The organism is Pseudoalteromonas sp. GB43, from assembly GCF_054923805.1.
This window is the reverse complement of record NZ_JBPCHJ010000001.1, coordinates 2316716-2778088: the sequence shown is the minus strand read 5'-3', so window position 1 is coordinate 2778088 and position 461373 is coordinate 2316716. Positions and strand designations below refer to the sequence as shown.

Below are 461373 nucleotides of genomic sequence, written 5' to 3'. Positions count from 1 at the left end.
ACTCGCGAAGGTGGTCATAGTCACCGCCGTATTTTACATGCCGCCGATGCCACTGGACCAGCAGTACAAACAACCTTAATTAGCCAAGTACAAGCACACCCTAACATCACTCTGTTAGAAAACTACAATGCCATTGATTTAATCACAGATAAAAGCTTATCCAAAAAAGGCAAGCATGTTCACGGCTTATACGTCTGGAATTGTGTTGATAAAAAAGTTGAAACCATTGCAGCTAAGTTCGTATCACTGGCAACAGGTGGCGCAAGTAAAGTGTACTTATATACTTCTAACCCTGATGTATCGAGTGGTGATGGTATCGCAATGGCATGGCGTGCGGGGTGCCGTGTAGCCAATATGGAATTTAACCAATTCCACCCAACAAGTTTGTATCACCCAGAGCTGCAAAACTTTTTGATCACAGAAGCTATGCGCGGTGAAGGTGCGTATTTAAAACGCCCTGATGGCACTCGCTTTATGAAAGACTTTGATGAGCGCGAAGAACTTGCCCCTCGCGATATTGTTGCTCGTGCCATCGATTTTGAAATGAAACGCCTTGGTGCGAATTGTGTGTACCTTGATATTAGCCACAAAGATAAAGATTTTATCATTGAGCACTTCCCAACTATCTACGCAAAATGCTTAAGTGTTGGCCTCGACATTACCAAAGAAGCCATTCCTGTGGTGCCTGCTGCACACTATACCTGCGGCGGTGTTATGACCGACTTTAATGGCCGTACAGATTTAGATAACTTATATGCGGTTGGCGAAGTAGCTTACACAGGCTTACACGGTGCTAATCGTATGGCGAGCAACTCACTACTTGAGTGCATTGTATTTGCCCATGCTGCCGCGAAAGATATTCTGAGCAAAATCGATGCAAGCCCTGCCCTTGAAGCCTTACCATTATGGGATGAAAGTCGCGTAACTAACTCAGACGAAGAAATCGTTATTACCCACAACTGGCATGAGCTAAGGTTATTTATGTGGGATTACGTGGGTATTGTACGCTCAACAAAACGTTTAGAACGTGCGCTTCACCGCGTTGAATTACTGCAGCAAGAAATTCACGACTATTACGCAAACTTTAGGGTGACAAATAACTTATTAGAACTTCGAAACCTAGTACAGGTTGCAGAGCTTATTATTCGCAGCGCCCTTGAGCGTAAAGAAAGTCGTGGTCTTCATTACACGATTGATTACCCAGAGCAAAACGAAAATCCAACACCGACAATTTTAACGCCTAAGTCGGTTGCTGCACAGCAATAATTGCGCGCTTTAAGCGCGAGAAACTCTCTTCATCAACACTGGCTGAGCTTATAATCAGCCAGTGTGATTGATAAAACCCAGCTAACCTCAGCACCACAAAATTAGCAAACACATAACTTTTAGCCGTTATTTGGCCTTGTACTTTAAGTTTGTCGTTTACAAATCTAAGCTCTGCTTGCTCTAAAATTATAAAACCCTTTTCAGGTTGTGCTTGTTGGACTTTTTTAAAACTAAGAATGGCTAAGAAAAAGCACGCAAAACAAGCCAACAGCTGAGCGATAACATGCTGATAAGCAAAACATAAAATAATGGCTGTTAAGCAAAAAAAGACCACAAAGGGTTTGTGGTCGGGGGTGTTATTTGTAACGGTAAACCTATACACGAACTCGGTCTAAAATTAACGCAACCATGCCGTTTAGCTCAGGGTCTTTACACTCTTCATGACCCATAAACCATGCAAATAAATCAGGATCATCGCACTCAAGTAAGCGTTGAAAAACGGCTTGCTGTTCTTTTGATAGTGAGTCAAACGCTTCTTCAACGAATGGCATAAATAAAACATCTAGTTCTAACATACCGCGACGGCATGCCCAACGAATACGTTCTTTACTGTGAATTTCAGTCATTTTAAACCTCGTACTTATTTGTCTGCAGTTTACCAAATTGCTATCGAATAAACAGCTATTTAAATTGCTACCCTAACTAAGTTATCATTAGCGCTCATTCATATCGTAAAGAAGGTTTTTATGTCGACTGTTTACGCATGTCCTTTATCTTATTCACTTATCAGCCTAACTGGCAAAGATAAGTTGTCTTACCTTCACGGACAAATTACGCAAGATATCAACAAATTAACTGATGATAACTTCCTTTGGGCTGGCCACTGTAATGCAAAAGGCAAGCTTTGGGGTGTATTTAGGTTGTTTTCACACCTTGATAGCTATTACCTTGCAGGGTCAAAACCTGAGGTAGAGCAATCGCTAGTCGAGTTAAAAAAATACGCCGTTTTTTCGCAAGTAGAAATTCAGCAATCTGAAAAACCGCTAATTGGCTTACTAGGTGATGACCTAACAGCGACACTAGAAACCTTAGCAATTAATTTTGACAGTGAGCACAGCGCAGTCGATTTTGCTGGCGGTAAAGCGTTAAAGCTTGCAGATAACCGCGTATTGCTTATGGTCAACGAAGAATTTAGCTTACCTGATAACGTCACAGCTCTTGATGATGACGCGTTATGGCAACAGGCAGCTATTGCCGCAGGCGAGCCGTCATTAAACAGCGACGCTATTGGCGAATACGTACCGCAAATGGTTAACTTGCAAGCGCTTGGTGGTATCAGTTTCAGAAAAGGTTGCTACACAGGGCAAGAAACTGTCGCCCGTATGAAATACCTAGGCAAAAATAAACGTGCTATGTACATAGTTTCGGGCAAAGCTGAAGGCTTACTTGACGAGCTAGAACTTGAAACCCAACTGGGCGAAAACTGGCGCCGAGCAGGCAAGCTTATTAGCCAAAGTTATAATCAACAAACGCAAACCTTAATGGACTTGTTGTGCTTCCGAACGATAATGAAGCAGGCCAAATTTTGCGTGCTAAACACCTCCCTCAGGTAGAGTTATCTATTCAAGCTCTGCCTTACTCTCTCGAAGATGAATAAATAGGAATGACTATGATCGTAGCAGCAAACAAAGTGGTAAAAATGCATTATTCAGTATTGGATAATAACAAAAACACCATCGATAACTCTTTCGATGGCGAGCCACTGGTGTTTATCGTTGGCACGGGTTTCTTAATTCCAGGCCTCGAAAATGCGCTATTAGGTAAAGAAGCGGGCGACACATTCAGCGTAACAGTTGAGCCAGAGCAAGGCTATGGTGAGCGTCACGATGACCTAATGCAAGCAGTGCCAAAATCAATGTTTGAAGGTATGGAAATTGAAGTGGGTATGCAGTTCCGCGCTACGACAGACGCTGGCGACCAATCAGTGATGATCATTGAAATTCAAGACGAAGACGTTATTGTAGATGGTAACCACCCTCTTTCAGGTATTACGCTACATTTTGATGTTGAAGTACTTGAAGTACGCGATGCAACTGAAGAAGAATTAGCACATGGTCATGTGCACGGTGAAGGTGGTTGTGGTCACAGCCACTAAACCATTACTATAAAAAAGCGCCACTGGCGCTTTTTTATATCTGTTATTCGACTACTTCTTCTGTATCCACAGAAGCGTCTGTCACAGGTTCTGCAATATGTTCTCTAAGCGCAGCCAGTAAACCTTCTTGGTCATTGGTTCCTAAGCGATAGTGCGTGCCGTCTTTCATTGCCAATTCAACAGCACTAAATCCAGATACACTGTAAACCCAGCCATCATGGGTGATACGCAGACCAATACCATGACGAAATGAATTACTCACAGCTCGAACAGATTCAATCTCATCAAAAGTCACGGTTTTTCCAAATACACCCGGACCGAATGCCCAGCTTAGTGTTTTATCGCTCACCTTAATCGTTAAGCCATGAAACAAAAAGGCCACCAGCACTAAGATAGCGCTAAACACCATAAGAGGAATATCTGCACCAATTAAGTTCCAAGCTAAGGCAATGAAGGCGCCAATCCAGCCTAAAATAACAAAAATAAAAATAGCGTACTGTTTATGTTGATACATTCTGAAGTATTCTCTTAAAAGCTATAAACAAAGGTTGCACTCAGCTCAGAATCGTACTTGAGCTTATCCTCCTCTGGTTTTGAGTTATAGCGATACATGTAGGTAAATTTGAGTGATACATCACCCATAATTTTGCTGATCAGGGATGTTTCTGATTTTAAACGCGAGTTTAACCCTGACAATGATTGTTCATAACTGACATCTTGATTAAAGCGAGTACGAGCAGAAACCGTACGCTCCCACTGCAGCGCTAAACGAAGCAGGTAACCGGTTTTTGTTTCATCTTCTTCTGTTGCAGTCTCTTGATCAGCCACCGAGCGGTATAAACCAGGGCCCACATCGATATCGACTTTATTCTTACTGCCTTGGTAAATGCGGTTACCGTAACCCGTCGCTATGGTGCTCTTAAACTCAAGACCACTAAACTTATCTCGCTCGTAGTCACCGTAAATGAAAAATGACTCATTTTTCACATTTAGCTTATAGTTACCTTGGCCTGATACAAAAATACGGTCAGCAGAAACTTCTTCATCACCGGTTTCTTCATTACGGTCACGTTTGTATAAAGTATCGAGCTTAAATTGGTTACGCCACTTTTCGAAATCTTGGTAAAGGTTACCTTTAAGTTTGAAACTAGTTGAGTTGGTATTACCGCGGCTTACCATAAAACCAAACTCCATATCTCCGTACAGCAACTCGCCTTTATGAATTTTATGGATTTCTTCTTCTGATAATTGCCCGTACTCATGAAAGTCTTCAAACGGATCAACAGCAAAAGCCTGCCAACTGCAAACTAGCAGGGCGGGCAAAATAATTCGTTTTATTGAATTAAAACAACTAAAAGTAGAGTCAAACATCGGCTGGAGAGTTATTCGCTATCTTTCCAAAGAATGTGGCAAAACGGTGCATCTTTGTCTCGGCTAATTAAAATTTTCGCAAACAAGATATCTTGATTGTCGAATTCAAGTCCTACTAAGACTTGCACAAATAGCTCAGGTTCAATTTCTAGTGCAACAAAATCTTGCCACTGCTCGTCAGGCTCTCCTTCTTCAATAAAGCCAAGCTCTTCTCTGTGCTCGTTAAAATCAGCAATATCTTGCTCGCTTAAATTATCAGGCGCTAATTCTAAAAAGATATCATAAGCCTGATGAGTTACTTCTTCTTCACTGTATAAGCGTGGACCAGCCATTCCTTAAACCTCTGCACATGTGTATCGCTTTGAATCTGGCTATGATAACAAACCTCTTTTGAGTTTTACCAAAAAAAAAGCCAGGTTGCCCTGACTTTTTTGTAATTAATAACAGATTTTACTCCGCACTTGCTGTGCCTTTTATCTTTTCGCGCATTGATTGCACGAGCGTATAAAATAGCGGAACAAGTAAGGTGCCAAAAATGGTTGCAGCTAACATCCCGAATAACACGGTAATACCGAGCGATATTCGACTGCCAGCCCCTGCGCCACTTGCAAACACCAGCGGTAATACGCCAAGTACAAACGACAATGCCGTCATCAATACAGCCCTAAAGCGTAATCTTGCCGCATTAAGAGCCGCTTCAAAAATACTTTTACCTGCCGCACGCTCTTCCATAGCAAATTCAACAATCAAAATAGCGGTTTTGGTGGATAGACCAATCAGTAGCACTAAACCAACCTGCGCATAGATGTTGTTTTCCATACCAATCACATACAGCGCAAGCATGGCACCAAATAACGCCAACGGTACCGCTGCAATGACCGAAAACGGAATTGTCCAACTTTCGTATTGCGCAACCAAGAATAGATACACAAATACCACCGCTAAGCCAAACAAAATTGGCGCCATATTACCCGCTTCAATCTCTTGTTTAGACTGCCCAGCCCACTCATACACATAGCCTGTAGGTAATTGCTCAGCCAGCTCTTGCATTGCTTTAATGGCATCACCACTGGCATAACCCGCTGCAGGTTGTCCGCTAATGCTTGCACTACGATATAAGTTAAAGTGCGTTAAGCTTGTTGGGCCTAAAATTGGCTCGAGCTTAGCCAATGTAGTGAGCGGCACCATTGCTCCCTCATCATTACGTACATAGTAGTACTGTAAGTCTGCTGGGTTTTGACGAAAACGGCTTTCCGCCTGCATGATAACGCGGTAAGTACGGCTAAATTGGTTAAAGTCATTTATGTATAACGAGCCAAGTTGCGCCTGCAAGGTTAAGAAAATATCGCTAAGCGCCACCCCTTGAGCTTTTGCCTTATTACGGTCAATTTCAAGGAAATACTGTGGCACATTTGCTCTAAATGTACTGTAAACATTTGACAGCTCTGGACGCTGGTTCGCTTCATAAATTAAGCCATTTAACACTTGTGCAAGTTCAGCAGGCTCGCGTCCTTCACTGTCTTGTAACCTAAACTCAAAGCCTGCGCTTGTGCCAAGTCCAGGTATTGAAGGCGGATTAAAGGCCATGATTTGCGCATCTGGCATCGCCCAGAACTGCCCCATCAGGCGCGTTAGTACTGCACGTAAGCCAAGCTCTGGGCTGGTACGCTCTTCCCAATCCTTGAGTACCACAATACCAAGCGCATTATTAGAACCCGCACCACCGAGTAATGAAAAGCCAGAAACCGCAATAAAGTCAGTTGCCGCAGGTTCATTTTTTACAATCTCGCCCAGCTTATGCATTACATCTTGGGTACGACCGCTAGCTGCCGCATCTGGTAATTGCACATCAACAAAAAGAAAGCCTTGGTCTTCTGCTGGTACAAAGCCTGTAGGCACTGTTTTTACTAGCCAACCTGCAGCCGCAAAAATAACCACCGCAAACAATGCCATTCTCGCAGTACGTTTTAGGATAAAGTTAATAACTTTACTGTAGCCATTGGTCGAACGAGTAATGATATTTTCGAATGGGGCTAACCACTTAATCGGCTTCATGGCTTTTTCATTTAACAATAAAGCACACAATGCAGGGCTTAATGTCAGTGCGTTTAAAGAAGAAATGAGTACCGCAAATGAAATCGTCACCGAGAACTGTTTATAAAGCTCCCCAGTTATTCCCGGCATAAAGCCTACTGGCACAAACACCGCAAGCAAAACTAAGGTCGTTGCCACGATTGGACCCGATACCTGCTCCATCGCTTTGGTAACCGCTTCTTTTATTGGTAGCTTTTCTTCTTTAAGTATTCGTTCAACGTTTTCAATAACGATAATGGCATCATCGACCACGATACCTATTGCAAGCACTAAACCAAACAAGGTGATTAAGTTGATGGAGTAATCCATCATCATCATAAACGCGAAAGTCCCCACCAAAGATACCGGAATAGCCACCGTTGGAATGAGTGTAGCGCGCCAATTTTGTAAGAATAAAAATACCACTAAAATAACCAAGCCAACCGCTTGGACAAGGGTGACAACCACTTCATCAATCGAGCGATTGATGAACTCTGTGGTGTCATAAGGAATTGAGTACTCAACACCATCAGGTAGCTGTTTAGCAAGCTCAGCCATACGCGCTTTTACATCAGCAGCTACTTGCGTCGCATTCGCTTCTGTTAGCTGATAAATAACGATGAATGCAGTGTCTTGCTGGTTTAATTTTGCTGTTGTGCTGTAGCTTGCTGCACCTAATTCAATACGGGCAATATCATTCAAGCGCACAAAGTTACCATCTTTGCTCGAGCGGATAATGGTTTGGCCAAACTCTTCAGGGGTTTTTAAGCGCCCTTTAGCCTGAATCGAATACTCAAATTGCTGACTCGGTGCTGAGGGTGCAGCACCCAGCTTACCCGCGGCTACGATGGTATTTTGCTCTTGCAGTGCCGCTTGAACTTCTGACACAGTTAAACCTAATGATGCCATTCGATCTGGGCGTAACCACAAGCGCATTGAATAGGTTTGCTCCCCCATTACTTCAGCAGAGGCAACCCCATTAATACGGCCAAGTGGCTCGGTTAAGTAATTGGTTGCATAGTTACTTAAGAAAATAGCGTCGATATTTTCTTGATTAGAGTACAGGTTGATACCGAGAAGCATCGAACTCGACTTTTTCTTAACCGATACACCTTGGCGTTTAACTTCTTCAGGTAACCCTGCTTCAGCAAGTGCCACACGGTTTTGTACGTTAACTTGGGCTATATCCGTGTCTGTACCGACTTTAAAGTAAACAGTTATGTTGGCCGTGCCGTTATTCGACGATGTTGATTCGATATACATCATATCTTCAACGCCATTAACTTGCTCTTCTATGGTCGGATCACCGACTCTTCAACAATTTGCGCACTTGCACCCGGGTAATTGGCACTAATTTGTACTTGCGGAGGGGTTATTTGCGGGTACATATTCACAGGCAGCAAGGCCATTGAAATTAAACCCGCTATGGTAATAACAATCGAAATTACCAAGGCAAATTTTGGGCGAGATATAAAGGTTTTACTGATCATATCTCACTCCTAAGAGTTAGCTTTGCTAGAAATAGTGCCGGTTGTTTCATCGACATTTTTTTCAACAGCTTTCACTTCAGCGCCTTGGCGTACCTTTTGTAAACCTTCAATAATGACTTTTTCACCCGCCTCTAAACCAGACTCAACCACCCACATTGCATTAATACGACGACCCAGCTTAACAATCCGCATAGCCACTTTGTTTTCGTCATCAACAACGAGTACAAACTTACCTTGCTGGTTTTCTTGCACTGCAACTTGAGGAATGAGTGCCAAGTCTTGTTTATTCGTACTTTCAACGATTAAAGTGACGAATAGACCCGGCATAACGATGCCATCAGGGTTATCAAAAGCGGCTCTTAGCTCAACCGTGCCTGTATTGCGGTTAATTTTGGTATCTGCAAAATCAAGTTCGCCTTTATCAGCAAAAGTTGAGTTGTTTGGTAAACGCAAAGTTAAGTCGATAGGCACATCACGAGGGTCTTTATCTGAAGGTGCTTGATTATTTTGGCGATAAGAGATGTAGTCAGCTTCTTCAACCTGAAAACTTACATAAATTGGGTCAACATCGGTCAGCTCTGCAAGCTCATTAGATGATGGCCCAACAATATTACCCACATCATAGTTCACTTTACCGATGCGCCCTGCAAACGGTGCGCGTATCTCAGTATAGCTTAAATTAAGTTTTGCTTTTTCAAGCTCAGCTTCCGCGGCTTTTACAGCTGCTGTAGCCTGTTCAAAATTTGTGGTGAGTTTATCGAGGTCTGATTGTGAAATAAAACCTTGCGCAGCCACATCTTTACCACGTTTTAAATCTCTTTCAGCGGCGCCCGCTGCGGCAATTTTACTTTTTAGATCGGCTTCAACTTCTGCAACAGTTGAGCGATACTCAGATGGGTCAATACGTAATAAAAGCTGATCTTTCTCAACCGATGAGCCTTCATTAAAGTGGCGTTCAATGAGTTCACCCTCAACTCGGGCTCTAATCGCAACCTCTTGGAATGCTTCAGTACGCGCGACAAACTCTCGGTAATTACCAACTTCCTGTGTGACGACATTAAATACTGATACGGCCGGTGGCGGCGTAGTTTGTTGTTGTGCTTTATCATCTGAACAGCCAACTAATGTAGTTGTTAATGCGACAGAAATTGCAGCAAAAGCCAAAGAACGAGATGATTGTTTAGTTATGCGAGCTGTTTTGCCCATCAGCATATATTTACTCCTAGTAGCGCGACTTAAAACTAAGTCTAGTCGTGTCATGAGATTTTGCGAAAGTATCTAACTAATCACAAAACAAAGCTAGCTGCGAACTAGCACCTTTGTTTTAAAAATATACACCAATTTGTAACTAAATATATGACAAGGTTACCCATTTTTGGAAAATATAATGATTACTTGCGACACATCAGCAATTCTTTACTTAGATGTAATTAACTCGTAAGCTCTAACAAACAGGTCAGAGGAGTCACCATGATAAAACTAGAAATAAAACAACAAGTCGCATGGGTTAGCCTTGCTCGTCCAGAGAAACAAAATGCGCTGAGTTTTGCCATGTTTGTCGAGCTTTCAAACGTAATCAAAAAAATTAAACGTGATCGCAGCTTACGTGCGGTGGTTATCTCTGGCGAAGGCGAACACTTTTGCTCTGGACTGGATGTTGCTGCGGTGATGAAAAAGCCGAGTAATATCATTAAACTTTTATTCAAATGGTTACCAGGAAACCAAAATCTAGCGCAAAAAGTGGTGCTAGGTTGGCAAGACTTAAGTATTCCGGTGATTGCAAAAGTAACCGGACACTGCTTTGGTGGCGGTATGCAAATCGCACTCGGCGCTGATTATCGCATCGTCGATAAAAACGCTAAATTAGCGATCATGGAAGCCCGGTGGGGCTTGTGCCCTGATATGGGGGCTAACGTAGTGCTGGCAGGTTTAATGAAGCGTGACCAAGCACTTTGGTTGGCAAGTCATGCAGGAATGTCTCAGCTGAAGACGCTAAAGAATATGGCTTAGTTACACAACTTACTGATGACGTTGATAAACAAACCGATGCTGTACTAGAAACCCTCATGGCGCGCTCGCCAGATACCCTTGCTGCAATTAAACGAATCACACAGCAAAGCTTTCGCTCACAGCAGCGCAAGATTCTCGCTAAAGAAACCTGGAGTCAAATTCGCTTACTGATGAATCCAAATACTAAAAAAGCGATTGCAAAAGCGAAAGGCGCAGAGGATATCAAGTTTAATAATGCCAAATCATGGTAAGCTAAAGTCGCATAGTACAACTGACAAGGGTATGATGTAGTTGTACTTTATTCGCAATTATCCTGACTTATGAAATACCTTATCAGTAGCGTTATTATTCTTACCTGCTTAGCCGTTGCAAAGTTTTTAACGGCTTTGCTTGAAAGCTCATTCCCTGCTCCATTAATCGGTATGGTGTTACTTCTCGTGCTACTGTTAACAAGCCTCGTTAAAGAACAGCATTTAAAACCAACAGCCAGCCCTTTACTTAATTACATGCCGTTGTTTTTCATCCCTGCAGGGGTTGGTATTATTGAACATCTGGGTTTAATTTCACAGAACTGGCCTTTATTACTGACTATTTTTATAGTCGTGCCGCTGAGTAGTGTTTTAATCATAGGCGCTGTTATCGCCTATTTTAAGGGCCGTGAAAATGACAGTTAGTTTATGGTGGCTCAGCGTCCCGCTTATTATTGTACTTTTCTTAGTACTGCGATTTTTAAACGCGAAAACCCAGCACGCCACTGTTAAAGCGCTTAGTAACCCTGTGTGCTGGGCAATTGTGTTAATTGCAGCCTTGTTAGTGGCACTTAAGCTCCCCTATGAGCCTTTTGCCGAGCACAGTAAAGTTCTAAGCTGGTTGCTTGAGCCTGCCATTGTGGCATTGGCTTTACCGCTTTATCAGCAATTTATCCATGTCAAAAAGAACCTGCTGCTAATTCTCATAAGTTGTAGTTTAGGGGTGATCAATGCCACCTTTGTCGCGTCGCTTATTTGTTATTTTTTTGCAGCCCCAGCACAGTTAAGCGCATCTTTAGCAAGTTTATCTGTAACAACCCCTATCACCTTGTTAGTGACAGAGTCGCTAGGCGGCATACCTTCTTTAGCGGCAGCCATGGTGATTTTTATTGGCGTACTTGGGGCAATATTTGGTAATTTGATTTTCTCGCTGATAAATATTCGCAATGCCCAAGCAAAAGGTGTTGCTATTGGTACGGCTTGCCATGCCATTGGCACAGCATCACTGATTAGTGATCAGCCAAAAGCCGGTGCCTTTGCCTCTGTGGCGATGGCATTAAGTGCGCTTCTCAGCGCGATAATAGTGCCGATACTCTATCCTGTTATTCAGCATGTTCTGGTATAGTCAGAATTCGCAGTAACCTTGTTAGGAAAACACATGATTGACTCAGAAATTCAGCAAGTCGAAAAATACTACAATCTGATTATGGAATATTTGGTCACCTACAGTATGCAAATTTTAGGTGCTATCTTAATTCTATTTATTGGCCTATGGATTGCGCAAAAAGTATCGAACATGGTTGCTGGCCTCATGCAGCGTCACAATATCGATATTACCCTCACCAACTTTGTCAGCAATGTCATCAAAGTATTGCTGATCATTATGTTCTTAGTTATTGCCCTTGGCAAAATTGGCATTAGCGTGACCCCATTTGTCGCTGCCATTGGTGCCGCATCTTTAGGTGCTGGTTTAGCAATGCAAGGCATGCTTTCAAACTACGGTGCGGCCTTGCTATCATTGCAACAAGGCCATTTGTTGTTGGCGATACCATCGAAGTAAAAGGCGTCAGTGGGCAAGTTAAAACCATTGAACTTGGTCACACTATTCTGATTAACGAAGAAAAAGTCGAAATCACCATTCCTAACAAACATATTGTTGGCGAAATTATACATAACTCGTTTAGCTATTCGTTAGTTAAAGGTGAAATAGACATCGCTTATGATGCCAATGCAGACCTTGCAATTGAGCTTATCGAAAAGGTGCTAAACGATCATGAGCTAGTTAGTGATTCTCCTCATGCACAAGTCGGTATCGAGCGCTTTGCTGAGAGCGGTGTTACCTTGAGCTATCGCTTTTGGGTGCCAACCACCAAAATTATTGAGACTAAATTAGCGGTGAACCGCAATGTATTTAAAGTAATTCAAGAGGCGGATATCGAAATACCTTTCCCACAACGAATTGTTACCCTCAACCAAACTAATGATAAAGGCGCTTAAAGCGCCTTTTTTGCAGCTCGTCGACAGAGATTGTGTTTACTCAAAAGATTGTAGTACAATTTAAATGATAACAATTACTATCATCAATTAACGTCGGGCTATTTTTACCATGAGTAAACGTCTTTGGTTCCAACTACATGGTTGGTTTTCGCTCCCAGTATGGGTGCTATTTTGCTTTATTTGCGTCACAGGCACTGTATCTGTGATAAGCCATGAGCTTACTTGGCTGACCAACAGTGAAGCACGTGCAAACAACCCAAATGATTTACCAGCACTTGGTGTTGATCAAGTTATTAATAGCGTTGAAAAAGCCTACCCGACTGCCGATGTAATGAGTGTACTCAATTATGAGCCTTACTTGGTAAATGCGGTTATTTTCACTGATACCGACAAACCTTACGCTGTGGCTTACGTCAATCAATACACTGGCGAAGTACAAGCGGTTAATGAAACAATCTCATTCATTGAATTTATGCGTACCCTGCACGGCTGGCTATTCTTCCCTTGGCAAGAGGGTTACAGCGTAGGTTACTATCTTGTCAGCGCCATGGCTTTTGTTATTTTAGGTGCACTAGTAACAGGCTTAGTGATTTATAAAAACTTTTGGCGTGCATTTAGTCAGCCAAAACTACGTTTTAACCAAGGCAAAAAAACCTTCCTAAAAGATTTACATACCCTAAGTGGCGTTTGGTCAATTTGGTTTATGGCAGTAATGGCACTCACAAACGTATGTGGTATTTAGTGCAAGCCATCATGTGGCATAACGAAATAGACATAGAAGAGCATGCACCGCTCGTGGCGGTTTCAACTTTGCCTGCGAATAAACAAACACCGCCAACCGATTTAAAAGCGGCACTGGCTATTACCAAAGAGAAATTCCCAGATTTCAAACCTAGTTATGTGATGCTGCCAGAGCATAACCGCGGCATGTTTAATATCATGGGCAGTGGCGATACTATTTTCTACGATAACTACGCTTACTCAACTTCAATCAATCCTTGGACGGGTGAAATTGCAGCAAGTAAAAGCCCAGAAACCATGTCGGGATTACTCACCCTTTCGCATATCGCCGATCCGCTGCATTACGGTAATATTGGCGGTCTGTGGACAAAGGTTATTTGGTTTATCTTTGGTTTGATTTTAAGTGGTATGTCGATCACTGGTTTTATGATGTACGCCGCAAAATTAGTAAATAACAAACCTGTAAAAGCGCGCCAATCAGCGCCAGTGAATAACGTTCAGGAGGCAAACTAATGGCTCGTTTACAAGCAACTTGGTGGCAACGTAAAAAGTATGTTTTACATGCTGTGGTACTGGCTTTACCTGTATGGTTTATTTATCAGTCATTAAACCCTCAGTTTCCTGCACTTTGGCAAGAGCAACAAGCGGGCGAATTTAAAATCGCCCCGATGCCGCTAAATGAAGATGCCCCGTACTCACACCACAATGAGTATGTGAAGGATTTCTTTATCGCCTTTAATCAAGGTGACATAAGCAATGTTAGACAGGCGTATTTAAATATTGGCCAAGCGCCTTTAGCACTAACGGAGTTTGCTAAAGATGAAGAAGGCATAATGCATGGCACCAATCATGGTCAGCACGCCCACGCAATAGCTCCTAAAACCATATCAGCAGATGATAAACTGTGGATCACCATCCAAACTTGGCAAGGCCAACTGCATACCCTCAAATGGGATATTCCCAGCCAGTTTATTACTCAATAACATCCGAAAAGCCACTCACTGAGTGGCTTTTTTGTATCTCAGCTAAACACTAAAGTCCCTTCCAAAACAGTTGAAGGTAAAATTTTTGTTAATTATTTTTACCATTAACCTTTACAAAGGTAATAATATAATAAAGTATTATAAATAGTTTTCATTTGCACCATTACTCTTAATTAATTGGTGTTGATCAAAACTCATCCAAGGAGCAGAACACACAAGGAAAGCTCAATAACAATGATTTGGAGACACAATGATACTTTCAAAAAAAGCCCTAGCTGCACTCAGCTTGGCAGCAACACTCATACTGCCCAATGCTTATGCGATTGATAATGGCGTATACACCATTAAATCAAAGTACAGTGCTAAATTTGTTGAAGTAGCCAGCGCGCAAACCAACGATGGTGCGAATGTTAGTCAGTGGGCTGACACTAATCACGACACCCAGCGCTGGTTAATCACTAACATAGGTGGCAGCAACTATTCGGTTATTAACTTAAACAGTGGTAAAGCCCTCGAAGTGTTTGACTTCTCGACTGCTGATGGCGGTAATGTGGTGCAATATGAGTATGCTGATGTTGCCAGCCAACACTGGTAAATTAATGATGAAGGTAGCGGCTATTACAGCTTCATTAACGATCACAGTGGTAAGGCACTCGACCTTTATGCTTTTGATGGCAACGATGGCGCAAATATTAGCCAGTGGAGCTACAACGGCAGCGATGCACAGCAGTGGCAGCTAACCAAGCTTGCTAATGTTGAATCAACCCCTTGGGATCCATCCACAACCAATGGCGCAGCAGATCACTGGCCACTTACTGGTAATTTAGTCACCCACGATCCTACCCTTGGCTATGAAAATGGCACTTGGTGGGTTTTTCAAACAATTACCTGGTATCTACGGTAAATATTCAAGTAACGGTGTAGATTGGAATGATGCGCAACCGATTTTCTCAAATGGTTTAAGCTGGTGGAGCAACTATGTGCCAGATCATGATGGAATTGATGTCTGGGCGCCTGAGTTAAAAAGCTACAATGGTCGTAGCTGGCTTTATTATTCGATTTCGACCTTTGGTTCACGTGTTAGCGCTATTGGCCTTACCTCAGCAAGCAGTGTAGCAGCCGGTGATTGGCGTGATGATGGTTTAGTCATTAACACGACCAATAGCAATAATTATAACGCCATTGACCCTGATCTTGTGGTGGCAAAAGATGGTGCACCTTGGCTTGCCTTTGGTTCATGGAATTCGGGTATTAAACTAACACGTATTAACCCAATGACCATGAAACCATTTGGTCAAATCTACTCTTTAGCAAGTCGCTCTGATGGCATCGAAGCGCCTACCATAGTGTATCGCCAAGGCTATTACTATTTGTTTGTTTCAGTTGGCAAATGCTGTGATGGCACGAATAGCACATACCGCATTGCGTATGGTCGCTCTAGTGACATTCGCGGTCCATACCTAGATAAAAATGGCACCGACATGCTAGCTAGCGGCGGTAGCATTCTAGATGCGGGTAACAGCCAATGGGTAGGTCCAGGGGGACAAGACATTTTAAATACCGATGTGATTGTTCGTCATGCCTATGATGCAGGTGACAATGGCACCCCTAAATTGCTCATCAGCACCCTGAATTGGGATGCAAACGGTTGGCCTAAATACTAGTTCTCCCCACTAAGCGCGTGCAAGCGCGCTTTTTACAATCTATCTAAAAGACTGCGAACAAATTCAGAATTAAGAATCTGAGTAACTGCTCCGCTACACCACAAATAGGCACGTTGAATCGGATAACCTTTAAAAATCCAACGCTTACGCACATGATTAAAGTCATGCAAATAATCCGCCTTTGCTTGCGGTAACGAGTCTTTGGCTAACTTCTGCCACGCCTTATAAACCCCACTCATATCGGCACCACGCATAAAACGCTGTAACCAGCGCGGAAAGCGAATCGCTGACTGAAAATCAATAATATAAGGCTTGCCATCTTTTGAACAAATCACATTTCCCAAATTACGTAAATCCAGATGCACCACCCCGCGGCGATGCATTTTTGCTACCAAACGCTCAAACTCTTTAAAGAAATCACCCGGTAAATGCTGCTGTTGCAAGGCAAGCTGGCGAAGTGGCGTGCCTTCAATAAAATCATAAGCGATAGCAATTGATGACAAACGACAAAAGTTATCGACCACTCCGTCTACGTCTTGCAGGCGTGCCAGCCCCTTGTACTCTTGATTGATAAATAGCGGCGCGATGGTTTTTCTCACCCACCACGGGCTGTGCTGAAAGTCTTTAATAATTAGATCAAATTGCGCGTCTTTATAACGATAAACAATGGCATTGGCAAAGCGGCCTGTGTGAACAACCGACAAACCTTCTGGGCTAAATTGATGAGCTGGAAATTGAGCGTGAAGCTGCGCAAGCAAAGATGATTCAAACATAACAACCCGGACTTGTTAAAATTAAATGCCTAGGCAACTATATTATCAAAATGCATCTACAGCGACAATGTACCGCTTAGAGAAATTTATGCTTTTAAATTATGAATTGCTCTAAACAGTAAGCTTGCGAGTTGCTTTTGCTCATCATCAGAGAAGCCTGTGAGTGCTTTGCGATAGATATCATTTACAGTGGGTAAAATTTCCGGGTAGAGCTGTTGGCCTTTTTCTGTGAGGCATAAAAGAGTAGAACGGCGATCTTCAACTGACTGCTTCTTAGCAACTAAGCCCTTGTCTTCTAAACGAGAAAGTAATCGACTCATGGCACCACGGTCATACACCATGTGCTCACAAAGCTCAGCCAAGGTATTTACTTTACCGCGTGCAAGTAGCACAACCACGATGTACTGAGCCGAGGTTAGCTCTTTATCCTCTAACGCATTATCAAGATGAGTCACCAGATTTGAACGTAAATAAGAGACTAAGCGACCTAAGTCTTGCACGGGATCTAAATCTTCAATACAGCACTGAACGCCAATTGATGCAGGTTCTTTCATATTTCCTCTAAAGCGATGAATAGCAATTCATAGACAGTTAATCGGCAAAATAATTCAATCCTATTAGATTGCTTCAACGGCTATGAATAGTGTAGCGTGAAGAAGCGTACTAACTGTCGGGGGCGTTATGCTAACTAAACAACATATTATCAAGTATTTATCTCTTACAATACTGCTACTTCTTTGTTGGCTAGAGCATTATAACCATTTCATTATGCGCTTTATCGACAGCGCCCTTATACAATCAACCCTAGTGTATGCTTCATCTCGTACAGTTAATGCTGCTATATCGCTATTGCAATCAGCCGAAGTGGGCATTGGTATTGCCAGTATTCAACCTGCACAACTACTCGACCCAGTAAATGACCTAGCTGAATACATGTCGGATGCTATGCGCCTTGCAATAGGCTCGTTATTTTTACAGCGCATTTTATACACCATTTCTTCTGGGGTTATTTTTAGTGGTGTTTTTACTGTTTCGGTCGTCGCTTACTTTATCTGTGAATGGCGTAACTATTTACCTAACTTGCGTCATAAGATTATGGCGAGCTTAATTTTAATTCGCTTTTTAGTGCCTGCGGTGGTGCTGACAACAGGCCTCGTGAGCCAGATATTCTTAGATGAGCAAATAAACCAGCAAAGTGAAATCGTGAGCGAAAAAGTCGAGACGGTGAATAGTAGTGCAAATAACACCTCTGCCCTATCAGCCAAGCTAAAGGCCGAGGTCGATAGTGAAAAACAAACCATCTTCGACAAGCTCTCGCTATTAAATGAGCAGCAAATTAAGAACCACCAGCAAGCGACAGAACTCAAAGTTAATCTAACAGAGGTCGATAGCCAAATAGAAGCGATTCAAGCAACTCGCAGCTTGTCTGAGCGACTGACCTTTACTGAGCTTGAACAAGCCAAGCCATTACTTGATAAAAAGCAGCAATTAACAGCGCAGTTTAATGCGGTACTGAACCAACAAAGACAGCTAAACCTAGACAAAGACGCCTTAAACGAACAACTAGAAAACTTAAATGCATCACTCAATCAAGACCAATCGTCGCAAGTGAGTAAAATTATAGACACCGTTAGCTCTGGCATTAGCAACATGGTGGCAGCCGTCGAAGACTTATTCATCGACTTTTTGAATATCTTGTCTCTACTGATTTTAAAGCTGTTATTAATGCCGCTAATATTTTTATACCTATTTAACAAAGCCTTTAAGGCCATTTGGCAGCGCCGCTTTATGGATATGGTAATACAAACAAAGCAACTGGCTGTTAATCGCTGATATTTCAGCTAAAGTTATAAACCTAACTCGTTTTTAAAGGATATAAGTATGACTGAGCAACGCCATAATCACATTCCCCTAGAAGCTTTCGATTGGTACGATGAATACGCCCATGGCTTAATGGACCGCCGTACCTTTATGAAAAAGCTAGGTGGCTTAGTCGCCCTTGGTTATTCAATGGCAATGCTAAGTAGCGCTTTACTGCCAAACTACGCATTAGCTGAGCAAGTGTCCTTTAATGACCCTGATATCAAAGCCAGCTATAAAACCTTTGACTCGTTTAAAGGTCACGGCGAAGGTAAAGGTTATTTAGTAGAACCCGCTAATTTAACCGGCAAGCACCCATTAGTGTTAGTGATCCACGAAAACAGAGGCTTAAACCCCTATATTAAAGATGTTGCTCGCCGCCTTGCCAAAGCTGGATTTATTGCCTTTGCGCCAGATGCATTACACCCTCTTGGTGGCTATCCTGGTAATGACGATGAAGGTCGCGCAATGCAGCGCTCTATGGATAAAGAAAAAATCCAACAAGACTTTATTGCCGCAGCTGAATACATAAAAAGACACCCAAATAGTAATGGCAAACTCGGTGCGGTAGGCTTTTGCTTTGGTGGTTATATGGTTAACTACCTAGCAGCCGTTGATAGCAAACTAATCAATGCGGGCGTGCCCTATTACGGCACTCCAGCCGTTAAAGAACTCAGACAAAATATCAAAGCCCCGCTACTTGTACACTTAGCTGAATTTGATAAACGCGTTAATGCAACGTGACCAGAATACGAGAGCGACTTAAAAGCACATCAAGTGCCTTACACTATGCATATGTATGAACAGGCAAATCATGGTTTTCATAACGACTCTACATCTCGGTATGATGAAAAACAGGCGGAGCTTTCTTGGCAACGCACATTGGCGTTTTTCAATGAGCAATTGATTTAAACAGAGCAATTTCATACACTCTCGAAAAAATTTTAGGCTAGAAAAGAGATGGAATCGCAAGTCAGTTATCGCTTTGACTCACAGCAAACCGCCAATCGGTTTTTAAACAAGCTTAAGCATTGGTCAGTGGCTAAGGTCACTGCGAGTCTTTGCCAAGGTGGTTATGGCGTGAAAATACGTTACGAAGTCGATAATAGTGGCTTTGATTACACCCTTGCAGAGCTTGATGATTTAGCGATGCAACACGAAGGCGAAGAGATTTAATTCTTATACTCTAGTATTCTAGGCATAAAAAAACGGCTAACCTTGGTTAGCCGTTTCATTTTAAAGCCTTACAATAAAACGCTACTTATAAATCAAAGCTACGTGAAATAGACGCGACAATGCGCTCGTCTGCGGTATCCCAGTCTAGGCTGGTATTTTCGCCAGCAAGCTCAAAATCAAAACCTGCAAAGCTTGTTTGATAGGCTAAACGATAATGGTTGTATGACTTGTCATTACCATCCCAAGCAAACTTATTGCCATCTAATGAGTTAGATACATCAAAACTGGCACGAATTGCATGATTTGGGGCAATTTCAAAGGTATGCGCAAGCATAGAAATTACATGCCCAGCATCGGTACCGAAATAATCCCAAGCGTACCAAAAGTTAAGTTCTGTGAAACCCAGACTATTGGTGTAACCAAACTTTGCATAAGTCTCAAAATAATTACCGTCGCTTGAGTAATCTTCACCATGGTAAGAGTAATAAGCAATACCATAATCAACACTAAGGGCATCGTTTATCTCAACATAATTACCAAAATAAGCATCCCACTCAATGTCAGTACCTTCACCAAAATCTACATTTGAAGCCCAAGTACCTACATACATGCCTGAATCGGCAAAGGCGTAATCTAAACTACCTTGAATTGCAGGATCATTCTGAGTCTGGCTTACACCATTGAAGGTGTAATCTGATGCCAATGTAACCGTAGTCGATAAGTCAGCCATGGCTGATGTCGATAGTAATGCCAATGGCAACGCTGCTGCTAATACTGTTTGTCTTGTTGTCATGTTGGTTTCCCCTAGCTAACTGTTTCTATTTTTGTGTAATCTAATTTATTGTCTTTTGGTGAGCCTTCGATATTTTTCACTGTTTTTAACTTGCTGTAGCCAATAAACGCAGCACAGCCGAAAAATAATGCAATAACGAGCGCACCAACCCATTGGATCTGTAAAAAGTCGAACTTAAACAGCAGGGTTAACAATGAAAGCGCCACCACATTTAAGGCAATATAATTAAATTTACCTAAACGTTTCACCGTTAAGTTTAGGTTATCTGTGTATAAACGGATCAAAGAATCAAGTGAGTTGATCACAAACACCACACCAACAAACACCATAGCGATGTTTTTCAGGCCTGCTGTTGCAATACCCGCTTCATGGTATTGATACAAAACACTAAACCAGATAGCGATTGGAATAGACGGGAAAATCAACATAGCTGCCAGCACTTGGTAAGTTTTTAAACCACCCACAAAGCGCGAAGTAAATTGACCAATCATAATGCTCCAAGCAAACCACCAAAACAGGTAGAAGGCATGGTAATCATTTAGTGGTAATACAAACTCATTGATGTTGCCAAAGTAGCTGCCAATTAACGCAAGATTATCAACAAATGCTGATGTTTGTGCATCAGAACCCACAAAGGCACCGAACCACATAAATGCGATTAAAGCGATAAACAACCAAGTAGTAGAAATACTTAAAAAGCGTACATACTTAATGTCTGTGCTCGAATACACAGCAAAACAAATCGCTGCAAACACCATTAAGTAGAATGTCGGAATAATTGACTCACCATCACCAAGCGACGGCAAATACCAAGGTAAATTCGACAGCAGTAAAAATGCAGTAAATGCGCATGTACCAATAATAACTATGTTATTTATTAGTTTTACCCAAGCAATTTCAAAAAATTTTACTTTGGGCTCTATTACGCAGAAATAAAAGCACGTAAGGAAATAAAATCCCCAGATCAAGAAGCCCCAAAAACCAAACTCGATGGCTAATGGATTGGCAAACGCATACTCTGGGCTTGCTTTTATGTCTGCATAACCTGCAAACTCTGTCAGTGGAAACATAATCAAGCCAACATCTAGGCCCGATGTAAATAAAATTGCAATGAACGTAAACGTTCTAACCGGTGTGACGCCAACACACCTTACCGTACCCCATTTAAATAAAATAACCGCAATTGCTAACAGGGTAAAAATGATGCCAGCACTAAGCCAAAAGGTCATAGTTACCCCCCAAAATAAGTAATAATACTTCATTGTTTCTCCAGTTTTATTCCTCGCATTAACGCATCACAAACAACTCGTGATGCGCGCCACTGCAAGCCCCACAGCCGAAACTGCGGGTGGCCTTATTAAATCTCCGAACTACGCTGCGTTGATTGCCATTGTTTTTCCATAGCAACATCTGCAGTTGATGCCGATAACACAGGCTTACCTAAGATGTGGTCCGCCGCTTTTTCTGCCACCATAATGGTTGGCGCATTTAAATTACCGTTTGGAACGGTTGGGAAAATAGATGAATCTACAACCCGTAAACCTTCGATACCGTGCACTTGAGTTTGCGAGTTAACCACGGCCATCTCGTCTTCACCCATCTTGCACGAACATGACGGATGGTAAGCACTCTCAACCGCTTGACGAACAAACGCATCTATTTCTTCATCGCTTTGAACATCTTTACCGGGTTGAATTTCACCATCGCGATACTCATCAAACGCACTTTGCTCAATAATCTCGCGAGTTAGACGTACACAAGCTCTAAAGCCTTCAATGTCATCTTGATGCTGTAAGTAGTTAAATTGGATCTTTGGCGCAACCTGAGGATCCGCCGACTTAATCGTTACTGCACCACGGCTTTTTGGTTTGTTATGCCCAACATGAACTTGGAAACCATGACCATCAAAGGCACTTTTACCGTCATAACGAATTGCAGCTGGTAAAAAGTGATACTGAATATCTGGCCATTCAACACCCGGTTTTGAACGAATAAATGCACATGATTCAAAATGGTTCGTCGCCCCTAAACCTGAGCGATTTAATAACCAACGAGCACCAATTAGCCCTTTTGAAACAAGGCCTAATTTGCCGTTTAAAGTAATTGGTTGCTTACACTTATATTGGAAGTAAAACTCCAAGTGGTCTTGTAAGTTTTGGCCAACACCTGGTAAGTGGTGTTTAACCTCAACACCCGCTTCGCTCAGGATATCTTTATCACCAATACCTGATAATTGCAGAATATGCGGTGAACCAATTGATCGCACTTAAAATAACGTCTTTTGCTGCAAATGCCTGCTGCTTAGAGCCAGACACTGAAAACTCAACACCAACGGCTTTTTTGCCTTCGAGCAATACTTTTTCAGCTAAAGCACCGGTGATTAGCGTTAGGTTTTTACGTGACTTAACTGGGTCTAAATACTCACGGCTAGCAGAGCTTCTTACGCCGTCTTTTACCGTCATATGCATTGGCCCAAAACCTTCTTGCTGGGCTGCATTGTAGTCATCAGTTTGCGCATAACCTGCTTGTTGGCCCGCTTTGATAAAGGCTTTATAAAGCGGGTTAGCCATTTCATTACCGTTATTAACCCCTAATGGGCCGTTATCGCCACGGTAACTGTTACCACCTAAGTAGAATGATTCAGCACGTTTAAAGTACGGTAAGCATGCTTGGTAATCCCAACCATTAGCGCCGTGTTGCTGCCACTCATCAAAATCTTTGGCATGGCCACGTACATACACCATGCCGTTAATAGATGATGAGCCACCTAACACCTTACCTCGCGGGCAGTGCATCTGGCGGTTATCTAAATATGGCTCTGGCTCGGTATGAAATTGCCATGCATATTTGTCAGTATTCATTGGGATTGATAGCGCGGTAGGCATCTTTATAAAAATGCTTTTATCACTACCACCCGTTTCAAGTAATAACACCTTATTAGAAGGGTCTGCTGATAGTCGGTTTGCCAACACGCAGCCTGCTGAGCCAGCACCGACTATGATGTAATCATAGTTCTGTGTACTCATTAAAATGGACTCTCTATATTGCTCATACCCACATAAATCGATTTAGTTTGGGTATAATGATCTAAGGTTTCGATACCGTTTTCACGGCCGATACCTGATTGCTTATAACCACCTACTGGCATTTCAGCAGGTGAATTTCCATAGCTGTTTATCCAACAAATACCGGCTTGTAATTGGTGGATCACGCGGTGTGCGCGCTGAATATCTTTAGTGAACACGCCTGCAGCTAAGCCTAGGTGGGTATCGTTTGCACGCTGAATAACGTCATCTTCATCATCAAACACCAACACACTCATTACCGGGCCAAAGATCTCTTCTTTAACTATGGTCATGTCGTCTTTACAGTCGACAAAAACGGTCGGTTCCACAAAGTAACCGTTTGGTGCAGATGCAGGTGACAGAGCCTTGCCACCGGTTAGCAAGGTTGCGCCTTCTTGAATACCTTTATCGATATAGCCAAGTACAAGCTCTTGATGTTTTTTAGAGATAAGCGCCCCTAAATTCACCTCCGGATCCATTGGGTCGCCAGCGATAATATTTTGCTCTGTGCGTGTTTTCAGCTCATCAATAAACTGCTGATAAACATTTTTATGCACATAAATGCGCGTACAGTTAGTGCAAATTTCGCCTTGCGTATAAAAATTACCTAACATTGCCGCACTAACAGCTTGTGATACATCGGCATCATCAAATACTAATAACGGTGACTTACCACCAAGCTCCATGGTCACATCTTTAAGTGAACCAGCAGCGCTTGCCATTACTTTTTTGCCTGTGCCTACTTCACCAGTGAAAGACACTTTTTCAATATTTGGGTTTGCTGTTAACCATTGCCCTACTTCAGCAGCGCCTTGCACAACGTTGAATACGCCAGCAGGTACACCCGCTTCGATGAAAATCTCTGCAAGTTTAATTGCACCAAGAGGTGTTTCTTCAGAAGGTTTGAAAATAACCGAATTACCCGCAGCCAGTGCTGAATTTGATTTCCAACACGCAATTTGCAGTGGATAGTTCCATGCACCAATACCGGCACAAATACCTAAAGGCTCTTTACGTGTGTAGTAAAAGTCATTGCCAACCATTTGTTGCTGACCCACTTGCGCAGGAGCAAGACCAGCAAAATATTCGATAACATCGGCGCCTGTTTCAACATCGACACACTCGGCTTCTTGCCAAGGCTTACCCGTATCAAGTACTTCTACTTTTGCCAGTTCATCGTTACGTTCGCGTAAGATTGCCACGGCTTTTAATAAAATACGGCTACGCTCAATTGGCGTCATTGCAGACCATGCTGCAAACCCTTGTTTTGCGCTTTCGATTGCCGCGTTTTGAATAAATTCATCAGCGATTTCAACGTGATAAATCACTTCATCCGTTGCAGGATTCTTAACCGCAAAGGTATCGCCTGTTTGATTCTTTAAAAAATGGCCATTAATAAAATTTTCGTAAACAGGTGTGGTCATTTTAGGCTCCATACTGTTTTATCAGTGAGCGAATATAGTCTTTGGCTAATCGCTCACAATTTTCGAATTGATCTTGGTCTGACTTACTTAATACGGCTCTTAGCCATAAACCATCGATCATGGCTGCACTTAGCTCAGCAGCTAAATTGGCATCGCTATCGCTCATTAACTGTTTGAATGAGCTTAATAAGTTACTAAATAAACGTTTACTATTTACGTTTTGTAAGCGATGCAACTGGGCGTCGTGCATTGAATGCGCCCAAAAGCTCAACCAAGTTTTGGTGTTGTTGCTTTGCTGCTGAATACGCGAAAAGTTTGCTTCAACGATAAACATTAATCGTTGCTCTGGACTAGTTTGTGGCGTTACTTGATTCAAAAGTGCTTGCTTTAAGCTGGTCAATAAATAACGCACAGTGGCTTCAATTAAGCCCTGCTTACCACCAAAATAATGACTGATAATGCCAGACGATAAGCCTGCCTTTTTACTAATGCTATTTATGGTGGTGCCTTGCAAACCAAGCTCTGCAACCGACTCTATTGTGGCGTCAATTAACTGCTGACGACGAACAGGTTCCATTCCAACTTTCGGCATAATTTTTTATTGATTGAACGTTCAATTAAAATAAAGGTTAAGGTAATGAGCATGGCAATTCAAGGTTGACAAATTGTAAACAACCGCAAAGCTACACTCGTAAGTTAAGCTAACCCACTGTTCTTACGTTTATTATCCGAAATATAAAAAAGTTTTAAATTTATTCAAAATAAAGCCTAAAAAGTATGATTTTAGGCTGAAATACGGAAAAAAGAGAAAATTTATTGCAGGCGTATTTTTAATAAAAAAGCGCTTATAAAAGCGCTCATATTAGGCTAAAAGTTAAGCGAGGCTCATTCGTGGTATTTACGAATAACCGCTATCTTGCCATCTTCGATTTCGAGCACATCCATAATGGTTTGCGTGTATTCAATTTCTTGCTGGTTTTGCGGATGTATACCTTTAGCATGATGGGTATAACGCAAAGCAATGGCAGAATCATTAAAAATAAAGGTATCGAGTAAGTTTGCTTGGTATTCAGTGTGCGCACCAAGGTAAAAAGTCATGCCTTTGCGCATCATCGCTTTGCCATCTGGCTCTCTTGAATCATCTGTTTGATAAGGTAAATGTTGGTTTGCTACATCATCAGTTAATAAAGCTAAAAAAGCTTCTAGCTCTTTGTTGGTAGCATTAGGTGCTTGTGTTGCAACCATGGTATTAAAGTACTGCTGTGCTAATGCTGTGAGCTCTGGGTTAGCTTGCTTTGCTTGGCTAGTAAATGTGCTTAACAGGCAAATAGCTAGAAAATAAAGGTGCTTCATCGTTATTCCTTGTGGTTTTAGTTATTGACTAATAATCAAACTACGCACCTAAAATAACGACAAAGCATCGAACTATCAACAATTTAGTTTTAAGCTGCTTGTGGCTTTGGGATCTCGCGTTTATCTAAATAGCCGCTGTATCGTGTTGCAATTAACGCCGCTAAACTGATGATAGCGCCTATCCAAGCAGTGTCTTGCAATGAGTAGTTTTCAACGACAACACCACCTAACACTGAACCTAGCGCAATACCGATATTAAACGCAGCAATGTTTAATCCAGAGGCCACATCGACAGCATTCGGTGTGAACTTTTCGGCAAGTTTAACCACATAGACTTGCAGCCCAGGCACATTACCAAACGCAAATGCCCCCCATACAAGTATGGTCAGTACCGCAGCGACTTTAGATTGCATGGTAAAGGTCAGCACCAAGAGCACAATACTCAAAGCACTAAAGATAATGGTCAGCGCACTAATCGGGCCTTTTTTATCAGCTAATTTACCGCCGTAGATATTGCCAACAGCAACCGATACTCCATATACCAGCATAATTAAGCTAATGGTGGCTGATGCAAAACCAGTTTGCTGCTCTAAAATAGGCGCTAAATAGGTAAAGGCAGTAAATGTGCCGCCATAACCAAGTATGGTCATCAAGTACACTAGTAAAAGCCTAGGTTGCACCATTACTTTTAGCTGCTCACTCAAAGTAGCTGGTTTACTTTGCTTTAAGTTGCTCGGAATTAAAAACGCGCTACCAATCAGTGCAATTAAACCCAGTAAAGACACCACTAAAAAGGTCGCTCGCCAGCCAAAGTGCTGACCAATCCACGTTCCTAATGGCACACCGGTTACTAATGCAACCGTTAACCCCGTAAACATAATCGCAATGGCACTGGCTTCTTTATCTTTACTGACAAGCCCTGTAGCGATGGTTGAACCAATTGAGAAAAACACCCCATGGGCAAGACCTGTTAGAATCCTTGCGGTGATCAAGCTACCATAACTAGGTGCTTGCCAAGCCAGTAAATTACCGATTACAAATAGGCTCATTAAGCTAAGTAATACATGTTTTCGATTCCAGCGTCCGGTAAGCGCAGTTAATACTGGCGCCCCCACCGCAACACCTAATGCGTACAAGCTAACAAGTAGCCCAGCACTTGGTAACGAAACCGCTAAATCATCAGCGATAGTTGGCACTAAGCCGACAATCACAAACTCAGTGGTGCCTATGGCAAACGCACTGAGAGTTAATGCAAGTAATGCTATTGGCATCACATATCCTCTGTTTAATTTTGAAAGTGGAGCTATTGTGGCTAAAATTAAATTTGCAAAAAATAGCAGTAGTGACAAAATACTTTTGTTAAAAATGAAAAGGTAAAACCATGAGCGTGATCTCCAACACCCAAGATTTAGAAGCATTTATTAGCGTGGTTGATACCGGCGGCTTCTCAAGTGCGGCCAATGCTCTCGATGAGCAAGTTGCAAAAATATCACGGGCGGTAACTCGGCTCGAAAAATCCTTAAACGTTACCTTATTCAACCGCACCACAAGACGCATTGAGCTGACCGAAGAAGGCGAATTATTTTTAGGCTATGCTAGAGAAGCACTGAGTCAGCTTGCACAAGGCGAAGAGGCCTTAAAGCTTCTGCACTGCGCCCCATCAGGAAAATTAAGAGTCGATGCCGCAAGTCCTTTTGTGTTTCACCAATTAGCACCACATTTAAAAGCCTTTAACCAAGCTTATCCTGACATAAAACTTGAGATCACCAGCCACGACAACATTATCGATTTACTTGAGCATAAAACCGATATTGCTATTCGTATTGGCGAACTTGCTGACTCAAACTTGCATGCGCGAACTTTGGGAGTTAGTAAATTACAGCTCGTTGCCAGCCCTAATTATTTAAAAGCGGTACCAGCATTAAATGAGCTAACCGACTTAGCCTCGCACCAGCTTATTGGTTTTACCGATGCGCCGCATTTAAATCACTGGCCGCTGACCACGCCTTTAGATCTTAAATTTTCAATCAGTGCATCAAGTGGTGAAACTGTGCGCCAGCTTTGTATTCAAGGTCATGGCATTTCCTTGTTGTCGGAATTTATGATCAACGAAGATTTAAAAGCAGGCCGTTTAGTTAAAGTGCTCGAAGGCGAAGTACTGAGCCCTAATCGTCGCGAAAAAGTGCATGCGGTGTATTATCAAAACAGCGGTGTGTCATCACGAGTATTAGCGTTTTTAGACTTTATAGCACCCAGGTTAACGCTGTAGTTTTTTTGCACTTTTAACAAAAGTGTTTTGTGATTACCGGCATTAATTTCATAAATAATTTTCGTTATGCTGAAAGCATATTCGCTTTCAAGGAGCCGTAATGAACAAATTATTCGATACTATACAACTTGCCGGTCATACTTTAAAAAACCGTATTGTCATGCCACCGATGACTCGCTCTCGCTCATCACAACCAGGTGATATCGCCAATGAATTAATGGCCGACTACTATGCACAACGTGCCAGTGCTGGCTTAATTATTAGCGAAGGTACACAAATATCAGCCCTAGGTAAGGGTTATGCTTGGACACCGGGTATTTACACTGCCGAGCAAATTGCCGGCTGGAAAAAAGTAACCGACAAAGTTCATCAAGCTGGTGGCATTATGTTCGCTCAGCTTTGGCATGTTGGCCGCGTATCTCACCCAAGTAACACAGGTGGCGAGCAACCAATTGCGCCATCTGCGATTGCAGCTAAAGACGTAAAAGTTTTTATTGATGAAGATGACAAACCCGACTTTGTTGCCACTGCACAGCCACGCGCAATGAGCCATGACGACATCAAACAGGTTATAAGCGAATATCGCCAAGCTGCCCTTAATGCAGTTGATGCAGGGTTTGATGGTATTGAACTTCACGCTGCCAATGGTTACTTAATTAATCAATTTATTGATTCAGAGTCGAACCAACGCACTGATGAATACGGCGGCAGTTTAGAAAACCGCTTACGCTTTTTACAACAAGTGACACAAGCGGTATGTGATGAAATTGGCGCTGAGCGAGTTGGCGTACGCCTTGCTCCACTCACAACCCTCAATGGGACGGTCGATGATAACCCGTTTGAAACCTATATTGGCGCAGCAAAAGTACTCAATGACCTTAACGTTGCTTACCTGCACATTGCCGAAGCTGATTGGGATGATGCACCTTTAATGGAGCAAAGTTTTAAGCAAGCGCTACGTGAAAACTATGCTGGATTAATGATTTATGCGGGCAAATACACTGGCGATAAAGCAGAGCAAGCATTAGCCGCAGGCTGGGCTGATTTAATTGGTTTTGGTCGCCCGTTTGTTGCCAACCCAGATCTGCCAGCGCGCATTGAACAAGGCATTGAACTGGCTCAGCATGATCCAGATACCCTATTTGGAGGCGGTGCTAAAGGCTACACTGACTACCCTTTAGCAACGCAGTAACGCACTAAAAAAAGTGGCTCGTCAACCAATAGCTCAATACAATAAAGCTGATGTTGGCGAGCGCTCTTAACCACCAAGGAGCAGAGCTAAACTGTATTTGGCTATACTTGCTTACTAATACCAAAGCGCCCATCACAGTAAACCAAGGAGTAAAAAAGAATAGTGGCTTTAACTTCACTAAACTCACCGCTAAATCGTGCAGCGCCCCACTGACGGCAAAAGTAACAACAACCGCACACCAAACCGGCATAATGTCATTGCAAGGCTTCATGACATACCGAGATAAGTAATAGCTCCACACCGGATTCCAATATCGCCAAAATAGATAAAACGAACTCGCACCCAGCGAGCGTGTCAGCATATTGCGCAGCGAATCTTTATGCCCCAGAGGCACACCTGTACGTTTTTTAACGTATTGAGTAAGGGTAATAGCTGCTGACACCAACTTTCTCTTTTTTACTAATGACTCAATTAGACTACTAAACAGCCAATAAAAGAGAAACCAAAACAGGGTTAGAAATTGTAACGGTTTATTTTATTCGTATTGGTTTTGCGCAGATAGATAGCTGGTAATCACCCATTACCTCTGCTATCAACATTAGAGGGACACCAATGAAAACCTCATTATCATTGATTGGCTACTGAGTGAAACATTGAAAGTGTACCCTAATGGAGTATACTATGATTTATAAAACAAAGGATTTTGTTTCGCGCACGAAAAAAGAAAGTTTGTCTGATATTGATTTAATAAACGCTTGCATAGAGATGTCAGCAGGCCTTTTCGATGCAGACCTAGGTGGTAATGTTTATAAAAAGCGCGTAGCCATGGGCAGTAAAGGAAAAAGAGCTGATTACAGAACTATCGTCGGAGCTGTAATTGGTGATAAATATTTCTTTCTCTATGCGTTTGCTAAAAACGCTAGAGCTAATATAAATGCTAAAGAAAAGTTAGCATTAAAAGAGTTAGCAAAAGAGTTTATTCGATTTTCCCAAAGTGAACTTGAACAACTAGTCGATGATGGCGAACTTTTAATTGTAGGTGATGATCATGAGTGACATATTAAAGTCAGTTCACAAAACAGTGAGTGGATTAAAAAAGTCAGGAGTTATAGACAAAACGACGATGCGTAAATTTGACGCATTATGCCTTACAAGTGTTCATGAATTTACCCCCGAACAAGTTCGTAACTTAAGACTGAAATACAATCTTTCACAACCGGTTTTTGCTCAATACTTAAATGTCAGTGACAAGTTAGTTAAAAAATGGGAGCAAGGTGATAGCTCACCAAGAGGAGCAGCATTGAAAATGCTCACTCTGGCAGAGCAAAAAGGGTTAGAAGTAATCGCTTAAGCCTAATCCAAAGTTTTGTAATTTTGAGCATTCAGCTTCATTAAAATCACATCTTACTTTTTACTTTATTAGTTGCTTGGCTGGTGGCGGGGTTGTCTGGCCAAAAATGTTTTGGATAACGCCCTTTCATTTCTTTTTGCACATCGCGGTAACTTGTTTGCCAAAAGTTAGCTAAGTCTTGAGTTAACTGCAGTGGTCGCCGCGCTGGTGATAATAGCTCCATTAATAATGGCAATTTACCTTGTGCCAGCAAAGGCGTGCTGGTCATGCCATACACTTCTTGCATGCGCACACTGAGCTTCGCAGGGCCATCAAGTTGATAGCTCACTTTTACATTTGAACCACTTGGCACTGTTAATCGCAAAGGCAGCAATTCATTCAATAAACTTTGCTGCTGCCAATCAAAACAGCTTTTAATTGCTTCGCTGTAATTGAACTTTTTTAATTGCTCAAGGTTTTTAATATCATCCAAATAAGGTGCAAGCCATTGGTTATCGGCAATTAATTCATCGTGATTTAAAAGCGGGAATGACTCTGGTAACAGCTTACTTGCCAAGCTCATTCGAGTGAGTAACTGCTCACTGTCGGGTTGTTCATTAAATAACGAAAAGCCCTGCTTACTAAATAAATTTAACCACGCTTTAGTGCGCTCGCTCTTATCTAGGGGCTGTTTACTTGGTTGACTCGCTATGGTGATAGCACCGAGCTTGAGCTCATCTTGATGGATAAAACGCCCTGCTTTTTCATCGTATTCGCAGCGAGTTTGCTCAGTAAATAAATGCGAAAGATCATCTTCTAGCTCACTTGGCATAAAGGCAACAGCAGCAAAAACCCGGTTTCCCTTATGACCGCCCATATGCGCAATGGCAATATAGTCATCGTTATGCCAAAACTCCTCACTTAAGTCGGCGCCCGCACCATTGGCAAGTAAATAACCATTACCGCGCTTTTTGGCTAAACGGTCAGGAAAGGCAAGTGCCACCAGCAGCGACAAGTACTCTGTTTTAAGCTCATTAACCGGCTTGAGCTGTAAGCGCGATAGCCAATAATTTAATTGCTGCTTAAATACTGGGTGCGGTTTACTGTGCTGACTATGTAATGCCAAATTAAGATCAGCTGGCATACTAATGCGGCTTTCAAGCAGCGCCGTTAAATACCCCGCTAATATATAAATACCAGGCATGCGCTGATCCAGTTGCTTTGCCTTAATGAGCATGTGCGAGAGGCGAATATCGGCTCCATAACTCAGCATTTGACTGCCAAGGGGTGTTAGCTTTTCATTTTTATCAATGGCTTCGAGCATTTTCAAAAGTGCCGTTGCCTGTTTAATTTGCTGGTTACTAGGTGGGTCGAGTAAGCTAAGCTCAGCAAGTGATGCCCCCCACTGCTTTGCCTCTAATAACAACTGACTAATATCACTGGTCAGAATTTCTGGCGCATCATGACTGTTACGGCGCTCAAAGGTTTGCTTAGAGCCTAAACGATACACAACCCCCGGCTCAATTCGCCCAGCACGACCTGCGCGCTGTATAGCTGAAGAACGAGAAATACTCTGCGTAACAAGCTCAGTAACACCGGTTTTTAAATTGAAATTGGCAGCACGGCGTTTGCCGCTATCAACCACAATACGTATTCCTTCAATGGTCAAACTGGTTTCAGCGACATTGGTGGTTAGTACCACTTTGCGTTTGCCATTTTTAGCGGGCGCAATAGCAGCTTGTTGCTCTTTTTTATTTTGCTCACCATACAGGCTAAATACTTCAACGCTATCATTTAAATCATTTAAAGACTGCTGAACGCGCATTATTTCACGCTGTCCAGGTAAAAACACTAAAGCACTGCCCGATTGCTCACTAAGCGCCTGTTTTATTAGTGCAGGTATGTCATCGAGCCAACGGCTTTCGTCTTTAAGTGGAATATACACTTCATCAATAGGGTAGCTTCGACCTTGTGATGAAATAATAGGACAGCTGAAAAACTCACTGTAACGTTCGCCGTCTAAGGTTGCCGACATCAGCAATATTTTTAAATCATCGCGAAGTGCTGCCTGTGTTTCGAGGGCAAATGCCAAAGCCGTATCTGCGGCAATTGAGCGCTCGTGAAATTCATCAAAAATAAGTAAGTCTACATCACTAAGCTCTGGGTCATTTTGCAACATACGCGTCAGCATGCCTTCAGTGACAATTTCGAGTTTAGTTGTAGAACTTACTTTTGATTCGCCACGAATGCGTAAGCCGACAGTGTCACCGACTATTTCATTCTGCTGACTTGCCAAATACTGGGCAATATTGCGTGCGGCCAGTCGTCTTGGCTCTAACATAACAATGCGTTTAAAGTGCCCTTCGCGCATTAAGGTAAGAGGCAGCCATGTTGATTTACCCGCTCCCGGTGGCGCTTGCAATAAGGCCATTGGGTTACTCTGTAATGTGGTTAACAGGGATTGATAAATATCTTGAACTGGCAGCACGTTAGGTATCTCTTACTTTCTTTTCACGCATTGTATCAAAAAACTAAAAATTGCGATGGCTATAGGCTTATTTTCTATTTCGGGCTTTAAAAAGTGAAAACATTGCATTCTGCCAGTTTAGACTTATTCTTGATTAAACGACCGCACAAAAGTCAGAATAAGGAATAAACTTGTTCAGGATTTACACCCGTATTTTAATCACCTTGCTATTTTTAGCTTTACCGCTTCAAAAAGCATATAGCCAGCAAAAGATTACGGTTGCACTTGGCAATACACTTCCACCTTGGGTGATGGCTGAAGACAACACAGGCATTATTCCTGACTTACTTCGCGCGACACTGGGTGCTCAAGGTTACCAACTACAATTCGTCTACGTGCCTTATGCAAGACGGATCCTTTTATATAATGAAAACTTAGTTGATGTAGTATCTGATATAAACAATAAAGTTATTGAAGCTAATCAAATGAACGGTTACTTTTCAGATATTGCTTACAACTATGAGAACTTTGCGTTTAGCCTAGCCAAGCGAAATTTCGACCTCAAGTCCATCGCCCAACTAAAACATCATACCGTGCTATCTTGGCAAGGTGCTAAAGCGCGACTTTCACCTGAATATCGCGACATGGCAAAAGAAAATCTTAATTATTCAGAAACATACGACCAATCAACCCAAGTACGGCTTTTATATCGTGAACGGTATGAAGTGATCCAAATGGACGGAAAAATTTTTGACTACTACCGAGCGTTAATTACAAAACATGGGGAGGTTGATGTGTCTGAACCGGTGCAGCAGTTTGCTTTGTTCGGCAAAAGCCCCAATGGTTTTTTGTTTCATGATGAAGCCTTAAGAGACCGGTTTAACGAGAGTTTACGTAAACTAAAATCAACTGAAGAATACACGCGGATAATCAATCGCTATACATCTAAGAGCCACTAAGTATCTAAAACTAGCGCAACAGAAAATATTACAGGCTGATTCTAAAAACTACGTAGTAATTGCAAACGTTTAAATTCCACTCATTAGATTTAAAAACATAAAACAACTACAAATCAATAATTTAATAAGTTTCACCAAATTGGTACAGCGATTGCTCTTACTAAGGTGAATGTTTAACAGAGTAAGGAGATTATGATGAACAGCGATCGTTTAGAAGGCAACTGGAAAGAGCTTAAAGGTAAAGCACAACGTAAATGGGGTGACCTTACCAATGATGATTTAGATAAAATTGAAGGTAGCCGTAAAGAGCTGGTTGGTAAACTTCAGCAAAAATACGGTAAATCAAAGGAAGAAGCTGAACGTGAAGTCAGCGACTTTGAAAAAAGCCATTAATTTGAGCAATCAATAAAGCCGCTAATTGCGGCTTTATTTATCAAGCTGGCTCATGCTTTGCTAAATCTACCTCAGCAACCGTTTGATTTTTACCTTGCGATTTAGCGCGGTAAAGCCGTTTATCAGCAATGTTTAAGCAATGATCCATGCTCTCATCAGCGACGCGCACGTACAAGCCAATACTTAAGGTAACATGAAAAAGATGCTGTCGCTCGTAAATGGCTTTGCAGCAAGCTTCTTATGGATTTTTTCAGCGACTTTTCTGGCTCTAAGCTCATACCCTGTTGGGATCACAATTAAAAACTCTTCGCCGCCCCAACGGGAAATAATATCGTCTTCTGTGCACACGTTTTTAAAGACATCAGCGAAAAATATTAGCACCTCATCACCCACTTGATGACCGTAGGTGTCGTTGATTTGCTTAAAGTTATCAACATCCATCAGCAAGAACACAGCCCCTTCGCCAAAGCGCTTATCTTGCAAACATTCGGTTGCGTAGCGACGGTTAGCGAGTTCTGTCATCGCGTCAGTGCGAGCCAGCTTTTGATTAAGTTTAAGTTGCTCCATTAACTGCAAACTGTATTTGTTGCGATAATATTCGTAGAAGCCACCCAAAATACATAAAATAGAGAAGCACAGCATGACCCGTGTAGGAAAATAATGACTCGGATAACTGTAATAGCCAAATTGATCAGTAAAATAAAAAAGCACCGAGATAATAATGGCAAGCAAGATAAGATCAAACGCTCCGCGCTTTAAACCACGAATAAAAAAGGTCACAGGAGATACAATAAACAACCATAATGGCCCAGTGCCATTACTACCCCCAGAGACAATTAAAAAACACATCATCGAATAGAGAGCGTACAGCATAAGTATTGCGATGGTTTCGTCACGATTTTTAATGACAAAAGGTGAGGCAAACACAAAGCCGCCAATAATCAATAAATAGCTAAGGGCATGGTAACCATCTTGATAGCTGGTGATCGCCATTAAGAACGAGGTGATCGAACCAATAAATGCAAAAACACGTAAAAATCGTGCTTTATCTTTGTCACTTGCATTCACTGTATCAATCACAATTTCACCTTAGATTTCTTGATCAATCTCAACAATACCAATCCGCAATAATACTTAATCATTTTGAGGGATTAAACCTGTCGCTACCTGCGTTAAAAATTTCTGATTTACGACTGCATGGATGCAGAAGGTAGAGCAATGCAGGAGCAATTGCCGAGCACAACTAAATAACGAAATTTTTGCCTTGTTATCAACGAGGTTTCATTGCCTCAAAATAGACCACTTTATTAAGCGAATTGGTATAACTTTAACACAAATATTTAAAATAGAAGGAATTTGCCAGTATTAAAGCAATTAAAAAGAAAAAAGTATGATTAAAAATAGGCATAAAAAACGAGCCATTTGGGACTCGTTTTTAATTTAAACAAAAGCGAATAACTAAAGGTTATTATTCTGGTTCATAGCCCAAATTAGGCGACAACCAACGCTCAGCTTCTGCAAGAGTCATGTTGGTACGCTTAGCGTAATCTTCAACCTGATCTTGTTGAATTTGCGCCACTGCGTAGTACTTAGCTTCAGGGTGAGAAAAATACCAACCAGATACCGCCGCACCCGGACCACATTGCATATGAACTTGTTAGCTTCATGCCAATACGCTGTTCGGTATCAAGTAACTGCCAGATTTTCTTCTTCTCTGTATGTTCAGGACAAGCAGGGTAACCTGGCGCTGGGCGAATACCTTGGTAGTTTTCACGAATAAGTTCATCGTTCGATAGATTTTCATCTACCGCATAGCCCCAATACTCTTTACGCACTTGCTCATGCAAGTACTCAGCAAACGCCTCAGCTAAACGGTCTGCAACGGCTTTAACCATAATCTTATTATAATCATCTTGCTTCGCATCGAAGGCATCGGCAAGGTCGTCTTCTTCAAGACCACCGGTAACCGCAAACGCACCAAAGTAGTCAGGAGTGCCTTTAGGCGCAATATAGTCAGCTAAACAGTAGTTAGCAAAGTCGGTTTTTTCAGTTTGTTGGCGTAAATGACACGATGTAGTTAAAAGCGTTGTACGCGACTCATCGGTGTAAATCTCAATGTCATCCCCTACTCGGTTTGCAGGGAATAAACCAATGACACCTAGAGGTTGTAGTGCACCTGATTGCTCTAGCTCATCAAGCATTGCATTAGCATCAGCGAATAAGCTTTTAGCCTGTTCACCGACAATTTCATCTTCAAGAATACGTGGATACTTACCAGCGATTGACCACGTCATGAAATAAGGTGTCCAGTCGATGTACTGTCTTAACGTCGCAATCGAAACATCTTTAAATTCAGTCACACCTAGCTTTTTAGGCACAGGTGGTGTGTAGTTGTCCCAATCAAGTTTTACAGCGTTGTCGCGAGCACGCTGTAGAGTAACTGGTTTTGAGCGCGGCTTTTTACGTGCTTGTTGTTCACGTACTTTTTCATACTCAGCCTTGGTTTTCTCTAAAAATGCTGGCTTTAACTCTTTCGACAATAAATTAGAAACCACACCTACAGCGCGGCTGGCATTATTTACATAAACCACACCTTTATCATACTGAGGCTCAATTTTAACCGCAGTATGCGCTTTAGAGGTTGTTGCACCACCAATCAGTAGCGGTAATTCAAAACCACGACGGGTCATTTCTTTCGCAACATGCACCATTTCATCAAGTGATGGGGTAATAAGCCCTGATAAACCAATAATGTCGGCTTTTTCGTCAATGGCGGTTTGCAAGATTTTCTCTGCCGGCACCATCACACCAAGGTCGATAACCTCGTAGTTATTACATTGCAGTACCACGCCTACAATATTCTTACCAATGTCGTGTACGTCGCCCTTAACGGTTGCCATAACCACTTTACCATTGGTAGCGCCCTCTTCTTTTTCAGCTTCAATGAAAGGGTCAAGATAGGCAACTGCGCGCTTCATCACACGAGCTGACTTAACAACCTGAGGTAAGAACATTTTACCCGCGCCGAATAGGTCACCAACGACGTTCATGCCGTCCATAAGCGGGCCTTCAATCACTTCGATAGGCTTAGCTTTGCCCTTGCGGCACGCTTCGGTATCTTCATCGATGTATTCGGTAATACCTTTAACTAATGCATGTTCAAGGCGCTTTTCAACAGGCCAAGTACGCCACTCTAAATCTTCAACTTTTTCTGCTTGCGCCATACCTGAGTATTTGGGTGCAAGTTCAACAAGTCGTTCACCGGCACCTGGGTCGGTATTGAGGATCACATCTTCTACAGCTTTACGCAGCTCTTCGGGGATATCGTCGTAAACCGCTAATTGATCGCATTTACAATGCCCATGTCCATACCCGCTTTAATCGCGTGGTATAAAAACACAGAGTGAATAGCCTCACGTACTGGGTTGTTACCACGGAACGAGAACGACACATTCGATACACCACCCGACACTTTACAGTGCGGTAAGCCTTGCTTAATTCGGCGCGTACCTTCAATAAACTCAACAGCGTAGTTATCGTGCTCTTCAATGCCCGTTGCGACGGCAAAAATGTTCGGGTCAAAAATAATGTCTTCTGGCGGAAAGCCAATATCATCAACGAGTATTTTATAACTACGCTGACAAATCTCGAACTTACGATCAGCAGTTTCTGCTTGCCCGGTTTCATCAAACGCCATTACAACCGCAGCAGCACCAAAGCGTTTAATTAACTTAGCTTGGCGGATGAACGGCTCTTCACCTTCTTTAAGTGAAATTGAGTTTACAATGGCCTTACCTTGAATACACTTTAAGCCTGCTTCAATCACGTCCCATTTAGATGAGTCGACCATGATAGGTACTTTTGAGATATCAGGCTCTGAGGCAATTAAGTTTAAAAACTTTACCATCGCCGCTTTCGAGTCCAACATGGCTTCATCCATGTTGATATCAATTACTTGCGCGCCATTTTCTACTTGTTCACGGGCAACATCGAGAGCGGTCTCGTAATCTTCTTCCATGATCAAGCGCTTAAACTTAGCCGAGCCTGTTACATTGGTACGCTCACCGACGTTAGTAAATACAGCAATTTGGTCAGTCATGTCGGTTTCCTAGTTTAAGTTACACGCTTCAAGGCCCGATAAGCGCATACGCACTTCAAGCTCAGGTAATTGGCGAGGTTTAACACCTTCAAGGCCTTTCGCAAACGCCTTAATATGAGCCGGTGTGGTGCCGCAACAACCACCTACAATATTGATAAAGCCAGACTTGCCCCAATCAATAATTTCTTGGGCCATTTCAGGAGCTTCTAAATCATATTCGCCAAACTCGTTCGGTAAACCTGCATTTGGATGCACCGAGGTAAAGGTTTCACAAACGCGCGATAACTCTTCAACATACTGGCGCAGTAAGTCAGGGCCAAGGGCGCAGTTAAGGCCGATTGATAGCGGTTTAATATGGCGAATTGAGTTATAAAATGCTTCTGTGGTTTGCCCTGATAAAGTTCGGCCTGAGGCATCGGTAATGGTGCCTGAGATTATCACAGGTAAACTACGACCAGCTTGCTCGAATGCTTCTTCTACGGCAAACGAAGCCGCTTTTGCATTAAGGGTATCAAAGATGGTTTCTATTAAAATAAGATCAGCACCACCTTCCATCAGTGCCAGTGTTGACTCAACGTACGCCGCCACCAGCTTATCAAAGTTGATATTACGATAACCTGGATCATTTACATCTGGTGAAATAGAACAGGTTTTTGACGTTGGCCCAAGTACACCGGCTACATAACGCGGTTTGCTAGGATCTTTTGCTTCAAGTTCATCACACACGCTGCGTGCAAGCTTCGCTGACTCGAGGTTGATTTCGCGGCTAAGGCTCGCCATATCGTAATCTTCCATCGAAATAGTCGTGGCATTAAAGGTATTCGTTTCGATGATATCGGCACCGGCTTCTAAGTAAGCACGGTGAATATCAGCAATGATTTTTGGCTGAGTCAGGCTTAATAAATCGTTATTGCCTTTAATAAGTACATGCCAGTCTTTAAAGCGCTCACCGCGATAATCCTGTTCTTCTAATTTATATTCTTGGATCATGGTGCCCATCGCGCCATCGAGGATTAAAATTCGCTGTTTTAGCGCCTCGGTTAATTGTTCGCGTTTATTCACTGCATTACTCGGCATAGTTGTTAGTCCTTACATCTTGGCTAACTAAGTTAATATCATACGGTGTAGTTTGGTACACATAATAGTTTAACCAATTCGAAAACAATAAAAAGGCATGACTTTGCCAGGTCTTCGACGGTTCGTTGTCTGGGTTATCGTCAGGGAAGTAGTTTTCTGGCTTAGGCGCATCCGCTGATTTTTCTTGGTCGCGTAAATACTCCCCTTTTAAGGTATGGGCATCGTACTCTGGATGGCCAGTAATATACACTTGGCTACCTGATTTATTTTTAATTAAGTAGGCACCTACTCGATCTGATCCGGCTAATACTACCAGCTCTTCGCAGGCAGTGATCTTATCGATATCAATATGACCATAACGAGAGTGTGGCACTAAAAAGGTATCATCAAAACCACGAGTGAGTGCTGCATGGTCAAAATAACTTTTATGGGTAAATACGCCGCTTAATTTATTTGGTTTAAGTTCGCGCTTAAGGCCATAGTGATGATATAGACCCGCATGGTCGCCCAACACGAAAACAGCGTAGACGTAACATGTTGCTCAGCCCAATCTAAAATAATTTTTAGTTCGTCCCAGTAGGCAACTTCGTCATACTCTAAATGAGCAAGCGGCGCGCCTGTTATGATCATGGCATCGTAGTTATTATCTTTCACTTCTGAAAAATAACGATAAAACGTATCCATGTGCTGCTCAGAGTTACTACTGGTGCGATGGGTATCTAAGCGCAACAGCTCAACATTAACTTGCAGCGGTGAGTTTGCTAACAAGCGAATAAACTGCACTTCGGTTTCAACTTTGTTTGGCATTAAGTTTAAGATGGCCAAACGCATTGGGCGAATTTCTTGCGTTTTAGCGCGACTTTTTGGCATAACAAACACGTTTTCTTGACGTAACTTTGCAATGGCAGGCAATTCATCTTTTACTGTAATGGGCATAGCTGGCTCCGAGCATACTTATCTGACTGCTAATTATGAACGGATAGTTAGAAATTTCAACCTCTAGATGTTTAGATGTCCAAATGAAGTGGTATTTCTGAGTGGTCATTAATTAAAATGTATGACTCTTTGAGTAAATAACACCTTGATGATAAGCCTATCATAAACGCTGAATTCTGTATTTTGAGGTAGTTTGGGTATACAATACTTGCTGTTAATTTTTCTTATAAATTGAAGGCTCCTTTCATGGTGTTACCAGATAAGTTTATATTCTCGATGAGTCGAGTTTCTAAGGTTGTGCCACCTAAGCGCACTATCTTAAAAGATATTTCTTTACACTTTTTCCCAGGCGCAAAAATTGGTGTACTAGGTCTAAACGGTGCAGGTAAATCAACGTTACTTCGCATTATGGCTGGTGTTGACCAAGACTTTGAAGGTGAAGCTCGCCCTCAACCAGGCACTAAAATCGGTTACTTACCGCAAGAACCTGTACTAGACGAAAGCAAAACAGTTCGCGAAACAGTAGAAGAAGCAGTAAGCGAAGTTAAAAATGCACTAAACCGCCTTGATGAAGTATACAACGAGTATGCAATGGACGGTGCTGACTTCGATGCGCTTGCTAAAGAGCAAGGCGAACTTGAAGCTATCATCCAAGCGCACGACGGTCACAATATCGACAACGTGTTAGAACGTGCAGCTGATGCATTACGCCTTCCACCTTGGGATGCAAAAATTGAACACCTTTCGGGTGGTGAGCGTCGCCGTGTTGCGATCTGTCGTTTACTACTTGAAAAACCAGATATGCTTATTCTTGACGAACCTACCAACCACTTAGACGCTGAGTCAGTTGCTTGGTTAGAGCGTTTCTTACACGACTACGAAGGTACCGTGGTTGCTGTAACCCACGACCGTTACTTCTTAGATAACGTAGCAGGTTGGATTTTAGAGCTTGACCGTGGTGAAGGTATTCCTTGGGAAGGTAACTACTCATCGTGGCTTGAGCAAAAAGATTTACGTTTACAACAAGAACAGAAATCTGAAAAAGCACGTCAAAAATCAATCGCGCAAGAACTTGAATGGGTTCGTTCAAACCCGAAAGGCCGTCAAGCTAAGTCTAAAGCACGTATGGCACAGTTCTCTGAGCTTCAGCAAAACGATTACCAAAAGCGTAACGAAACGAATGAACTATTCATTCCACCGGGTCCACGCTTAGGTGATCAAGTTATCGAAGTGAAAGGCCTGAAGAAGAGCTTTGGCGACCGCGTATTAATCGATGACCTAAACTTTGCAATGCCGAAAGGCGCTATCGTAGGTATTATCGGTGCCAATGGTGCGGGTAAATCAACGCTATTCAAAATGCTAAGTGGTGAAGAAACGCCAGATAGCGGTGAGATCATTGTTGGTGACACTGTTGAGCTTGCAACGGTTGATCAGTTCCGTGGCGACATGGACGAAAGCAACACGGTTTTCCAAGAAATCTCTAACGACAAGACGTATTAAAAATTGGTAACTTTGAATTCCCAAGCCGTGCCTATGTTGGCCGCTTTAACTTCAAAGGTAACGACCAACAAAAATTCGTTAAAGACCTATCAGGTGGTGAGCGCAACCGTTTACACCTAGCTAAGCTATTAAAAGCAGGTGGCAACGTATTACTACTGGATGAGCCAACCAATGACCTAGACGTTGAAACACTACGTGCACTTGAGAACGCTATTTTAGAGTTCCCTGGATGTGTAATGTGTATCTCGCATGACCGTTGGTTCCTTGACCGTATTGCTACACATATTCTTGATTACCGTGACGAAGGCCAAATTAACTTCTTCGATGGTAACTACACAGAATACGAAGAGTGGTTGAAGAAAACCTTAGGCGCAGAAGCGGCACAACCTAAGCGTATTAAATACAAAAAAATTGGCTAATTAGCTGATACTCAAAAAGCCCCTACTCAGGGGCTTTTTTGTTGTATTAAGCTTTGCTATCACTCACTCCATTATGATCTATACTATTAAGTAACTAAAGTTGGAGATACAGCTATGAATGAACGCAGAGAGTTTTCGCGGGTATTATTTTCTTGCCCTGCGGTCCTTCGTATCGAAGATAACGACTATCACTGTCAGTTACTTGATCTATCTTTGCAAGGTGCGCTCATTACTAAAAGTGATTCATTTTTAGTGCCTATTCATAGTAAAGCTGACTTAATCTTTACCCTGCCAGAGTCAACTATCGAGATTAAAATGCAAGTGGAGCTGTGCCATGTTGAGCATCAGCATGCAAACGTTTCGCTGCGAACATATCGATATTGATAGTATTACTCACTTAAAACGATTGATTGAGCTAAATCTGGGTGATGAGGCATTATTACATCGCGAGTTAGCTCATTTAATTCACGCGCCAGAGTAAACATTTGCCGTTAGATTCGTTATGCTGTAGCAAATTCAGCTATTTAATAAGCTATGCAGTTAAATCCCCACTTACCCTTGGTGTATCATCCAAATTACTCGTTTAGTTTCGATCCTAACCATCGCTTTGTGATGAGTAAGTTTGCTTATTTATATGAGCATGTGCAAAACCTTGGATTAATAAATGACAACCTAACTCAACCGATGCTTGGCAGCCCTGAGCCCCTTGAGTTAGTGCACTGCGAAAATTATATCCACGACCTTTGGCACAACCGCTTAGATGAAAAAGCGATGCGCCGTATTGGCTTACCTTGGTCAAAAGAGCTGATGGCACGTACCTTTACTGCGCCTCTGGGCACCTTACAAACAGCACGTTTAGCTCTTAAACATGGCATTGCTTGCCACTTAGCGGGTGGCACTCATCATGCTCATACTGATTTTGGCTCAGGCTATTGCATGGTAAACGACCTCGCTTTCACCAACGAAACCCTGATAAAAAGTGGTGAAGTAACCAATATACTTATTTTTGATTTAGATGTTCATCAAGGTGATGGTACCGCAGCAATGCTGGCGCATCAGCCCTATGCTTATACCTGCTCTATTCACTGTGAAAAGAATTTTCCGTTTCGAAAATCAGCCAGCGATTTAGATATAGGTTTAGCACCGAATGTCGCTGATAGTGAATACCTAGGCGTTGTTGACGATACGCTGAGTTATTTATTAAACACCCTAAACCCAGACTTAGTACTTTATGATGCAGGTGTAGATGTATGGCAGCAAGATGGCTTAGGAAAACTTGATATAAGCTGGCAAGGGATAGCACAACGCGACCATTTAGTTCTCAAACGCTGCCTTGAGCACAATGTACCTGTCGCAACCGTGATTGGTGGTGGTTATGATAAAGACCATCGCCGTTTAGCGGCTCGTCATGGCATTGTAGTAGAGCAAGCTGCTCGATTTTAAAAACAACAAAGAAAAAAGGCCCGGTGGAGAAAAAACCGGGCCTTTGCTACTGTAACATTGGGATATGTTAGCAACTTTTTTCTAAGTTAAAACAAGTAGCTGTGGAGCTACCGAATGGTAATCTAAAGCCATCGCTATGCTCAAAACCGTGATGTTTACAATTGAAAAAGCAAACACTTGGCGCGCCCAGCCGCTTACATCAATATTGCGACGATAGCCACGAAGCGCCATTAGCAACCACCAAAAACTCGTTGTACAAGCTACAGCCATAAAGGCTAAACCTGTATAACCACTAATGGTTAATAACATCACAACCAACGCATACACGGCGATATATAAAACAATGTGATGCTTTGCCTTCTCGATCCCCTGCGCTACTGGTAACACAGGAATTCTGGCCGCTTGGTAGTCGTTATAACGAAAGATTGCAATTGCATATGAATGAGGCATTTGCCATAGACTAAACATAACCAATAAAATCACAGCACCAGCATCAAACTGCCCAGTTACGGCACAATAACCCACTACAGGCGGTACTGCGCCAGATAAACTTCCTACAAAGGTGCCGTACACAGAACGACGTTTCATATATAAGCTGTACACACCTACGTAGATGACGTAACCAAAAGTAGCAAATAAGAGTGCCACTACGTTGGTATACACAGCTAATAACCCGAAACCAATAACACCAAGCACGATGCCATGTGCCATAGCCGCCTTTGCTGACATTTCGCCAGTTACTGTGACGCGTTTGCGAGTGCGCGCCATAGCAACATCAATATCACGATCAATCACGTTATTGATCGCGCATCCTGATGCCACTACTAAAGATAACCCTAGTAAGGTTGCGATCATTAACCATGGGTCAATATCACCGCGAGAGGCTAGCAAGAATCCCCCCGCGACAGAGATCAAATTGCCCATGATAATGCCAGGTTTAGTGACATTTAAATAACGTCGAAACACTTCCTCGACTCCTCTAATTTTCAGCACAAACGCAATATTACGAAAGAAACTAGCTAGTAACAGACTGTAAGAACTGGAGACACAACCTCAGACTAACCAGCTCCTTTCGTAAATCTTTTACCAATTACAAAGTAATTGTTATTAGTACATCATCATGGCGTTCGATTCGTAGATGATCCACACCGACAAACCAACCACCATTACAATGATTAAAGCACTAAAGATAAACGACAATGAACTTGCCTTGCCGTCTTCAGTTTTGAAGTTTAGGTGTAAGAAATATTTCAAATGCACCCAAATTTGCACAACCGCCATGCTCACGATGCACCATGCAGTGGTCGTTTTAGAAAACGAACCACTCATCACAGCCCAAAATGGAATAGCCGTTAAAACCACTGACAGTAGAAAACCAATTAAATAGTCTTTAACGCTGCCATGTGATTGATCATTATGTGCATGAACTTCTAAGTTATTAATTACATGTGATTCACTGTGACTCATTACATTGCTCCCATTAAATAAACAACGGTAAATACACAGATCCACACCACATCTAAGAAGTGCCAGAATAGGCTTAAACAACTTAGGCGTGTCACTGTTTGTGGGTTTAAACCACGGCGCACAACTTCAATCATCAGGACAGTCATCCAAATAAGACCCGCTGTAACGTGAAGACCATGTAAGCCCACTAAAGAGAAGAACGATGTTAAAAAGGCACTTTGCTGATGATCATTACCGTGCGCAATTAGGTGATGAAATTCGTACACTTCCATACCAATAAACACTGCACCAAAGGCAAAGGTAACCAGCAACCAAGTTAACGTAGCCGCCTTTTTCTGCCCGTGAGCAGAGATCATCGCAAAGCCAAATGTGATACTACTAAGTAGTAGAGCTGCGGTTTCAACCGCAACAAAATCAAGTTCAAAAATATCTTTACCCGACACACCGCCAGCAGTGTTCATGAACAATACTGCGTAGGTTGCAAAAAATGATGCAAACAACAGACAGTCAGTCATAAGATAAAGCCAGAAACCAAATACGGTGTTACCACCTGTATCGTGGTGCTCATGGTCATGTGCATCGACATGACCGTGTGCGCCGTTTAAGGTGTCGAGTCCTGCAGAAATGCTACTCATGCATTCACCTCCTTAGTAGCGGCTGTGTTATGAGCCGTTTCTAGTTCAACAATTTCATCTGGTTGCACGTAGTAATCAACATCGCTGGTGTAACAACGTTTGATGAACACCACGATAGCACCCAGTAAACCAAAGGCTGCAAGCCACCAAATGTGCCAGATCATGGCAAAACAGAAGGTTGTTAAAGCTGCGCTCATTAATACACCTGCCGATGTATTTTTTGGCATATGAATTGGGCTATAAGAGGCTTCTTGCTTGTAGGCTAAGCCTTTTTCTTTCATGTCTGTCCACGCATCGATGTCATCAACATGAGGGATTTTCGCAAAGTTGTAGTACTGTGGAGGTGAAGCAGATGCCCACTCAAGGGTATGACCATTCCACGGATCGCCCGTTGTATCATCAAGTTGCTCGCGGTTTTTGAAGCTCACTACAAGTTGTACAACTTGGAACAAGATACCGAACATAATGATCACCGCACCGCCAGCTGCAATGTATAACCAAATGTTCCAATCAGGGTTGTTTGTGTGGTTTAAGCGACGTGTCATACCTAAGAAACCAAGTACGTATAACGGCATAAATGCCACGAAGAAACCAATTAACCAGCACCAGAAAGATCGTCTGCCCCAGCTCTCGTCAAGTTTGAAGCCCATTGCTTTAGGGAACCAAAACGCAAAACCAGCTAAATAACCAAATACCGCACCGCCAATGATGGTGTTATGGAAGTGAGCGATTAAGAATAAGCTGTTATGTAATACGTAGTCAGCACCAGGAATAGCAAGTAACACGCCGGTCATACCACCGATAGTGAACGTCACCATAAAACCTAAAGTCCAAAGGACAGGCACAGTAATACGTAAACGACCACGATACATAGTGAATAACCAGTTAAACAACTTAACCCCGGTCGGTACCGCAATAACCATGGTCATAACACCAAAGAAGGCATTAACGTTAGCGCTTGAGCCCATAGTAAAGAAGTGATGAAGCCAAACGATGAAACCTAAAATCGAAATTGCACCACTTGCGTAAACCATCGACTTATAACCAAACAAGCGTTTACCAGCAAACGTTGAGATAACTTCTGAGAAAATACCAAACGCAGGTAAGATCAGAATGTAAACTTCAGGGTGACCCCATGCCCAGAATAAGTTGATGTACATCATCGCGTTACCACCTAATTCATTCGTGAAGAAGTGGAAATCGAGATAACGATCAAGCGTTAACATAGCCAGTACAGCAGTTAAAATTGGGAACGATGCTGCAATTAAGATATTCGCCCACGTGCATGCCCAAGTAAAAATAGGCATTTTCATTAATGTCATGCCTGGTGCACGCATTTTAAATACAGTCGCTAAGAAGTTTACCGATGTTAATAAGGTACCCAAGCCGGATATCTGCAATACCATATATAATAGTCGACCCCGACACCTGGACTGAATGACAATTCAGACAACGGTGGATATGCCACCCAACCCGTTTTCGCAAACTCACCAAAGAATAATGAGATATTGATTAGGATTGCACCGCCAGCAGTTAACCAAAAGCTAAGGTTATTTAAGAATGGGAATGCAACATCACGGGCACCAATTTGCAGAGGTAAAATGATGTTCATTAAACCAATCATAAACGGCATAGCCATAAAGATGATCATGATCACCCCGTGTGCCGTAAATATTTGGTCATAGTGCTCTGGTGGTAAGTAACCACTTGCACCGCCAGTAGCCATTGCTAATTGCAGTCGCATCATAATGGCATCCGCGAAACCACGGAAAAGCATGATAAGCGCAAGAATGATGTACATAACACCTAAACGCTTATGGTCAATTGAGGTGATCCAGTCGTGCCAAATCACGCCCCACTTTTTATATTTTGTTACTAAGCCTGCCACTAACAGACCTAAGACAGCAACAACCGTCATGGTAACCATGATAATTGGTTCATGAAACGGGATTGCGTCTAATGTTAATTTACCTAACAACGACATGATTATTCCTCGTCCTCGCTGTGCTTCTTATGAGCTGAGTGCTCTGGCATAGCGTGTTGCATTGCACCGTGAGAGCCATGCGCTTGCATATATTTCATTACGATTGAATGGAACATATCTTTATCTACGCTGGCATAGTATTTAACTGGGTCGTATTCACTTGGTTTAGCAAGTTCAACATAGCTTTGCTTAGTCAGTGCACCGCCTGTGTTTTTCACATTGTTAACCCATGCATCGAAATCAGCTTCAGTGGCTGTTGCAATGGCATCGAACTTCATACCTGTGAAACCTGCACCACTGTAGTTAGCAGAGAAGCCTTTAAAAGTACCCGGCTCATCAGCGATTAAGTGAAGCTTTGTTTCCATACCGGCCATTGAGTAAATTTGGCTACCAAGCTGTGGAATGAAAAACGAGTTCATGGTGCTTTCTGAGGTGATCTTGTACTGCACTGGCACATTGGCAGGAAAAACAAGCTCATTCACTGTGGCGATGCCTTGCTCTGGATAAATGAATAGCCATTTCCAGTTCAAAGAAACAACCTCAACAGTAAGGTGCTTACCTTTACCCTCAAGTGGTTTATATGGGTCAAGTTGTTGCGTTGACTGCCACGTGATCACACCTAAAATCGCAACGATGATGATAGGAATGGTCCAAACTACAGCTTCAATCTTATTAGAGTGCGCCCACTTTGGAGCGTAAATTTCTTGATCTCGTCCATCACGGTATTTCCATGCAAAATAAATTGTCATGGCAATAACTGGAATCACAACAATCAGCATTAACACCGTAGCTACGATAATTAAATACTTCTCGTCGACACCAATTTGACCTTTTGGATCGAGTACCCCGCCTTTACAGCCAGACAAGGCCAGCACTAAAGACGCTAGAGCAATATTACAAAGGTTTCGAATTGACAAAGGAATATCCTACAACCTAAAAGTTAACACTTGTCGAAATAAGAACACGACGCTTTTCTGCAACAGATGCTACAGATATCCCTCGGCTGACTAACGAGCACGACAAATCGGCACGCTAAGAAGTGAGGGAGTTTAGGTTGGCTGACTGAAATTTGGGCGTAAAAAACCCACTAGGTGCTTAGTAAAGACAACTTAGAAAACGACTAAAATGGCTGAACTTAAGCAACAAAGCTTATTTACAGACAACCACTTACACGAGGAGGAGCACGACAGCCATGAGCGCTGTGTACTACTAAAGACTTTATCGTTTCACGCGCAGCGAAGGCCGCTTTACGTAAAATGACACCTGCACGACGCGCAGGGAAGAAATGGAAGACCAACCAGCATAAACCAATAAGTAATTGGCAAGACACCACAGGGTAAGCTAAAAAACTCAAAACATTAAGCAACGGTGTTTCGTATAAAGCACCTTCACTTAATAAACTTCTTAGCCCGTGAGCATCTTCTAATGTACCGTTGATTAGCATGGCAGAATTAATCAGCAACAAGGCTAAAACTGACATTAGTTCTTTGCCAGCAAAAAACGCACGCGCAGCCAATTGCAACCTAGCTAAGCTAGACTGTTTGACACCTTGTGACTGATTAATTGCTCGCAAAACTCACGCCTTTTATCGCTTTTACTGCATTTTAGGTAAATGGCTTACCCTATTTTTTAATGCGGTAACATGATCTTCATCAATAAAGTTTCAGTAATTACTGAAATTTCGATGTGGAGTATAACAAAGTCAACAGACGGTACAAGTAGAATTTTACAGCACACGGTTAAGTATTGTTTAGCCATTTGATAATAAACTGTAAAAAAACAAACCTATTGAAGCTAAGTACTTAAAAGTAATACTGTATTTTATATAGCGTAAAGCTATGAAGAAAAAGAAAATAGCATAAAAATAGCGATTTAAAGCATACTTAGTCAGTAGCAATCGAAGCTTTAATACTGAACAAGGATTAGCCAAACCATTAAAAATATAATATTCTACATAATATTAAAATAAAGAATAAAAGAGATAATTATGCGCCTATATGTACTCGCCACAGCCCTTTTAGCACTAAGTACCAGTACACTTGCAAATACGATTGAAGACACCGCTGTAGCTGGCTTAGATAAACCTGCGATTTACTACGCCGATATAGAGCCACACTTAAAAAGCGCAGCAAAACATCCAAGCGTCACACTAAAACAAATCGGCACCTCTTTCCAAGGACAGGCACTTAATTCTCTAAAAATCGGCACCTACCAATCAAAGTGATGATGTGGAGCCAAATGCACGGCGACGAAAACACAGCTACTGCCGCACTAATGGATTTTTTAAGCTTTATAACCGCAGATGAAAACGCACAATGGCTAGAAAGCTGGCAACAAAAAGTAACTCTTCTCATTATCCCTATGGTGAACCCAGACGGCGCGGCAGCTCAAACTCGCCATAATGCACAAGGTATTGATTTAAATCGTGATGCAAAAGCCCTTCGCACAAAAGAAGGACAAATACTCATGACTGCGGCTGATGAATTCAAACCTGATTTCGGCTTTAATTTACATGATCAGAATGCCTATTACGGTGCCGGAAAAATGGGAGAACAAGCCACTATTTCAGTGCTAGCACCCGCCTATAATGAAGCAAGAGAAGTGAATAAAATTCGTGGTGAGGCTATGCAATTTATTGCTCATTTAGCCAAAACGGTTGAAACCATGATCCCAGGGCACTTGGGGAAGTACAACGACAGTTACTCTTATCGCAGTTTTGGAGATACTTTTTCGGAAAAAGGTATCCGAACTATATTAATTGAATCAGGTGCTTACCCAAACGACCCAAACCGACAAATAGCCCGTAAAGTTAACCGTGTTTTATATAAAAAGACTATTGATTCAATAACTTCACAGGAATGGAAAAGCGCTAAAATAGCCCAGTACCACGCTATCCCATTAAATGCTAAAGACAATTGGGTAGACTTACTAATAGATGATGTAACTGTAAAGAGTGAGCTAGGTGATTACCAGATAGATATTGCAATAAACAACAAAGGACAGTCACCCATAATTAAAGAATTGGGTGATATAAGCAGTATCCGCAAAGGTTACACCAGTTTAGATGCAAGCAGCCTGAACTTTAGAACCGGTAACAGTTTTGTTTTAAATGAGTCGTTAAAGCTTACCGAAAATAAATATAAAGAGCTTTTAATACAAGGCTATAGTTGCTTTTCTGGCGATATTAATATGCTAGAAAACTCCACAAATTGGGCAGTTTACGCATGCAAAAGTGTATTTACATCAATACCTTCACTTCATGCACCTGCCGCCTTTTTCTTACAAGCAAATGGCAAAAATAAGTACGCAGTTTTAGGAGCTAAGTTAATTAATTTAGATTAAACACGATTTAAAAAGACAGGCACTGTTAAAAGTGCCTGTTAAATCTCCAAATTCCTTAAATTTGTTAACCTAAAATAATAGTTGCGTAGGCAAGCTAGCCTATTAGCTTAATCTAACAATAACAACCAAGACAAAAGATTTAGCTTTATGAGAATTGAAAGCACAAGTTAGCTGCAAGTGTTTGCAAAAAATAAAAATTGAGAGAAATTTAAGATTAACTGGCAAGTAATAACTTACAGCTTGTAATGTTACTTCGTCGCTTACGCGCAGTTTTACTGCAATAACTTTCGATAGTACCTACTCGACCTGCAGCTCCACGAAATAAGTTTTCAAATTGAGTTGTTAGTTTTAACCATTTTTCCGGTTCGAAATTCAGCCTTTCAAGAATAGGAGGTAAATGATGCTCTATATATCCCGGCTTATCCGCGCTGATACAACGCCCAGTTTGCTCCACAAGTGGCAGATATGACTTTAACTCAAAAGGTATTCCCTTTGATTTATACTTGCTCATGCCACCAATAAAACGAGCTAGTAACTTAGGTTGCTTTGACTCCTTCGCGCTTTCGCATCGCTTTTTAAAACTGGTATAGTCCGATTGTTCCGGCGTGCTCGCAGCTTTAGCACGAACAGGGTTTAAATCAACATAGGCCATGCAGGCTAAAAGCGCTGATTCATCAAGGAGAGCTTGGCTTTTAAAGCGCCCTTCCCAAAAATGCCCTGTACACTCGTCTTCTTTATTTGCACGTCTGGCGATATACTCATTGAGCATTCGCATGAACCAACTAATGCTCGAAAGGCGCGTTCTGTATTCTGCAACCTCTTTATTTAAGAAGACTTGTTGACCATCACTTAACGGCTCACCATGAAGGGCTTTTTGACCTAAAGGCGTCATTTTACTGAGCTTATACCAGCGTAAAAGGATGGCCTTATCCGATAACCTATTTGCTTTTTTATCATCAACATAAAGCACAACATGTGTATGGTTACTCATCACCGCATAAGCACATACATCAATGCAAAATACCTTTGCAAGAGCAAGCAGACGCTGTTCAACCCACCCTCTGCGGTGTTCATATGATTTACCTGTGAGTGTGTCTTCTCCACAAAGGTAGGCACGTCTAACACAGCAAGATACACAATGATAATATTTGGTATTCGACAAACAGATTTGCCGCTTCCTTGCTAAAGCCATCGTCCACTCCTTGAACTGATAAATTGAAATGCATTAGCTGTAACTAAAGTGTAGACAAAATCTTTTTTACTGCAAGAATGAGTTCATGGATAAAAGTGACTGTCTTTGTAAATATTCAAAATAGTTTTAAAGTGACTGTCCTTGTAAAATTTAGGTATTAAAAAAGCGCCTTTGGGCGCTTTTTTTGTGGTTAAAGAATTTGATTCTCTTTCCAGACTTGTTCTTTTGCCATGCGCTTTTTACGCTTGTCACATGGGTCGTCGCAGTCGCAGGCTTTGTCGATACCAACAGCGCCTAGGCCACCACAACTACTGGCCATAGATTTCTTTTGCACAATCATGCCGACAGCCATCGCCGCCACAATTAAAATAAGTAGACCAAATGTAAGAAGAAAAAGTGACATTGCTTTGCCCCTATCGTCAGCAATTAAATCGAGCCCAACTAATTAGGCTGCATGTATTATATACCTAAACGACCTCAAGGTGCGAGTTTCAGTTAGAATTAAAAGCGATTTAGGCAAGGCATTGATTACAAGCAATAGTGGTTCTATTGTTAAAATCAATAACGCGGTATAAATCGCTTTTAAACCAATCCTTTGGTCGCTTCACAGGCGCTTACTCTCATCGTTGTTAGTTCTGGGACTGCCATTGTTGCAAAATAACGCCTTGATATTAAGCTCCTGTGGAACGCTGAGTTCTACATCTTGAGGCTGCTTGGGTATACACGGCTTCTTGCCCTGCTACAAATAAGGTTTAAAAGCGGGGCTAGAATATGTCACTAAGCCATTGTCTGACTTACCAATTAAGTACACCGGCAAATCGTGCTCTTCGGCGTATTTCTGCGCCTTTTCCATGCCCATTACTGTAATTGCCGTCGCTAAGCCATCTGCAGTCATCGCTGATGGGTGTAAAACAGTAACTGATACCAAATCATGACGGCTCGGCATACCTGTTACAGGGTCAATTAAGTGGCTATAGGTAACACCATCCATTTCGTAAAAAATTCGGTAATCACCGGATGTCGCAATACCATTAGTACCCGGCTCAATTACTTTATGTACTTTACGCACGCCAGGCTCAGCATCAGGCTGCTCAATAGCTATTTTCCAAGTGATGTTGTTTGGCTTAATACCCGACACACGAAGCTCACCACCAATCTCAACCATATAATTAGTGAAACCATGGCTTTCTATCACTTGTGCTACTTTATCAATACCATAGCCTTTTGCTGTAGCAGAAAACGACAGCTCTAAACCATCAATCGTCTTCATAAGACCAGCATCTGTAAGTTCAAGCTTATCAACACCAATTTTGGCAACCATTGCGGCCAAGGCTTCATCGCTTGGGCGTTTAGTCGGCTTTTTATCTGGACCAAAGCCCCACAAGTCAATAAGTGATCCCATAGTCACATCTAACGTTTTTGTTGATTCGCCAAGGCGAATTGATTCAGCTACCACGTTTCTAAAATCAGCGCTTATTGGCATTACCTGCCCTGCTGGTAACTGGTTGAACTGGTTAATTTCTGAATCAGGAATGTAAGTCGACATAGATTGATTTACATCTTTAAGCACTTGCTTAATTTCCGGGTGTAAATCAACACCTGCAACCTTTGAAGACTCTGCAAACACCTTAATGTGATAAGTGGTGCCCATTGTCTTACCTTCAAAATAAAGCTCTTCAGCCTTATCTGATTGACCGCAGCCAGCCATGAGTAAAGTCATAGTTAATAGGAAAAAGGCCATCAAGCCTTGGCGATAAAACACTCTATTCATAGCATTCACCTTGTAGATACCACGGAGTTCGGTATAGAAATAAAAAAAGCCTCGTAACACTAAGTGCTACGAGGCCTGTATTCTAACCAAAACTAATTGTTTTGTGTATGGTGTTAGCCACCGAAGTCATCTAATAAGATGTTTTCGTCTTCTACACCAAGATCTTTAAGCATGTTGATAACAGCCGCGTTCATCATTGGAGGACCACACATGTAGAACTCACAATCTTCAGGCGCTTCATGATCTTTCAAGTAGTTTTCATAAAGTACGTTATGGATGAAGCCTGTGTAACCTTCCCAGTTATCTTCTGGTTGTGGATCAGACAGTGCTGTGTGCCATACGAAGTTATCGTTTTCTGCTGCTAAGCCGTCGAAATCTTCTACGTAGAACATTTCACGCTTAGAACGCGCACCATACCAGAAGCTCATCTTACGCTTAGATTGTAAACGCTTAAGTTGGTCAAAGATATGTGAACGCATTGGTGCCATACCTGCACCACCACCTACGAATACCATTTCTGCATCAGTGTCTTTCGCGAAGAACTCACCGAATGGACCAGAGATAGTCACTTTATCACCTTCTTTTAATGACCAAATGTACGAAGACATTTTACCACATGGAAGGCTTAGGTCTCTTGGCGGCGGCGTAGCGATACGCACGTTAAGCATGATGATGCCTTCTTCTTCTGGGTAGTTAGCCATAGAGTATGCACGAATTGTTTCGTCGTCTACTTTAGACTCCAGATCGAAGAAACCGAAGTGGTTCCAGTCGCCACGATACTCTTCTGGAATATCGAAATCAGCGTATTTAACGTGGTGAGCTGGTGCTTCAATTTGAATATAACCACCGGCACGGAAAGGTACTGACTCGCCATCAGGAATTTGTAATTTAAGTTCCTTGATGAACGTTGCCTTGTTATCGTTAGAGATAACAGTACATTCCCACTTCTTAACACCGAAAATTGACTCTTCAAGTTCAATTTCCATGTCGTTCTTAACATTTACCTGACACGCTAAACGGCAGCCTTCACGCGCTTCACCTTTAGAGATGTGATCAAGTTCTGTTGGTAAGATATCGCCGCCACCTTCTTTGATGTGTACACGACACTGACCACAAGAGCCACCGCCACCACATGCAGATGAAACGAAGATACCTGAATCAGCTAGCGCGCCTAATAGCTTGCTACCTGCAGATGTTTTAATAGCTTTTTCTGGGTCGCCATTAATTCCGATGATGATATCGCCGCTTGCTACTAATTTAGATTTAGCACCAATGATAACTAAAACTAAAATAACAACGATAGCGATGAAAACACCAACGCCTAAGAAAATCTCATTCATGATTTATCCTCGCTACCTATTAAAGTGAAATACCAGAGAATGACATAAAGCCAAGACCCATAAGACCAACAGTGATGAAAGTAATACCTAAACCACGTAAGCCATCAGGAACGTCTGAGTACTTCATTTTTTCACGGATACCAGCAAGTAAAGTAATTGCTAGTGCCCAGCCCACACCTGAACCGATACCATAAACAACAGACTCGCCGAAGTTATAGTTACGCTCAACCATGAAAGATACCGCACCGAAGATCGCACAGTTAACTGTGATCAGTGGTAAGAAGATACCTAACGCGTTGTAAAGTGCAGGGAAGAACTTATCTAATGCCATTTCAAGAATTTGTACAAGTGCTGCAATAACACCGATGAAAGTCAAGAAACGTAAGAAGCTAAGGTCTGCTTCTGGGTAGCCAAGCCACTCTAATGCACCTGGTGCAAGAACAGCGTGATAAACCAAGTTATTTACAGGTACTGAGATACCTAGCACCACGATAACTGCCACACCTAAACCGATTGACGTTGTTACTTTCTTTGATACCGCAAGGAAAGTACACATACCTAGGAAGAAGGCTAAAGCTAAGTTTTCAATGAAAACCGCTTTTACAAATAAACTAATATAATGTTCCACTGCTCGCCCCTTACGCTTTTGCTTCTACTTGGTCTTTCTTGAAGGTACGAAGTACCCAGATGAATAAACCAATAATGAAGAATGCACTCGGTGGTAAAATCAATAGACCCATTGGTTGATACCAGCCACCATTTTGTACTAATGGGATAATATCAACACCGAATAGTGAACCTTTACCGAATAACTCACGGATGAAACCAACAGTTAGTAGTACTACTGAGTAGCCTAAACCGTTACCGATACCATCTAAGAAAGACATTAACGGTGGTGACTTCATTGCGTATGCTTCAGCACGACCCATTACGATACAGTTTGTAATGATTAGACCAACGAATACTGAAAGCTCTTTAGCAGTTGCATAAGAGAATGCTTGCAGTACTTGGTCAACAACGATTACAAGTGATGCGATGATTGTCATTTGCACGATAATACGTACAGATGATGGGATGTGGTTACGAATTGACGAAATAAACAAGCTAGAAAACGCAGTTACTAGTGTCAATGCGATTGACATGATTAGTGCATTTTTTAAGCTTGATGTTACCGCTAGCGCAGAACAAATACCAAGTACTTGTAATGCGATCGGGTTATTTGCGAATACCGGACCAAATAGGACCGACTTCATTTCTTTAGTATCAGCCATTATTTCAACGCTCCTTCACGTACTTTCGCAAGGAATGGACCAAAGCCATGCTCGCCAGTCCAGAAGTCAACTGTGTGATCAACACCGTTTGAAGTTAATGTTGCACCAGAAAGACCATCGATTTGATGTTCGTTCTTCGCACCGCTCTTCATGATATTGATTGGTAACTCTTTACCTTGCCATTTAGCAGTCCATTGTGGATTTTGGATTTCACCACCTAGACCTGGCGTTTCGTTGTGCTTGAAGAAGTTGATGTTTTTAACTGTTTCACCATCGCTTTCAAGCGCTAAGAAGCCGTACATTACACCCCAAAGGCCATAACCTTGGATTGGTAGAATGATTGCGTCTGTAGAACCATCAGATTTCTTCGAAATATATACAGGTGAATTTTTTGTCATACGCTGAATACCAGCGATGTCTTTAATTCCTTCTGCTTTCAACGCAAAGCTACGAGCTTGGTCGAATTTTGTTTTCTCGAAGTCAAATGAGTTAGGATCAGCACCTTCAACAAACTCACCTGTGTTCATGTCTACAACACGTGCTTCAATTTTTGAGTTAAAGGTATCTGACACAGTACCTGATACTTCAATGCCTGCAGCCGCTAAGATATTGCGTTGAATATCTTGTGTTTTGTTAGCTTGCTGTAAAGGACGAAGCTGAACTGAAGCAAACGATACGATAATTGCACACACTAAACATAGTGCAACAACAACGGTTAGCGTTTTGCCGATTGATTCGTTATTACTAGACATTACGTGCCAACCTCCGCTTGATATTAGCTTGCACTACAAAGTGATCGAATAATGGTGCAAATAAGTTAGCAAATAAGATTGCTAGCATCATACCTTCTGGGAATGCCGGGTTAACAACACGGATCATTACAACCATAAAGCCGATTAACGCACCGTAAGCGAACTTACCTTTGTCTGTGAATGATGCAGATACTGGGTCTGTTGCCATGAAGAACATACCAAATGCAAAACCACCAAGCACTAAGTGCCAGTGCCAAGGCATAGCAAATACAGCGTTAGTTTCTGAACCAATTGTATTTAGTAAGAATGCCGTTGCAACCATACCTAGGAATACACCTAGTACGATACGCCATGAAGCGATACGCACATAAATTAGGAATAAACCACCGATTAATAGTGCTAGTGTTGACGTCTCACCCATAGAACCTTGAATGAAACCGTAGAACGCATTCCACCATAACTCCATGTTGCTGTAATCAAGTGAACCAACAACAGCTTGGCCAAGCATAGTTGCACCAGAGAATGAATCTACTGCTGTCCATACTGTGTCACCTGAAATTTGCGCTGGGTATGCGAAGAATAAGAACGCACGACCGGCAAGAGCAGGGTTAAGGAAGTTACGACCTGTACCACCAAAGATTTCTTTAGCGATTACAACACCAAACGTAATACCTAGTGCAACTTGCCATAAAGGAATCGTCGCAGGTAGGATTAGTGCGAATAATACAGATGTTACGAAGAAACCTTCATTTACTTCGTGCTTACGCACTGAAGCAAATAGTACTTCCCAGAAACCACCCACAGCAAATGTTACTGCGTATATTGGTAGGAAGAAGCAGGCACCGTAAAACATTTTCGCGCCCCAACCAGAGTCAGCAGTTAATTCACCACCGAATAATTGGAACAGACCAACTTGCCATGTGTTTGCTAGTTCAAAACCTTGTGCTAAAGCACCTGCGGCCTGATGACCGATGTTGAACATACCAAAGAACATTGCAGGGAACGTCGCCATCCACACTAAAATCATCATACGTTTTAGGTCGATGTTATCGCGAACGTGTGTTTTGCCTTTATTTACATAACCAGGCGTGTAGAAAATAGTCGCTGCAGCTTCGTAAAGCGCATACCATTTTTCGTGTTTACCACCCGGTTCAAAATGCGGCTCAATATCTTCTAGAAATTTCTTTAAACCCATCTCTCTAGCCTTCCTTCTCGATCGTAGTCAAGCAATCGCGTAGGATTGAACCGTACTCGTATTTACCTGGACAAACGAAGGTACATAATGCTAAATCTTCTTCATCAAGCTCTAGCGCACCTAACGAAATAGCACCATCAAGATCACGTGCGATTAAATCACGTAATAATAGTGTAGGTAGGATGTCTAAAGGCATAACACGCTCATAGCTACCAATTGGAACCATGGCACGCTTCGAACCACCTGTTGAAGTCGTCATGTTAAATAGACGGCTAGGAGCAAGGTGAGATAAGAAGGTACGTGTTACTGAGAACTTGTTAGCACCTGGTGCGATCCAACCGAATAGCTCTTTTTCGCGACCTTCAAGTAATACAGATACTTGAACATGGTAACGACCTAAGAACGCGTGTGGACCTTGAGAGATAGCGCCTGATAATACAGAACCAGAAATTACACGGTTATCACCGTCTTCTAATTCACCAGCAACTAAATCATCTAAAGATGCACCTAGCTGAGTTTTTACTAAGCGTGGGTTTTTAACACGAGGACCAGCAAGCGAAACAACACGGTCTGTGAAGATTTCACCTGTTAGGAATAAATTACCAAACGCGATTACGTCTTGGTAACCTAAGTGCCAAACCTGCTTGCTTGCAGAAACTGGGTCTAAGTTATGAATGTGTGTACCAACAAGACCTGCCGGATGCTTGCCACCAAACTCATGTACTTCTACTTGAGGGATTGATGAACTAGGCACTTGGCTACCAGCTTGTTTACAAACAAATACTTTGCCGTCAGTTAAACGAGATACCACAGCTAAACCTGCTTCAAATGCTTGAGTGTTCTCAGCAATGATTACTGCAGGATCTGCAGCTAGCGGGTTAGTGTCGATAGCCGTTACAAAGATAGAGCTAGGATTTGCATCCAAAGCAGCTACTCTGCTGAATGGGCGAGCACGTAGTGCTGTCCATTGACCTGACTGAACTAGTACTTCTTTAACTTTTTCACGGTCTAAGCCCGAAAGCTCGTCGGCGTTTAAAAGAGTCAAAGGTGATTTGCTCACTGCCATTAACTTCAATAACAACAGATTGCAGCACACGTTTAGCACCACGATTGATTTCTTTAACTACCCCAGAAGCTGGTGCAGTAAATAAGACGCCTGGGTTCTTTTTGTCTTCAAAAAGTACCTGGCCTTTTTTGACTTGGTCATCCACGCGAACATGCATGGTTGGACGCATACCAATATATTCTTCACCTAGCACAGCTACACGTTTGACGGCAGAACCGTCGTGAATAACTTGCTGAGGTGCGCCCTCTATCGGTAAATCCAGACCTTTTTTTATGTTGATCATACGCACTTGCATTACATTAACGGAAAGAAACTGAAAAATCGTACCAACCACGTCGCCATTTGATATGCTCAAGTTAAACTCTAAGTATCAAAGAATAGCCTGTTTAACACCCCAAACAAGCAACGCAGTAAACTCCTCACATATATTGCCCGAATTTTAACATCAATCAGGGTGACTATGCGAGAGCAAATATGAAATTTATACGACAGATACGGTTATTTAGACTACAAAAACCTTTTGAATAAAATTCAATATAGACCAAAGTGCTATTGATGATGTTTTATTTTCATCCAGAAACAAAAAAGTCGCTTAAAAAAGCGACTTTACAAAATCAAGTTTGTTCAGCGATTAATCGATCAGCTGTGAAATCGCAACATCAGGATTCACATCTTGCTCGTAATCTACACTCTCGATACCAAAACCGAATAAACGTAAAAACTCATTATGGTAACCCACGTAATCCGTTAATTCGTCAATTGTATCTGTATCCACTGTATCCCAAACATGTTGTACACGAGCTTGAACATCATCTTCTAACTCTTTGTAGTTTTGGAATAAATGACCACCTTCGTCAAAACGTGGTGTTTCACCGTAAAGGTTTTCAGTAAATAGTGAGTGAATTTGCTCAATGGTACCTTCGTAAGTACCGTCTGCTTTCATTACTTTGAATAAAGCAGAGATATATAAAGGCATAATTGGAATTGCCGAGCTTGCTTGTGTCACAACCGCATTTAATGAAGAAACATACGCTTCGCCATTTAAGCCTTTTGTTGACTCTTTGATTGCTTGAGTTGCACGGTCAAGATCTTCTTTCGCTTTACCAATTGTCGCATGACCGTAAATTGATCACGTTAACTCTTTACCGATATAAGTGTAAGCAGTCGTTTTGAAGTTATCAGCAAGTACATCTGCTTCTTTTAATGCGTCAATCCACATTTCCCAATCTTCACCGCCCATTACTTTAATTGTATTGTCGATGTCTTCTTGGCTTGCTGCTTCAACCGTTACTTCATCAATCACACGCTTTGAAGTGTTTAGGTTCTTCGTAGTGATATCTGAGCCAATAGGCTTAAGCGTAGATGAGTAAGTCTCACCTGTATTTGGATCAGTACGACGAGGTGAAGCAAGGCTGTAAACAACTAAATCAATTTTACCTAGTTCAGCTTTGATAGTATCAATTGCTTTTTGCTTGATTTCGTTAGAAAACGCGTCGCCATTGATATTTTTAGACCATAAACCTGCTTCTTCAGCGGCTGCTTGGAATGCTGCTGTGTTGTACCAACCTGCAGAACCCGTTTTGCGTTCGCTACCTTCTTTTTCAAAGAAAATACCTAACGTTTTAGCACCGCCACCAAATGCAGCCGTGATACGTGATGCTAGGCCGTAACCTGTAGACGCACCTATCACTAATACATTCTTAGGTGCATTGCTCAGTGGTCCTTGCGCTTTCACATAATTAATTTGTTCTTGTACGTGCTCAGCACACCCTACTGGATGCGCGTTAGTGCAGATAAATCCACGAATTTTCGGCTTAATGACCATTGATCATCCTATATCTATCACAATAAAAATTAGCGCTAGTTTAAAGGCTAATAGTTAAAATACAGGTCTGATCAGTAAAACTTTTCAGACCCACGTAAATTTTTCGAGCTTAAAACACCCAAGTAACCAGCAGTCTAGAGTGACTGTCCTTCTAACTTTGAGTGACTGTCCTTCTAACTTTGAGTGACTGTCCTGCTAACTTTGAGTGACTGTCTTTCTAACTTTGAGTGACTGTCTTTCTAACTTTAGGTGACTGTCCTGCTAACTTTGAGTGACTGTCTTTCTAACTTTAGGTGACTGTCTTTCTAACTTTAGGTGACTGTCCTGCTAACTTTGAGTGACTGCTCTGCTAACTTTAGGTGACTGTCCTGCTAATTTAGTCGAACTTTGAGCCGCCTAAGCACTTTGGTGATTCAGGTGCCTGTCCATGTTGTTCACTAAACTCTTCTGGAGTAAATGTGTGAATCGCTAATGCATGAATGTGATTTGCTAATTCATCTTTTAATAGCTCATTAATTTGACGGTGACGGGCAAGTAAACGTTTACCTGCAAATTCTTCACTCACAACCACCACTTTAAAATGCGACTCAGTTCCACGACTATGCATATGGCTTTCATTGACAACATTCAGGTGTTTACATTCGATACCCGCAGCAAGCTTTTGCTCAATTTGTTGTTGCATTGACATGTGTCATAGACCTTTCATAAGAAAATAATTGCCAGCTACTATATCAAGGGCATGGCTCAATTTACCAATGATTTTATATAATTGAACGAAAGGTAAGATTAATTCGAGGGTGTTTGAGTCTTTGCTGCTTCGGCAAACTATGCTGGTAATCGCGCTGGCTAAAACCATTCATGATTAAACAGCTACCACTTTGCAGCACAGTGCTATATTGTTCATTTTTATATTTGTGCCTTATTTTAAATACACGTTCGGCCCCTAGTGATACAGACGCGATTGTTGGTTGCTCACCAAGTTCTTTCTCATCGTCACTATGCCAGCCCATACAATCATGACCATCTCGATACAAATTAACTAAAAGCGCATTAAATGGTATCTGCAAAGTTCTTGATAAGCGTACACGCATAGCATCAAGTACCTCTGGCCAAGGCTCAACGATTAATTTTGAACCCGAGTAACCATAATTTACGTTCTGATCAGCAATAAAGCATTGCAAACGCGGGATCACATGGTTTTTTCCGTACACTTTTATAGCCGGTTGCTGCCAATTGAGCTGCTGCTGAAGAAAGTAAAATAACTCGAGGCTTTTTTGCGCACTCAATGTATTGGCTTGGTAAGAAAACCCATCAGGTAGATGATTAGGGTTGGCGTTTGGCTGTTGCATGTTAGAATTTACCTATACATTAATACTTTCGTAAAATCATGATGACCACCCAAGCACAGCTCGGTGATAACACCTATACCCTAGAACGCTTTCCGTTAGATCAAAAAAATCGCAGTCTTCAAGCATGGGACTCTGGCGATGAATATCTTGTCAATTATGTACAAGAGCACTATCCAGATGCAAATTCAATCCTGATACTCAATGACAGTTTTGGCGCCTTATCCTGTGCCTTTAATACGTTAACAGTTTATTCAGTTAACGACTCGTATATTGGTCATCAAGCTACCCGCTATAATTTACAAACCAATGAGTTATCAACAGATTCTTTAACGCAACTGGACTCATTAGCAGCATTACCTAATCAGGTTGATTTAGTGATATTAAAAGTGCCACGCAATTTAGGCTATCTTCAGCATCAACTTGCCGCAATCAGTGCAGCTTTACCTGCTGACATTGATGTTATTGCAGCTGGAAAAACGAAAGACATTCATAACTCAACAATAAAGGCTTTTAGTCAGTATATCGGTGAAACATCAACCAGCTTAGCGGTTAAAAAGTCCCGTTTAATTATCAGTAAAACCAGTGGTCTTAATAAAATAGCCCCCTTTCCTGTTAACTGGTCACTTGAAGGCAGTGAATTTGAAATTCAAAATCATGCCAATGTATTTTCTCGGGACTCATTAGATATCGGCGCGCGCTTTTTCTTTAACTATTTGCCACAAACAAGTAAAGCCCGCAGCATCATTGATTTAGGCTGTGGTAATGGTGTTGTTGGGTTGATGACTCTCAAACGTTGCCCTAAAGCCCATGTAATCTTCGTTGATGAGTCCTATATGGCCGTTGAATCAGCCAAATTGAACATAACTCACAATTTACCTGATCAATTAGACCAGTGTGAGTTTGTTCAAAACGACTGTTTAACCGATTTTCAACCTAACAGTGTTGACCTTGTTTTATGTAACCCACCATTCCACCAAGCGCAAGCGGTCACCGATCATATCGCTTGGCAAATGTTCAAACAGGCAAAACAAACATTAAAGCACGGTGGTGAATTAAGAATTATTGGTAATCGTCATCTAGACTATCATGAAAAGTTAAAACGCATGTTCGGCAATTGTAAGCTATTAGGATCTAATAAAAAGTTTGTCGTACTAAGTGCTACAAAGAATAATTAATGGAGCTAACTAAATGAAAAAAATACTTCCTTTATGCTTGCTAGCCGCCCTATCTGCGTGTAGCAATCAGCCAAATCAGTTAATTTTGAACCCCGTTTATCAAGGCGGGAAAATTTCAACTATTAACAGTAATGTTAGCACCAGCGTAATTGACTTACGTGGTGACAATGTGACCCTTAAAATCATTGGTTCAGACAAAGTTAAAACGCTTGCAAGCCCTGGAATAGCTGATTCTGTGAAAAGTGCCTTAGACAGTGCTCTGAGCCGAAATGGTGCTAACATTTCAAACTTAGCAACTACACGTTTTGAATTAGATATTCATAAGTTGCAAGCAACTGTCACCGAAAAGATGATGACGCACAGTAGTGCTGCAAATGTGGAGTTTGGTTTAAGAGTGATTAAAAGTACAAGTAACTTTAGTAAGATATACCGCGGCAACGCAAATCTTGAAGGACCACTCAGTCATGACCGTGCAAAAATAGAAGGTCAACTTAATAAGTTGACTGAACAGGTTATAACACGCATTGTATCTGACCCAGAATTAATCGCCTATTTAGAAGGTTAACCATGAAACGCATTTTATTACTTAGTTTTTTATTGTTTTTTGCTCACAGTTCATTCGCAGCGACTGAAGGTAAGTTTATTCAAAAAGACAATATGTTTCCGCGCGTAGAAATTGTTACTACGCTTGGCAGTATTGTGGTCGAAATGGATCGTTCACGGGCACCAATTACAGTAAATAACTTTCTAACTTACGTTGCCGATGGTAGCTATCAAGGTAGTGTATTTCACCGTGTTGAACGTGATGAAGACAACGAACGTGATTTTGTAATTCAAGGCGGTGGTTACGATAAAGACTACGATGGTCTGTACGAAGGTGACCCTATTTTCAATGAAAGTGGCAACGGGTTAAAAAACGATATGTATAGTATCGCAATGGCATATCAAGACCGAAAACCACACTCAGGTACGCGTCAATTCTTCTTTAATATGGACGACAACGACCATCTTAATCCAGGTCGTGATTGGGGCTTTGCTGTATTTGGTATGGTCATGGATGGCTACGAAACTCTAGACAAAATCATGCGTGTCGAAACTGCTTTCAATGAAAAAATTGGTTACAGCTTTGTACCCAAAGATCCTGTAGTTATCTTAAACGTAAAAGTGCTTGACGCTAATCAATAATAAATAGGGGCGCACGCCCCTTAAACTGGCAACACTATGACAAAAACCCTTTCTTTTTCAGAGTATTTCTCATACTTCAAAGATAAACGTTTAATTAATATTTTTATTTTTGGTATTAGCAGCGGCTTTCCGTGGGTATTGATTGGCTCTGTAATGTCGGCCTGGCTAAAAGATGAAGGCCTGAGCCGCAGCATGATTGGGTTGTTTGGCATCGTGTTTGGTGCATATAGCATTAACTTTTTATGGTCACCGCTCGTTGACCGTGTAAAGTTACCTTTTTTATTTAACTGGCTAGGTTTAGCGCCGTAGCTGGATTTTACTCTGTCAGTCAGTCATTTTTATTGGTACCTTTTCGCTTGCAGGGCTCGATATCAAAGCCAACCTTTGGTTTGCTGCCGCTCTGTGTTTAGTGATTGCAATAGCATCTGCAACTCAAGACATTGCTATTGATGCATTTCGTATCGACACTTTGGCAGAAAATGAGAGCCATAAAGCCACCGCAGCGGCAGCAATGGCAACCTCAGGTTGGTGGAGCGGCTATGCTCTATTAGGCGCCCTACCGTTTTATATGGCCGACATTCCTTCAATTGATTGGCCACAAGTTTACTTTTTCCTATCTGTCGTGATGCTGCTATTAATGAGCAGCGTATTTTGGGCGAAAGAACCAGAATCAAATCGCGATGCAGTTCAAGCAGAGCTTGAGCAAACCTATCAACAAAAGCTGGCTGGTAGTACGCAAACTCGCTTTGCTAAAGTTATTGCATGGCTTGCTGTAACCGTTTTTGATCCTTTTAGAACCTTCTTCGCCCGTAACGGGGTAAAAACAGCATTGGCTTTATTAGCTTTTATTTTCTTATTTAAAATCGGCGAGGCCTTCTTAGGGCGAATGTCTATCGTGTTTTATAAAGAAGTGGGCTTCTCGAATAGCGATATTGCTACCTTCTCAAAAGTAGGTACGGCAGTACTTACTATCGCTTTCACCTTTCTAGGTAGTTTGTTTAACCAACGATATGGCATTGTTAAAGGCTTATTTATTAGTGGTATTGCGATGGCAGCCTCAAATCTCGCCTTCGCTTGGATTGCTATAGCAGGCCCTAAATTGAGCCTTTACGCGTTTGCAATCATTATTGATGGTTTTACACAGGCTTGGTCTCTCGTTGCTATGGTGGCGTTTATATCTATGCTTTGCGACAGAGCATTTAGTGCCACTCACTATGCGCTACTTGCTTCATTAGGTAATTTAGGTAGAACTTTACTTTCAAGTTATAGCGGCGTGGTCATTGATGACTGGTTAGGAGGAAATTGGGCGATGTTCTTTGTACTGACAGCACTTATGGTTTTACCTTCATTAATTTTCTTATTTTTAATTAGGCATAAGCTTTATGCACTAGAAAACAACTATCATCAAAGGGATTTAACAAGTTAGATACGAAAGTAATTTTAGAGGAGAGATAAATGGTGAAATTTTAATAGCGCCTCCCTGCACTATTTGTATTACTTTAGTAGTGTTATTTCACCACAAAGCACTAAAAAATTATGCGTCTTTTAGCAAATTAAGACCTTCGTACGGGTCAACTTCCAAAGCATCACAATAACGTATGAATTCAATAACATCTAGTCGACGTTCTTGGTTTTCAATTTTACCGATAAAAGAATGCGGCGTACCTAAAACCTGCGCAAGGCTACGCATTGTGTGACCTTTCTCGTGGCGTTTAGTTTTAAGCCATTTCGTTAATTTCGAGTTTTCTTCAGAAGAAACTGTTTTACCCATCATAAAATACATCTCCTACTAGATGATTTAAATTAATAAACTTAAGAGTGAAATTTGCCCGTCTCACTCTTGGATACATTATATACTAATAATTTTCACTTTGAATTATTAATTATACAAATGTCCACCTTTTAGGTATGGACCTTATTAGTATACATGTCTTAGTGTAGCTAAAATTAAAGCATGTGCTCTATAGTTAACTGGTTAACTGTACCAAAAAATTGATCAATTGGAAGTCAAACAAGATGAAAGTATCGCTTTAAATTCTGCATATTTATGCTTAAAGTGTACGTAAATACTGAAAAAGGCTAAGAAATGTTTCGTATATTATTTTTGTTGCCAATTGTACTATGTGTAGCATGGTACCTATTTTTAAAACACAATCGAGTACCAATTAAGCAAGGTAAAAATGGGTTTGTATACATTTTGGTCGCATCAGCGTTAGTTTTAGGCTTCTTTTTACTGATGATTAAAGTGACCCAACACTAGGGTCACTCATTTTTAATTAATCGGTAACGAATTTACCTATTACTATCTACGACGATCTCGCAGCATTAACAAACACGGTGTAAGCACAAGTGTCAACACCGTGGCAAATGTTAAACCACCCGCAACGGCTGTTGCCAATTGCACCCACCACTGAGTAGATGGCGCACCAAAATCAATGTGACGGTTAAATAAATCAATATTCACTTGGAGTACCATTGGCATCAATCCCAAAATGGTGGTAACAGTCGTTAGCAATACCGGACGCAAACGCTGTGCACCGGTTCGCAAAATCGCATCTTTGGCAGCCAGACCTTGGCTTCGTAAAACATTATAGGTATCAATCAATACTATATTGTTATTAACCACAATACCTGCAAGCGAAATAACCCCAATACCTGACATCACAATACCAAACGGTTGCTGTAATACGATTAAACCTAAGAACACACCCACAGTTGAAAATAGCACAGCACTTAAAATCAAAAATGCTTGATAAAAGCTATTAAATTGCGTCACCAAAATGATACCCATCACAAATAGAGCAACCACAAAAGCCTGCTCAAGAAAGGCTTCTGATTCATCTTGATCTTCAGTTTCACCACGCACTTTAATTTTCACGCGAGGGTCTAATCCTTGCTCTTCTAATTGCGCTTGTAAGCGCGGCAATGCCTTGGCAAGTTGTTCACCCGGCTTCATGTCTGCATTAACGGTAACAACGCGCTGAGAATCTACACGACGGATAGTATCGACTTTAGGCGCTGCTTGACGCTCAACAAAGTGACTAATTGGCACTTGCCCGTGCATGGTTTTTACACGTAACGTTTCAAGACGTCCTAAATCACGTTTGTCATGAGGAAAGCGTACGCGAATATCAATCTCGTCATCCACATCATCTGGACGGTATTCCCCTAATTTCAAGCCATTGGTAATAAGCTGAACATTTGCCCCTAACATACTGGCATCGGCACCAAAACGAGCGGCATCAGAACGATTCAATTTAAGTTGCCACTCAATGCCCGGTTTTGAAGCACTGTCATCAACATTTCGAAACGCGCCATCATTCTCGATAGCTTGCCTTACTCGCTTAGCTTCACTGTTAAGCACATCAACAAACCGAGAGCTCAGCTCAATGCTTAGCGCTTTACCACCACCTGGACCGTTTTCATCTTTACGAAGTTCAATTTCTACACCGGCATAACTTGCCGTGATTTCGTTAACTTGGCTGATAATATCTTCTGCGGGCGGACGCTCATCCCAATCTTTTAGATTCATTCTAAATGTGCCTACTTGATCTTTACCACCAGTACGTGCGTACAGAGTTTTTATACCTTCCACTTTTAGGATGCGCGACTCAATATCTTTCATGATCACGTCTTTTTCAAAGATGGATAAGTCACTGTAAGAACGTACTTTGATATTGACGCCATTTGGCTCAACATCAGGAAAGAACTCAACGCCAAGCTTAGAAATAGCAAAGGCAAAAAACACCATAATAGAAAACACGATTGCAGCAGCAAGGCTCCACCAAGGACGCTCTGTTGCATAATCAAGCACTCGAATATAACGCCCAAGCATTCCTTTAATTTGTGTTAAATCGCCAGACTCTGCTAACTCTAAATCATGTTTTTGCTGCTCAGAAAGCGGCCTTGATTTACCTATTAGTCCACCAATAGTTGGTACAAACACCAGTGCCATAAGTAATGACGCAGACAAAGTAGCAATAAGTGTAATCGGCAAGTATTTCATAAACTCGCCCATCATTCCCGGCCAAAATATCAGCGGGGCAAAGGCCGCTAATGTTGTTGCCGTAGAGGCGATAATTGGCCATGCCATTCGTTCTGCAGCCAGTTTATATGCAACCTTGCGCGGTTTGCCTTCACTCATTGCTCTGTCTGCAAACTCACTAACAACAATTGCGCCATCCACCAGCATACCGACAGCCATGATGAGCGCAAAGAGCACCACGATATTCACCGTTAAACCAAACACAGAGATCACTAAAATCCCCGTTAAGAATGAACCGGGAATGGCAATACCCACTAAAAATGCCGTGCGCGCACCAAGTACCGCCACAATAACGATAACCACCAATAATACGGCAGACAGCACATTATTTTGCAGATCAGAAAGCATCATCTTTACGTCTTTTGACATGTCGCCGGTGTAATCAACGCGTATATGATCAGGCCATATTTTCTTGGCCTCATTGACCACTTGCTTCACTTGTTCGACCGTATCAATAATATTTTCACCAGCACGTTTTTTTACTTCCAGCGAAACCGCATGGCGGCCATTAATACGTGCGATTGAGGTTGGGTCTTTATACGCTCGACGAATTTTTGCTACGTCCATAAAACGTACCACCCTATCGCCAACGACTTTCACGGGTTGCTCCATGACATCTTGAATCGTCTCAAATACCGACGGGATTTTTACAGCAAAGCGTCCTTTACCAGTATCAAGTGTACCGGCAGCAACTAAGCGGTTGTTATTTGATAGCAGTTGAATGATGTCACTCGGTTCAAGACCATAAGAAATCATCGCCAGTGGATCGACCTCAATTTCGACCATGTCCTCGCGATCACCACCTACATCAACTTCTAATACGCTAGAAATGCTTTCTAGTTCATCTTTAAGATTACGAGCAAGGGTTAACAAACCTCGCTCTGGCGCATCACCGGATAAGGTTAATGTAATAGTCGGTTGCTCGTCTTCCATCAAGATTTCATGAACTTCTGGTTCTTCTGATTCAGAAGGCAGTTTCGCCTTAGCTAAGCTGACTTTATCTCGCACATCAGCTAAGGCTTCTTTGGGATCCATACCCGCGATAAATTCAAGGGTCACAGAGGCATGCCCTTCACTTGCCACCGCTGACATTTCTTTTACGCCTTCAATCGAGCGGAGCTCAATCTCCATTGGCGTTTAACTAATAGCCGCTCAGCATCTTCAGGGGAAATACCGTCATGAATAATCGACACATAAATAAAAGGAATGGTGACATCAGGATTCGCTTCTTTAGGGATGGTTTGATATGTCACCCAGCCCGAGATCAGCAACAAGATGAAAATAGATAAAACTGTACGCGTGTGAGTCAACGACGCTTCGATTAAGTTTTTCATACTTAGTTGCTCGTAGCTTCAGTAAACACGGGCTCAACTTTATCACCGGCACGCACAAAACCTTGACCAAGGGTAATGACATTTGCTTGTTCGCCTAAACCCCAAAGCCAAACCCCCTGCTCGGTACTTTTAGCCAGATTCACCGATTTAAACTCAACAATATTATCGTCATTCACGACTTTTACGCCGATATTACCTTGCTCATCAAGGGCCATAAAAGCCGGGCTTAATAACATTGCAGGCTCAGTTGGCAACTCAATATTTAGCTGAGTCGAAAAACCTGCTTTGTATTTCATTCCTGGGTTTTCAAACGCCGCTTCGATGCGAAATGTATTGGTGCTGTCATCAGCAACAGATGCAATATAACGAATACGACCAGGATAGGTTTTGTCATTTAAAACATGAGCAAAAGTAGCTTGACCGACTTCTAAGCCTTGCACTTCTTTTTGAGTCGCATCGGCTCTAACAATTAACGGGTCTAAATCAGCGAGCTGTAAAATAGGGTCGCCTATGCCAACATAATCACCAATTTCGACTAAACGTTTGTTAATAACGCCATCAAAAGCAGCGCGTACTTCAGTGCGCTCTAATTTTAATTCAAGGCTAACTAAGGTTGCTTTAGCCTGTTGCAACATAGCTTGCGCTTGCATGGTTAATACTTTGTTCTGTAAACCTTGCTGATTTAGCTTAAGGGCGCCTTCGTATTCAGTTTGATACTGTGCCACTAAGGCTTCTGCTGATGTAATTTGGGCGGCTAAATCAGACTTATCGAGGCGTAAAATAACCTGTTCTTGTTTTACAAACTGACCTTCTTCAACCAAGATTTCGAGTACTTGTCCTGCTTGCCTAGCGCTAATATTTGCGATTTTGTCAGGCTCTGATTTACCGTAAAAGGTCAGGTTTTTATTTATTTTCTTAGCAACTAATGACATCACCTGCACTTTAGGCAAGCGCTCTTGGGCTTGTTCTTTACTTTGCTGCGCGTTTTGATCTGCTTTGCTATCGCCGGATAGCATCCACAATATAATCACCAAAACAATGGCGATAGCTAAAATATAGGGTTTCTTTTCTATTGTTGTAGTTATATTTGGCAACGCAAAATTCCTTCTAATAATGCGTAAAATTTAGCAGAGGCAGGATATTATGAGAAGTTAAAGCAATAAAAAAGCCACATCAAGTGGCTTTCATAAATAATTAAACGCTGAAGCTGGCTCCGCAACCACAGGTTGTAGTTGCGTTCGGGTTATTCACAAAAAAGCGAGCCCCTTCAAGGCCTTCTGTGTAATCAACGGTACCATCAACTAGGTATTGAATACTCATAGGGTCAACAACTAGCGTTACACCATTTTTAACAATTTCTAAATCGCCAGGGTTAGCTTTTTCATCAAAAGTAAAACCATATTGGAAACCTGAGCAACCACCACCTGTAACGTATACACGTAGCTTTAGATCAGGATTTTCTTCTTCCTCGATTAACTGTTTAACGCGAACAGCTGCTGCATCGCTGAACTTGATTGGCAACTCATCTGACATACCAAAACCCTCAAAACCTATAATGGTCGCAATTATCTAATACCCGAGTATTTTAATCAAGTATCGCCTCCCATTGAAAATATTTTAGTATAGGATTGGCTAACATATTCGCATTGAACTAACATTTAATTGTAGTACTTTTTACCCATGTAAAAGTTATGCGATGAGGGACCATCACAGTGATAGATTATTTAAAGCTGCATTTCATTAGTCCAAGCTTAACTAGCTCGCAAACAATCCCTGCGCAGTACGATAGTTTACTCGTTTGCTTATCCGTACTTACTGCGGTCTTTGCTTCTTACATTTCATTTTTACTATCAGCAAAAATTAAAAGCTCTCAATTAAGAAATGAAAGCCTTGTATGGACTTTGTTAGCATCGTGCTTTTTAGGTATTGGTATCTGGGGTATGCATTTTGTAGGTATGCTCGCCTATAAACTTCCTATCGCTGTTGAATACAACATCACGGTCACTTTGATTCTCTATTTTGCCAAGCGTTTTTGCAAGTTATATTGTTCTTTCCCCCACTATTGGGCGTGGCAAAGGGCTAGTTTTTCGAAGTGTACTTATGGGGGCTGGTATTGGTTGTATGCACTTTATTGGCATGATGGCAATGATGATGCCAGCCCACATGGCCTATGAACCTTGGTTATTTTCATTATCGATTTTAGTCGCAATTGTTCTTTCTGGCATTGCACTATGGATTAATGATTTTAGAAATGAGCGTGAGGTAAACCAAACACGTATAAACATTCTCGTTGCAGTCATTATGGGGAGTGCTATTTCAAGCATGCACTACATTGGTATGATTTCAATGACTGTATTTGAGACTGATTATACCATTTATACATCTGGCCATGATAACGCTGCGCTTGCAAAATTAATTATATCCGTCTTATTAGCCCTAAGTCTGTTCGTATTAGGGATTGTCGAACTTAGAGCACGAAGTTTACTATCAGCCAAACTTGAAGCCGTGCTGAATACAGTTCAAGATGTCGTTATTAGCTTTAATAATGTAGGAGTAATTGAATTCGCTAACCCAGCAGTTCTTCCTGTTTTTGGCTATGAACCAACCCACCTAATCGGTAAACATATCCACACTTTAATCCCAAAACAATCATCGCAGTTAGATGAGATATTCTGCGACCCACAGCAAAAAAAAGAAAACGTGAGTACAAATAAGAGCCGCCTATTAAAGGGGTTACGTAAAGATAAATGCTACTTTCCTATCACTCTCACAATTAGCTCCATTGGCAAAAAAGAAGCAGGCTCTTACGTTGCAACTATTAAAGACCTAAGCGACATTCAAAACCAAGAAGCGTTTACACAAACAATTTTCGATAACTTACCTATTATGCTGTTCGTAAAAGAGGCCGAGCATCTAACATTTAGCCATGTCAATAAAGCAGGTGAGCAACTTTTAGGTAAAACTAAAGAGCAACTCATTGGCTTAAATGACTTTGATATTTTTAGCGATGAGGACGCCGTGAATTTTATTCAAACAGATAGGGATGTACTAAAAAGTAACGAAACACTTTTTGTAACTGAGAAGCCTATGACCATAAATGGTCGAACGCATTATCTTCGAACCAGAAAGCTCGCAATTAGAGACGCTCAAGGAAAAGCTCGCTACTTACTGGATGTATCTGAAGATGTTACTGAATTAAAACAAGCAAAAACAGATCTTGAGAACTTACATCAACGGATGTCAATGGCTGCAGATGCAGCACACATTGGAATTTGGGAGTGGAACTTTGAAACCAATGAATTAATCTGGGATGACTGGATGCATACCTTGTTCGAAATTCCAAAAACATCTTTTAAAGGCAATTACTCAACATGGGCGAGCACCTTACACCCAGATGATTATGAGGACGTTACAAATAAGCTCAAGCTTTCGATACTAAACAATGAAGAATTTCATGCTGAGTTTCGTATCGTTTTATCTTCTGGCAGAACTCGCTATATCAATGCCGACGGAAGAATCTACGGAAAACGGATGATCGGCGTCAATTTTGATATTACCAAGCGGGTTTTGGCTGAACAACAGATACGAATGTTGGCACAAACAGATCATCTTACCGGTCTTGCAAACAGAAGCGCTTTAAGTAAGTTTATTAATCATGAGTTTGACCGTGTTGAACGCACAGGTGGTAAGGTTGGTTGTTTATACTTTGACCTTGACAAATTTAAGCCCATCAATGACACCCATGGTCATTTAGTTGGTGATTTCGTGCTTGTTGAAATTGCTAAACGGTTACTTGAAACAGCCCGAAAAACAGATTGTGTTGCACGCATTGGGGGTGATGAATTTGTCATAGTCATTACTGATATAGAAAATCAAAATCAGATTGAGCGAGCTCTAACACGTTTTATTAACTCAATATCAACGCCAATTGCATCTGAGGTGGGTTATTTAAATGTAGGCGCAAGTGTTGGTTATGCTTTATATCCTGATGATGCAAAATCACTTGACGACTTATTAAATAAAGCTGATGAGCGCATGTACAAGCAAAAACATAACTCTCCTATGACAGTGATAAGTATGCAACCATAACCTTGGCTCAGTCATTAAATATTATAATCAGCTCGATTTTCCCAAAAAGAAGATAAAAATATAAAATGCCAACGACTTAGTGAGTTTGATTTGGTAAACTGCGGCTCAAAAGTGCTGTGAGGAAATATGCGTGTGGCTTGAGAGACTAAGACGTCGACTAGCAAAGCCTAAAACATCTGTGCAATTGTGCTTACTTGGTGTGAGTGCAGGGTTAATTGCGGCAGTGCTGATCATATTCTTTCGCCTTACGATCATGTTTTTCCAGAGCTTATTCTTAGAAAAGCCTGATGACTTTTCTACGCTTCCTACTCTTGAACGTGTTTTATTACCAGTCGGCGCAGCCTTATTAATTGCCCTTTTTGCAGCTTCAACTGGATTTAAACATTATCGACTTGGTATTCCATTTGTCATTCATCGAATAAAAAAATACTACGGTCATATGCCACTCTATAACACGGTTAACCAATTTGTTGGTGGTGCTTTAGCCTTGATCAGTGGTTTTTCGGTGGGCCGAGAAGGCCCGTCAGTGCATATGGGTGCAACAGGTGCCAGTTTACTGGCCGATAAACTACACCTTCCACACAATGCAATGCGTACCCTCACCGGTTGTGGCGTTGCAGCCGGAATTGCAGCCTCATTTAACACCCCACTTGCAGCCGTTATCTTTGTTATGGAGGTGGTGCTTAGGGAATATAAAGTGCATATTTTTGTGCCCATTATGCTCGCTGCGGTTACTGGTGCTTTAGCCACTCAGTTTGTATTTGGTGATGCTTCAGAGCTTGCGCTTATCACCATGAACCCATTGAGTGGCTGGCATTACCCATTTTTAATCATTTTTGGTATGGCACTAGGGGCTGTTGCCTATGCGTTTAACCAAAACTTGATGCTTATAATCCGCACTTTTAAACCGCTTAGCATGTTTCCTCGCCTATTACTGGCAGGGTTAATTGCAGGGTTAATTGCTTATATGGTTCCTCATGCAATGGGTTCAGGTATGAGCGCCATCACTATTGCTATTGAATCACCAGATGATGTGCAGTTTTTAACAACCATCTTGATTGCCAAATTACTCGCCACCTTATTTGCCATTGGTTTGGGTATTCCGGGTGGGATCATCGGCCCTGTTATTGGGCTTGGTGTATTAATGGGCACCTTAATGGCCTTCTTTGCGCAGTTTATTAGCCCAGGAGTAGATATCACAGGTACCTACAGCATGCTTGGCATGGCAGGGTTATTGGCCGCTACATTACACGCACCACTTGCTGCACTCACTACGGTTATGGAGTTGACCTCAAGCCCCGAGATTATTGTGCCAGCCATGTTGGTGATCTCAACGGCTTATGTCACAGCATTGCAGTTTTTTGGTAACCGCTCTATTTTTATGCAACAACTTGATTTCCAAGGGCTTGAGTATCAAATATCGCCTGCCACAGAAGCATTACAAAAAGTAGGCGTGATGGATGAAATGGATGAGCAGTTCAAACTGCTTTACAGTGACGACAAACAACAAATTAAAGAATCGCTCGATGCCCTTGATAGCCAAACCCCGCTGATTGTTCATGATGAAGAGAATGGCTATCGTCTTGCTGAATATGATTTAAGTTTGATGTCTGACCAAGAAAGTAACATCAAATATGTCAGCCTTGCCGGCCTTAGTAGCCAAGCAACATTAGCCGATGCTTTTGACTTACTAAAAGATAAACGCAGCGGTGCGGTGTATATTTACAACCTACTTGATAACCAACAGATTATGGGCCTTTTGCGTTGGGACCAAATCAGACATATTCTTACCATACGCAATAGTTTGTTATAACAATTAAAATGGATGCTTAAATGACTGCGCTATTAGTTTATAAAACCTTCCACGTATTTTTTATGATTGCTTGGTTTGCCGGTATTTTTTACCTGCCACGTCTTTTTGTTTACCACGCAATGAGTGAAGAAAAAGCCTGTAACTCAATGCTGAAAGTAATGGAACGCCGCTTACTGTTTTTTGTGACGCCGTTTGCCGTTTTAACATTGGTTTTTGGCTTACTGACCATTTTTGAATATGGTCGTGATTGGTTTAGATACAGCATGTGGCTGCACTACAAACTGGTGTTAGTAATTATCCTTTATATTTATCATGGCTATTGCTTTAAATTACTGGCTGACTTTAAGCATGATCGCAATACTCGTAGCGATCGCTTTTACCGTATTTTTAATGAAGTTCCGGTACTCATCCTTTTAGCTATAGTGGCACTGGCAATTATTAAACCTAACTTATAATTTGCTGCTGTGAACGCTAAAAATTTGCTATAGTACTGCGCAAATTTATGCGGCCTCCCATACCGAGTGCCAGCGCCCTATAAATATGATTAGGAACAAACCCCATGCTAAGTTTCCAAGGTGAAAATATCCTGTCGGTCAATCAGCTTGATCGAGATTGTATTGAACGTATTTTTGCAGTTGCTAAGAAAATGGAGCCTTATGCTAAAAAGCAAAAGCGCACCAATGTTTTAGAGGGCGCAATTTTAGCGAACTTGTTCTTTGAACCAAGCACGCGTACTCGCGTAAGTTTTGGTACAGCATTTAACTTACTAGGTGGTTTGGTTCGTGAAACAACGGGTATGCAAAGCTCGGCGCTTGCAAAAGGTGAATCTTTGTATGATACCGCTCGCGTTATCTCAGCGTATGCAGATGCAGTCGCAATGCGCCACCCTGACGCTGGCTCTGTTGCTGAGTTTGCCACTGGATGTGACGTGCCAGTGATTAATGGCGGTGACGGCCCAAATGAGCACCCAACACAAGCCCTACTGGACTTACTAACAATTGAGCGTGAACTAGGTCGCTTCAACCAAAGCATCGACGGTATGCACATTGCCCTAGTAGGTGATTTAAAATACGGCCGTACTGTGCACTCTTTATCTAAATTACTTTGTCATTATAAAGACGTTAAGTTCTCTATGGTGGCACCTGATGGCTTACAAATGCCAGACTACATTTTAGATGCTGTAGATAACGCAGGTCATAAAATTCAAGTAGTCGATAAGATGGAAGGCAACTTGGCGGCCGATATTGTGTATCAAACCCGTATCCAAGAAGAACGCTTCCCTTCACAAGAAGAAGCTAACAAATACCGTGGTGGTTTCCGTATCAGCCAAGCAATTTACAACGCACACTGTAAGCCAAACTCAGTATTGATGCACCCACTCCCTCGTGACAGCCGTTTAGAGGCAAACGAGCTAGATAACGATTTAAATAGCAACGACAACCTAGCAATTTTCCGCCAAGTGCAAAATGGCGTGTTAATTCGCATGGCGTTGTTTGCTCTAACCTTAGATGTTGCCGACAAAGTTGAGCAATATGAAGTCGACGTGCCTTGGTTTAGCCGTAAACGTAATAGCTAACTTGCTTCGTTTTGGGCTCTTTGAGCCCTCGCAAACCAACTCATTTAACGTGACAACCCAATAGGACTATTCATGACAATTAGCCAAGATCTTTTTAATCGCGCGCAAGAATCAATCCCAGGCGGTGTTAACTCACCAGTTCGTGCCTTCAATGGCGTTGGCGGTACTCCTTTATTCATCACTAAAGCTGAAGGCCCTTTTACCTTTGATGCTGATGGTAACCGTTATATCGATTACGTTGGTTCATGGGGACCCATGATCATGGGCCATAACCACCCAGCTATTAAGCAAGCGGTATTAGAAGCCGTAGAAAATGGCTTAAGCTATGGTGCGCCAACCGAAACTGAAATCTTAATGGCCGAAAAAGTAAAAGAGCTAGTACCATCAATCGAAAAAGTACGTATGGTAAGCTCAGGTACTGAGGCAACAATGAGTGCAATTCGCTTAGCACGTGGTTTCACTGGCCGTGACAAAATCTTAAAGTTTGAAGGCTGTTACCACGGTCATGCAGACTCACTACTAGTAAAAGCAGGCTCAGGCGCACTGACTATGGGTGTACCAAACTCACCAGGTATTCCTGAAGACTTTGCTAAGCACACATTAACTGTGTCGTTTAATAACCTTGATGAAGTAAAAGCAATTTTCGCAAAATATGCTGACGAAATTGCTTGTATCATCGTTGAGCCAGTTGCTGGCAACATGAACTGTATTCCACCTGTACCAGGCTTCTTAGAAGGTCTGCGTGAGGTGTGTGATGAATACAAATCTGTGCTTATTTTTGATGAAGTAATGACAGGTTTCCGTGTTGCTTTAGGTGGCGCACAAGCTTACTACAACATCAAACCAGACCTAACCTGTTTAGGTAAAGTGATCGGTGGCGGTATGCCTGTGGGTGCATTTGGCGGTAAGAAAGAAATCATGGATTACATCGCACCTGTTGGTCCAGTTTATCAAGCGGGCACATTATCAGGTAACCCAATTGCCATGGCTGCCGGTTTAAAATCTTTAGAACTTTTAAGTGCTGACGGTCGCACCACGAGCTTGAAGCAAAGAGCAAAGCAATTTGTGAAGGCTTTGAAGCCGCTGCGAAAAAAGCAGGTATTGCACTTACAACAAACTACGCAGGTGGTATGTACGGTTTCTTCTTTACTGATAAAGAAAAAGTAACTAGCTACCAACAAGCGACTGAGTGTGATTTAGAACGCTTCAAAAAGTTCTTCCACTTAATGCTAGAAGAAGGTGTTTATCTCGCTCCTTCGGCGTTTGAAGCAGGCTTTGTGTGCGCTGAACACTCTGAAAAAGAGATCAACGACACCATTGCAGCCGCAGAGCGCGCATTCGCGAAGCTGTAAAAAGCTATTATTTTGAAAAAGCCCTCACATGAAAGTGTGAGGGCTTTTTTTATTTGAATGAAAATATCTTATTTTTCGGTCTATTCTTTTTATACTAGTATTGTTTAGCGAGAAAACTGTGAATAGACTCATAACACCTGCTGTTAATTTAATGGCACAACTTAAGTACAAACATAAAATTACTTTATTGTTTAGTTTATTAGTTTTTCCTCTGTGTCTGAGCTTATTTTTTCTAATCAGTCTGTTAAATGAAAATATCCAAGTTTCAAAACAACAATACAAAGGCATCTGTAGTTACCGCTTGCTGTTATCGTATCTTGTCGATAACAAGCAACAAGCCATGCTGAATTCCGCCCAAACTTTAGGTTATGCTCACAATGCATCGAGTGAAGAAAACATACTTGAAACAGTATCAATTGAGTCGCAATTAGCTGTTAGTCAAAACCTCACTATTAATTACTTAAATCGTACTTTAGTCACCCATTTGCCTAACTTGATTTACCATCTTAATAGCACCTACCAAAGTGCTGAAAAAGTATTAAATCAAGGTAAGTTTACGCCAGAAAGCTTTATTGCTTTATCAAACCAAATTAAAGCGATGCCCCAATTATCTGGGCAATTTAAAGATGCGTTATCCATCGCCTTCCAACAAGACAATAAAATAAAAGAGCAACTATCTCCTAGTGCTGAAACATTACTAGAAAACATATCTCAGTTTTCGCAACAAGTTAACCAAAGGCTGTTGGAGCCTGATACGATAGAATTAAGCAAAGCACAATTTTTGAGCCTTAAAGCGAATTTAAACCAAAGTATAGATGAGTACATTGCTGACACTGAGCCTGCCCTTGCGAGTATCATTAGTTATAAGCTAAACAATGAACAATTCATTTTGTACCTTGTTATCGCTGCGGCTCTATTATCTTTAATAATAGCCAGTTACTTGATGCTTGGATTTTATCGCTTAGTAGTTGATACCCTAAAGCTTTTTTCAGAAACCGCTAACAGTGCCGCGCAAGGTAATATCTCTGCGCGTTTAAAGTTAACAGGTAAAGATGAGTTAACCTCAATAGGAAAAGAGTTTAATCATGTATTGGCATCATTTTCTTTGATGGTAAATGAAGTCAAGCACACTACGAACAGTGTCATAACAACCACAGATACAGTGACGAGTCACTCTGAAAAAACCAGTCAAGATGTACAAGTTCAGCAACAAAGTGTGTCAACTATTAGCCAAGCTTTATCAGAAATGAGCCAAGCTGCCGAACATGTCGAGGTGTCTGCCTCTCAAGCCGTTGATTTAGCTTCATCTGCAGCCAAAAAAGTACAAAAAGGTGCTGATGAAAGCGCACATTTAGCCACGCACATGAGTCATTTACAACAAGAGTTCAACGAGGGTCTTGCTGCCTTAGAGTTACTTGCTAAAGACAGCCAAGCGATTAGTAGCGTGAGTAATGGTATAAATGAAATTGCCGAGCAAACCAACCTACTAGCTTTGAATGCTGCGATAGAAGCAGCTAGAGCTGGTGAACAAGGCCGAGGCTTTGCGGTTGTTGCAGATGAAGTAAGAACCCTTGCAAAACGCACTCAACAACAAACTCATGAGATCCACCAAATTATTAATTCACTTCAATCCGCAACAAAGCTAACACAAGATAAAATGCAAGCAAGCGTAGAGAAGATGGAACAAGGTTCACAAAGTGCAGAGCACACTAAAAATAATTTATTAGCTGTCGCAGCATCAATGTCTGATATTGGCATGCAAGGAAAGCAAATAGCAGTTCAAGTCAATCAGCAAGGCACTGCAATTCAAAACGCTTTACACCACGCTGAAGATGTCAGTGAACTTGCCAGAGACACAGAGAAAAGCGCACTTATGGCAATGAATAGCGTACAAAATTTAGCTCAACTCTGTGTTGAGCTAAATGATTCAATGGCCAAGTTTAGCGCTGACAATTAGGTCTAGGCTCAAACTCGCTTGCACGTATGGGTAGCTGCACCACTTTGCCGCAACCCGGAGGCGCTTGCATACGGTTTCTTCATTAATGAATGCCCAACGAATAGAAGCCGGACGAGTATCTGCTATAGCTTCAGGGTTGAGTGGTTTAAGGTAACGAATGTAGGCCTCTAGTGCGCCAACACTGCCCGTTAAACCTGTGCTCTTGTTATCGTCGCGACCAATCCATGCAACAGTTACGGTATTTTGGTCAAAACCTGCAAACCAGCTATCGCGTAAGTCATTACTGGTGCCTGTTTTACCAGCAAGCTGAATTGATGGGAAATGAGCATTTAGGCGTTTAGCCGTGCCATCTTTAGTCACGCGCTTCATTGCATACTTAGTCATGTAAATTGATGCATCATCAAAACGTTTTTGTGAGCTGACATCATGCTTATAAAGCACTTTACCTACTGAGTCTGTCAGTGCTGAAATAGATGTTAACTCACGATACTGACCATCAGCAGCCAGCGTTGTATAAAGCTGCGCTACTTCAAAGCTTGAAAGCTCAAGAGCGCCTAATAACAATGATGGATATTGATCAATTCGCCCTTTTACACCTAGACGCTTCAAGGTATCAGCTACTTTATCAACCCCAACATCAAGGCCAGTGTTAACCGCAGGGATATTAATACTGTTACTAAATGCTTTATAAAGAGGCATAGGGCCGCGGAACTGCTTGTCGAAGTTCTCAGGTTGCCACACTTTACCCTGCTCATTAGTCACTTGCAGCGGTGAGTCATCCACCAACGTAGCAACATTAAACTGACCACTTTCAAATGCCGATAAATAAACTGCTGGCTTAACTAATGAGCCAATATTACGTTTGGTATCAAGCACACGGTTAAAACCAAAATAACGTACGTCACGGCCTGCAACTAGCGCCGACACTCCACCTTTTTCGACATTAACAGAAATCATCGCTGCCTCAAGCTCTTCTGTTTTAGGGCGTCTTTCTAGATAAGGTAGACTTGCCTCAACAGACTCTTCCATGGCCGTTTGCTTTTGTAAGTCAAAATAAGTGAATACACGCACCCCAGCATCTAACACCTGCTGATCAGGTAGCAGGCGCTTTAATTCTCGGTTAACTAATTCTAAGTAACCCGGATACGACTTTTGCAAGCTGTCTTTCATTGGTGCAATATCAATAGGGCGCTTTAATGCTGCGCGGTACTCACGGGTATCAATTAGCTTGTTTTCAACCATTAAGCGCAGCACTAAATCACGGCGCTCCATTGCGCGCTCACTATAACGACGTGGGTTGTAATACGATGGACCTTTCACCATAGCCACTAAAAGCGCAATTTGGTCGTATTCAAGCTCATCCACAGGCTTTGAAAAATAAAACTCAGCGGCAAGGCCCATACCATGCACGCCTTGATTATAAGACTGACCTAAATACACCTCATTCAGGTAGGCTTCTAATATTTCATCTTTGCTGTAGCGGTAATCTAATATCAAGGCAATAAGCGCTTCATTAAACTTACGCACCAGTGAACGCTCACGGGTAAGGTATATATTCTTTGCTAATTGCTGGGTTAAAGTACTGCCCCCTTGCACTGTACGTCCGGCTTTAATATTGCTGTATAAAGCGCGCATAATTGACCACACAGATACACCATGGTGTTGATAGAAATTGCGATCTTCAACCACCAGCAAGGTATCTTTTAGCATCGGCGGAAATTTATCAAGCGGTACAAACTCGCGGTCTTGTTTTGAATCATTACCAATGCGAGCTATTTGAACCGGCTCTAATCGAGCATTGTTTAAACGGCGGCCAAACTTATCTTTGATAGTTGCTAATTTCTGCCCTGAAAAACGCAGCTCAATAACGTGTGCATCTTCAAGGCCATCATAAAACTCAAACTCGCGACGGTACACTTTAATACTGTTAGCCGATTTAACATACTGACCTGTACGGCTTAGCTTGTTTACAGATGAGTAATTTAAACGGTTTAACTCCCAAATAACCTCTTGCTGAGACAAATACTGCCCGGGATAAAAGCTCATTGCGCGGGCATATACTTGTGCAGGTAACTGCCATTTATTGCCTTCAAATTGGCGAGTGATTTTTGCATCTAAATAAATTAGATACAGCACCATGGCAACTATTACTGCGAGTGAAAGCTTCCAAAAAATTGACCAAAGTTTTCTCAATAAACTTGTTTTAGCAGGCACTTGAGATGTGCGTGAGCGCTTAGTAGTAGTTTTTTTTGATGCCGCTTTAGGTTTGCTAGACGACTTTTTTGCAGGAGTTTTTTTATCAGCCATTGAGTTCGCTATTGGTCAGTTAATTTTACAGGATTAAGCCCTAAACAGCGCAATACTAACACCTGTAAAATTAACAGTCACTTAAACTCGACTAGCGTGTACACAACCAGAGTGAGTGGATCACAGCAGGTATAAAAAAGATAAAGCATAAAATAATGTTAATTACTAAGTCTTTACCAGCACCCGCTTTCAAAAATACCGCTACAGGTGGTAAAAACAGCGAAATAATTATAAGCAAGAGTTTGTTATCCATCGTTTTTCCTTATTAATTCAGAATTAAAAGCATAGTCAAAAAACGACTATTTCGCCTATCAGAAAAGACTTATTTAAACGCAAAAAAGCCCTACCTAAGTAGAGCTTCGATTTGAACACACAATGATATTTTTATGTGCGTGCTATTGCACGCACTAAGATTAGTTACTGCGAACTGAAACAAACTCAGGGTAAGCATCAATACCACAGTCATGTTGATCCATACCGTTTAGTTCTTCTTCTTCGGTAACACGGATACCCATGGTATTTTTCAGGATTGCCCATACGATTGATGACGCGATGAATACAAATCCTAAGATACATACTAAGCCAATTAATTGATTAACAAAGGTTGCATCAGAGTTTGAAAGTGGCACTAGCATAATACCTAATGCACCACACACACCGTGTACAGAGATAGCACCTACAGGGTCATCGATTTTCGCTTTATCAAGTGCAACGATGCTAAATACAACCAGTGAGCCACCTAATAGACCAAGTAAACAAGCAAGTAATGGTGTTGGTGATGCTGGCTCAGCAGTAATCGTTACCAGACCTGCTAATGCACCATTTAGAACCATTGTTAAGTCAGCTTTACCCCATAACACTTTACATACAAATAGTGCTGCGATTGCGCCACACGCTGCTGCTGCGTTAGTGTTTAAAAAGATTTTGCCAACTGCTGTTGCGTTTTCAGCATCAGAAACAAGTAGTTGCGAACCACCGTTGAAGCCGAACCAACCCATCCAAAGAATTAATGTACCCAATGTTGCTAACGGTAAGTTAGAACCAGGAATTGGGTAGATTTCGCCATTTTTACCGTATTTACCTTTACGAGCACCTAAGAAAAGCACACCAGCTAGCGCTGCCGCAGCACCTGCACCGTGAACGATTGCAGAACCAGCGAAGTCAACAAAGCCCATTTCTGATAAAAAGCCCGCGCCCCAAGTCCAGTAACCTTCGATTGGGTAGATGAAACCGGTTAAAATAACAGTAAAAATTAAGAATGCCCATAACTTCATTCGCTCAGCAACCGCACCAGATACGATTGACATAGCTGTTGCTACAAACACAACTTGGAAGAAGAAATCAGACTCTAAAGAGTGATCAGCATCAGCAGCTTGCGTGCCGATTAATGCGCCAAATGAAGGGATGAAACCACCTTCTGCGTTATCAACATACATTATGTTGTAACCCACTAATAAAAACATAGTGCAAGCAATAGAAAATAGTGCAACATTTTTAGTTAGAATTTCTGTTGTATTTTTTGCACGAACTAAACCTGCTTCAAGCATAGCGAAACCAGCCGCCATCCACATTACTAAAACACCCGACATCAAAAAGTAAAAAGTGTCGAGTGAGAACTTCAACTCTACGATAGTGTTTTCCATAATTCCCCCTTAAATTGCTTCTTCATCAAGTTCGCCCGTACGGATACGAACGATTTGGTCTAAGTCGTAAACAAAAATTTTGCCGTCACCAATTTTGCCTGTTGAAGCAATTTTTGTGATGGTTTCAACAACGCGTTGACAATTTTCGCTACGAGTTGCAATTTCAAGTTTGATCTTTGGAATAAAATCGACTTGGTATTCAGCTCCACGATATAGCTCAGTATGACCACGTTGACGACCAAAGCCTTTAACGTCGACAACTGTCATCCCCTCAATGCCTAAATCAGCCAATGCTTCACGCACATCATCAAGTTTGAATGGCTTTATTATTGCACTAATCATTTTCATAGTGGCCCCCTTCGGACGCTTATTGTTATCCTGTTGACTTATACAATCCAACCTTTATGCCACTATTTTTTATTTAATCCTTTCAATAAGTTAAAAAAAAACTGCGTTTTTGAACAAAAAAAATGCACCCTAATGGTGCATTTTTTTAACAATTAACCTGCGCTGGTGCAATTAACACAACTATAGTTGAACTAAGCAATTTCGCGATTGCTGCTTGGCTTGATAAAGGGCTTTATCTGCGGTGCGCATTGCAGCTGTGAGGGATACTTTATGGAATTTTGTTATACCAATACTCATCGTTAGTGAGTAAGGTTCACCATTAATTGAAAAGGCGTGCTCAGCTAACTGTTCACGAAACGTATTTAGCTTAGGCTGAGCCTTTTCGAGATCCATATTGTTTAATACTACAGCGAACTCTTCACCACCAATACGAGCAACTGTAAAATCATCAAACTTTCTTTTCAAAAATGAAGCTACTTGCTTTAATGCCTGATCACCCGCCTCGTGACCAAACTGATCATTGATATTCTTAAAAAAGTCGATATCAAGCAGGGCAAGCACGTTATCTTGCTCTACATTTTTTAATACTCTTTCAGCATATTGATAAAAATAACGTCGATTATACAAACCAGTTAGATGATCGCGGTATGCACTTTCTTTTATATCGGCTATTAATGACAACTGCTCCATAGTTTGCATCACACGGCAATGAAACTCTTCGTTCATAAATGGCTTAGTTAAAAAGTCATTAGCTCCATATTTTATGAACCGCGCAGATAAACCATGCTTACCCGCACCTGATAGGCCAATTATTGCTAGGTCATCGCGGCCACGAAAGTTACGTACCGCTTTAACAAGCTCAAAGCCGTCCATTGTTGGCATCGCATAATCCGTTAGCAATAACTTAATTTCTGGGTCGTCTTTAAGCATTTGTAGTGCTTGCTCACCATCTTGCGCATCACTTACTTTGAAAAGCTGCTTTTCAAGCATTTGCTTCATCAAAGTACGACTTAACACCGAATCATCAGCCACTAGCGCTTTACAACCATGATTTCTAAGCAATTGCGCAACAAGTTTAATAGCGTAGTGATATGAATCACGGTTGTCTTTAACTACGTAATCAACCACACCTAGTTCTAACATTTGCTGACGAATGTATTCATCAATTTTAGATGTTAGCACCACGGTAGGAATATCTTTTGAGAGGGTATATCTGGCCACTTCGCCGTTCATCGCATCAGGTAATGTTAAATCAACCAAAGCTAATGTGTAGTCATGCTTAGCGATATAGTTTACGCCCTCTTTTAAGGACCACGCAAAGTCAACAGCTACATCAAGGTAGTGAGCTGCTAAATGCCGTAACACTTGCTGTACTACTTTACTGTCTTCTACAACTAACACTCTTTGCATTGCAACTTCTCTTTCTTAAGCTCGTGTATATACCCAAACCACCTCAAGGTGCGAGTTTCAGTTGGAATTAAAAGCGATTTAGGCAAGGCATTGATTGCAAGTAATAGTGGTTCTATTGTTAAAATCAATAACGCAGTATAAATCGCTTTTAAACCAACCCGTTGGGCGTTTCACAGGCACTTACTCTCATCGTTGTTACTTTTTAAAAGGGACTGCCATTGTTGCAAAGTAACGCCTTGATATTAAGCACCTGTGAAACGCTGAATTCTGCATCTTGAGGTGGTTTGGGTATACCATTTATAAACTTGCTCAATATACGCCATTTTTTAATCTAGCTAAATATTTAACCAAGCTATCTTTACTAAAAAGTGCACTTTTTTGTAACTCACCCTGCATTTCTTCTTTTATTTAACAGCTAATATTGGTGACTAGTCTCATTAGTTTGTCATCGACTTGGCTTTACTTTTTAATAGCTGCAATTCGAATAATAAGGAATCAACATGAAACTTGTTAGTTTTATTGGCTTGTCAGTGACAGCATTAACACTGGCCTTCAGTACTCCAAGCTTTGCTGATAATGGACGTCGTATTGACGTTGACAGTAAAGTGGTGACAGAACACAAAGCCCGCATTAATGGTGAGCGCTTTTCATATACCGCAACCACAGGGACACAACCAGTTTGGAATGAACAAGGCGATGCGGTTGCAACGCTACAATATACTTATTATACCCGCGACAAAGTAGACGATAGAACAAAACGCCCTTTAGTCTTTTCGTTCAATGGTGGCCCAGGTTCTGCGTCAGTATGGATGCACCTTGCCTATACTGGACCGCGTGTATTAAAAATTGATGACGAAGGCTACCCTGTTCAACCTTATGGCGTAAAAGATAATCCTTACTCAATTTTAGACGTGGCTGATATTGTTTATATCAACCCTGTTAACACCGGTTATTCACGTGTTCTTGAAAACGAAAAAGGTGAGCTACCAAGTAAATCAGATCAACAAAAAATGTTCTTTGGTGTTAACGCTGACATCAAATACTTAGCAGAGTGGCTAAATACCTTTGTTTCTCGCAACGAGCGCTGGCGCTCTCCTAAATTTTTAATTGGTGAGAGCTATGGTACGACTCGTGTATCTGGCCTTGCTCACGAATTACAAAATCGCCAATGGATGTACATCAACGGTGTTATTTTAGTATCACCAACTGAGATTGGTATTAAGCGCGAAGGCCCTGTAGAAGCTGCTAACCGCCTACCTTACTTTGCTGCAACCGCTTGGTACCACAAAGCACTTAGCGCAGACTTACAAGCAAAAGACTTAGACGAGTTACTCCCTGAAGTTGAACAGTTCACCGTGAATAAGTTCTTACCTGCAATTGCTAAAGGTGGTTTCTTACCTGCTGATGAAAAGCGTGCCATTATCAAGCAAGCGGCAAAATACGCAGGTTTATCTGAAAAGTTTGTTGAGCAAAATAACCTTGATATCCCAAATAACTTCTTCTGGAAAGAGCTATTGCGCGAGCGCGACCAAACTGTAGGCCGTTTAGATTCTCGGTATTTAGGTATCGACAAACGTGATGCAGGTGAGTCACCTGATTACTGGGCTGAGCTTACTTCATGGTTACACTCATTCACGCCAGCGATTAACTATTACCTACGTGAAGAGCTTAACTACAAAACCGATATCAAATATAACCTATTTGGTAATGTTCACCCTTGGGATCGCTCAGGCAACAACACAGGTGAAAACTTACGTTTAGCAATGGCACAAAACCCATACTTAAACGTGATGATTCAATCTGGCTACTACGACGGTGCAACAAACTACTTTGATGCTAAATACACAATGTGGCAGTTAGATCCTAGTGGCAAAATGAAAGAGCGCTTAAGCTTTAAAGGCTACCGCAGTGGTCACATGATGTATTTACGTCATGCTGATTTAGAGTCATCAAATAACGACTTACGTGATTTCATCCTGAAATCTCTACCAGCCGAAGGCAAAGCAGCAAAATACTAAACAGCGTATTTGCAAATCCATAATAGAAAAAGCCCGTTTTATACGGGCTTTTGTTTTTCCACTAATCTTTTTGGGTATATACTCAAGTCATTGATTTAAGGATTTGGATAATCAGCAAATGGCAGAAAAATTTCGCGTAATGTTTGCAGGGCTTGAAGCCGGTGTCGACCAAGCACAAGCAACAGAACAATTAGCTGCAAAACTAAAAACAACAACAGACAAAGTTGCAACCCTGTTTGAGCATAAGCCATTATTTGCACCAAGCGAGCAAGATAAAGCACTAAAACAAGCAAAATTACTCGCAAGTGTTGGCATTAAAGCCAAGCTCCAACCGATAAACCAAGCTGCCACCAGCAACCAATCAAGCAATACAGATGCACAGACCAAAGAGCGTGAAGAACGTATTTTTGATGCCCTCGATTACATCACCAGTAGCCTTATTCGTCTAGAAGAAAAACTTGATGACTTAGAGCAACGTTTACCTGAGCTTGAAAATAACAGCGTTGCTGATAGTGACGATAGCTGGCAAGAAGATGACTTGCTACTTGAAGACGAATTAACAGAGCCCGTTAAAAAACGCTCAAACACCCTACTCTATTCGCTTATTGCCATGGTCATTGTGCTATTGATCATTTTGGGTGTAGTGGAGCTTTTTCCTGAACTTTTCTCCTTTTTAGAAAGTTAACACTAATATTGACATGAGCAACACACGAGCAGAAATCAGACAATCTATTCGAAAAAAGCGCAATTCACTGACTGTTGAACAACAAAAAAATGCAGCTATTGCGCTAAAAGTGAATTTTACTCAACACTTAAAATCACTAAAAACACCTAAAAATGCCCATATCGGCATTTATTTTAGCAATGATGGAGAATTAGACACCTCATTGTTAATTAAAGAATTATGGAAGCAAGAGCAGCATTTATATCTGCCTATAATCCACCCTTTCAATGGCACAACATTATACTTTCAGATGTATGAAGAAAATTCACCCATGACTGCAAACCGCTATGGTATCTTGGAGCCCAAGTTAAATTGCAGTCAAATATGTCCTTTAGATAAGCTTGATATTTTACTTATGCCATTAGTGGCATTTGATGATCAAGGTAACCGTTTAGGAATGGGCGGTGGGTTTTATGACAAAACGTTGGCTCGGTATTACCAAGAAAACTGGCAAAAACCGATTTTGATAGGCCTTGCCCATCAATGTCAGCATGTTTCAGCATTGCCAATTGAATCGTGGGATGTACCGTTAAAACACATTATAACCCCAGAGAAAATCTACCAATGGTAAGCAAACTGTTTGTATACTATAGGCCCTCTCTGACAGCTAACTGAGCACATAATTATGACGCAAGATGAATTAAAAAAAGCCGCTGCCTGGGCAGCCCTAGAGTTTGTAAATGAAAATACCATTGTTGGCGTAGGTACAGGCTCTACAGTGAATCACTTTATTGATGCACTTGATACAGTAAAAGACACCATTACTGGTGCGGTTTCAAGCTCTGAGGCTTCAACTGAAAAGTTAAAAGCACTGGGTATTGAAGTATTCGAACTAAACGATGTATCAAGCCTTGATGTGTATGTTGATGGCGCAGACGAAATCAACCCACACAATGAGATGATCAAAGGCGGTGGTGCAGCCCTGACACGCGAGAAAATCGTTTCAGCGGTAGCAAAACAATTTGTTTGTATTGTTGATGAATCTAAAGAAGTTACAACATTAGGCGCATTTCCACTTCCTGTTGAAGTGATCCCAATGGCACGCAGCTATGTAGCGCGTGAACTAGTAAAACTAGGCGGTGACCCTGTTTACCGTGAAGGTGTTGTAACAGATAACGGTAACGTCATTTTAGATGTGCACAATTTAGATATCAGCAACGCCAAAGAATTAGAACTAACAATCAACCAGATTGTTGGTGTAGTAACAAACGGCTTGTTTGCCCATCGCGGTGCAGATAAAGTCATTATCGGCACCAAAAACGGGCCGCAAATAAAGTAAATAGGAATGAGGATATGAGTAAGGTATCGTTAGCAAAAGACAAAATTAAAATTCTCTTGCTGGAAGGCGTGCACCAAAGTGCTGTAGAAACGCTTAAGCGTAATGGCTACAGTAATATTGATTACGTAAAAACATCCTTACCTGAAGACGAGCTCATTGAGCGCATCAAAGATGTGCACTTTGTAGGCCTTCGTTCTCGCACTCATATTAATGAAGCGGTATTAGAAGCAGCTGAAAAGCTAGTCGCAATCGGCTGCTTCTGTATCGGTACTAACCAAGTAGACCTGCAAGGTGCTCGTGAGCGTGGTATTGCGGTATTTAACGCACCATTCTCAAACACCCGCTCTGTTGCAGAATTAGTGCTTGGTGAAATCTTATTATTACTTCGTGGTATTCCAGAACGTAATGCCCTAGCGCACCGCGGAGGTTGGTTAAAATCAGCCAACGGCTCATTTGAAGCTCGTGGTAAAACCTTAGGTATTATTGGTTACGACCACATTGGTACACAGCTAGGTATCATGGCTGAAAATATCGGCATGAACGTTGAGTTTTACGATATCGAAGACAAGCTAACACTGGGTAATGCAACGCAAGTTCATAACCTAACTCAGTTACTACAACGTGCTGACGTTATTAGCTTACACGTACCAGAAACACCACAAACGAAGAACCTAATTGGTATGGCTGAGCTTGAAGTAATGAAGCAAGGCGCCATCTTGATCAATGCTTCTCGCGGCACTGTTGTTGATATTGACGCTCTAGCAGAATCACTGCGTGATAAAAAGCTGAGCGGCGCTGCAATCGACGTGTTCCCTGTAGAACCAAAATCAAATGATGAAGAGTTCGTATCACCGCTACGCGAGTTCGATAACGTGATTTTGACTCCGCATATTGGTGGTTCAACACAAGAAGCACAAGAAAATATCGGTATTGAAGTAGCGGGCAAACTTGCTAAGTACTCAGATAATGGTTCAACCATTACGGCGGTTAACTTCCCTGAAGTATCACTGCCTGAACTTGCAAACCGCAGCCGCTTATTACACGTACACCACAACCGCCCAGGTGTTCTAACGCAAATTAACCAAGCGTTTGCACAGCACGGCATTAATATCGCAGCTCAATACTTACAAACTGATGAATCAATTGGTTACGTAGTAATTGATGTAGATACAGACCAATCTGAAGTCGCTCTTAAAGAGCTAAGTGCAGTTGAAGGGACTATCAGAGCACGTATTCTTCACTAATCGTTGGTATACCGAATAAATAAAAAAGCGCAACCAGTTAAACTGCTTGCGCTTTTTTTGTAGGACAAAACTTTAACAAAGCTGTAAGCCTTAAGCTGTCAGCGATAAGCCGATTGTGCATACCTGTTGTTAGGGTGCAATACTTTAATGTAGGCGTAAAATTTATTTCGCGCGATGGCTTATTTCTAACAAATAAAACACTTGTTACGTCTTGTAACACCTATCATTGACAGCCGTTTTTTTAAATAAACGTATTAATACTTTTGAACATTAACAATCTATTTTAAACCTTATTTAAAATTTTGTGATAAATCAGTATGCCAACATTTTTTATGTAGATTTCGATGGTAAAACCGACTTTACTGCGTCAACTAGTTCTTTTGTTGCTGAGGATACCGAGCTTGCATTTTTTGAGTCATTCTTATTGTAGATTGGACTAGCATATATTTGTCCGACTGACTCCATTATCATTTTATCTTTATTAGATGCGTCTTCTAGTTGCTCGGCGTAGGAATTAACTGTTAGTGCTACAGCAGACTTAAAAGCATATTCTTCTTGGAAATTACGCTCTTTTACATATTGCGAAATAGAGAATAATAGAAGACCAACCGCAGGCAGAGCCTTTAGAGAGTTAATTATTATAACCTGCCAAGATAACCCATTTAAATCCCCATTGCCAAAGAGAAAAAATATCCACGCTATAGTAGCGATTGCGGAAGTGGGCACTGCCCATTTCCAAAACCCTATTGATGTTATCAATTCTGATTTTCTTTGCTTAAACGTTTCAAATAGAGACGCACCAACTTCTCTTTCAATAAGATTATCAAGATATTGATTCCTTTCTTCAAAGTACTCTCTCTTCTCTTCAACAAAAGACAGTTTCTCAGTGAATGCTTTTTCTAATTTATTATAAGATTTTTGACGAGATTCACTTTCAACTTGGCTATCTGTTAATAAGTTCGACATTTCCGACAACAACTTTTTGAATTGATCGGTCAGTTCATCTATCGATATTTTTTTGTCTTCAGCTTGCTCTAGCAAAGAATTAATTCTTTCCTCAAGTGTAGCGGATTTCGTATGTGTTTCGGTAATTTCGTTTGAATGAAGCCTAGCTGAAGATAATAAAGATTCTATTTCACTTAATTCGCTAGACTTAGTCTTTATAAACCTATTTAAAACATCTTTTTGCTCATCTATTTCCAATAATAAGTCGGAGAGTTTTTTAGAGGATGCTTCAACATGCTTAGAAACTAGGTCAATACGTTCCTTATCTTCTTGAACACTAACTTCTGAGGAACGAAAGTATTTTCGTTTTGATTTTTCCCAAAAACCATTTATTGCCTGGTAATGAATTAGCTTATTAAGTGCAGTAATACTGGCACGGAAGTTTTGAGCATTTATATTTGATAAAAGACTTGTAAGGTCGTTGTTTAGATTTCCAATACCATATTCATTTTGAAAATTATACTGGAATGGCATTGCCTTTGCGTAAGAGCTATCAATTTCCTCTCTAAATTGGGCTAGAACTTTTCTTACAGCCGATATATATTCTTTTGCAGAATATTCACCAATCTTAACATCTGATAAATTAGCCTCGTCACCATATTTAGAAGCAACTAACTTTCCTAAATCTATAGTGGTGAACGTCTCAAGATGCCCTTTGACTTGGTTTAATTGACCTTGGTTCATTTGTTCCCTCTTTGACCATACTAGCTTTTAGAATACAATTCACGGTTACCAGATTAATTCCGAACCGTGAATTTATCAATAGTAATTAAATTCATAAACTTAGTTTACTATAAGTCAAACTAAGTTTATGAATAAATAGAACAAGACCTGTTTTTATAGAAAGTTTCAAGACACAAAAAAGTAAGAACTTAAGTAAAACCATAAGCACTGAGAATTATTGTAGTTTAAAGAAGTAATAAATAAATTGAACGTGACAAACTCTAATCAGTTTATAGCCTAACTTCAGACCATATACTTTAAGTAACTTTGAGACAAATAAGCAATTCCCCCTCAAACACACTTTCCTGTGTAAATCTCGCCGATGAGTCAGTAAATTTTACTCATCATTTTGCGGTACCTCAGCGTCTTTATCTTGCTGTTTTTCGCTTATCATGGCATTTAATTTCTCGCCGCCTTTGATGCCAAAATCTAACGTGCGGATTGGGAATGGGATGGTCATATCAGCTTCGCTTAGGGCGTTTCTAACTGCCACAACAGCCTTGTGACGAACGGTCATGAAATCTGCTTCGCCGGGGTATTTAATCCAAAACCAAACTAATAAGTTAACGCTGCTATCACCAAAGCTTTCGGCGTAAACGGCGGTTTCTTCTTGTTTAATCACAAAATCAAACTCATTGATTTTTTTAACAATCACCTCAGCGGCTTGCTCGGGGTCATCGGCATACGAAATACCTACTGGTACCTCGATACGACGCACACCTAAGGTGCTGTAGTTACTGAGTATATTTCTAAATAGAATCTTGTTAGGCACTAAGATAAGTTGCCCATAAAAGTTCTCAATGAGAGTGTTTCTAAGGTTAATCGCCTTAACGGTACCAAACACGCTTTCGGTGCGAATCACATCACCCGTTTTGAATGGTTTGCGAATACCCATGGCAATACCCGCTATAAGGTTCTCTGTCATGTCCTGAAAGGCAAAACCAATAGCGATAATTTACGATACCCGCACCAGCTAGTAATGAGGTGACCGTGCCTCTGAGGCCCAAGAAATCAAGGGCTACAAATAAGCCTACACATAATACGATGACTTTTACTATCGATGACATTAAGTCTGCTATTTGTGAAGACTCTAACGAACGGCGTAATAGCTTTCTAAGCATTGAACCAACGATACGTGCCAGCAGTGAAAACACGATAGTAATGATTACTGCAACAATAAAGTTAGGGATATGGCTTATGATGATATCAACCCAGCCACCGAGCTTTTCTTCTATAAGTTTTTCGGCTTCACCGACGGTTGGTATTTTTAACATGCGACTACCTGATACATTGAGAAACATAACTGCTGTTTTGCAAAATAAGCGCCAGTTTCATACAAGCACAAAAAAGCCGTGCTTAGCACGGCTGTTTTAATTCATTTTACTAAAAGTTTAGTTCTGCTCTTCCCGTAAGAAAACAGGCTCTAATTCTTTTGCCGTAGCATCGCTGCTAAAGTAATAACCTGCAACGGTGAAATCTTTTAAATCACTTAATTGGGTGATTTTATTTTCAATGATGTAACGTGCCATCATGCCGCGGGCTTTTTTCGCATAAAAGCTGATCACTTTATATTGGCCGTTTTTACAGTCTTTAAAATGTGGAGTGATGATTTGTGCATTTAATGCTTTTTTATCAACCGCTTTAAAATACTCATTAGAAGCAAGGTTTACCAAGTATTTGCTATCTTGCTCAGCAAGCACTGTATTTAGCTTTTCGGCGATAACACTGCCCCAAAACTCATATAAGTTTTTACCGCGTGGGTTTTCTAACTTAGTACCCATTTCAAGGCGGTAAGCTTGCATTAAATCTAATGGTTTAAGCACACCATAAAGACCAGACAAAATACGTAAGTGCGACTGTGCGTAATCAAGATCAGCATCGCTTAGAGTTTGCGCATCTAAGCCACCGTATACATCACCATTAAAGGCTAGCACGGCTTGTTTTGCATTGTCTTGCGTAAATGGCTGTGACCACTCGGCGAAACGTGCCGCATTCAAACCAGCTAGTTTATCGCTGATTTTCATTAGGCTACCAATTTGCGCTGGTGTTAAATCACGGCAAACTGACATTAACTCTTCGCTGTGCTCGAGTAATTCAGGTTGAGTGAATTTATCGGTCGTGGCTGGTGTTTCGTAATCTAAATTTTTTGCAGGTGAAATAACAGTGATCATACTTAGCTATTGACTTGTAATTTGTTTGATGTCAATTTCAACATTAATTGAATCAAAATGCACGTTTTGTTTCGTCCTGCCTTTATCCGCTGTTCTTTTCATACATAATGTTCTAGTTTTCTGTATTAAGGACATTTGACCTATTAAACACTGTCATAGTGTTGCAGCATAAAGGCCGCTATAATGGATTTTCTTTTAACTTGCTTGGAATGAGGAAAGCAAATGACTTCAGCACTACAAAGGCTTAAACAGCATTCATCTATTGTTGCAGATACAGGTGATATTGAAGCTATCAAAAAGCACCAACCAGAAGATGCAACAACAAACCCATCTCTACTTTTAAAAGCCAGTGAAATTGAAGCGTATAAGCCTTATTTAGATAAAGCGTGGCAATATGCCAAAGAAACCGAGCAAGATGCAGCTAAACAACTTGAGTTAGCATGTGATTACTTTGCTGTATTAATTGGTAAAGAAATTAGCGAAATCGTACCTGGTTATATCTCTACAGAAGTAGACGCACGTTTATCATTTGATACCCAAGCGACTATCGACAAAGCACATACGTTACTGAGCCTTTACGAAAAAGAAGGCGTTAGCAAAGATAAAATCCTAATCAAAGTTGCATCAACTTGGGAAGGCATCAAAGCTGCAGAACAGCTTGAAAAAGAAGGTACTAAGTGTAACTTAACGCTGTTATTCTCTGAAGCACAAGCACGCGCATGTGCCGATGCAAATGTATTCTTAATTTCACCATTCGTTGGCCGTATCTTAGACTGGCACGTTGCTAACGGCATGGAAAAACCAACAGATCCGCTAAACGATCCAGGTGTGCAATCTGTACGTAGCATTTACGAATTTTACAAACGCCACGATTACAAAACGGTTGTTATGGGCGCAAGCTTCCGTAACACAGGCGAGATCATCGCACTTACTGGCTGTGATAAGTTAACGATTAGCCCTGCTCTTTTAGAAGAGTTAGGCCAATTAACGGATGCACAAGAGTACCTACTAGAGAGCGACTTTACTGTTGAAGAAAAACCAGCACCACTAACTGAAGGCCAGTTCCGCTGGTTACATAACCAAGATGCTATGGCAACAGAAAAACTTGCTGAGGGTATTCGTTCTTTTGCTCAAGCACAGCTTGAATTAGAAGCACGCTTTAAAGCAATGTAATTTAGATTACAGTATTTTTTAAAACGCCACCGCTAGGTGGCGTTTTTGTTTCTAAAAAACCACCTTCTTTGATCTATTCATCTATCAATCACAGTTCTGTAACAGTATTGTCACTTTTTTATTCTATTTTTGAGCAGCCTGTGGTATAGGTATTTCCGAGGTTCAAAAAATCAATAGGAGAAGTTCATGGATAGCCTAGACGATATTTTAGAAATATTAGAAGGTCCTAGTACAACAAAAAAGACCTCTACAAAAAATAAAAAGAGAAAATGGCGCGAAATCGAAGCGTTGAAAGACAAGCATAGACTTCGCAAAGAACTACAGGAGTTAGACTATTTCACAGACAGCGTTGAGCTTGATGAATTAGACTTTTAATTAAAGGCCCGCAAGGGCCTTTTGCATTTGCGGCAAAGACCAATTTACTGGTGCTTTATTTTGATCAGTAAGCAGCTGGTTTGTCTTTGAAAAATGCTGACAACCAAAAAAGCCACGATGTGCAGAAAGCGGTGATGGATGCGGGCCTTGGATCACATGATGACGCGAGGTATCAATGTGTTTACCTTTTTTCTGAGCATGTGCGCCCCATAACACAAACACCACACCGTCACAGTGCTGATTGATAAGCGCAATTACTGCATCAGTAAACTTTTCCCAGCCAAGATGCTTATGAGAATGAGCTTGCCCTTGCTCAACCGTTAATACTGTGTTGAGTAAGAACACGCCTTGTTCGGCCCAGCTTTGCAAATAGCCATGATGAGGTATCTCAAAACCTTCTATATCAGTAGCCAACTCTTTGTACATATTTTTCAAAGACGGGGGCAGCTTTTTAACTTCTGGTAATACCGAAAAGCACAAGCCATGGGCTTGCCCTTCTCCGTGGTAAGGATCTTGCCCTAAAATAACCACCTTAACTTCATTCAAAGGGGTAGCATCAAAAGCTGAGAATACCTGTTCGTCTTTGGGATAAACGGTAACGCCTGCTGCGCGTCTATCGGCCACATATTGTAAGGTTTCTTGCATGTAGGGCTTAGCAAGCTCAGTATCTAGAAATGTTTGCCAATCGTTCATTTTGAAGCCTGTATTTGCTGACGAGAAACGTCTATTTTACCACACATGTCGGTCAAACCATCAAGCATACGGATTGTAAAACGGTGCAATAAGTCTGCGTTTACACTAATAAACTGGTTATGTTGCACTGCTGGCAATTCAAACCATTGTCGCCAATCAATTTTAGGCTGAGGCTTTTTTGATTTTTCATCTGGAATAATCACGACCTCTGGATTGGCAACCAATACATTTTCAATACTAATGCGCGGGTAGTCTGTATCACTATTAGCAAACACATTATCCGCATGACAAATAGTTAATAGCTGATTGATCCAAGTATTTCCGCCAACTGTCATCATTGGCTCAGGCCATAATTGATAAAACACCGACACTTTCGGTTTGCCTTCTTGCGCTCTGCGAATAGCATTGAGTTTAGTTTCAAACTGTTTGGCTACTTTATTTGCCTTGGTTTGCAAATGCGTAAGCGTGCCTAGTTTACGTAGTTCATCTGCCACATTATCAACCTGATTTGGATTGCTGTACGCTACCGGAATACCTAACTTTTCAATGTAAGCGAGATCTTCGGCTTTGTTACCCGTTTTCCAAGCCAGAACTAGGTCTGGTTTTAACGACAACAGTTTTTCCATGTTAATCCCGTAATAGCCACCTACCCGTTCGATATCATTCGCTTGCTGAGGAAAGTCTGCATAGTCAACAGTACCCACAATGCGCTCTCCAGCACCAATCGCAAACAGGTTTTCAACGATATGTGGGGCTAAGGCAACAATACGTTGAGGCTCTTTTATTTCATTAGCCTGAGCCAATGTTGGTAAATAAAATAAAACACTTACGAGTGCAAACTTGATGGTTCTCATGTTAATAATCGAACCCTTTTTGTGCTTTTATTCCTGCATCAAAAGCGTGTTTTACGTTTCTGACTTCACTGACTGTATCAGCTAAGTCGGTTAGTTTTCGGTGCGCACCACGACCTGTAATAATCACCGATTGCATAGCAGGGCGAGAGCTAACTGCCTCCAGCACGTCGTCTAAATCAATATAGCCGTAGGTGATCATATAGGTTATTTCATCTAGCATAACGAGGTTAATTGACTCATCCTTCAGCATTCTTTTTGCTTCTTGCCATGTCACTTGCGCAGCAACGGTATCTGACTCTTTGTTTTGTGTTTCCCAAGTAAAACCGGTGTTCATAATAACAAATTCAACCCCCGCTTTTTCGAGTAGGTTACGCTCACCACACTCCCATGTGCCTTTAATAAACTGACATACAGCTGCTTTCATTCCGTGACCTACCGCACGTGCAACAGTACCAAACCCAGAAGTCGATTTCCCTTTACCGTTGCCAGTTATAACCTGAAAAATACCCTGCTCTTTTTGTGCAGCAGCAATCCGTTCGTCGACTTTTTGTTTTACTTTTTGCTGGCGTTGTTGGTGCTTATCTTGATTCTGTTCGCTCATTGTTGTTCCTTATGTCTCTAAGTTGAAGTTCTCATAAATATTGATGATTTGTTCAATATCGAGATTCTCTGCTACTACACTAGCTAAACGGTTTAACTGCTGTTCACGGTTTAAGTTAATATCAATCGGCTTAATTTGGCTATTTGGTGCAAGCCAAGTTATTAGCTCAGATACGCCTTCAGGGGTATCGAACAAGCCATGTAAGTAAGTACCTGCTACTTGGTTATCATCACTAATAAAACCATCTACTTTGAATCCACTTGGGTGTTCATTAAAACTCAAAAATGGCTTATCAAGTGCCGTCCTTGACTAATCCCGGCGTGAATTTCATAACCTGAAATTGCTTTATCGCGATTGTTTAAATGAAGAATGCCAGAGACTTGGCTTAGTACTTTTTGTTGCCCTAATTGCGTTTCAAAGTCAGCAAGTCCGAGTCCTTCAGCGCTGCCTAAATTAGACTCCACTGCATGTGGATCAGCAAGGTAGTTGCCTAGCATCTGCAGCCCACCACATACTCCCAGCACTTTACCGCCATAGCGTAAATGACGTGTTATTTGTTTATGCCAACCTTCATTTTTTAAAAACGCTAAATCGCTCAGTACATTTTTACTGCCCGGAATAATAATCAGATCAACACTTGGAATAGCCTGGGTATGACGTACATACTGTAAATCAATTTCTGGTTGTAATCGCAGTGCATCGAAGTCTGTGTGATTACTAATATGAGGAAGTAGCAACACGGCTATGCGTAATTGCGGTTTATCTACCTGATTAGTTATAGCAACGGCATCTTCTGCATCGAGTGCTAAGTCATGTAAATAAGGTAACACCCCAAGCACTGGCTTATTGGTGTATTGCTCTAACCAATCAAGGCCTCCTTGCAATAACGCAATATCACCACGAAAACGGTTAATCACAAAGCCTTTAACGCGCGCTTGCTCCGACTCAGACAACAAGGCTAACGTTCCGACTAAATGAGCAAACACGCCGCCTTTATCGATATCGGCAATGATGATCACCGGGCAATCAACCGCCTCAGCGTAACCCATATTAGCAATGTCGTTTTCACGCAGGTTAATTTCTGCTGGGCTCCCTGCACCTTCAACAACCAGTAATTCAAAACGTTCACTTAAACGCTGCTGCGAAGTAAGAACTGCATCCATCGCCACTTTTTTGTAGTCGTGATAACTGCCCGCTTCCATATTCGACAGCGCTTTACCATGAACGATTACCTGCGCCCCGGTATCGCTGTTAGGTTTTAATAAGATAGGGTTAAAATCGACTTCTGCGGGGACTTTTGCCGCTACTGCTTGCAAAGCTTGTGCGCGACCTATTTCGCCACCATCTTCGGTTACGGCGCTATTTAACGCCATATTTTGTGGCTTAAAAGGCGCAACCTTAATGCCTCGATTAGCAAAGATCCGGCAAAGTGCTGCTACAAGAGTACTTTTACCTGCATCTGAGGTCGTGCCTTGCACCATTAATGTTTTCATCATTGTTCTCTTTTTAAGGTTTGTGCAAGACCTGCAATCACAAACTCAACACGTGCAACTTGCTGTGCTAAGGCTTGATGTAACCAACCTGAATGATCAACAAACTGACGGCTTAATTCACCGAGCGGCACAATACCATGACCCACTTCATTGCTGACAAAAATCACCTCACCCGGCAATTGCGATAGCACATCGAGTAAGGCCGCTTTTTGCTCAAGCCAAAATGCTTCACCCTGCTGGCATAAGCAATTACTCAACCATAGGGTTAAACAGTCCACTAAAATACAGTTTTCAGCATGGCTATATTGTTGTAGTGCTTTAGCCAAATACAAAGGCTCTTCGACAAGCTGCCAATGCTTAGCGCGCTCTGCTTGATGCCTATTAATTCGGGCTGTCATTTCTTCATCACCCGCATTGGCTGTGGCAATATAGATAAGCGGCTTGTTTGAATCTGTTGCCAGCTGCTCAGCAAAACGGCTTTTACCGCTGCGAGCACCGCCTAAAATTAAAGTATGTTGTTGGCTCATAATAAACTCACCAAGCAAAGGTAAGTAACAAGCTCAGATACTTGCTGGGCTGCCCCTAAGCAATCGCCGGTGTAGCCAGATAACTGTTTTTCAAACCAGCGCTTTAATAGTAAGCGAGTAACACAAAGCACACTGATGAGTATTAATAATTGCCCTAGAGTGAAGCCAAAAAACAACCATGCAATTGCTAACACCGCACCGCCAGTTGCTAGCAGTATTTGATAACTCTGCGTGCTTAAATGCATCGCAATGGGTTTTACTTTAGATGTGGCGTCCTGACTTACATAGTCCATGTCTGCAATTAAACTTGTTGCTACAACCCGACTTAAGCTTTGCCCTAAAACAAGTGCAATAATCACAGTACTGGTTACTTCACTAAGTGCGACGAGTGTTTGGTACTTAATTAATAAGGCCATCACAAGCGCCGCAGCACCATAGGTACCTAAGCGACTATCTTTCATAATGCTCAGCTTATCTGCAACGTGCCAACCACCACCAAAGCCATCCCAGACATCTGCAAGGCCATCTTCATGAAATGCCCCTGTAATTATCAAGCTAAACGCCATAACTAAGGCAACTGCAATGGCTGCAGGGAATAACCAACTTAGCAGCAAAAAGCTCAGCGCTAAAAGTACACCTAATATCACACCGACCAATGCAAAATAGCGGCTGGCCTGATTGAGTGCCTGACTCGATACTGCAAAGTTTAACTTAACGGGTATACGCGTTAAAAAACTAAGTGCCAGTAAAAATAGTTGAAGCTGGCTTGGGGTAGAGTCAGAAGTGTGTTGTTCAGCGCTCATATCAGACAACTTGCTCAACATTGGCATCGGCAAAACTTGCCATGTCATTGTAAAACGCCAAAGATGCTTGCAGTAAAGGTAAGGCAAGCGCAGCCCCGGTGCCCTCTCCTAATCTTAAATCAAGCTGCAATAAAGGTGTTGCGTGCAAGGCATTGAGCATTGCTTTGTGCCCTTGCTCATCAGAAGCATGAGCAAATAACATATAATCGCGAGCGTTTGCATTAATGCGAGTTGCAACAAGCGCCGCTGCAGTACAAATAAAGCCATCCACGATCACCGCCATACCAAGTTCCGCAGCAGCTAAAATGGCACCGGTGATCTGAACAATTTCAAAACCACCTAATGCAGCGAGTGTCATTAGTGGGTCATCAAAATGAGCTTGGTGTAATTGAAGTGCTTGCTCAACAACTTTAATTTTTTTAGCTATAACCTCGTCGCTCACACCTGTGCCTTTACCAACACATTGGCTGGCAGGTAAAGACAAAATGGCAGCCATTAATGCCGCAGCACTTGTGGTATTGCCAATACCCATCTCACCAAAGGCGATGGTATTACAACCTTGCTCATAGAGTGAATGAACTCGCTGTTTGGCTAATGCAAACCCTTTTTCGACCTGGCTAAGTGACATGGCCATTTCAGTATTCAGTGGTGCAGTGATTTCACCTAAACGCTGGTTATGCACTCTTTTATCGTGTGAAGTATTGAGAGTTCCTGCATCCACAACTTCCAGCTGCCAGCCAAGCTGGCGACAAAATACATTAATCGCTGCGCCTCCTGCTGCAAAGTTTGCCACCATTTGTGATGTAACGCTGCTAGGAGCAATTGACACGCCTTGGCTTGCCACACCATGATCGCCTGCAAATACAACTAGAGAAGGGTTTGAAATAACCGGTTTAAAGGCAACTAGCGCCTGCTCAGTATCAAGCTGCTTTGAAAAAATAAGCGTTAATTGTTTGGCACAACTTTCAAGCTGACCTAAAGCGCCTAGCGGCTTTGTTTTAAGGTCTATTTTTTGTTGAATTACAGCTGAAAATTGCTGATCAATAGGCATGATATTAAACATTAGCTACCTGCTCTGTTTACGAAAATAAAGTAAGAATAAAAAGAACACACTACCGATAGCGGCTGTGATCACACCAACAGGTAGTTCTTGGTTATTCAATAGGGTTCGGCATAACACATCGACCCACACCATAAAAATGCCACCGACCAAGGATGTCATAACTAAGTTATGGCTGCTGCCTTGCGGCGAAAAGTAGCGCACAATATGTGGGATCATCAGGCCGACAAAACCAACGCCACCACACATAGCAACAAGCACCGCTGTTATTAATGAACTTAGCAGTAGCATCATGATCCGAAAGCGTTGTACATGAATCCCCAAAGTCGCTGCACTTTCATCACCAAGCAGCATCGCATTTAGCTGACGACGAAATGCAATCATCAAAGTCATACAGGCAATAATAACGGCAAACGGCAGCCAAAGAGTGTCCCACTGAGCACGAGAAAAACTGCCCATCGTCCAAAACAAGATAGCGGTGATGGCTTGTGGATCGCTAAAATAAAGCAGCAGACTAGTCAGAGCACTAAATAAGAAAGATAAAGCAACACCAGCGAGTAACATGGCTTCAACTTGGCCAACATGGCGACGCCCTGCAATAGCAATAAGCAACAGCATAGAAAGTAAGCTTCCGGCAAATGCTGCAACTGACATACTAAAGCCAAAACTCACACCGGTTAGGGCTATAAAGCACACCACACCAAATGAAGCCCCAGAAGAAATACCAAACAAGTAAGGGTCAGCAAGCGGGTTTCGGGTTACGGTCTGCAAAATTAATCCTGCAAGAGCCAGCCCAGAACCTGCTAAAAATGCCAGCATTGTTCTGGGCATACGTAACTGCCAAATAATACGCTGCACAAATTCATCGCTACCTTGGCTAAACAAACCATTAAAAACATCACTCAGTGGCGTATTTGCAGCACCAAAGCTCAATGCAAAAAAACAACTAATAAGCCCTACGACAACACAGATACTTAAACGCATTGCATCAGTCATGTTGATGCTCCTGTGTCTGATAGCCATAAAAATAAGTGATGTGCGGAATAAACTTATCAATACTTGATTGCGGGTGAGCAGATACCGCTGCGCAGACACCAAATACATCACTCAACAGCTGCTCAGTAAGTACCGCTTTTGGTTGCCCCTGACAAACCAAGCACCCCTCATCAATCACGATGAGTTCATCACACAAACTTGCTGCGAGATTTAAGTCATGAAACGAGGCAAGCACAGTCACATCAAGGGACTTTGCTAACTCCATTATTTGAATTTGGTATTTAACATCAAGGTGGCTGGTAGGCTCATCCATGATGAGCAACTTAGGTTGTTGTACGATAGAGCGTGCAATGAGCGCTCTTTGCTTTTCGCCACCAGAGAGCGAAACAAATGCTTGTTCACTGTGATGAGATAAACCAACCTGCTCTATAGCTTGATATATTCGCTGCTTATCATTGGCAGACGTGCCGCTGAAAAGTCGCTTATGAGGTGTTAAGCCTAAACTCACTACATCGAACAAAGACAAATTAAACTGCGATGGAGACTCTTGTAAAACCACTGCAACCTGCTTTGCATATTCATCAGCACTGATTTGCCAAATATCTTGACCGCTTAGCAGCACAACCCCTTGCTGAGGTTTCAAGTAACGATAAAGGCAACGCAGCAAGCTTGATTTACCCGCACCATTAGGGCCGAGTAGACCGATAAACTGCCCTGCTTTTAACTCAAGGTTAATTGATTTAAGTATAGTTTTATTCGCAGTACCCCAACTTAAATCAGACACTGATATTAATGGCGCAGCGCTAAGGCTATTTTGTTGCAAGCTTATTCTCTCTTGACGAGCAATCGCAACGCACAAGAAAGCACTGGTAAGTACCAGAAAATGACGTGAGTTGACCCGCTCGATGATTAATTGTTAGTGCTAAGTATCTGGCTGACCATTATTTAGATGGATTACAGTTGCGGGAACAGCTGGAGAATTTCACTCCATTCCATAGCATATGAGTATTATGGCGGGCTAAGTAAATAATTCAATGAATATCGCTCTAGATGGCTAAAAAACAATTTTAGGCCAAGCTTCTCCTTGTTCATCTATATATACATCAAGTGTAATAAGCCCTGCATAAGGAAGATGAAAAACATTTAAATGCGTGGCTGATTGTTTTGGCATCTGACAAACAATAGCGAGAATTTGTTTGATCACTCCAGCATGACTAATTACCAATGACTGTTCATGCTTAGATTCACATAGTGATTGTAAAAATGTTTGCCACCATGCCTCTACCCGGGCGTAAAAGTCTGCCATAGATTCACCATTTGGTACTTTTACTTGCCATGGGTGCTGCCAAAAATCACCAATATGAGGCTTACTTGTTTGCTGCCAAAGCTGTTGGTAATCTTGGCCATCCCAATCACCAAAATTAAACTCTTTCAGCGCGTTATAATACTGTACATGCAGTGAGTGCTGATTTGCTAAATAATCAGCGTGGACTGAGCAACGCTTTAGTGGTGAGCTATATATGGCATTTAAATTTATGAGCTCAGCAGAGGCTTGGCGCATTTGCTTATGACCAAGCTCTGATAAATCGACATCGATTTGCCCAGAAAGAATTCCAGGCGTAGCTATTTCGCCATGGCGAAGAAAGTAAACTCGTGAAGTAAATGCGTCCATAATGTTCCTCAGTAAACCATTAGTGAACGTTAACGCGTTTTAAATACTCTGTCGACTTATGCTAAGGCTGTTATGCTCAGAGAGTTAAGCTAAACGCATTAAACGAACATCAAAATGCAGCACTGCATTTGCGCCAATTTTGCCACCGTTACCTTTTTTACCCCAAGCAAGCTCTGGGGGGATCACAAATTCATAACGAGAGCCGATATTCATTAATAGCAACCCTTCTCTTAACCCTTCTATAGCTTCGGATAATGCGAACACCTCAGGCATACCCGCTTTATAACTGTCGGCAATAACACTGCCATCAGCAAGCATAATACGTTGATTAATAACCACTGTATCGAACTCTGTTACTCGCTCCCCTTCAACTTCATCAATCACTTTATACATTAACCCCGACGGGCATAGATGCGTATCTGGATGCGATGAGAACTTAGCAATAAATGCTTCACTATTTTTACGATTTAAACCTGAAGAACCTTTTGACTTGGTCGTTTTCTTACGAGACACAGCAAACCTTAATTGTATTACAAATATAAAACGCTTTATCGCATAACAAGGTAGGGGAAGCAAGTTTGCGAGAGTAAAGTTGCAAGTTAGAAAGGGAAAAGTTTGAGGATCTGGCGTAGGTTGGGTAGAGCACAGCGAAACCCAACACAGAGCTATCAGCTTTCAGCCGTCAGCGATCAGCCGCGCGGTGTGGGTATTTGGGGCAGAGTCTCTTTAAGTAATAAAATCTTGTTGGAGGCACTTCAGTGCCGAAATAATAAAAAAAATATTCATTGCTGAAGCCATTCTTACGCCAGACTTGACCTTGAAATTTAAACTTTATCCTTGCTAACTAGCAACTCGCTAACTCGTGTTGGGTTTCGCTACGCTCTACCCAACCTACCTGGAGAATGAACAGAGTGAATGCTGAGGGAGTCTCGGTACTAAACAACCACACAGTTCAACTGATACCAACCCGCAATAATACTTAATCATTTTGAGGGATTAAACCTGTCGCTAACGGCGTTAAAAATTTCTCATTTAGAACAACTAAATAACGAAATTTTTGCCTTGTTATCAACGAGGTTTTATTGCCTCAAAATAGACTACTTAATTAAGCGGATTGGTATGACATCTAACCTCTGATATCTCTGTATTTCAGCTGACGTCTAACGGCTGAAAGCTGACAGCTCCCAGACGCAAAAAAGCCCGATTCTTTCGAATCGGGCTTTCTTTAATAGGATCCTGGCGATGACCTACTTTCACATAGCAGCTGCTACACTATCATCGGCGCTGTTTCGTTTCACTACTGAGTTCGGCATGGGGTCAGGTGGGTCCAAAACGCTATTGTCACCAAGAAAATTCTTTTCAATTTTCTTATTATTTTATTTATAGTCTTTCGACTTTATTTAAAGTCTTGCGACTGAATTTGGAGCCTGGATATGACCAAGTGCCCACAGCGGTAGAGAGACACATAGCAGCTGCTAAGAGAAACCTAACACTTTAATTTTGAGCCTGGCGATGACCTACTTTCACATAGCAGCTGCTACACTATCATCGGCGCTGTTTCGTTTCACTACTGAGTTCGGCATGGGGTCAGGTGGGTCCAAAACGCTATTGTCACCAAGCAAATTTGGTTTTAATTCGCTCTTTTGAGCAAATTAATAAATCTGGAATTCTGATATCAAGTAATTGTCTACTTTAGTTTCTTAACTTCTGTCGTTACGCTGTCATAAAACGCGTTTGGCGTTGTATGGTTAAGCCTCACGGGTAATTAGTACAGGTTAGCTTAATGGCTCACACCACTTCCACATCCTGCCTATCAACGTTGTAGTCTTCAACGGCCCTTCAGAGACTTTAAAAGTCTAGTGAGAACTCATCTCGAGGCCTGCTTCGCGCTTAGATGCTTTCAGCGCTTATCAGTTCCGAACGTAGCTACCGGGCAGTGCCATTGGCATGACAACCCGAACACCAGCGGTTCGTTCACTCCGGTCCTCTCGTACTAGGAGCAACCCCTCTCAATTCTCAAACGCCCACGGCAGATAGGGACCGAACTGTCTCACGACGTTCTAAACCCAGCTCGCGTACCACTTTAAATGGCGAACAGCCATACCCTTGGGACCGACTTCAGCCCCAGGATGTGATGAGCCGACATCGAGGTGCCAAACACCGCCGTCGATATGAACTCTTGGGCGGTATCAGCCTGTTATCCCCGGAGTACCTTTTATCCGTTGAGCGATGGCCCTTCCATTCAGAACCACCGGATCACTATGACCTACTTTCGTACCTGCTCGACGTGTCTGTCTCGCAGTTAAGCTGGCTTCTACCATTACACTAACCGTACGATGTCCGACCGTACTTAGCCAACCTTCGTGCTCCTCCGTTACTCTTTGGGAGGAGACCGCCCCAGTCAAACTACCCACCAGGCACTGTCCGTAACCCCGATTAGGGGCCAACGTTAGAACATCAACACTACAAGGGTGGTATTTCAAGGACGGCTCCACAAAAACTAGCGTTTTTGCTTCAAAGCCTCCCACCTATCCTACACATGTAGGGTCAATGTTCAGTGCCAAGCTGTAGTAAAGGTTCACGGGGTCTTTCCGTCTAGCCGCGGGTACACAGCATCTTCACTGCGATTTCAATTTCACTGAGTCTCGGGTGGAGACAGCGTGGCCATGGTTACACCATTCGTGCAGGTCGGAACTTACCCGACAAGGAATTTCGCTACCTTAGGACCGTTATAGTTACGGCCGCCGTTTACCGGGGCTTCGATCAAGAGCTTCGTCCGAAAACTAACCCCATCAATTAACCTTCCGGCACCGGGCAGGTGTCACACCGTATACGTCATCTTGCGATTTTGCACAGTGCTGTGTTTTTAATAAACAGTCCCAGCCACCTGGTCACTGCGGCTCCCGTCCGCTTAGAGAGCAAGTCTCATCACAGATAGGAGCGTACCTTCTCCCGAAGTTACGGTACAATTTTGCCTAGTTCCTTCACCCGAGTTCTCTCAAGCGCCTTAGTATTCTCTACCTGACCACCTGTGTCGGTTTGGGGTACGATTCGGTATAATCTGAAGCTTAGAGGCTTTTCCTGGAAGTATGGCATCAACAACTTCACACCCTTGGGTGCTCGTCTCGTGTCTCAGTCTTAGCAACCCGGATTTTCCTAAGTCACCAACCTACTCACTTTCACATGGACAACCAACGCCATGCTTGTTTAGCCTGCTCCGTCCCCCCATCGCAATTATACCAAGTACGGGAATATTAACCCGTTTCCCATCGACTACGCCTTTCGGCCTCGCCTTAGGGGTCGACTTACCCTACCCTGATTAACATGGGATAGGAACCCTTGGTCTTCCGGCGTGCGGGTTTTTCACCCGCATTATCGTTACTCATGTCAGCATTCGCACTTCTGATACCTCCAGCAAACCTCCCGGTACACCTTCAACGGCTTACAGAACGCTCCCCTACCACTCAAACATAGTTTGAATCCGCAGCTTCGGTGCATAGTTTAGCCCCGTTACATCTTCCGCGCAGACCGACTCGACCAGTGAGCTATTACGCTTTCTTTAAAGGATGGCTGCTTCTAAGCCAACCTCCTGGCTGTCTGGGCCTTTCCACATCGTTTCCCACTTAACTATGACTTTGGGACCTTAGCTGGCGGTCTGGGTTGTTTCCCTCTTCACGACGGACGTTAGCACCCGCCGTGTGTCTCCCGGATAGTACTTTACGGTATTCGGAGTTTGCAAAGGGTTGGTAAGTCGGGATGACCCCCTAGCCTTAACAGTGCTCTACCCCCGTAAGTATTCGTCCGAGGCTCTACCTAAATAGATTTCGGGGAGAACCAGCTATCTCCCGGTTTGATTAGCCTTTCACTCCTAGCCACAGGTCATCCCCTAACTTTTCAACGTTAGTGGGTTCGGTCCTCCAGTTGATGTTACTCAACCTTCAACCTGCCCATGGCTAGATCACCGGGTTTCGGGTCTATACCTTGCAACTATACGCCCAGTTAAGACTCGGTTTCCCTACGGCTACCCTAATCGGTTAACCTCGCTACAAAATATAAGTCGCTGACCCATTATACAAAAGGTACGCAGTCACCCTCGAAGGGCTCCTACTGCTTGTACGTACACGGTTTCAGGTTCTATTTCACTCCCCTCACAGGGGTTCTTTTCGCCTTTCCCTCACGGTACTGGTTCACTATCGGTCAGTTGGGAGTATTTAGCCTTAGATGATGGTCCACCTATATTCAGTCAAAGTTTCACGTGCTCCGACCTACTCGATTTCACTTAAGATGCATTTTCGTGTACGGGACTATCACCCTGTATCGTCAAACTTTCCAGAATGTTCCACTAACACATAATAAGCTTAAGGGCTGGTCCGGTTTCGCTCGCCGCTACTTCCGGAATCTCGGTTGATTTCTGTTCCTACGGGTACTTAGATGTTTCAGTTCTCCGCGTTCGCCTCTTACACCTATGTATTCAGTGTAAGATACCTGCAAGCAGGTGGGTTTCCCCATTCGGAAATCCTAGTCTCAAGCGCTTTTTACTAGCTTGACTAGGCTTATCGCAAGTTAATACGTCCTTCATCGCCTCCAACTGCCAAGGCATCCACCGTGTACGCTTAGTCACTTAACCATACAACCCAAACGGGTCTTTGTTAGTGACAGCTGTTAACTTCGCCAGAAGTTAATTCATCAAATAATGATGAGAATACTAAAGTAGATACCGATTAATCATTGCTGATTAACTGGCATATTTTTTACTTTTGAAAACTCTTTATAGATACGAATATCTATAAGAATTTTAATATCAGCTTTCCAAATTTTTAAAGAGCATATTAATTAGTTAAACCAAAGTGGTTTAGCTAACTAACAATCATCTGTGTGGACACTACGAACAAATAAGTTCTAAATCGTATAAGGAGGTGATCCAGCCCCAGGTTCCCCTAGGGCTACCTTGTTACGACTTCACCCCAGTCATGAATCACTCCGTGGTGAACGTCCTCCCGAAGGTTAGACTATCCACTTCTGGAGCAACCCACTCCCATGGTGTGACGGGCGGTGTGTACAAGGCCCGGGAACGTATTCACCGCGTCATTCTGATACGCGATTACTAGCGATTCCGACTTCATGGAGTCGAGTTGCAGACTCCAATCCGGACTACGACGCACTTTAAGTGATTCGCTTACCCTCGCAGGTTCGCAGCACTCTGTATGCGCCATTGTAGCACGTGTGTAGCCCTACACGTAAGGGCCATGATGACTTGACGTCGTCCCCACCTTCCTCCGGTTTATCACCGGCAGTCTCCTTAGAGTTCCCGACCGAATCGCTGGCAACTAAGGATAGGGGTTGCGCTCGTTGCGGGACTTAACCCAACATCTCACAACACGAGCTGACGACAGCCATGCAGCACCTGTATCAGAGTTCCCGAAGGCACCAAACCATCTCTGGTAAGTTCTCTGTATGTCAAGTGTAGGTAAGGTTCTTCGCGTTGCATCGAATTAAACCACATGCTCCACCGCTTGTGCGGGCCCCCGTCAATTCATTTGAGTTTTAACCTTGCGGCCGTACTCCCCAGGCGGTCTACTTAATGCGTTAGCTTTGAAAAACAAGTCCGAAGACCCGAGCTTCTAGTAGACATCGTTTACGGCGTGGACTACCAGGGTATCTAATCCTGTTTGCTCCCCACGCTTTCGTACATGAGCGTCAGTGTTGACCCAGGTGGCTGCCTTCGCCATCGGTATTCCTTCAGATCTCTACGCATTTCACCGCTACACCTGAAATTCTACCACCCTCTATCACACTCTAGTTTGCCAGTTCGAAATGCAGTTCCCAGGTTGAGCCCGGGGCTTTCACATCTCGCTTAACAAACCGCCTGCGTACGCTTTACGCCCAGTAATTCCGATTAACGCTCGCACCCTCCGTATTACCGCGGCTGCTGGCACGGAGTTAGCCGGTGCTTCTTCTGTAAGTAACGTCACAGCTAAGTGCTATTAACACTTAACCTTTCCTCCTTACTGAAAGTGCTTTACAACCCGAAGGCCTTCTTCACACACGCGGCATGGCTGCATCAGGCTTGCGCCCATTGTGCAATATTCCCCACTGCTGCCTCCCGTAGGAGTCTGGGCCGTGTCTCAGTCCCAGTGTGGCTGATCATCCTCTCAAACCAGCTAGGGATCGTCGCCTTGGTGAGCCATTACCTCACCAACTAGCTAATCCCACTTGGGCTAATCTTATGGCGTGAGGCCCGAAGGTCCCCCACTTTGGTCCGTAGACATCATGCGGTATTAGCAGTCGTTTCCAACTGTTGTCCCCCACCATAAGGCATATTCCCAAGCATTACTCACCCGTCCGCCGCTCGTCAGCAGAGTAGCAAGCTACTCTCTGTTACCGCTCGACTTGCATGTGTTAGGCCTGCCGCCAGCGTTCAATCTGAGCCATGATCAAACTCTTCAATTAAAAGTTTTTTGCTTGAAGTAAACTTCAAACCATGCTCAATGAATTCTGATTGTTTGTTTCTACTTTTTAAAAAAGTAAAATCAAAACGAATTGACTATATAGTCACTCAGTTACATTTGAGACTCTAAATTTGTTTGCTCCACTTAGTAAACTAAGCTTCGCTGTTAGAACTCAATCTGTACGAGTGCCCACACAGATGATTGCTTTATATTGTTAAAGAACGTTGCGACGCTGTCGCTAGGGATGCGTATAATACATCCTTAATTTTTCGAGTCAACACTTAATTTTAAACTTTCTTTTTAGACCGTTTTAAACCGAAGTTTTACTTAACTCTCTGTCACTTTGTTCAGCGCTTTTCATTGCTGCCCGCCGTATCAGTGGATGCGCATTATAGGGATGCAAAGAATTAACGCAAGCACTTTTTGTAGAAAACTACTAAAAACTTACCTTTCGCGCAAAAAACAAGCTAAAGGCAGTAAAAAACACAGTTTGCTGTACAAAATACAGCCAACTTTTCTCGAGAGGATCTTAAGTATTATCGAAATTAGGTAATACGCAAGTTTTTAAATAAAAAAAAGAGCCACAATCTTAGTGGCGCTTTTATCAATCAACTCTTAATTAGTACAAGATACTATATAACTTACGACGATACTTAGATGCCAAGGCATCGCCATCAGGTAAAGAAGCGATAATTTCTAGATAGGTTGGTTTTGCATCTGCGTAGTTAAGATTTTTTTAAGTACATTAAATAACATCTCTAGTGCTTCTTCTTTACGACCCGCGCTATTAAGAGCATTACTTAGTTCTACTTTTATCTCTAAATCATTTGGGTATTTTTCAACTTTATCCTGCAGTACTTTTATCTCTGGCGAATCTGTTGCAGCTAATGCTTGCTCACATTTTGCTTGAATATTTGTGAAATACGCATCACGTTCGTTTTCTGCAACCGAATCTAATAATGCTTGTGCATCTTCTAATTTATGAATTTGAATACAGATATCAGCTAAAACTAACTTTACACGTGTGTGATTTGGATCAAGCTCATAAGCCTGCTTTGCATAGTTAAAGGCATTATTTAGATCTTGATTAATTAACGCTTGCTTAGCTTGCTCTAATAATAACTCATGTTGAGCTGGTAAATGTTTAGCTAGCGCATCACGAATTTGCTGTTCTGTTTGAGCACCCGGTAACATATCGACAGGTGCTGAATCTTTTAACATCACAAGCGTTGGTAATGCTTGTAAACCAATTTGCTGCGCAAGTTGCCCTGCAAGAGCTTGCTCAACATCGCAATCTAATGTCGCTACTAATAAATGCTCACCATACTCATTTGCTATTTTCTCTAAAATTACAGCTTGCTGATGGCATTCTGGGTTTTGCGCAGAGTAAAAAGTAAGTAGCACTAGCTTTTCAGCTGACGTTTCACCCAATGCTTGCTGCAAATTTTGTGGGGTAAGGTTTATCATATTATTCATTTGATTGATTGCACTATATAAGTATTTAGGTTTTTATATAGTGGCAAACATAACAATTACAAGCCCCACGGGTCGAGGTCATTATGAAATTATCTGCTATTTCTGCAGCTTTATTACTTCTTAGTCCATTCGCACAAGCAACAACGCTCGATTTAAACCTTCAGAAGACTATGCCTGAAATTGAAAAGCTCTATTTAGACTTACATCAATCTCCTGAGCTGTCTTACCATGAAAAAGAAACGGGCCAAAAGCTTGCAAAGCAATTAAAACAACTGGGCTTTACTGTTACAGATAATGTAGGTGGTTATGGCGTTGTTGGTATTTATGAAAACGGTGATGTCCTACAGTAATGATCCGCACTGATACTGATGGACTACCAATTGTTGAGCAAACTGGAAAACCTTACGCTTCTAAAGTGACTGTAACAAATGATGCTGGTGCAACCGTTGGCGTAATGCATGGTTGTGGTCATGATATTCACATGAGTTCATTTATTGGCACAGCACAACAGTTAATGACACATAAAGATCAGTGGCAAGGTACGTTAATGATGGTCGCACAACCTGCAGAGGAAGTTGGCGGTGGTGCAAAAGCAATGCTTAAAGAAGGGCTTTTTACTAAGTACCCTACTCCAGATCATGTTATTGGTTTGCATGTAAGTGCAAGTGTTCCTGCTGGTAAAGTTAGCATGAAAACTGAATATACAATGGCAAGTGTTGACTCTGTTGATATTACAGTAAAGGGCAAAGGCGGTCACGGTGCCTACCCACACACAACAATAGACCCAGTTGTGATTGCTTCACGTATTGTATTGGCACTGCAAACTATTACTAGTCGCGAATTGTCACCACTCGAGCCGTCAGTGATCACCGTTGGCTCAATTCATGGAGGCTCTAAACACAATGTCATTTCAGATGAAGTAAAACTACAACTTACATTGCGTAGCTATAACCCTGAAGTTCGTTTACAACAAATCGCGGCAATTAAACGAATTACTAAAGGCATCGCATTAAGTGCTGGGCTTGACGAAAGCTTAGCACCAGAAGTCTATGTGCATGAAGATGAGTCAATTCCTTCAACTTATAACAATCCTGCACAAACCAATGTAGTGCGATCAGCAATTGCTAACGCTATTGGTGAAGACAATGTACTTGAAACTGAAGCTGTAATGGCCGGTGAAGACTTTGGCCTTTATGGCCGTACAGAACAAAATGTGCCGATTACTTTGTTTTGGTTAGGCGGTGTTGAACCGAGTCAATATGACTCAGCAATGCAATCTGGCGCAACATTACCTTCTTTACACTCAAGTAAGTTTGCACCTGATTACAAAAAAGCACTTCCTACTGGAATTACAGCAATGAGTAACGCCGCGGTTGCCCTATTCAACAAAAAGTAGTTTAGGCTGACTTAGCTCTGGGCTTAGCTTTTCTTTTAAAACGTCGCTTTTGCGGCGTTTTTGGTAACTGGGCAAAGACTTGGCTATCGCATTGCTTGGCTTGCTCAACTAAAGTATGTAACTCTTCCAACAATGGTGTTAAAAATTGCTGATAACTCATATGCTGTTCAGCGATATTACCTAACGATGCTTCCCACTTAGCGGTTAAGTCAGGGCTAGCAAGCTGTTCTGGTAATGTACTTATGAGTGCTTTACCTGTTGCGGTAGCCAAAATGTTTTTACCCTGCCGCTCTAAAAAACGGCGTTTAAATAAAAGCTCAAGAATACCGGCTCGCGTAGCTTCAGTACCAAGACCATCTGTTTCCTTAAGGATTCTTTTTAATTTCTGGGTCTTTCACATACCGACTGATGCCTGTCATGGCACTTAATAAGGTCGCATCAGTAAAATGCGCTGGCGGTGTCGTCATTTTGTCTACTACTTCACCTTGATTGCAATGCAGCTGTTGACCTTTTTCAAGTGGTGGTAAGGTTTGCTCATCTTTTAACTCTGTTTTGCCCATTAATATTTTAAAGCCTAAGCTAACATCTTGCTTAGCTGCTGCTTTAAAAAGCCCACCCGCAATTTCAACCGTTATTTTGGTTTCGTTAAATACATAGTCTGGATAAAATTGGATTAAATAATGACGACAGATCAAGCGATAGATTTTTTGTTCATCACTATTTAAGGACGCTGAGCGAAGTTGTTTTTCGGTAGGAACAATAGCGTGGTGAGCTGCCACTTTGCTGTCATTAAAACATTTACTCCGCTTACTGCTATCAGCTTGCTTACAAGCTTCAATTGCTTGACCTTCATTATTAGCGATGGCGGCAATAATACTCGCGGCATCTTTATGATGATCTTTTGGTAAATAGCGATTATCTGAACGAGGGTACGTAATTAACTTATGACGCTCATACAAGTTTTGGCAGGTATCTAGCACTTTTTGTGCAGGCATTGAAAACGCCTTTGCCGCATCAATCTGTAAAGCGGATAAATTATAAGGTAGCGGTGCCTGTTGTTTTTTTTGCTTTTGCTCAAGCTCAACCACTTTAGCTGGTTGATTAGTTATGCGTGACACAACATTTTCAGCAAGCCCCCTATGCAATACTCGCCCTTCTTCATCTTGATAAGGTTCACATGCTTTACTTGGTTGCCACTTTGCAGCAAATGTTTGCTGCTGCTGAGTTGCAAGGTGCGCTAAAACTTCGTAAAAAGGTTTTGCTACAAAATTAGCGATTTCATTATCACGATTAACGACTAAACCTAAAATAGGCGTTTGAACACGCCCAACAGATAGCACATTGCCAAATCCAGCTTTTTGCCCAGCAAGCGTATAGGCTCGAGTTAAATTCATGCCAAATAACCAATCGGCACGTGATCGAGCTAAGGCAGACACACTCAAAGGAATAAAATCGCGGTTCGATTTCAAATTATTTAGTGCTTTTTTAACTGCACTTAAGTTTAAGTCGCTGATCAAGAGTCGTTGAATTTGCTGTTTTTTGGCTTGGCTAAGTTTAACCTGTTCGATCACTTCATCAACCAATAGCTGGCCTTCCCTATCAGGGTCGCCAGCATGAATTATTGTACTTGCCTGCTTAATGAGCTTTTTTAGTACAGTAAGTTGTTTGCGTGTTTTTGCTTTAGGTTTTAATTGCCATTGTTCTGGCACGATAGGTAAATGCTCAAATCGCCATTTTTTAAAACTTGCATCGTAATCATCGGGCTCTGCTTGCTCAAGTAAATGACCAATACACCAAGAGACACAATCTCCATTACCAAGCTCTATATAACCATCCTGTTTTTTTTGTGGTTTTGGTAGAGCATCTGCAATGGCTCGTGCCAAGGATGGTTTTTCGGCAATGTAAAGTTTCATAACGCAACACTAAATACTGTTTTTATAAACAGTAGTCTAGCACAGGATTTTTAACGAAGAAACGCCTTAAGCTTGCTGGCTTCGTCGAGTAAAAAGATAGATAAGTGGTAGGTAACATACGACCACAGTACCAATATTGATTAGCGGTAGCAGGGTCTTATACATGTAAGTGCTGTAAGACAAATCCCAAAGGTGGCGGTCAACTAAACGGAACAATTGCAAAATAGGCGCCATTATCACAACCAACTGCCCTAAAACACTTTGCCATAAGTAGACTTTATCTTTAATACCTAAGTAAGCAATGATTGCCATCCAAGCAATATCATTAAAAGCCCAAACGACATAGCGCCAAATATAAATGTCATCAAATTCACGTAAGCCGCTATGAATTAAGGTACCGTATAAAAAGAAACATGCAGTTATTACGGTAAAGTGGAATGCCTGCCAATCTTTGCGGAGGTAGAAAACGAAAATAGCAGGGATCAGAATGAACACCCAGCTATTATTCAAAATTGAGATGGTATATACAAACCAATCAGGCAAAATTAACTAACCTTAATCTGTTTTACCATCATCGTCGCCACTACCATTACCAGGCATGTAGCTATATTTATCAACTTTTTTCATTTTTATTCTCTATTACATTTGTTAATGAGGCTTAACTTTAATTGATTTACTGCCTTACATCAATAGGTTCAGATTCGTGTGCTTTACCTTGCATAATAGAGATTTCAACACGGCGATTTCGCTTGCGATCTTCGTCGGTTACATTCGGTACTAGAGGCCTCGTTTCTGCGTGACCGACTACCATCATACGGGACTTATCAAACCCTGGCGCTTTTTCCATTTCACTGGCAACTGCCACCGCACGTTTTGATGATAAATCCCAATTATTAGTATAAAGCTCATTCGATACTTGGAAGTCATCAGTGTGACCTGACACGGTTATTTCACCCGGCACATCTTTTAACAGCGTAGCAATATCACGAATAATAGGTTTAAATTTTGGCTGTAAAAAAGCACTACCCGATGGGAATGAACCATTCTCACGAATGCGAATAATAATTTGCTGGCCTAATGACTCGAGCTCAATCGCACCATCCATAATTTGCTGTTCTAGTTGCTGAGCAATTTTCTTCACAAGTTCATTTGTTTGTTCTTGATCAGCCGCAGAAATTGACTGTTCTAAAGCTTGTTGCTGAGCCGTACTTTGCGATTCACCACCACGTTTATTACCGCGCTGTTCTTGTCGACCACCGGCGGAGCTTTCGTCGCCAGCCTGAAACTCAAGCATTTGTTGTGTCATCTCAACGGTTTGTTGCTGAATCGTTTCAATAGGTGTTGGCTCAGGTTTGCCTGGAGTAAACTCCATGGCAATAACAGAGGTTCCTTTTGGAATATCTTTTACTTCAATTTTATTTTGTACACCAAAAGCAAACTTCATAGAGCCAGCAATTTGCTTAAACTTCAGCACGTCCATTTCAGAGAAAGCAAGCAAGAGTACAAAGAAGCACATTAATAATGACATTAAATCCGCGAAGGTACCCATCCATGCAGGCAAGCCTGGTGGAGGACATTTGCACTCTTCATCTGACATGCTCTACTCCTCGGTATCAACTTTACGTTTTGATTCGGCTAAGTAGTTTTTCAAAATACCTTCAATTACTTTCGGGTTCTGACCGTCTTGAATACCTAGCACCGCGTCAAGAATTAAGCGTTGATTGAGGGCTTCTTCGTCTTTACGCAGTTCTAGTTTTACCTGAATTGGAATAGCGACAACGTTTGCTAAGAAAGCACCATAGAGAGTTGTTAAAAGGGCAACTGCCATTGCTGGGCCGATTGCCTTTGGGTCATCCATGTTTGATAACATAGCAACCAGACCGATTAGCGTACCGATCATACCCATTGCAGGAGCAATATCGGCAAGTGATTTGAATAAACCAGCACCGAGTTCATGACGGTTAGCAGTAAGAGAAATATCTTTTTGCAGCGTGGCGCGAACGACATCAGCATCATGACCATCCACTAACATATCGACCCCTTTACGCATAAAACCGTTGGGGATTTCAGCTTCTTCTAATGCTAAGAAGCCACCTTTACGTGCAGAATCAGCTAATTCTACTGCTTTTTCAATTAATTCTTCCGGAGATTCGATTTTGAACATAAAAGCTTTTGCTGCCACTTTACCTATGCCCAAAAATTGCCCCATGGTGAAATTTGATAATACAATAAAAATCGAACCACCAAATACAATGACCACCGAAGGCGTGTTGTAAAACATTGCAACTTGGTCATCACTACTTAACACCATCGACATAGCAATTAAGCCTATGGCACCAAGAATACCTATTATGGTTGCTAAATCCACATACCCCTCCAGAGGAACAATTACACGATACACTCAAGTATCAAATTTTTATTATTAACTGCTTATCGGCAAGCAGTTGAAATACTTAAATCATTAAATGAATTAATTTTATTTTAATGTAAGATTTTTAAGCTACAAGTTTAAGCTGTATTTAAAATCGTAAAAATAGCATACTAAAAATGAATTATGCGTAAAAAAACACATCATTCTTTGACCTAGTTTAGCATTCCCCCTAAAATTGGCCTCACTTTCTAACAGCTATCGAGGCCACAATGGCAACAAAGAAACCAGAAAACTTAAGCTTTGAAGAAGCACTGGATGAATTATCTCAAATTGTTGCACAAATGGAGCAAGGTGAATTGTCACTGGAACAATCACTAAAACAATTTGAACGCGGCATTGCGCTAGCAAACGCTTCGTCTGGTAAGTTACAACAAGCCGAACAAAAAGTTGCCATTTTAATGGGTAACGATAGCCAAGCGCCTCTTAGCAATTTTGATTCAAACTTGGACTAATTAAGTGCAATTAAAAGAACAATTACAACGCGCTCGTGAAGACGTAGAAGCACACTTAAATCGCTATTTTGAACAGCCACTTAATACCGAAAAAAACATCAAAGAAGCCACCCACTACGGTGTTCTAAATGGTGGTAAACGCTTACGTCCTTACCTTGTATATGCAACGGGCCGGATGATGGGCGCGGACAAGGCCGATCTTGATATTCTTGCCGCCGCTATTGAGTGTATTCATAGCTATTCTTTAGTTCATGATGACTTACCAGCAATGGATGATGATGACTTAAGACGTGGCCGCCCTACCTGTCATATTGTCTATGGCGAAGCACAAGCCATACTCGCAGGTGATGCCTTACAAACACTGGCATTTGATTTAATTGCCAATCATCAATTTGCTGTTTCTGCGAGCCAGCAAGTAAAAATGATTGCCTCATTAAGCAAAGCCTCAGGTATTGAAGGTATGGTAGGTGGGCAAGCACTGGATATTGAAGCGACCGATAAAGAAATTACAGTTGCTCAGCTAGAGCGCATTCATCAGCTAAAAACGGGTGCCTTGCTTAATTGTGCAATTACACTCGGTGCATTGAGTGCAAAAAGCTGTGATGAACATACACTCGCGCAATTAAACCTATTCGGTCAAGCAATTGGGCTGGCCTTTCAGGTACAAGACGATATCCTTGATGTAGAAGCTGATACTGAAACATTAGGTAAGCCACAGGGTTCCGATGTTGCTGCAAACAAAGCAACCTACCCTGCTTTATTAGGGATGGCAGGCGCAAAGCAAAAAGCCCAAGATTTGCTGGCTCAAGCCCATCAAGCTCTTGAGGCTATTGATTACGACACCAGCGAATTAGCGAGTCTTGCAAGCTATATTGTTGAACGCAATTATTAATACCTAAAAAGAAAGACAAAATAACTAAAAAATCGGAGCGGCAATGGGCTATAATGCACTCTGGTTAGCGAAGGATGTATAAAAAATCATGACACTTGATAGTAGCAAGTATCCATTATTAAGTTTGGTTGACGAACCAGCACAACTGCGTGATTTAGCGCAAGACAAGTTACCTGCGTTTAGTAAAGAGTTACGCGAATACCTACTTAACTCAGTTTCGCAAAGTAGTGGTCATCTAGCATCAGGTTTAGGCACTGTTGAGTTAACAGTTGCACTGCATTATGTTTATAACACTCCTGAAGATCGTTTAGTTTGGGATGTGGGTCATCAAGCATACCCGCATAAAATCTTAACGGGTCGTCGTGACCAAATGCATACTATTCGTCAAAAAGACGGTTTACACCCATTCCCATTCCGTGAAGAAAGCCCATACGATACTTTCAGTGTTGGTCATTCGAGCACCTCAATTTCAGCAGCCTTAGGTATGGCCATTGCTGCAGAAAAAGAAGGTAAAGATCGTAAAACTGTTGCTGTTATTGGCGATGGTGCGATCACTGCTGGTATGGCATTTGAAGCAATGAATCACATGGGTGATGTTAATCCTAACGTGTTAATTATCTTAAACGACAATGAAATGTCGATTTCAGAAAACGTGGGGGCACTCAATAACCACTTTGCCCGAATTTTATCTGGTAGCTTCTACACCAATATTCGTGAAGGCAGTAAAAAGCTCCTTTCTGGTTTACCGCCTGTGAAAGAACTTGCTAGCCGCATGGAAGAGCACCTAAAAGGAATGGTCATTCCGGGTACGTTCTTTGAAGAGTTAGGCCTAAATTACATCGGCCCAATCGATGGTCATGATGTAAATATGTTGGTTGATACCTTACGTAATATGCGTAACCTTAAAGGCCCACAGTTACTACATATTAAAACGCAAAAAGGTAAAGGTTATAAGCCTGCTGAAGCGGATCCAATTGGCTACCACGGCGTACCAAAATTTGATCCGAGCATGTCGAAATTACCAAAATCAAAACCGGGTGCTGCCACATTCTCAAATGTGTTTGGTGACTGGTTATGCGATATGGCAGCCCAAGACGACAAGCTAATGGCAATTACCCCTGCGATGCGTGAAGGTTCAGGCATGGTGCGTTTTTCAAAAGAGTATCCTGCGCAATACTTTGATGTGGCGATTGCTGAACAACATGCTGTAACGCTTGCAGCAGGCCTCGCTTGTGAAGGGTTGAAGCCTGTTGTTGCTATTTATTCAAGCTTTTTACAACGCGCTTACGATCAACTTATCCACGATGTAGCATTACAAAACTTACCTGTTTTATTCGCTATTGACCGTGCAGGTATTGTTGGTGCTGATGGTGAAACTCACCAAGGCGCCTATGACTTAAGTTTTATGCGCTGTATTCCTAATATGATTATTATGGCGCCAAGCGACACTAACGAGTGCCGCCAAATGCTTTACACTGGCTACCAATGCAATCAACCTGTTGCTGTTCGTTACCCACGTGGTAGTGCCGGCAATTGTGATGTTGAATCAACAATGAGTGCGATTGAAATCGGTAAAGCGCGTAGTATCAAACAAGGTAGTAAAGTGGCCATCTTGTCGTTCGGTACGCTGTTAGAGAGCGCCAAAGTAGCCGCAGATGAGCTAAATGCAACAGTGATTGATATGCGCTTTATCAAACCTCTTGATACTGAAGCTATTAATGAGTTACTTAGCAGCCATGATGTCATTGTTACTTTAGAAGACAATGCTATTGCAGGCGGTGCGGGTTCTGCTGTGAATGAATATTTGGCTGCAATCAAAGCCGATGTGACTATCTTAAATTTAGGTATTCCAGATGAGTTCATTAAGCATGGCACACAAGATGAAATGCACGCTGAGATGGGCCTAGATGCCAATGGCATCTTAACTCGCATTAAAGAGTTCATGGCTTAAAACTATACGCAATTCATTAAAAAGGAGCCTCATGGCTCCTTTTTTATTATTTAAAACCATACACATAAAAAATAACTTACCTATTTTCTATTTTCTTGCATCCAATATCTTTAGCTAGCCGTTTATTCATTGAGGTTAACTCGTGAGCACGTATTTTGTCGTTAAACAATACAGGTTGTTTGTTCACATTTGATGGAATATTTAAAAGGTATAGACAAATGAATACGATTAAAAGTAAAGCTATTAAAGATCAACAACTCGCTAATTCAAAACTATCTAAGGTCATGTTTTCTGCCATTGCTCTTGCTGTGATGCTGGGTATTACAGGGTGTGATGGAGATGATGGTAAAGATGGTGCTATGGGAGCTCAAGGTGCAGCAGGGCAAGACGGTACTAATGGTGTCGATGACCGAAAATGGCGCTGACGGTCAAAATGGCGCTGATGGTATGAATGGCAACGATGGCGCTCCTGGCTTTGCATCAGCAACATTTATATTAGCGAACAATGGCTCAGATAATGCGGGCACTATCAACCTCATTGATCAAAATGCCGCTAAACTCACAACATTTAATACTGGTGCTAATGAAGGTGTTGTTTTCGATAGCTTAGGTAATTTAGTGCAAGCTGCTGATTCTGGAAATGGAGCACTGAGTACCGTATGCCAAGTGTTAAACCGTGCAGATGGCATGTACACCAATAATATTGATCGTACGTTAACTGGCACAAACACCACACTTGTAAATCCGAAGGGCATACATATCTCTAATAAATATGGTCTTGTTTTTATTGCTGATTTTAATGCTATGCAAGTAACTGTATTTGGTAAAGAAGCTGCAGGCGATGTAGCACCATTAGCAACAACGGTAACTGATGCAACACCATGGGATCTTACGTACGATGAAAATAATGATCGTCTTTACGTCGCACTAACTAATGGTGATGTTGCTGTTTACGACAATTATGTAATGGGTGGTTTTACTGCAACACCAACTCGAACCATTACACCAAGTGATGAAACTGGTACAAAAATTTCAGTCAATATTCATGGTATTGCTTTAGATATGACTAGTAACAAGCTTGTGCTGTCTGATGTAGGTAGTGCATCTGATGCAACAGATGGTGCACTCTTTGTCATTTCAAATGCTGCTCAAGCAGATGGTATGGTAGCGGTTGACCGTCATATAGCAGGTCCAATGTCTATGCTCGGTAACCCTGTGGATATAAGTCTTACTGGCAGCGACTTGCGTGTGGCTGAAAAATCAAATGATGCAGTTTTAGTATTTAGTAATATATTTGCAGGCGAAAGTGGTGATGTATCACCAGATCTCATCACGCCAACAACAAAACCTGAATCAATAACAGAAACCGTTATGCATAATAATATGCAAGATAGCTCTGATAGTATTATGGTTAACATGCCCCTGCTCGGTGTAGCTGTAAGTAGTAACCCAGGAACAGTAGGTCCAACAACAGGTCAAATTAGTCGTTTAAACGCACCTTTAACAGCCGAACTGGCAACGTATAATGCAAATCAAACAATTGAAAGTGTGGCTTTTGATAAGTCTGGCACTAGCTACGCAACATTTGATGATGCAGTTACATCGATGGGTGGTATCGTTATTTCAAACAAGGTTGCAACACAGCGTAACGGCGAAAGTTACGCAACCAACCAAGATAGAACAATCATGGGAGCAAGTACTGGTATTATCTCACCAAAAGGTATTGATATAGCTTCAGATACAGGCATGATTTTTGTTGCTGAATTTAATGCAACAACGCCTGGTGTTCTCATTTTCTCTAGCTGCGCAACAGGTGATGTAAGCCCATTAATGACCCTAAAACCCAGTGCTAGTGCACGCCCTTGGGATGTAGACTATGATCCATCAACTGACAGGGCATTTGTTGCACTTACCAATGGCACAATTGCTGTTTTTGATGAAGTGAAAAGCAAGTGGATGTCAGGTATGACAACCATTACAGGTGAAGATCGTTTAATTACCCCTGCATCGGGCGGCACTGCATTTGCTGCACCAACCAATATTCATGGTATTGATTACGACCCATTAAGTGACTCACTAATAGTTTCTGATGTTGGTTCTGCAGCCGATGCCACCGACGGGAAAATTTATGTGATTAATAGTGCCGCTATGGCCAGTGGTTTAACCAATGTAAGTGTAAATATCGCAGGTCCTGCAAGCCAATTAGGTAACCCTGTCGATATTATGTATACGGGTAATGATTTATATGTTGCCGAAAAATCAAATGGCCTAGTTATGCGCTTTGATAATATTTTAAATAGCCCTAGCGGTGACATTGCAGCAACGGTGAGCTACTCCTTTACCGCCCCAGAGTCTGTGGCTGTTTTACCAGCTTGGCTTAAACACTAACCATCAAAAGGTGTTTAGGTAACGAACGCCTCTGTTGGCCTCCAATGCCTTATCTAGCCCTAGGTAAGGCATTTTTTATATCTGCTCACTTAGTTTAGAGAGTATTAACGCATCCAAATTTTAATATCGGCTAAACCATTGGCTTGCAGTGCGCTGAGCTGCTGATCAACATTGTTGCTTTGCTCGAACTCAAAAGCATCTAATTGCTCATCAAAGGTAATGTTTGCTACACCATCGCCACCGCGCTTTTTAACTTGATGCAGTGCGATATCGGCAAGGTTAACTGAGGTTTCCCAACCAATAACTTGGCCACCCAGTAAAGGTAACGGATAAAAAGACCAACCAATCGACGCAGTGATAGTGGTCGACTGTCCATTCGGTAATCTAAATGGGTTTGCTGCAATTGCTTCACATAAATCGGCCACATAATTGTCTATTGCTGTGCGTTTGAAATCACGTAGTAAGAGTAAAAACTCGTCACCACTCCAACGCGCAACATAGTCAGAACCTTGAGTACGGCTATTCAACAAAGTCGCCATTTGCTGTAAACAGCTATCGCCTGCAAGTGGGCCATACGCATCATTAATGCGGCTGAAGTTATCAAAGTTTATTATTAATAGCACTAGCGACTTACCCTGCGCTTGCAATGACTGTGAGTTACGCTGGAAGTGTTCGATATCTTTAGGGAGCTGATCAAACAAGAAGCGACGGCTACGTAAGCCTGTAAGCTCATCTGAGTGACTAACTAGCTTAAGCTGTGAGTTCACTTGGTTAAGCTTATCGTTAGCTTCTCGAAGCTCTACGGTACGTTCTGTTACTAAGCTTTCAAGGGCTAATTGCTTACGTTTCTCTTGCGCTCTAAATACCCAAAACACGAGGTAGAACAGTAAAATAAAGCTGCTGGTGATCAAGAGTCTAAAATAAATAGTCTCATCAAAACGACGCGGCACTACAAAGCTGTACTCGGTACGACGTGCTTTTTGCCAATCTTCACCACGACGCTTTGCTTCAAGTTGGAACAAAAACGACCCCGGCGGTAAGTTGGTATAGATTGCCTCACGACGAGTATTGGCATAACGCCAGTCACTGTCTAAGCCACTTAAACGGTAACGGAACTCGATACTTGAAGGGGCATAATAATCAATCGCGGTATATTTTAACGTTACATCGCGTTCATCAATTTGTAGCTCAGGCTTATTACCTAAAGTTGCGGTACTTAAATGACGAAGCGGCGTGATCAAGCTTTCAATGCGAGGCTTAAGTGCTTGTACACCAAACAGCTCAACGCTCTTTGGTATTTCTACCACACCTTGCAGACTTGGGTACCAAATAGAGTTGCCTGTGTCTGCTACAGCATCATGGCCAAGGCCTGCACAAACATTGACTGGCTTTACCATCAAGTTGACGGTCAAACGATGAGATCACTTGTTCTACTTTTAAACTTTCGATATCAGTACCAAACTGCTCTACAGGCATACGGTATACGCCTTTCATAGTACTGACCCAAATACGTTTTAATTGCTTGTCGTAAACTAGACTGAAAATAGAGCCATACGGTAGACCATCGGTGGCATCTAACTGACGCCACTGCCCTTTGGTACTGCGATAAAATAAGCCATCGTTAAGTGAACCAATTAATATTCCCACTCCTTCGATATTCAAAATACTGGTGACGTAAGCACTTTCTAAACTAGTTTGGTCGCCAATTTTTTCAATCCCCCGGTCGGTAAAGTAATAAGCTCCTTTACTGGTACCTATTAAGCCAAAATTTTGCTCATCATGAACATAAGTAATAAATTTGCTGCTTAAGAAGGCATTGTATGCAAAAGGTGTTAAACCACCATAACTTAAGCGGTACATACCGCGGCCAGTACCGAGCCAAAATCCACCTTTGCTAGAACGGCTAATTGCAAATACTGGGTTATCGCGCAGCGCTCGCCCAGGCACCGTATACAGGTTTTGGTTTTCGTAATAAAACACACCGCGGCCTGTTGCGATGTACAAACGATCACCATCAAATTGTAAGTCGTGCACTGCTGCTCGACCAAACTGATTACTCGGAATTTGATTTACAAAATTCTTGTTGTAGTCGAAGTAGCCAACACCGCTACGGTTAGCCACCCATAATTTGCCATCAGGCGCTTGGCTAATCGCCATCACCGCTTCGGTCATATTTGAGATAGCTGAGTGACGTTCAATACGCCCTTCGTGAGCAAGCCATAAGCCTTCACTGAAGCTTGCCAGCCAAATGTTATTTTGATTGTCACGGAAAATATCGGCAAACCAAATGCTTTGATCGAGCTGGCTAGGTTCAACCCATTGCCAATCTCCTGAATTATTACGGAATAATAAGCGTCCATAAGTAGAGATCCATAGCGCGCCATCGGAGTCGCTCATAAACTTATAAACGGCAGAGTTACTGGCATTTGGCAGTGGGAATGGACGCAGCTCGTCATCTAAATCAAGAAAGTAGGCACCAAGCTCTGAGGCAAGATACAAGTTACCTTCAAGCCACGCCATGTCATGAATAATGGTTTGTGCTAAACGCTCAGGTAATGAAACCTTGGCAGTCAGCTCTAATCGTAATTTCGCAAAATCAGAAGAGGTATTAGTTAAACGCAATAAATGGCGCTCATTGACCAGCCAAATACCTTCTGGCGACAATGCCATTTGACTCACCGAACCAACAATTTGCGTAATAGCAGTGGCATTAGATACAGGTACAATTAACGCGGAGTTTTGATTGAGTGTGACTTGATTTCGAGCAACGTAATAAAGGCCATTCGCTGCAATCCAAATACTGCCTTTGGAATCTTCGAGAATATCGCGCACCGGACCTTTAACGTTAAAGGTTTGCGACATCATGGTTTTAGGATCAAGTGTTACTAAACCATTCTTGGTACCAACCCAAAGTAACCCTGTGCTATCGACTAGTAATTTATTGATACCATTACTTGGCAGGAAGTCGCTGTTTTGCGTATTGAAGTTAGTGAACGTATTACCATCAAAGCGGCTTAAGCCAAACTGAGTACCCAGCCACATATAGCCTTGCTCATCTTGAGCAATACTTTTTAATGATTGCGATGGCAAGCCATTTTGGATGTTCCACTGTTTGACGACATAGTCAGTAATAGATGCAAACGCAGGCATGCTGCAAAGCATCAACAAACAGACAACTAGAAATCGCATCATATACTTGCCACCAAGTAACACTTAACTCATCGTTTAAAAAGGCAAATAGCCTGCTTTAAACAAGGCTTGAACACAAATTAATGAAAAAACACCTGCTAAAATATCATCAGCCATGATGCCCAAGCCCCCGTGTAAACGTCTATCTAAAATTCTGATAGGACCTGGTTTAGCGATATCAAAAAAGCGGAACAATAAAAAACCAACCAACAGTGACTGCCAACTCAGTGCAGCACCAATCATGGTGATATAATAACCAGCAACTTCATCCCAAACAATGGCTGGATGATCATGCACCCCTAAGTCATCTGCTGTTTTACCACATGCCCAAATACCAAACACGCTGATCACGACAGCAAATACAATTTGTAACCAAAGCGGAAAATACATTGTGGTGAAAATAAATGGCAAGGCAGCAAAGGTACCAAAGGTGCCTGGCGCTTTAGGGGCAAGGCTAAGCCAAAACCCAGACCAAAAAATTGGTGTGGGCGTTTTAAATTGAATAAACGGTTACTGCTCAAACCGGCTCCTTTGTAAAGTGCTGAAAGCCTTTTCCTTGGTAGTTAAACTTTTCGCCGTCAAGCAATAGCTCAATCTCACCTTCGCCACTTTTAATTTGACCTACACAGCTTGCTTCTACACCATATTGGCGCAGTTTCATATCAACCATGCTTTTATTGCTTTCTGGCACAGTAAACAGCAACTCATAGTCGTCACCGTAATTTAAGATATAGTCAAATTGCTCAGCACGTGGAATCGACGAATTTAATGCATCAGAAACAGGCACTTTATCAACATTGATTACCGCACTAACTTGCGATAGCGCTAAAATATGGCCTAAATCAGCTAATAAGCCATCGGAGATATCAATTGCTGAAGAGGCTGCGCCTCGCAAAACTTGCCCCGCTGCTACACGTGGCGTCGGATAATCAAAACGATTATTTAAATAGCTTAAGTGTTCAGGGGCGATATCGAGGCCTTGTTTACGGGCTTCAATGGCTACACCAGCATCTCCTAATGGACCTGTTACATAAATCCAATCGCCCACTTTAGCACCGCTACGGCGCAGTGCTTTGCCTTCAGGCACGATGCCTTTAGCACAAATCGTAATAGTTAAAGGACCTTGAGTGGTATCACCACCAATGATTTGCACATTGAAGTACTCTGCAATTTCATGCATGCCTTCAGTGAACTCTTCAAGCCACTCTATATTTGCTTCAGGCAAAGTTAGGCCTACCGAAATCCACGTAGGTTCAGCGCCCATTGCCGCAAGAATCACTTAAGTTAACAGCTAAAGCTCGATGCCCAAGAGCACGCGCAGAGATGTCATCAAAAAAGTGTACGCCCGCAACTAAAGTATCTGTTGTTACCGCCAATTGACAGTTTTCAGGCACAGTTACTAAGGCACAATCGTCACCAATACCTAGGTTCACATCACGGCGAATAATGCCACGACCCTAAAGTAACGATTGATTAATTCAAATTCCTTCATACACAAAAAAGCCGGCCCAAGCCGGCTCTCCTTTACGGGGTTACTTACTTACGCAGTTCTTTCACTGCTTTATCAAGTACACCGTTGACAAATTTATGGCTGTCTTCAGCACCAAACATCTTAGCCAACTCAATGCCTTCATTGATTGCCACTTTGTAAGGTACGTCTTCACGGAATTTCAGCTCATAGCCAGACAGACGTAAAATTGCTTTTTCGACCATGTCTAACTCATCAGCTGGGCGTGCTAAATGTGGTGCAACGATTTCATCTAATTGCTTACAGTTAACAACAACACCGCGTGCTAGGTCTTTGAAATATTCGACGTCGATCTTAGTCACATCATTTTCAATTAACATTTGCTGTTCAATATCAGCAATTGGGTTGCCGCTTAACTGCCAAGAGTATACGGCTTGAAGTGCTAAGATACGTGCTTTACGTCTTGCTGCTGGTTTCACAGAGATTCCTTAAACTTAAATTTTGTCTAACACATTAACCATTTCAAGCGCACCTAAAGCAGCTTCGCCGCCTTTATTACCCATTTTGGTACCTGCGCGCTCAATTGCTTGCTCAATGCTTTCAGTGGTTAATACGCCAAATGCAACCGGGATATCGTACTCAAGAGATACTTGTGCAAGACCTTTGTTTGATTCGCCAGCGACTAAATCAAAGTGTGGCGTACCACCTCTGATCACGACACCTAGAGCGATGATTGCATCGTGTTCTTTCTTTGCTGCAACGCGTTTCGCTGCTAAAGGTAATTCAACGGCACCTGGTACGTAAACAACAGTAATGTCGTCTTCAGAAACACCACCTGTGCGCTTAAGCTCATCAACAGCACCTGCTAATAGGCTGCTACCAATAAAGTCATTAAAGCGAGAAATGACAATGGCAAATTTTTTGCCCGGTGCGTATTTGTTACCTTCAATAATTTTCATTTAATAACCCTAAAAAATAAGTTTAAGCAGTTGCGATTGCGCAAAAATTACGGCGCATAATATCACAAAAATATAAAAGTAGCCTAGTAAATCTATTTTCCCAAATTAAGAGCGAGGCTCAACATAGTCAACCACTTCTAAGTGGAAACCAGATAGCGCGTGGTACTTCTTAGGACGGCTCATTAAGCGCATCTTTTCAATACCTAAATCAGCCAAAATTTGCGAACCAACACCCACAGTACGCGAGGTACCTTGGAATTTACGATGACTGACATTTTCGCCCGCATCTTCAGCGGCAAAGGCTTTAACGGTTGCTTCTAGATCTTCTGTTGACTCTTGTTTACCTAAAATAACCAGCACGCCGTTATGCTCAGCGATATAAGCCATAGCATCTGATAAGCCCCAGCTACAATCAGCACTTCTATCTGATAATAGAATATCGTTAAAGGTGCTTTGTAAGTGAACTCGTACTAACGTTGGCTCATCTTTCGATACTTCACCTTTTTGTAAAACATAGTGAAGCTGACCATCAATGGTGTCTTTGTAGGTCACTAAATCAAACTCACCATGATCCGTTGGTAGTTTACATTTAGCAACACGCTCAATGGTGGTTTCGTTTAGGTTTCGGTATTCGATTAAATCTGCAATAGTGCCAATCTTTAAGTCATGCTCTTTAGCAAATACTTCAAGATCTGGGCGACGGCCATAGTGCCATCTGCATTTAGAATTTCAACAATCACAGATGAAGGTTCAAGACCTGCTAAACGTGCTAAATCACAACCCGCTTCAGTATGACCAGCACGTGTTAACACGCCACCAGGCTGCGCCATAATTGGGAAAATATGCCCTGGCTGTACGATATCGCTCGGTACGGCACCTTTAGCGATTGCGGCTTGTACGGTACGTGCGCGGTCGGCTGCTGAAATACCTGTAGTTACGCCTTTTGCCGCTTCAATCGACATAGTGAAGTTAGTTGAAAAAGCTGCACCGTTATTTTTAACCATCAGTGGTAATTCTAACTGCTGACAACGCTCTTGTGTCATTGTTAAACAAATTAAACCACGGCCGTGTGTTGCCATAAAGTTGATGGCATCAGCACTGATATGTTCTGCCGCGATAATTAAATCGCCTTCATTTTCTCGGTCTTCATCGTCCATTAAAATAACCATTTTACCGGCTTTAATGTCATCGATAATTTCTTGCGCGCTGTGTAAATTCATAATGTGCCCATGAGAGTATGATTAATAGTGACGTATCTTTGCTTACTTAATAAAGCCAGCTTGTGCGAGCAAGCTCATTGATATGTCTGAACGGGAAGGTTGTTCAGCCCCTTTAATTAGGCGCTCTAAATAGCGAGCAATCTGGTCAACTTCTAAGTTCACCTGAGTACCCACCTGAAATTCTGCAATCGTTGTTTGCTCAGCAGTATGTGGAACAATCGTTAGCTTAAAGCGATTTTGCTCAACCTCGTTGACGGTTAGGCTAATGCCATCAATACACACCGAGCCTTTGTACGGAATGTACTTCATTAAATCATTGTCAGTACTTAACCAATACTCAGTTGCACGAGCATTAGGACTAATACTTTCGACAGTAGCAATACCATCAACATGGTCTGACACTAAGTGCCCACCTAGGCGAGAAACCGGTTGCATAGCTTTTTCGAGGTTAACTGTTTGCCCTTTTTTATAATGTGCAAACCCAGTTAAGCTAATTGTTTCGTTTGATAAGTCAGCACTAAAACCATCGCTATGTTTAGCGACAACCGTTAAACACACACCATTGGTGGCAATACTGTCACCGAGCTTAACGTCTTCCATATCCAAATTAGCGCTTTGAATACGAATAGCTAGATCACCTTGCTTTTGTGTTAGTTCAACAATTTTACCTGTTGCTTCAATAATTCCAGTAAACATAGTGCTACTCTTTATTTTCAATTTTTGTGGCTTGCTTTGCTTTTGTCGCTGTAAAGCGAATATCGTCGCCAATCATCACTGTATCTGTAAAAGTCAGTTCAGTGATATCACTCATCATAGTGACTTCTGCAAAGTTTAGTAAGCTTTTGCCCATATCACCTATTAACTTAGGGGCAATATAAACAATGTATTCGTCAATTAAATCTTGCTCGGCAAACACCCCAGCAAGGGTTGCCCCCGCTTCGAGCCAAATGTGATTAAATTGTAGTTCAGCAAGACGCTTTAAAACCGCCGATAAATCAACTTTATTGTTAACTGCTGGCACCACTTCGTGTTTAACAAAGTGAGGCCACTTGGTGTGATTATCAAGCGAAGTGGTAAAAATTATTACCGGGCTCTCGATGCTGAATAACGCAAGCTCAGGCGTTAACCTGTTTTGTGAGTCAATAATGATTCGGGTTGGTTGGCGCAAAGGCAACGAGGTTGGCATGGTAAATGGCAACTCATCAACACGGACATTAAGTTTTGCATTATCAGTAATAACGGTGTCTGCACCGGTTAAGATAGCGCAGCTTTGCGCACGAAATGCTTGCACATCTTGGCGCGCTTTAGGGCCTGTTATCCATTTACTTTGACCGTTATTTAGCGCAGTTTTACCATCTAAACTACACGCCATTTTACAGGTTACATATGGCAACCCAGTTTCCATACGCTTTAAAAAGCCTTTGTTTAAGTCGCGCGCTTGTTGCTCAAGTAAGCCAGATGCCACACTAATACCAGCGTCAGCTAATATCTGCAGGCCGCGACCACTTACCGCAGGGTTTGGGTCAACCATAGCAGCAATCACCTTGCTTACACCCGCAGCTTTTAAACCTTCGGCACAAGGCGGAGTGCGTCCATAATGACTACAAGGCTCTAAAGTGACATAGGCAGTGGCGCCCTTTGCTTTATCGCCAGCTACAGCCAACGCATTCACTTCAGCATGGCCCTGCCCTGCGATTTGATGAAACCCTTCGCCGACTATTTCGTCATCTTTAACCAGTACACAGCCAACATTCGGGTTTGGCGTGGTAGTAAAACGGCCGTGTTTAGCAAGCTCAATGGCACGCGCCATGTAAACAGTATCAAGTTCTGTAAACGACATGATTAATCACCTAAACGAGCGATTTCTTCTCCAAACTCGCGAATGTCTTCAAATGAACGATAAACCGATGCAAAGCGCACATAGGCTACTTTGTCGAGTTTTTTCAGCGACTCCATGATGCATTCGCCAATTAAATGGCTAGAGATTTCACGCTCACCGGTAGCACGAAGTTGAGATTTAATGATGTTAACGACTTCGTCGACCTGCTCAGTGCTCACTGGGCGTTTCTCTAAAGCGCGATGCAAGCCATTCAGTAACTTGTCTTCGTTAAATGGTTCGCGGCTACCGTCTTGCTTGATGACTCTTGGCATCACAAGTTCAGCGCCTTCAAAGGTGGTAAAGCGCTCATGGCATTCGTTACATTCACGTCGACGTCTCACTTGGTGACCACCGCCAACAAGTCGAGAATCAATTACTTTAGTATCTTTTGCGGTGCAAAAAGGGCAATGCATAGGGTTCTAGTTCCGTTTATAAAAAACAAAAAGGCCGCTTAGTAAGCGGCCTTTATGATAGCAAAAAACAACGCTATTGTTATCTTAATTACGGTTTAACCAGTAATTAAGCGTAAACTGGTAATTTTTTACAGATAGCTTTAACTTTCTCTTTTACTTCTGCTTGGACTGACTCATCGTTGATGTTGTCTAGTACGTCACAGATCCAGCCAGCAAGCTCTTTTGACTCAGCTTCTTTGAAACCACGGCGAGTAATAGCCGGAGAACCAATACGAAGACCAGACGTTACGAACGGTGAACGTGGGTCGTTTGGTACTGAGTTTTTATTTACAGTGATGTTAGCGTTACCCAGAGCAGCGTCAGCATCTTTACCTGTGATATCTTTATCGATTAGGTCTAGAAGGAATAAGTGGTTGTCTGTTTTACCAGAAACAACTTTGTAGCCACGCTCTTGCAGTACTTCAACCATAGCTTGAGCGTTCTTAACAACTTGTGCTTGGTACGCTTTGAATTCTGGTTGTAATGCTTCTTTGAAAGCAACCGCTTTAGCAGCGATGATGTGGCATAAAGGACCACCTTGACCGCCAGGGAATACAGCGCTGTTTAGTTTTTTGTAGATCTCTTCATCACCACATGCAGAAACGATTAGACCGCCACGAGGACCCGCTAATGTTTTGTGAGTTGTTGTTGTAACAACGTGTGCGTGAGGGATTGGACTTGGGTATACACCCGCTGCGATAAGACCAGCAACGTGAGCCATATCTACGAATAAGTATGCGCCAACTTTATCAGCGATTTCACGGAATTTAGCCCAGTCAACAACGCCTGAGTATGCAGAGAAACCAGCGATGATCATTTTTGGCTTGTGCTCTAATGCAAGCGCTTCAACTTGAGCATAATCAATTTCACCTGTTTCGTCGTTTAGATGCCGTATTGAATTGCATTGTACGTTTTACCAGAAAAGTTAACGTGTGAACCGTGAGTTAAGTGACCACCATGAGCTAAGCTCATACCTAGTACTGTATCGTGCGGCTGAAGAAGTGCTTGGAAAACAGCTGCGTTTGCTTGTGAGCCCGCATGCGGTTGAACGTTAGCGTAATCTGTGCCGAATAATTCGTTTGCACGGTCAATTGCTAATTGCTCAACAACATCAACATGCTCACAACCGCCATAGTAACGTTTGCCTGGGTAACCTTCAGCGTATTTGTTGGTAAGCTGAGAACCCTGCGCTTCAAGTACGCGTGGGCTACAATAGTTTTCAGACGCGATCAGTTCGATATGCTCTTCTTGACGAGCCGTCTCTTTAGTGATGGCTGCAAATAACTCTGGATCGAAATCCGAAATATTCATGCTACGTTCTAACATGGGGTCTCCTAAGGCAACGTGTATGGTGTTTTTTGAAGGCTGTATTGTACGCTTAAAACGCACTTTTGCCTATCTTGTAAAGATGAACATATTTAAACAGGGATTGAATTTATTTCACAGTGTTTTAATAATGATATTTTTTTATTGATACATAATAAAAAATTATAGATTTAAAATATTTCATAGATATTTAAAATGTTATTTCAACGAAAAACCGCCCGATTAAATTGCGTTTTTATAGGGACAAACTAAGCTTATAGGACTAGTCAATATCAAGGATGGTATAAGTACATGTTAGCTAAACCAATATACGAATTAGTCCCCTACGGATATTTTTTTCTTGGCATAAGCTGTATCGCATTGGCAAATAATTATGTGCCAACTCTCATCGGTGTAATCTTATTTTTATTAGGTGCTAATATTTGGCGGATGCGTTCAGAAGCCAGAAGAACCGATCATTCAAGCCAGCGTGTTAAACAAAAAAACGTCGCTATTACTATGAATTTAAACCTTTTATCATTTTTATTTCGGCTTTCACCTTGATGCAATGGACGCAAAATGAGCTCGTCTCGGTGATCAGCATTTTGCTATGTATCGCGGCCGGGGTCATCCTAAGCATGAGGATTTTAAACAGACATAGTCACTCGTTACTTCATTAAAGGCTTCATTAAAAGACTGCATTAAAAAGAGCGGCTTAGCCGCTCTTTATACCTTTATTAAGCACTAAGCTAATTTATTTAACAGCTCAGTTCGAAGCAATTGATAATCAAACTTAATATCTTCAGCTAAACACTGTTTTGCTAATGCATCTGCTAGTGGTTTCGGCATAGGCAATTCGATGTCTAAAATTTGCTCTACGCTGTCTTTGAATTTAGCTGGGTGTGCAGTCGCTAAAAAGATACCTGCACTGCCATCAGCTAGATTTTCTTTCAAGCCCTGATAAGCAATTGCAGTATGAGGCTCTGCGATGTAACCTGTTTGATGAATTTTTTTCATCACTTCTTTTGTTTCTTCTTCACCAACACAGCTTGAATAAAAGTCATTATAACTAAACCATTCGTTATCCAACATAAACTGAACACGCGGCCAGTTATTCGGTTTACTTACATCCATCGCGTTCGATAGTGACTCAAGCGTATCATTCGGTGCCCACTCTTTATTTTGTAAGAAACGTGGCACCGTGTCGTTTTGGTTAGTTGTAGCGCTTAATTTCGCTACTGGCATACCAAGCACAGCACCGATCATCGCGGCACACACATTACCAAAGTTACCACTTGGAACTGAGATATGCGCTTTACTACGCTGCTCTTTTGGTAATTGAGCAATCGCTTCAAAGTAATAGCAAACCTGTGCAACTAAACGGCTGATATTAATTGAATTTGCTGAATTCAGACCAAGCTTTTGTTTCACTTCATCATCTAAAAACGCCTGTTTTACCATGCTTTGACAATCATCAAAGCTACCATCAACCGCATAGCAATGAATGTTGTTGCCTAACGTTGTGAATAGCTTTTGCTGCGCTAATGAAATTTTACCTTTCGGGTATAGAATCACGACATCGATATTTGGCTTATTATAAAATGCATGGGCAACTGCAGCCCCTGTATCGCCTGATGTAGCCGTTAAAATCGTGACTTTTTCACCCTGATTAAATTGCGCAAGACACTCAGCCATAAAACGGCCACCAAAGTCTTTAAACGCAAGCGTTGGGCCATGAAATAATTCAAGGCAATAAATATCTTTTTCTACTTCAACTAATTTCACATCAAAGTTAAACGCATTTTGCACCATCTGTGCAACGGTATCGGCAGGAAGCTCGTCACCAATCAGGTGCGATAAAATCTTACTGCTACGGCTCACAAAGTCTAAATCAAGTAACTTATCAATGTCTTGAATTGGTGTAAGGCTATTAGGGAAGAATACACCTTGATTACGCCCTAAACCCGTTTTTACCGCTTCAACAAACGACACCTGTTGTGTTTCATCTTTTAAATTATGTAATTGCATGTTTATTCCTTAAATTCTTTAAAGCTGTCGTGTGCCAAGCTGATCAAGTTGGCAGATGTGGCAGAAGCCCTGCTCATTGATGTAATTATCATTCAGCCAAGCTGCACACTGCTTAGCAGCTTCCAGGCTCTTACACACGGTAAATAATGTTGACCGCACCAGAAATGCTGACAATCTCTGCACCAAGCTCTGGCAAGGCACTCTTTGCTTCGGCAAAGCCTTGAATGAGCGGTGCGCGATGTGGCTCAGCGATTTCATCACTCATAATGGAAAGCGCTGCGTCAAAGCGACCTGTAAGCAATAAGCTGCTAAATGCAGAAAGTCGCTGTGCGAACTCAACACTGTCGTGCATTGATAATTGCGTTGGCAAGACCGAACGCGCTTTTGCGGTATTCAGTGAAAATCCCGGAAAAGCCGCTACGTAATACCATTGATTATCAACAGGTAACGAAATTGACTTGTTCGGAATGAGTTCACCAGTTAATTGCAAGCCACCTAAATAACAGGGTGTGATGTTATCGTAATGACGACCGCCACTAACAATGGCTTCAAAATCAGCCATCAACTCGATAAGTTGCTCTTGAGATAAGTTGGTTTCAGCGAACTTATCAAGGGCTGCAAACGCAGCCACCACAGAACAGGCACTCGAACCTAAACCTGAACCAATTGGTAGGTTCTTTTTAAGCTCAAGTTTTACCGCTGGCATAGTCGGTGCAACGTGTTCTTTAAAATGAATTAAACATTGATAAGCCAAGTTTTCTTCAGCATTAGCAGGCAGTTTGTGGGCATAGTCGCCAGAGCAGACAAAAGTATCTTGCTCAGCGGCACTCACCTCTACAACATCGCCTAATAAGGTGCCATCGATTGGTGCTAGCGCAGCACCTAACGCATCAAAGCCGACAGCAAAATTCCCGATTGAAGCGGGTGCATATACACGGATCATGACCAGCTCCTAACGTGTTAACGTTTTTAAAATGTCGGCAAATACACCAGCAGCCGTTACTTCAGCACCTGCGCCATAACCACGAATAACAAACGGACGAGGTTGATAATATTGACTTAAGATGGCCAGTGCATTTTCACCGTCACGGATATCATAAAGAGCATGGTTACTATCTACGGCTTCAATGCCTACTTTACATTGACCGTTTTCAATAGTACCCACATAACGAAGTACTTTACCTTCGCTTGCAGCACTTTGTATACGGTCGTTAAACTGTGCATCAAGTGATGGTAGTTTTGCCATGAAATCTGCTACAGAATCACCTTCTGCAAACCCTTTAGGTAAAACAGATTCAACTTCGATATCGCTTAGCTCTAACTCAAGACCCGATTCACGAGCAATGATCAGTAGTTTTCGAGCAACATCAGTGCCTGATAAATCATCACGCGGATCTGGTTCTGTAAAACCACTTTCTTTTGCTTTTAACGTGGCTTCGCTAAGTGATAAACCATCTTGTAGCGCACCAAACATGTACGATAATGAACCCGACAAGATACCGCTGAACTTAATAAGTTCATCACCGGCACCAAAGAGTGATTTCAGGTTATCAAGTACTGGTAAGCCTGCACCTACGTTTGTTTCGTATAAAAACTTACGATTATTCTTCTGTGTCGCTGCAACTAAATCTTGGTAGTAAGCATACGAGCTAGTATTGGCCTTTTTGTTTGCCGCAACAACGTGGAAACCGGCATTCAAGAAATCAACATATTGCCCAGCAAGCTTATCGGCTGAGCTACAATCTACGATCACAGGGTTAATTAAATGGTTTTGTTTAACAAATTGCTCGACCAAATTTAAATCAAATGCCTGCTCTGACACGGCTAATTTGTCTTGCCAACCATCAAAAGCAATACCTTCGCTATCTAGATAAAGCTGCCTTGAATTAGCAACACCGGATAAGTTCAGTTTAATATTACGTTTTTCAAGCCATGCTTGTTGACGCTTTAACTGCTGGATAAGTTCTTGACCTACTAAGCCACAGCCAAGTAAAAACACATCGATTGAAGGAATGTGAGTAAAGAAGTTCTCATGGCACACTTTCACTGCGTCGTTGCATAGTTCACCATCGATAACCGCTGAAATAGCACTCTCAGTCGAGTCTTGTGCAATAGCAACAATGTTAACCTGCGCTTGAGCTAATGAAGCAAAGAACTTAGCTGCTAAGCCTTTGTGCGCACGCATGTTATCACCAACTAGGGTTACAATCGCAAGGTTACGCTGTACTTGAACTGGTTCGATTAAACCGGCTTGTGATTCTAATTCGAAAGCAGTTTGTAATGCTTCTAGAGCAAGTGATAGGTCGCTCTCATGCACACAGAAACTGATACTAAATTCACACGAAGATTGTGTGATTAGTACAATTGACACATTGTCATGCGCCAATGCATTAAATACTTTTGATGCCATACCCACTTTGCCTTTCATACCTGGGCCAGACACGGTTAACATAGCGAGGTTTTGTAAACTTGATAGCGCTTTAACAGGCTCGTTCGACACACTGTCGTTACTGATCACTGAACCTTCAGCGCGTGGGTTATGAGTATTTTTGATCTCACACGGCACACCTGCTTTAGCACAAGGTAAAATCGTTTTCGGGTGTAATACTTTCGCACCAAAGTAAGACAGCTCCATTGCTTCTTTATAAGATAACGAATCAACCTTAGATGCTTTTTTGATATAACGCGGGTCAGCATTGTAAACACCGTCAACATCAGTCCAGATCTGGCATACATCAGCTTCTAAACATGCCGCAGCTATTGCTGCTGAGTAATCTGAACCATTGCGACCAAGTGTTGTTAGTTCCCCCTGCTCATTGGCAGCAGTGAAACCCGGCATGATATAAATAGTGCTCGGTGCTGCTTTTAATGCAGCTTGAAAACGTAACTTACTTGCGGCCAAGTCAGCTTCAGCATCAATGTAGCCACCTACAGATGCAATACAGTCTGTTGCTTCTAAATAACGAGCATTACTTTCTTTAAGCATACACTCCATCAAGGCAACACTAACGCGCTCACCAAAACTAATTGCATAAGCACGTACTTGGTCTGGGCAACACTTCAAAAGTGCAACACCATCCAGTTTATTCTTAAGTTCGTTTAAATCAAACCAATTCACTACCTGACCAAAGTCAGCTTCAACAGCAGCTTTTAATTGTTCACAGCGCGCAACCAATGCTTGCCATAACTCACTAAAATCTTGCCCCTGCTCTGCAGCGCTTGCTAATGCAACTAATGAATCTGTCATGCCACCTGGTGCTGACAGCACTAACAGCATTTCATCGCGTAATTCTTCTTTGACTAACTGAGCTACCTGTTGCAAACATGCGTAGTCGGCCAAGGACGACCCACCAAATTTTAATACTCGCATTATTTATGTTTCCTCATTCCATAAACGAAAAAGGCCTGTGTTCTAGTGAACACAGGCCTATAAATTTGTTGCACCGACCTATGCCACTATCCTGTAAGGATGATAGTTGTAATAATAATGGTCGTTGCGTGATTAAATGTTTTCATAGCCTTTAGACTGCCTTAAATGTAGCCAAGCTGTCAACCCTTAAAGAAAAGATAAATTATGCACTTTTGTTATACAAAAGATTAATGAATACCAAATTTATGCAAAGTTGCTTTCAGTCGAACAATATCTATCGGCTTATCGATGAAATCAATGGCTCCCAAACTAGCTACTTTTTGCTTCATTTGCGCTTGAATATCAGCTGAAATAACTATAACAAAGCACTCTATTTTCTCTGCTTTGATCGTTTCAAGTACAGCAACACCATCTAGCTCTGGCATAGTTAAATCCAAACACAATAGATCAAAGTTTTGCTCGCGTAGTAAAGCAAGTGCTTCTCGACCATTGGTTGCTTGTTGAATATCAGCACTTAAACAGTTACCTAAGCACCGAACTACTTGTTTGCGAGCTATACTTGAATCATCACAAACCAGTATTGAAAAATTAGGGTTATTCATGAATATAAAAATCTTCGCTGTAGCAAATACAACATCTAAAAAGGCTAAAGTAAAAGACGAGCGAAATTTATAACACACTTTTATTGGTGCAGTAAGGTTAAGTTTTTTTAAAAAATAGTAACAATTTATAAATACTCCAGTAAAAAAGGATTTATTTATTTATTTTTAACCTTTTATTAGCTAACTTTAGAACTAATTGAATGTATTACAAATGTAACCAAGGAGCTATGGGTATTCTATGTTACAGAAAAGCCTATCAAAAGAATTGTTAACAAATGTGCTCTCGGTCTACTTCTTACTCACTTTTGTAGTGACCTGTGGGCAGGTTATTGCTGAATATGTAAACACTAAAGATTACATTCGTGACGAATTAACCACTTTACAAAAAACATTTAGCCGTAGTTTAACCCGTGCAATTTGGGAACTTAACGATAAACAAACCATCACAACGGCTGAAGGCTTACTCGCAATCCCTATGATCGAAGGCATTATTGTGCGCGATGATAGTGGCGAGGTACTCTCACAATTAGGTCGCTCATTAGATATTCACGAGCTATATAGCCAGCAGTTAGTGCAAGAAGAAGCGATAATTGAAGATACACCATCCGGTTTATTCGGCTATACATTTCCGCTTATTTTTGAGTTTTCGGGTAAAACAACTCAAGTAGGCGATGTAACCTTATTCTCAAGCCGAGAAGTGGTATTTAGCCGCATCATGATCTCTATTTATTTTCTAATCGGTAACGCAATGATCAAAACCACCTTTTTGATCATACTTTTCTTACTAGCATTTAGAAAACGCTTAACTGAACCACTTGCGCAATTTACAGAACAAATTGAAGATCTTGAACTAAACGATTTAGAAATCGCCATATCGAGATCCACACAACTGAACACAACGAATTAAAAGTAATGGAAGAATCTTTTAACCGTTTAATAGATAAAGTTGTTCTCTACCGAGAAGAACTGGAACATACTCAGAAAGAGCTTGTACTTAGTAATGAAAAACTCGACCAACATAATTTACAGTTAGAGCAAGAAGTCGCGCGCAAAACATCTAACCTTAGCCAAGCGATGATGGATTTGCAGCAACAGAAATATGAATTAGAAAAACAAAAGCTAACACTGACTGAAGAGATAGACCTTCGTAAACAAACTGAACAAGAACTCATAACCAAGCAAACTGAGTTACAGCGCTATGTTGATGAGTTGAACTTAGCACAGGAGCGCCTAGTCGGCTCCGAGAAAATGGCTGCTTTAGGCGGCTTAGTTGCAGGTATTACCCATGATGTAAATACACCAATCGGGATTGGTGTGACTGCGACTTCATTTTTACAAGAACGTTTAGATCAGATTGAAGCGGCATACAAAGAAAAAACCCTATCACCAAAAGCGCTTGAAGAGTTTATTAATGACGCCAAGCAAAGCACTAGCTTACTTACTAGTAATTTAGACCGTGCATCAGAGTTGGTTGCAAGCTTCAAACAAATTGCAGTCGATCAAGCCAGTGAAGCGGTACGTACTATTAATTTCAAAGAGTATTTAGGTGAAGTGATCCGCTCTTTACATCCAAAACTAAAGAAAACATCTCATCATATCAATTTAGATTGCCCTGAAGATTTAACACTCAACCTGCCTGCAGGCGCTATTAGCCAAATTTTTACAAACTTGATCATGAACGCGCTTATTCATGGCTTTGAAGGCATTGAAAGTGGCATCATAGATATCATAATTAAAGACGAAGAAGATGAAGTCGTTATCGACTTTAAAGATAATGGTAATGGTGTATCCGAACATCAGCTAGAAAAACTGTTTGACCCGTTCTTCACAACCAAGCGTGATCAGGGTGGCAGTGGGTTAGGTACTCATATCACTTTAAACTTAGTGAAGCAAACCCTTGGCGGTGATATAGAAGTAACAAGCGAAGTTGGAAAAGGCTTGCATTACCATATTAGTTTCCCAAAAAACATGCCTAAACCGCTTTCAATGTTTAACTCATAAGCATTTCGTACTGATGGCGAAATGATTCATTTCGGCATCAGTTTTTTATTGTTATGATTGGGCAAATTTATTGAAAGGATTAGCCTAATTATGTGGTTTAGTAACCTTATCTGCTACCGTTTTAAACAAGACGTTTCATACTCTCAAGAAGACTTCGACAAAGCCCTAGAACAAGATCTGTTCCGCTCATGTACAGGCCAAGAGCTTTCAACATTTGGTTGGACAAAAGCCTTTGGTAAGCATGGTCAAACCCTATCTCACTTCTCTCAAGACAGCATTTTAGTATGCGCTAAGCGTGAAGAAAAAGTACTGCCTGCGGCCGTTATCAACGAATTGGTTGCAGAGAAAGTTGAGCAAATCGAAGCGGAAGAAAACCGTTCGGTAAAGAAAAAAGAAAAAGACGAACTAAAAGAAAATATTCTGCACACTTTACTGCCTCAAGCATTTAAAAAGTCGAGCCTACAGTTTGCGTTTATTGACCAAAAAAATGGCTGGGTTGTCGTTAACAGCGCAAGCTTTAATAAAGCAGAAGAGCTTTTAGCCCTACTTCGTAAATCACTTGGCACGCTACCTGTCGTACCTGCATTTGCTAATTATGATTTAGATGTATTTTTAACAGATTGGTTAACTAACTTCAGCACTCCTGAAGGCTTCTCTATCGGTAACGATGCAGAGCTTGAAGAAGCCGATGACAGTGGTGCTCAGGTTAAATTGAAAGGCCATGACTTATCATGTGACGAAGTAAAGTCACACCTAGAAAATGGTAAGCGCGTAACTAAACTGGCTCTTGATTGGCAAGAACGCGTTAAGTTCATGCTACAAAACGATGGCTCGATTAAGCGTCTAAGCTATTCAGAAACATTAAAAGAAGAAAACGCCGACATTCCAAAAGAAGATATGGCGGTAAAACTTGATGCAGACTTCATCTTAGCGTCAGAAGAAATTAAACAGTTGCTAGAAGAGCTGACCCAAGGCTTAGGCGACGCTGAAGATTTATAAAATTAACCTAAATGTTAATTAACAAAAAGCGCGACTTGGTCGCGCTTTGTGTTTTTAGCTATTCAGTAAAAATGGCTTTGACCTCATCAAGCATATCGTGATATTCGTCTTCATTAAATAACTCAAGCGATTCTATTACGCCTTTATCTACATATGTTTGCAATGCTGCCGATTTGTCAGAAACCTGCAAGATGCCTTCTAAAATCGCGCCAATACGAATAAAGTCAACATAGCATATATGCTCTGGACGATAGTTTGGATTTGCCCAGCTTTCAGCAACTTCGACGAACTCATCAGTAAAGCCCCAAGCACGCATAATTGCGCCACCTACTTTGCCTCCTAACTTTTGGATAGCGTGTGCCAAAAAACTTGGATTTGCAAAAACTTCAGGGTGCTTTTCAGCCTCAGTCAAAATTGGCAACACGCCTATGTTATAGACTAATGAAGCTAGCGTAATGGTATCTCGGTTCAGTGATGTTTGCTTATTTCGACGTAAGAAAAAGTCCATTAGAGTAATTGAGTGACATGCAACTTTAAGGGTTTTTTGCCATGCTTTATCCATATACCCTTTTATCAGCTCATTATGCGATACAAACAATTGTTCCATCGCCATTGCGGTGGCAATATTTTTGATTTGACGTAGACCAATTCGTGTGACGGCTTGATGAAGATTGGTGACTTTAACTGAGCGCCCCATAAATGCACTGTTGGCCACTTTAATCATTCGTGCCGATAACGCTGGATCATGGGAGATAACATCTGCCATATCCATCAAGTTTACTTCTGGGTTATCTGCTGCTTGCCTCACTTTTACTGCAACTTCAGGTAATGTCGGTAACACTAAAGTGTCATTATTTATTCTGTCGACCAATATGGTCAGTAATGCATTCTCTGTTGACATATGCGTGCCATCCTCTTGGGTTAGTTTGCCAAAATAAAGACAAACTAATGACTGACATTATTAGATTAGTTCTTGTTTTAGTATTGTCTAACTTAACGCTAAAGTTAAGAAAATCACAGAAATTATCTCTTTTTATGCTTTTTAATCATGTAACTGATAAATAAATATCGCTTCTAGCGCTGTATACTTGCCATGTATATGGCAGGTTTGCTTTAATGCATACACTTTTTGTTTTAATAACAATGACTCTCACTAAAATCGGGAACGGGCAAAATGACATTAAATAAAATTAGCCAAGCACTTATCTTATCAGGTGCTGTTTTTCTTGGTGCATGTTCTGATCAGCAAGCAACCACTTCTCAAACTCAGCCTGCTGCAGAGCAAACAAAGCAAAGTATTGAACAGAACAACCCACAACTTATCAATGCAGATGAAAACCGTTTAGACATTTACACAGACTTCACACTTACTTCTGATCTTAGCCACCTGAGTGATAACCAAAAGCAAATGGTTGGTAAGTTGATCGATGCCTCAAAAATTATGGATGAGCTATTCTGGCGCCAAGCATTTGGTGAGAACAAAGACGCTTTCTTAGCAAAAATCAATGATGAAAAAGTTCAGAAGTTTGCAGATATCAACTACGGCCCTTGGGATCGCTTAAACGGCGACCAAGTTTTCTTATCAGATTATGAAGAAAAGCCTCTAGGCGCTGAATTTTACCCAAGCGATATCACTAAAGAAGAATTAAACAACGCAATCGTTGATGACAAAACAGGTCTTTACTCAGTGATCAAACGTGACGAGAAAGGCCTTCTTTACAGTGTGGCTTACTCTGTTGAGTACGCACAAGAGCTAGAAAAAGCAGCCAACTTGTTACGTGAAGCAAGCAAGCTAGCTGATGATAAAGAATTCGCTAACTACTTAAGCATGCGTGCAGATGCACTAGTAAATGATGACTTTCAACCATCTGATTTTGCATGGATGGATATGAAAAATAACCCTATTGATGTGGTTATTGGTCCTATTGAAACCTATGAAGATCAACTATTTGGTTACCGTGCGGCGTATGAATCTTATGTACTAATCAAAGACTTGGCATGGAGCGAGCGTTTAGCTAAATTCGCTGCTTTCTTACCAGAGCTACAAAAAGGTTTACCTGTAGACGAAAAATATAAGCAAGAAGTCCCAGGTTCAGACGCTGACTTAAATGCTTATGATGTCGTTTATTACGCAAATCACTCAAATGCGGGTAGTAAAACAATTGCTATCAACTTGCCAAATGATGAGCAAGTACAGCTAGAAAAAGGCACACGTCGTTTACAGCTTAAAAACGCAATGCGTGCTAAGTTCGATAAAATCTTAGTGCCTATTTCAGAGCAGCTAATTGTTCCTGAGCAACGTAAACACATTACCTTTGACGCTTTCTTCGCAAACACTATGTTCCACGAAGTAGCGCACGGTTTAGGCATTAAAAACACCATTACGGGTAAGGGTACTGTTCGCCAATCATTGCAAGAGCATGCAAGTGCCCTTGAAGAAGGTAAAGCGGATATCTTAGGTCTTTACATGGTTGAGCAATTACTTAAGAAAGGCGAGATCACTGACGGTACATTAGAAGATTACTACATCACCTTTATGGCTGGTATCTTCCGTTCAGTGCGTTTTGGTGCTTCAAGCGCACATGGTAAAGCGAATATGATCCGCTTTAACTTCTTCGCTGAAGAAGGCGCATTTTCTAAAAATGCTGACGGCTTATACAGCGTTAACATGGAGAAAATGAGCCAAGCAATGGAAAAACTATCGCGCTTAATCTTAACGATTCAAGGTGACGGTGATTACCAAAAAGTTGATCAGCTAATCGCAACTCATGGTGAGATCAAAGCAGAGCTAGCGAAAGATTTAGAAAAATTAAGCCAAGCTAATATCCCTGTTGATGTTACTTTCAAACAAGGCAAAGAAGTATTAGGCCTTTAATACCAGCCTTGTCTGATATAAAAAACGCTGCAATTGCAGCGTTTTTTATTATTCTCGTGCGACAAAACTTAATCCATATTTGCTATTCAGCTGGACTATATCACCACTAATCAACATCTTATTAAACTCTGAATTAAAGTCATCTATAAACTCATTAAGCTCCCGTTGCTTAGTGAAACCATAATAGCCTTGATTCACCGTAATGATTGGCGACAGCATGATAACCTTACTAGAAATTGATAAATCATCAATAATCGGAAGAGCAGCTCGCGGGTGAGTCATCACTAGATCAACTCGATTATGCATTAACTGTAAAAAACTAGCTTTAACACTCGCCACTTCTGACAAAGTTAAACTTGATTTATTGCGTTTAAATTCTGAACCATAATTCCAACCCCGAGTAATACCAATCACGTCTTTACGTAAGCTTGCGAAATTACCAGCCCAAGTTACATCGCTATTTTTTTTGGTAAAAAAGACAATAGGATCTTCATAAAATGGCAAGGCACTAAATTGCATATATTGTTGACGTTGAAGAGACTTATAAGGACCGATAATGGCATCTGCATGGCCTTGCTCAACCATTTTTAAAGCACGCTTTAGTGGCATGATATCGATGACGAGTTCATGCCCAAGGCGTCGACAAATTTCATGAGCAATATCAGCACCTAAACCAATCACTGTACCTTGTTGATCTTGTTCTAAGATTGCGGGGAAATGGCTCCCAACAAAGTAATAACTTTTTGCTGTTACGGAAAATGAACATAGAAAAGCCAATACGGCTATTACTGTGCTTTTCACTTTTATTAGTCTCTTATTTTTCGCATCTACTTAGCTTAGCGCAATTTAATATGATTGATTAAAAATGTGCTCTTAGTTGCTCTATTTGTTCATCGCTATATGGAACTGCCGGTAATTTACCCCAAATAGGCGCTGGCCAAGCCGGATCGGTAGTGAAGCGTGCAATATGATGAACATGTAATTGCGGCACCATATTACCCAATGCTGCTATATTGAGTTTGTCTGGGCTGAATACCTGTTGTAACAACTTACTCAGTTTGCCCGACTCTTGTAATAAGGTAATTTGTAGCTCTTCAGACAGATCGATAATCTCTTTAACGTCTGCAACTCTTGGCACTAAGATAAACCAAGGGTATTGGCTATCATTCATCAGCAATACTTTACACAGTGGCCAATCCGCAAGTTCAATGCAGTCGCGTTGTAGTTCTGGGGCCAGAGAAAACGACGTATCAGTATTTTTCATCAATAAATCCTTTGATATTGGGTAATCAAATCCTACTTTATAGCATTTTGTTGCAGTTGCCTAAGCTTACCATTAACATCATGGCAGTTTTTATTCGAGCGAAGGTACTCCTGTGCTAAAAAAAATTAAATCTCTCTCACTTGCTCTGCCAGTGGTGGTCACTGCATTTAGTGTGACTGCTGAACCACTCACACTTGAGCGTATTTTTGACGATCCAAGCTTAGCAGGCAAAGCGCCTGTACAACTTAAATTCTCTCCAGACGGCAGTCGTGTCACTTACCTGCAAGGTAAAACCGATGATTACAACCGCTACGATCTATGGGAATACAACTTAAAAGATAACAAAAACCGCTTATTAGTTGACCCTGCTGCGCTATTTTCTGGTCCAGAAAACTTATCTGATGAAGAAAAAGCACGCCGTGAGCGCCAACGTATTTTTGGTAAAGGGATCTTAGAATATAAATGGTCTAAAGATGGTAAAGCGCTTTTATTCCCACTTAATGGCGACCTTTACTATTACGAGCTTGCCTCAGCTAAAAGCCGCAAATTAACCGACACAGACGCATTTGAAACCGATGCACGCTTCTCACCTAAAGGGCACTTCGTATCGTTTATTCGTGAGCAAAACCTATACGCACTTAACTTAAAAACGGGTCAAGAAATCCAATTAAGTAAAGATGGTGGCGGTGTTATTAAAAACGGTATGGCCGAGTTTGTTGCGCAAGAAGAAATGGGCCGTATGACTGGCTACTGGTGGTCTGGTGATGAGTCTAAAATCGCTTATACCCGTGTTGATGAAAGCCCAGTAAAAGAAGCGATCCGTAATGAAATTTACGCCGATGAAGTAAAGCTTTTTAACCAACGCTACCCGTTTACAGGTACCGACAACGTTAAAATTCAGTTAGGTGTTGTAAGCATCAACAATCAAAAAACTGACTGGGTTGATTTAGGCGACGATCAAGATATCTATATCGCTCGCGCAAAATGGTTAAAAGATAACAAAACGCTTTCTTATCAGTGGCAAGACCGCTCGCAACATAACTTAGAGTTACGTTTTTATAATAGCGACACTAAAAAACAAACGGTTGCCCTAACAGAAACCAGTGATACTTGGATTAACCTACACTTTGATTTGCAATTCTTAAACGATAAAAAGCATTTCGTTTGGGCATCTGAGCGCGACGGTTTTAAACACCTTTATTTATACCGCACAAACGGTGAAATGATCCGTCAAATCACCCAAGGTGAATGGGTTGTTGATAGCTTAAAAGGTATCGATGAGAAAAAAGGCATCGTGTATTTTGCAGGTCGTAAAGACACAGCACTTGAGAGCCACCTTTACAGCGTACCGCTATTCAAAAAAGGCGAAATTAAGCGCGTAACTGAGCTAGGTGCTTACCATAATGTGGTAATTGCTAAAGATAACAAAACCTTTATCGATAACAGCTCATCAGTGAATAAGCCTGGCTCTGCGGCATTACGTAAAATTAATGGCGAATTTATCACTTGGCTTGAAGAAAACAAGTTAGATAAGTCACACCCATTAACTCCTTACCTAGCTGATTTGATCACCCCAGAATACGGCACACTAACGGCTGAAGACGGGCAAATCATGCATTACCGTTTATTCAAGCCAACTAATTACCAAGACGGTAAAAAGCACCCAGTTATTGTTAACGTGTATGGCGGCCCTCATGCTCAGCGTGTAACGAACAGCTGGCGTAGTAAAAACTTATACTTCCAGTACATGGCACAACAAGGCTATGTTATTTTCCAACTTGATAACCGTGGTTCATACAACCGTGGTAAAAAATTTGAAGACGTGATTTATAAGCACTTAGGTGTGGCTGAAGTGGCAGACCAAATCAAAGGTGTCGAGTTCTTACGCACCCTTGATTACGTTGATCCTGAGCGTATTGGTATTTATGGCCACAGCTACGGTGGTTACATGGCGCTTATGACCATGTTTAAAGCGGGCGACTACTTCAAAGCCGGTGTTTCTGGTGCGCCAGTTACTGATTGGGCACTTTACGACACTCACTACACTGAGCGTTATGTAGGTCACCCTGCAACTAACGCGAAAGGTTACGAAGCAAGTGCAGTTTTCCCGTATGCTGAAGGCTTAAAAGGCCCGCTGATGATTTATCACGGTATGGCTGATGATAACGTGTTATTCACTCACGCCACTAAGTTATTCAAACAACTGCAAGATCAAGAAAAACAGTTCGAAATGATGACTTACCCGGGCTCAAAACACAGTTTACGTGGCAAGAGCGTACAAACGCACTTACACCAAACTATCACAAGTTTCTTCAACCGACACTTTAACGTTGAATAATCACGTTCAATTTCGGTAACTTAGACTAAAGGCTGATTGTTAAATCAGCCTTTTTTTTGTCTCAATGTATTCTACTATTTAACTAGATTTTCGACCTATTATGGCTACGCTTAATACATTGCTCTTATGAGCATGACGAAGGAACACACATGAATTACTTACGCCGTTTTACAATTTTTCAGCGCCTCGCCATGTTAGTGAGTGTGGTCGTGATAGGGCTGATATTTTTGAGCGTCTCGAGTTTAACGCAGCAATACAGCTCGCTAAAGCAAGAGCAATACATAAAAACCCAAAACCTTGTTGAGTCTGCCTACTCTATTATCGAGCATAACTATGCGTTGTTTGAGCAAGGTAAGCTGAGTGAGCAACAAGCCAAGCAAGCAGCCCTCGAAACAATTTCTGCACTACGTTATGACAATAACAATTACTTTTGGATCAACGATTATGAACCCGTTATGGTCATGCACCCGTTTAAGCCAGAATTAAATGGTAAATCGCTAGCGGGCAGTAAAGATCCAGATGGTGTGTTGTTATTTGTCGATATGGTTAATATCGTCAAAAAACAAGGAGAGGGTTTTATTCCCTATAAGTGGCCAAAGCCAGGTAAAGATCAGCCCGTTGATAAAATTGCCTACGTAAAAGGGTTTGCAAAGTGGCAATGGATTGTTGGCTCTGGTGTCTACATTGATACCATTGAAGAGGCGTTCTCGTCACTTCGTACCCATGTCATTATCACCGCGGTAGTGATTATTGCCCTACTGGTTGCGCTTAGCTACCTAATTGCCAATAGCATTCTTCGTCCGACACAACTTGCCGCAAATATGATGAAAGATATCTCACAAGGTGAAGGTGATTTAACTCAAAAGCTTGATGAAAACGGCAATGATGAAGTGTCTCGTTTGTCGCGCTACTTTAATTTGTACACGGCCAAAATGCGTGAGTCACTAAAACATGTTGCCGACAACGCAGAGCAAGTGAATCAGTTTGCCCACAGCGTTGATGATGCCAGCAAAACCAATCATTCATTTATAGAACTGCAAAACGACAGCTCAACTCAAGTGGTCACGGCGATGGAACAAATGACCCATCAAATTCATGATGTCAGTCAGAATGCTGAACAAGCTGAGCATGCCGCTAACGAAGCTGCACAAAATGCAGAAACGGGTAAGCAAGTTCTTAATAAGACCATCACCGCCATTGAAACCTTGTCGCGTAACATTGAACAAGTGAGTAAGGTTACTGCCGACCTTGCTGCAGAGAGTAACAACATAGGCTCAGTGCTTGATGTTATCCGCAGCATTGCAGAGCAAACCAACTTACTGGCACTCAATGCAGCCATTGAAGCAGCACGTGCTGGTGAGCAAGGTCGAGGCTTTGCCGTTGTAGCTGACGAAGTGAGAACTTTGGCAAGCCGTACAGGTAAAAGTACCGATGAAATTCAAGCTATGATCAGTAAACTACAAACCGGTGCACAAGCTGCTGTTGATGCTGTATCAGCAAGTCAGCAGTTATCAAGTGAAACGGTTTCACAGGCAGGTGAAGCAAATAGCTCCCTCAGTGAAATTGAACGACTAGTCACTATTATCAAAGATATGAACAGCCAAATTGCCCGCGCTACCGAGCAACAAACCAGCGCCGCAGATGAAGTTAACTTGCGGATTAATGAGCTTTCTCAATCAACCGAGCAATCACTGTCGAATACCCAAGGACTTTCCAACGCCAGTGATAATTTAAAGCATAGCTCACAAGCATTGAGCGATGTAGTTAACCGTTTCAAACTCGATTGATCACAGCAATTCAAAAGCCCTGCAATGGTTTGCGGGGTTTTTCTATAACCTTTCTTTTTTATCCCCTAGTAATTTTTGAAGCCACCAAAAACACAACCCACTGATTTAATTAGACCTTTATTAAATAGATAAAAAAAAGATGATAAATAGATATTAACGAGATTTACATAAATAAATTAAAAAGGAACTAATGGGGTGTGCTGAATTAAATTGCCATTGGCATTTAATCACTATTACAAAAATAATAAGGAGCGATACCAAAGTGCCTTCAAGAAACATACACCCCAAAAAGAACACACACTTAAAGCGTACTATGTTAGCTGCAATTTGCACTTACTCGCTACTCGGAGTAACTAATCAAGCGCTGGCAGATACAACTCAAACAAAACAAATTCCATTACACTTTATAGTTGCAGCAACCGATAAAGATGGCGCTAATGCCAAAGTTGACCAAGCCACTATTGAGCAATCAATTGAAAACTTAAATTCACATTATCAAGGTACAGGTTACTCATATCACTATAAATCTACTGACTTCGTAACCAACGAAGAGATGCCTGGTTTTTATGACGACGATTACTCACCAGACAATAGAGTGTTATTTATTGAGCCTTATTTTGATAAATCAGCTTTAAATGTCATGGTCGCAGACTTTGATGGCGTCAATGGTAATGCGTTTTTTCCTTACTTTGGCGTAGATGGTGTGTTAATTGATACAGAAGATCTTGTTACAACGACACTCGCACATGAAATGGTCATAACCTCAGTTTATTGCATACCTTTGCCGATGGTGATGATGAACCTATTTCAGTGCAAATCGGTGAACGTGGCTACTTGTACGGTGACCAGATAATCGACACCCCTCCTTCTTTTGATGACTTAGATGATGATATTGAAAATTGCGAATACACAGGCTCTGCCGAAGATGAAGAAGGTACTCCCTACGCCCCTGATGCCAAAAACATAATGAGCCAAGGAAAAAATACCTGCCGTACGCACTTTTCTGCACAACAAATAGACCGTATGCAGTACGTTTTGCAAAGAGATAAATACCATCTTTTTAATCAATTTGGTGAAGGTAGAACCGTACCAAACTGCGAAAACTCAATTATAGTTACTCAATTCCCACATATAGATGGCTTTAATTTTAATCAAGAAATAGCGCAGCCATGGGTTCAAGATGTAGCTAATAACGGCTTCTTTTTTAGAACCTCACCTGATTCAAATTCAAGCAGAACAGGTGCTGATGAACCCTTTGAGGGGCACAGCTATTTACAAATTGATAGTAGCAAACGGGATGACACTGATTTTGATGACATTGTATATGCCAAAAAAGGTGACAAATTAAACTACTTAAGCCCTTGCTATGACTTGAGCTTCATCGAAAAACCGACATTGGAGTTTTACTTCAATATGCACGGCAAAGATATGGGAACTAGTATTATGGAGGTATCCGCCGATAATGCGCAAACGTGGGCTGAGTTATGGCGAAAAGAAGGCCAACAACACTCCGACGGCGACATTTGGGAAAAAGTGACGGTTGATCTATCTAACTAAAGAACAACTCCCGCACAGCTGAGACTAAGTCATATCATAGAAGGTGAAAAAGGTGATGCGTCATTTGATCTTTTCACTGTTTCGGGCACTCAACCTCAGCAAGATTATGAATTTAATAGTAATACTCTCAATATAGCCGAAGACGAAAATGAAGTAACATTCAAGGTCATTAAAAACTCAGGCTTAGATAGTAGTTCGAAAATACGAATTTACACCGAAGACGTGGATGCTATTGCTGGAGAAGATTATACAGCACTTGATGAGACCCTTACTTTTTCGAGCCAAGAAACTGAAAAAGAACTAGCTATAAATATATTTGATAATAATGAAGTTGATGGTTCTCGCTCGTTTAATATCAAACTAGCATCTGATGAAAGTGACATAATCTTCAATGAATCAATTGTAACGATTGAAGACAACGATGTTGATTTCAGCTATGAATTAGACATTTCAGACACACAAATATCAGAAAATAGCGGCCAACTATTAGTTGGTATAATCAAATCCGATCCAACCGATTTTGAAACAAAAGTTCGTATAAAAACGACGGATGATAGCGCGGTCGGCGGCACTGATTTTACAGCTCTTGATGAAGTACTTACCTTTGCTCAAGGCGAAACACAAAAAGACATTACGATCGACATTATTGATAATTCAGAGGTAGATGGCTCAAGACGCTTCACTCTCGTATTAGAGTCTGAATCATTCAATGAAAAATACGCTGATGAAGTAATCACAATCACCAATGAAGATGGTATTCCAGAGCATGCAACCCCAGATGATAAAGCAAGCGGCAGTGTATCAGGTTACTTTACACTAATGCTCGGCGCACTGTGCTTTATTCGTAGAAACCGAAAGAAGAACATAAAAGACTAAACCTGACCAAGCATAAGCTTTAGAGCACAGGGTTGTGTCTAAAGCTTATGCTTTTTAAACTTACAACTTACAAACAATAACGAGCGAATAAGCTGCTTACTGTTGCGGCGGTAGGCTTGCCATGTTGCCAATCACCACCTTCTACACCACTGCCTGCGATATCCATATGAACATACGGTAATGGCTGCGCTGATTCAGTACCATGCTTATCTAAACCACCAACAATCGCTAAGAATGCCATCGGGAACTGATGACCACGTGCAGTTACAGCAGAAGCTGCATTGTTACTTGATAGTACGTCATCAGCTAATGTGCGAGGGCGAATGAAGTCATAATCTTCACGGCGGCTACGAGATACTTCTGCGCCATCTGCCCACAAATCGCCTAAGTCAGCAATTTGGCGCGAAATTTTCGCCGCGCGAGCTGGACCATTTTCAACATACGCACTGTAAGGACCCATAGCACGTGCTGCGTGACCTGTTAGTGTTGCAACAGTGAATAGCTCTGGATTCACTTCGTTTAAAGCGCGATCTTTCATTTCGCTTAGTAAGTCGCCCATAGCTAAACGGCCCTCAGCATCTGTGTTACCGATACGAACACGCACACCTTCGCGGCTAGTAATGATTTCATCAGGAACAAAACAATCAGAACCAATTGAGTTACGAACTACGGCTAAGTAAGCAATCACTTTTACGCCTTTTGGTGCAAAGTCAGCCACTGATTTCATAAAGCCAGCAACCGAAGCAGCACCGCCTTTATCACGGCTCATACCTGCCATAAAGCCACCCACTTTAAGGTCTGCACCACCGGTATCGTAAACTAAACCTTTACCAACAAACATTAAGGTACGCTCAACATCGCCTTCAGGCACGTATTCTAGTTTTACAACACGTGGGTGATGACGCTCAACAGCATAAGATGCGCGCGCTACGGTGCTCATCATTGGGTAATCTTTATCGATAGTGTTGATATCTGAAATCACTTCAACAGACACCTTACTACCAGCAAATAACTCAACGCAGTAGTCTGCAAAACGAGGTGGTGCCATACGCTCAGGCTCTGTACCACATAAATCACGTGCAGCGTATTGACCTGCAGCAATAGCATTAAGCGCTTTGCTCATTACCTCGTCTGCACCCACTAGGCTAATTTGGCTAATTGGTTCAATCGCTTGGCCGTGGAACTCACGTGCCTCAAGTGGTTGCCAAAGCGCTTGGCAAGCACCTAAATAAGCCACTTCAAGGGCATGCTTGTAACGGCTATCTTGATTTACGTTAGCAAGTAAAATTGCAGGCTGAGTGCTACCCGATGCTTTCGCCTCTAGTACACCTTGCTTCGCTGCATCAAAGTAACGACGTACATCATCATAATCACGATTTAGAGGGCCTGTAGGCGCTAAAATAACGCGTTTAGAGTCAATAACAAGTAATGTCACTTGTTTGCCAATACGTGCGTCTACAGCTTGTTGAGCGCTAATAGCTTGGCTTAAGCTTGCGTCTGCTAAAGAAGAAAAATCATCACCGATAATAATCAATGCATCGTGATTTGCATCCGCTAGTTGAAGGGCTGCAACTGCATGAGGGTATGCCATAAAAAAGGTCCTGCTGTTAAAAACATAGGACCTTATTATCATTGATTTAGGGCGCTATTGCCAGCCAAGTAAGACAGCTTACTATAAGGCTGGCAAGCTAAGTTTACTGCTCTGTAATGTCTGCTGAGTCTTTACGATGCTTAACAATCACAGACCAAGCTTCAAGCATAACCAGTACGCTCACAACCAGTACTAACAAATCAAGTGTCACCAGTAACCAGTTACCTTGTTGATAGTACTCGCCCAATTTAATAACCCCAGCAAAGAACGCCATAACGAGTACAAAACTCATTGGTATAAGCGTGTATTTAGCTGGACGATTCGCTTTAATTAACATTACCGAAATCACCAGTAAGGTTAAGCTTGCTAAGATTTGGTTAGTCGAACCGAATAACGACCAAATGATCATACCGCCGCTACCGTCAGCGCCACCAGCTCCAAAGGCAAGCAGTAAACAGCTTAAAACTGCAATAAGTGTAGCTACAATACCATTACGAATGATGCTGATATTATAAATATCTCCCCACTCTTGGATGATATAACGCTGCAGGCGTACGCCAGAGTCCATGGTAGTCCCCGCAAACAAGACCACCATCACGGCAAGTAAGGTTGATGCCACCTCTTGCGAGATACCCCAACCACTTTCAATTAAGTTAGCGCCACCATTAATAAAGGCGCTGACACTACCTGCACCTAAGTGACTATAAATTTCATGCCATTCTTCAGGTGATACAGCAAGTGCAACACCACTAACTGCAACGAGTGTAATAAGTGCAAGCATACCTTCGCCTACCGCACCTAAGTAACCCACAAAGCGACCATCAGTTTCTTTGTTCAACTGCTTAGAGCTGGTACCTGAAGACACAATACCGTGGAAACCCGATACCGCACCACAAGCTATGGTCACAAATAGCAATGGAATAATACTTGGTGTATCTACCGCCGTTTGCGTATTAAACGCAGGCGCTGTGATATCTGGCATTGATACAAACACCGCACCGTAAAGAAGCACTAAGCCAACCAATAACTGCATACCGTTGATAAAGTCACGAGGCTGTAACAGCATCCACACAGGCAATAATGAAGCAATGGCTGCATAGATAAATAAGATGATGATCCAGTTCGCATTCGCACTTAGACCAAACATTTCATCAGGTAATGAAATTGGCATACCACTACCAAGGTAAATGGTGTAATAAAGAATTCCCACACCAACTAAACAAAGCGGAATTAACGACACTTTACGGCGTAGTAACTGACCAATAACTAAGGCCACTACAATCGCTGACCAAGCGGGGAATACCGCGTTAGGTTGCGATACAAATGACTTGGCAATCACCACACCAAATACCGCATTCACCATCAATAGTACTAAGAACACCACAATCATAAATAATGCACGGGTGCGCTTACCAATTACGCTTTCAGATAAAGCGCCCATTGATTTGCCTTTGTTACGCGCGCTGGCCCAAAGAGCCCCCATGTCGTGAACACCAGCAAAAAAGATAGTACCAAATACCACCCAAAGTACCGCAGGCACCCAGCCCCAATATACGGCAATAGCAGGGCCAACAATTGGCGCAGCACCTGCAACAGAGGTGAAATGGTGGCCCCATAACACAACTTTGTTAGTTGGCACATAATCCACACCATCCTCAAGTTCATGAGCTGGTGTGACAAAATTATCATCCATTTTAAATATTTTTTCGGCGATGAATTTCGAATAAAAGAACCATCCGAACAACATACCGACTATTCCGAGCAGCACGATTACGACCGATTGCATAGTCATCTCTCTTATTAAGTTATAATGTTGTCTAAGGTGTTGAACTAGGCAGGCCTAGCACCCCAACTAGACACTAACAAACTTTCAAGCACCAAGGTGTTAACCTTTAGTCTAATATACTCAGCTGAAAATGCTCGTGAGCCTGACTCTTTATTCCGACACCTATCCCTAACAGGCGTACTGGCTGGTTATTACCTCGCTCATAGGCTTTGCTCATTAACTCAGCAAAAATGCGTTCGTCTAATTGATGGTGGCTTTGATCGGCACTGGTCACGACAAAATTGGCAAACTTGACCTTCACCGATAATTTATTGATGCGGTTGTTTAATTGTTGTTTATCAAGACGGCGGGTTAATTCATCCATCAAGCGGGGTAACTGGCTTAAACACTCGTCTAAATTATTTTTGTTGTATTCATAGGTGTGCTCAACACTGAGTGACTTTCGTACTCGCTCAGTTGACACTTTGCCAACGTACTCGCCTGCACACTTTTGATATAAAGAGACGCCAAAATTACCAATGTGCTGCTGCATCCAATTAACTCCTTTCGCACGCACATCAGCCCCTGTGTAAAGCCCTTTAAGTTGCAGCTTTTCTAAGGTCACCTTGCCAACGCCGGGAATTTTGCCAAGCGGTAAACTCGCCAAAAAGTCATCAACTTGATTGGGTAATACCACAAACTGACCATTAGGCTTATTTTCATCGCTGGCTATTTTGGCAATAAACTTTATTGGCGCAACGCCCGCTGAGGCTGTCAGCCCAGTGGTGTCATAGATTTCTTGGCGGATTTGCTGTGCCATGAGTGTTGCACTGCCTTTGCATGCGGTACTGTCGGTTACATCAAGGTAGGCTTCATCTAACGATAACGGCTCAATAAGGTCAGTGTACTTTGCAAAAATGGCGCGAATTTGCGTGGAGATTTCTTTATAAACCTGCATTCGTCCGGGCACGATAACCAGATCGGGGCACAGTTGTTTGGCATGATAGTTAGACATGGTCGAGCGCACACCATATTTACGGGCAATATAATTGGCTGTTGAAAGCACCCCGCGACGACTATTACCACCTATAGCCAGTGGCACATTGGCAAGCGCGGGATTATCACGCATCTCTACAGCTGCATAAAAGCAGTCCATATCGATGTGAATGAATTTTTTCATCAGGAACACAACAACTGTTTATATATACAGTTATTATATTTAAACTTCCTGAGAGTGCAAGCTAAGAGGTTTGGCTTGTTTGTTGGTTTGGTTTTTTGCGACTGAAAAGCCGTGCGCCAAATAACCAAAACGCGGCTTCGAATAACAAGCCCACGACAATTAAAGCGATAAATCCTGACATTGTGCCCATGCTATAACTGAGCAAAGCTAGAGCAAGTAAGATGAAAAGTGCAATCCACTTTATCACCCTCAAGGTTAGTTGCTGCATAATTAAGGTCCTTTAATGTGTGTTCATTTTACTCACACTTTACGTAAGCGTGAACTTATAAATCTAGCACGATTTACTGAGATTTCTAATTTCCTTGAGCTAAAAGCATCATATTGCTAACCTAAGTTTTCTCACAATCAATGAAGATTTACTATGCAATCGTTTATAGAACAACACCCTATCAGAACCAAAATAAATGTCGCATGGGGTGAAATGGATGCCCTACAACACGTTAATAATGTGGTGTACTTTCGCTACTTCGAAACAGCTCGTATCGATTTTTTCACTCAACTAGGCTTTCTTAAAGATTTACAAGTAACAGGTGTGGGTCCGGTGATCAGCGAGAACAATGCTCGCTATAAACGCCCAGTAACATTTCCTGATACGGTGCATGTTGGTGTTAAGATCAGTGACATTGAACACGATCGCTTTATGATGCATTACACTGTATTTAGTGAAAGCCAAGACGCAGTAACAACCATTGGCTCATCACAAGTGGTTATGTTTAATTTTAAAACGGGTAAAAAAGCTCAGTTAAATGATGAGTTATTAACTGCACTTAAAGCCCATTCTAGCGATTAACAAGGATCTATTATGCTTTATAGCCCACTTGGTCGAAGTGGTATTGATGTATCTCGTGTCTGCTTAGGTAGCATGACATGGGGTATGCAAAACAACCAAGCCGATGCCGATGAACAAATCGCCTATGCATTAGATAAAGGCGTTAACTTTATTGATACCGCCGAAATGTATGCCGTTCCACCTTCTCCTGACACCTACGGTAAAACAGAAGAGATCATCGGTAATTGGTTAGCGCGAAATAAAGACAAACGCGATGATCTTGTCATTGCCACTAAAATAGCAGGTAACGGCTTACCGTGGGTCCGCGATGCAGGCGATATTACTCGCCAAGCAGTGGTTGAAGCCGTTGATGCATCTCTTAAACGCTTACAAACTGAGGTTATCGATTTATACCAATTACATTGGCCTAACCGTACATCACCGCACTTTGGTAAACAGTGGCCAGGTAAAGTATGTTTCTCAGAAGCTGACACTGAACAAAATATCGCGGGTATGTTAGATATTCTTGAAGGTCTAAATGACTGTATCAAGGCTGGCAAAATTAAGCACTGTGGTTTATCAGACGATACACCTTGGGGCATTAGCCAGTACTTGCGTTTAAGTGAGCAGCATAACCTTCCGCGTATGGTTTCTATTCAAAACGAATTTAGTCTCCTGCACGCCAAAGATTGGCCGTATTTAATTGAACAATGTATTCATGAAGATATTGCTTACCTACCTTGGTCACCGCTAGGTGGCGGCATGTTAAGCGGTAAGTACTTAAATGGTGCTCGCCCTGAAGGTAGTCGTTGGACGCTAGTGCAACGTAATGGTTTATTTAGAGACACAGTACAATCTCGCGCTGCGATTGCTGAATATGTTGAAATTGCTAACGCCTTTAATTTAACCCCTTCACAACTTGCATTGGCTTGGTGTAATCAAGTGGATGGCGTAAGCTCAACAATCATAGGCGCTACATCTATGGCGCAGTTAAAAGAAAATATCGATGCTTTTTCTGTGCAATTAAGCGATGAAGCTAACGATAAAATCGCTGACGTATTTAACCGTTATCCAATGCCTTTTTGAGCATCTCCCTGCAATATTAATAAGTCTATTAAATGATAGGCTTATTAATACTTATTCATCATTTTTACCTTTCTCCTACAACTTCACCAATACTTTAGTGTATGGTAATTCACAGCATTTAACTTTTTTGGTTGTTAATGAGTAAATACGTAAAACATATATTATGCATGATAATGGTGATAGTGCTTGTTCCTATAACCTATGCTTCAGAGCGGCTTTCTATAACTTGGCTCGAAACAGATAACAAACCTTTCTTTGTTGATAAATCTGAGCAATATCCTTTAGGTGGCTTGTGCAACAACATAACCGACTTACTGATTGAAGCAATGCCAAATTTTAAGCATCAAAAGTCACTATTGCCACCTAAGCGATTAAGCAAATATCTCGATGATGACCACTTAGCGTGTTACGCGTGCATGATCCATCGAGATAAAAAAACTAACCGTGCCACTTACTCTATTCCAACTGCAGTTTATCCATCCTTTAGCGTGTTAAGTACTGAAGAAAGAGCGCTAAAGATTAAGCAAAAACACGGTAATCCAGTGTCATTAATTTCATTATTGACTGATGCCAATTTTATTTATGGCCAAAATGATGCGCGAAAATTTGGCAGTAAACTGGACGCAATAGCTAAAAATACTAAGCTTTATGAGAGTGCTGCATTAAGTGGCACCGGCAGCCATGCAAACCAAGCGCTACTATCGCAGTTAGAGCATGGCTACATTGATTACACAATTGATTACCCATTTGTTGCTGATTATTACAATCAACAAAACCAACAGAATATTCAAAAGCTCAGCATTGCTAATCCAACTCAAAATGTGGTTTTTGGTGCCATTGGTTGCTCAACAAATGCGCCTAATAATTATGCCGAAAAAGTACTTGCAGAAATCAATGAGGCGCTGAAAAACAAAGTACTGCCGAGTGAAAAATACCAGCAAAGCCAACGAATTTGGCTCGAACAAAGCTTTCCTGAGTTTTCAACTTATTATCAGCGCTCTATTTTAGACCCGCTTAAAGAGCCTGCCACTGATGAGATAACAGCTCCTGTTGATCATCCATAAGTGTTACAGCAAAGCTCGAATTTGCGACAACCTTCCCTACCCCTTCAGGCGTGCCAGTCATAATGATGTCGCCATCTTCTAGGTCCATAAAATCACTAATTTCAGCTAAGATTTGCTCTGCGTTATGCAGCATTAACCTTGTATCGCCTAGTTGAGTGTCTATTCCATCAATCTTTAGACTAAATTGATAATGACAACTGGCATTAACCGCAACAAATTCAGTAAAAAGCGCTGAACCATTAAATGCTTTTGCGCGCTCCCAAGGCAGGCCTTTTTCTTTAAGTGTGCTTTGTAAGCCTCGTTTGGTTAAATCAAGCCCAAGCGCAACCGCTGCCAGCTGTTTATCTTTAACTAAAAAGCAAAGCTCAGTTTCGTAATGTAGAGCCTCACCTAAGTGTTCGCTATTAAGAGAATCAGTGATGGCGCTATTTGGTTTTGCAAACAGCACCATATTTGTTGGTGTTTCATTGTTAAGCTCTGCAATATGCGCAGCATAATTACGACCTACGCAAATAATTTTGCTTGGGGTGAATACTTCTTTATTCCATTTCACTGATTGCACGCAAATACCTCTCATTTTAACAAATGTAAAAGACTCAATTTTTTATTTTTAGCATTAACACGCCAATTTCGTACCTAAAATAAGTAAACTCATTGGTAGAATAATTCTCATAATAACATAAACATAGATATTACCTTTCACTATAAGCGTTATTTATGTTGACGATTGTTTTACTTTCTAATAACTTAATGTAAGCGGTTACATTTTAAAAATCGGGTTCGGCGATTTTTTTTGGAAAGAAATGTAAGCGCTTACAAAAATAGACAACAACATAAAATAAAACCAAATCTGGAGATTTGCATGAACCACACACTTTTCAAGAAAAAGCAGCTTGCTATTAGCCTGTCTATGGCAATGGGTTTAAGCGCGCTAGTTCCTCACTCAGCTGTCGCCGAAGAACAGCCCGACAAAGCAAGTGATATTGAAGTAATACAAGTATCAGGTATTCGCGGAAGCCTAGTAAAGTCAATGGATATCAAGCGTCAATCTGCGGGGGTTGTTGATGCAATTACCTCTGAAGACATTGGTAAATTCCCTGATACCAACCTAGCTGAATCTTTGCAACGTATTACCGGTGTGTCTATTGACCGTAGTAATGGTGAAGGTAGCAAAATTACGGTTCGTGGTTTTGGCCCTGAATTTAACTTAGTAACCCTTAACAATCGCCAAATGCCAACAACTGGCGGTCGTTCATTTGATTTTGGTGACATCGCAACAGAAAGTGTGAGCGGTGTTGAAGTATATAAAACAGCACGTTCTGATATCCCTAGCGGTGGTATTGGTGCAACAGTTAATATCACTACAGCTAAACCACTTTCTAATCCTGGTTTGCACGCTTCGATTGGTGCAAAAGCAGTTCACGACACATCAAACGAAACAGGTGATGATGTAACCCCTGAGCTTTCAGGTATCTACAGCAACACATTCAACGATGACAAATTCGGGATTTTAATTTCAGGCTCAGTTCAAGAACGTGATAACCGCGAACAATCAATGGCAGTTGATAACTGGATCCCAAATGTTGATATTTCATCGTCTCCTGATTTAGCACTGACAGATAACAACCAGCGCGCAGATGGTGCAACCTGGTATCCGCAAAATGCAGGTTACGCGTTTTCAGACAATTCACGCAAACGTACCAATGGTCAACTTGTGCTGCAATACGCACCGAATGACCGCATTACTGCAACCGTTGATTACACTTACTCAAAACTCGAGTTTGAAAAAGATGGCCGTAGCTTTGGTGTATGGTTCAATAATGGTGGTAATGTCAGCGCAGCAACTATCAATGAAAAAGGTACTTACACGCAGGTAACTGAAATTGGTGGTGACTACTCTACAAACTTAAACCGTGGTGCAACAACCAACGAAAATAAATCGCTTGGTTTAAACATTGATTGGCAAGTAACAGACAATTTAAACATTGAGTTTGATGCGCATAACTCATCGGCTGAAAGTGCCGGTGTAGGTATTGGCCACGATGCGTTTATGATCATTGGTAACACATCATGTTCATGGTGTGAAAACCCAACGGTTAATATCGACGAAAAAATGGCTGACTTTAGCCAAGGCGAAATTCCGCTTATTGATATGACCTTAACCAATGGCCAAGCAGAAATTTTACCGAGCGATATGGGAACCCTTTTCGCCGGTGTAAACAAAGATACCAACACTAACGATCTTGACCAATACCAGTTAAAAGGTACGTGGTATAACGAAGACAGCGGTGCTCTATCGAGCATTAACTTTGGTGTATCACACACTAAAATCGATTTCCGTACGACAACAGCCTACTCAGGTCAGCTTGCTGCTGGTTGGTGGTTGAACTCTGCGGATTGGTACGATGACAGCATGTTCACTCGTGTCGACAGCTCAGGTTTACTTGATGGCTTCTCTGGTGGTGGTAGCGATAAGTTATTAAATTACTACTACGATGCTGATTTTGATGAGATTGTCGCGATTGCCGAAAGCATTGACTGTGATCACCCTGATGGCGGTATTGGCGCATGTAGCTGGCCTGCTGATGTAAACGGCATGGTGCAAGCGGGTCCAATCGATGACGACCACCGTGTAAGCGAAGAAACAACGGCGGTATACGCACAAGCTAACTTCGAAACAGAATTTAACGGTATGCCAGTGAACATCACTGCGGGTTTACGTTACGAATCAACAGATGTTACAGCAAACAGCTTAGAGCGCCCTGCTGTTGCAATGGAATGGGTTAACGGTAACGAATGGTCTTACATTTACGCTGATGAACGCTCATTCTCAAACGGTGAAGGTAGTAGCAAAGAGTTTCTACCTAGCATCGATATGAATATCGAAGTAGTTGAAGACGTTATTGCACGTTTCTCTTACAGCCGCAGCCTTGCTCGTCCTCCTGTAGGCGCGCTTCGCTCAACAACGTCATTCTTAGGTAACCCGAAAGTGGGTCAACGTAAAGTGGCTGTGGGTAACCCGAACTTAAAACCTTATACTTCAGATAATATCGACCTATCACTTGAATACTACTACGGTGAAGGCAGCTATATGTCTGCGGGTTACTATCGTAAGCAAGTTGATAACTTCCTTGTAAATATCACAACCGAAGAGACGATTGACGGTATTACAGACCCATTCATCGGTGATCGTGCTGAACAAGCGCGTGACGATTTAGCGGCAGCGGGTGAGCAACCATCTGACCAAGCAATTCACGATAAGATCAACGAAAACCAAGGCACAGAAGAAGGCACACCTATCGTTGGTAACGATACAGATCCTCTAGCAAACTTCTTCGTATCGCGTGATAACAACGTTGAAACAGCAAATCTATGGGGCTGGGAACTAGCAGCGCAACATATGTTTGGTGATTCTGGCTTTGGTATTGCCGCTAACGCGACTTTCGTATTTGGTGATGTTGAAGCAGACCGAGATGCTATCGGCTATCAATTTGCCCTACCGGGTTTAAGTGATTCAGCTAACTTCTCTGCGATTTATGATTTAAATGGTTTATCGGCTCGTATTTCTTATAACTGGCGTGATGAGTTCTTAACAGGCTTTGACCAACATGCTTCACCTATCTTTACTGAGTCTTATGGCCAGTGGGATATCAACGTGAACTATTCAGTTAACGAGAACCTAACTGTGTTTGTTGAAGGCCTTAACCTGACAGATGAAACGCAACGTACTTACGTTCGTTACTCTGAGCAGCTGTTACGTGCAAACCAATACGGTGCGCGCTACAACATCGGCTTCCGCTACTCGTTCTAGCATTTTGTTGTCAAAAAAGCCGCTCAACAGCGGCTTTTTTTTTCATAATTATGCTAGTTTGTCTACATAGCATTTGAGATGGCCTTAAACATGCAAAAGAATGAAGTAAAAAAAGTCGTCATTTTAGGTGGTGGTACAGCAGGTTGGTTATCTGCAGGTTTAATTGCTGCCCAGCCTCATTTAACTCACAACGCACAAATTACCCTGATTGAGTCGCCCGATATTGCCACCATTGGTGTCGGTGAAGGTACTTGGCCAACCATGCGACAAACCTTAAAAACCATCGGCATTAGCGAAAGTGAATTTATTCAACGTTGTGATGCTTCTTTTAAACAAGGCTCACGCTTTGATGGCTGGTGCGACGATGAAGGCGACGCACATTATTACCACCCGTTCAGCTTACCGGTGGCATATCAGCAATTAAATATTGCACCTTATTGGTTTGCCAACAAAGATGCCGTGAGTTTCAGCCACGCGGTGGCAAGCCAAACCTACTTATGCGATCACCATAAAGCACCGAAAAACCACTTACATAGTGCCTATCAAGGTGAAGCAAACTATGGCTATCATTTAGATGCTGGTAAGTTTGCCATGCTGCTACAACAACACTGCACTACCAAGCTAAACGTTGAGCATATCGTCAGTCATGTTGAATGCATCAATAGTGATGAAGATGGCTATATTAGTTCATTGCAAACCCGCGATCATGGCACTATTGCGGGTGATTTATTTATTGATTGCTCTGGCACCCACGCAAAGCTGTTACATCAACATTACGGTATAGAGCTAATCGAGCAACACGATGTGTTATTTAACGATAGAGCCGTTGCCGTACAGGTGCCCTATTCAAACCCGCAGCAAGAGATCCTTTCTTATACCAAAGCCACGGCGCAAGATGCTGGTTGGATTTGGGATATCGGCTTACAAAGCCGCCGTGGTCTAGGTATGGTGTACTCAAGTCGTTTTGCCAATAGCGAAGATGCGAAACAAGCGCTTAGCCAGTACATTGCAAAAACCCAGCCTGGCACCGCGCAAAATGAACTGATATTTCGTGAAATTAGTTTTACGCCCGGCTATAGACGCCGTTTTTGGTATAAAAACTGTTTAGCTATTGGTATGTCTGCGGGATTTATTGAGCCACTTGAAGCCTCAGCGTTAGTCATGGTGGAGCTTGGCCTTAATAACTTACTTGCTAATTTCCCAACACATCGTGCTGCAATGCCGACACTGGCAAAACGTTTTGATGAGCAGTGCCATTATCGCTGGCAACGTATCATTGAGTTTTTAAAGCTGCATTATGTGTTGTCAAAGCGCACAAGCCCTTATTGGCAAGCTCATAAAGAGGCAAACTCAATTCCTCTGCAACTTCAAGAAAACTTAGCACTTTGGCAATATCAAAGTCCGTGGTTAAACGACTTTGACCGTGCTCAAGAGGTCTTCTCTGCAGCCAGTTACCAGTATGTGCTTTATGGCATGAAGCAATTGCCACAGTTTCCTGTACTTGCAATGCCTGCGGCAATTATTGAGCATTTTAGTGCTAACCAACAACAAGCCAAACGCGGATTACAACAACTACCAACTAACCGCGAACTGTTAAATCATATTCAGCAATTTGGTATACAACCTATTTAATCTCAGTATTAGGAGGCCCAATGGCCAATCATGTCTTACTTGATAACATCAGCCATAAAGACCTAAAAGTGATCACCACACGCGGTGCTAACTGGGGCGACAATATTAGCTGCGCTACCGTATTTCCTAGTGAGTTTGCTAAAGTTCAAGCAAATCAACCTATCGTATTTCGTAAGCACCCGCAAACAGGTCAATTCGAAGCCCTCGCTTTATTTGGTTTTGAAAATGGTGAGAACTTGCTGCTAAACGAGCAAGGCGAATTGCAACTGAGTTACTTACCGCTAAGTATGCAGCGCCAGCCATTTTTAATTGGCCAACAAACTCAGTATAACAATGGTATTCCTGAGCAATCTCTGGTGGTACATATCGACTTAGACAGCCCACGCATAAGCACACGTGATGGCGAAGCCATTTTCCTTGAACATGGTGGAAATAGCGAATACTTAAATCATATTGCTCAAGTACTTAACGCGTTACATCAAGAACACCAAACAATTAATCTGTTTTTTGAGCGTTTGCTTAGCGTTAATTTACTCGAAGCTTTCAGTATTGAATATGCAGATAAAAATGGCGAAAAAGTCACAGTGAGCGGCTTTTATACTATTAACCAACAGGTACTCAATGGCTTAACCGCTGAACAACTTAAGCAGTTACAACAGCAAGGTGACCTACAGGCTATTTATATGGTGCTGGCATCAATGGAGCACATTCCTCATTTGCTTAATAAAAAATGGGCTCAGCAGTAATGTTTGCGGCTGCGCCAATAAAAGAATGCCAGGCTTCAAGCATTGCTGATCTAAAAGCGTTTTTAGCTGAGCAAACTGAACCACTGGTCATAAGAGATCTCTGCGTTGATTGGCCCCAAGTCATGGCAGCTAAACAAGGTTCTAAAAACGCCTTAGACTACCTTTTAGGGCTTGCCAATAACGCCTCAGTACGCAGTTTTAGCAGCCAAGCAATTCATCAGGGGCGCTATTTCTATAACGCTGATTTCTCAGGGCTTAATTTCTCACAGCACGCCGATAACTTAGTTTCTGTACTGCAAAAATTAGCACGTTCAATCACACAAACCGACAGTGATTCACTGTATATGGGCTCTACTGCTGTGGAGTATTGCGCTCCGGGCTTTAGTGTTAAAAACCCATTAACTGTGACCGATTATAACTGCTTAACCAGCCTCTGGGTGGGAAATCATAGTCAGATTGCGGCTCACTATGACAATGCCGATAACCTAGCTTGTGTTGCTGCGGGTGAGCGTACGTTTACTCTGTTGCCAACTGATCAGGTCAATAATCTTTACGTTGGTCCACTCGAATTTACACCCGCTGGGCAAGCGGTTAGCTTGGTTGATTTTAATAACCCCGATTTCAACCGTTTTCCTCGTTTTAAAGAGGCTATAGCAAAGACGCAATCGGCAACTCTTGGCCCTGGCGACGCTATTTATATTCCAGCGCTTTGGTGGCATCAGGTTAGCGCAACCAGTCCGTTTAATGTGTTGGTGAACTATTGGTGGCGACAAGCCCCAGAGTATTTAGCAAACCCATTTGATGCCATGCTGCACAGTATGCTGGCAATTAAAGACTTGCCAAGCGAGCATAAACAAAAATGGCAGCAACTCTTTAATCATTATGTGTTTGCTGATGATGTGGATTTAGCAAGCCACGTTGCTGAGCCTGCGCAAGGGATATTAGCGGATATCGACGAACTAACGGCCAGAAGAATAAGACAGCTATTACTACAAAAGCTCAACCGATAGAATGAACCAAAAGCCAGCGGATGCAACGAGTTCGGCGAAGCATCTGCAGACTCTTGGTTCATAATTCACTGACACCAATCCGCTTAAATAAGTACTATTGCGGATTGGTCTTACCCTTTATTAGTGCTGCTGATGGCTGTGTTGTTGCACAGCCGATACCTGTTTCACTATTTTTACTACATTGAAAAACACGTACGTAATCCACCAGCATTTGCTTAGGATAACCTGCAAAATCAACGCCTTTATCATTCACATTTGCTGGCCAGTTTCCGCCTACTGCAAAGTTAAGCAGTAAATGAAAACGCTGATCAAACGGAGCAAAGCCGGTATTTTCTATAAACGAGCCGTCTTGTTGTTGTGATGTTGAATACCACTGGTCGTGGCGAAATGTCGCATAGTGAACATCATCAACATACCAACGAATTTCATCTTGCTGCCATTCAAGGGCATAAACATGAAAGTTATCAGCCGGGTTATTAGCTTCGCTAAAACGGTACGGCGAACCGCTGTAAACATTTTTGGGTGCAGGACCACCGTAATGCAAGGTGCCGTGTACGCGCGTTTCAAGGCTGCCAGCTGGCGCTGTTTTGTCATCAGTGAGAGTCTTTAGATTAACTGCTTCCATGATGTCTATTTCGCCTGATGATGCCCAGCGACCATAACGCCAATCAGTTGGTAACATCCAAATTGCTGGCCACGCGCCTTGCCCTGCTGGTAATTTAGCGCGAATTTCAAACCGCCCGTATCGCCAATCAGCTAAGTTTTTAGTGCGTAAACGAGCAGAAGTGAACGGCTGAGTCGCTTGTTTTTCTCGCTCAGCATCGCTACTCACTTCATCGCTATTATGCAACGGTCCAGTGTATTGCTCTTGGCGAGCAACAATATGCAATAGGCCATCTTTAACAAAACTGTTTTCGCTACGCGCGGTATAGCATTGCAGCTCATCATTACCGCCACCTCGACAGTTTACTTCATGTTGCCACTTAGTTAGGTCGAGATCATTTTGCGAAAATTCGTCTTGCCAAACTAACTGCCAGCCTTCTCCTAGGCTGGCTTTGACAGGCGCTGGGGTTTGCTGACAGGCACTAAGCGCACCTGTTAGCAAAATAACAGCATACGATTTTACTGACATGAGACTGTTGCGTCCTCGGTGTGCGCGCTCGTTACTGATAGTTTAGCAATTGATACTTGCCATGCACCTTCAGTGGCTAATTGCCAAGGCGAGAATACTTGCCCAAGCTGCACACCTTGCTCTGCAAAGCAGCTCAAATCTACCGTTAGTGTTTGCCAATCATTTACTGCTTTAAGCTGTTTGCTAATATCAAATTGGCCGTCACAGTTTTCACCACATTGCATACCTAGCATTAGCGGCGCATCAGCAGCTTGGTCTACCTTAATCTGCATTTGCAGTTGACCCGCTTTTTCAACGTATGAACGTAAATCCGATGGGAACGCAGCCATTAAACGAACCGCAGCCGCTTCTTTACCATTAAAGCTGATTGCGCGCGCATCTTCTTGTACGTCTTTATCAAAGGTTTTTACGCTAACAGCGTTAAGGGCTGCACGGCTACTGGTCATGGCTTGTTGCTCAGAACCACTTTGTAGTTGCAGTGACCACGGTGCTTTTACGGCACGTTCAAATAATACTAAGTCTTCTAATTTAGCGGCAACTTGTGATTTTTCGCTAAGGTCATCTGCTAATGTATTTTTATCTTGGTAAGTTAAACCAAAGCCATAAGGTAATAGTGGCGCGTAATCTTTATCACCACGGTTTTGGTTACCTACCGGGTTATTTGGCCACGAGAACGATAACTTACCTTTAAAGTCATGATTGATAGAGCCATCTTGCTTTTTAAAGATAACATCGCTGATTGCATCACCTTCACTGCCTGGTAACCAAGTTGCGACAAACGCATCACTAGCATTCAGCTCTGCATTCACCCACATTGGGCGGCCACTAATAAATAGCGACACCACAGGAATACCGGCATTTTTTAGCTTTTTAAGCAGGGCTAAATCAGTTTTATTACCACGTTGGTATTCAAGGTTATCTAAATCACCATTACCTTCTGCATACGGCTGTTCACCAAACACCACAATCGCGACATCTGGCTTAGATTCAAATTCGCCATTCACATTGTATTGAACCTGACCTCCTGCTTGCTCAACTGTATTTTTGATCCCATCAAAAATTGAAGAGCCACCCGGGAAGTCACTATTTTCGTTACCTGTACCCTGCCATGTGATTGTCCAGCCACCTGACTGCATACCAATGTTATCTGCGCCCTGGCCGGCAACTAATACATTTGCATTTGCTGATAGCGGTAACAACTGTTGTTTATTTTTCAGTAGTACTAGTGATTCACGGACTGCTTGTTTTGCAACTGCGCGATGTTCTGCACTACCAATGATTTCTGTTTTACCTGAAAGCGGACGCTTGGCAGGGCTTGGCTTATCAAACAAACCTGCGCGCATTTTTACACGTAAGATACGTGTTACTGCATCATCGATACGGCTTTGTGCAATTTCGCCACTTTTAACTTGCTTAATAAGGTTTTCGTAAAGTGGTTTCCATGCATCTGTCGGTACCATGTACACATCAAGACCCGCATTTGCAGCCTGCGCACAGTTGCCATTAGTACAACCCGGAATTTGACCGTGACCGTTCCAGTCACCAACAACAAAACCATCAAAGCCCATTTTGCCTTTAAGTACGTCGGTAAGTAGGTATTTGCTGCCGTGAATTTTTTCACCGTTCCAGCTGTTGAATGACGCCATTACGGTCTGAGCACCCGCACCTAAGCCACCAACATAACCTTGCGCATGAATATCAAATAACTCTTGCTCAGATGCCGTGTTATTACCTTGGTCATCACCGCCTTCTGTGCCGCCATCACCTAAAAAGTGTTTAACCGTACTGATCACACGTTTATCAGATAAAAAGTCGTCATCAACCGCACCTTGCAACCCCTTAACAATGGCTGCTGAATACGCTTTTACAATTTCAGGGTCTTCAGAATAGCCTTCATAAGTTCGGCCCCAACGGTCGTCACGAACAACAGCCACAGTTGGTGCAAATACCCAGTCGATACCAGTTACCATCACTTCTTGCGCGGTAGCGGCGGCAATTTTTTCGATTAACTCAGGGTTGTTTGTTGCACCTAAACCAATGTTATGTGGAAATAATGTCGCACCAATTACGTTATTGTGACCATGCACGGCATCGGTACCCCACATAGTCGGAATTGAGCTGCCATCGAGCGAGTCATCAATTGAGGCTTGATACATTTTTTCAGCAAGATCAATCCAATCTGCAGCGCTGGCATGTTTATCATTATTAGGGAATGCGCCACCGCCATTGAGGTAAGAACCAAAGCCGTATTTACGCATATCTTCAACGGTTATATCGCGAATTTCTGGCTGGATCATTTGCGCAATTTTTTGCTCAAGGGTCATATTTGCCAACATTTTCGCAATTTGTGCTTCCATTTCTGGATTTGCTGCAATGCCCGTTTCGATATTTGGCCAAATTTCTTGCTCAGTGCTCACGTTGGTCACCTTATCTTGTCCAGTACAACCTAGCATGCTGACGCTTGCCATCATTAACGAACAGAGAGTGAATGTTTTTTTCAATTTCATTTTTTGCACCTATGAAGTCTGAGTTGATACTTTTGAGCCAACCAGCGCAAAGTAAGTAATATATAAATAACAGGCGATTGGTAAGAATAACGCCATTTGCACGCCAATAGAATCTGCTAATACGCCTTGTAGTAATGGAATAATCGCCCCCCCTACAATCGCTAAACATAAAATGCCTGATCCTTTTGAGGTGTATTTTCCAAGGCCGTGTAAAGCAAGGCTAAAAATGGTTGGGAACATAATCGAGTTACATAATCCCACAAGCAAAATTGCCCACATAGCAAGGCTGCCCTCACCCGTCATAGCAATCAATACTAACAATACCGCCAACAAGCCATGGCATGCCAACACCTTGCCTGCATTAAATTTCTGCATTACAACTGCACCAATAAAACGGCCAACCATGGCTCCTGCAAAGTAGTAGCTAATATAATGCGCAGCTTCATTTTCTGGTAAACCAGCAATGTTATCTAGGGTCAAAAAGCCCACCAAAAAACTACCAATCGCCACTTCTGCGCCCACATACACAAAAATACCTACAGCACCTAAAATGAGGTGGCGGTAACGCCAAACACTGCCTAAATCAACAAAATCTTCTAAATCTTGATGTGCCGCTTCGCTATCACTTTCTTTACCTAGTTTTGGCAGTTTTAAAAATGCAAAGATAACCGCAAGTACCAACAAGCTTAACGACAACATTAAATAAGGGAGTTTCACTTCTTCTGCGGTGGCTTGACTAACCTCAGATAGAATTAACCAACCACCAAAAATTGGTGCAACCGTGGTTCCTAACGAGTTAAATGCTTGTGTCATAGTCAAACGCGAAGATGCTGTTTTTTGCGGACCAAGTACACTTACATAAGGATTGGCAGATACTTGTAAAATCGTGATGCCCGAGGCAAGGACAAACAAGGCTAGTAAAAATAATTCGTACACATGGGCAACCGCAGCTGGGTAAAACAGCGCACACCCCACGGCTGCGACCACTAAGCCAACCACGATACCAAACTGGTAGCCAATACGACTGACCAACTTTCCAGCAGGGATCGACATCACAAAATACGCACCAAAGAAGCAAAATTGAATGAGCATAGCCTGCGTATAGTTAAGTGAAAACATACCTTTTAAATAAGGGATTAAAATGTCATTCAGACAGGTTATGAATCCCCACATAAAAAATAATGTGGTCAATGATGCCAGCGCAAAGTGCTGCTTAGGCATATCTGCTTGGCTTGCAGCAGCCGACACAGGGGTTGAAACATGAGCCATAATTTTCTTCTCTAGTTAATTATATTTATCAGTTTGTTACAGCAAGGTTTAATACTTAATCACTAACAGCAAATAGCGAAATATGTTGCAACATTAAATGTAAGCGCTTACATTTATAACATATAAATCATATTTAGCAATTTATTTGCAGAAAAATTGTAAGCGCTTACAACTAAGTCTAAGCTCTAATTTACTAAGCCTTACACTTAACCCGAAGGACGAGTATCTACTGTGTATAAATCAATTTCACTGTTACCAGATTCATCTTTACTCAAGCCCGAGTTCACGTTCGGTGTGGCAACAGCTTCATTCCAGATTGAAGGGGCACGCGATAAGCGCCTTGATTGTATCTGGGATACATTTTGCGAAAAGCCTGGCGCTATTGCTGACCAAAGCCATGGCGATGTAGCTTGTGACCATGTTGCACGTTGGCAGCAAGATGTCGAGATGATTGCAGATTTGGCTGTCGATGCTTACCGCTTATCTATTTCGTGGCCAAGGGTCATGCAGCAAGATGGCTCGATTAACGAGCAAGGTATGGCGTTTTATGTTCAGTTATTAACGGCTTTAAAAGCACGTAACATTAAGACCTATGTCACCTTATATCACTGGGATTTACCTCAATACCTTGAAGATAATGGCGGCTGGTTAAATCGCGAAACAGCCTATAAATTTAAAGACTATGCCGAACTTGTTACTCAACATTTAGGGCATTTGGTTGATTCATTCGCCACCTTGAACGAACCATTTTGTAGTGCCTACTTAGGTTATGAAGTGGGTGTACATGCACCTGGCATAAAATCACAGCAAGCAGGTCGACAAGCAGCGCACCACTTATTGCTTGCTCACGGCCTTGCTATGCAAGTATTGCGTAAAAACTGCCCAAGCACAGAAGCAGGTATCGTATTAAACTTCAGCCCAACTTATCCTTTAACCGAAGATGATAAAAAAGCCGCAGAGCTTGCTGATCAATATCATAATCAATGGTATATCAAAGCGGTTTTAGAGGGTGCTTACCCTTCTTTACTGAATGATTTAGCAGATGAAGTTAAACCAACTATTATTGCTGGCGATATGGCGATTATTAGTCAAGCCGTCGACTTTATTGGCGTTAACTATTATACCCGCATACACTACAAAAATACCGCTGATGGCTGGTTTGAAGAAGCAAGCCTTGCGGATGTTCGTGTTACCGATATGGGCTGGGAAGTTTATCCTCAAGGCTTAACTGAGCTTTTAGTATCATTGCATCAGCAATATGATTTACCAAAAATGTACATTACCGAAAATGGCGCAGCCATGGCCGATACGCTAGAAAATGGTGAAGTGAACGACATAGAACGCGTAGATTATTATCACACTCACTTAAATGCAGTATGTGATGCAATTCGTCAAGGTGTTGATATTCAAGGCTACTTTGCGTGGAGCTTAATGGACAACTTTGAATGGGCGTATGGCTACGAAAAGCGCTTTGGGTTAGTTTATATTGATTATCAAAGCCAACAACGCATTTTAAAAGAAAGCGCAAAACAATATCGCGCGCTGCTCAAACAGCGATAAAAATAACAACAATCGAGAACACACATGCTGACAAAACGAGAAAAAATAGCCTATGGATTAGGCGACACAGCAAGTAATATCATCTTTCAAACGGTGATGTTATTTTTAACTTTTTTCTATACTGATATCTTTGGTATTTCACCCGCGATTGTTGGCACCTTGTTTTTGGTGGTGAGAGTCGTTGATGCAATTACCGACCCATTAATGGGAGCCTTAACCGATTCAACCCGCACTAAGTGGGGAAGCTATCGTCCCTACTTACTCTGGCTTGCTTTACCATTTGGGGTGATCAGCATGATCACCTTCACCACGCCAGACCTGCCTGAATCAGGCAAAGTCATTTACGCGTTTGTCACTTACACTTTGCTAATGCTGGTGTACACCGCGATTAACATTCCTTACTCAGCCTTAGGAGGGGTATTAAGTGGCGACCCTAAAGAGCGAGTATCCATTCAATCTTATCGCTTTGTGTTTGGTATGCTGGGCGGCTTAATTGTCAGTGCCTGTACCTTGCCTTTGGTAAACTGGCTTGGCAAAGGTGATAACGCCACGGGCTACCAACTCACTATGGCCCTGATGAGCGGCTTAGGTGTGATCTTATTTTTGATTTGTTTTCGCTTTACCAAAGAGCGCGTAGCAGCGCATAACAGCTCATCGTTGAGCTGGAAAACCCGCATGAACACGCTATGGCAAAATGGCCCATTTAAAGTGTTGTGCTTTGCTGCATTTATGTTGTTAACCAGTATGGTACTGCGCACCACCCTTGCCATTTACTATGTAAAATATGTACTTGGTGAAGCCGAGTTGGTCACCTACTTTGTTACCATCGGCATGATAGGTAATATTCTGGGCTGTGCCTGTGCAAACCCACTCAGTAAACGCGTTGATAAGAAAACTGCCTATATTCGTTTGCAATACATCTCTGCGGCAATTAGTTGCGTGGCGTTTTGGTTGCCGGGCGAACAACTTGCACTTGCCTTTGCGGTGTACTTTTTGTGGTGTTTTTTCACGCAAATGGCAACTCCGTTACTGTGGGCAAAAATGGCCGACACCATAGATTATGGGCAATGGAAAACCGGTGAAAGGCTAACAGGCCTAGTCTACGCAAGCGTGGTCTTTTTTATTAAGCTTGGCCTTGCTCTTGGCGGTGCCATTGCAGGTTGGTTATTGGCATTTTATGGCTATGAAGCCAATACCGAACTCAGTGAACACACGCTCTCGGGTATCTTAATTTCATTTACCCTTTACCCAGCAATAGGTAGTATGCTTGTCGCATTTATCATGAAAAGGTATATTCTTGATAATCAAACGGTTGAGCGGATCAGTGCCGATTTATCGTTAAAAAAGCATCCATAACTTTGTTTAAAAAGGAATAACATGGCCACCATTTACGAGGTGTCGAAACTTGCAGGCGTTTCTCTTGCAACCGTTTCGCGAGTAATGAACAACAATGCAAATGTCAGTGATGCAACACGTAAAAAGGTCACTGCCGCAATGGATGAGCTTGGCTATAGACCTAACTCAATTGCTCAGTCACTGGCATCAAATTGCTCGAACAGTGTTGGTCTACTGGTCTCTGAATTACAAGGTCCATTTTACGGGCCTATGATGAGCGGCATTGAAAATACCTTTCGTAATCAAGGCAAACACCTGATTATTGCTGCAGGTCACAGTGATGAAGAACGAGAAAAACAAGGGATTGAATTTTTAATTAGCCGTAACTGCGATGCGCTTATTTTGCATGTTGAAGCTGTCAGCGACGACTACCTAATTAAACTTAGCAAAGGCCGTACTCCGTTTGTACTAATCAACCGCTATATCAGCGAACTCAGTGACCGCTGCATTTTGCTTAATAATATTAAAGGCGGTTATCTAGCGACTAAACATGTGTTAGAACAAGGTCATAAAGACATTGCCTACATCAGTGGACCAGCTTGGAAGCAAGATGCCAAAGACCGCCTAGAAGGCCACAAACAAGCGCTGGCTGAGTTTAACCTTGAGTTTGATGAAAACCTCTTATTTCAAGGTGATTTCATGGAAGCGAGCGGTTATGAGGGGTTAAAAGCGCTTCATCAACAAACGCATCCATTCACGGCGCTTATCTGTGCTAATGATGAAATGGCAGTGGGTGCCATGGCAAGCGCACGCGATTTAGGGCTAACGTTACCTAAGCAATTGTCGATTATGGGCTACGATAACGTGTTTTTCACCCGCCACGTTTACCCACAATTAACCACCATTAATTACCCCATAAATGAAATGGACGCATGGCTGCTGACTGGGTATTAAACCAAGTTTATCAAAAACAAACACCGCCGTTGCAAACGCTATTTGAACCTGAACTTGTAGTCAGGCATTCAGTTAGTCAGCAATAAGCTCGGATAACAAGCCAAGATTAATTGGTTTTAACAGCACTTGTTCTATATCAAGTTGTTTAATTCTTTCTGGCTCTGGTTCTGCGCCACTTACAATGACTAATTTTAAGTCGGGGTGGCGCTGTTTAATTTCTTTTGCTAAATCTAGCCCTCCACCATCAGGCAAATGCATATCGAGTAATACTTTAGCAAAATTTTGGTCGTCACTCAGTGTCTCAAGACAAGCGGCACAACTTGGCGCTATGACAGTTTCAACACCTAAGCTTTCAAGCAATAATTGGGTAATCTGTGCCGCATCACTGTCGTCTTCAACCAATAAATAACGCGTGCTTTGGTTGGTCATTTCAGGGCTGTCGTCTTGCTCAACCACAGGTGCAGTATTGCCTTCGCAAATATAATGATTAAGCACTTGGTAAAGCAACCCAGAATCAACCGGCTTGGCAATCATATCATTAAAACCAAGTGCGCTTAACTCAGTTTTCACCCCTTTCATGGTGGCTGCAGTAAGCGCGATAATTGGCCCTTGATAACCCATTTTACGAAGTTCAATAGTGGCTTCTTTACCGCCCATAACCGGCATATGCAAATCAATAAAAACAATATCAAAAGGCTCACCCGCTTGTTCTGCACTAGCGACTTTCTCAATAGCTTGTTTACCGTGTTCTGCGTATTCCACTTCAGCACCGGTCATAGTGATCATATGACCTACTAGGTTACGTAAATCTTTTAAGTCGTCGACCACTAATACCCGACCACTGGTTTCAAGGGTGGCTAATTTTTGTTGGCAATCTGGGTTTGAATCAAAACGCAGTACTTGGCGCTCAACATCACGAATGTTGCCCGGGTAGATAGAAAGGGTAAATTCTGAGCCCACGCCTTGCGTAGACTCAAGCTCAATAGAGCCTTGCATTCGACTAAGTAGCTCAGAACAAATGGCGAGGCCAAGCCCTGCTCCACCCACATCTCGGGATTCTACATCGGCAATTTGTTCAAATGGTTTAAAGATCAAAGCTTGTTTTTCGGCTGGGATTCCAAGACCTGTGTCTTTAATACTAAAAAACAGCATTTCGCGCTCATTAACCCAAGCAGTCCAAGCACGCACTGTGATCTCGCCTTGGTTAGTAAACTTAATTGCATTGTTGATGATGTTAATTAGGATTTGGCGTAACCGCTTCGCGTCTGTGTTGACAACTAAAGGTAAGGCTTGCTGAGATTCAAATTTAAGTGTTAAGCCTTTATCAACGGCTGAGACGCGCATTAAGGTATATACGTCCGCCATTAGGCTATCTAAATTGACATCACTGCAATTGAGCTCAAGTTTATCAGCAGCAATTTTTGATAGGTCGAGCACGTCATTAAGTAAGCTCAGTAGATGCTTACCATTTCGGTAAATCACACCCAGCTCGTTTTGGGCATGCTGGTTCTTACCACTTTGCATTAGTAACTCGGTATAACCCAAGATGGATGACAGGGGCGTACGTAACTCATGGCTTAAATGCGCCAAAAAACGGTCTTTAGAACGGTTTTCTGCTTCAGCTTTTAAGCGTTCAACACGCTCATCTTCAACATCTCGTCGTGCTAACGCATAACGAATAGCGCGGGCAAAACGGCTAGAGTTCATCTCGTTTTTAACAAGGTAATCAACCGCACCGGCATCAAGTGCTGCAGAATCGAGTGCTTCATCTGATTGCCCGGTAAGCATGATAATCGGACCGCGAAAACCATTATCAACGGCCCGTTTTAGCACTTCGAGACCATCAGAGGCACCTAAACGATAATCTAACAAACAAATATCATGCTTGTTTTCGCTCAGCACACTGATGACCTGTTCAGGGCAACTTAACCACTCAACATCGAATGTATGGGAACCTAATTGCTCTAGGTAGTCGCAAGTAAGAATATAATCGTCTTCGTCGTCTTCTACTAAGAGTAATCGGGTTACCTTATCTAACATTCTTATTCCTTATAGCAATTTGCTTAATAAAATATTATCGCAAATTGGAATTAATCGTTCTGTGGTGTTGGCAGCTCTACAAACTCTACCCAGTATTTCCCTAATGTTTGCATTAACTCGACTAAACCTTCAAAAGTAACTGGCTTAGTAATGTATGATGCAGCCCCTAAGTCGTAGCCTTTAACCATATCTTCTTCTTGTTTTGATGTAGTTAAAATCACCACCGGAATACCCTTCAAGTTAGGGTTAGCTTTGATTGCTTGTAAAGCTTCACGGCCGTCCATACGCGGCATATTCAAATCGAGTAAAATCAAGCCCGGGCGCGGTGAGCTTTCTTTTTCACTAAATTTGCCTTTACGCTCAAGGTATTCAAGCAGTTCTACACCGTCTTCAACAAAAAACAACTCGTTTAATACACGGCTTTCGGCCAATGCATCTTGGGTTAATAAACGATCATCTTCGTCGTCATCAGCCATTAAAATGGTTATTGGTTTAACTTTATTAAGTGGCATTACGCCTCTCCTTGTAGTGTGAAAAGCGATGTTTCCACGGGTAATTTAAGAGTGAAGCTTGCACCCTCACCAACGCGACTACTTGCTGTTATTTCTCCGCCATGACGCTCCACAATACGGCGACAAACCGATAGTCCTATGCCTGTGCCTTTGTATTGCGAACGGCCATGTAACCGCTGGAACGGAACAAATATTTTTTCTAGGTATTCTTCTGAAAAGCCAATTCCGTTATCTGAAATTGTAATAACTTCCCACTCTACATCAGTGTGATGAACTTCGCTAAATTCTGAAATTCGCTGATATGCAATATCAATCACAGGCGCAACATTCTCACGTCTAAACTTTACTGCATTCGACAGAATGTTTAAGAACAACTGTAGCATTTGACTCGGGTCTGCTTGAATATGCGGTAAGGTATCGAGGTTAACCGTGGTCTCAGATTCTTTTATTGCGATTTCAAGAATCATCAAGTACCTCTGCAACGACTTCATTCAAATCTGTATCAACAAAGTCCTTACCACGAGTGGTTACGCGTGAGAATTCAAGTAGGTCATTGATTAAATTAGACATACGCTGAGCGGCATTTTTCATACGATTAATGTAATCAACCCCTTTTTCGCCGAGCTCATCTTTAAACATCTTTTCAAGGCGGTCACTGAAGGCTTGAATCTTACGCAGTGGTTCTTGTAAATCATGACTTGCAACAAAGGCAAAGTCTTCAAGCTCTCTATTTGAGCGGCTTAGCTCATCTGAATAGATGGTTAACTCTTGCGTACGTTCTGCAACCTTTGCAGCCAAGTTTTCGTTTTGTTTTTCAAGGTCAGCTCGGTACTTAGCTTGATTGCGTATGTTGATACGGGTTAACACAAACATACCAATAAGCAGTAAAGCACTTGTCACTGCAGTAATCGCAAATGTTAACTTCGCTTCGTTTTTAATTTGTGAGAGCTTTGCAAACTGCTCTATTTTAAAATTAAGCTCACGCATTTGAATTTCATCAACTCCAGCGCGAATATCTTTATATAAATCACGACCTTGGTCTGTTAATAACAAGCGGCGAGCTTTCACGTCTTTATTTGCAAGAGCCAGATCGGTGGTTTTAGTCATCACTGCGACTTTATCGTTTACTAAATGAATTAAACGAGCAATGCGGTCTGCTTGACCGGGAATTTCTGAATGCAAGCTTTTCACAAGCATGATCTGCGCTTGCATTGAAGCGATAGCATCATTGTAAGGCAGTAAATAATCTTCTCGGTCACTAAGAAGATAACCTCGCTGACCTGACTCAGCCTGTACTACAGATAAATGTAGCCGCTCTATTGCAGTATTAAGTGAGTTAGTATTATCAAGACTACTTTGTGTTTCTGTTAGAGAGCGAATGCTATTGAGGGCTAAAAAAGCATTCGCCACCACGATACACAGCACCACGGCAATAAAGCCAGCCCAACTGACCGCTATTTTTCCTTTTTGTTTTTGCATTTGCTTCCCAATCAATGAGTGCTCAATCTGCTGCGTGAGTGTCACTTATTTCTTGTAAGTGTTCACTGCACTGCTGACAGTTGGTAATTATTTTATCTAATGCCTCGAGCGCTTTTTGCTTAGGCATATCATTTTCTAATACGAGCTTAACTAACTCTGCATTCATCGAAATACGGTTTAGCGGTGCACGAGCATCGTGCACCATTTTTCGTAAAGACTCGTTGTTACTCATAGCTATCCTTAGTTATTTGTATTCGCCAATGCCCCCATAAGCATTTAAACGGTTATAAAGTGTTTTCGTACTGATCCCCAGCATTTGCGCAGCAATCGTCTTATTACCTTGTACTTTATCTAAAGTCGCGTGGATCAATTCTTTTTCAACTTCTTCAATGGTTTGCCCTGCAACAACTTGGTTTGCTTGGCTCTCTTTATTCACTTTAGAAAACGGTGATTCTAACGAATCAGGTAAAGTAATAACGGAGCCTTTAGGGTCACTCATGATAAAGGCACGGTGTATAGCATGGCGAAGTTCACGCACGTTACCAGGCCAATCATGGGCCTCAAGTTCTTTGATTTGCGCTGCTTGCCATTTAAAGTCGGTGCCGTTTTCATCATTAAGCTGCTCTAAAAAAGCATTGGCAAGCAATGGAATATCTTCTTTGCGCTCACGAAGCGGTGGAATATCAATAGGGAATACCGCTAAACGAAAGTAAATGTCTTCACGAATAACATTATTTTGCGCAAGGTCGGTCAAGGTGCGGTTGGTTGCAGAAATAACGCGGCAATTTACCGCTTGCTCTTTGGTTCCACCCACTCGAGTTACTTTTTTACTTTCGAGTACACGTAGTAAGTTTGGCTGCATATCAATGGGCATTTCTGTCACTTCATCTAAAAACAAAGTACCACCAGCAGCTTGCTCAAACACCCCCTCTTTACGTGCAATAGCGCCTGTAAATGCGCCCTTTTCATGGCCGAAAAGTTCGCTACCAATCAGCTCTTTAGAAAATGCACCACAGTTAGTTGCTACTAAAGGGCCATCACACTCAGTGGCGTTGTGAATTGCCTGAGCAACCACTTCTTTACCAGCACCACTTTCCCCCATCAACATTACATTGGCAGAAGTTGCTGCAACACGCTCAATCATAGTGTAAAGCTTTTGCATCACCTCAGATTCACCAATTAAGGTGCCAAAGTGGCGCTTTATAGCTGGCGTTGCTTTTTTCTTAGGGCTTGCTTTTTTCGGGTTGAGTACCCGTTCTATATCTTCTCGTTGTAGTGGTTTGACTAGGTGACCAACATTAGGCTCACACATTTCAGCCAACTTACCCTTTACTGAAGGATGCCCTGAGATTAACGTAACACGAGGCGATTGACCGATTGCTTTTAAGTGCTCAAGCAAATGTAGACCGCTGCCATCTGGCAACATAAAATCTAAAAAAACATGGTCAAACGTGTTGTTTTCAAACCATTGCTCAGCTTCAGCAAGGTTCGCTGCGGTATTTATATTGTGCCCGAGGAACTCAACAATGTGACAAACTACATCACTAAACTCACTGTCATCATCAACTAAAAGTACGTTTAACATATTTATTCCATAAGCTTTTTTAATCATTCTACGCTTAGTTCCAATAAAAATAAAATAAAGCGCGTTAGATACTAATTGAATTCAAATTACGACCATATTACTGCATTTAGTTCCACTTTAGGGTAAAAAGTGAGAAAAATACTAGAAACGGGTTATTATTGCCTACTCAAAATTAAGCTGAGCTGTACTTATTTTAAGTTATTAAGTTGTAATCATATGAAGTTATTAAGAAAAGTTATTCACCCAAGTTTAGGAAACGACTACGGCACTGTATTTATTCGTAACACTGCCCGCGCCATTGTTTTAAAAGGTGAACAAATACTACTTTTATACACCGCTCGTTATGATGACTACAGTTTACCGGGTGGCGGGGTTGATAAAGGCGAAAGTATTGAGCAAGGGCTCCTGCGAGAACTTCATGAAGAAACAGGCGCACAACAAATTCAAATAAAGCATTCACTAGGCTTATACGAAGAAATCAGACCTTGGTACAAAGACGACTTTGACTGTGTTCATATCAAATCTTATTGCTACTTTTGTGAAATAAGCGATGAATTTGCTGACCCAAAAATGGAGCACTACGAAGTGCAAAATGGCATGCAACCTAAGTGGGTGAATATATTTGATGCCATCGCACACAACGAAACCACCATGGCAATGAGTGAAAAACAAGGCTTATCGATTCAGCGCGAGACCTTTTTATTAAAGCTGATTGCTGACACTCTTTAAGTTTTTTACATTACTTTACGCAACCCTCAGCTATTGGGGCAGTCTATACTTATAATTAAAGCCAATTATGAGAGTCAACCATGAGTAAAGTAGCTGCCCTTTCTAAGCCAACCATCCTGTTACATTGGACCGTTGCCATTTTGTTTATCGGCGTATTTGCGATGGGCATTTATGTTGCTGATTTTGCCGAGCCACCCGCTAAATTTACTTATATGGGATGGCATAAATCAATGGGCTTAGTAGTATTAGTTTTTGCCATCGCAAGGTTTATTTGGCGCATAAAAGAAGGCGCATTACCTGCAACATCTGACATGCCTAAATGGCAAACCGTAATTGCTCACCTCACTCATGGCTTATTATTACTTGCGACCCTAGCTATGCCGTTATCTGGATTTATCATGAGCTATGCGGGCGGTCGTGCAATTAGCTTCTTTGAGTTTGAGCTATTGAGCGCACCAGAAAAAACACCTTGGCTTGCAGATGCAGGCAGCTTTGTGCACCACAGTTCTGTGCTCATTATCGTGGTGATTTTAGCCTTACACGTTGCTGCTGCACTTAAACACCAGTTTGTTGACAAAGATGGCATGCTGAGCCGCATGCTAGGTAAGTCTTAAATAAAATTTAAGCGGGCTTAGGGTTAGCATAAAAGCGCCATAAGCCCACTAAATTACTTATTAAAAACACTGTTTCCATTACCACTGCTAGTGGTGAAAACGCTAATAAATTGTGAACTATCCAGCACACAGTGCCGACAATCATCAACAGGCGTAAGGTAAAATCTTTGCCTTGGAATGAAGCATAGGTTTGCATTAACGTTGCTGCCAGTGCGATAAAGCTAACCCAGCTATGCAATGTTAATAGTACTGCGCTAATACTCAAAAGCATAAACGCTATCATCACCCAAGTTTTGCGCGCAAAAATACAATAGCCATAACGTAGGGCGGCAATCAGCATTAAGCTTGCAGCACTGAAATTATCAAGCAGCATAAAATGCACTGATGTCAGTAATACTGAGCTAAACAAACAAGCTAAAATAGCTTGTCTTTGTTTAAACTGAAAAGAAGCCAAATCAAGTAATGTGGCAATGGCAACTAAGCACTGAGATAAAATAAACATAACGACTCCTGAAAAATCAGCAGTGTAATGTTCACCGTTTTGCTGCGCCTTAACTTAAGTTAAGACGCCGTCTAATTCGCGATAAAGAAATCGCTGAAATCCCTAAATACATAGCAACATCGTTTAAGCTTAATTGCTCAAGCCAGTGCGGTTTTTGATCTAATAAATATTGATAACGTTGCTCTGGCGTATTGAGTAATAAAAACGCTTCTTTTGCTTCTTTAAACAATAATTGCTGACTAACTAATTGATGTTTAATTACTTGCCAGTCACTACTATCAAATAAAACCAAAGGTACCTTAATAAGCTCAGCATCACGTATTACTTTGAGTTGATAGAGCGCAGGGGTTTTGGTTAACCAGTTACCATAAAGCAGTGCAAACTCATCTTGAAAGTAAAACTCTTTACACTTTTGTGTGCCTTGCGATGATGCATGTAATGCACCAAGCACCCCTGATATAATTAAGTAACCCACATCTTGCTCATCGCCTTGCTGTAATAAAATATCACCTTTAGCGTACCGCTTTATAGCGCATTGCCCTGCAAGTTTGTTACGAAATTCACAGGCTAGCTGATGGTAACTATCACCGAGCGGGAGTAACTGGGTATCTGTCAAGATTGCCAACCTTGCATCAATAATCTAGTTATTTGCTGGGCGTTAATCCCTTCTCTAACAATAAAGCGCTCACCACACCAAAGTGGTGAAAAACCACTATCGCCTTTAGCTTCAGCTTTTGCACGTAATGCGGTCATCGCAATCGACGCATACGGAAAAGGCGGCGCTTGCTCTGGCATAGCTCCTAACTCTTGCATGACTCGATTGCTAATACCTCGTGCTGGACGACCAGAGAATAAGGTCGTCAATTCAGTTGAGTCTGGCGCAACTGTTTTTAATACTTCACGATGTAAAGCACTTGTTGTCGCTTCTTCACAAAGTAAGTAAGCGCTCCCCACCTGCACTGCTGCGACACCTAATGCTTGGTATTGGGCGACATCTTCTGCCGTGCAAATTCCACCTGCTGCAATAACAGGTATATCAAGCTCTACACATTCTCGCACTAATTGCGCAGTGGTTGGTTGCAGCGATAAATCCATTGATAAAAAATGGCCGCGGTGACGCCAGCTTCAATCCCTTGTGCAATAACCGCATCGGCTCCATTTGTTTGTAACCAACGCGCTTCATCTAACGTTGTTGCTGATGAAAGAACCGTTCCGCCCCACGCTTTTATTTGAGAAACAATCTCTCTACTTGGTAGACCAAAATGAAAGCTTACAACGGCAGGTGCGTAAGGTGCGATAATATCTATTATTTGTTGATTAATTGGCTGGCGCGAAGCATTACGGGTAAATTGTGAGACATCGACAGCAAACTCATCAAAATAAGGTGTAAGCAGATTATGCCAAGCCGTTTGCTGAGCCAGGGTATAGTCGGGTGTTTGATGACAAAAAAAGTTAAGATTGTAAGGCTTATCAGTATGCTGGCTAAGATAATCAAGTTCTGATTTTAGCAGCTCTGCTGAGAGCATAGCGCAAGGTAAAGAACCAAGCCCTCCAGCTTCACACACAGCGACTGCCAGTTTAGCATTTTGCACACCCGCCATCGGCGCTTGAATAATCGCAAGTTCAGTTTTTAACACAGAATTTGTCATTACATATTCCTTGTAAGTTTTTCAACCTAATGCAGTTTTTACAGAGTTTAAGCTTCTCAAAGGCTAACTGAAAAATAAAAGTCTTCTAAAACAATAAGCTATAAAACTCAAAAAATAGGTATTAGCTTTGCAGACTAGCTCCTACAACTTTGTAAGGAGATAATGATGACTGATACTGTTACTACAATCAATCCAACTAATGAACAAACGATCAAGACTTATAACTTATTGTCACTGCAACAAGCACAGAGTGAAGTTGACCAATGTCATCAAGCATTTTTAAAATGGCGCACTACATCCCATGAGCACCGCGCAAAATTACTTAATAAACTTGCACAAGTAATTGATTCTAATCAACAAGAATTAGCACAACTAATGACCGATGAAATGGGTAAGATTTACCAACAGGGCCTTCAGGAGGTTGAGCTTTGTGCAGCAATTTGTCGTTATACCGCTGAGCAGGGACCAAAAGTGCTTGGCGATGAAAAGCGAGATATGCAAGACGGACATGCAATTATTAGTTACCAACCAATTGGTGTAATACTTGGTATCCAACCATGGAACTTCCCGTTATATCAAGTCATTCGCTATGCTTGCGCGAATGTTATGGCAGGTAACACCACAGTGCTAAAACATGCGGGTAATGTATTTGGCATGGCCGAAAAGATTGAACAGTTATTTAAACTGGCTGGTTTTGACGATTATTGCTTTAAGAACTTACTTATTGACGGTAAAACCGCAAGCGAACTAATAGATCACTCAGCGATTCGTGGTGTAACCTTTACTGGCAGCGATGGCACAGGCAAAAAAGTCGCAGAGCGAGCAGCTAAACAGGTTAAGAAAACCGTGCTCGAATTAGGCAGTAACGATGCATACATCGTACTTGATGACGCTGATTTAAATACGGCGATTACCGCATGTACGCAAGGGCGCTTGATCAATAACGGACAAACCTGTGTTGCGGCAAAACGCTTTATTGTGGTTGATGCTTTATATGATGATTTTAAAGCTCTAATCAAAGAGCAATTTGAGCAAGTTATTCTTGGCGATCCGAACGATGAAAAAACCACGCTTGGCCCAATGGCTCGTAAAGATCTGCGCGATCAGCTTCATCAGCAAGTCACTGACTCTGTAAATGCAGGTGCTACTATTATCACGGGCGGTAAAGTTGCTGAACACACCGGCTTTTATTACACCCCGACCTTGCTTGAAAATATCAAACCGGGCATGCCCGCTTATGACGATGAATTATTTGGCCCTGTGGCATCACTTATTCGAGCCAAAGATAACGCTGAGGCAATGCAAATTGCTAATGATTCACGCTATGGTCTTGGCGGCGGTATTTTCTCAAAAGATGAACAAGCAGCCATTGAGCTTGCAAAGCTTCACTTTGACACCGGTATGGTAAATATCAATGGTTATGGTCTTGCGCAACCGAACTTACCATTTGGTGGTGTAAAAGACAGTGGCTATGGCCGTGAACATGGCGGTTTTGGACTACGAGAATTTGTTAATATCAAAACTATTATGGTCAACGACTAATCACTATTAAGGGCTCATTAGAGCCCTTTTTTATATCTGATTGTGCCGTCCTTAATAAGGTTATCACTTTTCATACCAATCCGCTTAATTAAGTAGTCTATTTTGAGGCAATAAAACCTCGTTGATAACAAGGCAAAAATTTCGTTATTTAGTTGTTCTAAATGAGAAATTTTTAACGCAGTTAGCGACAGGTTTTATCCCTCAAAATGATTAAGTATTATTGCGGGTTGGTATTAAACATTGGCACTTGTTGCTTCGAGGCTGCTGGCATTTTTAACTCATCCACTGCTTTTTCTTTATCAATCTGCTCTTGTTGTTTTTGGTTGTCAGAATCGGGGTTATAAACAAGCTCTGTAAGAAGTGCAAAATGGTCTGAGCCATACTTTGCCAAACGCTCAATACGCTTAACACTAAACTCATTACTATGAAAAAGATGATCAAGTGGCCAGCGCATAAAGAAATAACTGGCATGAAAGGTATTAAAAAAGCCGCGGCCTTTACGTGGGTCTAACAAGCCACTAATACGCATAAACAAACGGGTACTTCGCGACCAAGCAACATCATTTAGATCTCCTGCAACAATACAAGGTCGCAGTCTGTTTTTAAGTGCTTTTGCTAAGATAATTAGTTCAGTATCACGCGGCCGTGAGCTGTCTTCTTCCGTGGGGCTCGGAGGTGCAGGATGAATAAAATGCCCTTGAACTTCTACGCCATCTGCATCTTCAAACAAAATATGGATTGAGGGGATATCGCTTTCTATAAGCTCACAAACTTGCTGTTGTTTAATTTTAAACTTGCTGTACAAGTGCATACCATAACGATTATCTTTTGGGCAGTACACTCGATACGGGTATTCTTGCTCTAAACTGCTCAGTTCATTCTGCCAAGTTTGATCAGACTCTAACGTAATGAGTAAGTCTGGTTGGTGCGTGTTAACTAAAGCAATGAGTTTGTCATATTCAGTGTTCGACATCAGTACATTTGCCGACATAATGCGAATACTGTGCTTATCGGTTTTATTGCTTGAAGCAACTTCTTTATTAGCGAGCCTTGTGTAAGGGTAAATCCAGCCAACTTGTAAAAGCAACACGACGATACTCGCCAGAGCACAACCAATATAAGGCGCGGAGCCCGTGCGACTGATTAAATAGCTTGCAGCAATTAAACTCGCACAAGCAAGGTAAACCACTTGCAAGCGTACAAAGTCACAACTGCGAATTAAATAATGTTGGGAATATGAAAATGGCAATAAGGTAATTATCAGTAAAGCGAATACAACTGCCCCTAAAGTAATTATCATTAACTTCCCTCGTTAAATTTATTATTATCTTACAAGTCTAGCATTTACGTCTGAACAATATATTAAAATTAATAAAAAAGCCGCTAAGCGGCTTTTCACAGGATTAACGATGGCGAGTAACGATTGATAAAATCTCTCGCGTATCGTGTACTAGATGAATAAGGCGGTCATCGATTTCGATGGCAATAATGCCATTTCGGTCGCGACGTTTAATCACTCGCCCATGACGATATATATCACGGTCAAGAATATCACCATGGTGATAACGCTTATACCAACCAGGTGGTAAGCCACCACCATACCCTACTTTTTTGTATAAACCGGGTGGTAAGTCACGGTAGCTGTAATGGTCGTATCTATCGTAACGATCATGTCTGTCATGATGATGGTGATGTTTGTGGTGTTTTTTATGTTTTTTATGCTTTTTACGTTCGTGCTTATGTTCGTATCTATCGTGGTCACGATCATGTTTCGCGTTTGCTTCCATAGGTATCAAACTCAAACCTAAAACAGCAACTGAGATAGTAATTAATTTATTCATAAAAGAGACCCTCAACGTTTGCTCTTGATAAAAAGCCTAACGTTTTAGCCTGAATCATAGATGAAGGGTTACAATTTAAAAACGTAACTGTTTACATATCAACACATTAGAAAGCTAACCTTTACATTTCTTTAAACTTCTTTGGCACTATTTACGAAAAATCGAGTCTGAGTTACAGTTCCGTTTGAGGCGTTTGTCGTTATATTTGCAACATAAACAAAGGCTTCCTCACAACATAATAAGGATAATTTATGAATGTTCTAAAATGGTGTTTGGTCATTAGTATTACTGCACTAACGGGCTGTAGTGCCATGATGAGCCAATATGGCAATCAAAAAACGCAATCAAGTTCATTGGTTGAGTACCTTTACCCAGACCAACAAGATAGAGCTGCACACCAAGCAACGATTCCAACTTTGAACTTACCAGCCACGGTAGGGATTGCCTTTATTCCTAACAAGTACAATGATGGCTTGCATCATGGTGATGAAATCGCACTGCTAAATAAAGTTAAAAAGCAGTTTATGCAATATGACTACATAGACCGTATTGAAGTGATCCCAAGTACTTATTTAAAAGGCAGCGAGGGATTTACCGCATTAGAACAAGTATCTCGATTATATGATGTGGATATTATGGCGCTTGTTTCATACGACCAAGTGTCGCAAAGCTTAGAAAATAACGCTGCATTTTTATATCTCACGATTGTTGGTTTATATGTGATTCCGGGCAATGAGAACTCAGTACAAACCTTTGTAGATACTGCCGTATTTGACGTGAAAAGCCGAAAAATGCTGTTTCGCGCGCCAGGTATTCATAAAGCAGAGCAACGCAGTACAGCAATTGGCATCGATGAAGTCGCTAAAGAGCAGTCGCTGGCAAGCTTTAATGGCGCTGTTGATGACATGATCACGAATCTCGATGCTGAATTAGCGCAATTTAAAACCCGCGTAAAAGAAGAAAAAGTAGCTAATGTCACGCACAGAAATGGCAGTAGCGGCAGTAGCTTATTTTGGTTAGTTGCAGTACTGGCAGGTTTTGCCGTACATCGCCGTATTGCATAACAGACAAAGTTATTAAGCGCGAAAGCTTTTACCCATCCTAAAAAGCAGTTACCCTTTGGTTTTTGTTGTACCTAACCAAAGGGTTTTCATGAAGTTGTCGATACTCTCAGTGCTTGTGGGCACCTCATTTTTTAACCAACAAGCCATTGCAAATAATGAACTAGAACATATTACAACGACCGCCTCGCGCAACGAAGTGTTGGCAGATCCATTGCCTGTAGTGGTCAGCAGTATTTCACAGAAGCAACTGGCGCTTATCGCTCCAACTCACATTGAACAAGCCCTTAAACAGGTTGCTGGTGCTAATCTTCAACACGGTAACGGACCAAGAGTATTTACCCGCTTTACGTTCGCCTGTACTTTCTGGCGCAGGTGCCTGCGGTGGCTTACTTACCGCCGAAGATGGTATTCCACTTCGCGCAGCTGGTTTTTGCAACATCAATGAATTATTCGAAGCCCACACTGAAATGGCTGAACGCATCGAAGTACTGAAAGGCCCGGGCTCTGCACTTTATGGTTCAAACGCTGTACATGGTGTAGTCAACGTGATCACCCCAGATACAACCTATAACCACAACCAACTTGGTTTTGATTACGGCTCGTTTGGCTACACCCGCTACAAACTAGGTGCGGGTCGTGATTTTGGCCAACAAGGTTTAGGTATTAATGCCACTATTACTCGAGATACGGGTTATCGTGATGACGAAGGTGTTGACCAAGAAAAGCTCTCGCTACGTCACCGTTTTGATGGCGAAAAACTAAGTGTAAGTACAGGCCTGACTTACACCCATTTAGATCAACAAACAGCTGGCTACATAGAGGGCTTTGAAAGCTACAAGGATAAGCAAATAGCTCAGTCTAATTTTGATCCTGATGCATTTCGTAAAGCCCGCTCTTTGCGTGTTTGGTCAAAGCTAAATTGGACACAAGATGAGGCTAACAGCTTTACCCTTACGCCTTATATCCGCGACCAAGACATGACCTTCTTTAAGCATTTTTTACCGGGTACTCCCCTTGAAGAAAATGCTCAGCAAGGTGTTGGTATACAATCAAGCTGGCAGCACAAGTTAACCGGCTCTAGCCTGTTAACTGTTGGTTTTGATGGTGAACTTACAGATGCTGACTTTTTACAATATCAAGACAGTCCCACTCAAGGCTCAGCATTTTTAGTCGCCACCGTGCCTCAAGGCAAACATTATGATTATCAAGTAACAAGCACCCTATTAGCACCGTTTGTGAACCTTGATTGGCAACTTGATGAGTTACTTATCAGCCTGGGTGGTCGATACGAGCGTATGCGTTATGACTACGACAACCATATGTTGGCTGGCCGCACTAAAGAAGATGGCACAGCATGCGCCATGGGTGGGTGTCGCTATTCTCGACCAGAAAGCGGCGAAAATCGCTTTACTAACTTTTCACCTAAGCTTGGTTTAAGCTATCAATATGCTGAAAACCAGTTTATCTACGCCAATGCTTCAGAAGGTTATCGAGCACCGCAAGCGGCAGAGCTTTATCAGTTGCAACGCGAACAAAATATCGCAGATCTGAAATCTGAAACAGCTAAAAACCTAGAGCTTGGTATAAAAGGTCAACAAGCACAGCTGCATTATGTAGTTAGCATTTATGCAATGAATAAAAAGAACACCATTTTCCGCGACAGTGATTTTTATTACGTCAATGATGGCCAAACTCAGCATCGTGGTATTGAGCTTGAGTTAGCCTATACCATAACGCCTAGCTTATCGATGCAGTTAGCCGCGAGCCACGCCAAACATACATACAGTTATGACCAAGTACTCAGCGGGATTAACATCAATGGTAATCTTATTGATACTGCTCCTCGTAACATCGCAAACTTGCAGCTACTTTGGCAAGCAAACGACATTACGCGTGTTGGTCTTGAGCTACATACCACCAGCAGCTACTTTACTGATCCTGAAAACCAGCATAGTTACCAAGGCCACTCATTAGTAAATTTACGAGCGGCGTGGCAGCTAACAGCTAACCTTAGTGTGACGGCACGAATAAACAATTTAACCGACGAGCGTTACGCAGAGCGTGCTGACTACACTACATTTAGTGGCGACCGATACTTTCCGGGTAGACCGCGCAATGCCATGTTATCAGCAAGTTATCAGTTTTAAATAACCGCATTTTTTGGTGAGCTATCTCATAGTTCACCCACGCTGTTTCGTGTTTTGGTATGATAAATGTACCTCTTGCTATTACTCCTAAACAGCGTGACATCTTCTCAAAATCTAATTCGTAACCTTCTTTTAGTGCTGGGCATTTTTCTTATTGCAGCCAGCTTACGAGCCCCGATCACTGGCATTGCACCGGTACTTGAACAGATCATTGAACAGTTTCAGTTAAATGCATCGCAAGCCGGCATGTTGACGACTTTACCTTTAATCGCGTTTGCTATTGCCTCACCTATGGCAGCAAGCCTTGCTAAAAAGTGCGGCCTTGAAGTATCACTGTTCATTGCCCTGGTACTCATAGGCATAGGGGTTGTCTCTCGTGTTATTGATTCTGCCACCGTGCTATTTATTGGCACCGCTGTAATTGGTGTCGGTATCGCGATTGGTAATGTGTTATTACCAAGCCTAATAAAACGTGACTTTCCACACAAAGTAGCAGTAATGACGTCTAGTTATGTTTTGGCGATGGGCATATTTGGTGGCAGCTATTCAGCACTCATCATTCCGCTCGCTGAATACAAAGAACTTGGCTGGCAATTGGCGCTTGCCAGTTATGCTTTACTGGTTGTGCTGGCTATTATGGTGTGGTTACCACAACTTAAGCAACATACCATGCCAAAACAGGCATATGTGTCAAACAATACACAAAGCAAAATTTGGCACTCTACACTTGCTTGGCAAATCACCTTATTGCTCGGCTTTAACTCATTTTTCACTTATATCATGCTAGGTTGGCTACCCAGCATTTTAATAGAAGGTGGCCATAGTGCGCAGCACGCGGGCGCTTTGCAAGGCGCCTTTCAAGTAGCCTCTGCGCTACCAGGTATTGTGCTTATTCCTCTGCTTGCCAAATTAAAAGATCAACGCATCTTAACGCTAAGCTTGGCATTACTTGGCGCGCTTTGTTCTGTTGGATTATTAGTTGCGCCTAGTTTTGCGATGCTTTGGTCAGTCACCTTAGGTTTTTGCTCAGGTGCCTGTTTTATCTTAGGCTTATCATTTGTAAGCCTACGTACTCATGACTCAATGCAAGCCGCTGCGTTATCGGGTATGGCGCAATGTATCGGGTATTTATTGGCTGCCACAGACCCATTATTGCGGGCGCCTTACATAGTTATTTTAATAACTGGGCGGGAGCACTTTGGCTGTGTATTGCATCTAGCCTATTGTGTGCTTTATTTGGTTACTTAAGTGGCCGAAATATCACCATCGGCCAACAATAAATATGAAACCGCAGCTATTTAGGTGCGGTTTCAAAGGCGCTCATATTACTAAGGTTATCGAGCCAAGGTTTATGTGAGCGATACCAAATATGCGCTTTAGGGATGAGATCATCAGCTTGCTCTATAGCGCCAATTCTTAAGCCATAAATGCGTTCACCTGCACCCACAGAAGTCGCGTACAAGGCTGTACCACAGTTACCACAAAACCCTTGCGCACGCTGGTTGCCACTTTCAGCTATTTTTATATATTCTTTTGGCTTAGCACCTGTAAAGGTAACTCCATCTGGCGCAGACACCACAACCGTACGAAAAGGCGCACCTGAGATAATTTGGCAATCAGTGCAGTGACAGTTTATCACTTTATTTTCATCAACGTTTGCATGGTAAGTGACCTCACCACAATGACAACGACCGGTAACCTTCATATTAAACTCCTTGTTGAGATGACTGCTCTTTTACAGGGTAATGATTAGCGTGTTTCAAGCTTTGTAAATCATTAAACCGTACCCCATGCTGGGCCATAATAGGATGTATTTTTTTGCTGATCAATTGCCTAATGTAAAAGGGCTGATTCGGCACAAAATGATGGATTGTGTGGGTGCGGCCAAAATCAAAACAAAATAGTTGAAACGGTAAAAACCAGCGGCTGGTGATCACATGCGTTTGCTCAAGCAAATTATTTACACCGCCATAATAATGCATTGAAGATGTCACTAAGTTAAGAGAACTCGAACGAATAATATTAGGCACGATAAGTACCACCATTAAAAACTCTGCCATCGCCAATAACTCAGCTCCCCACGGCGGCAATGTAAACGGCTGTACGAACTGCACTGCATAATAAGCAATTACCCCGTAAAGAATCGCAAAATACGCAGTAGCAATCGGAAAGCCCGCATTAAATACACGGAAGAACTTAAAACCACTAATTTCTTTTTTAAATCGCTTGGTATTGATTAACAAACCTAGCAAGCCATCAGTAATGACCAAAGCTCTCAACAAGGGCGACTTAATACCATTGCCTACTAAACGCTCTTCTAAATCTTGTGAGGTGCCGGATACTTTATGGTGATGTAAATGAATCTTTCTGCGATACCAAGGGTTCACCGTATTAGGCCGCATAAGCCACACGGTTAACACCATAAAGTTATGTATAAAAGGACGATTACTAAAATACTGCTTATGGATAAGGTCATGCTCAAGCTCATGCGATATTGAGGTAATAAAGGCAGCCAGAATGATGCAAAGCCACGAGGGAATAACCGCTAAGTAATAAAGTGTCGCAACACCGAATAGTGAACACAACGACACCAGCAGAATTACCATCGCAATTTTATTTTGTTGGTTAAGTATAGGGTAACGCGCTCTTAACGACTGCTCTTCGGCCTTAATGGCTGTAACAATCGCCTTGATGTTTTGCTTTGCGGTTAATTTTGACATAGTAAGCTTTTGCTAACTGCTTAATACCAAAATCATACCGTAAATATCTACTGCTCTCGAGAAAATTGCGTTAAAAATGGTATTACATCATTTGCTGGTAATGGCTTAGAAAAGTAATAGCCTTGGATATAATCGCAGCCTGCTTCGGTAAGCACCGCCAATTGCTCGCGCTCTTCAACCCCTTCAGCAACGACCTTAATACCCAATACTCGACTCATTTGGATAATCGATTTAACCAGCGCTTCGTCACCTAAATCAACATGAACTTCATCTATGAAAGACTTATCAAGCTTGAGTACATCAACAGGGAAACGGCGTAAATAACTAAGAGATGAATAACCGGTACCAAAATCATCCAATGAAATTAAGCAACCCGCCTCTTTTAATTGAGTAAGCACATCGAGATGGTTAGTATTTTCAGGAGCTAAAACACTTTCAGTTAATTCAAAAGAGATTTGTGACGGCTTAACCCCTTGGTTGTTGATAATTTCAAGCCATGCATTACGCTCAGGATTAAACTCAGTAAACTCAAATAAAGACCGATTTACGTTAAAAACAACATCGTTATAACCTTGCAGCTCTAATGCTTTTATTTGCTGACAAGTTTTAACCAACACCAGCTCACCAAGTGGAATAATCACTCGAGACTCCTCAGCTAACGGAATAAACTCCGCAGGTGATACCCATTGCCCTTGATTATTCCAACGCACTAAACTTTCGAATTTAGCAACCGTGTTATTTTCTATATCGATAATAGGTTGAAAATAAACTTCAATTTCGTCGTTTTTCACTGCCAAAGTTAGCTGATCTATTAGCAAGTTTTGTGTTTTTATTTTGTTATCCATTTCAGTGCAGAAAAATAAATACTCTGTACCAGCTTGCTTTGCATTGAGAGTTGCAAGCTCAGCTTGTCTTATCAAGCGGCGTGCTATTTTTTCGATTTTATGTTCAGAGGATGAAATATAACGTTGCTCAAAACAGCTGATCCCAAGAGTTACATATACTTGCTGGCTAATACCACCAATTGAAAAAGGCTCAACTAACAATGCTGTAATTTGCTTACAAACATGTTCTAGCTCACTAATATGTTGATAGGTTTGTAAAATAGCAAAGCTATCACCATCTATTCGTGAAAAGGCTGATTCTTTAAAACAGCTTTCAAGTCGCTCAGCTAGTTTACATAAAACTTTGTCACCAAATGTTAGGCCATATACCGTATTAATATTCTGAAATTTATCAACATCAAAATAAATTACTGCCAAGTTTGTATCTACTTCATCTTGATATGCAAGAGACGAAATTAAAGTACACAAGTACTCTTTAAAGTAAAAACGATTAGTTAACCCTGTAAGTTGGTCGTGGTTAGCGTGAAAATAAATTTTTCGCTCAGCTTCTTTTTTCTCGGTAATATCTAAAATAAACGCCACATAGCAATCCTCAGCATTATTTTGCATTTTGGTTATTGATAAAAATTGCGTATATAACTTACCTTGCTTAGTTTTATTGGTAATTTCACCAGACCATTTGCCCTCAGTATTAATCTGGTGCCACATAGCTTTATAAAAATGTGGATCATACTGGTTTGAACTTAAAATTTTAGGGTTTTCCCCTAAGACTTCGTCCAGCGAATAGCCCGTCATTTTAGTGAAGGCAGTATTTGCATAGGTAATTTCTACATTATGGTCGCAGATAAAAATAGCTTCGTGGCTTTGTTCTATTAACTGATTAGAAAAATCTAGCTTAGCAATGAAACGGTCTTTTTCAATTTCACGCTGGATTAAACCTGTAAATAACGAAAAGAAAGATTCGATTGATAACGCATCACTTATTTCATGCTGAAAAAGCGCTACCAGAATGGTATTTGTCTTGCCAGAAATGCTTTGTAATGGCACACCCACATAAGCTTCAATATCCATATCAACAAGCAATTGATCATTAGGGAATAGCTGCTGAACACCTGAGTTGTAACTTGAAACACTGCCACAGCTGACATCATTGCATGGTGTACAGCGAATATCGTAGCTGATGTTTTCAACTATTTCGTCATGCGCAACTAAAGTAATGGTTGTCGCATATAAAGTTGACTCATCGACTTGAGCCAAAAAAACATGCGAAGCACCCAGCACTTCTGATAAAGATAGGCATATTGCATTATAAAAGTTCTCACTTTTAAGATTTGAAATACTTTCAACAATACGCTTTAAATCGTATGTACCCATGTTATGCCACCCAACCGTTTTTTCCGCTAAGAGTCTGACTTAACCTGAACTAAAGACGGTAAATTCTATTATATTAAGCACTTAAACACCATGGTACTCTAGTCGAAAGCGGTTAACTTTCAAACAAATAAGCATACATTTTTCATGGTTATTTCAAAAGTAAGCATAGTTTGAAGTTTACAGGTTATAAATAGAACAAAAGTTATTTTAATCTGGGGTGAATTAGTACTTAGATTTGAGTTATAGGTGTTAGGCTCTGGGTGCTAGGCAAAATACCCCTTGGGGCTGAGGGTGGTTTCAAAACCCAACAACCGCAAAGCTCGGCTAAAAACTGACAGCTGATGGCTGGTAGCTTTTTCAGACATAAAAAAACCCTAACCAATTGGCTAGGGTTCAAAAGTGGTACCAGTAGGCGGACTTGAACCGCCACGCCCGAAGGCAACGGATTTTGAATTTGTGTAACGGCATACATAAAAAACTAAACTATTGATAATTAAAGATTTAATTCTTTGTAACTGTGACAAAATGTTGTCACAATGGCAAAAAATCGTCACAGTTTTTTATATAATTTACTTGAAGATAAACACTTCACCTGTTGATGACTTGAAGCACTCAGGTTAACGAGTGCCTCATTAAAATGAAATTTAGAAAGAATATCTTACTGTCACAGAGTGATGACCATCTTCCTTAACTTTTACAAGAACTTTAGCACCATCAGGAATAACGACGTCAGCCACCATTTTGTTGTCACCAGCAGGCGCTAGAGCTACATCTGATTTTTTACCATCAGCTAGCACAGTAACATTGCCCGAAAGCTTTTCTGATGAATATGGCTTACCGTGGTCTCGTAAATAGAGGCTGGTTCCTGAGTCACTTCGAACTAATTCAAAAATCATCTCATGCTCAACTTTAACAACTCCACCATGTTGAGGTGTTTCATCACCATGTGCAAAGGCTGACGTGTTAAACAATAATGAACCTAGTGAAATTAATAGTACGTTTAAAAGTTTTGTTTTCATATTTTATCTCTTTGTATTTATGGATTTTAAAATTAAATGTGGGCTTGGCTTTTACATGATTAGGTGCCACACGAAACCTGTTAAATCAATTCTTTTGAATTTGTGTTTAGCCACTTCTCTGTTGGTCTCTTGCCGTACTTCCAATACAGCAGAGGTGTTAGCAAAGTATCCAATAGCGTTGAACTCATTAGCCCTGAAAAAATAACTATCGCAACAGGGTGTAAAATTTCTTTGCCAGGTTCATCTGCTGCCCAAAGTAGCGGTATGAGTGCAAAAGCTGTAACCATCGAGGTCATTAGTACAGGTGACAACCTTTCTTTAGCACCTCTAATAATAAGTTCTTTATTGAAAGACTCACCTTCAAATCGAATAAGATTCAGATAGTGACTGACTTTCAAAATACCGTTTCGAGCAGCAATGCCTGTTAAAGTAATAAAGCCTACGACAGATGCCACTGATAGTGGCGTATGAGTAAACCACATGGCAAATACGGCACCGATTAATGCCATTGGCAAACTACACATAATGATTGAGGCAAATATCATCGACTGATAACGCAGGTATAAAACAAGAAAAATTAGCGCAAATGATAAGGTCGAAAGTGCGATTAACAGTCTCATTGCTTGCTCTTGTGCTAAAAACTGACCTTCGATACTAACGAAGCTATCTTTAGGTAGCTCTTCTTCAGCGACAACCTTACGCACTTGTCCTAGAAGCTCATTCACGTCAACATTCTCACTATTCGCGTAAAGCACTAATCTTCTACGCCCATTTTCACGTAAAATTTGATTTGGTCCCGTCGAGTAATTGAATATCTGCAATGTAGGCAACAGGTATGCTTCCAGCAGGAGAGTCTATAAGTGTTTGTCCTAGTTGTTCAGGTGTTCGGTTTTGGTCATCTAACCGAACAACAAGCTCGAACCGCTGAACACCATCTATCACATCTGCTACGCTTGTACCTTCGGTAAGAATATTTAACTGACGTAGCGCAGAACCTGGTGTTAATCCATATTTTGATAACTCAGAATATTTGAGCCTCACACTCAGTTGCGGTATCAATACTTGTTTTTCGATATTGATATCGACTAAGCCTGGTATCCCTTCTAATTTACTTCGAATTGATGCTGCGCTGATCCGCAAACTTTCTAAGTCATCTCCAAACAGTTTAATCGCTAGCTGTGCTCTTACGCCCGAAAGCAAATGATCTAAACGATGTGAAATAGGTTGACCAATTGCAATTTGCCCAGGAATAACAGATAGCTTTCCCCTAATATCTTCTAGCACTTCATCTCGACTACGCTCTGAGGGGAGCAAATCGACGTCAATTTCCGATGAATGAACCCCTTCAGCATGTTCATCTAATTCCGCACGCCCAGTTCTTCGGCCTACTTGCGTCACTTCTGGTACAGATAGCAAAAGTGACTCTGCAAGATGCCCCATTTTATTAGACTCTTGTAGTGATGTTCCTGGTTCGAAAATCATCCCTAATACAAGAGAGCCTTCATTAAATGATGGTAGAAATGCTCTAGGAAATTGAGTCACACTTGTTGCAGTTACCACCGCAATCACACCTACAAAGGCTATCAGCTGCTTTGATTTCGGTAATGCCCATTCAATCCATAACCCCTGCCAGTGCTTTAACTTGGTCACGATTACACTATCACCTTGGTGAATAACTTTAGCACCAGGTAATAGGTAAAAACATAAAACAGGCGTCACAGTCATAGAAACTAATAGCGAGCCTAAAATGGCGACTATATACGCAATACCCAAAGGTGAAAACAAACGACCTTCTATGCCAGGTAAAGCAAACAATGGTAGGAATACCAAAATTACAATCGCCGTTGCATATACAATGCCTGAGCGAACTTCTACACTCGCCCGCCAAATAACTTCAAAGACTGTTTTGGGTTTCTCTGCTAAAGCATTCTGCTTTAAACGGCGTAGGATATTTTCAACATCAACAACTGAATCATCCACAAGCTCACCAATAGCAATCGCCAAGCCCCCTAGAGTCATTACATTTATGCTCTGACCTAACCATTGGAAAATAAGAACAGTTACAGATAACGATAAAGGAATAGCAAATAATGAAATTATCGTTGTTTTTACTGAGAGTAAGAATAAAAACAAAATAATCGTTACCATAATTGCACCATCTCTAAGTGCTTCGGTAACATTATCAATAGATGAAGTAATAAAGTCAGCTTGCCTAAATAATACCTTAGGCGCTGCCATGCCTTCAGGTAAACCTGTTTTCAACTCATCCAATGCTAATTCAATTTGCTTGGTTAACTGGACAGTATCAGCGTTTGGTTGTTTCTGTACATTGATAACTACCGCTGGAGCGCCGTTAAAGCCACCATCACCACGTTTGACTGCTGCGGAATAACTGACGGTAGCAACTTGTGAAAGCAAGATTGCCTTTTGCTTATGCCAGCCAACAGCGAGATTTTGCAAGTTAGTAATGTCTAGTGTGCGCCCTTTATGGCGAATTAAATACTCTTGGTTGTTAATATCAATAAAACCACCGCCAAAGTTTGCAGCGAAGTCTTCAAGTGAGGTTTGAAGTTGCTCTAAACTAATACCTAACTGACGCATACGCATTGTGTTAGGTGCAACTTTTAGCTGCCGGACTTCACCACCAATAGGGATAACTTGTGATACACCAGGAATTGAAAGCAAACGTGGACGTAGTACAAAATCTGCATACTCTCGCGCTTGCATTGGGCTGGCTTGTTGCTCATTACTTATGGGTAATGCAATAAGCATCACTTCACCCATTATCGAAGAAACATATCCCATAACAGACGTGATACCCGATGGTAACTGTTCAGATGCAAGATCTAATCGCTCTGAAACTAATTGCCTATTACGGTAAATATCGGTGTCCCACTCGAACTCAACGTAAACAATTGATAAGCCGATCCCAGATGTAGACCTAACTCTTGTAACGCCTGTCACACCATTGAGTAAGTTTTCTAATGGAAATGTTACTAGCTGCTCAACTTCCTCTGGTGCCATCCCTCCAGCTTCAGTCAAGACCGTAACAACAGGTTTGTTCAAATTAGGAAATACATCAACAGGTAACTTTTGTCCCTGCATCAAGCCATAAACCATCATAACGAGTGCGATAAGCAGCACAACCAGCCGATTGCTTAGGCTCGACTTAACTAAAAAATTAAACATGCCAAAGCCTACCTTACTTGATTGAGTAATGACGAGCCTTCTACCACAACACGATTATCAGCTCCTAAACCCTTAGTGATAACGACGTAACCTGGCTCAAGCTCTTCGTATTCAACTATTTGTGGTAAGAATCGCTCTGCTGATAATTTTATCCAAACTTGGGGTAAATTATTCGCGCTTAAAACGACGGCCTTAGCAGGTAAAACAATCCCTTCAATGGTCTCGTTTAAAGGTGCTTTAATCGTAACAGGCTTATTTAATAGTAAGTTATTGTCCGTATTATTTAACGATTCAAAGTTTGCATGAATTAGTCCATTCACCAACTCTGGAGAATATCCCGCATAATTGAGCTCCACATTAGGCAATTGTGTAATTTCAGCCGTAGTAAATTTACTTAACAAATTAGTGTTGCTTGTAGTTGCTTCTACTATAAACTTTCTAGGTGAAACAATTTCAAAAAGCGTCTTTCCAGCCTCAACCCACTGACCTCTAGATACAGATTTATTAACTAGTACACCATCAATAGGGGCAATAAGAGCTTCAGATTTTTCGATACCTTGCTTAAGAACGCTTTCTTGCTGTTTAAAAGTAGTTAGTTGGGTTTCAAGTTGTTCTCTTTCTTGTTTAGAAGCTAAATCGCCAAGCTTTCTAAGCCTTTCAACATCGCGATTGGTTTGTGCTATCTGATTTCTAACAGCAACGAGTTCACTAGTTTGACTTGCTAAATCAAATGCTGTGTATTGATAGCGGATGTAGCCTAAGATCTCACCTGCTTTGACCAAGGTACCACTGGTATACATGCCTTTTTCTGGTGCATCTAATCGACCATCACTGCTTGGTTGAATAATTGCAAAACCGTCAGGGTGCGGTTTTACGATACCATGAAGTTGCACATGCTTATTGGCAGCTGTTACTTCAGCAAACTGTGTTCTGATATCAAGAAGTGCCTGATGTTTCATTGGCATTAACACTGAGCCATCAGCTTGTCTGCCAAGCTCTCCATTTCCTTTACTAGAATTTTGGTCTAAGTGTTCACCATTAGGGTCATGAGCACCTGGTGAAGCAATTAATGTGGTAGAGAAAAGGCTTACAGTAAGGAGACTTAATTTTAAAAATCTAGAATGCTTCAATCTCATGATTTTTTCTCCTTGTTGATACGACCAAAAACGAAACCGACACAAAAAACGACAAAGGCAACAAAGATTTCAAACCAAGGTATATGATGATGTTCTTCATCGTGGTGCTCATTTGTCTGAGCTTTTGTTATATCAAAATTAGCAACAAGCAAATCGCCACTATCTTGCGTCAAAACCGTAAGCACAACCTCATGATTTCCTTCAGCATTTAACTTTTTCAGCATTTTTGGGTCGGTTAGAAGGTATGCTTTTAAAGTATCTGAATACTCTGTGCTCGCAGAGAGTTGTCCAGACTCGAGCTCTATAGAAGCGCCCTCTACTGGTACATTTGTTTTAAAGTCGTGTAGGTAAATTACCAATTGCGATTCGAATAACTCCCCTAATAATTCGAACGATTCAGTAAAGCTTTCAAATTTAGGGTTTACAGAAGCTAAGACACTATTAGAAGTATCTAAGTGCTCTCCATTTGGGCCATGAGCACCAGGTGACGCAAATACCATTGATGATAATACGACTGAAGTAAATAAAACGTACGAAATAGACGCAATAACACGCTGCCAGCATCGCAGCAAAAATGTATTAAAAAACATAATTAATCCAAAAAAATAACAGGGCCTCGCGCCAAACTGAGGCGAGGTTTGATTTGTTTATTTCTTAGGATTAGTACCTTGGAGGTGGCTTTATATGTTGGAGATGTGGGGATGACCAGTTACTAGCATACCAAATAACTGTATCTGATAAATTTCTATCACTTGTCTGATGCGGTAAAGCATCAATTAAACCAACAACACAGCAATCGGTATCAGATGCTATATGCTCAAAGGCTTCAATAGAGTAAGACAGCTTAAAATTACTTTCATCGTCATGATCATGACTGTGAGGTTGCCCTAACTCATGTATTAAAGTATGAATATCACCTTGTTGCTTGTGCTCATCCTCATAGACAACGCTTCCAAGCACCTGTGTGCTTAGAAAACATAGCATAAATGTGATAAGGATAAATTTGCGCATAAGTGAATTTAAAATAAATTAACGAAAGGAGGTTACCATTCAATTATTAGGTATGCAATAAATTAGCAAGTGGTTATATTTATTTTCGACATGATGTGCCCTGCGTTTTTCGCTCAATGCATACCTTAATTAAGGTTTGCTTTGAAGCGTAGCAGAATAGTTGATACATATTGAATCAGTAACCAGATTTGAACACAAAAAAGCCCACTGATATGGGCTTTGGTAGGACTAACTACTAGGACAAAATTTTTAATTCTTTGCTTACGTAAACTAAGCTTTGCTTAATCTAAAAATCTGTATTATCACTGATACCTGCATCATCAAATCCCCAGTCCGTCGCACCATGGTCGTCATCAAACGTTATGATCCCGCCTTCATCCGATAACATAAAGCTATGGTCTGTGTGGGTTACATGGCACTCATCAGTACTCGATATTGAATCTGACAAAGCTAAGTTGTCATTAATATCAATTAACGATACAGGCTCTATGAGGGGCTCTGAAATATCGCTTTCAGTAGATAGCACGCAAGCAGTTGCAGCAGCCATATCTGTCTGCGCTGAGAGGTTCAAAGGATTGGTCAGTATGTCATCACATACATCAATTGGGGTGATTTGTGTGTCTATATCTTCTTCTATAAATGGCTCTACAGAACAATGGCCGAATAGTTTTAAACTTAGTAAGTCTGTCATAATTGCACCTTAATTTTCGTTTTGGCGCTATTTGACTTTAAGAATTTAAAACCCATTTGCAAACATATTTTTATAAAAACTTTTATCGACTAAAAAGTTTTCAAAGATAAAAAGTGTTGACTGCTTTTATCTATGGCTTTGCTTCTCGTGCAGCGCTAAACACCAGCCTGTTTACGGTTTAATCACAGCGAATACTGTGCAGGCAAACCATCTTATCTATCTCATAATTCGTTCTCCTTGGCTCTTTGTAGAGCTTATTTATTAATAAAAGCAAAGATACTCGTCCCGCTACAATTCGAGATTCTGTATCTGTTTTTTGTCAACGAGAAAATCGTACACGCATTATCAAAGATTAATAAAAGTAGATTATGCAGAAAGTGTTCTGGTGTTAATTACAAAGCGAAGCGTCATCTCGCATCAAAGCAACCGCTTTGACTGCAACAAAAAGCAGTTGTGAAACAACTCAATAAATCGCGTAGTAAGAATAATTGCGAAGCCAATTTTCGAGCGCAGCAGCGCATGTCCGACCGTGGCGGACTAACCCCGCTTTTGTTTTTGTGGAGCAAAAATTTACTGTGTAATAGCGAAGCAATGAAACAGTAAACCTAAAAGTGAGGACACGAACGACTGCCAGCTTTACAAGCAACAAGATTTATCAATGCGCAGCCTGGCATGGTAAAAGGGGGGTTAGTGCGGCGCAAGCCGGACATGCGCTAAGCGTCAACCCTAGAAGCGAACGCTTCGTGGAGCTAGCTCGTTGACGAATGTCAACATAAGAGCTAGCGTGGGTTGTAAGCGTTTAATCGCAAAGTGAAACCTTTGAGATTAATGAAGTGAAACTTCATACTTAATTTATCTATAAGTATTTTCATTAGGTGCAGTGAAGCGAATGCTTCTCCTAATGAAAAACCGATAATTCATCGCTATTTTAGCAAAGTTCGTATCACTCAAACCTTCATATCTCCAAGTAAACAAATCACAATGGAGATAAAAATGACGATAGATAAAGATACTTCTGGTATTACCAACAGTAATGTATACCTGCCCTACTTTGACATCGATATGCATTACAAAAAATATAAAAACCGACGACAACAAGGCCAGGTAAAACTAGAGTGGACAATAAAACATGCAATGCGGTTTGGATTTGTATCAGCGATTGTGTGTGCAGACGTATGGCAAACTAACAGAGCGAAGACATTAGAGTTTTTAAACAAACTCGTCGGTATGGGGTTACTTCAAGCTGCAAAAACAATTCGAGCGGCAGATGGCCGCGTCTATGTATTAACATACGCAGGCGCACAATATGCGCGTGAGTTAACACAAATCGATTTCCCTTTTCGCTCAACATCAGAGCCAATACACCAGGTGAATCAAAATTCCATTATGCATGACAGCATTTTAAGCCTAGTGCTCGCGCTTGGTATTCAAAATAGTAATGCAGACGGTACTTCTAATCCGCTCTGGAAAGCCTATTTGACAGAGTCAGAGTTCAAACGCCTGTTCCCATCAAATGATGTAAAAAACGTTGATGCGCTAGTATTACTGAACAATAGCGAAATCGCTGCAATTGAAATAGAACACTCGTTTAAGCGAAAACAACAGCATGAACAAAGCATTCTAAAATTTAAAAGCGCACTTTTTGGTGAGCAGAAGTTGTATGACAAAGTCTTTCTCATCGTAGCATCAACAAAAATTCAGCAAGACACACAGCGCTTTTATAAGCAGCTACTCGATGAAATGCCAACAAGGTATGACAAGAAAACAAAGCTGCCACTACTGACGGAGGCAGAAGCTGAGATACTGAAAGAAAAAATAATTATTAGAACTAAGTTTTTGGGTGTGATTGATGATAAGTTTTATTAAAACTGTTACATGCCAATACACATAACATTCCGCTTCAGCAAAATTACCATAATAATGAAGCACTACTAATGGTATTTTGACAAACTCGTTTCTGCCCCAAGATGAGATAACGTAATGACTTTAAAGGTTTGCAATGAGCGGACATTGAGTATTTTCTTTTGATAAATTTTTTATATTCAGAATTTACACCTTTTCTCTATATTCAGGAAAATGAGCTATTAGCGCATATTTGTCGTCAGACCTCATTACCAATATAAAATATTTTCTTAGCTAGCAAAAAGTTAGGTAATTTGATAGAAATATAGCACTGATAAAAGTGAGCAGTTGTATAGTAGAAATATACGCGACTTGCGTACTATTAAAATGTCATATTTTTAGGAGAGTTTCGCTTCATGGATGAGTTCAACAGATATCTATCAGAAGCAGTTAGAGTACGCAGAACAATTCAGGTATACAGTGAAATATTCGACTGTCGAGAATCTATTGATATTTTATCTTCTAAATCAATCGAGTTTGGTGCGATTCTAAAACGCTCAATGCATGATGAGATCTTAATTTCACTAGCTAGGCTGTTTGACACAGATGCCTATAAAAGTAAAAACGAGCGCCATGAATATCTTTCCCAACGTAACTTGATATTAAAATACGAAGATTCGCTTGACGAAAAGCTTCAAAATCTTCGAAAAAAAACAGCACAATTATGGGATGAAGTTAGCATTAAAGAATACAGAGATTTTAAACTGGCTCATAATGATAAAGCTCTACTCTGTGGTCAAAGTGAAACCATTAAGCATAATGTTACCTTTGACTCTGCTAAAGAATTAGTAGAAACATCTATTAACTTAGTTTTAGGTTTAATGGCTAAAAATGGTATTTCCAGTGTAAGTAGCAATTTAAACTATAAATATGAAAATGTAGGCTCAAAATTTATAGAGTCGATTAAATATAACAAGGCGCTAAAATAGGATAAAATTAAATAAGCTCGTCACTTCGCTCGATTTTAGCTTATTCAATTTTACTGTTAGCTAAGCGTTAGTTTAATTTTGAAATGGAATTACAATGTTAGTTGAAAAATACATATCCATGATTGATGAGGGAGGACCTAAAAGCTACTACTCTTTCGAAACATTGGTCCAACATTTATTAAGAAAGCATATAGAAAATCAAGGTAAACCTTTCAATCATCTTGATAGGAAAAAAATTATTGATTTTGGTGATGCTGTCGCTCCAGAGGGCTTTGATGCTTTTGATGGTTCAACTTTAATCGAAATTAAATTCAATTTGGATAATGTGCATTACAAAAAATATATTGAGCGGTTATTTCAGTTTGCTAAATATAATGACGGTGAACCTAATGTTAAGCACTTAATTATTATTTCAGCAAAGCCAATTCCTTCACGTTTTGTCGAAAGGTATGGTGAAATACTTTCTTCAGTAAATTGGCCTTTCAAGGTGCATATATGGGGACCTAAGGAACTAAATGTAATTGTAGAAAAAAATATTGAATTGGCGGATGAAATTTCAAATAATTTATTTTCTTTAAGGCTTAATGACGCACTTAAAAATCAAAGTCATGATTGGAAGCAGGAGCGAACAAATATTATTGAAAATATATCGCATTGCTATAAAAGAGGGCACTTCTCACTAATATTAGGAGCAGGTGTTTCTAGTAGTGCAGGTATGCCAGATTGGAACACATTATTAAATTCTTTATTTGTTCGATATATGGCAAATAAGTTCGATGGTGACAATACAACTTCAGAAGAAGACATTACAGAGCTTGTTCAACGACTCAATGTGATCGATGAGCCTTCTGCACTGATGGCTGCACGTTATTTACGTAGGGGACTCTCAAGTAACGGTAGAGATGCCAAGGGGTTCATTAATGCTGTAACTGAAAGCCTCTATAAATTAAGAAACCGAAATTTTAATATTGCTTCTTCACTAATCGAGTCTTTAGCATCCATGTGCTTACCTAAACGAACAGGAGCTAAAGTAAGATCTGTAGTCACGTATAATTTCGATGACTTGTTAGAAAGGCAGCTTCTTAGAGATTCAATTCAATTTCGTTCTATTTATACCGAGAATGAAAGTTACGATCCTGATGACCTCCCGATATACCATGCACATGGTTTCTTACCTGAAAGATCAGTCTAGCTATCAAAATTTAGATGATTCTACCTTAGTATTTTCAGAAGAAGGCTACCATCATATTTATTCAAATCCTTATCATTGGTCAAACTTAGTTCAACTTAACACCTTTAGAGAAAACAATTGCTTAATGGTTGGGTTATCAATGACTGACCCTAACTTAAGAAGACTTCTTGATATATCATCGAAGAAATTAGAGAAAACTAAACATTTTGCTTTTATGAAACGCTTAACTGCAAATGATTTTTGCTTTGATGGAATTAAAGCTAAGAAAAACCAAGTAATTGGAAATATAAACTCTGCCGAAAAATTCTTGGAACAGCACCATACTCTTAATGAAGAGTTAATGAAAGAGCTAGGAGTCACAATTGTTTGGTTTGAAAGTTATGATGATATCCCTGATATTATTAAACGTATAGTGGTTAATTAAACTAACAAGACCTTCAAACGGACAAAAAACAGCTGGCTTTTTCTCGTTCCTCGCTAAATTTAGCCAACTATTTTGCTTCCTGTTAATATTTACTAATATAAAAATATTTTTTAGCTAACAAAAGATTAGCTAATTTGATAAAAGTGTAGTAATGATAAAAGTAAGTAGTTGTGTGGTAGATATATACGCGATTTTCGCACTAATAAATTGTTATACGTAAATGGAGATTTTTGTGATCGATAATAAAAAAATGGCACAGTGGATGTTGTCCCAATTTAAAAAAGGTTGGCTTTACCAAGAAGATGTAGCTTACGAATTAGAAAAGAATCATGGGATGGATTATGTGTATGAAAATGAGCGTAATGGCAATTTGGCAATTAGCAAGCCTCTTTTAAGGGAGTTTCGAAAATTAACAGAGGGTACTGTAGTTTGGGATCGTTATGAAAAAGCATGGCGTCAACTAGAAGAAGGTGAAAAATACGAAGGTCGTTCTGAGTATTAGCTTTTACGTATAAAAAACGCATCAACACATGGACTAATAAAGCTTGGATTGGTCCGTGCCTCACCAATTGTAACCAAGCTTTATTAGTCCGTTTTGCGGACGCTATAAGTCTAAATCTAGCATGGAGTGCTAATGTCAGAATCATGTGGTTGCGGCGAGAAGGCCGAAATTGGTGCAACAGTTAAATTTCATTGTAAAACCTGTGCAAGTGTTATTGATAAATTCACTGTGAAAAAGCCACTAAAAGCTGCAGGTATAGCGGCGATACTTGCTTATGGTGGTAGTCAATTTATAGATTACGCAATAACAGATAACCGTTATCCTCTAGATGTCGAATACGCTGTTTTAGAATCGTGTTCCAGCTCATATAAGGAGCCGCTATCTTATAGCAGTTATGGTTCCAAGAAGAAGTTATGTCTTTGTGCTTTTGAGGATACGATGAACGAAATTTCATACATTAGATACAAAGTTGATGAAGAAGGTTTTTTAAAAGCTTTTGAAAGGAATGCTGAGCAATGTAAGTAGCTTGGTCAAGCCCAAGCTACTTTTATTTAATCATCCAAGTAATCGTCGTTGTTTGGATTATGGGCATCAGCCCAGTCATCCATATCTGCATCGTTATTCGGATTATTGATATCTGACCAAAGGTCTAGCTCCTCGTCAGACATAGTTGATGTATTTGGCATAGATCCTCCTACTTGCTTTTTGGTGGATTGTTACCGCGACCAACGCCAGAAGGATTGCAAGTTTTGCTTGGACCGTTAGGGGGAGGAGTTGCGCCTGATTGGCTTGCTGCAGATTGCGCTCTCGCAGCGAATGAACCTTTAGGCACTACTCCGCCATTTGCTTTTGCTGTTGCTGACTGAATTCGAGCAGCAGCGGCTTTTGACATTGAGTTTTGAGACATAATTTACTCCTATTGAGTTATAAAGAATACTGTCCCCGCTGGGACAGCCAGTTAAAAGTAGCAGAGGTACCAGAGACAAATGGGGACAACGGAGCTTCAGGAAGAAATTAAAAGTTTGTTAGGTAGGTTAAAGTGGTCGCAAAAAAGGCTTGGTCGAGAACTTTATTACGCAAAATATGATGACGATGATGTTGTTGAAGTAAGCCGTCATGAAGAAAAAGTAAAAAAAGAATCTAATAAGAAAAAGCACTAAGACTGAGGTGTTACAATCCTACATGGATATTATTGTCAATCATGATGAATTTCAGAAGCTTGATATCATGGTTCCTACATACCAAAAAACTGGTGTGTTAAGTGAACGTATGGAAAGTGGTATGAATAATATTTCAAGGCTGGTTGGAGACCTAATTTCTAAGTAAACGACTTATAACAAGGCAATATAGTCGGATTCGTAACAGAGCTTGCTCGGTTCCACTTCGTTTCACATTTTAGCAAGCTATTATCTGCCGCATATTGCGGCGTTATGCCACTAACCTCCCGCCGCGGAACAAATTATAAAGGTTTTGATTATATGCATATATATCAGTATACAGATTTAAATGCTGTAAAAAACATTCTAAAGACAGGAAAATTGTGGGCAACTCATTATAAATATTTAAATGATTATTCTGAAGTTTTGAAGGGTATCGAAATCCTTGTCGATAGTATCTCTGAAACAAAGAAACTATCTAACACAGAAAAAAACGCCTTAAAAAATGAAACTATGAATAGTTTGGATGATTTGGATATATTTGTCTCATCTCTTTGTTTGGCTGGGGACGAGCTAACAATGTGGAGAACATACGGTAATTGTGCAGTAATTTTTAATATGAGTTTGGTTACATTAGCTTTGACCTGTGAAGGCTCATTTAGACAAAACTCCGTTGAATCATGCGTTTACCCAAAAGATTACAAAGATATTAATTTATCAAGACAATTTGACTCATTACTATTTTTATATGACGAATATTATCTAGGTTCCCACAAAGATTGGTTTATACGCTCTTTGGTTTACGATGCAACATCAATAAAACATGATGCATTTTATGCCGAACAAGAACATAGAGCAGTTGTCTCTCTAAGTAAAACTGACAACACTCCAATTCTCTACCGAAAACAAGGTGAAACGGATATTCCCTATATTGAGATGGTGTTGCCTAAATCATGCATTGAAGGTGTTTTTATTATCCGGGAAAAGACCAAGATAAGTTGGTTTCAGAGATGAACGAATTTCTACAGGAAAACAAATTCGATAATGTAGTAATATATAAATCGTCTATACCATTTGTTTAAAATCATTTTTCGAAAAGTGGTATAACAAGCCTCATCAATTGACAAAAATAAGTTAGCCATAGCGTCAATAACCCGTACAAAATTCATTAAAAAGCGCCCTTTGGGCGCTGAGTATTACAAGTACTTTTCTCTTAAGCTCGATTCTACATAGCCTAAGATTTCTGCAAATATGAATGCGATAATAAGTCGTGCATATCCATCGATACCCGAGAATAAGTAACTTGATGCAGCTTTGTAGATGGAAAAATAGTCCACTACCCAAAATCCAACCGCAATAACCACAAATATATAAATTACATTCACGATAACTCGAACTAAATCTAGAACGAACTTTAAGCGTAATGTCTTCACACAGTTTCTCCTGTTTTATGTACTGTGCAAATACATAAGTTTGATCGATGAGAAATCTAAAGAGAAAAGCAGACACACTGTGCCTGCTTTTCTATTTTATTGCTCTGTCATTCATCTGAGTTTGCTGCAACGCATTCGTGCAACTCACACAGCTAACTCTCCCTACAGTTAACTCTTATCGCAAACCGCTTATATATGCGAGCTGACTTCCTAAAGAAGCCAAATCTAGGTCCTCCGCCAGGGTGCGGTGGTAACGACATTTGCTAAGTGATGATTGAGCGTCCTGCTTATTTCAGTCTGTCTCGCACTATTAAGTAAGAAATAAACAAGCAAAATAAGATTATCCATTACCACTTTATTGATGTGTTTTTGGTTTTATTTCTTGTGAGCGCCACTATTTTTTAGTTGAGCTAGCATGTGATGGATAGTAGAAATGACATTGCTATCGCTCTACGGCCGTATAGTGAAATCATGCTAAAGTTACGATATGTTATAGTTAACTATTAGTGAAAGCCGCGAACCATATTTTTGCTCACTTTGAATTGGAGAAGTACTATGAATTTTCAGATTGAATACTTAACTTTTCTGGTCCCCCTATCAATGATGATTGGCGGCGCTATTTGGGTATATCTAGATAATAAAAAAGCGAGTGCCAACGAATAGTATCATTGCAAGTAAGGGCATGACGCTATCTGGTAGTAATATGTTCTAGAAAAAGCGACTCTTTCGAGTCGCTTCAATTAACCATCATTTTCAATGATTGTGTTCCAATGCCACTGCGCTAATTCGAAGAACAAATCAGGCGGCAGTAGAAAGAACAGTTCAAATTCATCAGCCCAGAGCTCGCAGAAATCTTTTATTTGGTCAATGTACAAGATAAGTATTCGATACATACCGCTCCCTTCAAGATACTGACTTTCAAGACTGCTCTCTCGAGCAATTGACTTACTAACACTGACCCCGACGACTTTTCCAACATCATCACGATGAACGTATATGTATTGTGAAAAGTCTAACTCAAGCCTGTCTTCGTTAGTGACATTTGCAAGCCAAAGGCTCGTCGATGCGTCTTGAAAAGGTGATTTAGACTCTCTTGTGTACTTTCTGACAATTTGAAGTTTTGTTTGGCTCATGTTTATCTCCTATATGTACTTAAAGATAAACATGTTCACTGCAAGCGAATTAATACGAGTTATCGAAGTCAAATTCCAACTGACGCTCATCAACAAAGCTTTCACTATCACCAGCGTCATTACTCATTAATAAGTTAGTGTTGCTACAAAGCAGTAATAATAGTGACCTTAGAAGAGATAACTGTTCATAGCTAAAACTAATTTTGTAGCTACTAGAAAAGCAGTGAAATAACAGCTTCTCTACATCAAAATCATCTTCCGTAAAGTTTAGGTCATAAATAGCGTCATACTCTTGATAAAGGCACTGACTAACTTTCTCTAAAAAATCGGCCGCTACAGCAGCATTAAATTTGTCATTTTGCATTTCGTTTACTCCTTGTAATTAAAATTACAAATAAGAAGCGGCTTACCATGCAAATTTTGCATAAGTAGCTCGTATTTATTTTCGAAGACAAACTTTTTGGAGATGGATATGACTAACTCAAACGTTGTGGAACTATTTCAGAAGCGACCTGCAGTTGCTAATGATGAAGAATATATTGCTTTATATGAACAGAATGATGGCTACATATATTACGTAAGAAATTATGTAGCTCAGCAAGAGTTTATAGTCGTTAGCGATTCTTTTATGCGGGCGTTACCTGAAGAGATGCGCCCAGCTACGAACGTGTTTTTCAGTTGTAATTTCTACTTACTGAAGCAGTTCAAACGAGATGTGCAGTCGCATATTCAACACACTGGACAATTTTTATATTTTTATCACTTGTTTGATAAATCAGTTAACGCGTTTTTTGACTCGTTATAACCTAAAGCCAGCTACGCTGGCTTTTTTACTTATATAAATAAAATAATCAACAACTTATAAAATTTTATGTTTGAGTGAAAATTATTTAGTAAATAGAAAGTTTGCATAATCTTTTTTAGTTTGAAAGTTTTTTTCATCTTAGAATTTTCACATTCTCAGATTAAAAAGACTTTGCATGCAACAATTGAACGCAGACCATAAGCAAAACACTATGCCTGATGGCATGGTGAGTTGTGCTGTGCGCTCAAATCAGTTTGCTAGCAGTTTACAAGATATAGCGTGTGTACTTGGTATTTCAGAAAGCGATGTGCAAAATTATGGCTGACGATGGTCTTATCAACACTATTCGCCTTCGCTCAGGAGAGTGGTTATTTCCACCTATTGATAAGCTGGTAGTATTGTGGGGAGAATCTAGTAGCAACACTTCAACAGCAAGTGAAATGCAAACTCAAGTAAGAACACTTTATGACGATAATAAATTAAATACTAATGTAGACCATGAATTTGTTAGTGAATCGAATAAGGCCAGTTTCGAATCGACCGCTGTATCTCCTCTACCTTCTGAAAAGTCTATTAACGAAGATAAAGTGCCTAATGATTCAAAAGAGCGTACAGCTCAAACAGCCATTCAATCAACTGAAGCCTCGTCTGCTTCACTACCAAGCAAGAAAGAACAACAAAAGTCTCAATGCGATGATTATTTGCCAGAACATATAGATAAAATCGAATCTTATTCTGAACTAACAAGCAATCAAAAAACCAAACTAATTGACTCACACATAGATACATTTGAATCCGGTAAGATTCCAGACTATGTAACTCTCACAAAGTCAGCAATTACAAAGAGAAACGATAGCAAATACTTATGCTTATCGTTTAGGAGCAATAAAAAGTTAAAGATGTTATTAAATCAAAAAAGCGGCGTTATGAGTTTAAAGACAAGTGATCCTATTGAAGCAAAAGCTAGAGCTAATGAACTATTGCATCAAGCCTCTATCGATAAAGGAGTTAGCCTCATAGATTTCCAAGGAAAAACTCTCAACGATGCCTTTTTACTTTTATATAAAAAAAAGAACAGTGAAGATAAAAAATCAAAGAAAGCTAAAAGTAAAAAATCAAGTAGCACTAAAAACAAAAAGCTAGGAGCTCAATGCCGAAGATTGGTTGCTTTAAGCCACTTAATGGGCGACATTCCATTGTCTCAAGTAGATGAGACCTTTATATACTTTACTTTCATGAGCATGGAAGAGTGTGATTGGTATCTGCCACAATGAACACGTACGCGTCAGATATACGCCAATCGCTAGATCTTGCTAAATCTCTAGGTTTAATAAAGGCTGTTCCATCTATTCCATCATTTCAATCTAATCGTCGCGATTTAATAGAGCTGCCGTGGGATACCTGGTCTAAATTTATAGATGCATATGCTATAAACCCGCTAGATAAACTATTTTTGGAGCTACTATGGTGTACAGGACTTAGGCTCACATTAGTTCTCATGATGGAAGAAACTCAAATAGATTTAGATAAAAAGATATTCCATATACCTGAATCCAAGAACAAAGCAAAGGTTATGTGTGATGTACCTCTTAGTGATCAAGCTATAGCCTGTATAAAAAAGATATATGAATATAAAGCTAAGAATAATATTACTGATAAAAGACTTTTTGCAGATTCCAACGGAAAGATGCTAAAGCTATCAAGAGCTAGAATCCGCAAGGCATGTAAGCAGTCCGGATTACCTGAAAGCTTTGTGCTGCATCAAACCCGTCATTATTTTGCCACTGACATGAGACGTAAAGGGGCAACAATAGAAACAATAGCAGCCGCTGGAGGCTGGAAATCAAGAGAAGGTGTTCTACGTTATATTCATACAGGTGTTAATGAAGCTGAATTTCAAGCTGTAAATAGTCGAACATAAATAATAAACCCTTCTGTATTTTCCTCTTTTTATCATTAAGTTAATAGCATAGGTATTCACTGGAGCATAACCTATGATCTATAAGAAAAAAGAGAGTAAGTATTGGTACACAAAGTTTGAGCTAAGCTATGGAGATAAGCGCAAGCGTATAAACAAAAGCACCAGACAAACATCAAAAGCTAAGGCAGAAGCCTTTGAAGCAGGCTTAAAGCAAGAACTGTGGAGGCACATCACTGATCCGACGCCTGAAGCACACAGCTTTTCTGAAGCTGTTGAGATTTATCTTGAATCGAGACAATCAAATCGCACAGTTAAAGAAAAAGCATCAAAGCTAGAGTGGTGGAAGGTCAAATTAGCCGATCCTAATGTTCAGAAAATAGACACTCACTTAGTGCTCTCGACTATTGCAAAAAAGCAAGAAATATCAATTGCTACTCGCAACAGATACTTGGCAGAGCTTAAGGCGTTTTTAAACTTCTGTCACCAAGAGCTTGGCTGGATAGATAGAGTACCCGTAATTAAGATACAGAAAGAGCCTAGACGTGCCTTTTTTAAACTAGATAACGCTGATGTTATAAAGCTCTTAGAATGCGCGCCCTACTACCTAAGAAGTGTCCTCATTTTCGCTTTACTCACAGGAATGAGGCGAAGCAATATTTTTTCACTACGATGGTCACAAATCGACTTCTGCAAACAGTGTATCTATATTGATGCGAAAGATCACAAATCGAAAGATCACGTCATAGTACCATTATCTCACAAAGCAATAACGATGCTTTCACAGCTAAAAGAGCAGAGAAGCTCTACTTATGTATTTGTAAATACTAACAATAACCCTGTTAAAGATATTAAAGATGCACTGTGGAAACGCATTACCAAACAGGCACAATTGGATGGTTTAAGGTTTCATGACTTAAGACACAACTGGGCAACTAGGCATATTGAGGCTGGTACAGATCTGTTGGCTTTAAAAGAACTAGGTGGCTGGAAAACTTTAGAAATGGTGCAACGTTATGCTCACCCTTCGCAAGAGTACCTTGCTGAACAAGCGAAAAATATTGATGGACCAAAATCCAGCTTACAAGAATCCAAGCTAATAGAAGTGAGCTGTGACAAAAACAACTCATGACCATTGTGACAAGTAAAAAGCAGAAACAAAACTGTGGCAAAAAATCGTCACAGTTTGGGTTAATTTTATAAAAAAATGGATGTGACTAAGAAAAAGCACATTGCAGAAAAGAAAAAACCCGTTGAAAATCAACGGGTTAAAAAGTGGTACCAGTAGGCGGACTTGAACCGCCACGCCCGAAGGCAACGGATTTTGAATCCGTCATGTCTACCAATTCCATCATACTGGCTTCATTTTTCTTTAACCTTCTAAACACGAGAAGATAAAGAAAAACCACTTTAGAGCGAAAGCTTTTTTTACTGCTTTTGTCTCTATGCCAAGCATTATACAAAGAATGGGTAAGGCAGCAAGCGTTTTGTGCGGCGTCACTGATCAACCGCACAATAATTAAACAAGTTGTTAACTTTAGAGTTTGTCAGTGCCCACTACCCTACTAGTTTTATAGGTATTGAAATTTTAAAGCTTGGATGATTAAAGGTATGGTGGGTTTTGCTTTAATAAATAGTGATGTTTGCATACTCATTTTGATTGTGTATTTAAGGTTAGCAAAGCCAGTTCAGTTCCCAGCATACTAAACAGCCGTTAAGTATTTCTTGTTTGCGAAGGACTTTGCTAAACTACTGCGCAATTTAATTGGATGAGATTGTTTATGTCAGCTGAGTTTCCACGTGCCGGTTTCTGGCGCCGCTTTGCCTCTTTAATTTACGATACCTTGGTTATCATTGCCTTTGCGATGCTGACAACTGTACTGTATTTATTAGCTATCCAAGGGCTTATTTCTTTAGAGTTACTTAGCATTGGTGACGCCGAAGATGTCTCTGCTTTCATTCAAAATTCACCCTTACTATACGGTATCCGTAGCGCATTATTAGTAATAGTGAGTATCAGTTTCTTTAGTTACTTTTGGACTAAAAGCGGCCAAACAATTGGTATGCGCGCGTGGCGTTTGAAGGTGCAAACCCTCGATGACCATTTAATTAGCTGGCATCAAGGTGCAATCAGAGCAATTACTGCACTATTAGGTTTAGGTAACTTAGTGGTGTTGGTCGATTTTAAAAATAAACGCGCATTGCAAGATTACATCGCAAAAACTGAAGTGATCACTTTAACTAAAGAAGAAAACAAACGTATTTATCGCTCACTTGATTAAAGGCAAATCAAGCATAAAAAAGCGTGGTTCAAACCACGCTTTTTTATGATTTAAAACGAATCTTACACCCGTTTATTCAACAGGTATGTTGCAAACCCAATAAACAACAGACTTGGTAACACAGCACCAACCACTGCAGGTATTTGGTAAACCATTACCACAGGACCAAATATCTCATTGGTTAAGTGGAAAGTAATACCAGTTATGACACCCATGATGATACGTGCGCCCATGGTTACTGTGCGAAGTGGTCCGAATATAAACGACAGAGCAACTAACAACATAACGGCGATAGATACTGGCTGCATGATTTTGCGCCATAGCGCCAACTCATAGGTGCTAGTATCTTGTTCATTTTGCTGTAAATAACCTAAATAAGACCAAAGCCCAGTAAACGACAACGATTCGGGCTTAACTGATACAACGCCTAATTTTTCAGCAGTCAGTTGCGAGTCGTAGAACTCTTCTTTGTACTGCTCAGTCGTGATCTGCTCTGGCGTGATCATGACTTTATTTACATCACGAAGTAACCAGCCATCTTTACGATTTAATGCTTCTTCTGCCTTGGTAATTTGCGTAAGTTGCAACGATTTATCAAAGTGATACATATGCACGCCACGTAAAGTACCTTGCTGATCGACATCTTCAATATTAATAAAGTTACTACCATCTTTTGCCCACACACCTTGCTTAGCATTAAATACATCACCACCATAAATCGCTTGGTTACGTATTTCTTTTGCTTTGAGCTGTGCTTCTGGGGCGCCCCATTCACCTAGCGCCATCATACAAATAGCCATAAACATCGCGGTTTTCATGACTGATACAATAATTTGCAAACGTGACATACCCGCCGCTTGCATAACAACCAACTCACTATTTGATGCCAATGCGCCTAGACCTGTTAAGCCACCAATCAATGCTGCCATTGGGAAGAAGATAACTAAATCACCTGGCATGCTATACAGGGTGTAAATCAACGCTGTTGCAATATCGTAGCTACCACGGCCAACTGATTTTAACTGCTCAATAAACTTAATCAGGGTACTAATACCTACCAGCACCATTAAAGCAAAACCGGTTGTTTGAATTATGCTGCGACCTAAATACCAGTCGAGTGTTTTCATCATGCGCTTAACTCCCGCTTAGTCACAACTGCCTTTAACCATGCGCCGAGCGGACGACCTTTAATAATCAAGAAACCACCAATAAACAAGGCTGATAAATGGATCCACCATAAGCCAATTGAAGGCGGTATTTTTCCATCTTCAACAGCAAACTTAGCGGCATTCAACAAAATGAAATACCCTAAATACAAGCTAATTGCGGGCACTAATTTAGCGAATTTCCCTTGGCGCGGATTCACCACACTCAGAGGCACCGCGAGTAAAGTTAATAATGGAATTGAAAGTGGTATAGCTAAACGCCACTGCCACTGTGCAATAGCTTCAGAGGTTTTCATTTTCAATAAATCAAGGGTTGGAATTGCTTCTAACTTACGGCGCTGGTGCTCGATTTCTTGATCTTGAATTTGCACACTGTAACCATCGAACTCAGTTAAGTTCAAAGCAGCAGACTCGCCGTCTGTTTCGTAGCGCTTACCATCATTAAGAACAAGTTGCTGTTCACCGTTATCTTGTTCAATCACCACACCACGCTCTGCATACACTAAACGGGCTAAGTCACCTTTTTCACGATCAGGTAACTGCGCAACAAATACCTTGTGTAGCTCTTTACCACTGTTTTCAATGTTGTGAATAAAAACGACCGCTTTTTCGTTACCTGTTTGCTGGAAACGCCCAGCACGTAATGCCGATAAGCCTGCATCGGCTTTTGCTTGTTCTTTTAATTGATATTCTTGCTCACTGGCCCATGGTGCGACATAAAGAGTTAGGGCACCAGCTAAAATAGCCATGGCAGTACTTGAGATAAGCGTTACCCGAACTACGTACCACTCACTGACACCGCAGGCTCTGAAAACTGTCATTTCGCTGTCAGCATAAATGCGACTGTACGCCAAAATAATACCCAAGAAGATACTCAAAGGCAGGATAAGTGAAGCAAGTTGAGGAAGCTTTAGCGCAATCATCGAAAGCACAAGTTTAGCTGGAAGACCCCCTTCAGAGGCGTCTCCTAAAATAACAACAAACTTTTGAGACACAAAAATAGTCATCAAAGTTAAAAATACGGCGACCTGCGACTTGAAGACTTCAGTGGTCAAATAACGAAAAATTAGCAATGCTCGCCCCTGTTAAACATCGAGTTTCACTGGAATAGTAAGGATTTTTGAGTAAACTAGTTATTTTACTCACTTTATTATATGTCATCAGTGTCAAATATCATACCTAGCAAGCGCATATAATCTTGCATTAATGGTACAGATGACATCTATTATGTGATATTGATATTCACATTAAGATAAAGTTCAAAAACACATAAATAGAGTCATGGTTTATGTACTAAGATTAGTGCTACTAAACTAAAAAATGTAAGAAAAGACTCGAAAAAGAAATTCTTACCCTTATAAATTAAGGTTATACGACTCAATATCAGGAGCAACAATGGAATTTAGCGTAAAAAGTGGTAGTCCAGAAAAGCAACGTAGCGCATGTATTGTAGTAGGCGTTTATGAGCCACGTCGTTTATCCCCCATTGGTGAACAATTAGATAAAATCAGTGACGGTTATATCTCAAACTTATTGCGCCGCGGCGATTCTTGAAGGTAAGCCTGGCCAAGTATTACTATTACATCATGTACCTAATGTACTAAGCGAACGAGTATTGTTGGTAGGTTGCGGCAAAGAGCGCGAGCTTGATGACAAACAATACAAACAAATTATCTCAAAAACGATAAACACACTTAACGAAACAGGTTCAATGGAAGCGGTATGCTTTTTAACTGAGCAACATGTTAAGAGTCGTGATACTTATTGGAAAGTACGCCAAGCAGTTGAAACAACTCAGGACTGCTTATACACCTTCAATCAACTGAAGAGCAAAAAAAGCGACCCTCGTCGTCCTTTACGTAAAATTGTTTTCAACGTACCAACGCGTCGTGAGTTAACCATTGGCGAAAGTGCAATTGAGCATGGCTTAGCCATCGCTGCAGGTAGCAAGTTATGTAAAGACGTTGCCAATATGCCGCCAAATATCTGTAATCCTGCGTATTTAGGTGAGCAAGCGCAAGAAATCGCTGATAACTTCGATAATGTGACTGTTGATATTATCGGTGAAGAAAAAATGGCAGAGCTTGGCATGAATTCATACCTGGCGGTTGGCCGTGGTAGTGCTAATGAATCGGTTATGTCGGTGATCAACTATCAAGGTGGCGACAAAGACCAAGCGCCAATCGTGTTAGTCGGTAAAGGCTTAACTTTCGACTCTGGCGGTATTTCAATCAAGCCAGGCGAAGCCATGGATGAAATGAAATACGACATGGGTGGTGCAGCGGGTGTTATTGGTACTATGCGCGCACTTGTGCAAATGCAATTACCAATTAACGTTGTCGGTGTTTTAGCGGGTTGTGAAAACATGCCTGGCTCAAACGCTTATCGCCCAGGTGATATCTTAACAACCATGTCGGGTCAAACAGTTGAAGTGTTAAACACCGATGCTGAAGGCCGTTTAGTACTGTGTGATGCACTCACTTATGTTGAGCGCTTTGAACCTGATACCGTTGTCGATGTAGCAACACTGACAGGTGCGTGTATTATCGCGCTAGGTTCGCATGCCACAGGTTTACTATCAAACCACAACCCACTGGCCCATGACCTACTAAAAGCATCTGAGCAAAGTGGCGACCGCGCATGGCAGTTACCTTTATGGGATGACTATCAAGAGCAACTTGAAAGCCCATTCGCTGATTTCACCAACTTAGGTGGCCGTGCCGCAGGTACGATTACAGCGGCATGCTTCTTATCTAAATTCACCAAAAAATATAACTGGGCGCATTTAGATATCGCAGGTACAGCATGGCGCAGCGGCGGTAAAAACAAAGGCGCAACCGGTCGTCCGGTGCCTATGTTGACTCAGTATTTGCTAAACCGCGCAGGCGTGAGTGAAGCAAGTCACGATTAAGCCTTACCGCAAGCTTAAAACTAACCCTAAATAAGGCGCCAAATGGCGCCTTATTAATTGAAGCAATTCGCGTTCTATGTCAAAATCCCTGCTTTGATCTGTGTATCTGTGGGGACGAAAGTCACTATGAATATGAACGCACAATTTTACGTTCTAAAACAAGATGATAGTGCCCACCAAACGGCTGGCGCTGTTTTCGATCTGGCAGCTAAAATTGCTGCGGATCAGTATCGTCTAGGTCATCGCGTATTTATTTACGCTGATAACACCGACACGGCCCACACAATCGACGACATCATTTGGTCATTTGAACCAGATAGTTTTGTACCACACAACTTACAAGGTGAAGGCCCTAAAGGTGGCGCTCCGGTTGAAATTGGTATGACTCCACCTGTCGGCAACAGAAAAATATTAATCAACCTAGCTGAACACCTACCGGATTTTATTCGCCGTTTTCAGCAGGTTTATGATTTCGTACCCGTTGAGCCAAATGCTAAGCAAGCCGCCCGTGAGCGGTTTAAAAAGCTTCGCCAACTGGGCGCCCATATTGCAACGCAAGAAATTGACATTTAAGCATTTATTTAAGGTTCTGTGTAATGGATAAAACCTATAATCCGCAAGATATTGAACAGTCTTTATACCAAGGCTGGGAAGAAAATGGCTACTTTAAACCGTCTGGCCAAGGTGACGCATACTCAATTATGATCCCGCCACCAAACGTCACGGGTAGCTTACACATGGGCCACGCGTTCCAAGATACCATCATGGATACGCTAACGCGTTTAAAGCGTATGCAAGGCAACAACACATTATGGCAAGTAGGTACTGACCACGCGGGTATCGCAACACAAATGCTTGTTGAGCGTAAGCTTGCTGCTGAAGAAGGTAAAACTCGTCACGACCTAGGCCGTGAAGCATTCATCGATAAAATCTGGGAATGGAAAAACCACTCTGGCGGCACGATCACTAAACAATTACGTCGTTTAGGCGCCTCTGTAGATTGGGACCGTGAGCGTTTCACTATGGATGAAGGCCTTTCTGAAGCGGTTAAAGAAGTATTCGTACGTCTTCACAAAGAAGATTTAATCTACCGTGGTAAGCGCCTAGTTAACTGGGATCCTAAACTTCACACAGCGATTTCTGATTCTTGAAGTTGAAAACAAAGACAAACAAGGTCACATGTGGAACCTACGTTACCCTCTTGCTGATGGCGTAAAGACCAAAGATGGTAAAGACTACATCATTGTTGCGACAACACGTCCTGAAACAATGCTAGGTGATACAGGTGTTGCTGTTAACCCTGATGATGAGCGCTACCAAGATCTGATCGGTAAAGACATTTTACTGCCTATCGTAAACCGCCGTATTCCAATTGTTGCCGATGAACATGCAGACATGGAAAAAGGCACAGGTTGTGTGAAAATCACGCCTGCCCACGACTTTAACGATAACGAAGTAGGTAAACGTCACCAACTACCAATGATCAACATCTTCAATAAAGATGCAGCGGTATTAAGCGAAGGTGAAAGCTACACATTCGACGGTAAAGAGCTTGAATTAGATGCGCCAATCCCTGAGCGCTTACATGGCCTTGACCGCTTTGATGCACGTAAAGCGATTGTGAGCGAATTTGAAGAACTTGGTCTATTAGAAAAAATCGAAGATCACAGCCTAACAGTTCCTTACGGTGACCGTTCTGGCGTAGTGATTGAGCCACTTCTTACTGATCAGTGGTACGTGCGCGTAGCACCTCTAGCAGAGCCTGCAAAAGAAGCAGTTAAAAATGGCGACATTAAGTTCGTACCTCAACAATACGAGAACATGTACTTCTCGTGGATGAACGACGTACAAGATTGGTGTATTTCACGTCAGCTTTGGTGGGGTCACCGCATCCCTGCTTGGTACGACAACGAAGGCAATGTATACGTTGGTCGTGACGAAGCAGAAGTACGTCGCGATAACAACCTTGCTGATGATGTTGCACTTAAGCAAGACGAAGACGTTTTAGATACCTGGTTCTCATCTGCGCTTTGGACTTTCTCAACGCAAGGCTGGCCTGCAAACACTGATGATTTAAAAACGTTCCACCCGTCTGACGTATTGGTAACAGGTTTCGACATCATCTTCTTCTGGGTTGCGCGTATGATCATGATGACCATGCACTTCATCAAAGATGAAGACGGCAAGCCACAAGTACCCTTTAAAACCGTTTACGTAACAGGCCTTATCCGTGATGAAAACGGCGATAAGATGTCTAAGTCGAAAGGTAACGTACTTGATCCTATCGACATGATTGACGGTATCGACCTTGAAAGCCTAGTTGAAAAGCGCACTGGTAACATGATGCAGCCACAACTAGCGAAGAAGATTGAGAAAAACACTCGCAAAACATTCGAAAACGGTATCGAAGCACACGGTACAGACGCACTGCGTTTCACCCTTGCGGCAATGGCTTCAACGGGCCGTGACATCAACTGGGATATGAACCGCCTTGAAGGTTACCGTAACTTCTGTAACAAGCTATGGAACGCGAGCCGTTACGTATTAATGAACACTGAAGAGCAAGACTGTGGTTTCGCTACAGATGCTGAGAAACAGTACTCACTTGCTGATCGTTGGATTTTAGGCCAATTTGAAGCAACGGTTAAAACCTATACTGAGCATCTAGAAAACTATCGTTTTGACCTAGCAGCAAACACCATTTATGAGTTCACTTGGAACCAATTCTGTGACTGGTACCTAGAACTGACTAAACCAGTATTGTTTAAAGGTAACGAAGCACAGCAACGTGGTACTCGTCATACCCTAATCACGGTATTAGAAAGCCTACTTCGCTTAATGCACCCGTTAATGCCATACATCACAGAAACGATTTGGCAACGTGTTGCACCACTTGCAGGTATCGAAACTGCGGGCACTAGCATCATGGTTCAAGGGTTCCCTGTATACAATGAAGCAAATGTTGATAGCCAAGCGATGGACGACCTAGAGTGGGTTAAACAATTCATTCTTGCTATTCGTAACATCCGTGGTGAAATGGATATCAGCCCAAGCAAACCATTATCGGTATTGCTTGCTAATGCGTCTGACGAAGACAAGCGCCGCTTAACGGATAACGAAGCATTCTTAGCGTCGCTTGCTAAGCTTGAAGAGTTCACGCTTCTTGATAACAAAGACGATGCACCAGCGTGTGCAACATCGTATGTTGGTAACCTTGAGATCATGATCCCAATGGCTGGCCTAATCGATGTTGAAGCTGAATTAGCTCGTATTGCGAAGCAGCTTGAAAAAGCAGAAAAAGGCTTAGCACAGGTTCAAAACAAGTTAGCTAACGAGAAGTTCGTAAATAATGCGCCAGAGGCTGTACTTGCTAAAGAGCATGCTAAGCTGGCTGAGTTTACCGATGCGAAAGACAAACTATTAGCGCAAAAAGCGAAAATCGAAAGTCTATAACAGCATATATCAAGCGCGATTTATTCGCGCTTACAAAAAAGCCGCGCTATAACAATGTTATAGCGCGGCTTTTTAATGCTCTGTAGCAGCGACTTTACGTCGCGTCACAATTAAAATTTGTAGTTGTACTGAGCACCAACTAGAACTGCGTGACCTTTTGATTCATAGTCCCATGAAACATTTTGGCCAACTGATGCAGCTAGGCTGTCTTTTTCAGAGAAGTTTTGTGTTTTACCACGAAGAATACTTACACCTAGGTCAATATTTGAGTTTTCGCTGAATGCGTAGTTACCACCAAATGAGAACCAGAAACGATCTGTATCAGGGATAGAGATTGAAAGGTGAGATTGGTCTGCTGGCGACTCATCGTATGCAATACCTGCACGAAGTAAAAGAGCGTCGCTGTACTGGTAGTCAGTACCGATAGAGTAACGCATTGAATCAGAGAAGTTCTCTTCTTTAGAGAATACAGGTGCTTCTTGACTAGGCGTATAAGCTTCTAATTTTTGGAAGCTATCCCAGCCAGTCCATAAAATGCTGTAGTGCACGCCAAGCTTCTTATCGATTTGGTGTGAACCAGAGAACTCAGCAATGGCTGGTAAGGTTAATTTTAACTCACCCGGAACTTTAGTACCCGCTAAACCGCCAACAGCAGCTGGTAGTTGGTTTGAGTACTCACCTTCAAAGTCGATATCTGTTTCGCTGCGGTAGTTAAAACCAAAACGGTTGTTTTCGTCTAACTGATACATAGCACCAATGTTCCAACCAAAGCCGTAGTCGTCACCTTCAAGGTGAGCGATTTGCGTGCTCGCTGGTAAACCTAATGGGTTTGCACCTGCATTACGCACCACTTTCGCATCAGCATAAACATAGTTTAAACCAAGGCCTAGGCTGAACTGTTCGTTGATTTTGTATGAAGCACTTGCATTCATGTTAACAGTCACGATTTCAGTTTCGCCTGCGATAGAGCCTGCTGCGTAATCGTCTTTAAATTCAGTTGAAAGACCAAAGTTTGAAAAAGCACCAAAGCCTAAAGATACTTTGTCGTTTAATGGCATAGTGAAGTAACCAGCAGGAATAAATGCTGATGGCGCGATGCTATCGTCATCGATAGAGCTTTCATCTAAGCCGTATGCAGCACTTTCACCTTCTAAGCTAACATCTGGAATTACAGCAATACCTGCCACTGAGATTTGCTTATCTTTAAATAAAGACATAAGTGCAGGGTTACGAGCAACAACTGAGGCATCGTCAGCAACGGCTGCTTCACCAGCGTATGCACGGCCTAAACCTGAAACGTTTTGCTCTGCTAATTGGAAAGCTGCAGCAAAGCTGTCAGCAGAAACAACAGCAAGTGATGCTGCAATTAGTGTTTTCGTGAACTTCATAAATCTGTGTCCTCTTGCAAACTTGTGCGAAAACTAATCCAACAATGAGGGCAACCTATTAGTTAAGCATAAAAGATTAGCACTGTATGTTGGCATTAGATGTTTTATTCTAATGATTATAAACTTTCGAACATTACCTTAATTAAGATCAAAAAACTGTAATTTTTCGTTAGAAATAGGTAAAAAACCCGCATTTTAACAACAAGATAACAACTTATTAAAACTCATCAGATCTCTGATTACAAACCAAACAAACGATATTAATTATCATTTGCATTGACTTATCGCCTTTGTAGCTTTAGACTAAAAATAAAGTTTCTCAGTTGAGTTTGAGTATGGAAATCGCCTTTATTATTGTGGCACTAATGCTATGCGGTGTGAGCGTTCATTATTTTTGTAAAGCAAATTATTGTGCATGTACTAAAGCAGGTGATTGCGACAACCCAGTCAATCACTATTGGTTAGGCGCTATGTTTAGCTCAGTTTTGTCTCTTTTATTGTGTTGCGTAGCCTTACATGTCGAAAAAGGGACGCTATTGTGGTTAGTTTTAATGATAAGTTGTTTTAGTGGGGCATTTATTTCAGCTAAACGCAGCGCCAAAAAACGCTGTGTTAAGTCTAAACAAGCAGATGCTCTTTTAACAAACGAGCCAAATTAAGTTGATAATCTAAGGGTTTAATACTGGCAATAATTTTTAGTTCTTTTTCCACGTTCAAATCGACATCTTTCGCCGTCACGTGGTGCTTATGTTTAGCATTATAAAATACTTTCACTTTTGGTTTGATTGGATTCTCGTGATTCCCTTCCATTACTAACGCTAAACAATCATTATTTAACTTAACAATAGTACCGACAGGGTGTACACCTAGACATTTAATAAAGCGCTGCACTAATTCAGAATCAAACATTTGTTTGTTCGCAAGTAAATAACGCAAAGCCGAAATAGGTTCTTCTCCCATTTGATGAGGCCTATCTGCCGTCATAGCATCATAAACATCAGCAATTGCCATCATTCTTGCAGGGCGGCTAAGCTTTTCAGCGGTAATACCGCGTGGATAACCTGTACCATCTAAACGTTCATGATGATTTACTATCATATCAAGCATTAGTGGAGTAATGCCCTTCTCGCCTTTCACTAAACCTAAACTCTGCGCCACATGTTTTTTAACGACTTGCATTTCGTTATCATTCAATGCGCTTGGCTTAGATAAAACACCTTGCGGCATTTTAGCTTGGCCAATATCATGCAGCAAAGCTCCCATCGCCAGTTCTTTGATCGTCTTTTCTTTATAGCCTAAATACTTAGCAAACACACTCACCAAAATCGCAGTGTTGATCATGTGACGCCAGTTATAAATATGTTTATCTTTGAGACGAGTTAAAATAGTTAATGCATTGTGATTTCGAAAAACGGAGCCGACTATATCAACAGCAATGTCGTCAAGCACTGCCATATTCATTTTTAGTCCAGCTGTAATATCGGAATATAAACTTTGTAGCTTACGACTATGCTGCTCATAGTGAACACTAGCTTTTAGAAACTCTTGTTGAACCGTGATCCCTTGCGGCTCTTCATTAGCAGCAGGTTTTTGTTCAACCTTCGGTTTAGCCGGTTCAGGCTTTGGTTGGTATTTTTTAGGGAGTGCAACATCGCTTTGTGTAAAGTCGATGAGTAGCTCTTCAACCCCCTCAGAGATCAGGCGCTGAATAATTGTTTTATCACGCACTAAACCACGTGTTTTGATCTTAATACTATTTACATGCTCTTGTTGCTTACTGACACTGTCAACAAACATCCCTGGAACAAGTTCGGCAATGGGTAAAGTAATAAGCATAGGTAAGCTTAGCGCATATAAACATCGAGTTTTTTATTATCGCTAATTGATTACAAATGTCTATAGATTGAATAACGAATACGAAATAGGTATTAGTCAGAAGGGTAAACTAACGAGTCAAGCAACTCGCTAGATTGTGGTAGTTCAGTCTAAGAGCTGACGGCAGATAGCTGACAGCTCTAAATCTTACTCCTGAAAGTAAGTGCCCCAGCCGTCGTATTCAACGTCTGTTTGCTGAGCAAGCGCTTCTAACTTGTCTACGTCTTCCATAATGGCTTCTACATCAAGTTCACACTCAACAACCACGTCAAAGCTCCATACTTTCTCGCCGTCTTCTAGCTCAAGTTCAGCTGGTTCTTCAACATCGTAACCTAGTTTAAAAGCGGCTAAAGCTGCTTGCTCTAATTTTTCAAAATTTTCGCTAACAAAGTGGTGTTCCACTTCATAAAGTACTTCAGGATCTGAGCCATCTTCAAGCAATGAAGTAACGATGTCTTCAGTAATTTCGCGCCAATTTTCCATTATTTGTTTCTCACTTGAGCATCTAATTCAGTTATTTTAGCGGCCATAATCTGATGAACATGTGAAGCATGGTCACGAGCAGATACGTCTTTATCAAGATAAATCGGCGCTAACATTTCGAGGTAAATTGTACCATTATCCCAGCGATTTAGCTTAATAGTTTTGTGCGTTGTACTCATACAAACTGGCACAACCGGCACATCAGCACTCATTGCTGTGTGAAATGCCCCTGTTTTAAAAGGTAATAAACCGCGACCATAGCTTCGCGTGCCCTCAGGAAACATCCACACCGACAAGCCTTTTTGTTTTATTTTCTCAGCTGATTTAGAAATTGTGCCCGCCGCTTTTGAGCGGTTAGCACGGTCAATTAAGATATTGCCCGATAACCAATATAGCTGACCAAAAAACGGGATCCATTTGAGGCTTTTTTTACCAAGGCTTACGCAGTTCTCTGGCACCATGGCAGGTAAAGTGAATAGGTCATAGTTATTTTGATGATTTGCTACATAGACAGCAGGACCAATATTTTTTGGAGTCTCGTGATATTTAAGCTCTAGTTTGACACCTAAAATTTTAGCTACCTTGCAAAACCAACCCGCAATAATATGCACGTTATTTGTATGAAACGGCTTCACAATGCATAAAAGCAGCCCAAAAACACAGCTTAAAACAATAAATAACGCCATGAAAATTATGCGAAAAATAGCTAACAAACGAATTCTCCTCGTACTAATCAGCGCGCATTATAACGTGAAAAATAGCATTTCCATAGCTTTAAGCGCACATGTGTACGCTTAAAACTTCATAACGTTTTAACAATAAAAAGGCCTGCAATTGCAGGCCTCTGGTTTACTCAGTTACTTCACTTGGCGACTCATCACTATCATCAGTTTGAGTCACTTCGACTACAGCTTCATCAACTCGCTGTAAGCCTCGGGGTAACTTATTACCTCGTCTACCGCGTTCACCATGGTAGTGCTCAAGATCAGCCGGTTTCAGTGTCAGTTTTCGTTTACCTGCATGCAGGGTTACGCTACTGCCCGCAGGCACCACAGCCAGCACTTTTACAAACTCTTCACGGGCTTGCACTTTCGCACTTGGGATAGAAATAATCTTATTTCCTTTACCTTTACTAAGCTTAGGTAAATCTCGCAGTGGGAATAACAACATGCGGCCTTCGTTAGAAATTGCCATACAGTAATCTGTTGCTACGTCAGTTACTCTAATTGGCGCGAGTAATTCACCGCCTTTAGGAACACTGACCAGCGCTTTACCGTTTTTGTTCTTACTCACCAGATCTTTAAAGTCACTTATAAAGCCATAGCCTGCATCTGAAGCCATTAACAACACTTGGTTGTCTTCTGCCATCACCACATGCTCAAAGTTGGCGCCAGAGCTTAAGTTAAAGCGCCCTGTCATTGGTTCGCCTTGGCTTCGAGCTGAAGGTAAACTATGTGCATCAGTAGCAAAAGCACGACCACTTGAGTCTAAGAACACTGCAGGCTGGTTACTCTTACCTCGCGCTGAGGCTTTATAGCTGTCGCCTGACTTATAACTCAGCCCTTCAACATCTAAATCATGGCCTTTACCAACACGTGCCCAGCCTTTTTCAGATAACACAACGGTCACTGATTCTGAAGGGATAAGGTCTTTTTCGCTTAGTGCTTTTGCTTCTAAACGTTCAACAACTGGTGAGCGACGATCATCACCATACATTTCAGCCGCTTCTTGGATTTCTTTTTTCATCAAGGTCGACATACGACGCTCTGAACCAAGCGTTTGCTCTAACTTATCACGCTCAAGGGCAAGCTCATCCTGCTCACCTTTAATCTTGAACTCTTCAAGTTTTGCTAAATGACGTAGTTTTAACTCTAAAATCGCTTCTGCTTGAATATCTGTTAAACCAAAACGCTCCATTAATACAGGCTTTGGTTTATCTTCAGTACGGATAATTTCGATAACTTCATCAATATTTAAAAAGGCCGTTAATAAACCTTCTAAAATATGTAAGCGTGCTAATACTTTATCTAAACGGTGCTGTAAGCGACGGCGAACTGTTTCGCGGCGGAACGTTAACCACTCAGTTAAGATGCTACGTAAATCTTTAACTTGCGGACGACCATCAAGGCCAAGCATGTTTAAGTTTACGCGGTAGTTCTTTTCTAAATCTGTGGTTGCAAATAGGTGCGCCATTAATGGCTCAGCCTTGATGCGGTTAGAACGCGGAACAATCACGATGCGGGTTGGGTTTTCGTGATCAGATTCGTCACGTAAATCAGCAACCATCGGCAACTTTTTAGCATTCATCTGCGCTGCAATTTGCTCAAGCACTTTAGCACCTGAACACTGATGAGGCAGCGCGGTGATCACTATGTCACCTTGCTCTTCAGTGTAAATTGCACGCATCTTGATAGAACCACGTCCAGTTTGATAAATCTTACGAATATCGTCTTTCGGTGTGATGATCTCAGCTTCTGTTGGGTAGTCAGGCGCATGCACTAACTCAAGCAACTCTTCGATTTCAGTTTTTGGCTTATCAAGTAATAAACAACAGGCACTGGCAACTTCACGCACATTGTGTGGTGGAATATCGGTTGCCATACCTACAGCAATACCCGTTACACCATTGAGTAAGATGTGCGGTAAACGCGCAGGTAACACCATTGGCTCATCAAGTGTGCCGTCAAAGTTTGCGGTCCAATCGACAGTGCCTTGACCCAGCTCTTTTAGTAAAACTTCTGAGAACTTAGATAAACGCGCTTCGGTGTAACGCATTGCAGCAAATGACTTAGGATCATCGGCAGCACCCCAGTTACCTTGACCGTCCACCAGCGGGTAGCGGTAAGAAAACGGCTGCGCCATTAACACCATGGCTTCGTAACAAGCACTATCACCATGAGGGTGATATTTACCCAGTACATCACCCACGGTACGGGCTGATTTTTTATATTTTGCTTGCGCCGATAACCCCAGTTCGCTCATTGCATAGATGATACGACGCTGTACAGGCTTAAGACCGTCACCTACATGAGGTAAGGCACGGTCCATAATGACGTACATTGAGTAGTTTAAGTAGGCGTCTTCAGTAAAGCGCCCCATTGTTTGTTGTTCTATGCCTTGCATCAGCAAGGTATCTGTATCACTCATTAACGCTTACCTATTTTTTCTTAGCACTAACGCGATAGATCACATTAGCAAAGTCGTCTGAGATTAATAAGCTGCCATCTGCAAGCTCTGCAAATGCAACTGGGCGACCAAATGTTTCTTCGTTTTGCATAAAGCCTGTGATGAACGGGGTGTACTTAGTAATACGACCTTGTTCAACATTCGCTAGCATCACTTTGTAGCCTGACTTTTTACTACGGTTCCATGAACCATGCTCAGCAACAAAAAGCTGCTCTTTGAATTTAGCAGGAAACTGCTTACCGTTATAAAAATGAATACCTAAAGGAGCAACATGAGCACCAAGTGCAAGGGCTGGCGATTTGTAGTCAGCAATACTTTTACCTTTACCAAACTCAGGATCTAAAATCGCCCCAGCGTGAACATAAGGGAAGCCATAATGCGCGCCCTCTTCACCTTCACCAACACGGTTAATTTCACAAGGTGGCATGTCATCGCCCATCATGTCACTGCACGTTATCACTAAACCAAAATGCATTCGTTGTAGGGTGATAATCAAAACCAACTGAATTACGAACGCCTTTGGCAATTGTTTTAATGTCTTTTGTGTCAACATCTAACGAGAAGATACGACCATATTTTTCGTCTTCAGCACAAATGTTACATGGTACACCCACTGGCACAATTAACTCACCAGTTGGCGCAAAACTAATAAATTTCCAGCCATGGTGACGATCAGTTGGAAACTTATCGTATACCACGTCGTATTTAGGATCTTTTAAATTTTTATCAACGTCTTTAAAACGGATGATACGTGACACTTCAGCCACATATAGATCACCATCTTTAATCGCTAAACCTGATGGCATTTCAAGACCTGTGGCAATAACCATTTTTCTGTCAGCCACACCATCACTGTTATGGTCAATCAACGCATAAACATTGCCTGCTTTACGTGAGCCTGCGTAAACAATACCTCTTTTTGATACCGCAATTTGACGTGCATTTTCTACATCATCAGCAAACAGGCTAATAGAAAACCCATCAGCAACTGTTAACTTATCAAGAATATCTTTTGCCATTGCAGGCGCTGATAACAAGCTCAGCGACAATAATGAGGTCAGTAGTTTTTTCATTTTTTCTTGCCCTTTAATTCGTTGCTAGCAACTAGGTTGCTACACCTTTAACTAAACTTCTGCGCGGTTTCCGTGATCTTCTAACCACTGACGACGGTCTGATGAACGTTTCTTTGCAAGAAGCATATCCATCATTTCCATGGTTTGCTCTTCTTCATCTAAGGTTAATTGCACTAAACGACGCGTATTAGGATCCATCGTGGTTTCGCGTAATTGTAACGGGTTCATTTCACCTAACCCTTTGAAGCGTTGAACATTAACCTTACCGCGTTTTTTCTCAGCTTCAATGCGCGCTAAAATACCGTTCTTTTCGCCTTCATCAAGGGCGTAGTAAACCTCTTTACCAATGTCGATACGAAATAGCGGCGGCATAGCTACATACACATGGCCTTGTTTGATAAGCGATGGGAAGTGACGAACAAACAGCGCACAAAGCAAGGTAGCAATGTGTAATCCATCTGAGTCAGCATCGGCCAAGATACATATTTTGTTATAACGCAGACCAGATAAATCACTTGAATCAGGGTCAATACCCAAAGCGACAGAAATATCATGCACCTCTTGCGATGCTAAAATCTGCCCAGATTCAACTTCCCAGGTATTTAAGATTTTACCACGCAGCGGCATAATGGCTTGGAATTCGCGGTCACGTGCTTGTTTTGCTGAACCACCTGCTGAATCACCCTCTACTAAAAATAGTTCAGTACGGTCATTATCTTGGGCACTGCAATCCGTTAATTTACCCGGTAATGCAGGGCCTGAGGTAACACGCTTACGCACGACTTTTTTAGCAGCACGTAAACGGCGCTGCGCATTTGAGATACATAACTCAGCTAATAATTCTGCCGTTTCTGTATGCTCGTTTAACCATAAACTAAATGAGTCTTTTACCACACCTGATACAAACGCAGCGCATGAGCGAGAAGACAACTTTTCTTTTGTTTGGCCAGCAAACTGTGGGTCTTGCATTTTAACCGACAATACGTAGCTACAACGCTCCCAAATATCATCTGGTGTTAGCTTTACACCACGTGGTAATAGGTTTCTAAATTCACAAAATTCACGCATTGCTTCAAGCAAGCCTTGGCGTAAACCATTAACGTGTGTACCACCTTGTGCAGTAGGAATTAAGTTTACATAACTTTCAGCGATTGATTCACCGCCTTCAGGTAGCCAAACAACCGCCCAGTCAGCGCCTTCGGTTGAACTTGAAAAATCACCAATAAACGGCTCTTTTGGTAATACTTCAAAGCCTTTGACTGCTTCAACTAGGTAATCTTTTAAGCCTGTTTCGTAATACCACTCTTGGCTTTCTTTGGTTTGCTTGTTAGTAAACTTAATGCGCAAGCCTGGGCACAATACCGCTTTGGCTTTTAATAAGTGATTAAGCTTAGTAATTGAAAAGTTAGCTGAGTCAAAATAGCTCGCATCAGGCCAAAAACGTACAGTTGTCCCTGTGTTACGTTTACCCACAGTACCAATGACGTTTAGATCTTCAACCTTGTCACCGTTTTCAAAAGCCATACGAAATTGCTGCGCATCACGGCGCACAGTCACTTCAACACGAGTCGATAGCGCATTTACAACCGAAATACCTACCCCGTGTAAACCACCTGAGAACTGATAGTTTTTATTAGAGAACTTACCACCGGCGTGCAGCTTGGTAAAAATAAGTTCCACACCCGGGATACCTTCTTCAGGGTGAATATCAATCGGCATACCGCGGCCATCATCGATAACCTCAAGGGAGTTATCTTCATGAAGGATGACATCTATTTTAGTGGCATGGCCTGCCATTGCTTCATCAACACTGTTATCGATAACTTCTTGACCTAAATGATTAGGTCGAACCGTGTCGGTATACATACCTGGGCGGCGTTTTACGGGCTCTAATCCGTTTAAGACTTCAATTGCTTCGGCGTTATAATTTTGCTGACTCATAGTTTTTATATCTTTTATGCGCTTAGCTATGTTTTACGTGATTTTAAGAAAATCTACAATACTTGCAAAGGTTTGTTCGAAGCCGATAAAACTATGATCGCCTCCAAATTCAACGTGTTGCTTACACTGAGAATAATATTTAACCGCCTGCTGAAATGGCAGTACTTCATCGCCCGTTTGCTGTAGCAAATAAATCAATGAAGGGGTGTCTAATTGCGGCAAATATAAACTGCGCAATGCATCCATGTGACGAGTACCAAGTTCATAATGACTATCTTGATACGGGTTATAATTTTCCCCTAAATAGTTACCGAGTAACTCAAATGGGCGAACCGCAGGGTTAATGACTACCGCGGGTATTGAATAATGTTGCGACAAATAGGTCGCATAAAAACCACCTAATGAACTACCTAGTAATACAGTATCATCATTTAGCAGTTGTTCTAATTGTAAAATTGCATGTAATGGCTCATGAGTTAATCGCGGCACCTGATAATCGACATCAAATTGCGCCATGTGCTCACCAAAACGAACAGCTTTGTAAGATTGCTCAGAGCTATTAAAGCCATGAATATAAATTACTCTTTTAGCCATACTACATCCGTGCTTAACAGTAAGTTTTGTTGCTCATCAACTGTTAAGTCGATGAGTCGAAATGCGGGGCCCAAATCCTCTTGCTGCCACGCCATCGTGTGTTTGCTAAACTGTATTGAACTGGCCGGTGTCGCATACACACTAAGATTACGGTAGGTTTGTGTGTACTCATGATGCACATGACCATGAAATACCCCTACACACTGCTCAGTATTAACGCAGGTATTTAAAAATTGCGGGCCATTTTCTAGCATATGTTTATCTAGGTAGGCTTGAATAGGCAGCGGGTTATGATGACAAAACACCACGCTAGGTACCTGCCCTACCGCTTGGCTTAATTCATCTAAATGTGTGTGTGTTACCCACCCGGCCGGCGTCGGGCCTTTTGAGTTAGCTAACAGCAACTGCCCACCTAAAAAGGTAATGCGTTTATTGTTTAAAATTTGCGGGCTTATAAGCTTTTCATATTCAGCAAGTTCATCATGATTACCCGGCAGCCAAAACACCGGACAACTCAGCGCTGAGTCTGCTATTAATTTAGCAAAAAGCTGATAAGACTCAGTGCTGTGATTCTTGTGTTAAATCTCCACCAAATACCACACAATCCACATCTAATTCAGCAATCGCTTCTAAACAGCGTGAAAAATACGCTGCCGTATTCACGCTAAAGTATTCACCATGGATGTCTTTTGATAAGTGGCAATCAGTGATGTGGGCAACTTTCAGTGCTGTTTTATCAAAATGGAAGGCGTCACTAAACCAAGCCATTATTTACATCCCAATTTAAAACTGCTCGACCGTTTTCAACACAAGCCACCAGCCAGTCATACAAAAAGGCGTTAAGCTGATATTTTTCATCTTTTTGATGCATATTGGGGTTTGGATAAGCGTAAGAAGGCTTGATGCGCTGATGAAAATCATGATGTACGATTTCGGCTACTTTCGCATCATGATACATGCGCACAGTTAAATACAAAGGTTTAACCGAAGGCAAATTACCGGCTTCTTGTCTGATAGAAATATCTGTGGTGTATTTTGCTGTATCGTCAACTTTAACCGCAAAAGTGCTGTGCCCTAATTGCACTTTACGCTCCTGACCTACACGTCGCTCATTAGGTAATAGTTTCAGCGCACGCACGTAATTATGCTCACACAAAGTTAAGTACTTAGGTAAGCTTTGAATATAACGCTGCTGGGCACTGACGTACGACAAAATAATCCCCTATGAGTTTTTCCAATCAGACAGTATACGTTGCTTATTCAGTGCTAACCACTGTAATGAGATAACTGTCGCTGCATTATCTATTTCACCCTGTTCTAGGCGCAGCATAGCTTCATCATATGACATTACATGAGTTTTGATATCTTCATCTTCATTATCAAGGCCAAAAATACCGCCTTGATACCCTGCTAAGTCAGTGCGCGCTAAATATAAATACAAACGTTCAGTGGTGCCGCCGGGGCTTGAAAGATACGACATCATAAATTCCAGCTCGTTAAGTTCAATTCCCGCTTCTTCGAAAGCTTCGCGCTTCGCTACATCTTCGTAATCAGTACTGCCATCAGCCATGCCTGCAATACACTCAAGTAACCAAGGTGACTGCTTTGATGCGAGTGCCCCGATTCTAATTTGTTCAATTAATAAAACTTGGTCAGTTTTAGGGTCATAAGGAAGTACAGCAACAGCATGGCCGCGCTCTAAAATTTCACGTTTAACTTCTACTGATTTACCACCCGCAAACAAGGCATGATGAAAACGATAGATATTAATTTTAAAGAAACCATTATAAACACGCTCAATTGGCTTTAACTCTATGTCATCATGGTTAAATTGTGAGATTGCTGATATTTTCATCCTTTATTTCCTTTACACTGCAAGCAAAAATTACGACCAATTATATTCTGTTACACTTGGACATGCAGATTTACGTAATTTTTTTTTGGTTATTCATTAAAAAAGAGTACCATGGTGATAGTACAAAATTGTCTAAGGACTGAACGAACAATGAAAAAAACTCTACTCGCTGCGCTGATCGGGTTTTCAAGCGCACTGACTGCAACAGCTAGTTATGCTGAAGACTTACTACAAGTTTACGAGATTGCTACAGCAAACGATCCTACCGTACTTAAAGCAAAAGCCCAAGCAGATGCGCAAGCTTATGAAAGTGATCGCGCGTTAAGTGCACTATTACCACAAATTGGCTTAAGCCTTGGTTATGAAACAACCAAGTCTGATCTTTATGAGGGTAATGATACTACAGGTTATGCTGGTTATGATTACGATCCTGATGTTTTCAGCCGTGGTATTAGCCTAAACCAAACACTATTTGATTTAGGCGCTTGGAACTCGCTAGGTATTGCTGATAAGCAAGCATTACAAGCAGACGCTCAGTATGATTTTGCACGCCAAGATCTAATCGTTCGTGTAGCTGAGGGTTACTTCAACGTACTAAGTGCAATCGATAACCTTGAGTTTGTTCAAGCAGAAAAGCGTGCCATCGAGCGCCAATTGCAACAAACTAAAGAGCGTTATGCGGTAGGTTTAACAGCAATCACTGACGTACACGAAGCACAAGCTCAATATGATAACTCTGTTGCACAAGAAATTGTTGCTAAGAACAGTGTTGAAACAGCGCGTGAGCAACTTCGCGAAATTACTGGTAAATACCACGCAAAACTAGACATGTTGAATACAGATACATTTTCAACTGTTGCGCCAAATAAACAATCGTCTGAGTACATCAAAATTGCTGAAGACAACAACTTAAATCTGCAAGTTTCTAAAGTAACGGTTGATATTGCAAAAGATCAAATTGATTTAGCAAAAGCGGGGCACTATCCGAAGCTAACATTAAGTGCTTCTTACGGTGACAGCCTAACCGATCTAAATAGCAACTCACATCAACCTCGTGAAGATAGCGCTAAAATTGGCGTTAACTTTAGCCTACCGATTTACTCAGGTGGTGCTACAACTGCAGCAACAGATCAAGCTCGCGCTTTTTATGTTGCCGCAAGTGAAGATTTAGAAGCAAGTTTACGTGCAGTAACTCGCTCGGTTATTACATCTTATAACCAAGTAGTGTCTGACATTGCCACGTATAAAGCCTTACAACAAGCTGTTGTTTCTGCAGAAAGTGCACTTAAAGCAACTGAAGCAGGCTTTGAAGTTGGTACACGTACTATCGTTGACGTATTGATCAGCACGCAAAACTTATATAACGCAAAAAGTAACTTAGCAAATGTTCGTTACCGCTATGTTGTTTCAACACTTCGCTTGAAACAAGCTGCTGGTACACTAACTAGTGAAGACCTTATTGCTATTAACCAAGGTTTAAAAGAAATCTAAATATTTCTTCGAATCTTATACCAACAAAGCCAGCCTAGCGCTGGCTTTTTGTATTTTTAAACACTTACAGTTAAACTAGCTTTTTTATTTTTAGAGATTTTTTTGTGGTTAGTTCATCACCGTTTAAAGCGTCTTTTTTGGGCCCTCGCTACTGGTTAACTTGGGTTGGCATTTTCTTTTTATATCTTATCTCTTGGTTGCCACATAAATTGCAACTAGCGCTTGGAAAACTGCTCGGCATCGCCTAGTACACCGTTTTATGAAACGTCGTCGCCATATTGCTGAGGTGAATATTCGTTTGTGCTTTCCTGAAATGCCAGAGCATGAACAACGCGAACTAGTTCGTAAAAATATGGAAAATACCGGTATTGCGATGATGGAAACCGGCATGGCTTGGTGGTGGCCCGAGTGGCGAGTTAAAAAAGTGTATGGCTCGATAAAAGGGTTAGAATATTTTCAGCAAATTCAGCAATCAGGCAAAGGCGTTTTGCTTCTTGTTCCACACATTTTACATCTTGAAATGGCAAGTCGGGTAATGGGCTTAAAGCACCAAGGTATTGGTTTTTATCGCCCACATAATAATCCTCTAATGGAGTATTTTACTACCAATGGTCGCTTACGCTCTAATGAATATCTAATCGGTAAAAAAGATGTTAAAGGCCTACTGCAAGCCCTCAAAAACAAGAAGGTTTGTTACTACCTGCCAGATCAAGACTATGGCCGTAATCGTTGCGAGTTTGCACCGTTTTATGCGGTAAAAGATACAGCAACAACTACAGGTGCACTGCTGTTTGCCAATAGTAAGAACTGCGAAACCGTAAGTTTAACAAGTCGTCGTGATGAGAATGGATGCTATCATCTTGAAGTGCTTCCTATTTTAGAAAATTTCCCTAGTGGCGATAACCTTGCTGATGTAACACGCGTTAACCAGCGTATGGAACAAGCAATAAACGTGGCTCCTGAGCAGTACATGTGGCTACATCGCCGCTTTAAAACTCGTCCAGATAAGAATGCACCTTCTTATTACAAGTAGAGTGACATTTTGCTGTATGTATGGTTTTATTAAGCTAATTAACAACAAGAGTATTAGAAATGTGGTTTTGGGTTAAGCATTTATCATTAGCTGTCATTTTGATTGCTGCTGCTATTTATTTTTTATTTGGCAGCGGTCCCGTATTAGATATCAAAAATACTCAAAATGCAGCAGCCCAAGGTCTATCACGCTTTTATTCAGCCCTTCGAAATCAGGTCAATGACAAAGATAACGAGCGAGATAAATATGTTCTTAAATTACCGACACCTGAAACTAGTCTAGATGTCGCACTATTTGAGCGTGAAAAAGTCGTTGAGCCTTCATCGCCAAACTGGACAGGAGATATACAACCTCGTCGCTTTGAAAATGGCACGACTTTAAAAGATGTATTATCTGATTATGCTAAAAATGAAGATATTGTGTTGTACTGGTATCTTAGTAAAGACTACGTAGTAAAAGATCACTTTCGAGTTGATAGCAACTTCGTTTCTGCATTGTATCAAGTAGGTCGAGCAATCAACGATGATTTCGAAAATGAGGTTTACACCTATTTTTGTTTTAAGCAAAGAGCGGCTGTGATCACTGAGCTGCCCTCTGCTTATGTACGTGAAAATTGCCGCCGTTTAAAAAGCTAAAACACCTGCAGCCACGCCTGACTAACTAAGTCGATATGCTGAGTTAACTCAGCACGTGGCGCACAACGCCCCTGCTGATTCAAACTCATTACATGATAACGTGAACGATAGGCTATATACGCAGCCACTAACTCTTGCTGCATTTGCTCACTAATACAGCCTAAACGCGCCGCATCGGCTAGTATACGCACATTATCAGACCAGCTCGTTAGCTCTGGATGTTGCTTAGCATTATTTAGCACCAGATACTGAGTAATAAATTCAATATCTGTAATACCGCCCCTATCTTGCTTCAAATCAAACAGCTCATCGTTACCCTTAGCAAGGTGAGCGCGCATTTTTTCGCGCATCTCAACAACATCCGTTTTTAATTTTTCGTTATCACGGGTTTGGCATAGCACATCTATACGAATTCGCGCGAAACGATCTTTTAATGATGCTTGACCGTAAATCATGCGTGAGCGAACGAGAGCTTGATGTTCCCAAGTCCATGCTTGAGTTTGCTGATAGTGGTAGTAACTTTCTAAATTAATAGCCAGTAAGCCTGACGCCCCTTCAGGACGTAAACGAGTATCAAGCTCGTACAAAATACCAGACGCCGTGCGAGTATTGAATAAATGCATTAAGCGCTGTGCAAGTTTTAAATAAAACTGACGCGAATCAATCGACTTATCACCATCGGTATAACTGCTGCCATCGTGGTTATGCACAAACACAAGGTCTAAGTCTGAATCGTAGCCAACTTCGAAACCACCTGTTTTACCGTAGGCGATTACCGCAAAGCCTTTTTCTTGCTCTGACGTATTAACGGGCTGACCAAAGCGTTCAACACACGCATGCCATGCAATATTGACCGCTTGCTCTACAATTGCCTCAGCAAGCGCTGTAAGGTGGTCGCTTACCTTCATCACGCTGAGTACACCTGTTGCATCAGCCGCTGCAATGCGTAGCTGATGCGTTTGCTTAAACTGACGAAGAGCTTCCATTTGCAGCTCTAGATCACCATGCTCAATGCGCAAGAAGTATTGTCTAATTTCATCTTTGTAAGCAGATAAAGGTGTCGGTTTATAAAGCACCTGAGGATCGATCAGCTCATCAAGTAAAATTGGGTAACGAGAGATATGTTCGCCAATCCATTTACTATGACAGCATAGTGCAACCAGTTGATTTAAGGCTCCAGGGTTTTCATACAACAGCTCTAGATAAGCGGTTCGTGAAATGATCTTATTCAATACTTGGCAGATCATCATAAAGGCGTCACTGCTCGCTTTTGCTATCGTTAATTGTTTAAGTAAAAGCGGCATTAATTTATCTAAAATGTCACGACCTCGACTACCAACCTTCGCCTTAGTTAAACGCGCCTTAAAATCTTCCAATGCTGCTTGCCAATCAAGGTTCGGCTCACACATCAGGCTAACATCCGTCATTTCCCATGCGCTGATGTACTCATTTTCACACGGGTCGCTGGTTTCACTTTCAAAACCAATCACCTGTTCGAATTCACCATGGACTTGAGACATGATCTGCTCGATACTAGACAAACACTGATTAAAATCGTCTTTATTGAGCAAATAACATAAACGTTGTTGGTTTAATTCGTCATCAGGTAGGGTTTGCGTTTGCTTATCAGCAAATATCTGTAAGTACTGCTCAATTTGACGTAAGTCTAAATAGTTTTGTGTAAGTAAATCAGCCTCTTTGTTGGACATAACCTGATTGTTAACCAGTTCTTTTAAAGCAACTAATAATGACTGAGTTTGCAGGTTAGCTTCGCGACCACCTCGCACCATTTGCAGCGCTTGTACCACAAACTCCACTTCTCGAATGCCCCCTGCACCTAATTTAATATTGTTAGTAAGGCGTTTTCGGCGTACTTCTTGAGCTATCATTTGCTTCATTTTACGCAGCGATTCAATCACCGAGAAATCAATATAGCGGCGATAAACAAATGGCCGTAGCAATTCATAAAACTCATTCCAATAACGGTTTTCTGTGCCGATTAATCGCCCTTTTAGCATGGCGTAGCGTTCCCATTCACGTCCTTGCTCTTGATAATAATCTTCCATAGCATGAAAGCTCATCACCAAAGGCCCACTTTCACCAAATGGTCGCAGGCGCATATCAACCCGAAATACTTGGCCATTTACCGTAGTTTGATTAAGCGCCATAATCAGCTTTTGCGCCACTTTGGTATAAAACACCTGCGCTTCAATAGAGCGACGCCCACCTTGCGTTGCAATATCACGAGGGTAAGAAAAAATTAAATCAATGTCAGAGGAGTAATTAAGCTCTCCTCCACCTAGTTTACCCATGCCTAAAACTAACATTTGCATTGCATTACCGTCATCATCAAGCGGCATACCACTAACTTTAGCTACCTGCGCAAACGCCCACTGATTGGCACTATCTATAAGCTGATTTGCAAGCGCTGAGATATAAGCGATGCTATCAGCGATTGGGTTTGCACAGCACAAGTCAAGAAAAGCTACTTTCAACCAGTACTTTTCTCGATACAAACGCAGTTTTGCCATTGCAGCATTGTCGTCAAGCTCATTGATTTCTGTACTACTTAGAGGAGGTTCAACTGCGCGGTTAGCAAGCTCGTTATCATCAAGTAACCAGTCTTTTAAGTTTGGCTGAGATTGTAAACAGTTCCACGCAAAGTCGCTTAAAGACAACAAGTTAATAATTTTCTGTTGTTCAGTTTGCCCCTCATACAAGCTCGCGAAGCGGGTTTGGCCTAACTGATGAAGTGACTCTGGAAGCGCGTGTAAATTACTCATTAAATACTCTCTTTTAACTTGCCAATAACCGTACTAGAATGATAATCAAAGAATTATTTAGCAGGGACCTGCATGTCATATTTATCACTATCTAACACTAGTTTAGTCGCGATTGCTATTAGTTTCGCTGTAATCTGCGCCACTATAGTACTGCTACGTATTCTAACGCAAATCAAAGCAAAACAAGCGCTTAAAGAAGAGCTTGCGCAACATGATAACTTTGCCATGGGAATAAGCTTTGCCAGCGAAATCATGGTCGTTATAGCAACTATCGCTTATATATTTGATGAGATTAGCTTAAGTGCAGCCCAATCTAATCCGCTAAAAGTACTTTTACTCATTGTGCTGTTGTTTGCTTTTATAAAAATAGGCCATTTAATTCATCGTAAATGGATTTTGCATCGCTTTAATGAAGAAGCCGCTATTCTAAAGCAAAATGTCTGCGCCGCCTTGGTCGATTCAGGCATGCTAATCGCAAACTGTATTATTGCTCTTGGTCTTTATAACTGGTGCCATACCCAAGGCTATAGCAGCTTATTGATCGCCACAGTGAGCTTTTTTGTGCTGCAAGGTATGTTTGCCCTTGATAGTAAAATCCGTGAGTATCGTTTTGCAAAAGCTAACCAAGGTGCGTCGCTACAAAGTAATTTTAATCTAGAAAATACTTCCATCGGTATCCGCTACGCCGGTAAGTCTATTGGCCTTGCTCTTGCCGGTTATGCTGGTCTTGCCAGTGCATCATTTATTAGTGGTAAGATGGTAGAAAACTTATTCACTTTGGTATCTCATTGCGGTGCTATGTGGGTATTACTTTATATTTTGAGCTACATTATTAAGTATATTTCTTTACCGAATATAGATACTTCTCTTGAAGTTGATCATCAAGATAATATTGGTATTGCGTGTATTGAGTTTGCCGTTTTTGGCGCAATAGGCTATTTACTTATTAGTATGTTTTCAATTTGATACGGAAGTTTTAGTACCGTGAGACTCTATGCCCTTTAAAGTTAATGATTATTTACTAGTTGATATAGACAATGAGTTTAGCCGAGCCTTTACTGAGCATTATTTTGCGAGCGTTGAAGGCTCAACGCTTGTTGTGGCAGGCGCAAATAGCCGCCACATGGTCAAACTTATGTTTGATGAATTAATAAAAGATTACTGTTATTGCGACTTCAGTAATGAAATAAGTGTCTCTGAACTGGCCAGCTACCTGCATGAACACCACAACATTAAAGGTGTTTTAATTAATTTAACCGATTACCAATTAGCGGATGATGCACAAAAATTTATATACAATTCCCTACATAAAATACGTTATTTAGTAAAACAAGAAGAACAAGGTTTTAGCTTTGCGCCTTGCCCCGACAGCGCCCATATTAATCACCTTTCCTGTCAAACAACTATCGCTGAAACGACGACAGATCTTTTACCATTAGCTGAAGAGTTAAATAGAAAATAAATAATTGCACCTAAGCCGCTGTATACTTACCATATTGCTAAATTTATTGATAAGTGACAGCCATGCGAGTTCCACATATTTACCAACCTTCAGCGATTTCTTTAAACACCCCAGTAGCACTAGATGATGATGCCGCAGGTCATGTTGGCCGCGTATTGCGCATGCAAGTCGGTGATAAAGTCTCGATTTTTAATGGTGAAGGAGGTGAATACCTCAGTGAAATTATTGAAGTGAGCAAAAAAAACGTGGTCGTTGAGCCACAGGAATTTGTTGATCATGATGTTGAGTCGCCTTTAAAGATTCACTTAGGCCAAGGTATTTCTCGTGGTGATAAAATGGATTTCACTATTCAAAAATCAGTCGAACTTGGTATTACAGAAATCACCCCTATTTTTAGTCAACGTTGTGGCGTAAAACTAAGTGGCGATCGCCTTGCTAAAAAACATCAACAATGGCAAAAAATTGCAATTGCCGCGGCTGAACAATCTGGTCGCAACGTTGTGCCTGTTGTACACCCGCCTATCGATATAAAAGAGTGGCTAGAACAAACAAGTGATGCGATTAAACTTACTTTGCACCCGCGTGCTGAGCACAGTATTAAAACGATTCAAATCCCCAGTGAAGGGGTACGCTTTTTAGTCGGTCCTGAAGGTGGATTTACCGATGAAGAAATTAACATTGCTAAACAGCAAGACTTTGTTGATATCCGCTTAGGGCCACGTGTTCTGCGAACAGAAACAGCCGCTCTGACGGTACTGAGCGCATTACAATTGCAATTTGGCGATTTAGCGAATTGAAAACAGTAAAAATACCCATATATCAAAGTAACAAAACACAGTATGGCATACGATTCTAAGGCAAAAATATGGCAATTAAGCTAGGCATAATCTCTGATCCAATTAGTGGCTTTAATATTAAAAAAGACACTGGCTTTGCAATGATGATGGAAGCACAAAAGCGCGGTTACGAAATTTACTACATGGAAATGGATGACCTTTCTCTACGTCAAGGTCAAGGCTATGCAACAGCTGCCAAAGCCCGTGTATTTGATGATGTTAATCACTGGTATGAATTAGAAGAAAAAGCCACCATTGCTTTAGCTGATTTAGACGTTATTTTAATGCGTAAAGATCCGCCTTTTGATACTGAGTACATCTACGCTACCTATATTTTAGAGCGTGCTGAGCAAGCTGGTACGCTGGTTATCAATAAGCCGCAAAGCTTACGCGATGCCAATGAAAAGCTATTCACGGCTTGGTTTAGCGAACATACGCCAGATACTTTAGTAACACGTAGCCAAGCAGACATTCGTGCATTTTTAGCTGAGCATAAAGATATTATTTTAAAACCCCTTGATGGTATGGGTGGTGCTTCTATCTTTAGAGTTAAAGAAGATGATGCCAATATTGGTGTGATCTGCGAAACATTAACCGAGCATGGTAGTCGTTTTGCAATGGCACAAAATTATATCCCTGAAATCAAGCAAGGCGATAAACGCGTTCTTGTGGTTGATGGTGAAGTAATGCCGTACTGCCTAGCGCGTATCCCGCAAAATGGCGAAACGCGCGGTAACTTGGCAGCAGGTGGTAGAGGTGAAGCACGTCCAATTAGTGATTCAGACCGTAAAATTGCAGAGGCTGTTGCACCTACACTGAAAGAAAAAGGCCTTATTTTTGTTGGTCTAGATATCATTGGCGATCGTTTAACTGAAATCAATGTCACTGCGCCAACGTGTGTAAAAGAGATTGAAGCTGCTTATGACATTTCAATCACTGGTCACTTATTTGATGCCATTGAAAGAAAACTGAGCCATACTTAATTTAAACAACAAAAGGGGCGACCTATGCAGTCATTAGAGAACCATTTCTTAATCGCAATGCCAAGCATGCAAGACCCTTTTTTTAAGCGTGCTGTTACGTATATTTGTGAGCACAACCAAGATGGTGCGATGGGCTTGGTAATTAACCAGCCTATCAATATCACCGTGGGCGAGCTTCTCGATAAAATCGAAATTGATAACGATAAAAGTAAACAAGCAGCAGGCTTAGCTGTATATGCTGGCGAATTTTGTAAAAACCGATCGCGGTTTTGTTTTGCACTCACCAAAGCCTGGTTATGCAGCGAGTCAAAAGCTCAGCAGTGATATTATGATCACCACTTCAAAGGATGTGTTAGCAAGCCTAACAACGAGTGAAGCACCAGAACAATTTATTATCACATTGGGTTATGCTGGTTGGGATCAAGGACAGTTAGAGCAAGAACTGCTGGAGAATTCATGGTTAATTATCAAAGCAGACCCTGAGATCATCTTTAATACACCTGTTGAAAAACGTTGGGAAAAAGCGGTTTCGATGCTGGGTTTTGATGTCGGTCAATTAAGCTCTGAAGCAGGCCATGCTTAACATTTATAATTTTTAAGACTATGACAAAACGAACGTTTAAGGCACTCGGTGAACGCACCGTAATGGGTTTTGACTTTGGCACCAAAAGTATTGGTATTGCCATTGGTCAAGAACTCACAGGAACAGCATCAAGTTTACAAGCTGTAAAAGCGAAAGATGGTATTCCAGATTGGCAACTAATTAAAAAACAAGTGGACGAGTGGCAACCCGATTTAATGGTGGTTGGTTTACCGCTTAATATGGATGGCACCAATCAAGAAGTTACTTTTAAAGCTAAGAAGTTCGCTAACCGCTTACACAACCACTTTGCTATACCGGTTGAAACGCAAGACGAACGACTAACCACCGCAGACGCAAAAGCGCGTTTATTCGAACAAGGTGGCTACCGAAACCTCGGCAAAGGTAATGTTGATAACATGTCTGCTGTGATTATTTTAGAAAGCTTTTTTGAGCAGTTTTATGGTGAGTAGGCGCCTTCAACGTATTTAAAGAGTGCCAGCACAGACAGTGCTGGCATGTAATTCCCTTTTGTTTTAACTAAGATTTACCTTTTTCGTCCAGACCATCAATAGTCACACCCTGTAAGAAACCAGCCCCTTTTTGTTCATTGTTTTGTAGCTTAATCATTAGGCGTAAGTCATTTGGCGAGTCAGCATGGTGCAGCGCATCAGCATAGTTAATGCGGCGCTGTTTATAAAGCTCAAATAATGCTTGGTCAAAGGTCTGCATGCCCATTTCTTTCGATTTAGCCATAGTCTCTTTAATAGAACCGATATCGCCTTTTTTAATAAGCTCTGCCACCATAGGTGAGTTAAGCAAAATTTCGATAGCAGCGACACGCCCTTCCCCATCGGCAGTTGGCACCAACTGCTGAGCAACAATGGCGCGAAGGTTTAGTGCAAGGTCGTACTTTAACTTATCGTGCTTTTCTTTAGGCACCAAATGCATGATACGGTCAATGGCTTGGTTGGCATTGTTCGCATGCAGTGTTGCGACACATAAGTGACCTGTTTCTGCAAAGCTGAGTGCATATTCCATAGTTTCTTGTGAGCGGATCTCACCAATTAAGATCACATCGGGTGCTTGACGCAACGAGCTTTTCAGCGCTGATTCAAAGCTTTCTGTATCAAGACCAACTTCACGTTGAGTGATAATGCTTTTACGGTGCTCATGCACAAATTCGATAGGATCTTCAATAGTAAGAATATGACCACGTTGATTGCGGTTACGATAACCTAGAAGCGCAGCAAGCGAGGTTGACTTACCCGTACCAGTACCACCTACAAATAGCACTAATCCACGTTTTGCCATAATCACGTCGGTTAACGTTGATGGCAAACCAAGTTCATTCACATCAGGAATTTGTGTCACGATACGGCGAATAACCATTCCAGCCCTGTCTCGTTGCCAAAAAGCAGAAACACGGAAACGACCTTCATCAGTAGCAATCGCAAAGTTACATTCTTTGCTGTCATGGAACTCTTTGCGCTGTTTGTCGTTCATTGCTGACTCGACCAAAGCGAGTGAATCCTCATCTGAGAGTTTTTCATCGCTTAAAGGTATTAATTCACCGTTTACTTTTGCACTGACTGGCAGTTGGCTAGAAACAAACAAGTCAGAGCCTTTTTTGTCGATCATGACTTGCAAAAAATGATTTAAAGGTAAAGACATTTTATATAGCTCCGTTAGCCACCAAACTGGGTTTTATCTTGCGCTTTAGCTCGCGCATCAACATTAGTAATAATGCCGTAGTTAACCAAATTACCTAAACATTGGTCCATGGTCTGCATGCCATGCGATGCACCAGTTTGAATTGATGAGTACATTTGCGCAATTTTATCTTCACGGATCAGATTTCGGATTGCAGGAATACCGATCATGATTTCATGGGCTGCTACTCGGCCGCCGCCTACCTTTTTAAGTAAAGTTTGCGAGATTACGGCACGTAGTGATTCTGACAACATTGAACGTACCATGTCTTTTTCTTCACCTGGGAACACGTCAATAATACGGTCAATGGTTTTTGGTGCAGAGGTAGTATGCAAGGTACCAAACACTAAGTGACCTGTTTCTGCCGCAGTCATCGCTAAGCGAATTGTTTCAAGGTCACGCAGCTCACCCACTAAAATAACATCAGGGTCTTCACGTAGTGCACTTCTAAGTGCATTAGAGAAGCTATGCGTATCACGGTGAACTTCACGTTGGTTAATAAGGCTTAGCTTATTTTCATGTACGAATTCGATTGGATCTTCGATAGTTAAAATATGGTGATGTTTAGTTTGATTAATATAATCGACCATCGCCGCCAAAGTCGTTGATTTACCAGAACCAGTAGGGCCGGTGACTAGCACCAAACCACGTGGATTGTCGGCAATGGTTTTAAAAATATCTGGGGCACCTAAATCATCCAGCGTTAAAACATCACTTGGGATAGTACGAAACACCGCCGCAGGACCACGGTTTGAATTAAATGCGTTAACACGAAAACGCGCAAGGTTTGGCACTTCGAAAGAAAAATCCACTTCGAGATTTTGTTCATAGTCCTTACGCTGATTATCGTTCATAATATCGTATACCAGACTATTTACATCTTTTTGTTCTAATGCTGGAATATTAATACGACGTACATCACCATCAACACGTATCATAGGTGATACGCCTGATGACAAGTGTAAATCCGAGGCTTTGTGTTGCACACTAAAGGCCAATAATTCGGTAATATCCATTTATGACTCCACAACCAACTGATAATTATATGGTTACAATAGCAGAACGACTTACATCCGCCTACGCAAGAATTGCTCAAGCTGCAAAAAATAATCACCGCGATGAGCAATCAATCAACCTATTGGCTGTTTCAAAAACAAAACCTGCCGACGATATTATTGCTGCCTATAAGCATGGTCAACGCCAGTTTGGCGAATCATACGTTCAAGAAGCGGTAACAAAAGTCACAGCATTGGCTGATTATAAAGACATTATTTGGCACTTTATCGGCCCTATTCAATCGAATAAAAGTGCCCAAGTAGCCACACATTTTGATTGGGTACAAAGTGTTGACCGCACTAAAATTGCAAAACGTCTTAATGAGCAACGACCAGCCGACAAAGCCCCACTCAATGTATTAATTCAAGTTAATATTAGTTTAGAAGAGGCAAAGTCAGGCTGCCACCCAGACGAGCTAATGGCATTGGCCGAATTTATCAGTCAATGCCCTAATTTATGCCTGCGCGGTGTGATGGCGATTCCTGCCAAAACCGACGATGCCCAGCTACAATTACAATATTTTGAGCAATTAAGCGCTTGCTTTGATAAACTAAAGGCCCAATATCCCCAAGTAGACACCTTGTCGATGGGTATGAGTAACGATGTTGAAGCGGCGATTGCAGCGGGTTCAACCATGGTACGCATTGGCACGGATATATTTGGCCAACGAAATTAAAAGGTGATAACAGACATATGTCAGACAAAAAAATCGCATTTATAGGCACGGGTAACATGAGCTACGCCATCATTGGCGGCATGGTAAAGAACGGTTTTGCAGCAAAAAACATCATTGCAACCAATCGCAACCAAGAAAAATTAGCTAAGGTTGCTGCTGATTTCGGGGTGCAAACTACCGCGGATAACAACGCGGCACTTCGCGATGCTGATGTGATTGTCTTATCTGTTAAACCACAAATGATGGGCGATCTTTGCCAATCATTCCAAGATTCAGGCGTTGATTTTAGCGACAAGCTATTTATTTCAGTAGCAGCAGGTCTTACCGTAAACCGTTTACGTGAAATGCTAGGTCAAGATGTGAAAATGGTGCGTTGTATGCCAAATACACCATCATTACTAGGCCGTGGTGTTTCTGGCCTTTATGGCGCTGGCGAAACCACTGAAGAGCATGAGTTTGTACAACAAGTTTTTGAGTGTACAGGCATTGTTGTTTGGGTTGAGCAAGAGTCACAAATCAACGACATCATTGCTGTTACAGGCTCATCACCTGCTTACTTCTTCTTATTTATGGAAGCTATTGAAGAAAAAGCGAAAGCACTTGGCTTTAGTGATGAAGATGCGCGCCGTTTAGTGCAACAAACCGCACTGGGTGCTGCCGAAATGGCTCTTTCGCAACCAGACATCAGTATTTCTCAGCTACGTGCAAACGTAACCTCTAAAGGGGGTACGACTCACGAAGCTGTTGAGCACCTTAAATCACAAGGTTTAGTCGGCACTGTTGCAGATGCAATGGATGCTTGTATTGCTCGCGCTGAAGCGATGGAAAAAGAACTTTAAGCTTACTTTTTGAAGGTAAAACTATGCAAGCCATGCACTTTTTAGTTGGGATTATTTTTGATCTCTTTTTAATGGTGGTCCTTTTACGCTTTTGGTTACAAGCGGCAAAAGCTGACTTTTACAATCCTATGAGCCAGTTTGTGGTGAAAGCCACTTCGTTCGCAGTGAACCCACTTCGTAAAATCATCCCTGGAGTGGGTGGCTTTGATATTGCCTCGCTAGTACTTGCTTATTTAGTTGCTGTAGCAAAACTCAGTGTTATTTTTCTGATGTTTTATAATGCTTGGGCGCCAGGTCCGGTATTTATTCAAGCGTTAATTACAGTAATTAAAGAAGGTTTAAACTTGCTATTTTGGGTATTAATTATTCGTGCTTTACTTAGCTGGGTAAGCCAAGGCTACAACCCAATTGAGGCTGTATTCCACCAGCTAACTGAGCCGATGTTACGTCCTATTCGTAAGATTATCCCACCACTAGGTGGTCTAGACCTATCAATCTTAGTGCTGATTATTGGTCTACAGTTTTTACAGTTTTTAGTAATGGATTTAATTGGCTAAGCGTTTAACGTGAAGCAGTAAGGGGCCGAAAGGCCTCTTTTGTTAAGTGAGATATACCATGAAGCAATTTATTTATTTTTCTTTGATTGTATTGAGTTTATTTACAACTTTTGCCAAAGCTGATGAACAAGCAGGCGCCCAGTACAAGGTTCTTGGCCCTTGGGAAGTTCATTACATTGCATTTCCATCGACTTTTATTCAGCCAAACATTGCTAAAAACTATGATTTAGAGCGTAGCCCTAGCAAAGGGATTATTAATATTTCGGTATTAAAAAACAGCGATAAAACTGCGCAGACTGCAACTTTAACTGGCACTGCACGTAACCTACTTGGTAATAAAATACAGCTTACATTTAAAGAAGTTGTTGAAGGCGATGCGATTTATTACCTCGCGCAAATCGATTACAGCAACGAAGAAATTTACCGTTTTGATATCGAAATTAATCAAAATGGCAAAGTACAAACGCTAAAGTTTCAGCAAAAATTTTACGTAGATTAATAGACCTATGAACAACACCTTGGTTTTAGCCACGGGTAACCCTGGCAAAGTAAAAGAGCTGGCAAGTATGCTCAGCCCACTTAATATTAACGTGGTTCCACAAAGCGATTTTCAAGTGCCAGACGTGCCAGAAACAGGCACCACATTTGTTGAAAACGCGATTATTAAAGCGCGCCATGCAGCAAAAATCACAGGCATGCCTGCGATAGCCGATGACTCAGGCCTTGAAGTCGACGGCCTAAATGGTGCACCAGGTGTGTACTCTGCACGCTTTGCCGGAGCGGGTGCCAGCGATCAAGATAATATCGATAAGTTATTAAAAGAGCTTGCTGATAACCCTGTTCGCAGTGCGCGTTTTTGGTGTGTGTTAGTATTAATGCGCCACGCCGACGACCCTACACCACTTATTTGTAGTGCCAGTTGGGAAGGCGAAATCACCCATAGCCAAGATGGTAAAGGTGGTTTTGGTTATGATCCTGTTTTTTACGTACCATCTGAGCAATGCACTAGCGCTCAGTTAACTAAAGAGCAAAAAAATGCCCTTAGCCATCGCGGCCAAGCTTTAAAACAACTACTTGCGCAATTGCAGCAAAAAGGCGGCCTGTGAGTTTACCGCCTTTAAGTTTATATGTGCACGTGCCTTGGTGCGTGCAAAAGTGCCCATACTGTGACTTTAATAGCCATGGCCAAAAAGGCACAATCCCCGAAAAAGAATACGTTCAGCATCTTATTGATGATCTCAAGGCCGATTTGCACTTAGTGCAAGGGCGTAAAATCCACAGCATTTTTATTGGCGGCGGCACGCCAAGCTTATTAACCGGTGACGCATATACTCGCCTACTTGGTGAAGTCGACAGATTAATTGGCCTAACTGATGACTGTGAAATTACCCTAGAGGCAAACCCAGGTACCGTCGAAACAGGTCGCTTTAAAGAATATGTTGCCGCTGGCATCAATCGTATTTCGATTGGTGTGCAAAGCATGCAAAACGACAAGCTAAAAGCCCTTGGCCGTATTCATGGTGCTGATGAAGCAAGTTATGCGGCTAAACAGGCGCATCAAGCGGGGCTAAACAGTTTTAACCTTGATTTAATGCATGGTTTACCTGGGCAATCTGTTGAAGACGCCTTGGGTGACCTTGAAAAAATTATCGCCCTTAATCCACCTCATATCTCGTGGTATCAGCTAACCATTGAGCCAAATACTCAGTTTGCTTCGAAGCCACCGACCTTACCCCATGACGACACCCTTTGGGATATTCAAGAACAAGGTCAAGCGTTACTCGCAGCAGCAGGTTATGAGCAATACGAGATCTCAGGCTACGCGAAGCCCGGTTACCAATGCCGTCATAACTTGAATTATTGGCGATTTGGCGATTATCTCGGTATCGGCTGCGGTGCCCATGGTAAAATTACTGATGAAAATAAAGTCATCACCCGTACGGTGAAAGTAAAACACCCTCGAGGTTATATGGATCTTGCCAAACCGTATTTATACGAACAATGGCAAGTAGCAGAAGACGACTTAGCTTTTGAATTCTTTATGAATCGTTTTCGTTTAGTCGAACCCTGCCCCAAAGCTGATTTACCTTTGCTTACAAGTTTGTCACTGCATAGTCAGGAACAAGCCTTGACTGAGGCAATTGCAAAAGGCTTACTAATTGATGATAAAGATAACTGGCAGGTAAGCCAAAAAGGCCATCGCTTTTTAAATGACCTGCTAGAATTATTCGTTTAAGAATTATAATTAAATTTCTAACAACTACAAAGGAACGATAATGCGTAAACTGACCTTCATCGCTGCGGCGGTAAGTGTTGCATTACTTGGCGGCTGCCAACAAATGCAAGAGCAACCGAAGCCTGCACCAAGTGTACAAAGCCAACCAGTACAAAGTGAAATCGATAAAGCTAATGCCTTCTTCGAAGATACTTTTAACCGTGATGTAATGAAAAGCCCTATCTATCAAACATACATGGGCATCAAAAAAGATTACGACAAATGGGACGATGGCAGCGAAGAGCGCGTTTTAGAAGACTTTGAACAAACTAAAGCTGACCTAGTTGCGCTTAACGCAATTAACCGCGACCTATTAGATGACGCAACAAAAGTAAGCTATGACCTTAAAAAGCAAGACTTAGAAAACGAAATTGCTGATTTCAAATGGCGCCATTACAACTACCCTGTGAACCAAATGTTTGGGGTTCACTCGATGATCCCTGCGTTTTTAATCAACCAACATCAAATTGCCGATGTATCTGATGCTAAAGCGTATATCTCACGTTTAAACGGTGTTACAACGGTTATTGATCAACTAATCAAAGACCTTGAAGTACGTGCAGATAAAGGCATTATCGCGCCCAAGTTTGTTTTCCCACACGTGATTGATTCAAGCAATAATATCTTACGCGGCGCACCATTCCATGATGGTGAAGACTCAACGTTACTTGCTGACTTTAAACGTAAAGTTAACGCATTAGAGATTGCTGACAGCGAAAAATCTGCACTTATCAGCGACGCTGAAAAAGCCCTAAAAGCAGCAGTAAAACCTTCTTACACTAAGCTAATTAACTTCTTAGCTCAGTTAGAAAAGCGCGCTGATGACCGTGATGGTGCTTGGAAATTCCCTGACGGCGAAGCGTTCTACAACAATGCTTTAGCACGTACCACAACAACTGATTTAACAGCGAAAGAAATCCACACAATCGGTTTAGCTGAAGTCGCGCGCATTCACGACGAAATGCGTGCAATCAAAGATAAAGTAGGCTTTAAAGGTGACCTTAAAGCATTCATGCAATTCATGAAAACTGATAAGCAGTTCTACTACCCTAACACAGCTGAAGGTAAACAACGCTACCTTGATGAAGCAACAGCGCTTATCGATAACATGAAATCTCGTCTAGACGAGCTATTCATTGTAAAGCCAAAAGCTGACCTTAAAGTTAAAGCTGTTGAAGCATTCCGTGAAAAAGCAGCAGGTAAAGCGTTCTACCAACAACCTGCACCAGATGGCTCACGCCCAGGTATTTATTACGCAAACCTTTACGACATGGAAGCAATGCCAACATACCAAATGGAAGCACTTGCATACCACGAAGGTATTCCTGGTCACCACATGCAAATTGCTATCGCGCAAGAGCTTGAAGGTGTACCTAAGTTCCGTAAGTTTGGCGGCTACACAGCGTATGTTGAAGGTTGGGGTTTATACTCTGAGCTAGTACCAAAAGAAATGGGCTTATACGAAGACCCTTATTCAGACTTTGGTCGTCTTGCGATGGAATTATGGCGCGCATGTCGCCTAGTAGTAGATACAGGTATCCACGCAATGAAGTGGACACGTCAAGAAGGTATCGACTACTACGTAAATAACACACCAAATGCGACGTCTGATGGCGTTAAAATGGTTGAGCGTCACATTGTAATGCCTTCACAAGCAACGGCATACAAAGTAGGTATGTTGAAAATTTTAGAGCTTCGTGAAGCGGCTAAAGAAAAACTAGGCGATAAATTCGATATTCGTGAATTCCACGATGTAGTACTTAAAAATGGTGCAGTACCATTAAATGTACTAGAGAAGTTTGTTGACCAATGGGTTGCTAAGAAACAAGCAGCTTAACCAATAAAGACTTGAAAAAGGCCGCTCAGCGGCCTTTTTTATTTATTTAAACAAGTAGTTGAGCTATAAATGTATAAATAATAAAAAACGAGTATCTCCATGCAAAGCGCGATTGAGCAATTGAACAGCCGACTTCAACATCATCAGTTAAAAGAACTCATTGCCGATTACCAAAGTTTATCGGGAGTTTTGCAAGCGGCACAATTACAGCATATCTATCAATTAGCGTGCAGTAGTGAAGTTAAATACTTGTTTTTACAAAATGTGGCAGCGCATTTACTCGAAGCAAGCCCGCTGCCAAGTGAAGCTGTAGCCTTAATTGATGATATCGATAAACTGAGCTTTTTCACGCCTGGTCTTAAGTTTCAAAATGCTTTTTGTATTACCGACAACCAAGGCAATACCCTACTACATCACTTATTTACGCAGTGTCAGGCTAATAACCTACCCTTTAATTACTTGCGTTCGTTAATGTTATTTGAAAGCAACGAAAGCTTGGGTGTTGCGTTAAAAACATTAAATAAGCAGCAGCTCACTCCTATAGGTTGCTTTATAGCGCTAAACAGCACGACTCAGATGCTAGCCAAACATGAATTCTCTGCATTATTAGCCATGATGGAAGTCGACCAAAATCACAGCCCGAGCGCAGTCAGCGCCTTGGTAAATACCCTTAAGCAATTTTATGGTGCCAATCAAGCAACGAGTAGCGACAGTAAAGTGCTGCTTTGCGCGACCTATTTGCAAGTGCCAACGGCACAGTTATTAAACGCGCTCAATCAATAACTCCATGAATAAGGATGTTGTTAAAGCGTTTTTATCGCTCAGTAGTTTTACCGCCCTTAACCATGGTAGCCGTATTGTGCTTACCTTGTGCCTTGCAAGGTTATTAAGTACTGATGAGTTTGGTACTTTCGCGGCGTTACTCGCACTGTGTGAAATTTTGTTATTACCTGCGAGTATGGGCTTTGCATCATCTTTAATGCGTATTAGCTACCCGCTCTACAAAGCTCAGCAACATGACTTACTACGCGGCTTAAAACATGTTTATTTAGCGGCATCGTGTTTATTCGGGGTGATTTTTGTCGCTGCTGTGGTGATTAGCTTTCAGGCTATTTCACCGCACCAAAGCGCTCAAGAGCATGTGGCCTATTTACTATTACTGGTGCCGATTGGCGCCATTATGCAGAGCCAATCGGCTTTTTTAGTGGCTTTGAATAAACCAAAAATTGGCTTGATAACGCAGCAGTGTATTTTTGAATTGCTAACAGCGGGGTTTTGCTTTTTCGTGTACTTGATACGTGGCGACTTATCGTTAGTCGAGATTTGTATCTTGTTGTTTTGTAGCATCTTGTGCGTAGTCATTTATCAATATTGGTTAATCAAAAAAATGATCGTTGCAAGCACTGCCCGCTACCAAACCAAGCAATGGTGTAAAGACTCATTGATCATGCTCGCCAGTGGTGCAGGCACCGTGTTGGTAGCAAAACTCGATGTCTTACTGGTGCATCACTGGTTTGGTGCACAAGGCGTGAGTATCTTCTTTCCAGCGGTAGTGATTGCTGGCTTACTGACTATTTTAGGCAATGCCGCCAACCAATATTTAAAACCCATTTTAATGGCCGATGAGACGACCGAGCAGCAACTTAGCGAGTTAATGAAAGTGATATGGCGTTTTAACTTTGCCGCTATTTTGCTACTTGCCTTGCTCGCAAAGCCACTACTCACTCTCTATGGCGAAAGCCAATTACAAGAAGGATTTTGGATTTTAATGCTGCTGTTACTCGGGCAATTATTATTACCAGCAAGAATTTTAGCCAGTAGCATGGTCAAGTTAAAAGGCAACCCGCTTATCAACTTGTATGTCTTACTTGGTGCAACCAGTGTCACGGTTTTAATGGCAGTACTATTAAAAGATCAGTTTGGCTTATTGGGGGTGGCTGTGGCGTTTAGTGGCGGCTTTATGCTTGGAGCGATTTGCCGCATGGTGATTGTGTGCACACGCATGCGGCTACCTTTATCTGTGGTATTGGGTTTAGTCAGATAGATAATATTCAACACTGGTAACTACACGCACTTTTTTCAGCTGAGGTGTGTTTGAATCTCTATCAGAAATTGAAAACTGCCCCTGACGCGCTGTTTTAATTTTACCTAATTTAGACTGTGAATCTTTGGCAAATTTCATTGCTACTTCGCGGGCTTTTTCGGTTGCTTCTTGAATCATATTTGGCTTAATTTCATTTAAGCCATTAAATAAATATTGAATCCGCGTTTCGTAATTATCTTGTACTATCGCAATGCCTTGTTTGGCTAATTGGCTTACTGCGCCTAAGGCATTTTGCACTTTTTCAATATCATTTGAATAAACAATGACATTATTACGAGCAATATAACGAAACTGCTGATTCTCGCCGCCATATTCGCGAGCTTGTTTATCAATAATCGATTGGCTACCAAGGCTGATTTCTTCATCACTAAATCCATGTAGTTTTAAAAAAGCCACAACCGCATCACTTTTCTCTTCAACTCGACCCACTAGTTTTTCAAGGTTGTTATCGGCATCAGAAAACTGTAAAGGCCAGATAACGGTGTCGGCTGGCACTTCCATTTCTGCTAGCCCTTTAACATGAACTGTGCGCTCCATGCCCTTTACATCAAGGGCTGCACTTTTCAAAATAAAACCTAATCCGAGCAAACCGACCGCCAATGCACACGCTGCAATAACGATATTAAATGGTTGCGCTTTATTCATGCTTTTCTCCTTGATGTAGGTCACTGTTTTTGACTCGAAAAGTAGTTATAAACAGGTTATCTTATGAGTATAACTTTTAATACTTTGGAAGCGTGTCGGTTCTAGTTTGAGTGTATTAAACTTAACAGACCCTGAAGTTTTAACAAACATCGCAAGCGAAGGAAACAGCATGAGCGTTAAACGTATTAGCCAATTTTTTAATCCTAAATCGGTCGCGGTGATTGGCGCCTCAAATTCCCCTAACCGAGCGGGCTTTGTGGTGATGCGTAATTTACTACAGGGGGGCTTTAAAGGCCCAATCATGCCTGTTAGTTTAAATCACAGCGCTGTACACGGGGTATTAGCCTACCCAAGCATTGCTGCACTACCCAAAGTGCCTGATCTTGCGGTTATTTGTACTAATAAAAACACCTTAATTAACATCATTAATGAGCTTGGAGAGCTTGGTTGTAAGCATGCGGTGGTAATTGCAGCGGGTTTAAACGTCGAACAAAAGCACGCATTAAAAGAAGCAGCTGCTGAGGCAAATGTTTCTTTACTTGGGCCTAATTGTTTGGGCTTACTTATTCCTCATATTGGTTTAAATGCCAGCTTTTCACATACGGTTGCAAGCCCAGGAAAGCTTGCTTTTGTATCGCAATCTGCGGCTGTTTGCTCAACCATTCTAGATTGGGCGAAAAACAAAGAAATTGGCTTTTCATATTTTGTATCTGTGGGTGATTGCCTAGATATCGACTTTGATGAGTTACTCGACTTTTTAGGCCGAGATGCAAAAACTAAAGCTATTTTGTTATATATCGATAATATTGAAGATATTCGCAGCTTTATTTCCGCAGCGCGAGCCGCTGCGTTTAGCAAACCCGTAATCGCCATTAAAACCGGTAAAACCAGTGCTGGTGCCCTCGCTGCAGAAATACACACTGGTGGCAAACAAAGCTCAGATGCAGTCTATGATGCGCTATTTCAGCGAGCAGGTATGCTTAGGGTAAACGACTTACGAGAGCTTTTCGCTGCGACACAAACGCTGGCAATGCACCCAAAACTTCTTAAAGTCGAGCAGCTAACCATTTTAACCAATGGCGGCGGCCCAGGTGTCATGGCTGTGGATACGCTCTTGCAAAGCTCAGGAAAGCTGGCGGAGCTCAGCGATGAGACCAGAGCTGCGCTTAATAAAGTCATCCCGCAATCAGAAATGACCTCAAATCCGGTGGATATTTTTGGTGACTCAGCGCCAAGACGCTATCAACAAGCCTTAGAAATCTTACTACAAGCTAAAGAAGTTAAAAACTTGCTGATCATCCATACTCCTTCTGCGCTTGCACCGAGTGAAGATTATGCAGAGATCATTGTTGAAACCTTGGAAAAAATCCCAAAAATGGCTCGCCCTTATGTTATGACTAACTTTATGGGTGAAGATGCCGCCTATGCTGCACGTAAAGTCTGTACCAATAACGCTATTCCAACCTACCGTACACCTGAAGGTGCGGTGGGTGCCTTTATGCACTTAGTAAGTTATCGTCGTAACCAAAAGCATTTAACACAAACACCAGAATCAAACACCGATGATGCAAAAATAAATAAAGACGCTGCACGCTCTGTGGTGAGCGAGTTTTTAGCCGAAGAGCAAAGCTATTTATCAACCCATGAAGCTAGTCAAATTCTCACTCATTATGGTATTGATTGTATTCAAACTGAAGTTGCTTACACGCCAACAGAAGCCAAAGAACAAGCAATTGAGCTGGGTTTTCCGGTAGCGTTAAAACTAATTAGCCCAAGTATTCCTTCTAAATCAGAAGTCGGTGGTGTTGTCCTTAATTTAAATGATGCGCAAGAAGTTGAGCAAACAGCCTTTGCCATGCTGCTACGAATCAAAAACACCTACCCTGATGCCCATATTGAAGGTTTTTCACTGCAAAAAATGGCGCCGCGAGCAGGTGCTAATGAGCTACGTATCGCCATCAAAACAGAGCCTAACTTCGGTCCGGTGATTTTACTAGGTGAAGCTGGCACCGGACTTGAGTTCGCACAAGCAGCAGTGGCATTACCGCCACTTAATATGAACTTGGCAAAATACCTAATTGCTGCAGCGCACGATAAAGGCGTACTTAAAGACCGCGTGCTACCAGAAAAAGTCGATAAATACCGTTTATGCGCCCTACTCACCCGTATTTCGCAGCTGGTTATCGATCAACCTGATATCACCAGTGTTGAACTTAATCCAATTTTAGCCAGTAACGGGCAGTTTTTGGTCCTTGATGCGACCATTGGTCTTAGCCGTTATAAAGCAAAAGCGAACCGTAAACGCTTGTGTATTCGTCCCTACCCAATTGAATTAGTTAAAGAAGTAACCCTTAAAAATAATACCCAAGCACAGTTAAGACCTATCAAACCGGAAGATGAGCAAGCACACTTAGAGTTTGATCAATCATTGAGCAAAGAAGACAGATATAAGCGCTTCTTCGGTGAATTACCGCAATTTAATCATGATCAGCTCGCGAAAATGACGCAAATTGATTATGACCGAGAAATGGCGTTTATTGTCAGCCAAGAGCAAAATGGTTCAGCCTGTACATTAGGGGTATCTCGAGTGTTGATGGATCCAGACAAGCTCGATGCTGAGTTTGCAATTGTGGTGCGCTCTGATTGCCAAGGTTTAGGGCTTGGTACAATATTAATGAATGCGGCGATTGAGCATTGTAAAAACCAAGGCGTTAAACAAATTTCAGGGATCACTTTACCTGAAAATACTGGCATGATTGAGCTGGCAAGAAAACTCGGGTTTAAGATCACCCGCGACTTTGAAGAAGGCAGCATTAATATGGTGCTAAAACTTAACTAAAACTGGATCATTATTTTGCATCGTTTAAGAAATTACACTGCACGAGTTTTTGAAGGTAATGGTAAATATCGACGTGTAGGACGCGCACTTGACGTGTTTTTGATGTCGCTGATCATGATCAATGTAGTGGCAATTGTTTTGGAGTCGGTTGGCCCTTTAGCAAAGCAGTATCATTATGAATTTTTAATGATTGAGCTGATTTCTGTTGCTATTTTCAGCCTAGAATATGTGCTCAGGCTTTGGTCATGTGTAGATAAAAGCGTGCACAAAGAAAGCACGCTGACAAACTCAAAGATTCGTATTAGGTATTTCTTCTCGCCCATGGCGCTGATTGATCTCATTGCGATTTTACCCACCATTCTAATGATGTTTGTGAGTGTTGATTTACGTTTCTTACGAGTACTTAGGTTAATGCGTATTTTTAAGCTCACTCGTTATTCAAGAGCGATGCAGCTATTACTAAACTCGTTTAAAGAAGAAAGCAGTTCACTGCTTGCTGCATTTTTTATAATGGCCGTGGTCTTGATCATCGCCTCATGCGGTATTTATTTAATTGAACATGATGTGCAGCCCGATAAATTTGGCTCTATACCTGCTGCAATGTGGTGGGCCATGGTGACACTTACAACCGTTGGTTATGGCGATGTGGTGCCTGTGACTCCTCTAGGCCGCTTATTTGGTGGTGCTATCACACTAGTGAGTATGGGCATGGTGGCAATTCCAACTGGTTTGCTAGCTTCAAGCTTTTCTGAACAGTTACGTAAACGCAGACAAGTGTTTACCGATGCAGTACATGAAGCCATTGAAGACGGCCACTTATCGCCAGTTGAAGAAGAACATTTAGAGAACTTACGCTATAAACTAGGCTTAAGTCAGCAAGAGGCGAACAAAGCGATTCATAACGAACTTAAAAACCGCAATCGCAATTTATATTGCCGCCACTGCGGTAAACGCCAAGATTAACTAAAGGGTAAAGCTTTGGCTTTACCCTAAAAACTCATCATCCCACAGGGTGTCTAAAAGCGCTTTTACTTCATCACCTGCTACAGGTTTACTAAATAGATAACCTTGAAAGTACTCACAGCCTAAAGAGCGTAAGAACTGCAATTGAGTGCGGTTTTCAACGCCTTCGGCAACACATTCTTTACCCAAGCTTTTTGCCAGCGTAAGCGTTGAGTTGATAATCGCTTCATCACCTTTATCAATACCAATATCATTAACAAAGCTTTTATCAATTTTTAGCACATCAACCGGAAAGCGTTTTAAGTAGGTCAGTGACGCATAGCCAGTTCCAAAGTCATCCATATAAATCCGACAACCAAGGGCCTTGAGTTTATCCATGCTCTGCTGTGCTTTATCTGAATCATGCATCATGACTGATTCAGTAATTTCAAAAACCACCGCACTGGCAGGCACTTTACTAGCTTCAAGCGCCTTATGAATATTTTCAACTAAGTTTACACTTTCAAAATCAAGAGCAGATAAATTAATCGAAATATATAAATCAGGATGCGTCGTGCGCCATTGACGAAGCTCAATCAAAGCTCGTGATAAAGTCTGCAGCATTATTTTGGTAATTAACCCTGAGCTTTCTGCTGCGTTCGCAAAATCTTCAGGCTTATATTCATCTTTATTTGGCCAACGTAAAAGTACTTCTAGCCCCGCGACTTGGCGTGACTCAGCACTGACTATTGGCTGATAAAAATTACAAAACTCATGCTCTTGGTAAGCTTTACTTAACTGCGATTCTAAATGCAAAGTACGTTGCACTTGTAAGTTCATTTCTTGCTTATAAAACTGATAACCACCTTCGACCAGTTGTTTGGCGTGATACAGAGCCACATTAGATGCTTTTAATAATGCTTTGGTGGTTTGCGCATCATCAGGATAAACAGCAACTCCCACACTGAAGTTTACTTTTACTGCTTGTTGGCTGAGCTCGATATGCGATTCAACACTATCCATCACTCGTCCACACAATGATAAAAGCTCATCTACTTGTTTAAAGTCTTCAGCTAAAATAACAAACTCATCACCATCAAAACGTGCAAGACTATCTTGCGGTCTGAGAACTTGCTTTAGACGTTTAGCAACACGTTTCAGTAACTCGTCTGACTCTTCCCGACCGAGTGAATCATTAAAATATTTAAAGCGTTTAATATTAATATTTAGCAAAGCGACTTTATTTTGATGATAAGCAGCTTGCTCAATTGCATGATTAACTCGGTCATTAAATAGCGTTTTATTTGGCAAACCTGTTAAGGCGTCATAGTTAGCCAATAAGTGTAATTCACTCTCTGCCAATTTTTGCGCGCTAATATCAGTCACGATTATGACGTAACTATCTAGCTGACGATTACTTCCTGCAACAGCACTAATTTTAATTAATACTTGGCGCTTTTCACCAGTTGCTACCTCTACAACGTCTTCAGCTGAGAAATGCTCGCCAGACTGCAGCTTTTGCATCACTCTTAAATAATGTATGCGGGCAGCAATAGACAAACCGAGTGTTAGCGAGCGACTAGAACGAGGTTCAGCCGGAAAACCAAATGCATCTTGAAATGATTTGTTAGTAGCTCGAATTCGCAGATTTTTATCTAAGATAAACACCCAATCACGAGTTTGCTCAAACGCTGCACCAAACAAGCGCGCGTTTTCTTCAAATACGAGCTCTCGTGTCATATTGGTATAGGTACCGGCTACTTTTTCTGGCGCATTATCTTGCCACTCAACTACTTTGCCAAAATCTTTATACCAGCGCCAATTGCCATCAGCATGGCGTAATCGGTAGGTGCAATTAAAATAACCTTTTTGTGTTGATAAAAACTCTAACCACTCTAAGCGGAAAGTTTGCTTATCGTGAGGGTGAATTCTTGCTAAGTAATCATCTAAATTAACACTGTCTGTTTCATAGCCTAGCTCATTCTTAAGGCGCGGTTGATATATAATTGGACTTTGTGAAGACCAATCCCACACACCTGAATGACTCCCTTCAAGCGCTAACTTTAAGCGTGCTTCACTTTCTTTACTTTCTTTATGGGCGGCAAGCAAAATTTGTTGCATACGATTTCGTCTAAAAACCCAAGCAGCGACAAAAAGTGCAACTAATAAAACATACAAAACTATGAATTGCGGAGCACGCCAAAGTGGGTACTTTACTTCAATATTTAATATAGCGGGTGGCGTTAACTCCCCTGTTAATGGATCTTTTGCCCATACTTTGAGTTGATACTTACCCGCACTAAGTTTTGGGAATAACACCCGGTTGTTATTACGGGTATAGGTTTTTTGACCATCACCGAGTTGATACTCATAAATGATACGTTCTTGATAATTAAATGCCATTGCCGAAAAGGCAACTTCTAGACCTATGTCATCATGCTCAAGAACGACACTATCAATAGGCTGCTTTAGCTCGGCAGGTAGATCACGAGACATTAAATCAAGATTAGTAATATTAACGTGATCAATTAAAGCTTGCTGGTAGTGGTTATCCATAGGAGAAAAGTAAGTAAACCCTTTGAGCGTTCCATATACAATTTGCCCTGACTCAAGCTTTGTGAAAGCACCACTATTAAACTCTGTAGAGAATAGCCCCTCCGAGCCTGTAAATTGTTGAAAATGAAGATTATTAGGATTAAGCCGCCAAAGGCCTTTATGGCTGCTCATCCAAATCATACCCGCTTCATCAAGTACCATGTCATATAACAAGGTTCCTAATTTATTTTTTTCAAGGTCAATGGTATAGATATGCTCATAAGTGCTAGCATCTAGGCCGATCAAGCCAAAGTTAGAAAGCGATAACCACAGTACATTGTTATTATCTATGATGTATGACATCACATTAACGGCTACATTTTCGTGTTGCTCGGGAACAGTATAAATCGTTGTCAACTCGAAAGACTGCGGATCAACCTGATATAAAATACCTGCATTATAAAATAAAGGCGCATCGGGCTTAGAAGATAAGGCGGGTAAGAACCCATAAGCTAAAAATGGCTCAAATTCATCAAATTTCCCACCAAGTCGGGTCACTTTTTGGCTATCAATATTGTATACAAACATGCCGTAATCAGGGTGGACATAGTAAAGATTACCCGAGGGCATTAATAATATGCCATGCACCCAGTCGTTTATTAAAACCTGATTTTCAGGATTTGCAGCCTTAACAGGTGACGCTTGTTTTGTGTCTGGATCAAAACTCAAAATTCCCCTGTTAGTGTGTAACCACAACTTATCTTTATAGGGCATTATTTGGTAAACGCTGAACTCTGTCGTTATTAAGTCAACTTGGTAGTCTTTTAAGAACACTTCACTTTCGTTAGTCTGTAAGTCAACCGCTGTTAAACCGTTGTGTGTGGCCAGCCAAAGCCTATTTTTAAACTCCGCAATACTCCAAATCGAGTGATGTGATAAACCATCACCTCTCAGTGAGTTAGCAGTCACATTAATAAAGTTGTAATTATCATAAGATAAATAAAAGGCCCCATCATTTTTTGTCGCCAGCCACATGCCACCCGATTTATCTTTTACAACATCAATAATACTGTTATCAGCTAACGTATAGCCGCCTTCCCGTAAACGCTTATTTTTATTAAGCTCTGCTGTTACTAGGTCATATTCAAACAACCCTTTATCCGTACCTAAAGTAATCGCATCTTTTTCTTGAATAATGGTCCAAATATTCAAATCTTTTATTAAGGTTTTATTAGAGAAAGGCTTATTAGGAGTCTCAAACATCGCTTCTAAATTACTGATATCAACTTGATACAAACCTCTGACAGCACCGACTAGTAGAGTTGTTTGATCGATTACTGCAAATGATTTCACATAATTTTGATAAATATGACTTGGTTTTTGCTGTAAGTGCTCAAGCTTACGAACCTCACCGCTAGCAATTTGATATACATAAGCGCCATTACTTGTGCCCATAAAAATGAATCCGTTATAAGCATACAGCTCTCTTATAACACTGCTTTTTACACGCTCAGGGATTTCAAAAATTGAAGTGACTTGTTTTGTTTCTAAATCCAACTTGGCAAAGTCCCAACCCCGACCAAGCCATAGTGTTTTGTCATCAACAGCCACCATACTAAACACCGACTCAATAAAAATTTGCTCTTCTGTGGTGGGTTTAGCAATAAACTGCTGATAAGTATCGGAAGTGGGATCATAACGGAATAAACCCGCTTGTAGCGAAGCTATCCAAATATAGCCTTGAGGATCTTGGTAAATACGGTCAATGATGGCATCTTCAAGCTCACCATTAGGTCCTTTGATATGAACAACCTGATAGCCGTCGTAGCGATTAAGCCCCCCCTCAGTCGATAGCCAAAGATAGCCACTGTTATCAATGAGCATGGTGTTTACATAACTTTGCGATAAGCCTTCGCTGGTTGATAACCGTTTAACCTGTGAATAAGCGCAGTGGCTAAACAAGATAAAGCTCAAAAATAAAAAAATGGTTATACTAGAAAAGAACTTAGTCATTGACGTTCCAAATTGCTAACTTGGCACTGTGTCACGCGTAAAGTGCATCGCAACAATTTTTCGGTGTGCATAAAGTTCAAATAGTGATTGCAAGGAGTTTGGTAATGTTAATATATAGTTAAACCCATTTTGTAGATAAAAATCAATCAGATTTTGGTACACGAAGGTAAAAACAACCTTCTTTTGCCGAGCGGTTACGGCCGCAAGTAGCTGCGAAGCAACCCTTTGACCACGCCATAATTCATCTACATAAAGAGTAGACAAAAATAATAGCCCTGATTGGTCTTGTACTCTACACGCCGCGATTATCTCAGAATCTTTATAGGCAACCCATACTTGGTCAGCCTTGGTTGCTCGGCCACGTGCATTGTGTTTATCATAAAATTTATTTACTAACGGCGTTTTAATTGGCTCAAGTAAACAAAATCTAAACGCTGCCATGACTAGCTCATTAACGAAAGGTAATGCTCAAATTGTTGCTTAAGAAAAGCCTGCTCAGACATAGGACGATTATTTATTGCAGTATAAACACCTTCACGCGTATTTTTACCGCGCTTTATTTGATAAGCCCAAAATGATGCTTCGTAGTCCAATTGAATTTGATATTTTTGATCTCTTGGCAATTTACATAAATTGAAACTCATACTTTCTCAGCTTTAATAATTTGATTTATCTAGTATAACAAAATTCAAACCGTTTAATCCGATAAATTAGCCCAAAAAAGCCTCTGACGAAACTTGATTTTAGCAACACTTGCCAGTAAATTAACGAGCAATTTATGTACGCAAGGAACGCATGTTGTCAAAATATCTGAGCCACAGATTCGCCTTTTTATTATTATTCTTTTGCTTTTCAAGTTTAGCCAATACCCACACTCTCTTTTTTAATCGTCCTGCTGATACTCCACAAGCTCGCTTTGTTATTGATTTACTTAAAATGGCCTATAAAGAAATTGGCTACGAAATAAGTATCATTGATTTTAGCCATCAAAATGCGCTGGAAGCCGCAAATCAAGGTGTATTAGATGGTCAGCTTGGTCGCATTGCTGATGTCAAAGAAGGCTATCCAAACTTAATAAAAGTGAACTACCCTTTATTTGATTTTAATTTAATCCTGCTAAAAAACTGCAAAACATGCTATTACCCAAAACTAAAATCGCTCGCAATCCAATCAAGTTACCCTGCAGCACAGAGTTACATTGAACGACACCCTTTTAAAGGTGATGTAATAAAAGTTAGAAATGTCACGGCTCAATTGAATCTACTTACGCAAAATCGTGTTGAAGGCGCAATTTTACTCGATTTTATGTTATCAACTAAACACCCTGACTTTGATCAAGATGCATTTCACAAACAAGTGCTGATGCCAATGCAGAGCTATCATTTTGTTCATAAACGTCATGAGAAACTAATACCCAAACTAACTAGAGTACTAGAGGAATTTGATGAAAATGGCACGGTGCAATTTTTAAAATCAAAGTACAATCTCACCGAATTTTAGAAATCAAACCCTCCTTGCTCAGGCGTTGATTGTTGATTTTCAGCTTGTTGCTTTTTCTGAAGGTAACGTTTGTAACGCTGTTGGCATAGACTGATCACTTTACGTTTTTCTGCATTGGTAAACTTATTCCAATAAAATCGCTCATCACGACTACGATAGCAGCCTTTACAATAACCCCGGTTATTAACTTGGCATATCCCTTTGCAAGGGCTTGGAATTTCAAATATTTCAATCTGTTGCATCACAAATGCCGGTTAATAAGTAATATTAAAAGTATAGCCTGAAAATTAACCATAAAAAAAGCCACTTTAAAAAGTGGCTTCTTAAACTATTTGTTTCGCTTACTTAGACTCGCTTGTTGCAAGTTCTGCTTTACGATGAAAAGGCTTAGCGTACATAGCTAATACCAAAGGCTTTAACTCCTCTGGCACTTTTGCGATACGCTCATTAAATGCAGCGGCATCTTTTTCATCAATCACAGCTTGCGTACAACCACCTGCAATATAATTGCCTGGGTGTAAGAAAAACGAATCAACAATTTGCTGATCAATAGTTTTTGCCAGCTCTTCAGGCGATTCACAGCCCGACTCAATTGGCTCGCCAAACGCTAAATGTACATGCCCTTTGGCGGTGCTAAAACCTTCAACAATACTAGCTATGTCTTCACCCTGCTGTTTCACATACTGACCATGTTGCTGTTTATGATAAAGCTCTTTCGCTTTAGCAATCGCGCATGGCTCGTATTGATAAGAGATAGACACAGGTACAATTTTTAATTCGCGTACGTATTCAGCAAACTCTTTCTTCTGCTTGCGGCCTTGTAACTGCAACATTTTAAGCAGGGCAGGATCTGTTTGGTCAAAACCGTCTTTTGCTCGGCCTTCTTTTTGCGCTATCCAAATTGAGTGGCCTTCAGAAAGTGAGTCATAAATATAAGCAGACAGCTGCGACAGCGCTTTTAGCATCTCTTTCGGTGCTTTCGCTGAGCGCTTCACAATAAAGCTCTTGTTTAAACGCATTAACTCAGTGATATAAGGAATTTGCAGTAAGTTATCACCAATGGCGATACGAACTGTCGGCATGTTGTGCTTAAACAAGCCCCAATTAACGAGCGCAGGATCAAGCACTATATCGCGGTGATTAGAGATAAATAAGTAAGCTTGTTTTGGGTCTAGTTTATCAATGCCCGAAAACGTTACCTCTGAAGTAGTGCGGGTGATTAGTTTGTTCAAATAATCAGCCACTTCGTGCTGAACTTGCTCAACCGATGAGGTGTTACCCCACTTTTTACGCAGCTGGCTGCGCACTAATGGGCGAGTAATAAATGGGAAGTTCGATAAAAAGCGCGGTAAGTTATACTTAGCGATTACATCTACAAAGGCATTATCAGCAATCAAACGCGCTACTGAGTCAGCTACTTCATCATCATTGTAAGGTCTTATGTCGGCGTATTTATCCACACTTTCACTCATTAAAAACTACTTAAGTTAAAAAACGGCACGCAAAGCGTACCGTTAAAAATAATTGGCGGATTATAACTCAGGCAATTTTAAATGCGAACCGAGACGCGATAGTTAACCAAATTAAATGCCAATCAATGTATAAAATATTTATCTATAACAAATAATTAAGCAATGCTCTTACCAGTTTGCGAGGATTTTTTTAATACCATTTTTAACAGCAATCTGAGTATTAAAATTGCCAACACAATACCTGCAGCAAGACTTAACCAATGAGGTAGAACCTCGTGCTCTTCACCCATCATCGGCGCTACCACAAAACCATATTGCGCCACTAAATAATCGGTTAAAAAGCCAAAAGCCAGTGCCGTGCCAATCACACCTATTAGGTAGGCAAATACCGCTCGCTTGCCAAGCTCTTTACCAACGACACCAAGCGTTGCGATATTGGTTGCCGTCCAGCTAACATAAACACCAGCACCGCCCCCGGAGATACACCACTGAGTAATAAACCTGCCGCTATAGGTGTCGATGCAGTTGCACAAATATACATAGGAATACTGATTAAAATAACCACCAGCATAGCAAGGATGCCATTCCCCCACTGGCTTAAAAAAGATTCTGGTACATAAGTTTGTACAAGCGCTGCAAAGAATAAACCGATCATTAGCCAAATCATGGTGTCTTCAAGCAGCTTATTGCAACTAAAGCTCACCGCGCGTTTCAGTTTGCTAAAACGACTTTCAACGGCTTTGGTTGGCTGCTCACTGCTACAACAGCTTTTCTGTATAGGCGCTGCTTTTTCTGTTGAGCAACTTTGTTGCTGCTCTTGTATTGGTTGCGATTCCTTGCTACTACAACAACTTTGTGCGGGCTTTGCTGGCGTCTCTTTACTGCAACAGCTCGTTGTGGTCACAGGCTTTGGCTGTTTACTACTACAACAAGAGTCTGCTTTAGTACTTTCTTTATCTGATTCTGTACTTTGTACTTGTTGGATTTCACTGTCTTTCCCCACTAAGACGCCGGCCACAATGGCGCTGCACACGGCGGCAATAGGACGAATTATCGCCATAAATGGGCCTAGCAACACATAAGATACCGAAACCGAATCGACCCCAGTTTCAGGGGTTGAAACTAAAAATGCGGTGGTGGCACTTTTCGATGCCCCCGCTCTTCTTAAACCAATGGCTGCTGGGATCACACCACATGAGCACAAGGGCATTGGAGCACCTATAAAGGCTGCTTTAACTGTGGTCCACAACCCTTCTTTGCCTAAATGCCGGTTAAGAAAGTTAGCAGGCAAATATACATTGAGAAGACCTGCTATGAATAAGCCCAGCATTAACCAAGGTGCTGAGAGTAAAAACAGATGCCAAAAATTATTGAGTAAGTCCATCGATATCCTCCAGCGTCGTTAGTATTGAGCAGTTTTCAGCAGGCTCTTCACCGCCACAACATTTATCTGCTAACAATGAAAGTGAGTCATAAAAGCGAGTAAGCTCTGCAATTCGTTGTGCAACCAGATCACGTTTTTGTAACGTCATCTCTTTAACTTCATGACAAGAATGCTGATCTTTATGAAACTTAATTTGCAGTAGCTCTTTGATCTCAGCCAGACTAAAGCCAACATTCTTTGCTCTGAGAATAAACGCCATTTGCTTATAGTCATTCTCAGAATAAAAACGATATCCCACATCTGAACGCGAACTTGGCGTTAACAAACCATGCTTTTCGTAGTACCGTAGCGTATCTGTTGAGACACCCAACTGACGGGCAAACTCACCTATTTTCATCACCGTCTCCATTGTGAAGCGTTTATTTATTATGCTCACTATAAACCTTGGAGTACACCCCAAGGTCAAGCAATAAATTAAAAAAGGAAAGCACATGAATATTACTGTCCTTGATACAGCGACATTAGCCAACACGTCGTTAGATGCCTTAGCGCAATTAGGTAAATTAACCTGTTACGATTTAACCGCTAAAGAACAGGTTGTTGAGCGCTGCCAAGATGCCGATGTTGTTGTTAGTAATAAAGTGGTGATTGATCAGCACGCCATGAGCAAATTACCTAATTTAAAATTAATATGTGTTGCAGCGACAGGGACTAACAACATTGATTTAGGTGCAGCAAAAGAGCATGGCATCGCAGTGACCAATGTCGCAGGTTATTCAACGCCGAGTGTAGTGCAGCATACCTTTACCCTCATCACTAATTTACTGGGTAATACTCACAGATACATTAATGATTGCCAGCAAGGCTTATGGCAACAAAGTCCAATGTTTTGCCGTTTAGATTACAGCTTTAAAGAAATTGCAGGCAAAACATTGGCAATTATTGGTTACGGTTCACTAGGTAAAGCCGTTGCCGATGTAGCGCGTGCTTTCGGTGCTAATGTCATCATCAGTGAACGAAGGTCATGCACCTCGTGAAGGTCGTGTTAGTTTTAATGATGCTCTAACCACAGCGGATATTATTAGTGTTCACTGCCCACTTACTGATGAAACACGCAACCAAATCGCCGCGACAGAATTAAGCATGATGAAACCGTCAGCTATCATTATTAATACTGCTCGTGGTGGAATTATCAATGAAGTCGATTTAGCTGACGCATTAGCTAATAATGTTATTGCCGGAGCCGGTGTTGATGTACTCAGTAAAGAACCTGCAGAGCAATCAAATCCGCTGGCACAGTATAAAGGCGCAAACTTATTACTTACTCCGCATATTGCTTGGGCCAGCCAAGAATCTATCGTGCGTTTAGTTAACGAAATTGCTTTGAATATCCAAGCATTTAATCAAGGCGAGATGCGTAACAGGTTGGTCTAAATCGCAATTTATTAGTCAAGAGAGCTAAGTAGTTAGTAATTTATTACTTGGCTCTTTACCTAAAAACAACCTAAGAAACTGATTTAATTTACTTTTATAAGTTTGGCAAGTAGTTTGCAAATAAGTGAACAACTATAAAACAATTTCTACGGGATAAAATAACATGAAAAAAGCACTTCTAATTGCCGCGCTAACTGCACCATTTTTAACTGGTTGTGTCATTGCTGTTTCTGACGGTGAAGCAGACACACATTGGGCGGGAAGCTCATCTAGCTGGCAAAAGCAGCATAAAAATAACCGTGAAGTGATCTCTAATCTTGCATTAGATACCAGCTATCAAACTGTATTAAACAAACTAAATACTCCTAGCTTTAGCGAGTTATTAAAGCAGGGTGATGATGTGTACCAAGTATTATTCTATGCAACCCATAGTATTCATTCTGATGGCAAGATAACTAAAGACGAATGTACACCACTGGTTTTTAAAAATGATAAGTTAATCGGTGTGGGTGATACGATTTATAAATCACTTAGCAATGGCTAGCTTGCATATTTAAATTCTGTAAGTAGGCAGCTATTGCCTACTTATGTTCACTCACCGCTATCATTCTCGATACTATCTGATCACGCCCAGCATCTTTTGCCTGATAAAGACCTAAATCAGCTTCTTCAAGTAATGTTTGCTCTGCATACACCTGGCCATTTTCCGTGGTCGCAATACCAATACTAATTGTGACATGGTCGGCATTTAGTGACGCTTTATGCGGAATATTTAACTCATTAACGGCATTACGTAATTTGTTTGCAAACGACATAGCTTCTTTTGCAGAGGTATTTGGAAGTACAGCTGCAAACTCTTCACCGCCATAACGAGCAACAAAGTCACTACCTCGCTCACATGCTCCAACTAAGGCATGAGCAATTTGTTTTAAACAATCATCGCCTGCTCGGTGACCATAACAATCGTTGTAACGTTTAAAGTGATCAACATCCATTAATAATACTGATAATGGTGTTTGATCACGACGACAACGACGCCACTCTCGCGCTAAATTTTCATCTAAATAACGTCGGTTTGGGATCTCTGTTACGTCATCAATTGAGGCGAGCATTTCAAGCAAGTCATTTTTTTGTTTGATCATTAATTGATTGCGCACACGTGCACGAACGATCGCTGCACTAAAAGGTTTGGTGATGTAATCCATCGCCCCTAATTCTAACCCTTTAGCTTCATCATCATGGCTAGTATTTGCCGAGATAAAGATTACCGGTAGCATGCTTGTCGTTGCGTTTTCTTTTAATTTGTTGAGTACTTCATAGCCGTCGATTCCTGGCATTACAATATCCAAGATCAACATATCCACACTTTGTGTTTTTAGAAACGTCAGTGCTTTTTCACCACTCTCAACACAAAAAACATCATAGTCTTGCTGTAATGTTTTTTCTAATACCAAGCGGTTTAACGGATCGTCATCAACAATCAGTACCTTGGCTCTTTTCAACATCAGTAGATCCTTGTTCGATGATAAAGGCAATAACCTGTTTTATTTGGCATTGCAACTCATCAATTAATTGTTCGGAAAGTTCACCTTTAGCTTTTAGTGTAGCCTCGCAATGCTGAGCGCACGCTGACAATCGTTTAAACCCAAGGTTACCAGCCGATCCTTTCACATTATGCACCACACGGATCAACTCGTCGGTAGTCTTTAATGTAGAAATTTGTATTAACTGCTCTGCTGCCATAGTCGCAAACTTCGACAACATAGTTAATACTAAATTATTATCATTTCCAAATTGAGATAAGATAAAAGCCTTATCAAAAAAAGCTTCTTTTGAGTTTTTAAGCTCACTCATTGCTAAAAACAATTTACTCGCAACAATAGGTTTAGTTAGGTGTTTATTCATTCCTGCCGCAATTGAATGCTCAATATCTGCAGCCTCACTATGAGCGGTAAGCGCGTATATCGGCATTTGCTCTTTGGTGTATAATTGACGAATAATTCGCGTCGCTTGGCAACCATCCATCACAGGCATTTGAATATCCATAAAAATTACGTCAGGCTTGATCTCTTTAGCAATTTCTATACCTTTTTTACCATTTAGAGCACAAATGACAGTAATATCTATTTGCTCCAAAATACTCTTAATGATGCTCAAATTAAGCGGATTATCATCAACTGCAAGTACTAAAAGTCCAGATAAGTCAGTACTCGAAGGCAAACAAACTAATTCTCTTTTTGTAGGTCCTGATGCTTTATCTAGCTGTAAGCAAAAACTAAATTTGCTGCCTTTGCCTTTTTCACTATCAAGTTTTATCTCTCCGCCCATTAAAGCGACTTCATATTTAACAATCGCTAAACCTAAACCGACCCCCTGATGAGAGCGTGTTAAAGACTCATCTCCTTGCGTAAAAGCATCAAATAACCACCCTTGATCAGCCTTATTTATACCTATACCTGTATCTTTAACTGTAAAACAAATTAGTTGCTGCTCTAAAGACTCTTCAATCAGCTCTAAACACAGAGTTATTGTGCCTTGTTCAGTAAACTTGGCTGCATTTGTCAATAAATTGGCTAATGCTTGCTGCAAACAAATTTGGTCTCCAATTAAGAATTCGTTGATGTTCTCGTCACGGTCAATGATAAAATCAATGCCTTTATTTGTGCATAAGGGAGTGATCACGCCTCGACTAAAATCAATTAGATCAGATAAACTCATAGGCGCTTTATTCATTTCCAGTTGAGCACTTTCGGCACGTGCAAAATCAAGCATTCGATTTAAAAGCGTCAGTAAACTATTAGCTGCTGTTTTTGCCTGCTCTGCATGAGTGCGCTGATGCTCAGTTAGCCCTTGCAATGCAATAACATCAATTAAGCCTAGTACTGCATTGAGTGGTGTGCGTATTTCATGACTGAGATTAGCAATAAAGCGGCTTTTAGCGAGCGTTGCCCGCTCAGCATCATCTTTTGCTTGCACTAAATCCGTCACATCCTGTACATGAACAACATAATAATCTGGTGTTTGCTCGGCATTCCAAACTAGGGACACACTAATTTGCAGCCAGCGCTGCTGTTCTTGCTGCTCAAGACTAAAGTGATAAACTTTTTTCTTCTCATGCAGCAGCTCTGTCAGAGTATTTTTCAACGTCTGATAAGACTGCTCAGCAAATAAGTTTGTCAACTCGAGGCCATTAACGTTTTCAATTGCAAAGATTTTTCGTGCCGCTTTATTTGCTTGCAGCACTTGACCTTCAAGTGATACCAGAAGCACCCCATTCGCTGCGTACTCCATAGCACTGCGCAATTTCGCTTCTGAGCTTTGTAGTGCATTCAGTGCATTATACTGCTCGGTAATATCACGACCAATCGCCATGGTACCAAGAAATTGCTGGTGCTCGTTGTAAAATGGCACAATGCTAAAAAGGTAAGTTTTCTCATAATTTGAAAGACGAGTTTGATACGTTTTTTTGTCTCTTAAAACCTGCTTCTCAAGTTCATTTAACTCGCCGTTATCATCGCTAATATCACATAATTGCTGGCCTACTAACTTCTCTTGTGGCAAACCAATATAGCCTTCATACGCTTTATTACAGCCTAAAAACGAGCCATCAATATTCTTAAAATAAATAAGATCCGGCACGTTATTGAGCATGGTATTTAATAACGCTAAGTGGCGTTCTTTCGCATCAATACTACGACGCAATTGTTTTGACTTTACCTGTACCTGAGAGTCAAGCGCTTTATTCGCCTCTTGTAATGATTGGACGAGCTCTTCATTGCGGCTAAACACTCGTTTTACACGGCTGAACCAAGGCTGCCAATCGACAGGAATACGATAATGAACTAACGCTTGTTTACCTTCATCATGCTGCTCAAGGTAATTCATTAAGTGCGTCATTGGTTTTACAAAAATACGTTGACTCAGCCAAAAAACAGCGCTGAACATCATCACTAAAAACACACTCAAAAACGCGAATTCTAAAAAGATGTCGTAGCCAACAGGTTCACTCAGGGCCTGCTTTGATTCATAGAAACGAGTGTAAATAGGTAAATTTGTTGCTTCTTGCACTAAATGGCTGTGGTTATTCTTGCGCATATCGACAGCAACATTCGGCCAATATTCGCTGGCACTGATGGCAGTGTTAAGCGCTGTTTTTGAGCTGGCAATAACTTGGTTATCTTGATTGATAAAAATATACTCACCATAGTTAGGCGCTATTTTCTTTAACCAGCTAGAAATTGCTTTAAGATCATAAATCAACACGATGTAATCACGACTATTGGCTGCTCGTTGCTTACCAATTGCAAAATAAGCATGGCCATTAATTGTCAACACAGAGCTTGAGGAAAGCTTATTACTATTAACTAATTGAGGCCTAAATTTGTTATCTAACACACTGGTCAAGAATTCACTTTTTGCTGTACTTCGGCGCTTAATATAAACAAAACCTTGCCCATTAACATAAGCCACGGCTTCTAAAGATTGAACAAGTGACAGGGTAGTATTAAAAGAGGATTAAGGGCGATAACTCGCCGCCATTGATTAATTGCATAAGCGGTTGAGGCAAACTTTCCTTGCCCGACTATCTCCCCCACTCCATCACCAACACTTTGGTAGTAATAGTGATCATATTGATTCACATTGCGTGCCCAACTTGGATCAAAGTCATAAGAAAGTGGCTGCTCGTAAAGCTTGAACATAGTGTCTATAAGGCCATCTGCGGCACTCATCGCATGGCTAAGCTGAGCGGATATATTATTAAACCCGCTTTGCCTGCTTTCTATCGCCCGCTCAAGTTTTAAATTATATAGGTGTAAACACAAAAAAAACGCCACTAACAGCGGCACAATAAGTGCCACTGCTAAAGAGCGATAGTAATGCTTTAACGGTAAAAAATTCACTGGCTTATAAGTACCTTACCTCGATAAAGCTAGGTTAACGAGGCATAGGAATACTGGCAAGTTATAAATTTTCTTCAGCAAAGCTGGCTAAGCGGCTACGTACCACACCGTTTAAGTTAACGGTGGCACTGCCCTGAAAATCTTTAAAACGTTCAACAATATAGGTTAAGCCTGAGGTGACAGGCGTGAGGTAGTTACTATCAATTTGCGCTAGGTTTCCTGAGCAAATGAGTTTAGTGCCTTCGCCGCAGCGAGTGATAATGGTTTTCAGTTGTGAAGCAGTTAAGTTTTGACTTTCATCCAAAATGACAACCGCATTTTGAATACTACGACCACGCATAAAGTTTACCGATTTAAACTGTACGTTGGCTTTTTCCATAATGTAATTACGGCTCGAAATCGGATTCTCATCTCCTTTATGCAGCACTTCTAACGTATCGGTAATGGCAGCTAACCACGGCGCCATTTTCTCTTCTTCAGTGCCAGGTAAAAAGCCAATTGATTCAGCAATCTCTGGGGTATTACGCGTAACAATCACTTTATCGTAAATGCCTTTTTCAATAATCATTTCGAGGGCACTAGCAAGAGCAAGTAAGGTTTTACCACAGCCAGCGGGACCTGTTAAAATCACCAATTCAATACTTGGGTCAAGTAGCGCATCAAGTGCCATCCCTTGATAAACATTTTTTGGTTTTACACCCCACGCGGTATGACTCATCAAGCGCTCAACACTGATATCCTTTAAAGTAATTTGTTTATCATCGTAGCTTGTTACTCGAGCCGCAAAGTGGTCGCTTTCATCTAAAATATATTCATTGCAGAACACATCGCTAATCGTGCTTTTTGCCACATAATGATAGGTATCTCGGCCTTGCTGCTCTGTTTCACATTCTCCAACCTGTTGCCAAAAATCACCGTCAATTTTTTTATAGCCGCTTGTAAGCAACGCTATGTCGTCAATTAATTGGTCTGTTCTGTAGTCTTCAACAAATTTAAGCCCTGCCCCTTTCGCTTTAAGGCGCATATTGATGTCTTTAGTGACAAGCACCACCTTGCTGTCACTGTGCTGTTTTTGCAGATGTACAGCGCAATTGATAATACGATGGTCGTTTTCGTTGCCAGGTAAACCCGAAATACTGTCTGCAAATAAATGGTCATTAACAATAATTAAGCGGCCACGAGATTCTGATTTTGCCTTTTTGTTACTAGGGAGCGCGACACCCTGCAACATTTGCTCTGGCGAAGCATCCTTTAGCACTTCATCTAAACCACGAATAGCAACACGGGCGTCACGGCTAACGTCATGTTTCCTATCTTTAATGTGGTCGAGCTCTTCTAATACTGTCATGGGGATAACAACATCATGTTCTTGGAAAGATAAATAAGCGAGGGGTTCGTGGAGTAATACATTGGTATCGAGCACATACATTTTACTATCAAGGTTCGAAGCTTTTTCCATAGCACTTTCCTTACGTTTTATGATTTTTATGCTATACCCAATAAACTAAACAAGCGGCGGATGAAGCTATGGTTTATTCGTCAGGTATATACTCAGTTTAGTCTATTTACGACAAAAGTCCTTTTTATGACAAACAAATATACAATTATTTAACTGGTTAAAATACATACAATTCTTACCATTAATAATGGCTTAAAAAGGTTGACTAAATTTAATTGTGTGCGGCGAGTTTACTGCCTTGAAGTAGCATGGCGTTACAGGTAACATAGCCGCCTTTTTTCTTCATAGACGAGACATACATGAATTTTTCCTTAGGTCAGCGTTGGATCAGTGATACTGAGTCAGATTTAGGATTAGGCACCGTTGTTGCCCTTGAAGGCCGTCAGGTCAGCATTTTATTTCCAGCCAGTGGAGAAAACAGAGTTTATTCTTTAACAGAAGCGCCTGTTACTCGTGTCGCATTTAATCCAGGTGATATTATTCGCAGCGTTGAAGAGTGGGAATTAGAAGTTGAGTCTGTTGAAGAGCAAGGCGAGTTACTATGCTATCACGGCATTCGCGTTGATAATGGTGAAAAAGCGCAGTTAAAAGAAACCTTTTTAGATCACTTTATCAAATTCAATAAACCACAAGACCGTTTATTTGCAGGTCAAGTGGACCGCTTTGACCGCTATACCCTGCGCTACCAAACTTGGCAGCACCAGTTTGAGCGCCAACAATCTCCTTTAAAAGGTTTAATTGGTCAGCGTGCAAACCTTATTCCGCATCAGCTTTATATTGCACAAGAAGTGGGTAAACGTTTTGCACCACGCGTATTACTTTCTGATGAAGTAGGTTTAGGTAAAACCATTGAAGCAGGTATGATTTTACATCAACAGATCATCAGTGGCCGAGCTAGCCGTGTATTGATTGTTGTGCCTGAAAACTTACAGCATCAGTGGTTAGTCGAAATGCTACGCCGCTTTAACTTACGTTTTTCAATCTTTGATGAAGAGCGTTGTGATGAAGCATTTGCAGACTCACCAAACGTATTCGAAACAGAACAGTTAGTACTTACTAGCCTTGAGTTCTTAAGCAAGAAAAAACGTTGGTTTGAGCAAGCAACCCTGGCTGATTGGGATTTATTGGTTGTTGATGAAGCGCACCATTTAAGTATCAATAATGGTAAGCCAAGCACTGAATACCAACGTATGGCAGAGTTAAGCCAAGACATTCCGGGCCTTATCTTATTAACTGCAACGCCAGATCAACTTGGTCACCGCAGTCACTTTGCCCGCTTGCAATTACTCGACCCTGATCGTTTCTACGACTACGATGCGTTTGTTGAAGAAGAAAGCAACTACAAAGAGGTTGCTGAAGCTGCTAATCAATTACTAGGTGAAAAAGGCCTTGATGATGCATCTCGTGCAACATTAAAAGAGCTATTAAAAGAAACCGACATCACTGACCTTTTAACGAAAGCTGAGCAAGGTGATGAAGCGGCGCGCAACGAAATTTTATCAATGCTGCTGGACCGCCATGGTACGGGTCGTATTTTATTTAGAAATAGCCGCAGCGGTATTGATGGTTACCCAAGCCGTAAGCTTCATGCATACCCTATGACAATGCCTAAACAATATAAAACGGCGATGTCGGTACTGGGGAACATGGGCGGCATTCAAAATGCTGAACTAACGGCACTTCGCGCTCTATTTCCTGAAAAAATCTTCCAAGAGTTTGAAGGTGAAAATGCCAGTTGGGGCGCATTTGATCCACGTGTTGATTGGTTAATCGAAACATTAAAAACCCTTAAACACGAAAAAGTACTGCTTATCTGTGCTAAAGCCGAAACCGCACTTAGCCTAGAACAGATTTTACGCGAGCGTGAAGCAATTAAAGCCTCAGTTTTCCATGAAGGTATGTCGATTGTTGAACGTGACCGTGCAGCCGCTTACTTTGCCGACGAGTACGACAGCGCCCAAATTCTTCTTTGCTCTGAAATTGGTTCTGAAGGTCGTAACTTCCAATTCTCGCATCACTTAGTACTGTTTGATTTACCACTTAATCCAGACTTACTCGAGCAACGCATTGGTCGCCTTGACCGTATTGGTCAAACTCAAGACGTAAACATTCATGTGCCGTATTTTGAAAACACCGCACAAGAAGTGTTACTTCGTTGGTACAACGAAGGCTTAGATGCGTTTGAAACAACCTCGACAACAGGGCAAATGCTGTATAAAGAGTATGGCGAAGAACTACTTGAGTTTATTGGTGCACACAATTGCGACGAAGAAGAGCTAGACCCACTGCTAGAACAAGTGGCGGGTCAAAATGCCAAGCTTCGTAAGCAAATGGAAAGTGGTCGTGACCGCTTACTAGAGCTGCATTCGAGTGACCAAGGCCGAGCAGAAAGCCTTGTTGCTGATATCGAAGAATTAGACGACCAATTCACGCTACCAAGCTATATGATCAATGTGTTCGACACCTTTGGGGTAAGCCAAGAAGATAAAGGTGAAAATACCATTATCTTAAAACCAACTGAGCACATGCTAAACCCATCCTTCCCATGTTTGAAAGATGATGGCATCACAGTAACGTTTGATCGCAGCACCTCGCTTTCGCAAGAAGACGCCCATTTCATCAGCTGGGATCACCCAATGGTGCAAGGCAGCTTAGACATGATTTGTGATGATGACTTTGGTACTGCCTCTGTGGCGTTACTGAAAAACAAAAAGCTACCTGCTGGTACCTTCTTTGTTGAGCTCATTTTCATTGCGGAGGCGATGGCGCCTAAAGCACTTCAAGTTGGCCGCTTCTTGCCACCAACGCCTATTCGTATCTTATTAGATAAGGGCAGTAACAATCTGGCTGATAATGTTGCTTTTGATGCTTTCAATCAGCAGTTGTCTGCGGTTGGTCGCCAAACTGCAAGTAAATTAGCCAGCGCGCTACAAAGTGCCATTCACCCAATGATCACCAGCGCACAAGGCATGGCACAAACCAAGCTAGAAGCACTGCGTGCTGAATCACTAGAGAAAATGCAAACTGCACTCAGTGAAGAACAAGCTCGTTTAACGGCACTTAAGCAGATCAACCCAAATATTCGTGATGAAGAGCTTAGCTTTTTTGATAAGCAACGTAGTGAACTCACTACTTACATCGAAAAAGCCCAAGTTAAACTGGATGCAATTCGTTTAATTGTCGTTTCTCACTAACCCATTGGCTAGTGAGCGAAAGCTTTAAGGTTTGCTTAAAGCTTTCGACTCTCAATCTCGTTCATGCTAGTGAATTATTCTTAACAACTTCTCTAGCGTACTTTTATTTAACTCACCCATTTGTTCGTTATTACTTAGCGCATAAATAGCTCCTTCAACGGCACTTTCGTCGATGTCTTGCCGAGACTCTACTACGTTTGCCCAAAGTTCTAATTCATCGATATCGATTTCGCCGTCGATAACACGCTGTAAAACCTGACAGAAAACGTCTTGCGTTAGAATATACACATCACCTTGCGTGTCTGGAGTACTGGTAATTACTGAAATTGCCTCAAATCGGTTATCACCAAAACGGGCAAACTCATCTAATGCGTCTAATTTATCCATTTGCTATGCTTACCTTTTCAATCTCAAAGCATCTTTTTACTTAATGACAACCCTTACTTGCTCACAATGCAAAGCAACCCTTAACTGCCAAGCCGACAATATTAATGCCTGTTGGTGTAGTGAGCTGCCCAACATTTTACCACTCGATGAGGCAGCAACAGAGTGTTTATGCCGAGACTGCACTATAAACAAGATAAATTCATTTTTATCTAAACTTTACCAACAGCCCCTTGAACAGCAGCTTGCCTTTGCTAAGCCTTATTTTACTCAAGGTAATTTAATAGAAAATCTCGATTACACCATGCAAAACAACTACATGGTATTTAGCCGCTGGTTCTTTTTAAAACGCGGCCATTGCTGTAGTAATGGCTGTACTCATTGCCCTTATTCCGATAGCTGATCCCTCACAGAGTATTTATTCAATTATTTTGCATTTAATTGCAAATAACGCATGGACGACAAGAATAAAAATACATTATAATTGGATATAAATTCACTAAATCATCAATTTTTAAGCTTAAATCACTAGTAAAGTCTATTTTTTAAGCATAAATATACTGTAACTAAGTCGGAATCAATCATGAACACCTTTAAGCCTGCTCTACTTGCAAGTGCAATTTCTGCAGTTTTAATCAATAACAATATGGCGTTTGCTGCAGAAGATGCTATCGAAGTTGATAAATCAATTGAAACTATTCAAATTACTGCAACACGACGTGCAGGCTCTGTACAAGATGCACCGCTCAATATCACAGCGCTCAATGGCGATGTAATTAGCGACCAAAACATTGGCGATCTAGAAGATGTCGCACGCTGGGTACCTGGCTTAACAATTTCTGATCAAGGTGGCCGTGAAGGTTCTCCGATTATCGTTCGTGGTTTGAATACAAATACTTCTGACCGTATTTCTGATAGTGGCACAGTGGCAACCTATGTTGGTGAAATTCCACTTAGCATCGACTTACGTTTAACTGATGTTGACCGTGTTGAAGTGTTAATTGACCGCAAGGTACACTGTATGGTGCAGGTACTTTAGGTGGTGCAATTCGTTACTTACTAAAGCAACCTGAGCTTGATATCACCGAAGGTAAGGTTACCGGCGATGTATTTAGCATTAACGAAAGTGACGGCACAGGTGGTGAGTTTGGTGTGGTATTCAACACCCCGCTAATTGAAGAAAAATTAGCGCTTCGTGCTAGCTTAAACTATTACGATAACCCGGGTTACATTGACTACACCCACGTGGTTCAAGAACCGGGTGTATCAAACCCAAATCCTGACTTTTCAGACAGCAGCGATGTAAATGCCAACTTAAAAAGCGTAAGCGATGTTAATGATGAGCAAATCACCACAGCACGTTTATCACTTCGCTGGCTTGCAACCGAAGATGTTGATGCAACGCTTAACTACTTCTATCAAAAGCAAGAAAATGGTGGTAACTCGACATCGCAATACGGCTCTCTTGCTGATAGCAGTGCGCTACAAGGGATTCCTGGAAAATACGAAAACGTAGCTCGTGTACTTGAGCCTGGTGAAGAAGAAAACGATTTATTAAGTTTAGAAGTAAAAGCAGATCTTGGTTTTGCTGAGCTGGTATCTGCATCTGGTTGGTCTAGCTATGAGCAGTCTGGTCAGCGCGATCAAACTGATCTACTTTACGATATTTGGTCAGGTTATGCCGACTTCCCTGCATTTGTTGGCTACACGCACGATACCTCAGATCGCGATACCTTTACGCAAGAGCTTCGTTTAGTGTCAAATAGCAATAGCGCTTTTAACTGGATTATAGGAGGCTTCTACAACAAAGTAGAAAGTCACTCAGATGACCGTGAGTATACGCCGGGTCTGACTGAGTACTGGGGTGGTGGTATTCCTAATGTTGAACAAGATCTTGAGTACATTCTAATTTCAGATAGTGAAACCACTGAAAAAGCACTTTTTGGTGAAATCGGCTACAGCATTACAGATCAGTTTGATGTAACTTTAGGTGCTCGTTTTTACGAATACGATGTATCAACAACGTCAGGCTCTGCAACACCGCTTTATTCTGGTGATTTTGATTCACTAGATAACCTTGTTATGGAAAATGTGAGCGCTAGTGATAACGGTAACTTATTTAAGTTTAATGCTAACTATACATTCGATAATGGTGTACTTGCTTACTTTACAGTGAGTGAAGGCTTCCGTATTGGTGGTGGTAACGGTATTGCTCCTTGCCCTGATGTATTACCTGAGCAACAAATTGTTTGTGCCCTGCCAAACGAAGAAGATTACAAACCAGATACAACAGTCAACTACGAGCTAGGCTTTAAGTCATCATGGTTACGTAACCGCCTACATTTCAATGCGGCTCTATTTAATGTTGATTGGAAAGATGCGCAAGTGGGTAGTAGCACTGTAAATGGTCAAGAATTAATTACCTCGAACGCGGGCACTGCAAATTCAAAAGGTGTTGAGCTTTCTACTCGCGCTATGATTGGTGATAACTGGGCTGCATATGCGACATACGCGTATGCAAAGGCTGAATTGACAGAAGATGCACCTGAGTTATTAGGGATTCTAGTTGATGAAGAGGTAATAGAGTACCAAAGCTACTATGATGGCGCTAAGGGCGACCGTTTACCGGGCGCTCCTGAGCATCAATTCTCGTTTGGTCTTCGTTACGAGCAAGATATCCTAGGCGATAAGTTATTAAGCGTAAACTACGGTATCACAGCGCAAAGCGATGTGATCACCAAAGTAGGTTTAAAAGCAGACGGCGAAGTATTACCTGGTTATGCACTAAGTAACTTATCTGCAAAAATTACCAGTGATATGTGGTCTGCAACGCTTTACGTAGACAACTTATTCGATAAGTACGCATTCACTTCTGTACGTCGTGATAAGTCTTGGGCAGGTATGTCACAATATGCTGAGCTTAACAAAGAGCTACCTGAGCTACAGCGTGTTTATGGTCACTACACCACCGCGCCTCGTACTATCGGTATGAAGTTTAGCTACAACTTTGAGCTGTAATTAAACATCACCATAAAAGCCTTGCCGCCTTTAGGCAGGGCTTTTTAATACCTGAAAATAATTAATTGATATACTATGCGCTTATGCTAAATGATACCCAACAAGCGCTTCGCGCTCATATCCAACAGTTGTTAAACAACAAGCAACTAAACGATGCACATCACCTACTTGTGCAGCGCCTAAAACAAAATCCTGAAGACCACGTTTGTTACTTTTTACTCAGCGAAGTCAACACCGCAGCTGGCGATATCAACAAAGCAATTAAGCTGCTTGAGAAAGCACTAAGCCTAGCCCCTTTTGCGATTTATCATTTAGCACTTGCCAAGTTATACGTACTGTTAGGTAAAGTAAGTAATGCAGCTGTGCATTATCAAAGTGCTAAACAAACAGCTGACTTTAGTGCCACTGATTTTGATACATTAGCCAACATTGCGACCCGTTTAGGGCATTATGACGACGCTCTTAGCTTTCAACAAGCAGCCTACCAGCGCAATAAAGATAACCCACAAATTAGCTATAATTTGGCGGTGTGTTATAAAATTCACGGACTGTTCGATGCAGCTAAAAGCTTGCTTCAGCAACTAACCACAAAGCAACCTCGCTTTTATCAAGCCCACTACTCGCAGGCTGAACTCAATACTGTTATAGATGCAGAGCAACATATCCAAAAACTACAAGCCTTGGCGGATAAAGAAAAAAGCATTGTTGAACAACAAGTGTATTTTCATAGTCTTGCTCTTAATTATGAGCACCTTAATGACTACAAAAATGCATTTAAATACTTTGCACTAAGTAAGCAAGCGATAGCCGGTAAACTTAATTATCAAGCCACACAGCATCGCCATTTTTGTCAAAAACTTATTACTCAGAGCAAACAGCAAGCAATTAAAAGTAGTGACTCTGAGGTCTCACCGGTTTTTGTTGTTGGCATGCCCCGCTCTGGTACAACCTTAGTTGAGAAAATCCTTAATCAAAGTTCAAAACTGCAAGGGGTTGGGGAATTAAACGATATTGCGCAACTCATACAGCACGCCACGCAATCAACTCGTGTAATTGACAGCGAAATGCTCGATAAGGCATATCAATCTGAGGCGATAAAGACAGCACTGGCTAGCTATCAACAGAGAGCCGAGCTACTAAGTGGCGACCTAAGAAGTTGTGATAAACAGCCATTTAACTTTTACTATATTGATTTTATTTTAGCGGCTTTTCCTAATGCTAAAATCGTTTGTATGCAGCGGGGCTGGCAAGATTGCAGCATCGCCAATTTTAGGCAGATGTATAGCCCACAAAGTGTGTTCCATCACTACAGTTTTACACTTGAAGATATTATCTCGTTCCATCAAGATTACTCGGCATTAGTCAGTCATTTTGCCAACAAGTATCCTGAGAACGTTTTTTTGCAAAGCTATGAGCAATTGGTGACAGAGCCTACCCCACAAACTCAAAAGCTCTATGCGTTTTGTGATTTAAGCTGGCAGGAAAACTGCCTGACTTTTTATAAAAACAATGCAGCATCAGCCACAGCGAGTAAAAAGCAAATTCGCCAGCCACTGAATAAAAACAGCATCGGCAGCTGGCAAAATTACGCTGAGTTTATTGGTGCGGACCTGTTTCAATAGGTAGGTCGTGACGAGCGCCCCACTCACTCCATGAGCCATCGTAAACACGTAAGTTAGCGTAACCGCATTCATCGGCACACAATGCAATTGCGCAAGCGGTTACACCTGAACCACAGCTAAACTGCAACTGGGTGTGATGCGGCGCTATGTGTTGCTCAAATAATGCCTGCAACTCGCTTAGCGATTTAAGCTCACCGTTATTTAGCACTGTTGCAAGAGATAAACTGCGACTATTTGGAATATGACCACTGCGCATGCCTTCGCGCGGCTCAGCGTGTTCACCGGTAAAGCGCTCATAAGGACGAGCATCAAGTGTTAGGGTGCTTTGTTCATCAAGTGAGTTAAGTACTTGCTCAGCACTGATGAAGTAATCAGCACGTGGGCTAGCAACAAAGTTGCCTTGACCAGAAGCAGCTGAGTAACTTGCTTGTGTTGCAAAGCCAAGTGCTTGCCACTTAGCCAAACCACCGCTTAAAACTTTTACATTATCAAAGCCCATTGCTTTAAACATCCACCACGCACGGGCAGAACTGAACAAACCTTGGTCTTCATAAATCACAACTAGAGAGTCTTGGTTAACCCCTGCAAGCTGCATTTGCTTTTCAAATTGCTCGCTACTACACATCATACTTGGTACAGGATTACTGTTATCTGCTAGCGTTTTTTTGAAATCAAAACGCTGTGCATTGGGAAGCATCGCCTTAGGTGCATATTCTCCCGGTAAACCAGGGCGTACCATTCCTGCATCAAAAATAACCAAATTATCGTGACTTAAGTGCTCGTTAAGCCATTCTGGCGAGACGATGTTCTTCATTAGCTTTCCTTTTGCGATAGCTGTGCAAATGTATCTTGCTGAGTTAAACGCTTTTCGACCGCTTCAACATGCTCCGTTGTACATTCTTTCCAAACACCGGGCAAGCAATACACATGCTTTAAGTAGGTAAAAAACTTATCTCTCAGAATACTATTAGGCTGCCAGCCATTCTGCAGTTTTTCTAAGCACTTAACCAAAGTAGCTTGTTCACTTGCGTGTAGTACAAGCTCATCAATGTTGTAACAAGCAAGCCCTAAGGTAATTACTTTTTTATCAAGTAATAAAGATTCTAAGCCAACGGTCGAGTTAATGGTGATCACAGCCTCAGCATTATCAATAAGTTCTCGAGTACAATTTCCGTTGGCAAAAACGGCAACATCATCTTTGTCGTACAAATGTTCATAGTGCTTATGCCATGAAGGGTGCTCTTTAAAAACAACTTTAAGTTCTGGATCATTTAACTTTTTTACGGCTGAAACAACAGCATCGTAATACTCTTCCATGGACTTAAGCCAAGGAGAATAACAAGCTATTTGGGTGTCATGTGGAACTTGAAATGGCACAAATAAGTATTTTTTGGGTAACTCAATTGCGTCAAACTTACAGCGCTTCTTATGAGCCGCTCTTGGAATTAAATCAGGCGCAGAAAATGGCAACTTCCTTTGCGGATCAAAGTTTAAATAAAATTGACTATCTCGCGGTACAGAAGCCGCAAAGTTAATACCTTTAGGATCTAAGCTTGTTGTTCCGGGCAATAACCCATTTTCATAGAAATAGGTGGTCACTCCTAATGCCTTAGCAGCCATACAAACAGTAACATTAGGTAATTTATTACCATTCCAAATAACTAGCGCTTGTGGGGATTCTGACTGCAATAAATCATAATACTTGGCAAACCGGCATCGCTCTACTAAATACATCAAAGCAGAGTAACTTTTGATTATCAGTGGGTTCTTCCATAGCTTGTTTCGAGCTTGTTTTCGTAAGAGTTGTTCCGCAATTATTTTATTAAAATCAACTTTTTTCGCCTTACTAAAGTATTTTAAAGCAGTAAATCTAGGCAAGCCCATGCAATGCACTTTACTCTTTAAAGGCAGCTTCCTAGTGAGTTTTTTGTAATAGCGGGCGTGCACATTATTGCGAGAGATAAATAAAAAAGCCATTTACACATCTTATTTTTGATTGAACGTTAGCGCATATAGCAATTTTATTAATTATAAATGACAGTTGGAAGGTTGCCTTACAACTTCGATTATTTCTGTTGTAGAGATAGAGGGAGTTCGCTCTAGATAAGTTACATCACAAATTTGGTTAAATTGATCAAATTGACCAGCCCAATCATCCCCCATAACTAGCAAGTGAGCTTGATGATCTTTGATATACTCACCTTTTAATTCTAGAGAATGCTCTACAAATACCTCATCGACACACTTCAATGAACTAATAATTTTCAGCCTATCAGCTTCACTATATACGGGCTTTCGACCTTTCTTAGAGAAGTTTAGTTCATCAGAAGATACACCAACAATCAAATAATCTCCTAACGCTTTAGCTCGTTCTAATATATTGATGTGTCCCACATGAAAAATATCGAACGTGCCAAATGTAATTACCCGCTTCATTGATGCTCCTCTAAATAAGATACAATTCTCTTAGCAGAGTGACCATCGGTAATACCTGCCAGCTTATAAACAATTTCTTTTCTTTTTTCTTTAAATTCAGCTGATTCATTAAAACTTGAACTTAATAAATACTTTAAATCTTTATAACTTCCTGCACGAGCACATAACTCATTAAAGTACTTGATATCTTCATCAAGCCGAGCTTTTAGCCTATAAGAAAAAATACCTCTGTAAGACCAGCGCAGCTTATAGAAATCACACCATATTACAGGCTTTTCTAATGCTGCAAACTCAAATATGGCTGACGATGCATCAGAAATCATTATATCAGCAAGTTCTAAAAAAGGAGTAAGGTCAAAATCGTACTCATTCGCAAGGTAAACATTCTTAGCGTTATCCACTTATCGAGTTTTAGACGTTGTTTTTTATATTTTTTCTTAAACAAACTAAAGAAATGAGGCTTAACGATAATATTAAATTCATCAAAATGCTCAGGGAAATCATCGCTAAAACATTCTAAAGAACTTGGATAAAAAGTAGGCGCATACAGCAAGGTTTTCTTTGTTGGATCTAGGCCTAGGTTTTTGAGGTTAATAGTACCAAGAGTCTGATTAATAATAGGGTCTAATTTTGCGTAGCCACTATCAATAAAGTTACCTTCGGGATAGAGCATTTTTAAACGTTGTAGTCGGTGTTCACCTTCAACAAACCGCACTGTCATCTTGTTGTTTGATACGTCGTAATAGCATTGCTTTGGGCCGATTCCATGCTGCATCAGTACAGTCTTTTTATTTAAATTCTCAGCACCTACGAACGTATTTCCAAATACAACCCAATCTGCATCTGAGTTCTGATAAAAGTCAAAGGTTTCACTCGCACTCGTTAACCATTTTGCAACTATTGCGTTTTTATCTATAAAGTCACAACATACAGCACGACTACACTCATCTTGTTCTTTATAGAAAACCATCGAAACTTTGTGGCCTTTTTCTTTTAACTCCTTTAAAACAGGCAGGTATTGTGGAATATAATATAGATGTTGAACATCAAAATATAACTGCATCATTTACAACTTAATAACTTAAATCAATAGCCATTGTACATAAATTACATTTTTGTTTCAGCCCACAATTGAAGTTTGTACAAGCTAAATATCAATTATCTCAGGGCGAAGGGGTGCTAAGCGACTAAGAATTTTATTTTGTACTGTTTGTGGAATCTGTTGTTCGTCCATAGCATTAATCAAAAGCTCTACCACACGGTTAAAGTCTTTTTTTGAGATATTCATTCCAGTGTGTATATCAACCATGTTATCGCCTTTGTATTCACAAGGACCGTCGGTGACACTACACAAATGAGTGATAAAGCCTTGGCGAAAATGCGCAACATTGCTTTGTTTAAAATAAGCTAAAATCTGTTCGTCATGGCCTATTTGATTGATAAAACTTTCAACCAATTTTTCAACCCCTTGTTTACCATTAAGTTGCTGGTACAAGGTGCCATTATTGCTACTTACGCAACCCACAAGCATAACGGTAAATACAAATGTAAAAAGTGTTTTTATCATCACCAATACCCTGTTACTGATAAGTACCAACCAGTTTGGTCTTCAGCACCAGCAATACTTCCTAAGTCTAACCAAGCAGCGGTGATGCTAACATACTTATTAGGAAACCAAGCCACAAATACATCCTGCCAATCTTGCTCTCCTAAACCAAGGTTATTGGACTTTACCCGATACTCAACGCCCAAAGCTATTTCATGGGTTAAAAACACCGCTGTAGATGCTTCAAACAACAATTTTTTATCACTATCAGGACCGCCAAAACCTAACAAACCTAGCTGATTGGCATCGCTATAACGAAAGGTGGTGTTCCAAAACCAATTATACCCTGCAAGCGCCCCTAAATGTAATTTACTAGCAGCAAGGTAAATATCGGTACCGCTGGTATCTTTTGCACCTAATAAACTAGCAATACTGCCATCATCTAAAGACTTATGCTGCACACCTAAACTTAATTGCGGCCATTTACTGTAAACAATGTCACCATATAAGCGTACTTTTGCCCCGGTAATTGATTGCTCAATATCGGTATTTAATGCGGGAACTTCGAAACGTTGCTCCGCATAACTAAATTCCACGCGATCATAAACATTTAGCTGCGCACCACAAACATCTAAGCGGTAATCACTTACATTTGCACGACTGCAAAAGCCATTCAAAGCGATTTCATCATCACTTGCATAGCCTGCGAGCTGAGCCCATGGAACAATCCCACCACCCGCACTGCCTTCAACCTGAGAGACTCCGGGCGTTGCTAATAATTTACCTGAAGCTGCAAACCCTGAACTTGTAAAAACAATGAAAGTTAGTCCAAATAGCCAATTAAGATGCTTCATTATAGACCTCTAGCCATTGTAAAAACTGCTCTGATTTTAGTGGCCTGCTCAAGTAATACCCTTGCGCATAATCGCACTTCATTAGTTTCAAAAAGTCTAAAGAAGCTTTATTTTCAACACCTTCTGCAACGACAGAGAAACCTAGCTGATGACCTAAGTTTATTGTTGATTCAACAATATACTGATTCTGTTTAGATTGCTCCAATTGAAGAATAAAGCATTTATCTAACTTAAGTTCATCGATAGGTAGTAATTTCAAGCGACCCAATGAAGTTTGCCCAACACCATAATCATCTAGCGATATTTTTACCCCAAGTGATTTTAGGTTTTCTAATGCTTTAATACCTTGTTCTTCATTTTCTATCATGTCACGTTCTGTCAGCTCTATTGTAATAAGCTGTCCATTAACATCATTCTCTTTTAATTGTTTTGCCAAATGAGAGAAAAAGCTTGGGAAGGCAATATCTTGAGCCGAAACATTGATAGCGGCTTGCATAATAATGCCTTGTTCTTGCCACCTTGCGACTTGAGTGACAACTGTTTTAACTACCCAAGCAGTCAAATCAACAATAACACCTGACTGCTCAGCTAAATCAATGAATAGCTCCGGTGATACCCACTGCCCATCCTTTCTTTGCCAACGGATCAGCGCTTCCACTTTATCGATCTTAGAGGTGTTTAAATTTAGCTTTGGTTGATAAGTCATAAACAATTGGCCATCGTCTGCTTGTAATGCATGTTTTAATTCATCAATAATTGCCAACCGTTCCAGATACTCTTCATCTTCGCCGTTTTGATAATAATGAACATTCTTCTTTTTTGACGAAGCTGTATCAATTGCGATTAAAACTCGGCGCATTAGATCATCGGGCTTAACTCCCTCAAAGGTACAATGAACTACACCAGCGCTAAATCGCAAGGTAATATTCAAGCCTTGAATAGTGTAACCGACTTGTAGCTGAGCCATTAAATCCATGACTCCACTTTTTAATTGCTCTGCTTTTCCACTTGGAAATAAGGTTAAAAACTCATCTCCACCTATGCGTGCATTAACTCCACCAAGCGGCTCAGAATACTCACTAATACGTTCAGCAACTTCTCTTAAACAATCATCTCCAATACGAGGGCCAAGTTTGTCATTGATATGCCGCAAACCTCTTATATCAATAGCAACTAAAGTATATTCAGTGCCTTGCCCTAATAGCGATTCCATAATTTCCAACATGGCACTGCGTGTTAAAAACCCTGTTAACGTATCATGACTTGCTTGAAAGTTGATTTGTCGTTCACGTTCTTTAATGTCATTACCCATATTATTGAATGCATCAACTAACGTCGTAATTTCAGTACTTTGCTTTTTTCCTATAAATTCAGCTTTGTAGTTACCCCGCGCGAATTGCTGAGCAAGTAAAGTAAGTTTAGAAAGCGGTGTGGTAAGGTTTTTAGCCAAAATCCCACTAGCTAAAACACCAATCACAACTGTGATAGCTGCTAATGAAATAATAGTAAAAAAGAGCTGCTCAAATTCAAGATAACTTCGAGTTAAATCGGCACTTAGTAGCACTGATACTTTATGCCCAGAAACCGAAGGTAGCTCAACAAGGCGATTACGATAAACTGGCTTTTCCCCAAAAATTCGCTGTGTAGATTTATTTTCAAAATGCCTAAGTACTGCATTATCTTCTGGCTTATCAACAAGAGAGGTTTCAACGACATCATCATCCTCTCCGATAAAACTTACATCCATAGTTGTAAGTTTTTTTAACTCTTCGGCAACTAGATCTGTGATTTCAAAACCAACCAAACTATATGCAACTGTTCTCGGTGCTCGAACTGGCAATATAATAACTTGATAAAGAGTCTGCTCGATAACAATGAAATTTGACTGCTCAGGGTTATCTAATAACTGCTTCATTAATGCCGTAAACTCATTTGGCATGTGAGCGAAATCCGTATTAGCAGAAACAAGCTCCCCAGATAAGTTTATGAGCATCATTAAATCAGCATTAATCCGCCTACTATGATTATTTAAGACACTGCTGATAGTATCGGCGTCTTGAGTTGCGACAGCTTGTTTAAAACCGAAATCTGCTGTTAACACTTTTGCAGCAGTTAGAAGAAGGCTCTCTTTCGCACTTAAATACTGGTTAAAAACATTCTCAGCAACATTAATATCTTCTAGAAGCTTTTGGTCATTAAAACGATTCGCAGACCACCAAGAACTAACTAGGCTGACTAAGCTTGTTAACAGAACAAGACCAACACATAAGGCAATAACTCGCCCTCTTAAACTATTAATCATTAGTACCCTTAAACATTTCTCCAAATGTATTTCGTGGTTTCGGCTCTATTGTAGTAATGACAATATCTGCAACCTGCGAAGAATCAGCAAATGTAATTGTTTTTTTCTGATCGATATCACTCTGTTGGTTTGGTTGCCATACCGTAAAGCTAACAGGAAATGTACTCACATTTAATTGAACCTTCCCATCTACGCTCGTTTTTAGCACTTCTGAACTATCTGCAACATAAATGTATCCGACCATTGAATCATGGATATTACAACCGAGAACAACAATCCCGGGTGATTCAAATTTTTCGGGTTTTTCAAACGCCGACCAGAGTAAAGTTTGATGTCAAATTGCTTTACAGTCGAGAATGAGTACACATGATGGCGAATATTATCACTATTTGGGAAGTCAACTAATTGCCCGTTTTGAATAACAAGTACTTTAGGAGTAAAGTGCTTATCAACCTGGTCCATGACGGCAACTGATAAGTTATCTTGGTGATTTAACTGCTGATCCTTAAACTCAATAACAGCATCTTTTAATGGCTCTCCAAATTGATCGCGTACAACAAAGGAAAAGTCCGCTGAAAGTACATTCATTGAGCCTAATAACAAAGCAACGTAACATACCCGGCTAAAAAAATTCGCAAACATCAACATAATTAATTAGTTCCGCTCTTAGTTCACAATTCAGTATAGATTAATCTATTGTTAAGTTATACCTAATCATTTCATTGATAGAGACCGGTTTTAGGCAAGAAAGTATTGACGAAAAACTTAAAACTTAGTGAATTAGTTACAGTAATAACTTTGCTTAGTGTTACTTTCGTTATCAATTAATCTGTAATGTCAGAAAGGTGGAGACTATTGGGATCATGTTTATCCCGTTTAATTACCTTATACATCATTCAGAAATGAGTACAGAAGGTAATAAAAAGCCAAGCAATGTTATTTGTGACAGCTTGGCTTTAAAAATAGCATTTTAGCTATGAATAAAATTAGTAAATGCCTATTAATCGTGCTTAATTAAGCCATAATCACTATCTAAAATTGCGATTACTTCATTTCTTGGGTCACTAGGAATAGTGATTTCTTGACCAATAATTTTACTCGCAATGCCAACGTAGGTATCAGACACTTCAAGCATCACTGATTCTGGCAAGGTGTAGTCTTTAGCAAGCTGCTCACGCTCGCCCATACGGTCTTTATTTAATAACACGTCGCTGTCTGGCACGTTATTAATTAATAACTGGCGGAAACCCTCTTTTGAGTTTTCAATGATTTTACCGTCACGGTAAGCTGGACCATCCCAGATACGTGATGAGTCTGGTGTGCCTACTTCATCGATATAGATAAGCTTATCTGAACCATCAATGTCTTCAACATAACCAAATTCAAATTTAGTATCGACAAAGATTTGATCAAGCTGTGCAAGTTCATCACTGATCAGCTTAAAGCCTTCAACAAGTAATTGCTCATATTTAGCGACATCATCTTCAGATTTGAAGTTAAAAACAGCTAAGTTATTCGTAATATTTTCACGGGTAATATTTACATCATCTACTTCAGGGATCTCAGCAACACCGGTAATAATGCCTTTCGTTGATGGCGTAATTAACACTTCATCTAACTTTTGGTTCGCAGCTAAGCCTTCTGGTAAATCAATACCACAGAAACTACGTGTACCTTTGGCGTAGTCACGCCACATACTGCCAGTAATATATTGGCGCGCAATGGCTTCAACTTTTACTGTACTTGCTTTACGCACAATCCATACATATGGATGTGGAATATCAACAATATGGTTACCAGCAAGACCTGCTTTATCAAATAACTTAAACCAATGAGACGCAACAGAGTTTAGCGCGATGCCTTTACCAGGCACCCCATTTAAACCGTTTTCACCTTGCCAAATACAATCAAACGCAGAAATACGGTCAGAAATAACCATAATAGCTAGCTCAGTTCCTTTTGGAACTTGATAACCTTTTTCATTAATTAAACGAGCACTGTCTTCATCCGTTAACCAATAAACTGAACGCACTTTACCACTGTGTACCGCACCTTTGGTACGGATCGGTAAATCATCGTTTACGTCTAAAACTTTATAGCTAGTCATGCTATCTCCGATAGTATTTGGCATGCTCATGTGAGCACATGTATGGGATTGGGGTTATGGCCGCCTATAATAATCTAGACGCCTTGAAAGCTCAATCATTGCACTATCATCAGCAGCCTGCGGACGTGATAAAAAACATAAAAATTTAAACTTCCAGTAATTTTGCTGTCATAAACATTATTTCGCTATAATAGCGACCTCGCAATAGGAGGTTTTCTTGGATTACTTAGCAGCTACCGCAAACAAAAAATACTTAATGTTTATTTCGCAGAACTATTCGTACGCGATCTTACGCCCATTACAACGGGAGATTTTAGCCCGAGGTGGCGAAGTTCGCTGGTTTTTGTACGGCGATGAAGTAAATCCAAACTTCCTTCACCAAGATGAGATTCGATTATTATCAGTAGATGAGCTCAAAGACTGGCGCCCAGATATCGTGTATGTACCAGGGAATGTGGTGCCGGATTTCATCCCTGGTAAAAAAGTGGCTGTTTTCCATGGTTTCAATTCAGGAAAGCGTATGAATAAAGGTGTTGATAATCACTTTAATATTCGAGGGTGCTTCGACTTATATTGCACTCAAGGTCCAACAACCACGACTACTTTTTTAGAGCTTGCCCAGCAACATGGATTCTTTAAAGTAAAAGAAACGGGCTGGACCGACGCTCGATCCTTACTTTAGTGAGATTGAAAACAATCCATACAAAAATCATGATGACAACAGAAAAACCTTATTGATTTGCTCGACTTTCTCAAGGCGCCTTTCTCTTGCACCTAAATTATACGAACAAATAAAAGCATACAGTGAACAAGGCAAGTGGCGAATTTTGGTGCAATTTCACCCAAAAATGCCAAGCGAGATTGTTGAACAATACAAGGCTCTACAAAACGACAATCTAACCTTTGTCGAGACTGATAACGTATTACCACTATTACAAGCAGCGGATGTTATGCTGTGTGATACCTCGTCTATTTTGCTTATGTTTATCTTACAAAGAAAACCTGTGGTGACTTTTTGTAATCATGGTGCTGGTGAGCATTTAGTTGATATTACAGATGCAGATAAAGTTGCCGAGGCAATTGACTATGCATTGAGTAAGCCTGCGGAATTAATGGCAAAAATCGAACACTTCTGCCAGCAACTGCATCCTTACCAAGACGGCTTATCGAGTCAACGTGTACTTGCTGCTAGCAATGAATTACTATTGAGCAATCCTGCACTTAAGCCGAAACCACGTAATTTTATTCGTAATTTTAAAATGCGCAAAGAGTTAAATTACTGGCGATGGTAACAATTCATAGGTCGTTATGATCACGCTTGAAAATGTGCTTTTTAAATGGCACGCAAAACAACCTGAGCCGACAATCAATATTACTAAGCTAGATATTGATCAAGGCGAACATGTTTTTCTTCACGGTCCGAGTGGTTGTGGTAAATCAACGTTATTATCCCTGCTTGCTGGTGTCACAGTGCCAACACAAGGCAATATCCAGCTTCTTGGTAAAGCGATTAACCAACTGAGTAATAGTAAACGTGACCGTTTTCGTGCCGACCATATTGGCTATATTTTTCAAAACTTTAATTTACTGCCCTATTTATCGCCCATTGAAAACGTGACTTTGGGTTGCCAATTTTCAAAGCAAAGGCAAAAAAACGCATTAAAAAATAGTGCAACAATAGCCGCTGAGGCAAGCCGCCTACTCACTGCTTTAGGATTAAACGACGCTTTGCAACATCAAGCCGTTGCACAGCTGAGTATAGGTCAGCAACAAAGAGTTGCCGCAGCGCGAGCTTTTATCGGCAGCCCTGAAATTATCATTGCAGATGAACCTACCTCAGCACTCGACACGCAAAATCGCCAAGCCTTCGTAAAATTATTATTTGAACAGGCAAACGCAGCAAATAGCACGCTAATTTTTGTTAGCCATGATGAAACATTACAAACGCTATTTACCCGCAGTATCAGCCTTGTTGAGTTACAAGGAGGCACAGATGCTACTCATTAAACTCGCCTCAAAAAGTTTATTAAACCGAAAGGCCAGCGCCCTTCTCACCCTGTTTACCATTGCTATCAGCGTAATGCTACTCATGTCGATTGAGCGGGTTCGTGTCGATGCTAAAAGTAGCTTTAGCAATACAATTTCTGGTACTGATTTAATTGTCGGTGCGCGTACCGGTGATATCCAACTACTGCTGTCTTCGGTATTTCGGATTGGTCATGCTAATAATGGTGTGAGTTGGAAAAGCTACCAATACATCTCTGAGCAGCGCGGTGTAAAATGGGCTATCCCTATGTCGCTTGGCGACAGCCATAAAGGTTTAGCTGTACTTGGTACAAATAAAGACTATTTTGAGCACTATCGCTTTGCTAAAAAGCAGCCATTAAGCTTTTCACAAGGTCATGAGTTTAATCATTTATTTGAGGTTGTACTAGGGGCTGAGGTTGCCAATACCCTTGGCTATCAACTTGGTGATGAAGTGGTGATTGCACACGGCATGGGCAATACCAGTTTTCATAATCATGACGATAACCCATTTAAAGTGGTCGGTATTTTAAATCCAACGGGCACGCCTGTTGATAAAACCCTGCATATTCCACTTGCAGCAATTGAAGCGATTCATGGTGGTCATGCTCATCAGCATGAAGCCGCTCAGGCTGATGCAAATGACCACGACCATGACCATGACCATGACCATGACCATGACCATGACCAGCATGATGATGTTGATTTAGTTGGCACACCAAAACAAATAACCGCTTTTTTACTTGGTTTTGATTCACCACTTTATACCTTACAAGTGCGTCGTAATATTAACCAATACAAAGATGAGGCACTGCTTGCCATCATGCCGGGTGTTACTTTGCGTGAACTATGGGAAATGCTCTCTATCGTTGAAAAAATCTTGCTGTTATTTTCTATTGTTGTGGTATTGATCAGTTTGCTTGGCATGTTAACTAGCCTGCTTTCAAGCTTAAATCAACGCCGCAGAGAACTTGCAATTTTGCGCTCTGTTGGCGCAAGACCTTGGCATATTTTCACCTTGATCAGTGTCGAATCATTACTCATTACAGGGCTTGGCTGCATTGTTGGTATCGCATTATTCTATGCTTTAATGCTACTCGGCGCAGATTACTTGCAAAGCCATGCCGGAATAAGCCTAAATATAGCCTTATTGTCATCCTATGAACTCATGCTTTTAGCTGCGATAATGGTTGCAGGCTTTATTGTTGGGTTAATTCCCGCAACTCGCGCGTATTTCTACTCTCTTGCTGATGGTATGAGTATTAAAATTTAAGGAATGTTATGCCGTTTTTTCGAAAATTCGTCGCTTTAGTCGCATTAGTTGTGTGTGCTAGCGCTAATGCTGGCGCACCAAAAGAAATCTTCTGGGAAGATTTAATTCCAAAAGGTCATGTGCAAATCGATACCCAAGCGCAAGCAAACCATGAAGGATCTGAGCAAAACTGGGTGCAACCAGACCTTGATGCACCTGTGGTAAAAGAGCTTAATGACCAATCTGTGAGTATTCCTGGCTTTGTTGTACCACTAGAAGGCGATAGCGAAGTGATCACCGAGTTTTTATTGGTTCCTTATTTTGGTGCATGTATTCACGTGCCACCACCGCCACCAAATCAAATTGTGCATGTCACGATTAAAGATGGCGTGCCAATCGAAAGCCTCTACGATGCGATTGTCGTGACTGGCGTTATCAGCACCGAAACCTGGTCTGGTGAAATTGCTCAAGTCGGCTACAAGATGAAAGCCGTTGGTGTAGCACCATTTGAACTGTAATGAAAAAGCACGCCTTGGCGTGCTTCTTCAATGTTATTTTTGACAATTAGAGCAGTACACAGTGCTTCTTTGTCCTAACCTAATTTCTTTTAATGGCTCTTTACAATTGACACATGGCTCACCTTTGCGACCATAAACCAGTAATTGCTGGGCAAAATAACCAGGCTTACCATCACTTTGAGCAAAATCTTTTAATGTTGTGCCGCCTTGCGTGATAGCCGCAGCAAGTGTTTCTTTAATAATAGGCACTAATTGCTGATAACGCTTTAAAGACACCTTGCCGGCTTCTCGTTTCGGGTGAATTCCGGCCTTAAATAACGACTCATTGGCATAGATATTACCCACACCAACTACCACCGCGTTATCCATAATAAACTGTTTTATCGGTACTTTTTTATTTCTAGACTGTTCGTAAACACGCTTTGCAGCGAACTCATCGGTAAGTGGCTCCGGCCCGAGTTTGGTTAACAAGGTATGACATTCGCCTGGCGCTTGCCACAAACAGGCACCAAAGCGACGCGCGTCGTTGAGTCTTAGCGCTTTACCTGAGGCTAAAATAAATTCGATATGGTCGTGCTTTTTTAATGGCTCATCAGCACTCACAACTCGTAAGTTGCCCGACATTCCTAAGTGCAAAATAACACTACCCAGCTCACAACCGAGTAATAAATATTTTGCTCTACGCTCTACTGAGGTAACTTTAAGTCCTTGTAATTGATATACATCATCAGGCACAGGCCAACGCATACTGGCGTTATGAATATTTACTTTGGTCACTGTTTGGTTAAGCACATGCGGCGTTATTCCCAAACGGCTAACTTCAACTTCTGGTAATTCAGGCATCTGTGACTCTCTTAAAACGGGTATAACGGAAATAACTTAGCAGCATCAGCTTGTTCAAGCTCAAATACTCGTTGTAACCGCTTATCTAATAAATAGTATTGCTGATCTATGTTGTACAACTGATACACCGCTGGCAACTGCTCCCCAGCTAGCCACACGGAGGCAACATAATCAGCCGATGTCTGTGAAATTTTACTAACAGGGAGACTGGCAATAGTCAGTTTTTGATGTTGCCAAAGTTCAACGAGTTGTTCGAGCTGCTGCTCATCGCCTTGCCATGTGGTTTCTTGCAGTGATTGGCTACGCCAAGAGGTGCCGATACGCTCGATTTTTAATTCTGGAAATGCCATTGCTAAAATAAAGCTTTGCTCTGGGAGTAACGCTTGCACTCCTTCTTCAACAGGCTGTGTATTGAGCTTTTTATGTAAATCATTGAAGAAAAAAATCATCAATAGCATCGAAATAATCACCACATTATTCCATGCTTTTCGGCTCAAACGCATCAGTATCTTCCTCAGTTTTCAATATCTTAAAGTGTAACCAAAAAGGACATTAATTGGCAGTTGTAATTGATCAACAAAATTTCATGTCTGTTATGTATCAATCTGTCGATACTTTGCTAAAATATCCGCCAAATTTAAAGGAGTTCCGTCAATGTCAATGTATGTAGTGGGTCATAAGATCCCTGATTCAGATTCAATTTGCGGTGCAATTGCGCTTGCTTACTTAAAAAACCAGATCAATGAACCTGCGATCCCGACGCGTTTAGGTGAAGTATCACCTGAAACACAATTTATCCTAGATAAATTCGGTTTCGAAGCACCTGAGCTAAAACTTAGCTACGCAGGCGAAGACGTTTATATCGTTGACCACACAGAAAAAACACAAGCACCTGATGACATCGATGAAGCACGCGTTGTAGGTGTTGTTGATCACCACAAACTAGGCGACTTAACATCATCAACACCACTTGAGTGTTGGATCCGCCCTGTGGGTTGTTCAAACACTATCATCAAAATGATGTATGACTTCTACAACGTAGAGATTCCAAAAGATATCGCAGGCATCATGTTATGCGCTATCTTAAGCGACACTGTAATCTTTAAATCACCAACGTGTACAACAGCTGATATCAAATGTGTTGAAGCACTTGCTGAAATCGCTGGCATCGAAGATTTCAAAGAACTTGGCATGGAAATGTTCAAGGTTAAATCAGCAGTTGAAGGCACGCCTGCACGTGATTTAGTAATGCGTGATTTCAAAGACTTCAACATGAACGGTAAGCTAGTAGGTATTGGCGCAGCTAGAAGTTATCGACCTTGCTGTATTTGATGAGATCAAAGCAGATCTTGAAGCTGACATCGCAAAGCTTAAAGAAGAAGGCGGTCGCCACTCAGTATTACTCCTGTTAACTGATATCATGAAAGAAGGCTCTGAAATGCTAATTGCGTCTGATGACGTATCAGTAATCGAAGCTGCCTATGATGTTAAATCAGAAGACGGTCGCGTATGGTTAGATGGCGTATTAAGCCGTAAGAAGCAAGTAGTACCACCACTACAAGACGCTTTTGCAAAAATCTAATCAGAACTGTTAGATACAAAAAAGCCGATGTTACATCGGCTTTTTTTGTGTCTGAAATTTTCGCGGTAGTTAGATTTGCGTTGCATTACGCTGACGTAACACTTCAAATAAACAAATACCGGTCGCAACTGACACATTTAAACTAGATACCGAACCAGCCATTGGGATTTTAACTAATAAATCACAATGCTCACGTGTAAGACGGCGCATACCATCCCCTTCAGCACCCATAACAACAGCCATTGGCCCTGTTAGATTTGCATCAAATAACTCTGTATCTGTTTCACCGGCAGTGCCGACAACCCAAACGCCAGCATCTTTAATTTCACGTAGCGTACGCGCAAGATTGGTGACTTGTACCAATGGCACTGTTTCTGCTGCACCGCATGCGACTTTACGCGCTGTGCCGTTGAGTTTTGCAGACTTATCTTTAGGAACGATAATCGCGTGCACGCCCGCAGCATCTGCACTACGTAAACAGGCACCTAAGTTATGCGGATCTGTTATGCCATCAAGCACCAGTAAGAAAGGCGTTTCTTCACGGGCAATGATCTCATCTAGATCTTTTTCGTTATACATGCGCGCCGCTTTTACATTAGCGATAATGCCTTGGTGCTGCTCACCATTTGCTTTATTATCAAGCGCTTTACGCTGCATAAATTGTACAGAAATACCGAATTTACGTGCTTGGTCAATAACCGGGTTTAAGCGTTTATCTTCACGTCCTTTTAAAGCGTATATTTCTAAAAAGCGCTCAGGCTCTTTTGCTAATATTGCTTCAACTGAGTGAAAACCAAAAATTAATTCATTACTCACGTATTATTTGCTCCTGGTCATTACGTTTACGGGCATTCTTACCCGGTCTTTTTGCCTTTTTGGTGGCTTTTTTCTTACTCTTCTTTTTGCCAGCTTTTACAGCATCAGCTTGTTTACTATTAGGCTTTTTACGCCCTTTAGAAGGTGAAGACTTGCCACGTTTTTCATTCTCTTTGTCGCCTGATTTTGCCTCAAAGCTGCCTGACTGCGCTTTTTTACCAGGAATTTTACCTGCTTTGAGCTGGGCACGAACACTTGGTTTAGCAGGAGCACTACGGCCACGACGACGCGCATAACGGTCTTGTTGCGCTTCACCTGCTAACACTAAGTTTATGCGTCGCTCATCAAGACTGACAGATGACACCTGAACCGTTAATTTATCGCCTAAACGATAAACGGTGTGCGTTTTTTCACCAATCAAGCAATGCTTAGCACCATCGTAATGGAAGTACTCATTGCCTAGGTTAGTTACATGGATCATACCGTCGATTTGTAAATCATCTAAGCGTACAAATAGACCAAAGTTAGTTACCGATGAGATCACCCCACCAAATTCGTCACCAACATGGTCTTGCATAAATTCACATTTAAGCCAATCTGCGACTTCACGAGTCGCATCATCAGCACGGCGTTCAGTGGTTGAGCACTGCTCACCTAAAATATCAACTTCGTCATCAGTGTAGGCATACTCACCCGATGTTTGCTGACCTTGCGCTTTAAGTACAGCTTTAATTGCACGGTGCACCACTAAATCAGGATAACGACGAATAGGCGACGTAAAGTGGGCATACGCCGGTAAAGCTAAACCAAAGTGGCCAATGTTATCTGGCTGATACACCGCTTGCTTCATTGAACGAAGCAACATGGTTTGAATAAGCTCAGCTTCTGGGCGGTCGCCTAATTTAGTTAACACGTGAGTGATTTCTTTTGGTGTTGGCTCATCAGAAATCGCGGTTTCGATACCCAGCTCTGATAAAAAGTTTCTGAAGAAACCAAGCTTTTCAGCATCAGGCTCATCATGCACACGATAAAGCGCACTTGCCTCGTGCTTTTCTAATAGTCGGGCTGCCGATACGTTCGCTAAAATCATGCACTCTTCGATAAGTTTGTGTGCATCATTACGAACCACTGGCACGATTGATTCAATCTTACGATGTGCATTAAACACAAAACGCGTTTCTAAGGTTTCAAACTCAATCGCACCACGCTCTTGGCGAGCAGCTTTGAGTGCCATATACATTTGCTGTAAGTCAGTTAAATGTGGCACCATCTCGGCATACTCTTCACGCAGCTTTTCATCGCCTTGTAAAATCGCATTCACTTTCGTGTAAGTAAAACGAGCGTGTGAATTCATCACCGCTTCGTAAAATTTATACCCAGACAACTTACCTGCTTCTGATACTGTCATCTCAGCAACCATACACAAGCGGTCAACTTTCGGGTTTAATGAGCATAGGCCATTCGATAACACTTTTGGCAGCATCGGAATAACTTGCTCAGGGAAGTACACTGAGTTACCACGCTCGATCGCTTCTTTATTCAGAGGCGTGTTCATTCCTACATAGTGCGACACATCGGCAATGGTCACCCATAAACGCCAACCACCTGAAGGCTTGCGCTCACAATAAACGGCATCATCAAAGTCACGGGCATCTTCACCGTCAATGGTCACCAGCGGTAAGTCACGTAAATCAACACGACCTTGCTTTGCTTGTTCATCAACAAACTCACCTAAATGAGCAACTTGCTTTTCAACCGCTTCTGGCCACACATGAGGAATATCGTGATTGCGTAGTGCAACTTCAATTTCCATACCCGGTGCTAAGTGCTCACCTAGTACCTCAGTGACTTTACCTACCGCATTCATATGTCGGCTAGGGTTTTGGGTAATTTGCACCTGCACCATTTGGTTGTGGCGCGCGCCATTTTCACTACCCGGTAGTATCATAATGTCTTGCGTTATGCGTGGGTCTTCAGCCACAACAACTGCAATACCATGCTCAACAAAATAGCGGCCAACAATCGGTGCACGTTCATTGGTTAATACCTTAATGATACGTGCTTCGCATTTGCCGCTAGCGCCTTTGCGATTGCCTTTAGCAAGCACAATGTCACCGTGCAACACCATATTCATTTGGTGCTTGGCGATAAACCAATCTTTACTCTCACCTTCAACTTCTAAAAAGCCGAATCCGTCACGATGACCAATGACCTTACCTTTAACCAAGCCAGATTCATCAATCAATGCGTAGCATTTAAACTTATTGAAATACAGTTGACCATCGCGCTCCATAGCACGTAAACGACGTTTGAACGCAATTTGACGCTCTGTATCATTCACATGTAATTCATCACAAAGTTGTGTGAAGTTTGCTGGTTTGGCACGAGATTCTAAGTGAGTAAGTATAAACTCACGGCTAGGGACGGGGTTTTCGTACTTTTCTTGTTCTCGACTGAGATTTGGATCCTGTTTTGACATTCACTATCTTGTTAGTTGGTTATGTTGTTATTTTAACCCATAACCTAACAATGAGACAGGCAAAAGCTATGAAACTTTTAAGAAATTAATTAAACCTGTTTTCGCACTCAAATTGCTCAATAATTTAATAGCAAAATTAAGGACCTTATAACCACCCTTTTTGTCTTGCTATGCGAGCAGCATCTACTCGGTTTACCGCATTTAGTTTACTCATTGCTTCTGAAAGATAATTTCTAACCGTCCCTTCTGATAAAAACAATGCTTTTGCAATATCTTGAGTTTTTAAGCCATCAGCGGCTAATTTTAATGCTTTGCGTTCTTTATTAGTCAATGGATCAGTGTCAGATAATGCAAGTAAAGCAAGTTCGGGATCAATGACTCTTCGGCCTTGATTGACTGATTTTATTGCATTAATTAAATGCTCTGATGGCGCTTCCTTTAAAATAAAGGCGCGAACATCTGCTTTCATAGCACGTTTTATGTAACCTGCTTTTGAAAATGTAGTTATTATCATGGTTTTAATATCAGAATGACGCTTACTCAGTATTTCTACCAATTCGATGCCTGACATATTGGGCATTTCAATATCTGATAACACCATATCAATCTTATTTTGTTCAATAAATTTAAGTGCAGCTTTGCCATCCTCTGCTTGCCCAACGACATTAATAAATGGATCAAGTCCAACAAGCGCACTAATTGCTTCCCTAACCATTTGCTGATCTTCAACAATCAGTAAATTAATCATGATAAATTCGCTCGAAAATTCATAGTCAGGTTAAACCCTTTTTTATTTTCCACAATAAGCTCTCCGCCAAGTGCTTCAGTACGCTGCTTAATGCCATTAATGCCATTGCCACTTTTAAATGTGGTTACTATACCGTTATCCTTAATTGATATTAGTTCCTTACTAATATCAATTAAAACTTCATTCCCTTTACTATGCCTTAAAATATTAGTGCAAGCCTCAGTAACAATAAGCGATACGGTTTTTTGTGTTGCTGTCGATAAGTTTGTTAATTCATTGTTTACTATTACATTAAAGCCATTTTGTGTTAGCTCTTCTTGCAAAAACTCTAACTGTTTAGTGAGGTTAAACTGTTTCATATTTGTTACTGCTTTACGAATATCACTGAGTAAATCTCGGCTAATGGCCGCCACTTGCTTTATTTCACTCTGTGCTTGCTCAACGTTATCATTAACAATTAACTTTTCGGCTAGTTCTGCTTTTAGAGCAATCGACGATAGACTGTGGCCAGCTAAATCATGAAGATCTCGTGCAATGCGTTCACGTTCAGCAATCATTGCCAACTGTTCTATTTGATATTGACTTTTTTGTTCACTTAACTGATGTATTCGTTCACGCCTCTCAGCACGCCCCATAAAATAAAGTGCAATGCTAATAATGAGTGCTGGCGCAATAAAGTATGGATTATTCAAATCAAATAAATACACCGCGAGAAAAATACTCAAAGCAACAGCAACTAGCCCTAAAACGCCTTTTTTTTGTCTAAAGTTGAACCCAAAAAAATAGCAAGCAAAGCCAAATAAAGTTTGTGTTCCAAGAGTTAAATATGTACCAAAAGTTGCGATAATAACAATTATAGACACTGGAATGAGCGCATCTTCACCTTTTGCGTTAGCAGCTTTAACATAGTAAAAAATAAAAGTTATATATATCATAACTATAATAAAAATATCTAAAGCTGCGAATTGCTCAAAACTTAGAATCAACGGTAAAAAATAAAAACTTGAAAAAACAAGTGGCCCCCAGACCCAGTAAGGCTTTTTTTCAATTGCTAAGCTTTGTCTAAAACTATCACTTTTCATTTATGCTCAATCCCATTTTTTGGCTTTTTTAAATCTTATCTAAACTTGGGCAGCATATGGCTGCCCACGATTAGTTACTGCTTATTGTTATTTATCAAAATTTTAGGCCATGTATAGTTTGGTGCAAGGTCAAGTGATGTTTGCCAATCTTGCACTGCTTTTTGCACATCATTTAGTGCTAAATATGTTAACCCACGCCAGACATATGCTTCCGCCTGCCCCCATTTATAACCATCATTATTATCATTTTGATAGTGAATAAGAGACGCATTCAATGAGCTTAGCGCTTGCTGTTTACTTCCACCAAACATGCTAGGTGTGTTTAAAGCAATTATGCCTTTAACTAGATGAGCACGAGGATTACTTTTGTCAATTTGCACCGCATTATTTAACGCATTGTTCGATTTAATGCCGTAGTAAAAACCTGTAATAGGTTTAATCGAAATACGATAACCATACACTTGAGCAAGCAATGCGTTTGCCTCACTTTTATCTGCGTCAAGTTTATCGTCTAAAAGCGCTGCTTGTGCAATATCAAGTAAGGCAAGCGCTTTTTCAGTTTCACCCATGATATTATGTGCAATAGCAAGGCGATAATTCACAAGCGCTGCATCATACCCTGCTGCATTTTTTGCTATTTCGGTAAGTTCTGACAAGTTATGCTGTTGAGATGCAAGTTCAATACTATCTATAGTACTTTGTTCAGCAAATACGTAATTTGTGTTAAATGTAATTGCCGCAGCGAATAACGCGTAAATATTTTTAGTAATTAGATTCATAGCTATACCCTTTATATTAATGAATGACAAACCGACATGTATCGGTACAGGTATAGTGTTACTTAAAAAAGAATGAGTTTTTAACGACATTTGTAAGCAATACATCATGACAATTGTCATAAAAAAGCTATGAAATTTTTAAGAAATTGATTAATTCTGCCAAAAATGAAGCGTTGATATTCTTTGCAGCAAACACTCTGTGTTAATATTTTCGGAAAATAACAACAAGCTAACATAATTATATGGATATTAACTTAACCCATTACCTCGCAACGATGGCCTATAACAGCGCCTACATTGGTCTATTCATTGCGATTATAGCCGTTGCAAAACTGTCGTATAACTTAGCAACCCCTTATAACACCACCAGCCAATTAACCGACAATGCCAACAGTGCTTTAGGTTTATCTATTGGTGGCTATTTAGGGGCAATTACCATTATTTATGGCTTTGTTTTAGCTGGGCCTAGTCAAGGTTTGCTAAGCGATTTGATGAATGTATCACTGTACAGTGTATTAGGTATGGTGCTGCTAACCTGCTCACGTATTTTGAATGACAAGTTACTGCTGCGTTTGTTCTGTAACCAAGAGCAATTAATTAACCAACAAAATGAGGCTGTGGGCTTAGTACAAGCAGCAAACTATATGGCCGCAGCACTGATCATTGGTGGCGCATTAACCGGTGAAGGCAGCTGGTTATCGGCCATAGTGTTTTATTTTTTAGGGCAACTAATGCTGATCATTTTTGCCAAAGGCTATGATCACCTCACTGCTTTTAATCTTCACGAACAGCTCGAAAAAGGTAACAAAGCCGTAGCGCTTAGCTTTTCTGGCACCATGTTGGCGCTAGCTATTATCTTGTGTCATGCGCTCATTGGTGGCTTTCATAGCTGGCAACAAAGCTTAAGCTTATTCTTTATTGACGCATTATTTGGCTTTTTAATTTTACCAATTGTGCGTTATCTCGTTGATAAAATTATCTTTAGTAAAATTTCACTCGACCAAGCAATGCACGACAAAAACACCGCCGTTGCGGTTATTGAAAGCAGCATTGCAATCTGTGTTGCTGTTATCATCACTATCGCTATTTAAGCTTATTTATGGAGTAATGGATGAACATCTATAAGCTTTTTATTATTGCCGCTATCACATTTGTTGTTTGCTTAGTGATACGTGCAGATCTACAAGCGCCACTTATTAGTGGCCAATATGGCAACTTTAAAGACTACGACGGACAAGACAAACCTTACCTATTTACAGTGCCAGAAGATGGCCAAATGATGCGCTTAGAAATTAAAGGCAGACTGCCTTTAAACTCATGGAAAGCCATTGATATCGAAATTTTTGACCCTGATGGTAACTACTTATTTAGTTACTCTGATGAACTTTGGGCAGAAACCGGACACGATTCAGATGGTAAATGGACTGAGTACCGTGATTATACTCATCACGATGTCCACTTCCCTAAGAAGGGGCAATATAGCGCCTACGTCAGTAGTACGTTTGGCCCAAATAAGCGTGCCGAACATTTTAGTTATACGTTTCGTATTATCCCAATCAAAGGTAACAGTAATTTCATGTTACCGCTGTTATGGATTTCTGGCTTCATCGGCGGTGTAGCGCTATTTGTAATGCTGCATCGTTTAGAAGCTGAGCGTGAAGGCTCCGATATTACTTATAAACCAATCAATAAGTTAAACCCTGAGGCTATAAAAGCAATGGAATCGCGCATCTCTGTTTGGCCTATTGTGTTACTGTTTTTAGCACCCGTGCTCTTCTTTTCCTTCTTGGCATATAGCAAAGGTGACAAAGAGCAAGATTGGCAAGTTTACTCCTATCACCACCTCACGATAAGCGTTGATAAACAATTGCGTGAGCAAAGTATTGGCAGTGCAGGTTTCCGTTCACGAGGCGGCCCAGGTGGTAAATAAATCAATTCGCGAAAGCCACATTTTACTGTTTAGCATTTTTGTTGCAACGTTTGCTCTATTATTTATGAGCTGCTGATCGCAACTACCGGTGCCTACTTTTTGGGTGATAGCATCACCCAATTTTCCCTGACGATTGGCGTCTATATGGCGGCAATGGGGGTTGGCTCTTATTTTTCGCGTTTTGTGCCTGATAAGCCATTGCTGGTGTATTTTATTGGCTTTGAGTTAGCGCTTGCGCTACTTGGTGGTTTGAGTGTGCCCTTGCTGTATTTCTGTTATGCGTTTGGTTTACCGCTGCAAGCAATTAGTATTTTACTCACCACGCTAATAGGGATTTTGATTGGTTTAGAAATTCCGCTGTTAAGTCGCCTAATGGAAAAACATTATGCGCTAAAAGCAAACCTCGCCAATGTGTTATCTATTGACTACTTTGGCGCCCTACTTGCGACTTTACTGTTTCCTTTTCTATTTTTACCTTGGCTTGGGGTTTTTAAAACAGCGTTAAGTTTTGGCTTAATGAATCTAAGTATTGCGCTGTTATTGCTGTGGTACTTTATCGACCATATCAGCCCAAATCGTCGAAAAGTGCTTAGGCTCACTTTAGTTTTAGTCAGCTCAGTATTAGTGCTTTGTTTATTTGCGAGTAAACAGCTCACCCATCTTTGGCAAAGCCAAATCTACGATGATCGTGTTGTACATTCAGAGCAAACGCCCTATCAGCAAATTGTACTCACTCGTCATAAAGATGATATTCGGCTTTATTTAAACGGTGGCTTACAGTTTTCATCGATTGATGAGTATCGCTATCACGAAGCGCTTATTCATCCCGCTATGGTGCGCCATGGTAATGCAAAACGTATTCTAATTTTAGGTGGTGGTGATGGCTTGGCAGCCAGAGAGCTTTTGAAATACCCGCAAATTGAGTCTGTTACTCTAGTCGATTTAGACCCTGCAGTAGCTAGGCTTGCGCAAACTAATCACAACCTCACAACACTTAATCAACACTCACTGAGTGATCCTAAAGCGACAATTATTCATCAAGATGCCTATGTATTTGTTGAGCAAAGCGAACAACTGTTCGATATTATTTTTATTGATTTACCCGATCCAAAAGCAATCAATCTTGCACGGCTCTACAGTCAGCAGTTTTATCAACTAGTAAAAACACGACTGCCAAATAACGGAATTGTGGTCACCCAAGCCACCAGTCCATTTTTTGCAAAACAGGCATTTTGGTCTATCAACAACACGCTCAGTGCAGCAGGCTTTGCTCATACTTTGCCTTACCATTTGAATGTGCCCTCTTTTGGCGAATGGGGATTTGTTATGGCTTGCAACTTGATGTGTAGTAACCAACAAGTATTGCCAATTAAAACCCGCTTTTACCGCCCAGAAAATGACGCACAATTGTTTATTTTTACGCCGGATATTAGCGCTAACAATGAAAAAGTATCGACGCTTGATGAGCCGAATGTACTGCACTATTACTTGCAGGGGTGGAAATATTGGAACTAAACGAATGGATTAGCCCATTTGGGGAGTTTACAAAGTAAAGGATTACCGTTACAAAGAGAGTTAATAACAACAATAACAAGGTTTGTAATGCAGGCGCACAAACAGAGCCTAATATACTTACATATTGCAGTACTCCTATTTGGGGGGACTGCATTATTCGCTAAACTAGTCAGCCTAAGTGCATTAGATATTACCGTTTACCGAACAGCAATTGCTGGCTGTGCCTTACTGATCTTACTTACAATTCAACACAAAGCGATTAAGCTTCACTCGCGTCGTGACTACCTTATAGCCTTGTTACTTGGCGTCACTGTTGGAATACATTGGCTCACCTACTTCGCAGGTATGCAACTAGCAGGTATTGCAGTCGGTATGATTGCCTTTTTTACTTACCCTGTTATCACGGTATTTTTAGAGCCTTTATTTCATGGAAGTAAACCACAGCTCAAAGATATTTTTAGCGCCTTGGTGGTGATGCTTGGTATTTATTTACTTATTCCTGATGCCAGCTTAGGCAATGATGTCACCCTCGGTATTGCTATTGGTATTTTGTCTGCGTTCTTTTTTGCGTTTCGAAATATCGTTCATAAGCGTTACTTTAGCCAATATAGCGTCCACAAACCATGCTTTACCAAACTTGGATCGCCTGCATTATGCTGTGTGCCTTTGTCGAGGTACCGCCATTACAAGTTGATACAATAAATTGGCTGCTATTAATTACTGTAGGGGTTATTTTTACAGCAGCACCGCATTCACTGTTTGCAGCAAGCCTAAAAAACTTATCAGCTTCAACCGCTGGTTTGATATCCTGTTTGCAGCCTTTATACGGTACGTTTTTCGCTTTTTTAATTTTGCATGAGCAACCTTCAATTAGCACTCTTATTGGTGGCGCACTAGTTATTAGCGCCGCTTTTTATGAAACATGGTCAGTGACTCGTAGGTATAAGCAATGATGAAAGTATTCGCTCACAGAGGTGCCAGTGGTACCTACCCAGAAAATACTCAAAGCGCCATTATCGCCGCTGTTGATTTAGCAGTAGATGGCATCGAAATTGATGTGCAAAGCTGCCTTGATGATTACATGATTATTCACGACACTTGGCTTGATCGTACAACTTCAGGTCGCGGTAAAGTAAACGCCTGCTCAAAAGAGCAAATTCAACAATACGATGCAGGCAATGGCGAATGCGTGCCCACTTTACAACAGGCAATCGATTGGGTTGGTAATAAAACTTTACTTAATTTAGAGCTTAAACATACTTTTTCGTTAGACAAGTTTGTAGAGCTTATTGAGTCAAATGTCAGTGCAGGGAAAATATCTCGGGATAACCTGTTAGTCTCTTCATTTGATCACCACCAACTGATGTGGCTAAAGCAAAAACTGCCGTGGGTAAAGATTGGTGCACTTACCGCTTCTATCCCAATTAATTACAGCGAGTTTGCGCAAAAACTGCATGCCTATAGCATTCATGTAGATAAAAACTTTATAAACCATGAGTTTGTTGCTGACGCAAAACAACGCGGCCTTCAAGTTTATGCTTACACGGTCGATAAAGTGGAAGATATCGAATTAATGCTAGAGTATGGCGTAGATGGTATTTTTACTAATTTTCCGTGCCATGCACAAATGACACTGCAGTCACTGTAACTCAACAAAACTAAGCTATACTGTTGAATTATGTGACATTGAATAATAAAAAATTACGCCAAAATGAATCAACACAACACCTTAATGAGTAGCTATATGCGCATTTATAATTTTATCGAACAAACATTCTTTTACACTCTTACACGTAAGATTGTCGGTAATTTAGGTTTTGTGTTTGCGTTTCAAGCTACTACTTTAATCTGGCTTTATAGCAGCCTGTCAGAGCAACAAGTTGGCATGGGACTATTTTGGTTAATGACCTTTGTTATCATCGCGAGCTTTATTTTTACTATTTTCTACATGCGCTTTTTAATTGTGCGCCCAGTGCAAGCAATGCGCGATACACTTGAGCAAATCAACCGTCATGATGCAGATTTATCTGCCAAGTTACCGCATTTTACCTACGATGAATTTCGTGATTTAAGTGAGCAGTACAATACCTTTACAGTTCATTTAGCAAATCTATTAGCCACCACATACCAAAGTGCACAAGCCAGTGCAGATAGTAGTTCAAAGATGACTCATTCAATGCAGCAAACCGCAGAAATGAGCCACCAGCAAATCAAGTTTAGCCAAACCATTACTGATTCGAGTAACCAAATAACTTCAAGCCTTGAGAATATCTCAGCGAACACTGATAGCGTGCACCATGTTAATAGTGAGCACTTAAACTTTGTAAAACACTCAGCCACTGAGTTATCAGCATTAGTTAAAAAGGTCGCGATGATTAGCCAAATTTTGGGTAACTTCTCAGCAACTGTGTCTGGCCTAAAAGAAAACAGCGAGAACATTCGCGCCATTTTAAAAATGGTAGAAGAGTTTTCTGACCAAACCAATTTACTTGCACTGAATGCTGCAATTGAAGCGGCACGTGCAGGTGAAGCTGGCCGAGGCTTTGCCGTGGTTGCCGATGAAGTTAGATCACTATCGGTTAAAGTAAACGACGCAACCCGCCAAATAACCGATTTTATTAATCAAATGAATAGTCTGGTTAGCGAAACCAATAAAGAATCTGAGCAACTAATTAACCACTCGAGTGAAGCTGAAACAGCGATTAGCAATACCTCTACAGGCTTTAGTAATATGCTTAGCGAATTTGAGCAAAACCAACAACAACTACAGCAGATTGTTAGTGCGGTGCATTTACTAGAGCAAACTCAAACCCACACTCATCAAACTGTTGAGCAAATAGTTGCTCTGGGTGAACAAGCAAAACAGCAGATTGATGAATCACTCGCTGACTGCCAACAATCACACAAACTGAGCCAACAAACCCAAGAGCAATTAAAACGCTTTGTGTAATCGGCTTTTAACTGCTGCTCTGAGTCAAACTATGTTAAAGTAGCCGCTTCTTGGCTACTTTTTTATTGACCGTGACAACACCCGCTATTGATTATGAACAACTCGCACTGCAAATAAAGCAATGGGGTAAAGACCTTGGCTTTGCAGAAGTCGGGATCACTGATATTGACCTAACGAAACATGAAGCTCAACTGCAGCGCTGGTTAGATTTAGGCTATCACGGTGAAATGGAATACATGGCAGCCCATGGAATGAAGCGAGCGCGCCCCGCAGAGCTGGTACCTGGCACGCAGCGAGTCATCTCAGTAAAAATGAACTACCTACCGCCTGATGCAAGCTTTGCTAAGAACCTCAAACAAACAGATAAAGCGTACATCAGTCGCTATGCATTAGGTCGTGACTATCATAAATTAATTCGCAACCGCCTAAAAAAATTAGGCCAACAAATAGAGCAGCATATAGGCCAGCTAGGTTTTCGTCCTTTTGTTGACTCAGCCCCCGTGCTTGAAAGACAACTAGCCGAAAAAGCAGGCTTAGGCTGGCGTGGTAAAAACAGTTTGCTAATCAATAAAGAAGCGGGCTCTTGGTTTTTCTTAGGTGAGCTGTTTGTTGATATCCCCCTGCCTATTGATGAAGAAAATAGCTTTGAGGGCTGTGGTAAATGCGTTGCCTGTATGACACTGTGTCCAACTGGTGCGATTGTCGAGCCTTATGTAGTCGATGCCCGTAAATGTATCTCTTACCTTACTATTGAATTGCAAGGCGCTATTCCTGAAGAGTATCGCCCACTGTTAGGTAATCGCGTTTATGGCTGTGATGACTGCCAATTAGTTTGCCCGTGGAATCGCTATGGTCAGTTAACCGATGAAGCTGACTTTCATCCAAGAAAACAACTTAAAGATCAAGACTTACTGACCTTATTTGCTTGGGATGAGGCAACCTTTCTTAAAAATACTGAAGGCAGCCCTATACGCCGCATTGGTCACGAGCGCTGGTTAAGGAACCTCGCTGTCGGATTAGGTAACGCTGATTACAATGAGCAGATAATTGAGGCTTTAGTGCAAAGATTAACAACCGCTAGCGCTTTGGTCGCTGAGCATATTGAATGGGCGCTTGATCAGCAAAAAAATAAGCGCCAGTTAAAGCTTCGTAAAACTGCGCGCTTAATTCGCATTGTTGAAAAAGGCCTACCCAGAGATGCTTGATAGCTTAAATCAAGACAATTTGAGCCAGCGCCACTAATTAGTGGCACTGACATATTTTGCACAGTCCGCCGTTAGCAAGTGCTCAGTTCTGCTGGGGTTGACTGCGCACTAAAAGCTTTTTTTGTTCAGCAATAAACAGGAAATGGGTTAGGCGCGACCCTATTTTTCTCATTCATTACGATAAATGATAAGTGCATCAAGCTCTTTTCTTAGCTTCCTCAACATAGGGTCTGAATTCTCTTCATCTAAAACAACTCCTTTTTTACCGTCGATGTCGAAATACTGGCAGAACTCCTGATTCTCTGTAACCGGACTACTAATTTTATGGCTTGTACTTCTTATCACATTATTCCGTATCCGATCGTATTCAGCCTTTGTGATAGAGGTCGTCTTTTTCGCTAGTTTACTTCCTGCACTAACAATAACGTATTCACCATTAACCTCTCCAATGAACAGATATGATTCAAATACCCAACCAGAAAAGTTATTCTGATAGTGGAAAACATACTCTTTTGATTTTGCTGTTAATGATTTATCCAACTTAACAATCAATGGAACCTTGCTTTCTTTTGGGGTACATGTAAGGTTCGTCGTTAAGATAGCAACATTAGGCTTGATGTTAACGTTTTTTTAGCGTAATGGAATTTCATATGTTTTCCCTGGTCTCCTGTAAGTATTTCGCTGGTAGCCATATTTTAACTCTTTCCGAATACGATTTGTGAATCTGACGGCGTATGTCTCTCGCGCAGGCAGCCCCTCAACTGGTTTACCGAGATTCATAGCCTTGCCACCTGACAATCTATCCCAGACATGATGTAATTCATGAGCAAACACCATCCCAGGGTTTGCTCGTATTTCTTGCTTACCCAGGGTAGTCCCGATGAATTGAGGCCATTTTGAACTATATGACAAAAACACATCAAACCCTTCTATATCATCGCCTATCCCTACGCGGATACTTTCAGTTATTAGTAAGGAGCCTTTTGTTCGAGCGATTCCCCTTAGCATCATCTTGCCAGTTGTGAGCTCACCCAGTGCCGAGAACATACCTGCAACCTCAGCTTTGAATTCGTCAGAACCTTCTATGGAGTAATTGAGTGTGTACCCTTTGCCTTTGTAACTAGCTTCTGTGTAATCTCCATCCTTCTTCACCTCACCCTTGGAGGAAGGTGTGCTGCCTCCGAATCCACTATTTTCTACATTGGTACTATTATTACCTTTTGCAGTTGTCGATGGTGAACCAATATCTGCGGTTTCTACTGATGACGATTGAGCAGAACTTTGCTGCTGCGCTCCATTACTTGAGTTAGAAGAACTAGATGTATTTCCACTTCGCTGATTTTGTTTTCTGAATTGATCTTTCAATTGGCTTATCCCAACAGCTAAGTGGACCACCACAATCAGGACGAATGCCTGACACGTCAATGGACTCATACCCTGTCGGGTCAGTACCGCTGAGCGGATTATTCATTATGTACGAATAAGGGTTAATACTCTGGCTATTCGTTGGGCTTTGAATAACGGGGTCTACAGACATAAAACGCCCAAGGTTATAATCGTACACCCGACCGTTCATATGAATTAATCGGCCTAACTTGACGCATTGTTTTAAAGAGCTTTTATAACTTTGAGAGTACAGCAATAAGGTAAAGTGTTAAATCACTTTTATGGGGCTAGAAATAACAAAGGCTCCAACAAGGGAGCCTTCGCCAAGTATAACTTGGAGCCAGAACATCATTACCGGACTCAGCCTCGACCTAAAATTAGGTTATGTGGTGTCATACTAAACAGTATGTCTGCTACACCATACCCGCATGATTGCCATTAGTGATAACTATGTCAACCATTACAGCATCATTTCATATTGGCGTAACTTTGAAACAAGTGTGGGCAACTTTTGCTTTTGTAGAGAGTTTAAATACTCATCTACTGACATTGGTGGATTTTTCAATGAGCGCCTTTGTCTTTGTGCAGCCAACAATGCTCGGCTTGGATCCAATTCAAACATGTCAGACAAAAACACATCTGGATGTATAGCTGACAGCCCAAGTGGTGCTAGTTTTTCATCTGGAAAGTCTTTTAAGTTAAATGTCACAATCCCTTCAGCTTGCCCTTTAATTGCAGCGGCAACAACATGGCGATCATCTTGATCGGGTAATTCGATTCCAGCTATAAATGGCTCATAACCTTCAACAACACAATCAGGCACATGGCGATTCATTAACTCCCGTGTGCGTTGTAATTTCTCTTCAGAGATGTATGGTTGCTTTTTTAACAAATTTCGCGTCCATTCGTCGTGAATTTGCTCTGTCCATTTCGCCCGATACAAACCTGTTTGCGCCAAATACAGTAAATAACTTCGAAGTGGCGCTGGATACATCACACATGCATCCAGAATTACGGTGTAAGTTGTCATTTAATATCCTAAATTCAACTCCTGATCGAGTGCTGATAATTCATCAAGAGTCGCAAGTCGCTGTTCATCAAGCTGACGTTTGTATTGCATCACATCAACAAACGCGACCTTTCTACGATTGCCAGTTCTTGCATAAGGCAAGTCACCAGAATCAAGTAGTTTGATAAACGTGGGTCGTGACATATTTAGCATATCCGCCGCTTCTTGCGTGGTTAACTCAGCATGTATCGGTGTGATATTAACACTGTTCCCTTAACCAAGTTGAGTCAGCACTTCAATCATTAATTTAACGGCACTAGCAGGTAATTGAACAGAGTGAGTTTCACCATCTTTACCTACCACACTAAAATTTTGTACATCACCATTCGCTTCCAGCACGGCTGAAAGTTCTTGGCTGCTTAATTTAGCCAAGGCGATTTCTTCGGCACTTGGCAATGACTGTACGTTCAACATTACTTTGGTCTCATTTGTCTGTTTGTCATTGTAAATAATTGAGCTTTATTATGTGCAAACCTAATCAGTGAGATTGATTAAAATTTAGCACAACGTAATTATCCGAAATATTCGCAAACATGTCAACTTTCGAAATATTCGAAAACCTGTCCTTGGGTCATAACTCATCGCTGTGCCGCAGGGTGAGTGTTGTTATACACTTCTTGCAATTTGACCAAGCTCATATGCACATACACTTGTGTGGTTGATAAATCGGCGTGACCTAATTTAATAAAATTTAATTTGAAAAATAGCAGTAAAATAAAGCAAGTACTTCGAGCTCTTAAAGGTAAAAATCAACGTTGTGTTATGCTTAACTTTCAGAGCCCGTTTTTGAGAAACCACCTGTAGAAATGATCTGTTCAGTGTTTAATCTTTTAACTGAGCAACCTCGAAATAAGTAGTGCTACTGCTTTAATAATTGCGATAAATCATTTTCAATCTCTTTGAATGCCGCTTTTACTCCCTGAACTGACTCTTCACGTGCAACAGAGTTTTGGATGGTTTCGTCGACCTTTTGATAGATAAAAACCTCTTGGTCCTCATCTAAGCCCATGGTTGGTATACGTCGTTCTAAGTCTTCTTGAAGCTGCTTAAATACAGCCTCGTTATTTACACGATTTTCATTTAGAAGTTCGATGAGTCCCGAAAACTTGCTGTGAACTTTACCTACAGCATCATTAAGTTGTTGCTGTTGTCTGAGCAATTCTTTTTTTGTGATGATCGCTTTAAGCTGCTGTTCTGTAACACTGACTAAAAAGCAAATATGATCCCGAATTCGGCCATGCTTATCAGGGTCTTGGTCTGGCATATTTAAGATTAGTAAGCTGATCATTTCGTAATTGACTAAAATTCGATTCGAAAATTCATGGAGTCGGCCTTTATTTTTGAGCATTTCAAATAACTCAATAACGATTGGCGAACACATGCCCGAAATTGAAAAGTGCTCAATGCCAGACTCTAAGCGAAACTCAACATTGCTTTGTAAATCAAATGAGCTTAGACAGTTAAGCAGAGCTTTACCCAGCTCTTGCTCATCTTCAATAGCACCTATATGCTCGATATAGTTGACTATTTGCCCCATTTCACTGCTGTTCGCCATGGCATTAAATGCTGTTGAAGTCGCATCTTCAACTTGTTGCTCTAGCGATTCTTTTTCTATCAATACTTGATGTAAGTGCTGCAGTTTAAGCTTTAATTCTTCATGCCCGAATGGTTTAACTATATAGTCCTCAGCTCCGACTGAATAGCCTTCCATACGCTCTTCAACCGTTCCTCTTGCTGAAACAAACATAACGATGATTTTCTCGGTATTTGGATTCTCTTTTAGTTTTCGACAAACATCATAACCACTCATTTGTGGCATACTCACATCAAGCAGAATAACCTGAGGATCAAACTCTTCAACTACTGCCAAACACTCTGGACCGCTACTGACCATTTTCAGTTCAAAGTCGAGCTCTTCAAGAATCTCTTCAATTATTTCTAAGTTAAATGGTTCATCATCGACGGCTAAAATTCTCTTTAAACGCCATGTCTAACACTTCCGTTTTATTAATTTAACTTTACAGATCTATCTTCACTCGCTAAGTGTTGAGGTAGATCTATCCTCAATGGAAGCTTTACTAAAATAGTTGCACCTCCATATTCATTATTTCTTGCCGTAATCGTTCCTTGATGTAAGGCTACAAATTCACGACAAATAGCTAAACCAAGTCCTGTACCTCCAGCACCACTATTGGTTTTACTACTTTGCTCAAACTTCGCAAAAATTTTCTCAAGTTCAGACTCTGGAATTCCTATACCACGATCTATTACTGATATTTCAGCCATTTCATTATTCATAGCTAGCTGAATATCTATCTCACTGGCTGGCTCACTAAATTTAAGTGCATTACCAAGCAAGTTGCGCATTATTTGGTTTATCTGCTCTTCGTCACAATCGAGCAAAATACTTTTCTCAAAGCCAATTAAACGAATAGCAATATTTCTCTCAAGAGCAGTCCCTGAGACATCATCAATACTGGTTTTTATAATACTGCTAAGGTTATGTTTTTGCGGATTAAAGGGAAATTTACCAACATCCAGTTTTGAAAGAATCAAGCAAATTATTAAGCAGTGACAATAAGCGCTCACCACTTTGTTCTATACGCGATAAATACTTATTTAACTTGTCTTTACTCAGATCATTGTTGGCAACTTTATCAAGTCCAAAACGAGCAAAACTTAAGATTGAATGCATTGGCGTTCTGAGTTCATGAGACATATTCGCTAAAAATTCAGACTTACTTAAGTTTGCAGCTTCAGCCACATCTTTTGCGTGCTCTAGTTGAGCTGTTCGCGCTTTTACCTCTTCTTCAAGCAAATCTTTTGCTTCAAGTAGCAAATCTTCCTTTTCTTTTAAGTGTGTAACGTTTTTAAAGATCCCCGCTAACGCAATCTCGCCGTGATGATCTATTTCATTAAACGATCCCACTAATGGAATATCATTGCCATCTTTTTTAAGCATTCTTAGATCACAGCTAAATTGGCGGTTTTTACTTAGCGTCGTAATTTTTTCTTTAATACGTGTTATTGAAGGCGCATCAAAAAAATCAAATACCGAACAGCTTTCAAATTCATGGTGCTGTTTATCAAATAATTGTTCACAGGCATCGTTAGTTTCGATTACCTTTCCGCATCGTTCAAATAAAATAATAGCGTCGGGAGTATGCTTAAAAATAACTCTTAATAAACTGTCCTTTTCTATAAGCGCATCAACGGTACTCTGAAGTCTTTCAACAAGTTCTGAATTATGACGTTTGAGAAGCTCTGTTTGCCATAGTTTATGAACTGATTGCAATAAACCATTATCATCAATCGGTTTGATCAAAACATCTTCAACACCCTGACGAATGGCAGCAACCATGGAAACTTGATCAGGCTTTGAGGTATACAATAAACAACGACTTTCAGGCTGCAACGACTTCAGCTTTATAAACAATTCAAGCCCTGTTCCATCTTCAAAAGTAAAATCACTAATCAATAAATCAATTGCATGCTCATGAATTAACTCCATTGCAAAGCTCATGTTATCAGCGGTGATGGTTTTGATATGCGCGCCCTTTAAGTTTTGCGCTATTTTTTGTAACCGGTCGGGACAATGATCAACGAGCAATACAGTAGGAAGTTTGAGAATATTGTCGCTGTCTAATTCTAATATTCCCTCTAGAAGCGTGCTTATCTCTTTATTTGCGAAAAAAGGATATATAACAACGGCGTTAGGTAAGAGACGGTTAATTTCACTAAAATGTTCAAGTAAGTCACTGCGTTGTGCTTTCGGTGCGAGTAATAAGAAATGCTCTTGAGAAAAGTCATTCATTAGTTCTTCAATGATACTTGTTGGCACCCCATGTGAAGCAGCAACGAGAATCATATTGCTGTTTTAGAACGGTATCATCTATCATTGAAAAGTGTAATAGCTCAACTTCGCAACCGATAAGCTCGAGTAGAACTTTTACACGCATCGCAAGTACACTATTACTATCAACTATTAATATTTTTCGCACCGTAAATAAGACTCACTATAAAAACTGACCTTTTTAGCGTAGTCTAAAAATCTTTTACCGCACAATTTACACCGTATTTTTTTACTAGTTTTTTAAGAAGGTTAAGGTTGCAAGTGCTTACCCAAAATTGTCAAGCCATAAGCTTTATCATCCATAATTGCAATTTCTGGAAGCTCTCCCCAAACCTTGTATTCAAAGCGATTAAACAGTTTTATACTGGGTAGGTTGTGGCTGAATATAAAAGCTAATAACACCTTGATATCAAGTGTTTTTGCATGCTGTTCTGAAAATATAAGCAGTTGCTTTCCTAGCCCTTGCCCTTGAGCCTGCTGGGTGATGTAAATACTAATCTCAACCGTGCCATCGTAAGCTGGGCGACCATAAAAAGACTTATAACTTAACCAAGCAATTACTTTACCTTGTTGCTCAAAAACAAAGATAGGTCTTTTTTCTGTATGGCTATCAAACCAAGCTTGTTTATCTGCCACCGACACCTCTTCGGTATCTGCGGTAACCATACGCCCAGGGATGGTCTCGTTATAAATCGCGACTATATCAGTTAAATCGTTTTGTGTTGCTTTGCGAATCGTCATAAATAGCTGAAATTAAATGATCACTTTGCTGCATATTAGCGTATATTCATCACAAATAACTAGCGGGAAATAACTATGTATAAATATGCTTTGTTACTTGCAGCAGGCCTAATAACAACCAACCTTGCAGCACAAACCACAGAGGCGGTACCAACAGCTAAAGCAAGCAGCCAATGTGATGATTTTACCAATGTCACAATGAGAAAGTTGCGTTCAAAAGAGTCTATTAATTTTTGTGAATTCAAAGACAAACCACTGCTCATTGTGAATACCGCTAGTAATTGTGGTTTTACCGGCCAGTTTGAAGGCTTAGAAGCCATTCATAAAGAATATAAAGACCAAGGCTTGGTCGTATTAGGGTTTCCATCAGATGACTTTTTCCAAGAAGAAGACGATGAAAAAGACACGGCAAAAGTATGTTTCATCAATTATGGCGTAACCTTTAATATGCTGGCTACCAGTGCCGTTCGCGGTAGCGATGCAAACCCAATATTCAAACACCTAAATGAAGCAACCAGCTCACCTAACTGGAACTTTTACAAATATTTAGTGTCTGCAGATCGTACGACAGTGCAGCGCTTTAATAGTAAAACTAAGCCACAATCGCAAACTTTACGCGATGCAATTGAAGCTGAGCTGATTGCAAAATAAATTTAATTTTTCGTTCGGTAAATATTGAACTAAACTAGTGATTTAATACTAAAACACACATTAGGGAGATGTTATGGCAGTAGCCAGTGCAAGACACATTCTCGTAGACAGTGAAGCTCACTGTTTGGATTTAAAGCAGCAAATTGAGCAAGGAGCTGACTTTGCAGAGCTTGCTCGTGCTCATTCTAATTGCCCATCAGGTCAAGATGGTGGTGCATTAGGTGAGTTTGGCCCTGGCATGATGGTTCCAGAGTTCGACAAAGTCGTTTTCTCTGCACCAATAAACCAAGTACAAGGCCCAGTGCAGACCCAGTTTGGTTATCATCTTCTAGAAGTAACAAGCCGTACTGACTAATTTACAAATCGATTTCAAAAAGCCGCTTCATAGCGGCTTTTTTTTGCGAAGGATCTCAAAATGAAACTTTTAGGCTCGACCACCTCACCTTTTGTGCGCCGTATTCGGATTTGGGCTGCACTTAATAACCTAGCTATTGATTTTATTAATTTGGATATTTTCTCTGAGCAAGACAGACAAACCATGATTGCTCATAACCCTGCCAGAAAAATTCCTGTATTAATCGACCATGATTTTACCTTATGTGATTCCAACTCCATTATTCGCTATCTGCTCGAAAAAGCAGATCAGCCATTACTTAGCTGGCAGCAAGAGAACTACTTAACCATTATCAATGCCTGCAATGATTCACTGGTAGAAATTTTACTTTGTCAGCGTTCAGGGTTTGATACCAGCAGCGATAAACTATTTTTTAATTTACAGAATGAACGAATTGTTGAAACATTAGCCTATTTAAATACTCATTTATCGGAGCCAGTATTTAAAAGCTGTGAATACCTCAACATCAGTTTATACTGCTTGCTAGATTGGATCCGCTTCCGCGAATTAACTGATTTTAGCCAACTAAATAACTTAGTTGATTTTTATCATAAATTCGCCGATAAAGCGGCAGTACAACAAACAGATCCACGAAAATAAAGATAAGGGTTACGCAAATGAGCGATATCGAAATTGAATCAGAATTAGTTAGCTTTGTAGAAAAAGTTCGTTTGAACGAATCTATGTGGGCACTCGGTGCCGAAGATGGTGGTTTTGTTGTCTGTGAATCAAACCAATTTAGCGACACAGATGTGTTATTACTTTGGGGTACTGAAGACGCTGCAAAAGCACAATGTAAAGATGAGTGGCAAGACTATACCCCTGTTGAAATTGGCCTAGACGAATTTCTTGATGAGTGGGTTGAAGACCTTAACGAAGATGATGCGCTTGTTGGTTTAAACTGGAACGATGATCAAGTATGCGTTGAAATCGAACCGGTTGGTTTAGCTAAAGCTCTTTGCGATTAATAGCAATCCTTAAGCTTATAACGACACGGCCGTATTTATGGCAGTGTCGTTAAGCTGGAAACTTGATACTTATCAGGTATACTCTTCAACACATCTTTATTATCAAGGTATTAGGTTGAAGTCCCATCTTGGTCGTAGGCCCTTTTCGGCCATGGAATTACATACCCTGTATAATGGTTACATTTATGGTGATCAGCGTTTAGCACGTGAACAAGCTAAGCATTGGCACTTTTGGCTGCCTTTGTTTGCCTATTACACCGGTGCCTACAGCGATGAAATTGGCCATTTAACCCTTGATAATATTGTCACCCTTGATGGAATTCGCTGCTTTGATTTTCATACACATGGCAAGATAAAACCTCGCTATGTACCTATCCACAATGCATTACTCGATGCAGGACTTGACCAATACTTAGGCTATTTAAATGAACAAAATCAGCAACGACTGATGTTTGATTTACCCGCTAAATCTGGTCGCTACAGCGAAAAAGTACGTATTTGGTTTTCGGGTGAAGGTGAACGCGCTGGTTATTTACAAAAGTGCGCTATTCCTACTGTTGATCAGCAAGGTATGAAAACCGCGATAAGCAGTTTACGGCTCAACTTTGAACAACAAGTGCGAATTCATGCACTGCAAGCCAACTGCAAAGATGCCTTTAACTACTTGCTTGGTTTTAAAGATTTCAACGAGCAACGCTTTGCTGATATGCAGTTATTAAATACCGTGCTGCAAAACATACGACAAATAAACCCGCAACTGCATTGGCAGCGTTTCATTGACCGCCATAATTAACTGACAAACTTTGTTACTAACTATTTATTACTGTTCAAATTAAAACCTGATAGCATGGTGATTCGCCCCTCATAGCAGGTGCCTTTCTAACAACAAAAAATCAGGGATACTTATGTTCTTAAAAAGCCTATTAACGGTGAGTGTTGCACTTGCTGTTAGCTCTGCCCATGCCAATGAATATGTTATCGAAAAGCTTGCCAAGCCTAGCTCACAACAAGTAGAACTTACGCTTGATCCTGCCAAAGACAATTTTTCTGGTCATACCGAAATTGCTTTAGAGGTTCTAAAAGCAACCAATTATATCGAATTAAACGGTATTGATTATGCAGTTAGCATGGCGAAAATTTTAGGTGCAGAAAACTGTGACCTAAGTGCTGAAATGCTAAAAACAGGCAAAGTTAAATTCGCTTGTGAAGAAAAAATTCAGCCAGGTAAATACACTTTAAAAGTTGATTTTACCGCACCTTATAATCGCCAAAGTGTTGGTTTATATAAAACTTTAGATCAAGGTACGCCTTATCTTTTCACGCAATTTGAAATGAGCGATGCGCGTCGTGCATTCCCCGTTTTTGACGAGCCAAGTTATAAAATTCCATTTCAGCTAACTATCACAGCGCCAACATCACAAAAAGTGTATGCCAATACACCGGTTTTAAAAACCAAAGTTGATGGCGATATGACAACGCACTTTTTTGACAAAACACCACCGATTCCTTCTTACTTAGTCGCTATGGCTGTTGTCCGTTTGAAGAGCTTGAAATTAAAGGCATGCCAATCCCTGGCCGCGTATTGACTCCACAAGGTAAAATTCACCTTGCTGATTACGCAAAAGAAAATATGCCGCGTGTGTTAAAAGCCCTAGAAGATTATTTTGGCATTCCTTACGTATACAAAAAGCTAGACTCAGTGGCAGTGCCAGAGTTTCCATTTGGCGCAATGGAAAACGCAGGCCTAGTGACTTACCGTGAAGACATTTTACTAGTAGACCTAGCAACAGCAACGCGCAGCAAAAAAGAGCGCAATGTATCAATCATTGCCCATGAGTTAGCTCACCAGTGGTACGGTAACCTAGTGACTATGAAGTGGTGGAATGATTTATGGTTAAACGAAGCATTCGCAAGTTGGATGGCAGCGAAAATCACTGCACAAATCAACCCTGAATTTGAGTCGCACTTAGACTTACCACAAAACTATGTGATGGCACTGGATGCGCGTTTAAGTACTAAACCTATTCGTAAACCAATCAAAACTGAAGCTGATATCATGGATGGCCTTGGCCTTGCCTACAGTAAAGGTAGCGCGGTTTTATCTATGGTTGAAAACTGGATTGGCGAAGAGGCATTCCAGCAAGGTATTCGTGCTTACTTGAAAAAATTCTCGTATAAAAATGCAGAAGCTGCTGATCTATGGCAAGCACTAGGCGAAGCGTCTAATAAAGATGTGGCAAGTGTTCTTAAATCGTTTATCGAACAATCATCTTTCCCACTTATCAAAGTAACGCAAGATGGTAAGAAAATTAATATCAGCCAAAGCCGCTTTGTAAATGCTGGCGTTGATGCACCAGCACAACTGTGGAATGTTCCGGTTGCAATTAAGTATGGTGCGGGCGACAAAGTTAAAACCGCAAGTTTACTGCTGAATAAAGAAACACAGCATCTAACTCTCGACTTTGAACCTGAGTGGATTTACCCAGATCAAGGTGCCATGGGTTATTACCGCTGGGTATTAAATGATGCACAGTTTAATGCCCTGTTAGAGAACGCTGCTGACAAGCTAACGGTACGTGAGCGCTTAGCGCTACTTTCTGCGGTTGATTCATTACTTGATGCAGGTGTTATCTCTGCGGCTCACTTAATGCAAACTTTAGAAGCCTTTGTGAGTGATGCTCACCCATTAGTAGCAAACACAGCATTGGGTTACCTTGCTTCTCAAAAACGCGTATTCGAAGACGACAGTAACCGTGACCTATGGCCTAAGTTTATTCGAAACAGCATTGCTCCTGCCGCTAAGCAATATGGTTTAACAGCAAAAGCAGGTGAAGACGCGGCGGTATCGCAATTACGTGCGCAAGTTGTTGCTCGTTTAGGCTTCGATGGTCATGACCAAAAAGTCATTGATACAGCAAAAGCACAAGCGGCACTGTACTTAAACAACCCTGAAAATGTTGACCCATATTTAGCCTCAACTTACTTAAACCTTGCGGCTTACCATGGCGATGCAAAGTTACTTGAAAAGTACAAGCAAACCTTTAAAACCACCAAAGATCCACAAGTGCGTACTAAGATGCTGGCAGCGATGGGTTACTTTGGTAAACCTGAGTTACAAAAAGCGGTTCTAGAATACAGCTTAACAGATAACGTAACAGCCTCTGATATGCGTACGTTATTAGGTGGTTTAGGCTATGGTAAAGAGCGTGAAGCACTGTTTATTGAGTGGATTTACAACAATTACGATGCCATCACTAAGAACTTACCACCGTTCTTTGTACCAAATTTACCATTCTTCACAACGGCAAGCTGCGATGCGAAAAGCCTAGAGAAAACCAAAACCTTCTTCAACGATAAAATCACTGAAGTACCAGGTTATGCACGCTCTCTTAGTAAGCTTGAAGAAAGCATCAATGATTGTATTGCACTGAAAAACCGTGAATTAAACTCAGTGAATAGCTTCCTTAAGCGCTAATTAAAGCAAATACGAAAAGGGCCACAATGTGGCCCTTTTTTATTGCGCTAAAATAGCAGTTAATTTAGTTATAAATTGCTCAGCCGCTTCAGGTGAGGTGACTTTAAATGCAATACCATAATGAATGGGCTGTGCACTTTTATAAATGCGAGTTGGAAAACGGGTCATTTCACTTATTACATACAAATGCCAGTTTGCTCTGTTTGTAATTTAAACGCGAGATTGAGCCTTCACAAAAGCGTCTTAAATCAAGCCACTGTGATACCACTTCAGGCTCAGTCAAACTGCGCTTATGAACTCGGTTATTAACCGCATAAGCCACAGTGTCTTTATCAATTAAAGCAAAGTCTTGCACCGACTCAGGTAATCTAAATAAATCACTCACTTCCTCAGTTTGCGGCGCAAAGCGTGCAACCCAATGTTGGTTGTTTTTGTTATAACTAAATAAATAACTGTTTGTGTGTTTATCAAAAATTAAAGTTCGGCCAATATCACCGGCAATGACACGCGGTTTAGCCGCAGCAACACGAGTGTATTGCAATGTATGCGGCTCACCTAAGATAAACATGATCAGGTCTTCATCAGCGCCCCACGCATGGTAGCCAACAGGCTCAATCCATTCAAAAATTCGGCTCGCGGCAGGCTCTTCTGCTAATGGATACTGCCATAACTTTTGCTTACCATCTGCTTCGACCACGATTGCCGACAAGGCTTGCTGATTTGGCATTAGCGTTGGCGAGTATTCACTGACAGGAGTGTTGGTGATATTCACACTGCTCTTAGATGCAAAGTCATAAAACGCAATATCGGTTTGTGACTGGCCATTTTCGCCAACAACTTCATGGGTGTAGTAAAGCCCAGTATCAACTAAAAATGGTTGATTATTATAAGTTTTATCATCGGTTACTCGCGACACCTGCATACCATATGGGGTGTCTAAGTCGGCAAGTAATATTTCGCTTTTAGGCATCGCTGCATGTGCGTGACTGGTAAACAATGTCCCTGCTGCGACGAAAAGTAAAGACGAAATCAATTTCATGTTGTTCTCTCGTTTTAATTTTTATCAGCCCATGATAGCGTTAATTAATCCGCCAGTCACTTGACCTTACCATGCTCGACCTTTATAACTAGGACGTGTTCGTTTTTTATCGGTTTCTACTGATTGATTTTATGCACGATAATACCAATCGAGTTATGCCACTGACCATTTAACACACTAGAATGGTTAAATTTTTAAGCCGACTGGTATCAACAATAACGAGAATAATTATGTCAGCTAAACACCCTATCATCGCTATTACCGGTTCATCTGGGGCGGGAACTACCACAACCACCAATGCAATTAAGCACATTTTTAGAAGCTTAAGCATTGATGCAGCCTTCATCGAAGGCGATAGCTTTCATCGTTATACTCGCCCTGAAATGGATAAAAAAATCCGTGAAGCACAACAAGAAGGTAAGCACATTAGCTACTTTGGCCGAGAAGCTAATGATTTTGGTGCCCTTGAAGAGCTTTTTTACCAATATGGCGAAACCGACAAGGTAAAATCAGACGTTACTTACATACTTTTGACGAAGCGGTGCCTTATAACCAACTTCCAGGAACTTTTACCCCTTGGCAAGATTTAGAATCAAATACAGATATCTTATTCTATGAAGGTCTTCATGGTGGTGCTGTCGATGAGAATCATGATGTTGCTAAGCATGTCGATTTATTGATTGGCATGGTGCCAATTATCAACCTTGAGTGGATCCAAAAACTCATTCGCGACACCTCTGAACGAGGCCATTCGCGAGAAGCGGTAATGGGCTCTATTGTGCGTTCAATGGATGACTACATTAACCACATTACCCCGCAGTTTTCACGTACTCATATCAACTTCCAGCGAGTGCCGACGGTTGATACCTCAAACCCATTCAGCGCAAAAGATATTCCTTCTTTAGACGAAAGCTTTGTTGTGATTCGTTTTCGTGGCATAGATGACGTCGATTTTCCGTACTATTTGAGCATGATTGAAGGCAGCTTTATGTCTCGTATCAATACCCTTGTGGTACCTGGAGGCAAAATGGGCTTAGCAATGGAGCTTGTGCTAACGCCGTTGATCAAAGATATTATTTTGAAAAAGCGCGCCCTTGAAAATTTAGCCCCGGTTGACTTGCCGATTTAACTCACTCGGGTACACTGCTGACTCTGGTGAAAACAATGGAGTCGTCGCCTTGAAACAAACATTACGTGTTATTGTTGGTTCAAAGAACCCCGTTAAAATTAACGCGGCTAAACATGTCTTTAGTCTTTATTTCCCACATCATACCATTGAGTGCAAAGGTGAAGATGCACCTTCTGGCGTACCTGATCAGCCACTAGGTGAAGATGAAACCCGTATCGGCGCTGAAAATCGCGTTAAGTATTGCCAAGATCACTTTGACGCCGATTTTTATACAGCAATGGAAGGTGGCGCAGAACAATTTAGTTATGGCGCTGCAACCTTTGCCTTTGTAGTGATTGCAAACAAGCAGCAATTTAGCGTGGGTCGCAGTAGCAACCTACCGTTACCGCAACCTTTTTACGATGCCTTGCTAGCTGGTAAAGAACTAGGTGATGTCATGGATGAGGCATTCAATACCGTTAATATCAAACAACAAGGTGGTGCTATTGGCTTATTAACCAATCATCTTGCCACGCGCGAAAGTACTTATGTACAAGCACTGACATTGGCCATGGCGCCATTTTCACACCCTACCCTATTCAACCAGTAATTAGGATAACCATGAAGTATAGCCACGTATTATTCGATGCCGATGAAACGCTATTTAGCTTTAATGCATTTGAAGGTTTAAAAGTGATGTTTGCACATTACGGCGTAGAATTTACTGAGTCAGATTATCATCATTACCAAGCAACCAATAAGCCGCTTTGGGTTGCTTATCAAAAGCATGAAATTACCGCCAGCGAGCTACAGATAACTCGCTTTACAGAATGGGCTAATAGACTCGATGTGCCAGCAAAAGAGCTTAACGATGGCTTCTTGGATGCTATGGCCTCTATTTGTGTGCCATTACCTGGTGCAGTTGACTTGCTTACAAAGTTAAAACCACACGCCAAGCTAGGCATTATTACCAATGGGTTTGCTAAGTTACAACAAAAACGCCTAGAGCACACCGGTTTACAGGATATGTTCGATTGGCTGGTTATTTCAGAGTTAGTCGGTAAAGCAAAACCTGCCCCAGAGATTTTTCAACATACATTTCAATTAATGGGCAATCCACCAAAAGAGCAGATTTTAATGGTAGGCGATACAGCTGCCAGTGATATTTTAGGTGGTCACAATGTGGGTATCGACACGTGTTGGTTACAACACCCAGGAGTTGAGCTACCTGAAGATATTAAACCAACTTATCAAATCAATCAGTTGGTCGAGCTTGAAGCTATTCTAGGCTTATAATTCTTGATAATAGTTTGGCAAAAAAAATGACGCTTAAAGCGTCATTTTTTATAACTGTAATATGCTTGCGATTAAGCTGTCGCTACTTCTAAGCCTGGTGCTGGCATAGTCACTGGGGTATCGAAAGTTGCCCATTCCCATGCTGACTCAGTCGCCATAATTTTACGAAGTAGTTTATTGTTTAAATCATGGCCTGATTTATAAGCCGTGATTTTACCTAGAATGTTGTGACCAGTCATAAACATATCGCCCACACAGTCTAAGATCTTGTGTTTAACAAACTCATCGCTATAACGTAAGCCGTTTGGATTTAGTACTTTAAACTCATCCAATACAACTGCGTTATCCATGCTACCACCTAATGCTAGGTTGTTAGCGTGCATATACTCGATATCTTTCATAAAGCCGAAAGTACGTGCGCGGCTGATTTCTTCAGTGAAGCTTTGTGCCGTGATATCTAAACCGATACGTTGGCGGCTTTCATTGATTGCTGGGTGATCAAACGCAATTTCAAAATCGATGTGGAAACCATCGTATGGTTCGATCTCAGCCCATTTATCGCCTTCTTCAATACGTACTTTTTCTTTAATACGAATAAAGCGCTTAGCTGCATTTACTTCTTTAATGCCGCCTTTTTGTAACAAATAGATGAATGGTAATGCACTACCATCCATGATTGGTACTTCTGAGCTGTCTAATTCAACAATTAGATTATCAATACCCATTGCCGCTACCGCCGCAATAAGGTGCTCAGTCGTTGATAAACGAACACCATCTTTGTTTGTCAAACAGGTACACAGTTGCGTATCACCAACGGCTTCTGGTGTTGTTTCAAAATCAACAACCGGATCAAGGTCTACGCGACGAAATACTATCCCAGTATTTGCGCTCGCAGGTCGGAGAGTAATAGTGACCTTCTCACCTTTATGAAGTCCAATTCCTATGGCTTTGACTACTTCTGCAATCGTACGCTGTTTAATCATAGGTTCGCTCACTTATAGTTACAGTTAGACGGCGAATTGTATCATAAATACATCCAACTGCCAATTTGTTTATTTATCGAACAAAATTACCAACAAAAACTGTCTTAGTCAGCTTGCTTTCTTAGGAAAGCTGGAATGTCGAAGTAATCGCCACCCTCTGATTTATCAGACTTTTTGCTGCTCTCAGTGCTGCTAGATACTGAGCTGCTCGTTGTACTTTGTTGTACTGGCTCTTGCTTTTCAGACGCAGATGACATGCTTACATCATCACCGCTGCCTTGACTTGCAAAGCTTGGTACATACATGCTGCTAGTTGTTTGGTTCATTGAGCTTTGTACATCAGAACCTGATGCTTTCTTAAAGCCATTATCAACAATGCCAAACTGTGGACGACGATCGCCGCCTAAACCTGTTGCAACAACCGTTACACGTAACTCGTCGCTCATTTCAGGGTCAATTACCGCACCCACAACCACTGTTGCGTTTTCTGACGCAAGTGCTTTAACGTGGTTACCAACAATTTCAAATTCTTCAATCGCGATATCCATACCTGCCGTGATATTAACTAGGATACCTTTAGCGCCTGTTAAATCGACATCTTCAAGTAGCGGGCTTGAGATAGCCGCTTCTGCAGCTTCTTGCGCACGGTCAGGACCAGACGCAGATGCTGTGCCCATCATCGCAGTACCCATCGCTGACATAACTGTACGTACGTCGGCGAAATCCACGTTGATTAGACCAGAACGTGTGATTAGTTCTGCAATACCTTGTACCGCACCAAATAACACGTCATTCGCTTTTGCGAAGGCATCTAATAGTGTAGTGCCTTTGCCTAAAACTTTAAGCAATTTATTGTTCGGAATTGTAATAAGTGAGTCTACAGTTTCTGACAATTCATTAATGCCTTGTTCAGCAGCTGCAGCACGCTTTTTACCTTCAAAGTCAAACGGGCGCGTTACAACAGCAACCGTTAAAATGCCTAACTCTTTAGCAATTTTAGCAACCACTGGCGCAGCACCTGTACCCGTACCACCGCCCATACCTGCTGCGATAAATACCATGTCAGCACCTTCTAAGCTGGCACGGATAGTCTCAGCGTCTTCTTCAGCAGAGTTACGACCCACTTCAGGGTTAGCACCTGCACCTAGACCAGAGGTGATTTGTGTACCTAGCTGCACTGTTACATCAGCAGATGAATTACGTAATGCTTGTGCATCCGTATTCGCAGCAATGAAACGTACACCTTCGATTTGTTGTTTTACCATGTGCTCAACAGCGTTACCGCCGCCACCGCCCACGCCAATTACTTTAATGACAGCTTCTTCGCTGTGCTGTTCCATCATATCAAACATGTTTACTCTCCGACTTGAGTCTTAAAACTCACCTTGGAACCATTTAGTAATACGGTTCCACCAATTATTATCACCTTCTGCTTTCGACTTTTGTGCATTCATCGATTGCATTGTACGGCCGTATTGTAACAAACCAACCGCGGTTGCGTACGAAGGATCATCTACATAATCTGTCAAACCAACAATCCCGATTGGTTTGCCAATTCTGACCGGCATTTGGAAAATGTCTTCTGCCACTTCCATTGCACCCGTCATTTTTGCTGTTCCGCCAGTAATGACGAGACCTGCAGCAATTTGGTCTTCAAAACCTGAGCGGCGGATTTCTTCCATCGCCAACTCGAATAATTCTCTAAAACGAGGCTCAACAACCTCAGCTAAGGTATGGCGCGACATAATACGCGCTGGTCGGTCACCCACACTCGGTACTTCAATAGTGTCTTCGTTGCTTGCCATCTGGCTACTCGCACATGCATATTGTACTTTGAGTGACTCAGCATGTGATATAGGCGTTCTAAATATTTTTGCAATATCACCAGTCACTTGGTTACCGGCTACAGGAATAACGGCTGAGTGGCGAAGCGCACCATTAATATAAATGGTGATATCCATGGTACCGCCACCAATATCTAACACGGCTACACCCAGTTCTTTTTCGTCATCTGTAAGTACTGAGTAACATGATGCCAGTGCCGTGAAGATCAACTGATCGACTTCAAGGCCACAACGCTCAACACATTTCTCGATATTCTTTGCCATATCGTTTGAGCAAGTAATGATGTGCGCGCGAGCTTCCATACGTACACCGCTCATGCCAAGTGGGTTTTTAATCCCTTCTTGCATATCGATGCTGTACTCTTGTGGCAATGCATGGAGCATTTTTCGTTCTGCCGAAATAGGCACTGAACGCGCAATGTGGATGACATTTTCAATATCTTCGTCTGTCACTTCCGTGTTGTTAATTGCCACTACACCGCTTTCATTTTGGCACTGGATATGTTTTCCAGAAATCCCTAAATAAACAGAGCTAATACGGCAATCAGCCATTAGCTCAGCTTCATCTATAGCTCGACGAATCGATTCAGAAACAAGGTTAAGGTCGTTAACGCCGCCTTTATCCATACCATGCGATACTTGGCTGCCAACACCCACAATGCTTAGTTTGTTATCTGCGGTGATTTCACCAACGGTGGCCACAACTTTCGATGTGCCAACGTCTAATCCAATCACTAGGTTTCTTTCTGCTGACTTGGTCATGCCTTACTCTTATTTTCTAATTGTTCTTCTTGCACTGGCTTCCAGCTCACTGCAAGACCGGTATCATACCGTAAATCAACAACATCGATTTGTGCATCTGCACGTTGTTCCATGCGCGGATACACGTCAATAAAACGCTGTACACGCTTTGCTTTTTCTTTGCGACCTAAGTTCAGGCGAATGCCGTTATCAAGCCATAACTGCCACGAAAAGCGCTCAGAAAGCGCTAAACTAGTCAGCTCTAAGTTATTCACTTTGAGCATTTCTTGAAATTGACTAAATGCTGTCCACGCCTCAATCTCACTGCCTTCAGGGCCGTATAATTGTGGCAAGCTTGTGGGTAATTTATCACTACTTGCTTGGAACACTTCGCCTGCTTGGTTTAACAGCATATCACTGTTCCAATGAGCTACAGCTTGATGTTCAACAACATATACTTGCAGGGTATCTGGCCATTGCTTTCTGACCGATGCCGTTGCCACCCACGGCAAGCTTTGTACTAAGCGTTGCACATGTTTTACGTCTAATTCAAAAAAACTCGATAAGTCGGCTTTTTTTATTGCACCAATAATTGCTTTTTCATCAGTATATTGGGGCTGTCCAAGTACTGATAAATGCTTTATTTGTGCGTCTTTGTTTTCTACCAACCAATCTGAGACGCCTGTCGTGATTTTTACTAATGCGAAAATCACGACTAGAAAAAAGCTCACACCAAAAATCAACGACCAATTTAGTTGTTGTTTTAATTGTTGCGCTTTTTCTAAAAAAGGATGCATATTAAAGGGTTTGCTCCAAAATGCGAACAACTAATTGCTCAAAGCTTGCACCATTCGCTTTCGCTGCCATGGGCACTAAAGACTTTTCTGTCATGCCTGGTACCGTATTTACTTCTAATAAGTAAAAGTTACCTTGCTGATCACGCATCGCATCAACACGCCCCCAACCACTTGCACCCACTAAATCAAATGCTTTTAATGCCATATCTTGCAACAATTCAGTTTCTTGCGCAGATATATCTGCAGGGCAATGATACTGAGTTGTATTCGATTGATACTTAGCTTGATAGTCATAAAAGCCATTTGGCGTCGTCATCTCAATGACAGGCTGAACATCTTGCCCAAGTACAGCAACAGTAAATTCACGGCCAGTGATCCATTGCTCAACAAGCACTTGGCTATCAAACTTAAATGCAGCGTTAAGCGCCGCATCGAGTTGCTCAGCGCTGCTTGCTTCTGCCATACCAATGCTTGAGCCTTCATGTGACGGTTTTACCATCACTTTGCCAAACTCATTAATAATCGCTTGGCTATCAAACTCATGGCGGCTATCAACAACAGTGTAAGGTGCTGTGCTTAGCCCCATTGCTTTAAATAAGTGCTTACAACGCACTTTATCCATCGCAAGCGCAGAACCTAAAACGTCACTGCCAGTATATGGGATACCCATAAATTCAAGTGCACCTTGAATAGTGCCATCTTCGCCACCACGACCATGCAGAGCAATAAACACACGTTCAATGTTTAGCTCTTTTAATTGCCATAGCGGCTGATCTTTCGGATCAAAAGCAATGGCATCAACGCCAGCACTTTGCAAAGCATTCAATACAGCTTGGCCTGATTTAAGAGAGACTTCTCGTTCGGCAGATGTGCCACCAAAAAGTACCGCTACTTTGCCAAATTTGTCACTTAACTGGCTCATACGTTTACCTGCTTTAGTTGTTCAATAGACAACTCGGTTGCTGCTAACTTTTTCACTAACTGGCCAATGTTACCAGCGCCTTGTGTTAAAACTAAATCATTATCTTGCAGTGTACTGGCAAGAACACCAGCAAGCTCGGAGCTGTTGGCAATATGTAATGGTTCTTTACCACGCTGGCGTAAACTACGACATAAACTCTTGCTGTGATCCCACAATTGGCTCTTCACCCGCTGAGTACACATCAAGGAGTAATAACTGATCAACATCAGCCAGTACTTTGACAAAGTCTTCGTATAAATCACGGGTTCGACTATAACGGTGCGGCTGATAAATCATCACTAAACGTTTATCTGGCCACCCTTCACGAACCGCCGCAATTGTTGCTGCAACTTCTGATGGGTGATGACCATAATCATCAACTAACATCACATTACCGCGTTCATTCTCAAAGCTTCCATAATGCTGAAAACGACGGCCTACGCCTTCAAATTTTGTCAGCGCTTCTAAAATTGCATGGTTAGCTATGTTTTGATCTTTAGCCACCGCAATCGCAGCTGTCGCGTTAAGCGCATTGTGCTTACCCGGCATATTAAGCGTAACGGCTAGGCTTTCACCTTGCTTATTCACAACATTAAATGAACAAGTATTCGCTGCTTGGCTAAAATCAACCATGCGGTAATCAGCTTCTGCCGACTCACCATAGGTAATCACAGGGCGTCCAAAGCGAGGGATCAACTCCGCTGCAACCTCAGAATCAATACACACGACAGCTAAACCATAAAACGGTAAGTTATGAATGAAATCAACATACGTGTCTTTCATTTTTTCTAAGCTACCGCCGTATGTATCCATGTGATCTTCTTCAATATTCGTGATCACCGACACCATAGGCTGTAAGTGTAAGAATGACGCATCACTCTCATCAGCTTCTGCAATTAAAAAGTCGCTTTTACCGACCTTGGCATTACTTCCAGCGCTGTTTAACAAGCCACCAATAATAAAGGTTGGATCAAGGCCCGCTTGTGCATAAATGCTTGCTATTAAACTGGTTGTTGTTGTTTTACCATGAGTGCCTGCCACTGCAATACCGTGGCGAAAGCGCATTAATTCTGCCAACATTTCGGCGCGGCGAACTATTGGAATACGCGCCGCTTTTGCTGCTTTAATCTCAGGATTTTGCTCGTTAATCGCACTTGATACCACGACAACGCTGGCATCTTTTACATTGTTTTCATCATGACCAATAAATACTTCTGCACCCACTTGTATTAAGCGCTCAGTCATCGCACTGTGCGCAATGTCTGAACCTGTGATGCGGTAGCCTTCAAAAGCAAGTACTTCGGCAATACCACCCATGCCTGCGCCACCAATACCCACAAAGTGGATGGTGTCGATACGACGCATCGCAGGACGAGTGTTGTTTTCTTTCATCGTGCTTTCTTTCACTACTAATCTCTTCTATCTGCTAGTTGCTCACAGCGTTTTGCAACATTGGCTGTGGCATCTAAAATAGCAAGCTGTTTTGCTTTACTTGCCATTGTTGAAATTTTTTCTGGTGCATTTAAGTAAGGCGTTAATAACTCAACAACCGCCGCTTGGTTAAACTCACTTTGCTGCATAATCAATGCAGCTTGCTCAGTCACTAAATACTTTGCATTGGCAGTTTGATGGTCATCGACAGCATGTGGAAAAGGCACAAATAAGGCCATTCTTCCGGCTGCAGCTATCTCACTCACCGTTAATGCACCAGCTCGGCAAATTACCAAATCAGCCCATTGATATGCGCTATCCATATCATCAATGAATTCAGCGACTTTACTATTTTCAGTTAACCCTAACTGTTGATAGCTGGCAGTCACATTCGGTTCATTATTTTTACCTGTTTGGTGCCATATATTAAGCGTTGTTAGCGCTGAAAGTTCACTGAATACAGCTGGTAAAGTCTCATTAAGAACTTGCGCACCAAGTGAACCGCCAACTACTAGCACATTAATCGGTGTCGCTGTTTGCTTTACAGTGACATTAGCGACACTTGCTCGCACAGGGTTACCCACCACTTCGCATTGCTCTTTTGCAAAAGCCGATGGAAAAGCAGCTAACACTTTATTGGCAAACTTTGCTAGCCAACGATTACTCATGCCTGCAACAGCATTTTGCTCATGAATAACCAAAGGAATACCTAAGCTCTTTGCTGCAATGCCCGTAGGTCCAGTCACATAACCACCCATAGCTAAAACAACATCGGGCTTTTGTGCTTTTAAAATTTTGCGTGCTTGAAAAATGGCATTCATCACCATAAATGGTGCCTTGACCAAACGTTTAATACCATTGCCACGCACACCTTTCACATTGATAAAATCAATCTCAATGTTGTGCTTAGGTACTACCCTTGCTTCCATTCTGTCAGGCGTGCCAATCCAGCTAACTTGCCAGCCTTGCTGCTTTAAAAAATCAGCAACTGCAATACCCGGGAAAATATGACCACCAGTACCGCCTGCAACAACAAGTAATTTTTTACTCATCGCTTACCTCCTCGAGAGGTTGCCTGCTTAGTTGCCATTTTTGTCTCAAAATCTATTCGCAAAAGTACACCTGTTGCTATGGTCATAATTAATAAACTAGAGCCACCGTAAGAAACAAACGGCAGTGTTAAACCTTTGGTTGGCAAAATACCCGCACTTGCGCCAACATTTACCATGGTTTGAAACGCAAACCAGATACCAATAGCAAAAGCAAAATAGCCTTCGTACTCTTTGCCGCATTTCAATGCTTTTTGACCAATTAACAGGGCTCTGAATACAAACACAGCAAGCACAATCAAAATACTTAATACGCCAAAAAAGCCAAGCTCTTCACCAATCACTGCAAAGATAAAGTCATTATGTGCTTCAGGAAGATATTGCAGTTTTTGCACGCTATTTCCTAAGCCTTGACCAAACCAACCACCTTGACTGTATGCCATTAGCGATTGCACTAACTGATAACCTTTACCGAATGGATCTTCCCACGGCTCTAAAAAGCCAGTGACACGGGCCATACGGTATGGTTCAGCGATAATTAGCACTACCACGGCAGCAATACCCGTTAAAATAAGGCCAAAAAACTGCCATAACTTAGCCCCCGCTAAAAACAACAAACCAACTGTCGTCACAAACAGTACAACGACGGTCCCTAAGTCTGGTTGCATCAATATCAAAAATGCATACACACCAAATACAGCTAATGGCTTGAAAAAACCTTTTAAGTTCTCTTGTACTTCTTCACGTTTACGTACCAAGTAACCGGCAATATAGCTAAAGAAATACAACTTGGCGGCTTCAGCAACCTGAAAGCCCACAGGATAATGGGTATCCATCGCTTTGCACCGTTCACTTCACGGCCAACAATCAGCACTAAAACCAGCAAACCTAAACCCAGCAACAATAAATAGGCGTTACTGCGCTTCCACCAATCCATAGGCACATTTGTGGCAATCCAAAATAAGAAAAAGCCCATAATTAAGAACATGCCGTGGCGAATAATAATGTGATACGGATTATCAAATAATCGCTCTGCTGTTGGCATAGAGGCACTGGTTACCATCACAAAGCCAACGCCAATCAACATCAACATGCAATACAATAACGGCACATCATAAAGCTGTGGCGATTGCTTTGGTGTTAATGCGTCACGGATGTCAGCAAATGCAATCATACTGCCTCCGCCAATACGCACTGCGCAAAATCATCACCACGTTGCATGTAATTGTTGTACATATCAATGCTGGCACATGCAGGTGCTAATAAAACGATATCGCCACTGCTGCTTAACTGTTTCGCTAGTTGCACAGCTTCATGCATGTTGGTGGTTAGGTGGCCTTTTTCGGTTAATGCTACGAGAGCTTTAGCATCCTTACCAAAACAAATAAGCGCTTTCACTTTGTTGTTTAAGTATGGCTTTAAGGCATCTAAATCAGCCCCCTTTGCATCACCACCGGCAATCACAACTAATTGCTTCCCTTGATCAGCTAAGCTTTCAATCGCTGCGATAGTTGCACCTACATTGGTCGCTTTTGAATCATTAAAGTATTTTACTTCATTAATTTCAGCGACAAACTGGCAACGGTGTGCAAGCCCAGTAAAAGCACTAAACGCTTGCTGGTAATGCCCTTTAGCAATATCAAACGGGCTCAGTAATGCCATCACCGCTAAAGCGTTTTGTTGATTGTGTGAACCAACAACATTTAAGCAGCTTGCTGGTAATACTGGTTTACCATGTGCTGCAAAGTATTGTTCGCCTTGATGTTCAACCAAGGCAAAATCTGCATTGGCGAGCGCAAAGCTTACTTGGGGCTGCTTTGCAGTGTGTGTTGCCACATCAATGGCATTAACTACAGCAAGCTCTGAGCCATTATAAATACTTTGTTTAGAGTCTATGTATGCTTGATAACTTGAATAACGATCGAGGTGGTCTTCACTCACATTCAACACACAGGCACTTTTCGCTTTTAAGCTATGCGTGGTATCAAGTTGAAAACTCGACAGCTCAAGTACATAGACATCATATTCTTGCGATAGTAAATCAAGTACCGCAGTACCAATGTTACCACCAAGGCCAACTTTATAACCGGCCGCTTTCAGTACTTCAAACGCCAATGTGACCACTGTCGACTTACCATTTGAACCTGTCACCGCGACAATTGGTTTATCTGTTAAACGGGCAAAAAGCTCAACGTCACCAATCACTTCAACACCAGCATCAATCGCTTTTGCTACAGCGGGTGTCGCGAGGCTTAAACCTGGGCTGATAATAATAATGTCATTGCAGGCTAAATCGGCCTGTTCTAAATCACCAAAGTGAGTCGTTAACTCATTAGCATGCTCATTTAGCCAATCAGCACCCGGCGGCGCTGTGCGGCTATCAACAACAATTGGCTTAATATTCTGAGATAATAAAAAACGCACAATGCCCAGACCGGTTACACCGAGTCCGAGCACTGAAATTTTTTTGTTTTTAATCTCGTTAATAACTGTCATTTACCTGATCTTCAATGTCGCAAGGCCAGCAAGCACTAGCACGATTGAAATAATCCAAAAGCGCACAATTACGCGCGGCTCAGGCCAACCTTTTAATTCATAATGGTGGTGAATAGGCGCCATTCTAAAAATACGTTGACCACGTAATTTGTAAGAGCCTACTTGTAAAATCACCGACAATGCTTCCATTACAAACACACCACCCATGATGATAAGTACCAGTTCTTGACGAACCAGCACCGCAATAATACCCAGTGCACCACCAAGTGCTAATGAACCTACATCACCCATAAATACCTGTGCTGGGTAGGTGTTAAACCATAAGAAACCAAGTCCAGCTCCCACAATTGCTGTACACACAACCACAAGCTCACTGGCGAGCGGTAAATGCGGAATATGTAGGTAGCTTGAGAAATTAACGTTACCTGTTAAATAAGCAATAATGGCGAGTGCTGCCGCCACTAAAATGGTTGGCACAATCGCTAAACCATCAAGGCCATCTGTTAGGTTTACCGCGTTCGACGTACCTACAATTACAAAGTAAGTCATCACGATATAAAACAACCCTAGCTGTGGTAGCACGTCTTTAAAAAACGGCACAACTAACGAGGTTTCGCTGCCTTGCTGCGAGGTAAAATAAAGTGCGCTGGCAACCACTAACGCAATCACTGATTGCCAAAAGTATTTCCATTTAGCAATTAACCCTTTAGGGTCTTTGCGGATCACTTTACGGTAGTCATCAATAAAACCAACCACACCTAACGAGCCCACGACAAATAAGGTTGCCCAAACATATTTATTTGAAAGGTCTGCCCACAGTAATGTGCTGGTAAAAATCGCCCCTAAAATCAAAATGCCGCCCATAGTTGGCGTACCTTTTTTAGATAGGTGAGATTCTGGACCATCGTGACGAACCACCTGACCAATCTGCATTTTTTGCAATGCACGAATTAGCTTAGGACCAAAATAAAGTGAGATAAGTAGCGCTGTTAAAATACCTAAAATTGCGCGCAGCGTTAGGTAAGAAAAAACATTAAAGCCACTGTAATATTGTGTTAAATACTCTGCCAGCCAAACTAACATGACGATACTCCATTATTGCCATTTTGCTGGCTATTTACTAAATCTGTGACCACAAGCTCCATACGAGAACTGCGCGAACCTTTTACAACAACTGTGGTTTTTTGCGTCGATTGAGCAAGTTCACTTTGTAATTGTTGTAATAATTGTTCACGGCTTGAGAAGTGGCGATTTGGCTTTTCAAATACATCACTGGCTGATTTACTTAATACACCTAGGCTATAAAGTTCATCAATGCCTTTTTGCTGTGCGTACTCACCAACTTGTTGATGATAAAAACGCGCTTCTTCACCCAGCTCACCCATATCACCTAACGCAAAAATACGACGACCCGGCATATCACTTAATAAATCAATTGCTGCTTTAACCGATTGCACATTCGCGTTGTAGGTATCATCAATCACCGTCAATGTGTCTGACACTTTAAGAACGTTTACACGACCTTTAACTTCACCCATGGTTGCCAGCGCCGATGCGACACTTTCGAGACTTACACCGAGCTCAGTGGTTAAGGCAGTGGCTATTAACGCATTAGCAATATTATGCTTGCCCGGTAATGCCAGAGTGACAGGTACTTTTTTATCTTTATTGCAAAGCACAAAAGAAGCGCGCGCTTGTTCATCAAGCACCACATCTTCTGCCCAATAATCTAATTGTTGGCTAGTAGAAAAACGTTTTACGTTGCGATTAGTTAATTTCTCAAGCCAAAAATCGGCATAATCGCTGTCGCAATTAACTACGGCAACACCATCAGGCTTTAAGCCATCATAGATTTCGCCTTTGACCGTTGCTACACCTTGTAATGAGCCAAAGCCTTCTAAGTGAGAAGCTGCAACATTACATACCACAGCAACATCAGGTTTCGTCATTGCAACGGTGTAAGCAATTTCACCAATGTGGTTTGCACCTAACTCAATCACCGCATATTGGTGTTGTGGTTCAAGGCGTAATAACGTGAGTGGTACGCCAATGTCATTATTAAAGTTGCCTTTTGTTGCCAGTACTTCACCATGACCAGATAAAATCGCCGCACACATTTCTTTTACGGTCGTTTTACCCACGCTACCAGTAATAGCAATTGTTTTCGGTGCAACCTGTGCCATCACAGCTGCGCCGATGTGACCTAGCGCAATACGTGTGTCACTAACCACAAACTGCACAATATCGACATTAACAGGGCGCGCTACAATAGCAGCTATCGCGCCTTTTTCTTTTGCTTGCGCAACAAATTTATGGCCATCAAAATTAGGCCCTTGTAGCGCTAAAAACACTTCACCGTCACACAAAGTACGGGTGTCAGTGTTAATATATTTTACCGTGTGATTACCACCTTGGTAATCGGTTGCTAGAACTTTAGCTAGCCAATCAAAATCCATAGGGATCATAACTGCGCCCCTTGCGATTTTTCTTTTAATTGTTGTTGTACATATTGACGATCGCAGAAGTCGATTCGTTGGTCGCCAATAATTTGATAATCTTCGTGACCTTTGCCCGCAATAAGGATGACATCATCAGCACTCGCTTGCGAAATGGCATAACTAATAGCCTGCGCTCGGTCTGCTTCACAATGTGCGCGTTCAGGCTGCTTAAGCCCCGCAACTACATCAGCAATAATAGCGTCAGGGTCTTCACTTCTTGGGTTATCGCTGGTGACAATAATACGGTCTGCATTGCCTTCAGCTGCTTTTGCCATCATCGGGCGCTTGCCTTTGTCTCTGTCACCACCACAGCCAAACACACAGCTAACGCCACCTGGAACGTGCTTTTGCAATGCTTGTAATGCCAGTGCTAATGCATCAGGAGTGTGGGCATAATCAACAATACAAGTCGGTTGACCTGGCGCACTAAATGCCTGCATGCGCCCAGCAACAGGCTGCAATGACTTACATCCTTCAACGAGTAAATCAAGTGGGTAACCCATACCTAATAAAGTGGCCATAGCAGCGGCTAAATTATATAAGTTAAACTCGCCAAACAGTGTGCAATTAACTTCGGCTAGCCCCCAGCTGGTATCAAACTTCGCCGAAATACCGCTGTTATCATAAGTTACATCGCTAAAATAAACAAAACGCGCATTTTCAGGCGTGAGGTTTTTATGGCCGTAACAAATTAGATTATTGAAGTCGTATTTTTCTAACCATGCTTCAACTTGCGCATCATCTTGATTAAGCACCACAAGCTTTGGCATATGGTCACGCATTAACATTAACTTGGCATCAGCGTAAGCATCCATGGTGCCGTGATAATCTAAGTGATCGCGTGTAAGATTAGTAAATACTGCTGCTTTAAACTGACAATTATCAACGCGATGCTGCACTAAACCATGAGATGAGACTTCCATGGCCACAACATCATTCTGCTCTGCGACAAGCTCAGATAAAATACGCTGTAAATCAACGCTCGATGGCGTGGTGTTTGCAAGCTCAGTTAGATTATCAGGGTGCCCATAACCGAGCGTACCAATCACTGCTGCGCGTTTATGACAGTGCTGTGCTAAGTGCGCAATCATTGCTGTGGTTGTTGACTTGCCATTGGTGCCTGTCACACCCACTAACTCAAGCTGCTTTGATGGTTGCTGGTAAAAAGCTGCTGCAAGTGCTGGCAGCTTTTTTGCTAAATCGGTAACTAAGTAAAGTGGTTCAAACTCACTTTCGAACTCACATAAACGGTCAGCAATAACTGCCACCGCACCATTTTCAATGGCTTTGTCAATAAACTGTCCGCCATCAAGCTGATGGCCTTTAATGGCGACAAACACATCGCCAGCTTTTACATCTCGACTATCAAGACGTAGTTGGTTAACCAATAAACTATTGGCCTCAACATCAATTTGATTAAGAATCGGTTTTAAATCACGCATCGTTATCTTTGCCTTCTACGTACGCAACCGCATCTTTGTCCGGTGCAACGTTTAGAATTCTTAAGGCATTGGAGACAATCTCTGCAAATGCAGGGCCTGCCGTCGCACCGCCGTAATAAACATCTCCACCCGGTTCATTAATCATTACTACTACCGCTAAACGTGGGTTACTCGCTGGCGCAATACCAGCAAAATAGCCAACATATTCGTCACCATACCCGCCCACAGCGGCTTTCTTAGAGGTACCTGTTTTGGCAGCAGCACGATAGCCATCAACATGAACTTTTTGTGCAGTACCACCTTTTTCGAATACGCTTTCCATCATGTGAACAACCGCTTCAACGTCTTTTTGTTGGAAAATACGTTCACCCTCTGGCACTGACTCTTGTTTAAGAACTGTTAGCGGGCGCATAACGCCACCAGAGCCTAACATGGCATAAAAACGAGCCATTTGAGCGGTACTTACAGCTAAGTTATAACCAAATGATAATGCAGCAATTTCATGATCTGACCAGCGTCGATTTGGGTAAAATAAACCGCTGCTTTCACCAACCATGCCTGTACCACTATCACTGCCAAACCCCACCTTTTGGTAAAGCCCTACAAAATAGTCTTTTGGTACTTCTTGACTGACCTTAGTTACACCCATATTACTTGAATACTTTAAGATTTCTCTTAAGGTCATCTCACCATGGTTACGGGTATCTTGCACAAGACTGCCACCCACACGCATCCAGCCAGGATAAGTATCAATAATTGAATCCGGTTGAATTGCGCCGTAGTCTAAACCAGCTAAAATGGCTAGTGGCTTAACAGTAGAGCCTGGCTCAAACAAATCGGTGATAGCACGGTTACGACGCTTATGCGGTGCGGCATCATTCAAGTTATTAGGGTTAAACGATGGGCTATTCACCATAGCTAATACTTCGCCGGTTTTTACATCAACAACCATGGCTGAACCCGAAGTAGCTTTATAGGTTAGAACTGCTGATTTTACTGCTTTATAAGCAATCGCTTGAATGCGCTGATCAATACTTAAATGAATGTTTTCAGGCTCAACACGTTCACGCTCATCAAGCACTTCTACTTCACCGCCTTGGGCATCTTTACGAATGGTGCGCTGACCTTCAACACCCGTTAACGCCTTTTCATAAAGCTTTTCGATTCCCTCAATACCATGACCATCAATGTTAGTAAATCCAATAACATGGGCTGTTACTTCACCGGCAGGGTAATAACGTTTTGACTCATCAAGTAAGTGGATACCTGGTAAACGAAGATCACCAATATAGTTAGCAACAGCAGGGGTAACCTGACGTTTTAAATAGACAAAACGACGCTTTGGATTATCACGAAGGCGAGAGTTAACTTTACTTGGGTCAATGCGTAATACATCCGCAAGTTCACGCCAGCGAATATCATTATTGTAATAAGCGGCAATACGTTTATCTAACTCAACCGTACTTTCAGCCAGTGCTTGTTGATCTTCACCATTTTTTCTAGCTTGACGCAGTACCTTACTGATCAGTGATTTATGCAGCGCTTTCGGATCCGCATACACACTTACCACAGGTACGCTGACCGCCAACTCTTTGCCATTGCGATCGAAGATCATGCCACGTTGCACATGTTGTTTTTCAACACGCACAGTTCGTTTATCACTTTCAGAACGCGCTTTATCTGGTTCAATAACCTGTAAAAAAGCGGCACGCGCAACCAGCGTCATAAAGACTAAAAACACCACTGAGCACACCAGCAAAAAACGCCATGTGATTAAGGTATTTGTTGGCTTTTTCCCTCTGCTTCTCATCGCAGTATTACCACCTGTTCGTCTTGGCTAGTTGGCCGTTTCATTTCTAATTGCATAGTCGCGACTTCTTCAATGCGCGCATGCTGTGAATAAAACTCTTCTTCTACGAGCAAGTAACGCCACTCAAGATCGAGCTCATCACGCTCTTGCAATAATTTGTCTTGTTCAATCAATTGCTGACGCGCTAGATGCGTCACCTGAACCACACTCAAACTAGATGCGAGGATCACAACCAACAAGGCCAAGGTCAGCTTATTAGCTCCTAGGCCTTTGAAAATTTCTGTAAATAAATTAGGTTGGCGATGTGTCGCTTTAGCTTTCATTACAACCTCTGCGCAACCCTTAACACTGAACTACGTGAACGCGGATTTGCTTCAATCTCCGCCTTACTCGGCTTAATGGCTTTACCCACTGCCTTTAACGTCAGGTTTTTGTTTATTTGTGCGTCCGTCAAAGGCAGACCTCTGGGTATCGCCTCTCCCTTACTCTGTTTTTTAATAAACTGCTTAACAATGCGATCTTCTAAAGAGTGGAACGAAATAACCACTAAACGTCCCCCTGGTTTTAAAACCTCAACAGCGGCTTGCAATGCAGTTTGAATTTCTTCAAGCTCACTATTGATATAAATACGGATCGCTTGGAATGTGCGTGTAGCTGGGTGTTTGTGCTTATCTTTAACTGGCACAGCTTCATCGACTAAATCAGCAAGCTGCTTAGTACTTGTGATTGCAGTGTGCTCACGTGTTTCAATGATCTTATGAGCAATTCGACGACCAAATTTTTCTTCGCCATAGGTTTTAATCACATGCGTGATATCTTCTAGTTCAGCTTCAGCTAGCCATTGTGCAGCACTGCGACCACTAGTTGGATCCATACGCATATCAAGTGGTCATCTTTCATAAAACTAAAACCGCGTTCAGCATCATCAAGCTGTGGTGAAGAAACACCGATATCCAACAAAATACCGTCAACTTTACCGATTAAATCGTTATCTTCAGCAACTGCTTTTAAGTTTGAAAAACGAGTGTGAGCAATTGAAAAACGCGCATCATCGGCAAATTTTTCGGCGGCTTTAATAGCTTGTGGATCCTGATCAATCGCCTGTAAGCGACCTTGTTCACTTAAACGCGCAAGAATTTGCCCCGAGTGCCCACCGCGACCAAATGTGCCATCCATGTAAATGCCTTCAGGTTTAATATCCAAAGCATCTATGGTTTCGTCCATCAGTACAGAGACATGTTCAAATTGCGCTGTCATTAGCTATTATTTGCCTTTTTCTTTGTGTCGTTAGAGTGAGAAGTTATCGAACTCAGGATTCGCCTCAAAATCGCCTAGGCGTTCAATTTCAGTATCTTGGCGCATTTGTTCATGCCAACGATCTTCATCCCAAATTTCGAACTTGTTCATCAAGCCAACCAACATGATTTTTTTTCCTAGTTCTGCATGGGCTCGTAACGAAGGTGCCAGCAAAATTCGGCCATTTTTATCTAATTGATATTCTGTGGCATTGCCGAGCAACATTCGTTGCATGCGGCGAGCGCGTGGATTCATATTTGAAATTTTTAATAGTCGCTCTTCTATTTCAAGCCACTCGGCTAACGGGTATAACCACAAGCAGGGCTCGTTTAAAGCAACAGTGCAAATAACCGTTCCCTGATCTTTCAGACAAGATCGCATCTCGGTACTTAGTTGGTACCGCAAAACGTCCTTTATCATCCAAACTCAGTGAGCTCGCACCCCGAAACATAACATGCCTTAAATTAGGTTATTTATTGTAACTGACTATCTCTGATCCAATTTGATCCACTAAAAACCACTTTTTACCACAGTGCTCCAGTTTAGGGCTTGACAAGCTATTTTGTCAAGTAACTAGAATCATCTTCAGTGCCTTCTAAAGCCAGAAAAAATAAGGCCTCAAGCAAAGCCTCTGAATTACGTGGGAAAAAGTGGAAAACATAGAAAAAAATTTTTTTTCCAATTTTATTGGCAATCTAATGGGGAAAAATGGTTAATGAATAACCAATGAACAATTACAAAATTATCTTATTCTGTAATTTTTACTTAATCACCCTGCAAGAGTTACGAAAAACCACTAACCAAGAACGCAATAAAAAGAATAAACAATTGAAAATTATTGATTTTATATTTTGGTATGAAGGTTGCGATGAATTAATCACCAATTAAATGGCAATTTTTAAGGAATGATTATGACTACCGCAACTTCAAAATCGAATTCAAGCACGGCAACAAGTAACAGTGCAAACTCGAACGCGGCTCAAGTAGAGGCGCCATTCACAGAAAAAGCGACAGAGGCAGCTCACCACGCAGTAGATGCATTATCAACACGCGCTGCTAGTGCTGAACATAGTGTACGTCAGGGTGCATCTAGCTCTGCTCAAACGCTTTCGGAAAAGCAAGCAATAGCACGCGCTAAAATTAATGAATACAGTGGTAAAACTCGTAAACTTGCATCAGAAAACCCACTTGCAACAGCAGGTATTGCATTTGCTGCAGGCATGTTAGTAACTGCACTTATTCGTCGTAAGTAATTGTTATGCAAACTTCTCAATCTACAGATGAGAAAACGCAAGATGCCACTGATCAGCCATTAAACGCTGATCAGTGGCAAGATCACCTTGCTAAATTATCTGACTACGGCAAACAGCTATACATTGACTACCGCAAACAAACTGGGACTTGCAAAAAGCTTGCAGCTGCTGAGTGGCGCTTATCAACACGTTCACTCGCCTTAACTATTATACTACTTGTCTGTTTTGCCGGTGGTTTAGTGTTACTTTGGGCTGGTTTACTTGCTACTGTCGGTATCGCGATATTCAGCTTTAGCCAATCATTGTGGTTAGCCGCTATTTCACTGATTGCATTACAATTGCTTTGTCTTGCATGGCTTTGGAAGAACATTGGTTATGTCAGCAGTAAAATAGGTTTCGATCATACGCTAAAAAGTATTCGTCAATTATTGAATATTAGTAAGGATGAATGATGTTAATTGATTATTTTATTAATAAACCGCAACACAGAGTAACTAAGCTAAGCCAGCAAATGGATTTACAAGATGAGCTTAAACGTCAACACCATCAAGCGTTCAAATACCGTTTAAAACGCTTTGCGGTAAGTAAAGTGGGTGTTGCCAGTGCCTTCACTGCGGGTATGGGTTATGAAGCACTTAATAACTCAGACCACAAGGACAGTAAATTGAAACAAGTCAGCCGCTTCAGCTGGTTACTGCGTTTGTTGTGATCATTATCATGTAATGTTTGCTTTTTACTTCTCTTTGCCACCTATTTTCATTACCTTAAACACAAACGAGCAATTTGTGAGGATGTAAGGTGAAGAAAAGGATTGTACTAACTGGTGGCCCTGGCGGTGGTAAAACAACAGCCATCGATCTATTAAGACGTGAATTTTCTAATCAAATTGTTGTTGTACCAGAATCTGCGACCATGCTGTTCAGCGGTGGTATAGAACGTGGTGATGCAACTCACCTGATCAAAGCTCACCAACAAGCTATCTTCAGCTTACAAAAACACCTTGAACATATTCAACGAACCATGCACCCAGATCGTTTAATGCTTTGCGATCGTGGTAGCTTAGATGGACTTGCCTACTGGTCCGGTGAGCAAGATGAGTTTTTTGAGTGTCTGAATACCAACCTACATACCGAGCTGGATAAATATGATGCAGTGATCTTTTTGAAACAGCAGCGAAGTCTGGGCAAAGTATTCATTCTAATAACCCAGTCAGAAACGAGTCTGATCAGCAAGCCATATTGCTTGATGACAAACTGCAAGCAGTTTGGTCTCAGCACCCTAATTTTAATTTAGTGAAAAGTTCTGAGTCATTTATTCAAAAGGTGATGTTTGGCATCGACACTATCCGCAAGGTCATGGATAGTTATAACTAACAGTTCAATCAAGTCATTAAACTGTTAGTTATCAAGGTTTATTAACCACGGTTATGAGACCGAGCGTAGTCTATATCAGGCCCTTTTGGCACAACTTGAGTTGGGTTGATCATGGTGTGGCTAAAATAGTAATGACGTTTTATATGATAAAAATCAACGGTCTTACTTACACCTTCAATTTGATATAACTCACGTAAATAGTTGCTGATCGCCGGATAGCTCTCAATAGTACGCAAATTACATTTAAAGTGGCCCACATAAACACTGTCGAAGCGAATTAAGGTGGTAAATAAACGCCAGTCGGCCTCAGTCAGTGTGTCCCCCACTAAATAACGATTAGCTGATAATCGTTGCTCAATTTTATCAAGAGCTGCAAAGAGATCATCAAAGGCTTCAGTGTAAGCTTCTTGCGTTGTCGCAAAGCCTGCACGATACACCCCATTATTAATGTTGTGATAAACAAACTCATTAACTTCATCAATTTCAGAACGTAACGATTGCGGATAAAAGTCGCGTTCATTACCTGTTAGGGAATTAAACGCGCTATTAAACATTCTGATAATTTCAGCAGATTCGTTGCTAACAATACGCTGCGTTTTTTTATCCCAAAGCACGGGAACCGTAACACGACCTGAATAATCGGCTTTGTTACGCGTATAAATTTGATGCATAAAGTCGCTATCGAAAAGTGCATCACCGGTGCTGTGATTGTCTTTATCAAAGGTCCAGCCATGCTCTAGCATGTCAGGACTGACAACCGACACACTGATATAATCTTCAAGGCCTTTTAAATGGCGAAAAATCAAAGTGCGATGAGCCCACGGGCAAGCTAAAGAGACATATAGATGGTAACGATCTTTCTCAGCTTTAAAGCCCGCATCACCGCTTTGCCCTGCACTACCATCTGCTGTAACCCAGTTGCGTAACTGGGCTGCCTCACGTTTGAACTCACCTTGATTGTTATCGGTGTCGTACCATTTATCTTGCCATTGGCCATTTACTAGTAATCCCACAATAACCTCCTATAGTGTGCCAAATTTACCTAGCTGATAGTCACGTACTGCTTGTTGTAACTCAGCTTGGGTTGTCATTACAAACGGATCATATGAGCGATTGGTTGCTTAAGCGGCTCACCAGCTAGAATTAACGCCCCTGCACCCGTTTGCGAGTTAAACTCAATGTCACTGCCAGGCTCTAAAATCAATAAGCTACCTGCTTTAACTGGTCCGCCCTGTTCAGTATGAATTTCTCCGGTATGGATATAGATCATCACCTTAGTTTGTGTAAGCGGTGTATGGTAAAACTGCGTGCCAGCCGGTAAAGTCACATCAGCAAGCATGCCATCAGCGGCGAGATCTTGTAGGCTAGAGTCCTGCTTTTCACCTGCAAATTGCCAGCTTCCAGCTAATGCTTTTAGCTCAACACCTTGCTCATTTTGAGTCGTTGGTGCTGGCGCTTCAGTGGTATCTTGATATCGCGGCGCTCTTAGCTTCTCGGCACTTGGCATATTTAACCAAATCTGAAAGCCATGCATACCTTCTTTAGCATCTGCTAATGGCATTTCACTGTGGATCACACCAAAACCGGTACTCATCCACTGCACATCGCCAGCACGAATTGCTTTTTTGTTACCCATTTGATCTTGGTGCTCAAAGCCACCTTTAATAATATAAGTAAAGGTTTCGATACCACGGTGAGGGTGCGCAGGAAAGCCGCCCATAAAATCACTATGATCATCGGATTTAAGCTCATCGATCATTAAGAAAGGGTCTAAGTACTTGCCATCAAAACCTGGAATACGGCTGATGTTTACGCCATCACCATCTTGTGTGGCATGGCTATTTAATTGTTGAATCACTTTCATAACTTTACTCCCGTAAATTGTATGAAGTGATTTTAGGCGCTATTTTAACTAACAACCATGAGTAAAATAAGCATCTAACGTTCTATAAAAGCGAATACTAAAGAGGTTCTTTATCATCGCTCTGCGTTATTTCATGCTCAGTTTGAAGATTTGGCAAAGTTAAATAAAAAGTGGTGCCTGTCTGTTCTTCAGATTCGAAACTAATCGAGCCCTTTAATTTTTGCGTAACTAAATTCATAACAGCATAAAGCCCTAGACCAGTATTTTTTTGGACACGCTTAGTAGTAAAAAAAGGATCAAATATTTTATCTTGAATATCTTCGCTTATGCCGCAGCCATTGTCTTTAACACTTATAAAAACATTATTATGTTTAAAACTTGCCGAAACTTCTATTTTTGCGCCTTCAATCTGCCCATCAAACGCATGAAAAAAAACATTTGAAAACAAGTTTGTCATAACGTGATTAAATGTTCCTGGGTAACTTTGAATTTTTAAATCATCGGGTATGTTAAAAATCACCTCAACATTTTTATTTTTAGAATCTGACTTAAACGACATCACAATATCATGCAGATGCGGATTCAAGTTAATTAACCTTAATTCATCACAATGCTGATCAGCGGCAATTTGTTTAAAGCTTGTTATCAATTCAACTAATCGATCTAAATTAGAATGAAGTAATAAGCTAATTTCTTCTGAAGTATGTACATATTTTTCAAGTGAGCCTTTACTAACGCGTTTATCAGCTAGCACTTTTCCCATCTTTTTATTTTCATCTTCAAGGTAACTGACAGCTGTTATACATATACCTACAGGCGTGTTGACTTCATGTGCTACCCCAACAACTAGACGACCTAGTGCTGCTGTTTTTTCTGCTTCCATTAAGTATTTTTGAGTCTTTGCCATTAAATCCATAGATTCTTTAAGCTGCAAGTTTTTCTCAGTCAAAGAAGATGTTTTTTCTGCCACTTCAGCTTCAAGTGAAGACACATATAAATGATTAAGTGATTTGCGCAAACAAACCATAAAATACAGCACAATTAAAATGGTAATAAAGCAGCAAAAAGAGAAAAGCGACATCAAGTAGTGATCTCGCGTCGCAGTATGAAGATTTTGTTCGGTTCGATAGTCTAACATAAACAAAAAGTTATTAATGTGACTCATTATTTCTGACTTTGCCAAAAAGTAATCATCACTATACAAACTCAGAATCGCGTCAATTTGCTCCTTTTCCATATTCTCGTCAGGTTTATTTGCTAAAGCTTGAAAAGCAGTGTACTCAATTTTTGTTAAATCATTTGATGCTTTTTCTGCAAGCCGGATTTGTTGCATCTCCTCATCTGTTATACCAATGGAATTTAGCATAGCTTGGAGTGATTTTTTTTCACCGTCAGGAAATGGAGCCTTACCGTTATGAGGCATTAACATATCCCAATAAACACGGTGATAATCTTCGGGACGTGGAGCTTCACCATTGCGAATAGCTAGAATTTGGTTAAAAAAGTCTAAAAATTTAGTATTGCCTGTTACCGTATAAGCCCTTGCCATTAAACTTAATTGATCTGAACTTTGTCTGACTTGCTCAGCCAAAATATAAGACTGATACCTAACCTTAGTTTCAGCCTCTATGGTTTTTAAACTGCCATACATTAAATAAACTGACAAAGCCGTTAACCCAGCTAGAATTACAGCAACCAAATTAAGTAAAGATAAACGCTTAATATTAAGTTGGAGCTCTTTTTGCATTTCATGACCTATAAATATGATTACAGCTAGAGATCGCAGATTTAACTTTCTGACCTACTGATACGTAAAATCACAGTACGAGTCATAAAAACCAAAATCGAACTTTAGGATTAAATATTTAATAGAAGTCAATTCTAAAAATGTCAATTAGGGCCTAGGGGTTACCTAAAGGAGTAACTCGACTGCGTCTTATTGCTCATTTTCTCGTTGTTTAATTGTCAATCTATCGGCCACGATCGCGCCGCGTTTCCCTACAGCTTTTTCTGGCCCAATAGTGCTATCAACTAGAGTTTGCTGCTCTGTACTAGCATTGATAGCCGCACCAAAAATGATGATATATGCGCTGATATAAAGCCACATCAACATGATCACCACACCACCTAGCGATCCATAGGTTTCGTTATAACTAGCAAATTGAGATACATAATATGAAAAACCAATTGATGCGATGATCCACATTAGCGTAGCAAGCATTGAGCCCGGCGTGATCCAGCGCCATTTAGCTGGAGTTCGATGAGGCGCATAACGATATAAAAACGCTAAAGCGAGATTAAAAATAATGGCTAACAATGGCCAAGTAATGAGCTGAATCATTAAGTCGATAAGCTCTGTTAAACCAACTAAGTTGAGTACAATCGGTAAGATACCAATGATCAATAATGCCACCAGCGCAACTACAATAGCACCTAGAGAAAATAAAAAACGCACCACTAATGCCATAAAGAACTGACGCTTATTACGCTGATGATAAGTAATATTACAGGCGGTAATAAGTGCTTGGCAGCCTTTACTGCTACTCCAAATAGTTAATAGCAAGGTACCTATGGCACTTGCACTCAATACCTTATTTGACTGCTGAGTGATATCGCTAACTTGAAGCAAAATGATGTCACGACTACTTGCAGGTAATATCGCAATCACCTTATCTAACTGATCATGGATATCTGTGGGAGAAGCAAAATAGGCATATACGGATACAATAGCTGCCAGAGCAGGAAAAATAGCTAAAAGAGCATAAAATGCCACGCCAGCTGCTACAAAAGATAAATTGTCTTGTGATAGGTTGTGATAAACCCGCTTACTGATATCCCACCAACCGCGAATTGGGATCTCCATCGGTGAGCGAGCTTGGTAACCTCGATTGTCCTTACTCATAAACGACCTAAAAAATTGCCTTTAACACTCTCAAACTGCAAACAACTTGCCAGTAATAATGGCGTCTGAATTGCATTAAGCTAAGCTTATAAAAACAGTATAAAGGTCCATGGAGCGGTGCGATGAGTTATTATTTACCTATTAAAAATCAATTGGCTAGTTTGTTTACACCGACAGTTTCAGTAACATCGCAAGCAATCCCTGAGAGCTTATCTTGGCAAGACTTAAACTCTCAAATTACGCAGTTTTTACATACTACATGGCAAATGTTACCTGCACTGACACTTGGTATTGCGGCCATCATTATCTGTTACTTGTTGGCCCGCCCTTTATCGTATTTATTAATCAAACCGCTTGGTTTTGTCAGTGAAAGTAAACTTTTGCATGTGGTGACGAGGCGCTTTTTTAGCATCATTATCATCTTGTTTGGCGTGTACTTATTTTTGCGTCTTGCAGGGCTCACCAGTTTTGCTGTGGCGATTATGAGTGGGACTGGTTTAGTTGGGCTTATTTTAGGTTTTGCTTTTCGTGATATTGCCGAAAACTTTATCTCAAGTATGCTACTTAGTGTGCAGCGCCCTTTTCGTATTGATGATGTTATTGAAGTAGATGGGCGTTTAGGAGTAGTTAAAAAGGTTACGGCTCGCGCCACCACCTTGGTTGATTTTGATGGCAATCACATTCAAATTCCCAATGCGACCGTCTATAAAAACGTCATTAAAAATCTCACCGCAAACCCAAAAATGCGGGGTCACTTTAATGTTGGCATTGGCTACGATAATGACATTCGCTATGCCCAACAATTAGCAATGAAAGTGGTTAATCAAAACCCTGCTGTTATTAATGATCCGCCAAGCCAAGTATTAATTGATTCATTAGGCTCAGCAACTCTTAATCTAACCATTTATTTTTGGGTAAATAGTAACGAACACAGTACTATCAAAGTGGCCTCACAATTGATGCGAGAGTTGGTCAATACTTATTTAGCGGAGCAAATAAGCATGCCGGATGATGCTCGCGAGCGAATTATTTTAAATAGCGAAAACAATACCGAACAGCCAAACAATAACGTAAGCGCTGATCCAAAAACAGCAAAATCACTCGACGATCACAGCCTTGATGATGTTAGCAGTGATGCCGATGATATCCGTGTGCAAGCAGATCAATCTCGCGACCCAGAGCAAGGTAATAACATTATTTGAGACAAAGATTATCAGGCTTCGTCTTTGGGTTTATCTTGCATTGCACGTTTAAACCCTTTAATTGATGTCCCTAAGTCACCACCGATCTGTGACAGTTTTTTTGTGCCAAATAAAAGCACCACAATTGCGGCAATAATAGCTAATTGCCAAACACTTATTCCTGCCATAATAACCTCCTTAAGGTTTAGGTAATTTGTCAGTATGCTACTAGCTCTAAACAGTGATTACGTCGATCCCCAAAGCAACCAATGACTCAACAAATTCAGCTGGCATGTTTTTATCGGTTACTAGCACATCGATTGATTTTAGTGGTAATACATTATACAAAGCCCGTTTACCAAATTTACTTGAATCAGTTACAGCAATCACTTGATCTGCACGTGTGCACATTGTTCGGTTTAACATTGCTTCAGGCTCATAATGGGTGGTGATCCCCGTTTCAGGATCTATGCCATCCACTCCTAAAATAACCTTTTTGAAATTATATTTACTGAGTGCTTGTTCAACTTCATTTGAGTAAAAAGACATTGATTTCTTGCGCAATTGCCCACCCAGCATAAATACATTGGCATCGTCTATATCAGCCAGTACATGTGCAATATTGAGGCCGTTTGTCATCACGGTTAAGTCTTGTTTGTTGGTCAATGCTTTCGCGACTTCTTCGGTTGTGGTGCCCGAATCAATAATTAGTGAATCGCCATCATCAACTAAATTTGCAACAGCTTTTGCCAGTAGAACTTTCACAGCATAATTTTCGTTATGCTTATCTTTAACTGATAACTCTTTGACCAATTTATCACAAGCAATTGCGCCGCCGCGAGAACGAACAACCAGACCACGCTTGCCCAGTTCGTTAAGATCATGGCGAATACTAACCTCAGAAATATCAAAAGTTTTCGCAAGATCTTTAACATTTACTTTGCCATTTTCCTCGGTCATCAGAACGATTTTTTGTCTTCTTTCTATTGTGGTTAGCATAGCTGGCCTGTTGTTTATATAGCTGCTTTCAAATTCGTAGTTCAATATTACACAATTTACAGTTTCAAAGCCAAGCTTAGTTTCGAAATAAAATAAAACTTTCAAAACTTACGAAAAATGTTTTATCATTAATCTACCGTTAACTTATTGGTGACAAAAATGACAACACAAAGCTCACTATTAGAGCAAACAGAACACACCAACCGTACACAATTACTACCTATGTTGATCATAGGTGGCTTGTTTTTCTTATTTGGCTTTATAACTTGGCTCAATGGATCTTTGATTCCATTTCTACAAATGGTCTGTGATCTCAACCATATTGAAGCTTACATGGTGACATTGGTGTTTTATATCGCCTATACCGTCATGGCACTGCCGAGCGCTAAGATATTGAAATTATTTAGTTATAAGCATGGTATGTCATTTGGTTTAGGTACCATGGCATTTGGCGCGTTGTTGTTTATTCCTGCCGCACAAATTCAGGCTTATTGGTTATTTTTGGTTGCCTTATTTACTTTAGGAAGCGGCCTCACCTTATTACAAACCGCTGCGAATCCTTACATCGTGCTAATTGGTTCTAAAGACACGGCAGCCGTACGCATTAGCATCATGGGTATTCTCAATAAGAGCGCAGGTGTGGTTGCTCCATTGCTCTTCTCTGCGATTGTATTTAGCGACATTGCCAGCTTTAGCCCTGAAGCTCTCGCCCAATTGAACAGCATTCAAAAGCAATTACAGTTGCAAGAATTGGCTAATCGTTTAATAACGCCTTACTTTGTAATGGCAATTGCGTTAGCGATATTAGCTGCGTTGATTATGCTGGCTCCATTACCTGATATTGAGCAACCAAAAACTAGCAACAACAGCGAGAGTAAATCAGTACTGCAATTCCCACACTTAGTTTTAGGCGTAATCGCCCTATTCTTTTACATAGGTGCAGAAGTCATTGCCGGCGACACCATTGGCCTTTACGGCAAAGAACAAGGGGTATTGCAGTTCGCTGAACTCACCTCTTACACCATGGGCTTTATGGTGCTAGGTTATGTGTTAGGTATCGTGTTAATTCCTCGTTTTTTTAGTCAGCAACAGGCGCTGATATTTTCCGCGTTAAGTGGTTGTGTGTTTTCACTTGGCATCATTTTGATTGATCCGCAACAAACTGCGATTGCAAACGTAGTGCTCTTTTGGCTTGCTGATAACAGTTTTCCAGATACCGTGTTATTTGTTGCATTACTTGGCTTATCGAATGCGCTAGTTTGGCCGACCATTTGGCCTATGACCTTGCAAATCTCGGCGATAAAACTCAAACCGGCGCGGCATTACTGATTATGGGGATTTCTGGTGGCGCTCTATTGCCTTTGGTATACGGTGTGTTTGCAGAATATACGGGCAATGCACAACAAGCTTACTATCTGTTGATCCCTTGCTATGCGTTTATTCTTTATTACGCACTGATTGGTCACAAACTAACAAGTTGGCGTAAGTAACGACATGGGCAGGCTTAGTTGTTTTACTGTTTAACTAGCCTGCAATTTTTCTGATGTGAAATAGCCCAGTAGCAAAAATTCACGCACGGTAAAAATACACTTATATATTAAGTACTCGTCACGCTTATCAGGGCTCACTTCTGAAAGAGGCAAGGCTTGCTGCGCTATTATGCGCTGTTGCTGCTGCAAAGAGATAGTAAATAAGCCTGTGAGTTTATCTGCTAATTGCGACGATGAAAAAGCACCGTCTGCAATCAGCTCAGCGCCTTTTAAGCATGCCGCACGTTCAGTCACTGTTAGTGTATTTGCTAGCATTAAATCTGTGAAAGCGACTAAATTAAAATACAGCTGCTCATTTGGCTCCAGTTCTAAAATAACCGCCTGCATTTGCGTGACCACATCCCGATGCGCCGCTGTTTTAAGCACCTCAAAATGATTGTCATCCACTTTATCAAATAGCTGAGTCGCAGCCACTGGCGTAATAGCCGCACCGAATAATGCAGCTAAACATTTAATGGCATTTCGCCTTTGTAGATCAGCCATTGAACACCCCATTTTGATAATGTCGTGCAGCATGATCGGCGGCTCTCGCAGTAAATGCCATATAGGTTAACGAAGGGTTCTGATAACCCGACGAGCACATAAACGAGCCGTCAGTGACATAGACGTTACGCACACTATGAATTTGGTTGTAACGATTAAGCACTGAGGTTGTAGCATCATGTCCCATGCGCGCAGTTCCCATTTCGTGGATGGCCTGCCCCGGCGCTGAGCCTTTATCGTACGCTTGCACATTTTGATAACCAGCTTTGCTGAGCATCTCGACGGCTTGCGCTTTCATATCCTCGCGCATGCGCTGCTCGTTTTCAGCAAATTGGCAATCAAAATTAACTAAAGGTAATCCCCATTGATCTTTTAATACCGGATCTAAGCTCATTTTATTACGATGATAAGGCAGGCATTCACCAAAGCCTATTAATGCAACTTGCCAAGGCCCAGGTTTGGCAAGCTCTTCTCGAAAAGCCTTACCAAAGCTGAGTTCTTTAAAGCCCCGTCGCCAATCTTTGCGTGTTGCGTATCCTTGATAGCCATAGCCGCGAATAAAGCTATGCTGCTCGCTATCATTAAGGTTTCGAAAACGCGGGATATGAAAGCCAACGGGTCTATCGCCATCATTAAAGTCATCAGCAAAACCTTTTGGTTCACCCGTTGCGCCAACCCTAAAATGGTGATCCATGAGGTTATGCCCAAGCTCTCCACTATCGTTCCCTAAGCCATTAGGAAAACGTGCAGAGGTTGAATTTAATAACAAGGCTGTTGTAGCCACCGTTGATGCGCAGCAAAAAATAATCTTCGCTTGCGCGATACGCTCTTTTTTAGATTCAGCATCAATTACTTTCACACCTGTGGCTTGCCCGCTTTCTGGATTGTAAATAATCTCTTTAGCAATGGAGTGAGTCTGAATTGTGAGTCGCCCAGTACGCATCGCTGCAGGTAAGGTCGAGGCTAAACTACTAAAATAGCTACCGGTTGGACAACCTCGCATACAGCGGTTGCGCTTGCTGCATGGAGCACGACCTTGCTCAGGCTTGGCCTTAGTTAAATGCGCAACTCGCCCGATGGTGAGGTGCCGATTAGTGTAGTGAGTTAATAAACTTTGTTTAAGCTGCTGCTCTACGGCATTAAGCGCAAAAGGAGGTAAGTAAGGTCCATCTGGTAGCTGAGGTAAGTTCAGCGCTTCGCCGATAACCCCGATGTAGGCTTCGACTTTATCGTACCAAGGCGCAATATCTTGATAGCGCACAGGCCAATCAACGCCGTGACCATCTTGTTTGTTGGCTGCAAAATCTATATCACTGAGGCGCAAGCATTGCCGCCCCCAAGTTAATGAGCGCCCACCAAGATGATACCCTCTGATCCAATCAAAACGCTGTGATTCTTGATAAGGGTGCTGCAAATCATTCACAAACCAGTGTTTTATTGATTGCTTGGTGGCATAGCCAGTGCGTGCTTGTTTAGCTTGATTCTGTTTTTCTAGTAAGCTGGTAATTGTCGCGAAATGGCAGTTGCCAATCTTCTTTAAACGCAGTGATATAGTCAGTACCGTGCACAACCTGCCTACCACGTTCAAGTAGCAGTACATTGAGCCCTTTTTCGGTCAGTTCTTTAGCAGCCCAGCCGCCAGTAATGCCACTGCCAATAACAATGGCATCGAATACTTTTGCCTGCATTCTCACTTAACTTTTAAAAGATTTGCTTACCCGCACAGATTGTTGCTTGAACAGAAAAGTCTTTATCGAGCAGGGCAAAATTAGCCTGTTTACCTACCGCAATACTGCCTATTTGCTCCGCTTTATTTAAAAACTCAGCGGGTACTAAACTGGCCATTTTAGTTGCTTCAACTAGGCTTGCGTCGGTTAAGTTATAAAAACGCTCAACGCCAACTTCCATGGTTAATGTACTGCCCGCTAAAGAACCGCTCTCAGTTCGTGCAACACCTTGCTCAACCACAATAGGAAGCTCACCTAAGCGGTAGCGACCATCTTGTAAGCCTCCGGCGCTCACACAGTCTGTGATCAGAGCAATTTTATCTGCCCCTTTTAAACGGTAAACCATGTTCATGATGCTCGGGTGCAAATGAATACCATCAGGAATAAGCTCAACCATGGCATCCTTGTCCATCAACAGTGCGCCAGTACAACCAGGATCACGATGATGAATACCGCGCATACCATTAAAAATATGCACACCACCGCAAGCACCATGGGCAAGAGCTTGTGTTGTTTGCTCAAAATTAGCATCTGTATGACCCAGCATCACACGCACACCTTTATCGGTGATATAGCGGATCATATCGGGCGATTTAAGTAGTTCTGGCGCCAACGCAAATGAGCTTAAGCAACCTTCACATGCGGCATAAATTTCATCAAATCGCTGTTTAGTAAGTTCTAAAAAAAATGACTCGTTATGCGCGCCTTTATGCGCTTCTGCAAAGAATAAACCTTCGTTATAAGCCCCTAGCAACTGCGCCCCAGCCAAGCCTTTTTGATAGGCACTCGCCATATTTTTATAAGCTTGAATTGAGACGTCCCAGTCCGCAGTCACCGTTGTGCCAACAAACCCCGTTACGCCATGCTTTGCTAAAGAACGAGAAATAATCTCTAGTGATTCTGGGGTGCCGTCCATAATATCGCAGCCTTCCCGGCCATGAATATGTAAATCAATAAAGCCCGGAAATAAACTGTGCTCACCTAAATCTATTACTTCGATCTCGGGCGCCATTTGCCTAGTAATGGCAGTAATTTTACCTTGCTCGACCAAGACCACATGATCGAGTAAAACCTTCTCAGCAGTCACCACTTTTGCGGCTTTTAAGTAATAGCGATTAAGATCCGTTGGAATTAGCATGAACACTTCCTATTATTGCAGCGCCTCTTACGCCGCTAGAATCACCAAACTTTGCACGCTTCACGTCGGGCACGGCAAAACCTGAAAATAAATGAGTTTGAATCGCATCAGGGAGCTTTTCTACTATTGCATCAATGAGCGACAACCCCCCGCCAAGTACGATAACTTCTGGGTGCAAACTTTTACTAATGGCAGCAAAGGTTTCGCCAAGAATATCTAAGTAACAAGCGAGCACCTTTAAAGCTTGCTCATCACCTAGCTTAATATCGTTTGCCCATTCAATCGCTGATTTAGGGGATTGCGTAATATGTTGATACAGAGTTTGTACACCGGGACCTGCAATATAGCTTTCTACACAGCCATTTAAACCACAGCCACATTTTAAAACGGGCAGCTGATATTTTTGTTGCAGATACGCAGAAAGCGGTAAATGACCATATTCTCCCGACATACCTAAACCCTGGTTAAACAAAGTGCCATCAATACACATACCACCCGCAGCCCCCGTACCAACAATGGCACCAAATACTCGGCTATAACCTTCACCAGCTCCGCCATTTGCTTCTGATAAAGCGAAACATCGGGTGTCATTTAATATCGCAACAGGGCGTTTTAATAATGCTTGAAGATCGTTGGCAATCACTTTGCCTGTGGCACACGGCACATTAGCCGACAGCACTTTACCTTCATCATTAATGATACCTGGCATACCGATGCCCACCGCACCTTGGCTACTTGTTAATTCATCGGCCTTTAGCACCTGCTGATATATTGCCTGCAAAAATTGCTGATAATCATCAGTTGGCGTAGTAATACGCCAACTCTGCTGTTGCTCTAAATTATTATTAAAAATGGCGGTTTCTATTTTTGTTCCACCAATATCGAGTCCATAAACAGCCATACTCTACCTAACACTTTCTAACAAGAAGTTAACGGGTAAATAGTTACCCCTTGTACAACACGGTTAACTTCGCCCGTTGGGCAAGGATTGTCAGGTGTTAAACCGAGTGAGATTGATTTAAAAAATGCAAAAATCTGACAATAAACAATATAATACAGACCTTGCCACACATCATCCAGCGGTTGCTGCTTTGTACCTACCGATAATTTTTCTATTCGCAGGCATTGCTGTTCATTGACTAATTCATTATATAAATCAGTGTCATATAAACTGCTGTATAGATTTCCTGATGACATCAATAGTACGGCAGTTTTGGTATTAATAATGGTTTTCGGGCCATGCCTAAAACCCAAAGGCGTTTCAAAATAACTAATTAATTCACCATTTGTTAACTCTAAACACTTTAATGCAGCTTCTTTGGCGTAGCCAAGTAAAGACCCGGCTCCTAAAAACACTAAGCGCTCAACGTTACTTTGTGCAAAACGCTTAATGTCATCAATTTGCGTATCGAGTAGCTGATTAGTATGCGCCACAACTTTTTCTAATTGAACGCTATCTGGAGTAAAAATACACAGTGTTGAAATCAGCATTGAGGTAAAGCTACTTGTCATTGCAAAGCTCTCATCAAGTGTTTCTTTTGGCATTATCACACTTAAGCTATTGCTTTTAACTGATGCGCTTTTAGCTAACTCACCGTTTTCATTACAGGTAATAACCAAGTGATAACATTCATCAACGACTTGCTCTGCAATATCGACCGCTGCGACACTTTCAGGGCTATTTCCAGAGCGCGCATAAGAAATAAGTAAGGTTGGCGTGCCCTTTTGTAAAAAACCATATGGGTTTGAGACAATATCAGTGGTGCTGACAGCACATACGTCCAAATCGGTTTTCGCAGTTAAATGAGGTGTTAAAGCCTCGCCCACATAAGCTGATGTACCAGCGCCTGTTAAAACAACTTTTAAGTTATTAAGTGCTAAAATCGGCGCTAAAAAATCATTAATCTCAGCTCGCTTGTTATCAATCACTGTTGCCGTATTACACCATGATTTGGGTTGTTGTGTGATTTCTCTTGCGGTCCAATAAGCGTTCTGTTGCTTAAGTTCTGTTTCGTTTAAGGATAAAAACTGTGTCATATTAAATTCTCTCTCAACACCACTTATTGATTACAAGCAAGCGAATAGCTATTCGTCACTTCCATTATTTTGTTAAGTACTAACTCACGCGGTGATGAGTTAATTTGATCCTTAGTTAATGCTTTGTATTGCATTGGCATAAATTGGCTAAGTAAGGTCTGTGGAATAATTTGCCCTTCTAAGTTCTCAAACAGCGTTTCTACTGTTTGTTTTATCTCATCTTCAGGCCAGTAATAACGGATGCGATCGCTATAACTATAAGCCCTAAACAGCTTAGCTTCAGCACCCTGCGATGGGTAAAACTTATTCCAATAATGTGGTTTTTCTAGCATGATGCGCTCACAGACATCACGTAAATTAGAACGCTTAGCAGGTTCAACTAACTGATCTTCAATATAAGTTAAAGCAAATAAACCTTCGCGTAGTGCATAGGTAAGCTGTGGCCCCACTTTTAATATGGCAAAGTGATTCTGTACTAACTCGCGATAGCAATGATCTGGCTGGTAATCAGTAGAGTGAGCTTCATACACAAGATTATCGACAGTAGTGATAAACTCTTTCAGTTTTTGCGCTTCATTACGTTGGTAATTAAAAACTTGATGATTATCAAACTCAACCCCTGGCTGCACAACAACAGCAATAACACGCGACCACACGTCACTTATGTTTAAGCTAGCAAATGCTGCCTGATGTAATTCGATTGTTTGCTGTACCCCTTCAACATGGGATACCTCAATAATTTCATGCTCTTCTGTTGCCCCACCCGGAGGAGGAACTTCAGTACCAACCACATAAAGAATATCGTTATCTTTTGAGACCGACTCAGCAGCTTGGCACATCAATGCTGCACGCTTGGCAATTTCTGCATCAGCTAAACGTTCTCCATCGTCAGCGCATGGCATACTGGCATCTAGATGAATTTTTTTAAAACCCGCACTCGCATAGGCTTTAACAAGTTCAACAGCTTTTACCATCGCAACCTCTGCAGGCTCATTCACCCAACACACAGGACCTAAGTGATCACCACCTAAAATAATGCGCTGGGTATCTAAACCCACTTTTTCGGCTATTGCATAAACAAATTCAACAAAGTCATGAGGCTTCATACCCGTGTAGCCACCAAACTGATTAACTTGGTTTGCCGTAGCTTCAATTAAAATTTCAGTGTCATCATTAAGAGCTTGCAACATCGCTGCTTCGATAACGAGTGGATGCGCGCAGCATACAGAGTAAATTCCCTGCGCTTGCCCTACTCGATTGTTATTAATAATCGTTTTTAATGCATTCATGGTTCTCTCCAAGCAGCTTACATCAAAGGTTAGATACGTGATTTGAAATTACAGTAGCACACAGCGAAACACCACGCAACAAAATGAAAGAAAACGAAAGTGCAAATCAAAGCTAAAATTTGACCTAAAAAACCATAAAAAGGCATTAAGGGTAATACAGCTACCAATTTGAAAGATTTTGAAAGCATTTAATTGTAATTAACTTTTAGTTGCGATATAACAGAAACAACTGAAACCCACTATTAAAATAATCTCAGTGATTTAGGTATCGTTATGACAATAGATAGACGTAGTTTTTTAAAATCTGCCGCAGCCATTACCGCCGCGACAGTCGTGACTGGCTGTGCGAAAAGCCAACAAGGTGATAATCAAAGCACACCTCTTGCAGCGCAAGGTAAAAGCGTAATGGGCTTAGCTGTGCCTGCAATGGATGTGGTGCGTGTTGGTTTTATTGGGGTTGGTCAACGTGGTAGCGGCCATGTGAAACATCTTTGCCATATTGAAGGTGTTGAAATCAAAGCTATTTGCGACACAGATAAGCTAATGCTAGATAAGTCTGTTAATTATGTCATTGAAAAAGGCTTACCTAAACCAACTGCTTATACGGGTTCAGATAAAGCCTATTTAGACATGCTCGCTCGTGATGACATCGACATTGTGATCATTTCAACGCCTTGGAAATGGCACACACCGATGAGTGTTGAGACCATGGAAAGTGGTAAACATGCCTTTGTTGAAGTACCTGCAGCAACCACCATGGAAGAGTGTTGGCAATTAGTAAACACCGCAGAGCGCACGCAAAAGAACTGCATGATGATGGAAAACGTTAACTACGGCCGTGACGAGTTAATGGTTTTAAACATGGTTCGTAAAGGCGTATTTGGTGAGTTATTGCATGGTGAAGCAGCTTATATTCATGACTTGCGTTGGCAAATGAAAGAAATTGACCGCAGCACAGGCTCATGGCGTACTTATTGGCATACCAAAGTAAACGGTAACTTATACCCAACCCATGGTTTAGGCCCGGTTTCTCAGTATATGAACATCAACCGTGGTGACCGCTTTGACTTTGTTACTTCAGTCAGCTCACCTGCGCTTGGCCGCGCCGCCTATGCAGAACGTGAATTCCCTGCAGGTCCCACGAGCGTCGTTCACTAAAATTTACTGCTGGCGACATGAATACCAGCATTATTAAAACAGTGAAAGGTCGTAGCATTATGGTTCAGCACGACACCACAAGCCCTCGCCCGTACAGCCGCCATAACCTAATTCAAGGTACTAATGGCACATTTGCAGGATTCCCTAATCGTATTGCTCTTGAAGATGTGCCACCAGCTATCGCGAAAATTTACCAACAGCAATATGAAGCAGAGCTCGCTGCCTGGGAGAAAGCAGGTTCACAGGGTCGTAAGCCACATATGCAAAACTTCCATAGCTGGGATCAAGATATGGAAAAGTGGCGTGCTGAGTTTGATCATCCACTGTGGAAACGCATGGGTGAAGAAGCAGTACGTAACGGTGGCCACGGCGGTATGGACTTCATTATGCTTTGGCGCATGATCTACTGCTTACGCAATAATGAGCCACTCGATCAAGATGTATACGATGCCGCAGCATGGTCATCAATCTTCCCGCAAAGTATGGCATCGGTTGCTGATAGAAGTAACAGTAAAACAATTCCAGACTTTACCCGTGGCGCTTGGCAAACAGGTAAGCCTCTGGGAATTGTGTCTTAACACTTTCTCTCCTGAAAAACTAAAAGCCCGCCCTTTGCCCTGCGGGCTTTTTTATTTCATTGTTCACTCCCTTTAGAGCTTTACTCTATAAAACTTTACCCACAAAAAAGCCCGCAACGTCAGCGGGCTTTTTAATTAGGCCTTTAGCTTACTGAGCATGTGCTGCAGCGCGGAAAATCGTGTTAGCTAAAAGTACATTCATGCCTTCAAGGTAGGCGCGGTAGGTTGGTGATTGTGTAAAGCCAATCACCATGCCTTTGCCTTGCGGTTGATGAACAAGCAATGGCTTATACGCAAGCTGTGCTTTATTTTGCTGCCATAGATAACCACTTGCTAGCACATCATCTTTACCTGTAAACCACGCTAGGTTTTTACCTGAGTTCAGTTTTATAGGCGTGTAAATATCATTACCGTAAGCTACCGCAACAAGGTCTTTATCAACCCCAGCGGTTAACCAGTGCTCTTGGTCTACTTCAACATTAGCAAGTACACCGGCTACATAGTCTGGCGATGTATGTGGCTCAATGCTCGCTGCTTTTAAATCATCGCGAGAAGCGAATAACTGCCCTGCCACTTTACTGCTTTTATCATCGCTGCTGTCGGCTTTATCTTCTCGGTAAGCTTGCTCGCGTTTAACATCTAACAAACCGTAATCAGCGTTGGTGGTAAAACGGTTAGCATTACCGAGGGCAATCAACACGCCACCTGCTTCAACCCAGCTTTTTAAATTAGCCGCGCCCGATTTACCAAGTGCTTGCTCGTAATTACCTTCTGGTAAAATAAGCACTTGGTAATCACTTAAATCAGCCCATGCAAGCATAGGTGTGCGAATAGCGGTTACCGGGTAGCCAAGCTGTCTTTCGATAACAAAACGAGTGTTACCGGCGCTTAGCTCTCGAGTGGCTGCATCCCATGCAATCGCCACTTTTGGTGCTACCATAGGCACTGTTTTGTTACTACCAAAGCTTGGGCCTTCAATCACCCAACTTGAATCAACACCATCAACTATTGCACCAGTTTGCTCGGCAATTTGGCTAATTTTAGTCAGTAAGTCTTTATCGTTTAGGCGCTTTTCGATTACTAAGCTACCCGCTGGGTAGTTAGTTTTATCACCTAATACAAAAGCTTGGTCAGCACTTTTCAGTTTAATGCCAGCTTGCAGTGCTGCTGTTAAAAAGCGTGCTGCGGCCGTATCACCCCAAGCAACAATATAAGCCACTGAGGCTTCTGGATTATTCACTTTGCCAAGCAATGTGTCGTCGGCCTGAACCGCTTTACTATCTGCGCTAACTGCGCGGCTACAGCTATCGCTATCTACATTAAACATCATCGGCAGCGACCAACCTGTGACATCGTAAATTTCATCACCTAGGTTACGAGCGCGGCGTCTTTCTTGCTCTTTTACAAAAGCCTCTGCCATATCTACTTGGTCTGTAAATGTGGTACGTACAAATACCCCGCGTGGCTGTGCAGTATCAATAAAATAGCTGCCTGCTTTGTACTTAACGCCACAGGCTTTGAAGTCTTCAGTTGCTTGTTTAACTTCAACACCATGTTCAGCCATTAAGGTTGCGAGTCTATGAGCGCCTTCACGGTTACTTTGTTTAGGTAAGATATAAACACGCTCTTTGCTATCTTTACCCGAATCAATCGCATCAACTTGATATTGATAAAAGTCACCTAGTAGTTTTTCACGTTGATTGGCAGCCCCTTCGGCAGTCGAAATTGAGGCCACAAACTGACGCTTTACAGTATTAAAATAGGTGAGTAGTTCGCCGGTATTTTTCTCAAAAACATGGCCACGCGCAGAGCCTACTTCGTAAGTTGATGCTGATGCACCATAAAAAACAGGCCAGCTATCACCGTAGCCTGGGTAAAAGGCATCAAAAATTTCACGGGTAAAATAATCAAAGCCAAACTCATCAAAATACTTCGCATGATTTTGCCCAATCGCATCCATGTTGGCGATTTGAGTTTTCGTCATATGCGGATTAAATGGCTGAGCAGCCGGTGCAAAGTAGTAAGATTGGTCGCCGCCCATTTCATGAATATCAACCACTACTTGCGGTTTATATTTATTGATTGCAGCCACTCTGCCTTTACTTTCAGGCTGAGTAAGTGCCAACCAATCACGGTTCATATCAAACAAATAATGATTTGTTCGGCCTCTTGGTCATGGCTCATTATGCTCTGCACTTAGCCTATCTGCACTGTGCTCAAGACCCACGGTTGCATAATAACGAGTAACAAAGCGCTCACGGCCATCAGGGTTTTGCAATGGGTCGATAAACACCACGGTGTTGTCTAAAATTTTGCTGTTAACGGCATCATTCGGGGCTGCTAGTAAGTGATATGCAGTGAATAGAGCAGCATCGGTTGAGCTAATTTCATTACCGTGCACGGCATACTGAAGCCACACAGACGTCGGTAAATTTTTAATTAGCGACTTAGCTTCTTTTTCAGAGGTGATACGCGGATCAGCCAAGGCTTGGGTATTATTAGCGAGGGTTTCTAATGAGCGAATATGCTTCGCTGTGCCAACCACTGCATAAACCAGTTCACGACCTTCCCAGCTGTTTGCGTACTTAAACACTTTAATACGATCTGGCGCAGCTTGTTCAAGGGCGCTTAAATAACGACGCATATCGTTGTAATTGGTAATGCGCTCACCTACATCGTATCCAAGTACTTGTTTAAATGTTGGTATTTGCTGATTATAAGCCGTGCCCGGCCACATTGCTTCGGTATTCGCTGCACTGGCATTAAAGCTTGCCGTTATTGCCACAACACTCACTGAAATGGCTTTTATTATTTGTTTGGCGCTCATTATTTTTCCCAAGTAAAAGTATCTGCTTTGTACATTACAAAAGTATTGAAAATAAACAAATTAAAAACGTTAGATTGGCAAAAATTAAAGACATAAAAAACCGCAGCAATTGCTGCGGTTATTTTCAAAATAGCAAGGCTATTTAACTAAGGTCATTTCATCAAGTAGGTAACCTGCGTTATCAACTTCTTCCATTAACCAAAGCATGTATCGAATATCAACGTGAATAGCACGGGTGATTTTGGCGTTAAAGTACCAATCTTTGGTGATTGATTCATAAGTCGAGTCAAAATTAAGACCCACTAATTCACCTTTACCATTCATGACTGGCGAACCTGAGTTACCCCCTGTGGTATCAGCGCTACTTAAAAAGTTGACTGGTACTGAGTTAACTTCAAGAGGTTTAGCCGCTTGTGGCTCACAACCAAAGCTGAATAAGCTACAACTTACGCCTGGTAGACCTAAGTCACCACGGTAATACGCGCCAAATGCTTGCTTTCTGTATGCTTCAAGTACTTTATCGGTAACAACAAATGGTTTTTCACCTGTGTGTTTAGCCACTAAACCACGTAGTGATGTAAATGGCGTTTTATACACAGCATCTGCCGCTGGGTAACCATCAACTTGTGCGTAGCTTACGCGTAATGTGCCATTTGCATCTGGGTAAACTGGCTTACCTTTAGCATTATTGAAAGCGATCACGGCTTGCATATACTGCGGGCGAATTTCTGCTAAACGACCCGCCATTTCTTTTTCGTCAGCTTCTTGTGCCATGTTGGTATCGTATAGAGCAACAGCAAGCTTTATGAATGGGTCGTTTGATGCTTCAAACTCTGCGACAGATTTACCAATCCAGTTAACACGTGCTTCTACATCTGTAAGCTCTGTATTAGCATAAAAAGAAGCAATAATCGCATCAAGTTCAGCTTGTGTTGTGGTATCTGTAATACCTAAGCCGTCGTTTAATGCCGCAACTTGCGCTGCTTTATCTTGCGCTAAATAGTTACCTAAGTAGCTTAACCATAAGGCTTTATCGACTTCAGGCGTAAACTGTTTTTGTAAACGCTCTAAACGCGCTTTAAGCATAGGAAGATCGCGCTCTTGATAACCCATTTCGCGCTCTGCATTTGGTTTTTCACTTTCTTTAGCTAAACGATATAAACGAATTGCCGTGCTTAGTAAGTCTGCGCGTTTTGCATAATCAAAGTAAAAATGGCTTTGTTGCTGTGCATGTGCTTCAACTAATAATGACTTTAATGCGTGATATGAATCTGCGTATGCTTTACGTTCAGCACTTTGTGCAAACCAAGCGAGATACTCTTGCTCTTGCGCAGCTTTAATACCCGGAATATCCGTTACTTTAAAGCCATCTTGTAAGCCTTCCAGTTTCTTTAAACGGTTGTTAGTGCTTTTTACACGAGAGGCATATTTAACTTGTGCTTGCTCATCGCCTTTACTCTGCTTGGCGATTACGTCTAGGGTCATGTTATAAGTATTAAGCAATGTTGGGTAATACCAACTCGCAGAATAATTTACTTCGTCTGCAAGCTTATAGCGGCTAGTTCGACCCGGGTAACCGATCACCAGCACACCATCACCTAAGCTTACGCCGCTTGCATTCACTTTTAAGAACGACTTTGGCTCATAAGGTACGTTATCTTCGCTGTAATCTGCAGGCTTACCATCTTTACCAACGTAACCACGTACAAAGGTAAAATCCGCCGTGTGACGTGGGTATTCAAAGTTATCAATGTCGCCACCAAAGTTACCCAGCGCTTCTGCCGGAGCATACACTAAGCGCACATCTTTGATCATCAGTTGTTTGATCATGAAGTACTCTAAGCCATGGTGAAAATCACGCACGGTACAACGGTAGTTAGGATCTGACTCACACTCGCTGATCAAAGCTTTGCGATTTGCTTGAATTGCTTCATAACGCGCTCTGCCGTGTAGTTCTGCAGGTAAGTTACCCAGTACGCGCTCAGTAACATCATCCACTTGTTCAGTTACATACAAACGCTCTTGCGGCCCTGCAGGTAGCTCTTTTGATAAATCAGCTGCTAAAAAACCTTTTTCAATTAAGTTGTTTTCTGGTGTGCTGTTATTTTGAATCGCGCCATAAGCACAGTGATGATTAGTTACCGCTAAGCCTTTTGGTGACACAAATGACGCTGAACAATAGCCTAAACCAACCACTGCATTGAGTGGGTATTGGTTAAGATTTGCCACTTGTGATGCCGGTAATTCAATACCAACGCGGTCAAACTCGCTTTGTAATTGTTTTAATTGATGCGGTTGCCACTGCCCTTCATCAGCGTGCGCGCTACTTACAGCGACAACACCCATGAGTGCTAATGAAGTTGTAATAATATTTTTTTTAATCATGTTAATCCTAGTCAGTGCAAAGCACTATTCCATTGTTGCCTTAGAAAATCGCGCTAAGACTACCATAACCTTGATTGACTCAAGACATATTGCGATTAAATACAATTGGAGAGTAAAAATAGAGGGGAGAAAAAGCTCCTACCGTAAGAATGCAGTAAGCAGGAGCATTAGCTTCGATTCAATTATTAAGCATTGGCTTTTAAAAGGTCATAAAGTTCATCTTTAAGCACGGCGCGTTGATGCTTTTTTTCATGCATATCCGCATCTTCAATCGGCGAGTTTTGCAATTCAAGCTCACGAATTTCTTTATCCATATCATCATAACGCTGCATGGTTTTCTTGAAATGAGCATCGTGTTTCGCAAGGCTGTGGATTAGTTCATTAAACTCAGGGAATTCATTCAATAACGAGTGTTTCTCACCTAACATGGGCAACTCCTTTAGCTAGAATTTCAGTTCAATTTCAATGTATCACCCTAACATACAGAGTCAATGTCGCAACCTTGTCCAAGATCAATAATACAGCGATTCATACAAGTTTCTGAAACTCATGGAATAAGCAACAAAGAAGATGTAGTTCGCACAAAATTCTAAGAATTATTCCTAGACATAACCATTTGAATTAGAGATATAATCAAATTTGATAGAGGGAAACATGCGTATTGGTATTATTGAAGATCACCAACTAGTAAGGGATAGCTTTAAAAAGTTACTAGAACTACAACAGGAGTGGCAGGTAATTATTGAAACCTGCACGGTTAGCGAGGCTAAACTTGCCGTTGAAATTGAACAACCTGATATTTTTATAGTTGATATTTCAATGCATGAAGGAGAAACTGGCCTAGCATTTTTAAGCTACTTAAATAGTTACTACCCTGAAATTAAAACAATTGTTGCCTCCATGTATGACTACGAGCCTTATGTAAGCAACGCTCTTAGCTTGGGCGCTCAAGGTTACGTCTCTAAACGTTCAGCATCAGAAGCCTTAATCGACGCTGTCAATTCTGTAATTAAGGGCGGCAGGTATATAAGTGAAGATGTGAAGTTTAACTATAAAGACCCTTCTAATAAACTCGCTTTACTAACACCAAGAGAAAAGGAAGCTTTACCTCTATTTGCAAAAGGGCTTAACGCAAAACAAGTGGCGCAACAGTTAGACATGATGCCTAAAACTGCTCATGTTCATAAGGCTAATATTTACCAAAAACTAAAAGTATCTAACTCGTTCGATTTACTCAAAATTGCAATAGATAATGGACTCATTGCGCTTGATGAACTGGCATAATTTTCCTTTCGTGAATGTATCTGTAAACCAAGCTTTTGCTGAGTTTACAAAACAAGCTCTAGTCGCTGTTATTTACTTTGTTACCTTATGCTTTTCTTCTTGGGTAAGTAATCATTTAGAAACGGTGGCGCAAAGTAGCGCCATATTCTTGCCTGCGGGAGTTAAGCTCGCTTTTTTTATTATCTTCCCAATTAGGTTTTGGCCAATTCTTTGGTTTAGCTCAAGGCTTTATGCTGCTTATATCGGCATGTTTTATAACGATGCTTGGCACTTCGATTTATTACATGGCTTTTGGCAAGAAGCTACCTACATGATAATAGTACACTGCTTTAAAGAAAGTCGTTGGTCACCCAAGATCGATGCTAATACCGGCATTATCTCAATCGTTTTGTTGGCTACTTCAACAGCCGCTATCAAGTGGTTTTTGTTTGCTAGTGCTTTTGAGTTCACTACATGGTTAGCTGGTAAGCAGTTATTACAATACCAACTCAATATGACCCTAGGTGATTTAACAGGGACACTACTCGTTGCGCCAATATTGCTAAGTATTAAGGAAAGCTATAAACATAAAATTACGCTAAACAACTATTTACTCGTAATTGCGCTGTTAGCCCTGACCATAGTTTACCTTGCAGCCTATATACATAGGCCTGACCTATATTCTCTGCTACGCTTGTTCTCTTTACTGCCTATTCTTTGGTTTTCTTATAAGTTTGCTACAACAGGTGCTATTTTGAGTGCTTTACTCAGCAATAGTCTAATTGTTGTACAGGCAGGCATCCAACAAGATGCAACGAATACTTATATAAGTCAGTTATTTATCTTAGCAAACTCAATTACTGGGCTTTTAATTGGTACTGCAACAAATGAACTCAAATTAAAAAACGCTGAATTACAACAAAGCAATGAACAACTTTCTCAATTACTTGCTAAAAACAAACAACTTGCAAAACGGATGGTTACAATCCAAGAAGACGAACGCAAATATCTGTCTCAAGAATTACATGACGAATTAGGGCAAAATCTCACAGCGCTAAAAACAGATTTAGCAGTATTATCACTCTCACAACAAAACAGCAATAATTCAATCATTGCTACCCTTAGAGAAAATGCCAAAGCTATGTATGACTCTGTGTATCAAATTATGCATCATTTGAGACCGAGAGAGCTTGACGAGTTAGGCCTTGAACACGCTCTAAAAAATGGCAAATTAAAATCCCTATTAAATAAAGCTGATATCGAGTATCAAACGAACTTAGATATCAACAGTACCTTGGCTGATGAACACCAAACGGCTATTTACAGAATCTGCCAAGAAGCTGTTACCAATTGCATTAAACACAGCAGCGCCTCACAATTATTAGTTCAGTTGAGTGTAAATAAACAAGCCATAGATTTCTTAATTAAAGATAATGGTGAGCAAGTGCGTAACAACGCAGAATCTGGTGGCTATGGCCTTTTATTTATTGAAGAGCGAGTGCTTGCTTTAGGTGGTAAGTGTAGTTTTGACACGCAGGGTGGCTTCACTATTAAAGTATCTTTTTAACTTCATGTATTAGAGTTACGTAACCAACGTGATAAATATGCGATTTATCGTTTCTACTCGAATTGTTTATTAAAAACGCTACACTGGGTGCGTCAATTTAAAAACAACGAGAAAGATGAATGAAAGCGCAATTATCACTTTTGAGCTTAGCCTTGGTGACAAGCCTTGGTAGTGCACAGATTAGTGCGAAAGAAGCTCTGCAATTTAAAGACGTGTTTGATTTTAAATACGCAAAAGGCACCCAACTTTCTGAAGATGGCCAAATTCTTAGCTTTAGTGCCGACCCTTATCGCGGTAATGCACAAGGTCAGGTTTATACATTAAACAACAACACCCTACTAACTAGCGTTGAGCGCGGTACTCGCCCAACTATTAATAAAGCAGCAAACTGGGTGGCTTTTACTCAGGTACCAAGCTTACTTGAAAAAGAAACCACCAAGAAAAAAGATGAGCTAAAGAACAACCTTGTTTTAGTGAATACTAAAAGTGGTGAGCAACAGACCTTTAACGATGTAAAAGACTATGTATTATCGGATGATGGTGTATGGCTTGCTTACCGACTAGATAAGAAAGCAGATAAAAAAGACAACGAAGAAAAAGACGAAAACAGCAGCGAAATCAAGCCAGACAAAAAAGATAAAAGCTTTGATTTAGTGCTTGTTAACCTTCAAGACAAAACCACGCACACTCTCAACAACGTATTCAGCTATGCGATTAGCAGCACAGGTGAGCAGTTATTAGCAAGCCAAAGCTACCATGATGGTGCCGACAACCAAGTTGTATTAGTTAATCTTAATAATGACTTTAAAACTAGTGTGTTGATTGATGAGCCAGGTGTTGTGGCAAACAAAATTGCTTGGCAGCCAAACAGCAATACCGCAGCGCTGTTAATTGGCAATTATGTGAATGATGATACTCGTCGTCGTGATCACAGCTTACAGCTTTTACAAAACGGGGCGCTTTCAACTATTAATTCTGCAGATAGCAGTTGGACTATAGGCAAAACAGCATCGCTAAAATGGTCTGAAGATGGTGCTCGTTTATACTTTGAAAACCACCCTAAACTCGCTGCAAAAGTTGCCCTAAAAGAATACAAAGATGAAGCCTCTTTATATGATTTCGATACCATTCGCGACCAAAAGGGTTTAACGTTTGGCACAACAAAGACGCTGAAATTAAGCCTCGCGAAGAGCAGCAATGGAACAAAGCGAATAAGCTTCGTCATTACCAAGCGGTATATCATGTAAATGGTCAGCACGTTGTGCAGTTGAGCACACCGAACATGCCTGAGGTTTCGCTTAATACTCATCGCGAAGCGCTATTAGGCTATTCAGACCGACCTTACCTAGAACGTGTTATGTATGGTGGTTTTTACGCAGATTATTTCAGTGTTGATGTTAAAACCGGTAAACAAACCGCTATCGTCAGCGACTATCCGTTTAGACCAAGCCTTGCGCCAAATGGTCAATTTGCAGCATTTTTCCAAGACAGCCAAGTACAGCTTAAAGATTTAGGTAACAACAAGGTTTCAATCTTATCTAAAGCAATTAACGCTATTTTTGCTGATGATAAACATGACTACCCATCACCTCAGCCGGGTTATGGTTTTGCAGGCTGGTTAAACGACAGCAGCCAAGTACTGGTTTACAGTAAATTTGATATTTGGGCTTTTGATGTCGCAACACAAAAGGCAACGCGCCTAACTCAAGGTAAAGAAAGCAATACCCAATATCGTGTTATTAAACTAGATAAAGACCAAGTGGGCTTTGCCAAAGACGAAACATTATTACTAAGCGCAACCAACCTGCAAGATAAGCAAACTGAAATTGCAAAACTTGATTTAACAAGCAATAAAGTAAGCAAAGTACTTTCGGGTAAAAAGCGCTATGATGTAGTTAAAAAGGCGAAAAATGCCGACAAATACCTATTCACAGCGCAAACATATCAGCAATTCCCTGATTACTACCAAGCTGATTTTAGCTTCAAAAAGCCACAGCGTGTTACCAACCTCAACCCACAAATTAGCAACTTTGCATGGGGCGAAAAACCAGAGCTTATTAGCTACAAAGGGTTTGATGGTGAAGACTTACAAGGCGTATTGATCAAACCTGCGGGCTACAAAAAAGGCGATAAGGTTCCAGTGGTTGTGTACTTCTACCGCTATATGAGCCAACGCATGTATGACTTCCCGAAAATGGAGTTAAATCATCGCCCTAACTTCCCGATGTTTACCTCAAATGGTTATGCGATTTTCTTACCTGATATCCGTTTTGAAATTGGTCATCCGGGTAAGTCGTCAACTCAAACGATGATCAACGCAACTCAAAAGTTAATTGATTTAGGCATTGCTGATCCAGATAAAATTGGTTTACAAGGTCACTCATGGGCAGGCTACCAAAGTGCCTTTATGATCACTCAAACAGATATGTTTAAGGCGGTTGTATCGGGTGCGCCAGTATCTAACATGACCAGTGCATACAGCGGTATTCGCTTAAAATCAGGTCTTGCTCGTCAGTTCCAATACGAAACAGGGCAAAGCCGCATCGGTAAAACGTTATTCGAAGCGCCAGAGCTATACATCGAAAACTCACCTGTGTTCTTCGCTGATAAAGTGAATACCCCAATTCTGATTATGTTTGGCGACAAAGATGATGCTGTGCCATGGCACGAAGGTGTTCAATACTACCTAGCGCTTCGTCGTGCAGGTAAAGATGCCACCTTCTTACAATACGAAGGTGAACCACATCACCTGAAGAAGTTCCCTAACCAAGTGGATTTCTCAGTGCGCATGATGGAATATTTTGATCACTACTTAAAAGGCAAACCAGCCGCTGAGTGGATCAAAAACGGCGCACCCTTTATTGAAGAATAAGCAATAAGCTAAATTTAATCTTACTGCACACCTCCCCCAGAGCCAGCATTTTTGCTGGCTTTGTTCTATAAAATCAATTAAACCATCTGTTTTTTCGATTTTATCAATCGATTTAAACCCCAGTTTGTAAGTGGAAAGTTAATCAGAACAAATCTATATTTCACCCAACTTCTAACTGGAGACTACACAATGTTTAAAAAATCAACGTCAGCTTTGTCTAAAGTAGCTGTTGCGGTATCACTGTTGGTGGCAACAGGCGTACAAGCTACAAACGACATCAAATCAAACCAATTCTGGTGGCCAGAGCAATTAGATCTTAGCCAACTTCGTGCCCATGGTGCAGAGTCTGATCCTATGGGTCCTTACTTTGATTACAAAAAAGAATTCTTAAAGTTAGACCTAAACGCAGTGAAAGCTGATATTGAGAAAGTATTGACTGATTCTCAAGATTGGTGGCCTGCTGACTACGGTCACTATGGTCCATTCTTCATCCGTATGGCGTGGCACGCATCAGGTACTTACCGTACGTTTGATGGTCGTGGTGGCGCAGGCGGAGGTCAACAACGTTTCGACCCGCTAAATAGCTGGCCTGATAACGCAAACCTTGATAAGGCACGTCGTTTACTTTGGCCTATAAAACAAAAATACGGTCGCAGCATTTCTTGGGCTGACTTAATGGCGTTAACAGGTAACGTCGCACTTGAATCAATGGGCTTCAAAACCTTCGGTTATGCCGGTGGTCGTGAAGACGATTGGGAACCAGATTATGTATACTGGGGCCCTGAAGGCAAAATGTTAACTGACGAACGTCGTGACAAAAAAGGCAAACTTAAAGGCCCATTAGCGGCGGTTGAGATGGGCTTAATCTATGTAAACCCAGAAGGCCCCACGGTAACCCTGATCCACTACTTGCAGCAGACGACATCCGTTTATCATTCGGCCGCATGGCAATGAACGATGAAGAAATCGTTGCACTAATCGCCGGTGGTCACAGCTTTGGTAAAGCACACGGTGCGAAAAAAGCGACCTGCTTAGACAAAGAGCCTGCAGCAGCCGGTATCGAAGAGCAAGGTTTAGGTTGGAAAAACAAATGTGGTAAAGGTCACTCAGAAGACACCATCACTTCAGGTCTTGAAGGTGCATGGACAGTGACACCAACACGCTGGTCAATCAACTACCTACAAAACTTATTTGCTTTTGAATGGGTTAAAACTAAGAGCCCTGCAGGTGCGACTCAATGGATCCCTGAAAATGGTCAAGCGTCTAACCTAGTGCCAGATGCACACATTAAAGGTAAGCGTCATGCGCCTATCATGTTCACAACTGATATCGCGTTAAAAGCAGATCCTGAATTCCGTAAGATTTCAGAGCGTTTCTTAAACGACCCGAAAGAGTTCGAACTGGCATTTGCTAAAGCATGGTTCAAACTAAACCACCGCGATATGGGCCCACGTGCTCGTTACCTAGGTGACTTAGTGCCAGAAGAAGTATTAATTTGGCAAGACTACATCCCTGCGGTTGACCACAAACTAGTTGATAGCAAAGATATCGCGTCACTTAAAGCTAGCATCTTAGATTCAGGTTTATCTGTATCTGAACTAGTGCGTGTTGCTTGGGCATCAGCAGCAAGCTACCGCGACACAGATATGCGTGGTGGTGCAAACGGTGCACGTATTCGCTTTGCTCCGCAAAAAGATTGGCCGGTAAACAACCCGAAAGAAGTAGCTAAAGTACTTAGCAAACTTGAGAAAATCCAAACTAAGTTCAATAAAAAAGCATCTGGTGGTAAAGAAATTTCACTTGCAGATATGATTGTTCTTGGTGGTGCGGCTGCAATCGAAAAAGCAGCAAGCGACGCAGGTTTCTCTATCGCAGTACCGTTTAAGCCAGGCCGTATGGACGCGTCATTAGAAATGACTGACGTTGAATCATTCGAAGTACTTGAGCCAACAGCAGATGCGTTCCGTAATTACTACAGCTCAGCATGGAAATCACCGGCTGAAATGTTAGTTGAACGCGCTGATTTACTAAGCTTATCAGTACCAGAAATGACTGCACTACTAGGTGGTATGCGTGCCCTTAACGCGAATACTGACCAAACTAAACACGGTGTATTCACGAAAAAACCAGGCACATTAAGCAACGATTTCTTCGTTAACCTATTAGATATGTCAACGAAGTGGTCTAAGTCTTCTGACGAAGGTGTTTACGAATGTCCGTGACCGTCAATCAGGCAAACTTAAGTGGACAGCAACACCAGTAGATTTAATCTTCGGTTCAAACTCAGAGCTACGTTCAATCGCTGAAGTGTATGCCTCTGACGATGCTAAACAGAAGTTCGTTGATGACTTCGTAGCAGCGTGGACTAAAGTAATGACGCTAGATCGCTTCGACCTACGTTAACCCTATATCAATCGTGTTAAGTCGATTGGTATCATATTTTCGCAACCAACAAAGCCGCTAAATTAGCGGCTTTTTTATTTCAAATCGAGTTATCAGAGCACTTTGAGATTTACAGGCACTCGAGTTCAGCTCATTACTCAATAGCATGAAGCCAACGTAACATTAGATGTTAGCTATAAGTTCGATAATGTTGGTTGCTATTTATGGTGGCAAGTCTAGGCGCTAGGTTTTAGGTGCAAATATAAGATATCCAGTAACTTCTTTGAGTCGCTGTTTTTTGAAAACAAACCCAGACTCCTGTTAGAAAATATTAGGATTCAAACTAAGGTAGAATCCTCTTAATTTTTAATCATCAATAAGGTCGTAAGATAATTCTGCTTTCTTAACCTCAAGTTCCAACTCTTTTGTATATGGCAGCCTTACAGTATTTCCCACAAGAATTTCATTCACAGTGGTCTTTGCCTCTGCAATCGTCATTTTCAACTCTCGACGCAATACCTTATTAAAAGATATTTTTCTAAAGCCCGTGGACCACTTCGTAATTTCAATAATCATTTTCTTCCAGCTTTATACTTACTGATCTAGGTGTTTACATACACATGGGCTTTTACTTTTTGCCACTACCTCGCCCATGGCGTCAGAAAATGATTTAGCTTAACCCCAATGGTTTTATTTAACTACTTATCACCTATCATATGCATGAAAAATAAATGGGTAACCTTATAGTTGTCTAGTTTAGGTGCTAGGTGCTAGGTGCTAGGTGCTAGGTGCTAGGTGCTAGGTGCTAGGTGCTACCAGCATAGTTTGACTTTTTATGAATGCGATAGATTTTATTCAGCGCACTTATCATCACTGACTCGTATGAAGCTAAGCTCTTCGTTAATCTGCTGCTTTAGAGAATCATTGGAGACTTTTTGTATATTAGTCCTAAGCATTTCTAGTGCGTAATCACCTTCAACAAGCAAAAGAGAGCTTAATGCAGAAGATCCAACAAAGTTATTTTGATTGTTAATCAATAGCTCAATCAACATATCAACATCTTCACGTTCGCCTAATAACCCGAGCCCACTGATTGCAGAGTTTTTTAAAACATTCTCATCCGAGTTAATCATTTCAATGATGTACTTACGAGCACGGCTTTTATTCACGTTAGCATCAAAGCATCTATTCTTAAGGTTTAACCTCCACGTTAAAGAAGATAAGCGAATTAAGTTGTCATTTAGCAAGTGCTTTTGACTCGTATTATTCCAAATATCATTCAAAACCGTATTGTATATTTCTGGATTAAACCCTCTACTAGACCAACCGATTGATATTAAGTTTGCAACAGAAAATACAGCAGCCCCATAACGTGTATCCCAGTAAGAACCAAGCTCTATATTTTGCACTGAGGTATCTGCTTTCAATATCGCTTTTTCCAAATCTGATTGCCACTGCCAACTAACATCGTCGGCATGCGAATGACATGTAATCACCAGTAGAAAACATAAAAATAAGTAAGCTTTAAAGCTGTTCATAGAATAATAACCGAATAAAAACAATAAATTAAAGTAACTTGAATTTAAGCCCAGATATTTCAAACTCTTTTATTTTTTTTACTAAATAGCCTGACATTAATGGATAGTGACCTTTCATATTAGTTATTAGAAAAATAGGATTTTCAGACTCATTAAAGTATTTGAAGCTATAACGCTTAATATCGAGTTTGAAACCATTCAGCTCTACAAAGTCAGAATCATCTTCATTTAGTACATTGATTTCTTTTGTCACAGAAAACAAATATAGAGCTTCACCATCTAGCATTAATTCCGACCAAAACCCGCAACCACTCAATAAATCGTTTAATTTATTATATGCAACTAGGTCACAAACTAAACATTGAGGATGAAGCCAATAGAAGGAGTTTTGCGAAAAGCCTCTTCGTCCTTGAAACTCAACTTGTAACACCTTCCCACATGGTAATGGATTTTGAACTGATAGAGCCGTCGAAAATAATAAACTCGTTTCTGAGGTATCAACCGGAGTAATAAATTCATCTTCATATTCTGGATAAAATTTATAAACTTTATTCATCTATTACTCCATTAATAACAGCCACGCGCTGAAGCACGACCTACAAGCAAGTGCTAACCTAGCACCTAGTTCCTAGAGCCTAGCTCCTATGACCTAACCACTAACACCTTTCCCCTTGCAACTCGCAACTAGCAACTAGCAACTAGCAACTCGCAACTCGCAACTCGCAACTCAAATCAACAATACTGCCCTGCTGCAAAGCCGCAGCTCCAGGCGTATTGGAAGTTGTAGCCGCCTAACCAGCCGGTGACGTCGGTGACTTCGCCGATGAAATAAAGGCCCAGTGACTTTTTCGCTTCGAAGGTTTTTGAGCTTAATTCGTCGGTGTCTACACCGCCAAGCGTTACTTCGGCTGTTCTATAACCCTCTGTGCCGTTTGGTTTAATTTGCCAATTGTGAATGTAGTCATGTAATGCGTCGATTTGCGTATGGCTTAGTTGGTTTACATTGCAATCTGGGATCGCTTTCGTGTCGTGCAGCATTTCAACAAAGCGTTTTGGTAAAATTGTCGCAAGGGTATTTTTTAGTGACTTTTGCCCTTGGCTTTGACGCCACTGCTCAAGCTGCTGTTTTAAATCGAGCTCGGGTAACAAGTTGATGTACACAGTTTGCCCTGCACGCCAAAAAGAGCTGATTTGTAAAATAGCTGTTCCAAAGGCCGCGGTGAGTAAACAAGATGTTTTCTTTAAACTGGGTGCCATCTTCACTGGTAACCAGACAAGGAATACTGATCCCCGATAACCCATCAAAGCGATCTTTATCGTGCTGGTGCAACGTAAATGGCACTAATGCCGCCATGGTTGGTAACACTGTTAAACCAAATTGCTCGGCAATTTTATAACCAATTGGTGATGCCCCAAGCTTAGGCATGGTTAATCCGCCCGATGCGACAACTAACGACTCACATTGATAGCTGTCTTGCTCAGTAATAACTTCATAACCCGCATCGGTTTTTGTCACGCTGAGTACTTCGTTACGCAGCGCTATGTTAACACCCGCCCACTCACACTCAGTTAAAAGAATGTCGACGATATCTTGTGCGCTGTTATCACAAAATAATTGGCCCAGCGTTTTATGGTGATAGGCCAAGCCGTGACGGTCCACCAGCTCTATAAAGTCATGCTGGGTAAAACGACTTAAACACGATTTTACAAAGTGAGGATTACCACACAAGTAGTTGTCTGGGCTTGCGTTTTCATTGGTGAAGTTACAACGCCCGCCGCCGCTGATTAATATTTTACGGCCCGGCTTCTTGCCCATATCAAGCACAGTAACATTGCGACCACGGTAGCCTGCTTGTGCAGCGCACATCAAACCTGCGGCGCCGGCACCAATCACAATTACATCTACTTGGGTCATTACTCATACTCACTAAAAAAATTTAGCTGATTATAACAAGTTATTGTCGTCGCTGTGTTAACTCAGAGATGTTTTTACAAAAAAGATAAAACCAAAAAACGAAATAAAGCAAAAACTCAAAACCATAAAATTATAACTTTATTATGAGAAAACAACCAAAAAACACCACAAAAAGACTGATTTAGACGTCTATACATTTAGTTATAACCAAAATAGAGACAACCATAATAAAACGATATTTTAACTAAATTAACATATATTTTACCTTTGTCCCCCTTCACGAAAAACATCGTGGAGATTTACATAACAATCTAGGGATCATTATGACAACTAACAACAACTTGAAGAAATGCGCAATTGCACTGAGCTTGACTGCGTTGTTTGGAACAACAGCAGCTATGGCTACTCCAGATCAACTTATGTCACCATCTATGCAGGAAACTGCAGCTAAATTACAAGGCCAAGAAGGCTTTGGTACTCAATTTATCATCAAGTATAAAAACAATAGTGATGAAATGATGACCATGTCGGCAGCAGAACAAACGCCGACTATGATGAACAAAAAAGCAAAAGGCTTTATTAAAAACTTCAGCAGCAAAAAAGGTAAAGTAAAAGCACAATACGTTCGTGCAATGGCGATGAGTAATCACCACGTAATGCGTGCTGATAAAAAACTATCAGCTGAAGAAACCCAAGAATTTATGCAAGAAATGGTCGCTTCTGGTAACGTTGAATACATCGAAATCGACCAAATGTTAAAGCCGTTTGCGACGCCTAACGACCCTCGTTATGACGACCAATGGCACTACTACGAGCAAGCGGGCGGTCTTAACCTTCCTACTGCTTGGGATACAGCAACGGGTAGCGGTGTCGTTGTAGCGGTACTTGATACTGGTTACCGCCCTCATATTGATTTAAATGCTAACATTCTTCAAGGCTATGACATGATCTCTAACGTGTCTGTAGCGAACGACGGCGGTGGTCGTGATAGCGATGCACGCGATCCGGGTGATGCAATCAGCGCTAACGAATGTGGTTACACACACAGTGCACAAAGCTCAAGCTGGCACGGTACACACGTTGCGGGTACTGTTGCAGCAGTCACTAATAACGGTGAAGGTGTTGCCGGTGTTGCTTACAATTCAAAAGTAGTGCCAGTGCGTGTACTTGGTAAATGTGGTGGTTTAACTTCTGATATCGCTGACGGCATCATCTGGGCATCGGGTGGTTCAGTTTCTGGCGTACCAGCAAATGCTAACCCTGCTGATGTTATTAACATGAGTTTAGGTGGTAGCGGTTCATGTAGCTCAACAACGCAAAATGCAATCAATCAAGCGCGTAACAACGGTTCTGTAATTGTAATCGCTGCAGGTAACGACAACGATAACTCTGCAAACTACAACCCTGGTAACTGTAATGGTGTTGTAAACGTTGCATCTGTTGGTCGTAACGGTGGTCGTGCATACTACTCAAACTACGGTAGCAACATTGACGTTGCAGCACCGGGTGGCGCGCAAAGCTTTGCGAATGACTCTGAAGGTGTGTTATCTACTCACAACTCAGGCTCTTCAAGCCCTAGCAGTGATTCATACCACTACTCACAAGGTACATCGATGGCAGCTCCACATGTTGCGGGTGTCGCAGCATTAATCAAACAAGCTAAGCCATCAGCAACACCTGATGAAATCGAAAGTATCTTAAAATCGACAACTCGTTCTTTCCCAGCAACATGTACTAGCTGTGGTACAGGTATTGTTGATGCGGCAGCCGCGGTTGCAGCAGCCTCAGGTACAACACCGCCACCACCAACGGGTAACGTATTAGAAGATGGTCAAGCACTAACTGGTTTAAGTGGCTCTGCTAGCAGCCAAACTTTCTACACAATGGAAGTTCCAACAGGTGCGACTAACGTAACCTTCACAATGAGTGGCGGTTCAGGCGATGCTGACCTTTACGTTCGTGCAGGTAGCGCACCAACAACATCAACCTATGATTGTCGCCCGTATAAAGGCGGTAACAACGAAGTATGTTCTATCGATAACCCAACAGCAGGTACTTACCATGTAATGCTGAATGGTTACTCTGCATACTCAGGTGTTAGCCTAGTAGGTGATTTAACAACTTCTGGCGGTGGTTCAGGCTCAGGTTCACCACAAGCAGGTGGTGGCACAGTAACAGATATCTCTGCAAGTGCAAACGCAATGGAAGCATTACACTATTGATGTTCCTGCCGGTATGGCAAGCTTTACAGTAACGACATCAGGCGGTACTGGCGATTCAGACTTATTCGTTAAGTTTGGTAGCCAACCAACATCATCAAGCTATGATTGTCGCCCTTACAAAAACGGTAACGCAGAAACTTGTACGTTCAGTAATCCACAAGCAGGTACTTGGCACTTAAGCTTAAATGCTTACCGTACTTTCTCGGGTGTTACACTGGATGCGCAATATCAACCTTAATAGTTGATCTCCTAAGTCACCCCCAGGGACTTTCAGCCGGACTTACGTCCGGCTTTTTTGTATTTATGAATTGCTATTAAAGCTTTTCTAGCACAGCTTCAGCGCGGCTTACTACAAACTCTTTGTCTTGTTCAACAAACAGCCCTGTTACAGTTTGGTTTTCAACGATCATTGCATAACGTTTAGAACGTATACCACCAAAACCAGCTGTGTCTTTATCTAAACCAAGTGCTTTGGTAAAACTTGCATCACCATCTGCTAACATACGAATATGCTCAGCGTTATGAGCTTCACCCCATGCTTTCATTACAAATGCATCGTTCACCGATACACAGTAGATTGCATCAACGCCTTTAGCAGTAATTTTATCGGCCAGGGTAATAAACTCAGGTAAGTGAGCATTAGAACATGTTGGTGTAAATGCACCCGGCACGGCAAACAACACTACTTTTTTATCTGCAAATAATGCCTCTGTTGTTAAGGTTTGCATGCCTTCGCTAGTTAATTCACTAAGGGTTGCTGTAGGTATAGTTTGGCCTTGTTCGATCATCGTAATTCCTTGAAAGAAAATAAGAGTACAGAGTATATACCTAAAAAATTGAATACAGCATGATTTTAAGGACAAACAACGTAAACCATTGCTCGCCCTTTGGAGGGTTATAAACCTAAGCTGGCTTTAATGGTATGCATTTGCTCTTGTAGGCGATGCTGAATATCACTAACCAGTGAGTTTGACTCACTTACCTGCCCTTTCATGCTCTGCATTGATTGGCTAAAGTTTTCGAGTAAGGCATTTTGTTGTTTAGCAAGCTCCATAGCATCAAACGCGACTTTATTAGCATCTTGCGCGTTATCGGCAACGCCTTCTGAGTTACGTTTAAGCTCTTGAGCATTTTGTGTTTGAAGCTCGGCATCAGTAGCCAGTGCACTAATTTGCTCTGATACCATGGTTGAGTTTTCACTTAGGCGGTTTAGCTGATTGTTGATATCATCAAGCGAGCCTTGCGTTTGTCTAGCAAGCTTTCGTACTTCGTCAGCGACAACCGCAAAGCCTCGACCATGCTCACCTGCACGTGCCGACTCAATCGCCGCATTTAATGCTAGCAGGTTTGTTTGCTCAGCAATGTTTTTGATCACCTCAATAACTTGGCCAACATCATCAACCCCTTTTAATAGCTCTTTTAAGCTATCTAGACCTTGCTCAACGCGCTCTTCAGTGCGAGAGCTTGCGGTTAACATGCTGTCGGCAAAGCCTAAGCTCTGCTCCATCGCACCAAAGGTTTGCTTGGCGTTATCAGCAACTTGACCATTAATGTTATTGACCTGCTCACCAATGTGTTGAATATCAGTAAGTAAACCTTGGTTTTGTTCCACCTGAGAGTGGCTGGCATCCGTTTGCTGAGCAATGGTATGTAAGTGCTCGCTCATCTCTAGCATAAAGTCATTAATAACCTTAAGCATTTGTGCTCGCTCTTCTGCCTCACCACGCTGGCGCTCAATCAATTGATTAAAGTAATGGGCAATTTCACCAACTTCGGTTTTCGGGTTTTTACTCTCAATGTTTTTAAGCTCATTACTTTCAATCAAGAACGCAAAGCCATCACGCAATTGGCGCAGAGGGTTAAGTACTTGGTTACGCTGTACGAAATACACACCCGCCGCTAAAACCACCAGCATGCCAATAGCGACACAAAACACGATAAACACTTGTTGCTTAAGCTGGCTTTGTTCATCTTTTAATTTTTGCTCTGCACCGAGCACCGTTGCTGAAAGCGCACCGATTTGTTCGCGCAGTGCTTGCATGCCGGTTTGTCGCTGCTCAGCTTGCTCAAGTGTTGATGCTAAATCACGAGGGAAACGTTTAGACCAGCTTGTTAGCTCAGCTTTAATATCACCGGCTAAATCTTCTGCTTCTTCGCCAAAAAATAAAGCGTCTTCATCCACTTCACTCATTACACCTAGGTTTTCGAGTCTGTCGATTTTAGTAGCAAGGGCATTTAAGTTTTCAACACTTTGATTAAGGCTATTTTTAGTGTCTTGATCAAAGTTGATCACTAATTTGTAAGTATACAAAGCAAGTGATGTCACTTCGCTGTAGTAGTCAGCAGCAAGTTGATAATATTCAAGCGCAAGCGCTGTTTGCGGCTGTGCTTTACGTGCATAGCCAATTAACGAAGAGGCAGAGCCTGCCATTTGTCTTAACGAGTTATCGAGCAGTGCCATTTCGTTACCCGATAGCTTACCTAAAGCGCGATACTTACCGTTAATGTCTTTATCGAGGGCCGTAAGTTGGCTATTTAGTTGACCCGCTAGATCTTTAGGTAGCTCAGCTAAATGCTGCTTTTTAACATCGCTTATCAGCGTTGAGGCTTTATTTAAGTGTTGGCTGTCACCTTGCTCTAAATAATCATCAAGGTAACTTTTTAAATCAATAATGATGGTGTTTTTCAGCTTATTATAAGCGTTATCTTGCTGCTCTAAGCCGAGTAAGGTTTGACTAGCCCAGAACAGGGTGGCTGCCAGTAAGATACTGGCGAGTGTGAGTAAAACGGCCAATAGCCGAGTAAATGATGACACGCGCATAAACGATATTCCCAAGTAACGTTACGCGCGTAGAATATTAACCTTTTATGACAATTTGATGAAAAACCACCATAAACAACTACACGAAAAAACTAGATACATCCAAAAACACTAGATTCAGACCATTGCAGCTTTTACGTATACATCAAAGCGGTTCTTCTTGGTTTTGATTTGCATACTCGGGGTTTTGTCATTTAGAAATGGGGCGTAATCAGGGCGCTTCACAACGACTCGCTTACTGGCAAGTGGATAAGCAAATTCTAATAGATCATCGGCATCGCTATCTCCGCCAACAAGCTCTTGGAATACTCGCATTTCTTTTTTAACTAGGGCTGATTTTTCACGATGAGGAAACATAGGATCTAAGTACACAACATCAGGAGTATCACTACACTGCGCCAGTAACGTATGGCTTGAGCCAAACACTAGGCTCATGTTTTCTTTCATCCAAGGGCCGATTTCTGCATCGTTATAGGCGCGTTCTAGGCCGTCGAATAATAGTGCAGCAACTACAGGGTGGCGTTCATGCAAAATCACTTTACAGCCTAGTGATGCCAGTACAAAGCCATCGCGGCCAAGGCCTGCAGTGGCATCAAGCACCACTGGCGTGGCACCTTTGTTTAACCCTACAGCCTTGGCTATTGCCTGCCCTTTACCACCACCAAACTTGCGTCGATGAGCTGCAGCACCCGTTACAAAATCAACATGGATAGCACCCAGCTTTGGCTCGTCCTTTTTCTTCAGGCTAAGACCTTGGTCGTCATAATGAAGCGAAAAGCCTGCATTTTGTTCAGCCCACTTGGCCAAACCAAAACGCTGTTCAATCGCATCTAAATAAGGACGCATTTCTTTAAAAGGACAATGAATTACCACGCAAAACTCCGAGCTATATTATTCGCCGCCAGTATAGCATGGCTTAAAATAGCTCGATATCCGTTTGTGAGGTCACATCTTCGGTCTCACTCGGCTCAGCCATTTTTTGTAAGCTCGCTAAAAGCTCACTACGCGATTCGATAATATGTTTTAGCTGAAACTTAATAAACGATAAGTCTTCATTGAGTGAGGTAAAAAGCAATTGCGTTTGTTTTAATTGCTGCAAGTGAAATGCGACTTCGTCGCTGCCCGATAAACCACTTTGCTCAATAGACTTGTTTAGCTCATCAAGTTGGGCGGCAAATTTCTCTACAGCATGTTCCCGCGAATCACTGTTTTGGTACATTTGATCAGATAACTCATTAAACGAGTTACCAATTTGCTGCGCCTGAGTCAGTGCCCGCTCATTGTTTTCCATATCTTGTACTTTGGCGTTAGTCACCTCAAGAATATGCGGGAATAAATCTTTATAACGACCATAAAGCTGGGCATCATCCAGTGGCATGTTTTTAACCAGCATCGACACTTTTGGGTAATTAATAATTGTGCGGTGGCTAAAGTCAACAAAACGATTTGCATCTCGATGTTTTTCGAGTAGCTCTTGCTCAAGTGGACACACCCCGCCCTCAGCACTACAAAATATGCCTACATCCTGATACCAAAACGCCAGTACGACATCGAGCTCCATCGGATTAAAAAACTCAAACATATGCTCAGATAAGGTTTTGATATCGTGTGCATGATAGCTTTGCCCAACGTAGCGCATTATACGACCCATATCGCCTGAATCTGTCATCGCGATTTCGGCAGTGATTTGCGCTCGCTCTACATCACTTTTAAGCTTTTTAGAGTGCTGACGATATTGATATAACACGCGAATACGTGCCATGAGTTCTTCAGCATTAAATGGTTTTACAATGTAGTCAGCAGCACCTGCGTTATAACCTTTTACACGGTCTGGTAGGTCAGCTTTACCCGATAAAAACATCACAGGTGTGTCTTTTGTTTGCGGGTTAGCTTTTAATTCGTTACATACCTCAAAGCCCGTTTTGCCCGGCATTTCGATATCTAGTAAGATGATATCAGGGTTGTACTTTAACGCCTGTCTTAATCCTTCGTCGCCATTTTTAGCATGGATCAGTGTGCAAAAGCCCGATAGCGATTCCTCAATCACATGATGGATATATTTATCATCATCAATGGCTAATACAAGTTTTGACATGCTTAATTCCTATAAACTCTTTTTTAAGAAGGATAGTACGAGAGCGTGATTTTGCGAAGAAATATTAATAAAAAAAGCGCCTTACGGCGCTTTAGATCAACAAACTTTATTATGCAGCAATGCCGCTGTGTCTAAGTAGTGCATCAACTTGTGGTTCGCGTCCACGGAACTTTTTAAATAGCTCCATCGGCTCTTCACTGCCCCCTTTCTCTAAAATGTTCTTTAAGAAAGCTTCGCCCGTTGCTGGGTTAAAGATACCTTCTTCTTCAAATTTAGAAAACGCATCAGCCGAAAGCACTTCAGCCCACTTGTAAGAGTAATAACCTGCGCTGTAACCGCCCGCAAAAATATGGCTAAAGCCATGCTGAAAGCGGTTAAATGAAGGCGCTTTAACAACGGTTGTTTTACTGCGCACCTCATCAAGAGTTGCTTGAATGTTACATGGCTCACCTGCTTTGTACGTATGGTGAATAGTAAAGTCAAACAACGAGAACTCAAGCTGACGCAGCATTTGCATACCTGATTGGAAGTTCTTCGCAGCTAGGAGTTTATCTAATAACTCTTTTGGTAACGGCTCATCTGTTTCGTAATGACCCGAAATAAAGCTCAGCGCTTCTTCTTCGTAGCACCAGTTTTCAAGGAACTGGCTTGGTAACTCAACCGCGTCCCATGCAACACCGTTAATACCAGCCACTGGCGCAGCATCAACTTGTGTCAACATATGGTGAATACCATGACCAAACTCATGGAATAACGTAGTCACTTCGTTATGCGTAAACAAAGCAGGCTTATCACCCACTGCTTTATTAAAGTTACACACTAAGTACGCAACTGGGGTTTGTAATTCGCCGTTTGCACGTACTTTTCGACCCATGCAGTCATCCATCCAAGCACCGCCACGCTTGCGATCGCGGGCATATAAATCTAGATAAAAGCGACCACGTAACGTGTTGCTGTTATCGTAAATTTCGAAGAAACGTACATCAGGGTGGTAAGTATCAAACTCTGTCACTTCTTTAACGCTAATACCAAATAAACGATTAACGGTAGTGAATAAGCCACTTAGAACTTTATTGGCAGGGAAATATGGGCGCAGTACTTCATCAGAAATCGCGTACTTCTCTTGCTTAAGTTTTTCGCCATAGTAAGCGTAGTCCCATGCAGCAAGCTCAGTCACACCGTGCTTGTCCTTTGCGTAGGCAGTTAGCTCAGCAAGCTCTTGCTCAGCTTGTGGTTTAGACTTAGCAGCTAAATCTTCTAAGAATGAGAAAACTTGCTCTGGCGTTTCTGCCATTTTAGTCGCCAATGACATATCAGCGTAGCTGTTAAAGCCAAGTAACTCGGCAAGTTCATGACGTAGGGCAAGCTCTTCGCTCATAATGGCAGAGTTATCAAACTCACCGGCATTAGGGCCTTGATCAGATGCACGCGTTACAAACGCAGTGTAAAACTCTTCACGTAACTCGCGGTTATCAGCATAAGTCATGATTGGTAAGTATGATGGAAAATCTAACGTGAATACCCAGCCATCTAGCTCTTTGCTTTTAGCTGTGTCAGCACCAAGGGCTAATGCAGACTCTGGTAAACCAGCCAGTTCGCTTTCATCTGTAATGTGCTTTTGCCAAGCAAGTGTGGCATCCATAACATTATTACCAAACTTAGAAGCCAGCTCAGATAAACGCGCACTGATTTCGCCATAACGCTTCTGTTGCTCTGGTTTTAAAGCAATACCAGATAGCTCAAAATCACGCAGTGCATTAGTAATGGTTTTTTGCTGGGCAATCGTTAGTGTTTTAAATTCGTCACTGTTGTGAAGCTCGTTGTAAGCATCGTATAAACCTTGATGCTGACCAACAAACGTTGAATACTCAGATAACAACGGCAAACATTGCTCATAGGCTTCACGTAGCTCGTCGTTATTAACGACAGAATTCATATGTGATACCGGTGAAAATAAGCGTGATAACTTGTCATCAGCTTCTTCAAGCGGAAGCACCAAATCATTCCATGTGTATGATTTAGTTGCCAGTACCTCATCTATTTTGGTACGACACTCAGCAATCGCTGCTTTTAATGCTGGCACTACGTGTGCTGGTTTAATTTTAGAAAACGGCGGAAGCCCTTCTAAACCAATGAGTGGGTTATTTTCTGCAATTGTCATTTTCGTTCTCAAATTTTATGCGAAGATGATTTTGAAGTTGGGGCGAATTGATGAAATACAAGGGGCTTAACCTTGGTCTTTATTATGCTATTATCAACTTATTACTAAATCGATTAATTAATAAAGAATTATCTATTTTTGAGGACAAACTATGGCTCAGCATTTTGATTACATTGCAATTGGTGGTGGTAGTGGCGGTATTGCCTCTGCAAACCGTGCAGCAATGCGTGGCGCAAAAGTCGCTCTTATTGAAGCAAAACACATGGGTGGCACCTGTGTAAACGTGGGTTGTGTTCCAAAGAAAGTAATGTGGCACGGCGCACAAATCGCTGAAGCAATTAACGCATATGCACCTGACTACGGCTTTGATGTTGAATTAAAAAGCTTTAGCTGGGCTAAATTAGTTGAAAGCCGCGAAGCGTATATTGGCCGTATTCACCAAGGTTACAACAAGTACTTATCTAGCAATGGTGTAACTGTAATCAATGGCTTTGCTAAGTTTGTTGATAACAAAACAGTTGAAGTAAACGGTGAGCTATACACGGCAGACCATATCCTTGTTGCTGTTGGTGGTCGCCCTACTATTCCTAACATCCCAGGCGCTGAGCTTGGTATTGATTCAAATGGCTTCTTTGAGCTAGACGCACAGCCTAAGCGTGTTGCTGTGGTTGGTGCAGGCTACATTGCCGTTGAAATCGCAGGTGTACTTCATAGCCTTGGTACAGAAACACACCTGTTTGTTCGTAAAAACAAACCACTACGTACTTTTGACCCATACATTGTTGATACGCTTGTCGATATCATGGCAAAAGAAGGCCCGACTCTTCACACTGAGTGCACACCAAAAGAAGTGGTTAAAGAAAGCGATGGTAGCTTAACAATTCACTTTGAAAATGGTCACAGCCAAAACGTTGATGAAGTTATTTGGGCAATTGGCCGTACACCTACAACTGACAAGATCAACCTTGCTGCAGCAGGTGTTGAAGTAACTGAAGGTGGTTACGTTAAAGTAGACGAATTCCAAAACACCACAGCTGAAAACGTATACGCAGTTGGCGATATCATCGAAAACGGTATCGAACTTACGCCAGTAGCCGTTAAAGCAGGTCGCATTTTATCTGAGCGTTTATTCAATAAAGAATTACCTGATGATTTAAAAATGGATTACGAGCTAGTACCTACAGTGGTATTCAGCCACCCACCAATCGGCACAATTGGTTTAACAGAGCAGCAAGCGATTGATCAATACGGCAGCGATAACGTTAAAGTATATAAATCAAGCTTTGCTGCAATGTACACAGCGGTTACTCAGCACCGTCAAGCATGTAACATGATGCTAGTGTGTGCTGGCGAAGACGAAAAAGTTGTTGGCTTACACGGCATTGGCTTTACCGTTGATGAAATGATCCAAGGCTTTGCCGTTGCAATGAAGATGGGCGCAACCAAAGCAGACTTTGATGCTGTTGTGGCTATTCACCCGACTGGCTCTGAAGAATTTGTAACGATGAGATAAATTCGCGTTACGAGTCAATTTTAAAACCTTGTGGTGCTGCCACAAGGTTTTTTATTGGGTAAATTTGGTAGTGATTTCAGTACACTATCAAAGCTCAGAAATTGCTTGACTAAAAATACGTTTAAGTAAATCTAGGTTTAAATTCACACCTGCAATATTCGCATCAATCCACTCTCTCTGAGAGATTGGAGGCCACGAAACCTTATAGCCGATGCTATATAACATTTCTTCAAAAAAGAAACGTAACACTCTACCGTTACCTTCGCGGAATGGGTGAAGTAAATTTAGCTCACAAAACAAGTCTGCCACTTTTTCAATTAGTTCATCATTATTATGACAATTCGATATTGCCGGAATGGTTCGAAATAATTTGTTAGCTTCAGGCTCAATACGCGTCCAAGTACAAAAGCGGGTATTACCCTTGGAGATATCAACATCCCTAATTTGACCTGCCCACACATATAAGTCTTGAAATAAGTGGTGATGAAGATGTTTTAAATGCTCAAGTGAAAACTTAGATAGAGGTTGTTCGGGGGAGTCATAAGTTCTATAGCGTTCAGCGGTAAACTCAGCTTCAGCTTGATCTAATATATCCGATTCTCGAATATCTAATAAATTAATTAATACATCAGAGGCAGGGTAGCAATATTTATCTTGAGCTACCCCGTATTTATCGAGCATATTTACGCTTCAATTCAGCAATACTTTTGCCTTCACTATTAGTTTTCAGCGTTAGACCTTCATAGCTTAAACTGACCTTAAAGTTATCCATATCGGGCATAAACTTAGTTTTTTGCTGATTGCTAGTCTTAGCAGTTTTGGTAGTCATAAACCCTCCTGTAATACTGATAATTCTAGCTTATTCAAGCATAAATTGCCATTAATCAACTTATTCGAAAGTACAGCCAAAAAGAAGAGAAAAAGGCAATTAAAATACTGACCAATTTAAACTTTTTAATGCCTATGATTACAAAGTGAGGGGGAGTTGTTAAACTCAGCTAAAAGAATAAAAACGTAAACTACTTTGCAATCAATCACTTTATTCCCTGTACACCTTGTACAGAGTATCTTTCTGTTTCAAATGTTATTTGGTGCATTATTAATTAATAGCCAAAAACAAAGTCGTTCCTTGGTGCTGCTGTTTGCATTTCAAGGCTGTGTGTGCGCCTTTAACCTGCTAGAAGGGTTAGGGTTTTCTAGTTACTTAATTACCCCTGCATTTACATTACTGTATGGGCCTATGATTTACTTTTTTACCTTGTCGATTACAGGTAAACAGCCCTTTAAAACATCACACTACGCGGTACACTTAATTCCTGCGGCTACTTCCTTGGCCTTTACCCACTACACGCAAGCGATCATTTTACTTGGTTCGCTCAGTCAACTTGGTTATTTCTACTTCGCTTATGGCATTTTAAAGCGCTATCACAAACAACTTATGCATGCGCGCTCAGATGCTGAGAGCCTTAAATTAAAGTGGCTGATCAAAGCATTATTTATTTTTGCCATTATTGTCGTATTTGATTTGCTGCGCATGAATGTGCAACCAATCACGCCGCTCGATTTAAAGATGCGCTGGTATTTATTAAATGAAATACTGTTACTGCTAATGTTTAGCTTTTTGTTGTTTCACACCATCAAAAATAGCTTTCAATTCGAACCAGTCACATTGCCTGAAGAACCCGAAGCTGAACAAACTGATTCGGCTGACGAGCAACTTGCGCAGCAAATTTTCTCAACCATTGATAACTTGGTTATTAACGAATCGCTTTATCGACAACCTAGGCTCTCACTAAACGACTTAGCAAATCAAACAGGGCTCGGTAGTAAAGAAATATCTTGGGCTATTAACAGCACAACGGGGAACAACTTTTGTGAGTACATCAACCAGCATAGAGTGAATGATGTTAAACGCGAAATAGAGCAAGACTCACCTCAAAAACTCAGCCTGATAGAGCTGGCATTTCAAGCAGGCTTTAATTCTAAATCTACTTTTAATGCCGTGTTTAAAAAAGAAACGGGATTAACACCGAGTCAATTTAAGAAGCAAACGCAAAAGAATTAGCTCATAAAACAGACAAAAAACGTCCTAAATCCTGTTTTAGGACGCTTTTTTACAACTCAAACGCTAATTTAAACAAAAAACAACTTTGAGACTCCTGATGTACAAGTCCTATTTTTTACTACTAACTTTGTGCCTATTAATAAACTTTTCGGGTTTTGCTTTAGCAACGAATCACTCTTTAGAGGTGACGAATCAAGCTTTAAAAGTGCAGCCAAGTCGCGTTGGTGCAAGCGACCCAATCGCTTACTTTCAATCGAAAACAGCAGCAATAGAATTTGCTAAACAACAAAACTGGGCTCAGGTGAATAAACTCACAAAAATGCTCATTAATGAATATCAAAATGATGGCGATACTTGGTATTTACTTGGCCTCAGTTACTTTCAATTGGCCGATTATCAAAATGCCAGCAATGCTTTGCAACGCGCACTTGCAATTGGGACTAGCTTAAAAGGCATTCCTAATGGGGCCAGTAACCCGAACGATTTAATGGTGAAAATTGCAGAGGCATACGCAGAGCTTAAAAACCAACAGCAAGCTGAGTATTGGCTTAAAAAAGCACTGGCAGAAAGGTGGGATGACCGCCCAACACTTGCTGGCACCAGCTTATTTAAATCTGGTATTAACCCTCACTTTGAACGCTTTGCGCAATCGGCCAGTTATAAATCACTTGCGGGTAATAATTTGGATACTGAACTCAATCGAGATCAAAAATGGCGCGCCGATTTAGCGTTTTTAGTCTCAGAAATTAAACGTTTACACGTGGCAATGTATCAAAACATGAGCTCACAACAGTTTGCAGAAAAAGTAGCTGAGATTGATAAGTCGATTCCTATTCTAACCGATCAGCAAATTGTTTTTCAGTTTATGGAGCTAATTGCATTACTTGGCAATGGTCATAATCTATTAATCCCAGCATGGGGTGAAACAGGCAACTTTCAGCAACTACCATTTCAGTTTTATCAATTTAGTGACGGTTTATACATCAGCAAAGCAAGTAGCGATTACCAGCAATATGTTGGCTATAAAGTTGAGGCATTTGCCGATACACCAGCCCAGCAAGCTCTTGAGTTAACTAAACGTATTAATGCTCGCGATAATGAAATGCAAACCCTTTGGTTGGGTCCCTATTATTTAAGTTTGCTTGATGTGCTAAACGGGCTTGGCATTAGCAAAGGTAACGAGGTAACACTCACGCTCAGCTCACCACAAGGCGCTATCACCACAGTTACACCAGCGCTCAAACCAATGCAATTTACAGGTTTTCCTAAGTTACCAAAACTTGCTGAGCACCCTACGCTTAGATACTTAGCAAAAAACAATACGCCGTTTTGGAGCGAACAAATCAAAACGAATAAATTACTGTATGTACAATTCAATGATGTGCGAAATAACAAAGATCTCACCCTTGCTGAATTTGCCATGCAGCTACAAGCACAAATCAAACACGATGACATTGAGCATCTGGTGCTAGACCTTCGCCATAACAGTGGTGGTAATGGCTCGCTCACCCCGCCTTTGGTGGCAACGGCCGCATTTTTTAACGTATTAAAACCACAAGGAAAGCTATTTATATTAATTGGCCGCAATACGTTTTCGGCAAACGCCATGATGTAGCTGTAAAGATTGCCAATATAGTGCCAGCGATTTTTGTAGGTGAGCCATCAGGCACCCGCCCGAATGTGGCAGGTGAAGCTGGCTGGTTTAACCTGCCATACAGTAAACAAACAGGCCTTATTTCGAGCCAATTCCACCAGCAAAGCCGAGCGGAAGATCATCGAATCTGGTTAGCGCCCGATATGCCAATTACGCTTTCTGCAAAAGACTACTTTGCAGGTATCGATCCGGTAATGGATGCTGTTTTAACTATAACTAAGCAATAAACAGTACTGGCACAAACCTTGTAACTGTTAATAAAGTAACCAGTTATAGCAAGAGTTTGCTCTTGTTTACTGTGTAATTAAGTAGTTATTACGCAGTAAACAAGGCATTTTTACAAGGAGGCACTGTGTCTAAGTCTGCAATTTTATTTCGCATGGTGACCGATGAGCATATTTGCCCATTCGGTTTAAAATCAAAAGATTTACTAGAGCGTCATGGTTACGATGTTGATGATCGTCACTTAACCAGCCGTGAGCAAACTGACGAATTCAAACAGCAGCATGATGTAAAAACCACACCACAAACCTTTATCAATGATAAACGTATTGGTGGTTACGATGATTTACGCGACTTTTTTAATCTGCCCGAGGCTGGCCAACAAGGTACCAGTTATACCCCTGTTTTAGCCATTTTCGCAGTAGCTATGCTACTAAGCTGCGGTTTCACTTACGCCAGTGGTGAGGCTTTATTTTCTATGAAGAACCTGATGCTGTTTGTTGCATTATCCATGGCGGTATTAGCGATACAAAAGCTGCAAGACTTATACAGCTTTTCTAACTCATTTATTACCTATGACTTACTAGCCATGCGTGTCGTGCCCTACGCCTATGTTTATCCATTTATAGAGGCGTATGTAGCGATAGGTATGGTGGCTAAATTACCCGCCTTAGCTGTAGCACCATTTTCACTATTTATTGGTGGGATAGGTGCGATATCGGTTATTAAGGCTGTGTATATCGATAAACGAGAGCTTAAATGCGCCTGTGTTGGTGGCGACAGTAATGTGCCGCTCGGCTTTATCTCTCTGAGTGAAAACTTATTTATGATTGCCGCAGGTATATGGATGCTAATGAGCTAATACAAAAACGCGAGGGATTACCCTCGCGTTCATTTTAACTATTATTGAGGATTATTAAGCCGTACCACCCACAGTTAGGTTATCAATTTTAAGGCTTGGTTGACCCACACCAACAGGTACGCTTTGGCCATCTTTGCCACATACGCCAACGCCTTTATCAAGCGCTAAGTCGTTGCCTACCATCGAAATTTGCTGCATCACTTCTGGGCCATTGCCAATCAGTGTTGCGCCTTTGATAGGTTGCGTGATTTTACCGTTTTCAATTAAGTAGGCTTCAGAGGCACTAAATACAAACTTACCTGACGTAATATCCACTTAATCGCCACCAAAGTTAGGCGCGAAGATACCTTTTTTCACTGAGCTGATGATATCAGCTTGGCTGTGCTCGCCACCTAACATATAGGTGTTGGTCATACGCGGCATAGGTAAATGAGCATATGATTCACGGCGTGCGTTACCAGTAGGGTTAACTCCCATCAAACGGGCATTGAGCTTATCTTGCATGTAGCCTTTTAGAATACCGTTTTCAATAAGCACGTTATACGCAGCTGGTGTCCCTTCGTCATCCACGTTCAATGAACCACGGCGATCAGCAATGGTGCCATCATCCACGACTGTACACAGCTCAGATGCCACCTTTTGACCTACTTTACCGCTAAACGCCGATGCGCCTTTACGGTTAAAGTCACCTTCTAGGCCATGGCCTACCGCTTCGTGTAGTAACACACCCGGCCAACCTGCGCCTAGCACAACTTCCATGCTACCGGCAGGTGCATCGATTGCTTCAAGGTTTACTTTTGCTTGGCGAACAGCTTCTTCAGCGTATTCCATCCAGCGCGGTTTGCCATCGACTAATTCTTTAAAATAGCCATAATCTAAACGCGCACCGCCCCCTGCACCACCGCGCTCACGGCGGCCGTTCTTCTCCAGTAACACTGAGCAGTTTAAGCGAATAAGCGGACGAATATCGGTGGCAAAGGTGCCATCACTTGCAGCAATTAACACTTCTTCATAAACCGCCGACATTGAGCTGATAACTTGCTCAGCATCCGGTGCTAATTGACGAATATAGTTTTCAAGTTCACGTAGCAGGCTTACTTTGTCATCGTTGCTCATGCTTTGAATTGGCTGATGCGGCGCATACTGCTCTTTAGCAGCTACATCACTGAACACCTGAATTGTTTTGTTTTCGCCAGCATTGGCAATGCTACGCGCAGCCGTTGCTGCTTTGTTTAACGCTTCAAGGTTAATCGCATCTGAGTATGAAAAACCGGTTTTTTCACCGCTAACAGCACGCACACCCACACCACGCTCAACGTTGTATGAGCCTTCTTTTACTAAACCGTCTTCAAGCACCCAAGATTCGTGATGGCTCGATTGAAAATACAGGTCGGCATAGTCAACTTGGTGCTGATGAATAAAAGCGAGCGTTTTTTCTAATTCTTCTCTTGTTAATTGGCTGTCATGTAATAAATGCTGTTCAACCGTGTTCATAATAAATGCTCTCTAAATCGTTGCTGAGACTGCACAGGCATGTCTTGGCGAATTGTATTCAAGCGGTTTAAATCAAGCTCATGGCTGATAAACCCGGTACCAGAGGCAAGCTCACTGAGCGTTTCTCCCCATGGTGAAATAATAATGCTGTGGCCATATGTGTGGCGGCCATTTTCATGCTCGCCCCACTGCGCTGCGGCAACCACATAGCATTGTGTTTCGATTGCCCGCGCAGCTAATAAAATATGCCAATGAGCAGCGCCGGTGACTGTGGTAAAGGCACTGGGCACTAAAATAAGCTCAGCCCCTTGGCGCTGCATGGCGGTGAATAAGCCACTAAAACGTAGATCATAACATACTGCTAAGCCAATTTTACCAAATGGCGAGTCGACCACCACAATATCATTGCCTGCTTGCGTCGCATCAGACTCTCGGTAACTGCGGGTAGTGTCGGCTACATCTACATCAAATAAATGAATTTTATTGTACTGCGCAACCACATCGCCTTGGTTGTTAAATAAAAACGAGGCGGCTAAATACTTACCATTTTGCTGCGAAACAGGCAGGGTGCCAGCGGCTAACCAAATATCATGTTGCTTGCATAAATCGGCAAGTTGCGCTTTATATGCCTCACTTTGGTGACCTAATTGATAGCTTGCTTGGCTTTGCTTACTAAAGATCAAAAAACTTTCGGGTAAACACACTAGCAATGACCGAGTTGCAGGTAACTGATTCAATGTCTCTGCTAAAAAAGCGAGATTTTGCTCAGCATTCATACTTGAGCACATTTGTACTGCAACAACCTGTGGGTGAGGATTAGCCTTCATTATTATCTAAACTCGCTGAAGATGCGGCATCTTTTAATTTTAGTTGCGTCGACGACTGCGGCTGGCTTTGCGCGGCTTGCGGTAACGTCACTTCACGGCTCTTACGATCAACTTCTTCGACAACAGGGTCGTTCATACTGCCTGTTACTTTAAAGTTGATCTCTGAGATCACCCGCGCTGAGTGAATCACTTTGTCGATTGCCAACGCAGCAAGACCACTTACCGGATTAACCATCCATGCCACAATCACTGGAATACTCGACGTTACCTGCGGCGCAACCGCTAGATCGTAATCAATTTCAAAGGTATTTAAGTTTGTATGGCCTTTAATCGTTAAATCAGCAGGCACACCATCAAGTTTGGTATCTTGAGTGTAAGCAATGCCCTTTTCTAGCTGCATCGTGCCTTGCATGCTGTTATAGAAAAAGCCTTTGGAGAATACATCTCTAAAGTCCAGTTTCAGCTTACGCACTAACGAGTCTAAACTCAGTAATGAGAATACTCGCGCACCACCATCACTGATCTCAGCAAGGTGTCCTTCACCTAAACGCCAATCTAACTCACCGGCTAAACTTGGTACATCAAAGCTATAAGGTGCGCCTTGCCAAGCAAGATCAAACTTAATATTGGCGTCAGAGTCTTTTACTGTAGTAGTGATATCAAACTCATCAAATAGCGCACCAATATCGTCACTTTGTAAGTTACCACTAAAGCGTGTTTGCCCATCGGCAAATTGCCCTTTACCGCGCAATACGTGATCGCCTTTGTCGATGACCAGCTCAGTAAACAAAAGTTTATCGTTCTCCCCAACTAAGCTGCTTTTAATTTTATCGAGCTGATACTCAGCGACTTTACAATCTTCACAGTTAAACTCGATGGCTGGGACTCGGGTTAACCAGCTTAAATCTTCAGGTTCAGTGCTTTGCTCTGTTTGCTCTGCAACTTCGTTAAAATTAATACGCAGATAGTCAGTAAAAATTTGAATTGGTCTGCGTGTTTCACCGGTTGGGATCAGTGCATCGGCACGTAATTCTTTAGCATTTAGCTTTAACTCTAAATCTGATTGTTTTGGCGCTAAGCGAAATTCAAAATCATTAAAGTCGATATTGTGTAGTGCCAGTTTATTAAATTTGCCCGTTACGTTGTTGAATGCAGGCATCACACTTGGCGCATCTGACTTAACTTTGGTAAGCGCAATAATTTGATCAATTAAGCCAAACCAAGGCACTATTTCGGTTTCTGGTAAATCAATAGATACCGCAAAACCTTCACGGTTCAAACCTAAATCTTGTGCACCTAAAATTAAATGGGCATTACTAAATTTCTTTTCGCCATTATCTAAAATCGCATTAAAAAATAACTGCTCATCAACATTTGCGGTGATCAAATTAGAAATACGGTCGCCCTGTACCACTGCAGTTAATGGCCATTTCTGCTCTGCGCCTTTGTTATAAGGTGCAGGTAGTTGGCTAGTCACACCGATTAAATTACCACTCACATCGGCGCGGTAATTAAAGTCATTCGGTAAAAAGTTAAGCGACACATTAATATCTACATCACTTTGGCCGCTTAAGTAACCGGCCAGTAAACCATGGGCCTGTTCAATTAAAGGCTCAGCTTCAAGCGCTAACTTTATAGCAATTTCAGCGCGATAGTTATCAGCCACACTTTCACTGTTATAACTTGCAGTGAGCGGCATACCCATCCAATCTGCTTTGGCATTTTTTAAGTCGATTTTATCGTTGTTAAACTTAACAATACCGGTCATGTGATTAAGTGTGATCCCAGGCTGTGCAAGGTAAATCGGAATATTAGCTAACTCAACTTCACCAATCGCATCAACATGACCAGATTCTAGATCTACTAATAATTCAATTTCAGCCTGCGCTTCCCCTTTCGCTTGAACTACCTCAAATACATCAGCTAACGGTTTTGCTAACGGAGTCGCAGAAAAGAAGGGATTAAGCTTATCGCCATGGGCGCGTTTATTAATAGCAACTTTTAAGACATCTGCATTCATTAAATCGGCAATACTGACATGCACGCTATCGCCAAGGACTAGATTAACCAGCTTGCCCGACTTGCTATAGATATCCATGCGCTCATTTTCGAAATGTAAAATGACGTTGGCATCTTCAACTTCTGGCCAGCTTGGTGAAAACTTATAGTTCGCGTTTTCAACATTCGCTAACACTTCAAATTGACCTTGCTGCTCTTTGAACGGAAACCCTTTAAATGGCCCTGAGAACAACACTTGCGCTTTATTTACTTCGCCACCTTTAATGGCTCCATTGAGGTAGCTAACAAGGCTTTTGCTCATGACAGGTAACGGAAAATAATGCCCAGCGACTTTGGCATCAGGGGCATAGGCTTCAGCATATAAATCTAACCGCGGTTCATCAGTCAGGCTGAGCATCATCTCAGCAGCCACAGTTACTTCGTCGTTATCAAGCCAAATATTATCGCTACTAATGCGCCAGCCATCATCATAATGATGAAGGTCTAGTTCTACATTTAATTGGTTATAGGCAATATCTTGGCTAAAGCTGCCGTTTGTTAATAGTTGATTATTCTCGCCATAAAGCTGAATTCGCCCAGCTGATTGATTAATTAAGCCATTAACGCGGATAGCTTGCCCACCCGGAACACCTTGCAGCGACAGCCAATTAATTTGTTCGCCCTGAAACCAAAGTTGCCAGTTATCCTGCTGACCTAACTCAAGGTAGGCATCACTTAACTGACCATTGGGTTGACGAGCTAAAAACGGGGCAAGTACTTCAAAGTTACTTAACTGCGATAACTTGGCCAGCAATGCAAAATCAAATTGCTTTAACCAAATTTGATTTTTATCGCCAAGCTGAGCTTCAAATTGTAAGGTTGGCCATTGTTTTAAATCGCTTTCAAAGGTAAGTCCGGTGCTTTTTAAGCGCCAGCCACCTTGCTTTGGAAATAAATGAAAACCACCTTCGCTTAAACTAATTTGATGCGCTTCTTGGTTTTGTTGCCAGTTGATAAAACTCGGTAGCCACTGCACTTTTACATCGCTGATCAGGCCTTTATCAAGGCTAAACCAAGTTTGTAAGTTGATGTCTGAATTAAGCTGCTGCTTGTCGGTATTAATATATTGTGCCAGCCATTTAGATACATCAACGTTCGCCGCTTGCACATAGATATCACCTGCCATGGTTTCGAGGGTCGACCCATTCAATGCCATACGGGCGTCAAAGCTACCAACAGAAATTCCTGGTAGCGCTAATGTACCTGAGCCTTGATGTTGCTCAGGGGTATTTTGCCAGACAATGTTTTCAAGAATGAGCTTACGCTCTTTACCATCATTGAGGATAAAGTTAAGGCTACTATCTTGCACTGCAAAGTGCCCTGTTTCACCAAGAAACAAACCTTCAATAAGTTCTTTTTGCTCAAAGTTACCTGATTGTTGATTAGTGCCTAAATCAAGCATCGTTGGTAAATCGACATCAGCATGAAAACCATTGATCACAAAGTAGCTCGATTTAAGCTGACGGGTTTTTATAGATTCCCATAAGTTAACTTCAAGGCTCGCTTTATCAATGGTGAGTGCAATGGGTGAGGTTTGGTTATCTTCAAAGGAAATATCTTCGATAACTAAAGCAGGTCCTTTCCCCTGCCAACTGGCTGAGATTGAGCCAATCGCTAAATTTACATCAAAACGTTCATACAAAAACGCTTCAATGTCATCTTTATAGTCATTCGCGTATGGCAGTGAGTACTTTACCACAGAGACAATAACGGCCAGCAGTACGAGAGTAATAGCAAATACTTGCCATAACTTACGTAAACAATAAAAGCAGACCGTTTTTGCCTTCATTACATCATTACCACATCAAACTGTTCTTGGTTGTATAAACTCTCTGTTTGAATACTGACTTGCTTACCAATAAATAGTTCCAGCTCAGCAAGGTTGTGATACTCATCATTGATCAATGCTTCACTTACCGAAGGCGATGCGTAAACCATGAACTTATCAGCTGCATAGGCACGGTTTACCCTCACGATTTCACGCAAGATTTCGTAGCAAACCGTTTCGACCGTTTTTTGCGAGCCGCGCCCTGAACACGCTGGACACACATCACAAAGAATGTGCTCCAAGCTTTCGCGGGTGCGTTTGCGGGTCATCTCTACTAAGCCTAGTGCAGATAAGCCATTTATGTTGGCTTTTGCACGATCTTTTGCAAGCGCAGATTCAAGTGAATGCAATACTCGGCGTTTGTGCTCATCACTAATCATATCGATAAAGTCGATGATAATGATGCCGCCTAAATTACGTAAACGTAGCTGACGAGCAATCGCTGAGGTTGCTTCGATATTAGTATTAAAAATGGTCTCTTCGAGGTTACGATGGCCAACAAACGCACCGGTATTTACATCAACGGTTGTCATCGCTTCGGTTTGGTCGATAATTAAATAACCTCCCGATTTAAGCTCAACTTTACGATGTAGTGCTTTTTGGATCTCGGTTTCAACATCGAATAAATCGAAAATAGGTCGCTCACCCGGGTAGTATTCTAATGCTCCCGATAACAGCGGCACAAATTCTTCAGTAAATTCTTTAAGCTCTTGATAGGTTAGTTTTGAGTCAACACGAATACGCTCCATGTCTTCACCTACGTAGTCACGTAGAGTACGAAAAGCCAGTGTTAAGTCTTCATGCAAGATACTTTCTTTACTGGTTTTTTTGCGCTTAGTGACGATTTTTTGCCACAGCTTTTTTAAAAATTCCGCATCGTGACGTAGCTCTGCTTCAGATGCACCTTCTGCTGCGGTACGAACAATAAAGCTGCCGTCATCATCACCATATTCAGCAACAATTTTCTTTAAACGCGAACGTTCTTCTTCGGTTTCAATACGCTGGCTTACACCTACATGTGTTGCATCTGGCATAAACACTAAATAACGAGAAGGAATCGTGATATCGGTTGTTAAGCGCGCGCCCTTGGTACCTAGCGGGTCTTTAACCACTTGCACCATGATATGTTGACCTTGGCGCACAAGCTCTCGAATATCTTGTACTTTTTTGATTGGCTGTTCGTCAACGCCTTCTACAATTGAGGCACTGTTTACAATGTCTGATGCATGTAAAAAGGCGGCTTTCTCTAAGCCAATATCGACAAACGCAGCCTGCATACCCGGTAGTACGCGGCTGATTTTACCTAGGTAAATATTGCCCACGATCCCAAGGTTGCCAATTCGCTCTAATTGGATTTCTTGCAGTACGCCATTTTCGATAAGCGCAACGCGACTTTCGCTCGGTGTAACGTTGATCAGTAATTCGGTGCTCATGTTACCCTCTTAAAAATTCGTTTAATAACTGCTCTGTCTCATATAAAGGTAAGCCGACAACCGCAAAATAGCTACCCGAAAGATGACTCACAAAGCGGCCACCTAAGCCTTGAATGCCATAACCACCGGCTTTATCTTGCGGCTCACCACTATGCCAGTAGGCATCAATTTCCGCATCGCTGAGTGGTTTAAATGTAACATCGGTGACAACAAGGCAGCTTTTTACTTGCTCACTATCAGCAATTGCCACAGCCGTCATCACTTGATGGGTACGGCCAGATAAGCGCTTCATGGTGGCGGTAAAATCAGCTTGGTCTAGCGGCTTACCAAGTGCGGTATCATCAATGACAACCACGGTATCGCTGCCAAGTACTGGGCGGTCGGTGTAACCCATAGCAACGCCCGATTGTGCTTTGAGTTTGGCTAGGCGCTCTACATAGTCACGCGGGGCTTCGTTTGGGAATTGGCTTTCATCAGCATCAACGCTAAATTGAGAAAACTCAACGCCAAGTTGGCTGAGCAACTCTTTTCGGCGCGGTGATGCAGACGCCAAATAAATTGCGGTTTGCATTATCTAATCCTGAAATGACGGCGATATTTACGCAAAATTAAGAATATCCACCACCAACAAAGCATGCCGGTTAGCACTGGCCACATATAATGCGGGCTAAAATAAACACCCATTAAAAAGTGGTTAAGCCAAAATTGCATGAGGTGGTAAAGCGTTAAAAACAAAGCAATTAAAATGCTTTGCTGCCATAAAGAAAAGTTTCTAATTTTTTGGAAGTTACTCGCAGTGATAAATATACACACCGAATAAGTCAGTGAGTTCACACCGAGTGGCGAACCTGATGCAAGGTCCATTAATAAACCAACGACCCAGGCTGTACCAATATTTAGACGGTGCGGCACCGCTAACGACCAATACATTAATACCATCAACACCCAGTCTGGGCGGTATGGCTCAAACGAAATTGGTAACGGCATTAGTGCCATTACCAATGCAAAAAAGATACTGATAGCAATCAGCAAAGAGTGACGACTATTCATTGCTGATGCTCTCCTGCTGATTACGCCACAGCACAACCAATAAGCGAATACGGTCAAGTTGTGCAATTGGCTCAGCATAAACTTGCGCAAAAGGACGCCCTTCATCGCGGTTAATTTCGGTCACCACGGCAACCGGATAACCCTCTGGGAAGGTACCACCAAGACCAGACGTAACCAAAATATCGCCAATGCGAACATCAAGGCTATGCGGTACATGCGAAAGCTTTACCACGTTAATTTTACCAATGCCCTCAACCACGGTACGCACATCGTTACGTAAAATACGCACAGGTGTGGCATGAGTTGTATCTGTCATCAGCAGTACGCGCGAAGTAGTTGACCCCACTTGAGTGATTTGCCCCACTACACCCATTTCGTCAATCACAGCTTGGCCTTCGCTTAGGTCATCGGTTGTACCTCGGTTAATAACCACTTGGTGGCTATACGGATTTGAGTGAACAGAGAGGACTTGTGCAATAATTTTACGGTTTGATTGCTTAGCCGATGAACCGAGTAAAGCACGTAATTTATCGTTTTCACGAGATAGAAATTGCAGTTGTTGTAGTTGTTCGCTTTGTAGTAACTGCTTCTTTTTTAATGCTTCGTTTTCGGTTAAAAGCTGTTCGCGGGTATGCAGATTCTTCGCGCCAATACTAAATAGCTCATAGGGCAAGTTGGCAAGGTAAATGAGTGGGCTAACGAGAGTGTTTAGGCTGGTGCGGATTGTTGTACCACCTTGCGTGTAGCGATCGCCCACGATCAGCACGACACTCAAAAGCACTGCGACAAAAAGCCGCAGTTGCAAAGAGATGGTACGACCAAAAAGTAACTTCATTAGTCGTAGCTAAATACGTCACCACCGTGCATATCAATCATTTCTAGTGCCTTACCGCCGCCACGTGCAACACAGGTTAATGGATCATCAGCAACCACAACTGGGATACCAGTTTCTTCCATTAATAAACGGTCTAGATCCTTTAATAATGCACCACCACCGGTTAATACCATACCGTGAGCAGAGATATCAGATGCAAGCTCTGGTGGAGATTGCTCAAGAGCAACCATTACCGCGCTTACAATACCCATTAATGGCTCTTGTAGTGCTTCTAAGATTTCGTGTGAGTTAAGGGTGAATGAACGCGGCACACCTTCCGCTAGGTTGCGACCACGTACTTCAATTTCAATTGGCTCATCTGTTTTGAAAGCCGAACCGATTTGGTGTTTGATGTTTTCGGCAGTTGCTTCACCAATTAAGCTACCAAAGTTACGACGTACATAGTTAATGATAGCTTCATCAAACTTGTCACCACCGATGCGTACAGATGAAGAGTAAACCACACCATTTAATGAAATAATGGCAACTTCAGTTGTACCACCACCGATATCAACAACCATTGAACCGGTTGCTTCAGACACTGGTAGGCCAGCACCGATAGCCGCAGCCATTGGCTCTTCGATTAGATAAACTTCACGAGCACCGGCACCCATAGCCGACTCACGAATCGCACGTTTTTCTACTTGTGTTGCACCACAAGGCACACAGATAAGAACACGCGGGCTTGGGCGCATAAAGTTGTTGTTATGCACTTGCTTGATAAAGTGTTGTAGCATTTTTTCAGTCACGTAGAAGTCAGCAATGACACCGTCTTTCATTGGACGAATTGCTTTAATGTTACCCGGTGTACGACCTAACATTTGCTTAGCTTCGGTACCTACAGATGCTACGCTCTTAGGGCCACCAGCACGCTCTTGACGAATAGCAACAACTGAAGGCTCGTTTAATACAATACCTTCTTCTTTTACGTAAATTAGGGTATTGGCTGTACCCAAGTCGATCGATAGATCGTTTGAAAAAATACCACGGAGTTTTTTAAACATGAGGCTGGATGACCTTTGAAAATTCGTTCTTATACTAGCTGCTCTCACTCTATCATGCTAATCATGAAAAAGCGCAACTGCTTTAATTAAATTGCTAAAAAAGGAAGCATCCATTGCTTCCTTTTTAAATTCTTATCGTTCGCGTACTAAACGGAAACCGATATAGTTTGCACGAAAATCTGGCGCTAAGATTAAGCGCGTTGAAACGCGTGCTAGGCTTGGAGCAAAATTCCATGCACCACCTCGAACAGCCACATCAGACTGCCCTGACTTTTTGTTTGTCCATTCCCACACATTACCTACTGTATCGTATAGGCCGAATGCGTTAGGAGAAAACGACCCTGTTGGTGCTGCGCTCCTGTTTGACCATTCGCTTCCACACCAGCCACAGTTCGCTAAATTTTTACCAATTTCGTTACCCCAAGGGTATTCAGTTTCTTTACCTGCACGTGCAGCGTATTCCCACTCAACCTCGTTTGGTAAACGAAATAACTGGCCTGTTTGACCCGATAACCAATCTGCATACGCTTTGGCATCGTTGTAAGTTAAACAAACCGCCGGGAAATCGCTTTCTTGATCAAAACCCGGATTGCGCCAGTTTAGAGTTGCTTCCCAAACTGGTTCACCATTTAAGTAATATGCACAGCCGCGATCTTTTTCTGCTTCTGTTTTATAGCCGGTATTCGCAACGAATTGCTCATACTCACCAACGCTTACTTCTTTGCTTTGCATTGCAAATGAGTTAGCAATGGTTTTTTCTACCACTGGGCGCTCATTCGCTAACCCATTGCCGTTAATATCACCCATCTTAAATTTACCAGCAGGAATAACTACAATGCTGGCAGAACTGGTTTTATTAACAATACTTGCAACAGGTGCTGTTACAGGTTGCTCTGGTGCCGCTGTCACTTCAGCAACAACTGGCTCAGGCACTTTAACTAGGTTTGCATTAATGGTTTGTGCTTTACGCAGATCAATTCGCGCTTTATAGCTTTTGTAGCCACGTTTGCGAATTTCAATATCATGAAAACCTTTTGGTAATGATGTCGTTAACCTAGTTGCACCATAGCTCACACCATCAATAAACACTTCGTCATCATAAACATTTGAACGCAGTGTTAATTCAACCATTTTAGATTTATTTTGATCAGGTAATGGTTCAACCTTAATTGGCTTTTTTACAGAATAATCGCTTACAGGTTGCTCATTAAAACGTGATACAGAGACCACTTGATTATTATCCTGAGAGTTACTGAATGTTAACTGACTATCTGAATACGTTGCGTCGTAATTTGCTTGATAATTACCGGCCAAAGGCGTGCCATAATCTGCACAAAAACGATTGTCTAAATTAAGTAGGCTACATAAACGACTGCTGTTTACATCACCGCGCATGGTCACGCTTAAATTAACGTTGTAGTTACCTTGACCACTAAAAGCACTGTTCACGACATGGCTACTTAAAATCTTAACCTGTGCACCGGCAAGGTTACGTTTCGGTTCAACTAAACGCTCTTCTGTTAAGTTAGCAAAAATCTGGTCTACAAAACGTTTAGTGGCTTTTTGTAAACCCATTTGTTGGCCGCGCTGCTCACAGGCAGCAAGCGTTTCGGTACGCTTACAGTTAATCGTATGATTAACTTCTAGCGTGCCTTCACGTGTAAACTCGTTACGTAAACGCTCAACACGTGCTGTTGCTAATTGCTCTTTTAAGCTTTCTAAGGTATTCAGTTGAGTGTGCTTAGATACACGAATTTGCTCGATATCTTTTCTATGCGAAGCAATTGCCGCCAATTGCATCGAAATATCATCTTTGTTTTGTTTATGATCAACCACAGCTTTTTGGTAACGCGACTGCGCATTGCTGATATCAAGGGTTGGGTCATCAATCAGTCGGCGATACATCTCGTTCATTGCATCTAGCGCTTGGTTTTTTTCTTTGTCTAGCTCAGTTGAGCGGGCGCGCAATAATTCGAGTTGTTTTTGTAACTGACTTTCTTCTTTTAGGTGTTTTTCGAGGATTAGGGTCGAGTTATCGTATTCGGCTTGTTTTTTACTGATCTCTGATTCAATGCCAGTTACCGTAGCTGTATCTTGTGCAAATGCACTTGTCGCTAGCAAACTAACTGAAATTAACAGAGATAAAGGAGCAATTCGCATATATTCCATTCCCAAAAAGCGGCAATTATTTGGTCATTATTATTTTTTATAATTAAACTCTTATGCTATGTACTTGCAAGGCAAAACACAAGCTTTGTTCAATTATTATCTCAGTTTACCTCTATTACCTTAGTTGATGCCAGTAAATAACAAAATCATTTTGGTTTAATTGACTAATTTCTATCTCTAAGACGACTTTGCTACAATTGGGCGTGTTTATTTACTAAAAATGATACCGTGAATAGTTCTTTTGAATCACCAGTACAAACAATTCATCACCCCTTATTAGCGGCACGTAAAGTTCAGCTCAGCATCAAGCGTGATGATCTTATTCACCCGCAAATTAGTGGCAACAAATGGCGTAAGCTAAAATTTAACTTGCAAGCCATGCAGCAACAGAAGAAATCTGAACTACTCACTTTTGGTGGTGCATTTTCAAACCATATTCATGCCACAGCAACTGCGGGTAAACTATTTGGTTTTAAAACCCACGGTATTATTCGCGGCCCTGAACTAGACGAAGCAAATCCAACACTTAACTACGCAAAGCAATGCGGTATGAGCTTACACCCAGTAAATCGAATTACTTACCGGTTAAGGCACGACCAAACTTACCTAGCACAATTGCAAGCACAATTTCCTAATGCCTACATACTGCCAGAAGGCGGCACCAACGCAGCTGCGCTTTTAGGTTGCAAAGAGTTAGCACAGAGCCTACCAAGTTCTGATGTGATTGTTTGTCCTACTGGCAGTGGCGGTACATTGGCGGGGTTAATTGAAGGCGCACCGCAGCACACAAAGCTGTTAGGTGTCGCAGTACTGAAACAAGCGCACTACTTAATTGATGAGATAAAGCAGCTAAGTAATAAAGCAAATCAGCAACAAAACTGGCAGCTGCTTTGCGACTTTCATGATGGTGGCTACGGAAAGTTTAGCGATAACTTGTGGCAATTTTGCCAAGCTTTTAGCAAGCAACACACTATTCCACTTGAGCCAATTTACAGCGGTAAAATGCTCTTTGCTGTATGGCAACTTATAGAGCAAGGCTACTTTGCTAAAGGTTCGCACATCATTGCAGTCCATACAGGTGGGCTACAAGGGTTAAATGGCCTCAAGTACCGAGGCCTCATAAGCTAACTATAGGGCGTAATATCCGCCAGCTTTTGTAATGGCTCGGCAAAGTAAAAGCCTTGCGCGGCAATAACACCTAAGTTTTTTAAGGTCGCAAGTTCGTTCTGTGTTTCTACTCCAACTGCATAGACAGGAAAGTTTAGCTCTGCTCCTTTAGTAATTATTTGCTTAACAATTTTTTGTTGCTGAGCACTTGTGTCTATATTATGAATTAGCTCTAAAGCTAGCTTAATACTACAAATGTTATTAATGCCTTTGTAGGTCGCTAGGTGCTCACTGCTGCGTACATTATCAATAACTATACCTGCCGAGAGTTTTTCTAAACACTCGAACTGTGTACTAAGCTTTTTATGCTGTTTTAAATAATCATCTTCGCTGAGTTCAAATTGCAACCTGTCGATACACTTAAAGTCATCTGTCTGCTGATTTAACCAATCCCAAAACTCATCATTGAACCAGTTCATCGCATGCAAGTTAATACTTACCTTTAAGCTACCAGACTCACTCAACAACATCTTTTTTACTTGTAAAATTACGGTTTTATCTAACAGTAAAACATCTTTTTTACTACTCATGTGTGGAATAAAGTGCCTAGCAGCAAGCAAACCTAAGCTTTTGTGTCGAATACGGATCAATGCCTCATGCTGCAAAATATCGCCCGTTTGCAAGTCAAATAACGGCTGAAAAAACAACATAAAGTGTTTTTTCTTTATATACTCAAAAAGATGTTCTTTGCTATCAGCCAGCATGTTTGACTGCGTGTGACCAAAAGGTAAGCGATGAATATGCTGCCAAGCGTTTTGTTTCGCCAGTGCTAATGCCGATTTAGTAAGCTGATAAACCACTGCCTGATCAGCCCCTGTGCGGTAATTACACACACCAATTTTTATATCAGCGCGAGACAAATCACGACGGTAATTTAAACAAGCTTGATAGATAACTTGATGTAGTCGCTTCGTGTATTTATCAATTTCAGTGGCAGGTACATTATTTAAGGTGACAGCGATACCGCCAGAAGGCAGTAATTTAACAGAGCGATTTACAAGCTCACCAAAGCCTTTAGCAATCACTAATTTAAAGTAGTTATCGATATCAAGGTTAGCAGGAAACGGGCTTTTCCAAAAAAATAGTGCAAACAAATGATTATAATTAGTTGGCACACCATATAAAATATTCAAATCTTGGTGCGCTAATGGTTTTGGAGATGTTAACTGCTTTGGCGGTGCCTCAACCACTTGCTGCTCTTGGCTTTGTATTTGTGGCTGCTCTAAGGTTTCTAATTGCTTGAACATTTTTTTCCACCAACGGAAACCCCAATACCCAGTACCAAGCAATATTAAATTTAAAAATATAAATAAGTGACTTTCAACTAACCATGAAGGCCAATGAAATAAGCGTAAATTAACGGTCTTATAGCTAAAAATCTCCTGCTCAAGATCGATGAAATTCGCAAAGTTTTGCGGAACGTCGCTAGCATTCATTGCAAAGCCTTGGCTTTTAACTAATGTGGCAATGATATCTTGCGACACAACCGGATCAAGGTTCAGCTCATACACCTGCTTGGCTAGTTCAGTGCCTGTTCGGTGCACTTTGTCGTGTAACACATCACTTAAAAAAATATTAAAAACAACTAACAGCAAAAATGCGGCCGCCACGTAGATGGCCTCCGGTTGCTTTATTCGTGAAGTTAAGTCTCGTTTCATTTCACAGGTTAGTTGCTTAAACATACACAAAGTGTTGTTCAAGAACCCTATAAATACAAGGCTGCGGGGCGATTTAAAGCAATATCAGAAATATCCTATAACCAGCGCTGTCAAAAGTTTTGTAATTTTAAACACCTAGCAAAAACAGTTAATGAGAATTATTTTGTAATCAACACAACCCAAACAAAAGTAGTGATTACGAAGTATTGCGTAAATAAAAAACCCAGCAACTAAGCTGGGTTTTAAAAATTAACTCTACAATCTAATTATATTGTGAATTAGAACGGGATATCGTCATCAAAGTCGATTGGTGGTTCCATTGGATTTGATGCGCCGCCTTGTGGGGCATTTTGAGGCTTAGGAGCAAAACCACCTTGTTGAGGTGCATTGTTTTGCTGCTGACCATAACCGCCACCATATTGGTTATTGCTCTGCTGCGGTGCAGACTGCTGTTGTGGACGCTGTTGCTGCTGTGCTGGCGCAGACTGTTGCTGTGGAGCATAGCTGTTATTGCTTTGTGATTGCTGTGCACCACCGCCGTAACCGCCACCTTGTTGCTGACCACCTTGGTAACCGCCTTGTGATTGACCACCTTGATAGCCACCGCCACCACCTTGCTGCTCACCACGACCGCCTAACATTTGCATTTGACCGCCCATGTCTACCACGATTTCTGTAGTGTATTTTTCTTGGCCTGATTGATCAGTCCATTTACGCGTTTGTAAACGACCTTCGATGTACACTTGTGAACCTTTACGAAGGTATTCACCAGCAACTTCTGCTAGTTTGCCAAATAACACGACACGGTGCCATTCAGTACGCTCTTGCATTTGCCCTGTGTTTTTATCTTTCCAGCTATCTGTCGTAGCAATGCTGATATTCGCTACGCCATTGCCATTAGGCATATAACGTACTTCTGGATCTTGGCCTAAATTACCAACCAAGATAACTTTGTTCACACCGCGTGCCATGGAACTTCTCCTATAAAACGTTAGATTAAACCAGCCACTTTGCGTGCTTGGTCTAGGTCAAATTCTTTATCATTAATCTTTAAATAGCTGCGATTTTCATCACAGACAACCGTTGCTTCAATTACGCCCGGTAAAGCAACAAGACGAGAAGCAAGCGCTTGTGCCTGCTGCTCTGAACTTAATTCAGTCATTAAGCTAATTATTTTACTTCTTGGTGGGACTTGCATATTCCAAGCAAGGATAAGCCATATTACCCCAACAAGTGCCGCCGCCGCAAACACTGCTTGCGCACTTAATGCTTGAGCAACGTAACCCCCTAATAAACCACCTAAAAAGGCACCAAAAAACTGCGTAGATGAAAATACTCCCATCGCAGAACCTTTCTGGTTTGCTGGGGCAATACGCGAAACCAGTGCAGGCATGGTTGCTTCTAAAAAATTAAAAGCAATAAAGTAAACCAACATACAAATACCGATGCCAATCACCGAATCAACCCATAACGACATCGCGAGCATACTTAAAACAAGCAGTGCGATTGAGCCAATAAAGGCTTGTTTTTCTTTTTCTTTACGGATCGCCACAATCATCATTGGTGCCATCAAGAAAAACGCTAAAAACAGCACAGGGATATATAAATACCAATGATGGTCTGCGACTAAGCCGTCTTTTATCAGTTGGCCTGGTAAGGCTACAAATACGGTAGTTAATGTAAGATGAAGCAGCATTACGCCAAAATCGAGGCGTGCTAATTGTGGGTGTTTAATCAGTTGCTTAATATCATCAAGCGTAGCAAGTGTGTCACCTTTTGGCGCCTTATTGACAGCATTAGGCACCAAAAAAAACACAATTAAAATACCTAAAATGGCCAGTCCTGCGGTAAGCCAAAATACCCCAGCAACTCCCCACGATGCAGCAACAATAGGCCCTAGTAGCATAGCAACGGCAAAGCTCATACCAATACACATACCAATCACGGCCATAACTTTCGGACGTTGTTCATCACGGCTTAAATCAGAAGCAAGCGCCAATAAGGCACTGGCAATCGCCCCCATGCCTTGAAGTGCACGCCCAAGCGTAACCATTTGCACAGACTCAGCGGTTGCCGCAATTACAGAGCCAAGTGCAAACACACAAAGGCCACCAATAATCACTTTTTTACGACCAATTTTATCAGACAACCAACCCATAGGGATTTGCAGCACGGCTTGCGTTAAACCATAAGCACCAATAGCAAAGCCAATCCAAAGCGGCGAAAACCCTTCTAATTGCTGCCCATAGATAGCCAATACTGGCATCAGCATAAATAGGCCAAGCATACGGAATGCAAAGACGCTCGCCAACGAAACGGCAGCGCGTTTTTCTCGAGAGTTGAGTGAAGATGCTGTCATGAATTACTGATTCTGCTGTCTATTAAAATTTGAGCGTGGATTCTACCACAAGCGAAAACTAAATAATCACCTGTAAGTGATGATTTTTTCTTTGATCAAGGATTAATCTTATCGCGTATTATGAGATACTGAAAAAATAATTAGGTAATAAAACGAGATAGCATGGAAAACATTGAAGTCCGAGGCGCCCGTACGCACAATTTAAAAGACATCAGCCTAACCATTCCCCGTGATAAGCTGATAGTTATCACTGGCCTATCTGGTTCAGGGAAATCGTCTTTAGCGTTTGATACTTTGTATGCAGAAGGGCAACGTCGTTATGTTGAGTCACTGTCAGCGTATGCGCGACAGTTCTTATCACTAATGGAAAAACCCGATGTCGATCACATCGAAGGCTTATCGCCGGCTATCTCTATCGAGCAGAAATCAACGTCGCATAACCCGCGTTCAACGGTCGGTACAATTACCGAGATTTACGATTACCTACGTTTATTATTTGCCCGTGTAGGTGAGCCTCGCTGCCCTACTCACGATTTACCGCTTGCAGCACAAACGATCAGCCAAATGGTCGATACGGTTTTAGCGCTTCCTGAAGGAAGTAAGCTAATGCTATTAGCGCCAGTGGTAAAAGATCGTAAAGGTGAGCACGTTAAGCTGCTTGAGCAACTCGCAAGTCAAGGCTTCATTCGCGCCCGTATCGATGGCGAAGTCTGTGACTTATCAGATCCTCCGACCCTTGAGCTTCATAAAAAGCATACTATCGAGGTCGTGGTTGACCGTTTTAAAGTTAAAGATGGCCAACAACAGCGTTTAGCTGAATCATTCGAAACAGCCCTTGAGCTATCAGGTGGTATTGCCCATGTAGCGGCAATGGACGATTCACTCAGCGAAGACATGCTGTTTTCTGCTAATTTTGCCTGCCCAACGTGTGGCTACGCTATGAGTGAACTTGAGCCGCGTTTATTCTCGTTTAATAACCCGGCAGGTGCGTGTCAAAGCTGTGATGGTTTAGGTGTGCGTCAGTATTTTGATCCAAACCGTGTTGTACAAAATCCAGAGCTAAGTTTATCGGGCGGTGCAATTAAAGGCTGGGACAAACGCAGCTTTTATTACTTCCAAATGCTGCAAGCTGTCGCAGAGCATTATAAGTTTGACCTAGAAGTGCCTTTCCAAGAGCTTAGTAAAGAGGCCAAAAAGGTAATTCTTGAAGGTTCTGGCAAAACTAAAATTGCCTTTAACTATCGTAACGACCGTGGCGACTTAATTACGCGTAACCATGAGTTTGAAGGCGTTTTAAATAATATGAATCGCCGCTACCGTGAAACCGAGTCAAACTCAGTGCGCGAAGAGCTTGCTAAATACCAAACAAGCCAAGCGTGTCCGAGCTGTCATGGCTCGCGACTACGTGAAGAAGCTCGCCATGTATTTATAGGTCAAACAAACTTGCCAGCTATCACCACAATGAGTATTGGTGAAAGCATGGCATTTTTTGATGGCTTGAATCTAACTGGTCAGCGCGCACAAATTGCCGAAAAAATTCTCAAAGAAATTCGCGACCGTTTATCTTTCTTAATCAATGTCGGCCTTAATTATTTATCACTTGAGCGAAGTGCCGATACCCTTTCTGGTGGTGAGGCTCAGCGTATTCGTTTGGCAAGCCAAATTGGTGCAGGCCTTGTTGGTGTTATGTACGTACTGGATGAACCATCAATTGGTTTGCACCAACGCGATAACGACCGCCTACTAAAAACCCTTATTCACTTACGCGATTTAGGCAACACCGTTATTGTGGTTGAACATGACGAAGATGCCATTCGCGCTGCGGATCATATTATCGATATCGGCCCGGGTGCCGGTGTTCATGGCGACCATGTTATTGCACAAGGTACCCATGACGATATTCTAGCTAGCAAAGATTCAATCACGGGTCAGTACCTCTCTGGCGAAAAGAAAATCGAAGTACCGGCGGCTCGCCATCAAACTACCGACAAATGGCTTGAGTTATTTGGTGCCACAGGTAACAACTTAAAGAACGTTGATTTACGTATTCCATTTGGCTTAATGACCTGTATCACAGGTGTATCAGGCTCAGGTAAATCGACACTTATCAACGACACTTTATTTAAACTGGCTCATACCGAGTTAAATGGCGCAACGACCGCAGAGGCGGCACCGTATAAGTCAATCAAGGGTCTAGAGCATTTTGATAAAGTGATTGATATTGACCAAAGCCCAATTGGCCGTACTCCGCGCTCAAACCCAGCAACTTACACCGGTATTTTCACCGGTATTCGAGAGCTATTTGCGGGTACTCAAGAAGCCCGTTCACGTGGCTATAAAGTGGGCCGTTTTAGCTTTAACGTTAAAGGTGGCCGTTGTGAGGCTTGCCAAGGCGATGGTGTGATCAAGGTAGAAATGCACTTTTTACCTGATGTGTATGTACCTTGTGATGTATGTAAAGGTCAGCGCTACAACCGTGAAACCCTCGAAGTACAGTACAAAGGTAAAAACATTCACCAAGTACTCGAAATGACCGTAGAAGATGCCCGTGACTATTTTGATAAAATTCCGGCTATTGCACGTAAACTGCAAACCCTAATGGATGTAGGCTTGTCGTATATTCGCTTAGGTCAAGCTGCTACTACCCTCTCAGGTGGTGAAGCACAGCGTGTAAAACTAGCTCGCGAACTTTCAAAACGCGATACAGGTAAAACCTTATATATCCTTGATGAACCAACTACGGGTTTACACTTTGCTGATATTCAGCAATTATTAGTCGTGCTTCACCGCTTACGCGATCACGGTAATACCATTGTTGTTATCGAGCATAACCTTGATGTGATCAAAACCGCAGACTGGATTGTCGATTTAGGCCCTGAAGGCGGCTCAGGCGGTGGTGAAATTTTAATTTCTGGTACACCTGAAGACGTTGCCGATTGTGAGCGTTCACACACTGGAAGGTACTTAAAACCATTACTATAAAAAGGATATTGCGTGCGTAGGTATTTAAAAATTGCAAAATGGCGCGCTAATAAACAGTTTCAACAACAGCAACGTAGCTGGCAGCCTCATAAAACGAGGCTGGTTGAACAGTTAAAAGCCATTTGGTTTAACTTAAGTACCGCGCAAAAGCTCTATCTTTTAGCATTAAGCAGCCTGATTGTTCTGCAATCGGGCTGGTTAAGTGCCACCATCACCATTATTGCGCTTGTTATTGAGTTTTGGCCCAAGTTTAACCAACTTTGGCACTCGCTTGCCGGCAAAGCACTGATTTTAATCTTCTATGCCAGTATCGCTAATTTTGTATTAGCTGGTGCAAGCGGCATAGTTAATGATGTAACTCATGTCTCAGCTAGTCACTTTAACTACACACATAACTTTGCCACCCTGTTATATTTACCACCTTGGGCAATGGGAATAACCCTAGGTACTTTATTGTTATTTCAACTTTTTTTACCTTTTTATATTTTTGTTTTATTGCTGATAAAGCCATTTGGCTCTGAGCGAGTTAAGTTTATTAGTCAAAGCTACTCACCATTATTAACTGCCATTGTACGCTTTGTTTTAGCGTCGGTAGTTTTTATTAACTTAATTTCATTTCTTGATGATAAGCCACCTGAAGAAGTGCTCGACAATATGGTCAGCACCTTTGTGGATAGTAAAGTCATTGCCAAGGAATCAGGTGAAGAACAGCAAAAAGCAGTCGAAGAACTTGGTGAAAAGCTCGAGCAACAACTTCCTGAAAATACACAAAGCTCAGCCCCAAGCCAAGACGTAGATGTAGAAGTTGACGGCGAAACCGCCGAAAACCTTCGCCAATTTTTAGATACCAAAGGTTACTTTGAACGTAGCAAACGTTTAATTGCCATGTTTGCTTACAGCTTTGAAGCCGATAGTTATTCACGCTGTTTAAAAGCAGAAAACAGTAAAGCTGTTGAGCTAAATGATTACGAAATAGTGCAAGTAACCCCTGATCACCATGCTGAGTATGGCTATCGATTTGAAGTCATTGCGTGCGACTCGCCAGGCGTTACCCCAGTAGAAAAATAGCGCAGCAATCTATACTACTCACTTGGCTTACTGCGTTTTTCTCTTATGAAGTGAAATATCGAAAGCCCAATAAAGCCAAAGCAAACTAAGGCGATTACTAAATTAGGTATAAAAATAAGTAACATAGCGGCATCATAGCCGATCTTTGCGAATGCAGCACAAAGGCTACCAATGATAAGCTCAGTTAAGATTATACCAATTCGCTTAATTAAGTGATCTATTTTGAGGCAAGAAAACCTCGTTGATAGCAAGGCAAAAATTTCGTTATTTAGTTGTTCTAAATCAGAAATTTTTAACGCAGATAGCGACAGGTTTAATCCCTCAAAATGATTAAGTATTATTGCGGATTGGTATTAGCTCCCATTCTAATGAGCTATTCGCAGGTACAGTTTTAGCCGCATAATGTTTTACTTTAAAACCCATATCAAAACCTCCAAGTTCCTATTTGCTGCATCTAAACTATCATCAAAAGACAAAACCGCAAAAATTAAATGATTTAAAACCTTATTTCCTCTCATAAGAATTAAACTTAAATCATTGAAAATATTCAAATTAATATTTTCAAACCTTATATATAAATTGCTTAGAACTAGATAAGCGACTCTAGCAGCTTTCCTCGCTATTGTAGTTTCCATCAACGGGCTACCAACCAATTTTGCTTCGCTGATAAAACTAATCAACCAATTAAAGGAATTAAATTATGGCTAACTCAGTCTTAAAAATGATGTCACTTTTAGCGGTCACTGCAATCATTATTACATCAACGAATACCTTACTTAATGCTCAAGGTACTCAAAAGCTAAACAAGCAATTAGAGACCTCTATCGAAGCATCTATTGAGCAAATGAACAATAAAATTGATCAGCAAATTGAGCAACAACTGAATAAGTAATACTTGGCTTGCTCAGCATGCTGAGCAAGCTTCTTTAAATTAACAGGCTTAAATAATGAAAACACTAACTCGACACTTGCTAATCTCATCAATTGCTGCGACATACGTTTTATTAATAAGTGGTTTTAGCACTGCAAAAAGTGCCGTATGGAAAGTTAGTAAAGGTGATGAATTTATATATGTTGCTGGTTCAATCCACATTTTGCCGCCCAAGGAACTCCCCCTTCCTGATGAATTTAATCAAGCGTATAAACAGGCTGATATCTTAGTACTTGAAACTGATGTACCTGCACCAAGCGATAGCTCAGCACAACTCACTATGCTTAAAACTCTTAGTTATCAAGCTGGCGAAACACTGAGTAGCAAGTTATCAGCAAAGGTGAAACAGCAACTAGAAGAACAACTTGCCCAGTATGATATGAAACTCAGCGAACTCGATAGCTTTCGCCCCTTTATGTTAAGCGTGCTAATCATGTCGCTAGAACTTCAAAAGCAACAACTTATGGGTGAAGGTGTTGATAGTTACTTCGCGAAATTGGCTAAGCGAGATAAAAAAGAAGTCGCTTATCTAGAGACCGTGGCTTTTCAATTAGACCTGTTTAAACAAGTAGGTAGCCAAGACGAAAATGCCTTTATTGAGTCACTATTAACGCAAATTTCTAGTTACCAAGCACTGTACATCGCAATGCTTAATGCATGGAAAAATGGCGATATGCAAGCAATAGATGAACTTACTCTTATGCCTTTACAAGAACATGACCCTAATACTTACCAAATGTTGATCAAGCAACGAAATCTAACTTGGCTTGGTCACATTGAAAATTATTTTACTAATTCGCAAAAAGAGTTACTGCTCGTTGGCACAGCCCACTTAGCTGGTGAAGATAGCTTGTTAGGCTTATTAAAAAATAAAGGTTATGTAATTAAACAATTGAACACAGGTGAGAAATAAAAAATGGAAAAAACAGACAAAACCGCTGCTGCACTTATCTGTTTATTTACAGTATTAATGGCGCTTAGCTTTTAATAGCTAAAAAAATACCGCTATCAAGCGGTATTTTTATTTCAATAATTTATCACAAGCTTACGGGCGAGGGATAAAACCTACCGCATCGTAGACTGCTTTTAATGTTTTTTCAGCGCGGATACTCGCTTTTTCAGCACCTGATTTCATAATGCTATCAAGTAATGACTGATCTTCGCGAATTTCTTTAAAGCGTGCTTGAATTGGCTCAATCATATTAACGACCGCTGCTGCAGTGTCTTTTTTCAGGTGACCATACATTTTGTCTTCATATTCAGGCACTAAGTCTTCAATTGAGCGCTTAGTGGCCACTGATAATAAAGTAAGTAGGTTTGATACACCTGGTTTTTCTTCACGATCAAAGTAGATACGAGCTTGCTCGTCTGAATCGGTTACTGCTTTTTTCAGTTTCTTTTCAATCTTCTTCGGCTCATCTAATAACATAATGTAACCGTTTGGATTTTCATCTGATTTAGACATTTTCTTGAGCGGATCTTGTAAACTCATTACACGTGCGCCGAACTCAGGAATGTATGGCTCTGGTAGTTTGAACACGTCACCGTATAGGTTATTGAAACGTGTTGCAATATCACGAGTTAACTCAAGGTGTTGTTTTTGATCTTCACCCACTGGCACTTGATCCGCTTGGTATAGCAAGATGTCTGCAGCTTGCAGTACAGGGTAAGAGAACAAACCCACATTAACGTTATTAGCATGCTTAGAAGACTTATCTTTAAACTGCGTCATACGGTTAAGCTCACCCATTTGCGCGTAACAGTTTAAAACCCAACTAAGCTGTGCATGTTCTGGCACTTGAGATTGTACAAATAACGCCGCTTTTTCTGGGTCGATACCACATGCAGCATACAACGCAATACCGTCAAGCACGCGCGAGCGTAGTTGCTCAGGATCTTGGCGTACAGTAATAGCGTGTAAATCAACTAACATAAAGAAACTTTCGTGGTCTTCCTGTAGCTTAAGCCACTGGTTAATAGCGCCAACATAGTTGCCTATTGTCATACCACCGGTTGGCTGAATGCCACTTAACACTACTGGTTTACTCATGATGTTCCTTTATATTTTTACTAAACTAAAAAGACGAATTTAAAATGCACTTACCTTTGGGTAAGAACGGGTATTATATCTAAGAAATTCTCGCAGAGGTACTCTGGATTGAAATCAACAAGGTTTTCACCTTGGTTATAGCCATAACTAAGCGCAACAACATCCACCTTAGCCGCTTTGGCAGCCAAAATATCACTTTTAGAGTCGCCTATCATAACCGCTTTGGCTGGGCTGACATCTAATTGCTGACAAGCAAATAGTAAAGGCTCAGGTGATGGTTTCTTTGCCATATCATCACCACATACAATCAACTGAAAATGACTAGTCAGTGACAGTTTATCAAGTAGCTTTTCGGTAAAACGACGAGCCTTATTGGTGATCACCACTTTAGGAATACCTGCAAGGGCAGCAAGCCCGGTTTCTACATGTTGATAAAGCGCACTGTAATCGCCTACAACTTGGTCATAGTGCTGATAAAACAAATTAATTGCACGCTCAGCAAGGGCTTCATCTAAATGCTCACTGATTTGCATATCGCCACTCAAACCACGCTTTACAAGCGTTTCTATGCCATTACCTACCCAGCTTTCAACTAGCTTTTGTGTCACAATCGGAAATGCTAGATCAGTTAGGGTCAGGTTCATCGCAATGTATAAATCATAAACACTGTCGACTAAGGTGCCATCTAAATCGAAAAATGCCGCATCGTATTTCATGGCTCAACCTTTGCAAGCTCGTTACGCATCGCATCGATAACCGCTTTGTAATCTGGTTGATTGAAAATCGCCGAGCCTGAAACAAACATATCAGCGCCCGCTTCGGCAATTTCAGCAATATTATCAACACCAACGCCACCATCAACTTCTAAACGAATTTTGCGACCTGAATCATCAATCATTTTACGCGCTTGGCGAAGCTTTTCGAGGGTATGAGGAATAAAGCTTTATCGCCAAAACCAGGGTTAACCGACATTAATAGCACCACATCAACCTTATCGAGCACATGCTCAAGGTAGCTAAGGCTGGTTGCAGGATTAAATACAAGCCCTGCTTGGCAACCACTGTCTTTTATGAGTTGCAAGGTACGGTCAATATGCTCACTGGCTTCTGGGTGAAAGCTGATGATAGAAGCGCCCGCTTCAGCGAAGTCGGGAATTAGACGATCGACAGGCTTTACCATAAGGTGCACATCAATCGGGGCTGTAATGCCGTAATCGCGCAGTGCTTTACAAATCATCGGACCAAAAGTTAGGTTTGGCACATAATGGTTATCCATCACATCAAAATGTACAACATCTGCTCCACTTGCTAGTACACGATCAACATCTTCACCTAAACGGGCAAAGTCGGCTGATAAAATAGAAGGGGCAATTAAATACTTTTGTAATGTTTCCAACATGAGAGATTCCATTAAAATTTGCGACTGCAAGAAGAGCGCATAATGTAACCCAATCGACTGCTGATTTAAACACCGCAGCTGATTGTTAAAGGGCGATTGCTTTAAGCTAATCCTTTTAGCCTATTGAATTAGTGTTATTTTAGTCAAAATTTGAGCAATAACTCTATTAAAAAGCCATCTACAACACAATAAAATGAAACAAATAATAAACATTAAATTTACTTTAAAGAGCTAATTTTATTAAATTTTTATTTAATTCAGCGATAATTAAGTTTGTTATTTGAGCAATTGTTATGTATGCTTGTTTAAGTAACACAAACAAGGGTTATTCTCATGCGTGCTTTTAAAATAGGGATTCTTAATCGCGTCCGCACTTACGGTTGCTGCGTTTGTATCTTTTTCATCTGCTGATGAAGACGACTTTTTAGCAGCGGCGTCTGGTTGCTCATGCAACACGCTTAACGCATCATCATCTTCTGCTCAATGTATGAAAGCAGAACAAGAAACAGGATGGTTTTCTTGGTTAACGGGTGATAGCCGCAGTGCTCAGTTCCATTATCTTGATTTACTTGAGTTATTAACAAGTAGTGAAGAGTCAAAGAAAGTTAGCGGTTTAGGTTCTAAGTTCTAAATCGTATGAACAAATTCATGAGTGCATTACAAAGTGTCTTTGCGGCATTTTTTGGTGTGCAATCAGAAAATAAGCGTCAAGCTGACTTCAAAGAGCACTCGCTCAGTACTATCATCGTCATTGCCCTGATTTTTTTCAGTCTATTTGTAGCAGCGATTTATTTCACCGTTTCTTTGGTGCTAAATACATAGCCATTAGCTCGTTCACTTTATTGCGTGAACCGCCCTTGGGGCTAATCGTGCGTTTTACCTGAATCTCATCTAATGATGCTTGGCTGTAGATTTTACGCGTCCACACTGTATCGTGGTTAGAAATAAGTACCGGCGTGTTATTTTCGAATGCGGCTTGCTCAGCTAAATTCGCCAAGTTTGCTTGGTCATCTAAATTGAAACCGCCTTTAGCGTAAGAAGTAAATGAAGCTGTTTTACTCAAAGGCACATAAGGTGGATCGCAATATACAACCGCATTATTAGGAATAAGCTTAAATACCTTGTCATAACCTAAGCAAGTAAAGGTTGCTTGCTGAGCTTTTTCAGCAAAGAAATGCATTTCTTTTTCAGGAAAATACGGGCGCTTATATTTACCAAAAGGAACATTAAAAATACCTTTTAGATTATAGCGACACAACCCGTTATAGCCATGGCGATTCATGTATAAAAATAAAATCGCACGCTCATACACATCACTGCTTTGATTAAACTGAACACGATATTCGTAATAGGCTTCGGGGTGGTTATTAAGCTCTACAAACAACTTTTTAGCGTCGCTAATAAACTCATCGGGCGTGCGCTTAAGCTCAGTGTAAAGATTGATCAGATCCGCATTTATATCATTTAAAATATAATGCTTAAAATCAGTATTAAGGAATACAGAGCCAGCACCAACGAAAGGTTCAACTAAGGTGTCAGCATCCATACTCGCTTGCTTCAAGCGGGTACGAATATCTTCAACTAGGCTGTATTTTCCACCTGCCCATTTAAGGAAGGCTCTGGTCTTTTGCTGCATCTGCTCTTAACTTCAATTCGGTGTTGCGCGATTTTACACTAATCAGTTTTAATTTACTGATTTAGTGAAGCGATTTCTTGTTTAATTTTACTTATTTTTTTATAAAACGGCTGATTTTTACGCACATTATCAGAAAGTGTTGTTACGCCCTTCTTAGCATCATTCAGTGTGGTGTAACTACCATAAGTTACAATCCACCACGGCTTACCACTCCGTAAGCTTTGGTAAGTATTTACTTGCCCTTGCAAGCCATTTTCAGTAATAAACTTATCGCTAATCTCTTTTTTAGTCACCGCAAGTAATTGGATTACAAAATTGTCATCTGGCTGAGATAAATACCACGCATTTCCTACTAATGGCAGCTCTGGCTCAATGGCAGACTCGGTTTGCTCAGCATCGTTGATGACGGCAGCTATAACTTCATCTGTCGTTGGTTGCTCAGTCTCTTGTGTTATTCGCTCTGCTGGCAAAAGGCTATCAACAATCGCAGCGACATTATTGTTATGACTTTCATTCTCACGGTTTTCTATCGCAGAGTTATCAACTGGCACCTTAGCTGCCTGAGTTGTGTTGTCCTCATCATTAGTAGCAACTTGCTGCTCGGCTTGAAGATCGTCTTGAGCTTGTTCTAGAACTAGCTCTTTGCTTTCTACTCGACCATTGATTACTGCTTCTGCAGGCAGTGCTGTTGCCACAGAGTTCGTTGTATCCTGCTGGTAATGCGCTTTCCACCACTCAGTCATATCAGCTTTATATAAAAAGCCAATGATCAGCACCATGGTCGTGATTAAGAGCAAAATTAAATAAAGCAGTTTATAGCTTTTTTCTGGTGCGCGAATGTCTGCAGTTTGTTGTTCCGGCTGCCAAGCAAGTAATAAAGCTGGGTTACCATGCGCTTCTTGTAAAAAGGTGCGAAAAACGGGGTCTTCTTCAACAGGGAGGTTATCGAAAAACCAACGCATCAGTTGCTTACTTTCACTTAAATTTAGCGACTCTAAGTGGATTTCAACTGCTTGACTAAACTGCCCTGCCGATTGTGATGCAATCAGTATGTATAACGTGCTCGGGCTTTGCTTGGCAAGGACTTCTAATTGCTGAATTAACTCTTCAGATAAATGACGCCCTCCATCAATGACCCATAAACAATCACCACAAGGCTGTTGTTTATAAAGTTGATAGAAGTTTTCAGACAAACTTAAAGCGTGATCAATTAGTGGGTTGCTAAAGCTTTGTTCTAACAGTTCAGTCATAAACTGTTGGTCGGTCATTTTTCCCGACAACTGAACAAACGCTTTATTAAAGTCGAGGTATTTATCCGTGATGAAGGTTTCTAATAAATAGCTTTTACCAAGGCCAGAAGGACCGAGTAAGCAAATTAGGTTTTGCCCATATTCAAACTGCAGAGCGATTCGATCAACTAGCGCAGCACGGCTAGGCAATATTTGCGATTGCATTAGCGCGCTATTAAATCACAAACCTGCTGATCAGTAACATCACTTACCAGCGCACATTGACCAAATTGGGTAGGTAGAATAAAGCGAATCGTGCCTTTTTTATTTTTCTTATCTTTACGCATGTGCGTTAAAAACTGCTCGCTGGTCATTTCTGCCGGAATATCGACAGGTAAATCATACTCAGCAATCAATTTAATAATGCGTTCAACTTCTGCTGCGTTTAAGTCATCACGGGTATGTGCAAGGCGTGCTGCCAGTACCATACCTGCCGCAACGGCTTCGCCATGTAGCCAATTACCATAGCCCATTTGCGCTTCAATTGCGTGGCCAAAGGTGTGCCCTAAGTTTAGTAATGCACGTAAACCGGCTTCTTTTTCATCTTGTGCAACAATCAAGGCTTTGATTTCACAACAGCGATAAATCACATGCTGTAAAGTTTGTTCATCAAGAGACTTAAGTTTAGTGATATTTTGCTCAAGGTAAGCAAATAACTCAGTGTCGTAAATAAGGCCATATTTAATCACTTCAGCCATGCCCGCTGCGAATTCACGCTCAGGCAAAGTATGTAGCGATTGCGTATCGATAAATACTGCTTGTGGTTGGTAAAACGCACCAATCATGTTTTTACCAAGTGGGTGGTTTACTGCCGTTTTACCGCCAACAGATGAATCGACTTGCGAAAGCAAAGTCGTTGGCACTTGAATAAAAGGCACGCCACGTTGATAACATGCAGCAACAAAACCAGTGAGATCACCCACCACACCGCCACCTAAGGCAATAAGGCAAGTATCGCGGCCACAGTTATGTTCAAGTAAGAACGCCGAAATCTTTTCAAACCACTCAAGTGATTTATATTGTTCGCCATCAGGGATGGTAAAAGATAACGGGTTTAGATCAGCCAACGACGTCATTACATCATCAAGATATAAAGGTGCAATGGTGTCGTTGGTGATAATGATAGGTCGACAGTCGCCGATGTGCTCGCGCAGCCGACCAGTCTCTTGAAGAGCAGATTGACCAATATAAATAGGATAACTTCGCTCGTCCAAATTAACTGTTAATTCAAGCATAGCTAGTTTCCTTTTTATTATTGGTTTTTAAAAATCTAATTTCTCGATGATTTGATTAGCAACAACTTTCGCGCTTTGCTCATCAGTGCGGACAACAAAATCAGCAACTTCTTTGTATAACGGTTCGCGTTCTTCAGCTAAGCGCTCTAGTACATCACGCGGTGCTTCTTCTGTTTGCAATAATGGGCGACGCTTGTCGCGCTGTGTGCGTGCAACTTGCTTTTCGATTGGTGTCTCAAGGTATACAACAATACCACGAGCAGAAAGCTTGTTACGTACTTCTTTACTGATCACAGAACCACCACCTGTTGCAAGAACGATACCTTGCATCTCAGTTAGGTCTGAAATTACAGTTTCTTCACGAAGTCGAAAGCCCTCTTCACCCTCAAGATCGAATACCCAAGCAATGTCTGCTCCAGTACGACGCTCGATCTCTTGATCTGAATCGAAAAATTCAAGGTGTAATTGGTCAGCAATGTGACGACCAATTGTGCTTTTGCCAGCCCCCATAGGGACCACTAGAAATATATTACGTTTCTCAGCCATATCTTTTTAGTACAAACGAACTCTAAAATTTGAAATAAAACCCCGCCTAACGACCTGGCCCCAAAATTAAGGAGGGGATTATCTCAGTAATTGCTTGGGTATTTCAAGTCAATTAGCATAAAAAGCCAGATTACGAGCAATTAAAATGCTAATTGCTCGTTGCTTAAGAAAAAATCACTTAATCAATTTGAATTTTAGGGGTTACGAAGATTAACAACTCTTTCTTCTCGTTAAATTCACTCGTGCTTTTAAACAGCACACCCAAATAAGGAATATCACCTAACAATGGTACTTTCTTAGTTGAATTAACAATTTGTTGTTGAAAAATACCACCAAGCACCACTGTTTGACCATTTTCTACTAATACTTGGGTTTGGATTTCTTGGGTATTGATTGCCACAGCAGAGCCTGTTGGCGTTTGTACCGTATCACCACGAGTATCTTGTGTAATTACTAAGTCTAAAATCACCTTGTTGTCAGGTGTAATATGAGGCGTTACTTCTAAGCTCAATACCGCTTTTTTGAATGTTACTGTCGTTGCGCCACTAGATGCAGCTTCAACGTATGGAATTTCTGTACCTTGCTCAATTCGTGCTTTTTGTTGATTAGCCGTCGTGATGCGTGGACTTGCGATAATTTCGCCGCGGTTTTCTTCTTCAAGCGCACTTAACTCTAAATCTAAAATAGTGCCATTAGCTAGCTTAGCGACTTGCACACCTATACTACCCGCAGGGCTTGAAACCGGTAAATTGACATTTAAGCGATCAGAAATACTTGGAATATTATCGTAAGAGCCCGCACCAAACATGCCACCTGCACCTTCTAAAGAGCCAGAAATAGCACCATCGCTTCCTACGTCACTAATACCCCAACGAACACCCAAGTCTTCTTGCACATTATCATTCACTGTCACCATACGTGATTCAATCACGACTTGCTTAACAGGAATGTCTAGGGTCTCAACCATACGACGCACACTTTCAATACTTTTTGCAGTGTCTTTGATCAGCAAAGTGTTCGTTCGTTTATCAACAGAAACACTTCCTCGCGCTGAGATAATGCTATTTGTGTCTGTTTTCAATAGGTCTGCAAACTCTTCTGCTTTTGCATAGTTAAGGCGAATATATTCGCTATAAAGCGGTTCTAAGTCTTCAACTTGCTGCTTAGCTTTAAGTTCTTTAGCTTCTCGGGCAGCCAACTCTTCAGAAGGGGCGACCATTAATATAGAGCCATCCATGCGCTTATCTAAGCCTTTCACTTTCAATACTACGTCAAGAGCTTGATCCCAAGGGACTCCTTCTAGTCGTAAAGTAATATTGCCTGTAACAGAATCACTCGTTACTAAGTTAAATTCATTGTAACCTGCGATTATTTGCAATACTGAACGCACGGGAATATCTTGGAAATTTAACGTCATTGGACGTCCTTGATACTCAATTCCCCCTTCAAGGTAAGCGCGTTGCGTATCATCTTTTTCGACAGTTAAAGTAAAAATATTCTCAATTTGCTGATGAGTGAATTTAAATGCAGCGTTTGGCTCAACCACGATACGTGTCATATTGCCTTCTTTAAACGTCTCAATATTGCTAACTACTGTGCCAAAGTCCATCACATCAAGCTGATAAAGTAGATCATCGAGAATATCAGTATGGTGGAACTCAGCAATAATTTTGCCACCACTTTCGTGAACATCTATGGCTGCTTGCGTATCTTGTAAAAATACTAACAGCCTTGCTTCGCCTTTTTCACCACGACGAAAGTCTATCGACTGAACTGTATTTATATAATTATTGGCTGCTGAGAGTGGATCCGCTATTTCGTCTCCACTAATTGGATTATCAGAAACATGCAGCGTTAGGATGTTATCTTTAGCGAACGTTTTATAGATTTTTAATTTATCTAACGATACAACGACCTTCAAACCATCAGCGGTCATGGTGCTTGTTACATGCTGAATACCTGCTTGGTTCACAGGTACATCACGCATTTCATTATCAACACCTACATTACTGAATAACATTTCGATGCGTGCTGGTGAGTTATACACCTGGACTTTTGGTTCGAATGTCAGTGCCTCATCAAACACAAGCTGTAGTTGTGTTTCGCCTTTCATTAATGGGTTATAACGCACATCATATAGTAAAGGTGCCGCAACTGCTGACTGCGCTATTAAAAAAGCAAGTGCAGCTAACATGAACTTATGCATGTTTTTAAACCAAGCCATTCCTTTATGCATATTTTTTTTACCTTTCATAAGATTAACTTGCACCATTTGTATCCGCCTCTAACATTTCTAGCTTTGTCAGACGCTCTTTCCAACAACCAGCCCCATCAGGGATTAATTCTAATAATTCTATGTAATTGTCGTGCACTTCTTTTATTTCACCATGATACAAACCAATGTAATTACCTACGGTTACGCGATAAAGCGTTTCATCTGCCGCTTTGATGAGTGCCCAAGTATTGCCAGCTCGGTTTATGGTACCTTTCATAAGCAAATTATCTAATGGGTATTTCTCAAGAGGTTGGCGAACTCGATTTGGATCAGGATGAAGACAGTTCTTCACCTGCACAAGGTTATTTTGAATAATCTCAGGCTTCGGAGCAACAAATGGGCTGCGAAGTCTACCTGCACTGTATTCAAAATATTCAAATTGCGCTATCTGTGGGATCGGTTCAACTTTCGGCGTTGTGCTAGCTTTTACCTGATCGATAAACTCTTTTTGCTCAGCAGTATCATCATTACAAGCGGCTAACGCAAAGCTCATTAATATAACTAAGGAAAGCTTCTTCATTTTTTAGTGCCCCCCTCGTAACGATATGTTTTGGCTACAACACTAAAAGTAAGCTCGCCATTACCTAAAGTTTGAATTGTAAAATCATGCAAACTAACAATACGCGGTAATTGTGCTACTTTGCCGACGAATTCACCGAATTCATGGTAAGTACCCACCACCTCAATTTTTATCGGTAGCTCTGTATAAAATTCTTTTTCAATTTCAGGTAACCAACCAATTTTTAAGAAGGTTAAACCACTTGTCGTTCCAACATAAGATAAATCATCAAGCAACCCAGGTGTTTCATTCGAGGTAGGTAAGCGCTTCAATAGTTGAGAAAATTTCTCTTCCATTTCTACCATTTGTTGGCGATACAGTTCTAAGTTGCTCGCTAAAGCATATTTTTGCTTGTAAGTGTTACGCAACTCAGTTTCTTTTGCTACGGCACTGTGATAGCTGGCAATCTCATCAGACACCAATAAGCTATAACTAAAATACAACACGATTGCAGCTACAAAAGCACAACATAACGCTTTTACAGCAATGGGCCAATCACCCATGTTTTCGAGCTCTATTTCATTCCAATCTATTTCAGTTAACGATTTGATATCAAGGTTCATTACGCGCCTCACCTATCTGATCAAACGGTTTAACATAAAAATCCATATTAAAGTCACTTAATAGTCTTGATGTCTGCTCACCTGCAACAATGCCTTGCATTACTGGGCGCTCTAGTAAATAAGAACTTTGAACTTGACGTAGCATGGTCGATAAGCGGTTATTCGATTCGCTACGACCTGTTACATGAATTTGGTCACCACGGCGCTCCAACTTAGTCAAATAGACACCTGCAGGGACTATTTTCGCAACTTCATCCATGATTTGTGTACCTAAGTTACGACTACTTTGCAGCTCTTCAATTAAACGCATTCGTTGCTGTAAGTTTTCTTTCTTTTTATCAAGCTCATTAATTTCCCTAATACGTTGATTCAAAAGAGCGATTCTCAGTATTTAAAAAGTTATTCTTTGCATCTTGGCCTTGACGAAGGCCGCTGTAAAAAGAGCTCAATAGATACATACTGATAAAGCTGACAACAACAACAGAAAAAAGCACAGTTATAAATTTATTCTGTGAGTCTTTTCTTTGCTGTTCTCGCCAGGGCAGTAAATTTATATGTGGCATGATGAAAAGCTCCTTAATGCCAGTCCTGTGGCTATTGCAAACTGAGTTCGGTGACGCTGCAGCATATTCCGATCCACTTTTGCGGAGATTTCAATGTTTGCAAATGGCTCAGCAACCACCGTATGGATTCCCAATTCTTCAATTAAAAGCCTGTCAAGGCCATCAATCATAGCTGTGCCACCCGTTAGAACAATATAGTCAACTTGCTCTTTACCACTGGTTGTTAAGAACATTTGTACTGCGCGTCTTACTTGCTGCAATAGTGATGTTTGGAATGGCGCTAACACCTCAAAAGTATAATTTGGTGGTAAATCCCCAGTTGTTTTACCTATTTCAGCTTCATCAAAGCTTTTATTATAATAAGCAACGATACTATTAGTATATTGATCGCCGCCAAATACTTGGTCACGGGTATAAATTGTTTCACCCTCTTGCACCACACTAACCAACATCAGAACAGCACCAATATCAACCACAGCGACACACTTATTGTAAGCATCGCTTGGCAACTGTTGATAGTAAACATCCATTGCTCGGCTGAGGGCATAACTTTCTACATCGACCACTGCCGCTTTTAAGTTGGCTGTTTCAAGAGCACCTACACGAGCTTGCACACTTTCAGTTCGCGCTGCCGAAAGAAGTACATTAACTTTACTTGGATCCGCTTCGTTGATAGCCAGTTTTTCAAAATCGATATTAACTTCGTCGAGGGGGTAAGGAATTAAGCTGTCTGCTTCAATAGCAATTTGTGACTCAAGTTCAGCATCAGTTAATGATACATCCATAAAAATTACTTTTGTGATCACGGTTTGCCCAGACACTGCAACAGCAGCGCGTTGTACGGATTTAGGTATTTTTCTTTTTAATTTCGCGATAACATTACCTATTGCTTCTATGTCTTGAATAGAACGTTCAGACATAGCGCCTTTAGGCATAGGTTCAATAGCTAGTGCTTCAAGCCGCAAACCAGCGTCTGTCTCCTGCAATAACACTGCCTTTATACAGTGTGATCCGATGTCGATCCCTACCATCATAGATGAAGGCTTTTTAAATAGCTGACTTAGCATGTTTGCAACTTGGCCTTTGTTTTAATAATAAACAAGTTATAATTTTTATCTGAAAAAATATTATTCATTTTTTAATCAATATATACTAGCAGTCTCCGATTCTAATTGGGAGTCCATTTAGGGAAAATATAAGTGATTTTATTAAAGCGAACTTTACAATTTATTATCATCTGCTCATTCTTAGGACTAATCACTTTAGTTGGTCTATACTATTACGTTAAACCCGACATTCCTAGCGTTCAGGTTTTAAAAGACGTTCAGTTACAGACACCTATGCAAGTTTTCTCACGAGATGGCTTATTGATCAATCAATTTGGTGAAAAACGCCGCATTCCAGTAACAATAGATCAAATACCCCAACCATTAATCGATGCAATATTAGCAACAGAAGATAATCGCTTTTATGAACATATTGGCATTGATCCAATTGGTATAGTTCGCTCAGCCATTGTACTCATATCTACCGGTGAAAAGAAACAAGGCGCAAGTACGATAACCATGCAGCTTGCCCGTAACTTCTTCTTAACCCGAGAAAAAGCATATATCCGTAAAGTTAAAGAGATCTTCATAGCTCTTCACATTGAAAGTATTTTAACTAAGGACGAAATTCTCGAATTATACTTAAACAAAATCGAATTGGGTAATCGCGCCTTTGGTATTGGTGCAGCTGCGCAAGTTTACTATGGCAAAGATTTAAACGAGTTAACTTTAGCGCAAATGGCGATGATTGCATACCTACCTAAAGCACCTTCTGCACTTAACCCTATTCGTAACCCAGTTCGCGCAAAGGCTCGTCGAAATGTCGTATTAGGTCGTATGTACACCGAAAAGTACATCACTCGAAGCGAATATGAAGAGGCTATTAACGCACCTATTACTGCAAAATTTCACGGCGCAGAAATTGAAGTCTATGCCCCGTATATTTCAGAGATGGTTCGTGCTGAAATGGTAGCTCGTTATGGTCACGAGCGCGCCTATAATACTGGTTTTAAAGTTTACACCAGCGTTGACTCTAACATTCAACAGGCTGCTCAAGATGCGATTGTTGATAACCTACACGCTTACGATATGCGTCATGGCTTCCGTGGTGCTGCGGCTCAGTTATGGGACAGCGAAAATGAAAGCCCTCTTAGCCAAGAAGAGATCTTATCTAAATTAAAAGATGTCAAAGAATTTGGTCCGCTATTAGCAGGTGTTGTCACCAACGTCGCTGAACAATCAATTGATGTGCTATTAAAAAGCGGTGAACAAGTCACTGTGCAATGGGATGGTCTAAAATGGGCGCGTAAATATATTACGCGTTACCGTCAAAGCTTTGCACCAAAAACAGCTACGGAAATTTTATCAGCGGGAGCGCAAATTTGGCTGCGTAAAAATGCAGATGAAAGCTATATCCTTAGCCAAGTACCAGAAGCATCGAGCGCACTTGTTTCACTTGACCCACAAGATGGTCGTATTAAAGCGATTGTCGGTGGTTATAGCTTTGAACAAAGCCAATACAATCGCGCAGTTCAAGCAAAACGCCAAGTAGGCTCAAACATTAAGCCATTTATTTATTCAGCGGCACTTGAGAATGGCTATACGCTTGCTTCTATTTTGAATGATGCACCAATTAATCAATGGGATAAAAGCCAAGGTGTAGCATGGCGCCCTAAGAATAGCCCGGCGGTTTATAATGGCCCTATCCGAATTCGCCGTGCACTCGCTCAATCGAAAAACGTAATTTCTGTCCGTTTACTACGTGGTGTAGGTCTTGAACGTACTGCAGATCATTTACTTAAGTTTGGTTTTTTAAATAGTGATATTAATCGTAGCGAGTCATTAGCCCTGGGTAGTGCCTCAATCACTCCTCTTGAACTAGCTCGCGGGATGAGTACTTTCGCCAATGGCGGCCACTTAATTACCCCTTACTTTATCTCTGAGATTCAGGATTCGGCAGGTACTATTTTATTTAAAACAGAGCCTGAACTTGCTTGTGATGCGCCTAAGCAAACTGTAACCCCTGAGTTTGCATCTCTTAACCAGAATCAACAGAGTTTTACTGAAGCAGAGATAACGAAAACACCTCGCTGTGCGCCTCGTATCATTTCTAAGCAAAATGCATTTTTAATTTCGCAAGCTATGCACAGTGCAATTTGGGGGGGCGGTAGTTGGACTCACAAAACAGGCTGGAGTGGTACAGGTTGGCGTGCACAGGCGCTTGACCGTCGTGATTTAGCTGGTAAAACAGGTACCACTAATGATTCGGTAGATACTTGGTTTAGCGGCTTTAATCGCAATGTAATGACTTCGGTCTGGGTTGGTTTTGATAACCCTGGAAAAGCGCTAGGCCGCTCGACTTACAATAGTAACCTCGATAAATCGCAAATATCAGGTGCAGAATCCGGCGCTAAAACCGCGCAACCTGCATGGGTCGACTTTATGCGTGCAGCCCTTGATGGTATGCCAGAAGCACCTATTGAGCTTCCTGAAGGTTTAGTATCGGTTCGAATCGACTTAGCAACAGGTCTATTGAGTCACAAAAATGATTACACCAGTCGTTTTGAATACTTCATTAAAGGCACTGCACCAACTAAGTACGTACTCGATCAACCAACAGACGTATTTGAAGAAAAGCTCAGCACAGAGGAAGAGTTGTTCTAAATAACTAAGTTGCTATAAGACATAAAAAAGCGCCCTTGGGGCGCTTTTTGCTTAGCTATTTAAACTAAGATCAGCAAAATTACTTTAGGTTATTTACCAGCCAATATAGGTCTGAGTGCACCCCAGCGGCAGTGACTTCTTTACCCGCTCCTGGGCCTTGGATCACCAATGCATTATCTGTATACCACTGTGAATTGATCACAAAGATGTTATCGCCCGGTTTAAGGCTTGCTAGTACATCATCTTTGCCAACATTGACTAAACCAACTTGAGCCTGAACCTTACCATCTACGAGTGTTATAGCACCGGTGTAGCGCACCACTTTATCTTCCGCCGCAGCTTGGGCTGCTTTTTCTGTCATGAATTCATCAAGTAGCTGTTTGTTTGCAAGGAAATCTTGCCAGCTTCCTGATGCAAGCTGTTCAGGCATCAGAGGTGTTAAAGCAATATCATCAAGCTCTAAATCAAGGCCTAAGTCACGCGCTAAAATTAGCAGTTTGCGCTGCATATCACGGCCAGATAAATCTTCACGAGGATCTGGCTCTGTATAGCCCATTTGCTGAGCTTGAAGCACTAAATCTGAAAACGGCACACTGCCATCATAACTGCTACATAACCAAGATAAAGTACCCGAGAATACCCCTTCAATGCGGTTAATGCTGTCTCCGCTATTTTGCAAATCAGCTAAAGCAAAGTTAATCGGTAAACCTGCACCCACACTGGTGTTATAACGCCATAACAGATTTCGCTCAGCCAAATTAGTGCGTAGGTTTTGATACCAGCTATTTTCTGCAGTGCCCGCATATTTGTTTGCACTGATCAAATGACAGTTAAGTTCAACAAAGTCAGGGTATAACTGACTGAACGCCTCACTGGCAGTGATATCAATCACCACTTTGTGCTCATAATCTAGTTCATTGATACGTGCTAATAATTCAGCTTTGTCGTAGCTTTGCGCTTCATTATGCCACTGCTCTTGCCATGTTTCGGTATTTAAACCACTGGCACTAAAAAGCATTTGTTTAGAGCGTAAAAGAGCAACTACTTTTACTTTGTACTGAGCAGATAAACGCGCAAACTGAGCTTGTAGTTGCGATAAGAACACTTCGCCTACATTACCAAGTCCAGCAACGATAATGGCCAACTCTTGACCTTTGTTTACCAGCTTGTCATGTAGAAGAGTTAAAACATCACTATCAATTGCCTGATCGTTTAAGATCAACACATAGTTATCGTCTTGTTGTACAAAACGAGGATGAATACTTTGCTCTTTTAAAAGCGCTGTGGCTTGCTCTGTTAGCGCAGATACATCAGCTGTTGGGGCAACTACTGCACAACCACTTAAATTTGACTCGACAATATTTGCACGGCCCGCTAAGTGGCTGACAACTTGGTGAGTGCTTTGACCTGGCACTAATAAGTAAGTATCGCCCTCTTTAGTAAAGTGATGCAGGCTGTGTTGAATTAACTGACTAAGCTCACCGACTTCACCACTGCTTAGTTTATCAACCCGTAATAAATCGATGTTATCTAAGGTCGTAATAAAACGTTTTGCTTTACTATAACCTTCTTTTACTACCTCGGTTGGCGTTGCATCACAATCAAAGCTACTTCTTACCACTAATTTAATTTCTGAGTCTTTTAACGGCGACAAGGTTTTTGCATGCAATACTGGGTTACCTAAACGCGCTAATAAGTTAGCTTGCTCGCGGCATACTTTGGCGTACTTAACCGCATTTTTAACTTTACGAGGGTCAGTACTAAATACCCCTTGTGTATCTGTCCAGATAGACACTTGCTTGGCAAAAGTATAACTCGCTAACAAAGTGGCACTGTAATCACTGCCATTACGGCCTAATGTCACCGTATTACCTTGGCAATCTGCAGCTATAAAACCCGTTACTACGTTGATATGTGTTCTGCTAATCGCATCACTGCATTGCTGTTGGTTTTTTTGATGTAAAAGCTGGCCACCATTTAGAGTAAATAGCTGTCTTGCATCAACATCTTGCGAATCGACACCTAACTGATTTAGATAAGCAGCCAATAACCGCGCCGACCACACTTCACCATGAGCAAGTAAAGGGGCTTCAAGTAACTGCTGCTGACTAATTAATTCATTTAATACAGCAAGTTCATCTTTTAACTGTGCCAACGCCTGTTGTTTATTCTGCCCTATAAGTAGCTGCTCAATAAGCGCACGTTGATTGTTATCAATAAGCAATAGAATATCGCTAACAGCTTGGCTATCTTGCTGCTGGTAACTTTGCCAAAGCTTTACCAGGGTATCGGTTGTTTTACCCGATGCCGACACAACGACGCAATCGCCCTGCTCAGTATTAGCAAGAACGATGTTCGCTACCGCATGATAACGATCTGCCGAGCTTAAGCTTGAGCCACCAAATTTATGAACAATATTTACCATTTTTCTACCACAATGCCGTATGTGCTGGCGTTAACTTAAATGACGCGTTTTGTTGTGTATCTTGCTGTGCTTGCTTAGCTTCAGCTTTTGTAACTTGCAGTCCTTGACCTGGCTTAACTAAATTGAAAACACGGTCTAAATCAGCAATGAGATCTTTTACGTCTTCAATGCCTACAGAAATACGGATCAAGGTATCGCCCACACCAGCTTCAAGACGCGCTTTAGGCTCCATGCCTGCGTGGGTCATTGTTGCAGGGTGACAAATCAAACTTTCTACCCCACCTAACGACTCAGCAAGGCTAAAGTCTTTAAGGCTTGTTAAAAACGCAGCAGCATCGTTGATGTCGCCTTTAATATCAAAGCTCACCATGCCACCAAAACCGCGTTGCTGTGCTTTAGCAAGCTCATGTTGTGGGTGAGAAGCAAGGCCAGGGTAATAAACTTGGCTCACATAAGGAGAGCTTTCTAAATACTCAGCAATGGCAAAGGCATTTTCTTGGTGCTGCTTTAGGCGTACATTTAAAGTACGTAAACCACGAAGCGTTAAGTAGCTGTCAAATGGTGCACCAGTAATACCGATATTATTCGCCCACCAAGCAAGCTCGTCGCCTAGCTCTTGCGTTGCAGCAATCACTGCACCGCCCACTACATCAGAGTGACCATTGATGTATTTAGTGGTTGAGTGCACAACAATATCAACACCAAACTCAATTGGGTTTTGTAATGCAGGTGATAAGAAGGTGTTATCAGCCGCAACCAAAGCACCACACTGCTTAGCAATACTAGTGATTGCTTTAATATCTGTTAAACGCAAGATTGGGTTACTTGGCGTTTCAATCCAAATCAACTTAGGTTTAATCGCTAAAATTTCTTGGAGATTTTCAGATTTAGTTAAATCCAAAACTTTTAGTTTTAACAGGCCACGCTTTTCAAGCGAGGTGAATAAACGATAACTACCGCCATAACAGTCATGTGGGATCACTAACGTGTCGTCACTGTTTAACAGCTGAGTGGCTAAATGCACAGCAGACATACCTGTTGCAGTGATAATACCTTTAGCACCACCTTCAAGCTCAGCTAAGGTTTCAGCTAAGATATCGCGATTTGGATTACCGCTGCGACCATAGTCATACTGGCGCTTAGTATCAAAATCAGCAAACGAATAGGTGGTTGATAAGTATAAAGGAGGCACAACCGCACCATGATGTTTATCGGCTTCAATGCCGTGACGAACAGCAATCGTCGCTTTATTTTTTTCGCTCATTTCATCACCTATTCTTTAATTGGATGTTTAGACGTCTAAAAGGTTAGATGATCAAATATGAGAAGTCAAAGCATTTATCGCTTACACATAGAAGTTTATACATTTACACCACTAGATGGCTAAATAACTAGTATTTGACTATCTTTTTTAAAGAGATAGAATTTCCGCATCTTGCGCTGTGAATAAGGCGTAAATCACTGACAACCGAGGCAACGAAACAACTTATGGCTAAATGGAACGGTGAATACATTCACCCATATGCAGAACACGGTAAAAAATCAGAACAAGTAAAAAAGATTACCGTATCAATCCCACTTAACGTATTAAAAGTATTAACTGACGAGCGTACACGCCGCCAGATCAATAACCTGCGTCATGCGACGAACAGTGAGTTATTGTGTGAAGCTTTCTTACATGCTTTTACAGGTCAACCATTACCAAATGATGACGACCTACGTAAAGACAACCCTGAAAAGGTACCTGAAGAAGTTAAAAGAATTATGCAAGAAATGGGATTAGATATCCCAGTGCTTGATTCAGAATAAGTATTTCGGTCAATCGGATCACCGCCGATAATCGCAGATATAAAAAAACTCAGCCTAGGCTGAGTTTTTTTATTGAGCGTTATACCTAAGGCTAATTAAGTTTAACGCATGTAATCTTCTGGCATATCGATTTGCGCCACACCCGACTCTACTGCCGCTTCAGCAACAGCACGTGCAATACGTGGTAATAAACGCGGATCCATAGGCTTAGGAATGATGTACTCGGCACCAAACTCAAGTGACTCAACGCCAGCCGCTTTTAATACTTCACTTGGTACAGGCTCTTTCGCGATGCCACGAATAGCATGAACTGCAGCAATTTTCATTTCATCATTAATTGCCGTTGCACGAACATCTAACGCGCCACGGAAAATGAATGGGAAACAAAGCACGTTATTTACTTGGTTAGGGAAATCTGAACGACCCGTTGCCATAATTAAATCGTTACGCGCGCTGTGTGCAACTTCTGGAGCAATCTCAGGATCTGGGTTTGAACATGCAAACACAACTGGCTTGTCTGCCATCAGCTTAAGATCGTCTGCAGTTAACAGGTTAGGACCTGATACACCAACGAATACATCAGCATCAGCAATAACATCTTGTAATGTACGCTTATCGGTATTGTTAGCAAATAATTGCTTATACTCGTTTAAGTCATCACGACGTGTATGGATCACACCTTTACGGTCAAGCATATAAATGTGTTCACGCAGTGCACCACACTTAATTAAAAGCTCCATACAAGCAACAGCAGCAGCACCAGCACCTAAACATACGATGATAGCATCTTCGATATCTTTGCCTTGCACTTCAAGGGCGTTAAGCATACCAGCAGCTGTAACAATAGCGGTACCATGTTGGTCATCGTGGAAAACGGGAATATCACAGCGCTCGATAAGCGCTTTTTCGATTTCAAAACATTCTGGTGCTTTAATATCTTCTAGGTTGATACCACCAAACGTATCAGCGATGTTAGCAACCGTATTAATGAAATCTTCTGTTGTGCGGTGTTTAACTTCAATATCAATTGAGTCAAGGCCAGCAAAACGTTTGAATAGTAAGGCTTTACCTTCCATTACAGGTTTTGATGCAAGCGGACCTAAGTTACCTAAACCTAAAATTGCGGTACCGTTTGAAATAACTGCAACCATGTTGCCTTTGCCTGTGTATTTATAGGCGTTTGCTGGATCAGCAGCAATTTCACGGACTGGTTCAGCCACACCTGGGCTATAAGCTAAAGCGAGAATCGTTAACCGTTTCGGCTGGCTTGGTTAGTTCAACACTAATTTTACCTGGAACGGGGTGAGCGTGGTAATGTAATGCTTGTTCACGAAAATCTGACATAACGCGATAGTATCCTGCAAAAAGTTAAAAAGTGAGAGAGCTTGCATCAGTACGATACCTGTAATGTATAAAAATTCCAAGTATTATCAGGTCTATCCTGTTATATGCTATATCGCTTAATTTTAAAGGATTTCCCAACAATTTCTGTGCATAGTTGCGATTAATCAGACATAAAAATTCATCTATTTATGACCTTTTAAGCACGTGTTGTTGTATTTTATACGCACGTACACTGCAATTAGCCGAAATTAGCCCAAAACAGCCATTTCAACGAAGTTCACAGCATTTACTAACAAAGTTATTTAAATTTATTATTTCTAATAACTTTTAGATACCAATACGCTTAATTAAGTAGTCTATTTTGAGACAATGAAACCTTGTTGATAGCAAGGCAAAAATTTCGTTATTTAGTTGTGTTCTAAATCAGAAATTTTTAACGCAGGTAGCGACAGGTTTAATCCCTCAAAATGATTAAGTATTATTGCGGATTGGTATACTCATTTATACAAAAAAGAATATAGCCAAGGGGTGGCACTTTGTCTGCAAAGTTAGCGACATAATGGGCATAACAGCCAGAAATAGTTATGCAAGATACATAAGTGAAGATGATAAGTAAGTGGCAGAGTTAATAATGAGTTTTGTAAATTTTAGGCATAAAAAAAGCACCCTAAGGTGCTTTTTTTAACTAAACAGCAGAGATTACTTCTTGCTGCTAAGTGCACCGAAGCGCTTGTTGAAACAATCAACACGGTCGCCAGTGTCTAAAATCTTTTGCTTACCAGTGTAAAACGGGTGACACTCAGAACATACGTCTAAGTGGATGTCTTTACAAAGAGTTGAGCTAGTTTCGAATTTGTTACCACATGAACAAGTTGCAGTGATAGCTTCGTACTTAGGGTGAATACCTTCTTTCATAGGGAACCTCTAGTTAAGGCCGTATCGCTCTCCAAACCCGAAGTCTGGCACCATACGCAGTTAATACAATTAATAGGCCGCGTATTTTATAGCTCAAGAAGCCTTACGACAAGCTTTAAATACATCTTTCGCTAAAAAAATAACCAAGTGGTCTGTTGTTCAGTATTTGTTGGTAGGTTTTTAACTGCAATTTTAGTACATTATCTTTCTATCTTTGTTTCAGTTGAGTTGTTATGCACTTTGTAGAAGTTGCCATAAAAGTCCCTTTACAGCGTACCTTCGATTATAAAGTTGAACAGCTGCTGCATAGCCCTGAGTTAAAGCCAGGTATGCGGGTTCGCGTGCCATTTGGTAGTCAAAAAAAGGTTGCCGTGGTACTGGCTCTTAAAACATCAACCGATGTTCCCGCTGACAAAATCAAGCCGATTATTGATGTTATAGACGACACGCCAGTGTTATCTGAGCAACATTTAGCGTTACTTAAATTCACAGCACGCTACTACTGTTACCCATTGGGAGAAACCATTCATACAGCACTTCCGGCGGCTTTAAGGCAAGGCGAATGCCCAGATAAAACCAGCATTAACATGGTTGAGCTAACCGATAAAGGTGCAAAGCTGCCGTCATTAAAAGCAAAAACTCAGTCAAGTTTATTAAAACAGCTAGCCGAGTCGGGCAAGTCATCGGTCACAGAATTAAAAGCGCTCGGATTTACAAAAAAAACCATCGACAGTCTGCTTGATAAAGAACTGATCACCCAGTTTATTGAGCATGATAACCAATGGCAGCAACGCGCGCCGACTGTCGGTAGCAAGCCGGTGCTTAATAAAGAGCAAGCTGTTGCCTGCACCAGCATTAACCAAGCTCGTGGCTTTACAAGCTTTTTGCTTGAAGGAGTTACCGGAAGTGGTAAAACCGAAGTGTATTTGCAATGCCTAGAAGAAGTACTGAAAAAAGGTCAGCAAGCCTTAGTATTAGTGCCTGAAATTGGCTTAACACCCCAAACTGTCAACCGCTTTCGTCGTCGCTTTCCTGATACGCCAATTATGCTATGGCACTCAGCACTAACAGATAACGAACGCTTACAAACTTGGCGTTTTTGTGAAAAAGGCAGCTGCGCCATAGTGATCGGCACACGTTCAAGTATTTTCTTGCCCTTTTTATCTCTTGGCATGATCATCGTTGATGAAGAACACGACAGCTCGTTTAAGCAACAAGATACATTGCGCTATCATGCTAGAGATTTAGCCGCTTATAGAGCATACCAACATAATATTCCGCTCGTTCTAGGCAGTGCCACACCAGCACTTGAGACCTTACATAAAGCAATTAATAACAAATATCAGCTGTTGAGCCTCACTGAACGGGCCCAAACCAGTACTGATAACCAGTTCCAATTAATGGACATGAAAGGCCAGCCTGAGCAAGCAGGGATTGCCCATGCCAGCCTTGCCTATATGCGCCAGCATTTAGAACGTGGTAAGCAAGTGATGGTGTTTTTAAACCGTCGTGGTTTTTCGCCTACCCTTATATGCCATGAGTGCGGTTGGCTAAGTGAGTGCTCACGTTGCAGCACCAGTGCAACCTTTCATAAAGCCATTGGCCAGATGATTTGTCACCACTGTGGTGAACAACACCAAGTGCCTCATCAATGCCCTGATTGTGGCAGTACGCAGATTTTTCCAAATGGCAAAGGCACTGAACAAATCGAAGAGTTTTTAACACAAACCTTCCCTGACATTCCGATTAGTCGTATCGACCGAGATTCAACTCGTCGTAAAGGCAGCTTAGAAAAAGCCCTTGATGATATTAACCAAGGCGGTGCGCGCATCTTAGTTGGCACGCAAATGTTGGCAAAAGGCCACCACTTTGCCGATGTTAGCCTTGTTTTAATCCTAGATGTAGACAGTGGATTATATTCGTGTGACTTTCGCGCCACTGAACATTTAGCGCAACTTGTTACGCAAGTGGCAGGCCGTGCAGGTCGCAGTGGCGAACCTGGGCAAGTATTATTACAAACTCACTTTCCTGAGCACCCGCTACTGCAAGACTTAGTTAATAATGGTTACCAAGATTTTGCCCGTTACGCACTGACAGAACGAGAAGACGCGCAACTTCCACCAATCACAAATATGGCTATGGTACGTGCCGAAGGACATAACATAAATCAAGTGATGGATTTTTTAACTGATTTGGTTCCTGTACAGAACGTATCTGGTATACAATTGCTCGGTCCGATACCCGCACCACTAGAACGTGTGGCAGGTAAATATCGCTTTCAGTTACATATTCAGGCGCAGGAACGCTCCCACTTACACCAATATTTAGCGCAAATGGTCGACTATATAAGTACCAGTAAATTAGCGCAAAAGGTGCGTTGGAGCTTAGATGTCGATCCTATAGATATGATTTAAAGGCCAATTAAGAGTCATGGCACAGCACGATTACATAAATAAAAAACCAGCAAATCGAAATAATAAAAAACAAGCCCCGGCGAAAAAGCCTTTCCCTATTATTCTTGTTTTAATTGCGCTTATCTTAGTAGGCGGGTTTGGTTACGGCCTATGGTATATCAAACATAATGCTGATCCTGAGTTAGTAGAGCAGCAAGCAAACCCTACTAAAAAAGAAGAAGTAGTTATTCCACCACCTAAGACACCTGAATTTATCAAAGAGATTAAAGAGCACGAAGTTCAGGTTGAAGTAAAAGAGATTGAACAAAAAGGCCCATATGTAATGCAATGCGGCTCTTTTAGAACATTAGAGCAAGCACAAACATTAAAAGCTAAAATTGCTTTTGCCGGCTTAGTGGCCGAAGTGAAGAAAACTGAGGGCAGCAATGGTATTTGGTATAAAGTGCGCTTAGGCCCATACGAAACCAAACGTTTAGCCGAAAGTGACAAGAATAAACTTAAACGCATCAAAATAATGGGCTGCGGAATTTGGCTTTGGACTTGATTTTAGTTCATTCACCCATATAAACACCTCATCAATCGCTTTTTACGAGCGGCCTTGCCGCTCGATGATGAGGAATAATCATGACCACTATTGTAAGTGTACGCCGCGACGACAAGGTCGTTATTGGTGGCGACGGCCAAGTTTCACTTGGTAACACCGTAATGAAGGGCAACGCCCGCAAAGTTCGACGTCTTTATAACGGCAAAGTAATCGCTGGTTTCGCTGGCGGTACTGCTGATGCCTTCACCCTTTTCGAACGATTTGAAAGCAAATTAGAAATGCACCAAGGCAACTTAACCAAGGCTGCAGTTGAAATGGCCAAAGATTGGCGTAGTGATCGCGCACTTAGAAAGCTCGAAGCACTATTAGCAGTCGCAGACGAAACTGCTTCATTAATTATCACAGGTAACGGTGATGTTGTGCAGCCAGAAAACGACCTAATTGCGATTGGCAGTGGTGGTAACTTCGCACAATCAGCAGCCACAGCGCTACTAGAAAACACCGACCTAAGTGCACGTGAAATTGTAGAGAAAAGCCTAACGATTGCAGGCAATATCTGCGTATTCACGAATAATTTCCAAACTATTGAAGAATTGTAATAGGAACTGCCATGTCTGAGATGACGCCAAGAGAAATCGTTCACGAGCTTGATCAACATATTATTGGCCAAGCTAAAGCTAAAAAAGCAGTTTCAATCGCGCTACGTAACCGCTGGCGCCGTATGCAACTGAGCGATGATTTACGCGCAGAAGTAACGCCTAAAAACATTTTAATGATTGGCCCTACTGGTGTGGGTAAAACTGAAATTGCTCGCCGCCTAGCTAAACTTGCTAATGCGCCTTTTATTAAAGTTGAAGCAACAAAGTTCACCGAAGTAGGCTATGTTGGTAAAGAAGTTGAAACGATCATCCGCGATTTAGTTGATATCTCAATTAAAATGACGCGTGAACAGCAAACCAAAAAATTCAAACATCGCGCTGAAGAAGCGGCAGAAGAGCGTATTTTAGATGCTCTTTTACCACCAGCACGCGATACCTTTGGTGAGTCAAAAACAGAAGAGAACTCTTCTACTCGTCAATCTTTCCGTAAAAAATTACGTGAAGGTCAGTTAGACGATAAAGAAATTGATATCGATGTTGCACAAGCTCAACCTAATGTTGAGATCATGGCTCCTCCTGGTATGGAAGAAATGACCAACCAGCTTCAGAGCATGTTCCAAAACATGGGTGGCGATAAGCGCAGCAAGCGTAAGCTAAAAATCAAAGAAGCATTTAAGCTATTAGTTGAAGAAGAAGCAGCAAAACTTGTTAACCCTGAAGAGTTAAAAGAGCAAGCTATCTTCGCTGTAGAGCAAAACGGTATCGTGTTTATTGATGAGATCGATAAAATCTGTAAACGTGGTGAAGCATCTGGACCAGATGTTAGCCGTGAAGGTGTTCAGCGCGATTTACTTCCTCTAATCGAAGGTTCAACAGTAAGCACTAAACATGGCATGGTTAAAACTGATCACATGTTGTTTATCGCATCTGGTGCATTCCAAATGGCTAAACCATCAGACATGATCCCAGAGCTACAAGGTCGTTTACCAATTCGCGTTGAGCTTGAAGCACTAAGTGCTGATGACTTTAAACGTATCTTAACTGAGCCTCATGCTTCATTAACTGAGCAACAACGTGAGCTGTTAAAAACAGAGCAAGTTGACGTTGAGTTTACTGATGATGCCATTGAACGTATCGCGAAAGCGGCTTGGCAAGTAAATGAGAAAACCGAAAACATCGGTGCCCGTCGCTTGCACACAGTGATGGAAAAACTAATGGAAGAAATTTCATTTGATGCTTCAGAAAAAGCAGGTTCAACACTAACAATTGATGCTAATTACGTTGAGCAGCATTTAGGTGCACTTGTTGAAGATGAAGACTTAAGTCGCTTCATTCTTTAATCAACAAATTAGCGTTATAATTAAAAGCCTCCAGTTGGAGGCTTTTTAGTTTATAAATCGTAGATTCGAGGCTGACATGAAAGAAGTCACTAAAGTGCATTATCACAGCGTTAGCAAAGTATTAGATGTTCATTTTGATGATCAGACTATTGCTCAATTTAGTGCTGAATTTTTGCGTGTTCACTCACCTTCTGCTGAAGTACAAGGTCATGGCAATGAACCAATGAAACTCGTACTTGGTAAGCAACAAGTAGGAATTAACAAGATTGAGCCGGTTGGTCATTATGCGATTCGACTGGTGTTTAGCGATAATCATAATAGCGGTTTATTCAGCTGGCACTATTTAAGTGAGCTGCAAGCTAACCATAATGAGCTTTGGCAGAAATACCAAACGAGAGTCTCTGAGCACGAAGCAAGTAAAGACAGCGTGCCTATCAAGTTTGTGCCTTAATACCTATCAAAATGCCTCGATAAAGCACACCTAAAAACAAAAAAGCGCGATGACGACACCGTCACCGCACTTTTGTTTTATAAAGTATAAAGTATCAAGTAATTATTAAACTTTAAACTTATCGATTGCTTGATAAAGCACGCGCGCTTGCTCTGATACTTCTTCGCTAGTTTGCGCATTAGTCGCTGCGTGACCCGATGCCTCTTGGGCGATATCACGAATACGTACCACGTTTTTATTCACCTCAGAAGCCACTTGGCTTTGCTCATCAATTGCGGTGGCAATGTGAGTACTCATATCCATAATGGTTTGTACATCTTCGGTGATTGAGCGAAGTAACTCACCGGCTTTACTTGCCTGTGCAGCACTTTCGCCACCTTGCGTACGACATTGCTGCATAATGCTCACCACTTCTTGCGTACGCCCTTGCAAGGTCGAAATGATGCTCTCGATCTCTTGTGTTGAATCTTGGGTACGCTGCGCAAGTGAGCGAACTTCATCTGCTACTACCGCAAAACCACGGCCTTGTTCACCAGCACGCGCCGCTTCAATAGCCGCATTGAGTGCCAGTAAGTTTGTTTGCTCAGCAATGCCACGAATAACATCCAGTACAGAGCCAATCGTTTCAGCGTCTTTTTCTAATTGCGACACCACACTTGACGCATTACCGAGTGAGTCTGATAAGTGATTAATTTGCACTACCGTTGATTCAACCTCAGAACGACCTTGCTGCGCACTTAAGTTAGTCGACTCTGCTTTTTTCGCTGCTGCTTCAGTATTGTGAGAGATATCTTGAATCGTCGCCTGCATTTCTGTTGCAGCAGTAGCAACCATATCAGCTTCATGAAGTTGCTCTTGCATACCAGAGCTAGTTGCAGCTGTCGTTTCTGATAAATGCTCTGTTGCCACATTGAGTGTGCCTAGAGCGGTATTGACTTCGTAAATTAGCTTTTTAAAGTCACTAATCAAGCTATTAAAGTCAACTGTCATCGTGGTGATTTCATCTTTACCTGACTGCTCAATAGACATACTTAAATCATTACTGCGACGTATTTCATTAATCGTGTGATATACACGCTCAATAGGCATAATGATTGAACGACTAGTAAAATAGACTAACAGCATGACCAAAACGCTGGCGACAATGAAAACAAGCAACGCAATGAGTTGCGCTCGCTCGGCGCTAGACTCAACAAAAGCTTTAGTTTCCGTTGTTAATTGGTTAACAATTGCATCGCTCTTTTCTACACTTCGCTTCATTTCACCTAGTGCACCTGAGTCTAGATCTAATCCTAGAGTCACCTGTGCATCGACAAGCGCTTTGAATTTAACTTGGTAAGTAGCCAAGTTACTAAGTAATTGCTTCTCATAGCCAGTTTCAAATCCTGCATTTTTAATTTCAGACTGAAAATTACTGACTAAATCATCAAATTTAGCCAGATACTTCAAATCAAATCGCAGCATAAAGTCTTTCTCTGCGCGACGAAGCTGCAGCATCAAGGTTAATAGCTGATAGTTTTCACGTTCACTGAGTAAGGTTTCAACTTGATGCACGGCTCCACGTAGCTCACCATACAACGCATCTTTAGGATGCAAACCAATTTTCTTTTGCAACACAACAACTTCATTAAAGTCATCGTAATACAATTTCGCTAAGCTTCTAAATTCATCAAGTTTTGCTGACTCCATAGATAAGTCATTAACTAGCTCGTCAAGACGTGCCATTTTAACTTTAAGCTGTGCATACTCTTTTTCAAAAAGCTCAAGACTTTCGACATCTTTATAAAACAAAAAGTTTTTTTCATGCTTGCGCATTGCAAGTTCATGAATATCAAGCTCCTCCGCATTTTGAATTGTTTCATTGAGTTTTAGCATCATGCGCGACTCAAGGATAATTACAAACAGCATCACAATCATTGCAAGACCAACAACGAGCGCGTTTAATTGCAAACGACGCTTAATAGTTAAGTTTTGTAATACATTCATTCAAAGTGCCCTATAGAAACATGCATTTAAGAGTATAGCTAAACTATCTAAAGCAGCTAATAAAAAGTGATTAAACTTGTCGCACATTTTCTAATATTAGGAAGGTTTAAACAATTAGTTTTTGTTCTAAATCAACCTGTTGCCACAGGTATTTATGGAGCTTATCCACCTTTTCCCACTGCTTTTTTCTTATCCACTCAACCAAAGGTGCTGGATTGCTTGGGAAGTTGAGTTTTTTATTCTGTGGAGATTGCAGCCAATCATCCATCGCATTGGGGTTTAAATAACTCATCACATGAGCTGCCCCCATCGACAATAAAGTCTGCGCATTAATACCTTGCTCAAATTGTTTACCTAGCGGTTTTAACAATAATTTTTTACCAAGTTGTAATGCTTCACTTGCAAGTTCGAATCCAGCATTACCAATCACACCACCCGCATTAGCAAGATCATTTAGAAACCCAACGCGTGATGGTGCTCGCAGATGGATATTACCAATTGAACAATCCTGAGCATCCGGGTGATAACAATAAAACTCTCTTTCAGGAAAATCTTTTAAGTACTCGACCACATTGTTAAGATTTTCGAATGGCAGATACACCAACACCTTATTTTCAACCATCACTGGGTTATCGTGATGATGAGTAGCAATAAATGGAGGGATGATATTTTCAGCATAAGGTTGCCAATGTACGCCTAAATAAACACTGGCTGGCGCATAGTTACGGATCAGCGCACGGCGAAAGAATGCGCGGCCAAACATCGGCACTTTATCAGATAAAAATGCCGCTTGATGACTCATGCCAATTACCGGAATATTTTGTTGTTTAGCAGCCCATGCTGTAATTGGCTCAAAGTCATTAAATACCAAATCATAATGACGTAAATCAAGGCCTTTTATATCTTTAATTAGTTGTAGTGGACGTGCATTTTTCAATGTTTTAAAGCTATCAACCTGCCCCGATTTACTGGTAAACGACAAACCTCGAAAAACTCGGTAATCAGCAAAATCATCCATATCAAAGTAGTCTTGCTCTTTTCGACCAGAGAACACATAGTCAACATCGACTCCTAAAGCCCTAAACGTGCTAGCCATCACACGCGCACGCGTTATGTGCCCATTGCCTGTCCCTTGAATACCGTACAAAATTCTCATATAGACTCCACCACCATCACAGCTAATACTGCACAACTAGATCCCATTACTGCACCAATAACCACATCAGCGGGGTAATGCACACCAATAATCACTCTAGATGCAGCGACCCCTGATGCCCAAACCAACCACAAACCGGCAAATTCAGGTAAATACATAGTTAAAATTGTCGCCACTACAAATGCTCCCGCACTATGCCCCGATGGCAAACTAAACCTATCACTCGGCACTAAATAAGCGCCTTGTACTAAGCAATCACAAGGTCTTACCCGAGCAATTCGCTTTTTAACTAAAAAATAAATGGGTCGCTCAATGACAAAACCTACCAGTAGACTCATTGCAAGTTGTTGAAAATGCGCTTGCTCCGTAAACCACCAAAAGCTCAAAAATAGTGCAACATAAAGACCGCCATCACCACTTTTTGAAAAGCCAATGGCTGATCGCCTTAACCACACTGGCGAAGCATCATTAAACACACTTAAGAACAGCTGTTCGTCCACCTTTGCCAATTTTGTAAGTATGTTGTTTGCCATGGTGAGCTCCTTGTCATACTTTGCGTCTAATTTTTATACTCACCTCAGCTTAGGCGCTAAAAATAACAATTAAGTGACGCTTTTGAGACACTAATGTTGCGGTGACAAAATTCCTTTGATTTAAACCAATAATCCGCTATTAAGTCGTTGTTATTGAGTTGTATCAGGGTATACTGAGTACTAAACAGACAGTCTCTTTAGAGGATGAAAAAATGGATTACAGCACTTCTGATTTATGCGACCACTTTGCAGATGTGGTTGATGTGCTCGAACCAATGTTTATCAATTTTGGTGGACGCCCAAGCTTTAGTGGTCGAGTAAAAACCGTTAAATGCTTTGAAAATAACGAGCTGATCCGCGAAATTTTATCAACCGATGGCACCGACAGCGTGTTATTGATTGACGGTGGTGGTTCAACCCGACGTGCCCTAATTGATATTGAGCTGGCTGAAATCGCATTAGAAAACAACTGGCAAGGCATTATCGTTTACGGTGCTATTCGTCATGTTGATGAACTTGAAGAGCTAGACCTAGGCATTCAAGCAATTGCGTCTATTCCTGTTGCTGCCGATAGTGAAGGTGCAGGTGAAGACGGTATTGGCGTTAACTTCGCAGGTGTTTCTTTCTTTGATGACGACTTTGTTTACGCTGATAGCACCGGTATTATATTATCTGCTGAAGAATTAGAGTTAGAAATAATAGAAGACTAATCTCGGTGACAAACTACCTTAAAATTTATGATGAAGCGGCGGTAAAGCACTTATGTGTCCGCCGCGCTAACGAACTCAAAGCTTGGCAAGCCCTTGCCCTTCTCGACACTCAAGTTAACGCCCCACAAGCACTCATCGATGCAAAGCATTTCGGTATTCGCTATGTTTTAGTTGGCGTATGTGAGGATATTGGCCCTCGCGCTAACTTAGGTAACGGTGGCTCAGGACAAGCGTGGCAAGCATTTTTAAAGCGCTTTTTAAACCAAACGCATAACCAGTTTTTAAACCACGAGCGTGTGTTGCTACTCGGCGAAGTGGCCCTTGATGACTTAAACCAACAAGCTGCTGACCTTGATAATAAAAACGACGCCGACTTAGCCAAACTA

Annotated in this window: 359 protein-coding genes, 1 tRNA gene, 4 rRNA genes, 65 pseudogenes and 1 riboswitch (2 of these 430 only partly in view); of the genes and pseudogenes, 174 read left to right on the top strand and 255 right to left on the bottom strand. The window is 41.5% G+C overall.

All coding sequences use genetic code 11. The annotated features are described in order from the left end of the window. Window positions 1–1266 carry the 3' portion of an L-aspartate oxidase gene (nadB, locus tag ACRWSG_RS13200; protein WP_462166494.1) on the top strand. Its footprint begins 357 nt before the window's first position, so 1266 of the gene's 1623 nt are visible here — the last part of the coding sequence; the start codon falls outside the window, past its left edge; the stop codon is at window positions 1264–1266. On the opposite strand, the gene ACRWSG_RS13195 is transcribed toward nadB, so the two are convergent. Further along, entirely contained in the window at window positions 1241–1648 is a 408-nt protein-coding gene (locus ACRWSG_RS13195) for a protein YgfX (RefSeq protein ID WP_138600272.1), read from the bottom strand. The two genes, nadB and ACRWSG_RS13195, sit on opposite strands and share 26 nt — an antisense overlap. Further along, on the bottom strand, window positions 1641–1892 hold the full coding sequence (locus tag ACRWSG_RS13190; RefSeq protein WP_054562257.1) for an FAD assembly factor SdhE: 252 nt from the start codon (window positions 1890–1892) through the stop codon (window positions 1641–1643). Before ACRWSG_RS13190 ends, ACRWSG_RS13195 begins: the two co-directional genes overlap by 8 nt. 120 nt (window positions 1893–2012) lie before the next feature. On the opposite strand from ACRWSG_RS13190, the pseudogene ygfZ reads away from it, so the two are divergent. Both ygfZ and ACRWSG_RS13180 read left to right on the top strand, forming a co-directional pair. Then, window positions 2013–2923, top strand: a pseudogene (ygfZ, locus tag ACRWSG_RS13185) (tRNA-modifying protein YgfZ). A gap of 12 nt (window positions 2924–2935) precedes the next feature. Next, window positions 2936–3421, top strand: coding sequence for an FKBP-type peptidyl-prolyl cis-trans isomerase (locus tag ACRWSG_RS13180; protein WP_054554327.1), 486 nt, complete (start codon window positions 2936–2938; stop codon window positions 3419–3421). A 43-nt stretch (window positions 3422–3464) separates the two neighbouring features. Here ACRWSG_RS13180 and ACRWSG_RS13175 read toward each other — a convergent pair whose 3' ends face one another. The 5 genes and pseudogenes from ACRWSG_RS13175 to ACRWSG_RS13155 form a co-directional block, all read right to left on the bottom strand. Next, window positions 3465–3935, bottom strand: coding sequence for a hypothetical protein (locus tag ACRWSG_RS13175; protein ID WP_462166493.1), 471 nt, complete (start codon window positions 3933–3935; stop codon window positions 3465–3467). A gap of 14 nt (window positions 3936–3949) precedes the next feature. Further along, window positions 3950–4744 carry a DUF481 domain-containing protein gene (locus ACRWSG_RS13170; protein WP_370316364.1) on the bottom strand — a complete coding sequence of 265 codons (795 nt, stop codon included), beginning with the start codon at window positions 4742–4744 and terminating at the stop codon, window positions 3950–3952. 59 nt (window positions 4745–4803) lie between these two features. Then, a complete protein-coding gene (locus tag ACRWSG_RS13165; protein WP_054554325.1) occupies window positions 4804–5124 on the bottom strand; it encodes an HI1450 family dsDNA-mimic protein in 321 nt (106 codons plus the stop codon). A 118-nt stretch (window positions 5125–5242) separates the two neighbouring features. Beyond that, a pseudogene (locus tag ACRWSG_RS13160) lies at window positions 5243–8355 on the bottom strand (efflux RND transporter permease subunit). A gap of 9 nt (window positions 8356–8364) precedes the next feature. After that, complete coding sequence (locus tag ACRWSG_RS13155) at window positions 8365–9567, bottom strand: efflux RND transporter periplasmic adaptor subunit (protein WP_228482648.1); 1203 nt, start codon at window positions 9565–9567, stop codon at window positions 8365–8367. A gap of 258 nt (window positions 9568–9825) precedes the next feature. Here ACRWSG_RS13155 and ACRWSG_RS13150 point away from each other — a divergent pair. The 9 genes and pseudogenes from ACRWSG_RS13150 to ACRWSG_RS13110 all read left to right on the top strand — a co-directional run bounded on the left by ACRWSG_RS13150 (window position 9826) and on the right by ACRWSG_RS13110 (window position 15999). Then, window positions 9826–10616, top strand: a pseudogene (locus ACRWSG_RS13150) (crotonase/enoyl-CoA hydratase family protein). Between the two features lie 69 nt (window positions 10617–10685). After that, window positions 10686–11039, top strand: a complete 354-nt coding sequence (locus tag ACRWSG_RS13145; RefSeq protein WP_462166491.1) for a CidA/LrgA family protein — start codon at window positions 10686–10688, stop codon at window positions 11037–11039. Beyond that, window positions 11029–11739, top strand: a complete 711-nt coding sequence (locus tag ACRWSG_RS13140) for an LrgB family protein (RefSeq protein ID WP_300542718.1) — start codon at window positions 11029–11031, stop codon at window positions 11737–11739. The genes ACRWSG_RS13145 and ACRWSG_RS13140 overlap by 11 nt, the downstream gene beginning before the upstream one ends. Window positions 11740–11772: 33 nt before the next feature. Next, window positions 11773–12611: pseudogene (locus tag ACRWSG_RS13135) on the top strand (mechanosensitive ion channel family protein). 100 nt (window positions 12612–12711) lie between these two features. Beyond that, window positions 12712–13865, top strand: a pseudogene (locus ACRWSG_RS13130) (PepSY-associated TM helix domain-containing protein). Continuing rightward, the gene (locus ACRWSG_RS13125) at window positions 13865–14335 is read left to right on the top strand and encodes a hypothetical protein (RefSeq protein ID WP_054554318.1); all 471 of its coding nucleotides are present in this window, start codon (window positions 13865–13867) and stop codon (window positions 14333–14335) included. Before ACRWSG_RS13130 ends, ACRWSG_RS13125 begins: the two are co-directional and overlap by 1 nt. Window positions 14336–14585: 250 nt before the next feature. After that, window positions 14586–14930 (top strand): RICIN domain-containing protein, encoded by a 345-nt coding sequence (locus ACRWSG_RS13120; protein ID WP_462166490.1) that lies wholly within the window; start codon window positions 14586–14588, stop codon window positions 14928–14930. Beyond that, a complete protein-coding gene (locus ACRWSG_RS13115) occupies window positions 14931–15239 on the top strand; it encodes an RICIN domain-containing protein (RefSeq protein WP_462166945.1) in 309 nt (102 codons plus the stop codon). It begins immediately after the preceding gene. Beyond that, entirely contained in the window at window positions 15193–15999 is an 807-nt protein-coding gene (locus tag ACRWSG_RS13110) for a glycoside hydrolase family 43 protein (RefSeq protein WP_462166488.1), read from the top strand. The genes ACRWSG_RS13115 and ACRWSG_RS13110 overlap by 47 nt, the downstream gene beginning before the upstream one ends. Window positions 16000–16031: 32 nt before the next feature. Here ACRWSG_RS13110 and ACRWSG_RS13105 read toward each other — a convergent pair whose 3' ends face one another. Beyond that, complete coding sequence (locus tag ACRWSG_RS13105; RefSeq protein ID WP_462166487.1) at window positions 16032–16772, bottom strand: RIO1 family regulatory kinase/ATPase domain-containing protein; 741 nt, start codon at window positions 16770–16772, stop codon at window positions 16032–16034. A gap of 86 nt (window positions 16773–16858) precedes the next feature. Further along, complete coding sequence (locus ACRWSG_RS13100; protein ID WP_462166486.1) at window positions 16859–17326, bottom strand: MarR family winged helix-turn-helix transcriptional regulator; 468 nt, start codon at window positions 17324–17326, stop codon at window positions 16859–16861. A gap of 127 nt (window positions 17327–17453) precedes the next feature. Between ACRWSG_RS13100 and ACRWSG_RS13095 the strand changes: the two genes are divergently transcribed. The 3 genes and pseudogenes from ACRWSG_RS13095 (at window position 17454) to ACRWSG_RS13085 (ending at window position 19808) form a co-directional block, all read left to right on the top strand. Further along, window positions 17454–18605: a hypothetical protein gene (locus ACRWSG_RS13095; protein ID WP_462166485.1), complete on the top strand. Its 1152-nt coding sequence runs from the start codon at window positions 17454–17456 to the stop codon at window positions 18603–18605. A 48-nt stretch (window positions 18606–18653) separates the two neighbouring features. Then, window positions 18654–19544 (top strand): annotated as a pseudogene (locus tag ACRWSG_RS13090) (dienelactone hydrolase family protein). A gap of 48 nt (window positions 19545–19592) precedes the next feature. Then, window positions 19593–19808, top strand: a complete 216-nt coding sequence (locus ACRWSG_RS13085) for a hypothetical protein (protein ID WP_054554312.1) — start codon at window positions 19593–19595, stop codon at window positions 19806–19808. Between the two features lie 85 nt (window positions 19809–19893). Here the strand turns inward: ACRWSG_RS13085 and ACRWSG_RS13080 are convergent, their stop codons facing one another. The 7 genes and pseudogenes from ACRWSG_RS13080 to ACRWSG_RS13050 all read right to left on the bottom strand — a co-directional run bounded on the left by ACRWSG_RS13080 (window position 19894) and on the right by ACRWSG_RS13050 (window position 27714). Further along, the gene (locus ACRWSG_RS13080; RefSeq protein ID WP_138600250.1) at window positions 19894–20601 is read right to left on the bottom strand and encodes a TorF family putative porin; all 708 of its coding nucleotides are present in this window, start codon (window positions 20599–20601) and stop codon (window positions 19894–19896) included. Window positions 20602–20612: 11 nt separating this feature from the next. Then, window positions 20613–21830: a choline transporter gene (locus ACRWSG_RS13075; protein ID WP_054554310.1), complete on the bottom strand. Its 1218-nt coding sequence runs from the start codon at window positions 21828–21830 to the stop codon at window positions 20613–20615. A 128-nt stretch (window positions 21831–21958) separates the two neighbouring features. After that, window positions 21959–23627, bottom strand: a pseudogene (gene betA, locus ACRWSG_RS13070) (choline dehydrogenase). Continuing rightward, on the bottom strand, window positions 23627–25090 hold the full coding sequence (gene betB, locus ACRWSG_RS13065; RefSeq protein ID WP_462166484.1) for a betaine-aldehyde dehydrogenase: 1464 nt from the start codon (window positions 25088–25090) through the stop codon (window positions 23627–23629). Before betB ends, betA begins: the two are co-directional and overlap by 1 nt. A 1-nt stretch (window position 25091) precedes the next feature. Beyond that, window positions 25092–25682, bottom strand: a complete 591-nt coding sequence (betI, locus tag ACRWSG_RS13060; protein WP_055020667.1) for a transcriptional regulator BetI — start codon at window positions 25680–25682, stop codon at window positions 25092–25094. 293 nt (window positions 25683–25975) lie between these two features. Continuing rightward, the gene (locus ACRWSG_RS13055) at window positions 25976–26443 is read right to left on the bottom strand and encodes a nuclear transport factor 2 family protein (protein WP_054554306.1); all 468 of its coding nucleotides are present in this window, start codon (window positions 26441–26443) and stop codon (window positions 25976–25978) included. Window positions 26444–26532: 89 nt separating this feature from the next. Continuing rightward, window positions 26533–27714: an MFS transporter gene (locus ACRWSG_RS13050; protein WP_235377476.1), complete on the bottom strand. Its 1182-nt coding sequence runs from the start codon at window positions 27712–27714 to the stop codon at window positions 26533–26535. A 110-nt stretch (window positions 27715–27824) separates the two neighbouring features. Here ACRWSG_RS13050 and ACRWSG_RS13045 point away from each other — a divergent pair, with 110 nt between their 5' ends. Together ACRWSG_RS13045 and ACRWSG_RS13040 are read left to right on the top strand one after the other, a co-directional pair. After that, complete coding sequence (locus tag ACRWSG_RS13045; RefSeq protein WP_235377475.1) at window positions 27825–28712, top strand: LysR substrate-binding domain-containing protein; 888 nt, start codon at window positions 27825–27827, stop codon at window positions 28710–28712. A gap of 100 nt (window positions 28713–28812) precedes the next feature. Then, complete coding sequence (locus ACRWSG_RS13040) at window positions 28813–29904, top strand: alkene reductase (RefSeq protein ID WP_235377474.1); 1092 nt, start codon at window positions 28813–28815, stop codon at window positions 29902–29904. Between the two features lie 4 nt (window positions 29905–29908). Here ACRWSG_RS13040 and ACRWSG_RS13035 read toward each other — a convergent pair whose 3' ends face one another. After that, the gene (locus ACRWSG_RS13035; RefSeq protein WP_138600237.1) at window positions 29909–30346 is read right to left on the bottom strand and encodes a membrane-bound O-acyltransferase family protein; all 438 of its coding nucleotides are present in this window, start codon (window positions 30344–30346) and stop codon (window positions 29909–29911) included. A 239-nt stretch (window positions 30347–30585) separates the two neighbouring features. Between ACRWSG_RS13035 and ACRWSG_RS13030 the strand changes: the two genes are divergently transcribed. Further along, window positions 30586–30960, top strand: coding sequence for a type II toxin-antitoxin system RelE/ParE family toxin (locus ACRWSG_RS13030; RefSeq protein ID WP_235372634.1), 375 nt, complete (start codon window positions 30586–30588; stop codon window positions 30958–30960). Continuing rightward, window positions 30953–31255 (top strand): helix-turn-helix domain-containing protein, encoded by a 303-nt coding sequence (locus ACRWSG_RS13025; protein ID WP_138600233.1) that lies wholly within the window; start codon window positions 30953–30955, stop codon window positions 31253–31255. Before ACRWSG_RS13030 ends, ACRWSG_RS13025 begins: the two co-directional genes overlap by 8 nt. Window positions 31256–31301: 46 nt before the next feature. Here ACRWSG_RS13025 and hrpB read toward each other — a convergent pair whose 3' ends face one another. Further along, entirely contained in the window at window positions 31302–33722 is a 2421-nt protein-coding gene (gene hrpB, locus ACRWSG_RS13020) for an ATP-dependent helicase HrpB (protein ID WP_235377473.1), read from the bottom strand. 170 nt (window positions 33723–33892) lie between these two features. On the opposite strand from hrpB, the gene ACRWSG_RS13015 reads away from it, so the two are divergent. Both ACRWSG_RS13015 and ACRWSG_RS13010 read left to right on the top strand, forming a co-directional pair. Then, window positions 33893–34660, top strand: a complete 768-nt coding sequence (locus ACRWSG_RS13015) for a substrate-binding periplasmic protein (protein ID WP_235377472.1) — start codon at window positions 33893–33895, stop codon at window positions 34658–34660. Window positions 34661–34855: 195 nt separating this feature from the next. Continuing rightward, the gene (locus ACRWSG_RS13010) at window positions 34856–35053 is read left to right on the top strand and encodes a CsbD family protein (protein WP_138619436.1); all 198 of its coding nucleotides are present in this window, start codon (window positions 34856–34858) and stop codon (window positions 35051–35053) included. 40 nt (window positions 35054–35093) lie between these two features. On the opposite strand, the gene ACRWSG_RS13005 is transcribed toward ACRWSG_RS13010, so the two are convergent. The 5 genes and pseudogenes from ACRWSG_RS13005 to ACRWSG_RS12985 all read right to left on the bottom strand — a co-directional run bounded on the left by ACRWSG_RS13005 (window position 35094) and on the right by ACRWSG_RS12985 (window position 41165). Further along, entirely contained in the window at window positions 35094–35222 is a 129-nt protein-coding gene (locus tag ACRWSG_RS13005) for a hypothetical protein (RefSeq protein ID WP_462166944.1), read from the bottom strand. Window positions 35223–35236: 14 nt separating this feature from the next. Continuing rightward, entirely contained in the window at window positions 35237–36133 is an 897-nt protein-coding gene (locus tag ACRWSG_RS13000) for a GGDEF domain-containing protein (RefSeq protein ID WP_462166482.1), read from the bottom strand. Window positions 36134–36521: 388 nt separating this feature from the next. Then, a pseudogene (gene metH, locus ACRWSG_RS12995) lies at window positions 36522–39152 on the bottom strand (methionine synthase). Between the two features lie 9 nt (window positions 39153–39161). Then, window positions 39162–40229 (bottom strand): homocysteine S-methyltransferase family protein, encoded by a 1068-nt coding sequence (locus tag ACRWSG_RS12990; RefSeq protein WP_462166481.1) that lies wholly within the window; start codon window positions 40227–40229, stop codon window positions 39162–39164. Further along, window positions 40219–41165: pseudogene (locus ACRWSG_RS12985) on the bottom strand (homoserine O-succinyltransferase). The gene ACRWSG_RS12990 and the pseudogene ACRWSG_RS12985 overlap by 11 nt, the downstream one beginning before the upstream one ends. A 246-nt stretch (window positions 41166–41411) precedes the next feature. Here ACRWSG_RS12985 and ettA point away from each other — a divergent pair. The 3 genes and pseudogenes from ettA (at window position 41412) to ACRWSG_RS12970 (ending at window position 44527) form a co-directional block, all read left to right on the top strand. Next, window positions 41412–43084, top strand: a pseudogene (gene ettA / locus ACRWSG_RS12980) (energy-dependent translational throttle protein EttA). A 114-nt stretch (window positions 43085–43198) separates the two neighbouring features. Continuing rightward, a pseudogene (locus ACRWSG_RS12975) lies at window positions 43199–43565 on the top strand (PilZ domain-containing protein). 53 nt (window positions 43566–43618) lie between these two features. Further along, window positions 43619–44527 (top strand): histone deacetylase family protein, encoded by a 909-nt coding sequence (locus ACRWSG_RS12970; protein ID WP_462166480.1) that lies wholly within the window; start codon window positions 43619–43621, stop codon window positions 44525–44527. Between the two features lie 81 nt (window positions 44528–44608). Here ACRWSG_RS12970 and cyoE read toward each other — a convergent pair whose 3' ends face one another. The 6 genes and pseudogenes from cyoE to ACRWSG_RS12940 all read right to left on the bottom strand — a co-directional run bounded on the left by cyoE (window position 44609) and on the right by ACRWSG_RS12940 (window position 50186). After that, window positions 44609–45493, bottom strand: a complete 885-nt coding sequence (gene cyoE, locus ACRWSG_RS12965; RefSeq protein WP_054554292.1) for a heme o synthase — start codon at window positions 45491–45493, stop codon at window positions 44609–44611. A 141-nt stretch (window positions 45494–45634) separates the two neighbouring features. After that, window positions 45635–45994: a cytochrome o ubiquinol oxidase subunit IV gene (cyoD, locus tag ACRWSG_RS12960; protein WP_054554291.1), complete on the bottom strand. Its 360-nt coding sequence runs from the start codon at window positions 45992–45994 to the stop codon at window positions 45635–45637. Beyond that, complete coding sequence (cyoC, locus tag ACRWSG_RS12955; protein ID WP_462166479.1) at window positions 45994–46629, bottom strand: cytochrome o ubiquinol oxidase subunit III; 636 nt, start codon at window positions 46627–46629, stop codon at window positions 45994–45996. Before cyoC ends, cyoD begins: the two co-directional genes overlap by 1 nt. Then, a pseudogene (locus tag ACRWSG_RS12950) lies at window positions 46626–48406 on the bottom strand (cbb3-type cytochrome c oxidase subunit I). The gene cyoC and the pseudogene ACRWSG_RS12950 overlap by 4 nt, the downstream one beginning before the upstream one ends. A 209-nt stretch (window positions 48407–48615) precedes the next feature. Beyond that, a complete protein-coding gene (gene cyoA, locus ACRWSG_RS12945) occupies window positions 48616–49530 on the bottom strand; it encodes a ubiquinol oxidase subunit II (protein WP_054554288.1) in 915 nt (304 codons plus the stop codon). Between the two features lie 236 nt (window positions 49531–49766). Beyond that, window positions 49767–50186 (bottom strand): hypothetical protein, encoded by a 420-nt coding sequence (locus ACRWSG_RS12940; RefSeq protein ID WP_063706310.1) that lies wholly within the window; start codon window positions 50184–50186, stop codon window positions 49767–49769. A 414-nt stretch (window positions 50187–50600) separates the two neighbouring features. On the opposite strand from ACRWSG_RS12940, the gene ACRWSG_RS12935 reads away from it, so the two are divergent. Both ACRWSG_RS12935 and ACRWSG_RS12930 read left to right on the top strand, forming a co-directional pair. Further along, a complete protein-coding gene (locus ACRWSG_RS12935; protein ID WP_462166478.1) occupies window positions 50601–50837 on the top strand; it encodes a hypothetical protein in 237 nt (78 codons plus the stop codon). Window positions 50838–50851: 14 nt separating this feature from the next. Then, window positions 50852–51955: a M14 family zinc carboxypeptidase gene (locus ACRWSG_RS12930; RefSeq protein WP_462166477.1), complete on the top strand. Its 1104-nt coding sequence runs from the start codon at window positions 50852–50854 to the stop codon at window positions 51953–51955. A gap of 214 nt (window positions 51956–52169) precedes the next feature. Here the strand turns inward: ACRWSG_RS12930 and ACRWSG_RS12925 are convergent, their stop codons facing one another. The 12 genes and pseudogenes from ACRWSG_RS12925 to ACRWSG_RS12870 all read right to left on the bottom strand — a co-directional run bounded on the left by ACRWSG_RS12925 (window position 52170) and on the right by ACRWSG_RS12870 (window position 63716). Continuing rightward, complete coding sequence (locus ACRWSG_RS12925; RefSeq protein WP_462166476.1) at window positions 52170–53147, bottom strand: transposase; 978 nt, start codon at window positions 53145–53147, stop codon at window positions 52170–52172. 190 nt (window positions 53148–53337) lie between these two features. Next, window positions 53338–53550, bottom strand: a complete 213-nt coding sequence (gene nqrM / locus ACRWSG_RS12920) for a (Na+)-NQR maturation NqrM (protein ID WP_055020649.1) — start codon at window positions 53548–53550, stop codon at window positions 53338–53340. Between the two features lie 336 nt (window positions 53551–53886). Further along, a complete protein-coding gene (locus ACRWSG_RS12915) occupies window positions 53887–54918 on the bottom strand; it encodes an FAD:protein FMN transferase (protein ID WP_462166475.1) in 1032 nt (343 codons plus the stop codon). A 113-nt stretch (window positions 54919–55031) separates the two neighbouring features. Further along, a complete protein-coding gene (gene nqrF / locus ACRWSG_RS12910) occupies window positions 55032–56258 on the bottom strand; it encodes an NADH:ubiquinone reductase (Na(+)-transporting) subunit F (RefSeq protein WP_054554282.1) in 1227 nt (408 codons plus the stop codon). Window positions 56259–56277: 19 nt separating this feature from the next. After that, on the bottom strand, window positions 56278–56886 hold the full coding sequence (nqrE, locus tag ACRWSG_RS12905) for an NADH:ubiquinone reductase (Na(+)-transporting) subunit E (protein WP_016708692.1): 609 nt from the start codon (window positions 56884–56886) through the stop codon (window positions 56278–56280). Between the two features lie 10 nt (window positions 56887–56896). Then, window positions 56897–57529 carry an NADH:ubiquinone reductase (Na(+)-transporting) subunit D gene (locus ACRWSG_RS12900; protein ID WP_054554281.1) on the bottom strand — a complete coding sequence of 211 codons (633 nt, stop codon included), beginning with the start codon at window positions 57527–57529 and terminating at the stop codon, window positions 56897–56899. Next, window positions 57529–58281 (bottom strand): Na(+)-translocating NADH-quinone reductase subunit C, encoded by a 753-nt coding sequence (locus ACRWSG_RS12895; RefSeq protein ID WP_054554280.1) that lies wholly within the window; start codon window positions 58279–58281, stop codon window positions 57529–57531. The genes ACRWSG_RS12900 and ACRWSG_RS12895 overlap by 1 nt, the downstream gene beginning before the upstream one ends. After that, window positions 58274–59476 carry an NADH:ubiquinone reductase (Na(+)-transporting) subunit B gene (locus ACRWSG_RS12890; RefSeq protein WP_054554279.1) on the bottom strand — a complete coding sequence of 401 codons (1203 nt, stop codon included), beginning with the start codon at window positions 59474–59476 and terminating at the stop codon, window positions 58274–58276. The genes ACRWSG_RS12895 and ACRWSG_RS12890 overlap by 8 nt, the downstream gene beginning before the upstream one ends. A 4-nt stretch (window positions 59477–59480) precedes the next feature. Continuing rightward, window positions 59481–60825: pseudogene (locus tag ACRWSG_RS12885) on the bottom strand (Na(+)-translocating NADH-quinone reductase subunit A). A gap of 348 nt (window positions 60826–61173) precedes the next feature. Further along, window positions 61174–62367: pseudogene (gene fabV / locus ACRWSG_RS12880) on the bottom strand (enoyl-ACP reductase FabV). 376 nt (window positions 62368–62743) lie between these two features. Continuing rightward, on the bottom strand, window positions 62744–63055 hold the full coding sequence (locus ACRWSG_RS12875) for a BolA family protein (protein ID WP_054554277.1): 312 nt from the start codon (window positions 63053–63055) through the stop codon (window positions 62744–62746). A gap of 73 nt (window positions 63056–63128) precedes the next feature. Next, window positions 63129–63716, bottom strand: coding sequence for an alpha-ketoglutarate-dependent dioxygenase AlkB family protein (locus tag ACRWSG_RS12870; protein ID WP_462166474.1), 588 nt, complete (start codon window positions 63714–63716; stop codon window positions 63129–63131). 41 nt (window positions 63717–63757) lie between these two features. On the opposite strand from ACRWSG_RS12870, the gene ACRWSG_RS12865 reads away from it, so the two are divergent. From ACRWSG_RS12865 to ACRWSG_RS12850, 4 genes and pseudogenes are all read left to right on the top strand, one after another. After that, on the top strand, window positions 63758–64891 hold the full coding sequence (locus ACRWSG_RS12865; protein ID WP_462166942.1) for a methyltransferase: 1134 nt from the start codon (window positions 63758–63760) through the stop codon (window positions 64889–64891). A 13-nt stretch (window positions 64892–64904) separates the two neighbouring features. Beyond that, window positions 64905–65456 carry a YajG family lipoprotein gene (locus ACRWSG_RS12860; RefSeq protein WP_054554274.1) on the top strand — a complete coding sequence of 184 codons (552 nt, stop codon included), beginning with the start codon at window positions 64905–64907 and terminating at the stop codon, window positions 65454–65456. 2 nt (window positions 65457–65458) lie between these two features. Further along, window positions 65459–66076 carry a peptidylprolyl isomerase gene (locus tag ACRWSG_RS12855; RefSeq protein ID WP_054554273.1) on the top strand — a complete coding sequence of 206 codons (618 nt, stop codon included), beginning with the start codon at window positions 65459–65461 and terminating at the stop codon, window positions 66074–66076. A 36-nt stretch (window positions 66077–66112) separates the two neighbouring features. Beyond that, window positions 66113–67502 (top strand): annotated as a pseudogene (locus tag ACRWSG_RS12850) (AmpG family muropeptide MFS transporter). Between the two features lie 108 nt (window positions 67503–67610). Here the strand turns inward: ACRWSG_RS12850 and ACRWSG_RS12845 are convergent. The 4 genes and pseudogenes from ACRWSG_RS12845 to erpA form a co-directional block, all read right to left on the bottom strand. Next, window positions 67611–67850: a helix-turn-helix domain-containing protein gene (locus ACRWSG_RS12845; protein WP_054554271.1), complete on the bottom strand. Its 240-nt coding sequence runs from the start codon at window positions 67848–67850 to the stop codon at window positions 67611–67613. 528 nt (window positions 67851–68378) lie between these two features. Next, a pseudogene (locus tag ACRWSG_RS12840) lies at window positions 68379–71455 on the bottom strand (efflux RND transporter permease subunit). A gap of 2 nt (window positions 71456–71457) precedes the next feature. Continuing rightward, entirely contained in the window at window positions 71458–72549 is a 1092-nt protein-coding gene (locus ACRWSG_RS12835) for an efflux RND transporter periplasmic adaptor subunit (RefSeq protein WP_054554269.1), read from the bottom strand. A gap of 100 nt (window positions 72550–72649) precedes the next feature. Beyond that, window positions 72650–72988, bottom strand: coding sequence for an iron-sulfur cluster insertion protein ErpA (erpA, locus tag ACRWSG_RS12830; protein ID WP_036966451.1), 339 nt, complete (start codon window positions 72986–72988; stop codon window positions 72650–72652). A gap of 179 nt (window positions 72989–73167) precedes the next feature. Between erpA and ACRWSG_RS12825 the strand changes: the two genes are divergently transcribed. The 7 genes and pseudogenes from ACRWSG_RS12825 (at window position 73168) to ACRWSG_RS12795 (ending at window position 82242) form a co-directional block, all read left to right on the top strand. Then, on the top strand, window positions 73168–73629 hold the full coding sequence (locus tag ACRWSG_RS12825; protein ID WP_462166473.1) for an MHYT domain-containing protein: 462 nt from the start codon (window positions 73168–73170) through the stop codon (window positions 73627–73629). Next, complete coding sequence (locus tag ACRWSG_RS12820) at window positions 73556–75544, top strand: sensor domain-containing protein (protein ID WP_462166472.1); 1989 nt, start codon at window positions 73556–73558, stop codon at window positions 75542–75544. Before ACRWSG_RS12825 ends, ACRWSG_RS12820 begins: the two co-directional genes overlap by 74 nt. A gap of 130 nt (window positions 75545–75674) precedes the next feature. Continuing rightward, on the top strand, window positions 75675–77357 hold the full coding sequence (locus ACRWSG_RS12815; protein ID WP_138601775.1) for a chloride channel protein: 1683 nt from the start codon (window positions 75675–75677) through the stop codon (window positions 77355–77357). 20 nt (window positions 77358–77377) lie between these two features. Then, a complete protein-coding gene (locus tag ACRWSG_RS12810) occupies window positions 77378–77812 on the top strand; it encodes a CopD family protein (protein WP_054554266.1) in 435 nt (144 codons plus the stop codon). 104 nt (window positions 77813–77916) lie between these two features. Then, the gene (locus tag ACRWSG_RS12805; protein WP_054554265.1) at window positions 77917–78933 is read left to right on the top strand and encodes an aspartate carbamoyltransferase; all 1017 of its coding nucleotides are present in this window, start codon (window positions 77917–77919) and stop codon (window positions 78931–78933) included. A gap of 72 nt (window positions 78934–79005) precedes the next feature. Further along, a pseudogene (gene hemL / locus ACRWSG_RS12800) lies at window positions 79006–80285 on the top strand (glutamate-1-semialdehyde 2,1-aminomutase). 118 nt (window positions 80286–80403) lie between these two features. Continuing rightward, window positions 80404–82242, top strand: a complete 1839-nt coding sequence (locus ACRWSG_RS12795) for a methyl-accepting chemotaxis protein (RefSeq protein ID WP_462166470.1) — start codon at window positions 80404–80406, stop codon at window positions 82240–82242. On the opposite strand, the pseudogene mrcB reads toward ACRWSG_RS12795, so the two are convergent. From mrcB to ACRWSG_RS12770, 5 genes and pseudogenes are all read right to left on the bottom strand, one after another. Continuing rightward, a pseudogene (gene mrcB, locus ACRWSG_RS12790) lies at window positions 82226–84549 on the bottom strand (penicillin-binding protein 1B). The gene ACRWSG_RS12795 and the pseudogene mrcB sit on opposite strands and share 17 nt — an antisense overlap. 91 nt (window positions 84550–84640) lie before the next feature. Further along, the gene (locus ACRWSG_RS12785; protein WP_082401591.1) at window positions 84641–84802 is read right to left on the bottom strand and encodes a YqaE/Pmp3 family membrane protein; all 162 of its coding nucleotides are present in this window, start codon (window positions 84800–84802) and stop codon (window positions 84641–84643) included. Window positions 84803–84962: 160 nt separating this feature from the next. Beyond that, entirely contained in the window at window positions 84963–86192 is a 1230-nt protein-coding gene (locus ACRWSG_RS12780; RefSeq protein WP_054554261.1) for an ammonium transporter, read from the bottom strand. A gap of 9 nt (window positions 86193–86201) precedes the next feature. Further along, window positions 86202–86540 carry a P-II family nitrogen regulator gene (locus ACRWSG_RS12775; protein ID WP_054554260.1) on the bottom strand — a complete coding sequence of 113 codons (339 nt, stop codon included), beginning with the start codon at window positions 86538–86540 and terminating at the stop codon, window positions 86202–86204. 180 nt (window positions 86541–86720) lie between these two features. After that, on the bottom strand, window positions 86721–87950 hold the full coding sequence (locus ACRWSG_RS12770) for a diguanylate cyclase (RefSeq protein ID WP_166341859.1): 1230 nt from the start codon (window positions 87948–87950) through the stop codon (window positions 86721–86723). Window positions 87951–88450: 500 nt separating this feature from the next. Between ACRWSG_RS12770 and ACRWSG_RS12765 the strand changes: the two genes are divergently transcribed. The 5 genes from ACRWSG_RS12765 (at window position 88451) to serA (ending at window position 93215) form a co-directional block, all read left to right on the top strand. Further along, entirely contained in the window at window positions 88451–89968 is a 1518-nt protein-coding gene (locus ACRWSG_RS12765) for a S10 family peptidase (protein ID WP_462166469.1), read from the top strand. A 118-nt stretch (window positions 89969–90086) separates the two neighbouring features. Continuing rightward, a complete protein-coding gene (locus ACRWSG_RS12760; RefSeq protein ID WP_054554257.1) occupies window positions 90087–90653 on the top strand; it encodes a hypothetical protein in 567 nt (188 codons plus the stop codon). 13 nt (window positions 90654–90666) lie between these two features. Next, the gene (locus ACRWSG_RS12755) at window positions 90667–91263 is read left to right on the top strand and encodes a 5-formyltetrahydrofolate cyclo-ligase (protein ID WP_462166468.1); all 597 of its coding nucleotides are present in this window, start codon (window positions 90667–90669) and stop codon (window positions 91261–91263) included. Window positions 91264–91317: 54 nt separating this feature from the next. Then, a complete protein-coding gene (rpiA, locus tag ACRWSG_RS12750; RefSeq protein ID WP_054554255.1) occupies window positions 91318–91971 on the top strand; it encodes a ribose-5-phosphate isomerase RpiA in 654 nt (217 codons plus the stop codon). Window positions 91972–91985: 14 nt separating this feature from the next. Further along, on the top strand, window positions 91986–93215 hold the full coding sequence (gene serA / locus ACRWSG_RS12745) for a phosphoglycerate dehydrogenase (RefSeq protein ID WP_462166467.1): 1230 nt from the start codon (window positions 91986–91988) through the stop codon (window positions 93213–93215). A 330-nt stretch (window positions 93216–93545) separates the two neighbouring features. Here the strand turns inward: serA and ACRWSG_RS12740 are convergent, their stop codons facing one another. From ACRWSG_RS12740 to yaaA, 3 genes and pseudogenes are all read right to left on the bottom strand, one after another. Further along, on the bottom strand, window positions 93546–94904 hold the full coding sequence (locus tag ACRWSG_RS12740; protein ID WP_462166466.1) for a DUF5336 domain-containing protein: 1359 nt from the start codon (window positions 94902–94904) through the stop codon (window positions 93546–93548). A gap of 376 nt (window positions 94905–95280) precedes the next feature. Continuing rightward, window positions 95281–96217 (bottom strand): annotated as a pseudogene (locus ACRWSG_RS12735) (mechanosensitive ion channel family protein). Between the two features lie 117 nt (window positions 96218–96334). Beyond that, window positions 96335–97114 (bottom strand): peroxide stress protein YaaA, encoded by a 780-nt coding sequence (yaaA, locus tag ACRWSG_RS12730; RefSeq protein WP_062566697.1) that lies wholly within the window; start codon window positions 97112–97114, stop codon window positions 96335–96337. Window positions 97115–97336: 222 nt separating this feature from the next. On the opposite strand from yaaA, the gene tal reads away from it, so the two are divergent. Further along, window positions 97337–98287 (top strand): transaldolase, encoded by a 951-nt coding sequence (tal, locus tag ACRWSG_RS12725; RefSeq protein WP_054554248.1) that lies wholly within the window; start codon window positions 97337–97339, stop codon window positions 98285–98287. Between the two features lie 186 nt (window positions 98288–98473). Further along, window positions 98474–98662, top strand: coding sequence for a DUF3545 family protein (locus ACRWSG_RS12720; protein WP_054554247.1), 189 nt, complete (start codon window positions 98474–98476; stop codon window positions 98660–98662). Here the strand turns inward: ACRWSG_RS12720 and ung are convergent, their stop codons facing one another. From ung to ACRWSG_RS12640, 16 genes and pseudogenes are all read right to left on the bottom strand, one after another. Beyond that, a complete protein-coding gene (gene ung, locus ACRWSG_RS12715; protein WP_054554246.1) occupies window positions 98663–99355 on the bottom strand; it encodes a uracil-DNA glycosylase in 693 nt (230 codons plus the stop codon). Next, the gene (locus tag ACRWSG_RS12710) at window positions 99352–100209 is read right to left on the bottom strand and encodes a cobalamin-binding protein (protein ID WP_462166465.1); all 858 of its coding nucleotides are present in this window, start codon (window positions 100207–100209) and stop codon (window positions 99352–99354) included. Before ACRWSG_RS12710 ends, ung begins: the two co-directional genes overlap by 4 nt. Window position 100210: 1 nt before the next feature. Continuing rightward, window positions 100211–100810, bottom strand: coding sequence for a cob(I)yrinic acid a,c-diamide adenosyltransferase (gene cobO, locus ACRWSG_RS12705; RefSeq protein WP_054554244.1), 600 nt, complete (start codon window positions 100808–100810; stop codon window positions 100211–100213). A 9-nt stretch (window positions 100811–100819) separates the two neighbouring features. After that, window positions 100820–102303: pseudogene (locus ACRWSG_RS12700) on the bottom strand (cobyric acid synthase). After that, complete coding sequence (cobU, locus tag ACRWSG_RS12695) at window positions 102303–102830, bottom strand: bifunctional adenosylcobinamide kinase/adenosylcobinamide-phosphate guanylyltransferase (RefSeq protein ID WP_054554242.1); 528 nt, start codon at window positions 102828–102830, stop codon at window positions 102303–102305. The pseudogene ACRWSG_RS12700 and the gene cobU overlap by 1 nt, the downstream one beginning before the upstream one ends. Beyond that, window positions 102827–103681, bottom strand: coding sequence for an adenosylcobinamide-GDP ribazoletransferase (locus ACRWSG_RS12690; RefSeq protein WP_235372651.1), 855 nt, complete (start codon window positions 103679–103681; stop codon window positions 102827–102829). Before ACRWSG_RS12690 ends, cobU begins: the two co-directional genes overlap by 4 nt. Then, window positions 103635–104696, bottom strand: a complete 1062-nt coding sequence (gene cobT / locus ACRWSG_RS12685) for a nicotinate-nucleotide--dimethylbenzimidazole phosphoribosyltransferase (RefSeq protein ID WP_462166464.1) — start codon at window positions 104694–104696, stop codon at window positions 103635–103637. The genes ACRWSG_RS12690 and cobT overlap by 47 nt, the downstream gene beginning before the upstream one ends. A gap of 3 nt (window positions 104697–104699) precedes the next feature. Further along, a complete protein-coding gene (locus ACRWSG_RS12680; RefSeq protein ID WP_462166463.1) occupies window positions 104700–105689 on the bottom strand; it encodes a FecCD family ABC transporter permease in 990 nt (329 codons plus the stop codon). After that, window positions 105682–106512, bottom strand: a complete 831-nt coding sequence (locus tag ACRWSG_RS12675) for an ABC transporter ATP-binding protein (protein WP_462166462.1) — start codon at window positions 106510–106512, stop codon at window positions 105682–105684. The genes ACRWSG_RS12680 and ACRWSG_RS12675 overlap by 8 nt, the downstream gene beginning before the upstream one ends. A gap of 103 nt (window positions 106513–106615) precedes the next feature. Then, a riboswitch (cobalamin riboswitch) is annotated at window positions 106616–106683 on the bottom strand. A 60-nt stretch (window positions 106684–106743) separates the two neighbouring features. Next, complete coding sequence (locus tag ACRWSG_RS12670) at window positions 106744–107361, bottom strand: histidine phosphatase family protein (RefSeq protein ID WP_054554237.1); 618 nt, start codon at window positions 107359–107361, stop codon at window positions 106744–106746. An 84-nt stretch (window positions 107362–107445) separates the two neighbouring features. Continuing rightward, window positions 107446–107874, bottom strand: coding sequence for an FKBP-type peptidyl-prolyl cis-trans isomerase (locus ACRWSG_RS12665; RefSeq protein ID WP_199528429.1), 429 nt, complete (start codon window positions 107872–107874; stop codon window positions 107446–107448). A 721-nt stretch (window positions 107875–108595) separates the two neighbouring features. Continuing rightward, window positions 108596–108710 (bottom strand): 5S ribosomal RNA (rrf, locus tag ACRWSG_RS12660). Between the two features lie 155 nt (window positions 108711–108865). Continuing rightward, a 5S ribosomal RNA gene (gene rrf, locus ACRWSG_RS12655) occupies window positions 108866–108980 on the bottom strand. Window positions 108981–109105: 125 nt separating this feature from the next. Continuing rightward, window positions 109106–111988: ribosomal RNA gene (locus tag ACRWSG_RS12650) — 23S ribosomal RNA — on the bottom strand. Between the two features lie 282 nt (window positions 111989–112270). Further along, window positions 112271–113811, bottom strand: a 16S ribosomal RNA gene (locus ACRWSG_RS12645). The 16S, 23S and 5S rRNA genes sit together here, the layout of an rRNA operon. 618 nt (window positions 113812–114429) lie before the next feature. Then, window positions 114430–115286: pseudogene (locus ACRWSG_RS12640) on the bottom strand (tetratricopeptide repeat protein). A gap of 83 nt (window positions 115287–115369) precedes the next feature. On the opposite strand from ACRWSG_RS12640, the pseudogene ACRWSG_RS12635 reads away from it, so the two are divergent. Next, window positions 115370–116682, top strand: a pseudogene (locus ACRWSG_RS12635) (M20 metallopeptidase family protein). Between the two features lies 1 nt (window position 116683). On the opposite strand, the pseudogene ACRWSG_RS12630 reads toward ACRWSG_RS12635, so the two are convergent. The 4 genes and pseudogenes from ACRWSG_RS12630 to pomA form a co-directional block, all read right to left on the bottom strand. Beyond that, window positions 116684–118595, bottom strand: a pseudogene (locus tag ACRWSG_RS12630) (DNA topoisomerase III). A 66-nt stretch (window positions 118596–118661) separates the two neighbouring features. Next, complete coding sequence (locus tag ACRWSG_RS12625; protein ID WP_199530190.1) at window positions 118662–119138, bottom strand: hypothetical protein; 477 nt, start codon at window positions 119136–119138, stop codon at window positions 118662–118664. Window positions 119139–119268: 130 nt separating this feature from the next. Then, window positions 119269–120192 carry a flagellar motor protein MotB gene (locus ACRWSG_RS12620; RefSeq protein ID WP_054552563.1) on the bottom strand — a complete coding sequence of 308 codons (924 nt, stop codon included), beginning with the start codon at window positions 120190–120192 and terminating at the stop codon, window positions 119269–119271. A gap of 3 nt (window positions 120193–120195) precedes the next feature. Beyond that, complete coding sequence (pomA, locus tag ACRWSG_RS12615) at window positions 120196–120963, bottom strand: flagellar motor protein PomA (protein ID WP_462166460.1); 768 nt, start codon at window positions 120961–120963, stop codon at window positions 120196–120198. A gap of 272 nt (window positions 120964–121235) precedes the next feature. Here pomA and xseB point away from each other — a divergent pair, with 272 nt between their 5' ends. From xseB to ACRWSG_RS12590, 5 genes are all read left to right on the top strand, one after another. Next, window positions 121236–121478, top strand: coding sequence for an exodeoxyribonuclease VII small subunit (gene xseB / locus ACRWSG_RS12610; RefSeq protein ID WP_054552565.1), 243 nt, complete (start codon window positions 121236–121238; stop codon window positions 121476–121478). A gap of 4 nt (window positions 121479–121482) precedes the next feature. Then, complete coding sequence (gene ispA / locus ACRWSG_RS12605; protein ID WP_138615821.1) at window positions 121483–122370, top strand: (2E,6E)-farnesyl diphosphate synthase; 888 nt, start codon at window positions 121483–121485, stop codon at window positions 122368–122370. A gap of 88 nt (window positions 122371–122458) precedes the next feature. Next, on the top strand, window positions 122459–124321 hold the full coding sequence (gene dxs / locus ACRWSG_RS12600) for a 1-deoxy-D-xylulose-5-phosphate synthase (RefSeq protein ID WP_138615819.1): 1863 nt from the start codon (window positions 122459–122461) through the stop codon (window positions 124319–124321). A 218-nt stretch (window positions 124322–124539) separates the two neighbouring features. Further along, entirely contained in the window at window positions 124540–124746 is a 207-nt protein-coding gene (locus ACRWSG_RS12595) for a hypothetical protein (RefSeq protein ID WP_462166459.1), read from the top strand. Further along, complete coding sequence (locus tag ACRWSG_RS12590; protein WP_462166457.1) at window positions 124694–126709, top strand: hypothetical protein; 2016 nt, start codon at window positions 124694–124696, stop codon at window positions 126707–126709. Before ACRWSG_RS12595 ends, ACRWSG_RS12590 begins: the two co-directional genes overlap by 53 nt. A gap of 104 nt (window positions 126710–126813) precedes the next feature. Here ACRWSG_RS12590 and ACRWSG_RS12585 read toward each other — a convergent pair. The 14 genes and pseudogenes from ACRWSG_RS12585 to ACRWSG_RS12520 all read right to left on the bottom strand — a co-directional run bounded on the left by ACRWSG_RS12585 (window position 126814) and on the right by ACRWSG_RS12520 (window position 143181). Then, a pseudogene (locus tag ACRWSG_RS12585) lies at window positions 126814–129901 on the bottom strand (diguanylate cyclase domain-containing protein). 33 nt (window positions 129902–129934) lie between these two features. Then, a pseudogene (locus tag ACRWSG_RS12580) lies at window positions 129935–130419 on the bottom strand (phosphatidylglycerophosphatase A family protein). Continuing rightward, window positions 130416–131390 (bottom strand): annotated as a pseudogene (gene thiL / locus ACRWSG_RS12575) (thiamine-phosphate kinase). Before thiL ends, ACRWSG_RS12580 begins: the two co-directional pseudogenes overlap by 4 nt. A 44-nt stretch (window positions 131391–131434) precedes the next feature. Then, window positions 131435–131845 carry a transcription antitermination factor NusB gene (nusB, locus tag ACRWSG_RS12570; protein WP_054552571.1) on the bottom strand — a complete coding sequence of 137 codons (411 nt, stop codon included), beginning with the start codon at window positions 131843–131845 and terminating at the stop codon, window positions 131435–131437. Between the two features lie 15 nt (window positions 131846–131860). Next, complete coding sequence (gene ribH / locus ACRWSG_RS12565; protein WP_054562661.1) at window positions 131861–132325, bottom strand: 6,7-dimethyl-8-ribityllumazine synthase; 465 nt, start codon at window positions 132323–132325, stop codon at window positions 131861–131863. 105 nt (window positions 132326–132430) lie between these two features. Further along, window positions 132431–133545, bottom strand: a pseudogene (ribBA, locus tag ACRWSG_RS12560) (bifunctional 3,4-dihydroxy-2-butanone-4-phosphate synthase/GTP cyclohydrolase II). 42 nt (window positions 133546–133587) lie between these two features. Next, window positions 133588–134241 (bottom strand): riboflavin synthase, encoded by a 654-nt coding sequence (locus ACRWSG_RS12555; RefSeq protein ID WP_462166456.1) that lies wholly within the window; start codon window positions 134239–134241, stop codon window positions 133588–133590. Window positions 134242–134245: 4 nt separating this feature from the next. Continuing rightward, complete coding sequence (gene ribD, locus ACRWSG_RS12550; protein ID WP_462166455.1) at window positions 134246–135385, bottom strand: bifunctional diaminohydroxyphosphoribosylaminopyrimidine deaminase/5-amino-6-(5-phosphoribosylamino)uracil reductase RibD; 1140 nt, start codon at window positions 135383–135385, stop codon at window positions 134246–134248. A gap of 2 nt (window positions 135386–135387) precedes the next feature. Next, complete coding sequence (gene nrdR / locus ACRWSG_RS12545; protein ID WP_054552576.1) at window positions 135388–135837, bottom strand: transcriptional regulator NrdR; 450 nt, start codon at window positions 135835–135837, stop codon at window positions 135388–135390. A gap of 106 nt (window positions 135838–135943) precedes the next feature. Beyond that, window positions 135944–137202 (bottom strand): annotated as a pseudogene (gene glyA, locus ACRWSG_RS12540) (serine hydroxymethyltransferase). A gap of 723 nt (window positions 137203–137925) precedes the next feature. Further along, window positions 137926–139209, bottom strand: a complete 1284-nt coding sequence (gene thrC / locus ACRWSG_RS12535) for a threonine synthase (RefSeq protein WP_166338136.1) — start codon at window positions 139207–139209, stop codon at window positions 137926–137928. A gap of 18 nt (window positions 139210–139227) precedes the next feature. Then, window positions 139228–140152, bottom strand: a pseudogene (thrB, locus tag ACRWSG_RS12530) (homoserine kinase). A gap of 9 nt (window positions 140153–140161) precedes the next feature. Next, entirely contained in the window at window positions 140162–142579 is a 2418-nt protein-coding gene (gene thrA, locus ACRWSG_RS12525; protein ID WP_462166454.1) for a bifunctional aspartate kinase/homoserine dehydrogenase I, read from the bottom strand. A gap of 227 nt (window positions 142580–142806) precedes the next feature. Then, on the bottom strand, window positions 142807–143181 hold the full coding sequence (locus ACRWSG_RS12520; RefSeq protein ID WP_054552581.1) for a response regulator: 375 nt from the start codon (window positions 143179–143181) through the stop codon (window positions 142807–142809). A 238-nt stretch (window positions 143182–143419) separates the two neighbouring features. On the opposite strand from ACRWSG_RS12520, the pseudogene ACRWSG_RS12515 reads away from it, so the two are divergent. Then, window positions 143420–145182 (top strand): annotated as a pseudogene (locus ACRWSG_RS12515) (sensor histidine kinase). A gap of 90 nt (window positions 145183–145272) precedes the next feature. Further along, on the top strand, window positions 145273–146181 hold the full coding sequence (gene rdgC, locus ACRWSG_RS12510) for a recombination-associated protein RdgC (RefSeq protein WP_462166453.1): 909 nt from the start codon (window positions 145273–145275) through the stop codon (window positions 146179–146181). Window positions 146182–146239: 58 nt separating this feature from the next. Here rdgC and ACRWSG_RS12505 read toward each other — a convergent pair whose 3' ends face one another. Next, complete coding sequence (locus ACRWSG_RS12505; protein WP_054552584.1) at window positions 146240–147082, bottom strand: HDOD domain-containing protein; 843 nt, start codon at window positions 147080–147082, stop codon at window positions 146240–146242. A gap of 273 nt (window positions 147083–147355) precedes the next feature. Here ACRWSG_RS12505 and ACRWSG_RS12500 point away from each other — a divergent pair, with 273 nt between their 5' ends. Beyond that, window positions 147356–149056, top strand: a complete 1701-nt coding sequence (locus tag ACRWSG_RS12500; RefSeq protein WP_462166451.1) for a dipeptidyl-peptidase 3 family protein — start codon at window positions 147356–147358, stop codon at window positions 149054–149056. Window positions 149057–149104: 48 nt separating this feature from the next. On the opposite strand, the gene ACRWSG_RS12495 is transcribed toward ACRWSG_RS12500, so the two are convergent. Both ACRWSG_RS12495 and ACRWSG_RS12490 read right to left on the bottom strand, forming a co-directional pair. Beyond that, window positions 149105–149857, bottom strand: coding sequence for a substrate-binding periplasmic protein (locus ACRWSG_RS12495; protein WP_054552586.1), 753 nt, complete (start codon window positions 149855–149857; stop codon window positions 149105–149107). 58 nt (window positions 149858–149915) lie between these two features. Next, window positions 149916–150320 carry an HIT domain-containing protein gene (locus tag ACRWSG_RS12490; protein WP_138600394.1) on the bottom strand — a complete coding sequence of 135 codons (405 nt, stop codon included), beginning with the start codon at window positions 150318–150320 and terminating at the stop codon, window positions 149916–149918. 112 nt (window positions 150321–150432) lie between these two features. Between ACRWSG_RS12490 and ACRWSG_RS12485 the strand changes: the two genes are divergently transcribed. The 5 genes from ACRWSG_RS12485 to ACRWSG_RS12465 all read left to right on the top strand — a co-directional run bounded on the left by ACRWSG_RS12485 (window position 150433) and on the right by ACRWSG_RS12465 (window position 156878). Continuing rightward, on the top strand, window positions 150433–152658 hold the full coding sequence (locus tag ACRWSG_RS12485) for a S9 family peptidase (protein WP_462166450.1): 2226 nt from the start codon (window positions 150433–150435) through the stop codon (window positions 152656–152658). A gap of 149 nt (window positions 152659–152807) precedes the next feature. Next, window positions 152808–154445: a methyl-accepting chemotaxis protein gene (locus ACRWSG_RS12480; RefSeq protein WP_462166449.1), complete on the top strand. Its 1638-nt coding sequence runs from the start codon at window positions 152808–152810 to the stop codon at window positions 154443–154445. 313 nt (window positions 154446–154758) lie between these two features. Beyond that, window positions 154759–155298 (top strand): hypothetical protein, encoded by a 540-nt coding sequence (locus ACRWSG_RS12475; protein ID WP_462166448.1) that lies wholly within the window; start codon window positions 154759–154761, stop codon window positions 155296–155298. Continuing rightward, on the top strand, window positions 155217–156002 hold the full coding sequence (locus ACRWSG_RS12470) for a hypothetical protein (protein WP_462166447.1): 786 nt from the start codon (window positions 155217–155219) through the stop codon (window positions 156000–156002). The genes ACRWSG_RS12475 and ACRWSG_RS12470 overlap by 82 nt, the downstream gene beginning before the upstream one ends. An 18-nt stretch (window positions 156003–156020) precedes the next feature. Further along, window positions 156021–156878 (top strand): Calx-beta domain-containing protein, encoded by an 858-nt coding sequence (locus tag ACRWSG_RS12465; RefSeq protein WP_462166940.1) that lies wholly within the window; start codon window positions 156021–156023, stop codon window positions 156876–156878. A gap of 67 nt (window positions 156879–156945) precedes the next feature. On the opposite strand, the gene ACRWSG_RS12460 is transcribed toward ACRWSG_RS12465, so the two are convergent. From ACRWSG_RS12460 to ACRWSG_RS12445, 4 genes are all read right to left on the bottom strand, one after another. Beyond that, window positions 156946–158469: a M17 family metallopeptidase gene (locus tag ACRWSG_RS12460; protein ID WP_462166445.1), complete on the bottom strand. Its 1524-nt coding sequence runs from the start codon at window positions 158467–158469 to the stop codon at window positions 156946–156948. A 103-nt stretch (window positions 158470–158572) separates the two neighbouring features. Then, window positions 158573–160255: a carbon starvation CstA family protein gene (locus ACRWSG_RS12455; RefSeq protein ID WP_462166444.1), complete on the bottom strand. Its 1683-nt coding sequence runs from the start codon at window positions 160253–160255 to the stop codon at window positions 158573–158575. A gap of 106 nt (window positions 160256–160361) precedes the next feature. Then, window positions 160362–161414: a DNA polymerase IV gene (gene dinB / locus ACRWSG_RS12450; RefSeq protein WP_462166442.1), complete on the bottom strand. Its 1053-nt coding sequence runs from the start codon at window positions 161412–161414 to the stop codon at window positions 160362–160364. A gap of 61 nt (window positions 161415–161475) precedes the next feature. After that, window positions 161476–161682, bottom strand: a complete 207-nt coding sequence (locus ACRWSG_RS12445; protein ID WP_462166440.1) for a hypothetical protein — start codon at window positions 161680–161682, stop codon at window positions 161476–161478. Between the two features lie 153 nt (window positions 161683–161835). Between ACRWSG_RS12445 and ACRWSG_RS12440 the strand changes: the two genes are divergently transcribed. The 3 genes from ACRWSG_RS12440 (at window position 161836) to ACRWSG_RS12430 (ending at window position 164393) form a co-directional block, all read left to right on the top strand. Beyond that, window positions 161836–162264, top strand: a complete 429-nt coding sequence (locus ACRWSG_RS12440) for an acyl-CoA thioesterase (RefSeq protein ID WP_054552595.1) — start codon at window positions 161836–161838, stop codon at window positions 162262–162264. 12 nt (window positions 162265–162276) lie between these two features. Beyond that, on the top strand, window positions 162277–163329 hold the full coding sequence (locus ACRWSG_RS12435) for an aldo/keto reductase (RefSeq protein ID WP_054552596.1): 1053 nt from the start codon (window positions 162277–162279) through the stop codon (window positions 163327–163329). A gap of 182 nt (window positions 163330–163511) precedes the next feature. Continuing rightward, entirely contained in the window at window positions 163512–164393 is an 882-nt protein-coding gene (locus tag ACRWSG_RS12430; RefSeq protein ID WP_462166439.1) for an ABC transporter substrate-binding protein, read from the top strand. Here the strand turns inward: ACRWSG_RS12430 and ACRWSG_RS12425 are convergent. Continuing rightward, entirely contained in the window at window positions 164344–164955 is a 612-nt protein-coding gene (locus tag ACRWSG_RS12425) for a fumarylacetoacetate hydrolase family protein (protein WP_054552598.1), read from the bottom strand. The genes ACRWSG_RS12430 and ACRWSG_RS12425 overlap by 50 nt on opposite strands. 300 nt (window positions 164956–165255) lie before the next feature. Between ACRWSG_RS12425 and ACRWSG_RS12420 the strand changes: the two genes are divergently transcribed. From ACRWSG_RS12420 to ACRWSG_RS12405, 4 genes are all read left to right on the top strand, one after another. Next, the gene (locus ACRWSG_RS12420; protein WP_054552599.1) at window positions 165256–168204 is read left to right on the top strand and encodes a TonB-dependent receptor; all 2949 of its coding nucleotides are present in this window, start codon (window positions 165256–165258) and stop codon (window positions 168202–168204) included. 90 nt (window positions 168205–168294) lie between these two features. Beyond that, on the top strand, window positions 168295–169836 hold the full coding sequence (locus tag ACRWSG_RS12415; protein ID WP_462166437.1) for a tryptophan halogenase family protein: 1542 nt from the start codon (window positions 168295–168297) through the stop codon (window positions 169834–169836). A gap of 20 nt (window positions 169837–169856) precedes the next feature. Next, window positions 169857–170582, top strand: coding sequence for a SapC family protein (locus tag ACRWSG_RS12410; RefSeq protein ID WP_462166436.1), 726 nt, complete (start codon window positions 169857–169859; stop codon window positions 170580–170582). Beyond that, on the top strand, window positions 170567–171592 hold the full coding sequence (locus ACRWSG_RS12405) for a cupin-like domain-containing protein (protein WP_462166435.1): 1026 nt from the start codon (window positions 170567–170569) through the stop codon (window positions 171590–171592). Before ACRWSG_RS12410 ends, ACRWSG_RS12405 begins: the two co-directional genes overlap by 16 nt. Before the next feature lie 94 nt (window positions 171593–171686). Here ACRWSG_RS12405 and ACRWSG_RS12400 read toward each other — a convergent pair whose 3' ends face one another. The 3 genes from ACRWSG_RS12400 to ACRWSG_RS12390 all read right to left on the bottom strand — a co-directional run bounded on the left by ACRWSG_RS12400 (window position 171687) and on the right by ACRWSG_RS12390 (window position 176500). Continuing rightward, window positions 171687–172724, bottom strand: coding sequence for a glycoside hydrolase family 16 protein (locus tag ACRWSG_RS12400; protein ID WP_462166434.1), 1038 nt, complete (start codon window positions 172722–172724; stop codon window positions 171687–171689). Next, on the bottom strand, window positions 172715–175177 hold the full coding sequence (locus tag ACRWSG_RS12395; RefSeq protein WP_462166939.1) for a glycoside hydrolase family 3 protein: 2463 nt from the start codon (window positions 175175–175177) through the stop codon (window positions 172715–172717). The genes ACRWSG_RS12400 and ACRWSG_RS12395 overlap by 10 nt, the downstream gene beginning before the upstream one ends. 63 nt (window positions 175178–175240) lie before the next feature. Continuing rightward, on the bottom strand, window positions 175241–176500 hold the full coding sequence (locus ACRWSG_RS12390) for a sugar MFS transporter (RefSeq protein WP_235377151.1): 1260 nt from the start codon (window positions 176498–176500) through the stop codon (window positions 175241–175243). 231 nt (window positions 176501–176731) lie between these two features. On the opposite strand from ACRWSG_RS12390, the gene ACRWSG_RS12385 reads away from it, so the two are divergent. The 3 genes and pseudogenes from ACRWSG_RS12385 to ACRWSG_RS12375 all read left to right on the top strand — a co-directional run bounded on the left by ACRWSG_RS12385 (window position 176732) and on the right by ACRWSG_RS12375 (window position 180435). Beyond that, a complete protein-coding gene (locus ACRWSG_RS12385; protein ID WP_462166432.1) occupies window positions 176732–178060 on the top strand; it encodes a GH1 family beta-glucosidase in 1329 nt (442 codons plus the stop codon). A 24-nt stretch (window positions 178061–178084) separates the two neighbouring features. After that, the gene (locus tag ACRWSG_RS12380) at window positions 178085–179416 is read left to right on the top strand and encodes a glycoside-pentoside-hexuronide (GPH):cation symporter (RefSeq protein WP_462166430.1); all 1332 of its coding nucleotides are present in this window, start codon (window positions 178085–178087) and stop codon (window positions 179414–179416) included. Window positions 179417–179437: 21 nt separating this feature from the next. Then, window positions 179438–180435 (top strand): annotated as a pseudogene (locus tag ACRWSG_RS12375) (LacI family DNA-binding transcriptional regulator). Here ACRWSG_RS12375 and ACRWSG_RS12370 read toward each other — a convergent pair. The 5 genes and pseudogenes from ACRWSG_RS12370 to ACRWSG_RS12350 form a co-directional block, all read right to left on the bottom strand. Then, window positions 180422–182389, bottom strand: a complete 1968-nt coding sequence (locus ACRWSG_RS12370; protein WP_462166429.1) for a response regulator — start codon at window positions 182387–182389, stop codon at window positions 180422–180424. The pseudogene ACRWSG_RS12375 and the gene ACRWSG_RS12370 overlap by 14 nt on opposite strands. A 50-nt stretch (window positions 182390–182439) precedes the next feature. After that, window positions 182440–182901 carry a response regulator gene (locus tag ACRWSG_RS12365; protein ID WP_054552609.1) on the bottom strand — a complete coding sequence of 154 codons (462 nt, stop codon included), beginning with the start codon at window positions 182899–182901 and terminating at the stop codon, window positions 182440–182442. Next, window positions 182901–184380: pseudogene (locus ACRWSG_RS12360) on the bottom strand (sensor histidine kinase). The gene ACRWSG_RS12365 and the pseudogene ACRWSG_RS12360 overlap by 1 nt, the downstream one beginning before the upstream one ends. Window positions 184381–184402: 22 nt before the next feature. Beyond that, window positions 184403–184612: a histidine kinase gene (locus tag ACRWSG_RS12355; RefSeq protein WP_054552611.1), complete on the bottom strand. Its 210-nt coding sequence runs from the start codon at window positions 184610–184612 to the stop codon at window positions 184403–184405. A gap of 12 nt (window positions 184613–184624) precedes the next feature. Further along, a complete protein-coding gene (locus tag ACRWSG_RS12350; RefSeq protein ID WP_054552612.1) occupies window positions 184625–185965 on the bottom strand; it encodes a sigma-54-dependent transcriptional regulator in 1341 nt (446 codons plus the stop codon). A 216-nt stretch (window positions 185966–186181) separates the two neighbouring features. Here ACRWSG_RS12350 and ACRWSG_RS12345 point away from each other — a divergent pair, with 216 nt between their 5' ends. Together ACRWSG_RS12345 and ACRWSG_RS12340 are read left to right on the top strand one after the other, a co-directional pair. Further along, complete coding sequence (locus ACRWSG_RS12345; RefSeq protein WP_054552613.1) at window positions 186182–186694, top strand: NUDIX hydrolase; 513 nt, start codon at window positions 186182–186184, stop codon at window positions 186692–186694. Window positions 186695–186774: 80 nt separating this feature from the next. Further along, window positions 186775–187308: a cytochrome b gene (locus ACRWSG_RS12340; protein ID WP_462166427.1), complete on the top strand. Its 534-nt coding sequence runs from the start codon at window positions 186775–186777 to the stop codon at window positions 187306–187308. 7 nt (window positions 187309–187315) lie between these two features. Here the strand turns inward: ACRWSG_RS12340 and ACRWSG_RS12335 are convergent, their stop codons facing one another. From ACRWSG_RS12335 to ACRWSG_RS12325, 3 genes and pseudogenes are all read right to left on the bottom strand, one after another. Next, window positions 187316–187810 carry a YgjV family protein gene (locus ACRWSG_RS12335; RefSeq protein ID WP_054552615.1) on the bottom strand — a complete coding sequence of 165 codons (495 nt, stop codon included), beginning with the start codon at window positions 187808–187810 and terminating at the stop codon, window positions 187316–187318. Window positions 187811–187859: 49 nt separating this feature from the next. Continuing rightward, on the bottom strand, window positions 187860–188426 hold the full coding sequence (locus tag ACRWSG_RS12330) for a Crp/Fnr family transcriptional regulator (RefSeq protein WP_462166426.1): 567 nt from the start codon (window positions 188424–188426) through the stop codon (window positions 187860–187862). Continuing rightward, a pseudogene (locus ACRWSG_RS12325) lies at window positions 188423–189459 on the bottom strand (NAD(P)H-dependent flavin oxidoreductase). Before ACRWSG_RS12325 ends, ACRWSG_RS12330 begins: the two are co-directional and overlap by 4 nt. A 165-nt stretch (window positions 189460–189624) precedes the next feature. On the opposite strand from ACRWSG_RS12325, the gene ACRWSG_RS12320 reads away from it, so the two are divergent. Beyond that, complete coding sequence (locus ACRWSG_RS12320) at window positions 189625–191001, top strand: NAD-dependent succinate-semialdehyde dehydrogenase (protein ID WP_462166938.1); 1377 nt, start codon at window positions 189625–189627, stop codon at window positions 190999–191001. A 217-nt stretch (window positions 191002–191218) separates the two neighbouring features. Here the strand turns inward: ACRWSG_RS12320 and ACRWSG_RS12315 are convergent, their stop codons facing one another. Together ACRWSG_RS12315 and ACRWSG_RS12310 are read right to left on the bottom strand one after the other, a co-directional pair. Beyond that, complete coding sequence (locus ACRWSG_RS12315) at window positions 191219–192301, bottom strand: endonuclease/exonuclease/phosphatase family protein (protein WP_462166425.1); 1083 nt, start codon at window positions 192299–192301, stop codon at window positions 191219–191221. A gap of 103 nt (window positions 192302–192404) precedes the next feature. Then, window positions 192405–192842, bottom strand: a complete 438-nt coding sequence (locus ACRWSG_RS12310; RefSeq protein WP_054552621.1) for a hypothetical protein — start codon at window positions 192840–192842, stop codon at window positions 192405–192407. Between the two features lie 251 nt (window positions 192843–193093). On the opposite strand from ACRWSG_RS12310, the gene rhlP reads away from it, so the two are divergent. The 3 genes and pseudogenes from rhlP (at window position 193094) to ACRWSG_RS12295 (ending at window position 197333) form a co-directional block, all read left to right on the top strand. Further along, window positions 193094–193906, top strand: coding sequence for a rhombotarget lipoprotein (gene rhlP / locus ACRWSG_RS12305; RefSeq protein ID WP_054552622.1), 813 nt, complete (start codon window positions 193094–193096; stop codon window positions 193904–193906). 88 nt (window positions 193907–193994) lie between these two features. Beyond that, a pseudogene (locus tag ACRWSG_RS12300) lies at window positions 193995–196053 on the top strand (TonB-dependent receptor). Window positions 196054–196119: 66 nt separating this feature from the next. Then, window positions 196120–197333 (top strand): annotated as a pseudogene (locus ACRWSG_RS12295) (MFS transporter). A 14-nt stretch (window positions 197334–197347) separates the two neighbouring features. Here ACRWSG_RS12295 and ACRWSG_RS12290 read toward each other — a convergent pair. From ACRWSG_RS12290 to ACRWSG_RS12250, 9 genes are all read right to left on the bottom strand, one after another. Next, window positions 197348–197758 carry a GFA family protein gene (locus ACRWSG_RS12290; RefSeq protein WP_462166423.1) on the bottom strand — a complete coding sequence of 137 codons (411 nt, stop codon included), beginning with the start codon at window positions 197756–197758 and terminating at the stop codon, window positions 197348–197350. Between the two features lies 1 nt (window position 197759). Then, window positions 197760–198773 (bottom strand): fatty acid desaturase, encoded by a 1014-nt coding sequence (locus ACRWSG_RS12285; protein ID WP_462166422.1) that lies wholly within the window; start codon window positions 198771–198773, stop codon window positions 197760–197762. 47 nt (window positions 198774–198820) lie between these two features. Beyond that, window positions 198821–200992, bottom strand: a complete 2172-nt coding sequence (locus tag ACRWSG_RS12280) for a putative bifunctional diguanylate cyclase/phosphodiesterase (protein ID WP_462166421.1) — start codon at window positions 200990–200992, stop codon at window positions 198821–198823. Between the two features lie 644 nt (window positions 200993–201636). Further along, complete coding sequence (locus tag ACRWSG_RS12275; protein WP_462166419.1) at window positions 201637–202011, bottom strand: hypothetical protein; 375 nt, start codon at window positions 202009–202011, stop codon at window positions 201637–201639. Between the two features lie 80 nt (window positions 202012–202091). Continuing rightward, a complete protein-coding gene (locus ACRWSG_RS12270; RefSeq protein WP_462166418.1) occupies window positions 202092–202766 on the bottom strand; it encodes an efflux RND transporter permease subunit in 675 nt (224 codons plus the stop codon). 19 nt (window positions 202767–202785) lie between these two features. Then, window positions 202786–205200 carry an efflux RND transporter permease subunit gene (locus ACRWSG_RS12265; RefSeq protein ID WP_462166417.1) on the bottom strand — a complete coding sequence of 805 codons (2415 nt, stop codon included), beginning with the start codon at window positions 205198–205200 and terminating at the stop codon, window positions 202786–202788. An 8-nt stretch (window positions 205201–205208) separates the two neighbouring features. Continuing rightward, the gene (locus ACRWSG_RS12260) at window positions 205209–206336 is read right to left on the bottom strand and encodes an efflux RND transporter periplasmic adaptor subunit (RefSeq protein ID WP_462166416.1); all 1128 of its coding nucleotides are present in this window, start codon (window positions 206334–206336) and stop codon (window positions 205209–205211) included. Then, entirely contained in the window at window positions 206333–206926 is a 594-nt protein-coding gene (locus ACRWSG_RS12255) for a hypothetical protein (RefSeq protein ID WP_462166415.1), read from the bottom strand. Before ACRWSG_RS12255 ends, ACRWSG_RS12260 begins: the two co-directional genes overlap by 4 nt. A gap of 707 nt (window positions 206927–207633) precedes the next feature. Next, window positions 207634–208038 (bottom strand): hypothetical protein, encoded by a 405-nt coding sequence (locus ACRWSG_RS12250; protein WP_462166414.1) that lies wholly within the window; start codon window positions 208036–208038, stop codon window positions 207634–207636. Window positions 208039–209031: 993 nt separating this feature from the next. On the opposite strand from ACRWSG_RS12250, the gene ACRWSG_RS12245 reads away from it, so the two are divergent. The 6 genes from ACRWSG_RS12245 (at window position 209032) to ACRWSG_RS12220 (ending at window position 213512) form a co-directional block, all read left to right on the top strand. Then, on the top strand, window positions 209032–209904 hold the full coding sequence (locus ACRWSG_RS12245) for a hypothetical protein (RefSeq protein ID WP_462166413.1): 873 nt from the start codon (window positions 209032–209034) through the stop codon (window positions 209902–209904). 392 nt (window positions 209905–210296) lie between these two features. Continuing rightward, on the top strand, window positions 210297–210869 hold the full coding sequence (locus tag ACRWSG_RS12240) for an AbiU2 domain-containing protein (RefSeq protein WP_462166412.1): 573 nt from the start codon (window positions 210297–210299) through the stop codon (window positions 210867–210869). A 94-nt stretch (window positions 210870–210963) separates the two neighbouring features. Then, the gene (locus tag ACRWSG_RS12235; protein WP_462166411.1) at window positions 210964–212061 is read left to right on the top strand and encodes an SIR2 family protein; all 1098 of its coding nucleotides are present in this window, start codon (window positions 210964–210966) and stop codon (window positions 212059–212061) included. Continuing rightward, on the top strand, window positions 212027–212485 hold the full coding sequence (locus tag ACRWSG_RS12230; protein WP_462166410.1) for an SIR2 family protein: 459 nt from the start codon (window positions 212027–212029) through the stop codon (window positions 212483–212485). Before ACRWSG_RS12235 ends, ACRWSG_RS12230 begins: the two co-directional genes overlap by 35 nt. A 232-nt stretch (window positions 212486–212717) precedes the next feature. After that, complete coding sequence (locus ACRWSG_RS12225) at window positions 212718–212987, top strand: DUF6953 family protein (RefSeq protein WP_462166409.1); 270 nt, start codon at window positions 212718–212720, stop codon at window positions 212985–212987. A 132-nt stretch (window positions 212988–213119) separates the two neighbouring features. Further along, entirely contained in the window at window positions 213120–213512 is a 393-nt protein-coding gene (locus ACRWSG_RS12220; protein ID WP_462166408.1) for a hypothetical protein, read from the top strand. Between the two features lie 26 nt (window positions 213513–213538). Here ACRWSG_RS12220 and ACRWSG_RS12215 read toward each other — a convergent pair whose 3' ends face one another. Further along, a complete protein-coding gene (locus tag ACRWSG_RS12215; RefSeq protein ID WP_462166407.1) occupies window positions 213539–213673 on the bottom strand; it encodes a hypothetical protein in 135 nt (44 codons plus the stop codon). A gap of 8 nt (window positions 213674–213681) precedes the next feature. Beyond that, on the bottom strand, window positions 213682–213894 hold the full coding sequence (locus ACRWSG_RS12210) for a hypothetical protein (RefSeq protein ID WP_462166405.1): 213 nt from the start codon (window positions 213892–213894) through the stop codon (window positions 213682–213684). Between the two features lie 79 nt (window positions 213895–213973). Here ACRWSG_RS12210 and ACRWSG_RS12205 point away from each other — a divergent pair, with 79 nt between their 5' ends. The 3 genes from ACRWSG_RS12205 to ACRWSG_RS12195 all read left to right on the top strand — a co-directional run bounded on the left by ACRWSG_RS12205 (window position 213974) and on the right by ACRWSG_RS12195 (window position 215158). Then, on the top strand, window positions 213974–214147 hold the full coding sequence (locus ACRWSG_RS12205; protein ID WP_462166404.1) for a hypothetical protein: 174 nt from the start codon (window positions 213974–213976) through the stop codon (window positions 214145–214147). 22 nt (window positions 214148–214169) lie between these two features. Next, complete coding sequence (locus tag ACRWSG_RS12200) at window positions 214170–214313, top strand: hypothetical protein (protein WP_462166403.1); 144 nt, start codon at window positions 214170–214172, stop codon at window positions 214311–214313. A 104-nt stretch (window positions 214314–214417) separates the two neighbouring features. Continuing rightward, entirely contained in the window at window positions 214418–215158 is a 741-nt protein-coding gene (locus ACRWSG_RS12195) for a DUF2971 domain-containing protein (RefSeq protein ID WP_462166402.1), read from the top strand. A gap of 182 nt (window positions 215159–215340) precedes the next feature. On the opposite strand, the gene ACRWSG_RS12190 is transcribed toward ACRWSG_RS12195, so the two are convergent. The 3 genes from ACRWSG_RS12190 to ACRWSG_RS12180 all read right to left on the bottom strand — a co-directional run bounded on the left by ACRWSG_RS12190 (window position 215341) and on the right by ACRWSG_RS12180 (window position 217074). After that, on the bottom strand, window positions 215341–215577 hold the full coding sequence (locus tag ACRWSG_RS12190) for a hypothetical protein (RefSeq protein WP_462166400.1): 237 nt from the start codon (window positions 215575–215577) through the stop codon (window positions 215341–215343). 740 nt (window positions 215578–216317) lie between these two features. After that, entirely contained in the window at window positions 216318–216710 is a 393-nt protein-coding gene (locus tag ACRWSG_RS12185) for a hypothetical protein (RefSeq protein WP_462166399.1), read from the bottom strand. Between the two features lie 49 nt (window positions 216711–216759). Beyond that, complete coding sequence (locus tag ACRWSG_RS12180) at window positions 216760–217074, bottom strand: hypothetical protein (protein ID WP_462166398.1); 315 nt, start codon at window positions 217072–217074, stop codon at window positions 216760–216762. Window positions 217075–217182: 108 nt separating this feature from the next. Between ACRWSG_RS12180 and ACRWSG_RS12175 the strand changes: the two genes are divergently transcribed. The 5 genes from ACRWSG_RS12175 (at window position 217183) to ACRWSG_RS12155 (ending at window position 220565) form a co-directional block, all read left to right on the top strand. Then, the gene (locus ACRWSG_RS12175; RefSeq protein WP_289098142.1) at window positions 217183–217515 is read left to right on the top strand and encodes a hypothetical protein; all 333 of its coding nucleotides are present in this window, start codon (window positions 217183–217185) and stop codon (window positions 217513–217515) included. Window positions 217516–217690: 175 nt separating this feature from the next. Further along, entirely contained in the window at window positions 217691–217840 is a 150-nt protein-coding gene (locus ACRWSG_RS12170) for a hypothetical protein (protein WP_462166396.1), read from the top strand. Beyond that, window positions 217833–218789 carry a hypothetical protein gene (locus ACRWSG_RS12165; protein ID WP_462166395.1) on the top strand — a complete coding sequence of 319 codons (957 nt, stop codon included), beginning with the start codon at window positions 217833–217835 and terminating at the stop codon, window positions 218787–218789. Before ACRWSG_RS12170 ends, ACRWSG_RS12165 begins: the two co-directional genes overlap by 8 nt. After that, window positions 218786–219436, top strand: a complete 651-nt coding sequence (locus tag ACRWSG_RS12160) for a tyrosine-type recombinase/integrase (RefSeq protein WP_462166394.1) — start codon at window positions 218786–218788, stop codon at window positions 219434–219436. Before ACRWSG_RS12165 ends, ACRWSG_RS12160 begins: the two co-directional genes overlap by 4 nt. Before the next feature lie 73 nt (window positions 219437–219509). Further along, window positions 219510–220565, top strand: coding sequence for a tyrosine-type recombinase/integrase (locus ACRWSG_RS12155; protein ID WP_462166393.1), 1056 nt, complete (start codon window positions 219510–219512; stop codon window positions 220563–220565). A 144-nt stretch (window positions 220566–220709) separates the two neighbouring features. Here the strand turns inward: ACRWSG_RS12155 and ACRWSG_RS12150 are convergent. Further along, window positions 220710–220794 (bottom strand) — tRNA-Leu (locus tag ACRWSG_RS12150). Window positions 220795–221214: 420 nt separating this feature from the next. On the opposite strand from ACRWSG_RS12150, the gene ACRWSG_RS12145 reads away from it, so the two are divergent. Next, window positions 221215–221715, top strand: a complete 501-nt coding sequence (locus ACRWSG_RS12145) for an RDD family protein (RefSeq protein WP_462166392.1) — start codon at window positions 221215–221217, stop codon at window positions 221713–221715. 62 nt (window positions 221716–221777) lie between these two features. Here the strand turns inward: ACRWSG_RS12145 and lptG are convergent, their stop codons facing one another. Further along, window positions 221778–222845 (bottom strand): LPS export ABC transporter permease LptG, encoded by a 1068-nt coding sequence (gene lptG / locus ACRWSG_RS12140; protein ID WP_054552636.1) that lies wholly within the window; start codon window positions 222843–222845, stop codon window positions 221778–221780. Continuing rightward, window positions 222842–223954 (bottom strand): LPS export ABC transporter permease LptF, encoded by a 1113-nt coding sequence (gene lptF / locus ACRWSG_RS12135; RefSeq protein ID WP_054552637.1) that lies wholly within the window; start codon window positions 223952–223954, stop codon window positions 222842–222844. The genes lptG and lptF overlap by 4 nt, the downstream gene beginning before the upstream one ends. A 322-nt stretch (window positions 223955–224276) precedes the next feature. Here lptF and pepA point away from each other — a divergent pair. The 3 genes and pseudogenes from pepA to ACRWSG_RS12120 all read left to right on the top strand — a co-directional run bounded on the left by pepA (window position 224277) and on the right by ACRWSG_RS12120 (window position 229245). Next, window positions 224277–225792: pseudogene (gene pepA / locus ACRWSG_RS12130) on the top strand (leucyl aminopeptidase). A 126-nt stretch (window positions 225793–225918) separates the two neighbouring features. Further along, window positions 225919–226365, top strand: a complete 447-nt coding sequence (locus ACRWSG_RS12125) for a DNA polymerase III subunit chi (protein WP_054562716.1) — start codon at window positions 225919–225921, stop codon at window positions 226363–226365. A gap of 23 nt (window positions 226366–226388) precedes the next feature. Continuing rightward, window positions 226389–229245 (top strand): annotated as a pseudogene (locus tag ACRWSG_RS12120) (valine--tRNA ligase). Between the two features lie 110 nt (window positions 229246–229355). On the opposite strand, the gene ACRWSG_RS12115 reads toward ACRWSG_RS12120, so the two are convergent. Beyond that, complete coding sequence (locus tag ACRWSG_RS12115) at window positions 229356–230633, bottom strand: outer membrane protein transport protein (protein ID WP_462166390.1); 1278 nt, start codon at window positions 230631–230633, stop codon at window positions 229356–229358. A 335-nt stretch (window positions 230634–230968) separates the two neighbouring features. On the opposite strand from ACRWSG_RS12115, the gene ACRWSG_RS12110 reads away from it, so the two are divergent. Further along, window positions 230969–231292 (top strand): hypothetical protein, encoded by a 324-nt coding sequence (locus tag ACRWSG_RS12110; protein WP_054552642.1) that lies wholly within the window; start codon window positions 230969–230971, stop codon window positions 231290–231292. Here the strand turns inward: ACRWSG_RS12110 and ACRWSG_RS12105 are convergent. The 10 genes and pseudogenes from ACRWSG_RS12105 to ACRWSG_RS12060 all read right to left on the bottom strand — a co-directional run bounded on the left by ACRWSG_RS12105 (window position 231252) and on the right by ACRWSG_RS12060 (window position 241640). After that, window positions 231252–232469: an HD-GYP domain-containing protein gene (locus ACRWSG_RS12105; protein WP_462166389.1), complete on the bottom strand. Its 1218-nt coding sequence runs from the start codon at window positions 232467–232469 to the stop codon at window positions 231252–231254. The two genes, ACRWSG_RS12110 and ACRWSG_RS12105, sit on opposite strands and share 41 nt — an antisense overlap. A 186-nt stretch (window positions 232470–232655) precedes the next feature. After that, window positions 232656–232991 carry a ribonuclease E inhibitor RraB gene (gene rraB, locus ACRWSG_RS12100; protein ID WP_054552644.1) on the bottom strand — a complete coding sequence of 112 codons (336 nt, stop codon included), beginning with the start codon at window positions 232989–232991 and terminating at the stop codon, window positions 232656–232658. Continuing rightward, on the bottom strand, window positions 232991–233677 hold the full coding sequence (locus ACRWSG_RS12095) for a 1-acylglycerol-3-phosphate O-acyltransferase (RefSeq protein WP_082389235.1): 687 nt from the start codon (window positions 233675–233677) through the stop codon (window positions 232991–232993). The genes rraB and ACRWSG_RS12095 overlap by 1 nt, the downstream gene beginning before the upstream one ends. 163 nt (window positions 233678–233840) lie before the next feature. Next, a complete protein-coding gene (gene parC / locus ACRWSG_RS12090; protein ID WP_054552646.1) occupies window positions 233841–236138 on the bottom strand; it encodes a DNA topoisomerase IV subunit A in 2298 nt (765 codons plus the stop codon). 10 nt (window positions 236139–236148) lie between these two features. Then, a pseudogene (locus ACRWSG_RS12085) lies at window positions 236149–237250 on the bottom strand (PQQ-dependent sugar dehydrogenase). A 51-nt stretch (window positions 237251–237301) separates the two neighbouring features. Beyond that, on the bottom strand, window positions 237302–239191 hold the full coding sequence (parE, locus tag ACRWSG_RS12080; RefSeq protein WP_462166387.1) for a DNA topoisomerase IV subunit B: 1890 nt from the start codon (window positions 239189–239191) through the stop codon (window positions 237302–237304). A gap of 33 nt (window positions 239192–239224) precedes the next feature. After that, window positions 239225–239785 carry a YqiA/YcfP family alpha/beta fold hydrolase gene (locus ACRWSG_RS12075; RefSeq protein WP_462166386.1) on the bottom strand — a complete coding sequence of 187 codons (561 nt, stop codon included), beginning with the start codon at window positions 239783–239785 and terminating at the stop codon, window positions 239225–239227. Then, window positions 239770–240553: pseudogene (locus tag ACRWSG_RS12070) on the bottom strand (metallophosphoesterase). Before ACRWSG_RS12070 ends, ACRWSG_RS12075 begins: the two are co-directional and overlap by 16 nt. Continuing rightward, complete coding sequence (locus ACRWSG_RS12065; protein ID WP_235373231.1) at window positions 240540–240998, bottom strand: DUF1249 domain-containing protein; 459 nt, start codon at window positions 240996–240998, stop codon at window positions 240540–240542. The pseudogene ACRWSG_RS12070 and the gene ACRWSG_RS12065 overlap by 14 nt, the downstream one beginning before the upstream one ends. Window positions 240999–241007: 9 nt before the next feature. Then, window positions 241008–241640, bottom strand: a complete 633-nt coding sequence (locus ACRWSG_RS12060) for an NUDIX domain-containing protein (RefSeq protein ID WP_054552652.1) — start codon at window positions 241638–241640, stop codon at window positions 241008–241010. A 150-nt stretch (window positions 241641–241790) separates the two neighbouring features. Between ACRWSG_RS12060 and tolC the strand changes: the two genes are divergently transcribed. From tolC to ACRWSG_RS12045, 3 genes and pseudogenes are all read left to right on the top strand, one after another. Then, window positions 241791–243131, top strand: coding sequence for an outer membrane channel protein TolC (gene tolC / locus ACRWSG_RS12055; RefSeq protein ID WP_054552653.1), 1341 nt, complete (start codon window positions 241791–241793; stop codon window positions 243129–243131). Window positions 243132–243235: 104 nt separating this feature from the next. Beyond that, window positions 243236–244164 (top strand): annotated as a pseudogene (gene lpxL, locus ACRWSG_RS12050) (LpxL/LpxP family Kdo(2)-lipid IV(A) lauroyl/palmitoleoyl acyltransferase). Between the two features lie 59 nt (window positions 244165–244223). Continuing rightward, window positions 244224–244799, top strand: coding sequence for a TcpQ domain-containing protein (locus ACRWSG_RS12045; RefSeq protein ID WP_054552655.1), 576 nt, complete (start codon window positions 244224–244226; stop codon window positions 244797–244799). Here the strand turns inward: ACRWSG_RS12045 and glnE are convergent. Further along, window positions 244796–247582 carry a bifunctional [glutamate--ammonia ligase]-adenylyl-L-tyrosine phosphorylase/[glutamate--ammonia-ligase] adenylyltransferase gene (gene glnE, locus ACRWSG_RS12040; RefSeq protein ID WP_462166384.1) on the bottom strand — a complete coding sequence of 929 codons (2787 nt, stop codon included), beginning with the start codon at window positions 247580–247582 and terminating at the stop codon, window positions 244796–244798. The genes ACRWSG_RS12045 and glnE overlap by 4 nt on opposite strands. A 72-nt stretch (window positions 247583–247654) precedes the next feature. On the opposite strand from glnE, the gene ACRWSG_RS12035 reads away from it, so the two are divergent. The 6 genes and pseudogenes from ACRWSG_RS12035 to ruvX all read left to right on the top strand — a co-directional run bounded on the left by ACRWSG_RS12035 (window position 247655) and on the right by ruvX (window position 251916). Further along, window positions 247655–248548 carry a DUF350 domain-containing protein gene (locus ACRWSG_RS12035; RefSeq protein WP_054552657.1) on the top strand — a complete coding sequence of 298 codons (894 nt, stop codon included), beginning with the start codon at window positions 247655–247657 and terminating at the stop codon, window positions 248546–248548. A gap of 28 nt (window positions 248549–248576) precedes the next feature. After that, window positions 248577–249044 (top strand): hypothetical protein, encoded by a 468-nt coding sequence (locus ACRWSG_RS12030; protein WP_054552658.1) that lies wholly within the window; start codon window positions 248577–248579, stop codon window positions 249042–249044. A gap of 62 nt (window positions 249045–249106) precedes the next feature. Continuing rightward, window positions 249107–249841, top strand: coding sequence for a 16S rRNA (uracil(1498)-N(3))-methyltransferase (rsmE, locus tag ACRWSG_RS12025; protein WP_462166383.1), 735 nt, complete (start codon window positions 249107–249109; stop codon window positions 249839–249841). Between the two features lie 68 nt (window positions 249842–249909). Then, a complete protein-coding gene (gene gshB, locus ACRWSG_RS12020; RefSeq protein ID WP_054552660.1) occupies window positions 249910–250863 on the top strand; it encodes a glutathione synthase in 954 nt (317 codons plus the stop codon). Between the two features lie 24 nt (window positions 250864–250887). Further along, a pseudogene (locus ACRWSG_RS12015) lies at window positions 250888–251446 on the top strand (YqgE/AlgH family protein). 20 nt (window positions 251447–251466) lie between these two features. Beyond that, window positions 251467–251916, top strand: a complete 450-nt coding sequence (gene ruvX, locus ACRWSG_RS12010) for a Holliday junction resolvase RuvX (protein WP_054552662.1) — start codon at window positions 251467–251469, stop codon at window positions 251914–251916. Window positions 251917–251983: 67 nt separating this feature from the next. On the opposite strand, the gene ACRWSG_RS12005 is transcribed toward ruvX, so the two are convergent. Both ACRWSG_RS12005 and ACRWSG_RS12000 read right to left on the bottom strand, forming a co-directional pair. After that, a complete protein-coding gene (locus ACRWSG_RS12005) occupies window positions 251984–253117 on the bottom strand; it encodes a PilT/PilU family type 4a pilus ATPase (protein ID WP_054552663.1) in 1134 nt (377 codons plus the stop codon). A gap of 14 nt (window positions 253118–253131) precedes the next feature. Next, complete coding sequence (locus ACRWSG_RS12000; RefSeq protein ID WP_054552664.1) at window positions 253132–254172, bottom strand: type IV pilus twitching motility protein PilT; 1041 nt, start codon at window positions 254170–254172, stop codon at window positions 253132–253134. A gap of 2 nt (window positions 254173–254174) precedes the next feature. On the opposite strand from ACRWSG_RS12000, the gene ACRWSG_RS11995 reads away from it, so the two are divergent. The 9 genes from ACRWSG_RS11995 (at window position 254175) to ACRWSG_RS11955 (ending at window position 262440) form a co-directional block, all read left to right on the top strand. Further along, a complete protein-coding gene (locus tag ACRWSG_RS11995; protein ID WP_138598891.1) occupies window positions 254175–254888 on the top strand; it encodes a YggS family pyridoxal phosphate-dependent enzyme in 714 nt (237 codons plus the stop codon). A gap of 17 nt (window positions 254889–254905) precedes the next feature. Continuing rightward, complete coding sequence (gene proC, locus ACRWSG_RS11990) at window positions 254906–255727, top strand: pyrroline-5-carboxylate reductase (protein WP_199530222.1); 822 nt, start codon at window positions 254906–254908, stop codon at window positions 255725–255727. A gap of 23 nt (window positions 255728–255750) precedes the next feature. Beyond that, a complete protein-coding gene (locus ACRWSG_RS11985) occupies window positions 255751–256284 on the top strand; it encodes a YggT family protein (RefSeq protein ID WP_054552667.1) in 534 nt (177 codons plus the stop codon). A 58-nt stretch (window positions 256285–256342) separates the two neighbouring features. Next, complete coding sequence (locus tag ACRWSG_RS11980; RefSeq protein ID WP_462166381.1) at window positions 256343–256783, top strand: DUF4426 domain-containing protein; 441 nt, start codon at window positions 256343–256345, stop codon at window positions 256781–256783. Window positions 256784–256790: 7 nt separating this feature from the next. Beyond that, window positions 256791–257390 (top strand): XTP/dITP diphosphatase, encoded by a 600-nt coding sequence (locus tag ACRWSG_RS11975; protein WP_462166379.1) that lies wholly within the window; start codon window positions 256791–256793, stop codon window positions 257388–257390. Further along, window positions 257387–258520, top strand: a complete 1134-nt coding sequence (gene hemW / locus ACRWSG_RS11970) for a radical SAM family heme chaperone HemW (RefSeq protein WP_462166378.1) — start codon at window positions 257387–257389, stop codon at window positions 258518–258520. Before ACRWSG_RS11975 ends, hemW begins: the two co-directional genes overlap by 4 nt. 40 nt (window positions 258521–258560) lie before the next feature. Further along, entirely contained in the window at window positions 258561–260396 is a 1836-nt protein-coding gene (locus tag ACRWSG_RS11965) for a DUF885 domain-containing protein (protein ID WP_138598887.1), read from the top strand. A gap of 99 nt (window positions 260397–260495) precedes the next feature. Beyond that, a complete protein-coding gene (locus ACRWSG_RS11960; RefSeq protein WP_462166377.1) occupies window positions 260496–261179 on the top strand; it encodes a hypothetical protein in 684 nt (227 codons plus the stop codon). A gap of 4 nt (window positions 261180–261183) precedes the next feature. Beyond that, complete coding sequence (locus tag ACRWSG_RS11955; protein WP_462166376.1) at window positions 261184–262440, top strand: lipopolysaccharide biosynthesis protein; 1257 nt, start codon at window positions 261184–261186, stop codon at window positions 262438–262440. On the opposite strand, the gene ACRWSG_RS11950 is transcribed toward ACRWSG_RS11955, so the two are convergent. Next, on the bottom strand, window positions 262429–263145 hold the full coding sequence (locus tag ACRWSG_RS11950; protein ID WP_054552674.1) for an SIMPL domain-containing protein: 717 nt from the start codon (window positions 263143–263145) through the stop codon (window positions 262429–262431). The two genes, ACRWSG_RS11955 and ACRWSG_RS11950, sit on opposite strands and share 12 nt — an antisense overlap. Before the next feature lie 169 nt (window positions 263146–263314). On the opposite strand from ACRWSG_RS11950, the gene ACRWSG_RS11945 reads away from it, so the two are divergent. Both ACRWSG_RS11945 and ACRWSG_RS11940 read left to right on the top strand, forming a co-directional pair. Beyond that, window positions 263315–265984, top strand: a complete 2670-nt coding sequence (locus tag ACRWSG_RS11945) for a bifunctional acetate--CoA ligase family protein/GNAT family N-acetyltransferase (protein WP_194441920.1) — start codon at window positions 263315–263317, stop codon at window positions 265982–265984. Window positions 265985–265993: 9 nt separating this feature from the next. Continuing rightward, complete coding sequence (locus ACRWSG_RS11940; RefSeq protein ID WP_054552676.1) at window positions 265994–266947, top strand: ion transporter; 954 nt, start codon at window positions 265994–265996, stop codon at window positions 266945–266947. Between the two features lie 21 nt (window positions 266948–266968). Here ACRWSG_RS11940 and ACRWSG_RS11935 read toward each other — a convergent pair whose 3' ends face one another. From ACRWSG_RS11935 to ACRWSG_RS11925, 3 genes are read right to left on the bottom strand one after another with little or no spacing between them, the layout of a single operon-like run. After that, window positions 266969–271474 carry an EAL domain-containing protein gene (locus ACRWSG_RS11935; protein ID WP_462166373.1) on the bottom strand — a complete coding sequence of 1502 codons (4506 nt, stop codon included), beginning with the start codon at window positions 271472–271474 and terminating at the stop codon, window positions 266969–266971. Between the two features lie 15 nt (window positions 271475–271489). After that, window positions 271490–271915: a GNAT family N-acetyltransferase gene (locus ACRWSG_RS11930; RefSeq protein ID WP_054552678.1), complete on the bottom strand. Its 426-nt coding sequence runs from the start codon at window positions 271913–271915 to the stop codon at window positions 271490–271492. Between the two features lie 2 nt (window positions 271916–271917). Further along, the gene (locus ACRWSG_RS11925; RefSeq protein ID WP_462166372.1) at window positions 271918–272118 is read right to left on the bottom strand and encodes a DUF3283 family protein; all 201 of its coding nucleotides are present in this window, start codon (window positions 272116–272118) and stop codon (window positions 271918–271920) included. Between the two features lie 151 nt (window positions 272119–272269). On the opposite strand from ACRWSG_RS11925, the gene ACRWSG_RS11920 reads away from it, so the two are divergent. Beyond that, window positions 272270–272974: a type 2 periplasmic-binding domain-containing protein gene (locus tag ACRWSG_RS11920; RefSeq protein ID WP_166338838.1), complete on the top strand. Its 705-nt coding sequence runs from the start codon at window positions 272270–272272 to the stop codon at window positions 272972–272974. Here the strand turns inward: ACRWSG_RS11920 and ACRWSG_RS11915 are convergent. The 4 genes and pseudogenes from ACRWSG_RS11915 to zntR all read right to left on the bottom strand — a co-directional run bounded on the left by ACRWSG_RS11915 (window position 272971) and on the right by zntR (window position 276227). Continuing rightward, complete coding sequence (locus ACRWSG_RS11915) at window positions 272971–273216, bottom strand: DUF1289 domain-containing protein (RefSeq protein WP_138616262.1); 246 nt, start codon at window positions 273214–273216, stop codon at window positions 272971–272973. The genes ACRWSG_RS11920 and ACRWSG_RS11915 overlap by 4 nt on opposite strands. A 99-nt stretch (window positions 273217–273315) precedes the next feature. Next, window positions 273316–274446 (bottom strand): 1-acyl-sn-glycerol-3-phosphate acyltransferase, encoded by a 1131-nt coding sequence (locus tag ACRWSG_RS11910; RefSeq protein WP_199530226.1) that lies wholly within the window; start codon window positions 274444–274446, stop codon window positions 273316–273318. A gap of 155 nt (window positions 274447–274601) precedes the next feature. Further along, window positions 274602–275830: pseudogene (locus ACRWSG_RS11905) on the bottom strand (SO_0444 family Cu/Zn efflux transporter). Further along, entirely contained in the window at window positions 275814–276227 is a 414-nt protein-coding gene (gene zntR / locus ACRWSG_RS11900) for a Zn(2+)-responsive transcriptional regulator (RefSeq protein ID WP_082874003.1), read from the bottom strand. Before zntR ends, ACRWSG_RS11905 begins: the two are co-directional and overlap by 17 nt. Before the next feature lie 94 nt (window positions 276228–276321). Between zntR and ACRWSG_RS11895 the strand changes: the two are divergent. Further along, a pseudogene (locus ACRWSG_RS11895) lies at window positions 276322–277264 on the top strand (D-2-hydroxyacid dehydrogenase). Window positions 277265–277427: 163 nt separating this feature from the next. Beyond that, window positions 277428–277808, top strand: coding sequence for a DUF3192 domain-containing protein (locus tag ACRWSG_RS11890; RefSeq protein WP_194441928.1), 381 nt, complete (start codon window positions 277428–277430; stop codon window positions 277806–277808). Window positions 277809–277845: 37 nt separating this feature from the next. Here ACRWSG_RS11890 and ACRWSG_RS11885 read toward each other — a convergent pair whose 3' ends face one another. The 4 genes from ACRWSG_RS11885 to ACRWSG_RS11870 form a co-directional block, all read right to left on the bottom strand. Further along, a complete protein-coding gene (locus ACRWSG_RS11885) occupies window positions 277846–278769 on the bottom strand; it encodes a GGDEF domain-containing response regulator (RefSeq protein WP_462166371.1) in 924 nt (307 codons plus the stop codon). Continuing rightward, window positions 278738–281659 carry a response regulator gene (locus tag ACRWSG_RS11880; RefSeq protein WP_462166937.1) on the bottom strand — a complete coding sequence of 974 codons (2922 nt, stop codon included), beginning with the start codon at window positions 281657–281659 and terminating at the stop codon, window positions 278738–278740. Before ACRWSG_RS11880 ends, ACRWSG_RS11885 begins: the two co-directional genes overlap by 32 nt. A gap of 80 nt (window positions 281660–281739) precedes the next feature. After that, window positions 281740–282165 (bottom strand): hypothetical protein, encoded by a 426-nt coding sequence (locus tag ACRWSG_RS11875; RefSeq protein WP_462166370.1) that lies wholly within the window; start codon window positions 282163–282165, stop codon window positions 281740–281742. A 61-nt stretch (window positions 282166–282226) separates the two neighbouring features. Further along, window positions 282227–283624 carry a PhoH family protein gene (locus ACRWSG_RS11870; RefSeq protein ID WP_462166369.1) on the bottom strand — a complete coding sequence of 466 codons (1398 nt, stop codon included), beginning with the start codon at window positions 283622–283624 and terminating at the stop codon, window positions 282227–282229. 299 nt (window positions 283625–283923) lie between these two features. On the opposite strand from ACRWSG_RS11870, the gene rapA reads away from it, so the two are divergent. Then, window positions 283924–286818: an RNA polymerase-associated protein RapA gene (gene rapA / locus ACRWSG_RS11865; protein ID WP_462166367.1), complete on the top strand. Its 2895-nt coding sequence runs from the start codon at window positions 283924–283926 to the stop codon at window positions 286816–286818. Window positions 286819–286884: 66 nt separating this feature from the next. On the opposite strand, the gene ACRWSG_RS11860 is transcribed toward rapA, so the two are convergent. After that, the gene (locus tag ACRWSG_RS11860) at window positions 286885–287205 is read right to left on the bottom strand and encodes a hypothetical protein (protein WP_199530232.1); all 321 of its coding nucleotides are present in this window, start codon (window positions 287203–287205) and stop codon (window positions 286885–286887) included. Between the two features lie 43 nt (window positions 287206–287248). On the opposite strand from ACRWSG_RS11860, the gene ACRWSG_RS11855 reads away from it, so the two are divergent. The 3 genes and pseudogenes from ACRWSG_RS11855 to ACRWSG_RS11845 all read left to right on the top strand — a co-directional run bounded on the left by ACRWSG_RS11855 (window position 287249) and on the right by ACRWSG_RS11845 (window position 291842). Beyond that, the gene (locus ACRWSG_RS11855; protein WP_462166365.1) at window positions 287249–287605 is read left to right on the top strand and encodes a DUF5522 domain-containing protein; all 357 of its coding nucleotides are present in this window, start codon (window positions 287249–287251) and stop codon (window positions 287603–287605) included. 180 nt (window positions 287606–287785) lie between these two features. Then, window positions 287786–290220: pseudogene (locus ACRWSG_RS11850) on the top strand (TonB-dependent receptor). Window positions 290221–290303: 83 nt separating this feature from the next. Further along, a complete protein-coding gene (locus ACRWSG_RS11845) occupies window positions 290304–291842 on the top strand; it encodes a tetratricopeptide repeat-containing sulfotransferase family protein (RefSeq protein WP_462166364.1) in 1539 nt (512 codons plus the stop codon). Here ACRWSG_RS11845 and ACRWSG_RS11840 read toward each other — a convergent pair. The 10 genes from ACRWSG_RS11840 to ACRWSG_RS11795 form a co-directional block, all read right to left on the bottom strand. Continuing rightward, a complete protein-coding gene (locus ACRWSG_RS11840; protein WP_462166363.1) occupies window positions 291817–292656 on the bottom strand; it encodes a sulfurtransferase in 840 nt (279 codons plus the stop codon). The genes ACRWSG_RS11845 and ACRWSG_RS11840 overlap by 26 nt on opposite strands. Beyond that, window positions 292656–293726 (bottom strand): capsular polysaccharide export protein, LipB/KpsS family, encoded by a 1071-nt coding sequence (locus ACRWSG_RS11835; protein ID WP_235523687.1) that lies wholly within the window; start codon window positions 293724–293726, stop codon window positions 292656–292658. The genes ACRWSG_RS11840 and ACRWSG_RS11835 overlap by 1 nt, the downstream gene beginning before the upstream one ends. 144 nt (window positions 293727–293870) lie before the next feature. Continuing rightward, the gene (locus ACRWSG_RS11830; RefSeq protein WP_054552692.1) at window positions 293871–294278 is read right to left on the bottom strand and encodes an adenylyltransferase/cytidyltransferase family protein; all 408 of its coding nucleotides are present in this window, start codon (window positions 294276–294278) and stop codon (window positions 293871–293873) included. After that, a complete protein-coding gene (locus tag ACRWSG_RS11825) occupies window positions 294275–294601 on the bottom strand; it encodes a CDP-glycerol glycerophosphotransferase family protein (RefSeq protein WP_462166362.1) in 327 nt (108 codons plus the stop codon). The genes ACRWSG_RS11830 and ACRWSG_RS11825 overlap by 4 nt, the downstream gene beginning before the upstream one ends. Window positions 294602–294615: 14 nt before the next feature. Beyond that, window positions 294616–295344 (bottom strand): hypothetical protein, encoded by a 729-nt coding sequence (locus ACRWSG_RS11820; RefSeq protein ID WP_462166361.1) that lies wholly within the window; start codon window positions 295342–295344, stop codon window positions 294616–294618. An 81-nt stretch (window positions 295345–295425) separates the two neighbouring features. Beyond that, the gene (locus ACRWSG_RS11815; RefSeq protein WP_194441943.1) at window positions 295426–295845 is read right to left on the bottom strand and encodes a group I truncated hemoglobin; all 420 of its coding nucleotides are present in this window, start codon (window positions 295843–295845) and stop codon (window positions 295426–295428) included. Beyond that, a complete protein-coding gene (locus tag ACRWSG_RS11810) occupies window positions 295845–296678 on the bottom strand; it encodes a DUF3034 family protein (RefSeq protein ID WP_194441945.1) in 834 nt (277 codons plus the stop codon). The genes ACRWSG_RS11815 and ACRWSG_RS11810 overlap by 1 nt, the downstream gene beginning before the upstream one ends. Then, window positions 296665–298980 carry an EAL domain-containing protein gene (locus ACRWSG_RS11805; protein ID WP_462166359.1) on the bottom strand — a complete coding sequence of 772 codons (2316 nt, stop codon included), beginning with the start codon at window positions 298978–298980 and terminating at the stop codon, window positions 296665–296667. The genes ACRWSG_RS11810 and ACRWSG_RS11805 overlap by 14 nt, the downstream gene beginning before the upstream one ends. A gap of 201 nt (window positions 298981–299181) precedes the next feature. Beyond that, on the bottom strand, window positions 299182–299628 hold the full coding sequence (locus tag ACRWSG_RS11800) for a cupredoxin domain-containing protein (protein ID WP_462166358.1): 447 nt from the start codon (window positions 299626–299628) through the stop codon (window positions 299182–299184). 352 nt (window positions 299629–299980) lie between these two features. Further along, window positions 299981–301087 (bottom strand): phosphoribosylaminoimidazolesuccinocarboxamide synthase, encoded by a 1107-nt coding sequence (locus ACRWSG_RS11795; protein WP_138598860.1) that lies wholly within the window; start codon window positions 301085–301087, stop codon window positions 299981–299983. 256 nt (window positions 301088–301343) lie between these two features. On the opposite strand from ACRWSG_RS11795, the pseudogene ACRWSG_RS11790 reads away from it, so the two are divergent. From ACRWSG_RS11790 to ACRWSG_RS11775, 4 genes and pseudogenes are all read left to right on the top strand, one after another. Further along, a pseudogene (locus ACRWSG_RS11790) lies at window positions 301344–302379 on the top strand (CDP-glycerol glycerophosphotransferase family protein). Window positions 302380–302395: 16 nt separating this feature from the next. Next, window positions 302396–303094, top strand: a complete 699-nt coding sequence (locus ACRWSG_RS11785; RefSeq protein WP_138598859.1) for an ABC transporter ATP-binding protein — start codon at window positions 302396–302398, stop codon at window positions 303092–303094. Next, complete coding sequence (locus ACRWSG_RS11780; RefSeq protein WP_462166357.1) at window positions 303081–304385, top strand: ABC transporter permease; 1305 nt, start codon at window positions 303081–303083, stop codon at window positions 304383–304385. The genes ACRWSG_RS11785 and ACRWSG_RS11780 overlap by 14 nt, the downstream gene beginning before the upstream one ends. Window positions 304386–304393: 8 nt before the next feature. Further along, window positions 304394–304882, top strand: a complete 489-nt coding sequence (locus ACRWSG_RS11775) for a DUF3299 domain-containing protein (RefSeq protein ID WP_462166355.1) — start codon at window positions 304394–304396, stop codon at window positions 304880–304882. A 33-nt stretch (window positions 304883–304915) separates the two neighbouring features. On the opposite strand, the gene mutM is transcribed toward ACRWSG_RS11775, so the two are convergent. Together mutM and ACRWSG_RS11765 are read right to left on the bottom strand one after the other, a co-directional pair. Continuing rightward, complete coding sequence (mutM, locus tag ACRWSG_RS11770) at window positions 304916–305725, bottom strand: bifunctional DNA-formamidopyrimidine glycosylase/DNA-(apurinic or apyrimidinic site) lyase (protein WP_166338802.1); 810 nt, start codon at window positions 305723–305725, stop codon at window positions 304916–304918. Window positions 305726–305736: 11 nt separating this feature from the next. After that, complete coding sequence (locus tag ACRWSG_RS11765; RefSeq protein ID WP_462166354.1) at window positions 305737–306228, bottom strand: hypothetical protein; 492 nt, start codon at window positions 306226–306228, stop codon at window positions 305737–305739. 151 nt (window positions 306229–306379) lie between these two features. Here ACRWSG_RS11765 and ACRWSG_RS11760 point away from each other — a divergent pair. After that, window positions 306380–307307, top strand: a pseudogene (locus ACRWSG_RS11760) (manganese-dependent inorganic pyrophosphatase). A 69-nt stretch (window positions 307308–307376) separates the two neighbouring features. Here ACRWSG_RS11760 and rlmB read toward each other — a convergent pair. The 5 genes from rlmB to ACRWSG_RS11735 form a co-directional block, all read right to left on the bottom strand. After that, a complete protein-coding gene (gene rlmB / locus ACRWSG_RS11755) occupies window positions 307377–308123 on the bottom strand; it encodes a 23S rRNA (guanosine(2251)-2'-O)-methyltransferase RlmB (protein ID WP_054561023.1) in 747 nt (248 codons plus the stop codon). Further along, the gene (gene rnr / locus ACRWSG_RS11750; RefSeq protein WP_462166351.1) at window positions 308116–310602 is read right to left on the bottom strand and encodes a ribonuclease R; all 2487 of its coding nucleotides are present in this window, start codon (window positions 310600–310602) and stop codon (window positions 308116–308118) included. Before rnr ends, rlmB begins: the two co-directional genes overlap by 8 nt. A 145-nt stretch (window positions 310603–310747) precedes the next feature. Continuing rightward, window positions 310748–311350, bottom strand: coding sequence for a response regulator transcription factor (locus tag ACRWSG_RS11745; protein WP_462166350.1), 603 nt, complete (start codon window positions 311348–311350; stop codon window positions 310748–310750). Beyond that, window positions 311347–312432 (bottom strand): sensor histidine kinase, encoded by a 1086-nt coding sequence (locus ACRWSG_RS11740; protein ID WP_209327299.1) that lies wholly within the window; start codon window positions 312430–312432, stop codon window positions 311347–311349. Before ACRWSG_RS11740 ends, ACRWSG_RS11745 begins: the two co-directional genes overlap by 4 nt. A 74-nt stretch (window positions 312433–312506) precedes the next feature. Beyond that, complete coding sequence (locus tag ACRWSG_RS11735; RefSeq protein ID WP_462166349.1) at window positions 312507–313211, bottom strand: tetratricopeptide repeat protein; 705 nt, start codon at window positions 313209–313211, stop codon at window positions 312507–312509. A 242-nt stretch (window positions 313212–313453) separates the two neighbouring features. On the opposite strand from ACRWSG_RS11735, the gene ACRWSG_RS11730 reads away from it, so the two are divergent. From ACRWSG_RS11730 to queG, 7 genes and pseudogenes are all read left to right on the top strand, one after another. Beyond that, window positions 313454–314302, top strand: coding sequence for a DUF350 domain-containing protein (locus ACRWSG_RS11730; protein WP_228290552.1), 849 nt, complete (start codon window positions 313454–313456; stop codon window positions 314300–314302). A 20-nt stretch (window positions 314303–314322) separates the two neighbouring features. Further along, window positions 314323–315141 (top strand): hypothetical protein, encoded by an 819-nt coding sequence (locus ACRWSG_RS11725; RefSeq protein ID WP_054561029.1) that lies wholly within the window; start codon window positions 314323–314325, stop codon window positions 315139–315141. 57 nt (window positions 315142–315198) lie between these two features. After that, the gene (locus tag ACRWSG_RS11720) at window positions 315199–316656 is read left to right on the top strand and encodes a polyamine aminopropyltransferase (protein ID WP_462166936.1); all 1458 of its coding nucleotides are present in this window, start codon (window positions 315199–315201) and stop codon (window positions 316654–316656) included. 87 nt (window positions 316657–316743) lie between these two features. Beyond that, window positions 316744–317609: pseudogene (locus tag ACRWSG_RS11715) on the top strand (DMT family transporter). Further along, window positions 317606–318304: a glycerophosphodiester phosphodiesterase gene (locus tag ACRWSG_RS11710; protein ID WP_235377194.1), complete on the top strand. Its 699-nt coding sequence runs from the start codon at window positions 317606–317608 to the stop codon at window positions 318302–318304. The pseudogene ACRWSG_RS11715 and the gene ACRWSG_RS11710 overlap by 4 nt, the downstream one beginning before the upstream one ends. An 84-nt stretch (window positions 318305–318388) precedes the next feature. Continuing rightward, entirely contained in the window at window positions 318389–319606 is a 1218-nt protein-coding gene (locus ACRWSG_RS11705; RefSeq protein WP_199530295.1) for a methyl-accepting chemotaxis protein, read from the top strand. A 71-nt stretch (window positions 319607–319677) separates the two neighbouring features. Then, window positions 319678–320811, top strand: coding sequence for a tRNA epoxyqueuosine(34) reductase QueG (gene queG, locus ACRWSG_RS11700; protein WP_235377232.1), 1134 nt, complete (start codon window positions 319678–319680; stop codon window positions 320809–320811). Between the two features lie 168 nt (window positions 320812–320979). On the opposite strand, the gene ACRWSG_RS11695 is transcribed toward queG, so the two are convergent. The 9 genes and pseudogenes from ACRWSG_RS11695 to ACRWSG_RS11655 all read right to left on the bottom strand — a co-directional run bounded on the left by ACRWSG_RS11695 (window position 320980) and on the right by ACRWSG_RS11655 (window position 327860). Further along, window positions 320980–321156 (bottom strand): hypothetical protein, encoded by a 177-nt coding sequence (locus ACRWSG_RS11695; protein WP_235377195.1) that lies wholly within the window; start codon window positions 321154–321156, stop codon window positions 320980–320982. Between the two features lie 285 nt (window positions 321157–321441). After that, entirely contained in the window at window positions 321442–322176 is a 735-nt protein-coding gene (locus ACRWSG_RS11690) for a M91 family zinc metallopeptidase (RefSeq protein WP_462166346.1), read from the bottom strand. Then, the gene (locus ACRWSG_RS11685; RefSeq protein WP_462166345.1) at window positions 322127–322387 is read right to left on the bottom strand and encodes an RHS repeat domain-containing protein; all 261 of its coding nucleotides are present in this window, start codon (window positions 322385–322387) and stop codon (window positions 322127–322129) included. The genes ACRWSG_RS11690 and ACRWSG_RS11685 overlap by 50 nt, the downstream gene beginning before the upstream one ends. Before the next feature lie 270 nt (window positions 322388–322657). Then, on the bottom strand, window positions 322658–323227 hold the full coding sequence (locus tag ACRWSG_RS11680; RefSeq protein WP_235377197.1) for a PIN domain-containing protein: 570 nt from the start codon (window positions 323225–323227) through the stop codon (window positions 322658–322660). Then, a complete protein-coding gene (locus ACRWSG_RS11675; RefSeq protein WP_462166935.1) occupies window positions 323228–323455 on the bottom strand; it encodes a helix-turn-helix domain-containing protein in 228 nt (75 codons plus the stop codon). 24 nt (window positions 323456–323479) lie between these two features. Next, window positions 323480–323680, bottom strand: coding sequence for a hypothetical protein (locus ACRWSG_RS11670; RefSeq protein ID WP_462166344.1), 201 nt, complete (start codon window positions 323678–323680; stop codon window positions 323480–323482). Window positions 323681–324125: 445 nt separating this feature from the next. Continuing rightward, complete coding sequence (locus tag ACRWSG_RS11665; protein WP_462166934.1) at window positions 324126–325238, bottom strand: response regulator; 1113 nt, start codon at window positions 325236–325238, stop codon at window positions 324126–324128. Between the two features lie 35 nt (window positions 325239–325273). Then, a pseudogene (locus tag ACRWSG_RS11660) lies at window positions 325274–327225 on the bottom strand (sensor histidine kinase). Window positions 327226–327368: 143 nt separating this feature from the next. Continuing rightward, window positions 327369–327860, bottom strand: a complete 492-nt coding sequence (locus ACRWSG_RS11655) for a GNAT family N-acetyltransferase (RefSeq protein WP_235377199.1) — start codon at window positions 327858–327860, stop codon at window positions 327369–327371. Between the two features lie 75 nt (window positions 327861–327935). Here ACRWSG_RS11655 and ACRWSG_RS11650 point away from each other — a divergent pair, with 75 nt between their 5' ends. The 6 genes and pseudogenes from ACRWSG_RS11650 (at window position 327936) to ACRWSG_RS11625 (ending at window position 333348) form a co-directional block, all read left to right on the top strand. Further along, window positions 327936–328511, top strand: a complete 576-nt coding sequence (locus ACRWSG_RS11650) for a glutathione peroxidase (protein ID WP_235377200.1) — start codon at window positions 327936–327938, stop codon at window positions 328509–328511. A gap of 73 nt (window positions 328512–328584) precedes the next feature. Beyond that, window positions 328585–328866, top strand: coding sequence for a peptidylprolyl isomerase (locus tag ACRWSG_RS11645; protein WP_054552716.1), 282 nt, complete (start codon window positions 328585–328587; stop codon window positions 328864–328866). A gap of 60 nt (window positions 328867–328926) precedes the next feature. Then, window positions 328927–329505 carry a glutathione S-transferase family protein gene (locus ACRWSG_RS11640; RefSeq protein WP_194441977.1) on the top strand — a complete coding sequence of 193 codons (579 nt, stop codon included), beginning with the start codon at window positions 328927–328929 and terminating at the stop codon, window positions 329503–329505. Between the two features lie 17 nt (window positions 329506–329522). Further along, window positions 329523–329873, top strand: coding sequence for a DUF2750 domain-containing protein (locus ACRWSG_RS11635; protein WP_054552718.1), 351 nt, complete (start codon window positions 329523–329525; stop codon window positions 329871–329873). Window positions 329874–329988: 115 nt separating this feature from the next. Beyond that, a complete protein-coding gene (locus tag ACRWSG_RS11630; RefSeq protein WP_062566485.1) occupies window positions 329989–330666 on the top strand; it encodes a site-specific integrase in 678 nt (225 codons plus the stop codon). A 112-nt stretch (window positions 330667–330778) separates the two neighbouring features. Next, window positions 330779–333348, top strand: a pseudogene (locus ACRWSG_RS11625) (M1 family metallopeptidase). 39 nt (window positions 333349–333387) lie between these two features. Here ACRWSG_RS11625 and ACRWSG_RS11620 read toward each other — a convergent pair. After that, window positions 333388–333516, bottom strand: a complete 129-nt coding sequence (locus ACRWSG_RS11620) for a hypothetical protein (RefSeq protein WP_268795038.1) — start codon at window positions 333514–333516, stop codon at window positions 333388–333390. A gap of 1 nt (window position 333517) precedes the next feature. Beyond that, entirely contained in the window at window positions 333518–334387 is an 870-nt protein-coding gene (locus ACRWSG_RS11615) for a hypothetical protein (RefSeq protein WP_235377202.1), read from the bottom strand. 182 nt (window positions 334388–334569) lie between these two features. Here ACRWSG_RS11615 and ACRWSG_RS11610 point away from each other — a divergent pair. From ACRWSG_RS11610 to yjjG, 3 genes and pseudogenes are all read left to right on the top strand, one after another. Next, window positions 334570–335516, top strand: a pseudogene (locus ACRWSG_RS11610) (phosphoribulokinase). A gap of 49 nt (window positions 335517–335565) precedes the next feature. Then, window positions 335566–336105, top strand: a complete 540-nt coding sequence (yjjX, locus tag ACRWSG_RS11605) for an inosine/xanthosine triphosphatase (protein ID WP_138598845.1) — start codon at window positions 335566–335568, stop codon at window positions 336103–336105. A gap of 11 nt (window positions 336106–336116) precedes the next feature. Next, window positions 336117–336791 (top strand): pyrimidine 5'-nucleotidase, encoded by a 675-nt coding sequence (gene yjjG, locus ACRWSG_RS11600; RefSeq protein WP_054561044.1) that lies wholly within the window; start codon window positions 336117–336119, stop codon window positions 336789–336791. Between the two features lie 71 nt (window positions 336792–336862). Here the strand turns inward: yjjG and lpxC are convergent, their stop codons facing one another. The 16 genes and pseudogenes from lpxC to mraZ form a co-directional block, all read right to left on the bottom strand. Beyond that, entirely contained in the window at window positions 336863–337774 is a 912-nt protein-coding gene (lpxC, locus tag ACRWSG_RS11595; RefSeq protein ID WP_036971181.1) for a UDP-3-O-acyl-N-acetylglucosamine deacetylase, read from the bottom strand. 104 nt (window positions 337775–337878) lie between these two features. Then, window positions 337879–339126: a cell division protein FtsZ gene (gene ftsZ / locus ACRWSG_RS11590; RefSeq protein WP_054552725.1), complete on the bottom strand. Its 1248-nt coding sequence runs from the start codon at window positions 339124–339126 to the stop codon at window positions 337879–337881. Between the two features lie 21 nt (window positions 339127–339147). Further along, a complete protein-coding gene (gene ftsA, locus ACRWSG_RS11585) occupies window positions 339148–340380 on the bottom strand; it encodes a cell division protein FtsA (protein ID WP_462166341.1) in 1233 nt (410 codons plus the stop codon). Beyond that, window positions 340377–341156: a cell division protein FtsQ/DivIB gene (locus tag ACRWSG_RS11580; protein ID WP_054552727.1), complete on the bottom strand. Its 780-nt coding sequence runs from the start codon at window positions 341154–341156 to the stop codon at window positions 340377–340379. The genes ftsA and ACRWSG_RS11580 overlap by 4 nt, the downstream gene beginning before the upstream one ends. A gap of 1 nt (window position 341157) precedes the next feature. Beyond that, window positions 341158–342078: a D-alanine--D-alanine ligase gene (locus ACRWSG_RS11575; RefSeq protein WP_138598841.1), complete on the bottom strand. Its 921-nt coding sequence runs from the start codon at window positions 342076–342078 to the stop codon at window positions 341158–341160. Further along, window positions 342075–343509 (bottom strand): annotated as a pseudogene (murC, locus tag ACRWSG_RS11570) (UDP-N-acetylmuramate--L-alanine ligase). The gene ACRWSG_RS11575 and the pseudogene murC overlap by 4 nt, the downstream one beginning before the upstream one ends. 17 nt (window positions 343510–343526) lie before the next feature. Continuing rightward, window positions 343527–344600 carry an undecaprenyldiphospho-muramoylpentapeptide beta-N-acetylglucosaminyltransferase gene (gene murG, locus ACRWSG_RS11565; protein ID WP_462166340.1) on the bottom strand — a complete coding sequence of 358 codons (1074 nt, stop codon included), beginning with the start codon at window positions 344598–344600 and terminating at the stop codon, window positions 343527–343529. Further along, a pseudogene (gene ftsW, locus ACRWSG_RS11560) lies at window positions 344597–345771 on the bottom strand (cell division protein FtsW). Before ftsW ends, murG begins: the two are co-directional and overlap by 4 nt. Further along, complete coding sequence (murD, locus tag ACRWSG_RS11555; RefSeq protein WP_462166339.1) at window positions 345768–347093, bottom strand: UDP-N-acetylmuramoyl-L-alanine--D-glutamate ligase; 1326 nt, start codon at window positions 347091–347093, stop codon at window positions 345768–345770. Before murD ends, ftsW begins: the two are co-directional and overlap by 4 nt. Then, complete coding sequence (gene mraY / locus ACRWSG_RS11550) at window positions 347094–348176, bottom strand: phospho-N-acetylmuramoyl-pentapeptide-transferase (protein ID WP_054552733.1); 1083 nt, start codon at window positions 348174–348176, stop codon at window positions 347094–347096. Continuing rightward, a complete protein-coding gene (locus ACRWSG_RS11545; protein WP_462166338.1) occupies window positions 348170–349558 on the bottom strand; it encodes a UDP-N-acetylmuramoyl-tripeptide--D-alanyl-D-alanine ligase in 1389 nt (462 codons plus the stop codon). The genes mraY and ACRWSG_RS11545 overlap by 7 nt, the downstream gene beginning before the upstream one ends. Beyond that, window positions 349555–351033, bottom strand: a complete 1479-nt coding sequence (gene murE, locus ACRWSG_RS11540; RefSeq protein ID WP_339980531.1) for a UDP-N-acetylmuramoyl-L-alanyl-D-glutamate--2,6-diaminopimelate ligase — start codon at window positions 351031–351033, stop codon at window positions 349555–349557. Before murE ends, ACRWSG_RS11545 begins: the two co-directional genes overlap by 4 nt. After that, window positions 351026–352843, bottom strand: a complete 1818-nt coding sequence (locus ACRWSG_RS11535; protein WP_462166337.1) for a penicillin-binding transpeptidase domain-containing protein — start codon at window positions 352841–352843, stop codon at window positions 351026–351028. Before ACRWSG_RS11535 ends, murE begins: the two co-directional genes overlap by 8 nt. After that, window positions 352840–353166 carry a cell division protein FtsL gene (gene ftsL, locus ACRWSG_RS11530; RefSeq protein WP_054552737.1) on the bottom strand — a complete coding sequence of 109 codons (327 nt, stop codon included), beginning with the start codon at window positions 353164–353166 and terminating at the stop codon, window positions 352840–352842. Before ftsL ends, ACRWSG_RS11535 begins: the two co-directional genes overlap by 4 nt. Beyond that, a pseudogene (gene rsmH / locus ACRWSG_RS11525) lies at window positions 353166–354100 on the bottom strand (16S rRNA (cytosine(1402)-N(4))-methyltransferase RsmH). Before rsmH ends, ftsL begins: the two are co-directional and overlap by 1 nt. Before the next feature lie 30 nt (window positions 354101–354130). Further along, window positions 354131–354590, bottom strand: a pseudogene (gene mraZ / locus ACRWSG_RS11520) (division/cell wall cluster transcriptional repressor MraZ). Window positions 354591–355050: 460 nt separating this feature from the next. Here mraZ and ACRWSG_RS11515 point away from each other — a divergent pair. From ACRWSG_RS11515 to ACRWSG_RS11500, 4 genes are all read left to right on the top strand, one after another. After that, the gene (locus tag ACRWSG_RS11515) at window positions 355051–355392 is read left to right on the top strand and encodes a hypothetical protein (protein WP_054552740.1); all 342 of its coding nucleotides are present in this window, start codon (window positions 355051–355053) and stop codon (window positions 355390–355392) included. Window positions 355393–355397: 5 nt separating this feature from the next. Continuing rightward, on the top strand, window positions 355398–355844 hold the full coding sequence (locus ACRWSG_RS11510; RefSeq protein ID WP_054552741.1) for a hypothetical protein: 447 nt from the start codon (window positions 355398–355400) through the stop codon (window positions 355842–355844). After that, on the top strand, window positions 355841–356101 hold the full coding sequence (locus ACRWSG_RS11505; protein WP_407681616.1) for a hypothetical protein: 261 nt from the start codon (window positions 355841–355843) through the stop codon (window positions 356099–356101). Before ACRWSG_RS11510 ends, ACRWSG_RS11505 begins: the two co-directional genes overlap by 4 nt. An 89-nt stretch (window positions 356102–356190) precedes the next feature. Then, window positions 356191–356685, top strand: coding sequence for an AAA family ATPase (locus ACRWSG_RS11500; protein ID WP_462166335.1), 495 nt, complete (start codon window positions 356191–356193; stop codon window positions 356683–356685). 121 nt (window positions 356686–356806) lie between these two features. Here ACRWSG_RS11500 and ACRWSG_RS11495 read toward each other — a convergent pair whose 3' ends face one another. The 4 genes and pseudogenes from ACRWSG_RS11495 to ACRWSG_RS11480 all read right to left on the bottom strand — a co-directional run bounded on the left by ACRWSG_RS11495 (window position 356807) and on the right by ACRWSG_RS11480 (window position 361531). Then, window positions 356807–357778: a glutathione S-transferase family protein gene (locus ACRWSG_RS11495; protein WP_300361599.1), complete on the bottom strand. Its 972-nt coding sequence runs from the start codon at window positions 357776–357778 to the stop codon at window positions 356807–356809. Window positions 357779–357787: 9 nt separating this feature from the next. Next, window positions 357788–358629, bottom strand: a pseudogene (locus ACRWSG_RS11490) (pirin family protein). Window positions 358630–358726: 97 nt separating this feature from the next. Continuing rightward, window positions 358727–360376, bottom strand: a complete 1650-nt coding sequence (locus ACRWSG_RS11485; protein ID WP_462166334.1) for an ATP-binding protein — start codon at window positions 360374–360376, stop codon at window positions 358727–358729. 189 nt (window positions 360377–360565) lie between these two features. Further along, complete coding sequence (locus ACRWSG_RS11480; protein WP_462166333.1) at window positions 360566–361531, bottom strand: YihY/virulence factor BrkB family protein; 966 nt, start codon at window positions 361529–361531, stop codon at window positions 360566–360568. A 122-nt stretch (window positions 361532–361653) separates the two neighbouring features. On the opposite strand from ACRWSG_RS11480, the gene ACRWSG_RS11475 reads away from it, so the two are divergent. Next, the gene (locus ACRWSG_RS11475; RefSeq protein WP_462166332.1) at window positions 361654–362733 is read left to right on the top strand and encodes a mechanosensitive ion channel family protein; all 1080 of its coding nucleotides are present in this window, start codon (window positions 361654–361656) and stop codon (window positions 362731–362733) included. Window positions 362734–362744: 11 nt separating this feature from the next. Here ACRWSG_RS11475 and tatA read toward each other — a convergent pair whose 3' ends face one another. Together tatA and agaR are read right to left on the bottom strand one after the other, a co-directional pair. Then, window positions 362745–362900, bottom strand: a complete 156-nt coding sequence (tatA, locus tag ACRWSG_RS11470; RefSeq protein ID WP_294409813.1) for a twin-arginine translocase TatA/TatE family subunit — start codon at window positions 362898–362900, stop codon at window positions 362745–362747. Window positions 362901–362946: 46 nt separating this feature from the next. Beyond that, a complete protein-coding gene (agaR, locus tag ACRWSG_RS11465) occupies window positions 362947–363711 on the bottom strand; it encodes a transcriptional repressor AgaR (RefSeq protein ID WP_235377209.1) in 765 nt (254 codons plus the stop codon). A 159-nt stretch (window positions 363712–363870) separates the two neighbouring features. Between agaR and ACRWSG_RS11460 the strand changes: the two are divergent. Further along, window positions 363871–365201 (top strand): annotated as a pseudogene (locus ACRWSG_RS11460) (sugar MFS transporter). A gap of 30 nt (window positions 365202–365231) precedes the next feature. Here ACRWSG_RS11460 and ACRWSG_RS11455 read toward each other — a convergent pair. The 7 genes from ACRWSG_RS11455 to ACRWSG_RS11425 are packed head-to-tail and all read right to left on the bottom strand — an operon-like array spanning window position 365232 to window position 371935. Then, window positions 365232–365744, bottom strand: coding sequence for a hypothetical protein (locus ACRWSG_RS11455; RefSeq protein WP_199530262.1), 513 nt, complete (start codon window positions 365742–365744; stop codon window positions 365232–365234). Further along, window positions 365737–367167, bottom strand: coding sequence for a GMC oxidoreductase (locus ACRWSG_RS11450; RefSeq protein ID WP_462166331.1), 1431 nt, complete (start codon window positions 367165–367167; stop codon window positions 365737–365739). The genes ACRWSG_RS11455 and ACRWSG_RS11450 overlap by 8 nt, the downstream gene beginning before the upstream one ends. Window positions 367168–367216: 49 nt before the next feature. Next, on the bottom strand, window positions 367217–367432 hold the full coding sequence (locus ACRWSG_RS11445) for an FAD-dependent oxidoreductase (protein ID WP_462166330.1): 216 nt from the start codon (window positions 367430–367432) through the stop codon (window positions 367217–367219). Window positions 367433–367445: 13 nt separating this feature from the next. After that, window positions 367446–368609 carry an N-acetylglucosamine-6-phosphate deacetylase gene (gene nagA, locus ACRWSG_RS11440; RefSeq protein WP_462166329.1) on the bottom strand — a complete coding sequence of 388 codons (1164 nt, stop codon included), beginning with the start codon at window positions 368607–368609 and terminating at the stop codon, window positions 367446–367448. Further along, complete coding sequence (locus ACRWSG_RS11435) at window positions 368587–369510, bottom strand: ROK family protein (RefSeq protein ID WP_462166328.1); 924 nt, start codon at window positions 369508–369510, stop codon at window positions 368587–368589. The genes nagA and ACRWSG_RS11435 overlap by 23 nt, the downstream gene beginning before the upstream one ends. A 17-nt stretch (window positions 369511–369527) precedes the next feature. After that, window positions 369528–370646 (bottom strand): SIS domain-containing protein, encoded by a 1119-nt coding sequence (locus ACRWSG_RS11430; RefSeq protein WP_054552754.1) that lies wholly within the window; start codon window positions 370644–370646, stop codon window positions 369528–369530. 23 nt (window positions 370647–370669) lie between these two features. Then, the gene (locus tag ACRWSG_RS11425) at window positions 370670–371935 is read right to left on the bottom strand and encodes a D-tagatose-bisphosphate aldolase, class II, non-catalytic subunit (protein ID WP_462166326.1); all 1266 of its coding nucleotides are present in this window, start codon (window positions 371933–371935) and stop codon (window positions 370670–370672) included. Between the two features lie 273 nt (window positions 371936–372208). On the opposite strand from ACRWSG_RS11425, the pseudogene ACRWSG_RS11420 reads away from it, so the two are divergent. Continuing rightward, window positions 372209–373671: pseudogene (locus tag ACRWSG_RS11420) on the top strand (Gfo/Idh/MocA family protein). A gap of 148 nt (window positions 373672–373819) precedes the next feature. On the opposite strand, the gene ACRWSG_RS11415 reads toward ACRWSG_RS11420, so the two are convergent. From ACRWSG_RS11415 to ACRWSG_RS11400, 4 genes are all read right to left on the bottom strand, one after another. Further along, window positions 373820–375811 carry a M14 family metallopeptidase gene (locus tag ACRWSG_RS11415; protein ID WP_462166324.1) on the bottom strand — a complete coding sequence of 664 codons (1992 nt, stop codon included), beginning with the start codon at window positions 375809–375811 and terminating at the stop codon, window positions 373820–373822. Window positions 375812–375844: 33 nt separating this feature from the next. Next, window positions 375845–376498, bottom strand: a complete 654-nt coding sequence (locus ACRWSG_RS11410; protein WP_462166322.1) for a M14 family zinc carboxypeptidase — start codon at window positions 376496–376498, stop codon at window positions 375845–375847. Window positions 376499–376636: 138 nt separating this feature from the next. Continuing rightward, window positions 376637–378883 carry a S46 family peptidase gene (locus ACRWSG_RS11405; RefSeq protein ID WP_462166321.1) on the bottom strand — a complete coding sequence of 749 codons (2247 nt, stop codon included), beginning with the start codon at window positions 378881–378883 and terminating at the stop codon, window positions 376637–376639. A gap of 185 nt (window positions 378884–379068) precedes the next feature. After that, on the bottom strand, window positions 379069–379311 hold the full coding sequence (locus ACRWSG_RS11400; protein ID WP_054552759.1) for a YdcH family protein: 243 nt from the start codon (window positions 379309–379311) through the stop codon (window positions 379069–379071). A 226-nt stretch (window positions 379312–379537) separates the two neighbouring features. On the opposite strand from ACRWSG_RS11400, the gene ACRWSG_RS11395 reads away from it, so the two are divergent. The 4 genes and pseudogenes from ACRWSG_RS11395 (at window position 379538) to katG (ending at window position 386988) form a co-directional block, all read left to right on the top strand. Further along, window positions 379538–380167 (top strand): response regulator transcription factor, encoded by a 630-nt coding sequence (locus ACRWSG_RS11395; RefSeq protein WP_054552760.1) that lies wholly within the window; start codon window positions 379538–379540, stop codon window positions 380165–380167. After that, entirely contained in the window at window positions 380154–381713 is a 1560-nt protein-coding gene (locus tag ACRWSG_RS11390; RefSeq protein ID WP_462166319.1) for an MASE1 domain-containing protein, read from the top strand. The genes ACRWSG_RS11395 and ACRWSG_RS11390 overlap by 14 nt, the downstream gene beginning before the upstream one ends. Before the next feature lie 119 nt (window positions 381714–381832). Further along, window positions 381833–384585: pseudogene (locus tag ACRWSG_RS11385) on the top strand (S9 family peptidase). Window positions 384586–384774: 189 nt separating this feature from the next. Next, a pseudogene (gene katG / locus ACRWSG_RS11380) lies at window positions 384775–386988 on the top strand (catalase/peroxidase HPI). 345 nt (window positions 386989–387333) lie between these two features. Here katG and ACRWSG_RS11375 read toward each other — a convergent pair. The 4 genes and pseudogenes from ACRWSG_RS11375 to ACRWSG_RS11360 form a co-directional block, all read right to left on the bottom strand. After that, complete coding sequence (locus ACRWSG_RS11375) at window positions 387334–387543, bottom strand: hypothetical protein (RefSeq protein ID WP_054552764.1); 210 nt, start codon at window positions 387541–387543, stop codon at window positions 387334–387336. A 275-nt stretch (window positions 387544–387818) separates the two neighbouring features. Beyond that, window positions 387819–388505, bottom strand: a complete 687-nt coding sequence (locus tag ACRWSG_RS11370; RefSeq protein WP_462166318.1) for a hypothetical protein — start codon at window positions 388503–388505, stop codon at window positions 387819–387821. Window positions 388506–388533: 28 nt separating this feature from the next. Then, window positions 388534–389061 carry a hypothetical protein gene (locus tag ACRWSG_RS11365; protein WP_462166317.1) on the bottom strand — a complete coding sequence of 176 codons (528 nt, stop codon included), beginning with the start codon at window positions 389059–389061 and terminating at the stop codon, window positions 388534–388536. Between the two features lie 176 nt (window positions 389062–389237). Continuing rightward, a pseudogene (locus ACRWSG_RS11360) lies at window positions 389238–390420 on the bottom strand (BaiN/RdsA family NAD(P)/FAD-dependent oxidoreductase). A 323-nt stretch (window positions 390421–390743) separates the two neighbouring features. Here ACRWSG_RS11360 and ACRWSG_RS11355 point away from each other — a divergent pair. Then, window positions 390744–392880, top strand: a pseudogene (locus tag ACRWSG_RS11355) (S8 family peptidase). Window positions 392881–392956: 76 nt separating this feature from the next. On the opposite strand, the gene ACRWSG_RS11350 reads toward ACRWSG_RS11355, so the two are convergent. The 5 genes from ACRWSG_RS11350 to prlC form a co-directional block, all read right to left on the bottom strand. Beyond that, a complete protein-coding gene (locus ACRWSG_RS11350) occupies window positions 392957–393430 on the bottom strand; it encodes a peroxiredoxin (RefSeq protein WP_054552771.1) in 474 nt (157 codons plus the stop codon). Window positions 393431–393537: 107 nt separating this feature from the next. Beyond that, complete coding sequence (locus tag ACRWSG_RS11345) at window positions 393538–395463, bottom strand: methyl-accepting chemotaxis protein (protein WP_462166315.1); 1926 nt, start codon at window positions 395461–395463, stop codon at window positions 393538–393540. Between the two features lie 117 nt (window positions 395464–395580). Then, window positions 395581–396336, bottom strand: a complete 756-nt coding sequence (locus ACRWSG_RS11340; RefSeq protein WP_062565979.1) for a class I SAM-dependent methyltransferase — start codon at window positions 396334–396336, stop codon at window positions 395581–395583. Between the two features lie 43 nt (window positions 396337–396379). Beyond that, on the bottom strand, window positions 396380–397558 hold the full coding sequence (locus ACRWSG_RS11335; protein WP_462166313.1) for a response regulator: 1179 nt from the start codon (window positions 397556–397558) through the stop codon (window positions 396380–396382). A gap of 109 nt (window positions 397559–397667) precedes the next feature. Further along, a complete protein-coding gene (gene prlC, locus ACRWSG_RS11330; protein ID WP_462166312.1) occupies window positions 397668–399719 on the bottom strand; it encodes an oligopeptidase A in 2052 nt (683 codons plus the stop codon). Window positions 399720–399870: 151 nt separating this feature from the next. Between prlC and gorA the strand changes: the two genes are divergently transcribed. Further along, entirely contained in the window at window positions 399871–401232 is a 1362-nt protein-coding gene (gorA, locus tag ACRWSG_RS11325; RefSeq protein ID WP_130167285.1) for a glutathione-disulfide reductase, read from the top strand. 87 nt (window positions 401233–401319) lie between these two features. Here gorA and ACRWSG_RS11320 read toward each other — a convergent pair whose 3' ends face one another. Continuing rightward, window positions 401320–401913 carry a Fic/DOC family protein gene (locus tag ACRWSG_RS11320; RefSeq protein ID WP_462166311.1) on the bottom strand — a complete coding sequence of 198 codons (594 nt, stop codon included), beginning with the start codon at window positions 401911–401913 and terminating at the stop codon, window positions 401320–401322. Continuing rightward, window positions 401903–402061 (bottom strand): hypothetical protein, encoded by a 159-nt coding sequence (locus ACRWSG_RS11315; RefSeq protein ID WP_166338734.1) that lies wholly within the window; start codon window positions 402059–402061, stop codon window positions 401903–401905. Before ACRWSG_RS11315 ends, ACRWSG_RS11320 begins: the two co-directional genes overlap by 11 nt. 195 nt (window positions 402062–402256) lie before the next feature. Between ACRWSG_RS11315 and ACRWSG_RS11310 the strand changes: the two genes are divergently transcribed. The 4 genes from ACRWSG_RS11310 (at window position 402257) to ACRWSG_RS11295 (ending at window position 406035) form a co-directional block, all read left to right on the top strand. Next, window positions 402257–403297: a helix-turn-helix domain-containing protein gene (locus ACRWSG_RS11310; RefSeq protein ID WP_462166310.1), complete on the top strand. Its 1041-nt coding sequence runs from the start codon at window positions 402257–402259 to the stop codon at window positions 403295–403297. Between the two features lie 205 nt (window positions 403298–403502). Further along, window positions 403503–404912, top strand: coding sequence for a tetratricopeptide repeat protein (locus tag ACRWSG_RS11305; protein ID WP_462166309.1), 1410 nt, complete (start codon window positions 403503–403505; stop codon window positions 404910–404912). A 20-nt stretch (window positions 404913–404932) separates the two neighbouring features. Then, window positions 404933–405178, top strand: a complete 246-nt coding sequence (locus tag ACRWSG_RS11300) for a hypothetical protein (protein WP_462166308.1) — start codon at window positions 404933–404935, stop codon at window positions 405176–405178. A 125-nt stretch (window positions 405179–405303) separates the two neighbouring features. Then, window positions 405304–406035, top strand: a complete 732-nt coding sequence (locus ACRWSG_RS11295) for a MauE/DoxX family redox-associated membrane protein (RefSeq protein WP_462166307.1) — start codon at window positions 405304–405306, stop codon at window positions 406033–406035. 54 nt (window positions 406036–406089) lie between these two features. Here the strand turns inward: ACRWSG_RS11295 and tldD are convergent. From tldD to ACRWSG_RS11250, 9 genes and pseudogenes are all read right to left on the bottom strand, one after another. Then, window positions 406090–407529 (bottom strand): annotated as a pseudogene (tldD, locus tag ACRWSG_RS11290) (metalloprotease TldD). Beyond that, window positions 407526–408356: a carbon-nitrogen hydrolase family protein gene (locus ACRWSG_RS11285; protein ID WP_462166305.1), complete on the bottom strand. Its 831-nt coding sequence runs from the start codon at window positions 408354–408356 to the stop codon at window positions 407526–407528. Before ACRWSG_RS11285 ends, tldD begins: the two are co-directional and overlap by 4 nt. Then, complete coding sequence (locus tag ACRWSG_RS11280) at window positions 408346–412203, bottom strand: YhdP family protein (RefSeq protein WP_199530280.1); 3858 nt, start codon at window positions 412201–412203, stop codon at window positions 408346–408348. The genes ACRWSG_RS11285 and ACRWSG_RS11280 overlap by 11 nt, the downstream gene beginning before the upstream one ends. Next, window positions 412203–413675 carry a ribonuclease G gene (gene rng, locus ACRWSG_RS11275; RefSeq protein WP_138616162.1) on the bottom strand — a complete coding sequence of 491 codons (1473 nt, stop codon included), beginning with the start codon at window positions 413673–413675 and terminating at the stop codon, window positions 412203–412205. Before rng ends, ACRWSG_RS11280 begins: the two co-directional genes overlap by 1 nt. A 1-nt stretch (window position 413676) precedes the next feature. After that, window positions 413677–414246: a Maf family protein gene (locus ACRWSG_RS11270; protein ID WP_138616160.1), complete on the bottom strand. Its 570-nt coding sequence runs from the start codon at window positions 414244–414246 to the stop codon at window positions 413677–413679. Further along, complete coding sequence (gene mreD / locus ACRWSG_RS11265) at window positions 414246–414725, bottom strand: rod shape-determining protein MreD (protein ID WP_054552785.1); 480 nt, start codon at window positions 414723–414725, stop codon at window positions 414246–414248. Before mreD ends, ACRWSG_RS11270 begins: the two co-directional genes overlap by 1 nt. Next, window positions 414718–415560, bottom strand: coding sequence for a rod shape-determining protein MreC (gene mreC, locus ACRWSG_RS11260; RefSeq protein ID WP_462166303.1), 843 nt, complete (start codon window positions 415558–415560; stop codon window positions 414718–414720). Before mreC ends, mreD begins: the two co-directional genes overlap by 8 nt. Continuing rightward, window positions 415560–416603 (bottom strand): rod shape-determining protein, encoded by a 1044-nt coding sequence (locus tag ACRWSG_RS11255; protein ID WP_054552787.1) that lies wholly within the window; start codon window positions 416601–416603, stop codon window positions 415560–415562. Before ACRWSG_RS11255 ends, mreC begins: the two co-directional genes overlap by 1 nt. 132 nt (window positions 416604–416735) lie before the next feature. Next, a complete protein-coding gene (locus tag ACRWSG_RS11250) occupies window positions 416736–418763 on the bottom strand; it encodes an SUMF1/EgtB/PvdO family nonheme iron enzyme (RefSeq protein ID WP_138599266.1) in 2028 nt (675 codons plus the stop codon). 270 nt (window positions 418764–419033) lie between these two features. Here ACRWSG_RS11250 and ACRWSG_RS11245 point away from each other — a divergent pair, with 270 nt between their 5' ends. Continuing rightward, window positions 419034–419900: a 1-aminocyclopropane-1-carboxylate deaminase/D-cysteine desulfhydrase gene (locus tag ACRWSG_RS11245; RefSeq protein ID WP_462166933.1), complete on the top strand. Its 867-nt coding sequence runs from the start codon at window positions 419034–419036 to the stop codon at window positions 419898–419900. On the opposite strand, the gene ACRWSG_RS11240 is transcribed toward ACRWSG_RS11245, so the two are convergent. The 3 genes from ACRWSG_RS11240 to ACRWSG_RS11230 all read right to left on the bottom strand — a co-directional run bounded on the left by ACRWSG_RS11240 (window position 419897) and on the right by ACRWSG_RS11230 (window position 423956). Continuing rightward, the gene (locus ACRWSG_RS11240) at window positions 419897–421549 is read right to left on the bottom strand and encodes an EAL domain-containing protein (RefSeq protein ID WP_462166301.1); all 1653 of its coding nucleotides are present in this window, start codon (window positions 421547–421549) and stop codon (window positions 419897–419899) included. The two genes, ACRWSG_RS11245 and ACRWSG_RS11240, sit on opposite strands and share 4 nt — an antisense overlap. 326 nt (window positions 421550–421875) lie before the next feature. Then, window positions 421876–422568: a single-stranded DNA-binding protein gene (gene ssb / locus ACRWSG_RS11235; protein WP_054552791.1), complete on the bottom strand. Its 693-nt coding sequence runs from the start codon at window positions 422566–422568 to the stop codon at window positions 421876–421878. A 20-nt stretch (window positions 422569–422588) separates the two neighbouring features. Then, entirely contained in the window at window positions 422589–423956 is a 1368-nt protein-coding gene (locus tag ACRWSG_RS11230; RefSeq protein ID WP_235377830.1) for an MFS transporter, read from the bottom strand. Window positions 423957–424118: 162 nt separating this feature from the next. Between ACRWSG_RS11230 and uvrA the strand changes: the two genes are divergently transcribed. From uvrA to ACRWSG_RS11210, 4 genes are all read left to right on the top strand, one after another. After that, the gene (uvrA, locus tag ACRWSG_RS11225; protein ID WP_462166299.1) at window positions 424119–426938 is read left to right on the top strand and encodes an excinuclease ABC subunit UvrA; all 2820 of its coding nucleotides are present in this window, start codon (window positions 424119–424121) and stop codon (window positions 426936–426938) included. A 12-nt stretch (window positions 426939–426950) separates the two neighbouring features. Then, window positions 426951–428006, top strand: coding sequence for a hypothetical protein (locus tag ACRWSG_RS11220; RefSeq protein WP_166338726.1), 1056 nt, complete (start codon window positions 426951–426953; stop codon window positions 428004–428006). A gap of 700 nt (window positions 428007–428706) precedes the next feature. After that, on the top strand, window positions 428707–428898 hold the full coding sequence (locus ACRWSG_RS11215; protein ID WP_138599271.1) for a hypothetical protein: 192 nt from the start codon (window positions 428707–428709) through the stop codon (window positions 428896–428898). A gap of 55 nt (window positions 428899–428953) precedes the next feature. After that, window positions 428954–429850, top strand: a complete 897-nt coding sequence (locus ACRWSG_RS11210) for a TraB/GumN family protein (protein WP_462166297.1) — start codon at window positions 428954–428956, stop codon at window positions 429848–429850. Window positions 429851–429982: 132 nt separating this feature from the next. On the opposite strand, the gene trpS is transcribed toward ACRWSG_RS11210, so the two are convergent. The 3 genes and pseudogenes from trpS to rpe all read right to left on the bottom strand — a co-directional run bounded on the left by trpS (window position 429983) and on the right by rpe (window position 432385). Beyond that, complete coding sequence (trpS, locus tag ACRWSG_RS11205) at window positions 429983–430987, bottom strand: tryptophan--tRNA ligase (protein WP_054552798.1); 1005 nt, start codon at window positions 430985–430987, stop codon at window positions 429983–429985. Between the two features lie 50 nt (window positions 430988–431037). Next, a complete protein-coding gene (locus ACRWSG_RS11200) occupies window positions 431038–431703 on the bottom strand; it encodes a phosphoglycolate phosphatase (RefSeq protein ID WP_054552799.1) in 666 nt (221 codons plus the stop codon). Beyond that, window positions 431700–432385 (bottom strand): annotated as a pseudogene (gene rpe / locus ACRWSG_RS11195) (ribulose-phosphate 3-epimerase). Before rpe ends, ACRWSG_RS11200 begins: the two are co-directional and overlap by 4 nt. Before the next feature lie 487 nt (window positions 432386–432872). On the opposite strand from rpe, the gene ACRWSG_RS11190 reads away from it, so the two are divergent. Further along, entirely contained in the window at window positions 432873–433016 is a 144-nt protein-coding gene (locus ACRWSG_RS11190; protein WP_462166296.1) for a hypothetical protein, read from the top strand. A 5-nt stretch (window positions 433017–433021) separates the two neighbouring features. After that, entirely contained in the window at window positions 433022–433207 is a 186-nt protein-coding gene (locus ACRWSG_RS11185) for a DUF2970 domain-containing protein (RefSeq protein ID WP_054552802.1), read from the top strand. Here ACRWSG_RS11185 and ACRWSG_RS11180 read toward each other — a convergent pair. The 9 genes and pseudogenes from ACRWSG_RS11180 to ACRWSG_RS11140 form a co-directional block, all read right to left on the bottom strand. Next, complete coding sequence (locus tag ACRWSG_RS11180) at window positions 433179–434021, bottom strand: Dam family site-specific DNA-(adenine-N6)-methyltransferase (protein WP_054552803.1); 843 nt, start codon at window positions 434019–434021, stop codon at window positions 433179–433181. The two genes, ACRWSG_RS11185 and ACRWSG_RS11180, sit on opposite strands and share 29 nt — an antisense overlap. Before the next feature lie 53 nt (window positions 434022–434074). Then, window positions 434075–435475 (bottom strand): AAA family ATPase, encoded by a 1401-nt coding sequence (locus ACRWSG_RS11175; protein WP_054552804.1) that lies wholly within the window; start codon window positions 435473–435475, stop codon window positions 434075–434077. Further along, window positions 435475–436545 carry a 3-dehydroquinate synthase gene (aroB, locus tag ACRWSG_RS11170; RefSeq protein ID WP_054552805.1) on the bottom strand — a complete coding sequence of 357 codons (1071 nt, stop codon included), beginning with the start codon at window positions 436543–436545 and terminating at the stop codon, window positions 435475–435477. The genes ACRWSG_RS11175 and aroB overlap by 1 nt, the downstream gene beginning before the upstream one ends. 27 nt (window positions 436546–436572) lie before the next feature. Further along, complete coding sequence (gene aroK, locus ACRWSG_RS11165; RefSeq protein WP_462166295.1) at window positions 436573–437091, bottom strand: shikimate kinase AroK; 519 nt, start codon at window positions 437089–437091, stop codon at window positions 436573–436575. Between the two features lie 178 nt (window positions 437092–437269). Further along, on the bottom strand, window positions 437270–439363 hold the full coding sequence (locus ACRWSG_RS11160; RefSeq protein WP_138599276.1) for a type IV pilus secretin PilQ: 2094 nt from the start codon (window positions 439361–439363) through the stop codon (window positions 437270–437272). Further along, entirely contained in the window at window positions 439350–439886 is a 537-nt protein-coding gene (locus ACRWSG_RS11155) for a pilus assembly protein PilP (RefSeq protein WP_462166294.1), read from the bottom strand. The genes ACRWSG_RS11160 and ACRWSG_RS11155 overlap by 14 nt, the downstream gene beginning before the upstream one ends. Then, on the bottom strand, window positions 439883–440488 hold the full coding sequence (locus ACRWSG_RS11150) for a type IV pilus inner membrane component PilO (RefSeq protein ID WP_054552807.1): 606 nt from the start codon (window positions 440486–440488) through the stop codon (window positions 439883–439885). The genes ACRWSG_RS11155 and ACRWSG_RS11150 overlap by 4 nt, the downstream gene beginning before the upstream one ends. After that, window positions 440478–441051, bottom strand: a pseudogene (locus ACRWSG_RS11145) (PilN domain-containing protein). Before ACRWSG_RS11145 ends, ACRWSG_RS11150 begins: the two are co-directional and overlap by 11 nt. Continuing rightward, on the bottom strand, window positions 441039–442118 hold the full coding sequence (locus ACRWSG_RS11140) for a pilus assembly protein PilM (RefSeq protein ID WP_054552809.1): 1080 nt from the start codon (window positions 442116–442118) through the stop codon (window positions 441039–441041). Before ACRWSG_RS11140 ends, ACRWSG_RS11145 begins: the two are co-directional and overlap by 13 nt. Before the next feature lie 132 nt (window positions 442119–442250). On the opposite strand from ACRWSG_RS11140, the gene ACRWSG_RS11135 reads away from it, so the two are divergent. After that, window positions 442251–444761, top strand: coding sequence for a penicillin-binding protein 1A (locus ACRWSG_RS11135; RefSeq protein ID WP_462166293.1), 2511 nt, complete (start codon window positions 442251–442253; stop codon window positions 444759–444761). A 79-nt stretch (window positions 444762–444840) separates the two neighbouring features. Here ACRWSG_RS11135 and metL read toward each other — a convergent pair whose 3' ends face one another. Together metL and metB are read right to left on the bottom strand one after the other, a co-directional pair. Beyond that, window positions 444841–447186, bottom strand: a complete 2346-nt coding sequence (metL, locus tag ACRWSG_RS11130) for a bifunctional aspartate kinase/homoserine dehydrogenase II (protein WP_462166292.1) — start codon at window positions 447184–447186, stop codon at window positions 444841–444843. Window positions 447187–447190: 4 nt separating this feature from the next. Further along, window positions 447191–448450, bottom strand: a complete 1260-nt coding sequence (gene metB, locus ACRWSG_RS11125) for a cystathionine gamma-synthase (protein WP_054552812.1) — start codon at window positions 448448–448450, stop codon at window positions 447191–447193. 224 nt (window positions 448451–448674) lie between these two features. Between metB and metJ the strand changes: the two genes are divergently transcribed. Next, on the top strand, window positions 448675–448995 hold the full coding sequence (gene metJ / locus ACRWSG_RS11120) for a met regulon transcriptional regulator MetJ (protein WP_036973203.1): 321 nt from the start codon (window positions 448675–448677) through the stop codon (window positions 448993–448995). A 101-nt stretch (window positions 448996–449096) separates the two neighbouring features. Here the strand turns inward: metJ and ACRWSG_RS11115 are convergent. Beyond that, window positions 449097–450339 (bottom strand): annotated as a pseudogene (locus ACRWSG_RS11115) (malic enzyme-like NAD(P)-binding protein). A 699-nt stretch (window positions 450340–451038) separates the two neighbouring features. Further along, window positions 451039–451254 carry a 50S ribosomal protein L31 gene (gene rpmE / locus ACRWSG_RS11110; RefSeq protein ID WP_462166291.1) on the bottom strand — a complete coding sequence of 72 codons (216 nt, stop codon included), beginning with the start codon at window positions 451252–451254 and terminating at the stop codon, window positions 451039–451041. Between the two features lie 233 nt (window positions 451255–451487). Here rpmE and priA point away from each other — a divergent pair, with 233 nt between their 5' ends. From priA to ACRWSG_RS11085, 5 genes are all read left to right on the top strand, one after another. Beyond that, window positions 451488–453668 (top strand): primosomal protein N', encoded by a 2181-nt coding sequence (priA, locus tag ACRWSG_RS11105; protein WP_462166289.1) that lies wholly within the window; start codon window positions 451488–451490, stop codon window positions 453666–453668. 16 nt (window positions 453669–453684) lie between these two features. Next, window positions 453685–454212: an SPOR domain-containing protein gene (locus tag ACRWSG_RS11100; RefSeq protein WP_130167267.1), complete on the top strand. Its 528-nt coding sequence runs from the start codon at window positions 453685–453687 to the stop codon at window positions 454210–454212. Between the two features lie 80 nt (window positions 454213–454292). After that, entirely contained in the window at window positions 454293–454811 is a 519-nt protein-coding gene (gene hslV, locus ACRWSG_RS11095; RefSeq protein ID WP_008115012.1) for an ATP-dependent protease subunit HslV, read from the top strand. Window positions 454812–454822: 11 nt separating this feature from the next. Continuing rightward, complete coding sequence (gene hslU, locus ACRWSG_RS11090; protein WP_054552817.1) at window positions 454823–456151, top strand: HslU--HslV peptidase ATPase subunit; 1329 nt, start codon at window positions 454823–454825, stop codon at window positions 456149–456151. Between the two features lie 76 nt (window positions 456152–456227). Further along, on the top strand, window positions 456228–456602 hold the full coding sequence (locus ACRWSG_RS11085; RefSeq protein WP_462166288.1) for a gamma-butyrobetaine hydroxylase family protein: 375 nt from the start codon (window positions 456228–456230) through the stop codon (window positions 456600–456602). 105 nt (window positions 456603–456707) lie between these two features. On the opposite strand, the gene ACRWSG_RS11080 is transcribed toward ACRWSG_RS11085, so the two are convergent. The 3 genes from ACRWSG_RS11080 to ACRWSG_RS11070 all read right to left on the bottom strand — a co-directional run bounded on the left by ACRWSG_RS11080 (window position 456708) and on the right by ACRWSG_RS11070 (window position 460277). Continuing rightward, complete coding sequence (locus tag ACRWSG_RS11080; RefSeq protein WP_462166286.1) at window positions 456708–458588, bottom strand: methyl-accepting chemotaxis protein; 1881 nt, start codon at window positions 458586–458588, stop codon at window positions 456708–456710. Window positions 458589–458694: 106 nt separating this feature from the next. Next, window positions 458695–459744: an MJ1255/VC2487 family glycosyltransferase gene (locus ACRWSG_RS11075; RefSeq protein WP_462166285.1), complete on the bottom strand. Its 1050-nt coding sequence runs from the start codon at window positions 459742–459744 to the stop codon at window positions 458695–458697. Continuing rightward, window positions 459741–460277: a phosphatase PAP2 family protein gene (locus ACRWSG_RS11070; protein WP_054552821.1), complete on the bottom strand. Its 537-nt coding sequence runs from the start codon at window positions 460275–460277 to the stop codon at window positions 459741–459743. Before ACRWSG_RS11070 ends, ACRWSG_RS11075 begins: the two co-directional genes overlap by 4 nt. 212 nt (window positions 460278–460489) lie before the next feature. On the opposite strand from ACRWSG_RS11070, the gene rraA reads away from it, so the two are divergent. Both rraA and ACRWSG_RS11060 read left to right on the top strand, forming a co-directional pair. Beyond that, on the top strand, window positions 460490–460987 hold the full coding sequence (gene rraA, locus ACRWSG_RS11065) for a ribonuclease E activity regulator RraA (RefSeq protein WP_054552822.1): 498 nt from the start codon (window positions 460490–460492) through the stop codon (window positions 460985–460987). Window positions 460988–460992: 5 nt separating this feature from the next. Continuing rightward, window positions 460993–461373, top strand: the 5' portion of a protein-coding gene (locus ACRWSG_RS11060) for a formimidoylglutamase (RefSeq protein ID WP_462166284.1). It continues 669 nt past the right edge of the window; 381 of the gene's 1050 nt are visible here — the first part of the coding sequence; the start codon lies at window positions 460993–460995; its stop codon lies off the right edge, out of view.

Bases quoted from the DNA above. Each gene is read 5' to 3' on its own strand.
- ACRWSG_RS13190 (WP_054562257.1), bottom strand. From the start codon at position 1,892: ATGACTGAAATTCACAGTAAAGAACGTATTCGTTGGGCATGCCGTCGC.
- ACRWSG_RS13180 (WP_054554327.1), top strand. From the start codon at position 2,936: ATGATCGTAGCAGCAAACAAAGTGGTAAAAATGCATTATTCAGTATTG.
- ACRWSG_RS13175 (WP_462166493.1), bottom strand. From the start codon at position 3,935: ATGTATCAACATAAACAGTACGCTATTTTTATTTTTGTTATTTTAGGC.
- ACRWSG_RS13165 (WP_054554325.1), bottom strand. From the start codon at position 5,124: ATGGCTGGTCCACGCTTATACAGTGAAGAAGAAGTAACTCATCAGGCT.
- ACRWSG_RS13155 (WP_228482648.1), bottom strand. From the start codon at position 9,567: ATGCTGATGGGCAAAACAGCTCGCATAACTAAACAATCATCTCGTTCT.
- ACRWSG_RS13145 (WP_462166491.1), top strand. From the start codon at position 10,686: ATGAAATACCTTATCAGTAGCGTTATTATTCTTACCTGCTTAGCCGTT.
- ACRWSG_RS13140 (WP_300542718.1), top strand. From the start codon at position 11,029: ATGACAGTTAGTTTATGGTGGCTCAGCGTCCCGCTTATTATTGTACTT.
- ACRWSG_RS13125 (WP_054554318.1), top strand. From the start codon at position 13,865: ATGGCTCGTTTACAAGCAACTTGGTGGCAACGTAAAAAGTATGTTTTA.
- ACRWSG_RS13120 (WP_462166490.1), top strand. From the start codon at position 14,586: ATGATACTTTCAAAAAAAGCCCTAGCTGCACTCAGCTTGGCAGCAACA.
- ACRWSG_RS13110 (WP_462166488.1), top strand. From the start codon at position 15,193: ATGGCACTTGGTGGGTTTTTCAAACAATTACCTGGTATCTACGGTAAA.
- ACRWSG_RS13105 (WP_462166487.1), bottom strand. From the start codon at position 16,772: ATGTTTGAATCATCTTTGCTTGCGCAGCTTCACGCTCAATTTCCAGCT.
- ACRWSG_RS13100 (WP_462166486.1), bottom strand. From the start codon at position 17,326: ATGAAAGAACCTGCATCAATTGGCGTTCAGTGCTGTATTGAAGATTTA.
- ACRWSG_RS13095 (WP_462166485.1), top strand. From the start codon at position 17,454: ATGCTAACTAAACAACATATTATCAAGTATTTATCTCTTACAATACTG.
- ACRWSG_RS13085 (WP_054554312.1), top strand. From the start codon at position 19,593: ATGGAATCGCAAGTCAGTTATCGCTTTGACTCACAGCAAACCGCCAAT.
- ACRWSG_RS13080 (WP_138600250.1), bottom strand. From the start codon at position 20,601: ATGACAACAAGACAAACAGTATTAGCAGCAGCGTTGCCATTGGCATTA.
- ACRWSG_RS13075 (WP_054554310.1), bottom strand. From the start codon at position 21,830: ATGACCTTTTGGCTTAGTGCTGGCATCATTTTTACCCTGTTAGCAATT.
- betB (WP_462166484.1), bottom strand. From the start codon at position 25,090: ATGACCACACCTGTTTACGAAAATTTTATTAATGGCCATTTTTTAAAG.
- betI (WP_055020667.1), bottom strand. From the start codon at position 25,682: ATGCCGAAAGTTGGAATGGAACCTGTTCGTCGTCAGCAGTTAATTGAC.
- ACRWSG_RS13055 (WP_054554306.1), bottom strand. From the start codon at position 26,443: ATGAAGCACCTTTATTTTCTAGCTATTTGCCTGTTAAGCACATTTACT.
- ACRWSG_RS13050 (WP_235377476.1), bottom strand. From the start codon at position 27,714: ATGCCAATAGCATTACTTGCATTAACTCTCAGTGCGTTTGCCATAGGC.
- ACRWSG_RS13045 (WP_235377475.1), top strand. From the start codon at position 27,825: ATGAGCGTGATCTCCAACACCCAAGATTTAGAAGCATTTATTAGCGTG.
- ACRWSG_RS13040 (WP_235377474.1), top strand. From the start codon at position 28,813: ATGAACAAATTATTCGATACTATACAACTTGCCGGTCATACTTTAAAA.
- ACRWSG_RS13030 (WP_235372634.1), top strand. From the start codon at position 30,586: ATGATTTATAAAACAAAGGATTTTGTTTCGCGCACGAAAAAAGAAAGT.
- ACRWSG_RS13025 (WP_138600233.1), top strand. From the start codon at position 30,953: ATGAGTGACATATTAAAGTCAGTTCACAAAACAGTGAGTGGATTAAAA.
- ACRWSG_RS13010 (WP_138619436.1), top strand. From the start codon at position 34,856: ATGAACAGCGATCGTTTAGAAGGCAACTGGAAAGAGCTTAAAGGTAAA.
- ACRWSG_RS12990 (WP_462166481.1), bottom strand. From the start codon at position 40,229: ATGCCGAGTAATGCAGTGAATAAACGCGAACAATTAACCGAGGCGCTA.
- ACRWSG_RS12970 (WP_462166480.1), top strand. From the start codon at position 43,619: ATGCAGTTAAATCCCCACTTACCCTTGGTGTATCATCCAAATTACTCG.
- cyoD (WP_054554291.1), bottom strand. From the start codon at position 45,994: ATGAGTCACAGTGAATCACATGTAATTAATAACTTAGAAGTTCATGCA.
- cyoC (WP_462166479.1), bottom strand. From the start codon at position 46,629: ATGAGTAGCATTTCTGCAGGACTCGACACCTTAAACGGCGCACACGGT.
- ACRWSG_RS12935 (WP_462166478.1), top strand. From the start codon at position 50,601: ATGCGCCTATATGTACTCGCCACAGCCCTTTTAGCACTAAGTACCAGT.
- ACRWSG_RS12930 (WP_462166477.1), top strand. From the start codon at position 50,852: ATGCACGGCGACGAAAACACAGCTACTGCCGCACTAATGGATTTTTTA.
- ACRWSG_RS12925 (WP_462166476.1), bottom strand. From the start codon at position 53,147: ATGGCTTTAGCAAGGAAGCGGCAAATCTGTTTGTCGAATACCAAATAT.
- nqrM (WP_055020649.1), bottom strand. From the start codon at position 53,550: ATGTCACTTTTTCTTCTTACATTTGGTCTACTTATTTTAATTGTGGCG.
- ACRWSG_RS12915 (WP_462166475.1), bottom strand. From the start codon at position 54,918: ATGAATAGAGTGTTTTATCGCCAAGGCTTGATGGCCTTTTTCCTATTA.
- nqrF (WP_054554282.1), bottom strand. From the start codon at position 56,258: ATGAATGAGATTTTCTTAGGCGTTGGTGTTTTCATCGCTATCGTTGTT.
- ACRWSG_RS12900 (WP_054554281.1), bottom strand. From the start codon at position 57,529: ATGGCTGATACTAAAGAAATGAAGTCGGTCCTATTTGGTCCGGTATTC.
- ACRWSG_RS12895 (WP_054554280.1), bottom strand. From the start codon at position 58,281: ATGTCTAGTAATAACGAATCAATCGGCAAAACGCTAACCGTTGTTGTT.
- ACRWSG_RS12890 (WP_054554279.1), bottom strand. From the start codon at position 59,476: ATGGGTTTAAAGAAATTTCTAGAAGATATTGAGCCGCATTTTGAACCG.
- ACRWSG_RS12875 (WP_054554277.1), bottom strand. From the start codon at position 63,055: ATGTCAATGCAACAACAAATTGAGCAAAAGCTTGCTGCGGGTATCGAA.
- ACRWSG_RS12870 (WP_462166474.1), bottom strand. From the start codon at position 63,716: ATGCAACAGCCAAACGCCAACCCTAATCATCTACCTGATGGGTTTTCT.
- ACRWSG_RS12865 (WP_462166942.1), top strand. From the start codon at position 63,758: ATGACCACCCAAGCACAGCTCGGTGATAACACCTATACCCTAGAACGC.
- ACRWSG_RS12860 (WP_054554274.1), top strand. From the start codon at position 64,905: ATGAAAAAAATACTTCCTTTATGCTTGCTAGCCGCCCTATCTGCGTGT.
- ACRWSG_RS12855 (WP_054554273.1), top strand. From the start codon at position 65,459: ATGAAACGCATTTTATTACTTAGTTTTTTATTGTTTTTTGCTCACAGT.
- ACRWSG_RS12845 (WP_054554271.1), bottom strand. From the start codon at position 67,850: ATGATGGGTAAAACAGTTTCTTCTGAAGAAAACTCGAAATTAACGAAA.
- erpA (WP_036966451.1), bottom strand. From the start codon at position 72,988: ATGTCAGATGAGTTGCCAATCAAGTTCAGCGATGCAGCAGCTGTTCGC.
- ACRWSG_RS12820 (WP_462166472.1), top strand. From the start codon at position 73,556: ATGGGGGCTGGTATTGGTTGTATGCACTTTATTGGCATGATGGCAATG.
- ACRWSG_RS12810 (WP_054554266.1), top strand. From the start codon at position 77,378: ATGACTGCGCTATTAGTTTATAAAACCTTCCACGTATTTTTTATGATT.
- ACRWSG_RS12805 (WP_054554265.1), top strand. From the start codon at position 77,917: ATGCTAAGTTTCCAAGGTGAAAATATCCTGTCGGTCAATCAGCTTGAT.
- ACRWSG_RS12785 (WP_082401591.1), bottom strand. From the start codon at position 84,802: ATGGATAACAAACTCTTGCTTATAATTATTTCGCTGTTTTTACCACCT.
- ACRWSG_RS12780 (WP_054554261.1), bottom strand. From the start codon at position 86,192: ATGGAAAACACTATCGTAGAGTTGAAGTTCTCACTCGACACTTTTTAC.
- ACRWSG_RS12775 (WP_054554260.1), bottom strand. From the start codon at position 86,540: ATGAAAATGATTAGTGCAATAATAAAGCCATTCAAACTTGATGATGTG.
- ACRWSG_RS12770 (WP_166341859.1), bottom strand. From the start codon at position 87,950: ATGCAAAGAGTGTTAGTTGTAGAAGACAGTAAAGTAGTACAGCAAGTG.
- ACRWSG_RS12765 (WP_462166469.1), top strand. From the start codon at position 88,451: ATGAAACTTGTTAGTTTTATTGGCTTGTCAGTGACAGCATTAACACTG.
- ACRWSG_RS12760 (WP_054554257.1), top strand. From the start codon at position 90,087: ATGGCAGAAAAATTTCGCGTAATGTTTGCAGGGCTTGAAGCCGGTGTC.
- ACRWSG_RS12755 (WP_462166468.1), top strand. From the start codon at position 90,667: ATGAGCAACACACGAGCAGAAATCAGACAATCTATTCGAAAAAAGCGC.
- rpiA (WP_054554255.1), top strand. From the start codon at position 91,318: ATGACGCAAGATGAATTAAAAAAAGCCGCTGCCTGGGCAGCCCTAGAG.
- serA (WP_462166467.1), top strand. From the start codon at position 91,986: ATGAGTAAGGTATCGTTAGCAAAAGACAAAATTAAAATTCTCTTGCTG.
- ACRWSG_RS12740 (WP_462166466.1), bottom strand. From the start codon at position 94,904: ATGAACCAAGGTCAATTAAACCAAGTCAAAGGGCATCTTGAGACGTTC.
- yaaA (WP_062566697.1), bottom strand. From the start codon at position 97,114: ATGATCACTGTTATTTCACCTGCAAAAAATTTAGATTACGAAACACCA.
- tal (WP_054554248.1), top strand. From the start codon at position 97,337: ATGACTTCAGCACTACAAAGGCTTAAACAGCATTCATCTATTGTTGCA.
- ACRWSG_RS12720 (WP_054554247.1), top strand. From the start codon at position 98,474: ATGGATAGCCTAGACGATATTTTAGAAATATTAGAAGGTCCTAGTACA.
- ung (WP_054554246.1), bottom strand. From the start codon at position 99,355: ATGAACGATTGGCAAACATTTCTAGATACTGAGCTTGCTAAGCCCTAC.
- ACRWSG_RS12710 (WP_462166465.1), bottom strand. From the start codon at position 100,209: ATGAGAACCATCAAGTTTGCACTCGTAAGTGTTTTATTTTATTTACCA.
- cobO (WP_054554244.1), bottom strand. From the start codon at position 100,810: ATGAGCGAACAGAATCAAGATAAGCACCAACAACGCCAGCAAAAAGTA.
- cobU (WP_054554242.1), bottom strand. From the start codon at position 102,830: ATGAGCCAACAACATACTTTAATTTTAGGCGGTGCTCGCAGCGGTAAA.
- ACRWSG_RS12690 (WP_235372651.1), bottom strand. From the start codon at position 103,681: ATGACATGGCAAGTTTTGCCGATGCCAATGTTGAGCAAGTTGTCTGAT.
- cobT (WP_462166464.1), bottom strand. From the start codon at position 104,696: ATGTTTAATATCATGCCTATTGATCAGCAATTTTCAGCTGTAATTCAA.
- ACRWSG_RS12680 (WP_462166463.1), bottom strand. From the start codon at position 105,689: ATGACTGATGCAATGCGTTTAAGTATCTGTGTTGTCGTAGGGCTTATT.
- ACRWSG_RS12670 (WP_054554237.1), bottom strand. From the start codon at position 107,361: ATGGACGCATTTACTTCACGAGTTTACTTTCTTCGCCATGGCGAAATA.
- ACRWSG_RS12620 (WP_054552563.1), bottom strand. From the start codon at position 120,192: ATGTCAGATGAAGAGTGCAAATGTCCTCCACCAGGCTTGCCTGCATGG.
- xseB (WP_054552565.1), top strand. From the start codon at position 121,236: ATGGCAACAAAGAAACCAGAAAACTTAAGCTTTGAAGAAGCACTGGAT.
- dxs (WP_138615819.1), top strand. From the start codon at position 122,459: ATGACACTTGATAGTAGCAAGTATCCATTATTAAGTTTGGTTGACGAA.
- ACRWSG_RS12595 (WP_462166459.1), top strand. From the start codon at position 124,540: ATGAATACGATTAAAAGTAAAGCTATTAAAGATCAACAACTCGCTAAT.
- ribH (WP_054562661.1), bottom strand. From the start codon at position 132,325: ATGAAAATTATTGAAGGTAACAAATACGCACCGGGCAAAAAATTTGCC.
- ACRWSG_RS12555 (WP_462166456.1), bottom strand. From the start codon at position 134,241: ATGTTTACTGGAATTATTGAAGCAACAGGTAAAATTGTTGAACTAACA.
- ribD (WP_462166455.1), bottom strand. From the start codon at position 135,385: ATGTCGTTTACAGAACTTGATACTGTTTACATGGCGCGTGCCATTGAG.
- nrdR (WP_054552576.1), bottom strand. From the start codon at position 135,837: ATGCATTGCCCTTTTTGCACCGCAAAAGATACTAAAGTAATTGATTCT.
- thrC (WP_166338136.1), bottom strand. From the start codon at position 139,209: ATGCAATTACATAATTTAAAAGATGAAACACAACAGGTGTCGTTTGTT.
- thrA (WP_462166454.1), bottom strand. From the start codon at position 142,579: ATGCGAGTATTAAAATTTGGTGGGTCGTCCTTGGCCGACTACGCATGT.
- ACRWSG_RS12520 (WP_054552581.1), bottom strand. From the start codon at position 143,181: ATGAATAACCCTAATTTTTCAATACTGGTTTGTGATGATTCAAGTATA.
- rdgC (WP_462166453.1), top strand. From the start codon at position 145,273: ATGTGGTTTAGTAACCTTATCTGCTACCGTTTTAAACAAGACGTTTCA.
- ACRWSG_RS12505 (WP_054552584.1), bottom strand. From the start codon at position 147,082: ATGTCAACAGAGAATGCATTACTGACCATATTGGTCGACAGAATAAAT.
- ACRWSG_RS12500 (WP_462166451.1), top strand. From the start codon at position 147,356: ATGACATTAAATAAAATTAGCCAAGCACTTATCTTATCAGGTGCTGTT.
- ACRWSG_RS12490 (WP_138600394.1), bottom strand. From the start codon at position 150,320: ATGAAAAATACTGATACGTCGTTTTCTCTGGCCCCAGAACTACAACGC.
- ACRWSG_RS12480 (WP_462166449.1), top strand. From the start codon at position 152,808: ATGAATTACTTACGCCGTTTTACAATTTTTCAGCGCCTCGCCATGTTA.
- ACRWSG_RS12475 (WP_462166448.1), top strand. From the start codon at position 154,759: ATGTTAGCTGCAATTTGCACTTACTCGCTACTCGGAGTAACTAATCAA.
- ACRWSG_RS12460 (WP_462166445.1), bottom strand. From the start codon at position 158,469: ATGGCATACCCTCATGCAGTTGCAGCCCTTCAACTAGCGGATGCAAAT.
- ACRWSG_RS12455 (WP_462166444.1), bottom strand. From the start codon at position 160,255: ATGCAATCGGTCGTAATCGTGCTGCTCGGAATAGTCGGTATGTTGTTC.
- dinB (WP_462166442.1), bottom strand. From the start codon at position 161,414: ATGAAAAAATTCATTCACATCGATATGGACTGCTTTTATGCAGCTGTA.
- ACRWSG_RS12445 (WP_462166440.1), bottom strand. From the start codon at position 161,682: ATGCAGCAACTAACCTTGAGGGTGATAAAGTGGATTGCACTTTTCATC.
- ACRWSG_RS12440 (WP_054552595.1), top strand. From the start codon at position 161,836: ATGCAATCGTTTATAGAACAACACCCTATCAGAACCAAAATAAATGTC.
- ACRWSG_RS12435 (WP_054552596.1), top strand. From the start codon at position 162,277: ATGCTTTATAGCCCACTTGGTCGAAGTGGTATTGATGTATCTCGTGTC.
- ACRWSG_RS12420 (WP_054552599.1), top strand. From the start codon at position 165,256: ATGAACCACACACTTTTCAAGAAAAAGCAGCTTGCTATTAGCCTGTCT.
- ACRWSG_RS12415 (WP_462166437.1), top strand. From the start codon at position 168,295: ATGCAAAAGAATGAAGTAAAAAAAGTCGTCATTTTAGGTGGTGGTACA.
- ACRWSG_RS12410 (WP_462166436.1), top strand. From the start codon at position 169,857: ATGGCCAATCATGTCTTACTTGATAACATCAGCCATAAAGACCTAAAA.
- ACRWSG_RS12405 (WP_462166435.1), top strand. From the start codon at position 170,567: ATGGGCTCAGCAGTAATGTTTGCGGCTGCGCCAATAAAAGAATGCCAG.
- ACRWSG_RS12400 (WP_462166434.1), bottom strand. From the start codon at position 172,724: ATGTCAGTAAAATCGTATGCTGTTATTTTGCTAACAGGTGCGCTTAGT.
- ACRWSG_RS12395 (WP_462166939.1), bottom strand. From the start codon at position 175,177: ATGCTAGGTTGTACTGGACAAGATAAGGTGACCAACGTGAGCACTGAG.
- ACRWSG_RS12390 (WP_235377151.1), bottom strand. From the start codon at position 176,500: ATGGCTCATGTTTCAACCCCTGTGTCGGCTGCTGCAAGCCAAGCAGAT.
- ACRWSG_RS12380 (WP_462166430.1), top strand. From the start codon at position 178,085: ATGCTGACAAAACGAGAAAAAATAGCCTATGGATTAGGCGACACAGCA.
- ACRWSG_RS12370 (WP_462166429.1), bottom strand. From the start codon at position 182,389: ATGTTAGATAAGGTAACCCGATTACTCTTAGTAGAAGACGACGAAGAC.
- ACRWSG_RS12365 (WP_054552609.1), bottom strand. From the start codon at position 182,901: ATGCCACTTAATAAAGTTAAACCAATAACCATTTTAATGGCTGATGAC.
- ACRWSG_RS12355 (WP_054552611.1), bottom strand. From the start codon at position 184,612: ATGAGTAACAACGAGTCTTTACGAAAAATGGTGCACGATGCTCGTGCA.
- ACRWSG_RS12350 (WP_054552612.1), bottom strand. From the start codon at position 185,965: ATGTTAAACGTACTTTTAGTTGATGATGACAGTGAGTTTAGTGATGTA.
- ACRWSG_RS12345 (WP_054552613.1), top strand. From the start codon at position 186,182: ATGAAGTTATTAAGAAAAGTTATTCACCCAAGTTTAGGAAACGACTAC.
- ACRWSG_RS12340 (WP_462166427.1), top strand. From the start codon at position 186,775: ATGAGTAAAGTAGCTGCCCTTTCTAAGCCAACCATCCTGTTACATTGG.
- ACRWSG_RS12335 (WP_054552615.1), bottom strand. From the start codon at position 187,810: ATGTTTATTTTATCTCAGTGCTTAGTTGCCATTGCCACATTACTTGAT.
- ACRWSG_RS12320 (WP_462166938.1), top strand. From the start codon at position 189,625: ATGACTGATACTGTTACTACAATCAATCCAACTAATGAACAAACGATC.
- ACRWSG_RS12315 (WP_462166425.1), bottom strand. From the start codon at position 192,301: ATGATAATTACTTTAGGGGCAGTTGTATTCGCTTTACTGATAATTACC.
- ACRWSG_RS12310 (WP_054552621.1), bottom strand. From the start codon at position 192,842: ATGAATAAATTAATTACTATCTCAGTTGCTGTTTTAGGTTTGAGTTTG.
- rhlP (WP_054552622.1), top strand. From the start codon at position 193,094: ATGAATGTTCTAAAATGGTGTTTGGTCATTAGTATTACTGCACTAACG.
- ACRWSG_RS12290 (WP_462166423.1), bottom strand. From the start codon at position 197,758: ATGAAGGTTACCGGTCGTTGTCATTGTGGTGAGGTCACTTACCATGCA.
- ACRWSG_RS12285 (WP_462166422.1), bottom strand. From the start codon at position 198,773: ATGTCAAAATTAACCGCAAAGCAAAACATCAAGGCGATTGTTACAGCC.
- ACRWSG_RS12280 (WP_462166421.1), bottom strand. From the start codon at position 200,992: ATGGGTACATACGATTTAAAGCGTATTGTTGAAAGTATTTCAAATCTT.
- ACRWSG_RS12275 (WP_462166419.1), bottom strand. From the start codon at position 202,011: ATGAAAACAAAACTTTTAAACGTACTATTAATTTCACTAGGTTCATTA.
- ACRWSG_RS12265 (WP_462166417.1), bottom strand. From the start codon at position 205,200: ATGTTTAATTTTTTAGTTAAGTCGAGCCTAAGCAATCGGCTGGTTGTG.
- ACRWSG_RS12260 (WP_462166416.1), bottom strand. From the start codon at position 206,336: ATGAGATTGAAGCATTCTAGATTTTTAAAATTAAGTCTCCTTACTGTA.
- ACRWSG_RS12255 (WP_462166415.1), bottom strand. From the start codon at position 206,926: ATGTTTTTTAATACATTTTTGCTGCGATGCTGGCAGCGTGTTATTGCG.
- ACRWSG_RS12250 (WP_462166414.1), bottom strand. From the start codon at position 208,038: ATGACAGACTTACTAAGTTTAAAACTATTCGGCCATTGTTCTGTAGAG.
- ACRWSG_RS12245 (WP_462166413.1), top strand. From the start codon at position 209,032: ATGACGATAGATAAAGATACTTCTGGTATTACCAACAGTAATGTATAC.
- ACRWSG_RS12240 (WP_462166412.1), top strand. From the start codon at position 210,297: ATGGATGAGTTCAACAGATATCTATCAGAAGCAGTTAGAGTACGCAGA.
- ACRWSG_RS12235 (WP_462166411.1), top strand. From the start codon at position 210,964: ATGTTAGTTGAAAAATACATATCCATGATTGATGAGGGAGGACCTAAA.
- ACRWSG_RS12230 (WP_462166410.1), top strand. From the start codon at position 212,027: ATGCACATGGTTTCTTACCTGAAAGATCAGTCTAGCTATCAAAATTTA.
- ACRWSG_RS12220 (WP_462166408.1), top strand. From the start codon at position 213,120: ATGTCAGAATCATGTGGTTGCGGCGAGAAGGCCGAAATTGGTGCAACA.
- ACRWSG_RS12215 (WP_462166407.1), bottom strand. From the start codon at position 213,673: ATGCCAAATACATCAACTATGTCTGACGAGGAGCTAGACCTTTGGTCA.
- ACRWSG_RS12210 (WP_462166405.1), bottom strand. From the start codon at position 213,894: ATGTCTCAAAACTCAATGTCAAAAGCCGCTGCTGCTCGAATTCAGTCA.
- ACRWSG_RS12205 (WP_462166404.1), top strand. From the start codon at position 213,974: ATGGGGACAACGGAGCTTCAGGAAGAAATTAAAAGTTTGTTAGGTAGG.
- ACRWSG_RS12200 (WP_462166403.1), top strand. From the start codon at position 214,170: ATGGATATTATTGTCAATCATGATGAATTTCAGAAGCTTGATATCATG.
- ACRWSG_RS12195 (WP_462166402.1), top strand. From the start codon at position 214,418: ATGCCACTAACCTCCCGCCGCGGAACAAATTATAAAGGTTTTGATTAT.
- ACRWSG_RS12185 (WP_462166399.1), bottom strand. From the start codon at position 216,710: ATGAGCCAAACAAAACTTCAAATTGTCAGAAAGTACACAAGAGAGTCT.
- ACRWSG_RS12180 (WP_462166398.1), bottom strand. From the start codon at position 217,074: ATGCAAAATGACAAATTTAATGCTGCTGTAGCGGCCGATTTTTTAGAG.
- ACRWSG_RS12175 (WP_289098142.1), top strand. From the start codon at position 217,183: ATGACTAACTCAAACGTTGTGGAACTATTTCAGAAGCGACCTGCAGTT.
- ACRWSG_RS12170 (WP_462166396.1), top strand. From the start codon at position 217,691: ATGCAACAATTGAACGCAGACCATAAGCAAAACACTATGCCTGATGGC.
- ACRWSG_RS12165 (WP_462166395.1), top strand. From the start codon at position 217,833: ATGGCTGACGATGGTCTTATCAACACTATTCGCCTTCGCTCAGGAGAG.
- ACRWSG_RS12160 (WP_462166394.1), top strand. From the start codon at position 218,786: ATGAACACGTACGCGTCAGATATACGCCAATCGCTAGATCTTGCTAAA.
- ACRWSG_RS12155 (WP_462166393.1), top strand. From the start codon at position 219,510: ATGATCTATAAGAAAAAAGAGAGTAAGTATTGGTACACAAAGTTTGAG.
- ACRWSG_RS12145 (WP_462166392.1), top strand. From the start codon at position 221,215: ATGTCAGCTGAGTTTCCACGTGCCGGTTTCTGGCGCCGCTTTGCCTCT.
- lptG (WP_054552636.1), bottom strand. From the start codon at position 222,845: ATGATGAAAACACTCGACTGGTATTTAGGTCGCAGCATAATTCAAACA.
- ACRWSG_RS12125 (WP_054562716.1), top strand. From the start codon at position 225,919: ATGAATATGAACGCACAATTTTACGTTCTAAAACAAGATGATAGTGCC.
- ACRWSG_RS12115 (WP_462166390.1), bottom strand. From the start codon at position 230,633: ATGAAGTTCACGAAAACACTAATTGCAGCATCACTTGCTGTTGTTTCT.
- ACRWSG_RS12110 (WP_054552642.1), top strand. From the start codon at position 230,969: ATGGAAATCGCCTTTATTATTGTGGCACTAATGCTATGCGGTGTGAGC.
- ACRWSG_RS12105 (WP_462166389.1), bottom strand. From the start codon at position 232,469: ATGCTTATTACTTTACCCATTGCCGAACTTGTTCCAGGGATGTTTGTT.
- rraB (WP_054552644.1), bottom strand. From the start codon at position 232,991: ATGGAAAATTGGCGCGAAATTACTGAAGACATCGTTACTTCATTGCTT.
- ACRWSG_RS12095 (WP_082389235.1), bottom strand. From the start codon at position 233,677: ATGGCGTTATTTATTGTTTTAAGCTGTGTTTTTGGGCTGCTTTTATGC.
- parC (WP_054552646.1), bottom strand. From the start codon at position 236,138: ATGAGTGATACAGATACCTTGCTGATGCAAGGCATAGAACAACAAACA.
- parE (WP_462166387.1), bottom strand. From the start codon at position 239,191: ATGAGTCAGCAAAATTATAACGCCGAAGCAATTGAAGTCTTAAACGGA.
- ACRWSG_RS12075 (WP_462166386.1), bottom strand. From the start codon at position 239,785: ATGGCTAAAAGAGTAATTTATATTCATGGCTTTAATAGCTCTGAGCAA.
- ACRWSG_RS12060 (WP_054552652.1), bottom strand. From the start codon at position 241,640: ATGAAAATATCAGCAATCTCACAATTTAACCATGATGACATAGAGTTA.
- tolC (WP_054552653.1), top strand. From the start codon at position 241,791: ATGAAAAAAACTCTACTCGCTGCGCTGATCGGGTTTTCAAGCGCACTG.
- ACRWSG_RS12045 (WP_054552655.1), top strand. From the start codon at position 244,224: ATGTGGTTTTGGGTTAAGCATTTATCATTAGCTGTCATTTTGATTGCT.
- glnE (WP_462166384.1), bottom strand. From the start codon at position 247,582: ATGAGTAATTTACACGCGCTTCCAGAGTCACTTCATCAGTTAGGCCAA.
- ACRWSG_RS12035 (WP_054552657.1), top strand. From the start codon at position 247,655: ATGTCATATTTATCACTATCTAACACTAGTTTAGTCGCGATTGCTATT.
- ACRWSG_RS12030 (WP_054552658.1), top strand. From the start codon at position 248,577: ATGCCCTTTAAAGTTAATGATTATTTACTAGTTGATATAGACAATGAG.
- rsmE (WP_462166383.1), top strand. From the start codon at position 249,107: ATGCGAGTTCCACATATTTACCAACCTTCAGCGATTTCTTTAAACACC.
- gshB (WP_054552660.1), top strand. From the start codon at position 249,910: ATGGCAATTAAGCTAGGCATAATCTCTGATCCAATTAGTGGCTTTAAT.
- ruvX (WP_054552662.1), top strand. From the start codon at position 251,467: ATGACAAAACGAACGTTTAAGGCACTCGGTGAACGCACCGTAATGGGT.
- ACRWSG_RS12005 (WP_054552663.1), bottom strand. From the start codon at position 253,117: ATGTCTTTACCTTTAAATCATTTTTTGCAAGTCATGATCGACAAAAAA.
- ACRWSG_RS12000 (WP_054552664.1), bottom strand. From the start codon at position 254,172: ATGGATATTACCGAATTATTGGCCTTTAGTGTGCAACACAAAGCCTCG.
- ACRWSG_RS11995 (WP_138598891.1), top strand. From the start codon at position 254,175: ATGACTCCACAACCAACTGATAATTATATGGTTACAATAGCAGAACGA.
- proC (WP_199530222.1), top strand. From the start codon at position 254,906: ATGTCAGACAAAAAAATCGCATTTATAGGCACGGGTAACATGAGCTAC.
- ACRWSG_RS11985 (WP_054552667.1), top strand. From the start codon at position 255,751: ATGCAAGCCATGCACTTTTTAGTTGGGATTATTTTTGATCTCTTTTTA.
- ACRWSG_RS11980 (WP_462166381.1), top strand. From the start codon at position 256,343: ATGAAGCAATTTATTTATTTTTCTTTGATTGTATTGAGTTTATTTACA.
- ACRWSG_RS11975 (WP_462166379.1), top strand. From the start codon at position 256,791: ATGAACAACACCTTGGTTTTAGCCACGGGTAACCCTGGCAAAGTAAAA.
- ACRWSG_RS11965 (WP_138598887.1), top strand. From the start codon at position 258,561: ATGCGTAAACTGACCTTCATCGCTGCGGCGGTAAGTGTTGCATTACTT.
- ACRWSG_RS11960 (WP_462166377.1), top strand. From the start codon at position 260,496: ATGCAAAGCGCGATTGAGCAATTGAACAGCCGACTTCAACATCATCAG.
- ACRWSG_RS11955 (WP_462166376.1), top strand. From the start codon at position 261,184: ATGAATAAGGATGTTGTTAAAGCGTTTTTATCGCTCAGTAGTTTTACC.
- ACRWSG_RS11950 (WP_054552674.1), bottom strand. From the start codon at position 263,145: ATGAATAAAGCGCAACCATTTAATATCGTTATTGCAGCGTGTGCATTG.
- ACRWSG_RS11945 (WP_194441920.1), top strand. From the start codon at position 263,315: ATGAGCGTTAAACGTATTAGCCAATTTTTTAATCCTAAATCGGTCGCG.
- ACRWSG_RS11935 (WP_462166373.1), bottom strand. From the start codon at position 271,474: ATGACTAAGTTCTTTTCTAGTATAACCATTTTTTTATTTTTGAGCTTT.
- ACRWSG_RS11930 (WP_054552678.1), bottom strand. From the start codon at position 271,915: ATGGCAGCGTTTAGATTTTGTTTACTTGAGCCAATTAAAACGCCGTTA.
- ACRWSG_RS11925 (WP_462166372.1), bottom strand. From the start codon at position 272,118: ATGAGTTTCAATTTATGTAAATTGCCAAGAGATCAAAAATATCAAATT.
- ACRWSG_RS11920 (WP_166338838.1), top strand. From the start codon at position 272,270: ATGTTGTCAAAATATCTGAGCCACAGATTCGCCTTTTTATTATTATTC.
- ACRWSG_RS11915 (WP_138616262.1), bottom strand. From the start codon at position 273,216: ATGCAACAGATTGAAATATTTGAAATTCCAAGCCCTTGCAAAGGGATA.
- ACRWSG_RS11910 (WP_199530226.1), bottom strand. From the start codon at position 274,446: ATGAGTGAAAGTGTGGATAAATACGCCGACATAAGACCTTACAATGAT.
- zntR (WP_082874003.1), bottom strand. From the start codon at position 276,227: ATGAAAATAGGTGAGTTTGCCCGTCAGTTGGGTGTCTCAACAGATACG.
- ACRWSG_RS11890 (WP_194441928.1), top strand. From the start codon at position 277,428: ATGAAAAAAGCACTTCTAATTGCCGCGCTAACTGCACCATTTTTAACT.
- ACRWSG_RS11885 (WP_462166371.1), bottom strand. From the start codon at position 278,769: ATGTTGAAAAGAGCCAAGGTACTGATTGTTGATGACGATCCGTTAAAC.
- ACRWSG_RS11870 (WP_462166369.1), bottom strand. From the start codon at position 283,624: ATGGAAAAAGCTTCGAACCTTGATAGTAAAATGTATGTGCTCGATACC.
- rapA (WP_462166367.1), top strand. From the start codon at position 283,924: ATGAATTTTTCCTTAGGTCAGCGTTGGATCAGTGATACTGAGTCAGAT.
- ACRWSG_RS11860 (WP_199530232.1), bottom strand. From the start codon at position 287,205: ATGGATAAATTAGACGCATTAGATGAGTTTGCCCGTTTTGGTGATAAC.
- ACRWSG_RS11855 (WP_462166365.1), top strand. From the start codon at position 287,249: ATGACAACCCTTACTTGCTCACAATGCAAAGCAACCCTTAACTGCCAA.
- ACRWSG_RS11845 (WP_462166364.1), top strand. From the start codon at position 290,304: ATGCTAAATGATACCCAACAAGCGCTTCGCGCTCATATCCAACAGTTG.
- ACRWSG_RS11840 (WP_462166363.1), bottom strand. From the start codon at position 292,656: ATGAAGAACATCGTCTCGCCAGAATGGCTTAACGAGCACTTAAGTCAC.
- ACRWSG_RS11835 (WP_235523687.1), bottom strand. From the start codon at position 293,726: ATGGGCTTGCCTAGATTTACTGCTTTAAAATACTTTAGTAAGGCGAAA.
- ACRWSG_RS11830 (WP_054552692.1), bottom strand. From the start codon at position 294,278: ATGAAGCGGGTAATTACATTTGGCACGTTCGATATTTTTCATGTGGGA.
- ACRWSG_RS11825 (WP_462166362.1), bottom strand. From the start codon at position 294,601: ATGATTTCTGATGCATCGTCAGCCATATTTGAGTTTGCAGCATTAGAA.
- ACRWSG_RS11820 (WP_462166361.1), bottom strand. From the start codon at position 295,344: ATGATGCAGTTATATTTTGATGTTCAACATCTATATTATATTCCACAA.
- ACRWSG_RS11815 (WP_194441943.1), bottom strand. From the start codon at position 295,845: ATGATAAAAACACTTTTTACATTTGTATTTACCGTTATGCTTGTGGGT.
- ACRWSG_RS11810 (WP_194441945.1), bottom strand. From the start codon at position 296,678: ATGAAGCATCTTAATTGGCTATTTGGACTAACTTTCATTGTTTTTACA.
- ACRWSG_RS11805 (WP_462166359.1), bottom strand. From the start codon at position 298,980: ATGATTAATAGTTTAAGAGGGCGAGTTATTGCCTTATGTGTTGGTCTT.
- ACRWSG_RS11800 (WP_462166358.1), bottom strand. From the start codon at position 299,628: ATGTTGATGTTTGCGAATTTTTTTAGCCGGGTATGTTACGTTGCTTTG.
- ACRWSG_RS11795 (WP_138598860.1), bottom strand. From the start codon at position 301,087: ATGACTAGCTATAAAGTTTTAGACGTAAACGATGATTTACCGATCCGT.
- ACRWSG_RS11785 (WP_138598859.1), top strand. From the start codon at position 302,396: ATGATCACGCTTGAAAATGTGCTTTTTAAATGGCACGCAAAACAACCT.
- ACRWSG_RS11780 (WP_462166357.1), top strand. From the start codon at position 303,081: ATGCTACTCATTAAACTCGCCTCAAAAAGTTTATTAAACCGAAAGGCC.
- ACRWSG_RS11775 (WP_462166355.1), top strand. From the start codon at position 304,394: ATGCCGTTTTTTCGAAAATTCGTCGCTTTAGTCGCATTAGTTGTGTGT.
- mutM (WP_166338802.1), bottom strand. From the start codon at position 305,725: ATGCCTGAATTACCAGAAGTTGAAGTTAGCCGTTTGGGAATAACGCCG.
- ACRWSG_RS11765 (WP_462166354.1), bottom strand. From the start codon at position 306,228: ATGCGTTTGAGCCGAAAAGCATGGAATAATGTGGTGATTATTTCGATG.
- rnr (WP_462166351.1), bottom strand. From the start codon at position 310,602: ATGTCAAAACAGGATCCAAATCTCAGTCGAGAACAAGAAAAGTACGAA.
- ACRWSG_RS11745 (WP_462166350.1), bottom strand. From the start codon at position 311,350: ATGATTAATTTACTGATTGTTGAAGATCAGCAAATGGTTAGGGAAGCA.
- ACRWSG_RS11740 (WP_209327299.1), bottom strand. From the start codon at position 312,432: ATGAAAAGTGATAGTTTTAGACAAAGCTTAGCAATTGAAAAAAAGCCT.
- ACRWSG_RS11735 (WP_462166349.1), bottom strand. From the start codon at position 313,211: ATGAATCTAATTACTAAAAATATTTACGCGTTATTCGCTGCGGCAATT.
- ACRWSG_RS11730 (WP_228290552.1), top strand. From the start codon at position 313,454: ATGGATATTAACTTAACCCATTACCTCGCAACGATGGCCTATAACAGC.
- ACRWSG_RS11725 (WP_054561029.1), top strand. From the start codon at position 314,323: ATGAACATCTATAAGCTTTTTATTATTGCCGCTATCACATTTGTTGTT.
- ACRWSG_RS11710 (WP_235377194.1), top strand. From the start codon at position 317,606: ATGATGAAAGTATTCGCTCACAGAGGTGCCAGTGGTACCTACCCAGAA.
- ACRWSG_RS11705 (WP_199530295.1), top strand. From the start codon at position 318,389: ATGAGTAGCTATATGCGCATTTATAATTTTATCGAACAAACATTCTTT.
- ACRWSG_RS11685 (WP_462166345.1), bottom strand. From the start codon at position 322,387: ATGAACGGTCGGGTGTACGATTATAACCTTGGGCGTTTTATGTCTGTA.
- ACRWSG_RS11680 (WP_235377197.1), bottom strand. From the start codon at position 323,227: ATGACAACTTACACCGTAATTCTGGATGCATGTGTGATGTATCCAGCG.
- ACRWSG_RS11670 (WP_462166344.1), bottom strand. From the start codon at position 323,680: ATGTTGAACGTACAGTCATTGCCAAGTGCCGAAGAAATCGCCTTGGCT.
- ACRWSG_RS11655 (WP_235377199.1), bottom strand. From the start codon at position 327,860: ATGACGATTCGCAAAGCAACACAAAACGATTTAACTGATATAGTCGCG.
- ACRWSG_RS11650 (WP_235377200.1), top strand. From the start codon at position 327,936: ATGTATAAATATGCTTTGTTACTTGCAGCAGGCCTAATAACAACCAAC.
- ACRWSG_RS11645 (WP_054552716.1), top strand. From the start codon at position 328,585: ATGGCAGTAGCCAGTGCAAGACACATTCTCGTAGACAGTGAAGCTCAC.
- ACRWSG_RS11640 (WP_194441977.1), top strand. From the start codon at position 328,927: ATGAAACTTTTAGGCTCGACCACCTCACCTTTTGTGCGCCGTATTCGG.
- ACRWSG_RS11635 (WP_054552718.1), top strand. From the start codon at position 329,523: ATGAGCGATATCGAAATTGAATCAGAATTAGTTAGCTTTGTAGAAAAA.
- ACRWSG_RS11620 (WP_268795038.1), bottom strand. From the start codon at position 333,516: ATGACCCGTTTTCCAACTCGCATTTATAAAAGTGCACAGCCCATTCAT.
- ACRWSG_RS11615 (WP_235377202.1), bottom strand. From the start codon at position 334,387: ATGAAATTGATTTCGTCTTTACTTTTCGTCGCAGCAGGGACATTGTTT.
- yjjG (WP_054561044.1), top strand. From the start codon at position 336,117: ATGAAGTATAGCCACGTATTATTCGATGCCGATGAAACGCTATTTAGC.
- lpxC (WP_036971181.1), bottom strand. From the start codon at position 337,774: ATGATTAAACAGCGTACGATTGCAGAAGTAGTCAAAGCCATAGGAATT.
- ftsZ (WP_054552725.1), bottom strand. From the start codon at position 339,126: ATGTTTGATATGATGGAACAGCACAGCGAAGAAGCTGTCATTAAAGTA.
- ftsA (WP_462166341.1), bottom strand. From the start codon at position 340,380: ATGACCAAGTCAGCAGAAAGAAACCTAGTGATTGGATTAGACGTTGGC.
- ACRWSG_RS11580 (WP_054552727.1), bottom strand. From the start codon at position 341,156: ATGCATCCTTTTTTAGAAAAAGCGCAACAATTAAAACAACAACTAAAT.
- ACRWSG_RS11575 (WP_138598841.1), bottom strand. From the start codon at position 342,078: ATGAGCCAGTTAAGTGACAAATTTGGCAAAGTAGCGGTACTTTTTGGT.
- murG (WP_462166340.1), bottom strand. From the start codon at position 344,600: ATGAGTAAAAAATTACTTGTTGTTGCAGGCGGTACTGGTGGTCATATT.
- murD (WP_462166339.1), bottom strand. From the start codon at position 347,093: ATGACAGTTATTAACGAGATTAAAAACAAAAAAATTTCAGTGCTCGGA.
- mraY (WP_054552733.1), bottom strand. From the start codon at position 348,176: ATGTTAGTTTGGCTGGCAGAGTATTTAACACAATATTACAGTGGCTTT.
- ACRWSG_RS11545 (WP_462166338.1), bottom strand. From the start codon at position 349,558: ATGATCCCTATGGATTTTGATTGGCTAGCTAAAGTTCTAGCAACCGAT.
- murE (WP_339980531.1), bottom strand. From the start codon at position 351,033: ATGCGTGATTTAAAACCGATTCTTAATCAAATTGATGTTGAGGCCAAT.
- ACRWSG_RS11535 (WP_462166337.1), bottom strand. From the start codon at position 352,843: ATGAGAAGCAGAGGGAAAAAGCCAACAAATACCTTAATCACATGGCGT.
- ftsL (WP_054552737.1), bottom strand. From the start codon at position 353,166: ATGAAAGCTAAAGCGACACATCGCCAACCTAATTTATTTACAGAAATT.
- ACRWSG_RS11515 (WP_054552740.1), top strand. From the start codon at position 355,051: ATGACTACCGCAACTTCAAAATCGAATTCAAGCACGGCAACAAGTAAC.
- ACRWSG_RS11510 (WP_054552741.1), top strand. From the start codon at position 355,398: ATGCAAACTTCTCAATCTACAGATGAGAAAACGCAAGATGCCACTGAT.
- ACRWSG_RS11505 (WP_407681616.1), top strand. From the start codon at position 355,841: ATGATGTTAATTGATTATTTTATTAATAAACCGCAACACAGAGTAACT.
- ACRWSG_RS11485 (WP_462166334.1), bottom strand. From the start codon at position 360,376: ATGCAAAAAGAGCTCCAACTTAATATTAAGCGTTTATCTTTACTTAAT.
- ACRWSG_RS11480 (WP_462166333.1), bottom strand. From the start codon at position 361,531: ATGAGTAAGGACAATCGAGGTTACCAAGCTCGCTCACCGATGGAGATC.
- ACRWSG_RS11475 (WP_462166332.1), top strand. From the start codon at position 361,654: ATGAGTTATTATTTACCTATTAAAAATCAATTGGCTAGTTTGTTTACA.
- tatA (WP_294409813.1), bottom strand. From the start codon at position 362,900: ATGGCAGGAATAAGTGTTTGGCAATTAGCTATTATTGCCGCAATTGTG.
- agaR (WP_235377209.1), bottom strand. From the start codon at position 363,711: ATGCTAACCACAATAGAAAGAAGACAAAAAATCGTTCTGATGACCGAG.
- ACRWSG_RS11455 (WP_199530262.1), bottom strand. From the start codon at position 365,744: ATGGCTGATCTACAAAGGCGAAATGCCATTAAATGTTTAGCTGCATTA.
- ACRWSG_RS11445 (WP_462166330.1), bottom strand. From the start codon at position 367,432: ATGCAGGCAAAAGTATTCGATGCCATTGTTATTGGCAGTGGCATTACT.
- nagA (WP_462166329.1), bottom strand. From the start codon at position 368,609: ATGCTAATTCCAACGGATCTTAATCGCTATTACTTAAAAGCCGCAAAA.
- ACRWSG_RS11435 (WP_462166328.1), bottom strand. From the start codon at position 369,510: ATGGCTGTTTATGGACTCGATATTGGTGGAACAAAAATAGAAACCGCC.
- ACRWSG_RS11430 (WP_054552754.1), bottom strand. From the start codon at position 370,646: ATGACACAGTTTTTATCCTTAAACGAAACAGAACTTAAGCAACAGAAC.
- ACRWSG_RS11425 (WP_462166326.1), bottom strand. From the start codon at position 371,935: ATGAATGCATTAAAAACGATTATTAATAACAATCGAGTAGGGCAAGCG.
- ACRWSG_RS11415 (WP_462166324.1), bottom strand. From the start codon at position 375,811: ATGAACCGTGATTGGTTGGCACTTACTCAGCCTGAAAGTAAAGGCAGA.
- ACRWSG_RS11410 (WP_462166322.1), bottom strand. From the start codon at position 376,498: ATGAGCGCCAAACAAATAATAAAAGCCATTTCAGTGAGTGTTGTGGCA.
- ACRWSG_RS11405 (WP_462166321.1), bottom strand. From the start codon at position 378,883: ATGATTAAAAAAAATATTATTACAACTTCATTAGCACTCATGGGTGTT.
- ACRWSG_RS11400 (WP_054552759.1), bottom strand. From the start codon at position 379,311: ATGTTAGGTGAGAAACACTCGTTATTGAATGAATTCCCTGAGTTTAAT.
- ACRWSG_RS11395 (WP_054552760.1), top strand. From the start codon at position 379,538: ATGCGTATTGGTATTATTGAAGATCACCAACTAGTAAGGGATAGCTTT.
- ACRWSG_RS11390 (WP_462166319.1), top strand. From the start codon at position 380,154: ATGAACTGGCATAATTTTCCTTTCGTGAATGTATCTGTAAACCAAGCT.
- ACRWSG_RS11375 (WP_054552764.1), bottom strand. From the start codon at position 387,543: ATGATTATTGAAATTACGAAGTGGTCCACGGGCTTTAGAAAAATATCT.
- ACRWSG_RS11370 (WP_462166318.1), bottom strand. From the start codon at position 388,505: ATGAACAGCTTTAAAGCTTACTTATTTTTATGTTTTCTACTGGTGATT.
- ACRWSG_RS11365 (WP_462166317.1), bottom strand. From the start codon at position 389,061: ATGAATAAAGTTTATAAATTTTATCCAGAATATGAAGATGAATTTATT.
- ACRWSG_RS11350 (WP_054552771.1), bottom strand. From the start codon at position 393,430: ATGATCGAACAAGGCCAAACTATACCTACAGCAACCCTTAGTGAATTA.
- ACRWSG_RS11345 (WP_462166315.1), bottom strand. From the start codon at position 395,463: ATGCGCGTGTCATCATTTACTCGGCTATTGGCCGTTTTACTCACACTC.
- ACRWSG_RS11335 (WP_462166313.1), bottom strand. From the start codon at position 397,558: ATGTCAAAACTTGTATTAGCCATTGATGATGATAAATATATCCATCAT.
- prlC (WP_462166312.1), bottom strand. From the start codon at position 399,719: ATGACAATTGCAGAAAATAACCCACTCATTGGTTTAGAAGGGCTTCCG.
- gorA (WP_130167285.1), top strand. From the start codon at position 399,871: ATGGCTCAGCATTTTGATTACATTGCAATTGGTGGTGGTAGTGGCGGT.
- ACRWSG_RS11320 (WP_462166311.1), bottom strand. From the start codon at position 401,913: ATGCTCGATAAATACGGGGTAGCTCAAGATAAATATTGCTACCCTGCC.
- ACRWSG_RS11315 (WP_166338734.1), bottom strand. From the start codon at position 402,061: ATGACTACCAAAACTGCTAAGACTAGCAATCAGCAAAAAACTAAGTTT.
- ACRWSG_RS11285 (WP_462166305.1), bottom strand. From the start codon at position 408,356: ATGAAGGCTAATCCTCACCCACAGGTTGTTGCAGTACAAATGTGCTCA.
- ACRWSG_RS11280 (WP_199530280.1), bottom strand. From the start codon at position 412,203: ATGAAGGCAAAAACGGTCTGCTTTTATTGTTTACGTAAGTTATGGCAA.
- rng (WP_138616162.1), bottom strand. From the start codon at position 413,675: ATGAGCACCGAATTACTGATCAACGTTACACCGAGCGAAAGTCGCGTT.
- ACRWSG_RS11270 (WP_138616160.1), bottom strand. From the start codon at position 414,246: ATGCAAACCGCAATTTATTTGGCGTCTGCATCACCGCGCCGAAAAGAG.
- mreD (WP_054552785.1), bottom strand. From the start codon at position 414,725: ATGAATAGTCGTCACTCTTTGCTGATTGCTATCAGTATCTTTTTTGCA.
- mreC (WP_462166303.1), bottom strand. From the start codon at position 415,560: ATGAAGTTACTTTTTGGTCGTACCATCTCTTTGCAACTGCGGCTTTTT.
- ACRWSG_RS11255 (WP_054552787.1), bottom strand. From the start codon at position 416,603: ATGTTTAAAAAACTCCGTGGTATTTTTTCAAACGATCTATCGATCGAC.
- ACRWSG_RS11250 (WP_138599266.1), bottom strand. From the start codon at position 418,763: ATGCGAATTGCTCCTTTATCTCTGTTAATTTCAGTTAGTTTGCTAGCG.
- ssb (WP_054552791.1), bottom strand. From the start codon at position 422,568: ATGGCACGCGGTGTGAACAAAGTTATCTTGGTTGGTAATTTAGGCCAA.
- ACRWSG_RS11230 (WP_235377830.1), bottom strand. From the start codon at position 423,956: ATGACAGCATCTTCACTCAACTCTCGAGAAAAACGCGCTGCCGTTTCG.
- uvrA (WP_462166299.1), top strand. From the start codon at position 424,119: ATGGAAAACATTGAAGTCCGAGGCGCCCGTACGCACAATTTAAAAGAC.
- ACRWSG_RS11215 (WP_138599271.1), top strand. From the start codon at position 428,707: ATGGCTAACTCAGTCTTAAAAATGATGTCACTTTTAGCGGTCACTGCA.
- ACRWSG_RS11210 (WP_462166297.1), top strand. From the start codon at position 428,954: ATGAAAACACTAACTCGACACTTGCTAATCTCATCAATTGCTGCGACA.
- trpS (WP_054552798.1), bottom strand. From the start codon at position 430,987: ATGAGTAAACCAGTAGTGTTAAGTGGCATTCAGCCAACCGGTGGTATG.
- ACRWSG_RS11200 (WP_054552799.1), bottom strand. From the start codon at position 431,703: ATGAAATACGATGCGGCATTTTTCGATTTAGATGGCACCTTAGTCGAC.
- ACRWSG_RS11190 (WP_462166296.1), top strand. From the start codon at position 432,873: ATGAAAGCAGAACAAGAAACAGGATGGTTTTCTTGGTTAACGGGTGAT.
- ACRWSG_RS11185 (WP_054552802.1), top strand. From the start codon at position 433,022: ATGAACAAATTCATGAGTGCATTACAAAGTGTCTTTGCGGCATTTTTT.
- ACRWSG_RS11180 (WP_054552803.1), bottom strand. From the start codon at position 434,021: ATGCAGCAAAAGACCAGAGCCTTCCTTAAATGGGCAGGTGGAAAATAC.
- ACRWSG_RS11175 (WP_054552804.1), bottom strand. From the start codon at position 435,475: ATGCAATCGCAAATATTGCCTAGCCGTGCTGCGCTAGTTGATCGAATC.
- aroB (WP_054552805.1), bottom strand. From the start codon at position 436,545: ATGCTTGAATTAACAGTTAATTTGGACGAGCGAAGTTATCCTATTTAT.
- aroK (WP_462166295.1), bottom strand. From the start codon at position 437,091: ATGGCTGAGAAACGTAATATATTTCTAGTGGTCCCTATGGGGGCTGGC.
- ACRWSG_RS11160 (WP_138599276.1), bottom strand. From the start codon at position 439,363: ATGGTGCAAGTTAATCTTATGAAAGGTAAAAAAAATATGCATAAAGGA.
- ACRWSG_RS11155 (WP_462166294.1), bottom strand. From the start codon at position 439,886: ATGAAGAAGCTTTCCTTAGTTATATTAATGAGCTTTGCGTTAGCCGCT.
- ACRWSG_RS11150 (WP_054552807.1), bottom strand. From the start codon at position 440,488: ATGAACCTTGATATCAAATCGTTAACTGAAATAGATTGGAATGAAATA.
- ACRWSG_RS11140 (WP_054552809.1), bottom strand. From the start codon at position 442,118: ATGCTAAGTCAGCTATTTAAAAAGCCTTCATCTATGATGGTAGGGATC.
- metL (WP_462166292.1), bottom strand. From the start codon at position 447,186: ATGGTAAATATTGTTCATAAATTTGGTGGCTCAAGCTTAAGCTCGGCA.
- metB (WP_054552812.1), bottom strand. From the start codon at position 448,450: ATGAGCGAAAAAAATAAAGCGACGATTGCTGTTCGTCACGGCATTGAA.
- metJ (WP_036973203.1), top strand. From the start codon at position 448,675: ATGGCTAAATGGAACGGTGAATACATTCACCCATATGCAGAACACGGT.
- rpmE (WP_462166291.1), bottom strand. From the start codon at position 451,254: ATGAAAGAAGGTATTCACCCTAAGTACGAAGCTATCACTGCAACTTGT.
- priA (WP_462166289.1), top strand. From the start codon at position 451,488: ATGCACTTTGTAGAAGTTGCCATAAAAGTCCCTTTACAGCGTACCTTC.
- ACRWSG_RS11100 (WP_130167267.1), top strand. From the start codon at position 453,685: ATGGCACAGCACGATTACATAAATAAAAAACCAGCAAATCGAAATAAT.
- hslV (WP_008115012.1), top strand. From the start codon at position 454,293: ATGACCACTATTGTAAGTGTACGCCGCGACGACAAGGTCGTTATTGGT.
- hslU (WP_054552817.1), top strand. From the start codon at position 454,823: ATGTCTGAGATGACGCCAAGAGAAATCGTTCACGAGCTTGATCAACAT.
- ACRWSG_RS11085 (WP_462166288.1), top strand. From the start codon at position 456,228: ATGAAAGAAGTCACTAAAGTGCATTATCACAGCGTTAGCAAAGTATTA.
- ACRWSG_RS11080 (WP_462166286.1), bottom strand. From the start codon at position 458,588: ATGAATGTATTACAAAACTTAACTATTAAGCGTCGTTTGCAATTAAAC.
- ACRWSG_RS11075 (WP_462166285.1), bottom strand. From the start codon at position 459,744: ATGAGAATTTTGTACGGTATTCAAGGGACAGGCAATGGGCACATAACG.
- ACRWSG_RS11070 (WP_054552821.1), bottom strand. From the start codon at position 460,277: ATGGCAAACAACATACTTACAAAATTGGCAAAGGTGGACGAACAGCTG.
- rraA (WP_054552822.1), top strand. From the start codon at position 460,490: ATGGATTACAGCACTTCTGATTTATGCGACCACTTTGCAGATGTGGTT.